Below are 453,850 nucleotides of genomic sequence, written 5' to 3'. Positions count from 1 at the left end.
GGCGGCCTCATCAACCTCGTCACGGGCTTCCGTGTCGAGCGTGTGGCGCGTGACGGCGACCAGACCGTGTTGGTGTCGGAGGACGGCCGCGAGCTCTCCGCAGCTGATCGGGTGATCGTGCTGACCGGGTTCCGCCCTGATCTGTCGTTCCTGTCGGAGCTGCGGATCGAGCTGGATCCGACGCTACAGGCTCCGGTGCGGATCGCGGCCGAAGTCGACCCGAACCTCCACTCCTGCGGATCCGTCGCCGCAACCGGCGCCAAGGATCTCGCGCAGCCGGAACCGGACTTCTACATCGTCGGCGCGAAATCCTACGGGCGGGCGCCGACGTTCCTCGCGATGACCGGCTACGAGCAGGTGCGCTCCGTCGTCGCCGCTCTCGCGGGCGATCAGGCTGCGGCGGAGCGGGTGGAACTGGTGCTGCCGGACACGGGCGTGTGCGGTGGGGCTGGCCTGTTCGATGCTGCTGGTGCGTCGCTGGGTGGTTCGTGCTGCGCGGTGCCGGAGCAGGTGCTGCAGATCGGTCGCCCACCAGCAAGCGTCTGACCGCTCGCTGCGGGAGCTATCTGGTGAGCAGCTCAGTGCGGATCTGCTCGGCCACGGCTTCCCGCAGCGGGCGCACGGCTTCGACGTCCCAGGCTTCGGGGTTCGGGAACGACCAGGCCCGGACCCCGCCGCGCGGGGTGGCAGGCAACGTCAGGCCGGGCTTCATGAGCACCACGACGTCGGCCTGATCGAGGTCCGCAACGGTGACCGCCCGTGGCACTCGGTCGGTGATGTCGAGGCCGAGCTCAGCGACGGTCGCTGCCACCGCAGGGTTCACCGTGTCCGAGGGGGCGAGGCCTGCCGAGGTCGCGGTGAAGCGGTCTCCGGCGAGGTGTTCGAGGAGCGCTGCGCCGAGTTGGGAGCGGCCGGCGTTGTGCTGGCAGATGAATAGGACGACGGGCTTGGTCGTGGTCATGAGGGCGCTGGGTGCTTTCTGGTCAGGAGGCGAGCAGGCGGGGAGCGAGGCCCGCGATGCGGCGCTCCAGTTCGGTATAGGCGGCGTCGAACGCGGCATCGGTGCCGACGCGTACCGGGTCGGGGATCGACCAGTGCAGATCGCCCGTGACGCCGATCTCCTCGTGCGCGTTGTCACACACCGTGATGACGAAGTCCGCGTCGGCAAGCACCGCGTCCAGAGCACTCGGGGAGCTCGACGGGAGAGCGAGCTGGTGACGCTCGGCGGCGGCGATAGCACCCGGCGCGATGCGTTCGGCCGGGTGTGTGCCTCCGGAGGCGACGGGGACGCTGCTCCGGGTCGCCCAGAGGGCGGCGGCGAGTTGGGAGCGTGCGGAGTTCGCCGAGCACACGAACACGACCCGACTCGCTGAGGCTGTAGCCCCCGACCCCATGCCATCGAACCCGTCGGGGTTGAGACGCACGTAGCTGCGGCGCTTGTCACCCTCGGACGTCGTGCGGGTGATCATGCCGACGGATTCGAGCACGTTCAGGTGGTGCGTGAGCAGATTGCCAGGGGTGCCGAGTGCGACCCGGATCTCCGTCGGGGACAGGTCACCCAACGTCAGCAGGTCGATCATCTGCAGGCGCGTCGGATCACCGAGCGCCGCGTGTTTCGCCGCCCGCACCTCGACCGTTTCAGTTCGTTCGATGTTCATTAGTTCAATATTGACTGAAGTAAGTTTCCCAGTCAAGATAGTGCCGCCACCATCCGAAAGGTCTCCATGCATCTCGCAGTCATCGGCGGCAGTGACGCCGGTATCTCCACCGCCCTCCGCGCCCGCGAACTCGAGCCCTCGGCGGACGTGACGGTCATTGTCGCGGACGCCTACCCGAACTTCTCCATCTGCGGCATCCCCTACTACTTCTCCCGCGAGGTCCAGCCCTGGCAGTCACTCGCACACCGCACCCATGCCGACCTCGAAGCCACCGGCATGACCCTGCGCCTGAACACCCTCGCAACGGGGATCGACGTCGCCGGGAAGCGCCTCACCGTCCGCGACGAGCGCGGCACGGAGTCGACGATCGGTTACGACGAACTCATGGTCGGCACCGGAGCCTCACCCTCGACCGCGGGCATCTCGGGCCTCGACCAGCTCGGCCCCGACGACGGGGTGCACCTGCTGCATTCGATGGGCGACACTTTCGCCCTCGAGGCGTACCTCGACACCCACCGACCGGAGACCGCGATCATCGTCGGCGCCGGCTACGTGGGCCTGGAGATGGCAGAGGCCCTCACCATCCGCGGCCTGCGGGTCACCCAGCTACAGCGCGGCCTCGAAGTGCTCTCCACCCTCGACCCGGAACTCGGCTCCCTCGTCCACGACGAACTCACCCGCCACGGCGTCGACGTCATCACCGACACCCGAGTGGAGCACCTCAGCAAGACGAACAGTGGTCTCACCGTGACCGGCCTGCAGGACGGCCGGCCGTTCAAGCGCAGCGCCGAGCTCGTGCTCGTCGTCGTCGGCGTCCGGCCGAACACAAGCCTGCTCACGGAGGCCGGCGCTGCGACTGGGCCTGGTGGTGCGGTGGTGGTCGACGAGCAGATGCGCACCGGCCTGCCGCATGTCTGGGCGGCAGGCGACGGCATCGTCACCCACCACCGCCTCCTGGGCGTCACGTATCTGCCGCTCGGCACGACAGCGCACAAGCAGGGCCGCGTCGCGGGCGAGAACGCGACCGGCGGCAACGCTCGCTTCGCCGGAAGCCTCGGCACCCAGGTGGTGAAGGTCTTCGACCTGATTGCCGCCCGCACCGGGCTCCGTGACCACGAAGCCGTCTCGGCAGGGTTCACGCCGTACAGCTCGACGGCGGTCGCGGACGACCACAAGGCCTACTACCCGGGCGCAACACCGATCAACATCCGGATCACCGGAGCAACCGACAGCGGTCTGCTGCTCGGTGCGCAGCTCGTCGGCACCCGCGGGGCCGAAATCGCGAAACGCGTCGACACCTATGCGACGGCCCTGCACCACGGCATGACGGTCGACGCGATGAGCGACCTCGACCTCTCCTACACGCCACCGCTCGGTTCCCCGTGGGACGCCGTGCAGGTGGCGACACAGGCATGGAGCCGTGAGGCACTGACGCGGTAGGCACCACTGCGTCCTACCCGGAGTTCGTCTACCGGGGCGTCGGAGAGGTCTCGCTGTGCGGATCGTGGCGTGCCGAGGTCATTGCAGACATGGGCGACGGCGACGACACAGCCCCGGCCAGATCCGGGGCTGGGACTGGGACTGGGACTGGGAGCAGGATGTCGCAGGTCAGCGGGTCGCGGCCTCGAGCTGGCGCTGGACGAGTTCGCGGCCGACGTGATGGGCACGCTGTTCTGCGTTGGCCTTGAGGTCCGCGGCCAGGTCGGTGAAGGCGTCCAGGGCTGGGTTGACGCCGACGAGGGTGAATTCTCGGGTCACGATCTCCAGGTCGATCTGCCACACGTCTTGGAGGATGCGGCGCATCCAGCCGGTCGCGTGGTCCCAGCCTTCCTTCGGCGTACCCGGCGAGTAGTTCCCGCCCTGCACGGTCACCAGCACGCCGGGCTTGCCTGCGGTCACTGGGGTGAGTCCGGGCGACATGCGCGGATCTGCGATGACGAGGTCGGCGTAGATCTTGAAGTGCTGCGAAGCCCCGAAGTTGTAGAGCGGCACGGCGAACAGGTACGCGTCGGCCTCGGCGAGCTCGTCCACCAGGGTGGTGACGAGGCCGTGGGCGCTTCGCTGTTCGGGCGTGCGATCGTCTTCCGGGGTCGCGCCCGCCGCCAGGGCGTGTGCCCAGGCGTCGCTGGGCAGTGGGGTGGTGCCGATGTCACGGCGAACCACCCGGGCGTCGCTCGTCGTGTCGAGCCATTGGGCTTCGGCGATGTTCGCGAGGGCGCGGCTGGTGGAGCCGTCGAGGCGGATGGATGCGTCGATGCGAAGCAGGGACATAGGGGGTCAACTCCTGGTGTTGGTGGTGTGTGCAAGGACTGAGCGTCCGGTCAGGCGAGTCGCGGTACGCCGACCGGGCATGCATCCAGCATCGAGGTACGCGACGTCCTCGACAAACGACGCGTAAGCGGCTTACGTTAGGTACGTGACTCCAGACAAGACCGTCCCATCGCGACGCCCGCTGCGCATCGACGACGAGGAATGCCGTCGTCTCGCCGGTGTCATGGAGATCGTCGGCAAGCGCTGGTCGAGTGGAATCCTCCTCGCCTTGGGCATGGGTGCTGAACGATTCACCGAGATCGAACGCCGCGTCGATGGGCTCTCCGGACGCATGCTCAGCGTCAGGCTCCGTGATCTCGAATCGGCCGGTCTCCTCGAACGACTCGTCGAGCCGACGACGCCGGTGAGCATCCGCTATCGGCTCTCCGAACGCGGCACGGAGCTCATCCGGTCGTTGCAGCCGATGGCGCGGTACGCGCGCCGTTGGGAACCGCCGCTGGAGGAGGAATCCGCTTCGTAGCCTCCGCCGCGACGGATGGCGAGCGAGGTGCCGCCACCGCCGACTCAGTACGATGAGCGCATGCCCGCTCTCCCCGCACCAGCACGAGCGCTCAGGGTGTTCCAGATCCTGTGGGTGATCGGCTTCCTCATCGGGACGACCACGCACACGGCGGATCTGATCTTTGGCGGACTGGACGTCTACGGGGGCTTCCCTCCCGGTGTGCGGCTGTTCTGGGTGTCACTCACGATCCTCGATCCGGCGACTGCGGTGCTGATCATCCTGCGCCGGCGCTCCGGCATCGTGCTCGGCAGCGCCGTGATCATCGCCGACATCGCGGTCAACTGGACCGTCTTCGCGACGCTCGGCGGGCTCTCGGTCTTCGGGGTCGTCAACCAGAGCCTCTTCGCGGTGCTCATCGCCGTCACGGCTCGTCCGCTCTGGAACTGGTTCGGGCGATCATCCACACGAGTACGCCCGAACGTGGACGGCACGGCCTGACCACCCCTGCACGTCGAAGGCGGCAACTAGTATGCCTATGTGTCCGCCATGCTGTACGTCCAGATAGCCGATGACCTCCGCCGCAAGATCGTGAGCGGCGAGCTGTCGCCGGGCGACGACGTGCCGAGCGAGGGCGAGCTGGCCGAGCTGTGGCGGAGTTCGCGCGGGCCGATCCGGAACGCCCTGGCGGCGCTGCGGAACGAGGGCCTCATCGAGACCCGGCGGGGCAGGCCCGCGCGGGTCGCCGAGCGGAAAGCGCAGCAGGCCGCCGACGTGTCCATCCCGTTCACGCGCTGGGCGGAATCGATGGGCACGACACCGGGCGCGCTCACTCAGGAGGTCTCGTTGCGCCGCGCCGACGAGGAGAAGGCCGCTGCGCTCGGTATCGCGGTCGGTGACCCGATCGTGGAGGTCGTCCGGCTGCGTCTGCTCGACGGGCGTCCCACGATGCTCGAACGGCTCACCTTCATCGAGGAGGTCGGCCGAGCGCTGTTCGACGTCGACCTCGACACCATCTCGATCACCGAGTACCTGAACGGGCGGGGCTACGGCTACCAGGACGTCGATCACGAGATCGACGCCGTCGCGGCCGACGAGCTCGACAGCCGGCTGCTCGACGTCGAGCCGGGCACCCCGATCCTCCGCCTCCACCGGGTCACGAGGGGCCCGGACGGCCGTATCTTCGAGGCCTCCGACGACCGGTACCGCAGTGACATCATCCGGTTCACCGTCTCCGCCTCGGGGCGCGCTCGCGAGGGCGGACACTTCATCCGCGCGATCGGCGCGATCGGCGCCGAACCCGCCTAGCGCTGGGGCGCCGCGACCTCGCGGGTCGCATGGCAGGGCGCGAGCGGGGCAAGGCCAGGGGCCACGCCGATACGCACGGCACGTCCACCCATGGCGGCCTCGAGACCGTCGTCGAGATCGCCGAGCGCCACCGTCGCCCCGACCAGTTCCGCGAACGGATGGGCATCGTGGCGTTCGGCGAGATAGCGGACGGCCAGCTCCAGGTGGGCCGGTGCGTAGTTGTGCACGCCGCGGATGGTGACGAGTCTCCGCACCACGCTCTCCGGGTCGAGGGCGACGGGGTCGCTAGGCGACACGCTGCCGACGAGCACGGCGACGCCGCCGACACCCAGCACGTCGATCGACGCGGAGACGCCGAGCGGGGATCCAGACGCCTCGATCGCCACCAGCGGCCGAGTTCCGACGAGGTCGAGCGAGGCCTGGAGTGATCCCGGTTCCGTCGGGTCGACGGTGGCGACGGCCCCGAACCGGGTCGCCAGCTTACGACGCCGCTTGGCGGGGTCCACCACGATGACCCTCGCGCCCGCGTCGCTCGCCATCGCGCAGGCGGTGAGACCGATCAGCCCGGCGCCGTGTACGATCACGACCTCACCGTCCAGCGGGACGATGGCCGAGGCGGCGTCGAGGGCGGCGACCGCCGTGGCGGTGCCGCACGAGACGGGTGCGAGCACCTCGGCGGGGAGATCGTCGCCCAGAACCGGCACGATCGCGGTGCCGCGTTTCAGGTGCACATGCGACGCGAATCCCCCGCTGAGCTCCCAACCGGTCTCGAGCCGCTCGTGGCCGTATTTGCGCACGGTCTGGCACTTCTGCGGGAGCCCGCGAACGCAGGTGGAACAGTCGCCGCATCCGACGGTGAGCGCCCACACCACGCGCTGCCCCACCCGCAGCAGTTCTCCGGAGGAGGTGACGGCACCGTCGCCGACGGCCTGGACGTGGCCGACCTGCTCATGGCCGAGCACCAGCGGCGTGGGAGCCTCGCGGTGCCCCAGCACGGTGTGCACGTCGGAGCCGCAGATGGTCGCCAGCTCGATCGCGACGAGGGCTTCACCGGGTGCCAGCGAGACCGACGGCACCGCGATGCGCTCGTGACGACGCCCCGGTTGCACCCACACCATCGCCGTCGGCGCCGGGTCGAGCTCGATCCGCATCGTCGATGCCTCGTGGGTGAGCGTCACCGCGCGGCCAGGTGCGGAAGGGCGGTCAGCTGCCGGACGCTGTCCAGCACCACGTCGGCCCCGGCCTCGGTCAGCTGGTCCCTGGTGTGCGCACCGGTGGTCACACCCACGACGAGCCCTGCACCCGCGTTCCGCCCGGAACGCATGTCGCTGGTGGTGTCACCGACGACGATCACGGAGCCCACCGAGGTCGCTCCGGTGGCGATGAGTGCGGCGAGCACGAGGTCGGGCGCCGGGCGGCCTCGGCCGGCATCGGCGGGCGAGAGGGCGACGTCGACCTCCCAGCCCAGGCGCGCGAGCACGGCGTCGCGGGTGGCGGGCGAGAACCCGGTCGTCAGTGCGACCTTGAGCCCCGACGCGCGGAGTCCGGCGATCACGTCGGACGCCCCGGGGATCGGGTCGACGCCGACTTCGTCGATGAGTTCGGCGTAGGCGGCTTCGAAGGCCTCGTTGCCGGCCTGAGCAGCGTCCTCGTCCCCGCCGGTGAGGTGGCGGAAGACCTCGATCTTCGACTGCCCCATCGTGTCGCGGACGTACTGGAGCGACTCCTCGAGCGGGCGTCGCGTGTCGAGGTCGGTGCGGCGCGCGGCACGCTCGAAGGCGCGCTCGACGATGCCGTCGTCGACGACGGTGGTGCCGGCCATGTCGAGCACGACGAGTTCGACGGGGACCCCCGCAGGGCTGTCGGGGATCGTGGCGGTCGTGGTCGTGATGGTCATGGTCTCGTGCTTTCTGTCAGCGGACGGGAGTGGGTGTCGAGATGGCCGCCGACGACGTGTTCGGCGAGCCCGAGGCCGGTGGTCATGCCGATGCCGGTCGTCACGACGGTGACCAGCACGCCCGGCTCGACCTCCTCGATGAGGAACTCCTCGGGCCCCGTGGCGTAGACGCCCTGCCACCGTTCGACCACGGCCGGGTCACGGTCGAAGAGCGTCCGGAACTCCGCGAGGAACGCCTCCGGGGCGGCCTCCGGCTGGAACGGTGGGACGGTCTCCCCCTTCCAGTGGCTGTCGCCGACGATGAGCGACCCGTCGGGCCGTTGCGTGTACATCTGGTTCAGGTCGAGGGCGGCCAGCTCGGGCCGCTCCCGCCCGAGGCGCTCGCGCACAGCGGCGGAGCCCGGGAGCCCGGCGAACGCGCTGTACCGGATGAGTGACCAACCGGTCAGCAGGGGGCCACCCAGCGGACGCGGGAGGTCGGCGGTCACCCGCAGCATGTCCAAGCCGCACCGGATGACGCCGCGGCGTTCGGCGAGCTCGGGATAGAGCTGGTCGATGTCGTGGTTGACGGCGACGACCACGAGACCGGCGTCGACCGGGCCGCGGCTGGTCTCGACGCGACCGCCGACGATCCGCCCGGCTGCGGTGCGCATCCGGAAGACGACCCCGCGCGCGGCCAGATGGTCGCGGATGGCGTCGGCGGCGAACCGGGGGTCGACCTGCAGGTCGCGGGGCAGTCTGGCGCCACCGACCGCAGTGCCGGCAGGCAACGCGGCCAGTTCCTCGACGTCGGACGCGGTGAGCAGCTCGACCTCGGGCGCCTCGCCTTCGTCCTGGGCGCGTCGTCGTTCGGCCAGTTCACGGAGCAGCGCGAGCTCGTCCTCGTGGCGGGCGAGAACGAGGGTGCCGGCCTGGTCGATCCAGAAGCCGGCGTCGCGGGCCAGCCGCAGCCAGAGCTTCCGCGACGTCGCGGCGTAGTCCCGGGCGACGCCCGACTGCGGGGTGAAGCAGAGGTGACCGAAGTTCCGGATGCTCGCCCCCGCGATCTCGGACGCGCGGTCGACCACCAGCACGGAGCGGCCGCGGTCGACGGCGGCGAGGGCCGCGCCCAGCCCCACGATGCCCGCGCCCACCACAACGACGTCGAAGCGTTCCGGAGCTGCGGAGACTCCCCCTGCGGCGCCGCTCATCGGAAAACCCGCCGCATCCAGATGGCGATCCCCTCGACGACGAGCACCGTGACGAGGATCATCAGCACGATCGCGGTCACGATGCCGTAGTTCGAACCCTGGCTGGCGTTGAGGAGGTAGTAGCCGACTCCCCCGGCGCCGACGATGCCCAACAGGGTCGCCGCGCGGATGTTGGTGTCGAGCATGTAGAAGGTGTGACCGATCAGCGCGCGGACACCCTGTGGGACGGTCGCGCCGGCGTAGACCTGGAGCCGGGAGGCACCGGCGGCGGTGAGCGCGCGCTCGGGGCCGGCCTTGACCTCCTCGAAGGAGTCGGCGATGAGCTTGCCGAGCAGTCCCACGCCGCCGATCGCCAGGGCGATGGTTCCGGCCTGGGTGCCGAGCCCGGAGATGACGATGAGCACGATGGCGAGGATGATCTCGGGGATGCCGCGCACGGCGACGAGCAGGAACCGCATCCCGCCGCGCACGCCCCGGCTCGGTGCGACGTTCCGTGCCGCGAGCGACCCGACCACGATCGAGACCACGAGCGTCAGGAGGGTGGCGGCGAGGGCGATCGCGATCGTCTCGACCATCGCGTCGGTCATGGTCGACAGCTCGTAACTGCCGAACGACGGCGGCCAGAACTGCACCGCGACGGCCGGGATCTTCGCCCACACGGTGAGGAGGTCGCGCCACTGGATGTCGCAGATCAGGACACTGCCGACCACCACGGCGACGGCGAGCCAGCCCCAGGTGGCGTTCCGCACGCGGGTCGCCGTCCACGGACGCCGAAGTGCGTCCGCGGCCGTCGCGACGGGGGCCTGACCGTCCGAGGTGCCCTGCCGCGATGCGTTGCGGCCACGGCGGATGCCGCGCAGCACCCGGTCGCCCACCCCACGGCCGGTGGGTGCGATGCCGAGCATGGCGGCGCGCACCGCGCTCGAGACGATCTCCATCACGACGCAGAGCACGAAGATGACGACGGCGTATCCGAGGCCCAGGCCGTAGTCGAGGGACTTGAAGGCGAACGACATCTGCATGCCGAGGCCGACGACGCCGACGTAGCCGAGGATCACCGAGCCGCGCAGGTTGATGTCGTTGCGGTGGAGCACGGTCGCCACCCACGAGGGCATGACCTGCGGGAGCACGCCGGCGGTGAACTCCTGCATCCGGCTGCCTCCGGCGGCCCGGATGGCGAGGCGGGGGCCCTCGTCGACCTGCTCGATCGCATCGGCGAACATCTTCGAGATCATGCCGATGGAGTGGATACCGATCGCCAGGATCCCGGGGAGCGTCCCGAGCGAGAAGACCAGGACGAAGACCATGGCGAACACGACATCCGGGATCGCGCGGGCGAGCACGCCGAAGAAGCGGGCGAACGCACGCCACCCGGTGCCGGGCGTGGTGTTGGACGCGGCCAGGTACGCGATCGGCACCGAGATGACCGCGGCGAGGAGGGTGCCGCAGACCACGAGCCCGAGCGTCAAGCCGGTGAGGTACAGCAACTCGCCGGGGTCGGGGAAGGAGATGGCGCCCACGCGGCCGAAGAACCGTTCGGCGTTCGACCAGCTCTGGGCCATCCGTGCCGGATCGATCCCGATGCTGTTCAGCGCAACGACCGACGCTGCCAGCAGAGCGAGCAGGGTCAGGACGGCGGCGACGCGCTCAGGTGACACGGAGCGGCGTGGGGCGCGCCCGGCAAGATCCCCCGGACCCTCCGTGATCCGGAGGCCCGTCCGGGGTCCGGGGCGAGTGCGCGTGTCAGCGCTCATCGCGGGGTCTCGCTCACGGCGTCGACGAGGAGTTCGGTCTCGATGGCGTGGAGTTCGCTGGTGGTGGTGGCGACGCGGCCGTAGATCTCCATCACCTGTGGCTTACTGAGTCCCTCGGTCGGCGTGTCGAGCACGACCCGCCCATGACGGAGACCGACGATGCGATCGGCCCAGCTGAGCGCCAGATCGACCTGATGGAGGCTGCACACCACGGTCAGGCCGCGGTCGACGGCGATCTCGCGGATGAGCGCCATCACCTGGTCACTCGACTCGGGGTCGAGTGAGGCGACCGGTTCGTCGGCGAGGAGGATCTCCGGGTCCTGCATGAGGGCGCGCGCAATGGCGACACGTTGCTGCTGGCCGCCGGAGAGGGTGTCAGCCCGCTGGTAGGCGCGGTCGAGCAGTCCCACGCGATCGAGGTGCCCGAGCGCGGCGAGCTTGCCGGCTCGGCCGTACGACCAGAGGCCGAGGCGCGGGCCGCGGACGGTGGCGAGCGACCCGGTGAGCACGTTCTCGAGCACGGTGAGCGAAGGGACGAGCTCGAACTGCTGGAAGATGAAGCCGACTCTGCTGCGCAGGGTGCGGAGTCGTCGGCCGGTGAGGTCGGGCACCAGCTGGCCGAGCACCTCGACGGTGCCGTCACTCGGCTGCTCGAGCCCGTCGAGGTGGCGGAGCAGGGTCGACTTGCCCGACCCGGAGAGTCCCAGGAGGACGACGATCTCGCCTCGTTGCACCTCGAGCGATGCGCCGTCGAGTGCGAGGGTCGCGCCGAAACGCTTCGTCACGTCGGACAGTCGCACCACGGTCTCGGTCGGTGTGGCGGGATTCGTCATGGGAGTCTCCGGGTCGGGTTCGTCAGTGGGTGGAGGGCTCAGTAGCCGGGCCGGGTCAGCTCTTGCACTGGGTGGCGTTCGTCTTCTTGCAGATGTCGCGGATCGTGTCGTAGTACTTGTCGTCGACCGGCTTGGTCTCGTAGAAGACACTGCGGAAGCCGTCGGAGTCGGCCGACGTGACCCCGGCCTTGATGATCTGGTCGATGGTGACGTCGGACAGCACGTCGGTCAGCTTCGACTGCACCTCGGTGGGCAGGGTGCTCGACATCACGATGGGCGCGCCGGGGACCATGGTCTCGGCGATGACCGTGACCTTGTCGGACTTGGCGACCTCGCTGTCCTCGGCGAAGCCCGCCTCGCACTCCACGCCCTCGCCGACCTTGGTGACGCTCACGTCGTGCTTGCCGGCGAAGACCGGGGTGATGTCCTTCTCGGGGTCGACACCGGCCTCGAGGAGGTTGTAGCTGGGGAAGAGATAACCCGAGGTCGAGGACGGATCGACGAAGCAGACCTTCTTGCCCGTGAAGCCGGCGAGATCGGTGATGTCGCTCCCCTTCGGGACGATGGCCTGGGAGTAGTAGCCGGGCTCCTGGCCCTCCTTGGTGACGATCGAGGAGATCGGGGTGAGCTTGGCTCCGTTGTTCGAGGCGGTGACGTAGGTGAAGCCCGAGAAGGAGGCGACGTCGATCTGGCCCGCGATCGAGGCCTCGATGAGGGCCGCGTAGTCGGTGGACTCGTGGTACTCGACCTTCTTGCCGGTCTCCTTGGCGATGTAGTCCATGAGCGGCTGGTAATTGGTCTCGGTCTCGACCGAGTCCGGCACGACACCGAACACGAGCGTGTTCTCGTCGACGGCGAAGGTCCCGGCACCCGAGCCTGCGGAGGCTGAGCCCGTGGAGGTGGAGGCTGCGGAGGCGGAGCATCCGGCGAGGACGGTGGTGAGCAGCGCTGCACCTGCGAGTGCGGTGGCGAGCTGCGAACGGCGGAGGGTCATGACGGCCTTTCGGTGTGAAGGGGACGTCAGCATCGTGACACGCAGCCGCGAACAAATATACCTATGTTGCTTCAGTTCAGGCGAAGTTCATCTCTTGTGTGCCTATCTCGACACTTATCCGGCGAGCAGCAACACGCCCACGACCACGATCAGCGAGGCGGCGATCCGCCACCCAGGTCTCCCCTCGCGCAGGACGACGACGCCGAACAGGGCCACGAGCACCACGCTGATCTCCCGCATGGGCGCGACGAGCGCCACCGGCGCCATCGTGATGGCGATCAGCACGAGGATGTAGGACAGCGGCGAGAGCACGCCGAAGGCGAGGAGTCGGGGCCAGTGCCGTCGCAGCACGCCGGCCAGTTCTCGGCGGCGGCGGCCGAGCGAGATCGAGTAGATCGGGATCTCGATGAGCGTGCAGCCGACCATGAACGCGACCGGCGAGAGCTCCCAGGTGCGCACGGCGTGGGCGTCCCAGATCGTGTAGGTGGCGATGGCGACGCCAGTGAGGAGACCCCACAGGACGCCCGGGTCGACGCGCCGCCGATGTCCAGCCATCCGGACATCGGGCCCTCCGGGTGTCCCCCGGTCGGCGAGTCCGACGGCGACGACGCCCGCGAGGATCGCCACCACGCCGATCAACGCGATACCCGACGGTCGTTCGCCGAGCAGGAGCACGGCGACCACCACGCTGATCGTCGGCCCGGTCCCCCGGGCGGTCGTATACACGGTCGAAAGACGGCCGGTCGCGTAGCCCTTCTGGAGCACGAGCATGTAGCCCACGTGGATGACCCCGGACACGCCTGCGCCGAGGAGGAAGCCGGCGAGATCACCCGAGCCGTCCGGCCCGCCGGATCCGATTCCCCCGGTGAACGGAATGACGCCGGCCCACAGCACGGTGCTGATCACGGCGCCCCACCAGAGGAACGGCAGCCCGATGCGACTCACCCCGTGGGCGAGGACGTTCCAGGCCGCGTGGGCAACGGCGGCGGAGAGGACGATGAGGACAGCGAGCGAGGACACGACGACCCTTCTCCTGGTCGCGGGCGCGACGAAGGAGGGTCCTCCGGGCTTTTGTCCTGTCAGATGACGGCCGTCGCATGGGCTTCGACCGTGGCGCCGCTCGGACCAGCCGAGCACTGCTGCTCCGGAACCCTAGGCGCTATCGCGGACGACGCTAGCAGAGGAGCGTGACGGGCGAGGTGAACACTCGGGTTGCGACCGTCTGGTGCGCTGCGGCCACGAGCACGGTTCGACCGGCGCATCGGCGGGAGTCGTTAGATTCAGGACATGGTCAATCTGAATGCGGTGCTGCCGTTGAAGGGATGTTCGGTGGCCTTCCGGGACTCAGGGCCCGCCAGGCAGGCGGTTCTGTTTCTGCATGGCGCTGGAGCAGACCATGTGTCCTTCGAGGAGCAAGCCAGCGCCGTGGTGAACTCGGGTCGCCGCGCAGTCGTCTGGGACATGAGGGGGCACGGGCTGTCGAGGCCCAACAGCTCGCGAATCACGGCAGACCGGTTCGTCACAGATGCAGAAGCACTCATATCCGAGCTCGGCCTGGACCATCCCGTGTTGGTCGGTCACTCCCTCGGCGGGAACATCGCCCAGGAGATGGTCAGACGGGAACCGGAGGCATACTCGGGTCTCGTCGTCATCAACGCAACCTGGAACTCCGGGCCACTGGGGTGGATGGAGCGGCGACTGCTTCACCTGGCAGCTCCCGCGCTCAGCCTCATCCCCGCGCGCACACTTCCAGGCCTCATGGCCCGGGCCTCGGCCGTCACGGACACGGCACAGCAGGACTTGATGCGGGCCTTCTCACGGGTGCCGAAGCGAGACTTCCTCGCGATCTGGCAAGCGACCGTCTCATTCGTCCGACCCGCACCTCTCTATCGCACACCGATCCCCTTGTGCCTCATCCGAGGCGCGCAAGATCGAACAGGCAACATCGCGAAGGCGATGCCCGCTTGGGCTGAGCACGAGGAGAACGGCGAGGTGGTGATCCCTGACGCTGGGCACGTGCCGTCGCAAGATGCTCCCGAGGCCGTCACGACAGCGATCCTGCGGTTCCTGGACGCACTGGACGAGGATCGATGAACGAGAACAAGAACAAGATCAACGACGGGGCAGTCCCGTGCTCTCTGGCGCTCGTCATCGCGATGGCGGGTCGCGCCGCGTCCTGCGCCGAGCTGACAGGCCAGGGAGTCACCGACCTGCTCGCCCGCTCGAGCTGAACCTCGGTCGGGCGAGCTTCCGCTCGAGCTCGCTGCGTCGCCGCTCGAGTCCCGCAGGTCAGCGCTTCTCGCGTCGGAAGCGGGCCTCGCGGCTCGCGATGTGCAGACCGAAGCCCGTCGTACCCGCAGCGAACGCGGCGATCAGGACGAAGAACGCGAGATCGTCTCCCGCGCGGAAGGCGAAGGCGGCGACGATGAGTGCGACCGAGGCCGCGACCACGAGTAGCGCGCCGACGACCTCGCCCCGGCTCCTCGACAACTCCGCCACGCCACCAGCGTGCAGCAGGAGCCGCTCAACCGCAATGCGCGATCGTCGACGTTCAATCGGAGCCGAGATCCGGACGCTCCTCGCGCCGTTCGACATCGGCGAAACGCCGCTCCTCGATGACGAGCAGCACCTTCTTCGGTACCGTCTTGAGCCAGATCCTGCCGCCGTTGTCCAGTTCCCAGAAGTGGTCTCCGGCATGGGCGCCGGAGGGCTGACCGAGGCGCCGGCTCAGCGCCGACTGCACCTCGAGGGCGGCGCTCCGCAGCCCCGTCGTGTCGTCGCTTTTATCGGAGACCGCGATCGTGACCTGGGATATCGCTTGGTCTGCGATGAGCGAACGAATGGTCGGCAGGTTCACGGGGTATCCGGAACGGTGCTGGACGCCGCTCGACGTCTGCGCCTTGGGCTGCCACCCGAGGCGCCACGCGAGTGTCGCGAAGTCGTCGCGGCCGAGCGGCCATGACACAGAGGCGAAGGCTTCGCAGACGGCATCGAGCTGCACGTCTGTGACTTTGGCAAGTGTGGTCATCCGGTGATGTTACAAGCGCCCGGGAGCGCAGGACCGAACAGGTCGGTTCACGCCGGGATGGGAAAGACGAGCAGCGTGCTGGACGCTGTGGCCACCACCCGGCCTTCCGCGTCGGTGATCACGGCCTCGGCGAACGCGACCCGTGATCCCGGTTTGGTGACGGTCCCCACGGCGGTCAGCTGCCCCGATGTGGCACTCACGGCCCGCAAGTAGTTCACCTTGATCTCCAGCGAGGTGTACCCGACGCCGGCGGGCAGCGTGGTCTGGACCGCACAGCCCGCAGCCGAATCGAGCACGGTGCAGACGAACCCGCCGTGCACGGCGCCGATCGGGTTGTAGTGCGACTCGTTCGGCTCGCAGAGGAACGTGGCACTGCCGTACGAGACCGAGCTCAAGGTCATGTCCATGAGCGAGACGATCGGCGGCGGCGGCAGGACCCCGTCGATCATGGCTTGGAGGTAGTCGATCCCGGTCATCTCCGCGAGCCGCGCGGCGCCGATCATCGGGTCCTGCCATTCGATCGTCCGCCGGCGTACGGGAGGTGCTTCGTCGCTCTGCATCCCCCATTGTCGCCTGTTGCGCTGCGGCAGCCCCGGAGACACTCATGAGATGAGATGGGCACGACCAGCTTGGTCGACTCGGCGCGTCAACACCTGGCCCGGCCACGCGCCGATACCGTCTCCGACCCTGAACGTCACGTCACGCTCGAAGCCTGCGGCCTCGTAGAATCGGACGAGATCCCCCGATCCTCCGGCGTAGCAGTCGACCCGCAGTCGACCGACCCCGGCGGCCTGCGCGCGCTCCTCGGCGAGAGCCAGCAAGCGGCGACCCGTGCCCTTCACCCGCGGGTCGCGCGAGCCGATCAACACGCGGACGTACACCTCCGGTTCGGTGGCGGCCGGCACATACTCGAGCGCCTCGCCCAGCACGAGTGCTCCGCTGACGCCGACCCCGGGATGCTCAGCGACCCAGGTGTCGGATGAGGCACACCACTGCTCGACACGAGTGATCCAGCGCTCCTGCCCGGATGCCGGCTCGGTACCCCATTGCCGGGTGTTGCCGATCCGGACGAACCAGGCGATCGCTTCATCGAAAAGCGCCAGCACTGCAGCAGCGTCCGCCGGCACGGCCCGACGAAATCTCACCTGCACGAGGTCGCCGACGATCGACGCAGGCTCCAGCTCGCCGCCCTCACCGCGCTCCAACTCACCCGTCACCGTACTTCTCCAGATCGCTTCGACATGTCGTCCGTCCTCCCCCGCTCATGCCAGGTTGGCACGCGTCACCCTGGGGACGCCAACGCCTGCGGCGCTCGACGTCGCCGAGTCGTGCTTCGAGCCTCCCTCAGCACTGGCCGCGCGCGTCCGCCATATCTGGCCCGCTCCGAGGTCCCCCAGTCCCTCCCGCACGGCCCCGGGGAAACCCCCTCGCCGCATCGACCGGACGCCCTCTACCCTGATGCCGATGAGCCGACGCTGCCGACGCGACGGCGGAAACGAGACACGATGTCGCTCCCTCCCCGCTCCCGATCCCACCCGCACCGCCAAGCGCTTCGTCCTCGCGGCGTTCAGCTTCGTCGGCCTGATGGCGTCCGGTGTCGGTGTGGTCGCCTGTTCGATCGGCCTCGCCGACACCGGCCACCCCGCTATGGTCGTCGGGCTCGCGGGTAGCGTGCTCGGCATCGCTGCCGCGTTCGTCGTGATGTGGACCGCCTTGCGCGCCGAACGCTGACGGCAGGGACAAGGGCACTGCCGGCGACAGCCTCCCGGCCCAGCGGGACAGCACCGCCAAGCAGTCCTTCGAGCGGTGGTCGCCCTGTCAGAGCCCGTATGGTGAACGCCTAACGCACCCGCCTGCGCAGCATCAGGGCGGCGCCACCCGCGAGCAGGCCTGCGGCGACGACGACGGCTCCGCCGAGCTGCCAGCCTGTCAGCGCCAGGTCTCCGTCAGCGGAGGGTCGTGCTGTGGCCGAGGGTCGCGGTGTCGTGATTGCCCCCGCTCCAGGGCCTTCCGCGGGTGGGGCAGCGGTCGGCGTGACCGTCGGGGGGACCGGCTCGACCTGAGCGCCGGGAACCGACCAGACACCTGCGGCGAACGCCACCGGCAGGGTCGCCGCCGTTACCACCGACGACGGAATGCCTGACTCGAGGACCAGGCACTCGAGCGCGAGGGTCGCGTCGCCCTGTTCGACACCGCCGTCCACGACCTCCTGGAACGAGATGGCCATCGGCACCTCGATCGGCTGCCCGGCGGTCACCGCGACGGTCGGAGACGTGACGACGGCGACCCCTCCCGCCGTCACGGAGAGTCGGGCGCCGTCGTCCGCGTCAGCGGGGCAGCCTGCGGCGAGCACCGCGGAGCCGAACGACGGGACGGCGCGTGCGTCACCTGATGTGACTGCGGCGCCGGCGGTGTCGTGCAGCGTGAGCGGTGCCGGTTCGGCTGGCGCCGAGGCGGCGACGGCAGCACCGGCGCCGGCGAGGCAGAGGACCGCGCTGGCGCTGAGAGCTGCCGTGACGAGCAGGGCGCGCCCTGCGGCACGGAACGGAGAACGGTGGATGACGGGGACAGTGGAAGACATCGGGACCTTTGGTGGGTGCGGTGGGCCGCCGAGACGGCGATACCCGGCGACGCCAGGACTCTGGCCTACGCAGGTGAATGGGTCGTGAACGCCTGGCATCACCCGAGGCACCGGCCGTTGGGCCGAGGTTCACCTCCGCTGCCTACGATCGGGCCGTCCGTCCGATGAAAGTGATGCCATGCCCTTCGATCCCCGCCCTGAGCAGCCCGCGCCGACCGGTGGCGCATCCTCCGCGCCCGAGGCGGACCGGGGCGCATCGGGCCGGTCCGGCCTCTCCCGCCGGTCCTTCCTGGGTGCCTCCGTTGCCGCAACGGTCGCCGTGGGAACGACCGCCCACGGGCTCGGAAGTGCGGCCTCCGCCCACGCCGCGCCGCTGCCATCAGCGTCGGCGGCCGTCGACCCGGACGCGCTCTCCTGGCTGGTGTTCGACCACCACGTGCACTCGGTCTACTCGCACGACGCCAAGTACCCGATGACGACGATCCTCGATCAGGCGCAGCGCTTCGCGGTCGATGCGATCGCCTTCACCGAGCACAGCAACACGGGCCATGCCAACGTCGGCGGGGTGTTCAACGCGGCACGCGAGATCGACACCGCGCGGGCGGCGCGTCCGGACATGCTCGTGCTCCAGGGCCTCGAGTGGTACATCCCGGGAGCCGAGCACGCGACCGTCCTGATCGCGCCGGGGCCCCGCACGACCCTCGTGTTGCGCCGCTTCGAGCTCGATCACGACGGCAAGCTCAACGGCTGGGAGAAACCGCGCCCTGGTACTGAAGACGCCGCCGCGTGGCTCGTGCACGCGACCGACGGGATCGCCTGGCTCGGCGCCCAGAAGCGTGCGGGCGTCATCGACGACGTGATCGTCCTGGCGAACCATCCGAGCCGCCTCGGCATCGACTCGCCCGGAGAGCTCCGTGCCTGGCAGGACGCCGACCCCGAGGTGTTCGTCGGCATGGAGGGCGCTCCTGGCGCCCAGGCCGGAGCGATCGCCGCGAACGCGACCGACCGCTCACGGCGCGGCGAGTACGAGAACGCTCCCAGCGAGTTCTCGTTCGCCGGCTACCCCGCGGAGGCGTACCTGACGCACGGCGGCTTCGACTGGACGACGGCCGTCGTCGGCGGCATGTGGGACTCGCTGCTGAGCGAGGGACGGCGCTGGTGGATCACCACGAACAGTGACCTGCACCTGAAGGAGTCCGACGCGACGCGCGTCGGCGACTTCCCGACCGGGCCGGGCTGGGAGGCGGGGGCGACGCTCGCGAATTTCAACCGCGCCGGCCGTCGACCCGACCCGATCGCCACGGACACGCCCCAGAACGGCGCCGACTTCTGGCCGGGCGAGTTCAGCCGAACGCATGTCGGGGCCGTCGACCGGTCGTCCGCCTCCCTGCTCGAGGCGATCCGCGCTGGCCGGCTCTGGGTCGACCACGGGCACCTCGTCGCCGGACTCTCCGTCGTGCTCCGCGCTACCGACCAGCCGGAAACCGTCGCCACCTTGGGCGGAACTCTCGCCGTCGAACGCGGCACCGCCCTCGAGCTCGTGGTCGACGTCACACCTACGACGACGCCCACCTCGCGAGGCACGATGCCGAGACTGGCGCACCTCGACCTGATCCGCGGGCGCGTCACCGGGCCAGCAGCCGACCGTGACGAGCAGCGCGCACCCGGCACCCGGGTCGTCGAGATGCTCGACGTCACGGATCGCAGCGACTCCCCGTTCCGTGTCGTGCTGCCGCTCGAGCCGGCCACTGAGGACGGCTATGTGCGCCTTCGTGGCAGCGATGGTCAGGTGCACGGGGTCGGTCCGCTGGGCGCCGAGGTCGACCCGCGGGCGCCTCAGCCGTACCCGATCTCCCCAGCCGACCCCTGGGCCGACACCTGGCTGTACACGAATCCGATCTTCATCAGCGTGCTCTGATCGGGGCGGGCCCGGTCTGTGCCAACGGCGCTCCCTGGTCATTGCCGCTCGGACGTTGGTTCTCGCATGCACGGTTTCACACGGCATTCCGTCGCAACGGTGTGATGTCCACAAGATCGGCCCCACTCGCCAGCCAATCTTGCTGCGCGGTGAAGAGGTCCCAGGCCGCCGTTCCGGTGACCGAGACGCCTCGCGCACCTGAGCGCCTCGTCGTACCGCGCACGAGCAGGTAGTGGGTCTGAAAGACGCCCGAGCCGATCTGTTCCTGGACGTCGTGGAAGAAGACGACATTGGAGACCGGGCCGGTGCCGTCGTCGAGTGAGACGAAGACGACGCGCTTGCCGCCGCGCATCGGCGGCGTGTTGGTCGCTCGGCGGACGCCTGCGATGAGGACCTCGGTTCCGCCGGGGAGGTCCATGAGGTCGCGTGCCGGCGTGACGCCGAGTTCTTGGAACAGTGGGTAGAACCGTTCCATCTGGTGGCGGTTCACGGCCAGGCGCATCTCTTGGAGTTCGAGGTCCGTCTGGGTCCGGCCTCGGAGCTCGAGCGAGGTGACCGTGCTGCGCTCGGGCACGGGGAGGTCGAGTTCGAAGGCGAGTTGCTCGTCGGCGATGAGCTGGGCACTGGTGGTGACACCGGCAAGGTGGGCGAGGAGTTCGTGGCGACGTCTTGGGATGTAGTCGATGAACGCGTCGAGCGCCCCGACGCGGGCCAGCGCCTCGAAGGTGCGGCGTCGCGGCCGGACTCGGTCTCTGAAGTCCTGGAGGGAAGAGAACGGTTGGTGCCTGGCAATGCGGGCCCGTTCCTTCTCGGTGCTTCCCTGCATCTCGACCAACGACATGCGCACACCGAGCCGCCCGTCGGGTGCGATCTCGACGACGTACTCCAACCCCGAGCGCTGCACGTCGATCGGGAGCACTGGCACGTCGAGGTGGCGGGCTTCCGCGAGGATGAGGTCCTTGGGCCACATGCCCGGGTCGTGGGTGAGCAGGCCTGCCATGAACTCGGCCGGGTGATGGCGCTTCAGCCAGGCCGACTGGAACGTGGGCAGCGCGAAGGCTGCCCCGTGGGCCTTGGCGAAGCCGAAGGACCCGAAGCCGGCGAGGATCGTCCAAGCTTTGTCGATCACGGCGGGCCGGAACCCGCGCGCCGTGGCACGGTCGCGCACGAACGCCTCGATTCCGGCGAGACGCCCGCGGTCGGCGAGCTGTCGGCGGATGACGTCGGCGGGCCCGAGACCGCAGCCGGTGAGTTCGTCGATGATCCGCATGACCTGCTCGTGGAACACGACCACGCCGCGTGTCTCGCGCAGGATCGGGCGGAGCCGCGGGTCGATGTAGTCGGGCATGGTCTCGCCGTGTCGCGCCTGGAGGTACTGCAGCGGCATGTTGTTCTGCATCGGCCCGGGGCGGAAGAGCGAGATCTCGACGGTGAGGTCGTTGAACACCTCCGGTTGCAGCTTGCCGACGAGTTCCATCTGCCCCGGAGACTCGAGCTGGAAGACCCCGAGGGTGCGTGTGGAGCGGAGGAGTTCGTAGGTGGGCTCGTCGTCGAGCGGCAGGGCGTCGAGTTCGATGGTCTCGCCGGTCAGTCGTTCGTGCTCGCTGACGGCGTGCGCCATCGCGGATTGCATGCGCACGCCGAGGATGTCGAGCTTGATGAGGCCCATGTTGTCCATGTCGTGTTTGTCATACTGCGACATCGGCAGACCCATACCCGACAGCTGGGTCGGTGTGCGGTGCAGGAGCGAGGTGTCGGAGAGGATGACGCCGCAGGGGTGGACGCTGATGTGGCGCGGGAGCCGGTCGAGGCGTTCCGTGACGTCGACGAGCAGGTCGAGTTCCCGGGATTCGCGGACCGCTTCGGCCAGGTCGGCGAGCTCCGGCTTGTCCCGGAGTGCGTCGCGGAACTCGCGCGCGTTGAACCGCCACATCTGCTTGGCGATCATGTCGATCATCGACTCGTCCATGCCGAGGGCGAGGCCGGCGTCGCGGACTGCTCCGCGTGACCGGTAGGCGTTGGTCATCGACATCAGCGTGACGCGGTCGGACCCGAAGCGGGCGAAGATCTCCCGGTAGACGTCGTGGCGGCGCGCGGATTCGACGTCGAGGTCGATGTCCGGGAGGTTGGTGCGCTCGGGCGAGAGGAACCGTTCGAAGATGAGTCCGTTGCTGATCGGCTCGACCGAAGAGGTGTGCAGCGCGTAGTTGAGGACGGACCCGACACCTGACCCGCGCGCCTGGATGCGGATCCCCATCTCGCGGATGATGTCGGCGACCTTCGCGACCGTGAGGAAGTACGACGGCATCCCGAGCTGCTCCACAATGCGCATCTCGTGCTCGAGCGCACGGTGCGCGTCCTCCAGCGACGGCATCCCGGGCCGTGCGTACCGCTCGTCCACACCGGCTCGGGCTCGCTGCCAGAGCGCCTGGTGGGGGTCTCCGCTGATGCCGATCACCGAGGCCTCCGGCATGCGAGGTTGCTTCCAACCGACGTCGGACACCGGATCCAGGGAGCATCGTTCCGCGAGGCGCTCGGTCTCCCCCAGCAGCCGCTGCACGGCGCCGTCGTCGTGGGTGCCGGCGCCGACGATCATCCGCGCGATCTGTCGCATCTGCTTCGCCGGCTTCAACCACGCCTGCCCATTCACCTGCAACTCGTTCTGATCGTCCAGCTCCGCCAGCGGGCGAAGGAAACGGGCCGCATCAGCGAGGTCGGCTGTCGCTGCCTCGTCCGGGAGCCCGTAGCGAACCGCGTTGGTCAGCACGGCAGGGACTCCAGCCGACTCCGCGAGGCTCAGCAGACGTGTCGCCGCCGCGACATTCCCGCGCACGCCCTGGTCGGTGAGATGACAGACCACCTCGATCACCAGATGCCCAGCCGGGATCCACTCGAGCCACCGGTCCAGGGCGACCCGCGCTGCGGCATGATCGCGACGCTCGATCGCCTGCCCGACGTCGGACGCCGGCCCGAGCATCACCGTCAGCGCCGGCTCATCCTCCAGCGCCGCCGCGAGCTCCTCCCGGAGGATCGCAGGCCCATCACGGCGCCCGTGCGCAGCGCTCACCACACGACAGAGTTGGGCGAATCCGGCTCCCTGGTTCTGACCGTGGGCGAGGACGACCACACGGCCGATCGACTCCAGCTGTTCATCCAGTGCAGCGAGATCCACCCCGAGCCCCGGCGCGATACCCGCAGCAAGGCAGGCACCGACGTGCTTCGGGCCGCCATAGAGACCGTCGCGATCCGTCAGCGCAAGGAACGACGCACCATCCTCAGCGGCGAGACCGGCGAGGGCCGCACTCGAGGTGACGCCGTAGTGCGCAGAGAGGTGCGACGCGACGTGGAGGTGCGGGAAGCTCACGTCCAGGCGACCGCGAGCGTCCATCTGCCGGTCGTGTCGCGGCGGAGGTCGTAGCGCGTGGGCTCCTCATCGCCGCGAGCCGCGTCGACCCGCCACGTCTCGATGTCGATACGTGCAGGCGACGCGTCACCCCGCCACCACGGCTGGCGAGAGAACAACGCCTGAGGCTGACCCACGACACGGTGCTCGAACCGCTTCCAGACGAACGCCGTCGGATCCCCATCCGCCGCCAGATCGACATCCACTGCCTCGTCAACGATCGTCGCCATGTCACACCCTCCAGATTCGAACACATGTTCGATGAAGCGAGTGTACGTCACTCTCCTCCTCGCCGCCCCGATCGCTCTCGCGGCCGGTATCGTTTCGTTCGCATCCCCGTGCGTGCTGCCGTTGGTCCCCGGATATCTCGGCTACATCGGCGGCATGACTCGCCAGAACAGTGCCAGACCCCGGACTCGGTTGCTACTCGGCGTGGGACTGTTCATCCTCGGGTTCGCCATCATCTTCGTCACCTACGGTGCACTGTTCGGGGCCGCTGGTTCCTGACTGATCCGGTGGCAGGAGCTGGTCACCCGCCTGCTTGGCGTCCTCGTCGTGCTGATGGGTCTCGTGTTCATCTGAGGGGTCCCCTTCCTACAGCGCACCCTCAAACTCCCCACCGGTCCAACCGTCGGTCTGGCTGAGCACCGCTACTTGGTATCGTCTTCGGGCTGGGCTGGACACCCTGCCTCGGCCCGACCCTCACAGCGATCTCGCTCCTCAGCCTGAACAGCGGCTCGATTGTGCGCGGCGCGCTCTTGGGACTGATCTACTGCGCCGGGCTGGGCATCCCGTTCCTCCTCATCGCGCTAGGGTTGAACTGGATGACCGCTGCCGTGGCGTTTCTCCGGCGCCACATCCGAGCCATCAACATCACCGGCGGGGTGATGCTGATCGTGATCGGCGTGCTGATGATCTCCGGCCTGTGGACGGCGTGGATCTACTCCCTGCAAGCCCTCATCGGAGGGTTCGTACTCCCCATCTGAGGACACAACCGCTTGCACCACTCAGGTCGGCTCGCTCATGGGCGGTGTGCGGTGTGCGGTGTGGGCGTGCGATCATGCCGGTGAGCACACGCCCAGCCAACCCGATCAGGCGCGGACCAGGCGGGCGATGGCATCCGAGGCTTCCTTGATCTTCGCTTCGCCCTCGTCACCGCCAAGCTTGACGGCGTCCACGACACAGTGCTTGAGGTGGTCGTCCAGCAGCCCGAGTGCGACGCTCTCCAACGCGGACGTGAGCGCGGAGACCTGGGTGAGAATGTCGATGCAGTACTGCTCCTGATCGACCATCCTGTAGATGCCACGCGCCTGCCCCTCGATGCGCTTCAACCGGGCGAGGTAGCGGTCCTTGTCAGTGATGTACCCGTGATGCGGCTTCTCGGACGAAGCATCCGCAGCGGGTGCAGCGTCCTGGACTGGGGCGGTGTCGGTCATGTCAGTTTTCCTTCGATCACCTGGTGGCAGTGGCGGGTGTTCGGGCGTCGTGGGTGCTCTGGGCCAGAGCTGTGCGGGCGCTCGTCTCGGGGTCGAGCTGCAGGCGACGCAGCAGTTGTGCGTTCAACGCTACGACAATCGTAGACAGTGACATCAGGACCGCACCGACAGACATGGGGAGCACGAACCCGATCGGGGCCAGCACGCCAGCGGCGAGCGGCACGGAGATGAGGTTGTAGCCTGCGGCCCACCACAGGTTCTGCCGCATCTTCCGGTAGCTTGCCCGGGAGAGTTCGATGACACTCAACACGGAACGCGGGTCGGATGAAGCAAGGATGACGCCTGCGGATGCGATCGCGACGTCGGTGCCGGCACCGATCGCGATGCCGACATCGGCTTGTGCGAGAGCCGGAGCGTCGTTGACGCCGTCGCCGACCATCGCCACCCGGCGGTGCTCGCTCTGCAGCTCCTTCACCTTGTCGGCCTTGTCCTCGGGCCGGACCCCCGCGAAGTAGCGGTCGATGCCGAGTTCGGAGGCGACGGACCTCGCGACGGCTTCCGCGTCGCCCGTGATCATCACGACCTGCACGTTGCTGGCGTGGAGTGCGTCGACGGCCTGCCGGGACTCCTCGCGGATCTCATCGGCGAGTTTCAGCGCACCGACGACCTCACCATCGCGGAGCACGTGCAGGATGATCGCGCCGTCCTGCCTCCACTCGTCGGCGACCTGCAGCTCGGCTCGGTGCGCTTGTTCGAGCAGGTTCGGCCCGCCCACCTGCACGCGAGCTCGGTCGACGGTCGCGGAGACGCCGACCGCTGGCGAGGAGGAGAAGTCGGTGGCTCGAGGCACTGTCAGACTTCGGTGGGTTGCTGCGGTCAGGACGGCGCGCGCCAACGGGTGCTCCGAGTCCGTCTCAGCTGCGGCAGCCAGGGCGAGGACGTTGTCTGCCGTCAGGTCTCCGACTGGTTCGATCGCGGTGACGGTGGGTTCGCCCTTGGTGACTGTGCCGGTCTTGTCGAACAGCACCGTGTCGACGGTGCGCATGCTCTCCAACGCCAGCCGGTCCTTGATCAGGACACCGCCGCGTGCTGCCCGCTCGGTGGCGATCGAGACAACCAGCGGAATGGCCAGTCCGAGTGCATGCGGGCACGCGATCACGAGGACGGTGATCGTGCGCACGACGGCTTCGTCGGGCAACCCGATCAGGTTCCAGACGATCATCGTGATGATGCCGGCGCCTAGCGCGAACCAGAACAGCCATCGTGCCGCGACATCGGCGATGCGCTGCGCCCGGGAGGTGGAGTTCTGCGCTTCGGTGACGAGGCGCTGGATGCCAGCCAGGGTTGTGTCCTCACCGACTGCGGTGATTCGCACCCGCAGGCCGGAGTCGGTGGCCACGGTGCCAGCGACGACGTGGTCGCCCTCGCCGCGACGCACGGTCTTGGACTCGCCGGTGATCATCGACTCGTCCATGCTCGCCGAGCCGGACACGATCTGCCCATCCGACGGCACACGCCCACCCGGCCGCACGACGACCACATCATCAAGGCGCAGATCAGCGGGCGCGACGCTCACCGTGGTGTCACCATCGACCCGCTCCGCCTCATCCGGCAGCAGTGCCGCCAGAGAGTCGAGCGCTGAGCTTGTCTGCGCGAGGGAGCGCATCTCGATCCAGTGTCCGAGCAGCATAATCACGATCAGCAGGGCGAGTTCCCACCAGAAGTCGAGTTCATGGTCCAGCAGCCCTAGCGATGCGCCCCAGGAGGCGAGGAACGCGACCGTGATCGCCAACGCGATCAGCAGCATCATCCCCGGCTTCAGGGTGCGCAGTTCGCCGACAGCCCCGGTGAGGAATGGTCGCCCTCCCCACACATACATGACAGTGCCCAGCACCGGCGAGATCCACGCCACCCATGCCGCGTCGGGCAGCGGATAGCCGAGGATCATCGCGAACATCGGCGAGAACCCCACGACTGGGACCGCGAGCACGAGCATGATCCAGAACAGGCGTCGGAATTGACCGACGTGGTCCCCGTGACCGGCATGCCCACCGTGCCCGGCGTGAGCCTTGTCGGGGTGCTCGCCGTGGCCGGCGTGTCCCCTGTGCTCCCAGTGCGGTGCTGGTGCGTGCTCGGTGGGCACCTGCGGGGGTGTCGGGGTGTGGTGCCCGGTGTGGTCAGTCATGGTGGTTCCTCTGCCGGTGGATGTTCGGGGACGTGCTCCGTGGGGGTGCGTCAGTGGGTGAGGCTGGCTTGGTTAGGCCGTGGCGTAGCGGGCTGGGTCGGCGTCGAACGCCGGCCCGCAGCCGGCGCAGCACAGCCAGTACCGGTTGCCGTCGTAGTCGCGGACGAGGCCAGCCGCTTCGGCGGTGGCTTTCACCACCGTGCGGCCCTTCATCACAGGACAGTCCGCGACGTCCGCGGTGGGGGTTCCGGCGAGCAGATCACGGCCTGCTGGGGCGGATGCGGCAGTGTGCTGGTGGGTTGGTGTGCAGCAGTTGTCGCTCATGCGGCGATCCTTTCGGTTGCGGACGCGGTGTCTCGGAGTGCCGTCGGTGACGGTGAGGTTGTGATGCGGCTGGAGAAGCTGCGCAGTCGGAGGCTGTTGCCGACGACGAAGACGCTGGAGAAGGCCATCGCCGCGCCGGCGATCATCGGGTTCAGCAGACCGAACGCTGCCAGGGGGATCGCTGCAACGTTGTACGCGAACGCCCAAAACAGGTTGCCTTTGATGGTGCCGAGGGTACGCCTGGCCAGACGGATAGCGTCACCCGCGACGCGCAGATCTCCGCGCACGAGGGTCAGATCGGCTGCTTCGATAGCAGCGTCCGTTCCCGTGCCCATCGCCAACCCCAGGTCAGCGGCGGCAAGGGCTGCGGCATCGTTCACGCCGTCGCCGACCATCGCCACGCTTCGACCCTCTGCCTGCAGGCGACGGATCACGTCAACCTTTCCCTCGGGTAGGACCTCCGCGATGACCGTGCTGATGCCGACCTCACTGGCAATCCGGTCCGCGACGGACCGGTTGTCGCCGGTGAGCAGGATCGGATCGAGACCGAGCCGGCGCAGTTCGGCGATGGCTTCGGCGCTGCTGGGCTTGACCGCGTCCGCGACGGTGATGATGCCACGCACCAGACCGTCCCAGGCGACGGCCACGGCGGTCGCCCCGTCGGCTTCGGCAGCTGCCTTCTGCGCGGCGAGCTCCGCGGGCAGCTCCAGTGACCAATCGGCCAGCAGGCTTTCGCGTCCGACGATCACCGAGTGCCGCTCGACGATCGCCTCGACGCCCAGTCCTTCCCGGTTCTGGAAGGACTCAACCGGTGGGAGTTGGCCATGAGTGGCGGCCGCAGTGGCGATGGCACGAGCGATGGGGTGCTCGGAAGCGTGCTCCACAGCGCCCGCGATCCGCAGCAGCTCCTCGGTCGGCGTGCCGGCAGCCGGGAGCACCTGGCGAACACTCATCCGCCCAGTGGTGACCGTTCCAGTCTTGTCCAGCACGATGGTGTCGATACGGCGAGTGGACTCGAGTACTTCAGGACCCTTGATGAGGATGCCGAGCTGAGCTCCACGGCCGGTGCCGACCAGCAGCGCCGTCGGTGTCGCGAGTCCGAGAGCGCACGGGCAGGCGATGATCAACACCGCGACCGCCGAGGTGAAGGCCGCCTCGATCGGCCACCCGGCGAGCAGCCAGCCGGCGAAGGTGATGACCGCCAACGCGAACACGATCGGGACGAATATTCCTGACAGGCGGTCGGCGAGCCGCTGCACGTCAGCCTTGCCCGATTGGGCGTCCTCGACCAGCTGCGCCATCCGCGCCAACTGGGTGTGCGCGCCGACCTTCGTTGCACGCACAACCAGCCTGCCCCCGGCGTTAACCGTCGCTCCAGCAACCACGTCCCCTTCGGAGACCTCGACCGGCACCGACTCGCCCGTCAACATCGACGCGTCCACGGCACTGCGACCGTCGACCACGACGCCGTCGGTCGCGATTTTCTCACCCGGCCGCACCACGAACTCATCACCGACCGACAACTCTTCGATCGGGATCAGCAGCTCACGCCCCTGGCGGAGGACGGCGACCTCTTTCGCGCCGAGCTGCAGCAGCGCACGCAATGCAGCACCGGCTTGTCGTTTGGAACGCTTCTCGAAGTAGCGCCCGGCGAGCACGAACATGGTCACCCCGGCGGCGACCTCAAGGTAGATGTTGCTCGATCCGCCCAGCGGGTCAGCGGTGAACTCGAATCCGTGCGTCATGCCGGGCATGCCTGCCATGCCGAAGAACAGTGCGTACAGCGACCATGCGAACGCCGCCAACGTTCCGACCGACACCAGCGTGTCCATCGTCGCAGCACCATGACGCAGGTTCGTGAACGCGGCCTTGTGGAAAGGCCAGCCCGCCCACACGATCACCGGAGCCGCGAGCGTCAACGAGAGCCACTGCCAATACGTGAACTGCAGCACCGGGATCATCGCGAGCACGATCACCGGCACCGTAAGGATCACGCTACCGATCAGGCGGTTCCGCAGGCTCGTCAGTTCCGCATCAGGCGCGTCAGCGCCGGCCGGCTCGGCCGGCGCTGACGGCCGGGCTGCGGTGTACCCGGTCTTCTCGATCTCGCTGATGAGTAGTTGCTCGTCGTACCCGGCCAGGACGGTTAGGCGTGCTTTCTCCGTCGCGTAGTTCACCGTCGCTGTCACCCCATCGAGCCGGTTCAGCTTCTTCTCGATTCGCATAGCGCACGACGCGCACGTCATGCCGCCGATTTCGAGTTCCACGCCATGGTCAGCGGTCGCATCAGGGTGAGGCATCAGATCTCCAAACGTCAGGGAAGTGCGGGTGGCTAGGCGCGAGTCGCGGCGTAGCCGGCCTCATCGACCGCAGCCAGCACCGCAGCATCCTCCACTGGGGCCTCGCTCGTGATCACCAGACGGCCGGAAGCAGCAGAGACATCAACGGCGCTGACGCCGGGGATCTGCGAAACCTCTTCGGTGACGGACCGCTCACAGTGGCTGCAGGTCATCCCGGTCACCGCGTACTCAGTGGTGCTCATAACTGTTCTCCTTCACTCAATCCAGATACCCCATAGGGGTACTCTCAGGGGAACATCATACCCCCCGCCGGTATTCCGTCAATGAGCGGGACGGCGTGCTGCAGCACGCGCTCGCCACGAAATCTGCGCCGAAGCCAGCCGCCGCGACAAAACCGCACGCAGCGCCTCCTACCCAACCGGAGTGTCACCACCAGAATGACCCTGGCTGTCACCGATGTCCTGATGCAGATTCGCCACCGATGTCCTGCGACATGACACGCCACTGCCACGACACGACGTGACGCATACCGTGACAGGGAAGCCAGCACGAGAGCGTGCAGCCGCTCGGCATCTCATTGCAGGACGCGACAGTTGAGCCAGCGGAGAACGGAGCCCACGAGCGGGAACCAAGGGCCGGCGATGACGACGGTGGACAACGCGGCGGCTCCGCCTGGGCCTGGCGTCGCAGGCTCTCGAGGCGAAGCGGGCGGTACCACTGCCATGGGCTCGATCGTCGGGTCCTTTCGCTCAGACGCCGACGTTGTCGAAGTAGGTGATGCTGATCGCGATGATGATCGCGGTCCCGCGCACCGGTGAACCGTCGAGCCAGCCGCCGGTTTCGCTGATGACGACGGGGCGATACAGCCAGGGGTATTCGTCGTCGAACAGGTCGATGCGCTGTTCCTCAGCGTCCGTCTCGACGATTCCCCGAACGTGGACCTGATGCCCGTGGCCCGCGTAGAAATAGTGCTCGATGTATGTGCCAGGTCGATCAGCATCGTCGACATCGTCATGCAGCCCTGCCGCATCGAGCATCTGAAGCAGGTGCTCGGCCGTGTCATCCTCGTCGGCGCGCTTCGGCACCGTGAGGACAACCGTGCGCACAGCCGTGCAGGCGTGCCCTTCCACGTGACGGTCTCGGAATCCTCCTTGATCTGAGGTCAGGGTTCCGCATCGGTCCAGCAGTCGGTCGCCCATGACCTCGTAGCCGGTGTCTCCGGTGAGCTCGTAGTCAGACAACGCGCCCAGCGCAGCGTCTCGGGCTGCGTCTGCCTGCGCGCGCCACCCCGGGTCGGGATCCGGAGCGTGCGCGCACCCCGCGAGGAGCAACGTTGCGGCGCTCAACACCACGCCAAGTCGTCTTCGTTTCATCGGGCCCCCACCACACCCAGACGCTAACAGGTGTCGAGGGATGACCTACCCCACCAGGCTCACGGCAACACCGTGGACCAGTGGGCACGCATGCACCGCACACGCCCGCGGTCATAGTCCGTCATGTCTGGCGCGTACCCTCCGCAACCTGCCAGGCTCACGGAATCAGCCTCCCAGGCGCCCGGACAGGAGCATCCCGTGACCATCACCGCCCCGGCAGCCGCCACGATCTCGCGATCGGCGCCCGCACTGCAGTCCTCCGCGGCTGCTGGCTTCACGACCCGTCAGGTGCACGCGGGTGCCGTGCCCGACGGTGCGCACGGGGCGCGGGTCACTCCTGTCCACCTCAGCGCCGGCTTCGTGTTCGACAGTTTCGAGCATGCACGGGAGCGGTTCGCCGGCGAGGACGAGGGGTACGTGTACACCCGCAACGGCAACCCGACCACCGAGGAGGTCGAGCGGCGGATCGCCGACCTCGAGGGCGGGGCTGAGGCGATCCTGGTGGCGAGTGGGCAGGCAGCTACCGCCTCCGCGCTCTTGGGGATCGTGCAGGCCGGCGACCGGGTGCTCTCGTCGCGTCGGCTGTACGAGGGCAATCGCGGGCTGCTGGTACAGAACTTCGGACGGCTCGGGATCGGTGTGGACTTCGTCGACGACGCCGGCGATCTCGAGGAGTGGGAGCGCCGGATCGGACCCGACACCCGCGTGCTCTTCGGTGAGCCCATCCCGAATCCCAAGAACGACCTGCTCGATGTGCCTGCGCTGGCGGCGATCGCCCACCGGCACGGGCTCCCGTTCGTCGTCGACAACACGCTCGCCACCCCGTACCTCCTGCGGCCGATCGAGCACGGGGCCGACGTGGTCGTCCACTCGACCAGCAAGTTCCTGGCCGGGCACGGTGCCGCCCTCGGCGGCGTGATCGTCGATGCCGGCACCTTCGACTGGGGCGCGCGACCCGCGCTCTTCCCGCACCTGAACCAGGCGGAGCGCGCGTTCGACGGGCACAGCTGGGCCGAGCAGCGGGGCAGGAGCGCGTTCGTCTCCTACACCCGCGACATCGTGGTGTCGCGCCTGGGCCCGACGCCGTCGCCGCTGAACTCGTTCCTCCTTCGGCAGGGCATCGAGACGCTGTCGCTTCGGGTGGAGCGGCACTCGAGCAACGCCCTCGCCGTCGCCCGCTTCCTCGAACGACAGTCCGAGGTCGTCTCGGTGGACTACTCCGGTCTGGAGTCGAGCCCGTCGTTCGCGCTCGCGCAGCGGCTGCTCCCCCGCGGTCAGGGCTCGGTCTTCTCGTTCACCGTGGCCGGAGGCGAAGCAGGCGCGGCCGCCTTCACCGACGCCGTCGAGCTCTTCAGCCACATGACCCACCTCGGCGACGTGCGCTCCCTGGTGCTGCACCCGGCGTCGACCACGCACGCCGGGCGCACTCCGGCCGAACGGGCCGCCGCCGGCATCCATCCGGGTCTTCTCCGGCTGTCGATCGGCATCGAGGACGTCGACGACCTCCTTCGGGATCTGGACCGCGGGCTGGCTGCCGTGCGCGCCCTGACCGAAAAGGCGCGAGCGTGACGCGTCGTCAGCACTTCGGCTGGTTCTTCTCCCGCGGATTCGGGCCGCAGGGCTGGGGGCATCCGTACCAGGAGTGGAACCACGACTGGACCAAGCCGGAGCTCTACCAGCAGTCGGCCCGCGAGTTGGAGCAGGCCGGCTTCGAGCTGATCGTGATGGAGGACGCCGTCTCGCTCGGCTCCCCGGACACGCTCGACCTGCGGGTGCGGGGAGCGTACGGCGGACCCAAACACGACCCGCTCCTCCTGGCGCCCTACTTGTTCGCCGCGACCACTCGGATCGGGTTGGCGCCGACGATCAACGCCGGGATCACGCCGCCGTACCTAGCCGCGCGGCAGGCCGCGACGCTGCAGCACCTCAGCTCAGACCGTTTCGGGATCAACCTCGTCACCGACGTGGGCAGCGCCCGCCATGTCGGATTGGAACCGCTGTCGCACGACGCGGCCTACGACCGGGCCGACGAGTGGATGGCGATCGTCCGCAAGCTCTGGCACAGCTGGGGCGAGGGTGCATTGGTCGCCGACACCGGATCGGGTCGATACGCCGACGGGGCGCGCATCGACGCGTTCCAGCATCGCGGTGAGCATTTCCGCGTGGACGGCCCGCTGAACGCCGCCCCGTTCGCGAACGGCGACCCGATCGTCGTCTCACCCGGCGGTTCCCCCCGAGGTCTGGCCTTCGCCGGCACGCAATCGGACGTGCAGCTCGCGCTCGCCCCGCTGGAGGCGCAGGCGGTCCGCGCCTATCGGGCGAGAGTCCTCGCCGCGGCCCAGCTGCAGGGCAGGACCGCCGACGACCTGCGGATCCTCTTCGTCCTGAAGCCCGAGATCGTCGCGAGCCCCGAGGAAGCGGTGCGCGTCGTCGAGGCGTCGCGGCACCCCGAGGAGAGCACACTGCGGCAGATCGCGCTCGGCTGGTCCAGCGACCTGGAGACCGATCTGACGGGCCTGGATCTGGATCGCCCTGTCGAGCGGTCGGTCTTCGGCGAGCATGTCTCGCACGGCACGATCGCTGGCCTGTACGGCGACACCGCGGACGCACCGCTGCGTGAGCTGCTCACCCGGAAGGCGCGCAAAGGCCTTGTCGCCGACCGCGCCGGCTTCGTGGGCACCGCGGAGCAGTTCGCCGACTTCGTCGAGGAGCTCGGCGACGACGGCGGCAACGACGGCCTCCTCTTCTCAGGGGACCTGCACCCGGTCACCCTGCATCGGATGCTCGACGACCTCGTCCCCGTCCTGAGGCGGCGCGGGGTGCTCCGCGACGAGCTTGCGTCCGGCGGGACGCGCGCGAACTTGTTCGGAACGTAGGTGCACCCGCACATCCAGCCAGTCGAACCCCGCTCTGTCTCTCCTATCGAACGGCCGATCATGACGAACGAGTTCACCTTCAGTACGACCATCACGTCCTTCGACGAGGACTACTCGCCGGCGGAAAGCTCCCGGATCACCACCAACTTCGCCAATCTGGCCCGGGGTGAGCGCCGCAAGGAGAACCTTCGCACGGCGCTGGCGATGATCGACGACCGGTTCAACGACCTCGTGCCCGGCGACGATCCGAGCCGGGGCCGCTACTCCGTCGGACTCGACATCGTCTCCGTGGGCCTGCACCTCACCGCGGACGACAGGGACCAAGAGTTCCCGCTCCTCGAGATCCTGCGCACGAGGATCGTCGACGGCCGCACCGGTCGATGTCAGCCCGGAACCCTGGGGAACAACTTCTCGTCCTACCTCCGCGACCACGACTTCAGCGTGCGGCTGCCGGCGGTCAACGCCTCGCAGACGGAATTCACCGTCCCTGACGACTTCGGCGTCCTGCACGGCGCGCTCTTCAAGCACTTCCTCGCCTCCGCGCAGTACGCGGAGCTCGCACCGACGCCGCCCGTCATCTGCATCAGCGTCTCGACGAGCAGGACGTACCGGCGCACCGGGAGCCGCCATCCGATCCTCGGCGTCGAGTACCGACAGGACGAGCTCTCGCTGACCGACCGGTACTTCGCGCAGATGGGCCTGCGGGCCCGTTTCTGCATGCCGCCCGGCAGCGCGGCGCCGCTCGCGTTCTACTCGGGCGGCGACCTGCTCGAGGACTACTCGGACCTCCAGCTCATCGCCACCATCAGCACCATGGAGACGTTCCAGAAGATCTACCGGCCCGAGATCTACGGTGCGCGCTCGGCCGCCGCCGACGTCTACCGGCCGAACCTGGAGGAGCAGGACTACGCGCGGCCAGCGGTGGCCTACGACCGAGAGGAGCGAGGCCGGCTCGCGGTCGAGCAGGGGAAGTTCGCGGACGAGTACCTGATGAAGCCTCACGGGGAACGGCTGCGGCAGTGGGCCGCCGGGCACACGGAGGCGGTCCGATGACCGCCCGCGGATCCTCGACGGCCCTCCCGCTCCTGCCCACCTCGATCGTCGGCAGCCTGCCGAAGCCGTCCTGGCTTGCACAGCCCGAGACCCTGTGGTCGCCGTGGAGGCTGACCGGCGACGCCCTGGTCGAGGGGAAGCAGGACGCCCTCCGCGCTGCTGTCCACGAGCAGCTCCACCGAGGCATGGACATCGTCAGCGACGGGGAGCAGACCCGCCAGCACTTCGTCACGACGTTCATCGAGCACCTCACGGGCGTCGACTTCGAGCGGCGCGAGACCGTGCGCATCCGCGACAGGTACGACGCGAGCGTGCCGACCGTCGTCGGTGCCGTGGGCCTCGAGAAGCCGGTGTTCGCAGACGACGCCCGGTTCCTGCGTGAGCAGACCGATCAGCCGATCAAGTGGGCGTTGCCCGGCCCGATGACGATGATCGACACCCTCTCCGACCATCACTACGGGAGCCGGGAGCAGCTGGCCTGGGAGTTCGCGACGATCCTCAACGAGGAGGCGAGAGCTCTTCAGGCTGCGGGAGTCGACATCATCCAGTTCGACGAGCCCGCCTTCACCGTCTTCTTCGACGAGGTGCAGGACTGGGGAGTGGCCGCTCTGGAGCGGGCGGCGGAAGGACTCCGAGTGGAGACCGCCGTGCACATCTGCTACGGCTACGGCATCCAGGCGAACACTGACTGGAAGGCGACCCTCGGGTCGGAGTGGCGGCAGTACGAGAAGTCGTTCCCGCTCCTCCAGCGGTCCTCGCTCGACATCGTCTCGCTGGAATGCCACCACTCCCGCGTCCCGATGGAACTCATCGAGCTCGTCCGCGGGAAGAAGGTCATGCTCGGAGCCATCGACGTGGCGAGCGAGACGGTCGAGACGCCCGAGGAGGTCGCCGACACCCTGCGACGCGCCCTCCGGTTCGTCGACGCGGACCTGCTCCTCCCGAGCACGAACTGCGGCATGGCGCCACTGCCCCGAGACCTCGCCTGGAAGAAGCTGAGTGCACTGAGTGCGGGGACATCCATCGTCCGCGAGGAGCTCGCCGTCTCGACGCCCTGACCATGCGGCAGTCCACCTGGCGGCCGACGGTCGCATCGACCATCTGCTCGGCGCAGCGGCTCCATCGCGTCACCAGCACGAACCACCGGAACACTGCGCGGTCGCTCCGACTCAGAGTCGGTGGCCGTAGAAATACTTCGCCCCGCGGACCCAGTCCTGGCAACTGAGTGCGTCGACGTAAGCGTGCACAGCGTCGAGCCGGTCGCCGTTCATCTGCGTGTCGTAGTCGACGGGACAGTCGACACCGGACCAGATCGACAGAAGGCTCCCCGGAACGATGATCCCTAGCTGTTCCCCGGAAGCCGCAGTGATCGAGGCGTGTTCGACGAGTCTCAGTGCCAACAGCGCGGGGTGAGCGGGCTGACCGTAGAGGACATATGCACTCCGATCAGTCGATTGGATGGCGCGGCCGACGTGCTTGGCGAGTTCGTCGGGGGACGGAGAATCGCCGAGTTCCGCCTGGAAGGGCACCAGACTGGCGATGGCTTGGAGCAGCGCCTCGGAGATCTCCGGGTCTTCGTTCCAGTCCTCGAGCAGAGCGAGCATCGGAGCCACAGCCTCGATGGACATCATCGACGTGGTGCTGTGCGCGAAGGTGACGACCGTGGACGGAGCGGCCTTCGTCAGGAATGCCATCGTCTCGAGGTCGGCCAGGTCGTCGTGTGTCGCAACCGACGCGAACACTCGGACAGCGAAGTCCGTGAATGGCTGGTGGCGCACCGTATTGAGGAGATCGATGAGGATGCTCTTCGGATCGAGATCACCGACCCTGAAGGAGTCGAGCGCTGCGAGAAGATACTCGTCCGGCGTCCGCGCGGCACGCAGTGCTGCTGCGCGATCCGCAGCCGTCGCGCTCGACACTGGGCCGAACCATTTATTGCGTTGCATCTCGATGGAGATCGTCACGGCTGGCTCCTCTCGCTCCTCGAGCCTACCCGTCGCTCCCACGCCATGACGCGGATGCAGAAGGCGATCACTTCGGTGCGCTCGACGAGGTGTGCCGAGTGACCGTGTCGACTCCCCAATGAGCCGGAGTCCGCACACCGAGGTTTGGTCGAGTGCCTGGAGTGGTTGCGTGTCGATGCGCGGGCCGACCTCCGTGTGAGCTGTGAGCGCTCCGAATCGTGCCCCATGTACTGTGCGAGCGAACTCAAGTCGCGCGTCCTGGAGGGGTTGACGAGCGTTCTGATCCCGACGGCGACTCCGGGTAGACTCAATGCGTCGCTTCGGGTATTCCCATCCGAACGCGGGCCTTTAGCTCAGCTGGTAGAGCGCCACGTTTACACCGTGGATGTCGTCGGTTCGATCCCGGCAGGGCCCACCACATGGATAACGCCGGGATCAGGCCGATCGCCGGGCGCCTGGTCAAACGTCCCCCGACACTGGACGAAGAGTCGAGCGCGGTGACGGCGGCTGGCCGTACGATCGAGGGGATGGACACGACGATCCCCACCCCATACGAAGACCTCCTGCGCGACACGCTCGAGCACGGCGCCGTCAAAGGCGACCGCACCGGAACCGGAACCCGCAGCGTCTTCGGCCGCCAGCTCCGGTTCGACCTCTCCGAGGGCTTTCCACTCATCACCACCAAGCGGGTCCACTGGAAGTCCATCGCCTACGAACTCCTCTGGTTCCTCCGTGGCGACGGCAACGTCCGGTGGCTGCAGGAGCACGGGGTGTCCATCTGGGACGAATGGGCAGACGCCGACGGCGAGCTCGGTCCCGTCTACGGGGTCCAGTGGCGCTCCTGGCCGACGCCCGACGGGTCGCACATCGACCAGATCTCGCAGGTCATCGAGCAACTGCGCACCGACCCGAACTCGCGCCGCATCATCGTCTCCGCCTGGAACGTCGCCGACATCCCCAACATGGCGCTCGCGCCGTGCCACGCGTTCTTCCAGTTCTACGTGGCCGACGGCAAACTCTCCTGCCAGCTCTACCAGCGCAGCGCCGACCTCTTCCTCGGCGTCCCCTTCAACATCGCCAGCTACGCCCTCCTGACCCACCTCGTCGCGGAGCAGGTCGGCCTCGAGGTCGGCGACTTCGTGTGGACGGGTGGCGACTGCCACATCTACGACAACCACATCGAGCAGGTGACGGAGCAGCTCACGCGCGCACCGTTCCCCTCCCCGCAGCTGCACATCAAGAACAAGCGCGAGAGCATCTTCGACGTCGAGTACGACGACCTCGAGATCGTCGACTACCAGCACCACCCGGCCATCCGCGCCGCCGTCGCCGTATGAGCCTCGCGCTCATCTGGGCCCAGGCGCACGACGGCGTCATCGGCGCGGACGGCGACATGCCCTGGCACGTCCCCGAAGACCTCGCGCACTTCAAAGAGCTCACCGGCGCCGACGCCGTGATCATGGGACGCCGCACCTGGGACTCACTCCCCCCACGGTTCCGCCCGCTTCCCGGCCGTCCGAACATCGTCGTCACCCGTGACCACGAGTGGTCCGCCGACGGCGCGATCGTCGCCCACTCGCTCGAGGACGCGTTCGAAGCGGCACAGCTCGCCGGCAACGGCCAGGCCTGGGTCACCGGCGGCGCGGGTCTCTTCGCCGAGGCGCTCCCCCTCGCCGACCGCCTGGAGGTCACCGAACTCGACCTCGACGTCGCCGGCGACACCTTCGCGCCGATCATCGGCGAGGAATGGGTGCCTGTCACGATCGATCCGGCGCACGGCTGGTCGGAATCACGAACAGGCGTCCCGTATCGGTTCATCCGCTACGAGCGCGCACCCGAGATCACCATCACCGGCTGACACGTCCGGCGAACCGGATCGACCTCAGCGGGCCGCCGCTCAGGCCGGCTGACGCAGCTCTTCGAGCGCGGCTCGGTAGGCGGCGAGCGAACGGGCCTCGCCAGGAGCGGTGATGAAGCTCTCGCGGATGATGCCCTGCTGGTCGATGAGGAACGTCGCCCGGTTCGCGAAGCCCTTCTCCTGCAGGAAGACGCCGTACTCCTTGGCGACCTGTCCATGCGGCCAGAAATCGGCCAGCAGCTGGAAGCCGTACTGCTCCTGCTCGGCCCAGGCCCGCAGGGTGTGCTTCGAGTCGACGGAGATGCCGACGAGCGTCACCTGGTCGTCGGTGAACAGGCTCAGGTTGTCGCGCAGTTCGCACAACTCACCCGTGCACGTCCCGGAGAACGCCAGCGGGAAGAAGACGAGTGCGACGGCCGATCGGCCCCGGAACTGACTCAACCTGACGAGCTCACCGAACTGGTTCGCCAGTTCGAAGTCGGGTGCCAGGGTGTCGTTCTCGAGTGCCATGAGGGTCCTTTCAGGCGGGTGCGCCTGCTCCGGATCGCCCGAGCGGTGGACGGGTCCGATCCGGTCACACATCCTAGCCCCGCACCGCAGCTGGGCAAACCCGGAGCCCTGCTCCGCTCGGTCACCGTTCCCTGGGGTGACCGGATAGGGTGAAAGGTGGCGCCCGCGTCCATACCCATCAGGACGCATGGAGTTCACCATCACAACCCAGGCACGATCTGCCACGAGAGAAAGGTCGACGGTGACTGTTCACGACCAGGATCCATACTCGTCCAACCACGTAGACGCCGATCCTGAGGAGACGTCCGAGTGGAATGAGTCCCTCGACGCCCTCGTCGACGAACGTGGCCGCGGTCGCGGCCGCGACATCATGCTGAGCCTCCTCAAGCGCTCGAAGGAGCTGCACCTCGGTGTGCCGATGGTGCCGACCACCGACTACATCAACACCATCGCCTCGGAGAACGAGCCCGACTTCCCGGGCGACGAGGACATCGAACGCCGCTACCGCGCCTGGATCCGCTGGAACGCGGCCATGACCGTGCACCGCGCGCAGCGCCCCGGCATCGGTGTCGGCGGACACATCTCCACGTACGCGTCCTCCGCGGCGCTGTACGAGGTCGGCTTCAACCACTTCTTCCGCGGCCAGGACGCCCCGGGTGGTGGCGACCAGATCTACATCCAGGGCCACGCCTCCCCCGGCACCTACGCCCGCGCCTTCCTCGAAGGACGCCTCAGCACCGACCAGCTCGACGGCTTCCGCCAGGAGAAGTCGCACGCACCGCATGGCCTGTCCTCGTACCCGCACCCGCGGCTCATGCCGGACTTCTGGCAGTTCCCGACGGTGTCGATGGGCCTCGGCCCGATCAACGCGATCTACCAGGCGCACCTCGCCAAGTACGTCACGAACCGTGGCATCAAGGACGCGAGCGATCAGCAGGTCTGGGCGTTCCTCGGCGACGGCGAGATGGACGAGGTCGAGAGCCGCGGTCAGCTCCAGGTCGCCGCGAACGAGGGCCTCGACAACCTCAACTTCGTGATCAACTGCAACCTGCAGCGCCTCGACGGCCCGGTCCGCGGTAACGGCAAGATCATCCAGGAGCTCGAGAGCTTCTTCCGCGGTGCCGGCTGGAACGTCATCAAGGTCATCTGGGGCCGCGAGTGGGACGACCTCCTCAACCGCGACACCGACGGCGCACTCCTCAACCTCATGAACGTCACGCCCGACGGCGACTTCCAGACGTACAAGACGGAAGACGGCGCCTACGTCCGCGAGAACTTCTTCGGCCGCGACGAGCGCGCCCTGAAGCTCGTCGAGGGCTACAGCGACGACGAGGTCTGGAACCTCAAGCGCGGCGGCCACGACTACCGCAAGGTCTACGCGGCGTTCAAGGCGGCCAGCGAGCACAAGGGCCAGCCGACGGTCATCCTCGCGCACACGATCAAGGGCTACGGCCTCGGCCCGAGCTTTGAGGGCCGCAACGCGACCCACCAGATGAAGAAGATGACGCTCGACAACCTGAAGACCTTCAGGGACACGATGCGCATCCCGATCACGGACTCGCAGCTCGAGGAGAACCCCTACCTCCCGCCGTACTACCACCCGGGCGAGGACGACGAGGCGATCCAGTACCTGCACGAGCGTCGTCGCGCACTCGGCGGCTACGTGCCGGAGCGTCGCAGCAAGTACACGCAGTTGAACCTGCCCGACGACTCCGCCTACAAGGCGGCGAAGAAGGGTTCCGGTACGCAGGAGATCGCCACCACCATGGCGTTCGTCCGACTGCTGAAGGACTTGCTCCGCGCGAAGGACTTCGGCAACCGCATCGTTCCGATCATCCCCGACGAGGCCCGCACCTTCGGCATGGACGCGTTCTTCCCGAGCGCGAAGATCTACAACCCGAACGGTCAGCACTACACCTCGGTGGACCGCGAACTGCTGCTCGCTTACAAGGAGAGCCCGCAGGGCCAGATCGTCCACGTCGGTATCAACGAGGCGGGCGCGGTCGCGGCCTTCTCCGCGATCGGCACCTCGTACTCGGTGCAGGGCGAGCCGCTCATCCCGGTCTACGTCTTCTACTCGATGTTCGGGTTCCAGCGCACCGCCGACGCCATCTGGGCGGCCGGCGACCAGATGACCCGTGGGTTCATGATCGGCGCGACCGCCGGCCGCACCACCCTGACCGGTGAAGGCCTGCAGCACGCCGACGGCCACTCGCTGCTGCTGTCGTCGTCGAACCCCGCGGTCGTCAGCTACGACCCGGCCTACGGCTACGAGATCGCGCACATCGTGCGCAGTGGTCTCGAGCGCATGTACGGCGGCGAGCACCAGGACCCGAACGTCATGTACTACCTGACCGTCTACAACGAGCCGATGGTCATGCCCGTCGAGCCCGAGGGTGTGGACGTCGACGGCATCGTGCGCGGCATCCACCGCATCAGCACCAGCGACAAGCAGGGCCCCAAGGCTCAGCTCATGGCGTCCGGTGTCGCGGTGCCGTGGGCGATCGAGGCGCAGCAGCTGCTCGCCGACGACTGGGGCGTCTCCGCCGATGTCTGGAGCGTCACGAGCTGGACCGAGCTCCGTCGCGACGGGCTCGCGGCCGATCAGCACAACTTCCTGCACCCGCAGGAGGAGCGTCGCGTGCCCTACGTCACGAGCAAGCTCGAGGGCGCGTCCGGTCCGTTCGTAGCCGTGACCGACCACATGCACGCCGTGCCGGACCAGATCCGTCAGTTCGTCCCGGGCGACTTCGCGACGCTCGGTGCCGACGACTTCGGCTTCTCCGACACGCGCGCAGCTGCCCGTCGATACTTCAAGATCGACGGCCCGTCGCTCGTCGTCCGGACCCTCCAGCAGCTCGCTGCTCGGGGCGAGGTCGATGCGAGCCTCCCGCAGCAGGCGATCGACCGCTACCGCCTCCACGACGTGAACGCCGGCAACACCGGCAACGCGGGTGGCGAGAGCTGATTCCATCCCTACCACGGTGACGAAGACGAAGACGAAGGCCGAGACACTCGACTGGCTCCGCCGGATCTCGGGTGAGCTCGCGACCGCGACGCTGAAACGCCTCGAGGACACCCTTCCCTGGTACGCCGAGATGCCACCGGGCCGCCGCTCTGCGGTCGGCCTGGTGGCTCAGGCGGGCATCAGTTCGTTCATCTCGTGGTTCGACGATCCACGGTCGACCCCGTGGATCGCCGCCGACGTGTTCGGAGCAGCTCCTCGCGAGCTGCTCCGATCCGTCAGCCTGCAGCAGACGCTGCAGCTCATCAAGGTCACCGTCGAGGTCGTCGAGGAGCGCGTCGCCTCCGGCAGCGTCGACCTCCGTGAGGCGATCCTCCTCTACTCCCGCGACATCGCGTTCGCGTCGGCCGACGTCTACGCCCGCGCGGCCGAGGCCCGCGGACTCTGGGACGCGCGCCTGGAGGCTCTCGTGGTCGACTCCATCCTGAGTGGCGAAGCCGACGACGAACTTCCGAGTCGGATCGCCGCCCTGGGCTGGCACGGCCATGGCGAGGCCTGTGTCCTCGTCGGGACCACACCGAGGGTCCTCGACGTCGACATGCTCCGACGCACCGCCCGCCATCTCGACGCGGACGTCCTCATCGGCGTGCAGGGCAATCGCCTCGTCCTCGTCCTCGGACGGGCCGAGCTCCCGAGCACCGACGCCGGTGACGCCGAGCCGATCGACGAAGCGGAACAGGCCGCGGCCGACGCACGCGCGAGCGCCCAGCTCAGCTTCCTCGACATCGCCGCCAGACTCGAGCACGGGTTCGGACCGGGTCACCTCGTCCTCGGACACGCCGTGCCGTCGCTCATCGAAGCGTCGCGCAGTGCGAAGGCCGCCCTCGCCGGGTTCGCCGTCGCGAAGTCCTGGCGTCACGCACCACGCCCGGTCTCGGCCGACGACCTCCTGCCGGAACGGGCGCTGGCAGGTGACAACCTCGCGAAGACCACGCTCATCGAACGGGTCTACCGTCCGCTCAAGGACTACTCGGGCGAGCTGGTGACGACGCTCTGGTGCTACCTCGACAACGGTCGCTCGCTCGAGGCCACCGCGCGGGAGCTGTTCGTCCACCCGAACACCGTCCGGTATCGACTCAAGCGCGTGTCCGAGGTCATCGGCTGGGACGCCACCGGTGCGCGCGAGTCGCTGATCCTCCAAGCGGCGCTCATCCTCGGTGCCATCGCTGAGCCGGAACCGTCCCGCCGCCGCCTGTCCTCCTGATCCGGCGGACATCGACAGCGGGCCTGTTGTGGAACAATCACAACACTTTCCCGAAAGGTTCGTGGCGTTGCTCCACTGCTGAGGCTCCTTCCATTGGCAGACTGGACCGGTGATCGTCATCGCCTGCCCTGGACAGGGCTCCCAGACCCCCGGCTTCCTCAACCCCTGGTTGCAGGACGCCTCCGCGAGGGAAGCGCTCGGCCGCTTCTCCGACGAAGCCGGACTCGACCTCGTCAAGCACGGCACCGTCTCCGACGCCGACACCATCCGTGACACCGCCGTCGCGCAGCCGCTCATCGTCGCCGCCGGTATCGTCGCGCTCGACGCACTCCGCAAGGCGCTCCCCGCCGACGCGGCTCCGTTCGGCGGCATCGCCGGTCACTCCGTCGGCGAGATCACCGCGGCCTACGGCGCTGGCATCCTGTCCGACAGCGACGCCATGAGCTTCGTGAGCGAGCGCGCCGTCGCCATGGCCGAAGCCGCCGCGACCACCCCGACCGGCATGAGCGCGGTGCTGGGTGGCGACCAGGACGCCGTCGTCGAGCACGTCCGATCCTTCGGCCTCGAGCCGGCCAACTACAACGGTGGTGGCCAGATCGTCGTGGCCGGTGCCCATGACGCACTGGCCCGCCTCGCCGACGAACCGTTGAAGGGCACCCGCGTGATCCCGCTGCAGGTCGCCGGCGCGTTCCACACGAGCTACATGCAGTCGGCCCGCGACTGGCTGGCCGGCGCGAGCCGCACGGTCGAACCGCAGGACCCGTCGTTGCGGATCTGGACGAACCACGACGGTTCCGAAGTCACCTCGGGTGCCACGTTCTTCGACCTCCTCATCGGTCAGGTCGCCTCCCCGGTACGCTGGGACCTGTGCATGGACGCGTTCAGCGCCGCAGGGATCACCGGACTCGTCGAGCTCGCCCCCGCCGGGGCGCTCACCGGACTCGCGCGTCGTGGCCTCAAGGGCGTGCCGACCGTCGCCATCAAGACTCCCGACGACCTGCCGGCAGCCCTCGACCTCATCGCCCAGCAGTAGTGCAGACGGAGAACCAGCAATGACCACCCCCACCCTCAAGCAGTCGCGCGGTCCCGAGTTCACCCGGATCCTCGGTCTCGGCGCCGCCCGCGGCGACCTCAGCGTCCCGAACGACGACCTCGTCGGTCCGATCAACTCGTCCGACGAGTGGATCCAGCAGCGCACCGGCATCGTCACCCGCACCCGGGCGTCGGCCGATGTCAGCGCGGTGGACCTCGCCGCCGAAGCCGGCGCCGAAGCCATCCAGGCGGCGGGCATCGCCCCCGAGCAGGTCGACCTCGTCCTCATCGCGACGATCAGCAACGTGCAGCAGTCCCCGTCGATGGCCGCGGTCGTCGCCGACCGGGTCGGTGCGAACCCCGCCGCGGCCTACGACCTCAACGCCGCCTGCGCCGGCTACGCCTACGCGATCGCCCAGGCCGACGCCCTCATCCGCTCGGGGGCGGCGCACTACGCGCTCGTCATCGGCGCAGAGAAGCTCTCCGACATCGTCGACCCGACCGACCGCTCCATCTCGTTCCTCCTCGGTGACGGCGCAGGTGCCGCGGTCGTCGGCCCGAGCGACTTCCCCGGCATCTCCCCCACGGTCTGGGGTTCCGACGGTTCGAAGGCCGATGCGGTCGGCATGAGCGGCACGCTCACCGAGTTCCGCGACGGCACCGCCGCCTGGCCGACGCTGCGTCAGGAGGGCCAGACGGTCTTCCGCTGGGCCGTCTGGGAGATGGCCAAGGTCGCCAAGCAGGCGCTCGAGGTCGCCGGTGTCGAGGCGTCCGACCTGTCGGCGTTCATCCCCCACCAGGCCAACATGCGCATCGTCGACGAGTTCGCCAAGCAGCTGAAGCTGCCGGAGAGCGTCGTCATCGCCCGCGACATCGAGACCACCGGCAACACCTCGGCGGCGTCCATCCCCCTCGCCACCCACCGGCTCCTCCAGGGCCACCCCGAGCTCAGCGGCGGCCTCGCCCTGCAGATCGGGTTCGGAGCCGGACTCGTCTTCGGCGCCCAGGTCGTCGTCCTGCCGTAGCAGGACGCCCGACGCGACTACACTCGACTACGGTCAAACCTCACCCAAGGAGTAGAACAATGGCATTGTCCACCGAAGAAGTCCTCGCCGGCCTGGCCGAGCTCATCAACGACGAGACCGGCATCGCGACCGACACCGTCGAGCTGGACAAGTCCTTCACCGACGACCTCGACATCGACTCGATCTCCATGATGACCATCGTCGTCAACGCGGAGGAGAAGTTCGACGTGAAGATCCCGGACGAAGAAGTCAAGAACCTGAAGACCGTCGGCGACGCCGTCGACTTCATCGTCAAGGCTCAGGGCTAGTCCCAGCGCAGTGCTGAAGGGTCGGCCGGCATCTGGCCGTCCGGCCCTTCAGCGTTCGAGACGGCTGCACCGTCCGAACACGGACTCGACCGCCGCAGGGTTCGGGATCCCCTCGTCATCTCCACAGAAGGTTTGACTCAATGACCACCAAACGCATCGTCATCACCGGTATCGGTGCCACCACCCCGCTCGGTGGCAACGCCACCGACTCCTGGGACAACCTCCTCGCAGGCAAGAGCGGCGCGAGCCGTCTCGAGCAGCCGTGGGCCGAGGAGCTCGAACTGCCGGTGCGCTTCGCCGCGCAGGCCGCCGTCCCGAGCGCGGACGTCCTCGACCGCCGCGAGGTCAAGCGACTCGACCCGTCCAGCCAGTTCGCGCTCATCGCCGCTCGCGAGGCCTGGCAGGACGCCGGAGCTCCCGAGGTCGACCCCGAACGACTCCTCGTCGACTGGGCCACCGGCATCGGTGGCGTCTGGACGCTCCTCGACGCCTGGGACACCCTGCGCGAGAAGGGCCCGCGTCGTGTCCTCCCGATGACGGTCCCGATGCTCATGCCGAACGGCCCTGCTGCGGCGATCGGCATGGACCTCGGCGCCCGCGGAGGAGAGCGCACCGTCGTCTCGGCCTGCGCCTCCAGCACCGAGTCCCTCGCCAACGCCTACGACCACCTCCAGGCCGGCCTGGCTGACATCGTCGTCGCGGGTGGGTCCGAGGCCGCGATCCACCCGCTCCCCCTCGCCTCCTTCGCCGCCATGCAGGCGTTGTCGAAGCGGAACGACGACCCCGCCATCGCCTCGCGTCCCTATGACGTCGACCGCGACGGTTTCGTCCTCGGCGAAGGGGCTGCCGCCCTCATCGTCGAGACCGAGGAGCACGCCAAGGCCCGCGGAGCCCGCATCTACGCCGAGCTCCTCGGCGGGGCGGTCACGAGCGACGCGTACCACATCACCGCTCCCGACCCCGAGGGTTCCGCTGCTGCCCGCGCGATGCGCGCCGCCGTGGAGAACGGCGGGGCATCGCTCGACGAGGTGGTGCACGTCAACGCGCACGCCACGAGCACGCCGGTCGGCGACATCGCCGAGTACAACGCGCTGCGTCGCGTCTTCGGCGCTCAGCTCGACCAGATCGCTGTGACCGCCACCAAGGCCTCCACCGGCCACCTGCTCGGCGGCGCCGGCGCGATCGAGGCGGCGTACACCGCCCTGGCCCTGCACCACCGGGTCATCCCGCCGACCATCAACCTCGACAACCAGGACCCGGAGATCCCGCTCGACGTCGTGACGTCACCACGCGAACTCGGCTCGGGTGACCTCCTGGCGATCAGCAACTCCTTCGGCTTCGGCGGGCACAACGCCGTCGTCGCCTTCCGGAGCTACTAGCCGACGACGACGGAGGGCCGTGGTGCAGTGCACCACGGCCCTCCGTCGTTCCGTGAGCAGGGCGCCTCGTTTCGTCACCTCGTGTCTGCCGGGACGGATCACCGACCTCGCACGGTCCACGCCACGTGGACACCCTGTCGTCAGTGTTGAATTGTCTGCGCGACGTCGCCGCGCAGGTGGGCCGGTTCAGCCCACGTTGTGCAGCCAGATGACGGAGGATCCGTCGCCGGCGTGGCGGAAGGGCTCGAGTTCGTCGTCCCACGGCTGGCCGAGGGCGACGCGGAGCTCCCGCTGCAATTCCGAGGCGTTCCCCGACGCGACCTCCATCGCGTAGCGGATGCGGTCCTCCGGCACGACGACGTTGCCGATGCTGTCGGTCTGCGCGTAGAAGATGCCGAGATCGGGAGTGTGCATCCAGCGCGCGCCGTCGAAGCCTTGGGCGGGATCTTCACTCACCTCGTAGCGGAGGTGCTCCCATCCGCGCAGCGCGGAAGCGAGAGCGGCACCGGTTCCGTGCGGGCCCTCCCAGAAGACCTCGGCGCGCTGGGCTCCACGGAGGATCGGCTGATCTTCCCAGTCGAAGCTGATGGCACGACCAAGAGCGCGACCTGCCGCCCATTCGAGGTGCGGGCAGAGCGCGCGAGGCGAGGAGTGTACGAACAGCACACCCTTCGTCATCGGTGTCGACATGGTTCCTCCACTGCGTCCGGGTGCGTCTTCCCCAACGACCCATGCAGTGTGATCCGTGTCGGTGTCCGGCGGACCGGACCTCCGTGTATGCAGTTGTTCGGCTCTCGCCGATACGAGCATTATGCCCCAAGACCTGGAGAAATGACAAGCGTGTCGTTCCCAGTACGCTGGTTCCGGAGCGGAGTCGGCGCGCGCCGGTCCAGGATGGAGCGGTGATGCACGAGGCCCTCGCGATCGACATCGGCGGGACGAAGGTCGAAGCGGCGGTCGTCGACACCGACGGACGGATCGTGCCTGGCACCCGGTTCCGTGGGTCGACGGGCCCCCTCGCCACCCGTGAGGACCTCGAGGCGACGATCATCGCGACCGCAGCGCAGAGCGTGGCCGCGAACGGAGGATCCGTGTCGGGGATCGGCATCGGTTCCGCGGGGCCGATCGGCACGACCGACGGCTCCATCTCGCCGATCAACCTGCCGCGGCTGGCGGCCTTCCGGGTGGTCGAGGCCGTTCGCCGATTCACGACCGGCGCGGTGGAACTCCGCCTCGACGGCACCTGCATCGCCCTGGCCGAGCACTGGCAGGGTGCCCTCCGCGGCACCGAGAACGGCATGGGCATCGTGGTCTCGACCGGCATCGGAGGTGGGATCATCCTCGGATCGCGGCTCATCGCCGGTGCCTCCGGCAACGCTGGGCACCTCGGCCAGATGCAGCTCCGTCGGCGGGAGCCGGATGCGACGGGCGCACCGTGGACACTCGAAGGCATCGCGTCCGGCACGGCGACGGTCGCTTGGGCGCGCGCCCAAGGGTGGACCGGATCGACCGGCGAGCAGCTCGGCGCCGACGCTGCAGCGGGAACGGACGTCGCGGTCCGGGCGATCCACCGCTCGGCCGAGGCGGTGGGCGAAGCGCTTTGCAGCATCACGACGCTGCTCGATCTGGAACGCGTCGCCGTCGGCGGCGGGTTCTCCCGCGTCTCCCCCGACTACCTCGACCTCGTCCAGGCATCGGCGACCGCGTCGGCGCTGCACGACTATGCCCGGAAGCTGCGCGTCGTCCGGTCCGGGCTCGACGCCGACGGCCCGCTGATCGGTGCCGCCGCCCTCGTCCTCAGGCCCTGACTCGCACGGACCTGATGCGCGATCTTGCGCAGCCCGGCCCCTGAGCCTCTCGAAGGGCATCCAGCGACAAGCCGTGACACCGAGGAGGGCTCAGGGGCCGATTCACGGTAGGGCGGGTGGGACTTGAACCCACGCATCGTTCGGTTATGAGCCGAATGCCTTCACCAGCTTGGCTACCGCCCCGTGCGGAACCCAGTGTACCGAGAGACCGGGGCGACGGGCTTCAGTCCTGCGAGTCTTCACGCTCGGCGCCGGCCGTGTGACGCTCGGTCGTGGGATCGACGATCTGCTCGCCTCGGTACAGGGCCTCGAAGGTGTCGAGGGTGCGCTCGATGTCGTGTGCGGAGACGAGCTCGAGCGAGGCGTCCTGCATCCGGCGGTACTCCTCGTTCGATGCGCGGAGCACCGTCGTCAGTCGCTCCGCGAGCTGGTCGACGTTGCCGGGCTCGAACAGGTAACCGTTGACCTGGTCGTGCACGAGGTGCGGCAGCGCCATCGCGTCTGCGGCGACGACGGGCAGGCCCGAAGCCATGGCCTCCATCGTCGCGATGCTCTGCAGCTCCGCGATGGACGGCATCGCGAAGACCGTCGCGTTGGTGTAGGCGCGCTTGACGTCGTCGTCGGACACCTTGCCGAGGAAGCGGACGCGATCGCCGAGGCCGAGCTGCTGCGTCAGCTGCTCGAGGTTCTTCGCCTGGTCGCCGCCGCCGATGACGTCGACGAAGGCGTCGAGTTCCTTCGGGATCTTCGTGAGCGCGCGGAGGAGCACGTCGATCTGCTTCTCGCTCGTGATGCGGCCGACGAACAGGATGGTGTTGCGCTTCCGCGGTTCGAACGACGGCGTGTACTGGCCAGCCTCGATGCCGCAGGAGATCGCGTGCACCCCGGTGAGCCCGCTGAACTGTTCGAGGAAGTCGGCCGCCTTGCGGGTCGGCGTCGTCACCGCGAAGGCCCGGTCGAACACGCGACGAGCCGCAGCCCACTGTGTGCGGATGAGCCACTCCTGGGTGCGCTCGGGGATGAGGGTGAAATCGAGGATGTTGTCGGGCATGATGTGGTTCGTCGCCACCATGCGGATCCCGCGCTGTTCCGCCTCGATCGACAGGCCGCGACCCACGACGACATGCGACTGCAGGTGCACCACGTCCGGCTTCACCCGGTCAAGGATCTTCCTGGCGTTCCGTCGCGAGGTCCACGGCATCGCGAAGCGCAGCCAGTCGTGCGGGTACCAGCGGAGGCTGAAGAGCCGGTGCGCGGTCATCGTCTGACCCTCGTGGGTCTCCTTCCACGTGCCGAACCGGCGCGACCCGGCGGGGGCGACGATATGGACGTCGTGCCCACGACGGACGAGGCCGGCGGCGAGCCGCTCGGCGAAGCGTGCCGCGCCGTTGACGTCGGGCGAGAAGGTGTCGGCTCCGATGACGACCTTCAACGGCCGCCGGGTGTCGGAGGGCGTCGTCGCGTCGGACGGCGTCACGAGGTGCTGGTCGTCTGGAGAAGTCAAGGTGTCGGTGATTCCTCTGTGCTTGGCCAGTGGTGTGCGGGGGCGCGGGCGGTGCTCACGACCCGGTTGCGGCGCGGAACGCCATGGCCCAGCATACCTGCAGCCTGTTCCGCCTCCAGGGCTCAGGCTGGCGCGTCGCCGGTCGCGAGCGCCTTCGCCGCGGCTGCCGCGGCCGGCGTCTGGCTGACCTGCGGGTGGTGGCGGGCCAGCTGGAACACGCCCCAGACGGCGATCGCGCCGGCCACGACGAAGCCGAACCCGGCCCAGAACGGGGCATTGCTCGCCTCCCCCAACACGATGATCCCGATGCCCACGGCGATCATCGGGTCGATCACGGTGAGCCCGGCGATGACGAGGTCGGGCGGACCCGAGGAGTACGCGGTCTGTACGAAGTACCCGCCGAGCGCACTGGCTGCGACGAGGCCCAGCCCGCAGAGGACCGTGAGCCAGTCGAACTCGCCCTGCTGCAGGCGGCCGATGATGACCTTCGCGAGGGTCGCGACGAACCCGTAGAGCACGCCGGTCCCGACGATGTAGAAAATGGCGGTGAAGCGGGCGCGGAACAGCACGAAGCCGAGGCCGAAGGCGAGCAACACCACGCCGAGCATGACGAGGATCGTGATGAGTTCGGACTCCGTGATCCGATGCTCGCCCGTGAAGATCGCCGCGATGGTGACGAACAGTCCGACACCGCCGACGCAGGCGACGATCGCGACCACGGAGCGGCGGTTCAAGCGCACCCCGCTGATGCGGCTGTTGACGACCGCCGTGATCACGAGGGCGACCGCCCCGAGCGGTTGGACGAGGGTGATCGGTGCGAGCGACAGGCTCCCGAGCTGCAGCACGATCGCGAGCCCGAGCATGACGGTTCCGGTCACCCACGAGGGTCGGCCGAGGAGCGCGAGGAGCTGCGCCAGGTTGAGACCGGAGGTGGCGTCGGTGCCGCTCGACGACTCGACTTTGGCGACGCCACGGTGCTGGAGCTGCGCGCCGAGGGAGAGGAAGACGGCTCCGAGGAGCGCGAAGGGGATGCCGAGCAACTGGGAGGGGTTGCGGGTGAAGTCGTCCGCGAGGTCGGCGATGTCGATGGCGGAAGGGAACACGCGTCGAGGTTACCCCGTCGTTCCGCCGATCCCGGCGCGGCAGGCCGAGCCCAGCGGATAGGCTCGAGCAATGGCAATTCTCGAGATCTGCGTGACCGGCGACCCGGTTCTCCACACCGCCGCCCGGCCGGTCGCCGCCGTGGACGACGAGCTGCGACAGCTGGTCTCCGACATGTACGAGACGATGGATCTGGCACCCGGGGTGGGGCTCGCAGCTCCACAGGTCGGCGTACCACTGCGGCTCTTCGTCTACAGCTACGAAGACGACGACGGCCTCCCCTGGCGTGGCGTGGCGATCAACCCGGTGCTGTGGATCAGTCCCCCACCGATCGGTGACCTCGACGAGGAGGAGGAATCGGAGGGGTGCCTCTCGGTTCCGGGCGAGCGCCACCCGCTCAGGCGGTCGGAGGCGGCGATGCTCATCGGCACCGACCTGGAAGGCGAGCCGGTCGAGTTGCGTGTCGTCGGCTGGCGCGCACGCATCCTGCAGCACGAGTTCGATCACCTCAACGGGATCCTCTACGTCGACCGGCTGGAGCTCCCGCACTCGCGGCGCGCGGCGAAGGCCATCCGGAAGTCCGGTTGGGGCGTTCCCGGCATCACCTGGCTCCCGGGACGCGACGACCTCGAGGGCTGAGCGGGGTTCCGTCGGCAGCACGTGCTCTTCCCGGGGCCGGCGCTTCCGACGATACCGCCCGGGCATGCAACGAGGCCCGAAGAGTGGAGTCTTCGGGCCTCGTGCTCAAGTCTACGGCGTCGGAGCGAATTCGTGAAACCGTCCACAACGACGCATCCCCCGGTCCTGACGGACCGGGGGATGCAGTGCAGCTCCTCGAGTTGGACTCGAACCAACAACCTATCGATTAACAGTCGATTGCTCTGCCAATTGAGCTATCGAGGAATACGAGCTCCGACTGGCCGGGAATCCCAGCCTCTGCGTTGCAGCGCGTATCTACTGTAGCAAAGGATTCGTAGACTCCAAATCGACACGCGATCAATCGATGCCGACGGCCTCGGGAGTCTCGTACTGGGTCTCGGTGCCGCCCGACTGGGCGAGCGCAGCGAGGAAATCGTGTGGTGGATCAGCGAGCAAGGCGTCGATCGGTCCGTAGCCCACGACCCGCGACTGGTGCAGCGCGAGCACGTCGTCCGTGAGCTCCCGCAGCATGGCGAGGTCGTGCGTCACGACGATGACGGTGCCGCCGTCCTGCCGGAAGCCGTTGAGCAACTCGGTCACCGTGTGTCGCACCGTGATGTCGATGCCGGCGGTGGGTTCGTCGGCGATGAAGAGTCGTGGGCCGAGCACGAGCGCCCGAGCGATCGCGATCCGCTGGCGCTGCCCGCCGCTCAGCTCGTACGGGTACTTGTCGAGGCTCGAGAGCGGCATCTGCACGGCATCCAGGAGCGTCGCCACCCGGACCCCGAGTGCCTGCTCGCTGAACTTCTTGTCGCGCGCGAGCACGGGCTCGGAGATGAGTTCCGTGACGGTGAGCTCGGGCTTCAGGTGCGCGCCCGCCTCCTGTTCGAGCAGTGAGACCTCGAAGGTGAGCTTCGTGAGCTCGCGGCGCCCGACCTTGCGCATCGACCGGCCGAGGGTCGTCGCATCACCACCGGAGACGAACGGGCGCGAGTCTCCACCGGTGAGGTGCCGACCGGAGAGGACCCAGAGCAGGGTGCTCTTCCCTGAACCCGAACTGCCGATCACCCCGAGGGACCCGCCGACGGGCAGTTCGAAGCTGATACCGTCCAGTGCCCGATTGCTCGGGCTGACGCCGTGGGCTGCGTAGTCGACGCTCAGATCACTCGTCCGGACAGCCGGTCCGTCCTGCTCTGGGTGCTTCATGAGACCTCTCCTACCGGTGCACGGGGCGCCACCGGATCGCCATCGAGTGTATCCGGCCATCCCATCGCGTCCACGTGCCACGCTCGACGGCGGAACGCCGGGTCAGGCTTCGGCGCGCAACGCCCGACGCTCCGCCTCGACGGCCGCGAGCCGCCGGGTGATCTCCCGGTGGGCCTCGTCGCGCGGGTCGGTGCGTCTGAGAGAACCGAGCAGCGCGGCCTTCTGTCCGAGCAGATCACGGTCGATCAGCGCCCGAGCGATGTCCCGGACGTAGCTCGGGAGTTTCTCCTCGTTCGTCTCCGGGAGCGGGGACACGCCGAGCTCGCGCACCAAGCCGTCGAAGCCGGGAGGGACCTGCGCGATGACCGTCTCGAGCCACGCGTTCGAGCCGAGCTGGTCGAGACTCACGCTCATCGCATCGCGGACCACGACCAGGGAACTGTTGGCGACGGAGCTCTGCATGGCCCGCTCGAGCATGGGCCGTTCGAGGTGCTGGGGCAGCTGCAGGATGGCGCGGAGCGCGTCCTGTTCGAGACGCGTCGACGGGTCCTTCGGGAGATCGGCGAGCGATGCCTGACGCTCACGCGGCGGGGCTGCAGCGGGATCGCCCGGACCCTGCTGCCTGGTGTCGCGCGAGGACGACGAGGCGTTGCCGACCGCCCCTCGCACCGCTCGCGCCACCTCGTCGAGCTCCATGCCGAGCTGCTTCGCGAGGACGCGCGTGTACCCGGGCCGGAGCGAGGGGTCGCGGATGTCTGCGACGACCGGTGCGGCCGCACGGAGGGCACCGACGCGACCTTCGACCGTCTCGAGGTCGAACCCGGCCAACGTCCGCCGGATGATGAACTCGAACATGGGCTCACGACCGTCGACGAGCTTCCGGATGGCGCCGTCGCCGCGGTTGAGCCGGAGGTCGCACGGGTCCAGGCCGTCCGCGGACACCGCGACGTACGTCTGGGCCGCGAACCGTTTCTCCTCGCCGAACGCGCGGATGGCCGCCTTCTGGCCCGCCTCGTCCGGATCGAAGGTGAAGATGACCTCGCCGGTCGCCGAGTCGTCCCCCATCACCCGCCGGATCATCTTGATGTGATCGACGCCGAACGAGGTCCCGCAGGTCGCCACGGCGGTCGTCTCCCCGGCCAGGTGACACGCCATCACATCGGTGTAGCCCTCGACGACGACCACGCGCTTGCCCCGGGAGATGTCGCGCTTGGCGAGGTCGAGTCCGTACAGGACCTGGGCCTTGTGGTAGATCGCGGTCTCGGGGGTGTTCAGGTACTTCGGACCCTTGTCGTCCTCGCGGAGGCGTCGCGCGCCGAACCCGAGCACCTGGCCGGTCGTGTCGCGGATAGGCCAGATCAGCCGGCCGCGGAACCGGTCGTACGCGCCCCGGTCGCCGCTCGACACGAGTCCGGCCGCGAGCATCTCCTCGTCGGTGAACCCGCGCGCACGCATGGCCTTCATCAAGTGGTCCCAGCCTGCGGGAGCGAAACCGATGCCGAAGTGGTCGGCCGCCGCCGCGTCGAACCCGCGTTCACCGAGGAACCGGCGCCCGAGGTCCGCGTCGCCGTCGTGGAGCTGTTGCTGGAAGAACTCGGCCGCCGCCTGGTTGGCCGCGAACAGCCTGGCACGGTTGCCGTGGTCGACCTTGCCGCCGCCCTCCTCGTAGCTGAGTGGGTAGCCGATCCGTTGCGCGAGCCGCTCCACCGACTCGGCGAACGTCACGTGGTCCATCTTCTGCAGGAAGCTGTAGACGTCGCCGCTCTCACCGCAGCCGAAGCAGTGGTACAGGCCGACCGTCGGGCGCACGTGGAAGCTCGGGCTGCGCTCGTCGTGGAAGGGGCAGAGTCCCTTCAGCGAGCCGACACCGGCGGACTTCAGGGAGACGTAGTCACCGACGACATCGCCGATGTTCGTGCGGGCTTTGACCTCTTCAACATCGCTCTGTCGAATCCGTCCGGCCATGCTTCGATCCTAGTCTCGTGCGTCTCTCGTCCCTCCCTGACGGCCTGCTCCTGACGGAGGCCGTCGCGCGGCCCCTTGGGGAGCGGGGTCAGGCGCCGGTGTGACGCTCATGCCAGGAGAGCGCGCTCTGGTCCGTCAGGCTCGCGATCTGGTCGACGACGACGCGTCGGCGCTCATCGTCCGATCCGGCTGCACGCCAGTCGGCGGCGAACCCCACATCCAATGCCGACTCCCCCAGCGCGTACACCGCGTCGGAGAGTTCGACGAGGATCTCCCGCTGTCGCACGTAGAGCGGTTGACGCGAGTCGCTGTACATCACGAACGCCGCGACGATCCCCTTGAGCAGGGCGATCTCCGCCTGGATGCCGTGCGGCACCACCACGTCCGCGCCGAATCGCACGAGGCTGGCCTGCGGGAAGGCCTCCCGGGTCGCCGCCGTCGCCGCACCGGCGAACCGGCCGATCATCTGGCTGGTGAAGTTCTTCAGGCGCCCCAGATCCCGCCTGGAGCCGTCCCACGCCGTGATCCACGTGTGCGACGACTGCAACCGGTCGAAGGCCGCGGCGAGGTCGTCGTGGGTGAAGTCGTCTCCCGCCCACGAGAGCGCGGTGGCGATGAGACCGTCGTGGCCGGCTCGCGCGTTCAGGAACGCCGGGTCGATGTACTCCCCCACGACGGCATCCTCGAAGTCGTGCACGGAGTAGGCGATGTCGTCGGCGAGGTCCATGACCTGGGCTTCGACGCACCGGACCCGCTCGGGGGCTCCGGCACGCAACCAGCGGAAGGCCGCCGAGTCCTCGTCGAAGAACCCGAACTTGGCGCGACCCCCCGGGTCCGGGATCGACTGCGCCGCCGGCCACGGGTACTTGCAGCTGGCGTCGAGGCTCGCGCGGGTGAGGTTCAGCCCGTACGGCTCCCCGTCCGGCCCGAAGACCTTGGACTCGAGGCGGGTGAGGATGCGCAGGGTCTGCGCGTTGCCCTCGAAACCGCCGATGCCCGACGACCAGTCGTTGAGCGCCCGCTCGCCGTTGTGGCCGAAGGGAGGATGGCCGAGGTCGTGCGCAAGGCACGCCGTGTCGACGACGTCCGGAGCGAGGTCGAGACTCGCCGCCAGCTCGCGGCCGACCTGCGCGACCTCGAGGGAGTGCGTCAGGCGGTTCCGAGCGAAGTCGACGCCGCTGGTCGGGCTGAGGACCTGGGTCTTCGCCGCCAAACGACGGAGCGCGCTCGAGTGCAGCAGACGCGCCCGGTCGCGGGCGAAGTCGGAGCGCCGGGTGGAGTGGTGCTCGGGGAGCCAGCGCTCTTCGTCGTGCAGGGTGTAACCGTCCTGGTCCATCGACGTTCTCCCCTGCTCGATGGTGCTATCCGCCACTGTGGTCCAGTTCCGCGCCCGCGATCTCGGTCTGCTCATCGGCACCGAGCGACTGCGAGTCGAGCCAGCCGTAGGGTAGCGCCGGTCGTTTCGGCGTGCCCGCTCGCCCGCGCTGTCCTTCGGCGGCGGCACCCGGGTATGGAGCCGTCCAGTCGAGGGTCGCGAGGAGCTCGTCGAGCTGCTCGAGTGACTCCACCGTGGCGAGGCTGGCCCGGAGGTCACCACCGACGGGGTAGCCCTTGAAATACCACGCGACGTGCTTCCGGATGTCGCGGCACCCGCGCTCCTCGCTCTCGAAGAACTCCGCCAGGAGTTCGGCGTGACGCCGGAAGGCAGCCGCGACCTCGCCGAGCGTCGGCTCCGCCTTCGCGCCCTCTCCGGCGAACGCCGAGCTGAGGTCACCGAAGAGCCAGGGGCGTCCGAGGCAACCGCGGCCGACGACGACACCGTCGCAGCCGGTCTCGTCGACCATCCTGAGGGCGTCCTCGCCCGACCAGATGTCGCCGTTGCCGAGGACCGGCACCGAGGTCACCGTCTCCTTGAGCTTGGCGATCGCCGCCCAGTCGGCGTGCCCCGAGTAGAACTCGGCCGCCGTCCTGGCGTGCAGGGCGATCGAGGCGACACCGGCGCCCTCGGCGATCCGGCCGGCCTCGAGGTAGGTGAGGTGGTCGGAGTCGATGCCCTTGCGCATCTTGATCGTCAGCGGGACGTCCCCGGCGGCGCGCACGGCGCCCTCGACGATGTCGCGGAACAGACCGGTCTTCCAGGGCAACGCCGCGCCACCGCCCTTGCGGGTCACCTTCGGGACCGGGCAGCCGAAGTTGAGGTCGATGTGATCGGCCCGGTCCTCGGCGACGAGCATGGTGACGGCCTCGGCGACCGTCTTCGGGTCCACCCCGTACAACTGGATCGAGCGCAGTGTCTCGCTCTCGTGGTGCTGGATGAGCCGCATCGTCTCGGGCGTGCGTTCGACGAGCGCCCTCGAGGTGATCATCTCACTCACGTACAAGCCGGCGCCGTACTCACGGCAGAGGCGGCGGAACGCGGTGTTGGTGATCCCGGCCATTGGCGCGAGCACGACCGGCGAGTCGAGCACGATGGGCCCGATCGCAAGGCTCGGGCGCTGCGGGAGCGTGGTAGGAAGAGACATCACCCTCGATTCTCCCAGATGATCGGCGCTTCGGCGCCCAGTGAGGACCACATGTCAGACGCCGACACGCCAGCCCTTCCTGAACCGAGTGGCCGCGAACGCGTCGCGGCCGCGGCGGCCTCCCTCGGCCTCGACATCGAGCTCGTCCAGCGCCAGCCCGCGCGCAGTCTGCACGAGGCTGCGGAATTCCTCGGGATCGCCCCGGCCGAGATCGTCAAGACGATCGTCGTGAAGCGTCGCAGCGGCGACTACCTCTTCGCGCTCGTCCCCGGAGGCCGCAAGATCTCGTGGCCGCCCTTCCGCACTTTGCTAGGCGTCAACAAGCTCGCGATGCCCGACGCGGAGACGGCGTTCCGCGCGACCGGTTACGAGCGCGGCACGATCACCGTCCTCGGCGCGACGAGCGCACTGCCCGTGTACGCCGACGAACGGATCCTCCGCCGCGGCGGACGCATCTCGATCGGTGCCGGCGAGCACGGCTGGAGCGCGTTCGTCGACGCAGCTGCCTACCTCGCCGCGATCGGTGCCGTCACGGCCGACCTCACGGAGCCGGAGGACCCTCAGTCCTGAGCCGCGGCACCCGTCGGGACGAGACAGCTGTCGCCCTCGCAGACGACGGCGTCCCCGCCGAGGAGCCGCAGCGGCGGTCTGGTCGTCGCGCTCTGGGTGCTCGCCGTCGGCTCGGCGGGTGCGGCGGCCTCGGACGTCATGCTTGCACCGGCTCGGTGCTCGCGCGTTCCGTCCAGACCTGCTCGAGCACCTGCGCGAACGCTGCGGGCTCCTGTGCACCGGAGACACCGTATGCACCGTCGATGACGAAGAACGGCACACCCTGGATGCCGTAGCCCTGAGCCGTCGCCTGGTCCTCACGGACCGCCTGCGTGAACCGACCGGACTCGAGCGCCGACACGACCGCCGCGCGATCGAGTCCCACCTCGGCGGCGAGGTCGGCGAGGTCCTCGACCCGTCCGACGTGGCGGCCCTCGGTGAAGTAGGCCTTGAGGAGACGCTCGGTCATCTCCAGCTGCTTGCCCTCGGCCTTGGCGAAGTGGAGCAGCTCATGTGCCTTCACCGTGTTGGTGTGCTGGAGGATGCCGAAGTCGTACGCGAGGCCGGTCTCTGCAGCGATGCCCGTCACGCGGTCGAGCATCTGCTGGACCTGATCGGCTGGCATGCCTTTGTGCTTGACGAGGAAGTCGATCTCCGTCCCGTCGAAGTCGACCGGGGTGTCGGGTGCGAGCTCGAAGGAGTGGTACTCGACCTCGACCTCGCGTCCGTCCCCGAGCTGCGCGAACTCCGCCGAACCACGCTCGAACTTGCGCTTGCCGATGTAGCACCACGGGCAGGCGATGTCGGACCAGATGTCGATCTTGATGGGTTCGCTCATGTCAGGGCCAACCACGGAGGACCGCCGGTCATTCCCCCGCCGACTCGGCGGCGTCGGGGACGTCCTGTGCGCCGCCGAAGCGTCGATCGCGTCCGGCGTACCGCTCCACGGCGTCCCACAGCTGACGCCGACCGAAGTCGGGCCACAGGGTGTCGAGGAAGACCATCTCCGCGTAGGCGGATTGCCACAGCTGGAAATTGCTCGTGCGCTGCTCCCCCGAGCTCCGCACGAACAGGTCGACGTCGGGGAGGTCGGGCAGGTACAGCCGACTCTGGATGAGTCGTTCCGACACCGCGGACGGCTTGAGCCGCCCGGCGGCCACATCGTCCGCGATGGTGCGCACCGCGTCGACGATCTCGTTGCGCCCGCCGTAGTTGACGCACATGGTGAGGGTCAGGCGGTCGTTGTCGCGGGTGAGTTGCTCAGCCGTCTGCAGTTCTTTGACGACCGACGCCCAGAGGCGTGGTCGGCGGCCGGACCAGCGGACGCGGACGCCCCACTCGTTGAGCTGGTCGCGCCGACGGTGCAGCACCTCACGGTTGAACCCCATGAGGAAGCGGACCTCGTCGGGCGAACGTTTCCAGTTCTCGGTCGAGAACGCGTAGACCGACAGGTGCTTGATGCCGAGCTGCAGTGCACCGGCGACGACGTCCAAGAGCGCGGCTTCGCCGGCCTTGTGTCCCTCGACCCTGGTGAGCCCTCGTCGATTCGCCCACCGGCCGTTGCCGTCCATGACGATCGCGACGTGCGCCGGCACCTCGCCCCGCTTGAACTCCGGCGGATACTCCCCCGTCCAGTCGATCGGTTTGAAGGGCATCGCATCGCGGTGGGTGTAGGGCTTCGGGGTCACCCGCGGCTCCGATCCTGTTCGAGGTGCGCGAGCGACCGCAGCCCGCGCTCCAGATGCCATTGCGCGTAGGCCGCGGTGAACCCGCTCGCCCGCGAAGCCGTCTGTTCAGCCGCCGCCTCCGCGTACTCCCAGTCGCCCGACAGCAGGGCACCGAGGAGCGAGAGGGTCTCGGCGTCCAGCCGGGGGCTCCCGGACGGCGCACAGTCGTCGCAGACGACGCCGCCCAGCTGCACCACCACGTGCGAGTAGTCGCCCTCCGTGCCGCAACGTGAGCAGGCGCCGAAACTCGGTGCCCACCCCGCGAGCGAGAACGCGCGCAACAGGTACGAGTCGAGGGTGAGCCGCGGACCGTGCTCGTGCTTCGAGAGCGAGCGCAGCGCGCCGACGAGGAGCAGGTACTGCTGGAGGGAGCCCTCCGACTCCGTCAGCCGGTCGGCGGCCTCCACCATCGCGCTCGCGGCGGTGTAGCTGCCGTAGTCGGCGCTGATCTCAGCCCCGTAGGAGCCGAGCGACTCGGCCTGGGTGATGGTGTCGAGGCTGCGGCCCTCGTAGAACTGGACGTCGGCGACCATGAATGGCTCGAGGCGCGAGCCGAACTTCGACCCGGTGCGACGGACACCCTTGGCGACCGCCCGGATCTTGCCCCTGGTGCGTGAGAGCATGGTGACGATGCGGTCGGCCTCGCCGAGCTTGTGGGTCCGCAACACCACCACTTCGTCTCGATATACCGGCACGCATCGATTATCCCGCCTCGCACCGACATCGTGCCCCGGGAACCGCCGTCCGGGATCGAAGGAGCGCCGCGAGAGATGCAACCGTGAACGAGGTCCTCTTCGTCGTCCCGCTCTGGGTCGACCTCTCGGCGGTCGCGATCGGCGCCGTCCAGGGCGCGATGTTCGCGGCCAGATTCCAGGATCGTCAGCTCGACTGGCTCGGCGTCGCGATCATCGGGGTGGTCGTCGGGCTCGGCGGCGGTCTCATCCGCGACATCCTGCTCGGACAGGTCCCGGCATCGCTGCAGAACAACTGGTACCTCCCCGTCGCCTCGGGGGCGGCCCTGCTCGGCATGCTCCTCCTCCGGACCGTCACACGGCTCGGGCCGGTCATCATCGGTCTCGACGCCCTGACGATCGGCATGTTCGGGGCGATCGGTTCCACGAAGGCACTCGCGGCGGGGCTCCCGGTCATCCCGGCCATCTTCGTCGGCACCGTCTCGGCCGTCGGCGGATCCGTGCTCCGGGACGTCATGCTCGGCGTCCCCGTCGCGCTCATGCACGTCGGCTCCCTGTACGCCGTCGCCGCCGCGGTCGGGACGGCCCTGCTCGTCCTCGCCGTCACCTTCGGCACTCCGCTCGGGATCGCCGCGATCGTCGGCGTCTCGTCGACCGCGGTGATCCGGCTCCTGGCGGTGCGCTTCGGATGGACGCTGCCCGAGCAGCGCCAGATCGGCGGATGGCGGATCTGGCGCCGCTCGACGCGAGGCTGACCGGGATCAGTCGACCGCGAGCGCGGCGACCGGGGCGATGCGGGTCGCCCGTCGTGAGGGAGCCACCGACGCCGCCGCGGTCTGCAGTGCGGCGAGCACCACGATCACGAGCACGATGCCCCAGGGGATGACGGGCACGATCAGTCCCGGCGAACCGTTGATCGCGCCGAACATCGACTGGGCCCCCGCCCAGCCGTAGAAGGTGCCGAGCACGAGTCCGACAGCCACGGCGGCGATCGTCAGTTGGGCCGACTCGATCACGATCATCCGGCGGATCTGTCGGGCGGAGAACCCGAGCGCCCGCAGCAGCCCGAGTTCCCGGGTGCGCTGCAGCACGCTGAGGGACAGGTTGTTCACCATGCCGACGGCGGCGATGAGCGCACTCAGCCCGATGAGGGCTGAGAACACGGCGACGGTGGTCGCGACAACGGCCTGAGTCCCCTCGTAGACGTCCGGCTGCATCGCCTGCGCGTTCATGACGAACTCCTGGAAGTTCGCCGCCGCGACGGCGAACATCGTCACGAGGGTGACACCGATCACGAGGCCGATCGTGGTGCGGGAACTGCGCTCCGGGTAGCGGACGGCGTTCTCGGCCGCGAGCCTGGCCGTGGCGGATCCGCCGAACAGCCGCCCGACGAGGCGCAGCGCCGGCGGCATCACGAGGTGCGCACCGAGGATGAGGCCCGAGAAGGACACGATCCCGCCGACGATGCCGATCAGAACCCCGAGCGGCGACACGAGTCCCACGCCCACCCCGGCGAGGAGGAGCAGGACACCGACGACGAACAGGCCGATCGCGACCGCGTTCCGAGCGGGTCGTGCGACGGTCTCCTCCCGGCTCAGCTCCTGGGATCCCCCGATCGCCTGCACGGGCGTGACCGACAGGACCCGACGGGCGCCGATCCACGATGCGAGCCAGGTCGTCAGGACGACGGCGGCGACCGGGAGGAGGACCGCCGGCTCGGCGATCGGGTATGGCAGCTCCGGCAACACACCGGTGGCCACGCCGACGCGGACGAGCCCGAAGGCGGCGAGGAGGCCGACGACGAGGCCGGCCCCACCGCCGAGCAGACCGACGACGACGCCTTCCCGCGCGACGGCGCGACGCTGCGACCTCGCGGTCGATCCGATGAGCCGGAGGAGCGCGATCGTCCTCGTCCGGCCTGCGACGATGGTCGCGAAGGTGTTGGCCGTGACGATCGCCCCCACGTACACCGCGAGCGAAACGAAGACGGCTGCGGCCAGGACGAGCATGATCACGACGGTCCCGCTGGACCCCGTGACGTCGTCCGCGAGGATGAACGTCGACAGGATGCTGGTGACCATCAGCAGGAGGACGCCGAACGAGGCGCTCAGGGTCGCGACGAGCAGGCTCGCCCGATGTTCACCCGCCCGCGGGCCGAGCGCCGAGCCGCTCACGCCGCACGCTCCATACCGAGCATGAGCGCGGAGATCTGTTCGGGTGTCGACCGCGGACGGTCGTCGACGACCTTGCCGTCGGCGAGGAACACGATCCGGTCCGCATAGCTTGCGGCGATGGGATCGTGGGTGACCATCGCGATGCTCTGCCCGTACTCCGTACTGGCGGCTGCGAGGAGCGCCAACACGCTCCGGCCGGTACGGGAATCGAGGTTGCCGGTCGGCTCGTCGGCGAAGAGCAGCTCGGGTCGGGTCGCCAGGGCCCGTGCGATCGCGACCCGCTGCTGCTGGCCGCCCGAGAGTTCGTGGGGTCGGTGCCCTAGCCGTGACGCGAGTCCGAGCGTGCTCACGAGCACGTCGATCCAACTCTGCTCCTCGCCCGTCGGACGTCTGGCGTCGAGCTCGAACGGCAGCCGGATGTTCGCCGCGACGTCGAGGGTCGGGACGAGGTTGAACGCCTGGAAGACGAACCCCACCCGACGCCGGCGCAGGATGGTGAGCTGCCCGTCGTCGAGGTCGGTGATGTCCTGGTCGCCGAGCCGGACACGGCCCTCGGTGGCCTGATCGAGGCCGGCCATGATGTGCATGAGCGTCGACTTCCCCGATCCGCTCGGCCCCATGATGGCCGTGAACCGACCGCGCTCGATCTCGAGGTCGACGCCGTCGAGCGCGACGACCTGGTTACCCGACGGGCCGTAGCTCTTGCGCAGTCCGCGGACGCTGGCGACGACGGCTGGTTGTGCTGAATTCTCCATGCTTCGACGCTACGGAGGGCACCCCCTCGTCCGCGTCGTGCGCCCGAGCGATCCCCCTACATCGGACGGATGATCCTCGAACCACCGGCGATGGAGACCGGTCAGACCAGCCCGTGCTCGAAGGCGAAGACGACGAGCTGCACGCGATCGCGCACCTCGAGCTTGCCGAAGATCCTGCTGATATGTGTCTTCACCGTCGCCTCACTGAGGAACTCGGCGGCCGCGATCTCCGAGTTGCTCAACCCTCGCGCCGCGAGGAGGAAGATCTCCCGCTCCCGAGCGGTGAGTTCGGCATAGCGCCGTGGTGCGACCGGCGGCGTGGGCGCCTGCCGGAAGTGCTCGAACAGCTCGCGCGTCGCGGACGCCGCGATGACCGCGTTCCCCGCGTGCACGGTACGGATCGCTGCGAGGAGGAACTCCGGCTCGGCGTCCTTCAGCACGAAGCCGCTCGCGCCGGCTCGGATCGCCGTCGCGGCCGCCTCGTCGAGGTCGAAGGTGGTCAGCACGATGATGCGGGGCCGTTCCGTCCCACGCGCGTCCGCTTCCGACAGAATCGCCTTGGTCGCCTCGATGCCGTCCATGACCGGCATCCGGACGTCCATGAGGATGACCTGCGGGCGGGTCCGGGCAGCGAGCTCCACCGCCTGTCGTCCGTCGGACGCTTCGCCGACGACCCGCAGGTCCGGCTGGGAGCCGATGAGCATGCGGATGCCGCCGCGGAACAGGGCCTGGTCGTCCACCAGGGCGATGGTGATCGCTTCCGCTGCCGCGCTGCCGTGTGCATCGGTCATCTCGTCACTCCTGCCGTCGTGAACGGGATCGACGCGTACACGGTGAAGAGACCGTCCACCAGGGTCGTCCCGAACCTGCCGCCTGCCAGCGTAGCGCGCTCGTTCATCCCGGCGAGTCCGTGACCGGTTCCGGGCTTGGGCGGTTCAGACTTCGCGCGGTTGACGATCCACACCTGCAGCTCCGGGCCGGTCCAGTCGAGGTGGACGTCGATCGGAGCACGGTGGTCGCCGTGGCGGAGGGCGTTCGTGAGCGCCTCCTGGATGATCCGGTACACCGCGAGCTGCGAACCGGTCGCCACCGGGCGCTCCGCTCCGTGGTTCTCGACCACGACGTCGACGCCCGCCCCGCGCAGCTGCTCGTACAGGCGGTCGAGGTCGGCCAAGACCGGCTGTGGACCCTCGCTCTGCTGGAACCGCAACTGCCCGAGCAGCACCCGCACGTCGGCCAAGGCCTCCCGGGAGATGCTCGAGATCGTCCGGAGCGCCTGGTCCGCCGAATCGGGGTCGGCGGCGAGGGCGTATCTGGCACCGTCGGCCTGCGCGATCACGACTGCGAGCGAGTGCGCGACGACGTCGTGCATGTCGCGGGCGATCCGGTTGCGCTCCTGCTCGACGGCGACGTCGCGTTCGGCAAGCAACTGCGCCTGGCGGCTCTCCCTGGCACGACGCCAGGTCCGCATGAGGACACCGGCCGTCCAGGCGAGCCCGAAGAACGCCGCGAAGGCGAGGAACATGAAGAGCCCGACCGTCACCTTCGCGACCGGGGTCATGTCGGTGGCCAGGCCGAAGGAGTTGATCTCGGCGTTCACACCCGTCGTCCAGCTCGGGACGACGATCACGTAGACCACGATGAGCGCGGCCCCGAGGAAGGCGGAGGCGAAGGAGATCCATCGCGCCACCTTGCCGCCGTACGTCGCCGCCGCATACAGCACGACGGGGATCGCGAAGTTCGCGGGGTCCGGCGCGAGGAGGAGCAGCATCTGCACGAGGGCCGTCACCCAGGCGATGGCGAGCGAGATCCCCGGGGCGAGCCGGCGCACGGCGAGGGCGGCGCACATGCCGAGCAGCACGATCACGTACTGCTGCGGCCTCGTCGCGTACAACACGAACGTGAGGATGAACAGCACGGACGGCAGTGCGATGTCGACGGCCAACTGGCCGGGCCGGAGCGTGCGGAGCATCCTCCCACCGTACGACCTGCCCACCGGAGGGGCGGCACCCGCGGCGCAAGATCATCCTCCGGGTGTACGTCTCCGGAACGCCGCAACGCCGGGTCTTCCCGAAGGGCGACCCGGCGTTGCGGATGACCTCAGATCGCCGCCAGCTCCCGAGCCTCGACACCGGACCGCACGGCCCGGTTGACCGCCGACACGACGGCCTTCAACGACGCGGTCGCGATGTCCCCGTCGATACCGACGCCCCAGAGTCGCTGATCGTTCACCTGCAGCTCCACGTAGGCGGCGGCCTCGGCGTCACCGCCAGCGCTCAGCGTGTGCTCGACGTAGTCGTAGAGCGTGACCTCGATGCCGCGGTCGGAGAGCATGTTGAGGAAGGCTGCGATCGGACCGTTCCCGGTCGACGTGCGCTCCTCCACGGCCTCGCCGTCGCGGAGGGCGACCTCGAGCACCACGGTGCCCGCGAGGTCGCTCGACGTCTTGGTGGACTGCAGTTCGAACCGGCCCCACTTCGCGTCGGCCGCGGCCGCCGGGAGGTACTCGTCCTGGAAGACCGCCCAGATCTGGCCGCTCGTCACCTCGCCGCCTTCGGCGTCGGTCTTGGCCTGCACGACTCCGGAGAACTCGATCTGCAGACGACGCGGCAGGTCCAGCGCGTGGTCGTTCTTCAGCAGGTAGGCGACGCCGCCCTTGCCGGACTGGGAGTTGACGCGGATGACCGCTTCGTAGCTGCGACCCAGGTCCTGCGGGTCGACGGGGAGGTACGGGACCGCCCACTCCAGGTCGGAGACGTCCTTGCCCTGCGACGCGGCTTCGACCGACATCGCCTCGAAGCCCTTCTTGATCGCGTCCTGGTGCGAGCCGCTGAACGCCGTGAAGACGAGGTCGCCCGCCCAGGGGCTCCGCTCGTGCACCGGCAGCTGGTTGCAGTGCTCGGCCGTCCGCTTGACCTGGTCGATGTCGCTGAAGTCGATCTGCGGGTCGACACCCTGCGTGAACAGGTTGATGCCGAGTGCGACGAGGTCGACGTTGCCGGTCCGCTCACCGTTCCCGAAGAGGCAGCCCTCGATGCGGTCTGCACCCGCCTGGTAGCCGAGCTCGGCAGCGGCGATCGCGGTACCGCGGTCGTTGTGCGGGTGCAGCGAGATGATGATGTTCTCGCGATTGGCGAGGTTGCGGCTCATCCACTCGATCGAATCCGCGTAGACGTTCGGCGTGGCCATCTCGACGGTGGCCGGGAGGTTGATGATGACCTTGCGGTCCGGCGTCGCCTCGAGCACCTCGACCACCTGATTGCAGATGTCGACAGCGAACTCGAGCTCGGTCCCCGTGTAGCTCTCCGGAGAGTATTCGTAGTAGATCTGCGTCCCTGGGACGGTGGACTCCATCTCCCGGCACTTCCGGGCCCCGTGCAGGGCGAGGTCGATGATGCCCTGCTTGTCGCTCCGGAACACCACGTCCCGCTGCAGGACACTGGTCGAGTTGTAGAGGTGCACGATCGCCTGCTTCGCGCCGTGCAGCGACTCGTAGGTGCGTTCGATGAGGTGGTCCCGTGCCTGGGTCAGCACCTGGATGGTGACGTCGTCGGGGATCGCGCCCTCTTCGATGAGGCTGCGCACGAAGTCGAAGTCGGTCTGGCTCGCGCTCGGGAACCCGACCTCGATCTCCTTATAGCCCATCTTCACCAGGAGGTCGAACATAATGCGCTTGCGTTCGGGGCTCATGGGGTCGATGAGCGCCTGGTTGCCGTCACGCAGGTCGACGGCGCACCAGCGCGGCGCCTCGGTGATGCGGCGGTCGGGCCAGGTGCGGTCCGGCAGCGACACGGCGAACTGGTCCTGGTAGGCGCGGTAGCGATGGACCGGCATGCCTGAAGGCTTCTGGGTGTTCTTCATGATCCTGGGATCTCCTCGTGGGATTGGGGGTGAGCCAATGACGAACTCCGCGACGAGGGAGGCCTGGAACTAGGACTCGTCGCGGCAGCTAAGGAGGAGCAGACCGGTGAACACGTCGCCAGCATAGCACTGACCCACGACTCCGTCCGAGTGCCGTCAGCCGAGGCCGAACCGCGACGCGACCGCCGGCAGCGCGCGTTCGAGGACCGTGTGGACCGTGTGCCAGTCATGCGCGGTGCCCTGCGACACGAAGGTGGTCGTGCGCATGCCGGCAGCTGCCGCGGCCGCTTGGATCCGCTCGACCCCTGGCCCGTAGCGTGCGTCGGCGCTGCCGTACCCGAAGATCGCCACGGTGTCCGCGTACGGCGCCCGCTCGGCCATGATCGCGGATGGGGCCGCAGCGGCATAGGCGGCCTCCGACCCGCCGAACCCCTTCGCAACCGTCGACGGACCGATGGTGGGGACCACCTCTCCGGAGATGTCGAGGACGCCGCCGTAGCGCTCCGGATGAGCGGCGCCGAGCTGGATGGAACACGTCCCGCCCTGCGAGAAGCCGGCGATGAACCAGTCCGTCCGAGCGGAGGAGACGGGGAGGTGGGCCGTGATCCACGCCGGGACGTCGACGGTGAGATAGCTCGCCGAGTTCCCGAGTGGGCCGTCGACGCACATCGGGTTGGCGTCCGGTGCCCCCAGCTGATCCGGCACCACCACGATCGGCGCCAGACCGTGGTGGGACGCCGCGAACCGGTCGAGGAGACCCGCGAGTCCGGCCGAGGCGAACAGGTCGGCCGGCTGGCCCGGCTGACCGCTGAACGCCTCGATCACGGGCAGCGCCGGCGGGTGGGCGGTCAGCGCCGCGGGCGGCAGGTAGACCAGTGCGTCCCGGTGTCGGAACCCGGACGTCGTGGCCGGGATGTCGACCCGCTCGACACGGCCGGCAGTGGGGAGGTCGGTCGGGGCCCGCCAGTCCGCCGTCGTCCCGTGCGCCGCAGCCACCGAGGTGAACGCCCCGTACGGACTGATCCCGAGCGCCGAGCGCACGGTCGGGAACTGACCGAAGTCCTGGTTGATGCCGAGAGCACCGATGAGCAGGAACACGGGCACCGCGACGACGGCCGTGACGACGCGCCACGCCCTGGCCCGCGGGATGCTGACGATCGCGAGCGCGGCACCGGCGCATGCGACGGCCGCCCACGCACGGGTGGTCGGGGTCAGCCCGATCCCGAAGACGTCGAGGACGTCACCGAGGACCCAGGCGAGCACGTACGCGAAGACGGCGCCGCACACCGCCGCGAGCACCTTCGTGATCACGGATCGGAACGATCGACGACCGGTGATCAGGATCACGGCGAGCAGTGCGGCGACGACCGCCGCCCAGACGAGCAGCATCGGCTGATCCAGCCGGAATCCCAACAATCCGTCGAACACGTGGACACCCTCTCCCTACCCCGGGATCAGTATGTCCGCGCCCAGGGCCGGACGCCCTGCTCGATCGCTGTCCCACAGCAAGCGCTCAGTCGGCGCTCAACGGCCTCTCAGCTCGCTGGTGCTGCGGTCAGAATCCGAGACGGCCCAACAGCTTCGGGTCGCGCTGCCAGTCCTTCGCTACCTTCACGCGGATCGAGAGGAACACCCGTGACCCCACGAGCGGCTCGATCCCGGCCCGGGCGCGAGCGCCGACGTCGCGCAGCCGCGAGCCGCCCTTACCGATGATGATCGCTTTCTGGCTGTCCCGCTCCACGAACACGTTGGCGTAGATGTCGAGCAGGTCGGTTCCCTCACGAGGGATCATGTCGTCGATGGTCACTGCGAGCGAGTGCGGCAGCTCATCCTGGACACCCTCGAGCGCCGCCTCACGGATGAGCTCGGACACCCGGTCCACGACGGTCTCGTCGGTCCTCGCCTCCACCGGGTAGAGACGCTCCGAGAGCGGCATGAGCTTCGTCACCTCGGAGACCAGGATGTCGAGCTGGTCGTCCGTCACTGCGGACAGCGGAATGACCGCGTCCCAGTCGCGGAGTTCGGAGATCGCGAGCAGCTGCTCCGCGATGGTGGTGCGGCTCGCGGTGTCGGTCTTCGTGACGATCGCGACCTTCTTCGCCCGCGGGAAGCCGTCGAGCGACTCGTTGATGAAGCGGTCGCCAGGACCGAGCTTCTCGTTGGCGGGGATGCAGAAGCCGATGACGTCGACGTCCGAGAGTGTCGACTGCACGAGGTCGTTGAGCCGCTGTCCGAGCAGCGTCCGCGGACGGTGGATGCCCGGGGTGTCGACGACGATGAGCTGGCCGTGCTCGCGGTGCACGACCCCGCGGATGGCGCGTCGCGTGGTCTGCGGCTTCGAACTGGTGATCGCGACCTTCTCCCCCACGAGGGCGTTGGTCAACGTGGACTTGCCGACGTTGGGACGCCCCACGAAGGACACGAACCCCGCGCGGAAGTCGGACGGAGGGGTGGTGTCGCTCATGGGTGCTCCCGGTGTTCGGTGGACGCCTGCTGGGCGTCCTGCAGCTGGTCGTCGCGCTGGACGATGACGGTGAGGATGCGTCCCCGCCGCCCCTCGACCCGCTCGGCGGTGAGTTCGAGTCCGTTGGTGGAGACGGTGGATCCGACGACGGGCAGGCGCCCGAGCGCCTTGGCGAGCAGGCCACCGACGGAGTCGACGTCGTCGTCGTCGAGTTCGAGGCCGAACAGCTCGCCCAGCTCGTCGACGGCGAGACGGGCGTCGACCCGGAACCGACCGTCGTGGAGGTCGGTCACCTCGGGAGTGTCGGTGTCGTACTCGTCGGAGATGTCGCCGACGAGCTCCTCGATGAGGTCTTCGAGCGTGACGAGCCCGGAGATGCCGCCGTACTCGTCGACGACCATCGCGATGTGGTTCGAGTCCTTCTGCATCTGCTGCAGCAGCGAATCGGCCTTCTTCGACTCCGGGACGAAACTCGCCGGTCGCAGCAGCGGCTCGATCGACCCGACCTCCGCCGCGCCCTGGTCACCGAACATGGCTTTCACGAGGTCCTTCAGGTACAGGATGCCGACGAGGTCGTCGATGTCGCCGTCGCTCACCGGTGCCCGCGAGATGCCCGTCTCCAGGAACACCTCGAGGGCCTCACGGACGCTGAGGTCGCGTTGCAGGCCCACGAGATCGGTACGCGGCACCATCACCTCTCGGACGAGCGTCTCGTTGAACTCGAAGATCGAATGGATGAGCTCGCGGTCGTCCTCTTCGAGGACCGAGTGCGCCGTCGCCTCGTCGACCATGCTGAGCAGCTGCTCCTCGGAGGTGAAGGAGACCGAACGCGGGAGGCCGGGGGTCACCCGATTGCCGAGGGTGACCAGGACGTTCGCGACCGGACCGAGGACGACCCGTGCGGTGCGGATCGCGGGGGCACTGAACCGCAATACTCCGCTGGCGTGGGTCCTCCCGACCCCTCGCGGACTGGCGCCGACGAGGACGAAGGAGGTCCCCGTCATGATGATGACGGCCAGCACGAGCACCAGCCACAGTTCATCGATCGAGGAAGCGAGCGCGAGCGTCACCAGGACGGCGGCCGTCGTCTCCGCCAGGATCCGGATGAAGTTGATGGCGTTGACGTGCGCACCGGGGTCGGCGGCGATCGCTCTGAGCGCGGACGCCGAGCGTGCGCCGTCGGCGAGATCGAGGATGTCGGCGCCGGATTGGACGCCGATCGCCGCGTCGGCTGCGGCCATGAGCCCGGCGAAGGCGACGAGGAGGAACGCGACGATGACGAAGACGGCGACGAGGGACATCAGCTGGTGCGTCGTCTCTCCTGCAGCGCGAAGGCGAGGAGGATGTCGCGCTGGATGCCGAACATCTCCTTCTCCTCATCGGGCTCGGCGTGGTCGTAGCCGAGCAGGTGCAGGACGCCGTGGCAGGTCAGGAGTTGGAGCTCCTCCATCGTGGAGTGCTTCGCCGCGGTCGCCTGCGTCTCGGCGACCTGCGGGCAGAGGACGATGTCGCCCAGGAGTCCGGGCGGGGTCGGGTTCTCCTCCGTCCCGGGGCGCAGCTCGTCCATGGGGAAGCTCAGGACGTCCGTCGGGCCGGGCTCGTCCATCCACTGGACGTGCAGCTGTTCCATGGCGCCTTCGTCGACGAGGACGATGGCGAGTTCGGCGTCCGGGCTGACATGCATGGCGTCGAGCGCGAAGGAGGCGAGGGCGAGGATGCGCGACTCGTCGACCGCGACACCGGACTCGTTGTTGATCTCGATGGTCATGAGCGTCCTCGTTTCGGCTGGTGGTCTCGCGCTGCGCCACGACGCTCAGCGCGGTTGGCGAACTCGGCCGCTTGCTCGCGTTCGAAGCGCTGTGCCTGACGGACGGCGTCGTACTCGCCATAGGCGTCGACGATGCGGCCGACGAGCGTGTGACGGACGACGTCGTCGCTCGTCAGGTTGGCGAAGTGGATGTCGTCGATGTCCTTCAGGACCCGGGTGACGAGTCGGAGTCCCGACGCACCCGTCGGGAGGTCGATCTGCGTAACGTCGCCAGTGACCACGATCTTGGAACCGAATCCGAGCCGGGTGAGGAACATCTTCATCTGCTCCGGCGTGGTGTTCTGTGCCTCGTCGAGGACGATGAAGGAGTCGTTCAGGGTGCGTCCGCGCATGTAGGCGAGCGGAGCGACCTCGATCGTGCCCGCTGCGAGCAGCTTCGGGACGATCTCAGGGTCCATCATCTCGTTGAGCGCGTCGTAGAGCGGACGGAGGTACGGGTCGATCTTGTCCGTGAGGGTGCCTGGCAGGTAGCCGAGCCGTTCGCCGGCCTCGACCGCCGGACGCGTCAGGATGATCCGGTTGACCTCCTTGCGCTGCAGCGCCTGGACCGCCTTCGCCATGGCGAGGTACGTCTTGCCGGTGCCGGCGGGCCCGATGCCGAAGACGATCGTGTGCTCGTCGATGGCGTCGACATAGGCGCGCTGACCCACGGTCTTCGGCTTGATCGTCTTGCCGCGGGAGGTCAGGATCACCTGGCCCAGGACCTCGGACGGCGAGGCGGTGCCGTCCTGGCCGAGGATCCGGGCCGAGGTGCTGACCTCCGCCGGGCCAGGGTCGTGTCCTTCTCGGACCATGGTGATGAGTTCCTCTACGAGTCGTCTGGCCGCGTCGGCTTGCGCTGCGGGGCCGGTGATGGTGATCTCGTTCCCGCGCACGTGCACGGAGACGCCAGGGTGTTCGCGCTCGACGGTGGTGAGGAGGCGGTCCTGCGGACCGAGCAGCCGGACCATCGCGATGCCGTCGACATGGAGCACATGCTCCACGTCCTCCTCCCGTCGACCGGCGGGGACGTCAGGGGTCGTGGGTTCAGGCTCCGCCAAGGGTGCCCTCCTCGAGGGAACCGCCGAGGACGTGCGCATGCACGTGGAAGACCGTCTGGCCCGCGGTCTCACCGGTGTTGAACACCAGACGGAAGTCGCCGCCCGTGTGTTCCTGTGCGAGCGACGACGCGACCTCGACCATCTCGGCGAGCAGCGAGGGGTCGCCGGCGGCCAACGCCACGACGTCGCGGTATTCGGCGGTCTTCGGAACGACCAGGAGGTGCACGGGCGCCTGCGGGTTGATGTCGGCGAAGCCGATCACCCGATCGGTCTCGGCGAGGAGGGTCGTGGGGATCTCCCCGGACACGATGCGGCTGAAAACGGACGGTGCTTCACTCATGCCCACCAGTCTAAGGTTCGTAGCGGCGTCGTGCGCGGGCTCGACAATGTCACCAACGGCCGAGCAGCACGTTCACCGCTGCGATCGCCGCCGGCCCTGCCGTCGAGGTGCGCAGCACGCCGGAGCCGATCCGCACCGCGACCGCCCCGGCGTCGACGAGACGCTCGTGCTCGGCGGGCGAGATCCCGCCCTCGGGGCCGACGACGAGCACCACCTCGTCGGCGTCGAAGGTCGACGGGTCGAGGTCCGTCAGGCTGAGCGCGGCCGTGGGTTCCAGGACGAGTACGGTCCGTCCGCCGGCATGGGCGGTGAGGCCGCGCGTGTCGACGACCTCGGCCACCTCGGGCACCCGGGAGCGGATCGACTGCTTGGCCGCCTCGCGCACGATGAGCTGCCAGCGCGCACGGCCCTTGCTCGCCTTGTCGCCCTGCCAGCGGGAGATGCTGCGCTCAGCACCCCACGGGATGATCCGGTCGACTCCGAGTTCGGTCGCCGCCTGGATCGCGAGTTCGTCGCGATCTCCTTTGGCCAGCGCCTGCACGAGCACGAGCGCCGGACGGTTCTCAGGATGCACGACCACCGACTCGACGCGCATCTCCAGCTCGCCCGGTTCGCTCCGGACGACCGTTCCGGTCGCGATCAATCCGCGTCCGTTGCCGATCGACGTCGTCTCCCCCACCCGCAACCGGCTGACCGACACGGCGTGCTTCGCCTCCGGCCCCCGGAGGGTGACCGAGTCGCCGACGCCGGTCGATTCGAGGTCCTCGCGGACGTACAGCGAACTCATCTCAACCGACGCCGTGGAAACGGTCGCGGATCTTCGCGAACAGCCCCTGCTGGAACTGCGCGAGCGCAGGAGGCCCCTGACGCCTGCCCGAGGCGAAACTCTTGATGAGTTCCCGCTCGCGGTGGTCGAGCTTGGTCGGGGTGACGACCTGGACGCCGATCTTGAGGTCCCCGCGGCTGTTCCCGCGAAGCCGGGTCACGCCGCGGTCCTTGACGGTGATGACCTCCGAGCTCTGGACGCCCGGACGCAGTTCGACCTCGACGTCTCCGTCGAGCGCGTGGACGGTGACGTGGCGCCCGAAGATGGCGTCCGTCATCGGGACCTCCAGCGTGCACAGCAGGTCGTCGCCGTCACGGCTGAAGACGTCGTGGTGCTTGACCTTCATCTCGAGATAGAGGTCGCCGTTCGGGCCTCCGGCAGGACCGACCTCGCCGCTCCCCGGCATCTGCAACCGCAAGCCGGTGTCGACCCCGGCCGGGATGTCGACCGACACAGTGCGGCGGGCGCGGAGGCGCCCCTGTCCCTGGCACGTGACGCACGGGGTCGCGATGATCGTCCCGTAGCCGCGGCAGGTGCCGCAGGGTGCCGAGGTCATGACGTTCCCGAGCAGCGAACGGACGGCGCGCTGGATGGAACCGGTGCCGTGGCAGATGTCGCAGGTGACCGGCGAGGTGCCCGGCTGGCAGCAGGAACCGTTGCAGGTGCCGCAGAGCACCGCGGTGTCGACCTCGAGGTCGCGGTGGGTGCCGAAGATGACCTCGTCGAGGTCGAGCTCGACCCGGAGCAGCGCGTCCTCGCCGCGCGAACGACGCGACTTCGGGCCGCGCTGCTGGCCGCCGCCGCCGAAGAAGGTGTCGAAGATGTCGCCGAAGCCGCTGAAGCCGGCGTCACCGCCACCGAAGCCGCCCGCCTGCGGACCCAGGTCGTACTGCTGGCGCTGTTTGGGATCGCTGAGCACGTCGTAGGCGTGCGTGACCTCCTTGAACCGCTCCGAGGCGTCCGAACCCGGGTTGACGTCCGGGTGCAGCTCGCGGGCGAGGCGGCGGTAGGCCTTCTTGATCTCTTCGGGCGTCGCCTCCTTGGCGACGCCGAGTGCTGCGTAGTGGTCGGGGTAGTCAGCCACTGAGGGCCTTTCGTTCGAGGTGCGGAAGGTGTTGGTGGACGCGACGAGGAGGCGTCACTCGGCGTCGAGGATGCGCGAGAGGTATCTGGCGACGGCACGGACCGCCGCCATGTTGCTCGCGTAGTCCATTCTGGTCGGGCCGAGGACGCCGAGACGGGCGATTTCGCCACCAGAGGAACGGTAGTTCCCCGCGACGACACTCGTCGTCTCAAGACCGAAGGAGGCGTTCTCCCGCCCGATGCTGGCGACGACCCCGTCGCGCTCCGACTCCATCTCGCCGAAGAGCCTGAGGAGGACCACCTGCTGCTCGATCGCGTCGAGCACCGGGTAGATGCTCCCCGGGAAGTCGTCCTCCGTGCGAGCGAGGTTCGCGGCGCCCGCCATCACGAGGCGGTCCTGTCGCTGGGCTGAGAGCTGCTCGCGCACGGCGTCGACGATCCGGACCGCCGCGGACCGGTCGAGTTCGGCGATCGTGTCGGGGACGTCGCCGAGGGCGTCATGGGCGTCGAGGAGGGGACGGCTTGCGACCGCCTCGTTGCAGGCCGAGCGGAGGCGCGCGATGAGGTCGTCGTCGACTGGCCGCTCCGTCTCGATGAGACGCTGCTCCACGCGGCCGTTGTCGAGGATGATGACGGCGAGCACCCGGTTCGGCGTGACGCTCACGAGCTCGAGGTGCCGGACGCGAGCACGGGAGAACATCGGGTACTGGACGAGCGCGACCTGGTTCGTGAGTTGCGACAGGAGCCTCACGGTGCGGTGGAGCACCTCGTCGAGGTCGCCGGATGCGCCGAGGAACGTCTCGATCGCCGTCCGTTGCGCGTTGTTCAGTGGACGCCGGTCGGCGAGGTGGTCGACGAACATGCGGTAGCCCTTGTCCGTCGGGACGCGCCCCGAGGACGTGTGGGGCGCGGCGATGAGCTCTTCGTCCTCGAGCTGCGCCATGTCGTTCCGGATGGTGGCCGCCGAGACGCCGAAGGAGTGACGATCGACGATCGTCTTCGACCCGACCGGCTCTCGCGACGCGACGTAGTCCTGGACGATGACCCGGAGAACCTCGAGACCGCGATCCGACACCATGGCGAACCCCTCTCCTCGTCTCCGCCGAACGCCGACCGTCAGCACTCGAACACCCTGACTGCCAATCATATCGCGGCGCACCGGAAGGCATCCCTTGCGCGCCGTGGCGGCCCAGGAATACCGTTGGCCACAGGCGTGGGTCCCGTTTCCGCGACACCTGGTGCGATACGCTCTGCTGGACCAATTGAATATCACTCTCCGTGAAAGGTGCGAAGATGTCCGATCCGAACGCTCAACCGCCCGTCGACCCTGCCAAGGGCGGGTCGGTTCCGCCTGCAGGAGACGGCGCGACGCCCCCGCCCGCAGCTCCTCACCAGCCGCCGGCAGGCTCCTACCCGCCGCCGCCCGCCGGTGGCTACGCGCCGCCGCCGCCCGGTGCCGGCTCCTACCCGCCGCCGCCCGCCGGCGCTCCGCAGTACCAGCAGCCCTACCCCGTCGCGCAGCCCATGAGCCCGTCGGACGAGAAGCTGTGGTCGACCCTCATCCACATCGGTGGGATCTTCTTCGGCTTCATCCCGCCGCTGATCGGCTATCTGGCGCTCAAGGACCGCGGGCCGTTCATCAAGGCCCACACGCTCACCGCGCTGAACTTCCAGTTGACCATGCTCATCGCCCTCGTGGTCGGGTCGATCCTCACGATCGTCCTGGTCGGCATCTTCGTCATCATCGCCGTGTACATCGTCGTGATCGTGTTCAGCATCATCGCCGCGATCAAGGCGAACAAGGGTGAGCTGTACAGCTACCCGCTCACGATCCAGTTCATCAAGGCCTGATCGTCCGAGCCCCTCACGACAGCCCCGTCCGGTCCGCCGGTCGGGGCTGTCGGCGTTCCGGCGGCCTGACGTCGCTCGACGGCCTGATGAACGGGACACGCCCGGACCGCGTCAGTCGCCGACGAGCCGTCGCACGACGGCATCGGCGAGGAGCCGCCCGCGTCGGGTGAGTTCCAAGCGGCCGAGGAGCGCCTGCCGTGCATCGACGAGCTCCTCCGCGATGAGCCCGGCGACGGCGGTGCGTGCCTCGGGCGCGAGGGTGCGGATCGGGATGCCGTCGCGCGTCCGGGTCAGCAACAGGATGCGCTCGAGTTCGCGGGTCTCGTCGTCGAGGGTCTCGCGGCCGGCGGCGGGTGACTCGCCTGCAGCCATGCGCTGCGCGTAGGCCGCAGGATGTTTGACGTTCCACCAGCGCACCCCGCCCACGTGACTGTGGGACCCGGGACCGACACCCCACCAGTCCTCACCCGTCCAATAGGACAGGTTGTGACGGGAGCGGTGATCGTCGGACGTCGCCCAGTTGCTGACCTCGTACCAGCCGTATCCGGCCGCGGTCAGGAGGTCGTCGGCGAGCTCGTACATGTCAGCCTGCAGATCCTCGTCGGGCGTTCCGACAACGCCGGAACGGATCTGGCGGGCGAGCTTCGTGCCGGGCTCGACGATGAGCGAATAGGCCGACACATGATCGGGGCCGCAGGCGATGGCCGTCTCGAGTGACACCCGCCAGTCGGCGAGCGTCTCCCCCGGCGTCCCGTAGATGAGGTCGAGGCTGACGCCGAGACCGGCGTCGCGCGCCCACTGCACGACGAGCGGCACCCGCGCCGGGTCGTGTGTTCGTTCGAGCGTGGCCAGGACGCTCGGCACCGCCGACTGCATGCCGAACGAGACGCGCGTGAAGCCGGCGTCCGCCAGCGTCTGCAGGTACGCGGCGTCCACGGAGTCCGGGTTCGCCTCCGTCGTCACCTCGGCGCCGGGTGCAAGGACGAAGGAGTCGGTCACGCCACGCAGCATGCGGACCAGATCGTCCGCCGGTAGCAGGGTCGGTGTGCCTCCCCCGAAGAAGACTGTGGAGACCTGGCGGTCGGGGACGCCCGACGCCTCCAGCACACCGCGGCCGAAGCGGATCTCGGCGACCGCCTCGTCGGCGTAGTCCGACTGTTTCGCGCCGCGCAGTTCCGTCGACGTGTAGGTGTTGAAGTCGCAGTACCCGCAGCGCACCCGGCAGAACGGCACGTGCAGGTACACCCCGAAGGCGCGCTGGTGGGCACCGACGACCGCCGTCTCCGGAAGCAGCCCGTCGGCCGGCGCCGGATCGGCGAGGGGAAGCGCGCTCGGCACGATCCGTCGCTCAGAGGCCGCGCGACGGCAGGAGTGCGCGCAGGTAGGCGTCGTTCATGGTCTTCCGACGGCGCTTCGAGCCGACCAGCTTCGCGGCACCCTTCGTCGGGCGGAAGAAGGAGCGCACCACGATCCAGACGGAGTCGTCCTCTCGCTGTTCGATCGTGAAGGACTGCTCACCGCTCTCGGGGTCGCCGTCCATCGTGCCGATGGCCAGGCTGACGTGCCCCGGCTCCTCCGTCACGGAGATGACGCGATGCGGGCCGACGAGCGGCTCTCCACCGACGGAGCCCGCGAACACGACCGTCGTACCCGGCGTGATGAACGGTGTGCCGTCCTCGGCGAACCGCTGCTCCTCGTGCGTCTCGATCGGCTCCAGCGGGGTGCCGTCCTCCGCGAAGGCGATGCCGCCGTACTGCACACCCGTCCCCGGGTGCACGTCGGTGATCTCGACACCGCTCGACCGGTGGAGTCCCCAGGTGAGCAGCGCGCTGGTCGCCAGAGCGAAGCGCTCCTCACCGCTGCCGAGTCGGAACTCGTCCTCCGAGGGGACGTAGCCCTCCGGCGGGTACTGCATGAGGTCGCTGCGCTGGGTCGCGCCGACCGCCGCGTAGTCGACGGCTTCGTCCTCGAACGAGCTGCGTCGCGCGGTCACTTCTTGTCCTTCGTCTCGACGTCCCCGGAGAGCGCCGCGATGAACGCCTCCTGGGGCACCTCGACCTTGCCGACCATCTTCATGCGCTTCTTGCCCTCCTTCTGCTTCTCGAGGAGCTTCCGCTTGCGGGTGATGTCACCGCCGTAGCACTTGGCCAGCACGTCCTTGCGCATCGCGCGGACGGACTCGCGGGCGATGATACGCGCACCGATGGCCGCCTGGATCGGGACCTCGAACTGCTGGCGAGGGATGAGCTTCTTCAGCCTCTCGGTCATGAGCACGCCGTAGGCGTAGGCCTTCTCGCGGTGCACGATGGCACTGAAGGCGTCGACCTGGTCGCCCTGGAGGAGGATGTCGACCTTCACGAGATCCGCAGCCTGCTGGCCCGAAGGCTCGTAGTCGAGCGAGGCGTACCCCTGCGTGCGGCTCTTCAGGTGGTCGAAGAAGTCGAAGACGATCTCGCCGAGCGGCATCGTGTATCGGAGTTCGACGCGGTCCTCGCCCAGGTACTCCATGCCGAGGAGCGCGCCACGGCGGCTCTGGCAGAGTTCCATGATGGTGCCGACGTAGTCCTTCGGCGCGAGGATGCCGACCTTCACCATGGGCTCGGAGACCTCGAGGATCTTGCCCGACGGGAACTCGCTCGGGTTCGTGACCGTGACGACCTGCTTGTCCTCGGTCTTCACCTCGTAGGTCACCGACGGGGCTGTCGCGATGAGGTCGAGGTCGAACTCGCGCTGGAGCCGCTCGGTGACGATCTCCAGGTGCAGCAGGCCGAGGAAGCCGACGCGGAAGCCGAAGCCGAGGGCGACCGAGGTCTCCGGCTCGTAGTTCAGTGAGGCGTCGGAGAGCTTCAACTTGTCGAGCGCGTCGCGCAGGATCGGGTAGTCGCTGCCGTCGATCGGGTACAGACCGGAGAACACCATCGGCTTCGGATCCGTGTAGCCGGGCAGGGCGTTCGTCGCCGGCTTGACCGCGGTGGTGACGGTGTCACCGACCTTCGACTGCCGGACGTCCTTCACGCCGGTGATGAGGTAGCCGACCTCGCCGACGCCCAGCCCCTTCGTGGGCGTCGGCTCCGGTGAGCTGACGCCGATCTCGAGGAGGTCGTGAACGGCGCGGGTCGACATCATCTGGATGCGCTCGCGCGGGCTCAGCTGGCCGTCGATCATCCGGACGTAGGTCACGACGCCGCGGTAGGTGTCGTAGACGGAGTCGAAGATCATCGCGCGCGTCGGTGCGTCCGGGTCGCCGGTGGGGTTCGGGATGCGGCCGACCACCCGGTCGAGGAGTTCTTCGACGCCCATGCCCGTCTTGCCGGAGACGCGCAACACGTCCTCCGGTCGGCCACCGATGAGGCTGGCGAGTTCCTTGGCGTACTTGTCGGGGTCGGCGGCCGGCAGGTCGATCTTGTTGAGCACCGGGATGATCTCGAGGTCGTTCTCGAGCGCCAGGTAGAGGTTCGCGAGCGTCTGCGCCTCGATGCCCTGCGCGGCGTCGACGAGGAGGATCGCGCCCTCGCACGCGGCGAGCGACCTGGAGACCTCGTAGGTGAAGTCGACGTGGCCGGGGGTGTCGATCATGTTGAGCGCGAAGGTCTCACCGTTCAACGACCACGGCATGCGGACGGCCTGGCTCTTGATCGTGATGCCGCGCTCGCGTTCGATGTCCATGCGGTCGAGGTACTGCGCCCGCATGTCGCGGTCCGACACCACACCCGTGATCTGCAGCATGCGGTCCGCCAGCGTCGACTTACCGTGGTCGATGTGGGCGATGATGCAGAAGTTCCGGATGAACGCCGGGTCGGTCGATGCCGGCTCGAGGGCCTTCACTGCTTGGGGGCTCACGCGTTCCTCGGGGTCAGGGGTGGAATCGGGCAACCCTCATTGTCCCACGGCGGGGAGCACCCGCGCTGCGGTACCCTGGATTGCCAGAACTCGGCCTGACTGGTAATGTTGCCTGTTGGCTTGCGTGTGAGTTGAGACCACACGAGAACTCGCTTGAAGACGCCCTCTTCCGTCCGACGGCACCGAACATCATTTCCTCGAACCGAAAGTTGACCCAACGTGGCAAACATCAAGTCGCAGATCAAGCGCATCGGCACCAACAAGAAGGCCAACGAGCGCAACAAGGCCGTCAAGAGCCAGCTGAAGACCGCCATCCGCGCCACGCGCGAGGCCGTCGTCGCCGGCGACAAGGCTCAGGCCGAGTCCGCTCTCAAGCTCGCCGCGAAGAAGCTCGACAAGGCCGTGAGCAAGGGCGTCATCCACCAGAACCAGGCAGCGAACCGCAAGTCGGCCATCGCCAAGCAGGTCAACGCGCTCTAAGCGACACCAGCTGCAAGGCCCCGGCGTTCTTCGGAACGTGCGGGGCCTTTCGCGTTCCTGGCCGCACCCATCGAACCGGCACCGGTCACTGGAGTCGGCCCGGTCGTTGGAATCGGCACCGGTCGCTGCAGCCGGCCCCGGTCCCTGCAGCCAGTGCCGGTCCCTGCAGCCAGTGCCGGTCCCTGAGCTTGTCGAAGGGCAGCCCGATCGACGACGGGTCGGGTCGACCGGTTACCGCGCTGCCGGATCGACGCCGCGCGCTGCGATGACGCCGACGAGGCGCTCGAGCGCGAACACCGGGTCGCGGGTCGCGCCCTTCACTCCGGCGTCGGTCTCGGCGAGCATCTGCACGACGCGGCCGATACCCGCGTCCGTCCACCCGGACAGGTCTCGGCGGGCTCGGTCGACCTGCCAGGGGGCCAGGCCGAACTGCTGTGCGATCTGGCCGGAGCCACCGCGGGCCGACGACACCTTGGCCATCGTGCGGATCTTCATCGCGAACGCGGCCACGATCGGAACGGGGTCCGCGCCGGAGTCGAGGGCCTGCCGGAGCGCGAGCAGGGCTTCACCGTGGCGCCCGCCGATAGCGGCGTCCGCCACGTCGAAGGCGCTCGTCTCCACGCGGCCGCCGTAGTACTTGTCCACCGTCTGCTCGGTGATCTCCGCCGACGCGTCGGCCATGAGTTGGCTGCACGCCGCGGCGAGCTCGGCGAGGTCGTCGGAGAACGCCCCGACGAGCGCGCGCAACGCCTGTGGGGTGATCCGCCTGCCAGCCGCTTTGAACTCCGCCGCGGCGAAGTCCGCTTTGTCGCTGTCGCGCTTGAGCTCGGTGCAGACGATCTCCACACCGCCTCCGGTACCGGAACGGATCGCGTCGAGCAGCTTCTTACCCCGCACGCCGCCGTTGTGCCGCAGCACGAGGTACGCGCCCTCCGGTGGTGCCTCGAGGTAGCGGATGGCCTCGGTGAGGAACTGGTCGGAGCACTTCTCGACCTGGCTGACGCGGACGAGCCGCGGCTCGCCGAACAAGGAGGGACTCGCGACCGTGAGGAGTTCCCCCGGCGCATAACTGTCGGCGGCGACGTCGTTCACCTCGAGGGAGGGGTCCTCTGAGACGAGGAAGTCACGCAAGCGGCGGATGGCGCGTTCGGCCAGGAACGACTCGGTGCCGGAGACGAGCACGATCGGGGCCGGCCGGATCTCCGACCAACCGAGCTGGGGGATCGCTGCGGAGGCCTTGGCGGCCGTCTTGGCCTTGCCGCGACCGGCAGAACGTGGTGCAGCCACAGCGGCTCCTCTCGACCGTCCGAGTCTACCGGCGGCCGCCGACGCCGGTCGGGTCGGCGGCCCCGGCACGTTCCGACCAGACCCGGAACGCTCCGGCCTCCCCCGGTCCGAGCAGGATCGTGCCCGACTCGTCCGTCCGCAGGATCTCTGCGCCCGTGCCCTCGTAGAGGTCCAAGGCGGAACGCGTCGGGTGCCCGTAGCCGTTGTCGGCACCGACCGACACGAGCGCCACCCCCGCTGCGATCGCCCGGGCGAGACGCTCGCTCTGATCGGCCGACCCGTGATGGGAGACCTTGACGACGTCGATCGGCTGTCCGAGGGTGTGTCGACCGAGGAGACGTTCCTGTGCCTCGGCACCGAGATCGCCCAGCAGCAGGACCGTGGCGGCCGAGAGGTCGAACCGGACCACCACACTCGCGTCGTTACCCGGCTCGATGCCACCGGCCACAGGGTCCGGCCACAGCACCCGCCACGGTGCGCCGGTCTGCGGATCGCCGAGGAGTCCCTGGTCGCCGGCCGCCGCCTGCCGGACGTCCGTGCCGGCGTCTCGCAGGGCCCGTCCGATGCGCTCGTCGGCGGGATCGCCCACCGGCCCGACGAGGGCGTGGTCGACCAGGCCGACGACGGCCTCGAGCCCGCCGACGTGGTCGAGGTCGTAGTGCGTGAGGACGAGCAGATCGATCCGTGTGACGCCCAGTCCGTCGAGGCAGGACCGGAGCGGCTCCGGGTCCGGTCCCACGTCGACCAGCGCGGTGGAACCACCCTGTCGGAGCAGCACGGCGTCGCCCTGTCCGACGTCGCAGGCCGCGACCATCCAGTCACCTGGGCGGTGCAAGGCGGTGCCGAGACCGACCCCCACCGTTCGACCGCACAACACGACCAGTGACACCACCACCACCATGACGACCGCCCTCCTCCATCGGGCCGGAAGCTCGCGCCCACGCAGGAGGAGGAGGGCGATGAGCAACGTCGGGATCGTGACGAGCACGACGCCCAGGGGTCCCTCCGGCCACGGGACGCGGGCGGCGGGGATCCCCGCGAACCACCGTGCGACCGCGGCGATCCAGCTCGCCGGTACCCACCCGAGCCAGGCGACCGACAGCGCGAGCGGCGTCGACACCGGAGCGAGGAGGCAGGCGAGGAGCCCGAGCAACGTGGCCGGTGCGGCCGCCGGACCGGCCAGTAGGTTGGCCGGGACACCGCCGAGTTGGATGCTCGGATCCAGCAGGACGAGCATCGGCTGGCAGGCGAGTTGCGCGGCTGCCGGGATCGCGATCAGGGCCGCGATCCGTCGCGGCAGCCAGCGGGCGAGGAGGTCCGTGAGTGGACCGCTGAGCAGCAGGAGCCCGCCGGTCGCGAGCACCGACAGGCCGAATCCGTACTGCCCTGCCAACCACGGATCGTTCACGAGCAGCACGATCACGGCGAGGGCCAGTGCGGCGAGGCCCCTGAGCGGTCGTCCGAAGCCGCCCATGAGCAGGACGAACGCGGCCATGAGCGCGGCCCGCTGCACGCTCGGCTGCGGCGTCACGAGGACCACGAACGCCGTGAGCGCGAGGAGCGCGCAGGTGATCCTGAGCGCCCGTCCTCCGCCGACCGCCGCGACCGCCGAGCTGATCAACCAGACGATGACGGCGCAGTTCGCGCCGGACACGGCTGTCAGATGGGACAGGGAACTCTGCTGCATCCAGCCGGTCACCTCGTCGCCGACCTTGCTGACGTCGCCGATGGCGAGACCGGGTAGGAGCTCACCACCCGGCCCGGGAAGCGAGCCGGCGAGCTCGATGAGCCCGGACCGGAGCGACGTCGACCAGCGGAGAGCAGCGGGGGTCTCCTCCAGCCGTGTCGGCGGTTCGCGCACGAACACCAACGCAGCGCGCGCATCGCCGGGAGCGTTCCATCGCAACGCTCCCCTGATCCGCCACCGCTCTCCGACCCGCGGAGACCGTTCCGCATCAGCCGGCGCGAACACCAGGACGGGTACTGAGAACCCCTGCAGCACCCGTCCGTGCGACACCGACACGAGGTCGGCGGCGAACCGGACTGACGACCCCGTGGTGGCAGTACCCGACGGGACCGCGTCAGCGGTCACCATGACCTCGGCGCTCACCTGGGCGGACCCGAGCGCCTGCAACGCCGTCGGCTTGCGGTCGGGCGCGTGCGCGGCGACGGAGGCGGCGACGAGGCCGAGCGTCGCCGCGCAACACGCTCCCAGCAGGAGCATCGTCGCCCTGTTCGGCCCCGCGCCGTCGGCATGAGCCGCGGCCTCGGCTCCACGCCGCTGGATCCACACGGCGCAGATGAGGCAGAGCGTCGCGGTCAGGAAGGCGACCAGTGCCGTGCCCCATGCCGCGCCGGGCATCCCACAGCAGATCGCGGCCCCGATCCACGTGACCACCGCGGGGACGAGCATCCGCGGCCACGGCGACGCGGCACCATTCCGCTCACCCACGGGTCAGTGACCGCGGGTGGCGTCAGACGGTGGCCGCAGCACGCAACCCCTCCAGCGTCTTCGTCCCGATGCCCTCCACCGCACTCAGATCGTCGAGTGTCGCGAACGGACCGTTGGCCTCGCGCCAGGCCACGATCCGCTCCGCCAGTGCTTCACCGATGCGCGGAAGCGCGGTCAGCTCAGAGGCCGAGGCGGAGTTCACATTGACGAGTTGCCCACCGGACGGGCTCGCAGCGCCCGCACCGTTCGCGGCTCCCCCGGCCGACGTCTCGCCGACAACGGGCACGTACAACTGTTCCCCGTCGTTCACGAACCGCGCGAGGTTGACCGCGGTCGTGTCGGCGTCCGGCAGGAGCCCACCGGCGGACGCCACGGCGTCGAAGGCACGAGAACCACCCGGAAGCCGATAGACGCCGGGAGCGGCGACGGCTCCGAGCACGTGGACGTAGAGTTCACCGGGGGTGGCCGTCGACGGAGCCGTGACGCCGGGCGAGGACGCGGGCGCCGAGCCGGTGTCGGCCGACAGCTCCGCGCCGCCGACGGTCCGGACCGCGCCACCCGAACTGAGCGTCGACACCACGATCGCGACGACGAGGGCCGCGATCACCAGGACGACGGCGGCTCCGGCTCGGAACTCGGGCCGTGGTCGTCGTCGGAGGCGTGCAAGCACCGATGAACGCACGGACGGCATCTGCGGGGATGCGGGAGCCTGATCGCTGGTCATCCTCGAACGCTACGAGTCGGGGCACACCTCCCCCGTCGCTCGCCCTCGCTCCGCGCCTGGAGCGCACCGTCGAGGTCCTTGTGGAGCGGGCTCGGGGCGAGCCGAGAGACCCGCCCCGAACCGCGTCAGCCCTTCGTGGCGATGCTCACCACGCGCGGGGCACGCACCACGACGTTGACGATCTCGCGGTCACCCACGGAACGCTGCACGGCCGCACTGGCGCGAGCGAGCTGCTCGAGCTCCTCGCCGGAGATCTTCGGCGACACCTCGAGGCGGTCGCGGACCTTACCGTCGACCTGGACGACAGCCGTCACCTGATCCTCGACGAGGAGCGACCGGTCGGCCTTCCGCCACGGAACCAGCGAGACGGACGGCTGGTACCCGAGCTTCGCCCACATGTCCTCCGCGGTGAACGGCGCGAACAGGTCGAGCGCCATGGCGGTCACCTCCGCGGATTCGCGCACGGCAGGGTCGCCGGCACCGGGGCCGCCGTCGATCGCCTTGCGGGTCGCGTTCACGAGCTCCATGAGCCGAGCGACGACGACGTTGAACTTACCGGCCTCGATGAGCCCAGGAGCCTCGGCCAGGAAGTGGTGCGTCAGCTTGCGCAGCTTCTCGTCGCCGTCCTTCCACGCCACGTCGGGCGAGCTGGTGACGTCGTGCGCCACGCGCCATGCGCGTGCCAGGAACTTCGCCGAACCCGCGGGTGAGACGTCGGCCCAGTCGATGTCGTCCTCCGGAGGTCCGGCGAACGCCATCGTGACCCGCAGTGCGTCGGCGCCGTAGGACCGCAGCTCCTGCGCGAACTCCACGAGGTTGCCCTTGCTCTTGCTCATTTTGGAGCCGTCGAGGATGACCATGCCCTGGTTGAGCAGGGCGCTGAAGGGCTCGGTGAAGCCCACCTTGCCGAGGTCGAAGAGGACCTTCGTGATGAACCGCGAGTACAGCAGGTGGAGGATGGCGTGCTCGACACCGCCCACGTACTGGTCGACCGGAGCCCACTTGTCGGCTTCCTTGGGGTCGAACGCGATCTCGTCCGAGGTCGGGTTGAGGAACCGCAGGAAGTACCAGGAGCTGTCGACGAAGGTGTCCATCGTGTCGGAGTCCCGCTTCGCAGGCTTTCCGCACGACGGGCAGTCCACGTTGATCCAGTCCTCCGCCGCGGCGAGCGGGCTCATGCCCTTCGGACGCAGGTCGAGCCCGGCGGCGTCCGGCAGACGCACCGGCAGCTGGTCTTCGGGCACCGGCACCTCACCGCAGGCCTCGCAGTGGATGATCGGGATCGGCGTCCCCCAGTAGCGCTGCCGGGAGATCAACCAGTCGCGCAGCCGGTAGTTCTTCGTCTTCGCGCCGAGACCGCTCGACGCGAGCGCGGCCGTGACCTTCGGGATCGCGTTCGACTTGCTCAGGCCGTCGAAGGGGCCGGAGTTCGTCAGGCGTCCCTCGCCGGTGAGTGCGACGCCGGTCTTCGCGGGGTCGATCGACGGCAGGTCCTCCGGCAGTTCACCGTCGACGATGATCGGGATGGCACCCGTCACGGGCTGGGTGGTGTCCACCACGACGCGCACGGGCAGGTCGAAGGCGCGGGCGAAGTCGAGGTCGCGCTGGTCGTGCGCGGGAACCGCCATGATCGCCCCGTGTCCGTAGTCGGCCAGGACGTAGTCGGCGGCCCAGATCGGCAGACGCTCCCCGCTCAGCGGGTTGACGGCGTACCGCTCGAGGAAGACGCCGGTCTTCTGCCGGTCGGTCGCCAGGCGGGCGATCTCGCTCTCACCCTTGACGCTGTCGAGGTAGGACTGGAACCGTCCCTTGACCTCGTCGGAGGCGTCGGCGACCAGCTCAGCGGCCAACTCCGAGTCGGGTGCGACGACCATGAACGTCACGCCGTACAGGGTGTCGGGGCGCGTCGTGTACACGGACACCGGTTCGTCGCGGCCTTCGATGCTGAACGCGACGTCGGCACCGTTCGACCGGCCGATCCAGTTCCGCTGCATGCTGAGGACCTTGGACGGCCAGGTGCCCTCGAGCTGGTTGAGGTCGTCGATCAGGCGGTCGGCGTAGTCGGTGATGCGGAAGTACCACTGGGTGAGCTTCTTCTTCGTCACCTCGGCGCCGCACCGCTCGCAGTGGCCGTCGACGACCTGCTCGTTGGCGAGCACCGTCTGGTCGTTCGGGCACCAGTTGACCGGGCTCGCCTTGCGGTAGGCGAGGCCCTTCTCGAACAGCTGGAGGAACAGCCACTGGTTCCAGCGGTAGTACTCCGGGTCGCTGGTGTGCAGCTCACGGTCCCAATCGAACGACGGGCCGTACTGGCGGAAACTCGCCTTCTGCTGGGCGATGTTGGCGTAGGTCCACTCGCGCGGGTCGACCCCGCGCTGGATCGCCGCGTTCTCAGCGGGGAGCCCGAAGGAGTCCCAACCGATCGGGTGCAGCACGTTGAAGCCCTGGTGACGCCAGTAGCGCGCCACGATGTCGCCGAAGCCGAAGGCCTCCGCGTGGCCCATGTGGAGGTCGCCGGAGGGGTAGGGGAACATGTCGAGGACGTACTTCCGGGGACGCTTGTCGGCCGGATCGGCGGTGGCGAAGGGCTTCAGCTCGTCCCAGACGGGAAGCCACTTCTCCTGGATCGCCTGGAAGTCGTACCGCTCGCCGTCGCGGCGGTCCTCGGGGTTGCGCTCGTCTGACACGTCACTCTCAATCACTGCAGGTGCTGGGGTGGAACCCGTGGGTCGCTCGCACGGCGCTCGGCCGCAGGATGGTCGGGTTGGAGCGCGCGGCGGCGCTCCGTCCAACGGTCAAGCCTACCGGGATTCCGGCCCCGGCCGCCCGACGCCGAGAGCGCGCAGCGGAGCGGCAGCCTTGGTCCAGGTCTCCTCCAGCTCCTCCTCGGGAACGGACAGCGCCGTGATACCGCCACCGGTGCCGACCGATGCGCCGTGCGGATCGATGACGATGGAGCGGATGACCATCGCCAGATCCAGCGATCCGTCCGCGGCCAGCAGCCCGAAGGCCCCTGCGTACACGCCGCGTGGTCCCGCTTCGAGGTCGTGGAGCAGTTCCATGGCTCGCCGCTTGGGCGCGCCCGTCATGGAGCCGGCCGGGAACGCGGCCTCGACGACGTCGAGCGCGTCGAGCCCAGCCCGGAGTCGGCCCTCGACGGTGCTCACCAGCTGATGCACCTGCGGGTAGCTCTCCACCTGATGGAGGGCGGTGACCGCGACCGTACCGAGCTCGCACACCCGGGAGAGGTCGTTGCGCATCAGGTCGACGATCATGAGGTTCTCCGCCCGCTCCTTCGGACTGGCGAGGAGCTCCGCGCGTTGCCGCGCGTCGGCCGCGGGGTCCGCCTCGCGCGGACGTGTCCCCTTGATCGGTCTGGTCCGCACCCGGCCGTCCGCGGATACGTCGAGGAACTGCTCCGGCGAGGAACTCGCGAGGGACAGCTGCCCGAAGCGGAGGAGACCGCCGTGGTGGGTCGGGCTCATCTCCCGGAGACGGAGGTAGGCGGCGAGCGGATCGTGGACGCCGTCGACCCGGAGGGTGTTCGTCAGGCAGAGCTGGTAGGCGTCGCCGCGCCTGATGTGCTCCTGGCAGGCCTCGACGAGCCGGACGTACGCGCGGTCCACGTGGCGCGGCAGGCAGACCCCGCCGGCCTCCGGCACCCTCGGCGGCAACGGCGACCGGTCCTGTGCGCGCTCCGCCGCCCACGCGAGCCACTCGGGATCCGCCGAGGAGACGGTCACCGTCCGTGCCGCATGGTCGAACCGCACCTGGTCGTCGAGACGCAGCATCAGCGCAGCGGGCAGGGAGGTCTCCCGAGCCGGTGCGCCGACGAGTCCGGCCCCGAACTCGTAGCCGAACCACCCCACCCAGTCGCCCGGATCCCCTGGCACGTCTGCACGGAGCGCGCGCAGGGAATCGAAGAGCGAACCGCGACGGAGGGTCGACCGCGACGCGACACTCACGTGTTCCACCGTGCCGAGCACCGCATCGGCGACGAGCCGCTCCGTGCCTCTGCCCATCAGGCTGACGCCCGTCTCGGCCCCCTGCCCTGAGTCCAACCAGCACGCCCACGGTTCGTCTCCGAACACCCGGCGGAAGACGTCCTCCGGCTCACACCAGCTCGGCAGCACGAGCTGTCGGCGCCCCCGGGACGACGGCATCACCCGAACGTCGCCAGCGGCGGGGCGACGATCCGGAGTCGGTCGGTCACCAGCGCTGCCGGTACCGGGGTGTGGGAGATCACGACGACGGCGCGGCCGTCCGAACCCGCGGCACCGAGCAGGTCCTCCAGGAGCGCGTTCGCCCGTTCGGGATCGACGTTGGCCGTCGGCTCGTCGAGGACGAGCACGGGGAACTCGCGGAGCAGCGCCCGAGCGAGGGCGATCCGTTGCGCCTGTCCCCCCGACACGAGCGCCCCCTGTTCCCCGACCGGTCGGTCGAGTCCGCCGCGCTCCGCCAGCCAGGACGAGAGCCCGACCCGCTCCAACACCGCTTCGAGCGCTGCATCATCGGCTGTGTCGCGGGCGAAGAGCAGGTTCTGGCGGATGTCGGCGTCGAACAGGAACGGTCGTTGTTCGACGAGGCCGACCGTCTCACGGAGCGTGTCCGCTCGGATCTCGCGGGCCTCCACACCGCCGACGCGATACCGGCCCTCGTACTCGAGGAAGCGGACGAGCACATGAGCGAGCGTGGTCTTCCCCGCGCCGCTGTCGCCCTCGACGAGGAGGCGGTCCCCCGCCGACAGCCGGAAGCTGATCGGGGCGAGGGCGGGCCGCGCATCGCCTGGCCAGCGCGCGCTCAAGTGCTCGACCTCGAGCAGGACCCCGTCGGACACCGGCAGCTCGGCGACGCCGGCATCCTCGTCCGGGATCTCCGCGGGGCGGGTGCTCGGGACCGCGTCCGCCACCCGTTCAGCGCTCGCGACCGCCTCGCGCCAGGCGCCGAACGCGAGGGGCACCATCGAACAGACCTCGAACACGGCGAGCGGGACGAGCACGACCACCGTGAGCGCGGGTCCGCCGATCGCGCCGAGGGCCGGCATGCCCGCCCACAACGCAGCGACGACGGCCGAGCCCGAGGCGAGCGCCAGCACGGCCCCGGCCACGCCGGCTCCGGCCGCCCGCCGGACCATCGCCCGCGTCAGCGCGGCGTCCGCCTGCTCGATCCTGGCCCGTGCGGCCCCCACGGCGCCGTAGGCAGTCAACACGTCCAAGCCGGTGACGAGGTCCAGGAGCGCTTCCGACAGCGCGCCGCGCAGCGGGGCGAGGTCGCGTTCGGCTCGCGCGGCCACACGACTGACCAGCAGCCACGACACGAGGAACGCGGCGATGAGGCACACCGCCAGGGCGATCCCCGCGGCGGGGAGCAGCGCGGTCGTCAGGATCACCGCGGCGCCGGCGATGACCCCCGACACCACGAGCGGTTGGACGACCCGCAACGGCACGTTCTGCAGCTCGTCCACGTCGGTCACGAGTCGCGTGAGGAGATCCCCTCGCCCGGTGACCTGCAGGCCGTCCGGAGCCACGGGGATGACCCGCTCGATCATTCCGGCGCGCAACTGCGACAACTGGCGGAAGGCCGCATCGTGACTGAGCAGTCGTTCGAGGTACCGGAACGACGCCCTGGCGAGGGCGAACGCGCGGACGCCGACGACGGCGACGCCGAGCTCGACGATGGACGGTTGCTCGGCAGCTTTGGTGATGAGGAACGCACTGGAGGCGAGCAGGGCGACGGCCGCTCCGGCGGAGAGGATGCCGGCGAGGAGCCCTGGGAGGAAGCTTCGCGCCGGCGGTTGCGCCAGGCGGATGATCTGCTTCACGCGGTCATCCATGGAGCACCGCCGGCTCATCCTGGGTGCGCGAGGCACGCACGGGGATCTCCAACACGGCGTCAGCGCGTTGGCTGATCATGGGGCGGTGGGTGATGACGATGACCACCGCTCCGGCGTCGGCGGCCTCACGCGCGGCGTCGATCACGAGCGCCTCGGACGCGGAGTCGAGCGCCGAGCTCGGCTCGTCGAGGAGTAGGACAGGCGTCCCGGCGTCGGCTGGGGTGCGCGCCAGACGATACAGCGCCCGCGCGATCGCGATCCGCTGCGCCTGCCCACCGCTGACCCCGTCGCCGACCGCGCCGATCGGGTGCTCGAGCGGGAGCGCGGCCAATCCGACCTTCGAGAGCGACCCGGCGATGAGCCCGTCGTCGGGCGTCTCGTCGCCGAGCGCCACGTTGTCGCGGACGGTTCCCGCGATGAGGGCGGGGCGTTGGCCTGCCCAGGACAACCAACGTCGGCCCGCGGGCGTCGGCGCCACCTCGACGCCGTCATGCCGGATCGTTCCGCCGACCTCGACGAAGCCGAGGATCGCCGAAGCCATGCTCGTCTTCCCCGCGCCGCTGGGCCCGACGACCGCGGTCATCGTCCCGGCGGGGAAGGAGGCGTCGAGTGCGTCGAGCACCACCTGGTCGCCGTACCGGACGCCCAGCCCGTGGAGCACGAGGCCCGGGGCCGATTCCATCCGGCGACCCGCCGTCGACACCGACCGCGCGGGCCCGCTCGGGGTGGCGTGCGTGGACAGCACCGCCGCCTCGTCGAGGATCTCGAAGACCTCTGCGGCCGCGGTGACCCCCTCCGCCGCGGCATGGTAGTTCGCGCCGACGTTCCGCAGCGGCAGGAAGGCCTCCGGGGCGAGGATGAGGACGAAGAGCCCGGTGCCGAGGAGCAGCGAGCCGTCGAGGAGCCTGAGCCCGATGCCGACGGCCACGACGGCGACGGCGAGACTGGAGAGCAGTTCGAGGGCGAACCCGCTCATGAATGAGAACCGCAGCACCTTCATGGTCTCGATGCGGTACTCCTCCGTCACCGACCGGACCCGTGCCACCTGTCGATGCTGCCGACCGAAGAGCTTCAGGGTCGCCATGCCGGCGACGAGTTCGAGGAATCCGCGCGACAGGTGCGCCAGGGTGTCCCACTGGCGTCGTTGTACCGCCTGCGTAGCGAACCCGATGAGGATCATGAAGACGGGGATGAGCGGAAGGGTCACGACGACCGTGATCCCGCTGATCGGATCCTGCAGGAAGATGACCACTGCGATGATCGGCATCGCGATGGCGGTGAGGATGAGCTGCGGCACGTATCGGCCGAAGTACGCGTCCAGCGCGTCCAAGCCACGGCCCGCCACCGTGGTGAGCGCCGCTGAGTTCCGCCGGGAGACCCAGCCGGGACCGAGCGTCTCGAACGCTCCGACGAGGGCGCGCCGCAACTCGCTCCGGACCACTGCGGAGCCGCGGGCGTTCACGGCGTCCGCAGCCAGGACCGATGCCGACCGGAGGACCACGATGCCGATCAGCAGCCACAGCGACGGCAGCAGCTCGTCGATCGGATCGCCGGCGATCGAGCGGGACACCAGCTGGGCGACGAACCAGGCGAAGCCGAGCGTGCACGCGGTCTGCACGAGGGCGATGACCGCGCCGAGGGCCAGGACCGACCTGGCTCCCCGGGCATAGCGGAGCAGTCGCGGATCGAGGGGGCGCACGATGACAGGTTAGTGCGCGGCCGCTTCGATGTGCTGACGGGTGATGCGCTTCCGGAACACCCAGTAGGTCCACCCCTGGTAGGCGAGGATGAGCGGGAGGAAGATCAGGGCCGTCCAGGACATCACCGTGAGCGTGTACTCCGTGGAGGACGCGTTCGCGATCGTCAGGCTGTTCGCGGGGTCGTTGCTCGCCGGCATGACGGCGGGGAACAGCGCGGTGAAGAGGGTCAGGACCGCAGCGGCGACCGTCACCGCCATGAGCGCGAAGGCTCGTCCCTCGAGCCCGCGGCTGTTCGCGAACCAGGCGCTGATGAGCGACACCGCGGCGACCGCCGCGAGGATGAGGACCGGCAGTGAGAAGTGCGCGAGGACGGTCCATCCGAGGAACGAGGCGGCCAACACGATCGCGACGAGCCCCGCACGGCTTGCGAGGCGACGAGCGCGTTCCCGGATCTCACCCTCGGTCTTCAGCGAGGCGAAGACGGCCCCGTGTGCGAAGAAGAGCACCAACGTGGTGAGCCCACCGAGGATCCCGTACGGGTTCAGCAGGGTGAAGAGGGTGCCGGTGAAGTTGTGGTCGGCGTCGAGCGGCACGCCCTGGATGATGTTCGCGAACGCGACACCCCAGAGGAAGGCCGGGAGCGCCGATCCCACGATGATCATGAGGTCGAACCGCCGCTTCCAGGACGCCTCGGGACGTTGGTGCCGGTATTCGAACGACACCCCGCGGACGATGAGGGCGAGGAGGATGAACAGCAACGGGAGGTAGAACCCGCTGAACAGGGTCGCGTACCACTCCGGGAAGGCAGCGAAGAGGCTCGCGCCGGCGACGATCAGCCAGGTCTCGTTCAGATCCCAGACCGGCCCGATGGTGTTGATGAGCATCCGGCGGTCGGTCTCGTCCTTCCCGAGGAAGGGGATCGTCATCCCGACGCCGAAGTCGAACCCGTCGAGCACGAAGTAACCGACGAACAGTGCGGCGATGATCCAGAACCAGAGAATCGTGAGGTCCATGATGCGCTCCTAGTAGACCGTGGTTGCCGGGGCAGCGGGCTTCTGCACGCCGTCGTCGTCGGGTGGCGACATCTCGATGGCGTCCGGCCCGGCGATGATGGTCTTCTTCAACAGGCCGAACTCGACGACCAGCAGGGTGCCGTAGACGACGGTGAAGGCGATGAGCGAGATCAGCACGTCGAGACCGGTGGTGTTCGGCGAGACGGCGTCCTCGGTCTTCAGCAGGCTGAAGACGATCCAGGGCTGACGGCCCATCTCGGTGAAGACCCAGCCCATCGTCATCGCGAGGAACGGCATCGGCACAGCCCAGACGGCGACCCGCCACATCCAGCGCTTCGGCTCGCGGCCCTTCCGGGTGAACCAGAGGCCGGCGGCCGCCACGAGCATCGACGCGAGCCCGAGGCCGATCATCCAGCGGAAGGCCCAATAGGTGACCCAGATGACCGGTGAGTAGTCACCGGGGCCGTAGAGCTGCGTGTACTGCGCCTGCAGGTCGTTGATGCCTTCCACGGTGCCGTCGAAGGTGTGGGTCGAGAGGAACGAGAGCAGGTACGGGATCCGGATCGAGAAGAGCTCGTGGACGCCGTCCGGGGTGCCGAGCGTGAAGATCGAGAACGAGGCATCCGCGCCGGTCGAGGTGTTGTACATCGCCTCCGCCGCGGCCATCTTCATCGGCTGCGTCTCGACCATCGCCAGGCTGAGCTGGTCTCCCGCGAGCATGGTGGCCCCACCGGCGATCAGCATGCTCCAGGCGCCGACCTTCAGCGCGGGACGCATCATCTCGACATGCTGACCACGGGCCAGGTGCCAAGCGGCTGCGGTGATGATGACGGCGGCCGACACCATGAAGCAGGCGAAGATCGTGTGCGGGAAAGCGGCGAGGGCGACCTTGTTGGTCAGCAGCTCCCAGATGTTGGTGAGTTCGGCTCGACCGCGCTCCTCGTTGATCCGGTAGGCGACCGGATTCTGCATGAAGGCGTTCGCGGCGATGATGAAGTAGGCCGAGAGCACCGTGCCGAGGGCGACGATCCAGATGGTCGCGAGGTGGAGCTTCGGTGAGAGCTTGTCCCAACCGAAGATCCAGAGCCCGATGAACGTGGCCTCGAGGAAGAAGGCGAGCAGACCTTCCAGTGCCAGCGGCGCACCGAAGACGTCGCCGACGAACCGCGAGTAGGTGGACCAGTTCATGCCGAACTGGAACTCCTGCACGATCCCGGTCACGACGCCCATGGCGAAGTTGATGAGGAAGATCTTGCCGAAGAAGCGGGTCAACTGCAGGTAGTGCAGCTTGCCCGTCCGGACCCAGGCGGTCTGGAACCCGGCGACCGTCACCGCCATGCCGATGGTGAGCGGCACGAAGATGAAGTGGTAGACGGTGGTGAGGCCGAACTGCCAACGGGACAGCAGTAGCGGGTCGAGAAGATCGTTCACGATGAACACTCCATGTTCGCGGCATCCAGGGACGGCGGCGCAGGTGCGGCCCGATCGGGGCGGTCATCCCCGTGGCTTCGATCCGTGTCGTCGAACCCCATGGTACACGAAAATCGGCCTGTGGTCAGACCACACATGTCGCCTGTCGTGCACAGGGCTTTCAGAGTCTCAGGCGCCGGTCGAGAGCTAGGCTCTGACCCGTGAACGACGTGCTCGGCTGGCTCCTCGACCTGGTGCAGAGCGTCGACCCCGTCACCCGCACGCTCCTCGCCGGACTCGGCATCATGCTCGAGACCTCCGTGCTCGTGGGCCTCGTCGTCCCAGGCGACACCGTCGTCATCGTGGCCAGCACCGCTGTGGCCGGTCCGGTGCAGTGGATCTCGATGATCCTCGTCGTGATCGCCGGTGCGCTCATCGGCGAATCCGTCGGCTTCGCCCTCGGCCGTTGGTTCGGTCCGCGCATCCGCGCGAGTCGGCTCGGCCGCAGGATCGGGGAACGACACTGGGCCAGGGCCGAGCGGTACCTCGACCGGCGAGGCGGTATCGCGGTGTTCGTCTCGCGGTTCCTCCCCGTGCTCCACTCGCTCATCCCCCTGACCGTCGGTATGAGCACCATGACGTACCGTCGCTTCATCTCGTGGACCCTGCCGGCCTGCGTCATCTGGGCCTCCGCATACGTCTCGGTCGGCGCGGTGGCGGCCGGGAGCTATCGTGAGCTCTCCGAGCGACTCCACTGGGCCGGATACGTCTTCGTCGGCATCATCGTGCTCTTCGCCGTCGTCGTCCTCGTCGTCAAGCGGCTCCTCCAGCGGAGCGAGGAACGGCACATGCTCGACCAGGAGGATCCGGCGTCCCCGGGCGGAGCGTCCACGCCGGAGTGACCCCGCGGTCCGCGGGCCTCGACGGCTGACCGGACGCACCGGCATGACAGACTGAACGGGTGAAGGCACCCGACGATCGTCCAACGGCCTCCTCCGACGCCGCTCAACAGATCCGGCACTTCGCCGCTCGGATGGAGGACGCCATCCAGTTGCGCCGGCAGCGGCGCGCACGGCGGCACGGGCGCGAGGCGGCGATCATCCCCTTCACCGGCTACGGCTCGACGTCGTGGATCCGGGTCCTCGCGCGAGTCGTCCTGGCCGAACCCGGCAAGACCACGGTGAAACCGCAGCAGAAGGTGCGCGGCTGGAAGAGCTTCTTCGCCTTGAGCATCGCGGACCCCACGGTCGAGGTCGAGATCGACGGCAGACGCCACACGGTCACGGGCGATCGCGGCGGCGTGGTGGATGCGGTGGTCCAGGTCTCGCTGACCCCGGGATGGCACACCCTTCGTCTGAGCTCCGAGGGCAGCGACCCCGTCGAGGCCCCCGTCTTCATCGTGGGCGACGACATCGAGTTCGGCATCGTGTCCGACATCGACGACACCGTGATGGTCACTGCGCTCCCCCGCCCGCTGGTCGCGGCATGGAACACCTTCGTCCTGGACGAGCACGCGCGCACCCCGGTACCGGGGATGGCCGTGTTCCTGGAACGGACCGCTCGCGAGCACCCGGGTTCGCCGATCATCTACCTCTCGACGGGTGCCTGGAACGTCGCCCCGACGCTCACCCGCTTCCTGTCGCGCAACCTCTACCCTGCAGGGGCCCTGCTCCTCACCGACTGGGGCCCGACCCACGACCGCTTCTTCCGGAGCGGACGCGAGCACAAGCGGACCAACCTCGACCGGTTCGCCGAGGACTTCCCGCGGCTGCGCTGGCTCCTCGTCGGTGACGACGGGCAGCACGACGAGTCGCTGTACCGCAGTTTCGAGGAGCGTCACCCCGACCGCGTGGCCGCCGTCGCGATCCGTCAGCTCTCCCCCGGTGAGGCGGTGCTGGCCGGCGGTCGCTCGAAGGTCGGTGGACAGCACGAGGGGGCGCCCTGGGTGTACGCCGGGAACGGCGCGGAACTGCTCGACCAGCTCCACGGCAAGCTCTGACGGCGCTCCTCATGTCCGTCGTCCCCGTCCTGCGCACCCGGTCGCGACTCCCGCTGCTCCAGGTGCTGAAGACGGCGCTGGCCGCCATCGCCGCCTGGATCGTCGCTATCTCGATCATCCCGGGCCAACTGCCGGTCTTCGCCGCCATCGCCGCCATCCTCGTGGTCCAGCCGAGCGTCAACCAGTCGTTCGGCAAGGCACTCGAACGGAGCCTCGGGGTGATCACCGGCGTGGTCCTCGCTACCGTGATCGGGAGCATCTTCGGACACTCCGCCTGGATCGTGCTCCTGGCCATCGTCGTCGCCATCCTGCTCGGCTGGGTGCTCCGCCTCGGGCCGGGTTCCGCGAACCAGATCCCGATCAGCGCGATGCTGGTCCTCTCGATCGGCGCCGCCACGCCGGACTACGCCTTCGCTCGTATCATCGAGACCGTCCTCGGTGCCGGGATCGGGCTGCTCGTCAACGTCGTCCTCGTCGCCCCCGTCCTGCTCGCGCCGGCCAGAGCAGCGGTCGGTGCACTCGCGCTCGCCTGCGCCGACACCTTGGACCGCCTCGCGACCGCCCTCACCCGGGCCAACACCGACGCCGAGCTGGCCGCGCTCCTCACGGAAGCCCGCGCGCTCAAGCCGCTGCGGGACCGCGCTATCGCCGCGGTGAAGGAGGGCGACGACAGCCTGTTGCTCAACCCGCGCCGATCGCGGCACCGTGATGAGCTGGACCGTCAACGACTGCTGCTGCGTCGTCTCGAGCCGGTGGTCACACGGACGCTGGGCATGGCGCGCTCGGTGCACGATCACGACGACCCGACCCTGCACGAGGAGCCGACGGTGGCCGACATCGCCGTCGAACTCGGCCGCGCGGCGCACGACCTCCGACTGCTCGTGAACGACCGTGCCACCTCCCGCGAACCCCCGACCGAGACCGCCGAGCTCCCCGCGCTCACCGCACCCCTGGTGATCCACCGACCGCACCCGCAGCACTGGATCCTCATCGGATCGCTCATGGAGGACCTCCGCCGGGTCCGTGACGAGATCGTCGGCGAGCCGACCTGAGCCGACCGGAAACCACGACGGGCCGGTGGAGCGATGCTCCACCGGCCCGTCGACGTCCTGGGACTACGCCTGGTGCGCAGCCTGCAGTTCGATGGTGATCGTGACGTCGTTGCCGAGCAGCACGCCGCCGGTCTCGAGCGCCGCGTTGTAGGTGAGGCCGAAGTCCTCGCGGTTGATCTTGGTGGTCGCGGTCGCGCCGAACTTGTAGTTGCCGTAGGGGTCGGTCGCGAAGCCGCCGAACTCGACGGTGAAGGTGACGGGCTTGGTCACACCCTTGATCGTGAGGTCGCCGTCGACGAGGAAGTCGTCGCCCTTGGCGCGCGCGCCGGTCGAGACGAAGTCGATCGTCGGGTAGGACTCGGCGTCGAAGAAGTCGCCGGTGCGGAGGTGACCGTCGCGGTCGGGCTGGTTCGTGTTGATCGAAGCGACCTCGGCGGACGCGGTGACCTTCGTCTCGAGGGGGTTCTCCGGCGTGACGAACGTCGCGTTGAAGCGCTCGAACTTGCCCTTGACCTTCGAGACCATGATGTGGCGGATGCTGAAGCCAACCTCGCTGTGCGTGGTGTCGACCTCCCAGGTGCCAACCTTGTAGCCGGGAATCGTCAGGGTGTCGGTCATGCGGTACTCCTTGCGTCGATGTGCGGCGCGCTCGCGCCACGTTCTATTCAAACGCAAGGACATCGTGGCTATTCCCACGTGTCCGAGAAATTCTCCTCGACGCCATCAGGACGACATCGGCCGCATCGCGGGAAGGCCCAGCCGGACACGCAACAGGTGGTGTGCCGCCTCGGCGACCACGTCCTCCGAGATCCTTCCCGATCGCACCGCCGCCGCGATGTCGGCGATGAGCACCTCGGGGTCGACCCCCGTCGAGGAGGGGTCCGCGCCCAGGACGTAGAGCAGCATCGTGTTACCGGCCGCCACCGCACGGATCGCGTTCTCCGAAGGGTTCTGGTACTCCGGGAGACCGGTGTGCTGCAACATGAGCATGTCGTCGGTGATCGTCATGCCGGAGAAGCCGAGACCGTCGTGGAGCTTCGCGTGCCAGGCGGACGAGAGCGTCGCCGGCGCCGGATCGACCGCCGAGTAGACGAGATGGCCGAACATGACGACCTCGGCCCCGGCGTCGATGCCGGCCGCGAACGGGACGGCGTCGCTCGCCCTCCACTCCTCGAGCCCCAGCGTCGTGGTGGGGACCGTCGAGTGGGAGTCCCCAGGGGCCTGACCGTGCCCGGGGAAATGCTTGAGCGTACTGAGAACCGCCCCGCGCTCTCCTCGGACCGCCGCGGCGACCCGCGCGGCAGCGGCGTCGGGGGTGGTCCCGAGAGCGCGGTCGTAGATGAACGACGTCGGATCGGCCGTCTCATCGGCGACGATGCCGAAGTTGACGGAACACCCCGCGGCGGCGAGCATGGTCGCGCGCGCCGTGAACGCCGTCTCCGTCGCCTCCGGCGGTTCGGACTTCAGGGTGTCCGCCGCGGCCGCGACGTCCTCGTCGATGCGACGGACGTCGCCACCCTCCTGGTCGATGCCGATGAGCAGGGGCATGGTGGGGTCGGGGCTGAGGGCGTCCGTGACCGCGGGCAACCCGACGAGTCCCGGCACGTTGTCGCCCATGAGGATGAAGCCGCCCGGTCGGTAGCGCTCGACGAAGGCTCGGAGCGCAGCGGGATCGGTGCCCGGCGTGTGCAGCATCAACATGGAGGCGATGCGCTGCTCGAGCGTCATCGAGGCCAGTTCCGCCGCCGCGCGCAGTTCCGCGGCGCCTGGCCCGGTGGCCAGCGGACGCCCCGACCGTTCGGGCGCAGGCGGGCCGGTGCATGCGGACAGGCCGAGCATCGCACCGACCGCCACCGAGGCGCCGGTGACGAGGAAGCGTCGCCGTCCCATCTGCACCGGGCGAGTCTAGGCTCGGATCATCCGTGGCGGCTGGACGTCGTCGTCGGTGTGGCACGAGTGACGGATGTGACTTCGGCGGCTACACTTACGTGGGTGACAGCCAGGATGGACGCATGCGCAAGCCGCTGACGAACCGATCGCCTCGTTCGAGGGGCGTCTCGCGAGCCGCCGCCCTCGGCGCCGCGGTCATCATCGCGGTGTCGTGTGCCGGTCCGGCGGCCGCAGTCAGCCCGACGGCGGTCCGCACCGCCGACTACCCGAGCTGGGACGACGTCCAAGCTGCGAAGTCGAACGAATCGACCGCCCAGGCCGAGGCCGACCGCATCGTGTCCCTCCTCGACGGGCTGCGCGACGAGTCCGCCAGGCTCGGCGACGAAGCCGTCCGCCAGGGTGCAGCAGCAGGCGAGGCCAAAGCCGCGTTCGACGCGCAGGCCGCCGTCGCCGACACGATCAGTGCGCAGGCGACGGCCGCAGCGACGGCAGCGGCGTCGAGCAAACGTCAGGCCGGGGCGGTCATCGCGCAGATGACCCGCACCGGAGGCGTCGATCCGACGCTGTCGCTCGTCCTGTCCGGCGTCGCCGATGACGACCTGCTCTCGAAACTCAGCGCGATCAGCAAGTTGAGCGAGACCTCGGCTCAAGACCTCGCCTCCGCCACCGCCGCGAGCAACACGGCGTCCGCGCTCGCGGAGCAGGCCACTGCCGCGGAAGCGGAACGTCAGCGACTCTCGGAAGCCGCTGACGCCAGCTACGAGACCGCACAGTCGGCGAGCGACGCTGCCGACGCCGCGGTCGCGGAGCAGCAGGCGAATCGGGATCGGCTCTACCAGCAGCTCGCCGTCCTGAAGAACACGACCGCCGCGGTCGAGCAGGCCTACGCCCAGAGCCAGGAGGCGATCGCCGCCGAGGAGCAGCGACGCAACGAGGCCACCGGAGGAGAGGGCGCCACGAGTGCACCGCCGCCGGACCTCTCGGCCGACCCGGCGGGCGCGAAGGCGTACGCCCAGTCGGCGATCGGCGCGTACGGCTGGGGCAGCGGCGAGTTCCAGTGTCTCCTCCAGCTGTGGACGCGCGAATCCAGCTGGCGGGTCAACGCCTACAACGAATCCAGTGGGGCCTACGGGATCCCGCAATCGCTCCCGGGCAGCAAGATGGCCAGTGTCGGTGATGACTGGCGTACCAACGCGGCGACGCAGATCACCTGGGGCCTGAACTACATCGACAGCCGGTACGGCTCACCGTGTGGCGCGTGGGCTCACTCCGAAGCCGTCAACTGGTACTGACGACTCCGAGGTTCGTGCCCGCGACGGCCAGGACCACCGTGACGAGCAGCGCGGCACCGATGATGAGCCGGAACAGGGTCCGGTCCGGCTGACGGCTTCCGACCAGCACGAGCCCCCAGATCACGAGCCCGAGGACTCCGGCGGCTCCGATGACGCCGACGAGCGGTGGCGCGGACAAGCGCCCGGAGAAGACGCCGCTCTGTCCGAGCACGGCAACGACCCCCGCCAGCCCGAGCGCCCCGAACGCCGCCCTGCCAGCCGTCCGTGCTCCGAGTCGGTGCGGCAGCCCGCGGACGCCGGTCCGGAGATCGTCGTCGAGGTCCGGCAGCGCGTTCGTGAAGTGGATCGCGATGCCGAACAGGCCGCCGACGGCGAGGGTCCAACCGGCCGGCGGGATGGGCGGGACTACCGCGAACGTGACCACGGCCGGCAGCGCGCCGAACCCGATGATGAACGGGACCACCGACCACGCGGTCGATTTGAGATGGAGGTTGTAGGCCCAGCCGCACGCGAGGAAGAGCAGGTGTGCCGCCGCCGCCGCCCAGCCGAGGGTGAACGAGAGCGGGATGCTCGCGGCTCCGGCCAGGAGCGCCGCCAGACGGACCGTCCCGACGCTGAGGTCACCACGCGCGACGGGCTTGTCCAACCGCCCCGACCGGAGGTCACGACGTGCGTCCAGCCAGTCGTTGGACCACCCGATCGACAGTTGACCGACGAAGACCACCAGCGCCAGGAGCACCGTCCGGAGCGGGTGGACCCCGACGGCGGAGGCCAGGACGACGGCCAGGACGGTGACCGCGACGGTGGGTCCGGGATGGGAGGACGCGAACAGACGACGGGCGGTGGAGAACACCGCCTCAGCTTAGGGTGGCCGTCCGGACGACGGCGATACAATGGAGCATGACCGTCTCCGTGAGGGCGATCGGCGTGGCCGTTCCTCAGACCATCCTCCATCAAGACGAGATCAGAGACGTCTTCCGTGATCAACCCGGCAGGACGCGCCTCGCGCAACGACTGATCGGTGCCGCCTTCGACGCCTCGGCGATCGACACGAGGCACACCGTCATCGACGCGTTCGACGATGAGGTCCCGACGACCACGGCTGCGTTCTACGACGCCGAGCAGCGCCTCGTCGGCTCACCCCCGACCGGCCTCCGGAACGACGCCTACATCGAGCACGCTCCCCCACTCCTCCTGGAGGCGGCGAGGCGAGCGCTCGACCAGGCACACGGTTTGACGACGGCCGACGTGACCCACGTCGTGACCGCGTCCTGCACCGGCTTCTTCGCACCGGGGCCCGAGTACCTGCTCGTCCGGGACCTCGGTCTCGATCCGGGCACCGAGCGCTACCACCTGGGCTTCCAAGGGTGCTTCGCCGCGTTCCCGGCGCTGCGTGCCGCGCAGGCCTTCTGCGCAGCCGATCCCGACGCGGTCGTACTCGTGGTGTGTGTCGAGCTGTGCTCGATCCACCTCCGGTCGTCCGACGATCCTGACGTGATCCTCGGCTCCTCCGTCTTCGCAGACGGCGCGGCGGCCGCCGTCGTATCGGCACGCCCCGCCCCGTCCGATGCTCCGGTGCTCGAGTTCGACGGGTGGTCCACAGCGCTCGTCCCCGACGGCGAGACGGAGATGGCCTGGACGATCGGCGACCACGGATTCGAGATGGTCCTGAGCGGAGCCGTGCCGAAACTCATCGGCGAGCACCTCGAGATCGCGCTGCGCCCACTCCTCGCGGCGGCGGACGACGCCGACGTGTCATCGATCGACCGGTGGGCGATCCACCCCGGTGGTCGCAGCATCCTCGACCGCGTCCAACGCGGCTTCGCCCTCGACGACGAGCTGCTGGAACCGTCGCGGGCGGTACTGCGCGACTTCGGCAACATGTCGAGTGCCACCGTGCTGTTCATCCTGAAGCGTCTCCTCGACGGCGCGGGCCCCGAGGTCGACGAACGCGTCTGCGCGCTGGCGTTCGGCCCAGGACTCACGATCGAGAGCGCGCTGCTCCGGCTTCACGCCGGCGGAGCCTGATGCGGGCCGATCTCACACGGCGTGCGACGGAGCTCGTCGAACTCATGGACGACCCCGAGTGCGACCCCGTGCTCCTCGATGCGACCTATGCCCGGTTCGCGACCGTGAACCGGCTCGTCTCGGGCTGGCGCGGGCTCTACCGTTCGCACATCCGGCCTCGTCTGGACCCGTCGCGCACGACGACGATCCTCGACATCGGGTTCGGCGGCGGTGACGTCCCCTCGGCCATCGCCTCCTGGGCGCGAGCCGACGGGCTGCCGGCCCAGGTCACCGCGATCGACCCCGATGAGCGCTCGGTCGCCTTCGCGCGCCGGAGGTACGCCGACGGACCGGTCGACTTCCGAGCGGCGCACAGCAGCGACCTGGTCGCCCGGGGCGATCAGGTCGACATCGTGCTGTCCAACCATGTCCTGCACCACCTCGACGCGGCCCAGCTCGGCGGCCTCCTGTCCGACAGCGCCTCCATCGCCCGAGGCCTCGTGCTGCACAGCGACCTGGAGCGGGACCGGCTGGCGTACGCGGCGTACGGACTCGTCACCCTTCCTGGACGGCGGCGTTCCTTCCTCCACGTCGACGGGCTCCGCTCCATCCGCCGCAGCTACCGGCAACAGGAACTCCAGGAGGTCGTCCCCGACGGATGGGTCGTCGAGCGTCGATTCCCCATGCGGCTGCTGCTGTCGAGGCGCTTCGACGCGACGGCGGACGAACGCCGATGACCGGGGTGCTCGTCATCGGCGGCGGACCGGTCGGACTGGCGGCGGCGATCCTGCTCGCCCAGGACGGCGTCGACGTCACGGTCTGGGAGCGACGGGTGGACCCTCCGTCGGGAACGCGGGCGATCGGGATCCACCCGCCCTCCCTCGAGCTGTTCGACGACCTCGGCGTCCTCGACGACATCCGCGTCGACGCCGTCCGAGTCGACCGGGGTGAGGCGTGGAGCGGCGGTCGGCGACTCGGCACCGTCGTGTTCCGTGATCGTCCGGTCGCCCACCCGTATGTCGCCGCGCTCGAGCAGTGGCGGACCGAGCGGATCCTCCGTGCGCGCCTGGAGTCCATCGCCCCGGGGTCCTTGTCGACGGGGACCGCGTGCACGAGTGTCCGCACCGTCGGGGACGAGGTCGTCGTCGAGGGGACCGACGCCTCCGGCCCTGTGAGCGCTCGTGCAACCATGGTCATCGTCGCAGCCGGTGGGCGAGCCGGGTTCCCTGGAGCGGAGGATCCCGGACCGATCCACCGGTACCGCGACCGCTACCTCATGGGCGACGTCGCAGACCGGAGTGGTGCCGGGCCCATCGCGCGGGTCCACCTGCATCGTGACGGTGTCGTCGAGTCGTTCCCGCTCCCCCGCGGGATGCGCCGGTATGTCGTCCACACCGGGTACACGTCCCCTCGCGAGGGGGCGGGCGCGCAGCCGACTGCCGATGACCTCGCGACCCTCGTCGCGGATCGCACCGGCGAGGAGGCCGCTGCGGCGACGAACACGATGCTCAGTGCGTTCGGGGTGCGGAGTCGTCGTCGGAGCCGTGTGCTCGACGGACGGATCGTGCACGTGGGCGACGCCGCGCACGAGATCAGCCCGATCGGCGGCCAGGGCATGAATCTCGGCTGGGCGGACGCCCGCGTGTTCGCGCCACTGGTCGCGCGCGCGGTCACCGGGCGAGGGACGCTCGAGCGCGAGTTCGCGGCCGCCGCCGAACAGCAGCGGCGCGCGGTCGGACGTGCATCCTGGCAGGCGGCGCTCAACATGCGCCTGGGCCGCCCGATCCCCGCGCCCCTCGTCGGCGTCCGCGACCTCGGCCTGTGGGCCGCCCTCAACGGCCCGATGATGCCGGTGCTCGCCGACGCCTACACGATGCGCTGGTTGCGCTGAACCGACGGCGTCCGGCATCCGCGGCCCGCCGCCGTTGACGCATCAGTGACCGACGTGCACGCCCGAGGCGGTCTGGTCGGTCCGCCGGATGAGGAACGACACGCCCACCGCGAGCAGCGAGAGGACGGCTCCGCACAGGAACGCCGCCTGCACACCCGCTGCCGTCGCGTCGACTGCAGAACTCCCTGCCGCCGCTCGAGCGGCAGCCGTCGTGGACATCATCGTGATGAACACCGCGGTCCCGGCTGCGCCGGCGAGCTGCTGGACGGTACCGACGATCGCGCTGCCGTGCGGGTACAGCTCGGCTCGGAGGGAACCGAGGGCCGAGGTGAGGAGTGGCGTGAACATGAACGCGAGACCGGCGCTCAGGAGCATGTGGACCGCGATGATCATCACGATGGCGCTGTCGACGCCGAGCATCGTCAGGAGCCAGAGGGCGGCGCTCACGGCGAAGGCGCCGGGGATCACCAGCGGACGCGGCCCGAAGCGGTCGAACAACGACCCCACGAGCGGTGCGAGCGCGGCCATGGTCAGCCCGCCGGGGAGCAGCATGAGCCCCGTGGTCAACGTGTCGACCTGCAGCACGCTCTGGAGGTAGATGGGCAGGATGATCAACGATCCGAAGAGCGCCATCATGACGATCACGACGAGGATGATCGACACGGTGAACGAGCGGTTCGCGAAGGTGCGCAGATCCATGAACGGCCGGTTCTCGCGGACGAGCCCGCGCTGACGCAACACGAACGCCAGGAGCGCGAGGACGCCGACAGCCAGCGGGATCCACACCGGCATGAGCGCGTGGCCCTCTGCCGACTCCCCGATACTGCTCAGCCCGAAGATGAGGCCGCCGAAGGCGAGTGCGGACAGCACGAGCGAGAGCGCGTCGAACCGCACCTTCCTCGGCTCGGTCACGTTACGCACCAGCAGAGCGCCGAGGATCAGCGAGGCCACCGCGATCGGGAGCACGATCCAGAACATCCATCGCCAGTCGAGCACGCTGAGGATCAAGCCCGACACCGTGGGTCCGACCGCTGGGGCGACCGAGATGACGATCGAGATCGCGCCCATCGTCCGGCCGCGAGCCGACACCGGCACGATGTTCAGCACCGTCGTCATCAGCAGGGGCATCATGATGGCGGTTCCGCATGCCTGCACCACGCGGCCGAGCAGCAGGGTGCCGAAGCCCGGCGACAGCGCGGCGATGAGCGTGCCGAGGCTGAAGAGGACCATCGCCGTGATGAACATGGCGCGAAGGGAGAACCGCTCCAACAGGAACCCGGTGGCGGGGATGACCACGGCCATCGTGAGCATGAATCCGGTCGTCAGCCACTGCGCCGAGCTCGCCGTGATGTCGAGGTCCTCCATGAGCCGCGGCAGGGCGACGCTCATGATCGTCTCGTTGAGGATGACGACGAACGCCGACACGAGCAGCAGTCCGATGAGGAGTTTGGACCCGGGCGGGAGGCGGTCTGCTGAGGGCTTCCCGGTGGTCGGGACCGAACCTGTCGGATTGGGCACGGTGTCAGTCGTCATAGCGGTGTCATCCTTCTCAGGCCTCGGCCGTCGTCCGGGCAGACGCCTGCCCTGTGGAAGGACAAGCACCGGATCGCCGCGGGTATTCCCAGGCGTGTCGACCGGTTACGCGCAGGGCGAAGACCCGTTCCGCATGAGCGGTTCCGGTGCCACCATGAAGCCATGACTGTTCCCATCATCACGCTCAATGACGGCCACACCATCCCCCAGCTCGGCTTCGGCGTCTTCCTCGTCGACCCGCAGGAGGCGGAGCGCATCGTCTCCGATGCACTCGAGGTCGGCTACCGCCACATCGACACCGCCGCGATCTACAAGAACGAGGAGGGCGTCGGCGCCGCCATCGCGAAGTCCGGCATCCCCCGCGACGAGCTCTTCATCACCACGAAGCTCTGGAACGACCGACACCAGAAGGCGTCCGCGCACGCGGCGATCGACGAGAGCCTCGACAAGCTCGGTCTCGACCACGTCGACCTGTACCTCACCCACTGGCCCACCCCCGGCAAGGACGACTACCTCGAGGCGTGGTTGGCACTGGAGGAGATCAAGGCCGCCGGCAAGACGCGCTCGATCGGCGTTTCCAACCACCAGGTGGAGCACCTCGAGAAGCTCCTCGCGAACTCCGACACCGTCCCGGCGGTCAACCAGATCGAGTTGCACCCGGCCTTCGCGCAGCGCGAGTTGCGGACGTTCGGTGCCGAGCACGGGATCCACATCGAGTCGTGGGGCCCCCTCGGTCAGGGCAAGTACGACCTCTTCGGTGAGCAGGCGGTCGCGGCTGCTGCCGAGGCCCACGGTGTGACGCCCGCACAGGTCGTCATCCGCTGGCACCTCCAGAGCGGCCTGATCGTCTTCCCGAAGTCGAACTCGCGCGAGCGCATCGCACAGAACTTCGACGTGTTCGGCTTCGAGCTGTCGGCCGACGAGATCGCCGCGATCGATGCCCTCGACTCGGGAAAGCGCGTCGGCAGCCACCCGGACGAGGTGAACTGACCTCGGGCCTCAGCCCAACGAAGAAGTCCCCGTCAGCTGTTCGGCTGACGGGGACTTCTTGGTGTTCGAGTGGATCTGAGGGGACTCGAACCCCTGACCCCCTGCATGCCATGCAGGTGCGCTACCAGCTGCGCCACAGACCCATATTCACGTTGCTCGCCCCTGCTGTTTCAGCGGAAGCAACTTGAATAGGTTACTACATCTTGAGAGCGGTTGTGACCACTTTCGATGCCGGCACCGACGAGGTGATCAGCTCGCGGGCTGCGGAGCCGAGGACACCAGCGGAATCACCGGGCAGTCCTTCCACAGACGCTCCAGCGAGTAGTACATCCGCTCCTCCTCATGGAAGACGTGGACGACGACCTCGCCGAAGTCGAGCAGGATCCAGCGGCCCTCGGACTTGCCCTCGCGACGCAGCGTCTTCACGCCGCTCGCGTTCAGGCGGTCCTCGACTTCGCCGGCGATGGCGACGACGTTGCGCTCACTCCGCCCGGTGACGAGCAGGAAGGCGTCGACGAACGGCAGCGGCCCGGAGACGTCGAGCGCGACGAGATCCTCGCCGCCCTTCGACTCGGCTGCGGTCGATGCGAGCTGGACGGCGTCCAGCGTGGTGTCGGACAGGGTCATGTGGTGTACTCCTCTGACGACCGCAGCGGATGCGGTCGGGTGAATGGCGGAAGGGCTAGAACGCCCCGCCGAAGAATCCGATGATGAGCACCGCGATGACGCCCGCCGCGAGCACCGCGGCGGCGATCGCGAGGGTCATCAGCAGCTTGTTGCTCTGGTTGGTGGTGGCCGGGACGACGTCGCGCGTCGAACCATGGCTACTGACCGCGCGGCTCGCCGAGACGGGCGAAGCGGCGGTGACGGAGGCCGGGAGTTCGTCCCCCTCGACGAGGCGGTCGATACCCGCTCCGTCGAAGTGGTTCGGGTCCTGGCCGGCGGAACCGAGCCCGCGAGGGAGGTCGATCGTCCCGGTGATGAGGATCTCGCCCGTGGAGTTCGACGTCGCACCGGCCTCCGCCTGGGCGGGTGCCACGGGGATGATGAGCGAGCTCGTGGTGATCTGACCTGTGGTCGTCATCCCGCTGCCGAGCAGGTCTTCGAATGCGACCTCGTTGTCGACCTGCGCAGCCCGCTCGGCCTCGAGTGCCGCCACGAGCATGGAGTCGCGCCCGAACCCCTTTGAGAGCGTGGACGCCGGGTCCTCGGAGATGTCGTCACGATCGGAGACGTCGAACAGCGAGCCGGACGCGACAGGCTTGTCGCTCGCCGGCGTCACCTGGGGTGCCGGCGCCTCGGACGCGCGAGCCTTCGTGGCCCGCTCCTCCGCTGCGGCACGCTCGGCTGCCTTACGCTCGGCGGCCTTGCGCTCGGCTGCCTTACGCTCCTCGGCCTTGCGCTCGGCAGCGAGGCGATCCGCGTCCTGCTGCTCTTGCTGCTTCCGGGCCGCGGCCTCACGGCGTTCGGCCTCCGCAGCGGCTTCGGCCTCGGCGGCGGCCGTCTGCTGCGCGAGCTTGGCTGCCTGCTGCCGGGCGGCCTTGTTCTGCTTCTGGGGAGGAGCGACGACCTGATCCGGCGTGCGCGGCGGCAGAGCGACCGAGGGCACGGGCTGCTCCACAGGAGGTGCGACCGGCGTGGTCGCTGCCGGGATCTGCTCGATGGAGCCGGTCCGCTCCAATTCGCGAAGTTGACGACGAGTGAGCCCACCGGTGGGAGCCGGGCTCGGCGCGCTGGACGACGGCGTCGTGCCGGGGCTCGAGGCGGACGAAGCTGACGTGGGTGACGCCGACTCGACCCGTGGAGCACCGGCGGTCTCCGACACTGCCGGCTCGGGGATCGCTCCCCCGGCGACCGGCTCCGACGTCGATGCGCGACGGCTCCGCGGTGCAGCCGCTTCGGGCGCGGCGTCGTCGGCGGGCGTCGACGACTGCTGGCTCGCTCGAGCCTGTCGCCTGGTCAAGGGCGCGTCTTCTGGCAACGCGGTCATGTGGCTTCACTCCGATACAGGTGGTGCTTGGTGATGTACTGCACGACACCGTCGGGAACCAGATACCAGACTGGAAAGCCTTTGCTCACCCGGCTCCGGCAATCCGTCGACGATATCGCAAGGGCCGGAACTTCCAACAAGCTTACGTCGTGCTGTGGTAATCCGGAAACGTTCAAATCGTGTCCCGGACGACTCACAGCAACGAAGTGCGCGAGGTCCCAGACCTCCCTGACGTCTTTCCAGCTGAGAATCTGGGCGATCGCGTCCGCCCCGGTGATGAAGAACAGCTCGGCGTCCGGCCGTTTGCGTCGCAGGTCGCGGAGGGTGTCGATCGTGTACGTGGGACCTGCGCGGTCGATGTCGACCCGGCTGACGGTGAAGCGGGGGTTCGCCGCGGTGGCGATGACCGTCATGAGGTACCGGTGCTCACTGTCGCTCACGCCCGACTTGCGATACGGCATGCCGGTCGGGACGAACACGACCTCATCGAGGTCGAAGTGCTGCGCGACTTCGGAAGCGGCGACGAGGTGCCCGTGGTGGATAGGATCGAACGTTCCACCCATCACGCCGATCCGAGGACGACGCGTCGTCGTCTCGACGACGGGCGCGCTCACGCCGGACAGCTCAGTGACCGTGCTCGCCGTGCGCCAGCGTCGGCTCGTCCTTGCCGCCGTGACGGTTGGCGACGTCGCGATAGCTGAAGGTCACCGCACCCAGGATGGCGAACAGCACGAGTGCGACGGCGCCGAAGACCCAGGTCGGAGCGGCGAGTTCGACGGCGTGCTCCGACTCGGCCAAGACGGTGGCAGCCAATACGGACGCGGCAATCGACATGATCTCTCCTTCTGTGCGACGCCTGGTGACGCCCACCTCAGTCTAGCGACTACCGACGGGTGTGGCCCGTACCACGCACGAGCCACTTCGTACTCGTGAGTTCCGGGAGGCCCATCGGCCCCCGGGCGTGCAGTTTCTGGGTGGAGATGCCCACTTCGGCGCCGAACCCGAACTCCGCCCCGTCGGTGAACCGCGTCGACGCGTTGACCATGACGACCGCCGAGTCCACCTCAGCGAGGAAGCGGTCGGCGTTGACGACGTCGTTCGTGACGATCGCGTCCGTATGCCCCGTCGAGTAGCGGTCGATATGCTCGAGCGCGGCGTCGAGGTCGTCGACGACGCGAACCGACACCTCGAGCGACATGTGTTCGGTCGACCAGTCCTCCTCGACGACGGCCACCGCATCGGGGAAGATCTCGCGGGCCTGCTCGTCCGCATGGATGAGCACGCCATGCTCCCGGAGGTCGCCGAGCACGGCGGGAAGCAGGCGTCGAGCGGCGTCGCGGTGGACGAGCACGGTCTCGAGCGCGTTGCAGACCGAGGGACGCTGGACTTTCGCGTTGCGGACGATGTCCACCGCCCAGTCGCGGTCGGCGCTCGCGTCGAGGAACACGTGCACCACACCGGCACCGGTCTCGATCACCGGCACCGTCGACTCCCGGACCACCGTCTCGATCAGCGAGGCGCTCCCCCGCGGGATGAGGACGTCGATGAGGCCCCTGGCGTTCATGAGCTGCTTCGCGCCGTCCCGGCCGAACTCGTCGATCGTCTGCACCGCATCACCGGGCAAGGCGACGGCCTCCAGCGCCGACCGGAGCAGCCCGACGAGCACCGCGTTCGTGTGTTCCGCCGCGGAACCACCGCGGAGGACGACCGCGTTGCCACTCTTGATCGCGAGAGCGGCGATGTCCACGGTGACGTTCGGTCTGGCCTCGTAGATCGCACCGACCACGCCGAACGGGACGCGGACCTGCTCGAGCTTCACCCCGTCCGGTGTGTTGCTCCCCCGGATGACTTGACCGACGGGGTCGACGATCGCGATGACGTCGCGCACCGCGACTGCCAGCCCCTCGATCCGTCCGCGGTCGAGGCGGAGACGGTCTTGCAGGCCGGCCGTCATGCCCTGCTCCCGCCCGCTGGCGAGATCCAGTTCGTTGGCGGCGATCACCGCGTCGGCGCCCTCCACGATCGCCACGGCGATCGCTTCCAGCGCTCGGTTCTTCTGCGCGGTGGTCGTCTGAGCGAGCATCCGGGACGCACGCTTCGCAGCGGCGAGACGATCCATGAGTGGGAGCGCGGTGGCGAGAGACGACGACATGCGTCGATTGTACTCAGCCACCCTCGCTGAGCCGGCTCAGGCCGGCTGGAACCAGGTCCCGAGCTGCTCGCCCCGGAGCGCGGCGGCGACGTTCGCCGTCGAGGTCACCAGGACGGAGGTCCCCGCCTCAGCGGCCAACCGGGCAGCGGACACCTTCGTGCCGGCACCGCCCGTTCCAACGCCCGCGGATCCGATGTCGCCGAACGTCACGCCGGAGAGCGGGTCGCCGAACGGCACCTCTTCGATGCGTTCGGCACCAGGCTCCTGCGGAGGACGCGTGTACAGCGCGTCGACGTCGCTCAACAGGATCAGGACGTCCGCCGCGACCAGCACCGAGACGAGCGCAGCGAGCCGGTCGTTGTCGCCGAACCGGATCTCATGCGTCGCCACAGTGTCGTTCTCGTTCACGATCGGGAGGATGCGCAGCCCCAGCAGCCGTTCCATCGCCCGTTGGGCGTTGCTCCGGTGGCTCGGGTTCTCGAGATCGCCCGCCGTCAGGAGCACCTGACCGGCGACGATGCCGAAGCGGTCGAGGCTGTCCTGGTACCGGTAGATGAGGACGTTCTGCCCGACGGCCGCAGCCGCCTGTTGCGTCGCCAGGTCGCTCGGGCGTGCATCGAGGCGCAGGTACGGCATCCCGGTCGCGATGGCGCCGGAGGACACGAGGACGACCTCGGTCCCCTTGTCGTGCGCTCCGGCGAGAGCCTCGACCAGCGCAGTGATCTGCCCGGCGTTCTCACCGCTGATCGAGGAGGAACCGACCTTCACGACGATGCGGCGGGCACCAGGGATCGCACTGCGCTGGTTGACGGTCACCGTTCGTCGTCCTCCGACGCGCCACCCTCGTCCTGCTGGGCGTCAGCCGGCACTGAGCCCACTTCGAAGCCCTCGTCGTCGTTCCAGAGACCGGCCGCGCGTTCGCGGAGCAGCTCCGCGCGCGCCTCCGCCTTGGCGTCCATGCGCTCGAAGTACTCGTCGCGACGCTGGTTGCGCGTCGGGCGGTGGCTCGCGTCGAGTCTGGGATCAGTACCACGAGGCTGGGTCAGGAGCTCCGCGGTGCTCGTCAGCGTCGGCTCCCAGTCGAAGACGACGCCTCCGCCCGCGCCGATCATGACGGTCGCGCCGGCGACGGCTCCGGCCTTGAACAGCGCCTCTTCGACGCCGAGCTTAGCCAGGCGGTCCGCGAGGAACCCGACGGCCTCCTCGTTGTTGAAGTCCGTCTGCTGCACCCAGCGCTCCGGCTTCGCGCCGAGGATGCGGTAGAGGTTGCCGTAGGTACCACCCTCGACCGTGACGGTGAACTTGGAGTCGTCGACCGGCTTCGGGCGGAGCACGATCCGAGGCTTGGCGGCCTCGAGGGCTGCGCGGGCGCGGCTCTCCTCGACGAGCTCGCTCAACGCGAACGAGAGCTGTCGGAGGCCTTCGCGCGAGACCGTCGAGATCTCGAAGACCTTGTAGCCGCGTGCCTCGAGGTCGGGACGCAGGAATTCGGCCAGCTCGCGCGCCTCAGGCACGTCGATCTTGTTCAGGGCGACGATCTGGGGACGCTCGACGAGCGGCGTCTGCCCCTCCGGGACGGGGTAGGCGGCGAGCTCTGCGAGGATGATGTCGAGGTCGCTGATCGGGTCGCGGCCCGGCTCGAGCGTCGCGCAGTCGAGGACGTGCAACAACGCGGAGCACCGCTCGACGTGACGGAGGAACTCCAGGCCGAGTCCCTTGCCCTCACTCGCGCCCTCGATCAGTCCGGGGACGTCCGCCATGGTGTAACGGACCTCGCCCGCCTCGACGACGCCGAGGTTCGGGTGCAGTGTGGTGAAGGGGTAGTCGGCGATCTTCGGCTTGGCAGCGGACATCGCGGCGATGAGGCTCGACTTCCCGGCCGACGGGTAGCCGACGAGTGCGACGTCGGCCACGGTCTTCAGCTCGAGGAGGACGTCGCCTTCCCAGCCGGGCGTGCCGAGGAGCGCGAAGCCCGGGGCTTTGCGCTTGGTCGAGGCGAGGGCCGCGTTCCCGAGGCCGCCCTGGCCGCCGGGGGCGACGACGAACTCCATGCCGGGCTCGACGAAGTCGACCAGCTCGACGCCGTCGACGTCCTTCACGACGGTTCCGACCGGCACCGGCAGGATGAGCGTCTCGCCCTGGAACCCGTTCCGGTGGTCGCCCATCCCGAAGCCGCCGGTGTCGGAGCTCCGGTGCGGTGACCGGTGGTACCCGAGCAGGGTCGTGATCTGAGGGTCCGACACGAGCACGATGTCACCACCGTGTCCGCCGTTGCCACCATCGGGGCCGGCCAGCGGCTTGAACTTCTCGCGCTTCACGGAGACGCAGCCGTTGCCGCCGCCGCCCGCTCGCAGGTGCAGTGTGACCCGGTCGACGAATGTGACCATGGACGCTCAGCCCCTCTCTGGATCATGTAACTCGGTTGTACGACAGCAGGGGGCGGGCCGAAGCCCGCCCCCTGCTGGAAAGATCGGTGTTGCTACTCTGCAGCAGCGACGATGTTGACGACCTTGCGGCCGCCCTTGTTGCCGAACTGGACGGAGCCAGCTTCGAGAGCGAACAGCGTGTCGTCGCCGCCACGGCCGACGTTGGCGCCGGGGTGGAAGTGCGTGCCGCGCTGACGGACGAGGATCTCGCCCGCGAGGACGACCTGGCCGCCGAAGCGCTTCACACCGAGACGCTGTGCGTTGGAGTCACGACCGTTGCGAGTGGAACTCGCACCCTTCTTGTGTGCCATCTCTTCTTCTCCTCGATGCCTTACTTGATGCCGGTGATCTTGACGCGCGTGAGCTCCTGACGGTGCCCCTGACGCTTCTTGTACCCGGTCTTGTTCTTGAACTTCTGGATGATGATCTTCGGACCGCGGAGGTTCTCGAGCACCTCGGCCGTCACCGTGATCTTCGCGAGCGACTTCGCGTCGGAGATGATGTTCTCACCGTCGACGTGGAGCACCGCGGGAAGCTCGATGTTGCCATCCTTGTCGGCCTTGACCCGGTCCATCGTGACGATGGTTCCGATCTCGACCTTCTCCTGCCGTCCTCCGGCGCGCACAACTGCGTAAACCACTACGTACCCGTTCTTTGGGGAGCGAAACGCTCCGACTGACTGTTGCTGGAAGTTACTGCTCGGAAAGGCTCGAACACGTGGGACACCTTGATGGCAGAAAACCGTGGGTGGCAATGAAAACTCAATGCACACCAACGGTCGAGTTTACTTCATCGTGCAGTCCAGGTCAAACCAGCGGAACAGACGCTCGAGATCGAGGCTGTTCCTCACGGCTCCCACACCGGACGCACTCCACCAGTGTACCCCGAGGCCTCCTGAACGAAGGCCGGGTGCCCGGCGCGTCCGGACCCGACGGGAATCCACCGGCGGCGACGGTGGTTGGATGGGAGCATGACCGTGCTCATCGACCCACCGCTCTGGCCGGCACACGGCACCCTGTGGTCGCACGTCGTGAGCGACAGCTCCCTCGAGGAGCTGCACGCGTTCGCCGAGCGCACTGGTCTGCCGCCGCGGTCGTTCGACCTCGACCATTACGACGTGCCCGCCGAACGGCATGAGACCCTCGTCGCGGCCGGGGCCGTGGCCGTCACCGGCGGCGAACTCGTCCGCCGGTTGATCGCCAGCGGCCTGCGCATCACCGCACGCGAACGGCGCGCCTCCATCGGAGACGCGCCGTCCTGATCGATCGGGACTACTCGGCCTGACGCTGCGACGCGTCCGATCCGACAGCCTGTCCACCTGCGAGCGAAGCCGTCGACACGCGTCGGCTGCGGCCTCGACCCTGGCCGGGCTGCTTCGGCTCGGGAAGCGCGTCGAGGACGGATTCCAGCAGGTGCTCCGGGTCGGCCACGGCAGCACGCCGCGGCTTGTCGACCACCGGGGCGATCGGCAGGTCGAGCAACGCCAGCGTGGGCGCCGCGGAGTCCGTCGTGGTGTCGGCGGAGCGGTCCTCGGTGGCGCCACGACGAGCGTCGTCGCCGCCTCGACGGCGCGGCTCGCGCTTCTCGCGGCGGCTGCGGCGACCCTCGTGCTGCTGCCCGGCGGACGAGGCCGACCGGTCATCCTGCTGGGGCGTTGATTCCTCGGTGGTCCGGTCCTCGGCGCTTGCCGCCTCTGCGACGACCGCGTCGGCGACCGCCTCGGCCGCGGCGAGTTCCTCGTGGTGCAGCGTGCGAGCGGCGATGAGCGCGAGCGCGTTCTTCGCGTCGTCCGTGATCCCGTGCGTCTGGCCGGCCGGCTTCTGCTGCGCGTTCTGGCCACCCGACGGCTGGCCGCCCTGCGCTCCGCCCTTGCCGCGACGACGCTGCTGCTGCTCCGGCTGCGGGGTCTGGCGGTGGCGGACGACGGGGTCGTGGTGCACGACGACGCCACGCCCGGCGCAGACCTCACACGGTTCGCTGAACGTCTCGAGGAGCCCGAGACCGAGCTTCTTGCGGGTCATCTGGACGAGCCCGAGCGAGGTCACCTCGGCGACCTGGTGCTTCGTCCGGTCGCGGCTGAGGCACTCGACGAGACGACGGAGGACCAGGTCCCGGTTCGTCTCGAGGACCATGTCGATGAAGTCGACGACGATGATGCCGCCGATGTCGCGGAGTCGCAGCTGACGCACGACCTCCTCAGCGGCCTCGAGGTTGTTCTTCGTGACCGTCTCCTCCAGGTTGCCGCCTGAACCGACGAATTTGCCCGTGTTGACGTCGACCACCGTCATCGCCTCGGTGCGGTCGATGACCAGCGAACCGCCGGACGGGAGCCAGACCTTGCGGTCGAGCGCCTTCTCGATCTGCTCCGCGATGCGGTAGTCGACGAAGGCGTCACCGGTGCCGTCGTAGGCCTCGACGCGCTCGAGCAGGTCGGGCGCGACACCGCGGAGGTAGCTCTGGATGTCCTGGAGCGCGTCCGAGCCCTGGATGACGAGCTTCTGGAAGTCCTCGTTGAAGACGTCGCGGATGATCTTGATGAGGAGGTCGGGCTCGCTGTGCAGCAGTGCCGGCGACTGGACGGTCTCGATCTGACGCGAGATCTCCGCCCACTGCGACTTCAACCGCGTGACGTCGAGCGTGAGCTGCTCCTCGGTGGCGCCCTCGGCGGCCGTGCGCACGATGACGCCGACGTTCTCCGGCAGGACCTCCTTGAGGATCTTCTTCAGGCGTGCGCGCTCCGTGTCGGGCAACTTGCGCGAGATGCCGTTCATCGAGCCGTTCGGCACGTAGACGAGGTAGCGGCCGGGCAGCGAGACCTGGCTGGTCAGGCGGGCGCCCTTGTGGCCTACGGGGTCCTTCGTGACCTGCACGAGGACGGTGTCGCCGCCCTTCAGCGCGAGCTCGATCCGGCGGGGCTGGTTGCCCGTCTCGACGGAGTCCCAGTCGACCTCACCGGAGTACAGCACGGCGTTGCGGCCACGGCCGATGTCGACGAAGGCCGCCTCCATGCTCGGGAGCACGTTCTGGACGCGTCCGAGGTAGACGTTGCCGATGAGCGAGGCTTCCTGGCTCCTGGCGACGTAGTGCTCGACGAGGACGCCGTCCTCGAGGACACCGATCTGCGTCTTGCCGTTCTTGGAGCGGACGACCATGACGCGGTCGACGGACTCGCGGCGCGCGAGGAACTCGGCTTCGGTGACGACCGGGCGGCGACGGCCCGCGTCGCGGCCATCGCGACGACGCTGCTTCTTGGCCTCGAGCCGGGTGGAGCCGCGCACCTTCTGCGGCTCGGTGATGAGCTCCGGCTCGCGAGGCGTGCGGACCTTGACGACGTTGCGGCTCTCGGAGCGAGAATCGCCGCGCTCGGCCTGATCCGGTCCGTCCTCACCGGCACGACGACGGGTGCGTCGCCTGGACGAGCTGAGTTCGGCTTCGAGCGGCTCGTCGTCGCGGTGCACGATCGGCGGGAGGTCCGGTGCCTGGAACAGCAGCATGGTCGTCGGCGGACGCACCGGTGCGACGGGGGCCGATTCCTCCTGCACCGTCGGCTGCTCGGACGATTCGGTCTCGGTGGACCCGTCGGCGGCGTCAGGTGTCGTGGACTGCTGGTCGGTCGGTTCGTGCTCGGTCTCCGGCGTGGCCGGGTCCTCGGTGTGCTCTTTCACCATTCCTGGTGTACTCCCCTATGCCGGGTCGGTGGCCGCGCCACCCTCCGGTTCTTCATCTCGTGCGAGCGTCTGCGGGTGCAGCCGTTCGCAAATCCTGTGTGATCGCTGGCTCTCGGAGCTCTCACGATCGTGCCGGCACGTGCCGGCGGGTCCTGGGCTCTCATTGCCCAACAAGCCTGTTGTGTCGTGCGGTCGAGCGCGGCTCGGGCACAACCCCTCGATTATCGCACGAACGGGGCCGGCACTCCTGAGCGCCACCTGCCCGGGCATGTCCCGGACCGTCCGAGCCGGCGCGCAGCTCCGCGTGCGACAATCGGAGCGTGTCAGTTCCGGTCATCGACGCGCGCCCCAAGGGCCTCGCGATCTTCCTCATCCTTGCAGGCGCCATCGGGTGGATCGCGGCGTTCGCGCTCACGCTCGACAAGTTCCAGCTCCTGCAGGATCCCGACGCACAACTGGGCTGCAACCTGAGCATCCTCGTGCAGTGCGGCGTCAACCTGAACTCCTGGCAGGGCGCGATCCTCGGGTTCCCGAACCCGCTCATCGGCCTCTCCGCCTGGATCGCGCCGATCGCCGTCGGGATCGCGATCCTGGCCGGCGCCCGGTTCGCACGATGGTTCTGGATCGCCTTCAACATCGGACTCCTCGGCGCCCTCGGGTTCGTCATCTGGCTGATCTCCCAGAGCATCTTCGTCCTCGGCACGCTCTGCCCGTGGTGCATGGTCACCTGGTCGGTGACGATCCCCTCGTTCATCGCCGTGACGGCGTTCACGCTCAAGAACGGGATCATCCCGGCCTCGCCCGCCGTCCGCCGCGTCGCCGGCGTCGTCTCCTCCTGGATCGTCGTCGTGACCCTCGGTTGCTACCTCCTCGTCGCGATCATCGCGCAACTGCGACTCGACGTCCTCTCCTACCTCTGACACCTCCCTCGGAGATCGACGAAGCCCGCCCCCGGAGACCGAGGGCGGGCTTCGTCGTCAGATGACGGACGAGCGTCAGGCGAACCAGAGCGCCAGCTCGCGCGAGGCGGACTCGACGCTGTCCGAGCCGTGCACGAGGTTCTGCTGGACCTTGAGTCCCCAGTCACGACCGAAGTCGCCACGGATGGTGCCGGGGGCCGCCGTCGTCGGGTCGGTCGTGCCGGCGAGCGAACGGAACCCTTCGATCACCCGGTTGCCGGCCACGCGGATCGCGACGACCGGGCCGCTCAGCATGAACTCGACGAGCGGCTCGTAGAACGGCTTGCCCTCGTGCTCGGCGTAGTGCGCGGCGAGGAGCTCGCGGTCGGGATCGACCATGCGGAGGTCCACGAGGGAGTAGCCCTTCGCCTCGATCCGACGGAGGATCTCGCCGGTCAGGTTGCGTGCGACGCCGTCGGGCTTCACGAGTACCAGGGTTTCTTCAACAGCCACGGTCAATCCTTCGCTTCTCGGTAGAACGCCTGCTGACGCTCGATCTTGTCGCCTTGGACCATCGCATAGGTCCAGACGGCTGCGGCCATGCCACCGACGAGGAACATCATCGGCACGAGCAGACCGGTAGCCACGATAGCGGCTTGCACCGCCCAGCCCAGCCAATACCCCCAGCGGAATCGCAGGAGCGGGATCGTCGCGACGATGATCAGGCAGAGCAATGCGCCACCGATCAGCGCGACCGGCGCCGGCAGGGCCTTCAGCCCGAAGATGACGAGCGCACCGAGGAACATGACGACCATCTCGAATCCGAGGATGATCGATCCGAGCGTCTGCTTGATGCTCCGCGGACCACGCCGAGCCGACATGCCGCTCATGCCTTCACCTTCCATTCGCGATCGTCGGCGACCTCGATCGCCTCACCGACCAGGGTGATGGAACCGGTGATCACGACGAGGCGACGAGGCGCCTCCTCCGCCCAGCGACGGGCGTCCTCTGCGGCCTCGTCGAGGGTGTCGGCGAATGTCGAGGCCGGCAGCTCGAGCGAGGCTGCGAGCCGCGAGAGCTCCTCGGCGGGGATCGCGCGCTCCGACTCGGACTGGGTGAAGAAGAACCCGGACGCCGCCGGCGCCAGGGTCGTCAGGATGCCAGCGGCGTCCTTGTCCTGCAGGATCCCGACGACGAAGGCGATCTCGTCGACGTCGAAGTACGTCCCGAGCGCTGCGACGAGCGACGCAGCACCGTGTGGGTTGTGCGCAGCGTCGACGAGCACGGTGGGATCGGTGCCGACGAGCTGCAGGCGCCCCGGTGAAGCGACCTCCGTGAGCCCTTCGGCGAGGACGTCTTCGGCGATGGCCTGCGTCGCACCGCCGAGGAACGCCTCGACGGCGGCGATCGCGAGCGTGGCGTTCCGTCCCTGGTGGTCGCCGTACAGCGGGAGGTAGAGCTCCGGGTACGTCCCCGCGCGGCCTCGGACGGTGATGAGCTGTCCGCCGACGGCGACCGCGTCCTGCTCCAGGGCGAACTCGTCGCCCTCGAACACGATGGGGTCGGACGCGGCGGCGGCCGCCTCCGTGAGCGCGCGTCTCGCGTCCGGGTGCTGCGCGGCCGAGACGACCTGCGCACCCGGCTTGATGATCCCCGCCTTCGTCTGGGCGATCTCGGCGATCGTGGATCCGAGCCGCTGGACGTGGTCGAGGTCGATCGGGGTGAAGACCGCGACCTCGGCGTCCGCCGCGTTCGTCGAGTCCCAGGCACCGCCCATGCCGACTTCGACCACCGCGACGTCGACCGGCGCGTCGCCGAAGCAGGCGAACCCGAGCACCGTCAGCGCTTCGAAGAAGGTCAGTCCCGGCTCCCCGGCCGCCGTGAGTTCGGCATCGACCATGGCCAGGTAGGGCCGGATGTCGTCCCAGTTCCTCGCGACGGCCTCATCGGAGATCCGCTCGCCGTCGACCCCGATTCGCTCGGTGAACCGGACGAGGTGCGGGCTCGTGAAGAGACCCGTCCGGAGACCGTGGGCGCGGAGGATGCTCTCGATCATGCGTGCCGTGCTCGTCTTGCCGTTCGTGCCCGCGATCTGGATGATCGCGAACGACGACTCGGGGTTGCCGAGCAGCTCGAGCGCACGTTTTGTGGCCCCGAGTCGGGGCTGCGGCTGAGCCTCTCCAAGACGCTCGAGCAGCTCGCGGTACACGGCGTCCGCGGCGTCAGCCGCCGAACCGTCGTCAGGCGCATTCAGCTCATCGGACATCTGCGGTCTCCTCTGCGCGCTCGACGGTGACGGTGAAGGCGCCGGTGTTGCCGAACTTCGCCGCCGGGAAGGTCTGCGAGAACCCGGACGGCTCCGACGGTGCGTCAGAGCCCGTCCAGCGCAGCGAGGACGCGAGCGTGTCGCCGGCGAGGTCGACCACGTCGAGGACGCTCCGTACCGCGCGCTCGTCGGCTTCCTCGTCGAACCGGAGTCCGAGGGCGATGCGGTCGCTCACCTGGAGATCGGCGGCCTTCCGGGTGTCCTGGACCGCGCGGATGACGTCGCGGGCGAGACCTTCGGCCTCGAGTTCCGGCGTCAGCGTCGTCTCGAGCAGGGCGAACCCACCCGAGGGCAGCAACGCGAGCGCCACGCCACCGGCGGCGCCCGAAGACGCCTCCATGACGAGCTCGTACTCACCCTCGATGAGTTCGATGCCACCGGCCGTGACCGTCCCGTCGACCTCGGACCAGTCTCCGCTCCGGGCACCCTTGATCGCCTGCTGCACCGTCTTCCCGAGCCGAGGCCCGGCTGCGCGGGCGTTGACCGAGAGCCGGGAGGTGACCCCGTACTCGGCACCGCTCGTGTCGGTCAGTTCGGCGAACACGACGGCCTTGAGGTTGAGCTCCTCGCGGAGGATCGCCTCGAAGGGCGCCAACGACGCCGGATCCGGCGTCACGACGGTGAGCGACGCGAGGGGCAGTCTGACCCGGAGGCCGGCCTGCTTCCGCAGCGCGAGGGTCACGCCGGAGATCTCGCGGACCCGGTCCATCGCCGCGACCAGGGCGGCGTCCTCCGGGAAGGCCTGTGGTTCCGGCCAGTCCGTGAGATGGACGCTGCGCTCCCCCGTCAGCCCGGTCCAGATCTGCTCGGAGATGAGTGGAAGCAGCGGCGCGGCGACCCGGGTGAAGGTCTCGAGGACCGTGTACATGGTGTCGAAGGCGTCGCGGTCGAGCTCACCGCCGTCGCTCGCCCAGAACCGGTCGCGCGAACGACGCACGTACCAGTTGGTGAGGACGTCGGCGAAGTCCCGCAGCGAGGCGGCGGCGAGCGTCGCGTCGAACGCCTCGAGGTGGTCGGTGACGGTCACGACGAGTTCGCGCGTCTTGGCGAGGATGTAGCGATCCAGCACGTCGCTCGAATCCGTCCGCCAGACGGCGTCGTATCCACCGGGCACCGCCGTGTTGGCGTACAGCGAGAAGAAGTACCAGCTGTTCCACAGCGGCAGCATCACCTGGCGGACACCCTCGCGGATGCCCTCCTCGGTCACGACCAGGTTGCCGCCGCGGAGGACCGAGCTCGACATGAGGAACCAGCGCATCGCATCGGAACCGTCGCGGTCGAACACCTCGTTGACGTCCGGGTAGTTGCGCAGCGACTTCGACATCTTCTGTCCGTCGCTGCCGAGGACGATGCCGTGGCTCACGACGCTCGTGAACGCCGGCCGGTCGAAGAGCGCGGTGGAAAGGACGTGGAGGAGGTAGAACCAGCCACGCGTCTGCCCGATGTACTCGACGATGAAATCGGCGGGGCTGTGCGAATCGAACCACTCGCGGTTCTCGAACGGGTAGTGCACCTGCGCGAACGGCATCGACCCGGAGTCGAACCAGACGTCGAGCACGTCCGTGATGCGCCGCATGGTCGATCGACCGGTCGGATCGTCGGGGTTCGGCCGGGTGAGTTCGTCGATGTACGGGCGGTGCAGATCCGTCGGACGGACACCGAAGTCGGCCTCGAGCTCGTCGAGCGAGCCGTACACGTCGATGCGCGGGTACGCCGGGTCGTCGCTCTTCCACACGGGGATGGGTGATCCCCAGTACCGGTTGCGGCTGATGGACCAGTCGCGGGCACCGGCGAGCCACTTGCCGAACTGCCCGTCCTTCACGTTCTCCGGCACCCAGGTGATCTCCTGGTTGAGCTCCTCCATGCGGTCGCGGAACTCCGGCACGCGCACGAACCAGCTCGAGACCGCCTTGTAGATGAGGGGCTGCTTGCAGCGCCAGCAGTGCGGGTACGAGTGCTCGTAGCTCGCCTGACGGAGGAGGCGTCCCTGCGCCTTCAGCAGCTGCGTGAGCGGCTTGTTCGCGTCGAAGACCTGCAGGCCCACGACGTCGGACACCTCGGGGAGGAACTTGCCACCGTCGTCGACGGACACGATCACCGGGATGCCCGCGGCCTCGCAGACCTTCTGGTCCTCCTCACCGTAGGCGGGAGCCTGGTGGACGATACCCGTGCCGTCCTCGGTCGACACGTAGTCGGCCACGAGGATGCGCCAAGCGTGCTCCATGCCCCACTCGGCATCGGCGTAGTAGTCCCACAGGCGGTCGTAGGAGACGTCCTCGAGGTCGCGACCGACGACCGTGCGCGAGACGGCCGCGTGTGCATCGGCCGCCGAGTCGTACCCGAGGTCCTTGGCGTAGTTGCCGAGCAGCGCTGACGCGATCAGGTACTCCCCCGCGAGCACCTCCGTGTCGGCGTGGGCAGCACCCTCCTCGCGGAGCACGGTCGCGTCCGGGGTGCCGTTCGGGCCGGCCGGGACGACCGAGTACTCGATGTCGGGACCCACGGCGAGCGCCGCGTTCGTGGGCAGGGTCCAGGGGGTCGTCGTCCAGGCGAGTGCTCGGACCGCGGTGAGTCCGAGGCTCTCGGCCTTGGGACCGACGAGCGGGAAGGTGACGGTGACGGTCTGGTCCTGGCGGGACCGGTAGACGTCGTCGTCCATGCGCAGTTCGTGGTTGGAGAGCGGGGTCTGGTCGCGCCAGCAGTAGGGCAGCACCCGGTAGCCCTCGTAGGCGAGGCCCTTGTCGTGCAACTGCTTGAACGCCCAGATGACCGATTCCATGTAGGTCACGTCGAGCGTCTTGTAGTCGTGCTCGAAGTCGACCCAGCGCGCCTGGCGCGTCACGTAGTCCTGCCACTCCTCGGTGTACCGGAGCACGGAGTCGCGGGCGACCTGGTTGAACGCGGCGAGACCCATCTCGTCGATCTGGCGCTTGTCGGTGATGCCGAGCTGGCGCTCCGCCTCGAGCTCGGCCGGGAGACCGTGGGTGTCCCAGCCGAAGCGGCGGTGCACCTGCTTGCCGCGCATCGTCTGGAACCGCGGGAAGAGGTCCTTGGCATAGCCGGTGAGGAGGTGGCCGTAGTGCGGGAGGCCGTTGGCGAAGGGAGGGCCGTCGTAGAACACCCACTCGGGTGCTCCTTCGCGCTGGTCGATCGACGCCTGGAAGGTCCCGTCGGCCGCCCACCGTGCGAGCACGCCTTCTTCGATGGCGGGGAAGCTGGGCGACGGTGTGACGCCGAAGGCCGCACCGTTCGAGGCGGACTCGGAAGCGTTCGGTTCCTGGGACTTCGGGTAGCTCATCGTTCTCCTGGCAGGTCTCGTGGGTCCTGCGAGGACGCCGGCTCGCCGACGCGGTACCACCCCGCTTGCCGTCCACGTGTGACGGCCGCTCTGCACCGGCTGTGACGGGCCTGCCCCGCTCGGCTCTACTGGGCGGCCGACTGGCGGTCGCTGTTCTTCCGAGGACTCCCCGGTGATGGCCGGATCGATGTCGTTGCTTCCATGGTACAGCCTGGAGAACCGGTTCGCGGAGGTGAGCGCCTAGGTGGGGGCGGGGCCGCCGGCTCGAGCCAGCGCACGGCCGAACCCGTCGATGACCGGTGCGATCGCGCTTCGGAGGTAGGCACCGAGTTCGCCGCGGTTCACGCCCGCGGCGGCCCAGGCACCGGCTCCCGCGACGACGGCGCCGGCGGTCGCGGCCGCTGCGGCGCGGATCGTCAGCTCGTCGACCCCGGGAGCCAGCCGAGCGAGGTACACCCGCAGCACGGCTTGCAGCCTGAGCAGCCGCTCGAGCCCGGACGCTTGCAGCTCCCAGGCCGTGTCCATGAGGTCGATCTGCGTCAGGGCCCATGGCACGGCCCCGTTCGAACGCTCCTCGGCGATGCCGAGCAGGGCATCCTGCAACGCGGGCATCGCCTCGTCGGCCGTGGACGCCGGGCCCCCTGCGGCGAGCGCCCGCTCGAACCCGGCGAGCGCCGCGTCGACGTCCACCCAGAGGACGTCGCTCTTGGAGCCGAAGTAGTTGAAGAAGGTGTTGCGGCTGACGCCGGCGCGGCTGGCGATCTGATCGACGGTCGTGCCCGGGTAGCCCTGCTCGAGGAAGAGTTCCGCCGCGGCCTCCTCGAGGATGCGCCGCGACGATCGACGGGGGCGCCCGACGGCGTTCCGTCCCGGTGGTCGTGTCATGTGCGCTCCTTCCGCCGCCTGCGAGCCTAGCCGTCGCCTGAGGGGCGGGCGGGCTCACCGGAGCCCGTATGCTGGTTCCGAGACTGCGTCCAATAATTCGTCCGACGTGGTCGCCGGGCCGACAGCACCCGGTCGTCACGCTTCCTGGAGTCCCTGTGCCTGCATCCCTCTCCCCCGTCACTCCTCGTCGGGCCCCGTCGGGCCGCCGGACGGCGCGTGTCGTCGCGGCGTTCGTCCCCCTCGCGGTCCTGCTCGCGGCGTGCGCTCCCGGCGCACCGTCCGCGTCCAGCACTCCGAAAACCGGCGGCACGCTGGTCTACGCCAGTGGGGATGCGGAGCCGACCTGCCTCGACCCGCACGTCGGTGGCAACTATCCACAGGCCCTGCTCAGCGCACAGGTCCTCGAGCCGCTCGTCTCGCGCGACGCGAAGGGTGCGATCATCCCGTGGCTCGCCGAGTCGTGGACCACCTCGCAGGACGGCCTGACCTGGGAGTTCACCCTCCGCCCGGATGTGACGTTCTCCGACGGCACCGCGTTCGACGCCGCAGCGGTCAAGACGAACATCGAACACCTGCAGGATCCGGCGACGAAGTCGTCGACGGGATACCTCGCGGTCGGCAAGGTCGCCTCGGTCGAGGCGGTCGACGCCACGACGGCCCGCTTCACCCTCTCCGCTCCCGACAGCGCCCTGCTCGAGTCCCTGTCGCAGCCGTGGACGGCCATGGAGTCGCCGACGGGGATCGCGCGTGGTGAAGCCGCGAACTGCGACGCGCCGGTCGGCACCGGTCCCTTCGTCGTCGACGAGTGGGTCAAGCAGGACCATGTGTCGCTCGTGCGGAACGAGGACTACGACTCCGCTCCCGGGGACGCCGCCCACGACGGGCCCGCATACCTCGACGGCATCACCTGGCGGTTCATCCCCGACTCCGCGTCCCGGTTCGCCGCGCTGCAGAGCGGTGACGTCGACATCATCGACAACGCGCAGCCCGACACGATCGCGCAGGCGAAGGATTCGAAGACGATCGTCGACCTGGACGCACCACGTCCGGGTGCGTCGAACCGCATCGAGTTGAACTCCGGTCAGGCGCCGTTCGACGACCAGCGCGTCCGTGAGGCCTTCGTGCGGTCGACGGATGTGAACGCCGGGATCGAATCGCTGTTCTTCGGGACGGCGAAGCGGTCCTACTCTCCGCTCTCGAGTGCCGAGACGACCTCCTACGGCGACGAGAGCCTGTTCGGATACGACGTGGACGCCGCGAACAAGCTGCTCGACGAGGCCGGCTGGGCCGAGAAGGACGCCGACGGGGTCCGGACGAAGGACGGGGTCCGTCTCACCGTGCGGTTCCCGGTCAGCACCAATCAGTCGATCCCGGCCGAGCAGTCGTTGTTCGAGCAGATCCAGGCGGGCGCCGGCGACGTCGGGTTCGACGTGCAGCTCGAACTGCTCGACCTCGCGAGCTGGTACGAGGCGCTCGGGAGCAACGCGTACGAGGCCGTCAGCGCGCCGTACACGAAGGTGGGCCCGGATGTGCTCCGCGTCCTCTACGACTCGTCCGGCATCGTGCCGGCGCCGAGCGGCTACTTCGCGAACCACGCCCAGCTCGACGACCCGGCGCTCGACGACATCCTCAAGCAGGCCAGTGACACGCTCGACCCCGAGGAGCGCGCCTTCCTCTACGAGCAGGCGCAGCAGATCATCCTCGACGGCTACTACATCCTCCCGCTCTACGACCAGCAGAACCACTTCCTGCTGAGCACCTCCCTGCAGGGCGTCCGCGCCCTGCCGACGGTGTCGACGCCGGTCTTCGGGGACGCCTGGCTCGTGGAGTGACGGGCATCGGCCGCGAGGGACGCGACCTCCGCCGCCTGGGCGCGCGGATCGGGGCGCGTGTGGCCGGTGCGGTGTTCGTGCTCTGGGCGGTCGCGACGGTCACCTTCTTCGCGGTCCGACTGATCCCGGGCGACCCGGCGCAGGCCTACCTCGGCGGCCCGGGCTCACAAGCGTCCGCGGAAGCACTCGAACGGGTTCGCGAGCAGTACGGCTTGGATCAGCCGCTCCTCGTCCAGTACCTGGCGCAACTGCTCCGCCTCGTCCAGGGCGACCTCGGGGACTCGGCTTCCCTCCGCACCCCGGTCGCCCAGGTGCTGGCCGAGCAGCTCGGCGGCACCCTGGTGCTCGCCTCGGCGTCGCTCGCCGTCGCCTGGCTCCTGGCTCTCGGGCTGGCGGTCTGGTCGACCCGTGGCGGACGGGTCTCCGCAGCGCTCGGATCGGCCGTCGAACTCGTGGCGGCCTCGCTCCCCCAGTTCTGGCTGGCGACCGTCCTCATCACGCTGTTCAGCACCTGGCTCGGGTGGCTTCCCCCGGTGAGCACGGGTGATGCGGTCGGGCTCGTGCTCCCGGTGCTGACCCTGGCGATACCGGTCGCCGGGTTCCTGGCCCAGGTGATGCGCGAACCGCTCCTGGACGCGGGTTCAGCGCCGTTCGCCGTCTCGGCGGCCGCGCGCGGCGAGACGACGACCGGTCTGCTCCTCCGACACGGCCTGCGTCACGCCGCCGTGCCCGCCGTCAACCTGTCGGGGTGGGCGTTCGGGTACCTCATCAGCGGCGCGGTCGTCGTCGAGACCATCTTCGCCCGGCCCGGTCTCGGACGGACGCTGCTCCAGGCGGTGACGGCCCGCGATGTCCCGGTGGTGACCGGCGTCGTGTTGAGCTCGGCGGTCGCCTACGTCGTCGTCATGTTCCTCGCCGACCTCGCGTCGGAGCTGCTCGACCCCCGCGACCGGATGCGGCAGGCCGGATCATGAGCGGGCTCGCGATCACGCCGGCGTCGGGAAGCCCGGACGCGAGGATCCGGCGCGGACGACACCGTCCGTCCGGCTTCGGCACACCGGAGATCGTCGCGGCAGCGGTGGTGCTGTTCCTCCTCGGTTGCGCCCTCGCCCCGCAACTCTTCGCGACGCAGTCGCCGACGGCCGTCGACCCGCGGAGCGCGTTCTCGGCGCCCTCTCTCGTGCACTGGTTCGGGACCGACGAGTCCGGCCGCGACGTCTGGAGCCGGGTCGTCCACGGTGCAGGCACCTCGCTCCTCATCGGCGTGGCCGCAACCGTCATCGGGCTCGTCCTCGGCGCCGGACTGGCCACCATCGCCGCGGTCGGCGGACGGATCGCCGACTTCACCGTCGGACGGGTGCTCGAGGTGCTCTTCGCGTTCCCCGGCCTCCTGCTGGCCCTCCTCGTCATCGTGATCGCGGGACCTGGCCCGGTCACGGCCACGATCGCCGTCGGGCTCTCCACGGCCCCGGGATACGCCCGCCTCATCCGAGGCCAGCTCATCCAGGTCCGCTCCTCCGACTACGTCGAAGCCGCCCGCGTCCTCGGACACCGGCCCGCGCGGATCCTCATCCGACACATCCTCCCGAACGCGATCGCCCCGCTCTTCGTCCTGGCGACCCTCGGTATCGGCCAGGCGGTCGTCTGGGCGTCCGCACTCAGCTATCTCGGTCTCGGCGCGCAACCGCCCGCCCCGGAGTGGGGCGCAATGCTCGCCGGAGCCCGCACCTACCTGTCGACGGCCTGGTGGCTCACCGCCTTCCCCGGCCTCATGATCGTCGCGACCGCCCTGTCGACGACGGTCCTCGGGCGCGGACTGCAGCGCAGGACACGGGGAGACGGCCGATGAACGCGACGACACCGCTCCTGCGCGTGGACTCCCTCTCGGTCGCGTTCGGCGCGGCCGAGCCCGTCGTCTCGGGGGTCTCCTTCGACGTCGAGCGTGGCCGCTGTGTCGCCATCGTCGGTGAATCGGGTTCGGGCAAGAGCGTGACCGCCCGCACCATCCTCGGGCTCGCCGGTGCGTCCGCACGGGTGGACGCGGCCCGGCTCGACTTCGACGGCACCGATCTCAGGGGGCTCGGCGAGCCGGCCTGGCGACGCCTGCGCGGCCGCCGGATCGGCCTGGTCCTGCAGGACGCGCTCGTCTCACTCGACCCGCTCCGTCCGATCGGCCGGGAGATCGACGACGCCCTCCGGCTCGGGACCGGGCTCTCCCGGGGCGAACGCGCCGAGCGCGTCCTCGAGGTGTTGGAGGCCGTCGGCATGCCCGAGCCGTCCTCCCGCGTCGGTCAGCGTTCCGGCGAGCTGTCGGGCGGGCTCCGGCAGCGCGCCCTCATCGCCTCGGCGATCGCCCTGGACCCCGACCTCCTCATCGCAGACGAACCGACCACCGCGCTCGACGTCACCGTCCAAGCGCGGATCATCGGACTCCTCGACCGCATCAAGCAGCGCGGCGCAGGGCTCCTCCTCATCAGCCACGACCTGGCCGTCGTGTCGTCGATCGCGGACCACATCGTCGTGATGCGCGGCGGCGCCGTCGTCGAGCAGGGTCCGGCCGCTGAGGTGCTCACGGCCCCGAAGCACCCGTACACCCAGGCCTTGATCGACGCCGTGCCCACCGATCGACCTCGAGGCGCCCGCCTGAGCAAGGGCCGCGCCACCACCCCCGACGCGATGGCCGGACCGACCCCTCGGACCCCGATCGAGCGCTCGGCCGCGCCCGCGATCGAGGTCCGCGGGGTGACCCGCGTCTTCGACCGTTCCGGAGGCGCGACTCCGATCCGCGCGGTCGACGACGTCTCGCTCCGCCTGGAACCGGGGACGACCCTCGGCGTGGTGGGCGAGTCGGGCTCGGGCAAGACCACGCTCGCTCGACTCGCACTCGGTCTCACGACACCGCAGTCCGGGACCGTCCTGTTCGAGGGCGGACCGTGGTCGGAAGCGCCGGAACGCGTTCGGCGTTCCCGACGCCACCGGCTGGGCTGGGTCTCGCAGGACCCCTTGAGCTCCTTCGATCCACGATGGCGTGTCGGCGCCATCCTCACCGACGCCGCTCGTGGTCGCGGCACCGCCGACCCGGACACCGCGAAGCCCACCGTGGCCGAACTCCTCACCGACGTCGGGCTCGATCCGGCCCTGGAGCGGGCACGCCCGCGGACGCTCTCCGGAGGGCAACGCCAGCGTGTGGCGATCGCGCGGGCACTCGCCGGCAGACCCTCGACCCTCATCCTCGATGAACCGGTGTCGGCGCTCGACGTGACCGTCCAGGCCAGGATCCTCGACCTCCTCGACGAGCTCCAGGAGCGTCACGGGCTGAGCTACCTCCTCATCTCGCACGACCTCGGCGTCATCCGGCACATGAGCGACCGGGTGGCCGTCATGCAGCACGGGCGCGTCGTGGAGTACGGCGACACCGAGCAGGTCTTCACCGCTCCGCGCCACCCGTACACCGCTCGACTCGCCGCCGACGCGCCGCGCCTCACACGACCGCCGACCGGATCAGGGGCCGACGCCGTCTGACGTCGGCGGCGGGAACCGATCCAGCATCGCTTGCACCGCCGGGGCGAGGGTCATGGCGTACACCCAGCTCAGATGGTGAGGATCCCGGTACGCCAGCACCCCACCGACCACCGGCGAACACCGCTCGGGCGCGCACAGGGCGTCGGTGAGATCGACGGGCCTGACCCGCGGATCGCGGCTCGCCACCGCCGCCTCGTACTGTGGGTCCTCGACGAAGGCGTCGCCCCGACTCCGGGCGCAGCCGTCCGCCGGCGCAGACGCGTCACGGACGCACGCCAGGACGTCCTCGGCCATGGTCGGGGTGTCATGGAGCACGAGGATCCGCTCGACCGTGCTCGGGACGCGTGCCCAACGCTCCGCGTAGCCGTCCTCGGCGACCTCGCGCCAGTCTCGATCCCCCTCGGCGACCACCGGGTTCCTCGCCCGGGAGGAGACGACGAGCGTGTCGATCCCGGGTTGGTCCTGCAGCAGGGCGAGCGCCTCGCGGTTCCAGCTCACGCAACCGACCCGCATCTCCGCGAGGACGGCCGCGCTCGTCCCAGGCTCCGTGCGCTCGGCGTCGCTGAACGGGCACGAACTCTTCGCGGCGACCAGCAGGCGCCACCCGTGCTCCTCGGCCGCCGTGGCGAACGCCGGCAACCACTGCTCGGCGTGGGAGTCCCCGAGAAGCGCCACCGTCCTCGTCGCCCGATCCGCGGAGGCGCCATAGGCACAGACCTCGAACGCCGACGCGCGGATGTCGGTGATGCAGCGCTCCGGCGGCACGTCGGCGAGGGAGGGATCAGGGATGACCCCCGTCGGAGTCTCGGTCGCAGGAGCGGTGCGGCCCGCCGCCTCGCCATCGGAGGGCCTGGCCGGGCCGGACGCGACGGCACCACGGGAACACGCCGGGGCGCCCAGGAGCACGGCGGCTCCGAGACACTCCGTCGGATTGGTGACCAGCGCCTCGATGCGCTCCTGTTCGGCGGTGATGCGCGCCTGCGCGCCGGGCAGGATCCCGACCGAGGCGATCAGGACGACCGTCATCGCGACGGCGGTCGCGCCGAGCACGCGCCGAGGGCGCCAGTCGGCAGCTCGCCCGAAGCGGATCGGGCGCTCCACGAACCGCGTGGTCAGCTCGGCGAGGATGCCGGTGACGAGGAGCATGAGGAGTTGCTCGGGCACGGTGGCGGACCGGGCGAGGACGATCCCGCCGAACACGATGACGGGCCAGTGCCACAGGTACACCGCGTAGGAGCGGTCCCCCAGCCACCGGATCGGCGCCCACCCGAGGAGCGACGTCGACGACCATCGGACCGCCGGCGCAGATGCCCAGATCACGGCGATCGTCCCTCCCACCGGGAGCGCGGCCGTCAGCGCAGGGAACGGTGTCGCCCCCGAGTACGCCATCGCGGCCGTGCCGACGGCGACGAACCCGAGCCAGGCGACGGTCGTCCGAACCCCCGGTCGCACCGACTGCCGCCTGGCTCCCCCGGCCACCAGGATCGCCGCCAGCCCACCGGCGGCGAACTCCCAGGCCCTCGTCGTCGTCGCGAAATAGGCGGGCGACGGGTCCTGCAGCGTGAAGAGGAGCGACCAGGCTCCGGAGGCGACGCAGACCGAGCCGACAGCGACCGCCACACCCCGACGCTGCGTCGTGGCATCGGCGACAGCGCGTCGCGCCACCCGCACCGCGATCCAACCGGCGAGCAGGACGAGGATCGGCCAGACGAGGTAGAACTGCTCCTCCACCGACAGCGACCAGAAGTGCTGCACGGGCGACGGTGCGTCGTCGGCGGCCAGGTAGTCGACCGCGGATCCCGCCAACGCCCAGTTCTCGACGTACAGGGCCGACCAGGCGATCTCGCGCAGGAACCTCGGCAGGTCCCCGAGCGGGGCGAGGTACCAGCTCGCGACGAGGGTCGCCATGAGGACGGTGAGCGCCGCCGGGAGCAGCCGTCGCGCCCGCCTGGCCCAGAACCGTCCGAGACGCACCGTGCCGGACCGCTCGACCTCGGAGAGCAGGTGCGCCGTGATCAGGAACCCGGAGATCGCGAAGAAGACGTCGACACCGACGAACCCGCCGGGCACGAGCCCCGGCCACAGATGGAACAGGACGACGAGCGCCACCGCCACGGCGCGGAGGCCTTGGAGGTCGGCGCGGACGGTGCGAGGCGCGGCGCTGGTCGACACGGTCCGATGCTAGCGGCGCCGTGGATCCCGGGTGTCCGTCGCTCCGGCCGGTGCCTGCGATAGCATGGGACGTTCCCCCACACTCAGGCACGCAGACACGGTGCCGCACATATCAGCAGGAGATCCCCTCATGACCGCTGCCAGCATCCCGGACAAGCCGGCCCTCGAAGGTCTCGAGCAGAAGTGGGGCTCCTCCTGGGAGTCCGCGGGGACGTACCGGTTCCAGCGCGAGGGCGCGACCCGCGAGTGCATCTACTCCATCGACACCCCGCCGCCGACCGCCTCCGGGTCACTCCACATCGGGCACGTCTTCAGCTACACCCACACCGACGTCGTCGCCCGCTACCAGCGGATGACGGGCAAGCGCGTCTTCTACCCGATGGGCTGGGACGACAACGGTCTCCCGACCGAGCGGCGTGTCCAGAACTATTACGGCGTCCGGTGCGACCCGACGCTCCCCTACGACGCGGACTTCACGCCGCCGTTCGAGGGCGGCGACAACAAGAGCACGAAGGCCGCCGATCAGATCCCGATCTCCCGCCGCAACTTCATCGAGCTCTGCGAGCGCCTCACCGTCGAGGACGAGCAGCAGTTCGAGGCCGTCTGGCGCGCGCTCGGACTCTCGGTGGACTGGACGCAGAGCTACCGGACGATCGGCGACGAGTCGATCACCGCCAGCCAGCTCGCGTTCCTCCGGAACCTCGAGCGGGGCGAGGCCTACCAGGCCATGGCGCCCACGCTCTGGGACATCACCTTCCGCACGGCCGTGGCCCAGGCCGAGCTCGAGGACAAGGAGCAGCCGGGCACCTACCGCCGGCTGTCCTTCCACCGCCCCGACGGTGGCACGATCGAGATCGAGACCACCCGTCCCGAACTCCTCCCCGCGTGCGTCGCCCTCGTGGCCCACCCCGACGACGAGCGCTTCAAGCCGCTGTTCGGCACCACGGTGACGACACCCGTCTTCGGGGTCGAGGTGCCCGTGCTCGCGCACCACCTCGCTCAGCCCGACAAGGGCGCCGGCATCGCGATGGTCTGCACCTTCGGTGACATCACCGACATCGTCTGGTGGCGCGAACTCGACCTCCCGAACCGCGCGATCCTCGGCTTCGACGGCCGGATCATCTCCGAGGCGCCCGAGGCGATCACGACCGAGGCAGGCCGCGACGCCTACGCGCAGCTCGCAGGCAAGACGGTGTTCAGCGCCAAGCAGGCCGTCGTCGACCTTCTCACGGCGTCCGGCGACCTCGTCGGCGAGCCGAAGCAGATCACGCACCCCGTCAAGTTCTTCGAGAAGGGCGACAAGCCACTCGAGATCGTCTCGACCCGCCAGTGGTACATCCGCAACGGCGCGCGAGACGAACAGCTCCGCGGCCGCCTGCTCGAACTGGGCGCCGAGCTGGAGTGGCACCCCGAGTTCATGCGGGTGCGCTACGAGAACTGGGTCGGCGGCCTGTCGGGCGACTGGCTGATCTCCCGCCAGCGGTTCTTCGGCGTCCCGATCCCGCTCTGGTACCCGCTCGACGGTGACGGCAATCCGGTCTACGACCAGCCGATCGCGCCGGACCACGCGTCCCTGCCGGTCGACCCGTCGAGCGACGCGGCTCCCGGCTACGACGAGTCCCAGCGCGGCGTCCCCGGCGGCTTCATGGGCGAGGTGGACGTCATGGACACCTGGGCGACGTCGAGCCTCACCCCGCAGCTCGCCGGCGGTTGGGAGCGCGACCCCGAACTCTGGGATCTGGTGTTCCCGTACTCCCTGCGCCCGCAGGGCCAGGACATCATCCGCACGTGGCTCTTCTCCACCATGCTCCGCAGCGTCCTCGAATACGACCGGAAGCCGTGGGAGCACGCGTCCGTGTCCGGCTTCATCGTCGACCCCGACCGCAAGAAGATGTCGAAGTCGAAGGGCAACGTCGTCACCCCGGCGGCGATGCTCGAACAGCACGGTTCGGACGCCGTCCGGTACTGGGCGGCCTCGAGCCGTCTCGGCACCGATGCGGCCTTCGACCCGCAGAACCCGACGCAGATCAAGATCGGCCGACGCCTCGCCATCAAGGTTCTCAACGCCTCGAAGTTCATCCTCGGCTTCACCGGACGTGAAGACGCTCCGGTGACGGAAGCCGTCGACCTGGCCATGCTCAGCGTCCTCCGCAAGGCCGTCGCGGACGCGAGCACCGCCCTCGCCGGGTACGACCACGCACGGGCCCTCGAGCTCACGGAGGCGTTCTTCTGGACCTTCTGCGACGACTACCTGGAGCTCGTGAAGGAGCGCGCGTACGGCGAGGAGAGCCCCGAGCAGGCGTCCGCGGTGGCCGCGCTGCGGATCGCACTGTCGACGCTGCTCCGCCTCTTCGCCCCGTTCATCCCGTTCGCCGCGGAGGAAGCCTGGTCGTGGTCGCACGACGGTTCGGTCCACATCGCCGCCTGGCCGTCGGACGACGAGTTCGCCGGCCTCGCCACGGGCGAACCCCAGGTGCTCGCGCTCGCGAGCGAGGCCCTCACCGGCATCCGCCGCGCGAAGACCGACGCGAAGGCGTCTCAGAAGACGCCCGTCGACTCCGCCGTCATCGCCGGGCCGGCGGCCTCGGTCGAGCTCCTCGCCCAGGTGGCGGACGATCTCCGTGCCGTCGGACGCATCGCCGTCCTCGAGTTCCGCACCGCGGACACCTTGTCGGTGGCGGACATCGTCTTCACTCCGGCCGCCGAGAGCACGGAGGTCGGAGCATGAGCGTCGTCATCCGCCCCGTCGTCGAGAGCGACCTGTTCGCCTGGCACGCGCTGTACTCCGGGTACGGCGAGTTCTACGGCAACCCGCTCACCGATGAGAAGGCCGTCCTCGTGTGGGGCTGGTTGAGCGACCCGAACCACGGGTTGACGGCGCTCGTCGCGGAGGACGCGCAGGGGGCTCTCGTCGGGCTCGCGCACTATCGGGTGTTCCCACGAGCCCTCGCCGGCGGCACCGGCCTGTACCTCGACGACCTCTTCGTCGCCGAGGAGGCACGCACGGCCGGCGTCGGGACCGCGCTCATCGAGCACGTCCGCGAGATCGCGAAGGCCGACGGCCACAGCGTCGTCCGCTGGATCACCGCCGCCGACAACGAACGCGCGCAAGCCGTCTACGACAAGCTCGCCACCCGGACGAGCTGGGTCACCTACGACCTGGAGCCGTGATGCAGCTCGGAACGCGATGGGCGGTCGGAGCGGCCGCGCCCGAGGCGGTGCCGCCGGCCGTTCGTGTCGCCATCGCCAGCGAGGAGCAGATCCTCCGCGACCAGCAGGTGGACACCACCGCCTGGCGATGGACCCTCACCTGGCTCGAACGCCGACCGGTGGTCGAGCTCGACGACGGCACCACCATCCGTCAGCACGCCGACGGCTCCATCAGCCTGACCCGCCCGGATCCGGACGACGACTGAGTCGTCTCCCGGGCATGCTGGATAGGGTGAGGTATGGAATCACACACGAATCCGTTCCTCCAGCCGAGCACCCTCCCCTACCAGCTTCCGCCCTTCGCGGAGATCCGCGAGGAGCACTACCGGCCCGCCTTCACGGCCGGATTCGAGCAGCAGCTCGCCGAGATCGCGGCGATCACCGCCCAGACGGATCCGCCGACGTTCGAGAACACCTTCCTGCCGCTCGAGCGCAGCGGATCGATCCTGGGGCGCGTCGCCGCCGTGTTCTTCAACCGGAGTTCGGCGGACAGCTCGGCCTTCACGAACGAGCTCGAGGAAGAACTCGCCCCGCAGCTCGCAGCGCACGAGGATGCGATCCGGCTCGACCCGGCCCTGTACGCCCGCATCTCCGCCGTGTACGCGCAGCTGGAGCATCTCGACCTCCCAGCTGAAGCCGCCTATCTCGTGCAGCGGGTCCACACCGAGCACACGCTGGCCGGGGCAGGCCTGGACGATGAGCAGAAACAGGAACTGTCGGAGCTGAACCTCCGCCTCTCGAGTCTCACCACCCGGTTCGAGAAGCAGTTGCTCGCCGACACCAACGAGCTCGCCGTCCACGTCACGGATACCGCCGACCTCGACGGACTCAGCGCGGGCGAGCGGTCCGCAGCAGCGCAAGCCGCCGCGGAGCGTGGACTCGAGGGCTGGCTCATCACGCTCGTCCTCCCGACGGGACATCCGGCACTCTCGACGCTCACCGATCGACGGGTCCGCGAACGGATCATGACCGCGTCCCGAGCCCGCGGCACGCGCGGCGGACCCAACGACAACCGTGCGCTGGTGCTCGAGATCACCCATCTCCGTGCCGAGCGTGCGGCCCTGCTCGGTTTCCCGTCCCATGCGGCGGCGGTCACGGCGGACCAGACCGCCGGGACACCCGAGGCGGTCGCCGAGCTGTTGTCGCGCCTGGCGATCCCCGCCGCTCGCAACGCCGACCGGGAACAGCGCGAACTCGAGCGGGTGTCCGGCCTGGAGACCATCGAAGCCTGGGACTGGCCCTACGCGACGGAACAGGTGCGAGCCGACCGGTTCGACGTCGACACCGCCCGGATGCGCCCCTACTTCGAGGCCGAGCGGGTCCTCTTCGACGGGGTGTTCGCCGCTGCCACCAAGCTCTACGGCATCACCTTCGCGGAGCGGCCGGAGCTCACCGGCTACCACCCGGACGTGCGGGTCTTCGAGGTCTGGAACGAGGACGGTTCGGGCCTCGGCCTCTACCTCCTCGACCTCTACACCCGTGACAGCAAGCGTGGCGGTGCCTGGATGAACGCGCTCATCTCACAGAACCGCCTGCTCGACCAGCCCACCGTCGTGGTCAACAACCTCAACGTCCCGAAGCCGGCCGCCGGTGAACCGACGCTGCTGAGCGTCGACGAGGTCACGACCTTCTTCCACGAGTTCGGTCACGCGCTGCACGGACTGTTCGCGGAGGTCGAGTACCCGCGATTCTCCGGGACGAACGTCTTCCGGGACTTCGTCGAGTTCCCGAGCCAGGTCAACGAGATGTGGATGCTCTGGCCTGAGGTCCTCGCCGGGTACGCACGGCACTACGAGACCGGCGAGCCGATGCCAGAGGAGCTCGTCTCCAAGCTGCAGGCGTCCGCGGGCTTCAACGAGGGCTTCTCGACCAGCGAGTACCTGGCGGCGGCGATGCTCGACCAGGCGTGGCACAGTATCGGCGCGGACGACCGCGTGGACGACGTCGAAGCGTTCGAGGCGGCCGCCCTGCGTTCGGCAGGGCTCGACAACCCGGCCGTCCCGCCGCGCTATGCGAGCACGTACTTCGCCCACACCTTCTCGGGCGGCTACGACGCCGGGTACTACTCCTACATCTGGAGCGAGGTGCTCGACGCCGACACCGTCGACTGGTTCACCGAGAACGGGGGCCTGACCCGGGCGAACCGTGACCGCTTCCGCTCGAGGCTGCTCGGCGTCGGCGGATCGAAGGACCCGCTGGAGGCCTACCGCGACTTCCGCGGCCGCGACGCGGCGATCGAACCGCTCCTGCGGCGCCGCGGCCTCGAAGGCTGAACGACGAAGCCGCCGCGACGAAGCCGGAATCCGGTTCGTCGCGGCGGCTTCACTTCCGCAGCGTGTCGGCTAGGCCGACTTCTCCTGACGGCGCGCCGCGCGGGGGACGATGGTGGGGGCCGCGTTCTCGACGACGGACTCCCTGGTGATAACCACCCGGGCGACCTCGTCGGTCGACGGCACTTCGAACATGATCGGCCCGAGGACCTCTTCCATGATCGCCCGCAGACCTCGTGCACCGGTCTTCCGAAGGACGGCGAGATCGGCGATCGCTTCGAGAGCCGCCTGATCGAACTCCAGCTCGACCCCGTCGATCTCGAACATGCGCTGGTACTGCCGGACGAGTGCGTTCTTCGGGACCGTGAGGATCTCCATGAGCGCGTGCTGGTCGAGCGGCGTGACGGTGGTGACCACGGGCAGACGACCGATGAACTCGGGGATCAGACCGAATTTGTGGAGGTCCTCGGGGAGCACCTCGCCGAAGAGGTTCACGTCGTCGCCTTTGCTGTGCAGCGGGGCTCCGAAGCCGATGCCCTTCTTCCCGGCGCGGGAGGAGATGATCTCCTCGAGCCCCGCGAACGCACCGGCGACGATGAACAGCACGTTCGTCGTGTCGATCTGGATGAACTCCTGATGCGGGTGCTTCCGCCCGCCCTGCGGCGGCACCGACGCGACGGTGCCCTCGAGGATCTTGAGGAGCGCCTGCTGGACGCCCTCACCCGACACGTCGCGCGTGATGGACGGGTTCTCCGCCTTCCGCGCGATCTTGTCGACCTCGTCGATGTAGATGATGCCGGTCTCTGCGCGCTTGACGTCGTAGTCGGCGGCCTGGATGAGCTTCAGAAGGATGTTCTCGACATCCTCCCCCACGTAACCGGCTTCGGTCAGCGCGGTCGCGTCGGCGACGGCGAACGGCACGTTGAGCCGTTTGGCGAGCGTCTGCGCGAGGTAGGTCTTGCCGCAACCGGTCGGGCCGATGAGGAGGATGTTGCTCTTCGCGATCTCGATGTCGTCGTGCACCGTCTCGGCCGGAGCCAGGGTCGCACGCGACCGGACCCGCTTGTAATGGTTGTACACCGCGACGGACAGTGCCTTCTTGGCGCTCTCCTGGCCGATGACGTACTCCTCGAGGAAGGCGAAGATCTCCTTCGGCTTCGGGAGGTCGAACTCGCTCACGGTCTCTTCGCTCGCCTCGGCGAGTCGCTCGGCGATGATCTCGTTGCACAACTCGACGCACTCGTCGCAGATGTACACGCCGGGACCAGCGATCAGCTGCTGGACCTGCTTCTGGCTCTTGCCGCAGAACGAGCACTTGAGCAGATCGGCGCTTTCGCCTATCCGTGCCATGTCTTTCCCTCTCCCTGGAGATTCGGTGCTCCGAGCCTAACCTGTCCCTGCGACAACTCGGCGCGCCACCCCGCTGGGATGACGCGCCGAGTCGTGAGCACGGGAACCGGGTCAGGCCGTGATGGCCGCGACGGGGTTCTTTCGCGAGGTGAGCACCTGGTCGATGAGACCGTACTCGAGCGCCTCGGCGGCCGAGAGGATCTTGTCGCGGTCGATGTCCTTGTTGACCTGCTCCACCGAACGGTTGGAGTGGTGCGCCAGGGTCGACTCGAGCCAGCCGCGCATGCGGAGGATCTCGGCGGCCTGGATCTCGATGTCCGACGCCTGTCCGTGGCCGGCCTCGCCGACGGCGGGCTGGTGGATCAGGATCCTGGCGTTGGGGAGCGCCAGGCGCTTCCCGGGGGTCCCGGCGGCGGTGAGCACCGCGGCAGCGGAGGCCGCCTGGCCGAGGACGACCGTCATGACGTGCGGACGGATGTACTGCATCGTGTCGTAGATCGCCGTCATCGCGGTGAACGAACCACCGGGCGAGTTGATGTACATGACGATGTCGCGGTCCGGGTCCATGCTCTCGAGCACGAGCAGCTGAGCCATGATGTCGTCGGCGGACGCGTCGTCGACCTGCACGCCGAGGAAGATGATGCGGTCCTCGAAGAGCTTCGCGTACGGGTCCTGGCGCTTGTACCCGTAGGCCGTGCGCTCTTCGAAGCTCGGGAGGATGTAGCGCGCACCCGGCATCTGCAGCGAGCGGCCCGCCGCACTGAACGTTGGAGTCTCCATGTGTTGCATTCCTGTCTGTCGAAGCCGGGTCACTTGTCGCTGTCGACGGTTCCGCCGCCGCCGGCCACGTCGAGCGCGGACTCACGGAGGTGGTCGACGAAGCCGTACTCGAGCGCTTCCTGGGCGTTGAACCAACGGTCGCGGTCGCCGTCGGCGTTGATCTGCTCGACGCTCTTGCCGGTCTGTGCCGCCGTGATCTCGGCGAGACGACGCTTCATGTCGAGGATGAGCTGCGCCTGGGTCTGGATGTCGCTCGAGGTTCCGCCGAACCCGCCGTGGGGCTGGTGGAGGAGCACCCGGGCGTTCGGGGTGATGTACCGCTTGCCCTTCGTGCCCGCCGTGAGGAGGAGCTGGCCCATGGAGGCGGCCATGCCGATGCCGACCGTGACGATGTCGTTCGGCACGAACTGCATGGTGTCGTAGATGGCCATGCCGGCCGTGATGGAACCACCGGGCGAGTTGATGTAGAGGTAGATGTCGCGCTTCGGGTCGTCCGCGGCGAGCAGCAGCAGCTTGGCCGCGATCTCGTTCGCGTTCTCGTCGCGGACCTCGGCGCCCAGCCAGATGATCCGGTCCTTCAGCAGGCGGTCAAAGACACTGGGCGAGAACTGTGGTTCGGCCATTATCGCTCCGTTTCGGTTGTGCAGTGGTTCGAATCTATCGGAGGCGACGCACGACCAACGCCCTGTTCGCCCTCGGCAGACTCCCGGGCGGCGGGGTTCGCCGGAGGCGGACGGAGCGTCCGGACCTCGGGGCTCAGCGGGGTGGTCGCTGCTCGAGTTCGTCGGCGTAGGCACGGACCGAGCGGTGGTATCGCGGCAGGTGGGGCACGAGGGCTCGCAGGGCGACCGCCGTCGCTCGGTGGGGATCACCGGAACTGGCGAGCGCCAGCGCCAGGAAGGCGGCCGTGGCATCCGCGTAGGGACCCGTCGCCTGGGCGGCGAGCTGCCGTTCCAGCAGCTCCACGCTCTCGGCGACCCGGCCGAGGTTCCGCAAGGTGCTCGCCAACTGGATGACCGCCTGAGGACGATGCTCGTCGTCGAGTCCGGCATCGAGGGCGGCGCGGTAGAGCGCCTCGGCCTCGACCTCGTGCCCAGCGGAGTCGCGTGCGCCCGCCGATTCGAAGAGCGCTCGGGCATCGCCGTGAGGCCGTTCCGTGGCCAGGGCGTCGATCGCCACGATGCGCTCCTCGTCGCTGAGCACTGCATCGTCCCAGACCACCGCGACCCGTGCGTCCCAGTCCTGCGCCTCGTCCATCCCTCGTTCCCTCCCGTTCGTGTCCGGAGACGACAGTAGGGGCGGAATCGCTTCCGCCCCTACTGTCACTGCTGGTGAGTGCTACTCGGCTGCAGCCTCGTCGGTCGCCGCCTTCTTAGCCGGAGCCTTCTTGGCGGGCGCCTTCTTGGCCGGAGCCTTCTTGGCAGCTGCCTTCTTCGGCTCGGCCTCGACCGGAGCCTCCTCGGCGGTGTCCTCGGACGCGGCCTCGGTGGGCTCGTCGGCAGCGGGCTCAGCCGCGGCGTCCTCGTCCTCGACGACGGCGACGAAGTCGCTCAGGTCGACGGGCTTGCCGTTCGAGTCGACGACCTCGGCCTTGCCGAGCGCGATCGCGATGGCCTTGTTGCGGGCGACCTCGCCGACCATGGCGGGGATCTGACCCTGCTGGCCGAGGGCCTCGATGAACTCACCGGGCTCCATGCCGTACTGCGACGCGCTCTGGATGAGGTACTCGGTGAGCTCGTTCTGGTTGACCTGCACGTTGAGCGACTCGGCGAGGGCGTCGAGCAGCAGCTGCGTGCGGAGCGCCTTCTCGCTGGACTCGGTGACCTCGGCACGGTGCTCGTCGTCCTCGAGGCGGTTCTCGCCCTCGAGGTGACGGTGGACCTCGTCCTCGATGACGCTCTCGGGGACCGGGATCTGCGCGGCCTCAAGCATGGCGTCGACGAGCGCGGTGCGAGCGTCGCGGCCCTGGGTGATGACCTGCTGACGCTCGACGACCTCGCGCAGCTGCGCCTTGAACTCGTCGATGGTGTCGAACTCGCTCGCGATCTGAGCGAAGTCGTCGTCGGCCTCGGGGAGCTCGCGCTCCTTGACGGCGGTCAGCGTGACGGTGACCTCGGCGTCCTCACCCTCGTGCTCGCCACCGAGCAGCGGCGACGTGAAGGTGGTCGTCTCGCCCGCGGTCAGCGAGTCGAGCGCCTCGTCAATACCGGTGAGCAGCTCGCCCGAACCGATCTCGTAGGAGACACCGCTCGCGCGGTCGACCTCGGCGTCGTTGATCGTGGCGACCAGGTCGAGCTGCGCGAAGTCGCCCGTCTTGGCCGGGCGGTCGACGGTCACGAGCGTGCCGAACCGGGCACGGATTCGGTCGAGCTCGTCCTGGACGTCGGCCTCGCCGGCCTCCTGGGCGTCGACGGTGAGCTTGAGGCCCTCGTAGGCCGGGAGCGTGATCTCGGGGCGGACGTCGACCTCGATGTTGACCAGCAGGTCGCCGGAGAAGTCCTTCTCGTTCGGCCACTCGACGATGTCCGCCTGCGGGCGGCCGAGCGGACGGAGCTCGTTCTCCTCGAGCGCCTTCCGGAAGAAGCCGTCGAGACCCTCGTTGACGGCGTGCTCGATCACGGCACCCTTGCCGACGCGCTGGTCGATGATCGCCGGTGGCACCTTGCCCTTGCGGAACCCGGGGACGTTGATGTCCTCCGCGATGTGTCCGTACGCGTGGGTGATGCTCGGCTTGAGCTCCTCAGGCGTCACCGCGATGGCGAGCTTGACGCGAGTGGGGCTCAGCTTCTCGACCGTGGTCTTCACGTGATTACTTCTCCTGTGTCGGGGATTCTGCCTCAGTTGAGGACGCAAAACGGAGTCGGGGCGACAGGATTCGAACCTGCGACCTCCCGGTCCCAAACCGGGCGCTCTACCAAGCTGAGCTACGCCCCGGATCGGCGACAATCCGGCCAGCCGGACCGACCGACGAGCGGTGGGCGAAATGGCCTCGGTCAGTCTAGCCCAGAATCTGGGCGCGACCTGTGCGGTTTCCCGGGCTGCAGGCAGCGCACGACCCGGGCTGCACAGACGCACCTCCGGCATGCAGTAGCATTGCCAGGTGAGTTCGTCGCATCGCGGCGCCTCGGGGATGTAGCTCAATGGTAGAGCCTCAGTCTTCCAAACTGATTACGCGGGTTCGATTCCCGTCATCCCCTCCGTTGTCTTGTCTCAAGACATGGGAAACCCCCGGACCCTCAGGTCCGGGGGTTTCTTGGTTGTTGGGGTTGGTAGTCGCGGGTGGTGTCGAGGGTGAGCTCTCGAATGAGTTCCCCGGTGCTGCGGTGGACGACGCGGATCTCGAGGCCGTCGATGAGGACGATGACGCGGGTTCGGGCGAGGGTTCGGCCGAGGCCTATGTGGTGGAGTCGTCCGGCGTGGCGGAGGGTGATGCGGCCGTGGTTGTCGATGGTGTCGGTTCGGACGCGTGCGCGTTGCTCAGATTCTGAGCGGTTGGGTGTGGCTTTGGGGCGGGCTGCGTAGGCCGCTGCTGGGGTGGTGCGTTCGAGCGCGCGGTGGGGTCTGCGGTGGTTGTATTCGTCGGTGAAGGCGTCGAGGAGGAGTTGCAGTTCGAGGAGGTCGTGGGGGCGTGGGCGGTGGGTGAGCCATTTCTTCATGGTTTGTTGCAAGCGTTCGACTTTGCCTTGGGTTTGTGGATGGTAGGGGTGGCCGTTCTTCTGCTGGATCCCGAGGCGGGCGAGGTCGTGTTCGAAGACGTTCTGGCCGCGTCCGCCGGAGAGCCGGGTGGTGAAGACCATGCCGTTGTCGGTGAGCGTTGAGGCTGGAATCCCGTGTTCTGCGGTGGTTTGCGCGAAGACGGTGCGGACGATGGGGCCGGTGACGCGGTGGTGTGCGGTGACGCTGAGTGCGTAGCGGGAGTGGTCGTCGATGAAGCTGAGGATCTCGCTGTCGGTGCCGTTGGAGAGAGGCCAGTGGGTGAAGTCGGCTTGCCAGGTTTCGTTCGGGAGGGCCGCTTCGAAGCGGATATAGGAGGAGCGGGGACGTTTCTGCGGTTGGGGTTCGATGAGTCCTGCGGTGCGGAGATGTCGCCAGATCGTGGCGGGCGCGACGGTGACGTTGTGGTGGTGGGTCAGATGCCAGGCGATCGTGTGGGCGCCGGCATCGAGGCCTCGTTCGAGGAGCTGGGTGCGCAACTGCATGATCAGGGCGATCGTGGTCGCGCTGATGCGGGTGGGGCCGTGTTTCGGAGCGCGTGAGCGTGGCTCGAGAGCGGATTCACCCTCGGCGACGTATCGGGCCATGAGTTTCGAGACCCAGCCGGGCGAGACGCCGTAGCGTCTTGCTGCCTCGGCCTGCGTGCAGTGCTCGATGGTGATGGCGGTGATGATCAGGCGCGCTTTCGACACCCTCCGAGCATCGTTGAGGGTTTCCTATGTCTTGAGACAGGTGTTTCCTATGTCCTGAAACCAGACACCGTCATCCCCTCCGTATTCATCAGAACCAGGCAGCGCCGCGAAGGCGGGATTCATCAGAACCAGGCAGCGCCGCGAAGGCGGGTGGCGAGGCTCGGTTCACCTCGTTCCCGGCGTGGGTCGAATGGCAGCCGCCGGCGGAGGACCTGAGCGGCCGACGCCCTAGGCTGAGCGCATGCGACTCGACGCCCTCTGGCCCCACGTCTGGACCGTGGCCGGCGCGCTCGGCTTCTTCGTCGGCGTGTACGCCCTCGCCACCGGCCGCCTCGGTGTCGGGCTCATCTGCATGATCGGCTGCGTCGTCTGCCTGTCCGGCTCGCTCGCAGCACAGCGTCGACTCAAGAAGCGCGACGCGCGCCGCCGCTAGTCGTCATCCACCGCCGCTGCGTGGACCGCCCTGAGGGCGACGTAGTGGGCGGCGTTCTGCCGGATCGCCTCCTGCTCATCGGCGGTCAGCTCACGCCGCACCTTGGCGGGAACCCCGGCGACGAGCGAGCCGGGCGGCACGATCATCCCCTCGAGGACCACCGCTCCCCCGGCCACCAGCGAACCAGCCCCGATCACCGCTCCGCTCAGCACGACCGATCCCATGCCGATCAGGCAGTCGTCCTCGACCGTGCAGCCGTGGACCACCGCGTTGTGTCCGACCGAGACGTTCCGCCCGATGACCGTCGGGTGGCCGCTGTCCGTGTGGACGGCGACACCGTCCTGGATGTTGGACCCCGCCCCGAGGGTGATCGAGTCCGAGTCGGCGCGGAGCACCGCGTTGTACCAGACGCTCGAATCGGCAGCGAGGGTGACGGCCCCGACCACCACCGAGCCCGGCGCCGTGTAGGCGGTCGGATCCAGTGCGGGCGCGCGTCCGCCTGGGAGCTTCCTGACAGAACCGTGGACAGTCATAAGCCCAACGGTACCCCAGGCGTCGTCGAGCGCCGGAGAACCGCGTCATTCCGGCCCGGATCATCGGTATGGTCAGGCTTTCCTTCGTGAGTGCAGCCTTCGTAAGCCGAGCCTCGACTTCCTTGCGGAATGTCTGGGCCTGAGTACCGTTATATCCAAGCAGACCGGCGAATACGCCCGACCAGGGCCTCACTCGTCAACGAAGGGGAACACCATGACCGACATCACCACCTCCATTCCGCAGGCCGTCGCCAACCCGGACGTCGCAGCAGGCACCGCGCAGTTCCTGAGCCCCGTCGTCCTCGACCTCACCGCGATCGTCGTCAACGGTAAGCAGGCCCACTGGCACGTCCGTGGCGCGAACTTCATCGGCGTCCACGAGCTGCTCGACGACATCGTCGACCACGCGCAGGAGTGGGCCGACCTCGCCGCGGAGCGCATCGTCGCCCTCGGCCTCCCCGTCGACGCCCGTCTCAGCACGGTCGCTGCGAAGACCACCACGCCGGAACTCAGCGAGGGCTTCCAGCAGTCCGACCGCACGATCGCCGAGGTCATCGCGCTGATCGACGCCGCTTCGGCCTCGGTCAACACCGCCGTCAACGAGCTCGACGAGCTCGACCAGACGAGCCAGGACATCGCCATCGAGATCGCTCGCGGCCTCGACAAGGACCGCTGGTTCCTCTTCGCGCACCTCAGCCGCTAGGCGAGCGCCGGGAGCACCGGCATGCACCATCCTGAAGGGGCAGTCATCCGTGACTGCCCCTTCGGCGTGCCAGGACCTCAGCCCTGGCGCTGGAGGAGGGCGAGGACCGCGAGCACCCGCCGATGGTCGCTGCCGGAGTCCTCGAGACCGAGCTTCTGGAAGATGGCCGAGATGTGCTTCTCCACCGCTCCCACCCCGACCAGGAGGCGCTGGGCGATCGCCGCGTTGGTGCGCCCCTCGGCCATGGCGGCGAGTACCTCGGTCTCCCGGGGCGTGAGCGCGGACAAGGGGTCCCGCTGGGTCGCGAACAAGGTGCGCACCACGTCAGGGTCCAGCACGGTCCCACCGCCGACCAGGCGGTGGATGGCGTCCTGGACCTCCTCGAGCGACGTAACCCGATCCTTGAGGAGATAGCCGACTCCGCGCCCGCCGTCCGCCAGCAGCTCCCGGGCGTACACGGTCTCGACGTACTGGCTCAGGAGCAGGACAGGGAGGTCGGGATGGGCTGCTCGCAGGGCGATCGCCGCTCGGACCCCCTCGTCCCGGAACGTCGGCGGCATCCGGACGTCCATCACGATGAGGTCCGGCCGGTCCGTCGCGAGTCCGCGCTGGACCGCGACGGCGTCCGCGTACGCGGCGACCGTGACGAACCCCGCCTCGTCGAACAACCGCAGCAGGCCTTCGCGGAGCAGCGTCGAATCCTCGGCGATCACGATCCGGAGCGGCGCACCATCTGCATGATCAGGACTGGTCATCCGCTCAGCCTAGGGGGATCGACACCGAGACGGAGCTGCCTCGGGCGGCGCCCTCCCACACCGGCGTGGGCTCGATCGTCAACCCACCACCGAGCCCCTGCGCCCGCTCGACCAGACCCGCCAGACCGTGGCCCGCTTCGACGTGGGCGCCACCACGACCGTCGTCGACCACACGCAGGATCAGACGAGCCCCGAGCTGTGGGGCCATCGTCGTGGCGGCTTCGACGCGCGCGACCCGCGCCGCTGCGTGCTTCGAGACGTTCGTGAGGAGTTCGGCAACGACGAAATAGAGCCCGCGTTCGGTCTCCCGTGGCAGCTGCAACGATGCGATGACCGCCAGCTCGGTCCTCGTGGGCACCGCGGACCGCGCGGCGAGGTCCTCGAGGGCGGCGACGAGGCCGCGGTCCTGGAGCAGCGGAGGCATGAGGCCCTTGGAGAGCGCGCGGAGTTCGTCGAGGGTCTCTGCGGCCTGCGCTCGGGCCTCGCCCACGAGGGTCCGCGCCGACGCCGGATCGGTGTCGAGGCGTCGTTCGGCGGCTGCGAGGTCCATCTGCAGCCGGACGAGGCGCTGCTGCGGCCCGTCGTGGATGTCACGTTCGAGCCGCCGCACGGCTCCCGCCTCCGCGGCGACGGCGGCGCCTCGCGCGCGTTGCTCCGCGACCAGCGCGGCTCGCAACTCCTCCTGAGGCCGCGTGCCGAACATCGCCGAAGCGACGGCGTGGTGCAGGAGCACCATCCCCCGGAGCACCGGCGGCAGGGTGGCGAGGAACACGAGGCCGATGCCGAGATTCGTGAGCTTGTCGGCGAGCAACGCGTCGGCCGGGTCCAGCGCGGGAGACAACAGCTCCGCCAGCCCGGAGGACGACCCCGCCGGGAGCAGATCGACCCAGATCCAGGCCGTGCAGCCGGCGACGGCACCCACGGTCCACGTGATCGTCAGCCCCCAGGTGATCCCGCAGATGATCGGATTCACGATGACCGTGTGCAGGGCGGCGAGCCACCACCGTGGACCGGCGAGCGGGGCGAGCACCGCGCCGAACGTCGTCGAAGGCTCGATCGAGGACCTCCAGGCGCCCAGACGGATGGGACGCAGACCGGTGGTGCGCAGCCGGACGATTTCGAGGTGCACCCAGGCGCGCGACACCCAGAGCCCGCCGACGCCTATGACGATCCCGATCCCGAGGATCGCCAACCCGAAGCCGAGCGAGAGGATCGTCACGGCCAGGACGCTGCCCACGATCGCGATCGGCAGGTTCGGCAGGAGGAAGAGGAGCGATCCGGGAACGTCCGACCACAGCCGGCCGTACCGCCGACCACCCCGGAGGGAGGCATCCGGTGTCGTGGGTGTATCGAGCGCGCGGCTGATGGTGGTGGTCATCGAAGAGGTCCTTTCGACCAGGCGGGGCCGGCTCTCGCGCCGGGCTCTCCACAGTCTGTTCGGCGGTAACGGAGAACGGCATCCGGCGGGCGCCCCCGCAGGGCCGGGGGCTAACCCCCCGTCGGCGGTGACGCCACGGCGGCGGTCACCCGACCCGCGAGCAGGGTGGCACGGACCGGCATGGCGCGGAGGACCTCCGCAGGGCAGGTGAACGGGTCGGCGGACACGACGACGAGGTCCGCGGGGCTCCCCACCGACACGACGTCGTCGTCACCCCTGGTCGAGGCGGCCAGCGCCTCCTCCACCGTGATGGCCTGCTCGCCGTGCCAGGGATCGCGGCCGTCGCGGCTCCGCGTCACGGCGGCGGCGATGGACACCCACGGGTCGAGGGGCGCGACCGGCGCGTCGGAACCGAGTCGCAGCGTCGCCCCGGCGTCGAGCAGACTGCGGAGCACGAACGCGCGGTCGGTGCGGCCGGCCCAGTGCACCTCCGCGATGTCCCGATCGTCCATCGCGTGTTCCGGCTGGACGCTGGCGGCCGTCCCGGTCCGGGCGAACCGCTCCAGGTCCGACGCGCGCAGCAGCTGGGCATGCTCGATCGTCCCGCGCGCGCCGGTCGTCTCGATGGCGTCGAGCGCGAGGGTGTTGGCTCGGTCGCCGATGGCGTGCACGGCGCAGTGGAGCCCGTTCGCGGTCGCCAGCGCGAGCAGGGCGGTCAGCCGCTCCGGCGGCACGTTGAGCATGCCGTGCGCATCCGACCCTGGAGCGGAACCCGGGTAGGGCGTGTCGCAACAGGCCGTGCGGGTGTTGAGCGAGCCGTCGGTGATGACCTTGAAGGGGCCGACCTGCGCCAGCCCGTCCGTTCCGGCCAACACCCCACCGGTGACGAGGCCGGCGTCGATCGCCCGCTCGAGGTGCTCGGCGTAGATGCCGAAGGAGATGCGGAGTGCACGCGTGCCGTTGCCGACCCGCCGGACCCAGTCCGCGGCGTTCCACCGCATCTCGAGGTCGACGACCCCGACGACGCCCCGTGACGCCGCCTGATCGGCTGCAGCGTCGACCCATCGGTCGGAGAGCTCGGCCGCCACCTGGTCGAGCTGTTTGAGGACGGCGAACGACTCCTCCTCCCGGAGCAACCCCGTGGGGTGGTCCCCGAAGCCCGTGGCCCGCAGCGCGGCGCTGTTCAACCAGCAGCAGTGCAGGTCGGCGCTCACGAGCACGACCGCGCGGTCGGGAGCGATCTCGTCCAGCACCGCGAACGTCGGCAGGTCGGGCCAGAGGGCGTCCCGGAACCGGGCGCCCTCGATCCAACCGTCGCCGTCGGGCTCCTGGGCGATGCGTTCGGCGACCAGCGCTGCGGCCTCGGTGGCGGACGCGGCCGACGACAGGTCCACGCGCCTCGCCGTGCGCGCCCACTGCGTGAAGTGCACGTGATGATCCCAGAGGCCAGGCAGCAGGAAGCCGCCGCCGCCGTCCAGGACGCCGGCGTCTCCGTTGCGCACGACCTCGGGGTCCGCAGGACGGATCGCGACGATGGCACCGTCCTCCAGGAGGACGTCGACCCGTTCGGTGTCGGACGCGCCTCCGCGGCGCGGACCCGACAGGTGGACGTCGGCGATCATCGTGACGACGTCGCCGACGGATCCAGGGCGGTGCTCGGTCATCACATCGGTCCTCGTCGGTTCGTCGGGCGGGTTCGGATCAGCGTTGGCAGTTCGGGCACCAGTACAGCTTCCGGGCGCCCATCTCCTCGAGCAGGATGTTCGTCCCGCAGACTCGGCAGGGCAGCCCCTCGCGCTTGTACACCCAGTGCCGATCGGCACGGTTGGCCATCGCGAGTCGGTAGTCGGCCGGCGAGAGGTCGTCCATCGTCATCATCTGCCCGGTCTCCACCCCGATCGCGAGCAGTCGCGTCCAATCGGCCCAGAGCTCGCGGAGCGTCTCCTCCGGAACGGTCTTCCCCGTGCGGTGCGGATCCAGCCGCGCCCGGAACAGCAGTTCAGCCCGGTAGACGTTGCCGATGCCGCTGACGATCTGCTGGTCCATCAGCAGGAGCCCGATCGGCGAACCCTTGCGGTGCGCTCGGGAGACGAACCGTTCGCCGGCCTCGGCGCTCGGGTCGAGCAGCGGGTCCGGTCCGAGCCGGTCGATGACCGCCTGGACCCCGGCCGAGTCGATCACCTCGCACGCGGTCGGTCCGCGGAGATCGGCGACGGTGGTGTCGGTCAGCAGCCGCACGCGTACCTGTCCGACGGGCTCGGGCGGGAACCGCTCGTCCAGCTCGGCGAGAGGACTCGACTGCTCTGACATCCGGACGCGGGCTCGACGAGGCGCTCCGATGCTGTGCAGCGAATTCTCCCCGTCGAGGTCGAGGATCGGGTCGTCGACGACGGTCCCGCGCTGGTTCGTCTGGCCCATGCGCCCGTTCGCAGCGGCGATGGTGGGATCGGAGTGGATGTCGCCGGCGAAGTCCCACGCGCCGTAGAGCCCGAGGTGGACCCGCAGCCACAGCCCGTCGTCGAATTCGAGGAACATCTGCTTGCCCACGGCTTTGGCGTCGGTGACCGTCCGTCCGTCGAGCACCGAGGCACCTTCAGCGAACCGTCCCTGCGGTGAGGACACGGCGACGCGGTGGCCCACGAAGTTCTGCCGGAACTGGCGGGCGATGCGATGGACGGAGTGCCCCTCGGGCATGGTGACTCCTCACTCGGGTGGCGGCGCGGTCGAGCGGCGCCGCAATGGCGATGGCGGACGCGTCAGTCGTCGACGTGCTTGCCGGCGATGGTGCCGGTCGCCTCGTACTCCGCGAGTTGGGCGATACGACGGGCGTGGCGTTCCTCGAGGCTGAACGGTTCGGCGATGAACGCGTCGATGAACGACACCGCCTCGTCGACCGAGTGCTGCCGAGCACCGATCGAGATGACGTTGGCGTCGTTGTGCTGCCGGGCGAGCTGAGCCGTGCTCAGGTTCCAGACGAGCGCGGCGCGGACACCGAGGACCTTGTTCGCAGCGATCTGCTCGCCGTTGCCCGAACCGCCGAACACCACGCCGAGCGCGTCCACACCGGCCTGCTGGTCGCGCACGACGGCCTTCGCTGCGTTGATGCAGAAGGAGGGGTAGTCGTCCAGGGCGTCGTACACGGTGGGACCGTGGTCGAAGACGTCGTGACCCGCGGCGCGCAGGTGGTCCTGGAGGGTGCGGCTGAGCTCGAGACCGGCGTGATCGGTGGCGATGTGGATGCGCATGGGGAAAGTCTAGGGTTCCGGACGCGCAGCTCGGGTCAGTCGAAGATCGGGTCAGCGGTGCGGCTGCGCTTGAGCTCGAAGAAGCCCGGGTAGGCGGCCGCGGCGACGACGCCGTCCCACAGGGCGAGGGCCTGGTCACCCTTCGGTGCGGGCGAGATGACCGGACCGAAGAAGGCGACGTCGTCGATCGCGATGACGGGCGTGCCGACGTCCTGGCCGACCCGCCCGATGCCGTCGAAGTGGCTCTCGCGCATGGGGCCGTCGTACGCGTCGGTCTTCGACGCTTCGGCGAGCGCCGCGGGGAGTCCGGTCTCCGCGAGGGCTTCGGCGATGACGGCGTCGACGTCCTCGGCGCGTCCTCCCGGGTGGATCCGGGTGCCCAGGGCGTCGTAGAGCGGCTTGACGACCTCCTGGCCGTGTTCCTGCGATGCTGCGGCGACGAGCCGGGTGTACCGGAGCGCACGCGGGAAGAACGCGCGGTAGTCGTCGCTCACGTCCTGGTCCTCGTTGAGGACGGCCAGGCTCATGATGTGCCAGGTGACGTCGAGGTTGCGGGCCTCGGTGACCTCGTCGACCCAACGCGAGGTCATCCAGGCCCACGGGCAGGAGGGGTCGAACCAGAAGTCGACGCGGGTGGTCTCTGCAGCGGAAGTCGTCATGCCGCAACCCTACGCTCCACTCGCCCCGATCACTCCGGGACCGGACACACACCGGGTCTAGGCTGGTTGCTCGTGCCGGGGTCGTCACAAGCGACCACGTGCAGTCCACACGTCACGTGTCCATCAACACATCAGGGAGCAGCTGTGCCAGGAGAGAACCTCACCCGAGTCGAAGCCCAGGAGCGCAGGGCGCTCGTCGACACGTCGAGCTACGAGGTCGTGCTCGACCTCACGACCGGTCCTGAGGTGTTCCGCAGCACCACGACGGTCCACTTCGCGGGCGAACCCGGTTCCTCGACGTTCATCGACGCCATCACCCGTACCGTGCACTCCGTCACCCTGAACGGTGTCGAGCTCGACCCGGCGACGGTGTCCGACGGCATCCGCATCCAGCTCGACGGCCTCGCCGCCGAGAACGTGCTCGTCGTCGACGCGGACGCCGAGTACACCAACACGGGCGAGGGCCTCCACCGCTTCGTCGACCCGGTCGACGGCGAGGTCTACCTCTACAGCCAGTTCGAGGTCCCCGACTCGCGCCGGGTGTTCGCCGTCTTCGAGCAGCCCGACCTGAAGGCGACGTTCGCCTTCACCGTCACCGCCCCCGCGGCCTGGCAGGTCGTCAGCAACTCCCCGACGCCGGAGCCGGTCCCCGCACACGACGGCGCGGCGACCTGGAGTTTCGCGCCGACGCAGCGCATCTCCTCGTACATCACCGCGATCGTCGCCGGCCCCTACGACGTGGTCCGCAGCGAGCTCACCTCGAGCGACGGCCGCACCATCCCGCTCGGCGTGTTCGCGCGGAAGAGCCTCGCGGAGTACCTCGACGCCGACTACATCTTCGAGAAGACGCGGCAGGGATTCGCCTACTACGAGGAGAAGTTCGCCTACCCGTACCCGTTCGAGAAGTACGACCAGCTCTTCGTCCCCGAGTTCAACGCCGGCGCGATGGAGAACGCCGGTGCGGTGACGTTCACGGAGACCTACGTGTTCCGCTCGAAGGTGACCGACGCCATCAAGGAGCGTCGTGTCGTCACGATCCTGCACGAGCTCGCCCACATGTGGTTCGGCGACCTCGTCACGATGAAGTGGTGGAACGACCTGTGGCTGAACGAGTCGTTCGCCGAGTGGGCGTCGACGATCGCCACCGCCGAGGCCACCGAGTGGACCGAGGCCTGGACGACGTTCAACGCGATGGAGAAGACCTGGGCGTACCGCCAGGACCAGCTCCCCTCCACGCACCCCATCGTCGCGACGATCAACGATCTCGAGGACGTGCAGGTCAACTTCGACGGCATCACCTATGCGAAGGGCGGCTCGGTCCTGAAGCAGCTCGCGGCCTGGGTCGGGATCGAGGCGTTCTTCGCCGGTGTCGGCAACTACTTCCGGAAGCACGAGTTCGGGAACACGGTGCTCGATGACCTCCTGGTCGAACTGGAGGCGACAAGCGGTCGCGACCTCCGCGGGTGGTCGAAGCTCTGGCTCGAGACCTCCGGCGTCGGGACGCTCAGCCCCGAGTTCACGGTCGACGCCGACGGCGCGTTCACGGCGTTCGCGGTCCGGCAGACGGTTCCCGAGGAGTACGCCACCCTGCGGCCCCACCGCCTCGCGATCGGCCTCTACCGACTCCAGGACGGCAAGCTCGTCCGCACCGAGCGCGTCGAACTCGACGTCGACGGCTCCCTCACCGAGGTGCCAGAGCTCCTCGGCAAGACGCAGCCCGACCTCGTCCTGCTGAACGACGACGACCTCGCCTACGCGAAGATCCGTCTCGACGAGCGGTCCCTGGCGACGGCGATCGACCACCTCGCCTCGATCGAGGATCCGCTGGCCCGCTCGCTCGTGTGGGGCGCGGCGTGGGATGCGACGCGCGACGCCGAGTCCACCGCGTCCGACTACGTCGACCTCGTCCTCGGAAACATCGCGACCGAGACCGAGTCGACCACGCTTCGCACGACGCTCGGACAGCTCGGCCTCGCGGCACGCAACTACGTCGCTCCCGAACGGCGCCTCGCCACCGTCGAGCGCGTCGGCGACGCCCTCTGGGCCCTCGCCCAGGACGCCGAGGCCGGATCGGACGCGCAGTTCCAGTTCGTGAAGTTCTTCGCGGCCCTCGCGTCGACGCCCGAGCACGGCGCGCACCTGAAGGCACTCCGCGACGGCACGGCCTCGCTCGAGGGGCTCGAGATCGACACCGATCTCCGTTGGGAGCTGCTCGAAGGCCTGGTGCTCCTGGGCCTCGCGGACGGCTCCGACATCGACGCGGCGCTGGCGGCGGACAACACGGCCAACGGCGCACAGGCGGCCGCCCGGGCGCGTGCGACCATCCCCACGAGCGAGGGGAAGCGCGCCGCGTTCGACTCCGTGGTCGAGCAGGACGACCAGCCGAACGCCATCGTCCGGAACGTCGGGCTGGGGTTCGGCCACGTCATCGACCCCGCCGTTCTCGAGCCACTCGTGGAGCCCTACTTCGCCTCATTGACGACGGTCTGGGAGTCGCGGAGCTACAAGATCGCCGAGTACATCGTCGAGGGCCTCTACCCTTCGGCGCTCGCCTCCACCGAGCTGCGGGATCGCACCCGTGCCTGGTTGGACGCCAACCCGGAGGTTCCAGCACTGCGGCGCATGCTCGTCGAAGCGCTCGCGGGTGTCGAACGGGCGCTCGCGGCGCAGGCACGGGACGCCGCGTGACGTCCGCCACCGGATAGCACCGCGGTACCAGACGCTTCACCCGAGAACCCCTCCACGGCACGACCCGCCGTGGAGGGGTTCTCCGTATCCTTGGAGGATGAGCGGCCCCGTGAACGATGTCCGGCCCACCGGGTCGGCGTCGCGATGACCGATCCGGTGCAGCCATCCGTCCACGACCGCTCCGCGACAGAGGCCTCGCTGATGCTCCCCCGGCCACCGGGGGTCGTCCGGCGTTGGTGGTCGAGGCACCCCTGGACAGCCGACTCGCTGATCGCCGCCGGGTACCTCCTCGTCGCGCTCTCCGTCAGCACGGCGGAGTGGTTCGACGTGGACCTGGCGACCCAGCCGTCACGGATCGCCCTCGCGGTGGCCATCGTCGCCGTCACGACCCTCGCCGTCCTCTTCCGGCGCCGGCGACCGCTCACGATGGCGCTGATCGTGATCGCGGTCGGACTCGTGTCGGTCGCGCAGACGGTGTCCGTCGACGCGTTCGCCGTGCCGGTCCTCCTGTACTCCGTGGCCGTCTACCGCGGGGTCGCCCACGGCTGGCGGGCGTTCGCGGCAGCGGCGGTCGTGGCGATCCTGGCTCCGTTCCTCCCGTGGGCTGCGCCGCAGGCGCCAGGCGAGCCGGAGCAGACGATCATCTCCGTCGTGCTCTTCGCCCTGTTCGGCCTCCTCGTCGGCATCAACGTCGGCAACCGGAAGCGGTACGTCCAGGCCCTCGTGGACCGCGCCGCGCAGCTCGCACGCGAGCGCGACCAGCAGGCCCAGCTCGCCGCCGTCGCCGAACGCACCCGCATCGCGCGGGAGATGCACGACATCGTGTCCCACAGTCTCACGGTGATCGTCGCCCTTTCGGAGGGCGCCCTCGCGACGAAGGACCCGACGGCTTCGCGAGCCGCCATGACCGCGGTCACCGACGCCGCTCGCACCTCACTCGTCGACATGCGACGGATGCTCGGCGTGCTCCGCGAGACCGGGAGTGCGCCCCTCGCACCGCAACCGGACGCCGCTTCGATCCCCGCGCTCGTGCAGACCTTCCGTGGGCTCGGGCTTCCGGTCGCCCTGACCGACTCCGGTCCCCCGACCGACGATCCGTCCATCCTGCTCGCCGTGCACCGCATCACGCAGGAGGCGCTCACCAACGCCCTGCGGTATTCGGAGCGGCCGAAGCGGGTCGACGTCGTCATCACCTCGTACGACGACCGCATCGAGCTCATCGTCGAGAACGACGGCTCCATCCCCGACGCGCCCTCACTCGGCGCGGGGCAGGGCCTGCTCGGGCTGCGGGAGCGCGTCGCGTTCCAGGGAGGCCGGGTCACAGCCGGTGTGGTCGGCGATCGCCTGTGGCGCGTGCACGCCGTCCTCCCGAGGGACCCCGGTGCAGCACGATCCCGTCCGACCCCCGATCCACGAGGAACCACACCATGACCGACCCCATCCGCATCCTGCTCGTCGACGACCAGCAGCTCATCCGTCTCGGCTTCGGCCTGGTCCTCGGCGCCGAGGACGACCTGAACGTCATCGGCGAGGCGTCCAACGGTGCCGAGGCGATCGACCTCGCCGCCAGACTGCGACCCGACGTGATCCTGATGGACGTCCGCATGCCGGGCCTCGACGGGATCGAGGCGACCCGGCGGATCGTCGCGGCGCACCCCGACAGCCGCATCATCATCCTCACGACCTTCGACCTCGACGAGTACGCGTTCGGGGCGCTGCGGGCCGGCGCCAGCGGCTTCCTCCTGAAGGACGCCCTCCCCCATGAGCTGACGTCTGCGATCCGCGCCGTGCACGCCGGCGACGCCGCCGTGTCCACCCGGGTCACCAAGCGGATGCTCGAGCTCTTCGCCACGGCGCTCCCCGGAACCGCGGCCGACACGGCGGAGGGATCGGCAGCGGGACTCGCCGACCTGACCCCGCGTGAGCACGACATCCTCGTCGCCATGGCGGAAGGACTCAGCAATGCGGAGATCGCGGCGCACTTCATCCTCTCCGAGTCGACCGTCAAGACCCACGTCGGGCGCGTCCTCATGAAGCTGCAGTTGCGCGACCGCGTGCAGGCCGTCATCTTCGCCTACAAGCACGGGCTCGTCCGTCCATGACCGTCCGCCCGCTCGACGTGCGGCTGCCGTCCGGGCCACTCACACGATTCACTCCAGCACGCTGAGTACACTGATCCGGATATGAACTGGGATGAACTCTGGCCGGACGTGACCGCCTTCCTCTGGACGGCGGGTTGGAAGATCATCGGCGTGGTGGTCGTGATCGGGTTGGCCTTCGCCGCCGCCTGGGTGTTGCGCTTCGTGATCCGGCGGGTCGTCGGACGCATCGTCAGCGGGGTCAAGAAGAGCGCCGACGTCACCGACACGCAGTCGCTGCTCGCCTCGCCGCTCGCGGCGGTCAGACTCGTGCAGCGCACCCGGACGCTCGGCACCGTCCTCAGCAACATCGTGAACGTGACGATCGTCATCGTCGCCGCCATCCTCGTGGTGAACGTGATCGATTCGAGCATCATCGGATCCTTCGCGCTCCTCACCGCCGCGGTGGGGGCCGGTCTCGGTTTCGGAGCACAGAACATCGTCAAGGACATCCTCAACGGACTGTTCATGGTGGTCGAGGACCAGCTCGGAGTCGGTGACGTCGTCGACCTCGGACCGGCGACCGGCGTCGTCGAGACGGTGGGTATCCGGATCACCCAGGTGCGCGACGTCAACGGAACGCTCTGGTTCGTCCGCAACGGCGAGATCCTCCGGGTCGGCAACATGTCGCAGGGCTGGTCCCGGGTCATCATCGACCTCGCGATCCCGTACGACGCCGACGTCGAAACCGTCCAGGAGCGCATGCTCACCACCGCGAACGACCTCGCCCACGACCCGAAGTGGCGTTCCCGCATCCTCGAGAAGCCCGAGCTGTGGGGCCTCGAGTCGGTCTCGGCCGACGCCCTCGTCATCCGTCTCGTCGTCAAGACGCGGACGAGCTCGAAGGACGACGTCGCCCGCGAACTCCGGATGCGGCTGAAGCGCGCCGTCGACGAGATGGGCGTCAAGCTGCCGGCCCTGAACAGCATCGTCCTCTCCGGTTTCGAAGGCGCCGCGAGCGTCACCGGTTCGCGGCCACCGCGGACCCACCCGACCACGGTCGTCCCACCCAGGGCGCCCAAGACCAAGCGACCTCCGAGAGCGGAACGATGACCGACCAGCAACCGCCCGGCATGTCCTTCTACGAGCAGGTCGGCGGTCGCCCGACGTTCCAGCGGCTCGTCGACGAGTTCTATCGCGGTGTCGCCGGCGACCCGGTCCTCAAACCGATGTACCCGGAGGAGGACCTCGGCCCGGCGGCCGACCGACTCATGCTGTTCCTCGAGCAGTACTGGGGCGGCCCGGGGACGTACAGCGCGGAACGCGGGCACCCGCGGCTGCGGCTCAGGCACCAGCCCTTCCAGGTGAACCCCGACGCTCGGGACCGCTGGTTGCTCCACATGCGCAGCGCCGTCGACAGCCTCGACCTGGCTCCGGTCCACGAGGCGACCCTCTGGGACTACCTCGAGCGTGCAGCCCACGCGATGGTGAACACCTTCGACGACGGCCCAGGGGCACCGCGCCGCAGCCTCCTCTGATTCCGACGCCGACACCACGCGTTCCGACACAGCGGCCGTAGGATCGGACGCACGTCCGTGCCGAAGGAGTCACCAGATGTCCGCAACCGCCCCGCCCTCCCCGTCCGCCGATCGAACCGAGGCCGATGCGATCGTCATCGGGAGCGGGCTGGCCGGCCTCGTCGCCACCGCCGAACTCGTCGCCGCGGGGAAACGGGTCATCCTGGTCGAGCAGGAGCCGGAGTCGAACCTCGGAGGGCAGGCGCACTGGTCGTTCGGCGGCCTCTTCCTCATCGACTCCCCCGAGCAGCGCCACCTCGGGGTGCGGGACTCGCTCGAGTTGGCGACACAGGACTGGTTCGGTGCCGCCGCGTTCGATCGGCCGGAGGACCACTGGCCGAAGCGGTGGGCGGAGGCCTACCTGGACTTCGCCGCCGGTGAGAAGCGCGCCTGGCTGCACGAGCAGGGCATGCGGTTCTTCCCCGTCGTGGGCTGGGCGGAACGCGGCGGCTACGGCGCCATCGGACACGGCAACTCCGTCCCACGGTTCCACATCACCTGGGGCACCGGCCCCGGCGTCGTGGAGCCCTTCGTCCGCCGCGTGAACCAGGGTGTCGCCGACGGCTCGGTGTCTCCGCACTTCCGGCACCGCGTCGACGAAGTCCTCACCGAGGACGGCGTCGTCGTCGGCGTCCGAGGGTCCGTCCTCGCCCCGTCGGCCGCGATGCGGGGCGAGAGCAGTTCACGCGACGTGGTCGGCGAGTTCGCCTGCCGCGCACCGGCGGTCCTCGTGGCGAGCGGTGGTATCGGCGGCAACCACGACCTCGTCCGCGAGCACTGGCCCGCCCGTCTCGGCCAGCCGCCGACGACGATGCTGTCCGGGGTCCCCGCACACGTCGACGGTCGCATGCTGGGCATCAGCGAACGCGCGGGCGGACGCCTCATCAACCGCGACCGGATGTGGCACTACGTCGAGGGCATCACCAACTGGGACCCGATCTGGCCGCAGCACGGCATCCGGATCCTGCCCGGGCCGTCGTCGCTCTGGTTCGACGCGACCGGTCACCGTCTCCCGGTACCGCTCTTCCCCGGGTTCGACACGCTCGGCACCCTGGAGCACCTGCGCGCCACCGGCCACGATCACAGCTGGTTCGTCCTCACCCAACGGATCATCGAGAAGGAGTTCGCGCTGTCGGGGAGCGAGCAAAACCCCGACCTGACCGGCAAGGACCTCGGCCTGCTCGCGAAACGCATCGGTCCCGGCGCCCCCGGCCCGGTCGAAGCGTTCAAGGAACACGGTGTGGACTTCATCGTCGCCGACACGATCACGGAACTCGTGGCGGGGATGCAGGCGTCCACCCCCGAGACGGCGATCGACGGCCGCAACGTCATCGCGGAGGTCGAGGCGCGCGATCGCGAGATGGACAACCCGTTCACGAAGGACCTGCAGATCACCGCCCTCCGCGGCGCACGCGCCTACCGCGGCGACAAGCTCATCCGCGTCGCGGCACCGCACCGACTATTGGACCCGAAGGCCGGCCCGCTCATCGCGGTCAAGCTGCACGTGCTGACCCGCAAGAGCCTCGGCGGGCTGGAGACCGACCTCTCGAGTCGCGTGCTCGGCGCCGACGGGAGCCCGGTGCCCGGCCTCTTCGCAGCGGGAGAGGCTGCCGGGTTCGGCGGCGGAGGCGTCCACGGCTACCGCGCGCTCGAGGGGACCTTCCTCGGCGGCTGCCTGTTCACCGGGCGCGTGGCCGGCCGCGCGATGGCCGGCATCTGACCGTCAGGAGACGGCGTTGGCCAGCACGTGACCACGCCGGGTGCTCAGTCGCACCCACCCGCCGGAACGGAACACCGTCGCCCGCTCCGGTTCCGCGATGAACCCGAGCCCCACCGCCGCGAACGCCGCCCCGGTCGGAAGACCGAAGCCGTCGCCGAGTGGCCTCGACCACACCTGCGACCGCACCTTCTGGACGATCTGGTCCCCGACGGCCGTCGGAAGCGCTTCGGCGATCTCCGTGGCGCCCGTCCTGGCGACGAGTTCGAGCTCGATGGTGTCCACGTCGCCGACGCGTTCCCAGCCGCCGCGCGGCGGCGCCTGGCCGACCCAGGGGGCCGTCCTGGTCGACGGCGGGAGGTCGAGCGACGCCGACGCTGATCCGTCGGGTCGGCCGGTCGTCGAGCCGCCGAGCGTGCGCACGACCCGGTCGATGAGTTCGCGCGGGGTAGCCAGGACGTCTGCCGAGGCGGCGTGGGCGAGGGCGAAGGTGCGCATGCCGATGATCGTCGGGCTGCGATCGAGCAGACCCTGCGGGTGCAGCACCGGGGCGGAGACCGCCAGGACGTGGTCGGCGGCGAGCAGCCGGACTCCGGAATCGTCGATCCGGCTGGCTCGCGCGAGGAAGGTGCGGAGGTCGGCGAGCGAATCGGCGTCGAGGAGGTGCAGGGTGGTGGACATCTCCTCTCAATGTACGCCACCGCCGCGTCGGCTCCGGGACATCGGGAGCCCGCCGTGGATAGACTCGGCGGGTCGGATCGGGCGTCGCTGTGGTGCGCCGGTCCCCGACGGAAAGGCGTGTCCCCGTGAAGGAACCGATCGAATCCCTACTCACCGCGCTCGACCTGAGCGCGCCCGGCGTCCGCACCGATGAGGACATCTTCACCGGACCGTCGCAGTGGATGCCGCAGGGGCGGGTGTTCGGGGGCCAGGTCCTCGCGCAGTCCGTCGTGGCCGCCACGCGGACCGTCGACACAGAGCGCATCATCCACTCGATGCACGGGTACTTCCTGCGTCCCGGCGACGTCGACCAGCCGATCACGTTCGCCGTCGACCGCATCCACGACGGCCGGTCGTTCGCGACGCGCCGCACCCAGGCGTATCAGAACGGCGTACCGATCCTCTCGATGATCGCCTCCTTCCAGACGCAGGATGCGGGCCCTGAGCACCAGATCGACCTCCCGGCGGGCCTTCCCGATCCGGAGACGCTGCCGTCCGCCGCCGAGATCCTCCACGGGATCGACCACCCGGCGGCCGAGGCCTGGGCCACCGGGCGACCGTTCGACCTCAGACATGTCGGCTCCCCCGTGTACCTCCGGGTGGACGGCGAACGCACGGCCCAGCAGGCGGTCTGGTTCAAGACCATCGGCGAGCTGCCCGACGACCCGGCGCTCCACCGCGCGGCACTGGCCTACGCGAGCGACTACACGATCCTCGAACCGGTGATGCGACGCCATGGTGTCCCATGGGCCACTCCCGGCATCAAGATCGCCAGCCTCGACCACGCCATGTGGTGGCACCGGCCGGCCCGGGTGGACGAGTGGCTCGTCTACCTGCAGGACTCCCCCAGCGCGACCGGTGGCCGCGGGCTGTCACTCGGCCGCATCTACGACCGGGCCGGGTTGCTCGTGGCGAGCGTGGCTCAGGAAGGCATGGTCCGCTTCCCGACACCCCGCTGATCCGGTGTCATGACGAGATGCCGCGCTCAGCGACGCGAGAACTCGATCGGGTCCTCGATGAACGGTTCCCACACGACGCGCTCCGCATCTGAGATCCGTCGAGGCTTCATGGTCTTCGCGTCGACCATCACGACCGTCGTCGCGGCGCGCGCGTAGAGCGTCTGCGGCTCGGTACCGCGCGGAGAGTAGACCTCGTAGGCGACCTGCAGGCTGGCTCCGCCGATCTTGCCCATCCAGAGCTGGACGTCGAGCGGGTCGCGCTGATACGGGATCGGGGCCAGGTATTCGATCTCCTGATGGGCGACGAGCGTGATCGTCTCCGCGTCGAGACTCGCGTCGATGACCGCCGTCGGCGGCGCCTCCTCCGATGCGAGCGTCGGGATCCAGAACACCCTCACGCGCGCCTCTTCGAGGAGCTTCAGCATGGACGCGTTGTTCACGTGGTTGAAGGCGTCGAGGTCGCCCCATCGCAACGGGATCGGCACGTGGAGTCTGGTCATCGGTGAACCTTCCCTGCTCAGGCTGGTGGGAGACGGACGAGCGACGGCCCATCAGCCGGAGCCGATGGGCCGTCGTCGTTGCACTCAGTCGCGGGTGAGCTTCCGGTACGCGGAGCGGTGAGGCTTCGCGGCGTCCGGGCCCAGGCGCTTGATCTTGTCCTCTTCGTAGGACTCGAAGTTGCCCTCGAACCAGTGCCAGTTCGACGGGTTCTCCTCGGTGCCCTCGTAGGAGAGGATGTGCGTCGCGATGCGGTCGAGGAACCACCGGTCGTGGGTGATGACCACGGCGCAACCCGGGAACTCGAGGAGCGCGTTCTCGAGGCTCGACAGCGTTTCGACGTCGAGGTCGTTGGTCGGTTCGTCGAGCAGCAGGAGGTTTCCACCCTGCTTGAGCGTCAGCGCGAGGTTGAGTCGGTTGCGCTCACCACCGGAGAGGACGCCGGCCTTCTTCTGCTGGTCGGGGCCCTTGAAGCCGAAGGTCGACACGTAGGCGCGCGACGGGATCTCCTGGTTGCCGACCTGGATGTAGTCGAGTCCTTCGGACACGACCTCCCAGAGCGTCTTGTTGGGATCGATACCCCCGCGGGACTGGTCGACGTAGGAGAGCTTCACGGTCTCGCCGACCTTGAGCTCGCCGGCATCCAGCGGCTCGAGCCCGACGATGGTCTTGAACAGCGTGGTCTTACCGACACCGTTCGGGCCGATGATGCCGACGATACCGTTGCGCGGCAGGCTGAACGACAGGTCGTCGATGAGGACGCGTCCGTCGAAGCCTTTCTGCAGCTTCTTAGCTTCGAGGACCGTCGAGCCGAGGCGCGGGCCGGCGGGGATCTGGATCTCTTCGAAGTCGAGCTTCCTGGTGCGCTCCGCCTCAGACGCCATCTCTTCATACCGGGCCAGACGAGCCTTGGACTTCACCTGGCGACCCTTGGCGTTGCTGCGCACCCACTCGAGTTCACTCGCGAGACGCTTGGCGAGCTTGGCGTCCTTCTTCCCCTGGACGTTGAGGCGCTCGCCCTTCTTCTCGAGGTAGGTCGAGTAGTTGCCCTCGTAAGGGTAGAGACGACCGCGGTCGATCTCGCAGATCCACTCTGCGACGTGGTCGAGGAAGTACCGGTCGTGGGTGACGGCGAGCACGGCGCCCGCGTACTGGGCGAGGTGCTGCTCGAGCCAGAGCACGCTCTCCGCGTCGAGGTGGTTGGTGGGCTCGTCGAGGAGCAGGAGGTCGGGCTTCTGGAGGAGGAGCTTGCAGAGTGCGACGCGACGCTTCTCACCACCGGAGAGGTGGGCGACCGTGGCGTCGGACGGCGGGCAGCGCAGGGCGTCCATCGCCTGTTCCAGCTGGGAGTCGAGGTCCCAGGCGTCGGCGGCGTCGATCGCCTCCTGCAGCACGCCCATCTCGGCGAGCAGGGCGTCGAAGTCGGCGTCGGGCTCAGCCATCGCGAGGGAGATCTCGTTGAAGCGGTCGATCTTGCCCTTGATCTCGCCGACGCCCTCCTGGACGTTCTCGAGCACCGTCTTGTCCTCGTCGAGTTCCGGCTCCTGCATGAGGATGCCGACGCTGAAGCCCGGCGTGAGCTTCGCCTCGCCGTTCGAGGGGGTGTCGATTCCCGCCATGATCTTCAGGATCGTGGACTTACCGGCACCGTTCGGGCCGACGACGCCGATCTTCGCTCCGGGCAGGAACGCCATCGTCACGTCGTCGAGGATGAGCTTGTCGCCGACCGCCTTGCGGGCGCGGACCATCGAGTAAATGTATTCAGCCATGTCGCCGTCCAGTCTACGGGCGGACCCGACGTTTGCGCTGCACGTGGACGGCCATGGCCGTCCGGCCGCTACCAGTCGATCGGACGCGTGGCGCCGATGAGGCACCGGCCGGTGTCGAGCAGCGGGACCACGGAGGAGTGATACCCCGTCGCCGGCCCGTTCTGCCCAAGAATGCACTGTCCCTGCCACCGGATGGAGAACTGGATCGAGTCCGCCGGCTCACCGATGCTCGTGGTGTCGGAGGAGACCTCCATCTCCGCCTTCGGGAACCCTGCCGCCACGAGCCCGTCGATGATGGCCTGGCCTCCGGCAGCCGGATTCGCCGCCAGGGTGGCCGCGTTCACGGTGTCGAAGAAGGGCAGGTTGTCGGCGGCGGTACCCTCCGGCTGCAGCACGGGTGCCGCTGCCGGCGTCTCGGTGGGCGTCGGCGCCTGGGTCGCCGTGGGCGTCGGGACGGGTGCAGGCTGCGCGCAGCCGGTCAGGCCGAGACCGAGGGCACCGAGCACCACGACCAGGCCGAGTCCGACGGACGACGAGCGACGACGGACCGGGCTGACGACGGAGGCGGGGCGATCGCGAGGGCTCTTCTGCACGTCGAGCAGTCTACGCGGCGCGTCAGAACGGCGTGTCCTGGGGCGGCGCCGGCGCCCACTCCGCCGCCGCACCGCCCGACGCCGGTCCTGCCGGAGAGCCCGCCGTGCTCGTCTCGCGCGCGCCGGACGACTCCGATGCGGCCCTCGGCTGCCAGGAGATGTCGGAGCCGAGGTGATCGGCTTCGATGTCGACCGAGGTCCCGCGTCGTTCACCCTGCTCCCAGTCGCGGATCCGCAGCCTCCCCAGCACGATGACGCGCTGGCCCTTCACCAGCGACTCGGTGGCCGCGGTCGCCAGGCCTCGGAAGGCGCTCACCGTGTACCAGTTCGTCTCCTGCGCGACCCACGTGCCCTGCTTCTGGTCGTAGCGACGCTGCTGGCACGCGAGACGGAAGCTCGTGATATCCAGCCCGGAGGCGGTTCGGTGGTGCTTCGGTTCCGTCGCGACGTGTCCGCAGACGGTGATCTGGTCGTTCATCTGTTCCTCTCAGCTCGGTGTCTCGATCCATGCGGCGGACCGGCCGTGCGTCCGGGGCGGGTCCGTGCCGTTCACCGCCCCGGACGCACCGTCAGCCTCTCCGATCACGAGCGCCCGCCGGTCGGCCAACCGCAGCTCGTCGACGTCCACAACCCCCGGCGCACCTGTGGAGGACGCTCGCACGATTCCGCCGAGCCCGACGTCGGTGGTCGGTCATACGCTGAGCCATACCAGCCGGCACTCGCCGGGAGGCCGCGCCCATCGACACACGAGGAGTCCCCATGCCCAACGCACTGAGCATCCGTCCCGGGTACTGGCGCGTGACGAGTCCTGACGGCCGCGTCCTCGGCAACATCGAGGCCGTCGGTGCCGAGGGCGGCGCCGAGTACCGCGCCAGTCGGTTCCGCCCTGCCGCACTCGCCTACGCCCCGCTCGGTAGTTTCACCGATCTGGCGGTCGCGATCGACGCGTTCCGCAGCTGATCCCGGGTGCCAGGGCGGATCCCGTCACTTGCGGGGCGTCGTCCGCGTTCACGCCCGAACGAGGGGTAACGTTCGGCGCATGCAATGGTGGAATGATCTCGTCGAGTGGGTGACCTCTTCGGAGGTCCGCCCCATGCTGTTCGCTGCGGCCCTCTTCATCGTGGCCGTCGTGGTGTCCTCCCTCGTCGCCGCCGGCGCCAGTCGTCGTGCGCTCCGTGGCATCGTCGATCAGCGCGATCGCGAGCAGAAGCAGGCGGCGATCATGGCGCTCGTCGACGCAGCCACCGAGGCGAGCGTCTGGAATTCCCTCACGCCCCAGGAGCAGGTGCTCAGCGATCGCGCAGTCGCGCAGACCGACACCCTCGTCCGGCTCAGTCCGGTCAAGGGCGCGGCGGTCGCCGCCGACTGGGCGAACCATCAGCTGCACGAGATGAAACGCAACTCCGCGACCTACGGGTACGAGCTCGACCCCGTGGTCGAGGAGTTCCGCGATCGCCTCGTCGAGTGGTCGAAGAAGCCGGCGCGGGCACGGAAGGACTTCGAGGCGGACCTCCGTCGTTGGCGTGCCGAGTCGGCAGGGTCGGAGCAGGCCCTCATCGCCGAGCAGGAGTCCTGGGTCGCCAAGCAGCACCACGAGCAGTACGCCGAGGTAAAGCCGGCGGCCACCGCAGGATCCCGGCCCGGGGACATCACCCGCTCCACCGGCGGCACCATCAACACCAGCACCACCCAGCGCATCATCGACGACGTCAAGGTCCTGGAGGCCGAGCGCAAGCCGTCCAGCGTCAGCTGACGACCCGACGACACGTGAGAACGGCGGCCCGATCATCCGATCGGGCCGCCGTCTTCATCTCAGGGGAACCGGCTCAGTGCCACCAGCTGTCGAACTTGCTCACCGGGAGCTGGCGCTTATGCTCGGTGCTCGCGTAGCGAGCCTCGATCGCTTCCGCGGCCGCAGCGTCGATGTCGTGTCCCTCGAGGAAGTCGTCGATCTGCTGGTAGCTGAGGCCAAGGTTGTCCTCGTCGGTCTGTCCGGGCGTGCCGTCGAGCAGATCGGCCGTCGGAGCCTTCAGGTAGAGCCGCTCCGGGGCGTCCAGCGACTCCAGGAGCGCCCGCCCCTGGCGCTTCGACAACCCGCTCAGCGGTAGGACGTCGGCACCGCCGTCACCGAACTTGGTGAAGAAGCCGGTGACCGCCTCCGCCGCGTGATCCGTACCGACGACCAGGAGCCCCTGCTGTCCAGCGATCGCGTACTGCGCGACCATCCGAGCGCGCGCCTTCGCATTCCCCTTCACGAAGTCGCTGAGCGGCTGCCCGGTGGCGTCGGCGAACTCAGCTTCGAAGCCGTCCACCGCCCGCTGGATGTTGAACACGATCGACTCGTCGGGGCGGATGAACGACAGCGCCAGCTGGGCGTCCTCCTCGTCGTGCTGCACGGCGTAGGGCAGCCGCACGGCGACGAACCGCGCGTCGCCACCCTCTGCCCGGACCTCCTCGGCCGCGAGCTGGCACAACCTCCCGGCGAGCGAGGAGTCCTGCCCACCGCTGATCCCGAGGACGAACCCCTTCGTGTGCGTGGCCTGCAGGTAGGACTTCAGGAAGTCGATCCGCGAACGGATCTCCGCCGCCGGGTCGATCGTGGGGCTGACATGGAGTTCCGCAATGATGCGGGCCTGGATCTCGCGCATGCGACCAGGCTACCCGCTCTGCAGGGACCGACACGGAACTCCGAGGCAGCCGCAACACGCTGGAAACACCCGCCAGTAGACCGGACGGCGGTCAGGCCCACCCGAGCTCGTGCAGGCGTTCATCGTCGATGCCGTAGAAGTGGGCGATCTCGTGGACGAGGGTGGTGTGGACCTCGTCGGCGAGTTCGTCGAGCGACTCGCACGCCGCCAGATGGGGCTCGCGGTAGACGATGATCCGATCCGGCATCTCACCGAAGCCGTAGCGGTCTCGTTCCGTCAGGGCCACACCGTCGTAGAGGCCCAGCGTGTCGAGCGTGCCGTTCTCGGGGCGATCCTCGACCACGAAGACGACGTTGTCGAGCCCGTCCACCATCTCATCGGGCAACCGGTCGAGTTCCTCGACGACCAGCGCCTCGAACGCCTCGGTGTCCAACTCCAGCATGCCTGTGCTCCCCGGATACGACAGAAGCCGGAGGAGTCCTCCGGCTTCTGTACGACATGGGGTGAGTAACGGGGCTTGAACCCGCGACCTCCTGGACCACAACCAGGCGCTCTGCCAACTGAGCTATACCCACCATGCGACCTGCTCCGCGGAGACCGCGTCACAAGCGACTGGACGAGTCTATTACATGTTCGGGGCGTATCGTGACACGACCGCCTCCGAAACCTGCTTCGCGTCGTCTGAGCTCGGGCCAGGCAGGTCGACGAACAACGCGCCACGGTAGTAGGCGAGCTCGCGGACCGACTCCAGGATGTCCGCCAGGGCACGGTGACCACCGTGCTTGGACGGGGCGTTGAAGTACACCCGCGGGTACCAGCGGCGGGCGAGCTCCTTGATGGAGGAGACGTCGACGTTGCGGTAGTGCAGGTGTGCGTCGAGACGCGGCATGTAGCGGGCGAGGAACGCGCGGTCCGTCCCGATGGTGTTTCCGGCCAAGGGCGCCTTCGACTCGTCGGGCACGAACCGCTGGATGTACTCGATCACCTGGAACTCCGCGTCCGCGACACTCACACCGTTCGGGATCTCCTCGAGGAGCCCCGAGGTCTGGTGCATGTTCGTGACGAACTCGCCCATGTTGTCGAGCGCCGACTGGTCGGGCTTGATGACGACCGAGTAGCCCGGATCGAGGATGTTCAACTCGAAGTCGGTGATCACGACGGCGATCTCGACGAGTTCGTCGACCTCCAGCTCGAGTCCGGTCATCTCGCAGTCGATCCAGACCAGTCGGTCCCCAGCTGTGCTCATGGGTCGAGTCTACTCAGCACCACCGACGCGGCCGCTTCCGTAGACTCGAGCGGTGATCATCGCCGTCTCCGTCCTCCTGCTCATCAACGGTGTCTACAACGTCGTCGTCTGGCCACGCTTCCTCAAACGGATCCTCGCCGACCCGCGCGCACGGGACGCACAGGGCCGCGCCACCACCTTCCTCCGCGTGCACGTCATCCTCATCGGCATCGCCCTCGTCCTCGCCGCCCTGTCGCTCGTGGCCGGCGTCCTCGGCATCGTCGTCGGCTGACCCCTCGCCGGCGCCCATCCGTCCGGCCCTGAGCGGAACGCCGCTCACACGGCGGAGGTGCGGAGACGGCTCCGGGTCATGAGGATCCGCGGCGCCGTGTACAGACCCGGAACCCGGCGCGTCAGCCTCCAGACGACCAGGCTCGACACCACCGCGAGTGTCGCTACCACCGGCGGCAGGACCGCCTGGACGGGCGCGGGCACCTCGGGGAGCAGGAGCAGCGCCCTGGTGATCCCTCCGATGACCAGCACGTGGATCACGAAGACCGGGAGACTGTGACGCCCCACCGACTGCAGGATCCGGGCGACCGGTGTCCCATCGATAGCGCGGAGCGCCAGCACGGCGGCGAGGACGGCCGGGACACCGAGCGCCGTCAGCACCCCGGGCACCTGGTCGAGGTCGACCGCGAAGATCAGCCCCGAAGCGAGGACCACTGCCGCGAGGAGACCGGCAGCGACGAACGGGCGACGGCGGTCGGCCAGAGCGACGATCCGTTTACGCCCGTGCAGACCAAGCAGGAAGAAGAAGAGATAGCCTGCAGCGCGCTGATAGCTCCCGCTCTCACTCCCAAGGGCACCCAGGGCGACGGCCGACAGGACGGCGGCTCCTGACAACTGCAGCCAGACGGGCACTCTGCCGTTCATCACCTTGCCGACGACGAGGTAGAGGGCGAGCGCCTGCAGGAACCAGAAGATGCCGGTCGGCCAGAGCGGGCTGATGAGCACGACACCCGGGTCGGCGTAGTGCGGGAACGAATCGATCGGGAGGAGCGAGAACCAGGCGAACCGGATCACCGTCCACACCAGGATCATCCAGAGCAGCAGTGCGAGCCTGCGGTCCCAGAGGTCCCTCCACGACCGGTTGACGATCCGGATGGCGAGCATCCCGGAGAGCGTGAAGAACAGCGGCATGCGAATGGCGAGCGCCAGCTGCGACAGGACGTACCAGACCGGGGAGGACACCCCCTCCTCGACGAGGATCATCGTCGCGTGCCCGAGCGCGACGAGGACGACGGCGAACCCGCGAGCGGTGTCGAACCAGGGAATTCGATCTGTAGTCATAAATACTAATATATAGTATTCAGGAGCGGCTGACAAAACAAGGTTGCACGCGCCGTGCGGTATCGTTGGATGCCCGCCTCCGTAGCTCAGGGGATAGAGCAGGAGCCTTCTAATCTCTTGGTCGCAGGTTCGAATCCTGCCGGGGGCACCCAGAACATCTCGCGGACCCTTCTCATCTCTTGGTCGCAGGTTCGAATCCTGCCGGGGGCACCCAGAACATCTCGCGGACCCTTCTCATCTCTTGGTCGCAGGTTCGAATCCTGCCGGGGGCACCCAGAACATCTCGCTGACCCTTCTCATCTCTTGGTCGCAGGTTCGAATCCTGCCGGGGGCACCCCCTTCGACAAGCTCAGGGACCGAGAACGTACTCTCGTCCCCGCGGGCGTCCCGGATCAGCTCAGGGTTCGGGGAGCGTCCACGGCGCGACAGCGGTTACTGATCCGGAACCAGGAAGCCACGCATCAGGCGCGGAGCCAGGGCCGCCAACGGTCGTCGTGCTCGAGCAGCTGCAGGACGCGCTTGGCGACCATCGCCGCCGACCCCGTCGCCTCGACCACCAGATCGGCATCGCGATCGGGACACTCCCGTTCAATGAACGCATCCTCCTGGAGCGTCCACGCTGCGAGCCAGTCGACGCCGTCGTCGCGGCCCACGAGCCGGTCGGTGCGCTGGTCCACCGGCGCGTCGAGCCACAGCACCGTGTCGGCCAGGACACGCGACGCGCTCGACGACGACCCGCAGCCCTCCACGATGAGCGGTCGGTCGGCCACGACGGCATGCTGCTCTGCACGCTCCGACCGTTCCCAATCCCACCGCCACCACTCCCCCGGCCGCCGATCGGCGAACGGGGTCAGGATCCACTCCACGAGGAGGCGCGAGCCATCGTCGAGGCCGTCCCATCCCGGATACAGGTCGTCCATGTGGACGACGGTGCTCGCCGTCAACGATGCAGCCACCGAGGTGGCGAGCGTCGTCTTCCCGGTACCCGACCGCCCGTCGATCAGGAGGACGGGCGCTGGAGCACTCATTGACCCACGAACCGGAACGTGCCGGCGAGGACGGCCGTGGACAGGGCGACGGCCATGATCGCGACCGCCACCAGGACCGCCACGAGATCGATCACGCCGAGCCGCGACGGCCTCGCCCACGTGCGTTCGACGGGGGCGCCGAAGCCCCGTGCCTCCATCGCCGTCGCGAGCTTGCTGCCCCGGCGGATGGCGAACACGAGCAGCACGAACGCCATCGATGCGAAACGCCGGACAGCCCCACGGTCGCCGAGCCCCCGGGCACGGCGGGCGAGTGCCAGACTGCGCCAATCGTCGATGAAGAGTCCGAGCATCCGCGCCCCCGCAAGGATCCCGAGGACGAACCGCGACGGGAGCTTCGCGATCTGGGACAGCCCGTCGCCCAGGTCGGTCGGATCCACCCGCGCGAAGAGCAGGATCGTCGGCAGGCCGAGTGCCAGCACCCGGATGGTCACGGCGACGGCCAATTCGATCGAGTTGTCGGTCACCCGGACGAAGCCGAGCGACAGGTACTCCGCCCCGCCCGGCTTGGCGTACAGCAGCATGCTGATCCCGCCGATGGGCGCGAAGACGAGCACCGGGATCGACCGCTTCAGGAACGGCGACAGCCGGAGACCGGACAGCGGGAGCAAGGCCATCTCGAGCAGGACCGCGGCGGTGGCGCTGACCCAGTCGATCGTGAGCAGCAGCGGGACCGACAGGATGAGCACCGCGAGTACCTTCGTCACCGGGTTCACCCGGTCGAGCGGCGCCTGACGAGGCAGGGTCGAGCGACGGTCCGTTGCTGTGACGCGCGTCATGCTGCGCGCCCCGCAGCCGATCGCGACTCGAGCAGGATCCGATGGTCGCCCAGATGCTCGATGACCCCTGGATCATGCGTGACCGACACGATCGTCGCGCCCCGTTCGAGCTCCAGCTGCAGCAGCCGCATGAGCGACAACCACGTCAACCGGTCCTGGCCGAACGTCGGCTCGTCGAGCACGAGCACGGCGGGTCGTGCCACGAGCACGGTGGCGACCGACAATCGTCGCTTCTGACCTCCGGAAAGACTGAACGGGTTCGCTTCGGCGAGCGCGGCCAGCCCGAGGGCGTCGAGGACCTCGGAGACCCGCTCGTCGATCGCGCCCCGTGTCCACCGCAGCGCCTGCAGGGCGACGCCGAGCTCCTTGCGCACGGTCGCGGCGACGAACTGGTGCTCCGGGTCCTGGAAGACCGTCCCGATGCGGGTGAGCAGCTGCGTCGACTTCCAGCGGATGGGCCGAGGACCGATCCCCCCGGCGAGCCGGCGGGCGGCGTCCACGGTTCCGGCGAGCTCGGGCAGCAGACCGGCCAAGGTGAGGGCCAACGTCGACTTCCCGGCCCCGTTGGGTCCGACGACCACCGTGGCGGCTCCCTCAGGCACGACGAGGTCCAGGTGCGCCTGCACCGGCTGGGAGCGGACCCGTCCGATCGTCAGGTCGGACGTCGTCAAGACGTGGGCGTTCGACGTCGCGACCGGGCGGGGCGGAAGCCCCAGCGGGACGCCCGGCACCCAGACGCCGGCGTTGGCGAGCCGGCGTCCGACATCGTCGAGGACGACGGAGGGAGGACCGTCCGCGAGGACCCCTCCGTCCGCATCGAGCACGACGACCCGCGTCATCAGATCGCGCCAGACGTCGACGCGGTGTTCGATGACGACCAGGGTCGACGAACCGTCGTCGACCACACGCGCGACGGCGTCCCTGACCTCGGTGACGCCGATCGGGTCGAGGTTGGCGGTCGGCTCGTCGAGCAGCAGGAGCGAGGGCTGCATGGCGAGCACCCCGGCGAGGGCGAGCCGCTGTTTCTGTCCGCCGGACAACGCCGAGGTCGGGTGGTCCAACGGGAGGTCGAGGCCGACGGCCCGCAGCGAGGAGCCGACCCGTCGCCAGATCTCCTCACGCTCGACCCCGAGGTTCTCGCAGCCGAACGCGACGTCGTCGCCGAGCTTGGACAGGATGACCTGCGAATCGGGATCCTGCAGCACAAGGCCGATCCGGCCCCTGGCCTGTTCCGGCGCAACCCCGTCCACGAGCAACGATCCGTGGGACTCACCCTCGTCCGCCCCGCCGAGGACACCGGCGAGCGCATGGATCAGGGTCGACTTGCCGGCGCCGGACGCGCCCAGGAGGAGGACCCGCTCCCCCGGTTCGATGACGAGGTCCAGGTCGCTGACCGCCCATGCCTTCCGGCCGGCGTGACGCCACCCCCAGTCCCGGGCGACGACGCGCGCCGGACCGGTCGCACCGACCACGCTCAGACCTCGCGCCGCGTGTCCCGCCCTGAGGCGAACCGGCTGAGCGCGCCCGTGGAGGCGAGCGCCCTGACGAGGACCCAACCGACGACGCCCGCGAGGATCGCGCCGGAGACGAGCAGCGAGCCGAGGTAGATCGCGTTGAACTCGGCACCCTTCTCCAGGTTCGCCGACATGAACAGCTCGAGCAGCCATGCGCCGGCACCGGCGCCTGCACCGGCGAGGATGGCCGGGACGAGGCCGAAGCGCTTGTAGGCCAGCGCGGCGAACACGAGCTCGGCTCCGAGCCCCTGGGCAAGGCCCGAGTACACGGTGGTGATGCCCCACGCGTTGCCGATGAGCGCGGAGACGACGGCCCCGATGGTCTCGACGAGGACGGCCGCGCCGGGCTTCCTGATGATGAGCCCGCCGAGGACGCCGCCGAGCAGCCAGATGCCGACGGCGATGCCGCCGAAGCCGGGTGTCACGGCGCTCGCTCCGGCGTACCAGAGGGATCCGAGCGTGTTCCACGCCCAGAAGATGAGGCCGGTGGCGACGCCGAGGACGGCGACCACGACGATGTCGACGACCCTCCAGCGGAGGTTCCGCGCGGCGGCGCGTTCAGACGAGGAGACTTTGGTCGATACTGACACGATACGTGCCCTTCCTGTAGACGGAAAAGAGCACGGGATAGCGAGAAATGGTCTCCCTGCGCTGGCATGATCCAGATCAGGTTCGACGGTCGAAGGCGAATACCTTCCTCTCAGCCCGGTTCACCGGACTCCCGTGGTGGCACGAGTCTAACCCCTGCCGCGCGGGATCGCTCGACAGGGGTTCGACGGGGGAAGGCTACTTCTTGAGCGCCTTGATGAGCCCGGACAGCGCCTTGCCGCTCACCCAGATGAACGGGATGGCGACGGCGATGAGCGAGATGAGGTTCGGGTCGAACCGGAGGCCCTCGTCCGTCTTGATGTAGGCACCGACGGGGATGGAGACGCCACCGCCGCCACCGCCACTCGGCGCGTCGTCGCCGTCTCCCTCGGACCCGCCACCGAAGCCGTAGTACGTCAGGGCCACCGGCACGAGCTTGGTACCGTCGATGTCCTGCTGCTCTCCGTAGGCCGCGGTCACGCCGAGCCCCTTGGTCTGTTCTGCCAGCTTCTCCACGAGATTCGTCATGCTGCCACGCTACCGCTGCGGATCCGCCGGTCCAAGGGGTTGATCCGTGCTCCCAGCACCCTGCGAGTCGCCTCGACTCCCGAGCCCTCGTCGCCGCGGTTTCCCGAGGAGCGAGGCTGGCGCGATCGCGAGGTCGCCGAAGCGGCTGGCCACCCGATCGATGGTCTGTTCGGCACCGCGCCACTCCTCATCGGGATCCCACAGCGCGGAACCGGCCTCCTCTGCGGGCACCAGTTGATCGACCTTCACGCCGACGAGGCGGACCAGACGCCCACCCCGATCGAGGTCGTCGAAGAGCGACGCCGCCTCGTCGTAGACGCGGCGCCCGACGTTCGTCGCCTCGCCGATGGTCCGTGACCGGGTCACGACACTGAAGTCCGCGTAGCGGACACGGATGCTGATGGTCCGGCCGGCGTACCCGCCCTTCCGGAGGCGGATCGCGACGAGTCCGGCCAGGTTCAACAGCTCGCGTTTCAACACGGTTGGATCGGCGACGTCCGTCGGGAAGGTCACCTCGTGACTGACGCTCTTCTCCCGCCGCGCCAACTCGATCCCGCGCGGATCGATGCCGTTCGCGAGCTCGAGGAGCCGGCGTCCGGATGCCTCGCCGACGGCGCGCTGCAGCATGGACAACGGGGTGGAGGCGAGCTGGCCGATGGTCCTGATGCCGCGGTTCGTCAGCTGTTCCTCGGTTCGTCCGCCGACGCCCCACAGTGCCCCCACCGGCAACGGGTGCAGGAAGGAGAGCGTCTCGGCAGCCGGCACGACGAGGAGGCCGTCGGGCTTCGACAGTCCGGACGCGAGCTTCGCCACGTACTTCGTCGCCGCGAGGCCGACCGAGCACGGCAGCCCGGTGGCGTCGAGGACCCGTTGCTTCACGAGCGCCGCGATCGTCCGCGGACTCCCGAGCAACCGGACCGCCCCGGAGACGTCGAGGAAGGCCTCGTCGATGCTCAGCGGCTCGACGAGCGGGGTCACCGACTCGAACACCTCCATGACGCGATCCGAGTACTCGCGGTATCGGTCGTGATGCGGTGGGAGGACGACCGCGCTCGGGCACAGCCGCATGGCCTGGGACACCGGCATCGCTGCGCGCACGCCGTACTTGCGGGCCTCGTAACTCGCGGAGGTGACGACCGAGCGGCCCTCCTTGTTGCCGACGATGATGGGCAGGCCACGCAGCTCGGGCCGCTCCAACAGTTCGACCGAGACGAAGAAGGCGTCCATGTCCACGTGCAGGATCGGCGTACCGCTGTCGTCGGCATCGTCCGCCGACACACGGCGCGACGCTCCATCCTGCCGACTCATGCCCCCATTGTCGCAGCCACCACCGACACGCGGTCCACAGGGGCCGATACGCGACGCCCCGGCGGCGCTAGGCTGTCCGGCGATGAGCACGCCAACGACGACCGGGCAGGCCCCGGCGGTCCCAGACCTGTCCGGGCGGGACCTCGCCCTCGACCTCGTGCGCGTCGCGTGCGTCGTGACGGTCGTGATCGTCCACCTCCTCATGGTCGCGGTGGCGGTCGAACCGGACGGCACGATCGGCATCTCCCGAGCCTTGGAGCAGCAGCCCTGGTTCGACACCGGCACCTGGTTCGGCCAGATCATGCCGCTGTTCTTCATCGTCGGCGGCTTCGCGACGATCACCGGTTGGCGCAGCACCGTCCGACGCGGTGGCGGAACCCGCGACTTCTTGCGGTCGAGGGTCTTCCGGCTCGCGCTGCCGACGATCCCGGTCCTGCTCTTCCTCGCCGCCGGTCTCTGGCTCGCCGGGATGCTCGGCGTCGACCCGGCCATCATCGGCCCCGTGGCCGCGGGCGTCGGCTCCCCGCTGTGGTTCCTCGCCGCCTACCTGCTGTGCCAGGCGGTCGCGCCGTTCCTCGCCACCTGTCACGACCGCCATCCCCTCCTCACGTGCGCGGCACTGCTCGCCGGCGTGATCCTCGTCGACGCCGTCCGCTACTCGACCGGTCTCCTGGGCATCGGTCTCGTCAACCTGGTGTTCGTCTGGCCGCTGCTGCAGCAGTTCGGGTTCTTCCTCGCCGACGGGCGACTCCGCGCCGTTCCGCGTCTCATCCTCGTGGCCGTGGTGCTGGCCGCCTACGGTGCGCTGATCCCGATCACGACATTGCTGCCCTACTCGACCAGCATGCTCGGCAACCTCAATCCGCCCACGCTCCCCCTCGTCGTCCTCGGCGTCGGGCAGCTCGCCCTCCTCGCTCTGGTGCACCCCCTGCTCACCGCCGTCATGCGCACACGCGTGGCCCGGGCGGTCGTCTTCCTCATCGGGTCACGACTCATGACGGTGTACCTCTGGCACCTGCCCCTCATCATCGCCGTCGCGGGTCTGCAGCTCGCCCTCGGCATCCCCTTCGCGGAGCCGTTGACCGCCGCCTGGTGGTGGACCCGACCGGTCGTGCTGCTCGTCGTCGCGGTCCTCCTCGCGGGCGTCGGAGCACTCCTCGGTCGCGTCGAGCACCCCAGGAGACTCCGCCTCGACCCGGAGCGGAAACCGGCGCAGGCCGCCGTGTGGATCGCACTCGTGAGCGCGTTCATCATGCCCTTCGCGGAGATCTCCCACCCGCTCACCGCCCTGATGGCCGCAGCCGGAGCCATCGGCTCCATCATTGCGGTCGTGCTCCTGAACCCGACCCGCCGGCCGGTCGCTCGCGTCTCGAGCGGATCAGACCAAGCCGTGGACCAGCGGGCGTAGCCACTCGCGAAACGCCTCCCGATCGTCCCGGAGCGACTCGCTGACCACGATCGTGTCGGGGGCGACCACCCAGGCGCCTGGTCGGCAGATCGGGAGCACCTCGAGATCCAGTCGGAACGAGCTGGATTGCCGACGCAACTCGAACTGGCGCTCGCGGATGAGCTCGTAGACGTCGGCGAGTCTGCTCGGTGAGCGTGCGGCCAGGGCGATCTCGTACTCGCGGATCCTGTCCGTGGCCCACCGGCGGGCGTCATCATAGGCACGGTAGGCGAGCTCCTGCAGTTCGAGGGCGCGATCGAAGACCTCGAAGTGGGGAGGACGCACCTCCGCCATGAACAACCGCGTGTCACGCCGCGCGATCCCCGTCCACCAACCGTCGAACTGGAGCGCCAGGGCCTCGCGGTCGAGGTCAGTGACGTCGATCGGATCAGGTGCGGGGGCCACTGCTGGGAGCTGGCCGACGCATCGGCTCCCGAGACCGCCCATGGAACGGAAGGCGAGCGCGAGCATGAGGGCCATCGGGGCGTCCTCGGTGACCTGCCAACGCATGGTGCCTTCGACCAGCATGGCCGAAGTGTATGCCGCCCCGGAGACGCGCGCCAGGGCTTCCCAGCGGCAGAGAAACGGGCCCGGACGGCAGTGCACGACTGCCGTCCGGACCCGATGTCGCTGGCGCGGGAGCTACTGCCCGGCGCGCTCCAGGACGAGCTCGCGGACCCGTGCGGCGTCCGCCTGTCCGCGCATCGCCTTCATCACGGCGCCGATGACCGCACCGGCGGCCTGGACCTTGCCGTCGCGGATCTTCGCGAGGACGTCCGGCTGGGCGGCCAGCGCCTCATCGATGGCGGCGATCAGGGGACCGTCGTCGGACACGAGCGCGAGGCCTCGCGCGTCGATGACCTCCTGCGGGTTTCCCTCGCCGTCGATGACACCCTCGAGCACCTGTCGGGCGAGCTTGTCGTTGAGCGTCCCGTCCTCGACGAGCGCAGCGAGGGCGGCGACGTGCTCAGGTGAGACCAGGCTCGTCGCCTCGACGTCGCGCTGGTTCGCGAGCCGGGAGATCTCGCCCGTCCACCACTTGCGCGCAGCGGTCGGCGTGGCGCCTGCCGCGACGGTCGCGGTGATCTCGTTCAGGAGGCCACCGTTCACGACGTCCTGGAACTCCAGGTCGGTGAAGCCCCACTCGCCCTTCAGGCGACGCCGACGGACGGCAGGCTGCTCGGGGAGCGCTGCGCGCAGTTCCTCGATGAGCTCGGGCGACGGCACGACCGGGAGCAGGTCGGGCTCCGGGAAGTAGCGGTAGTCGTCGGCGTCGCTCTTCGGACGCCCCGCGGAGGTGGCGCCGGTGTCCTCGTGCCAGTGACGCGTCTCCTGGACGATGGACCCGCCGTCCTTGAGGATCGCGGCCTGACGCTGGATCTCGTAGCGCACGGCACGTTCGACCGACCGGAGGGAGTTGACGTTCTTCGTCTCCGTGCGCGTCCCGAGCTTCTCCTGGCCACGCGGCCGCAGGGAGATGTTCGCGTCGCACCGCAGGTTGCCCCGCTCCATCTTCGCGTCGGAGATCCCGAGCGCCACCACGATGTCGCGGATGGCGGAGACGTAGGCCTTCGCGATCTCCGGTGCCCGGTGCTCGGTGCCGTAGATCGGCTTGGTGACGATCTCCACGAGCGGCACGCCGGCCCGGTTGTAGTCGACGAGCGAGTACTCGGCACCCTGGATGCGTCCCGTCGAGCCGCCGATGTGCGTGAGCTTGCCGGCGTCCTCCTCCATGTGCGCGCGTTCGATCGGCACCGTCACGATGGTTCCGTCGGCGAGCTCGACGTCGACGGAACCCTCGAAGGCGATGGGCTCGTCGAACTGCGAGATCTGGTAGTTCTTCGCGAGGTCCGGGTAGAAGTAGTTCTTCCGAGCGAAGCGGCTCGACGGCGCGATCGAACACCCGAGCGCGAGCCCGAGGCTGATCGAGTACCGCACCGCCTGCTCGTTGACCACCGGGAGCGAACCGGGCAGACCGAGGCACACCGGCGAGATGTTCGTGTTCGGTGCGTCGCCAAAGCCGTTGGGCGCCGAGGAGAACATCTTCGTCTTGGTGTTGAGCTCGACGTGCACCTCGAACCCGAGCACGGGCTCGTACAGTTCGAGGGCTTCCTCGTAGGAGAGGAGCTTGTCCTTGGCCATGATTACCGACCTCCGAGAGCGGGTGCCTGCGAGATGAGGGTGTGCCCCCACGTCGATTCGAGGAGCGCCTCGAGAGCGGCGCCGACCCGGTAGAGTCTGGCGTCCTCTCGTGCTGGCGCCATGAACTGGATGCCGACGGGCAGGCCGTCCTCCGGGGCGAGCCCGATCGGGACGCTGATGCCCGGGACCCCGGCGAGGTTCGCCGGGATGGTGGTGACGTCGTTGAGGTACATCGCCAGCGGATCGTCGATGCGCTCGCCGAGCTTGAACGCCGTCGTGGGCGCGCTCGGGCTCACGAGGACGTCGACCTGGTCGAACGCCGCGGCGAAGTCGCGCTGGATGAGCGTCCGCACCTTCTGGGCGCTCCCGTAGTAGGCGTCGTAGTACCCGGCGCTCAGGGCGTAGGTGCCGAGGATGATGCGGCGCTTCACCTCGGGGCCGAACCCGGCCTCGCGGGTGGCGGACATCACCTGTTCGACCGTGCCGCCGCCCTCAGGGGTGACGCGCATGCCGAACCGCACGGAGTCGAACTTCGCGAGGTTGCTGGACGCCTCGGCGGGGAGGATCAGGTAGTAGGCGGCGACCGCGTACTCGAAGTTCGGTGCCGACACCTCCACGATCTCGGCGCCGTTCGCCTCGAGTACCGCGAGGGCCTCCTGGAAGCGGCTCTTCACGCCGGCCTGGAAGCCGTCGCCGTTGAGTTCCTTGACGACGCCGACGCGGAGACCGCGCAGCACGTCGCCGCGGGCACCCTCCCGAGCCGCTGCGGCCATCGAGGGCCAGGCGTCGCGGAGGGAGGTCGAGTCGAGCGCGTCGTGCCCGGCGATGACGTCGTGCAGCAGCCCGGAGTCGAGGACGGTCCTGCTCACCGGCCCGACCTGGTCGAGCGAGGACGCCAGAGCGATGGCACCGTAGCGGCTCACCGCTCCGTAGGTGGGCTTCACGCCGACCGTCCCGGTGACGTGCGCCGGCTGACGGATCGAGCCGCCGGTGTCGCTGCCGAGCGCGATGGGCGCTTCGAACGCGGCGACCGCTGCGGCCGAGCCACCTCCGGAACCACCGGGGATGCGGTCGAGGTCCCACGGGTTGTGGGTCGGGCCGTACGCGGAGTGCTCCGTGCTCGACCCCATGGCGAACTCGTCCATGTTCGTCTTACCGAGCGGCACCAGGCCCGCGGCCCGCGATCGGGCGACGACGGTGGCGTCGAAGGGCGACAGGTATCCCTCGAGGATGCGGCTGCCCGACGTCGACGGCATGTCGGTCGTGACGAGCACGTCCTTGATCGCGAGTGGGACGCCGGCCAGTTCGCCGAGCTCCTCACCCGCTGCACGACGCGCATCGATGTCGGCGGCGACGTCGAGGGCGTGGTCCGAGACGTGCAGGAAGGCGTGGACGTCGCCGTCGACCTGGGCGATGCGGTCGAGGTGCGCCTGGGTCACCTCGACGCTCGACACCTCACCGGCACGGAGCTTGGACGACAGTTCGGCTGCCGTCAGACCGATGAGGCCGCTCACTGCTCCTCCCCCAGGATGGCCGAGACCTTGAACCGGCCGTCGGCCGACTCCGGTGCGTTCTGGAGTGCCTGCTCCCGGGTGAGCGTGTTGCCGACGACGTCGTCGCGGTACACGTTCTCGAGCGGGATCGGGTGGCTCGTCGCCGGGACGTCAGGCGTGGCCACCTGCTGCACCTTCGCGATGTTGTCCACGATGGAGTCGAGCTCCGTGGTGAGGTGGGCGATCTCGTCCTGGCTCAGGGCGATGCGAGCAAGGGTCGCGAGATGTGCGACCTGCTCGGTGGTGATTTCCGACATGCGTCTCCCGTACGTGTAGCGGTGGCGGTCACTCCAGTCTATTCGCCAGCGACGTGGTCGTCGGTCGGCCTCCGCCCCTACAGTGGGACGGTGAGCCAGAACGACTCGAGCAGCCGTCCCCGTCCCCCGCACGAGCGTCCGTGGCTGGCGAGCTACGCCGCCGACGTCCCGGACGACATCCCCGCGCAGACCGGCAGCCTCGGCGATCTCGTGGAGGCCTCCGCAGTGAGCTACCCGGACGCGGTGGCACTCGAGTTCTTCGGGTCGACGACCACCTACACCGAACTCGACGCCCTCATCTCGCGGGCTGCGGCCGGTCTGCGAGACCTCGGCGTCCGGGCCGGCGACCCGGTCGCGCTCATGCTCCCGAACTGTCCGCAGCACATCGTCGCGTTCTACGCCGTCCTCCGACTCGGTGCCGTCGTCATCGAGCACAACCCCCTCTACACGCCGCAGGAGCTCCGCCACCAGTTCGAGGACCACCGCGCCCGGTTCGCGATCGTCTGGGACAAGGTCGCCGGTCACCTGCAGGACTTCCCGGCCGACCTGGCGGTGGACGCGCTCGTCACGATCGACGTCACGCGTGCGATGCCGATCCACATGCGCCTGGCACTGCGGCTCCCGATCGCGAAGGCACGTGCCTCCCGCGCGCAGCTGACCGGCCCGGTCTCCGGCACGGTGGTGTGGGAGCGGCTCCTCACCGCCGGGTCACTCCCGGCGACCCACCCGAAGCCGGCGACCGACGCGCTCGCACTGATCCAGTACACCAGCGGCACGACGGGCTCGCCGAAGGGTGCGGCTCTGACCCACGGGAACCTGCTCGCCAACGCCGCGCAGTCCCGCGCCTGGGTGCCGACGGTGAAGCGCGGGGAGGCCGTCGTGTACGCGGTCCTCCCGATGTTCCACGCCTACGGACTGACACTGTGCCTCACGTTCGCCATGAGCATGGGCTCGCGACTCGTCCTGTTCCCGAAGTTCGACCCGGCGCTCGTCCTCAAGGTCATGAAGAAGCGCCCTCCGACCTTCCTGCCCGCGGTGCCGCCCATCGCCGACCGGCTCCTGGCGGCCGCGACGGAGCAGGGCGTCTCGCTGCAGGGCACCGAGATCGCGATCTCCGGGGCCATGCCGCTGCCGCACGAGCTCGTCGTGCCGTTCGAAGCGGCGTCCGGCGGGTTCCTCGTCGAGGGCTACGGGCTCTCAGAGTGCTCGCCGGTGATCTCCGCCAACCCGGTGTCGGCCGCGAGGAAGCCAGGCACCATCGGTCTCCCGCTGCCGAGCACCGAGGTCAGGGTCGTCGACCCCGATGATCCGGAGACGGATCGGCCGGCCGGTGAACCCGGCGAACTCCTCGTTCGTGGGCCCCAGGTGTTCCGGGGCTACTACAACAAGCCCGAGGAGACCGCCGCCGTGCTCCTCCCGGGCGGTTGGTTCCGCACCGGCGACATCGTATCGATCGACGACGAGGGGTTCATGACGGTCGTCGACCGCATCAAGGAGCTCATCATCACGGGCGGGTTCAACGTCTCCCCCAGCGAGGTCGAGCAGGTCCTCCGCGGACACGCCTCCGTCGCGGACGCCGCCGTCGTCGGGATCCCCGACCCGCACTCCGGCGAGCAGGTCGTCGCGGCCGTCGTCGCCGCTCCGGGCGCCACGGTCGACACCGAGGCGCTCCGCGCGTGGGCTCGCGAGATCCTCACGCCCTACAAGGTGCCGAAGCGGGTGGTCGTCGTCGACGAACTCCCGAAGTCGCTCATCGGCAAGGTCCTCCGTCGCCAGGTCAGGGACGACCTCCTGGACGCCGCCGGGCACTGACCTCAATCGGCCGCCGGAGCCTCGGCAGGAGCCGCGTCGTCGGCCGTCTCGGGCTCGCCGAGGGCTGCCGGCCCCTCCGAGACCAGGATCGCGAACTGCTCCGCGTCGATGATCCGCAGGCCGAGCGCCTCGGCCTTGGCGAGCTTCGACCCTGCTCCGGGACCCGCGGCGACGAAGTCGGTCTTCTTCGAGACGCTCGATGCGGCCTTCCCCCCGGCCTGCACGATTGCCTCCAACGCGCCCTCGCGGGTGAACCCGTCCAGGGATCCGGTCGCGACGACGGTCACGCCAGAGAGGACGCCGCCCGCCGCGACGGCGGCACCCGGGCCAGGGTGGCCGGGCGTCGCCCACTGCACGCCGGCAGCCGTCCACTCGTCGACGATCTCGCGATGCCAGTCGATCTCGAACCAGGCCATGAGGGCGTCGGCGATGATCCCGCCGACACCGTCGACCTCGGCCAGTTCCTCGCGGCTCGCAGCCCGGATGGCGTCGAGCGAGCCGAAGTACTCCGCGAGCGACCTGGCTGCCACGGGCCCGACGTGCCGGATGTTCAGCGCGACGAGCAAGCGGGCGAGCGGGCGCGTCTTGGCGGCGTCGAGGTTGGCGAGCAGCTCGACCGCGTTCTTCGAGGGCACCGAGGACTCGTCGCCGTCGAACTCGGACGCCTCAGGGTCGTGCACGCCGTCCTTCTTCGCCCGACGGCGGCGGAACGGCGTGACTCGCTTCTCGGAGCCGTCCTCGTTGAGCTTCGGCAGGCCGGTCTCGTTGTCGCGTACGACCACCGTCACCGGGAAGAGGTCGGCCATCGTCAGCGAGAAGAGCCCGGCCTCGGTGGTCAGCGGCGGCTCCGCGGGTTCCAACGGCTGCGTCAGCGCCGCTGCGGCCACCTCGCCGAGCGCTTCGACGTCGAGCGCTCCCCGTGAACCGATGTGCTCCACCCGGCCACGGACCTGCGCCGGGCAGCTCCGCGCGTTCGGGCAGCGCAGGTCGATGTCGCCTTCCTTCGCCGGGGCGAGCGTGGTACCGCATTCCGGGCACTCGTCCGGCATCACGAACTCGCGCTCGGAACCGTCGCGGAGTTCGACCACGGGACCGAGGACCTCGGGGATGACGTCGCCTGCCTTGCGGAGGACGACGGTGTCGCCGATGAGCACCCCCTTCGCCTTCACGACGTCCTGGTTGTGCAGCGTGGCCTGGCGTACCTCGCTGCCGGCGACCAGGACTTTCTCCATGACGGCGAACGGTGTGGCCCGGCCGGTGCGCCCGACGCTCACCACGATGTCGAGGAGCTTGGTGTTCACCTGCTCCGGCGGATACTTGTAGGCGATGGCCCAGCGCGGAGCCCTGCTCGTCGCGCCGAGTTCCCCGTGGAGCGCCAGATCGTCGACCTTCACGACGACCCCGTCGATCTCGTGCTCGACACTGTCGCGATGCGCTCCGAAGTACTCGATGAACTCGGCCGCGCCCGTCGCTTCGTCGTGGACCCGGTAGTGCGACGAGGTCGGCAGACCCCACTGGTGGAGGAGCTCGTAGACCTGCGACTGACGCGCGACCGGCGGGCGCTCCCACGCGCCGATGCCGTGGACGAGCATCTGCAGCCGGCCGAGCCGGTCGTGCATGAGGGCGAGCTGCGCCGGATTCTTGCTCTCCGCCTTCTGCCGGAGCGACCCGCTCGCCGCGTTGCGGGGGTTCGCGAACACCCGTTCACCGGCCGCCGCCTGGTTGGCGTTGAGCTCGCGGAACGCCTCGACGGGGAAGAAGATCTCGCCGCGCACCTCCACGACCTCGGGGACCTCGACGTCCGTGTCGGCGGTGGTCAACATGCTCGGGATGGAGCGGATGTAGCGGACGTTCTCCGTGACGTCCTCACCGACCACACCGTCGCCGCGCGTCGCCGCGCTCACGAGACGTCCGCGTTCGTACCGCAGGTTGATCGCGAGGCCGTCGATCTTCAGCTCGCACAGGTACTGGACGGCGCCGTCCGCATCGCGCTCGACCTTCGCCGCCCAGGCGAGGAACTCCTCGATCGAGAAGACGTTGTCGAGGCTCAGCATGCGTTCGAGGTGGGTGACCGGTGCGAAGAGGGTCGTCTCCGCACGGCCGCCGACCGTCTGGGTCGGGCTGTCCTGGCTCTGCAGCTCGGGGAAGAGCCGCTCGAGCTCGTCGAGCCGCTTGATCATGGCGTCGTACTCCTGATCGGAGGCGAGCGACTCGTCCCGCTCGTAGTACGCGTCGCGCAGCTCGAGGATCCGCGAGGTGAGCTCCTCCGCCTCGGCCGATGCCTGCTGCAGGGTCTGTTCGTTGCTGTTCGCCACCTCGTCAGTCTATGAGCGCCTTCCGACACTCGAGAGCGCTTGACACACCGCACGTCCTCCCCGATCGGGGCAACCGGGTCGGTGAGCCGCTGATCGAGGAGTAGGGTGTCGCAGTGCCGCAGGAACCATGCGCGCGGAATCGGAGGAACCATGTCCCAGTCCAGCAGGCCAGGAACGGGGGCGGCTCCTACCAGCAAGCAGCTGACCGCGCGCGTCATCGGCATCTCCGTCTCCGCCGCGGTCGGTGGCTTCCTCTTCGGCTTCGACTCCTCCGTGGTCAACGGCGCGGTCGACGCCATGCAGGACCACTTCCAACTGAGCGAGGGGCTCATCGGCTTCGCCGTCGCCTCCGCCCTCTTGGGCTGCGCGCTCGGTGCCTACCTCGCCGGCCGGATCGCGGATAGCCGCGGACGTATCTTCACGATGCTCCTCGGAGCCGCTCTCTTCTTCGTCTCCTCCCTCGGCGCGGGCTTCGCCTTCTCCCCCTGGGACCTGATCCTGTGGCGTATCGTCGGCGGACTCGGCATCGGCATCGCGTCGGTCGTGGCTCCGGCCTACATCGCCGAGATCGCGCCGAGCGCCATCCGCGGGCGCCTCGCCTCGTTGCAGCAGCTCGCCATCACCCTCGGCATCTTCGCCGCACTCCTGTCCGACTCCGTCCTCGCGGGCGTCGCCGGCGGCGCGTCCAACCCGCTGTGGTTCGGCGTCGAAGCCTGGCGCTGGATGTTCATCGCCTGCGCGATCCCCGCCGTCGTCTACGGCCTCCTGGCCATGCGGCTCCCCGAGTCGCCACGCTTCCTCGTCCGCAAGGGCAAGGCAGATGAAGCCCGCCGCATCTTCGCGACGGTGTGGCCGCAGGAGGAGGTCGACCGGGCCGTCAAGCTCGCCGAGCAGGCGGTGAAGGACGACGAGCAGCAGAAGAAGGCCTCGCTCTGGGGCGGCAAGTTCGGTCTGCTCCCGATCGTGTGGATCGGTGTCATCCTCTCGATCTTCCAGCAGTTCGTCGGCATCAACGTCATCTTCTACTACTCGACGACCCTCTGGAAGGCGGTCGGCTTCCAGGAGTCCGACTCGCTGCTCATCTCGGTCATCACCTCGGTGACGAACGTCGCGGTCACGATCGTCGCGATCCTGCTCGTCGACCGCATCGGTCGCCGGCCGATCCTCCTCGCCGGCTCCATCGGGATGACGGTCTCGCTCGGGGCCATGGCGATCGCCTTCACCCAGTCGGTCACGGACAGCGCGGGCGAGGTGTCGCTGCCGCAGCCCTGGGGCACGATCGCGCTGATCGCCGCCAACGTGTTCGTCGTCGCCTTCGGCGCCTCCTGGGGTCCGCTCGTCTGGGTCCTCCTCGGCGAGATCTTCCCGAACCGCCTGCGTGCCAAGGCCCTCGGCGTGGCGGCGATGGCCCAATGGATCGCGAACTTCCTCATCACCGTGAGCTTCCCGGGCCTCGCCGCGTTCTCGCTCCCGGTGACCTACGGCATGTACGCGTTCTTCGCCCTGCTCTCGTTCGTGTTCGTGCTCGCGAAGATCCCGGAGACGAACGGGCTCACGCTCGAAGAGGCCGAGACGCTGTTCGTCAAGAAGCCCAAGAAGGCCAAGGGCTCGAAGGCGGGGACGACCGCCGGAGCCTGACCATCTGACACGGAACGCCCGGCGAGCATCGCTCGCCGGGCGTTCGGTCGTTCCGGGGTGTCAGGCGCTGACGCCGACGGGCACGACGCTGACCGTGCGGTCGATCGTGAACTGTCCCAGCACGCGCGTTCCGCTGTACAGCACCGCGGTCTGTCCGGGCGCGACGCCGTCGAGCGGCGTCTCCGGGTGGACGACGAGTTCGCCGTCGACGAGGGCCAGCGCGGCGGGAACCGGGTCGGCGTGGGCACGGATCTGGACGTCGCACGCGATCGGGTCCACGCCCACCGCCGGTGCACGGCCGGCCCAGGTGTACCGGGAGCCGGCGATCTCGCCGATGGCGAGCGCCTCCTTCGGCCCCACCACGACGGTGTTGTCCTTGGGGCGCACCTCGAGGACGAAGCGTGGACGTCCGTCCGGAGCCGGCACGCCGAGGTGCAGGCCCTTGCGCTGTCCGACGGTGAAGGCGTGCGCACCCTCGTGCGAGCCGACGACCGCGCCATCGCGGTCGAGGACCTGGCCGGTCTCGGTGCCGACCCGCTCCCCCAGCCAACCCTTCGTGTCGCCGTCCGGGATGAAGCAGATGTCGTGACTGTCGGGCTTGTTCGCGACGGTGAAGCCGCGCTCCGCGGCCTCTGCACGCACCTCGGCCTTGGACGGGGTCGCGCCCAGCGGGAACATCGAGTGCGCCAGCTGCTCGGCGGTGAGCACGCCCAGGACGTAGGACTGGTCCTTCGCCCAGGCGCTCGCACGATGGAGTTCGCGGTCGCCGTCCGGGCTCGTCACGATCGTGGCGTAGTGCCCGGTCACGACCGCGTCGAAGCCGAGGTCGAGCGCCTTCTCCAGGAGTGCGGCGAACTTGATCTTCTCGTTGCAGCGCATGCAGGGGTTCGGCGTGCGGCCCGCCCGATACTCCGCGATGAAGTCATCGACGACGTCGAGCTTGAACCGCTCGGAGAAGTCCCAGACGTAATACGGGATGCCGATGAGGTTCGCCGCGCGCTGGGCGTCCATCGAATCCTCGATGGTGCAGCACCCCCGGCTGCCGGTCCGGAGCGTGCCCGGCATCCGGCTGAGGGCCAGGTGGACCCCGACCACCTCGTGGCCTGCGTCGACGGCGCGCGCCGCTGCCACGGCGGAATCGACTCCACCACTCATCGCTGCCAGAACCTTCACCGGGCAAGTCTACGCGCCAGTCGCCGGACAGCCACCCGCAAGAGATCAGGCGCGCGCCGACTCAGGGTCGCGCGCCGAGTGCCGTGTCGCGATCCGCGGAGCCGGCCCGGCTCGCCTGCGCGTAGGCCGAGGGAAGCGCCTGCAGGAAGCGGTCGACGTCGTCCTGCGTCGTCGTCCTGCCAAGCGTGATCCGCAGGGCCGCGCGGGCGTCCGACTCCGAGCGCCCCATGGCGAGCAGGACGTGGGACGGTTCGGGGACACCGGCCTGACACGCAGAGCCCGTCGACACGGCGACCCCGGCGAGGTCGAGGAGGAAGAGCATGGAGTCGCCCTGGGTCCCCGGAAGGACGAGGTGCACGTTCGAGGCCAGTCGTTCCACCGGGTCGCCGGTGAGTTCGGCCTCAGGCACCGAGGAACGTACGCCCGCGATGAGCCGGTCCCGGAGCGCCTGCAACCGCTGCTGCTCGGCGACCCGCTCCCGCTCAGTCGCCTCGGCGGCCACGGCGAACCCGATCGCGGCTGCGACGTCCTGCGTACCCGAGCGGAGGCCACGCTGCTGGCCGCCACCGTGCTGCAACGGCTCCACGACCGCCGCCCGGCTGACCACCAAAGCGCCGACCCCCACCGGCCCGCCGATCTTGTGCGCGGACACGCTGATGGCCACAAGACCGCCGGCCCCGGTCGAACCGGACGCGGCACGCAGGCCGGCCAGGTCGATCGGCAGATGACCGTATGCCGACACGGCGTCCAGGTGGAACGGCACGCCCGCTGCTGCGGCGAGCGCCGCGAGTCGTCCGGCGGGCTGGATGGTGCCGACCTCGTTGTTCGCCCACAGGGCCGTGGCGACGGCGATGTCGTCGCCGTGTTCGGCGTAGAGCTCCGCCGTGCGCTCGAGCGAGACGGCTCCGAGGTGGTCGAGCGGGGCCCACAACGGCCTTGCGGCCTCGTGGCGTTCGAGCCATTCGACGGTGTCGAGGGTGGCGTGGTGCTCGCCGGCGGGTGCGAGGACCGCGGGGCGGCGACGGTCCCGTTGGCGGTGCCAGTAGAGCCCCTTCAGCGCGAGGTTGATGGACTCGGTGCCGCCCGAGGTGAAGACGAGTTCGATCGGATCGCAGCCGAGGGTCTGTGCGATCCGCTCCCGAGCCTCCTCGAGGAACCGGCGAGCCTGTTGCCCAGGTCCGTGGATCGATGCGGGGTTCCCGACGGTGGCCATGGCGGCCGCGTAGGCGTCGATGACCTCGGGACGCACGGGGGTCGTGGCGGCGTGGTCCAGGTACACCACCATGCCGCCCCTCCTCTCGTCGCCGCGTCCGCGGATCTCGGCGACTGCTGCACTCACTACTGTAGAACCCATGAACGCTGGTGACCCCCTCCACGATCTCGGCGTCCGCCTCGGCCCGTCCGGTGGTGAGCTCCGTCTGTGGTCGGAGCATGCAGATGCACTCGAACTCGTGATCTTCGACGACAAGGATCTGAACTGGATCACCCAGTCGGTCGAAATGACCCGCGACGAGGGTGCGGTGTGGAGCGCGCGGTCCGACGAGCTCGTGCACGGTCGACGCTACGCCGTTCGTGCGTCCGGGCCGTCGACACCGAACAACGCCTTCGACCCGCACCTGCTGCTCCTCGATCCGTATGCTCGCGGTCTCGCGCGGGTGTCCGCCGAGCAGTGGCGCTCCGTCGTCGTCGACGACGCGTTCGACTGGGGCGGTGTGCAGAAACCGCGTATCCCGCTCGACCGCACCGTGGTGTACGAGGCGCACGTCAAGGGGCTCAGCAAGTTGCACCCCGACGTCCCCGAGGAGCTGCGCGGAACCTACGCCGGGCTCGCCCATCCCGCGATGATCGCGCACCTGCACGACCTGGGCGTGACGAGCGTCGAACTCCTGCCGGTGCACGCGTACACCTCGGAGCAGCGCCTCATCAAGCAGGGCCTCGTCAACTACTGGGGCTACAACACCCTCAACTTCTTCAGCCCACATGCCGCGTACGCCACGAAGGCCGCCCAGGCGGGTGGCGCCGACGCGGTGCTCCGTGAGTTCAAGGGCATGGTCAAGCTGCTCCACGAGGCGGGGCTCGAGGTCATCCTCGACGTCGTCTACAACCACACCGCCGAGGAGGGGCCGGGCGGCCCACGCACGAGCCTCCGCGGGATCGACAACGCGAGCTACTACCGCCAGGACGCCACCGGCGCGTACATCGACGTGACCGGGTGCGGCAACACCGTCGACTTCGGCCACCCGGTCCCCCAGCGCCTGGTGCTCGACTCCTTGCGCTACTGGGCGGAGGAGGTGCAGATCGACGGGTTCCGCTTCGACCTGGCCGCGACGCTCGGTCGGAACGAGGCGGTCGAGTTCACCCCGGACCACCCGCTGCTCGGCGCGATCATCAGCGATCCGGCGCTGGTCGACGCGAAGATGATCGCCGAGCCCTGGGACGTCGGGATGGGCGGTTGGCAGACCGGCAACTTTCCGAGCGGCTGGCACGAGTGGAACGACCGGTACCGCGACCGTGTGCGCAACTTCTGGCTCTCCGACATCGACTACGCCAGACGCGCCGACGCCCCCGTGGGTATCGGCGGCTTCGCGACACGGCTGGCCGGATCGAGCAACACCTTCTCCGCCGAGCGCGGGCCGCTCGCTTCGGTCAACTTCATCACGGCCCACGACGGCTTCACGCTCGCCGACCTCGTGTCGTATGACGTGAAGCACAACGTCGGCAACGGCGAGTCGAACCGGGACGGGACCGACAACAACCGGTCGTTCAACCACGGCGCCGAGGGTCCGACGGACGACGAGGCGATCCTCGCGGCCCGCCGGAAGGCGATGCGCAACCTGCTCGGGACGCTCCTGCTGTCGGCCGGCATCCCGATGATCACCGCGGGTGACGAGTTCGGGCGCAGCCAGCGGGGCAACAACAACGCCTACTGTCACGATTCCGAACTGACCTGGGTCGGGTGGGCGCGGGAACCCTGGCAGGATCAGCTCCTCGCGCACAGCCGCAGGCTCCTCGAGCTGCGGCGGGAGCATCCGGCACTCCGTCCCGAGCACTTCGGGGCGGCAGGGACGTCGGTGCCCGGCGCGAGCGCCATGGACTGGTTCGACGCGACCGGCGGGACGATGAGCACGGACGACTGGACGAGCCCCCGGAACCGGACCCTGCAGTTCTTCTCGACGAGCACGCCGGAGTCCGAGGCGCTCGACCGCGTCCTGCTCATCGTGCACGGGGTCGAGCAACCGGTCGACGTCACGTTGCCGGAACACGACGGGGTGACCGCCTACCGACGCATCTGGAACTCCGCGGACGACGTCCCGGTGGCCGGCGAGGACGAGTTCTCCCCCGGGCGCACGGTCTCGGTCGCCGCCACGTCCATGCAGCTGTTTCAGGCCGTCTGACGGTGGCGCGACGGAAGGCCGAGGGCGCGAGCACGCCGGCGACGCTCGCGTTGATCGACCTCGGGATCGCCTTCACCCCGCGGCCATACCAGCACGACTCGTCGACGACCGCGTTCGGGCTCGAAGCCGCCGCAGCGCTCGGCGTCGATCCGTCCCGTGTCTTCAAGACCCTCATGGCCGAGGTCGACGGGTCGCTCGTCGTGGCCGTCGTCCCGGTCTCCGGGCAGCTCGACCTGAAGGTGCTCGCCACAGCGGTCGGCGGGAAACGCGCGCGTCTGGCCGATCCAGCTGTCGCGGAGCGCAAGACCGGGTACGTGGTCGGCGGCATCAGCCCGATCGGCCAGCGGACGGCGATACCGACCGTCCTGGATGCGAGCGCGACGGACCACGAGACGGTGTTCGTGTCCGGTGGGCGGCGGGGCTTCGACCTCGAACTCGACCCGGAGGGGCTACGTACAGCAACGTCCGCGGTGGTGGCTCCGATCGCGCGCTGATCCTGGAGTCGCCCCTACTGGTCGGCCAGGGCCACCAGTCCGAGTTCCGCCGGCGTGAGCAGCAACTCGTGCTTCGGGACGATGCGGACCGTGTACCCGAAGCCGCCCGCGCGATCGAGCGGCAGGGTGCCCGCGTATTCGAGCGTGTGCTCCGGTCGGCTCGTGGACGGGGTCTGCTGCTGATCGAGCGGCTGCGAACCGACGTCGAGCAGCTCGCCCGCTGGACCGGGGACCCCCGAGACCACCTCGACGGTCACATCGTCCGGTGACAGCGTGCCGAGCTGGACGTATGCGCGCAACCGCAGCACGTCGCCGACCTGCGGGACCTCGTCGACACCGCCGCTCTCGACGTGGGCGACGGCCAACTGCGGCCAGGCGTCCCGCACGCGTCGTTTGTAGGCCGCCAGATCGCGGGCGCCGAGCTGATCGGACGCGGACAACGCACGTTCCATCGCCGCCGCCGGAAGGTACATCCGCTCGGTGTACTCGCGCACCATCCGGTCGGCGCTGAGCGGCTCCGACAGCGTGGAGATCGTGTGCCGCACCATCTGCAACCAGCGCCACGGCGGTGCACCGTGCTCGCGGTCGTAGTAGCGGGGCGCGAGCTGGTGTTCGATGACGTCGTAGAGCGACGCGGCCTCGAGGGCGTCGCGCTCGTCGTCGTCCGGCGTGCCGTCGGCGGAAGGGATCGCCCACCCGTTCTCCCCGTCCGCGTACTCGTTCCACCAGCCGTCGAGGATCGACAGGTTGAGCGCCCCGTTGAGCGCCGCCTTCATGCCCGACGTCCCGCAGGCCTCGAGTGGCCGGAGGGGGTTGTTCAACCACACGTCGCAACCCGGGTAGAGGGTCTTGGCCATCCCGATGCCGTAGTCCGGCAGGAAGACGATGCGTGCGCGCAGAAGCGGGTCCTGGGCGAACTGCACGAGCCGTTGGATGAGGCGCTTCCCCTCGTCGTCCGCGGGGTGTGCCTTCCCGGCGACGACGATCTGGATCGGTCGATCCGAGTGTAGGAGCAGCGAGCGGAGTCGGTCCGGGTCGCGCATCATGAGGGTGAGGCGCTTGTACCCCGGCACCCGTCGGGCGAACCCGATGGTCAGGACCTCCGGGTCGAGGAGGTCGTCGATCCAGGACGGCACGACGGCGAGCGGATTCTGCGCACGGTAGCCCTCGGCGATCCGACGGCGCACATCGGCGACCAGGCGCTCGCGCATCCCCCGCTTGAGCGCCCAGAGCTCGTCGTCGGATACCGACGGACCGGCCCAGTCGGCGCGGCCCGGCTCGATCCCACCCCACCGTTCGTCGGCGAACCCGATGAGGGCCGGGTCCGTCCAGCTCGGGGCGTGCACGCCGTTCGTGATGGAGGTGATGGGCACGTCGGAGACGTCGAACCCCGGCCAGAGGCCTCGGAACATCGCACGACTGACCTCCCCGTGGAGTCGGCTCACGCCGTTCGCGCGCTGCGCCAGACGGAGTCCCATGATCGCCAGGTTGAAGACCTCCGGCGAGCCGCCGTTCGCGGTCTCGTCGCCGAGCGCGAGGACGTCCGGTGCGGCCACGCCGGGGAGCAGGTCGCCCGAGAAGTACCGCTCGATCACGTCGTTCTCGAAGCGGTCGATGCCGGCGGGCACTGGCGTGTGAGTGGTGAACACCGTGCCACCACGAACGAGCTGCAGCGCCTCGTCGAAGGAGAGGCCGTTCCCGACGAGGTCGCTGATCCGTTCCAGGCCGAGGAAGCCGGCGTGACCTTCGTTCGAGTGGTACACCTGCGGGAGCGGGTGGTCCGTCAATTCACTCCACTGCTTGATCGCCCGGACACCGCCGATGCCGAGGAGGAGCTCCTGGTGGAGGCGATGCTCACCGCCGCCGCCGTACAACCGGTCGGTGACCGCACGCAACTCCGCGACGTTCTCGGGGATGTCGGTGTCGAGCAACAGGAGTGGGACGCGTCCGACCTCGGCGATCCAGACCCGCGCGGACAGGCTGCGGTCGTCGGGCAGGGCCAGGGTGACCGTGACCGGCGTCCCGTCCGGTTCCCGGAGGACCGTGAGCGGGAGCCCGTCGGGGTCCTGCACGGGATAGGACTCCTGCTGCCACCCGTCGTTCGTGATCGACTGGGCGAAGTACCCCGAGCGGTACAGGAGGCCGACACCGACGAGGGGCACCCCGAGGTCCGACGCGCTCTTCAGGTGGTCTCCGGCGAGGATCCCGAGGCCGCCCGAGTATTGCGGGAGCGCGGCGGCGACACCGAACTCGGGAGAGAAGTAGGCGATCGTCTGCGGCTTCGGGTCGGGAAGACCCTGGTACCAGCGTGGCTCCTCCAGGTACCGGCGGAGGTCGGCGTGGAGTGCGTCGGCGCGACCGACGAAGTCCGCATCCGCGGCGAGCTCGGCCAGCCGTTCCGGAGTGACGAGGCCGAGGCCCGTGATCGGGTCGTGTCCGGACTCCCGCCAGACGTCGGGGGCGATCTCGTCGAAGAGGCGCTGCGTCGGCTGATGCCACGACCACCGGAGGTTCGCCGCGAGGGCGGTCAGCGAGGTCAGGGACTCCGGGATGAGTGCACGGACGGTAAACCTGCGGATAGCCTTCACGGGCTCACTCTAGGGCACCCCCATCTGCGGCCCGACCGGCGGTCCGGCCCACCGCCACCCAGCCTGCGGGAACCGCACCACACCGTCGGCCTTAGCATGACGCGCGACACCCCGCGCGGCCCTTCATCGGCCCACGTTTCGCGGTACGGTCGGACGAGTGGCACCGAAGGAGATGGAACGCACTATGCCGAAGTCAGTACCGCAGTCCTCCACCGTCGACGACGCCGGAACGGTGTCGCTCACACTCACCCCGAACATCGGGCGCATCCCGATCCTCGATCCGACCCCCTCCGTCGAAGGCGGGCGTTGGCCGGCCAAGGCGTTCTCGGGAGAGGTGGTGCCCTTCGGGGCGACCGCGTTCCGAGAAGGCCATGACCTCATCGGGGTCGAACTCCTGCTCACCGACCCCCGCGGGAAGACGGCGGCCCATCGGATGGCGCCCGGCGCCGCGGGTACCGACCGCTTCGAGGTCCAGGTCCAGCTCGCCACCGAGGGGACCTGGAGCTACCAGGTGCGCGCCTTCGCCGACGAGTTCGGCACCTGGGAGCACAACGCCCGGGTGAAGATCGAGGCCGACGTCGACGTCGAGCTCATGTACCTCATCGGAGCGGAACTGCTCGAGCGGGCCACGACCGACAAGCTCCGACCAGCCAAGGACCGCCGGTTCCTCACCGCAGCCGCCAAGCTGCTCCGCGACGCCGATGCCGATCCGGACGCGAGGTTCGCCGTCCTCGACGATGCGGAACTGCTCGCCATCGCCGCACGACGTCCGTTCGCGGGGCTCGCCAGCACCAGTGAGCAGCGACGCATCAGGGTCGAACGTACGCGGGCCGGCGTCGGCTCGTGGTACGAGTTCTTCCCCCGGTCGGAGGGTGCCGAGCAGCGCCCGGACGGGTCCTGGGCCTCCGGCACCTTCCGGACGGCCGCAGCGCGCCTCCCCGCCGTGGCCGCGATGGGCTTCGACGTCCTGTACCTGCCACCCATCCACCCGATCGGCGAGACGTTCCGTAAGGGACCCAACAACACCCTGACCCCCGGCGAACACGACCCGGGATCGCCCTGGGCCATCGGTGGTGCCGCCGGCGGCCACGACGCGATCCACCCCGACCTCGGGACCGAGAAGGACTTCGTCTCCTTCGTCCGTCAGGCGAAGAAGTTCGGCCTGGAGATCGCACTGGACCTCGCCCTGCAGGCCTCGCCCGACCACCCCTGGGTGACCGAGCACCCCGAGTGGTTCACGACACTGCCGGACGGCACGATCGCGTACGCGGAGAACCCGCCGAAGAAGTACCAGGACATCTACCCGGTGAACTTCGACAACGACCCGGAGGGCATCCGCACCGAGGTGCTACGCATCGTCCGCCACTGGATCTCGCTCGGCGTCCGCATCTTCCGGGTCGACAACCCGCACACGAAGCCGCTCGACTTCTGGGAGTGGCTCCTCGCGACGGTCAACCGCACCGACCCCGACGTCGTCTTCCTCGCGGAGGCGTTCACCCGTCCGGCGCTCCTGCAGGGGCTCGCGAAGGTGGGCTTCCAGCAGAGCTACACGTACTTCACGTGGCGGAACACCAAGGAGGAACTCGAGGAGTTCCTCGGCGCGGCGGCCACCGAGACCGCCGACTTCCTCCGCCCGAACCTGTTTGTGAACACGCCCGACATCCTGACGGAATACCTCCAGTTCGGCGGACGGGCCGCGTACAAGGTTCGTGCGGCCATCGCTGCGACGGCAGCACCCACTTGGGGGGTGTACGCCGGGTACGAGCTCATCGAGAACGTCGCCCGCCCGGGCGCGGAGGAGAACATCGACAGCGAGAAGTTCGAGTACCGGCCGCGGGACTGGGCGGCGGCCGACGAGGCCGGGACGTCGTTGTCGCCGTACCTCACCCTCCTCAACCAGATCCGACGGACGCACCCCGCGCTCCGGCAGCTGCGCAACATCAGCTTCCACTGGAGCGACGACGACCAGATCCTCGTCTACAGCAAGCACCTCGACGAGCAGTTCACCGGGACGGGTGAGCCGGACACGATCGTCGTCGTCGCCAACCTCGACCCGCACTCCGTACGACAGACCATGGTGCACCTCGACCAGACGGTCTTCGGCGGCGTGCCGGGAGGCACCTTCGACGTCACTGACCTCGTGACCGGGGCCGAGTGGATCTGGTCCGACAGCAACTTCGTGCGCCTCGACGCCTTCACCGAACCCGTGCACATCCTGAGCGTGAGGATCCGACCATGACGACCATCCCCCCATCCGCCGACGGTGCCGCGGTTCCGAAGCGCTCGGGTCGCCGGGCTGCCGCTCCCCCGGCAGCCGAGGTGGCCCCGGCACCGCGCGAGCTCCCACTGCCGTCCGTCGACGACTGGATCCTCGACGCGGTCTCGGAAGGCCGCTACCACGATCCGCACCAGATCCTCGGGCAGCACCTCGTCGACCTGGGCGGGGTGAGCGACCCCCTCGTCGTGGTGCGAGCGCGTCGTCCTCTGGCCGAACAGGTCACGGCGGTCCTCGCCAACGGAGCACGCGTGGAGCTCGCCCACGTCCGCTCCGGCATCTGGCAGGGCTTCCACATCGACGGCATCCTCGACTACACGCTCGACGCACGGTACGGGGACGGCTCCATCTGGAGCGCAGACGACCCCTACCGTTTCGCCCCGTCCATCGGCGAGCTCGACCTCCACCTCATCGGGGAGGGACGCCACGAGCGGCTCTGGGATGCCCTCGGCGCACACGTGACCGAGCAGCAGGGTGTCGCCGGTACCGCATTCGCCGTCTGGGCTCCGCACGCGCGGGCCGTCCGCGTCATCGGCGACCTCAACTCCTGGGACGGCACCGCACACGCGATGCGGAACATGGGCGCAACCGGAGTCTGGGAGCTGTTCATCCCGGGCATCGGTCCTGGCGAGCTGTACCGGTTCGAGATCCTGGCCCAGGACGGCCGCTGGGTCCGACGGTCCGACCCCATGGCCCGGTTCACCGAGCGGTCCCCTGCGACCGCATCCGTGACGGGTGTCAGCGACCACCGTTGGAACGACGCCGACTGGATGGAGCGTCGGGCCGCCAGCGACCCGCACAACGGCCCGATGAGCGTCTACGAGCTCCACGTGGGGTCGTGGCGTCCCGGCCTCGGCTACCGAGACCTCGCCGACCAGCTCATCGAGTACATCCGCGAGCTCGGATACACGCACGTGGAGTTCATGCCGCTCGCCGAGCACCCCTTCGGCGGCTCGTGGGGCTACCAGGTGACCGGCTACTACGCACCGACGAGCCGCTTCGGTTCGAGCGATGACCTGAAGTACCTGATCGACCGGCTCCACGGCGCCGGGATCGGCGTGCTCATGGACTGGGTCCCCGGCCACTTCCCCAAGGACGAGTGGGCCCTCGCCAACTTCGACGGTCAGCCGTTGTACGAGCACCCGGACCCGCGACGCGGCGAGCAGCCGGACTGGGGCACCCTCGTGTTCGACTTCGGCCAGCCGCAGGTCAAGAACTTCCTCGTGGCCAACGCCCTCTACTGGCTCGAGGAGTTCCACGTCGACGGTCTCCGCGTCGACGCCGTCGCCTCGATGCTCTACCTCGACTACTCGCGGAAGGACGGCGAGTGGCTCCCGAACGTCCACGGAGGACGAGAAAACCTCGAGGCCATCAGCCTCCTCCAGGAGGCGAACGCGACCGCGTATCGCCGGAACCCCGGCATCGTGATGATCGCCGAGGAGTCGACCAGCTGGCCCGGCGTCACCGCGCCCACGAGCGAGGGCGGTCTCGGCTTCGGGTTGAAGTGGAACATGGGCTGGATGCACGACTCGCTCCAGTACATGCAGTACGACCCGCTCTACCGCTCGCACCACCACGGTGAGATCACGTTCTCGATGGTCTACGCGTACAGCGAGAACTTCCTCCTGCCGATCAGCCACGACGAGGTCGTCCACGGCAAGGGCTCACTGCTGGCGAAGATGCCGGGTGACCACTGGCAGCAGCTCGCGAACATGCGCGCGTACCTCGCATTCATGTGGGCCCACCCGGGCAAGCAGCTCCTCTTCATGGGCCAGGAGTTCGGTCAACCGTCCGAATGGTCGGAGGAGCGCGGGCTGGACTGGTGGATCCTCGATCAGCCGAGCCACCGAGCCCTGCTCGGGCTCGTCGCGCGGCTCAACGCGGTGTACACGCAGCATCCCGCGCTCTGGGCGCTCGACCACGACCCCGCCGGCTTCGAGTGGCTCGATGCCGGCGACGCGCAGAACAGCGTGCTGTCGTTCATCCGCTCCGACGACGAGGGCAACGTCATCGCCGCGCTCGTCAACTTCTCCGGAGCGCCCGTCGGGCCATATCGGATCGGCCTCCCGCGTGCCGGCCGGTGGGAGGAACTGCTCAACACGGACGCCGTCGAGTACGGCGGTTCGGGTGTCGGGAACTATGGATCGATCGAGGCCACGGCGGCGCCGTGGGCCGGCCGTCCGGCCTCCGCGGAGCTCACCCTCCCCCCGCTCGGCATGATCTGGTTGAAGCACGTCGACTGAGCCAGGGCGGTCGCACCCCTGCTGCAGCACGAAGGCCCGCCTCCTGAGGGAGGCGGGCCTTCGTCGTTGGCTGGATCGGGACGGATCAGTAGAGCAGGCCGGTCAACCGAGCCCGCGCCCGCATCACGCGGGGATCGGTGACGCCGGCGACCTGGAACAGCTCGAGGAGGCGCGTCCGGACCGTGTCCTTGTCCGTCTGGTCGAGCTCGGGGAACATCGTGAGCAGTCGGTCGAAGGCGTCGTCGACGTGTCCGCCGGACAGATCGAGGTCGGCGACCGCCAACTGGGCCTCGAGGTCGTCGGGAGCAGCCGCAGCGCGGCTGCGGATCTCCTCGAGCGTCTTCCCGCCGAGACGGTGCAGGAGTCGCACCTGAGCGAGGCCGGCCACCGCCATGTCGTCCTTCGGGTTCTGCGCGATGGCCTTCTCGTATGCGGCGATGGCGGTGGGGTAGTCCGCTCGTTCGATGGCCTCGTACGCCTCGGCGTGCAACGGCGGGAGGGGTGCTTCCACCGGCTCCGCCTCGGCTGCGGCCGCTCCCTCGGCGACGATGGCACGGCCTGAGACACCGTTCTGTGCGGCCAACTGGAGCAGCTGCTCGATGACCTCACGCACCTGGGACTCGGGGATCGCACCGTTGAACATCGGCACGGGACGACCACCGACGACTGCGACGACCATCGGGATCGACTGGGCCTGGAACGCCTGCGAGAGCTGCGGGTTCGCATCGACGTCGACCTTGGCGAGCACGAATCGACCGGCGTACTCCGCGGCGAGACGTTCGAGTACCGGCGAGAGCTGCTTGCAGGGCCCGCACCATTCGGCCCACAGGTCGATCACGACCGGGACGACGGAGGAGAGTTCGACGACCTGCCCGAATCCGTCGTCCGTCGCGTCGAAGACGAGTGACGGGACCTCGACGGTCTGTCCGGTGGTTGCGCCTGGTGCCTCGGCGGGAGCGCCCGGCTGACCCGGCTGAGCCGGTGCTCCGGCGGGCGGCGCCTGGTGGCGACGCGCGAGGCCGGACAGGTCGACGGCGCCGCGCAGGTGCGCCGCGCTCGGCTCCGCGGCGCTCACGGGAGCTCCGATGCGGCGGTGAGGGTCTGGGTGAAACCGAGCAAAGTGATCTTCTCTCCGGAGTTGACGGCTGGCACGTAGAACAGGAGCTGGTCGCCGTAAGTGGCCTGCGTGCCCTTCGCGCTCTCGGTGATCCCCGAGAGCGCGGCGACAGCACCCTGAGGTTTCACGGTAGCACCGGCGGTGACGACGCTGACCGTCTCACCCTCCTGGACGTTGACCGCCACGATCGCACCCGAGTCGTTGGTCGCCAGTGCGACGTTCGGCCCGGTCCCGGCGGCGGCCGAGAAGGCGATGCTCGCGGTCGTCGGCAGGCCGGCGGCCTTCGTCGCGCGGTCGGCGGCGACCTGCGTGCGGAAGACGTCGCCGTCGGCGTCGAAGAGACCGGCGAACGAACTCGCGTCACCGTTGGTGATGATGTCGGCGTACGCCGCGGCGATCTGCTCGGGTGGCATGACGAGCAGCTTCGAATCCGGCGGGACACTCGCAGCGCCGATCGTCGCCGGAGCCACGTTCTCGAGCCGTGCGCCTTCGAGGAGCTTCTCCGCGTAGACGACCTGGTAGTTCGACCGCGGGTCCTCTTGCGTCATGACGAGGACCGTCGGCGACACCGTCTCGTCCGACTTGTCCTGGATCGCGGTCATCACGGTGCGCGGCCACGCGTCGGTCGCCTGCGGCAGGGTGAGGGTGACGGGCGACGCCGGGATGGGCGTCGCACCGGCGGCGTCGGCGACCTTCGCACGGAGGGCGTAGTTCGCGGTGCGTTCCGCGAGCGCCGGACCGGCGAACCGGACCGCTGCGGCGGTGCCGTCGAGCGCGGCGTCGGCCTCGGAGGCAGCGGTCGAGATGCGCGACACGATGCGCTCCACCTGCGGAACGGTGACGACGGGGGCAGCGAAGTCCTGATCCTGGCTGTCAGCCGGGAGGTCGGTCGCAGTCACCGTCGGCGTCGGGGACGGCGCACCGATCGTGGGCCAGTAGTCCTGCGAACATCCGCTCAGCCCGAGCGTCCCGACGAGGACGAGGGGCACCCCGATCACCAGGGAACGGCGGAGCGGACCGCCCTTGGTCTTGCCGGCGCCGAGCTCTCGGGGACGACGCGGCTTCGGCTGTCTCGACATCTTGGTGAGGCCCTTCTGTCCTTGGCCGGGACCCTTGCGGCGCGGGCCGCGGGAGCGACGCATCCGCTGGATGCCCGAGAGGTACAACACGATGCCGGCCAGCAGGACGACGATGCCGCCCGCGATCAGCGGCCCCGCCCACGGTGTGGCGTTGTCGAGCGGCCAGGAGAGGCGGAGGGAGTCTGGGGCGGCCGCGCTGCCGTCGGTCGCGATGAGGACGTCGATGTCCTTCGGAAGGTTCACCGTCGCGATGACGGCGCCCGCCTCGTCGTACTCACCGAGCCAGAGGTCCGACCCGCGCGGGTCGGGACCCTTGTCGTCGGTGGGGGTGGCTGCGGTCGGCTCCGGGGAGGGAGCGGTCGAGGGCTGGTCGCTCGGTGACGCGTCGCCGTCGTCCGTGGAGCCGTCGGCGTCTGGGACGACGCTCGTCGTCGTCAGCGCGGTCCCGGCACTGTTCACGCCGACCCGGCTGTACGGCTCGTCCCCCAGCCAGGCGGTGATGTCGTCCGCGCGTCCGTAGCTCATGAACACCTGTGTGTCACCGCCGGCACTCGCGACGATGGACTGCGCACCCGGCTGCGACTGCAGCACACTCCCGGGGACGACGATGAAGCGGTCGCCGTCGTCCACCGTCGCCGACAGGCTGAACGTGCCCGGTTGGAGGAACACGGTCCGTTGCGCGATGCCGGTCACGATCATGACGGCAGCCACGACGAACGCGGCGATGGCGAGAACGAAACGCACGGAATACTCTCCTCTGGCGCCGGGGACGACGCGGGTGATCATGCGCCCGACGGGCTCCGGCGGGTCGGGCCGGCACGAGACGCAGGTGGTTCAGGCTATCGGACGTGACTGGGAGGCGGCTAGACGGCCGCTGAACGATCGGGCGTCGGCCACTCCGTCGGCAGCGGTAACGCCTCGGGGTGCACCGCTGCCACGATCTCGGTGAGGACGCGTCGGGTCTGGCTCTCCCCCACCCAGAGGTGCTTCGCGCCGTCGACCGGTACGAGTGTCGCCCGAGGGAGGACGTTGAAGCGCTCCGCCGCCTCCGGTGGCCGGAGGAAGTCGTCGAACTCCGGGACGAGCACGATCATCGGGCGTTCGTCGTCGGCCCATGCGCGCAACTCGTCTTCGGTGGTCCGATGGAGCGGCGGCGAGAGGAGGATCACCCCGTCGACGGCCGCCTCGCGTCCGTACTTCAACGCCAACTCGGTTCCGAACGACCACCCGAGCAACCAGGGGTGCGGGAGTCCGCGCTCCGCGACGAAGGCCAACGCGGCCTCGACGTCCGCCCGTTCAGCCACGCCGCCGTCGAAAGCGCCGTCGCTCGTCCCGCGCGGCGACGAGGTCCCCCGCGTGTTGAACCGGAGGACGGCGACCCCCGCCAGGGCCGGCAGGCGCGCGGCGGCCTTGCGGAGCACATGGGAGTCCATGAATCCGCCGGCGGTCGGCAGCGGGTGCAGGGTCACCAGGGTCGCGACGATCGGGCCGTCCGCCGGCACGGCGAGTTCGCCGACGAGGGTCAGGCCGTCGCTGGTGCGCAGCTCGATGTCCTCGCGGACGGCGGGCAGCTCGGTCCCGCCGCGGATCTCGATGGTGTCGGTCATGGGGTGTCTCCTCCTCGGAGCGGAACGTTCGCGTCACCGGTCGACCGGACCGGGCTCAACGGATCCGCCAACAACGGTCATGCCAATGGCGACGGGCGGCGATGTCCGCCTGATCCCCCAGCACCCCGTCCGCACGCCAGGTCACCACGTGCGCGGTACCGGGCGGGATCGTCTGCCCGCAGCCCGGGCAGATGTAGGTCTTCTGTGCGCTGGAACCGGACACCGGCTGGACATGCCAGGAACCGTCCCGGTGGTCCTCGGTGCGCTTCCACCCCGCCAGCAGCCGGTCGAGCCCGTTGCCCTCGTCGTCGCCTGGCCGAGGCCGATGGCGGTGATGTCGAGGCATGGGTCAAGTCTAGGCACAGCCTCTCCGACACCCGTCGAGCGGGCGCGCGGGTCGGATCAGTACCAGCCGTTCGACTCCGAATGGGCCCACGCACCGCACGGAGTGCTGTAGCGGCTCGTGATGTACCCGAGCCCCCAGGTGATCTGCGTGGCCGGGTTGGTCGCCCAGTCCGCACCTGCGGAAGCCATCTTCGAGCCCGGCAGCGCCTGCGGGATACCGGTCGCGCCGGAACTCGCGTTGTACGCGTACACGTTCCAGCCGGACTCACGGTTCCAGAGGGACACGAGGCAGCTGTACTCGCCCTCTCCCCAGCCGTTCGCCATCACCATGTCATAGGCGATGGCCTGAGCCGTACCCGGGTCGGGCGTTCCCGCCGCGGGAGCACTGCCCGACGAGGAGCCCTTGTCCGTCGCGGCCGGAGCGGCCACGGGTGGCGGCGGGGGCGGCGGGGCGACGACCTCGTAGCTGTCGCGAGCGAAGGTGTACTGGAAGTTCGAGCTGGCCACCACCGACTGCGCGGCGTTCCCGCCGAACTGTGCCTGCTTCTCAGCGTAGGAGGATGCCACCACGCTCGAGGTCGGGTCGACCATCGTCACCGCCACGAAGCCGAACGCCGCAGTGGCCGCGAAGATCCCGAGGACCTTCTTGCCACGCGAACGCGGACGACGGTAGGACTGAACAGCCTTGCCGGAGTTCGGCTGGGCTGATGGTTTCCATGGAGTCACGTCAGTTGAGTGTTGAGGCACGATGCATCGATGGTAGCCGAGAACACCGGAACAGGCCACCGCAGAGGAGGACCCTCAGCGAACCGCCAGCATGACGTCGACGACGCTGTCGAGCAGGGCGTCGACCTGCGACTCGCGATAGCCGGCCCATTCATTACGGAACACGGCGGTCCGCACACGGTCGACACTGAGCGGCGTCCCGTCGTGGAAGTAGGCGACGAGGCGGTCGGCTAAAGCGTCGACGTCCTTCCGGCTGTACCCCCGCGCGAGGAAACTCACCCGGTTGAACCGTTGACCCTCGGGACGGGTCAGCCGGTTGAGGATGACCTGCGCGGTGCCACGGGCGTCGCGAAGCCACTCCTTCGCGCCTCGCTCCTCCACGGACCGCTCGCGCTCCCGGAGGGAGAAGGCGTCCTCGAGGCGCTCCAGCGCGGCATCGACGTGCTCGGTGCTGTACCCACCGCGCACCAGTCGAAAGGCCACCTGACGGATGTCCCCAGCGGACAGCAGCGTGTCGGCGTCGGCCTCGGCGTCCTGTGCGTAGGCCGCGCGAGCGCGGTCGAGGAATTCGTCGACCTCGGCCGGATCGTAGCCACGCTTCGAACGCTTGGAGGTGGGGAAGATCGTGCTCACCGGACCATTCTCCCCCATCACGGACTGATCAGGCGAAACCGAGCTGGCCGACGGCTCAACTCGCGAGCCCGCCGAAGAGCAGGTAGACCACGTAGGCGACGACGGCCGAGGGCAGGATGGAGTCGAGTCGATCCAGGAATCCACCGTGCCCGGGAAGCCACGAACTCATGTCCTTCACGCCGATGTCGCGTTTGATGAGCGACTCGGCGAGGTCGCCGACCGTCGCGCTCCCGAGGAGCAGGAGACCGAGGAGGACGCCCACCCACCACGGGACGCCGAGCATCAGGATGGCGAGGAGGACACCTGCCACGACCGCCGCGACACCGGCCCCGGCGAAGCCCTCCCACGTCTTGTTCGGGCTGATCACGGGCGCCATCTTGTGCTTGCCGAAGGACAGACCGCTCGCGTAGGCGCCGACATCGACGCAGATGACGAGGATCAGGAAGGCGAGCGTCCACCACTCGCCGTCCGGTTGGGCGACGAGGTAGACGGCGAAGGACGCGAGGAACGGCACGTAGACCTGGATGAAGGTCCCCGATGCCAGATCGCGGACGAGTGTCGGGAGATCCGTGCGCCTGGTGGCGATGAGCTGCTCGGCCACCCGCCAGACGATGACCAGCAGGATGCCGAGGAGGACGACAGACCACCGCCACACGTCGTGCAGGAAGAAGGCGGCCGGTTGCATGGCGACCGCCGAGATCACCGTCGGGATCGCCGGAACCCGACGGCCGGTGTGCTCCAGGGCCTTGCGCAGTTCCAGTGTTGCGAAGGCCACGACGGCCGACGCGAGCACCACGAAGATCACCTTGAAGATGATGAGGCTCACGAGCATGATGCCGCCGGCTGCCACCCCGATGAGGATGGCGTTGACCAGGTTGCGGCCGACACGGGCTTCGATGCGCTCGTTCGTCGCGTCGAACTGCGCCTTCGTAGCCTGGACCTGGCGCTCGATGTCGGCTCTGGTGACCTCGACCTGGCGCTCGAACTTCGCCCGACGGTCCTTCAGCTGCGACCGCAGCTCCTGCGGTCCGACCTTGCCGGCTTTGCCGGGTTCCGGCGTCGCCGGTTCAGTCGACCGCCCGGAAGCGACATCGTCTTCCACAGGTACCTCCAGCGGGCCGGCCGTCGATCGATTGACCGGGCGGCGAACGGAATCAGCAGACGGACAGCGGCTCAGATCGAGAGCAGCTCGGTCTCCTTGGCCTTCAGCGCGGCGTCGACGGCGTCGATGTGCGACTTGGTGACGGCCTCGAGCTCCTTCTCCCCGCGCGCGACGTCGTCATCCCCGACCTCGCTCTTGAGGGCTTCGAGGTCGTCCTTGCCCTTGCGACGGATGTTCCGGATGGAGACCTTGGCGTCTTCGCCCTTACCGCGGACGATCTTCACGTACTCCTTGCGACGCTCGGCGGTCAGCTCCGGCATCGTGACCCGGATGACCGTGCCGTCGTTCGTCGGATTGGCGCCGAGGTTCGGGATGTCCCGGATCGCCTGCTCGATGTCGCGCAGCGCGGTCTTGTCGTAGGGTGTCACGACGATGGTGCGCGCCTCCTGGTTCTGCAGGGAGGCGAGCTGGGCGAGCGGGGTCGGCGTGCCGTAGTAGCTCACCAGCACCTTCTGGAACAGCTGGGGGTTGGCGCGACCCGTACGCACCGTGGCGAAGTCATCCTTCGCGGCCTCGACGGCCTTCGACATCCGGGTACCAACATCCGAGAGGACATCCGCGATCACGAGCACTCCTTTGATTGCATTACTGGGTTCAGTCTAGTCGGGCGACGACGCAGAGCCGGGCCGCCCTGCCGCCTACGCCGAGGTGACGAGGGTGCCGATCGCGGCGCCACGGATGGCTGCCGTCACGTTCCCGGCGGGTTCCATGCCGAAGACCCGCATCGGCATCCCGTTGTCCATGCAGAGGCTGAACGCCGTCGAGTCGACGACCTTGAGGCTCTGCTGGAGTGCCTCTTGGTAGGAGATCGTGTCGATCTTCGTCGCGGTCGGGTCGACGCGCGGGTCGGCGGTGTAGACCCCGTCGACACCGTTCTTCGCGACGAGCACCTCGACAGCGCCGATCTCCAGCGCGCGCTGCGCCGAGACGGTGTCGGTCGAGAAGTAGGGCAATCCGGCGCCGGCGCCGAAGATCACGACGCGACCCTTCTCGAGGTGTCGCTCGGCGCGGAGTGGAATGTACGGCTCGGCGACCTGCGTCATGGCGATGGCGGACTGCACGCGGGTCGCGGCGCCGGCCTGCTCCAGGAAGTCCTGGAGTGCGAGGGCGTTCATCACCGTTCCGAGCATGCCCATGTAATCGGCTCGCCCGCGGTCCATCCCGCGCTGGCTGAGCTCCGCGCCACGGAAGAAGTTGCCTCCTCCGACGACCACGGCGACCTCGACCTCGGCGGTCGCTTCGGCGATCTCCCGGGCGATCGACCCGACGACGTCAGGATTGACGCCCAGCTGGCCGCCTCCGAACGCCTCACCTGACAGCTTGAGCAGTACCCTGCGCTTCTTCTCCGGCATCCGCCTGTCCTCCCTCGTCCCTCACACAACCTAGTGCCCGGAGCCACGCCCTGTCCGCGACAAGCGGCGACTCCTCGGCTGGATCGTCACCGATCCGGCATGCACGGGTATGCCCGTGCACGCAAAGGGGTCCGGATCGCCACTGGCGATCCGGACCCCGTCACAACTGCTACGCGCCGACCTTGAAGCGGGCGAACCCGGTCACGGTGAGGCCCGCGTCAGCGAGCACCTTCTGCACGGACAGCTTGTTGTCCTTGGCATAGTCCTGCTCGAGGAGCGCCACCTGCTTGAAGTACGAGGTCACTCGGCCTTCGACGATCTTCGGCAGAGCCGCCTCGGGCTTGCCCTCGTTCTTCGAGATCTCGGTGACGATCTCGCGCTCCTTCTCGACCTCGTCGGCCGGGACGTCGTCGCGGCTGAGGTAGGACGGGTTGGCGAAGGAGATGTGCTGCGCGATGCTGCGAGCCGTCTCCGCGTCGTCACCCGTGTAGCCGACGACCACGCCGACCTGCGCGGGCAGGTCCTTGTTGGTCTTGTGGAGGTACACGGCGAAGTGCTCGCCCTGGACCACCGCGAGGCGGCGGAGTTCGAACTTCTCACCGATGATCGCTGCGGAGTCCGCGATGACCTCGGCGACGGTCTTGCCGTCGGCCGGAGCCGCGTTCCCCTCCTCGACGGTGGTCGCGCCGGCGGCGACGACCGCGTCGAGGACGAGGTCGGCGAGGGCGAGGAACTTCTCACCCTTCGCGACGAAGTCGGTCTCGCAGGCGAGCTCGATGAGGGTGGCGGTGTCGCCGTTCTCCTTCGCGGCGACGAGGCCCTCGCTCGTGGAGCGGTCGGCACGCTTCGCGTTGCCCTTCGCACCCTTGAGGCGGAGGATCTCGGTCGCCTTCTCGACGTCGCCATCGGCTTCGACGAGAGCGTTCTTGGTGTCGACCATGCCGGTGCCGAGCTGCTCGCGCAGCACCTTCAGGTCAGCAAGAGAAAAGTTTGCCATTGCTGGTGATCTCCTTGATTACTTCTCGTCGGCGACGGGCTCAGCTGCAGCTGCACCCGCGGCGTCGTCGGCGGACTCGGTTGCGGCGACCTCGACGTCTTCGACGGCGGGGGCGGACTCGACGGCGTCGGTCGCGGCGATCGCCTCATCGGCGACCTTCGCGGTCTCGGCGGAACCCTGCTCGCCACCCTGGAGCAGCTCCTGCTCCCACTCGGCGAGCGGCTCGGCCGGGGCGTCACCCTCGGTCGGCTTCTGGTGGCGCTGGATGAGCCCCTCGGCGGCGGCGTCGGCGATGATGCGCGTCAGCAGGCCGACGGAACGGATCGCGTCGTCGTTACCCGGGATCGGGTAGGTGACCTCGTCGGGGTCGCAGTTGGTGTCGAGGATGCCGATGACGGGGATGCCGAGCTTGCGCGCCTCGTCGATCGCGAGGTGCTCCTTCTTCGTGTCGACGACCCAGAGGGCGGACGGCGTCTTCGAGAGGTTGCGGATACCACCGAGCGACTTGTGGAGCTTGTCCAGCTCGCGCTTCTTGATGAGGAGTTCCTTCTTGGTGAAGCCGCTCTTGGAGGCGTCTTCGAAGTCGAGCTCCTCGAGCTCCTTCATGCGGGCGAGTCGCTTCGACACCGTCTGGAAGTTGGTGAGGAGGCCACCGAGCCAACGCTGGTTGACGTAGGGCTGGCCGACGCGCGTCGCCTGCTCGGCGATGACTTCCTGCGCCTGCTTCTTCGTTCCGACGAAGAGGATGGTGCCACCGTGGGCGACCGTCTCCTTGACGAAGTCGAAGGCCTGGTCGATGTAGCCGAGCGACTGCTGCAGGTCGATGATGTAGATGCCGGAACGCTCGGTGAAGATGAAGCGCTTCATCTTCGGGTTCCAACGGCGGGTCTGGTGCCCGAAGTGCACGCCGCTGTCGAGCAGCTGGCGGATGGTTACGACGGCCATGAGCCGTTCTCCTGTTCTGCGCTCGCCACCGCACCGCTGGCGCGGACGGGTGGGAGTGCCTCGGTTGTCTGACGGACCGGATGGCCTCGTCCCTGGTGCCCGGCGCACGTCCGCCACGCTCCGGAGAGCGAGGACCGATTGGAAGTGGAGGCCGAAATGGCACGCGTAGTCACCCCGACGAGCGAGGTGCTCCGTTCAGCATAGCAGCAGGTCACCGTGACGACCGCGCTCCACAAGCGCCTCGACATCTCGCGCTCTGCGCTCCCCCGATCCCCTGAAGAACCAGGGTGTCCCACTTCCGGGAGCCTCGGATGATGACCATCTCCATCGCGCTCCGCCTGCTCTCCGTCTGCCTGCTGCTCGGCACGCCGTCGAGTGGTTCCGCGGTGACACCGCCCTGGTCCTGGCCCGTCGCTCCCCCGCACCCGGTCGTCGCCCCCTTCGTCGCTCCTCCGGATCCATACTCGGCGGGCCATCGCGGAATCGACATCGCGGCGAGTCCAGGAGCGCAGGTCTTGGCAGCGGCCGCCGGCGTCGTGACCTTCAGCGGGACGGTGGTCGACCGCCCGCTGGTCGTGATCCGGCACGACGACGGACACGTCTCCAGCATCGAGCCGGTCGTCGGCTCGGTCGAGGTCGGGAGCTCCGTGGCCCGCGGAGCGCAGATCGGGACGGTCGGCACGGGCGGGCATTGCGCGGACGGCTGCGTGCACTTCGGGGTCCGGCTCGACGGCGTCTACGTCAACCCGATGCTGCTGCTCGGCGAGGTGCCACCGGCCGTCCTGCTCCCGCTGACAGCGACGGCGGCGGCTCAGGCCCGTGGGTGGGCGCTGCGGTAGCTCTCCTTGATGCGCTCGACGGAGACGTGCGTATAGATCTGCGTCGTCGCGAGGCTGGCGTGACCCAGGAGTTCCTGGACCGCTCGGAGGTCTGCCCCGCCGTCGAGGAGGTGCGTCGCCGCGGTGTGACGCAGGGCGTGGGGTCCCGCCGGGCCGCCGCCTGGCACGGCGTCGAGGAGCCGGGCGACGAGCGTGTAGACGGAGCGCGAGCCGAGTCGGCCACCGCGGGCGCCGAGGAACAGGGCCGCGCCGGGCGCCGGGCGACCGTCGCCCGAGCGGGCCCGAGCCGCGAGCTGCGGTCGAGCGCTCGTGAGGTAGTCGACGATCGCCGACTGCGCGGGGACACCGAACGGCACCACGCGCTCCTTGTCACCCTTCCCGGTCACGCGGACGGTGAGTCGGTCGAGATCGAGGTCGTCCCGGTCGAGGCCGCAGAGCTCGGAGACGCGCAGCGCCGACGCGTACAGCAGTTCGACGACGGCGAGGTCACGGAGCGCGTTCGGTTCCCCCGACGCTGCACGGTCCTCGAGCCCGGCGAGCAGCTCGTCGAAGGGCCCACGTCCGACGACCCGGGGAAGGGTCCGACCGGTCTTCGGGCTCCGGAGGCGCGCCGCGACGTCCGCCTCGATCCTGCCCGTCCGGAGGAGCCAGGCGCTCCAGGCCTTGGCCGTGGCGGTTCGTCTGGCGAGCGTCGCCTTGGACGAGCCCGATTCGGACGCCATCCAGAGCCAGTCACGCAGGAGGTCGAGGGTCACACCGCTCACGTCGTCGATGTCGCGTCCGCTGGCGAAGTCGGCGAGCTGCCGGAGATCGGATGCGTAGGCGCGAACGGTCTGCGGCGACAGCCGACGCTCGGAAGCGAGGTGCTCCGAGAACCCATCGATGCTGCTCCAGATGTCCACGTGGACAGCATGCCCCACGCGTCCGACGCCGTGGCCTTCCCCCGCCGACCGATCACCTCACGCCCGTCCGCCGACGAGCACCCACCCTCGTTCGCGTTCCTCGACGGCCCCGGCGAGATCGAGCGCACCGAGCACGCTGGTCACCTCACGAGGACTCAGACCACTCGCTTTCGCAAGCGCCTCGACGGTACACGGCGAGCGAGCGCTCATCACATCACGGACCCGGCGTTCCTCCGGTGAGGCGAACGCCTGCGCGTCCGCGTCGACCGCGGTCCACCCGGCGAGCTCCGCCATCTGCGCGGCGTTCGTCACGCAGATGGCGGCGTACTCACGAATCAGCCGGTGACAGCCCGCCGACGACGGACTCGTGACCGGGCCGGGTTTTGAGTCGAGCCAGTTAGCCGGTCTTAACTCCCCGCGGGTAACCTACCCTTGGCGTTCGGAGACTTTCTGGGCAACCTTAGGCGCCGTCGGCGGGATCATACTTACCTCGATCGCTTCCTCGATCGGCGAGAGAGTCGTCGCACATTTCGTACCGAAAGTCGCAGCGCCCTGCTCGGATACCCCCACGCGACTCGAATATGATCACGGGATCAACTCCGGACTCCAACTGCTGCAGCGTCCCTCAACCTCATCCGGATGCTTCACCTCCACGGGAACTGAAGTATTCGAGGGGCAGGACTTCAGTGGTCTTCTTGGGTGGCGCAACCTCCCAGATGGATAGCAAGACAACGTCTCCGTGAAGATGCTCCTGCCGAATGGGGTCGCCCTGGTCCCCGACACTAGCGTCCTTGCGAACGGCAAGGACCCAGACGGCGTCCCCATCAGCGATGGACTCGTAACATCCGGTGTCGATGTCAGTTCGTACGCACCAGGCGGTAACTTCCTCATACAATTCACGCTTCAATTCCCGGCGGCTGCAACAGCGCCGTGCGGGACGAGTGAGATGCCGATAGCCGTCCACCGGTTCGCGTTCGATGAGCCCGAGGTTCGCGAAACAGTCTCGATTACTGTGCATCGGACCTGCTGACACCAAACCCAGCGTTGAAGACGCGGACAGTAGCCGACTGAGTTTCTTCGTCGTGACGCTGGACGACCTTCCAACCTCGGCGGCATGCTATCAGGGACGGTATTCTCTGATCGTGACCGGTATTCTCACAAGGACACCCCCCGCCGACGTCCTCGACGCACTGCGAAGTGAAGTGAGGTTTCATTGCCCCGTTGCGACGGCGGAGGGCATTTGCGGCAGCCCCTACTTGTCCTGGCACCACTTCGATCCTCCTTGGCACAAGGAGCACCATCATCGAGTGGATGGAATGATCGCTCTGTGCAGAGAACACGCTGACAAGGCTGATAACGGCTCGTACACAAACGACCAGCTGCGCCGATTTAAGCAGATGGGACCGGAATCAGCGGCTGCGATTCGAGGCGAGTTTGGCTGGATGCGGAACAAAATCGTCGCGCATCTAGGGGGCAACTTCTACGTTGACACGCCGATACTCGTCGCGATGACCGGCCTTCCTCTCATCTGGTTCGAGCGGAACGAGTACGGCGAACTCATGCTGAATTATGGGCTCCGTGACGAGGCAGTCATCACCAACAACAGTTGGGTGGTACCACAACACGAGCTCGAGCAGGTGATCTGCAAGCCTGGCGGTCGCTCACTCGATGTCCGCCACAAGAGCGGTGCTCGTTTCGCCGTTACGTTCACGGAACATCCAAATCTCGCGTCGTTCGCAACACGTTTTCCACGGCTTCGTCAGGCTGCGATTCCGCTCGAAGTCAACAGCTTCCCAGTGACGGTGGTTGATCTGACTAGCGTCGGCTGTGCGGGATCGTTCCAACTACATCCAGGCTGGACCGTGCTCCCCAATGGAACAAAACTTCAGAACCACTGGTTCTTCGGCGGAAAGGTGGGTTTGGAACTGGCTCTCTCCTACTTCCCACCTGGCCTCCGCTTTGACCAGTTGGAGTCGCTGGCGGCTGCCAGGGAGTCCATGAACTGGAGAAACCGCCGGCGCTGACCTACGGAGATGCGTTAGAAGCCTCACAGTTGAGTAGGAACCTACGCCGAGGATGATGGCACTTGGAAGACGAACCCGACGTCGGCGTCTGGGGCTTCTGCAGCTCGCTCACCCCTGGTTCCGGGCCCTCGGTCGCCATCGACAGCTTCGCGGACGAGTTCAGCGTGTGGCCGCACCAGATGAACGGCGAGGTGTTCTCGATGGCCGAGGACGGCGTCGACGAGGCGAAGGCCTGGTTAGAGGGCTGAGCTCCGCGCGACTGACTCCCCTGTGCCAGACCCGGCCGTGTCATCTAAACCGGGGACTCCTTCGTCGTCGGCCACTAGTACGACCGCGCAGTCCACGGGCAGATCGAGGCCTACCAGCCCGAACACCCTCGCTGCTCATCCCGATCAGGTGGACAGCTGGGAGGAGCACTGACATCCGCCCTGGCATGGCGTTGAACGTCCGATACCCGTCAACGACCTCTCAGGCCGGACGCGTGTCCTCAAACCGCTTCGACTTCGACAACGACGAGATGACCATCCGAGGTCGAGACATGACGAACGCGCAACTTCCGAGCTGACGAACCCGCGAGTCCCGAAGGTTGAGGTACCTGCGTCAGACACCCGGCCAATATGATCGGCAGGTGCTCAGCGACATAGACCCCATGACCCAAGTTTCGAACTTCTGGGTGCCGGTTTCGCAGATCATTCCGGTCCTCGCGCTTGCCTTCGTGATTGAATCCCGCAGGATCGCCATGAAGTGGCGCAGAGAGAACAAGTCTCGCCTCGGCCAGGCCATCGGGATTTTCTTCCTCGCAGCCGGAATGTTCAACGCCGAGTTGTGGGCGCTTAGTTCGATGGCGACGGGCACCTCGACTCACCTTCAAGTCTGGATCGCTCTCTTCACAGTGGGTGCTGTGGTCTTCGTTCTAGCGTTCCAGCCCATCAGTTTCCTGGTGGGTGCAGGAATACCTGAGGTCGGCGTGATGCTCAATCGGCTGGAGCGAGGATCAGACTGGCAAGTGCACCGCAAGCGTCTCCGAGAGCTTCGCCGCACGCAGCGAAAGGCGCGCAGGGACCTCATGAAGCAGAACGATCGACTTGTCAGGATTATCCGGAAGGAAGAAGCCGACAGACGCAGTTTCGACAGGGTCGTCGAAGGTACGCGTGGGCTGATCGCACGCGTAGCGGCTGAACCCGGGCTTTTGCCGGAAGAACGGGGCAGACGCACCGACGCGCTCGCCGCTCTCCTTGAGACGCGGAAGCAAATGGTGGACAGATCAGACAAACGCCTTCTGGAGGCAAGACAGATTCAATCGGATGGCGAAGCGTATCTGTCCAAGCTGGCGAAGGACATCGTCGAGGTAGACCAGCTGGCGCGAGATACACGCGTGTATCGCATGTTCGACGAGGACGCTGAGCAGATCGAACGAGTGATGGCCAGATTGAAACCAGAGCAGCCCGAAGCCATGCCGCCGCAGTCCGTTGCAGCCGAACTTACGAGCTCCGAGGATGGGCACTAACCCTGTGGATAACTCCGGGCGCTTGACCAGCCACTCTGTGAGGCTGAAAGAACGATGGCTCCAGTCAAGGTCAGGGACACCTATGCGTCTTTCGTCAGCCGGCAGGTGGAAGCCAGGATCGACGATTCCCAGGCGCCCCCAGAGGGCTTCCTCGACGTGCTGGACAACATCAGCGCGGGCCGAGAGAATCGGCTAGCCACCGATCCCGAGCAGTTTCGCTCCTATGACCAGGACAGCCACTCCTCCCACGATCGTGACGACGAGCAGCGCGGTGTGCTCCCGCCAGGTGCGCTTCCACCAGCCGGGTTGCGGTTCCGATACAGGTTCGGGCATTGCGGGTGGAGCGGTGGGTGCAGTTGGTGGGTCCTCGTGTGAAGAGACTGTCTGCTCTCTCACAACGAACTCGCCACCCGGTTGGGCTGCAGCAAGCGCTCTGGACTCCCGGAGCTCCTCGAGCAGATGGTGAGCAATGCGGTCCAGAGCTATGCGGCTTGTGCCGGTCACCGAGATTGAAATCTCCGTAGGCCAGATAAAGTACATCACCGCGGGATAGTGGTCGCTTGAATCCGCGAAGACGATGGAGTGGATCGTTGACACCTCGGCACGGTTCGCCTCCATCACGTTCCGCAACTCATCAACTGTCTTACGGTCGAACTGCTTGTTGTCTACCGAGGTTCCTTTGAGATGCATCACGAACGGAGTTCCCGGCTCGTCGTCCAACATCCGATAGACGATTCGATGAACGACGGAAGCCGCCGAAAACAGCTCTACGACCTCCCCAGAGATGTCTACCCGATTCGTGAAAATCTCTGGCAACATGTGTCCAATCGGGCAATCAAGCAGATATTAGAAGTCTCGCCACACTATCGCGTAGGTGGCTCATCTTGGAGCATACGACTTGACTCGCTGCTGCAGGAATCGCCATTTGGACGGTGTGGACCCGCACGGTGATTCGCTGATGACGGCTCCGCTGGCCTCCCGGATCCGACGGATGAGCGCGTCGTGACCGGCAGGGTAAGGCCGGTCGCCCCCCCCCCCCCTGCGAGGTAGGCCACGGTCACGCCTCCGCTCCCGAGGGCGGCTCGGTGCCCCGCGCCGTCGATGCCGTACGCGGCACCCGACACGATTGCGAAGCCCTGATCGACGAGCCCGGCCGCCGCCTCGAGGGTGATGTGCTCGCCGTAACCGGACGCAGCCCGGGCCCCCACCAACGCGATGGCGCGTTCTCCCGCAGGCACGTCGGGTGGACCCAGCAGCCAGAGGGCAGAAGGAGCCACCAGGCGCTGCGACGACTCACCTGACGCTTGCGCTCAAGACCCATCCATGTTCGCGTTCCTCAACCGCTCCGGCGAGGTCGAGCATACCGATGACTCCGGCGACCTCCTTAGGTGTCAGGCCGGCCACCTTCGCGATTTGCTCGATCGTACGAGGTGAGCGCGTGCTCAGTGCATCACGGACGCGTCGCTCTTCAGGCGAGGCGAAGGCCCCATCCTGAGGATCGGCCGCGGCCCAGCCGGCGAGCTCGGCCATCTGTTCGGCGTTCGTCACACAGGTTGCGGCGTATTCACGGATGAGCCGGTGACAGCCTGCCGAGGCCGGACTCGTCACTGGGCCCGGGACTGCCCCGAGCGCGCGTCCAAGCGACGCCGCATGCCCCGCCGTATTGATCGACCCCGACCGGCTGCCGGCCTCGAGAACCACCGTCGCGGCGGACGCCGCTGCAATCAATCGGTTGCGTTGTAAGAACCTCCATTTAGACGGCGTCGAGCCACACGGCGACTCGCTCAGGACCGCGCCGCCCTCCTCCGTAATCCGACGTATCAACGCGTCGTGACCCGCAGGATACGGACGGTCGACACCGCCGGCGAGGTAGGCCACCGTCACCCCACCGCTCCCCAGAGCAGCTCGATGCGCCGTACCGTCGACGCCGTACGCAGCACCCGAGACGATCGTGAACCCGCGGTCCACGAGTCCTGATGCTGCCTCGAATGTGATGTGCTCGCCGTATCCGGTCGCTGCTCTTGCGCCGACGAGCGCGATCGTGCGCTCCACGGCCGCAGCCTCACTCGTACCACGGCGCCAGAGTGCGTGTGGTCGATGCATCCCGAGCGAGTCCAGCCCGGCATGCCAGCCCGCGCTCCCCGGGAGAACGAGCCGAGCGCCGACGCGGATTGCCGCCTCACATGCTCCCACGACCTCGGCCGCGACCAACCGTGGCGTCCAGCGAGCGAGCGCGTTGCCCAGTACCCGCGATCCCGGTGTGGTTGCGGGAGGCTCGTCCAGCGACGCCGTCGCGTCACCACCGTCTGGGTCGCCTTCCCAGCCGCTGGCCAGAACCCGGCGTTGCAACTCCGTCGGCCCGACACGATCCAGCACGGCCGCCAACGCCTCCGCAGGACCCAATGCGTCGACGACCAGGCCGGCCACGCCATCACCGGGCTCAGCAATCATCGTCCACGCAGCCCGCGCGAAGGCGGCACAGACGGTGTCAGCCTCGCCAGCCGCCTCACTGGTCGATGCCGACGACTCACCCATCGGACGCTCTCCACTGATACCCAAGACGAGGCGTTCGACCAACTCGCGGTCCAAGCCGAACCAGGAGCTCATGAGATGCCTTTCCGGAGGAAGAGGGCCCGCCCGAGATGCTCCGCCGTCGGGCTGTCGGCGCCATCGAGGTCGGCGAGCGTCCACGCCAGTCGGAGGATCCGGTCGTACCCGCGCATCGTGATCCCGCCGCGCTCCAGCGAACGGTCGAGCGCGGCCGTGACCGATCTGGCGAGGCGCATCCGCGGACTGCGGAGCCAGGTGCCGCTCGCCTGTGCGTTCGTCGTCCAGCCGGTGCCGGCCAATCGTTCGGCGCTCGCGCTCCGGACGGCTTCGACCCGGGCGCGGGCCTCGGCGGTCGAGAGTCCGCCCTCCTGCGAGAGTCCGGACAGCGCCGAGGTGATCCGTTGGACGCGGACCCGGATGTCGATGCGGTCGAGGAGCGGACCCGACACGCGTCCGAGATACCGCCTCCTGGCCTGCGGTGGACAGGTGCAGACGCCGTCCGCCGTGCCGTACTGCCCGCAGGGGCACGGGTTCGCCGCGAGGACGAGCTGGAAGGCGGCGGGGAACGTGGCGCTGCCGTGCGCGCGGTGGACGGTGACGACACCCGACTCGAGCGGTTGCCGCAACGAGTCGAGGACGTCCGCCCGGAACTCCGGTGCCTCGTCGAGGAAGAGCACCCCGTGCGCCGCGCGCGCCGCAGCGCCCGGCCGGATCTGCCGAGAGCCTCCGCCGATGATCGCCGCAGCCGAGGACGAGTGGTGCGGGCTCTCCCAGGGCGGTCTCCGCACGAGGCCCCCGTCCGGCGGGAGGCCGATCAGGGACCGGAGACAGCTGACCTCGACGGCGGCGTCCGGGCCGAGATCCGGCAGGATCTCCGGCAGCCGGGCCGCGAGCATGGTCTTGCCCGCGCCCGGTGGTCCGACCATCATGACGTGGTGACCGCCGGCGGCCGCGGCGACCATCGCGTCGACCGCGTCCGGCTGACCGACGACGTCGGCCAGGTCGAGCGGGTCCGGCTCCGGCAGTTTCTCGATGCGCTGCCGGACCGGCTCCAGATCGATGGGCGTCAGTTCGGCACCGTGCCAGATCGCCGCGTCGCGGAGCGACGTCGCACCGACGACGGTGACCCCGGGGACGAGCTGTGCCTCCGCGACGTTGGCGGTCGGCACCATGACCGCGTCGTAGCCCGCGCGAGCCACGGCGAGCACCGCAGGGAGCACCCCGGAGAGCGGCCGCAGCCGGCCGTCGAGCCCGAGCTCACCGAGGTGCACCACCCGCTCGGCCGACTCCCGACGGACGAGGCCGCCGACGGCGAGACAGGCGATGGCGATGGAGAGGTCGAACGCGCTCCCCTGCTTCGGCAACGACGCCGGCGACAGGTTGATCGTGAGCTTGCCGCCCGGCAACGGGCAACCCGAGTTCGCCGTCGCGCTCTTGATCCGATGCGCGGCTTCGCCGAGGGATTTGTCGGGGAGTCCGACGATCGCCATGCCGGGGACCGTCGCGGACGCCGACGCCTCGACCTCCACGATCGAACCCGTGAGACCGGCGAGGGCGACGGACCAGGTACGTGCCACGGCCATCAGGACACCCCTCGGAGGTGCTCGAGACGCACGCCGCCCTCCGGCGGCAGCACGATCCCGACGACGTCGACGCGCATCCGCCTCGAGCGTGGGTGGTGCTCGGCGCACCAGGCCCCGGCAAGGCGGCCGATCCTCGCGAGCTTGCGAGCGGTGACCGCCTCCGTCGGGTCCCCGAACCCGACACCGGAACGGGTCTTCACCTCGACGAAGACGAGGGTGCCGCCGTCGTCGGCGACCACGTCGAGCTCGCCCTGCGGGCATCGCCAGTTGCGATCGAGGATGCGGAACCCGCATGCCTCGAGATGTTCCGTCGCCACCTGCTCGCCGCGTCGGCCGAGCTCGTCCTTCCGTGCCATGTGCACCTCCTGGCACCCAGCCAAGCGGGGCGGAGGAGGCTCGGATGCGCGGAGTGACGTGGGAGCGAGGACTGGGGCGACGGACCGTCCTGTGGAGCGGAGTCAGCGGCGAGCGAGTGCCGGCTACTCGTCGAGCGTGAGTTCCTTCGGGAGCTCGAAGTCGCGCGAGGAGAGCTGCTCCACGTTGACGTCCTTGAAGGTGAGGACGCGGACGCTCTTGACGAAGCGGTCGGAGCGGTACACGTCCCACACCCAGACGTCGGTCATCGAGAGCTCGAAGTAGAAGTCGTTCGCCGTGTCGCGTCGAACGAGCTCGACCTCGTTGGCGAGGTAGAACCGGCGCTCGGTCTCGATCACGTACTTGAACTGCCCCACGACGTCGCGGTATTCGCGGTAGAGGGCCAGTTCGACCTCGCGGTCGTAGTCTTCGAACTCGTCTTCGTCCATGGTCTCTCTATCCTACGTGTAGGCCGGCAGCCAGCTGCTCCGGTGGTGGAGCGTCAGGCCGTGCTCCGTCAGCGCCGCCAGGTGGTGGACCGAGCCGTACCCCTTGTTCCCCTGCCAACCGTATTCCGGCAGCGTCTCGTGCAGCTCGATCATGAGCCGATCCCGATGCACCTTGGCGAGCACCGACGCCGCCGCGACGGACGCGCAGTCGCGGTCCGCCTTCACGCGGGTGGTGATCGTGAGCGGCCGCTGGAGCGAACGGCTCAGCCAGTCGCTGTTGCCGTCGAGGAGCACCGTCGACCCCGTGACGTCGGCTCCGACGGCGTGGAGCTCGAGCAACGCGCGGCGCCCCGCCAGGCCGAGGCAGGCCGTGATGCCGAGTTCGTCGACCTCCGCCGGACTCGCCAGCCCGACCGCGCCGTACAACACCCACTCGCGGGTGAGCGGCTCCATGCGGGTCCTGGCCTGTTCACTCAACAGCTTGGAGTCGCGGAGCCCGACGGGGAACGGACCACACGTCGGGGCGACGACCGCCGCGCCGACGGCCACCGGACCGGCGATGGCACCCCGGCCGACCTCGTCCATGCCGATGACCGACGGGACCCCGGCGGCGAACAGTCCGTGCTCGACCTCGAGGGTCGGTTCGCTGACCGCCATCACTCCTTCTCTGGAGCGGGGATGCCCTGGAACACCGAGGGGTAGTTGTCGAGCCAGGCCCAGTTGCTGGACGGCCAGGTGATGACGAACGCCCGCCCGACGACGTTGTCGATCGGCACGAAGCCGCCCCCGGGCGTGTCGGCGTTGTACCGGGAGTCCTTCGAGTTGTACCGGTTGTCGCCCATGACCCAGAGCGAACCCTCCGGCACCACGATGTCGAACGCGTCGCCGGATACCTTCTCGGTACCCGCCGGGAGCTTCACGTACGGCTCGTTGAGCGGCACGCCGTTGACCGTCATCTGGCCGAGCGGATTGCAGCAGGTGACGTGGTCGCCCGGGAGCCCGATGACGCGCTTGATGAGGTGGTCGTCGCTGTCGGGGGCGACGAGGCCGAAGATCGACAGGACCCATTCGACAGCAGCGGTGGCCGGCGGCTGCGGGGGCTCGACCGTCTGCGGCAGCCAGCCGCCCGGATCCTGGAAGACGACGACGTCGCCGCGGTTCAGCGCGACCACGTCGGGGACGAGCTCGTTCACCAGGATGCGGTCCTGGATCTGCAGGGTGTTCTCCATCGACCCGGAGGGGATGTAGAACGACCGGACGAGGAAGGTCTTGATGAGGAAGGAGACCAACAACGCGACCACGAAGATGATGAGGAGGTCGCGAAGGAAGAGCAGCGCTCCGCGTTTCCCGCGTGGGCGCTGCTTGTGGTCGGGCGACGCGTCTGCCGCCAGGGAATTGTCTGTCATTTAACCGCCTGAGCTCCCCACCAGCTTATCCGGTGGGGAGCTCAGGAATGATCGCGCAGGCGACCGGGAGGACGACTAGTTGTCGCGCTTCTCCTTGATCTTCGCCTTCTTGCCACGCAGTTCGCGCAGGTAGTACAGCTTGGCGCGACGGACGTCACCGCGGGTGACGACCTCGATGTGGTCGATGTTCGGGGAGTGGACCGGGAAGGTGCGCTCGACGCCGACCTGGTAGCTCACCTTGCGGACGGTGAAGGTCTCGCGGACGCCCTCGTTGGAGCGGCCGATGACGACACCCTGGAAGACCTGGATACGGGACTTGTTGCCCTCGATGATGTTCACGTGCACCTTGACGTTGTCGCCGGCGCGGAAGTCGGGGATGTCCGACTTGAGGGATGCTGCATCGACTGAGTCGAGAATGTGCATGATGATTCCATCTCTGCGACCGCCACAGGTCGACCGCTGAATACGTTCGGAAGGAAGAGTGTGCCCGTTGCCGGCGTTCCCCTGTGGCAGAACTGCGGAGGCACAAACAGCAATTGTGTCATGAAAGCGTTCCGGATGGGTAACCGGGCCGGTCGGGGGCGGGTCGGCGTCGCGCGCCATGCCTTCCTCAGCGGCGTTCGTCGGGCTTCTTCTCCTCGATGACGATGAACTCGCCACCATCGATCGGCCCGGGTTCGAACCGTTGCGCGGGCGGGATCGAGGATCCGGGTACCGTTCCCGGAGCGGCGGCGGCCATGCGCTCGAACTCCGCCATGGTCTCGCGTGCACGACGCGTCGTCTCGGAGATGAGCTGGGCGATGACGCCCCAGAACGCGGCGAGCCCGGCGACGACGCCGAGCACGGCCCAGAGGGCAACGCCCGAGCTGAACGAGCCGAAGCAGATGATCGTGAGGTGCCAGAGGGCGAGCAGGCCGACGTCGGTCCAGGAGACGAGGCGAGTGGTACGGACACTCGCACGCGCCGAGATGAGGAAGGCGATCGCGGCGAGCGCGATGGCGAGGATCGGCATCGCGATGAACAGCCCGACGAGGCTCCAGCCGCTCTCGCCGAACAGGCCCCACCCGACGAACGGCCAGGCGGGCAGGACGAAGATCGCGATGAATCGCCAGTAGAAGAACGCCCGCCGGATGATCATGTCCCCAGGGTACCGTCGGGTCCCCTGGCGTGCGCTGGGCGTTCGCTCACGGCCGAGCCGCGGCAGTCCAGGCCTTGGTCGGACCCGTCAGAGCAGTTTGCGTTGCAGCGCCCAGGCGGCGAGCTCGTGGCGTGAGGACAGCTGGAGCTTGCGGAGGACGCTCGAGACGTGGGTCTCGACGGTCTTGACGGAGATGAACAGCTCGGTCGCGACCTCCTTGTAGGCGTATCCGCGCGCGATGAGCCGCATGACCTCCTGCTCGCGGGCGGAGAGGCGGTCGAGTTCGTCGACGGACTGGGCCGTCTCCCCCGCCACGGCACCGAAGGCGTCGAGCACGAAGCCGGCCAGACGCGGTGAGAAGACGGCATCGCCGTCGTCGACGCGTCTGGCCGCCTCCGCGACCTCCGCCCCCGAGGAGCTCTTCGTGATGTAGCCCCGCGCCCCCGCCCTGATGACCCGGACCACGTCTTCGGCGGCGTCCGACACGCTGAGTGCGAGGAACCGCGTCGCGGGCACGATTGCTACCGAACCGGTGATGACGTCGGCGCCACCACCGCCGGAGCCGCCCGGCAGGTGGACGTCGAGCAACACGACCTGCGGGCGGGTGTCGGCGATGACCCGGATCGCCTCCTCCACGTCTCCCGCCTCACCCAGGACGTCGATCCCGGGCCCGAGCTCGCTGCGGAGTCCGGAACGGAAGATCGAGTGGTCGTCGACGATCACGACGGTCAGTGGTGGTCGTTCGCTCATGGTCGGCTCCTCGGAACGGTCTGGACGATTGCGCTCTGCGGCGCAGGCGGCGCGGCGTCGTGGACGGGCAGGACGAGACGGACCTCGGTGCCTCGTCCCCCGGGCCGCGAACGGATGGTCGCTTCGCCACCGATCCGCTGCATGCGGCCGATGATCGACTCCCGGACCCCGAGGCGGTCCCGCGGGACCTGCTCCAGGTCGAAGCCGGGGCCGCGGTCGGAGATCGACACCTCGATCCGCTGCGGTGCCGTCTCGAGATAGACGGAGACGTCGCCGCCGGCGTGACGCGCCGCGTTGAGCACGGCCTCCCGCGCCGCGGCGAGGAGCGGCTCCGGAGCGTCGTCGACCGCCTGCCCGACCGCCACGACGTCGACGCGCACCGCGTGGTCGGCTTCCACCGCGGCGGCGATGGTCCGCAGTTCGGTCGCCAGATCGCCCGTCGGAGCAGCCCCGCCGGAGAAGAGCCAGTTCCGCAGCTCGCGCTCTTGCGCCCTGGCCAGACGGGACGCTTCGCTGCCGGGCCCGGCCTGCTGCTGGATGAGCGCGAGCGTCTGGAGCACCGAGTCGTGCAGGTGCGCCGCGATCTCCGCCCGGTCGGCCTCCCGCATCCGCGCGGCACGCTCGTCCGCGAGGTCGCGATTGAGCTGGAGCGCCCAGGGGGCGATCACCACCGCGACCCCGAGGAGTACGGCGAGCGCGGCGACGATGACCGTCCACATGTTCGGGCGGTCGCCCGTCACGAAGAACAGGAGGATGCCGAGGACGACGAGGACGAGTGCTCCGAGCACGCGGATCAGGAGCGCGCGGGAGCCCTCACCACGACCACGCTCGCCGAACTGCCTCCACGCGAGCGCGGCACCCGCGAGGACGACGATCACGGGGATGACCGCCTCGAGCGGGATGTCCAATCCGGTCCGCGTCGCGATCAGCGCGGTCCCGGCCGCGAGCAGGGCGATCCCGAGGAGCACCTCCGTGATCGGCGCCCGACGGGGGACGTCGGAGTCGGCTGCGCCATCGGTCGAGGCAGGCCGCAGCAGGTGATCCCGAGGATCGATCGGTCCGTCGACACCCTGCGTCGGCGTCATGACCCACAGCCACACGTAGAGGAGCAGGCCCGCTCCGCCGCAGCAGGCGAGGATGACCGTCGCCGTGCGCACCGCTCCGACGGGGAGGCCGGTGTGTTCGGCGAAGCCGGCGCAGACGCCGCCGAGCAGGCGGCGCCTCGGACGGATCATCACCTCGGTTCCCATGGAGCCCATCCAAGCAGTTCAGGGTGCGGTCGGCACCCTGGGACGGCAGGTTCAGGGTGCGCTCAGGGTCATGCCGGATGGGCCGGACCGGGACGCTTCGCCAGAATCGGATCATGACGAACCACAGCACGCCACCCGCCGGAGCAGAACCGGGTGCACCCGCCCCGCAGGATCCGACGACCCGCTTCTTCGACTGGTGGCGGTCCACCGGTCTCCGTCGCTCGGCCGACTCCTGGCTCGGTGGTGTCGCCGGCGGTGTCGCGACCCGGCTCGGCCTCGATCCGATGATCGTGCGCGGCGCCCTCATCGTCATCGCGATCCTGGGCGGACCGGTCCTCTTCGTCTACGCCGCGGGCTGGGCGCTCATCCCCGACCAGCAGGGCCGGATCCATCTCGAACGGGCGATCCGTGGGGTGTTCGACCCGGCGATCGTCGCCATCGGCATCCTGGCGGTGCTCACCGCCGTGCCGTTTATGCGTGGTCTCTGGTGGGACGGCGTGCCACACGCCTGGAACCTCCCGGGCTGGCTGGAGTCGACCATGACCGCCGGCTGGGTGATCGCCCTGATCGTCGCGTCGGTGTGGCTGATCGTCATGTTCTCGCGACGCGACCCCGAGCGGGCGGCTCCCTCCGAGACACCGCCGCAGCGCGACCCGTGGACGAGCGACGCCTCGACCCTGAAGCCGTCAGCACCGACACCCGCATCCTCCGCATCCGGCTCTCCCGATCAGGCGCCGGCCTCCCCCGGTGCCACGGCGCCGGTGTCGCTCGCGAAGGTCGCCGGTTCGCCGGGTGACCCGGGCACGACCATGCCGCTCCCTGGCGCCACGCCCACCACCGTCTGGGACGGGGCTCCGAGCGAGCAGCGCGGCTGGACGAGCCAGGAGTTCCGGGACGAGATGAGCCGCCAGCGCGCCGAGCAGCAGGCTGAGCGCGAGACGAAGGCTCGAGAGCGGCGTGCGCAGCACCCGGGAGCGGCCTTCGTGGCGATCACCCTCGGACTGGCGCTGCTCGCCGGTGCCGGCGCGGCCGTCGTCGCAGCGAGCGCCGGATTCTCGATCCCGGTCGTCGTCGTCATCGGCCTCGCCACGGCGCTCGGTGCGCTCGCCGTCGCGACGATCATCGCGGGGATCAGCGGACGGGAGAGCGGTTGGCTCGGCCTCTTCACCTGGGCCGCCGTGATCTCTTTGCTCGCCACCGGGGTGTTCCCGCTCGGCTCCTCCTTCCTGCCGGTCGGACGCGCGACCTGGACCGTGACGTCGAGCGATGCGGACGACCGGCGCGGATACGTGATGATCGCCGGCCAACCCACGCTCGACCTCGGTGAACTCGCCGACGACGATGCGTTGCGCGGTGGGACGATCGACGTGTGGATCGTCGCCGGCGAGGTCGACGTGCTCATCCCCGAGGACGTGCCGGTGATCGTCGAGTTCTCGGCCATCGCGGGCACCCTGGACACGGGACGCGGTGATCGGGACGGAACGGATCGACGCGGTGGAGCCCTCTTCCAGGACGAGGCCCGGTATGGACGGACGACGTCGAGTGACACGACGCGGGTCCGGGTGTGGACGGTCGCCGGAAGCGCGGTCGTGACCGAGGAAGCGGAGGCGGGACGATGAGCGGGCAAGACGACCGGTCCGAGCGGGACGACTGGACCGAGCCGACGACGGAGCCGACTCCACCGGCGACCGATCAGACGACCACGTCCGAGCGGACGCGCCATGAGGCGAAGAGCGGTCCCGATGAGACGGGTCGAGGTGGTCGGGCGCCGCGGTTCGGCACGATCCTCTGGGGCGTGCTCCTGCTCGTGTTCGCCGGGGCCATGCTGGTCACCAACCTCACCGAGGTGCGCATCGACCCGCTCGGCTGGATCACCGGCGCGATCATCGCGACCGGAGCGGTCCTCGTCGTCGCAGGCATCGCGGCCGCGGTGCGCCGGCGACCCTGAGACCAGGGACGCTCGAGCGCGAACCGCTCAGCCGCCGGTGACGTCGTCCGGCAGCAGGTCGGGCCGGACCTCGCGGGTCCGCTCGAGCTGCTGCTGGCGCCGCCACGTCGCGATGGCACCGTGGTTGCCGCTCAGGAGCACCGGCGGGACCGCCAGCCCTCGCCATTCGGACGGCTTCGTGTAGCTCGGGTATTCGAGCAAGCCGTCCTCGTGCGACTCTTCGATGAGACTCTCGGGATTGCCGACCACGCCGGGGACCAGCCGACCGATCGCCTCGATCATGGCCATGACCGCGACCTCGCCGCCGTTGAGGACGTAGTCGCCGAGGCTCACGAGACGGACGCGTGCCCGGCTGGCCGTGTGCTCGAAGACGCGGTGGTCGATGCCCTCGTACCGGCCGCAGCCGAACACGAGGTGTGGCTCGAATGCGAGTTCGCGGGCCATCGCCTGGGTGAAGACCTCGCCCGCCGGCGAGGGGAAGATGACGAGCGGCTCGTCCTCGGTGTCGTCTCCCAGGATGCCGTCGAGCGCCTCACCCCAGGGCTCCGGCTTCATGACCATCCCCGCCCCTCCGCCGTACGGGGTGTCGTCGACGGTGCGGTGACGGTCGTGCGTCGAGTCGCGGAGATCGTGGACGTCCAGATCGATCAGCCCGCTCTGCTTGGCCTTGCCGAGCAGGGAGAGGTCCAGGGCATCGAAGAAGGTCGGGAAGATCGTGACGATGTCGATGCGCATGAGGAGCAGTCTATTCGCGCGCGGGTCGGCCTCCCGGTCGCGTCGATCAGTCGGACAGCCCGGCCGACGCCTCCTCGTAGCGATCGATCACGAGGTCGACGATGCCTGCATCCGGCGCCTCGCCCGGGTGGAGGAGCGGCGACGTCACCGCGTCGGCCCCGGCCTCCTCGAGCAGCCGCGCGAAGTATCCGGGTGCCAGCAGATAGGTCGCGATGACGACCCGCCCGCGCGGTCGGCTCGCTCGGGTGTCCGCGACCGCCTCGGGCACCGCCGGGCTGGCTGCGGAGACGAACGCGGTCACCACCGGGACGCGCAATCGCGCCTCCAGGCGCCGTCCCATCTCGAAGCAGTCCGCGACGGCACGCGCATCCGTCGAGCCGGCTGCGGCGAGGACGATGCGGTCGTCGGGCGTCACGCGCAGCGCCTCGAGCCGGCGGGCCAGCACCGCGACAAGGCGGTCGTCGGGCCCCATCGCGCGCCCCAGGGCGGTCGATCGCTCCGTCGCCTCGAGGTCCTCCACGAGGTCCACGTGGACGTGGAAGCCCGCGGACAGGAGCAGCGGCACGACGACGGCCGGACGGCCCGACTCCACGGAGCCGAGCGTGGCGGGGACGTCGGGCTGCTGGACGTCCACGAAGCCACCGGCGACGTGGAGGTCGGCCCTGGCGTGCTCGACGGCGGTGACGAGCGCGGCGACCGACGCCTGACCGATGGGACAACTCGTCCCGTGCGAGACCGCGACGAGGGCCGGCGTCGTCCGGGTGACGGGCTCCGCTCGGCGGACACCGGGGGCGAGCAAGGTCATCGCTCCTCCCCCAGCTCGATCTCGACGAAGCCCCCGACGATGCGGGTGCTGAAGGTCCTGAGGAACAGGTTCGGGTCGGTGAAGCACTCGCCGGTTCCGAGGTCGTAGACCTGCTTGTGCAACGGCGAGGCGATGGTCGGACGCTCTCCGCGTGAGCCGACGATGCCGCGGGCCATCACTGGCGCCGCCGTCTGGGGGTCTCGGTGGTCGACCGCGTACACCTCCTCGGCGCCGATGCGGAAGACGGCGATCTGGCGTGCGCGGAGCAGCGCCACCTCGCCCCACGACAGCTCGAGATCGTCGATGGCGCAGACCCGTCGCCAGTCGGCGAGCGCCGTCCGCGCGGTCTGCTCCGGTGTCGTCACGCTCATCGTCGGCCTCCTGCTGGTCGTGCGTCGGAGCACCGACGCTACGGGCAGGGTGTTTCGGCTGATCACCCGCGAGGTTTCGGTGAGGTGAAACCGACCTCACATCGCATCTCACCGTCTGTGCGGTCCTCGACCCGTCGGGGACACATCCGGGCAACGGTCCGGAAACGCCGCCTCAGTACGCTCGCTGGAACACGAGCCGAGGGGGCCCACGATGACCGATCGCACTCCACAGGGCCGACCACGCCGCATCGTCGTCGTCGGCGGCGGACCGGCCGCGCACCGGTTGGTCGACGCCCTGCACAGCCGTGACGGCGGGGAACGGACGCACATCACCGTCATCTGCGAGGAGCTGCACCGCCCCTACGACCGCGTCGCGCTGAGCAAGCGACTCGACGACGCCTCGATCGACCTCACCCTGGCCCCGTCCGCCGTCTGGGACGAACGCCACGTCTCCCTGCTCCTGGGCGAGCGTGCGGAGCGCATCGATCGTGACGCACGGACGGTGCACACCTCGCTCGGTCGGCTCGTGGAGTGGGACGAGCTGATCCTCGCGACCGGGTCCTCGGCGCCGGTGCCGGAGATCGACGGCGCCGAGCACGCACTCGTCTACCGCACGCTCGACGACGTGGACCTCGTCGTCTCCGAGATCGAGCGCATCGGAAGACTGCGGGGACGTCCCGCTCGCGTGATCGTCGCCGGCGGTGGACTCCTCGGACTCGAGGCCGCCGGTGGCGCCGCTCGCCTCGGCGCCGACGCGAGCGTCGTGCACTCCGGTTCGTGGCTCATGTCTGCACAACTCGACGAGGGAGCCGGGCGGGCACTCGGCCGGATCATCGGCGCACAGGGCATCGCCTTGCATCTGGGGACCCGTCCTCGCTCGATCCTCCTCGACGAGGACGGCGCCGTCTCGGGGGTGAGGTTCTCGAGCGGCCAACAGGTCGAGGTGGACATCGTGGTCTTCGCGATCGGCATCCGGGCGCGGGACGAACTCGCGCGCGACGCCGGGATCGACCTCGGCGAGCGCGGTGGCGTGGTCATCGGGACCGACTGCAGGACCTCGGCGGCCGGGGTCTGGGCGATCGGCGAGGTCGCCTGCTTCGAGGGACGCTGTACCGGGCTCGTGGCCCCGGCGAACGCGATGGCGGAGGTCGTCGCCGACCGGCTGCTCGGCGGCGAGGCGGAGTTCACGACGGTCGACGACGCGACCAAACTGAAGCTCTCCGGCGTCGACGTCGCGAGCTTCGGCGACGCCCTCGCGCGGACGGAGCACAGCCTCGAGATCGTCTACGCCGACCCTGCACGGGGGCTGTACCAGAAGCTCGTGATGACCGACGACGCGAAGACGCTCCTCGGTGGCATCTTCGTCGGCGACGCCTCGCCCTACGCCGCGTTGCGCCCGCTCCTCGGGAGTGAGCTGTCGAGCGAACCCGCGGCCTACCTCTCGGCCTCCGGGATCGAGGCGCCGGCCGGAGACGAGCTGCCCGACGCGGCGCTCGTCTGCGCATGCAACGCGGTCACGGCGGGCTCGGTCCGCGAGGCGATCGCCGGCGTGCACGGCGAGGCCTGCACGGAGCTCGGCGCACTCAAGGCCTGTTCACGGGCCGGCACCCAGTGCGGCTCCTGCGTCCCGCTCGTCAAGAAGATCCTCGAGACGGAGCTGACCAAGTCCGGGATCGCCGTGTCACGCGCCCTCTGCGAGCACTTCGCCCTGTCCCGGCAGGAGCTGTTCGAGTCCATCCGGGTGCTCGGCCTCACCTCCTTCGACGACATCCTCGCCCGGTTCGGGGTCGGTCGCGGTTGCGACGTCTGCAAGCCCGTGGTCGGCTCCATCCTCGCGAGTCAGCAGGGCGGCTACATCCTCGACGGTGGGCGCGGCACGCTCCAGGACACGAACGACCGTGCCCTGGCGAACATGCAGAAGGACGGCACCTACTCGGTGGTCCCGCGGATCCCCGGCGGTGAGATCACGCCCAAGAAGCTCGCGGTGATCGCGCAGGTCGCCACCGACTACGGGCTCTACACGAAGATCACGGGTGGGCAGCGCATCGACCTGTTCGGGGCCCGACTCGAGCAGTTGCCGGAGATCTGGCGCATCCTGGTCGACGCGGGGTTCGAGTCCGGCCAGGCCTACGGCAAGTCGCTCCGCAATGTGAAGAGCTGCGTCGGGTCGAGCTGGTGCCGGTTCGGGGTGCAGGACTCCGTCTCCATGGCGGTCTTCCTCGAACTCCGCTACCGGGGGCTTCGGGCGCCGCACAAGTTCAAGTTCGGCGTGTCCGGTTGTGCCCGTGAGTGCGCTGAGGCTCGTGGGAAGGACGTCGGGATCATCGCGACCGAGCAGGGGTGGAACCTGTACGTGGGCGGCAACGGCGGGTTCCAGCCGACCCACGCGCAGCTCCTCGCCGGTGACCTCGACGACGAGACGCTCATCCGGTACATCGACCGGTACCTCATGTACTACATCCGCACGGCCGACCGTCTCCAGCGCACGGCACGGTGGATGGAGGACCTCGAGGGCGGACTCGACCACGTCCGGGAGGTCGTCGTCGAGGACTCGCTCGGGCTCGCCGCCGATCTCGAACAGGCGATGGCCGCCCATGTCGACGGCTACGAGGACGAGTGGGCCGCCACCCTCGCCGACCCGGAGCGCCTCCGACGGTTCCGTTCCTTCGTGAACGAACCGGGCGAGGCGGAGCCCGGGTTGGCGCGCGTGGCCGAACGCGGCCAGTACCGACCGGCCACGGCTGCGGAGATCGACCGCGGCGAGGCCGTCTACGTCGCAGGGCCTACCATTCCAGTGAGAGAAGGGGCGTAGATGTCGCATGCAGGCAGGGTCACCCTCGTCGGTGGCGGACCGGGCGATCCCGCATTGCTGACCGTCGCCGCGGTGGAAGCCCTACGCGACGCCGACGTCGTGCTCTACGACCGACTCGCCCCGCACGACGCCCTCCCTTCCCTCGCACCGAACGCCCTCCTCATCGATGTCGGCAAACGCCCGGGCCACCACCCGATCGGGCAGGAGGGCATCGAGACCGTCATGGTCCAGCACGCCCTGGACGGTGCGGCCGTCGTCCGGTTCAAGGGCGGCGACCCGTACGTCTTCGGCCGCGGCAGTGAAGAGGTGCTCGCCTGCCACCGTGCCGGTGTCCCCGTCCGCGTCATCCCGGGCGTCTCGAGCGCCGTCGCCGTGCCCGCCGCCGCCGGGATCCCCCTCACCCATCGGAACCTGAGCCGGCTCTTCACGGTGGTGAGCGGCCACGTGCCGCTCTCCGATGACGAACACCGTCACCTCGCCGGGCTGGGCGGGACGATCGTGGTCCTCATGGGCGTCGGCACCCTGCCCTCCGTCTCCCAGGGTCTGCTCACCGCGGGGCTCGCCGCCGACACCCCGGTCGCGATCATCGAGCGCGGGTACAGCGAGACCCAGCGGACGACGATCGCGGACCTCGGTTCGATCCTCCACGTCGCGGCGGCTGCCGGGGTGCGATCCCCGGCGGTCATCGTGATCGGCCACGTCGTCTCCTTCGCGTTCGACGGCGACGCCGAGGCCGCCGAGCTCCTGGAGCGGGCAGAACGCCTGGCGGCGACGGTATGACCGACGCCACGGCGGGATCGCCGGACGCCGGCCCCGACGTCACCTCGCCGGTACCGGGGTTCCGCGCGGACCAGCTCGAGGGGTTCCGGATCGGCGTGACGAGCGACCGCCGGTCGCAGGACCTCATCGACGCCTTCGAGCGGCGAGGCGCCACGGTCGTGCACGCACCGACGCTCCGGATCGCCCACGCCCAACACGACGAACCCCTCATCGACGACACGCGCGACATCATCGCGGCACGTCCGCACGTCCTCCTCGCCACGACCTCGTACGGCGTCCGCCGGTGGTTCGAGGTGGCCGACGCCGCCGGACTCGGCGACGAGCTCGTCGATGCGCTCGCCGACACGGACATCCTCGTCCGCGGCCCGAAGGCGCGTGGGGCCGTCCGGGCTGCGGGCCTGAACGACGTCGGCATGAGCGACCGCGAGACCACCGCCTCCCTCGTCAACAAGGTCCTCGCCGAGTACCCGGCCGGCCTCCGGGTCGCCGTCCAACTGCACGGGTACACCGATGAGCGACAGCTCGAGCGCCTCCGCGCCGTACATCCGGAGGTGCACACGGTCGCCCCGTACCGCTGGACGGACCCGGATGCCACCGACGAACGCGTGCGCCGCCTCGTGGACGCCATCGTGAGCGGATCCCTCGACGCCGTCACCTTCACGAGTGCACCATCGGTCGTCGCCCTCTTGACCGCCGCCGAGGCCCTCGGACTCGAGGACGCCGTCGTCGACGCCTTCCGCCACGACGTCCTCTGCGCGGCGGTCGGCCCCGTCACGGCCGCACCGCTGCTGGCGCAGGACATCGAGCCCATCGTCCCCGAGCGGTTCCGCATGGGGGCGCTCATCCGACTCCTCTGCGAACACTTGGAACAGCACGCGATCCTGCGCGCCGAGACGCTGCACGGTCCCATCGCCATCCGCGGTGCCATCGTCGAACTCCCCGGGTCGCGCGTGCGGCTCCCCCCGAACTCACTCGCGCTGCTGCGAGCGCTCGTGCGCGCCAACGGCGCGGTCCTCTCACGGTCTGCCCTCGCCGACGCCCTCCCGGCAGCGGCTGATCACCACGCCCTCGAAGTGCAGATGAGCCGGTTGCGCCAGGCGCTCGGCGTGCCCGGCCTCATCAACACCATCGTCAAGCGCGGCTACCGACTCGACGTCTGACCCGGTCGAGCCGACGACCGCGGCCGACCGAGCCCGACCGCGTCCCGACGGTCTGCGTCCTCACGGTCGTCGACGAGCGGTGTGAGCAGGAGGTGACGCAGGTGTTACCTGAGCGGTCGGACGCCGAAACACGGCGTCGATAGCGTCGGAGACAGCACCTCTCCCGCTTCACCGAACGCTCGGAGCAGTCATGACCACGAACCTCGACGCAGCAGAAACGACGCCGACCACCGCCCCGACAGCCGGTGCCGCGGTCACCCTGATCCACCGCCCGGGGCGCTGGATCGACGGCTGGAACCCTGAGGACACCGGCTTCTGGGAGCGTGAGGGTCGGAGTATCGCCGGGAGGAACCTCCGGTGGTCGATCTTCGCCGAGTTCCTCGGATTCGTCGTCTGGCAGCTCTGGAGCATCGTCGTCGTGATGCTGCCGAGCGCGGGGTTCTCCTTCTCCACCGCTGAGACGTTCTGGCTGATCTCCATGCCGAGTCTCGTGGGCGCCACCCTCCGGTTCCCGTACTCGTTCATGGTCCCGAAGTTCGGCGGCCGCAATTGGACGATCATCTCCGCCGGGCTGCTCCTCATCCCGTCGATCGCGCTTGCGCTCTGCGTGGGCAATCCGGACACCCCTTTCGGCGTCATGCTCGTCGTCGCCGGACTCGCCGGCTTCGGCGGCGGCAACTTCGCCAGCTCCATGTCGAACATCACCTACTTCTACCCGCAGCGGGAGAAGGGATGGGCGCTCGGCTTGAACGCGGCCGGAGGCAACCTCGGCGCCGCCGTCGCACAGTTCGTCGTGCCCATCGCGGTCACGATCGGTGCAGCGGCCACCCTCAACCTGAGCCTCGCCGGATGGATCTGGGTGCCGCTCATCCTGGTGGCGATGGTCGGCGCGTACCGGTCCATGGACAACCTGTCGTCCGCGAAGGCCGACCTCCGCGGGTCCGCGGCGGCGCTCCGCGAACCGCACCTCTGGATCCTCGCCGTGCTCTACATCGGCACCTTCGGATCCTTCATCGGCTTCGCGAGCGTGTTCCCGAAGCTCATCGCGGACCAGTTCCCCGCATTCTCGACCTTCGCGGTGGGTTCCGCCTCGATCTCCCTCGCGTTCCTCGGAGCGTTGATCGGCTCCCTGGCGCGGCCCTTCGGCGGGCGGCTCGCGGACCGCTTCGGCGGCGCGGTCGTGACGATGAGTGCGTTCGCGGTCATGGCGCTCGGAGCGCTCGCGGTGCTGTGGACCCTCCCGATGGCGAACTTCTGGCTGTTCCTCGGCTGTTTCCTGCTCCTGTTCGTGGCCGCCGGCGTCGGCAACGGCTCGACGTACCGGATGATCCCCAGCGTGTTCGCCGCGCGTTCCGGTCTGCACGACGCCCACCACCGGGGCGGCGACGTGACGACGCAGCGGAAGGCGGCCGCCGCGCTGGGGCTCATCTCCGCGATCGGCGCGTACGGCGGCTTCGTGATCCCGCAGATCCTCGGCCTCTCGCACGGCGCCACCGGCAGCTACTCGTCCGCGTTCATCGGGTTCGTCGGGGCGTACGTCGTCCTCTTCGCGATCACCTTCCTCGTCTACTTCCGGAGGAACGCCTCGCTGGCCGGTCAACGACTGTGAGCGACCGTCCCGTCCACGTCTGACCGAAGGACACCACATGCCGCGTTCCACCGCCCCGGCGACCGACACCCACTGCCCCTACTGCGCCCTCCAGTGCGCGATGTCCCTCACCCGGGCACCAACGGTGGACGGCGTGGCTCCGCGGCTCCCACTCGAGGTCTCGGGACGGGACTTCCCGACGAACCGGGGAGGCCTCTGCAAGAAGGGATGGACGTCCGGCGAACTCCTCGGGCGGGGCGACCGCCTCACGGCCCCGCTCGTGCGGAACGCCGCCGGGGTGCTGGTCGAGACGAGCTGGGACGCCGCGTTGGATCTCGTCGCCTCGACCGTCCTGCGGATCCGCGAGGCACGCGGAGCGGACGCCGTCGGGGTGTTCGGAGGCGGCGGACTCACGAACGAGAAGGCCTACCAGCTGGGCAAGTTCGCGAGGATCGCGATCGGGACGAGTCGGATCGACTACAACGGGCGGTTCTGCATGTCGTCCGCGGCGGCCGCGGGCAACCGGGCCTTCGGGATCGACCGGGGGCTGCCGTTCCCGCTCGAGGACCTCGACGGCGCATCGACCGTCCTCCTCCTCGGGTCGAACGTCGCGGAGACCATGCCGCCGTTCATCGGTCATCTCACGGGTGCGCAAGCCGCCGGCGGTCTGATCGTCGTCGACCCGCGTCGTTCGGCGACCGCCCGACTGACCGAGCAGCAGCGTGGCATGCACGTGCAACCCGCCCCGGGCACCGACCTCGTCCTCCTGCTGGGACTGACGCACCTCGTCCTCGCCGAGGGGCTCGCCGACCTCGACTACCTCGAGCGCCGCACGACGGGGCTGGGTGCGCTTCGGCGCAGCGTGAGCGCCTGGTGGCCGGAACGGGTCCAGTCGGTCACGGGCGTGCCCACCACGGTGCTCCGCGAGGTCGCGCATCGACTCGCCACGTCCGGCGGGGGCACCTACATCCTCACTGGTCGGGGCGTCGAGCAGCACGTCGACGGCACCGACACGGCCACCGCGGCCATCAACCTCGCGCTCGTCCTCGGCCTGCCTGGCCGGCCGGGGTCCGGCTACGGCACCCTCACCGGTCAGGGCAACGGTCAGGGCGGTCGGGAGCACGGGCAGAAGTGCGATCAGCTGCCGGGGTATCGGAAGATCACCGATCCCGAAGCCCGCCGTCACGTCGCGGGCGTCTGGGGCGTCCCCGTCGAGTCGATCCCCGGCCCCGGTCTCCCGGCCGTCGCCCTGCTGAACACGCTCGGCGACCCCGACGGCGTGCACGCGCTCCTCGTCCACGGCTCGAACGTCGTCGTCTCGGCACCCAACGTGCAGACGGTCCGCGATCGCCTGGAGCGTCTCGAACTGCTGGTGGTGTGCGACTTCTTCCTCTCCGAGACCGGCGCGCTCGCCGATGTCGTCCTCCCCACCACCCAGTGGGCTGAAGAGGAGGGCACCATGACGTCCTTGGAGGGCCGGGTCATCCGCCGACGGCTGGCCGTCGATCCGCCGGCGGGTGTCCGGAGCGAACTCTGGATCATGCGCGAGCTGGCGCGTCGACTCGACGCCCCCGGCCGGTTCGACGTGGACCCGGCCCTGGTCTTCGACGAGCTGGCGGCAGCGTCGGCCGGTGGTGTCGCCGACTACTCGGGTCTCAGCCACGCCCTGCTCGACACCGGCATCGCCGCCCATTGGCCGTTCCCGGCGGGCGGTTCCGGCACCCCACGGCTGTTCAGCGAACGGTTCGCCCACGACGACGGTCTGGCCCGTCTCGTCCCCGTCCGTCCCGCCGTCGGATCGGAGTCCGTCGACGCAGAACACGAGCTCACCCTCACGACCGGACGGCTGCTCGAGCACTACCAGTCCGGGACCCAGACACGCCGCGTCCCGGAGCTCGACGACGCGCGCCCCGCCGTGTTCGTCCAGCTCCACCCGGCAACCGCTGCGCGTCTCGGCATCGTCGAGGGCGGAATGGTCGAGCTGTCGAACCGTCGTGGAACCCTCACCGCGCGGGCGAGCATCGACCTCGACATCCGTCACGACACGGTGTTCCTCCCGTTCCACTATGCCGGTGCGGCCTCGGCGAACCTCCTGACGCAGGACGCCGTGGACCCGGTCTCCGGCATGCCCGACTTCAAACGCGCGGCGGTCCGCGTGCGTCCGGCCGTGCACGGCGGATCCCCCGTGCCCGTTGCCGCCGGGGTCGGTGCACGATCATGAACGCCCAGAGGAGCGACCCCCTCCGGATCGTCCTCATCGGTTTCGGGCCGGTGGGCGCGCGGTTCGCCGAGGAGCTCGCCCCCGGCGTCCGCGCAGGCGACGTCGCGCTGACCGTGATCGGCCAGGAGCCGGTCGACGCCTACAACCGTGTCCTCGTCGCCGAACACGCCACCGGTTCCGCACAACTCGCCGACATGACCCTCGTCAGCGCGCGGGACCTGGCCGACGACGGCATCGGGGTGCTCCTCGGTGCGACCGCGACCCGGATCGATCGCGCAGGCCGGACGGTGGAACTCGACCGTGGAGACGCACTCCCCTACGACCATCTCGTCCTCGCGACCGGAGCACGGGCGAACGTCCCGACCCTCGACGGCGTCGACCGGTGGAGACGAGACCTCCCGGCACTGGAGAAGTACGGTGCGCGTCTCATGGGGTCGGATCACGCCCTCCCGGCCGGGGTGTGCGCCATGCGCGACCTCGACGACGCCGACACCGTCGCTGCAGTCGTACGGACTGGCGGACGGATCGTCGTCCTCGGCGCGGGTGTGCTGGGCCTCGAGACGGCTCTTGCGGCGGCGAAGGCCGGGGCCGACGTGGTCGTCGTGCACCACGGCCCGACGCCCATGCCACGCAACCTCGATCGCGGCGCCGGCTCCGTCCTGTCCGGCGCGCTCCGTGCGGCGGGCGTCGAGGTCGTGGCGAACAGTCGAGCGGAGGCGGTGGGCTACCGGGACGACCCCACCGGCGGTCGCCGGTTCGACGCGCTCATCACCGCGGACGGCAAACGGATCGCGGGAGACCTGCTCCTGTTGTCGTGCGGCGTGAGCGCCCGGTCGGACCTCGCGGTCCTCGCCGGGCTCCGAGTCGGCGCCGGCGTCCTCGTCGATGAAGCGCTCACCAGCTGGTCCGACGAGCGGATCTCGGCGATCGGAGACTGCGCGCACGTCCTCACCCCGACGCCGGAGCGCCGCAATGAACGGGTCATGCCCGGTGGCCCCTCCGGGCTCATCGGTCCGGGGTGGCGGCAGGCGGAGTGGCTCGCTGCCCACCTCCTCCGAGCGGGTGCGGCGGCCGACGACCGGCGAGGTCTGCTCACGCCCCCGCCCGTCGAGCGATCGAGCCCGGTCGCACTCAAGGCCACAGGAGTCGACGTGGTCGCGGTCGGAGACGTCCAGGTCGACCCCTGGGACGTCTCCCCTGAGACTGCGGACCCCTGCGGGCTACACGGCTCGGCGAGGCGCAGCGTCTCGGTCTGGGCGGACCCCGACCACGGCCGGTACGTGAAGATGGTCACCCGCGCCGGCGTCTTGAGCGCGTTCGTGGCGGTCGGGATGCCTCGGGCCGCGGCCGAGCTGACCCTCCTCTACGAGAGCGGTGGCGAGCTGCCCGCGGACCGTTCCGTGCTGCTCCGTCTGGACGGGCCGGACGCCGTAGGCGCGACGTCAGCCGACGCCTTCGCGCCGACCACGACCGTCTGCACCTGCAACGGCGTGACCGTCGGCAGGATCCAGGAGGCTGCGGAGGCCGGCAACATCACGGTCTCCTGCATCGGGAAGGCGACCCGCGCCGGCACCGGGTGCGGCGGGTGCACCGACCGGATCACGACGGTGTTGGAGCGCGTCGCGGCGGTCAAGCATCAAGGCGAGCCGATCGCCGTGTGAGGCTCCCGGGAACGACGACGGCGGAGGCGCCTGCTGTTTCCAGCTGACGACTCCGCCGTGCGGTTCGAGCCGGTGTACGGCTCGGAACGGTGTTACTCGGGCTTCGGCGTCCCGGTCTCCTCCGGAGCCGTCTCCGACTCCTCGGATGCTTCTGCCTCCGGGGCGTCCGCGTCCGGGGCATCGGCAACCGATGCGTCCGGAGCGTCGTCCGCCTCGGGGAGCTCTTCGAAGAGCCCGGTCGGCGGCGTGACCGTCACGATCCCGGCAGCGACGTCCACAGCCGGAACGATGGCCTTGACGAACGGGACCATGACCTCGCCGTCTCGCGTCTTGACGATCAGAAGGTCCTGCGACGGGAAGTGCTCGACCCGCGCGACGGTTCCGACCGACGCACCGTCACGATGCACTGCCAGACCGACGAGCTGGTGGTCGTACCACGCGTCTTCCTCGGCCGGCAGCTCCGTGGGGTCCTGCTCGACCCACAGGATGGCCTTGACCAACGTCTCGGCCTCGCTCCGATCGGTGATCCCGACGAAGAACGCCACCGGCTGGCTGTTGTACCAGCGGAGCTCGATGAGCTCGAGCGACTTGCCCCGCCATTTGGAGCCGGCAGGGACCTGCAGCGTGAAGCTCGCACCCGGGGTGAACCGGTGTTCCGGCTCGTCCGTGTAGAGCTCGACCTTGAGAGCGCCCTTCAGCCCATGTGCCTTCGTGAGCCGGCCGACCCGCAATTGGGTCTTCGGCTCCGTCTCCTCGGCCACCTAGGCGTTTGCGCCGGTGGCGTCCGTGTCGACCACGTCGACGCGGACCCGCCGGCCGTCCGCCAACGCAGCCACGAGGGTGCGGAGGGACTTGGCCGTCCGGCCGGCACGACCGATGACCCGGCCGAGGTCCTCGGGGTTCACACGAACCTCGAGGACCTCGCCACGGGCGGAGTTCTGTGCCGTGACGCGAACGTCATCCGGGTGATCGACGATCCCCTTGACGAGGTGTTCGAGCGCGGGAGCGAGCAAGACTACGCCTGCTCTGCTTCGGCGGCGTCAGCGGCGGGAGCCTCGGCCTCGGCCGGAGCAGCCTTGGCCGGAGCCTCGGCCTTCGGCTTGAGGACGGGCTTCTTCTTCTCGTCGGCGACGAAGGCGGCCTTCGGCTCCTTGACGCGGACGGTGCTGACCGCGTCCTTGTCGCCCTTGAACTTGCCCCAGTCGCCCGTGAGCTTGAGGAGCGCTGCGACCTGCTCGGTCGGCTGCGCGCCGACGCTCAGCCAGTACTGTGCGCGCTCGGAGTCGACCTCGATGAACGAGGGCTCCTCGGTGGGGTGGTACTTGCCGATCTCCTCGATGACACGGCCGTCGCGCTTCGTGCGCGAGTCGGCGACGACGATGCGGTAGAAGGGCGCGCGGATCTTGCCGAGACGCTTGAGACGGATTTTGACAGCCACGATTCTCCTGAATGATGTGATGTTTGATGTGCTCGCTGCCGAAAGGTGGGGCCACACGCTCGACGCGAAAACTGTGGTTGCTGCGGGCGTCGGATAGAGGGTCGAACTCCGCGCAGACTCAACTCTCTATTCTGCCAGACATCGGCCGATCTGGGTAATCCTGCGACACGGGGGCGGAAGGACCGGTGTACCGCGTGGAAGGATGGGCTGGCGCACGGCACCCGGTCGTGCCCTGCGGGAGGTCGACGCCAATGCCCATCGAGTTCGCCAACTCCGAGCGTTCGACCGTCGGCCTCGAATGGGAGGTCGCCCTCGTCGACCGCGACACCGGCGATCTCGTCGCATCCGCCGACACCGTGCTCTCGGAACTGCGCGGTGAGGACGGTTCGGACCACGCCCAGATCACGAACGAACTGCTGCTCAACACCCTCGAACTCGTCTCCGGGGTGCACCACACGGTGCCGGAGGCGATCGCCGACCTCGAGGGACAGCTGGCCGAGGTACGCGCCATCACCGACCCCATGGGCGTGGAGCTCATCTGCAGCGGTTCCCACCCGTTCGGGCAGTGGTACGACCAGCAGGTGACCGACAAGCCGCGGTACCACAAGCTCATCGACCGCACGCAGTGGTGGGGCCGGAACATGATGATCTCGGGCGTCCACGCCCATGTCGGCGTTGAGACGGTCGACAAGGTCCTCCCGATCATGAACGGACTGCTGACGTACCTCCCGCACCTCCAGGCACTGTCCGCGTCGAGCCCCTACTGGGGTGGTGTCGACACGGGGTACGCGTCGAACCGCGCACTCATGTTCCAGCAGCTCCCGACGGCAGGCCTCCCCTATCAACTCTCCGACTGGGAGCAGTTCGAGGCGTACGTGGACGACCTGACGGTGACGGGCATCATCGAGGACCACACCGAGGTCCGCTGGGACGTGCGCCCCTCGCCCCAGTGGGGCACCGTGGAGATGCGCGCCTGCGACGGCGCCTCGACCGTCGGCGAGTTCGCCGCGCTCGCCTCGCTCATCCATTGCCTCACCGAGCACCTCTCCGATCGCCTGGACGACGGCGAGCGACTACAGACCCTGCAGCCCTGGTACGTCCGGGAGAACAAGTGGCGCGCGGCGCGGTACGGGCTCGACGCGGAGATCATCCTCGACTCCTCCGGTCACGAACGGTTGGTGACGGACGACCTGCACGATCTGCTCGACACCCTCGCGCCGATCGCCAGGCGGCTCGGCTGCTCGGAGGAGCTGGCGAGCATCGCCGCGATCATCGACCACGGCGCGAGCTACCAGCGTCAGCTCGCCGTCGCCCACGCGAACGGCGGCAGCCTGCAGGCGGTCGTGAGCGCGCTCGCGAAGGAGCTGCGACACGGGGTCCAGCCGGCCGCCTGAGGAGGCGGAGTCACTCCGCGCGGTCGAGCGTTCCGATCCGCGCGCCGGCGTCGTCGGTCACGACCAAGCGCTCACCGTCGTCCGACAGGGCGACCTCGGCGATCCCCCGGAGCCACGTGTCCACACCAGGGCACGCCATCAGCGTGCCCGCCACGTCGGAGACCTCGACCGAGTCGTCCTCGGCCCGCCAGGAGCCGGACAGACTGTTGCACCCGTCGGAACCGGTGACCCGACCGTCGTCGGAGAAGATCAGGTGGGGGTCCGCTGCGCTGGTGCCGTCGCCCCAGGTCCCGACGACGCGCTCCCCGAGGCCACCGGCCGAGCATGCGGCGAGCAACGCGGCCGCGAGGACGACGCCGATGGCCGTCGCCAGCACCCTCAGCGCGCGCATTCCGTCACCGCCGGTGTCAGCGACCCAGGAACTTCTGGAGTTCGGCGAGTTCAGCCTCGGTCGGGGCCTTCGTGCCCGCCGACGCGCCGCCACCGAGTCCGAAGCCCGCACCGGTCGCCGGGGCCTGCGCCTCGACGACACCGGCGTTCTCCGCTGCCCGCTTGGCCGGGTTCCCCGAACGGGAACCCTTCTTCTTCGCCTGGGGCTTCGGACGGTTCGTCCGGGCACCGGGGACCGGGCCCATGCCGGGGATGTTCGGAACGCCGCCCTTGGCGACCGTCTTCATCATCTTGGCGGCCTGCTCGAACCGGTTCACCAGGGCGTTGACCTCGGTCACCGTCATGCCGGAACCCTTGGCGATCCGCAGTCGGCGCGAGCCGTTGAGGATCTTCGGGTTGGTGCGCTCGGCGGTCGTCATCGACTGGATGATCGCCTCGGTGCGCACGATCTCGCGCTCGTCGAAGTTCTGGAGCTGCTCCTTCATCTGGCCCATGCCCGGGAGCATGCCCATCATCTTCTTGATGGAGCCCATCCCCCGCAGCTGCTGCATCTGCTTGAGGAAGTCGTCGAGGGTGAACGAGTCGGTCGCGAACTTCTCGGCGACCTTGCGGGCCTCGTCCTCGTCGAAGTTCTGCTGCGCCTGCTCGATCAGGGTGAGGATGTCACCGAGGTCGAGGATCCGGCTGGCCATGCGGTCGGGGTGGAAGGGCTCGAAGTCGTCGAGGCCCTCGCCGGTCGACGCGAACATGATGGGTCGTCCCGTGACCGAGGCGATCGAGAGGGCGGCTCCACCGCGTGCGTCGCCGTCGAGCTTCGACAGCACGACGCCGGTGAAGTCGACGCCGTCGAGGAAGGCCTTGGCCGTCGCGACCGCGTCCTGTCCGATCATCGCGTCGATGACGAAGAGCACCTCGTCGGGGTCCACCGCCTTGCGGATGTTCGAGGCCTGCTTCATGAGCTCGGCGTCGACACCGAGTCGACCTGCGGTGTCGACGATGACCGTGTCGTAGAGCTTCTGCTCGGCGAACTTGACGCCGTCGCGCGCGACCTTCACGGGATCGCCGACACCGTTGCCCGGCTCGGGGGCGTAGACGGGGACACCCGCCTGTTCACCGACGACCTGGAGCTGCGTGACCGCGTTCGGCCGCTGGAGGTCCGAGGCGATGAGCAACGGCGTGTGACCGTCCTTCTTGAGCCATTTGCCGAGCTTGCCCGCGAGCGTCGTCTTTCCGGCACCCTGGAGGCCGGCGAGCATGATGACGGTCGGTGGCTTCTTCGCGAACTCGAGCCGCCGCTGCTGGCCGCCGAGGATCGTGATGAGCTCGTCGTTGACGATCTGCACGACCTGCTGCGCCGGGTTCAGCGCCTTGCTCACCTCGTCGCCGAGTGCGCGTTCGCGGACGCGACCGGTGAAGTCCTTGACGACGTCGAGTGCGACATCCGCGTCGAGGAGTGCGCGGCGGATCTCGCGGACGGTGCCGTCGACATCGGCAGCGGAGAGCTTGCCCTTGGTGCGGAGGTTCTTGAACGTGTCCGCGAGGCGGTCAGAGAGGGTACCGAACGTTGCCATGATCCCTCCAGTTTAGGGCAGTCGGCGTCCAGGTCCCGTCGAACGGCAGGAACCGCCGCCAGCGAGTATTTGTACGGCGTCCAAGAATGCTATCGTGGCCGCCATGACAGAGCTCCTCCTCGCCGGACTCGCCCCGGCGTTCGTCCCCTACCTCGACGGCTGGGCGCTGCAGCGCCGGGTGCACGCGGCCGTGGTCGCAGGCACCGGCCCCGAACAGTTGATCCTCTGCGAACACGAGCCGGTGTACACGGCAGGCAAGCTGACGCGCGCCGACGAACGTCCGGACGACGGGACACCGGTCGTCCCCGTGGACCGCGGTGGGCGGATCACCTGGCACGGCCCCGGACAGCTCACCGGCTACCCCATCGTCCGTCTGCCGGAGCCCGTCGACGTCGTCGCCCACGTGCGTCTGCTCGAGGAGGTCATGCTGCGGACGATCGCCGAAATCGGCATCGCTGGGCGCCGGATCGAGGGACGATCCGGCGTCTGGGTGGATCCCGTGGACGGTGGCCCCGCGGCGAAGATCGGTGCCGTCGGCGTGCGCATCCAAGCCGGGGTCGCCATCCACGGCTTCGCCCTCAACTGCAGCAATTCGCTCGAGCCGTTCGAGCACATCGTCGCCTGCGGCATCGCCGACGCCGGAGTCACCACGGTCAGCAGCGAGCTCGGCCGCACGGTCACGCCGGCTGACGTGGCTCATCGCGTGGCGGAACGGTTCGCGGACCTCCAGCACGGTTGGCGGTTCACCTCCGCCCCTGCGGTCGGAGCCGTCGCGTGAGCGCCTGTGGCGCTCCGGCCCCCGACGCCGCGGCGGACACCGGCGGTCGCAAACTGCTGCGACTCGAGGTCCGCAACGCCCAGACGCCCATCGAGCGGAAGCCCGACTGGATCAAGACCCGCGCGACGATGGGCCCTGAGTATCGGCAGCTCCAGACCCTCGTGCAGGAGGAGGGGCTGCACACGGTGTGCCAGGAGGCCGGGTGCCCGAACATCTTCGAGTGCTGGGAGGACCGCGAGGCGACCTTCCTCATCGGCGGCTCGCAGTGCACCAGGCGGTGCGACTTCTGCCAGATCGACACCGGCAAACCCGCCGACTACGACCGCGACGAGCCCCGTCGGGTCGCCGACTCCGTGCAGCGCATGCGGCTCCGCTACGCGACCGTGACAGGTGTGGCTCGCGACGACCTCCCCGACGAGGGCGCGTGGCTGCACGCCGAGACCGTCCGCCGCATCCACGAGACCAACCCCGGCACGGGTGTGGAGATCCTCGCGACCGACTTCTCCGGCAACCCCGACCTCCTCGGCGAGGTGTTCGCCTCACGTCCCGAGGTGTTCGCGCACAACGTGGAGACGGTCCCCCGCATCTTCAAACGGATCAGACCGGCGTTCCGGTACGAGCGGTCGCTCGACGTCCTCACCCAGGCCAGGGCCGCGGGGCTCATCACGAAGTCCAACCTCATCCTGGGCATGGGCGAGGACCGGAGCGAGATCAGCCAGGCGCTCGAGGACCTGCACGAGGCGGGCACGGACATCATCACCGTCACGCAGTACCTGCGTCCGACGCCTCGGCATCTCCCCGTCGACCGATGGGTGAAACCGCAGGAGTTCCTCGAGATCAAGGAGGAGGCCGAGGAGGTCGGGTTCCTCGGCGTGCTGGCCGGTCCGCTCGTCCGGTCCTCGTACCGGGCCGGTCGTCTCTGGGCGCAGTCCATGACGGCGAAGGGTCTGCCGGTCCCCGAGGGCCTGCGCCACCTCGCGGACTCCTCGCTCGGGTTCGCGCAGGCGGTCTGAACGCCGGGGCTGCGTCCCGGGGCCGAGGCTCCGGGACTCAGTCCTCGCTCGTGACCCCGGTGACCTCGCCGTCGGAGCTGTACGCCACCATGAGCACGCCGTCGAGCTGGTCGGCGTCGAGCGAGTACTCGAAGATCGCGAACGCCTCATCGCCGTTGTGCTGATGCGGCGCGAACCCGACGCTCAGCAGGGTCATTGATCGGATGACGTCGACGTCGCGGTCGCCGGACTCGTCGACGAGGACGTCCGGCAACGACTCACCCAGCTCCTCGACGGCCTGGATGATGTACTCCGTCACCTCCGAGGTGCGATCGTCGACCTCGCTCAGCATCGCCTCGCGGGAGCGAAGGTCGAAGCCCTCGAGGGCCAGGATCATCGCGGCCGCGAGGTCGAGCGCGTCCGCGGGGATCTCGTCCTCGTCGGGCGCGCTGAGCGAGATGGACACGGACTGCTCGCCCACGTCGATGTTGTCCGACCAGTACACGCCGCCGCCCGGCTCGGTCGCGATGATGCCGAAGTAGTCATGCTCGATCGCCATCAGTTGCCCACCAGGTTCTGTGCGAAGACGTGGGGTGTGAACCCGGTGAGGTCCCCGATCCCCTCACCCTGTCCGACGAGTTTGATCGGGATGCCGGTCTTCTCCTGGACGGCGAGGACGAACCCGCCCTTCGCGGAGCCGTCGAGCTTCGTCAGGACGAGCCCCGTCACGCCGGCGTGCTCGATGAACGCCTGCGCCTGCGACAGGCCGTTCTGCCCGGTCGTCGCGTCGAGGACGAGGAGCACCTCCGAGATGGGCGCCTGCTTCTCGACGACGCGCCGGATCTTCGACAGCTCGTCCATCAGCCCGCCCTTGGTCTGCAGCCGGCCCGCGGTGTCGATGATGACGATCTCGGTTCCCGTCCGCTTGGCGTACTCGATCGTCTGGAACGCGACCGAGGCCGGATCCTGACCCTGCTGCTGGGGGCGCACGATCTGCGCCCCGGCGCGCTCCGCCCAGGTCGCGAGCTGTTCGACCGCCGCGGCACGGAACGTGTCGGCCGCCCCGACGACGACGCTGCGGTCGTAGTTGCGGAGGAACTTCGCGAACTTGCCGATGGTCGTGGTCTTGCCGACCCCGTTGACGCCGACGACGAGGACCACCGCGGGACGCTCGCTGAGCTTCAAGGTGGTGTCGAACTTCGACAGCCGCTCCTCGACCTCCTCGCGGAGCATCCGCTGCAGGTCGCGCGGGTCGGTCGTGCGGTAGCGGTCGACGGAGGCGTGCAGACCGGTGACGATCGACTCGGTGACGTCGGGGCCGAAGTCGGCGCCGATGAGCGCGTCCTCGAGGTCCTCCCACGTCGTCTCGTCGATCGTCGGACGTTGGAACATGCCTTTGAGGGCACCGGAGAGCGACCAGGGTGTGCGTGCAGCCATGGTCTCAGCGTAGCCGTCGGCGAGGCGGTCCCGTCGCGGGACGGCGAACGATCAGCCGGCCCGTTCCTCGACGACGCGTTGACCGACCACGGCCGACACGCCGTCCTGACGCATCGAGACGCCGTAGAGGGCGTCCGCGATCTCCATCGTGCGCTTCTGGTGCGTGATCACGATGAGCTGACTCGTCTGTCGGAGGTCCTCGAAGATGGTGAGCAGCCGCCCGAGGTTCGCGTCGTCGAGGGCCGCCTCCACCTCGTCCATGATGTAGAAGGGGCTCGGCCGGGCTTTGAAGATGGCGATGAGCAGGGCCACCGCGGCGAGCGAACGCTCACCCCCGGACAGGAGCGACAGGCGCTCGATCTTCTTGCCGGCGGGCTTCACCGACACCTCGATGCCCGTGGTGAGCATGTGGTCGGGGTCCGTGAGCGAGATGCTGCCGGTGCCGCCAGGGAACAGGATCGGGAACACCTCGGTGAACGCGGCTTCGGTGTCGGCGAACGCCGAGGCGAAGATCACCTCCATCTTCCCGTCGATGTCCTCGATGATCGACAACAGGTCGGCGCGGGTGCTGGTGAGGTCGGCGAGCTGTTCGGTGAGGAAGCGGTGCCGTTGTTCGAGGGCGGCGAACTCCTCCAGGGCGAGCGGGTTGACCCGGCCGAGCTGCGCATAGGTGCGCTCGGCGGCGGCGAGTCGTTTCTGCTGATCCGCGCGGACGTAGGGGGTCGTCGGCACCTCGGGCGCGTCGAGGTCCATCGTCTCGTCGACCGAGCTCGCCGCAGCAGCCGCATCGGCAGGAGCATCCGTCGCCTCGTCGGAGGGTTCGGCGGGACCGGCGTCCTCTGGTTCAGGGGCCGTCCGGGCGGATGCTCGCGGCGTCGGAGGGTCGACCGGCACCGGGACGTCGGGCCCGTACTCGGCGACCAGGATGTCCTCGACGAGTCCCAGCTCCGACCCGGCGCGCTCGAGGAGACCGGACAGGTGCAGCTTCTTCTCGTAGATCTGGAGCTCGAGCCCGTGGACGCTCTCGGTGACGACCTGCAACCGTTGCCGGAGCGTGTGCTCCTCTCCACGCAAGCGCACGAGTTCGGCGTTCCGGCTGGATCTCGTCGCCTCGGCTTCCGCGAGGGCGACCCGCGCCTCGGTCACCGAGCGGTCGACCGAGTCGAGGACTGGCGGCAGCGCCCCGGTGACGGAGGTGGCTGCCGCGGCCTGCCGCGCCCGGATGACGGCCCGCCGTGCCGCCTCCTCCGCGGCGGCCTCGTCGGCCTGCCGCTGCCGCTCGAGGTTCGCGACCGCGAGCTCCTCCGCCCTGACGCGTTCCCGAGCGGTCTCCAGGAGCAGTCGGTGCTGCACCTCGGACTCGCGCGCCGCGTCGAGTTCGGCGGACAATGCGTCGCGGACCGTCACGTCGAGGAGCGGTCGTGGACGCGCCCGGGCGGTGTCGTGTTCCTGCCTCGCGCGGTCGGCTGCCACGACGGCGTCGGCTACGGCCGCGTCGGCGTTCGCCGCAGCCGCGAGGAGACGGTCGTGTTCCGCCTGGGCGGATTCGTACCGGACGGTCACCCGGTTGACCCGTTCGGCCTGCGAGGCGCGGTTGGCGTCGAACTCGCGCAAGGCGTTGAGGGCGGCCTGCGCCGTCTGCTTCGCCTCCTGCAGGATCGTCCGCTGCTCGCCCAGGGCGAAACGGGCCCGTTCGATGAGCGACTCGACCTCGCCGTGTCGGTCGGCGGCCGCATCGCGTTCGGCGAGAAGTTCGATGCGACTCTGCGCGCCACCACTCCCCCCGCGGACGATGCTGTCCGTGACGACGGCGCCGTCCCTGGTCACGATCGTGAACGCCGCCAGGGCTGGACCGAGTCGGTCATACGCGTCGATCGCTTTGTCGAGGGAGTCGACGACGAGGACCGTCGCGAGGATGCCGAGGACCCCGGGGGGTGCGTCCACGAGTTCGGCCGCCGAGGTGAACCCGGCCGGAGCGTCCGGCACCTCGCGGATGCCTTCCGCGATGACGATCTCGACCCGGCCCAGCCCGCGGTCCGCGGCGTGGTCGAGCGCTCGGCGCGCGGCGTGTCGATCGACCGCGACCGCCGCCTCGGCGAGCGTCCCGAGCGCTGCCGCCACGGCCGCCTCGTGGCCGGGCCGGACCTGCACGCGGTCCGCGACGATCCCGTCGATCCCGTCGAGCCCGCTGCCGGCGAGTTCCGCCGACCCGGTCTTGAGGTCGAGGGCGCGGGAGAGCGCGCTCGTCTTGGCACCGAGCGAATCTCGTTCGCGTTCGAGCGTGTGCAGCTGCTCGCGCAAGCCCTCGATCTCGCCCTCCGCGGCGGTCGCACCGCGCTGGGCCGCCTCGTAGGCATCGTCGAGGCCGGAGTCGGCGGTGTCGGCGAGGGTCGGGTCGTCTCCGAGCGCTTCGACCTCCAGCCGGGCGGCGTCCAGACGGAGGACCGCCGCGTCGATGGCGTTCTGCTGACGCAGCGCCTCGCCGCGGACCGCCGCCAACTTGGACGAGGCGGCGTCCACGGCACCGGCGAGTTTCGACAGCTCCAGGTCGTGCCTCGACACGAGGGCGCTCTGCGCGGCGATCTCGACGTCCACCGCGTCGAGCGCGGCACGCTGCTCGGCGGTGGTCGCCTGCGCCTGTCGCAAGGCGAGTTCCGCTTCCACGACCGCCGCGCGGAGCCCGTCGATCTCCGCGGTGGCGTCCGCGACCATCTGTCTCGTGATCCGTGGTTCGGCAGCGACCTCGTCGGTCGCGGGTCCGAGGAGCGCCAGACGCTGATTGGCGAGCGTGTAGAGGTTCCGGAGCCGTTCCTGCACGCTCTCGAGCTCGAAGGTGATCCGCCGCGCGTCGTCGACCGCATCGCCCAGTTGCGTCTGCTCGATCCGGCGGATCCGCGACTCCGCCTGCTCCAACTGCTCCTGGAGGACGAGGCGTTCCGTGTGGCGTTCGCTCTCCGACCGGTTGTGCTCGTCGAGCGAGCGCCGGAGCCCGACGACGTCGTCGGCGAGGATCCTGGCGCGGGCGTCGCGCACGACCGCAGCGATCGTCTGTGCTTCCCGGGCGATCTCCGCCTGGCGTCCGAGCGGCTTCAGCTGCCGCCGGATCTCCCCCGCGAGGTCGCTCAGTCGCGTCAGGTTGGTCTGCATCGCCTCGAGCTTCCGGAGGGTCTTCTCCTTGCGGCGACGATGCTTGAGGATCCCCGCCGCCTCCTCGATGAAACCGCGCCGCTCCTCGGGTGTCGCGCGGAGCACGGCGTCGAGCTGTCCTTGGCCGACGATGACGTGCATCTCGCGGCCCAGGCCGGAGTCGCTGAGCAACTCTTGGACGTCCAGCAACCGGCAGGTGTCTCCGTTGATGGCGTACTCGCTACCGCCGTTCCGGAACAGGGTCCGGCTGATCGTCACCTCGGTGTACTCGATGGGCAGGGCGCCGTCGCTGTTGTCGATGGTGAGCGTGACCTCGGCTCGTCCGAGCGGCCCCCTCGTCGACGTGCCGGCGAAGATGACGTCCTCCATCTTGCCGCCGCGGAGGGTCTTCACCCCCTGCTCCCCCATCACCCACGCGAGCGCGTCGACGACGTTCGACTTGCCGGAGCCGTTCGGACCCACGACGCAGGTGACGCCCTGCTCGAACGCGAAGGTGGTGGGGTGCGCGAAGGACTTGAACCCTTTGAGCGTCAGGCTCTTCAGGTACACGCGCACCTCCTCTCCCGCGTCGCGGATGCTGTCCACTACGCTAGCGAATCCCTGGCCAGGGCAGGGACACCACGCTGTGTCGGCCCGCCGGGGCGGTCGTAGCATGGACGCCACAGCCAATGACGGTCGGCCGAGGACGGGGAGCAGGCATGCGGGTCGAGATCGACGAGGTGGACCTCACGACGGCCGGTGCGTCGGTGGGGTCGGACGGCGCCGTGTTCGACGCCGTCCAAGCGGTCGCCAACACCCTCGAAGCCGAGGTCTGGAAGAACGACGACTTCTCCCTGACCCCGACCATGGTGCTGCCGGAGTACCTCGACCAACGGTTCAACCGCCGAGTCCTCCTTGCTGCACGACTGGACGGGGAGGTCGTCGGTCGAGGCTGGCTGGGCTACGGGCTCGAACCGGCTGCGACGACCGCGTCGCTCAGTGTCGGTGTGCTGCCGCGTGCCCGGGGGCGCGGTCTCGGGACGGCACTCCTCGACGAACTCGAGGCGCGCGCGGCCTCTGCCGGACGTCCGACCGTGACGACGTTCACCCAGCACGCCCTCGCGGACATCCCCCTCGACGAGCCACTCCTCGGCGCGAGCGTCGGCGATCGGGTCGTCCCAGCACGCGCCGAGGCGACCCGCTTCGCGGTGGCGCGCGGGTACAAGCTCGGGCAGGTGGAACGCACGAACCGGTGCGAGTTGGCGGACATCGCCGACGAGCTCCCGTCGATCCTCCACGAGGCTCGCTCGCGGGCCGAGCCCGACTACGCACTCGTGCACTGGATCGACAGGACCCCGGACGAGTTCCTCGCGTCCCTGGCGACGGCCCGAGAGCACATGGCCACCGACGTCCCCGCCGCGGACCTCGAGATCGATCCGGAGGTCTGGACACCCGAACGGATCCGAGCCCGCGAGCGTCAGTTGGCCGATGCCGGGGATCATGCCCTCGTCGTCGCAGCGGTGCACCGCGCCAGCGGATCGGTGGCCGGGTACAGCGAGCTCGTCCTGACGGAGGGCAAGGAGCACGCCGAGCAGTGGGACACCCTCGTCCGCTCGGCCCACCGTGGACACCGACTCGGGCTGTGGATGAAGGCTGCCAACCTGCTGGCGCTGATCGAGCAGGCGCCGGAGCGGTCGCGGGTCTACACCTGGAACGCGGACGAGAACGGCCACATGCTCGCGATCAACGACCGACTCGCATTCCGCATCATCGGCTACTCGGCCGAATGGCAGCGACGACTCGGCTCCTGATCGTCAGGTGCGGCGCTGGCACCCGGGACAGCGATGCGAGCCACGGTTCATGAACTGCTCGCGCACGATGAACGTCCCGCAGCGCGAGCACGGCTTCCCCTGCCGGCCGTAGGCGTTGAGGCTGTGTGCGAAGTAGCCGGCCTGCCCGTTGACGTTCACGTACTGGGCGTCGAAGCTCGTGCCGCCCTCCGCCAGCGCCTTCGCCAGGACCTGCCGCACCTCGTCGAGCAGGCGCGCTGCGCGCGGACGGCTCAACCGGGCGGTCTCCTGCTCGGGATGGATGCGCGCTGCCCAGAGCGACTCGTCCGCGTAGATGTTGCCGATCCCGCTGACGAGGGTCTGATCGAGCAGCGCCCGCTTCACCCCGGTCCGTTTCTCGCGCAGCCGCCGGAGGAAGACGGCGTCGTCGAAGGCGGGGTCCATCGGGTCTCGGGCGATGTGCGAGACCTGATCGGGCACCATCGCGACGGCGTCGCCGAACCCGCCTGCGGCTCCGTCCGTCGTGGGGACGAGCGCGGTCAACGCCATGGACCCGAAGATCCGCTGGTCCACGAAGTGCAGCCGGAGGTCGCCGTGCTCGGGATGCTCCAACTGCAGCCGGATCCGCAGGAGGCGGTCCGCGTCGTCTCCCGGGGATCGGAGCAGCATCTGCCCGCTCATCCCCAGGTGGCCGACGATGGCTTCCTCGTCGTCGAGGGGGAACCACAGGAACTTCCCGCGCCGGACGGCCGATCGGATCGTCCGACCCGTCAGCCGCGCCGTGAAGTCGGCGACACCACTCGCGTGACGTCGCAGGGAGCGCTCGTCGAAGACCTCGACACCGGCGATGGTCGCCCCGCTGACGGCGGGCTCGAGGCCGGCGCGGACGACCTCGACCTCAGGGAGTTCCGGCACTGATCCTCGACCAAGCTTCCAAGGCGGCCGCCATCTCGGCGTGCTTCTTGCTCGTGCCGGAGCCCGTCGCCGTGACGGCGGTGCCCACCGTGACCGTCGCGACGAACCGACGGTTGTGGTCGGGACCGGAGCTGGCGATCTCGTACACGGGTGCCGGTGCACCGATCGCCGCGGCGGCCTCCTGCAGGCTCGTCTTCGGGTCCATGGCGGCCCCGAAGCGCTCGGGGTTCTCGAGCAACGGCGTCACCAGACGCAGGACGAGCTCGGTGGCCGCGTCGGGACCGGCGGACAGGTAGGTCGCGCCGATGACGGCCTCCATCGTGTCGGCCAGGATGGACGCCTTGTCGCGGCCGCCGGTCTGATCCTCGCCCTTACCGAGCTTGATGCGTTCGCCCAGCCCGATCGAGCGGGCGACCTCGGCGAGGGCGATCGTCGACACGAGGCTCGCCCGTCGCTTCGCGAGCTGCCCTTCGTCGAGGTGCGGGAAATCGCGGTAGAGCATCACCGTGACGGCCTGCCCGAGGATGGAGTCGCCGAGGAACTCGAGGCGCTCGTTGTGCGGGAGCCCGCCGTGCTCGTACGCGTACGAGCGGTGCGTCAGCGCGAGGTCGAGGAGCTCGTACGAGACGTCGACACCCAGCTGCCGCGCACAAGCGACGACACCGGGGTCGGACTCCGAGAAGGAGCCGGCCCCGGTGTGGTCGGAATGGTTCGTGTTCACGCTGTTCGAACGCGGACGTTCAACAGAGCGATCAGACGTCTGCGACCTTGCGGCCCTTGTACTCGAGGTAGAGGGCGGTGCCCTGCGAGTCCTCGACGACCTTGGCGCGGTGCGGCAGGCTGTACGTGACGCGGCCGTTCTCCACCGTCTTCACGAGCGTCGGCACGGCGGCCTTCCACTGCGAGCGACGCGAGCGGGTGTTCGAGCGCGAGACCTTCCGCTTCGGGGGGTTTCCAGCCATGATCTATCTCTCTTCTGTGTCTGCAGCCGCGCCCGGGGCGCTGCTGGCGTCTGTGTCAAGTTCGGAGTTTGAGGACAAGCCCGCGAGCGCAGACCAGCGAGGATCTGCGACGTCTTGGGGGTGTCGTTCCGGACGTTCGGCCAGCCGCTCACCGGTCTCGGGATCGAGTCCGGGGCAATCCGGCTGGCACACCGGCTGAAACGGTAATGCGAGAACTACCGCATCTCTGACCAGAGGTTCAAGATCCACGTGGTCGTCGTGAACCTCGAAGTCAGACGCTTCCGAATCAGGATACGCGAAAAGTTCCTGAATCTCGACTTCGACGGGCAGTTCGATGTCGCGGAGGCACCGACCGCACTCGCCGGTCGCCGTCGCGTCGACGTCCACGGAGACGAGGATGCCCTCGTGCACGGACTCGAGACGGACCTGCTCGGAGAGCGTCGTGCCCTCCTGGACGGCGACGAGACCCTCGCCCCAGCGCTCGGCGAGCACCACCTCGAGATCGTGCTCGCGCATCTCCCCAGGACGGTTCACCAGATCGCGTACGTTGACGCTGAACGGGGAGTTGTTGGTTCTCTTTCTAGCCACGATCGTCGATTCTACGCCGAACAGGACGGATGGGACGCCCTAGCCCTCCTGCAGGAAGGAGGCGACGACCGGCGGGACGTACGGGCTGACGTCACCGCCGAGTGCGGCGACCTGCCGGACCAACGAGCTCGAGACGTGGGCGTGCGCCGGGTCCGGGAGGAGGAAGACCGTCTCCACGCCGGCGAGGCTGCGGTTCATGATGGCCATGGGCGTCTCGTAGGCGACGTCGACCTGCGAACGGATGCCCTTGACGAGCACGCTCGCGCCCACATCGGTGCAGTAGTCGACGAGCAGCCCGACGTTCCACTGCGCCACCACGATGTTGTCCGGCAGGCCGCCACCCGTGATGGAGCGTTCGAGGAGCGACACGCGCTGCGGCATGGGCAGCAGTGCGGACTTGTCCGGGTTGTGCACGACGAGGACGTGGAGTTCGTCGAAGATCCGCGCCGCCCGCTCGATGACATCCAGGTGCCCCAGGGTGACGGGGTCGAACGATCCGGGGACGACGGCGATCCGCTTCATGGAGCCAGCCTAGCCGTGCTCAGTTCTTGGCGAGGGCGGCGCGGTCGGATTCGTCGAGGCGGCGCTGCAGGGCCTCCGCCAGGGCGGGGTGGTCGACGAGGTCCGGATCCGTGGCGAGGAGCTCGGCGGCGTCCGCCCGAGCCTCGATGATGACCTCGCTGTCGTGCACCACCCGCAGCAACTTGAGCGAAGACCGACCGCCGGACTGCGTGCTGCCGAGGACGTCGCCCTCGCGACGGAGTTCGAGGTCGACCTGCGCGAGGTCGAAGCCGTCGAGCGTCGCCGCCACGGCGTCGACGCGCTCACGGGCGGTGCTCTCCATCTCGGCCGCAGTGACGAGCAGACAGAGTCCCGGAACACCACCTCGCCCCACGCGTCCGCGGAGCTGGTGCAGCTGGGAGACGCCGAAGCGGTCCGCGTCGAGGACGACCATGGTCGAGGCGTTCGGGACGTCGACGCCCACCTCGATGACAGTGGTCGCCACCAGGACGTCGATGTCTCCGGCCGCGAAGGCACGCATCGTCCGGTCCTTCTCCTCGGCGCTCATGCGACCGTGCAGGACCTCGATCCGTCGGGCGGCGAGCAGCGGGTGCAGCCGGAGCTCCTCGACCGTCGTCAGGACGGAGGCGACCGGGCGTGCCGGATCGACGTCCTCCTCGAGGGCCTCCCCCGGCTCGACCTCCTTGGCATCGATCGCCGGACACACCACGAACCCCTGCCGCCCCTGGGCGAGTTCCTCGGCCAGCCGCTCCCACACACGCGAGATCCACCGTGGGTGATCCGCCAGGGCCACCACGAAGCTCTCGATGCCCTGGCGCCCCTGCGGCAACTCCTTGATCATGCTCACGTCGAGATCGCCGAAGACGGTCATGGCGACCGTTCGCGGGATCGGTGTCGCCGTGAGCACGAGCACGTGCGGTGGGGTGCGGCCCTTCTGGCGGAGCTGATCGCGTTGTTCCACGCCGAATCGGTGCTGCTCGTCGACGACCACCAAGCCCAGGTCGGCGAAGCTGACGGCGTCGCCCAGCAGCGCGTGCGTCCCGATCACGATGCGAGCCTGGCCGGCGACGATACGGAGCAGCGCTCGTTTGCGCTCGGCCGTCGGCAGCTGCCCGGTGAGCAGGGTCGGCATGAGTTCCGCCGCGAGGTCGGGGCCAAGGGATCGGACGATCGACCGCAGATGCTGGGCCGCCAGGACCTCGGTGGGCGCCAGGAGCACGGATTGACCGCCACTGTCGGCCACCGCTGCCATGGCCCGCAGCGCGACCAGGGTCTTGCCCGACCCCACCTCGCCCTGGACGAGGCGGTTCATCGGGCTGGGCTGCGCCAGGTCGGCGGCGATCTCCGCTCCGACCGTCTGTTGGTCACCGGTCAGCTCGAACGGCAGCGCCGCATCGAGCCGCGTGAGATACCCGCCGGCTCGGGGCGTGCGCGGCTCGGCCGCGAGGGCTCTGGTCGCCGCACGTTGCTGGAGGAGGGCCGTCTGCAGCAGATACGCCTCCTGGTAGCGGAGGCTGCGGCGCCCCCGCTGCCAGTCGCGGTCCACGGCAGGACGGTGCACCGCACGGATGGCGGCGTCGAAGGACAGCTCGCTCCTCGCCGAGCGGACGGACCACGGCACGGGGTCTTCCTGAGGCGGCAACGCGTCGAGGACGAGCTCGACGGACTGTCTGAGGTTCCAGCTCGTGATGGTGCTCGTCGCCGGGTAGATCGGGATGGGTGCCTCTGACCACGCCTTGGCCTGCGCGTCGGCGAGCGCCGGCGCTTCAGCGTCGTCGGGGAAGAGCTGGTACTGGGGGTGCGCGAGTTGGTAGCTGCCGCGGTAGTCGCCGACCTTGCCGGCGAAGATGCCACGGAGTCCCGGTCGGAGCTCGTTCGCCCGCCACTTCTGGTTGAAGAAGGTGAGGTTGAGTCGGCCCTGGCCGTCGGAGATGACCACCTCGAGGATGGAACCCTTGCGCTGCTTCATCTCCCGGTCGCGCACCTCGACCACGTCGGCGACGATCGTGACGTCCTCACCCAACGGCAGCTGCCCGATGGCCGTCAGCTCGCCGCGTCTCGCGTAGCGACGGGGGTAGTGCTCGAGCAGGTCACCGACGGTCTCGAGGCCGAACGCCTTCTGCAGTGCCGTCGCGGTGCGCCCACCGAGGACGCCGCCGAGCTTCGTACTCAGCTCGATCCCCGTCATGCCCTCGATTCTATTCGGCACCTCGGACACCGGCGGTTCGCCTCGTCCCGTGCAGCCTGCGAGGATGGATCCATGGCCGGCATCAGGATCATCTCGGGGTTCGCGGGATCACGCACGATCCGGGTTCCGGGCAGCGGGACACGACCCACGAGTGATCGCGTGCGCGAAGCGCTCTTCTCAGCGCTGGAGGCCCGCGACGTCATCGCCGGGGCCGAGGTGCTCGACCTCTACGCCGGATCCGGGTCCCTCGGACTCGAGTGCGCGAGTCGGGGCGCGACCGTGGTGACCTTGGTCGACCGGTCGTCGGAAGCCGCGAAGCTGTGCCGCGACAACGCCAAGATCGTGACGTCGGCGGCCCCTCGAGGCACGGCTCCACGGATCACGGTGCAGGCGAAGTCGGTCGGCGGCTACCTGGCGGGGGCGACGGTCCCGTCCGACCTCGTGTTCATCGATCCGCCCTACGACCTGCCCGAGGCCGAGCTCACCGCCAACCTGGCGGCACTCGTCGGCCTCGTGGCAGAGGACGGTCTGATCCTCGTGGAACGCAGCTCCCGGTCGCCGGAACCCACGCTCCCCGCCGAGCTCGAGGTGTTGCGGAAGAGCACCTACGGCGAGACCCTCATCTGGTGGATCGCTCCGGTCTGATCCGTCCCACCGGGGCCGTCGACGCCGCGCCTCAGCCGGCGGCGTCGTCCCAGTCGCGGTACGGGTCCCATCCCGCATGGCCGTCGTAGAGCCTGTCGTCGACGAGGACACCGGCACCCGGCCGCACCGTGCCGATGGCGCGGAACCCGGCAGGGACACCGCTCGACGCGGGGAAGGTCGCCAGCAGCGCGTGATCCTCTCCGCCGGAGAGGGCGAGCGCGGCGTCGGCGCCCAGCGCGTCGCTCCGCAGGTCGATCGCGACACCACTCGCCCGAGCGAGACGGCCGGCATCCAGCGCTAGGCCGTCGGAGAGGTCGAGCATCGCCGTGGCTCCCCCGACGGCCGCGACGACGCCGGCGGCGATCGGTGGGCGCGGCGCCAACTGCGCCTCGACGAGGGCCTGATGCTCCACGCGCAGCGCTGCCGCAGCCTCCGCCGACGGGACTCCGGCCTCGTCGACCGCCCGGTCGAACAGCAGCCGGAGGCCGGCCGCCGCCGCTCCCAGCTCCCCGGCGACCGCGACGGTGTCACCGACCTGAGCGCCATCGCGTCGGACGGGCGCTCGCCCCTCCAGGTCCCCGAACGCCGTCACCGCGATCATGAACACGTCCGAGACGGCCAGATCACCACCGACGACGCCACATCCCGGCGCGAGGGCGGAGCAGGCGTCGCGGAGGCCCTCGGCGAACCCGTCGAGGACGGCGACCGGCAGGTGCTTCGGCATCGCCAACGCCACCACGAGGGCCGTGGGCCTGGCACCCATGGCGGCGACATCGGCGAGGTTGCTGGCCGCGGCCTTCCAGCCCAGGTCGTGGCCGCTCGACCACGCCAGCCGGAAGTCCGGGCCGTGGATCATCGTGTCCGTCGTCACGACGAACCGACCGTCCGGCGCCTGCACGACCGCTGCGTCATCGCCTGGCCCGAGGAGTTCGGCCTCCGCGTGCGGTAGGCGGGGGAAGATCCGTTCCAGCAGCTCCCCCTCGGCCAGGTCACCGACGGACGTCCCGTGCATCGCACCAGCGCCGGAGGCACTCCCAGACTCGTTCATGGGATCAACGGTAGCCTGGTGTGCGATGTCCCCGACCCGCGCCCTCCTGGCCGCCGCCCTCGCTGCGGTCCCCGCCCTCGCCCTCGCCGGCTGTGCCCCCGCCGTCGCACTCGAACCAGCCGACGACGCGAACAACCCGCAGTGCGCCGAGGTGACGGTGCGCCTCCCCGACGTGGTGGCCGAGCTCCCGGAGCGCACGACCGACGCACAGGCCACCGGCGCCTGGGGCGACCCGTCAGCCGTCCTCCTGCACTGCGGCGTCGCCGTCCCCGGCCCCACCACCCAGCAATGCCAGTCGGTGAACGGGGTCGACTGGATCATCGACGACAGCGACGCGCCGCGCTACCGCTTCACGACCTTCGGCCGCACCCCCGCGGTCGAGATCGTGCTCGACGGAGACGCCGTCGCCAGCAGCACCGTGCTCGCCGACCTCGCGCCGGCCGTCTCGGTCCTGCCCATCACGGGTAAGTGCACGGCCCTCGGCGACGCCGAGCTGCCGATCCCCACTGACGGCTGACACCGACGACTGACGCCTGCGGGCACCCGCCCGGTCACGACCGGGCGCGCGCGACCTCGATCAACTCGGTGATGAGTTCCGGATAGCTGAGCCCCGAGGCGAGCCAGCAACTGGGGAACATCGAGATCGGCGTGAAGCCGGGCATGGTGTTCACCTCGTTGACGACGAAGCCGTCGGCGGTCAGGAAGAAGTCGACCCGCGCGAGCCCCGCGCACCCGAGGGCGTCGAACGACCGCCGCGCGAGGTCCTGCATCTCGGCGAGCTGCGCGTCGGGGATGTCGGCGGGGCAGACCAGCTCGATGCCGGGGGCGTCCAGGTACTTGGCTGCGAAGTCGTAGAAGTCACGTCCGGTGATGACGACCTCGCCGGCCACGGACACCCGCGGAGCAGTGCCGGGCAGCGACTCGAGGACGGCGCACTCGACCTCTCGCCCGACGAGGCCGGTCTCGACGAGCACCGTCGAGTCCTCGGCGAGGGCGACCTCGATCGCGGCGGCGAACGCCTCGGGCGAGGACACCTTCGAGACACCGACACTCGATCCGGCGCGAGCCGGCTTCACGAAGGCCGGAAGCCCCAGCGAACCGAGTGAGGACAGGACCTGCTCCGGTGCGGACGCCCACTCATAGGCGGAGAACCGGACCCAGGGGGCGACGGCGATCCCCGCGGCTTCGAGCACGGTCTTCGTGAAGTGCTTGTCCATCCCGAGCGACGACGCCAACACCCCCGACCCGACGTACGGCAGGTCGACGAGCTCCAGCATCCCCTGCACGGTCCCGTCCTCGCCGAACCGGCCGTGGAGGATCGGGAAGACGATGTCGATCGGTCCGAGCGTCGACTCGACACCATCGGGGCCGACCACGGTCAGCTCGCGGGAGCCGATCCGATCAGGCCACCGCACGGCGGGACGCGAGGCGTCGACCTCCGGGAGGTGCTCGGGATCGAGCGCGTACCGGCTCGGGTCGTCGACCTCGAGGACGTAGGACCCGTCGTGGGCTATGCCGACCGGGTAGACGTCGTATCGTTCACGGTCGATCGCCGCGAGGACGCCGCCCGCCGTTGCGCAGCTGATCGAGTGCTCGCTTGAACGGCCTCCAAAGAGCACCACCACTCCGGTCTTGTGCGTCATCGTTGCTTCTCTCCCCCTGGGGTTCGTCGTCGTCGGTCGTCAAGTGTGGAGCGATGTCCTTCGGGTCGAGCGTGCCGTCGAGCACCTGCTTGACCTGTTCGACGATGGGCATCGCCACACCCTTCGCGCGGGCCAGCTCGAGGACCGGGGCGACGGAGGCGAGGCCCTCGGCCGTCTGCTGCATCTGCTTGACGACGTCGTCGAACTGATACCCCTGCCCGAGCAGTCGGCCCGCCGTGTTGTTGCGGGACAACGGGGACTGGCAGGTGGCGATGAGGTCACCGAGCCCGGCCAGGCCCGACAGGGTCTCGGGCTGGGCGCCGTGGGCGACCGCGAAGTCGGTCATCTCCACCAACCCTCGCGTGATGATGGACGCCTTCGTGTTCTCGCCGTAGCCGACGCCGTCGACGATGCCGATCGCCACGGCGATGAGGTTCTTCAGGACCCCGCCGAACTCGGTCCCGATCACGTCGGTGTTGACGAAGCTGCGGAAGTAGCGGTTGCGCGCCAACAGTGCGACCGTGTGGGCGGTCTCGAGGCTCTCCGAGGAGATGACCGCCGCGGTCGGCTGCTCGCGGGCGATCTCGAGGGCGAGGTTGGGGCCGGAGGCGACGGCGATGCGCGAGGGATCGATGTCGAGCGTCTCCCGGATGACCTCGCTCATGCGCGAGCCGCTGCGACGCTCCACCCCCTTCATGAGGGACACCACGATCGTGCCCTCCTCGAGGTGCGGGCGCAGCGCGATGAGGTTGTCCCGCAGGGACTGACTCGGAACAGACAGGAACACGACCGCGGCCCCGCGCACGGCGTCGACCATGCTCGCCGTGGCCGTCATCCGCATCGGCAGGTTGATGCCGGGCAGGTAGTCGCTGTTGCGCTTCGCCTCGGTGATCTCACGGGCGAGTTCGGGTCGCCTCGCCCACATGACCACGTCGGAACCGCCGTCCGCGAGGATCTTGCCGAATGTCGTGCCCCAGCTGCCCGCTCCGAGGACCGCGACCTTCGTGGCGGCCGGCGTCGCCGGAACGTTCCTAGGACTCAAAGCGGCCCGTCTCCTTCTGCTGGTGTTTGGAGGGGTCCCAGCGCTCCGTGGGAGCCTGGGCACCGCGGAGTTCCTCGCAGAGGGCGGTGATGGCCTGCATGACGACCTCGGTCGCCTCGTTCAGCGTCTTCGAGTCTAGCGGCCGGCCCGCGAACGCCGAGAGGTCCACCGGCTCACCGATGGCGACGTCGACGCGCTTCCGCAGCGGGAACACCCGCAGCTTGCCGTACCGCGGCATGACCTCCTGCGTACCCCAGTGCGCCGCGGGGATGATCGGCAGCCCGTGGGTGAGGGCGATCCGCGCAGCGCCCGTGCGTCCGCGCATGGGCCACAGCCCCGGGTCGCGGGTGAGCGAGCCCTCCGGGTACACGACGACGCCTTGACCGCGACGGGCGAGGTGCGCTGCGGCGCTCACCGGATCCATGCCCCTGGCCGAACCTTCGCGTTCCACCGGGATCTGCCCCGAGCGGCTGAGGAGCCAGCCGACGACCGGCACGCGGAACAAGCTGCCCTTGGCCATGAAGCGGGGCTGCCTGCCGAGCCGCCAGACGGCGGCACCCATGATCAACGGGTCGAACTCGCTGTCGTGGTTGGGCGCCAGGATGAAAGCGCCCTCCTGCGGCAGTCGTTCCCCGTGCCGGATCCGCAGCTTGACGAGGGCACTGAACGGCGGGATCGCTATCGACGACAACAGCCAGTAGATCGACGGTCTCGACCGCTCCACCCCCACAGCGGACTACTTCGTTTCGAGGACGAAGTCAGCACCGAGCTGCTGGAGCTTGACGATGAAGTTCTCGTACCCACGGCTGATGATGCCGACGTTGCTGACCGTGGACTTGCCCTCCGCCGTCAACGCCGCGATGAGGTGGCTGAAGCCACCACGGAGGTCGGGGACCTCGATGTCGGCGCCGTGCAGCGGCGTCGGTCCGTTGATGACGGCGGCCTGCTCGAGGTTGCGACGAGGCACCCGACGGGGCGTGCCGGACAGTCCGTTCGGGTGCACGACGATGTTCGCGCCCATCGTGTTGAGCGCGTCCGTGAAGCCGAAGCGGTTCTCGTACACGGTCTCGTGGACGATGGACTCACCCTTGGCCTGCGTCAGCGCCACGATCAGGGGCTGCTGCCAGTCCGTCATGAAGCCGGGGTGCACATCGGTCTCGATGACGACGGGCTTCAACTCCTCCTTGCGGTAGAAGCGGATGCCGTCATCGGTGATGTCGAACCCGCCGCCCGCCTTCCGGAAGATGTTCAGGAACGTCATCATGTCCTGCTGCTTCGCCCCGCCGACGAACACGTCACCGTCGGTGGCCAGCGCCGCCGACGCCCAGCTCGCGGCCTCGTTGCGGTCGCCGATGGCGGTGTGGTCGTAACCCTCGAGCCTGTCCACGCCCTCGATGAGGATGACGCGGTTGGGCTCGTAGGAGATGATCGCGCCCATCTTCTGGAGGACTGCGATGAGATCCATGATCTCGGGTTCGATCGCGGCGCCCTTGAGCTCCGTCGTGCCCTTCGCCCGGACAGCGGTGAGGAGCACCTGCTCCGTCGCGCCGACGCTCGGGTACGGCAGGTGCACCGTCGTGCCGTGGAGACCGTTGGGTGCCGAGAGCCGGATGCCCTGCGGGAGCTTCTCGACGACCGCGCCGAACTTCCGGAGCGCGTCGAGGTGGAAGTCGATCGGACGGTCGCCGATGCGGCAGCCACCGAGATCCGGGATGAAGGCCGCGCCGAGGCGGTGCAGCAGCGGGCCGCAGAACAGGATCGGGATCCGCGAGAAGCCGGCGTGTGCGTCGATCTCCTCCATGTGCGCGGACTCGACGTTCGTCGGGTCGAGGCGGAGCTCGTTGGGGTTCTCCCCCTCCGTGACGTCGACGCCGTGGATCTCGAGCAGCGACCGGACGACCCGGACGTCGCTGATGTTCGGCACGTTGCGCAGGACGCTGACGTTCTCCCCGAGCAGCGACGCCACCATGGCCTTGGTGACGAGGTTCTTGGCACCCTTGACCTCGATCCGGCCGGTGAGCGGGATGCCGCCGTTGATCGTGATGCGGTCGACATCGAGTCCGACCGACGAGCCTGCCGCCTGTGACGCCTGGACGAGTGAATTCAAACCGGTACCTACTGCCTTGCTACTTGACGGGAATGGTGCGGGGCAGCCAATTGGGCCGCCGGGCTTCGAATGCGGTGATCTGCTCCTCGCTACGGAGCGTCAACCCGATGTCATCGAGTCCTTCGATGAGCCGCCACCGAGTGTAATCGTCGACCTCGAACGAAACCGTGAGATCGCCGACCGTGATCGTGCGGTCGATGAGGTTGACGACGGTGTCCGAGCCCGGTGCCGCCTCGATCGCCGCCCAGAGCTGTTCCAGCTCCTCCTCGGTGACCTGAGCCGCAAGCAGCCCCTGCTTCCCCGAGTTGCCGCGGAAGATGTCACCGAAGCGGGACGACACGACGACGGCGAACCCGAAGTCGCGGAGCGCCCACACGGCGTGCTCGCGCGAGGAGCCCGTCCCGAAGTCGTGTCCGGCGACGAGGATGCTCGCGCCCTGGTAGGCCGGCTGGTTGAGCACGAAGTCCGGGTCCTGACGCCACCCGGCGAAGAGTGCGTCCTCGAAGCCCGTCTTCGTGACGCGCTTCAGGTAGACGGCGGGGATGATCTGGTCGGTGTCGACGTTGGAGCGGCGCAACGGCGCTGCGACGCCGGTGACGGTCGTGAACTTGTCCATCAGGCGTGCACGCCTTCCTGCTCGGTCGCCGCGTGTCTGCCGGGGCCGACCTCCAGGTCGGCGGGGCTGGAGAGCGTTCCGCGGATGGCGGTGGCGGCGGCGACGAGCGGCGAGACGAGGTGCGTCCGACCGCCCTTGCCCTGACGGCCCTCGAAGTTGCGGTTGGAGGTGGACGCACAGCGTTCGCCCGGGGCGAGCTGGTCGGGGTTCATGCCGAGGCACATGGAGCACCCGGCGAAACGCCACTCCGCGCCGAAATCGGTGATGATCTTGTCGAGGCCCTCGGCCTCCGCTTCGATCCGCACCCGAGCCGACCCGGGGACCACCATGACCCGCACACCCTCGGCCTTCGTGCGGCCTTCGATGATGGACGCGAACGCCCGGAGGTCCTCGATGCGGCTGTTCGTGCAGGAACCCATGAAGACGGCGTCGACCGGGATGTCCTTCATCGGTGTACCGGCCTCGAGGGCCATGTACTCCAGGGCGCGCTCGGCGGCCGACCGTTCGTTCGGGTCGGCGATGGCGGCGGGGTCCGGTACGTTCTCGCTCAGCGAGACGCCCTGTCCCGGGTTGGTGCCCCAGGTGACGAACGGCTCGAGGGTGTCCGCGTCGAGGAAGACCTCGGCGTCGAAGGCGGCGCCCTCATCGGTCGCGAGGGTGTCCCAGTACGCGACGGCCTCGTCCCAGTCGGCTCCGGTCGGCGCGTGCGGGCGACCCTGCAGGTAGTCGTACGTGGTCTGGTCGGGGGCGACCATGCCGGCACGTGCTCCCGCTTCGATCGACATGTTGCAGATCGTCATGCGCCCCTCCATCGAGAGCGCACGGATCGCGGAACCGCGGTACTCGAGCACGTACCCCTGCCCGCCGCCGGTGCCGATCTTCGCGATCACGGCGAGGATGATGTCCTTCGCGGTGACGCCGGGACGCAAGGTGCCCTCGACGGTGATCGCCATGGTCTTGAACGGCTTCAGCGGAAGGGTCTGGGTCGCCATGACATGCTCGACCTCGCTCGTGCCGATGCCGAAGGCCATCGCGCCGAACGCGCCGTGCGTGGAGGTGTGCGAATCGCCGCAGACGACCGTGATCCCCGGCATGGTGAGGCCGAGCTGCGGGCCGACGACGTGCACGATGCCCTGATCGAGGTCGCCGAGCGAGTGGATGCGGACGCCGAACTCCGCTGCGTTCCGCCGGAGCGTCTCGATCTGCGTGCGGCTCGTGAGGTCGGCGATCGGCTTGTCGATCGCGAGCGTCGGCGTGTTGTGGTCTTCGGTCGCGATCGTGAGGTCCACGCGGCGGAGCGGGCGGTCGGCCAGGCGCAGCCCGTCGAACGCCTGCGGGCTCGTCACCTCGTGGACGAGGTGCAGGTCGATGTAGATGAGGTCGGGCGTGCCGTCCTCGCCCTTGACGACGAGATGGTCGTCCCAGACCTTCTCGGCCAGCGTCCGCGGGTGCTCGGGGATGCTCGGGATGGACGGATCGGCGTTCAGCTGCGACATGTCGTGGAATTCCTTCAAACGATGAGTGGACAGGCGTCAGCGACCTCCGCGACGAGGGAGCCTGGGTCTAGGCCTCGTCGCGGCACGGAAGGAGGAGCAGCCCGGACAGCATGGGCCCAGCGTACCACCCCGGACACGCCCGGCCTGGCCCTGGAGCCGGGCCACCGACGCCCCGATCCCCTACTTCGGCGCGTCGACCCCGACGCGGTACTGCCCCTGATCGTTGATGACCTCGACGGCCACCGGGTAGCTCTTCGCGTTGTAGGAGAAGGTGCACTCGAACTGCGTCCCGGTCGTGGCCGGCTGGTCGCTCGGGCACTCCACCTTCTCGACGTCGGCCAACCCGAAGTCCTGCTTGAGCACCTCCGCCACGCCGGTCTGCACCGCCCCGCGGTCGAGCATCGGGGTGAACAGGCGTCCGACCGACAGCAGGGTGAGCGGCACCGCGATGAGTGACGCCGCCACGGCACCGATGACGACACCGGTCCAGAGTTTGCGGCCGAGCGGCTTGCGCGGCGCCTTCGGCGTCGAGGCGGACTGCTGGACCGGGCCGCCGTACTCTGGCCCCGGACGGAACGGGCCCGTGGACGGACCGGGCTGCTGCTGCCCGGGTCGCTGAGACGGCCCCTGCTGCTGCGGACCCTGCGGCTGCCCTGCCGGGAACGGAGCGCCCGGGTGCTGGGCCTGTCCCGGCCCGAAGGGCTGGGGTCCCGGAGGACGCCCCTGACCGAACGGCTGGTTGCCCTGCTGGCCGTTCGGCGCACCCGTCGGACGGGCCTGCGGTCCCCCGTGCGGCTGGTTGGACTGCGACGGCTGCTGGCCCTGGCCGGACTGACCGTAGGGCGCCGGAGGACGGAATCCGTCCGGGCCCTGCTGCTGTCCCCGAGCCGGCGGCCGACCAGTGGGCGCGCCCGACGGCGGCCCCTGCTGAGGCCACGGCCGCCCGCCCGCGTCGGGTGCGGCCTGCTGACCCTGGTTCGTCTGCGGGGAACCGGCGGGCTGCTGCCCCGGGGCGTCGTTCGGCCGCCCGTTCGGGTACGACTGCGATCCGGACGCCGAGCTGTTCCCGGGCCTGCCGTTCTGGGCGGGGCCGCCCTGGGACGGACCGCCCTGACCGTTCTGCGTGGGTCCGGCCTGGGACGGACCGTGCTGGCCGTTCTGGCCGGGCTGGCCATTCTGCGCGGCGCCGTTCGTCGGCGGCGTCCGCAGCTGCGGGCTTCCCGGTCCGAACTCCAGACGCTGTGCGTTCGGGTCGGGGAACCCGGGTGGCTGCTGGTCCGGTCGCAGCGGTCCGCCGACCGGGGGTCTTCCGAGGTTCTCGGGCTTCTGGTCGTCGGTCATTTCCGCAACTCCTCGATCCGATCCCAGAACGCGGCCTGCTCGGCCGCCGGGATCACCGTCGTGTCGAATCCTGATGGTGATGTCGGCACGTCTTCGAGGGTCGACGTCCCCGACACCTCGAAGCCGGCTTGCAGCTGCAGCGGGGTGTCACCGTCGACCGTTCCGCTCAGCTCCATCTTCACGAGCCCTCCCTCCGCGTTCTGGAAGATCGTGACCGGCAACTGCGTCGCCAGCTCGTCCTCGCTGAACGAGGAGACGACATCGTCCGGCAGGTCGAAGAGCGTCCCGACCGCGAGCACGCTCTCGAGGGTCGCGCTCGTCGAGATCTGGGAGGACCCGTCGTTGCGCATCGAGACGACGACGCTGCTGGGCACCCCCTCTTCGGCGCTGCGGGTCGCTTCGACCGCCGTGTAGATGTCGCACGCGATCGATATCCCGGGGAAGACGCACGCGGGCCCGAGCGAATCCTCCGTGTCCTCGTCCGCCGCGTACTGCGTCTCGACGGCCACCCACTCCGTCGGGGCGAGTTCTTTGAGCTCGCCACCCAGGAGGAGCAGGTCGTAGTCCACGCCCGCCGGGTGGTAGATGTCGACCGTGTTTCCGTCGGCCGAACCCTTGTCCTGGCTGAACGAGGCGGTCGGGTCACCGAACAGGACCACCGAGTCGTTCTCGTGCGACTCGAGGTCGCCGGAGACGGCGTGCACGTATGCAGACCCGATGACGTCCGGCGCCTGGCCGATCTGGGCGGCGAGGAGTTCGAACCTGGCCTCGGCGAGATCCTGCATGTAGCTCTGTTGGGCGGCGGCGTCGGGGAACGCCGAGCCTGGCGTCGTGCACGCGGTCAAAGCGAGTGCGGCCCCGCCGGCGATGACGAGGAGGCGGATCACCCCGGCGCGTCGCGTCGTCCGCAGGTGGGCGGTCACGATCCCTCCGCCAGCGCGTCATTGTAGAGCGTGAGCGCCCGCTGGCCGAGGACCGGGCCCTCGAGCCAGGATCCGTCGCCGCGGGAGGTGACGGAGGTGACGTACCCGGCGCCGGTGGCGGGGTCGAGCCTGGTGAGCCAGCCGCCACCCGAACATCCCGGCGTCATGAGGCAGTCGACCCGGTAGCCCGAGTAGCCCTTGGTGGCCGCCTGGCTCGCGCAGTACCGCTGCGACTGGCCGTCGAACGGAGCGGCGGACGGGTACCCGATCACGGTGATGCCTTCCGGCGGGGTTCCGAAGGAGATGCCCTGACCGCCGGTGACCTCCTGGATCTTCTGACCCGACGCGTTCGGAGCGAGCCGGATGAAGGCGAAGTCGTACGCCCAGCCGTTCCCGCTCGTCGCGCCGCTGGCGTCGGAGGTCGCCTCACTGGTGAACTCGTCGGGGACGTAGGTGCTGACACCCGCCCACTGGCCGTACGGCTGGGTCTGACCATTGGCTGCGTCGGCCGGGATGAAGATGATGTTCTCGGCGAGCTGCTTGCCGTAGGTGTCCCACACGCAGTGGCCCGCGGTCAGCACGAGGTCCATGGTCGGCGCGTTGACGACGCTCGCGGAGCAGACGTAGGTGGCACCACCGATGGAGAAGTAGAGGCGCCCCTGCGTCGCTGCGGCGAGCCCCGTCGCCGGGTAGGGATCGCCGGCGGCGGTCGGCGCGATGGCCTTGACGTCGACGTCAGGGCCGACCCCGGTGCTCGGGTGCACGACCACGCCGGTGGCCTGGTCGCCCGTGAGGGTGTCCTCGCCCGGCTTCAGGTCGGGGGCCGTCGCGCCACCGAACTTGTCGTCGGTCCAATAATCGTTGACCTCCTGCGGGCTCGCGTCGAAGTCCTTGCGCAGGGTGTCGTCCGTCCCGCCCGCGACGTCGATGACGGGGCCGGCCTCGCCTGCGACGGGCTCCCCCGTGACCGGGATGGAACATCCCGTCAGCAGGGCGGCGAGGATCAGGACGGCGGCTGTCGCCGGAGCGCGGCGCTTCTGCTTCACGATCACCCGGCCAAGCTAGCACGCAGTGACGTCCGCGGAGATCGGTGCGAACCCTGCTGCCGGCTCGCATCTCCCCGAACGGCGGACGACCTCGCCGCGAACCCGGCATCGCGAGAGAGGCCTCGACCCCACGACGAAGAAGCCCCGCTCCCTGTAGACGCAGGGAAACGGGGCTTCTTTTCGGTGTTGTGACCCCAACGGGATTTGAACCCGTGCTGCCGCCGTGAGAGGGCGGTGTCCTAGGCCGCTAAACGATGGGGCCGTAAGCAACGGATATGAGTATGCCATACGATTTCGAGCCGTACAAATCGGCACCCTGACAGGCCTCCGGCGGGCGTGTCGACACCCCTCCCGGCACGGTCGACCGGCCTCAGGCGAGGACTCGGAGCACCCCCGCCACCACCTCGACCGTCACCGGGAGGGGTCCTATCCGTTCCCCGTCGGCGTACGCCGAGATGTCCGCCGCTGCGATCGACACGGAGCGGACCCGCGACAGGCGGACGATGTCGAGTTCGGTGTGCGCCCCGGAGAACACCTTCGGGAACAGCCGGAGGAACCGCGACCGCGACACCGGCGCGACGACGAACAGGTCGAACCGCCCGTCGGCGAGGTCGGCCTGCGGGGCGATCAGCATGCCGCCCCCGATCGAGGTGTTGTTCGCGACCGCGAGGAGCACCGCCTCCACCGACTCCGCCACACCGTCGACCACCAGGTCGTACCGCCGGGGACGCAGGGCGATGAGTTCACGGAGGATCGCGATAGTGTAGCGGCTGCGACCGCGCGGACGCCGCATCCGGTTCGCCCGCTCGTTCACCAGCGCGTCGAACCCTGCGGACACGGCTCCGACGAACCAGGTCGTGCGATCACCGACCGTCGCGGTGCCCGCGTCGATGGTGCGCGGCTCGCGTTCCAAAGCCCCCACCACCAGGTCGATGGCCGCCGCGGGGTCGTCCAAGGGGATGCCGAGGCCTCTGGCGATGTCGTTCCCCGTACCGGAGGGGACGACGCCGAACGGCAACCCGGAGTCCTGCACCGCCTCGACCGCCAGGCTCACCATCCCGTCGCCTCCGACGACGACGAGCGCGTCCAGGCCCGCGTCGATCGCGGCACGCACCGACACCCGGAGCCCCTCGACGTCGTCCTCCTGCAGGTGGACCGTCCGGTGGCCGGCGGCACGGAGCGCGTCGAGCACCATCGGGCCGACCGCTCGGGTCTTGCCGAAGGACGCGGACGGGTTGATGGCGACGCCGATGCGTCGTTGCTGCGTGGTCACGTGCCGATTCTGACAGGAGCGAGGCCGAGCGAGGCCCGATGGACCGGGTTGCCCTGGACGCCGGCACGGTATTCACTCGTCCTATGAGACTGACGAAGTTCGAACACGCAGCATTCCTCCTCGAGACCGACGGCGTCAAGCTCGTCGTGGACCCCGGGTCGTTCACGGCGCCGATCGCGGACGTCGAGCACGTCGTGGCGGTCCTGATCACGCACCTCCACCCCGACCACTGGACCGGAGAGCACCTCGACCGCATCCTCGCGGCGAGTCCCGAGGCCGTCGTCTACGGTCCTGCCGGTGTGGCCGCCGCAGCAGAGGGATACGACGTCACCGTCGTCGCACCGGGCGACCGGGTCGAGGTCGGACCGTTCGTGCTCCGGTTCTTCGGCGGCACCCACGCGGTCATCCACCCGTCGATCCCGGTCATCGACAACGTCGGCGTCCTCATCAACGACCGGGTGTACTACCCCGGGGACTCCTTCGCCGTGCCGGAGGGGGTCGAGGTCGACGTCCTCGCCGCACCGGCCGGGGCCCCCTGGATGAAGATCTCCGAGGGGATGGACTTCGTCACGGCCGTCGCGCCGAAGCGGGCGTTCGGGACGCACGAGATGGTGTTGTCCGGGCCGGGGCAGAACATGTCGCACGATCGCCTGCGATGGGCGACCGAGCAGGGCGGCGGAAGCTACTTCGCGCTCGCCCCGCTCGACACCCTCGAGATCTGACCGGTGTCGACTACCGGCGGCGGAAGTTCGCCGCCGCCGGGCAGTCGAACGGGTCGCGGGCCGAGAGGCCGACGCGGTTCAAGTACTCGATGACGATGGCGTACGACTGCAACAGCGTGGTCTCGGTGTACGGGACCTGCTGGGTCTCGCAGTGCTCCCGCACGATGACGCGGGCACGGGCGAGAGCCGGTCGGGGCATGCTCGGGAACAGGTGGTGCTCGATCTGGTAGTTGAGGCCGCCCATGAAGGTGGCCATGCCGAAGCCGCGGACGTTGCGCGAGGTCAACACCTGCTTGCGGAGGAAGTCGAGCTTCATGTCGGCCGGGATGATCGGCATGCCCTTGTGGTTCGGGGCGAAGGACGCTCCCATGTAGACGCCGAAGACGGCGAGCTGGACACCGAGGAACGCGAACGCCATGCCCAGCGGCAGGAAGAGGAAGATCGCTGCCAGGTACAGGCCGACGCGAGCCACGATCATGCTGATCTCCGCGATGCGACCGTCGACCTTGCCCGGCCCGAAGAGGGTCTTGAAGGACAGCGCGTGCAGGTTGATACCCTCGAGCATGAGGAGCGGGAAGAAGAGGTACCCCTGCTTCCGGGTGATGAGCGCCTGGAGGCCCTTGGCCTTCGCCGCATCCTCCTCGATGAAGGAGATCGTGTCGATCTCGATGTCGGGGTCCTTGGTGACCTGGTTCGGGTTGGCGTGGTGACGCGTGTGCTTCGTCATCCACCACGAGTAGCTGATGCCGACGATCCCGGCGGCGAGGAAGCGGCCGGCGCGGTCGTTCGCACGACCGGACTCGAACACCTGACGGTGCGAAGCCTCATGGGCGAGGAACGCGAACTGGGTCAGGATGATGCCGAGCGCTCCGGCGATGAGGAGCTGGAACCAGGACTCGCGTAGCAGGACGAACCCGGTCACGCAGCCGAGGAGCGCGATCACGAGGAACGAGAACGTGAGGATGTAGAACATGCGGTGGCGGCGCAGCAGCCCCGCTTCACGAACCGTCTTCAATAGCGACGAGTAGGAGCTGGTGACGTTCGCGGCGCCTGGCTTGCGGGGGCTCGTGGCACGAACCGGGCCGAGGACGGCTTCAGTTGACATGGGCACTCCGGAGGAATCGTGTCGACTTCCCAGCCGGGGGCGATGAGCGGACGCTCGGTCGAGCGGAAGCTCTGCAGATGGCATCAGCCTAGGGTCGGCGGCTGGGGAATCACCTCACATCTCGGGATCCGCACAGGTTCTCCGGCTCAAGACGGGCGATCCGGGGAAAAGTCGCAGAATTCGTCAATCCGTTACCTGTTTGAGTTCCCCTTGCGTGCCCACATGGGCTAACGTGGATCGAAGTTGTTGTGTTGCGCAGGTATTTCAAGCCGCGTTTCCACCGATGGATACGCTGCTTTTCTGAGGAGCGAGCAAAGAACACCGCGACGAACGGTCCCGAAAGTCGGGAACGGTCACTCATGAAAGAGGAAATACATGTCAACTGGAACTGTGAAGTGGTTCAACGCCGAAAAGGGCTTCGGATTCATCACCCCTGACGACGGCAGCGCCGACGTCTTCGCACACTTCTCCGCCATCGCGACGAGCGGCTACCGCTCGCTCGAGGAGAACCAGAAGGTCGAGTTCGAGACCAACCAGGGCCCCAAGGGCCTGCAGGCTGAGAACATCCGCCCCCTCTGATTCTCTGATCAGTCGGAGCTGACGATCCGAGCGGCCGGTCTTTCCAGCCCTCGCGTCTGAGACACCGAGAACCGCCCCTGACGTTCGCGTCAGGGGCGGTTCTGTGTTTCCCCGGCACAAGCCGCCGCAAGGTGGTCCACCGCTGCCCGGACACCGACAGCTCCGACCCGGATCGGAGCGCGGGCCCGGTTCGCGAAGGAGCGGTCAGTCCTGGACGGGGACGATGAGCTCGGGCCCATCGCCCTGCAGCGGGGCGACACGGTGGAACACGAGTTGCTCCGCGACGTCGGTCGCGGCGAGCACCATCTCGTCGACCTCGTCCTGATCCGCCTCATGGTGCGGGTCGAGCCATTCGTCCCAGCACTCCGGAGGCAGGGTCACGGGCGTCCGCGGGTGCAACCCCTGCAACGAGCCGACCGCCGGGCGGGTGAGGATGGTCGCACTCAGCACCCATCGCCTCGGATCGTCGTCCGGGAGCGAGCGGTCCCGCCACCACGAGTAGAGTCCGGCGAAGACGATCGGCTCGCCGCCGGCCGTCCGCACGTAGTACGGCGTCTTGTCCGTCCCCTCGGTGTGCCATTCGTAGTACCCGGCGGCGGGGATGAGCGCACGACGCCGCTTGACCGAGTCCGCGAAGGTGGGCTTCGTGGTGATCTCCTCCGAGCGGGCGTTGAAGGTCGGGTACTGGCTCTTCAGCTCCGTGGCGAACGCCGGCACGAGCGACCATCGTGCGGATTCGAGACGCCGGACCGCCGGCTCCGTCTTCACGGAGTCGAGGATGATCGGGATCTGCTCCGTCGGGCGCACGTTGTACGAGGGCCCGGGCAGCTCGGCAGCCGCATGGTCGATGTCGAAGAGCTCGATCAGCTCTTCGGTGGATTCGGTCACGACGAAACGTCCGCACATGGGCCCAGCGTACCGGCCACCGGCGACACACCACGGCCGCGTGTCGGTGGCGTCGGGGACCATGGTCCGACCGAGCGACATCCGACGGCGACCCGGATCGACCCGGTTGACTTGTTCGAAGATATGTTCGAATATTGAGCCATGGCCCTCCACGCACTCGTCGACTCCCCCGTCAGGGCGGACACCGCGACGGAGCTGCACGAACTCCAGGGCCGCATCAAGCGGATGCAGGGGACACGACTCGACACCAGGTCCCTGCCGACCGCCCCGGAACTCTCCCGACTCCTTCCCGGGGGTGCGCTCCAGGCCGGCGGGAGCTACTCGGTCCTCGGTTCCACGGCACTCGCCATGTCCCTCATGGCCGGACCGTCCGCGGCCGGCACCTGGTGTGCCGTCATCGGCCTTCCGGCGTTCGGGATCGAAGCCGCGGCCTCCTCGGGGATCGACCTCGAGCGGCTCGTCCTCGTCCCCCGCCCCGGGCCCGACTGGCTCACGGTCACCGCCGCCATGGCCGACGTCGCCGGGGTGCTCATCACGGCTCCCCCCGGGCGGATCGCACCGAGCGACGCGGCACGACTCGCCGCCCGGCTCCGCCAACGCGAGGCGGCACTCATCGTCCTCGGCTCCTGGCCGCAGAGCGACGCGACGCTCCGCGTGACCGAGAGTTCCTGGAGCGGCCTCGGCACGGGTCACGGGCATCTCCTGCGTCGACGACTCACGGTCAGCTCGATGCTCGGGCAGGGCGGGGTCGGCAGGCCTCGCACCGCGCATCTCACCCTGCCCCTGGGGCTGCCCGACGACCGGACCGTGCAGCCCTCCCGCACCGGGCTCGCCGACGACGACACGGTGGCCCGGCTCCCCATGGTGGTGAACCGATGACCGTCGAAGCACCGGCAGGACCCGTCGAGCGCACGATGGTGCTCTGGTGCCCCGACTGGCCGATCGTGGCGGCAAGACTCTCCGGGACCCTGCCTCCGGACACCGCCGACGGTCCCCTCGCACTGGTGGAGCACGGAGAGGTCCTCGCCTGCGACGCCATCGCGCGCCGAGCCGGAGTCCGGAGGGGGCTGCGCATCCGCGAGGCGGAGGCCCGGTGCCCGGACTTGGTCACCGCCGACTACGACCCGGTCATCGACGCCCGGGCGTTCGAACCGATCCTGCTCGGCATCGAAGCACTCATGCCGGGTGTCCAGCCCTACCGCGCCGGGCTCTGCGCCATCCGCTCCAGAGGCCCGAGCCGCTACTACGGCGGCGAGTCGGCTGCGGCGGATGTCCTCCGCGCCTGCCTCGACGACCTCGGCGTGCCCGACGCCCGGATCGGTATCGCCGACGGCCCGTTCGCCGCAGAACAGGCGGCGCGGTCCACCGTGGTCCTGCAGGACGACTCCCGGATCCTGATCATCCCGCCGGGAGCCTCCTCAGCCTTCCTCGCCCCACTGCCGTTGACGACACTCGGACGCCCCGAACTCAGCACCCTGCTGCACCGACTCGGGATCAGCACCCTGGGAGCATTCGGGTCGCTGCCCGCGACCGAGGTCCGCGACCGCTTCGGCGTCGACGGCGCCCGTGCGCACCGTCTCGCCACCGGCGCAGACGCCAGGAGCGTCGTCCCCCGCATCCCGCCCAGCGAGCTGACCGTCGCCATCTCCTTCGAACCCCCGCTCGACCGCATCGATCAGCTCACCTTCGGGTTCCGGCAGTCCGCGGAGCGGTTCATCGCCGGATTGACCGCGGCTGAACTCGTGACCACCGCGATCACGATCAGCATGCGCAGCGAACGTGGCGAACGCTCCACCCGCACCTGGTTGCACCCGCGGTGGTTCACCGCCGGTGATGTCCTCGACCGGGTGCGCTGGCAGCTGCAGGGCTCATCGAACATCGACCACGGACTCGCCTCGCCCGTCGAGCTCGTCGAGGTCGTCCCGGAGACCCTCGACGATGCTGCGGAACACGAGGAGGGACTCTGGGGCAGCGGTCCGGACGAACGCATCCACAGCGGGCTCGCCCGCGTCCAGAGCATGCTCGGTCACGACGGTGTCCTGACGGCGGTGCCGTCCGGTGGACGTCTCCTCCTCGACCGCCGGATCCTCGTCCCTTGGGGCAGCGTCCCGCCGGGTGGCGGGACCGCCGTGGCCGAACGTCGGAGCCGGCCGTGGCCCGGGACCATCCCCGGAGCAGCTCCCACGACCGTGTTCGACATCGCGGTTCCGGTCGAGGTGGTGGATGCGACGGGCCAGACGGTGGAGGTCGGCGAGCGCGGGACGCTGAGCGCACCACCCGCACGGTTCTCCGCTTTCTCCCACTGGCACGCCGTCGACGGTTGGGCCGGCCCCTGGAGCATCGACGAACGATGGTGGGACGACGACGCCCACCGACACGTCCATCGCCTCCAGGTGGTGGACGACGAAGGCGACGCCTGGCTGCTCCTCCTGGAGGAGCAGCACTGGAGGGCCGAAGCCCGCTACGACTGACCACATCCAGCCAACACCCCAGCAGCATGACGAGAGGAACCCCCATGGGATGGAACAATCCCCCGGTGTCGTGGTCGGAGTTCGAGCGTCGCCTGTCCGACGCGAGCCGGCCGGCCGCCCTCCCGCTGGGGGCCGACGGTGGCGACAGCCCGGCCTGGTCGCGGAAGCGGGAGCCGTACGCCCCGGAGCCATCCAAGCCTCGGGTGGCGCCGACGACCGTCCCATACGCGGAACTCCACGCGCACTCGAGCTTCAGCTTCCTCGACGGCGCGAGCCCCCCGGAACGTCTCGTCGAGGAGGCCGCCGCACTCGGGCTGCACGCCCTCGCCCTCACCGATCACGACGGGTTCTACGGGGTCGTCCGCATGGCCGAGGCGGCGGAACGGTTCCCCGATCTCCGGACCGTCTACGGCGCGGAGCTGTCCATCGGACTCGACCGACCGCAGAACGGCGTCCCGGATCCCGTGGGTCATCATCTGCTCCTGCTCGCCCGTCGGGCCGAGGGCTATCACCGCCTCGCCAGCGCGATCACGGACGCGCAGCTCGCCGAGGGCGCCGAGAAGGGGCATCCGATCTACGACCTCGAGCGGCTCGCCGCGTCCGTCGCGGGCTTCGTGACCGTCCTCACCGGATGCCGGAAGGGATTCGTCCGCACGGCATTGCGCGAACAGGGTATGGAGGCCGCGGCCGCCGCGGTCGACCGACTCGTCGCGCTGTTCGGTCCGGAGCACGTCGTCGTGGAACTGAGCGACCACGGTCATCCGGAGGACTCGGCGGAGAACGACGCACTCGCCGAGATCGCCGCCCTGCTCGACCTCACCGTCGTGGCGACCGGGAACGTCCACTACGCGACCCCTGATCAGCATCGACTGCAGACCGCGCTGGCCGCCGTCAGAGCCCGTCGGAGTCTCGAGGAGCTCGACGGTTGGCTGCCCGCCGCCGGGGCCGCTCATCTCCGGAGCGGTGAGGAGATGGCGTCGCGGTTCGCGCGATACCCCGGGGCGGTGGCACGAAGCGTCGAACTGGCCGACGACCTCGCGTTCAGTCTGCGGGCCGTCCGCCCGAAACTCCCCCGCCAACGCGTCCCGGAGGGGCACACCCCGATGAGTTGGTTGCGGCACCTCGTCCTCGAAGCCGTGCCCGACAAGTACCCGAACGCCACACCGGAGCACCTCCGACGCATCGACCGCGAACTCGAGGTCATCGAGCAGAAGGACTTCCCCGGGTACTTCCTGATCGTGCACGACATCGTGAGCTTCGCCCGAGGCCGTGGCATCCTCTGCCAGGGCCGCGGCTCGGCCGCGAACTCGGCCGTCTGCTACCTGCTCGGGATCACCGCCGTCGACTCGATCTTCTACGAGTTGCCGTTCGAGCGGTTCCTCTCCAGCATGCGCGAGGAGGAGCCCGACATCGATGTCGACTTCGACTCGGACCGCCGCGAAGAGGCCATCCAGTACGTGTACGAGACCTACGGACGCCGCAACGCCGCCCAGGTCGCCAACGTCATCAGCTACCGGCCGAAGTTCGCCGTCCGGGACACGGCGAAGGCCCTCGGCTACAGCCCCGGCCAACAGGACGCCTGGTCGAAGCAGGTGGAGCGCTGGGGTGGTGTGATGTCGAGCACCGACCACGACATCCCGGATCGCGTCGTCGGACTCGCCCAGGAGATGCTGACCCTGCCTCGGCATCTCGGCATCCACTCCGGCGGCATGGTGCTGACCGACCGACCGGTCGGTGAGGTGTGCCCGATCGAACACGGTCGGATGGACGGCCGTACGGTCCTCCAATGGGACAAGGACGACTGCGCCTGGATGGGGCTCGTGAAGTTCGATCTCCTGGGCCTCGGCATGTTGTCGGCCATCCAGTACTGCTTCGACCTCGTCGCCGAGCACACTGGAGAGCGCTGGACATTGGAGACCATCCCGAAGGACGAGGCGGGTGTCTACGATCAGCTCTGCCGGGCCGACACCATCGGCGTGTTCCAGGTGGAGAGCCGTGCACAGATGGGGATGCTGCCGCGACTCCTCCCCCGACGGTTCTACGATCTGGTCATCGAGGTGGCCATGATCCGCCCCGGCCCGATCCAGGGCGGTGCCGTGCACCCCTACCTGCGACGGAAGACCGGCCAGGAACCCATCACCTACCTCCATCCGAGCCTCGAGCCGGTCCTCGAACGCACCCTCGGCGTCCCCTTGTTCCAGGAGCAGCTGATGCAGATGGCGATGGCCGTCGGCGGGTGTTCCGCCGAGGACGCCGACCTCCTCCGGCGGGCGATGGGATCCAAGCGGGGCGAAGAGAAGATCGGGAGTCTCAAGGAGACGCTGTACCTGGGCATGGCCGGCAACGGTATCGTCGGCGCGGACGCCGATACCGTGTACGCGAAGATCCAGGCGTTCGCGAACTTCGGGTTCGCGGAGAGCCACTCGTTGAGTTTCGCCCTGCTCGTCTACGTGAGCGCGTGGTTGCGACTGCACTACCCCGGCGCCTTCCTGGCCGCCCTGCTCCGAGCGCAGCCGATGGGGTTCTATTCGCCCATGACCCTCGTCGCCGATGCCCGACGACACGGCGTCTCGGTCCTTCGCCCCGACCTGCACCGCTCAGGGGCTCAGCCTGGCCTCGAGGCGGTCGATCCGGACGCGGCCCCGGGCACACCGATCGCCCCCGGGGGTCGTCCTCGCTGTCTCGAGCAGGAGCAGGGACCGACGGGTGACTTCGACCCGCACCTTCCGGACGACTCCGCCGGCCACCGGCGCGACGGTGGACTCGCCGTCCGTCTGGGGCTCTCCTCCGTCCAGGGGATCGGCGAAGCACTCGCGGAGCGCATCGTCGCCGAACGGGAGCGCGGCGGGCTCTTCTCCAGCCAAGCCGATCTGGCGAGGCGGATCGGCCTCAGCTCATCCCAGTTGGAGGCGCTGTCCGCGGCCGGTGCCTTCGAGGGGTTCGGCCTCACGCGTCGCGAGGCGATGTGGGGTGCGGCCCAGGCGAGCAGGCACCGGCCCGACCAGCTCGAAGGGACGTTCACGACGGTGCAACCGCCGCTGCTGCCGGTCCCGACACCGGCCGAGCAGCTCATCTCCGACATCTGGGCGACCGGGATGTCGACCGACGACCATCCCATCCGCCATGTGCGGACGGAGCTGCAGCGTCGAGGCGCGTTGCGATCCGACGAACTCCAGACGGCGCAGACGGACCGTCGGGTGGAGGTGGGGGGCATCGTGACGCATCGGCAGCGACCGGCGACAGCGAGCGGGATCACCTTCATGAACCTCGAGGACGAGGCCGGGCTCGTCAACGTGATCTGCAGCGTCGGCGTCTGGAACCGGTATCGCCGGGTGGCGCGGGAGGCACCGGCCATGGTGGTCAGGGGCATGTTGGAGCGCTCACCGGAAGGGATCGTCAACCTGGTGGCGGATCGCCTCGAGGCTCTCCGGATCGGGGCGAACACCCGCTCGCGAGACTTCCAGTGAGCGGTTCCGACCAATCCACATCCCGGTGGGATTCCGAACTCCTCCTACAGCAGAAGACGAGACTCATGGGATTCCCAGGCACGGCCGGGGAAGGAATGACCGGGAGCTTCCGGGCGTTATCCCGAGTGTCGAGTAGACCAGAAGGGGGTCACCCATGGCGAGAGTGTACGAAGAGATCGAAGGCCGCACCGGTGAGGTGGAGCGATACCGCCACCACCCGAACGGCAAGGGCATGGTCGCAGCTCGTGCACTGATCGATCCGACGGCGTTCATCGAACGGACGACGTTCGTCGAGGCGGACGCGGACATCCGCGCCAACGCCTGGATCGGTGCCGGAACGTGGATCGATCGGTCCGCAGTGATCGGTGAAGGCGCCTTCATCGGTGCGAACGTCCACATCGGCGAACGCTGCGTCATCGGTCGCGGTGCCAGGGTCGGAAGCGATGCGCGTCTGGGAGCCGACGTCCACGTCGCGCACGGCGCCAGCGTCGATCGAGACGCTCGGGTGGCCGATAGCGCCCTCGTCGGCGCAGAACGTCCTGTCATGACGGAACCGACCGTCCGGCAGACGAACCGTGCGCCACGTCGGCCTCGCGCGAGCGGCACCGACCGGTTCGGCAAGGCAGCCTGAGCACTCGTTCCACACCATGTGAAGGGCCCGGACTCGATGAGTCCGGGCCCTTCGTCGCTGTAGCACCCAACACCATGTGCGCGATATGCTAATATACCAGCATGGATCTCAAGGACTATCTGCGCATCTTCCGCCACCGATGGCTGCTCATCGTCGCCATCACGGCCGGGATCACCGCACTGGCCCACGGGTACACCCTGGTCACCGAGCCCGTCTACCAGTCGACGGCTCAGCTGTTCGTCGCAGTCAAGAGCGGCGACTCGGTGGGTGAACTCAACCAGGGCAACACCTTCGCGCAGAGCCGTGTCTCGTCCTACGTCATCCTGGCGACCGGCTCCACGGTACGCACCATGGTCGCTGAACGACTCGACCTCGAGCCCGCCACCCTGGTCGGCACCATCGCCGCCACCAACCCCGCCCAGTCGGTGCTGATCAACATCTCAGCCCTGCACAGCGACCCGGTGGCGGCAGCTCGCATCGCCAACACCGCCTCCGAAGTCCTCGTCGACCTGGTCGACGACGTCGAGAGTACGGACGCCGCATCGTCGACGGACGCGACCGGAGGTGCGACCCCGGTCGGACTCACGATCGTCGAGCAGGCGTCGCCGCCCTGGTCCCCCGTCGCGCCCAACCCCCTCCAGAACCTCGCGGTCGGCGTGTTCATCGGTCTCGCCCTCGGCGTGGGAACCGCTCTCCTCATCGAGGTCCTGGACACCCGGCTGCGCGGCCGAGCCGCGATCGAGAAACTCACGGACACCAGCATCCTCGGAACCTTCACGGCCGAGCCCGCCGATTCGCCGCAGCTCATCCTCGGCTCGACGGAGAGTTACAGCCGTCGCGCCGAGAGCTTCCGTCAGCTCCGGACCCACTTGCAGTTCGCCTCCATCGACGGCGGGCTCCGAAGCGTGATGGTCACGTCCTCGATCCCCGGCGAGGGGAAGACCACCACGGCGGCGAACCTCGCTCTCGTCCTCGCGGAGGCAGGGAACTCGGTCCTCCTCGTCGATGCAGATCTGCGGCGCCCCCGCCAGCACGAGCTGTTCGGACTGGAGGGCTCGGTCGGGCTGACGACGGTCCTCACCGGTCGGATCAGCCTCGACGAGGCGGCGCAATCCGTCAACGGTGCGGGACGCCTCGCCGTCCTCACCTCGGGCGAGCTCCCACCCAACCCCAGCGAACTCCTCGGATCGGCCGCCATGGAACGGGCCCTGACCGAGATGGAGCGCACCTTCGACGTGGTCGTCGTCGACACCCCTCCACTCGTGAACGTATCCGACCCCACCGCGCTGTCGACGCTCGCGAGCGGTGTCCTGCTCGTGGCTTCCGCCGACGGACGTCTGCATCGCGACCAGCTCCGCCAATCCCTCGAGAACCTGAGCTTCGTCCAGGCCAAGCTGCTCGGCGTCGTCCTCAATCGTGTCGAGGCGACGCGTGGCGAGCAGTCGTACTCGTACTCCTACTACGACCGGATCCCGGAACCCGGGAAGACCACCGTGAAGCGCCGCAGCCGCCGGAACATCGCACCGACCGATGCTCCCGACACCCGGCGCCCCGCCGCGGCGCCGACCCTCCGGCGAGCGCCCGAACAGCAGCAGGCCCAGCGCGAACGTCCCGGAAGGACCCCTGCGGTGGACAGCTCGTCGACTCGTCGATCACGACGGACACGGGCATGAGGGCGACGCCGGAGTCGACACCGACTCGGATCCTCATGGTCTGCACCGGCAATATCTGTCGTTCACCGTACGCCGGGTTCCTGCTCGCCGGAGGGCTTCGCGACATCGACGCATCCGGCTTCGAGGTGCGGAGTGCGGGGACGAGGGCGCTGGGCGGGCAACCGATCGACGCGTCGAGCATGGCCCTCCTCGGACCACTTGCCGCCGCGACCGGTGGGTTCGTCGCGACACAGCTGACCGCGGAGATGATCGGGCGCCAGGACGCCGTCCTGACGATGACGAGGGAGCAGCGCGGCGCCGTCCTCCGCCTCCGGCCCGATGCGCTGCGGAGGACCTTCACTCTGCGGGAGTTCGGCCGGCTCCTCGACACCGTGGAGGTCGCCGGACTCCCCCGCGACCGCACGGAACGATGGGGACGGCTGCTCCCCGAACTGGCGGCGAACCGGACGAGCGCACGCATCCCGGACCCGGCAGACGACGACGTCATCGACCCTTACGGTCAGGGCGAAGCAGCCTTCCGGGAGATGGCCCGGCAGATCGCGCCGGCGACGGAGCGCATCATCGCCTTCGAGCACACCGCCGCCGACCTCGCCGAGCGGGGTCCCCGATGAACGTCCAGTCCGTCCGGTCTGATCCGGTCTCGGATCGCCGGCTGCTGCGCCAGAACGTCTTCGAGCGTCTCCTGGCGGAGATCATCGACGGCCGACTGGCGCCGGGACGCCGCCTCCGGGACGACGAGCTCACTGCGCTGCTCGGTGTGTCGAGGACGCCGCTCCGGGAAGCCCTGGCCCGGCTCGATGGGCTCGGCCTCGTCCAGACGGCTCCCAATCGGTTCACGCGCGTGGCGCCGCTCGCCAGCGGGACGCTGTTCGAGGTGATCGACCTGCTGGACGCCCTCGTCCCCCTGCTGGTGCGACGCATCGCGGAACGACTCGATGACGACACCCTCCTCGAGGCGGAGTACCTCGAGCGACGGATCGCTCGGCTGCCGGTCGAGGAGACGACGCGGGCGGTGGGTCTGTTGTTGGGCTTCGGCGAACGGATGCTCGACGACCTCGAACTCATCCCCTCCGTCATCAGGTCGGCGATCATCGCGCTGGTCCGGTACGCGGTGCAGCGACCGGAGGTCCTCATCGACGCCGGCGGGATCGGAGCCGTGCAAGCGGTTCTGCAGGCGCTCCTCGACGACGACGCCAAGATGATGAGCGACCACGCCGCGGAGTTCCTGCGTCGACTCTCCGAAGCGATCCGCGCGAGCTGGTCGGACGCGGAATCGGCCGCTCCGGACGAGGAGCGCCCGGATCGTGTCGAGCCGGCCTGATCCGCCCTGGCCGCCACCCGGTCCAACGACGAAGGCCCGCGATGATCGCGGGCCTTCGTCGTGATGATGCTGTCTTGCTGGGGTACCTGGACTCGAACCAAGAACAACTGAACCAGAATCAGTCGTGTTGCCAATTACACCATACCCCACTGTCTGAACCGAAGCCCCGACCGAAGAACAACACTAGCCTACGGAGCCGATCGTCTCAAATCGGCACACCTCGGGCGCGTCGCGACGACCTCAGCTGGGGACGCCAGCGAGGTCCCGGTTGAGCGCCCGAGCCACCCGCGCACCGTTCCCGGCTGCCACGATGAGCTGTTGCGGGCCGGGCGGTGTGATGTCGCCCGCGGCGTACACCCCGGGCACGGTCGTGCGGCCCCAAGCGTCGACGACCACATAGTCGTCGGTGTCGCGGTCGAGCGCGAGCGGCAGCAGGTACTCGAGCGGAGCGGACCACTCCGGCCGCACGAACCCGCCGGACCGCTCGACGAGCGTGCCGTCCGCGAGCATGACGCCGGAGAATCCGTCCCGACCGCCGGCCAGCTCCGCGAGCGCACCCCGCTCGACCCGGATGCCTGCGGACGCCAGCGCGGCCTCCTCCGGCTCGGTGACGGTGTCGGCCCCGTTGGTGAAGACGATGAGATCGGACGACCACTGCGCGATGAGGATCGCCCATTCCGCCAGGTCCGCTGACTCTCCGATCAGGGCGAGCGGCGCGTCCGCCTTCTCGAACCCGTCGCACTCGACGCAGCTGTGCAGGTCCGTCCCGTAGAACGCCCGCATGTTCCCGACCTTCGGCAGCGTCTCCGTGAGCCCGCTGGCCACGACGACGGTGCGCGTCACGACGTCACGGTCCGGCTCGCCGCGAACGCCTTGGGCGACGACTCGGAAGCCGTCAGGCGCCGCCTCGACGGACTGGACCGACGCGAACTGGATCTCGGCGTTCGCGTAGTTCGCGACCTCTTCACGCCCCAGGCGCCGCAGATCGAGCGGCGGGATACCGTCGCGCGTCAGGAAGCCGTGGGAGCGGAGCGTCGCCGCGTGGCGCGGCCGGTTGCCGTCGAGCACGAGGACCCGACGCCGCGCCCGAGCGAGGTTCAATGCGGCCGAGAGCCCTGCCGGGCCTCCGCCGATCACGACGACGTCGTAGGCGTCACTCATGACGCGAGGTGCGCGGAGAGCCGATCCAGTCGCGCGATCGATTCCGTCTTCCCGAGAATCTCGAGGGATTCGAAGAGCGGTGGCGAGATCCGGCGACCGGATGCCGCGACACGAAGCGGACCGTAGGCGATCCGGGGCTTCAGGCCGAGCCCCTCGATGAGCGCGCCGGCGAGCGCCTCCTGGATCGAGGCCGCGGTCCACTCGGCCTCGGGGATGAGCTCGAGCGCACCGATGGAGGCCGCGAGGACCTCACCCGCGTTCGCCGGGAGACCGCGTAACGCGTCGTCCTGGTAGTCGAGCTCGGCAGCGCCCACGAACAGGAACCCGAGGAGCGCCGGAACCTCGCCCAGCAGCGCGATCCGCTCCTGCACGAGCGGTGCGGCTTGTTCGAGGATCGCCTGATGAGCGTCTGCAACGGGCTCGCTCACCACACCGGCCTTCACCAGGTAGGGGACGATGCGGCCGAGGAAGTCGGCCGGTTCCAGCAACCGGATGTGGTCCCCGTTGATCGACTCCGCCTTCTTGAGGTCGAATCGGGCCGGGTTCGGATTCACGTCGACGACGTCGAAGGCTGCGATCATCTCCTCGATCGAGAAGACGTCGCGGTCGCCGCTCAGCGACCATCCCAGCAGCGCGAGGTAGTTGATGAGCCCCTCCGGCACGAACCCGCGGTCCCGGTGGTGGAAGAGGTTCGCCTCGGGATCGCGCTTCGAGAGCTTCTTGTTCCCCTCCCCCATGACGTAGGGCAGGTGTCCGAATCTCGGGACGAAGGTGGTGAGGCCGATGTCGATGAGCGCGTGGTACAGCGCGATCTGACGAGGCGTCGACGGCAGCAGGTCCTCACCGCGGAGCACGTGGGTGATCTGCATGATGGCGTCGTCGACGGGGTTCACGAGTGTGTAGAGCGGCTTGCCGTTCGGACGCACGAGGACGAAGTCCGTGAACGAGCCGGCCGGGAAGGTGATCTCGCCGCGGACGAGGTCGTCGAAGCTGAGGTCGTCGTCCGGTACCCGGAGGCGGAGCGCGGGCTCGCGCCCCTCGGCTCGGAAGGCCGCACGCTGCTCGTCGGTGAGGTCGCGGTCGAAGTTGTCGTAGCCGAACTGCTTCGGTCGCCCGGCCGCCTCGTTGCGTGCGTCGATCTCCTCGGCGGTCGAGAAGCTCTCGTAGAGGTGCCCGGCCGCGGTGAGTCGCGCGATGACGTCGGTGTAGATGTCGCTCCGCTCGGACTGCCGGTACGGCGCGTGGGGCCCGCCGACACCGACACCCTCGTCCCAGTCGAGCCGCAGCCAGGTCAGCGCGTCGACGAGCTGTTCGTAGCTCTCCTCGCTGTCGCGGGCAGCGTCGGTGTCCTCGATCCGGAAGACGAGCTTGCCGCCCGTGTGCCGGGCGTAGGCCCAGTTGAACAGGGCCGTGCGGACGAGGCCGACGTGCGGCGTGCCGGTCGGCGACGGGCAGAACCGGACGCGGACGTCGGAACCGGAAGCCGTGGAGAAGGGGTGCGTAATCGTGTCAGACATCGACTGTCATCCTACTCGGGACACCCACGGACGCGGCGATCCGCAGGAGCGCCGCGACCGCCGGGATGCGGTCCGCGTGCGCCGCACTCACGAGGTGCAGGGCACGATCGTCGGCGTTCCCGGTCGGCCGGACGACGACGCCGTCGGGGAGTCGGGCCGCCGAGAGGGCGAGCGACGGGAGCAGTGCGACGCCGAGGCCGGCCGCGACCAGCGCGGTGACGGCGATCACGTTGTCGGTCTCGTGGGAGATGTCGGGTTCGAAGCCGCTGGACCGACAGAGCCCCAAAAGGTGACCACGACACCGCGGGCAACCGGCGATCCACCGCTCAGCGGCGAGTGCCGCGAGGTCGACCTGCTCGTCGTCCGCCCTCGGGTGGCCGGTCGGCAGCACGAGACGCATCGGATCGGTGCCGAGGCGGTGCACCTGCAGGCCGGCGGCACTGGCGCGGTGTGGATCGTCGGGATCGCCCGGATAGCTGAAGGTGATCGCCACGTCGGCCTCGCCGGCGCGGACCGCCGCCACGGCTTCCGGGGGCTCGGCCTCGACGAAGGAGACGCCCAGACCCGGAACGTCCTCCGACACGCGCGCGAGCAACCGCGGGACGAGCATGGAGGAGGCCGAGGGGAAGGCCACGAGGCGCACCCGCCCACTCCGCAGTCCGGCGAGCGCCGCCACCTCCTCCGTGGCCGCCCGGAGCGCGCGATCCACCGCTTCGGCGTGCTCGGCGAGGATCCGGCCCGCATCGGTCAGGCGGACCCCACGACCGATGCGCTCGACGACCGGCATGCCGAGCCGTTGCTCGAGCCGACGGAGGTGCTGACTCACGGCCGGTTGGCTCGATCCGAGCTGGTGGGCGGCCGCCGTGATCGAGCCGGTCGAGGCGATGGCCCCGACGACGAGCAGGGAACCCGCGTCCAGCGATGCTGAGGCAGGGAGCGGGGCGAGGGCCGACATGGAAGAAGCATAATGCAGCGTTATCAATTCCATCGGGAACCTGCTCTTGTCCTATGGATAGCCGCCGAAGAGACTGGAGCCATGGCCACCCTGACCTTCGATGAAGCGCGGGCATCCTTCCCCGCGGTCTCCGGCTACCTGGCCGCCTGCACGCTCGGGCTGCCGACGACCGGGACCGTCGAGGCCCTCTCCGCCGACCTGGCAGCCTGGCAGGAGACCCGCACGGACGCCGCCTCCTACGGCGCGGTCGTCGAAGGTGTTCGCCGGTCGTATGCAGACCTCGTCGGTGCCTCCGTGCGCGACGTCGCGATCGGTTCCCAGACCTCCGCGATGGTCGCGATGATCGCGGCGTCCGTCCCCGACGGCGCCGAGATCCTCTGCGTCGAAGGCGACTTCAGCTCACTCGTCGCGCCGTTCCTCATGCAGGCACACCGAGGCGTCAGGGTGCGTCACGCACCCCTCGCCGAGCTCGCGGACCACGTCGACGCGTCGACCTGGCTCGTCGCCTACTCCGCGGTCCAGTCCGCGACCGGGGCGGTCGCGGATGCGACGGCCATCCGAGCAGCCGCACGGGCACACGGCACCCTGACGCTCAATGACCTCACGCAGGCCGCCGGCTGGCTCCCCGTCGACGCCGCCGCCGACGACATCACGGTGTGCCACGCCTACAAGTGGCTGTGCTCCCCCCGAGGGGTGGCGTTCCTGACCGTGCGCGACGCCGTCGTCGACCGCCTGCGACCCAGCCAGGCCGGCTGGTACTCGGGCGAGGACGTCTGGTCCTCGTGTTACGGCCCATCACTGCATCTCGCCGACAGCGCACGGCGCTTCGACGTCTCACCCGCGTGGCAGGCCTGGGTCGGCGCCGCGCCGGCCATCGCCCTGTTCGCCGCGCTCGACGCGACGGCCGTGTACTCGCACGACACCGGGCTCGCAGCGACGCTCCGATCGGGCATCGGCGATCGCCGACCGCTCCGCACCGGCACGCCCTCGGCCATCGTGACCTGGCTGGACCCGGCTGGCGAGGATCTGCGCGCCATGCAGGCGGCGGGGATCTCCGCCTCCGGCCGGGCCGGCCGGGCCAGGGTCGCGTTCCACCTCTGGAACACCGACGACGATGTCGCCGCGGTGCTCGAGGCGCTGGAGACCCGGCCGGCCCGGATGCTCTAGGGGCGGCGGCCGGTGTTCCGCAGGATCCCGATGCCGGAGACCTCGATCTCCACGACCTGGCCGTCGGTGAACTCTCCGACGCCTGCCGGTGTCCCGGTGAGGATGACGTCGCCCGGCAGGAGCGTCCAGACGGACGAGGCGTACTCGACGATCGCACCGATCGAGTGGACCATGTCGGACAGCGGTGCGTGCTGGCGGACCTCGCCGTCGACCCGCGTCTCGATGGTCGCGCCGTCGAAGGAGAACTCCGTCTCGATGTAGGGACCGAGCGGGCAGAAGGTGTCGAAGCCCTTCGCCCGGGCCCACTGACCGTCGGTCTCCTGCAGGTCGCGTGCCGTGACGTCGTTGGCGATCGTGTAGCCGAAGATGACCTCGTCGGCACGCTCGGCGCTCACGTTCTTCGCGACACCGCCGATGACGATGGCGAGCTCACCCTCGAAGTCGATGCGCTCGGACTGCTTGGGGAAGACGACCGCGTCGCCAGGGCCGACCACCGAGGTGTTCGGCTTCAGGAAGAGCAACGGCTCGTCCGGAGCCTCCCCACCCATCTCAGCTGCGTGGTCGCGGTAGTTCTTGCCGACGGCGACGACCTTGGAACGAGGGATGACCGGCGCGAGCAGGACCGCATCCGCGAGCGGGACGCGCTCCCCCGTCGGTTCGAAGCCCGAGTAGAGCGGATCGCCGTCGAGGACGACGAGGTCCGCATCGTCGATGATGCCGTAACGGATGGCCTGATCGTGACTGAAGCGAGCGATTTTCACCAGGCCAGCCTATCCCGAGCCACGTGGACGACACGGAAGCCCCGCACGAGGTGCGGGGCTTCCCAGGGTGCTCGGAGCCTACTCGGCGCTCGAGGACGGCTCGGCGTCGAGTCGGGTCATCCACCCGTGGCGGTCCGGCAGGCGTCCGTACTGGATGTCCGTCAGTTCCTGCCGCAGGGACATCGTCAGCTCGCCGGCGGCTGCGTCCGCGTCTCCGACGGTGAAGTCCCTGGCCTTCAGCTGCGCGATCGGGGTGACGACCGCGGCGGTACCACAGGCGAAGACCTCGACGATGTCGCCGCTCTCGACACCCTCCCGCCATTCGTCGATCGTGACCCGACGGCGCTCCACCCGGTGCCCGCGGTCCTCCGCGAGCTGGAGGATGCTGTCGCGGGTGATGCCCTCGAGGATCGAGTCGGACTCCGGGGTGACGAGCGTTCCGTCCTTCTTGACGAGCACGACGTTCATCCCGCCGAGCTCCTCGATGTAGGTCGCCTCCTGCGCGTCGAGGAAGAGGACCTGAGCGCAGCCCTGCTCGTAGGCCTCAGCCTGCGGCAGCAACGACGACGCGTAGTTCCCGCCGGTCTTCGCCGCCCCGGTGCCCCCCTTCCCGGCGCGACTGTAGTCCGTCGACAGCCAGATCGACACGGGCGTCACGCCTCCGGTGAAGTAGGCGCCGGCCGGGCTGGCGATGACGTAGTAGTTCACCTTCTTCGCGGGGCGGACGCCGAGGAAGGCCTCCTTCGCGAACATGAAGGGCCGCAGGTACAGGCTGGTCTCCGGTGCGGACGGCACCCACGAGCCGTCGACGGCGATGAGCTGCCTGATCGACTCGACGAAGTACTCGACGGGAAGCTCCGGCAGCGCGAGTCGCTTGGCTGAGCGCTGCAGGCGTCGGCCGTTGGCGTCCGGCCGGAACGACCAGATGGACCCGTCGGCGTGACGGTAGGCCTTCAGCCCTTCGAAGATCTCCTGGGCGTAGTGCAGGACCGCGGCGGCCGGGTCGAGCGAGATCGGACCGTAGGGCTGGACGCGAGGCCGGTGCCAACCGCCGTGCTCGGACCAGCAGATGTCGACCATGTGGTCGGTGAAGTGCTGACCGAACCCGGGGGCGGCGAGGATCGCGTCGCGCTCGGCAGCCGGCACGGGCTGCTCGTTCGGGGTCACGGTGAAGGCGAGTTCGCGCCGCGCCATGGGGAGGTTGATCGTCATGATGGTGTCTTCCGTCTGGATCTGCGTGTCAGGTGGGCGTCGTCTACCGCTTCGCCGCGAGGGCGGCGATGGCGTCGCCGACCTCGGTCGTCGAGCGCGCTGCGCCCGTCCGGGCGGCGATGTCGGCGGTGACGGCAGTGGCCACTCGTGCCGCCTCCGTCTCGAAGCCGAGATGCGACAGCATCAGGGAGACGGAGAGGATGGCGGCGGTCGGGTCGGCCAGCTGCTTCCCGGCGATGTCGGGCGCCGATCCGTGGACGGGCTCGAACATGCTCGGGTACGTGCCGTCCGGGTTGATGTTTCCCGAGGCCGCGAGACCGATGCCGCCGCTGATCGCGCCGGCCAGATCGGTGAGGATGTCGCCGAAGAGGTTGTCCGTGACGATGACGTCAAACCTAGCAGGATCGGTGACGAGGAAGATCGTGGCGGCGTCGACGTGGAGGTAGTCGACCGCGACGTCGGGGAACTCGACGGACACAGCATCGACGATGCGCTTCCAGAGCGAACCGGCGAAGACCAGGACGTTGGTCTTGTGCACGAGGGTCAGCTTGCTCCGGCGAGCGGCCGCGGCGGCGAACGCGTAGCGCACCACACGCTCCACGCCGTAGGCCGTGTTCACCGAGACCTCGTTCGCGACCTCGTGCGGCGTCCCGGGGCGGATCGTCCCGCCGTTGCCGACGTAGGGGCCTTCGGTCCCCTCGCGGACGACGACGAAGTCGACCGCTCCCGGCTCGCGCAGCGGGCTGGGCACCCCCGGGTACACGACGGTCGGCCGCAGGTTGACGTAGTGGTCGAGGCTGAAGCGGAGCTTCAGGAGCAGTCCCCGTTCGATGTTCGCGTTCGCGAGCCGGGGGTCGCCTGGAACGCCACCGACGGCGCCGAGCAGGATGGCGTCGTGCGAGGCGATCGCAGCGAGGTCTGCTTCGGTCAGCACGTCGCCCGTCTCGAGGAACCGGGCGGCACCGAGGGAGAACGGGGTCTGCTCGAATCGTGCGTCGCCGCCCTCGACCGCGACGTCCAGCACCTTGAGCGCCTCACCCACGACCTCGGGACCGATCCCGTCGCCGGGGATGACTGCGAGCTTGACGGTGCGGGACATGGGACTCCTGAGGGTGCGACGACGGTGTGCGCCCAGCTTAACGCCTGGCACCACGACGCGGTCGTGCCACCCGAGCCCGGGTGGCACGACCGGCGAGCGACCTATCGGACGCGGCGGAGACCGATCGCCGCGACGAGCATGGCGGCGACGATGAGGCCGACCCCGATCCAGGCCGCGACGCCGACGCCACTGTCGAAGGCGTGCCGAGCGGACTCCATGAGCGCACCCGCGAGGTCGCCCGGGAGCTGCTCGGCGACGGTCGCCGCTCCACCGAGGGTCTCCCCCGCGGCCTGTTGCTGAACGGCGGTGAGCCCGTCCGGCAACACCACCGAGGAGCGGTAGGACGCGGTGAGCACCGTCCCGAGCGTCGCCGTGCCGAGGACCGCACCGAGTTCGTAGGCGGTCTCGGAGACACCGGAGGCCGCACCGGCCTTCTCGGGCGGCGCGCTCGCGATGACGAGTTCGTTGGACACCGTCTCGGCGGATCCGATGCCGAGCCCCAGCGCGACGAACGCGAGTCCGATCCCGAACGCCGAGACGTCGCCACCGGTGATCGCGATGGACGCGTACCCGACGGCCGAGACGACGAGGGCGACGGGGACGACGATCCCCGGCCGGACCCGCTTCGAGATGGGAACGATCACGAGGCCGGCGACGATCATCACGATGAGACCGGGCAGCAGGACCAGGCCGGCGTCGAGCGGGGCCAGACCGAGGACCAGCTGCAGGTGCTGCGACACGAAGAACAGACCACCGACGAGCGCGGTCACGCTCAGCAGGTTGATGACCACCGCGCCACTGAAGGAGGCACGCCGGAAGAGGCTCAGATCCAACAGCGGGTGCTCGAGCCGGAGCTGCCGACGGATGAACAGGATGCCGCTCACGACGCCGACGACCATCGAGACGACGGTGACGACGTCGAATCCGGCCTCGGCGAGGTGCTTGACGCCGAAGACGAGCGGGGTCATCGTCAAGAGGATGAGCACGATGCTCGGGACGTCGATACGACCCGGATCGGGGTCCTTGGACTCGGGGATGAGGAACGGCGCGAGCACCACGAGGGGCAACAGCACCGGCACCGCCAGCAGGAACACCGCTCCCCAGGCGAAGTGCTCGAGGATGACACCACCGACGATCGGGCCGAGCGCGCTGCCGGCGGCGAACCCGCTCGCCCACACGGCGATCGCGAACCGTCGCTGGTCGCGGTCGAGGAAGATGTTCCGCAGGAGCGAGAGCGTGGATGGCATCAGCATCGCGCCGAAGAACCCGAGGGCCGCCCGAGCCGCGATCAGGAGCTCCGCGCTGGGCGCGAAGGCGGCAGCGACGGAGACGACGCCGAAGCCGATCGAACCGATGAGGAGGAGCCGACGGCGACCGATCCGGTCTCCGAGGCTGCCCATCGACACGAGCAGGCCGGCGAGGACGAGCGGGTAGACGTCGACGATCCAGAGCAGCTGGGTTCCCGACGGCGTGAGTGCGCTCGAGATCGCGGGCAACGCGAAGTTCAGGACCGTGTTGTCCACCGACACCAGGAGCACGGGGAGCATGAGGACGGCGAGTGCGAACCAGGCTCGTCGGCCGGCGCGCGGGGCGAGGACGGCGGTGGGTTCGGTTGCGGTGGACACGATGACCTCTTTCGGAGCATGGAGAACGGCGCCGGTCGGGCGCCGCCCGCTCGACTATACCGTCCAGCCGGTATAGTATCAATCCGTCGACCCGATCAGCCGAATACGATGGAGCCATGGCGAAGCAGACCGCAGCCCGAGAACGCGTGCTCGACGCCTTCGCCGACCTGCTCATCGAGCAGGGCGAGCGCGCAGCCACCCTCGACGCCGTCGCCGCTGCGGCCGGCGTCTCCAAAGGCGGGCTCCTCTACCACTTCGGCAGCAAGGACGCCCTCGTCGACGGGCTCATCGCCCGCCTCCAGGAGCTCAGCGAGGCCGATACCGCTCGGATGCTCGAGGCCCCCGAGGGTGTCGTCGCGTACTTCGTGCGGACCTCCGTCGACTGTGGCACCCCGTTCGACCGGACGATCATCGCCGTCGCGCGGCTGGCGCAGGGACAGCACGCGCAGGCGAGCGAGGCGATGGCCGACATCCGGCGGAGCTGGCTGCGCACCGTGGAGGACGCCGTCGGCGATCCCGACACCGCCCGCGCGATCGTGCTGATGTCGGACGGCCTCTACGCCAACACGGCACAACTCGGTATGGGGGTCAGCGACCCCGACGAGGGCAGCGACGAATCGATCGAACGGCTACTGGCCGTGATCGCGCGACTCCTGCCCGCATCCTCCCGCTGACCGTCCGCAGACGACGACGCCCCACCCCGGTGCCGACCGGGGTGGGGCGTTCGTCCGTGGGTGGCTACTGCTCGGTGATGTCGATCTCGCGCAGGAGCGTCGCGTCGATCGTCTCGCGGATGACCTCGAGCACGTCGTCTGCGACGGGTGAGTCGACCGTCAGCACGCTGAGCGCCGGGCCACCGGCCTCGTGACGGGCGATCTGCATGCCGGCGATGTTGATGCCGGCCTCGCCGAACCGCTGGCCGTAGATGGCCACGATGCCCGGACGGTCCGTGTAGACCATGACGATGTGGTGCTTGGCGAACGGGACCTCGACGTCGTACCCGTTGATCTCGACGATCTTCTCGATCTGCTTCGTCCCGGTCAGGGTGCCGGAGACGGAGATCTGCGATCCGTCACTCAGGGCACCGCGGAGCGTGATGACGTTCCGGTACTCCTCGCTCACCTCGTCGGTGATCAGTCGGGCGACGACGCCGCGCTGCTCGGCCAGCAGGGGCGCGTTCACGTAGGACACCGTCTCGCTGACGATGTTCGTGAAGATCCCCTTGAGGGCGGCGAGCTTGAGGACGCTGACGTCGTAGCCGCTGAGCTCGCCGTGCACCTCGACGTCGACGCTGGTCAGTGACGAGGTCGACAGCGATGCGAACACCTGTCCGAGCTTCTCCACGAGGGGGATGCCGGGACGGACGTACGGGTCGATGACGCCACCCGCGACGTTGACCGCGTCCGGGACGAGTTCGCCACCGAGGGCGAGCCGCACCGACTTGGCGACCGAGACGCCGGCCTTCTCCTGCGCTTCGTCCGTCGAAGCGCCGAGGTGCGGCGTGACGATGACGTTCTCGAGGCCGAGCAGCTTCGTGTCCGTGGGCGGCTCGGTGACGAAGACGTCGAGACCGGCACCGGCGATGATGTCGTTCGAGAGCGCCTCGTAGAGCGCGTCCTCGTCGATCAGTCCGCCGCGGGCGACGTTCACCACGTAGGCCGTCGGCTTCATGAGCGCGAACTGCGGGCCGGCGATCATGCCCGTCGTCTCCGGCGTCTTCGGCATGTGGATCGTGATGAAGTCGGACTGCGCGAGCAGTTCGTCCAGCGTGACCAGCTGCACGCCGAGCTGCTGGGCACGAGCGGACGTGACGTAGGGGTCGTAGGCGATGACGTTCGTGCCGAACGCCTGGAGCCGGGCGGTGATCAGCGCACCGATCCGACCGAGACCGATGATGCCGATCGTCTTCTCGTAGAGCTCGGTACCGGTGTACTTGGAGCGCTTCCACTGGCCCTGGGCGAGGGCCGCGTGGGCCGCCGGAATGTGGCGTGCGAGGCTGAGGATGTGACCCACGGTGAGTTCGGCCGCGGAGATGATGTTCGACGTCGGCGCGTTGACGACCATCACACCGGCAGTCGTCGCCGCCTTGATGTCGACGTTGTCGAGACCGACGCCGGCGCGGGCGATGACCTTGAGACGGGTCGCTGCCTGAATCGCCTCCTCGTCCACCTTGGTGGCGGATCGCACGAGGATCGCGTCCGCATCGGCGATGGCGTCGAGCAGCGCAGGGCGGTCCGTCCCGTCGACGGAGCGCACCTCGAAGTCGGGCCCGAGGGCGTCGACGGTGGCTGGTGAGAGTTCTTCGGCGATCAGTACGACCGGTTTCGACACGGAACGGTTCCTTCGCAGTAGCAGTGGGGTGGGCAGCGCGTCGGTGTCCGGCGGCCGTCGCAAGCCTATCGGAGGCGCACTCCGCGGTTCGTCGTGTGACGCCGCCGCCGGTGGCTCAGGCGGAGAGGTCGATGAGCTGCTGGGCGCCGAACATCGCGAGGATGGACAGTGAGACGGCCGCGACCACGCAAAGCGCGACGAGGTATCTGACCGCCTGCTCCCCCAGTGAGCGCCCGCGACCCGTCCGGTACGCGATCGCGAAGGCCACGATCGGCAGGAGGAGGCCGCCGATGAGGACCACCCAGCCGAGCGGGAGGACCGGAACGCCGAGGCCGTCCGCCGTTCCGAGGATGCCGACGAGGTTGCCGACACCTTCGAAGACGTCGTAGGCGAAGAACAGGCCGAACAGCACGGCGATGCACCAGCTGAGCCAGGAGGGGCGAGGGGCGGTGGGCTGTGGGGCGGTGTCCGCACGGGTCGAGGGCATCGCGATCACACTCCTCGGAGGAACGGCCAGGGCAGGATGAGCAGGACGCCGAGGAGGAGCATGGCGATCCGGACGAGCGGCTTGCCGCCACGTGTCAGCCAGAGGGTCGCGGCCATCCAGACCGGTCCGGCGGCGACGGCCAATCCCTGCCCGAGGTCGAACATGAAGCGGCCGACCGCGTCGCTCGGGGGTGCGGCGTCCGGTCGGAACGCCGAGATGAGCCAACCGACGCTGTAGAGCAGGAACACACCGCCGAAGATCCCGAGGGTCACGAGCATGACCGAGCTCATCTGCTCGCGCTCAGCGACGACCGGCCCGGCCGACGTCCGGTCGGCTGCAGCCACCTCGTCCGGCTCGGACCGTGTCTCGGCCTCCACGGGGGTCGCCGACGCGGGGGCGGGCGTGGCCGGCTTGTCGAGCCGTGCGGATGCAGCAGGTGTCTCGAGCGTCTGGCCCGAGGGCGCTGCCGTTCGGCGCCGTTCACCTGACGCTGAGGGGTCGAGCGTCGGATCGTCGTCTCCGGCCCAGCTCAGCGCGTCGTCGTCCCGCTGCTCCGTCATGCCGTCAGCCTATCGTCGCCGAAGCATCCTCAGGTGCGGTGACCGGCGCACGACGGAGCACAATGGCACGGTGAACCCGTTCTCCATCCTGCAGTCCGTCCTGACGATCGTCCTCGCGCTCGTGTTCATCGGGATGGGGGCGCTCCACTTCCTCCCCGGCCCGGCGAGGACCATGGCCGCGATGATCCCCGACCGCCTTCGCGGCACCACCGTCACCCCGCGGGTGCTCGTCGTCTTCACCGGCGTCTGCGAGATCGCCGGCGGTCTCGGCCTGCTGATCCCGCCGACGAGGATCGCGGCCGTCTACTGCCTGGTCGTGTTCCTCGTCGCCGTCTTCCCGGCCAACGCCGCCGCCGCCCGACAGCCCGCCCGGTTCGGTCGCCTCGCGGTCCCGCTCGTGCCGCGGCTGATCGGTCAGCTCGTGCTGATCGCCGCGCTCGTCGCCGTGGCGCTCTGACGACCAGGACCGATCACGCTCCAGCCGGCCGACGACCGGCGACCGTCACACCGCGACGGCGGCGCGGCGGACCGCTGCGACGGCTCGGGCGACCGTCGTCGCGTCGGTGATGTCGTAGCTCGGAGATCCGCCGCCCGGACCCGTCTCCGTGACTCGCCCGGCCCGGCGTCGGGCGGAGAGGTGCACCGCGTCGACACCGGCTCTGGCGAGCGTCGGGATCGCGTCGATCGTCACTCCCCCGCCGGCCATGATCTCCATCGAGCCGTCACCGTTCGACGCCATGGCCGCGAGCTTCTCTGCGCCGTCGATGCTCGCGCGCGCGCCACCCGACGTCAACAGACGGTCCACCCCGGCGGCGCGGAGCTCGTCTGCGGCGCGGACCGGGTCGAGCGTCGCGTCGACGGCACGGTGGAAGGTCACGGCCAGCGAACCGGCGGCCTGTCGCAGTTGCGCCAGCGCCTCCGTGTCGATCGTGCGATCGGCCCGGAGGGCGCCGACGACGATCCCTGCGGCACCCGCCGCCTCCAGCGCGAGGATGTCGCCCGACATGACCTCGATCTCGGCCGGCGTGTAGACGAAACCGCCCTCACGAGGCCGGACCAGGACGTGGACGAAATCACCGAGCCCGGCCTCGTCCGCCGCACGGACCGCGGCCATGACGAGGCCGATGGACGGGGTGAGTCCGCCCGACCCGAGGGCCTGGCAGAGTTCGACCCGCTGTGCACCCTCACGGATGGCGATGCGGACCCCCTCGAGGTCCTGGACGGCGATCTCGACGGCGATTGGCGACTGGGAGCTCATTCGGACCATTGTTCCAGGGTTCCCCTCGGTGGCACGTCGCGCACGCCGACGCGCTACTTGTCCGTGCCCTGCGAAACCGAACCCTGCAGCTGACGCTGGAAGATCAGATACACGATGAGCACGGGGACGACGGTGATGACGGAGGCCGCGAAGAGCGCGCCGAAGTCGACCGAATACCCAGCCTGCGCCGCGAACGACGCCATCCCCTGCGTGAGGACGTAGTTCTGCGGGTTCGAGTTGAGTGCCACCGGAAGGAGGAACTGGTTCCACAGGCCGACGAAGTTGAGGATCGCGACGGTCGCGAGCCCCGGGCGGGCCATCGGGAGCATCACCTGGAAGAACGTCCTCCACTCCCCGGCCCCGTCGATTGCCGCAGCCTCGGCGATGGAGACCGGCAGCGACTTGAAGAAGGAGAAGAGGAAGAACACGGTGAACGGAAAGGCGAACGCCGCATAGGTCAGGATGAGCCCCGGAAGTGAGTTCAACAGTCCGAGGCTCTGCAGCACGAAGAACAACGGCACGATCGCGAGGAACACCGGGAAGGTGAGACCCGCGAGCATGAGGTAGTAGATCGCTCGGCTGCCGAAGAACCGGAACCGGGCCAACACGTACGCGCACATCGAACCGAACAGCATGGTCACGATGAGCGCGCCGAACACCACCACGATCGAGTTGAGGAAGAAGCTCCCGATGCCGGCGGTCGTCCACGCGTTCACGTAGTTGTCGAAGTTCCAGTTCGACGGCAGGGAGAACGGCGAGGCGAAGATCTCCGAGCTGGTCTTGAACGACGACATGACGGTCCAGAGCAGCGGCACCACCACCACGATGGACCAGATGATCAGCACCGTGTGGGATGCCGTCCCGACGACGCGGTCGCCCGTGGTCGGTTTGCGGCTGGCCGGTGTGCGCGTACCGGGCTTCCCGACGACCGCCGGGTTCGCGGTCGTCGCCGTGGTCTGGACGGTCATTCCGCCACCCCTTCATCGTTGCCGCCGGTGAGCCGGCTGACCAGGAAGACGACGCCGGCGAACATCAGGGTGACGAGCGCGAGCACGACCCCCATGGCGCAGGCGTAGCCGAACTGGCCCTTGGTGAACGCCGTCGTGAACAGCTGCTGCGACATCACGAGCGTGGTGTTCGACGGGCCGCCGCCCGGGTTCAACGCGGCCATGTACACGAACGCGTCGAGGGCGAGGATGCCCATGTAGATGTACGCGGTCTGGATGTTGTCCCGGATCAACGGGATCGTGATCGTGAGCGCGGTCCGCAAGCGACCCGCGCCGTCGATCCGTGCCGCCTCGTACACCTCGGCCGGCACACCCTTGATCGCCGCGATGAAGAGCACCGTGTAGAACCCGATGAGTCCCCAGACGATGACGAACATGGTGGCGATCATCGCCGTGTCCGGTGAACCGAGCCAGGCGAACGAGGCGAACTGGTCGAGACCGATGCCGGTCAGGAAGCCGTTCAGCAGCCCGGACGACGGGTCGTAGATCTGCTTCCAGATAAGGCCGATGACGATGGCCGGCACGACGTACGGGAAGAAGGTGATCACGCGGTACACGCTGGAGTTGCGCAAGCCGCGGATCGGTCCGTTGCTCGGTCCGCCGATCGTGATGAGGGAGGCGAAGAGGAACGCGATCCCGAGGGTCACGAGCGGCAGGACGATCGCGAGCGCGACGCTGTTGCCCATGGACTGGAGGAAGGTCTGGTCCTGGAAGAGCTTCGTGTAGTTCGACAACCCGACGAAGTCCATGCCCGGGGAGAACCCGGACCAGTTCGTCAACGAGTAGTACGCCGCTTGCGCGAACGGTGAGACCACGAAGACGACGTACCCCACCACCGGCACGATCAGGAAGACCAGGAAGAACGAGACCCGGTCGAACGTGAAGTCCCGGCGGCGCAGCCGCCGGGCGGCGGGAGGGGTGGCCCCTCCCACCTTCCCGATCGGCGTGCCGACCGCCGTCATTTGACGGTGACCTTGTCCACGGAGTCGTCGTTGCGGACCTTGTCGGAGATGTCCTGCATGCCCTTGGTGAGCGTGGCGACATCGGAGCCACCCTGCAGGAACGTGTTCCACAGCACGAGGAGATCCGTGTTGAGGCCGTACAGGTCGATGAAGTTCCACGAGAACACGTCGGTCCCGGCGTCGCCCAGCATCTTGACCTGCGACACGAGCGCCGTCGAACCGAAGCCGTCCTCCGGGATCGTGTCCTTCACGATGGTGGACGAGAAGGTCGTCTTCGCGAAGTTGACTGCGGCGTCGTTCGACAGCATGGCCCGCAGGAACTCCTTGCCGCCGCCGACGTTCTTGCCCTGCGACGGGACGATGAACCCTTCACCGGCGGTGCTGTGCAGCGCCGAGTACGGCAGAGCGGAGTCGGCGGAGACCGTCGGCTCGGGCGCGCCGGTCATCTTGAAACCGTCCTTCGTCTGGGTCTTCATCTCGTTCTCGATCCAGCCACCCGAGGGGTAGAGGATGAAGTCCTCGGAGTTGCTCCATTGCGCCTGCGCAGCGGTGAACTGCGTTCCGGCGCCACCGGGCTTGACGTACCCGGCGTCGATGATCGCTTTGAGTCCCTTGAGCACGTCCTGGACGGCCGGCTTCGACCAGCAGTCCGCCTCGAGGTTCTCGAGCGCCAGACGAACCTCGTCGCCACCCTCCTTGATCGCCGAGGCGATGGCCATCGTCAGGTAGTAGGTGGCCGCCTCGGTGCCCCAACCGAACAGGTACTTGCCCTGCTCCTTGGCCTTCGCACCGAGGTCGAGGGCCTCAGCCCACGTCTTCGGCGGGGTCCAGCCGTTGGCCTCGAAGAGCGCCGCGGAGTACCAGACCGCGTAGACGGTCAGCACGTAGTTCAGCTGGACGAACTTGCCGTCGAAGGTGCCCGGCTCGACGACGCCCGGGTAGAGGGTGTCCTTGATGACCTTGCCCTCGTAGTTCTTCGCCTCGATGACGTCCGTCAGGTCGGCGAGCTGCTCGCGGATGGTGTTGATGCCGATGAGGCCCGCACCGCTGTTGTCGATGACGTCCGGCGGGTTGCCGGCCACGAACCGCGGCTGGAGGGTCTGGGCGATGTTCGTCGCTGCGGTGACCTTGACGGTCGATCCCTTCTGCTGCTTCTCGACGAGCTTGCCGGCGAACTCGGTGTACTCGATGCCGTAGCCACCCTTGAAGATGACGGCGTCGACCGTCGAGTTGGCTGCCATGCCGAACGGGTTGTCGGCCGAGACCGGTCCGCCGGTGGTGGTCGCGCCGCCTCCACCGCCGACACAGGACGCGAGCGTCCCGCCGAGCGGGAGGAGGATCGCGGTAGCGAGTGCCCCTCGGAGGAAATCGCGGCGTTGGAGCGTTGCTGGCTGCTTGTCCATCGGTCTACCTTCCAGTGATTCGTGTCTTGCCCGGGTGTGGTGCTGTCGGGGTGGTGCGGTCGGGTGTGTGGTGCTGGTGCTGCGACGCCTGGGGCTCAGGCGTCACGTCGGATCCGGCCTCGGTAGCGGTCCTCGAGCACACCGTTGTGCTCGTCGCCGCCCGGGATGTTGGCCGAGATGTAGAGCGGTGGGGTCTCGCCGGTCGCCGCGATCCTGGCCGCGACGCCGATGGTGAGGAGCTGCGCGAGGTACGCGGCCGTGATCGAGGAGACCGCGCCGACGGGGACGCCGTCCTGGACCTCGATGGTCGCGTCGCCGAAGGGGGCGCGGTTGTCGAGGACGACGTCGGCGACCTCGGAGAGCCGGAGGCCGCTCGGGTGCTTCGGCTCGACCCGGGAGGTGTGCTCGAGCGAGGTGACGGCGATGACGGAGTGTCCGTGCTCCTTCGCGAGCAGCGCGAGCCCCACGATCGACCCGTTGACACCCGAGTTCGAGGCGATGATGAACACGTCGCCCGGCCCGACCGGGGAGATCGCGAACAGTTCCGCCGCGACGTCACCGCTACGCTCCAACGCGGCACCGCCCAGATCGTCCACCGACCGTCCGCCGCGAAGGACGACGTCGCGCAGGGCGATCTTGTTCGTGGGGATCAGCCCGCCGGCACGACCGGCGATCTCCATCGCGAAGGCCTCGGAGTGGCCGGTCCCGAACGCCTGGATGACCGCGCCCTGGTCGAGCGCCGTGACCAGGAGATCGATCGCAGGGTCGAGCTCGCCGGACCGCGCCGCCCGGGTGATGTCGGCCAGGCGGGAGGTGACCTCCTCGGTGTAGCGGTCGAGGTGATCCGTCCAGCTCGTGGTGGATGCGGTGCTCATGCGGTTCCTCTCAGACGCCAACGGGCGACGGGGTCTCGGAGAGGGCTCCCGCCCTCGTCGGTCGGCGGTGCGGGGCGACGGCGAGTGCGGAGGCCGCCAGGCGCTTGGTCGTGCGTTCGAAGTTCTGCTGGGCGACGAAGAGGTAGAGGAGGTCGAGGACGAACAGCTGGCCGTGCTTGGCGGAGAGGTCGTCCGGCTGGAGGAACCGTTCGTGGGCCGAGGTGATGATGGCCAGGGTCGACTCGGCGACGAGCGGGGAGTCCGGGTTGTTGCTGATCGCCACGGTGAGCGCGCCGGAGCGGCCGGCCTGGCGGAGCATCTGGATGGTCTCCTCGGTGCGGCCGGTGTTGCTGATGCCCAGGGCGACGGTGTCTGGTCCCTGGATCGCCGCGCTCGTGAGGCCGGCGTGCACCTCGGACCAGGCGTGCGTACTGATGCCGATCCGGTAGAGCCTCGCCTGCATCTCGTCGGCGAGCATCGCACTCCCGCCGACTCCGTAGATGTCGACGTTCCGGCTCCGCGCGATCGCTCCCGCGATCTCGAGCATGACGTCGAGGTCGATCACCTCGGCGGTCTCTCGGAGCGTCCGCGTGTGCGCGTTGAGCAGCGTGCTCAGGACGTCCGGCGCCGAGTCGTCGGGACCGAAGGCCCGCCCGATGTCGGTGCGCCACGAGTCACGGGCCGTGCTGCGTCCGAAGTCCTTCGCGAGGTCGACCCGGAACGGCGCGTAGCCCGTGTACCCGATGATGCGGCAGAAGCGGGTGATCGTGGCCGCGGAGACACCGGAATCGGCGGCGAGTTCACCGATCGTGAGGGTGAGGGGGGCGTCGGGCTTCTCCAGGAGGTAGTCCGCGATCCGCAGCATGACCCCGGACATCTCCGGCATCCGCGACCGAATCCGGTTGGTCACGCCGGTGGCGTGCTCGACCGGTGGGTCGGTGCGGACGGAAACAGTCATGGAAATTCCTTTTCTCCTTCATTGGAGGGACGCGAAACTGATTCTTACAGTACGTTGTGGCCCACGGCAACATGTTTCGAGATGATGACGATGATGAAAACAACACTGGCGGTCGATGCCGGCGGCACCTCGTCCCGCGCGGCGCTCGTCGACGCCTCGGCGCGGCGACTCGGCTCCGGCCGCGCGGGCGGCGGGAATCCGACCTCATCGGGCGTCGACGCCGCTGCAACGCAGATCGCCCTCGCCGCGCGTGCCGCGCTCGACCAGGCCGGGAACACGCCCGGCGGCCCGGCCGTCGCAGCGGGGTCACCCGTGGTGATCACGCAGGCGGGACTGGTCTCCGACGCCTACCGGCGCGCCCTCGATGCACACCTCCGTCCGCTCGGACTCGGACCGGTCGTGATCGAGCCGGACCTGCTGGGGATGTACGGATCGGGCTCGGCGTCACCCGACGGCATCGTGCTCGTCGCGGGAACCGGGAGCGTCGCCGGCCGGATCAGGGACCGCCGGGTCGTCCGCGAGGTCGGTGGCGCCGGATGGCTCCTCGGTGACGGCGGTTCCGGGTTCTGGATCGCCCGTCGGGTGGTCCGCGCGGTCGCCGCCGACCTGGACGACATCGGTCCGAGAACTGCGCTCACCCCGTTGCTCTGTCAGATGATCGGCACCACACCGGAGACGACGTCCGACCAGGCGCACCGTCGCCGATCGTCGGCGCTCGACGCACTCATCCGGTCCGTGAACGACGGTCCGCCCATCGCCATCGCGCGCCTCGCGCCACTCGCCTTCCTGGCCATTGACGACGAGGTCGCGCTGGCGATCCTCGACGCCGCGGTGGACCGGTTGGCGCTCCTCGTGGAGCGCGTCACGGGTCTGGATTCGGACGACCGCGACGCCACGCTCGTCGTCGGAGGGAGCGTGCTCGTGAACGGCCTGCTCCCGGCCGTCTGTTCGGCCAGGGAGCGGCTGTCGGCCGCGGCCGCGGGAGCCCGACTCGTCCCGGTCGCCGACGGCCTCGTCGGTGCCGCGGCGCTCGGCCTCAGGATGCTCGGCGAGGATGTCGACGACGCGACGCTGGGCCGGCTGCGGCGCGACCTGGCGGCAGGTGCGACCCGATGACGCCGCGGCGCATCGCCGTCATCGGCACCGGTGCCATGGGGCAGGCGCACGTCCGCGCCATCGCCGGACTCGGCGCAGCGGACCGGATCGCGTACCTGTGCTCGGCGCGCTCGCCGAGACCGATGCCGGAGGCACCACGTGCGCGGCTGACGACCTCCGTGGACGAGGTGCTGCACGACGCCTCGGTCGGCATCGTCGTGATCTGCACGCCGACCGACACCCACCGGGACCTCGCGGTCGGCGCGCTCGGAGCCGGCAAGCACGTGCTGCTGGAGAAACCCATCGCCCTCGAGCTCGCCGACGCCCACGCGATCCTCCGTGCCGCCGAGGACGCCCGACGCATCCTCATGGTCGCGCACGTCGTCAGGTTCTTCGGCGGGTACGAGGCGATCGACGACGCCGTGCGCGCCGGCGCCGTCGGCACGCCGCTCGCGGTCACGGCCGAACGGTTGAGCGCCCCCGCTCCCCCGTCCCCGTGGTGGCAGGACGAGCGGCGCTCCGGTGGCCCGTTGGTGGACTTCGCGATCCACGACTTCGACCAGCTGAACCGGCTCCTCGGCGCGCCGCGGGCCGTCTCGAGCCGCCGGACCGGCGCAGGCAGACCGATCGAGACGACCGTCGACTACGCCGAGGGCGGCATCGGGCGCGTTCTGACGTCGATGGAGCTCCCGCCGGCCTTCGGGTTCAGCTCGGCCATCGAAGTGCTCGGCAGCACCGGCCTCCTCGCGCACCGCTTCGTCGGCGCGTCCCCGACGCATCGCGCGCCCCTCTCGATCGAGGCGCTCGGCTCCGCGACGCCCAGTCGGCCGTACGAGCTCGACGAGACCGACCCCTATCAGCGACAGATGGCCGCGTTCCTCGACTGCGTCGAGCGAGACGTCGAACCGGTGCGGGTGACCGGTCCGAGCGCAATCGCGGCGCTCACCGTCGCTCTCGCGGCGAAGACCTCATTGGATACCGGGACACCGGTGCAGCTCGTCGAGGCCGGCGGCAACTGAACCGATCGCGGGATGGCGTTCGGGTGGTGCCGCCGGCACCGTCCCATTCGGCCAGACATCCGACCTTTCGTGTTAGCCTGCCCGCATCACCGTGAACCCGCTCGACGATCGAAAGGCCGCTGTGACCGAGACCACCACCCCCAGACCCGACGCCGCCTGGTTCGACGAGGCGAGATTCGGACTCTTCCTGCACTGGGGCCTGTACGCGCTCCCCGCCCGGCACGAATGGGTACAGACGCGGGAACACCAGTCCGCCGCGCACTACGAGCGCTACCGCGAGCACTTCGACCCTGACCGGTTCGACCCGCACGCCTGGGCCAGGCAGGCGAAGGCCGCCGGCTTCCGATACGCCGTCCTCACGACGAAGCACCACGACGGCTTCTGCCTCTGGGACTCGGCGCTCACCGACTTCACCTCGATGAACACGCCGGCCGGCCGTGACCTCGTGGCCGAGTTCGTGGAGGCCTTCCGCGCCGAGGGGCTGCGGATCGGTTTCTACCACTCGCTGATCGACTGGCATCACCCCGACTTCACCGTCGATGGGATCCACCCGCTGCGCAACGACACTGAGGCGCTCGTCGCCAACGCGGACCGCGAGTGGGACCGCTACCGCGACTACCTCCACGGTCAGGTGCGCGAACTCCTCACCGGGTACGGCACGGTCGACTACCTGTTCTTCGACTTCAGTTACTCGCAGGGCATCGAGGGGCTGCCGGGCAAGGGTGCGGCGGACTGGGGATCCGAGGAACTCGTCTCGATGATCCGCGAGCTGCAGCCGGACATCCTCATCAACGACCGACTGGAGCTCCCGGGCGACATCACGACGCCGGAGCAGTACCAACCCGTCGAGACACCGGTCGACGCGGACGGCGGACCGCTCCGCTGGGAGGCCTGCCAGACGTTGAACGGGAGCTGGGGGTACGACCGGGACAACCTCGACTACAAGTCACCGGAACTCCTCCTGCGGATGCTCATCGACTCCGTGTCGAAGAACGGCAACATGCTCCTGAACATCGGACCGACGGCCCGCGGGACGATCGATCCTCGGGCCGTCGAACGCCTGGAGGTGCTGGCCGACTGGTTCGCGCTGCATGAACGTGCGATCCGTGGGTGCGGTCCGTCCGAGTTCGCGAGCCCGTCTGATGTCCGGTACACCCAGCGCGGCGACCGCCTCTACGTGCACGTCTTCGCCTGGCCGTTCGTGCATCTGCACCTGCCGGGACTCGGCGGCAGGGTGCGCTACGCGCAACTCCTGTCGGACGGCTCCGAGGTCCCGTTCCAGGTGCATCGACCGGAGCACGACCTACCGAATCAGCACACCCAGCCGAAGGGGCTCGGTCCTGACACGGTGACGCTGCATCTGCCGATCGGCGAACCCGCCACGCCGATCCCCGTCATCGAGATCTTCCTCGAACCACGCGACGGCGAGCAGCTGCCTGGCTGAACCTCCGATGACGACGGAACGCCCGCCCCGTGATCACGGGGCGGGCGTTCTGATCGATGCCGTCGGACGGCCGATCCTACTGACTAGCGGGCGACGCTGCCGTCGACGTAGTCGTCGTCGTTCGAGGCGTTCCACGCGAAGAGCTTCCGGAGCTCGCGGCCGGTGGCCTCGATCGGGTGGTCCTCACCCTTCTTGCGCAGCTCGAGGAACTCGGGCGCGCCGGCGTCCTGGTCCTCGATGAAGCGCTTCGCGAAGGTGCCGTCCTGGATGTCCTTGAGGACCGCCTGCATGTTGGTCTTGACACTCGGGTCGATGACCCGCGGGCCGGAGACGTAGTCGCCGTACTCGGCCGTGTCGGAGACGCTCCAACGCTGCTTCGCGATGCCACCCTCCCAGATGAGGTCCACGATGAGCTTCAGCTCGTGGAGCACCTCGAAGTACGCGATCTGCGGCTGGTAGCCGGCCTCGGTCAGGGTCTCGAAGCCGTACTGGATCAGCTGCGAGACACCACCGCAGAGGACGGCCTGCTCGCCGAACAGGTCGGTCTCGGTCTCCTCGGTGAAGGTGGTCTTGATGCCGCCGGCACGCAGGCCGCCGATCGCCTTGGCGTACGACCAGGCGAGCGCCCAGGCGCTGCCGGTCTCGTCCTTCTCGACGGCGACGATGACGGGGACGCCACGGCCGGCCTCGTACTCGCGACGCACGGTGTGACCCGGGCCCTTCGGGGCGACCATGAAGATGTCGACGCCTTCAGGAGCCTCGATGTATCCGAAGCGGATGTTGAAGCCGTGGCCGAAGACGAGGGCCTTGCCCGGTGCGAGCTGGTCCTTGATCGACTCGGCGAAGATCGTGCGCTGGAACTGGTCCGGCGCGAGGATCACGATGACGTCGGCCCATGCGGAGGCATCGGCCACGTTCTTGACGGTGAAGCCCTGCTCCTCAGCCTTGGCGACCGACTTGGAGCCGTCCTTCAGGCCGACGACGACCTCGACACCGGAGTCGCGAAGGTTGAGCGCGTGTGCGTGCCCCTGCGAGCCGTAGCCGATCACGGCAACCTTCTTGCCCTGGATGAGCGACAGGTCTGCGTCCTGGTCGTAGAAAATCTCAGTCACTGGTGGTTCTCTCCTTGGTTGTGGTTTCGCACGATGTCGCCGAGGCGACTAGTTCTTGAAGACGCGTTCGGTGATGGACTTGGACCCGCGCCCGATGGCGAGGAGGCCCGACTGGGCGATCTCCTTGATGCCGTAGGGCTCGAGCACCTTGAGGAAGGCCGTCGTCTTCCCCGAGTCACCCGTGACCTCGATGACGAGCGCATCCGTGGCCACGTCGACGACGCGGGCGCGGAACAGGTTGACGGCCTCGAGCACCTGGGAACGGGTGGAGTTGTCGACACGGACCTTGATGAGCAGGTGCTCGCGCTGGACCGACTGCGCCGGATCGAGTTCCACGATCTTGATGACGTTGATGAGCTTGTTCAGCTGCTTCGTCACCTGTTCGAGCGGGAGCTCCTCGACGTCGACGACGACCGTGATCCTGGACAGACCCTCGATCTCGCTGTGGCCGACCGCGAGGCTCTCGATGTTGAAGCCCCGGCGGGCGAACAACCCGGCGACGCGGGTCAGCAGACCGGGCTTGTCCTCGACGAGGAGGCTCAGGACGTGGCTGCTCATGCTCAGGCCTCCTCATCGAACGACGGACTGTGATCCTTGGCGTACTGGACGTAGCTGTTGCTGACGCCCTGCGGCACCATCGGCCACACCATCGCGTCGGCACTCACGACGAAGTCGATCACGACCGGGCGGTCGTTGGTCTCGAGCGCGAGCTTGATGGCCGCGTCGACCTCCTCCTCCTTCGTCACGCGGATCGCGAGGCAGCCGTAGGCCTCCGCGAGCTTGACGAAATCGGGGATGCGGATGGTGTCGTGTCCGGTGTTGAGGTCGGTGTTGGAGTACCGGCCGTCGTAGAAGAGCGTCTGCCACTGGCGGACCATACCGAGCGAGGAGTTGTTGATGATCGCGACCTTGATCGGGATGTTGTTGATCGTGCAGGTCGCGAGTTCCTGGTTCGTCATCTGGAAGCAGCCGTCGCCGTCGATCGCCCACACGTGGCGGTCGGGCTGGGCCACCTTGGCGCCCATGGCGGCCGGGACCGAGTACCCCATGGTTCCGGCACCGCCGGAGTTCAGCCAGGAGTTCGGGCGCTCGTACTTGATGAACTGGGCGGCCCACATCTGGTGTTGCCCCACACCGGATGCGAACACGCCCTCCGGCCCGGTGAGCTCACCGATGCGCGAGATCACGTGCTGCGGAGCCAGCAGGCCGTCGGTGGGTGCGGCGTAACCGAGCGGGAACTCCTCGCGGAGGCCGTCGAGGTACGCCCACCACTCGGTGATGTCGGGCGTGACTTCTCGGGCCGCCGCCTCGAAGGCCGACTGCAGATCGACGATGACGTCCTTCGCGTCGCCGACGATCGGGACGTCGGCGATGCGGATCTTCGAGATCTCGGCGGGGTCGACGTCGACGTGGACGACCTTCGCGTTCGGTGCGAACAGCGACGCCTTCCCGGTCACGCGGTCATCGAAGCGGGCGCCGAGGGACACGAGCAGGTCGGACTCCTGCAGGGCGAGCACGGCGGGGACGGTGCCGTGCATGCCGGGCATGCCGAGGTGCTGCTGGTGGGAGTCCGGGAACGCTCCGCGGGCCATGAGGGTGGTGACGACCGGCGCGCCGACGGCTTCGGCCAGGGCGAGCAGTTCCTCCGAGGCCTTCGACCGGATGACGCCGCCACCGACGTAGAGGACGGGCTTCTTCGCGTTCACCAGTAGCTGTGCTGCTGCCTGGATCTGCTTGCCGTGCGCCTTCGTCACCGGACGGTAGCCCGGCAGGTCGATCTTCGGCGGCCAGATGAACGGTGCCTCGGCCTGCTGGGCGTCCTTGGTGATGTCGACGAGCACCGGACCGGGACGGCCCGTCCCGGCGATCTCGTACGCCGCCGCGATGGCGGCCGGAACGTCCTCCGGCGTCTTCACGAGGAAGGAGTGCTTCGTGATCGGCATGGTGATGCCGACGATGTCCGCCTCCTGGAACGCGTCCGTGCCCATGAGGGTCGAGAAGACCTGTCCGGTGATCGCGACCATGGGCACCGAGTCCATGTAGGCGTCGGCGATGGCCGTGACGAGGTTCGTCGCGCCAGGACCGGACGTCGCGATGCAGACGCCGATCCCGCCACCGGCCGCTGCGTAGCCCTCGGCCGCGTGCCCGGCGCCCTGCTCGTGCCGGACGAGGATGTGGCGGAGTTTCGTCGAGTCCATCAGCGGGTCGTACGTCGGCAGGATCGCTCCGCCGGGCAGACCGAAGATGTCGGTGACCCCGAGCAGCTCGAGCGATCGGACGATCGCCTGCGCTCCGGTCAGGATCTCCGGGGCAGCCGCAGCCGCCGGTGTTCTGGGGTGAGGCACGGGTTGGGACTCCGTGGGCATGATGATTCCTTCAGCGATGAGATGCACGAACGAGATGCTCGGTTACCCCGTGATCGCGCCCTCCGCTGCGGAGTGCACGAGACGAGAGTACTTTGCGAGAACGCCACGGGTATAGCGCGGGGGAAGAGGCGCCCAGCCTTCGCGGCGGGCTTCCAGCTCTGCGTCGTCGACGAGTAGGTCGAGCGAGCGGCCAGCGATATCGACCCGTATCAGATCACCATCGCGCACGAAGGCGATTGGACCTGCGTCCACCGCTTCGGGTGCTATGTGGCCGATGCACAGTCCGGTTGTGCCGCCTGAGAATCGACCGTCCGTCAAGAGTAGTACATCTTTGCCGAGCCCCGCGCCCTTGATGGCGGCCGTGATCGCGAGCATCTCGCGCATTCCCGGCCCACCCTTCGGGCCCTCGTAGCGGATGATGACGACGTCGCCCTTGTTGATCTTGCCCTCGGTGAGCGCGTCCATGGCACCGCGTTCACGTTCGAAGACCCGCGCGGGTCCTTCGAAGACCTCGGCGTCGAAGCCGGCGGTCTTGACGACGGCTCCCTCAGGGGCGAACGAGCCCTTGAGGATGGTGATGCCGCCGGTCGCGTGGATCGGGTTGTCCAGCGTGCGGATGACCGTGCCGTCGATCGGGTCCGGGTTGATGTCGGCGAGGTTCTCGGCGACCGTCTTGCCGGTGACCGTGAGGCAGTCGCCGTGCAGGAGTCCGGCGTCGAGCAGGGCCTTCATGACGACGGGGACGCCGCCGTGACGGTCGACGTCGTTCATGACGTACTGGCCGAACGGCTTGAGGTCGCCGATGTGCGGGACCTTGTCACCGATGCGGTTGAAGTCGTCGAGCGTGAGGTCGACCTCGGCCTCACGGGCGATCGCCAGCAGGTGCAGGACCACGTTCGTCGAGCCGCCGAAGGCCATCGCGACGGCGATGGCGTTCTCGAACGCCTCCTTGGTGAGGATGTCGCGGGCGGTGATGCCGAGACGGAGCATGTTGACGACGGCTTCACCCGAACGGTGAGCGAAGTAGTCGCGGCGGCGATCGGCCGAGGGCGGGGACGCCGAACCGGGAAGGCTCATCCCGAGCGCCTCGGCGACCGAGGCCATGGTGTTGGCCGTGTACATCCCGCCACAGGCGCCCTCGCCCGGGGCGATGGCGCACTCGATGCGCTTGAGGTCTTCTTCGCTCATGTTCCCGGCTTTGCAGGCCCCGACGGCCTCGAAGGAGTCGATGATCGTGACCTCCTTCTCCGTGCCGTCGGTGAGCTTGACCCACCCCGGAGCGATCGAGCCGGCGTAGAGGAACACCGAGGAGAGGTCGAGACGGGCGGCCGCCATGAGCATGCCCGGCAGCGACTTGTCGCAGCCCGCGAGCAGGACGGTGCCGTCCAGGCGCTCGGCCATGACGACGGTCTCGACGCTGTCGGCGATGACCTCTCGCGACACGAGCGAGAAGTGCATGCCCTCATGCCCCATCGAGATGCCGTCGGAGACGGAGATCGTGCCGAACTGGAGCGGGTACCCGCCACCGGAGTGGACGCCTTCCTTGGCGCCCTGGGCCAGCCGGTCGAGCGAGAGGTTGCAGGGCGTGATCTCGTTCCACGAGCTCGCGATGCCGATCTGGGGCTTGTCCCAGTCCTCGTCGCCCATGCCGACGGCGCGGAGCATGCCGCGCGAGGTGGTCGCCTCGATCCCGTCGGTGACGGCACGGCTGCGTGGTTTGATGTCGATCTCTGGCATTTTAAGAGTCTACGGCTTCCTTGTTGCTTCGATATTCCGCGAGCATGCCGAGGACTCGCGCTATCTCCGATGGTCCTTCAACCCGGAAATCCGCGGCGGTCACGCCGGTGCCGCTCTTCACCCCGAGGTCTCCCGGGCCGAGCGCACCGAACGCGTCCTCATCCGTGACGTCGTCGCCCGCATAGAACACGGCGTCTGCTTTGGTGTACCGCCGGAGGTGTTCGACGGCTTCGCCCTTGGTCGCGCTCCTGAGCGAGAACTCGAGGACGTTCTTGCCCTCGCGAACCGTCAGGGCGCCGAACTCGTCCTTGGTGTGGGCGAGTGCTTCGAGGTGGGCGATCCTGGAGTCTTCTTCACTGGCGAGCCTGGTGTGCAGGGCGAACCCTGCCGGCTTCCGCTCGATCCAGACATTATCGTAACCCCCGGCGACGTCCTGGAGGATCCGCTGCAGCGTCTCCCGCTGCTCGCGTTCCTCGTCGTCGAGGGCGAGCGCGTCGTCGGGGTTGTCGAGGCGGATCTCGACGCCGTGCGAGCCGGCGAACAGCGCGTGATCGGGCAGCTCCGCCACCGCCACGAGGCTGTCGATGGCGCGCCCGGACACGAGCGCGACCCGGGTGCCTGGCAGGTCCATGAGCGCGAGGACGGCTTTGCGTGCCGCCGGCAGGGCACGGGCCTGATCCGGGTCGTCGACCTCGGGCGCCAGGGTGCCGTCGAAGTCGAGGGCGACCAGGAGGCTCGGGACGTCGGCCAGGCGGCGCAACTCCGCGCGCAACCCGAGGGGAAGCCCTCCGAGGGTGTCGGTGGGCTCGTCGGTGGTGCTCATGACTGGGTGGTGCTCCCCTGCTCGGTGGTCGATGCCGTGTCGCGGACGCGGTGCAGCTCGTCGAGGAAGGACGCGGACCAGCGGGCGACGTCGTACTCCATCACGCGCTTACGCAACGCACGCATCCTCCGGCCGCGTTCCGCCTTCGTCATGTGGACCGCCTGCAGGATCGCGGACTTGAGTCCCTCGATGTCGTGCGGGTTGATCTTCAACGCCTGCTTCAGCTCGTCGGATGCCCCGGCGAACTCGCTCAACACGAGGACACCGTCGTTGTCGTAGCGTGCCGCGACGTACTCCTTGGCGACGAGGTTCATCCCGTCGCGCAGAGCCGTCACCAGCATGACGTCGGCGGCGAGGTAGAGGGCGGCCATCTCCTCGCGCGGGTACCCGTGGTGGAGGTACTGGATCGCGGTGTGGCCGATCGTACCGAAGTCGCCGTTGATCCGGCCCACCGTCTGCTCGATGTCGTCGCGCAGCTGGCGGTAGGTCTCGACCCGCTCACGGCTGGGGCTCGCGACCTGGACCAGCGTGACGTCCTCGACGGCGAGCTTGCCCTGCTCGAGGAGTTCGCCGAAGGCCTTCAGGCGGTGGCCGATGCCCTTCGTGTAGTCGAGCCGGTCGACGCCGAGCATGATCGTCTCCGGGTTGCCCAGCTCCTCACGGATCTGCTTGGCCCTCGCGATGATCTCCGGGCGCTGGGCGAGCGCCTGGTAGCCCTGGCTGTCGATCGAGATCGGGAAGTGCCTCGCGATGACCGTGCGGTACGGAGCGCCTCGCTTCGACGCGGCCGGCGCGGCGTCCGTCGTGACGGACACGAGCGCGGCGTCGAGCGGGACCTGGATCGCGGCACCCTTCGTCTCGTACCCGAACAGGCGGCGGACCGCCCGGGAGAAGTTCCCGGCGTCTGCCACGCGCTGGAACCCGATGACGTCCGCGCCGAGCAGTCCTTCGATGATCTGGCGGCGCCACGGGAGCTGGGAGTAGATCCCGTAGGCCGGGAACGGGATGTGGTTGAAGAACCCGATCGTGAGGTCGGGACGGAGCTCGCGGAGGATCTTCGGCACGAGCTGCAGCTGGTAGTCCTGCACCCACACGGTCGCTCCATCGGATGCTGCGGCCGCTGCGGCCTGGGCGAAGCGGCGGTTGACGGCCACGTAGGAGTCCCACCATTCGCGGTGGTAGCTCGGCGGCGCGATGACGTCGTGGTAGAGCGGCCAGATCGTGTCGTTCGAGAAGCCCTCGTAGTAGCGGGCGATCTCCTCCTCCGACAGCGGCACCGGGATGATCCACATGTCGTCGTTGTCGAACGGCTCGATCTCGAGGTCGGCCGACCCGGCCCACCCGATCCAGGCACCGTCCGCGCCGCGCATGACGGGTTCGAGGGCGGTGACGAGGCCGCCGGGAGAGGTCCTCCAGCTCTCGGCACCGTCTGCATCGACGACACGGTCGACCGGCAGTCGGTTGGAGACCACGATGAAGTCGAAGGTCGACGCTGATCCGCCGTCAGGCGCGGAATATCTGGTGATGATGACCCTCCCGGGTTGCTCGGGTTCGCCCTTCAGGCTAGCAGCGTTCCGCACGGCGAAACCGCGTGTTCAGACGGCGAGCATATGCTTGCGCTGATGATCCGCCATGGCATGAGCACCTCCTGCGTGTACCCCTCCGGCACCCGGCGCGCCTTCGAACTCGCCGCGGAAGCCGGCTACGACGGCGTCGAGGTCATGGTGACCGAGGACCGGATGACGCAGGACGCGGTCGCGCTCCGGTCGCTGGCTGACGAGACCGGCCTGGACATCCTCTCGATCCATGCGCCGGTGCTCACGAGGACGGCGTTCGTGTGGGGTCGGGACCACCGCACGAAGCTCCGTCGCTCCGCGGAACTCGCCGACGCCGTGGGCGCCTCGACGGTCGTCGTCCACCCGCCGTTCCGTTGGCAGCGACGGTACGCGGCGGCGTTCGTCGACCTCGTCGCGGAGCTCAGCGAGCAGTACGGTCTGGAGATCGCGGTCGAGAACATGGCGTGCTTCCGAAGCCGGGGGCTCCGCGTGCAGCCGTTCGCATTCGGATACGACCCCGGCCCACTCGCGTGTGCGGCGCTCACCCTCGACTTCTCGCACGCGGCTCTCGCCGGCGAGGACTCGCTGGAGATCGCCGCCCGTTACGGCGACCGGCTCCGCCACATCCACTTGTGCGACGGGACGTCCCCCTCGCCCCGCGCAGCCTTCCTCGACGAACACCTCCTGCCTGGTGACGGCGACCAGCCGGTCGCAGCGGTGCTCGAGCGGCTCCGGGCGGCGGAGTGGTCGGGCAGCATCGTCGCCGAGGTGCACCTTCCGAGCGGCGATGACGACGCCAGCCGGGTGGCGCAGCTCAGGGCGTCGCTCGCCTTCGCCAAACGCGCCTTCGCTAGCACAGGCGGGGCGTCGGATGAAAGCCCGGATGCGGGGGGCCTCCCCTACCGGCTAGCGTGAAGACATGCGCAAATACCTTTTCAACGGCAGCATGATCTCCGCGGTCTTCGGAGGCATTTCGGCTCTCCAGGCGACGCGCCAGGGTCCCCGCGACTGGAAGCTCATCCTGCTGTGGTTGAGCTGGGGCATCTCGCTCGCCCTCGCGATCAGCACGGTCCTCGACGAGAGCAAGCAGGCCGAGATCGGACGCTGACCCGGCGATACCACGGAGTCTCCGGAATGCCGTGAACCCCGGCGTCATCCGCGTGTCTCCGCGGCGTTCCGCGCTCGGTGACCGACAATACAAGCAGTCCTCCTCAAGGGACGATCCGCTTTCGATGAAGGGCCCGCCATGTTCGGTCGCCGACGCCACGCTGCACCTGTCTCCGCATCGAAGTTGACCGAGAAGCAGCTGTTCGACCTGGTGCACGCACGACTGGCGTCCGAACTCGGCGCGAACGGCGCCTGGGTGCTGTCGCGACGCACGCCGAGCTCCGGCGACGAGATCTTCCACGAGGTCTACGCGCAGCAGCTCGCCCATGAGATCGCCACTGACATCGACCTCGAACAGGCCGCCGTCACGGTCCGCGCCGAAGCTGCACCAGCACGCGGATGGCGACTCTGGTCGCGTCCACAGGAGCAGCTCGACACTGTCGAGGTCGACGACGCCGAACTGGGAGCGACCATCGAGCCCGCCTCACCGGTCGTCGAGCCGGTCGAGACGCTCGTACCGGCCGCTGCGGCGACCGAGCCGGTCGAAGCCGAGCACTCCCCCGCACAGGACGTCGACGAAGCGGAGCCGGTGGCCGAACCGACCCTCGTGGAGCGGACCCTGCTGGAACCGCAGCACTACCCGATCACCGTCTGGGCGGAACCCGAGTTCATCGACGCCAGCCTCGTCAACCCGATTCCAGCGCGGCGCAGCTCCGTCGCCTGAACCACCGCACCGTCACGAACGGCCGTCCACTCCGGTGGGCGGCCGTTTCGCCGTCGTGAGCCACGAGCGGGCATGACGCCTCATCGAACCCGAATCGATGAGGCGCCACGGCGACGGCGGGCACTGGTGCGCGCTGTCGCTGCGCCCCGGGCGGTGGGGTGACCACACGGAGGCCATTGTCGGCAACGGCAGGACCCGATCCCGCCAGGTCGCCGACCCTTCCAGGGTCTCATGGCATTGCGGCCCGACGCGCCGTTGACGCGAATCGGACGCGGGCTGGCGCGAAACGTTGCAAAATCGGTTCAGCTCACGTGATGAAGGCCGAAAACGACGACGGCCCCATCCGAAGATGGGGCCGTCTCTCTGTGGTGCACCCCCCCGGACTTGAACCGGGAACCCACTGATTAAGAGTCAGTTGCTCTGCCAATTGAGCTAGAGGTGCGTGGTTTCGGAGTGTTCCGAACCGAGATATGACACTATCACCGAACCCGCCCCGGTGCGAAATCGAGCCCGTCGGCGTGTCGCGGAAGCGGCCCCGCAGGCCTCTGCTCGTCCGAGGAATCGACCCGGCCGACCCTATCCTGGACTGGTGACCGACCACTCCCACGCATCCCCCGCAGACCTCGAACTCGCCCTCCGACTGGCCGATGCGGCGGACCGCATCGCCATGGACCGGTTCGAGGCTCGCGACCTCGAGATCTCGACCAAGCCGGACCGCTCGCACGTCACGGACGCCGACCTCGCCGTCGAACGAGCCATCCGCGGCATCCTCGAGAGCGAACGACCCGATGACGGGGTGTTCGGCGAGGAGTACGGTGCGCAAGGACCGACGGACCGCCAGTGGATCATCGACCCGATCGATGGCACGGCGAACTTCCTGCGGGGCGTCCCCAACTGGGCGACGCTCATCTCCCTCGCCGTCGACGGGGTGCCGGTCGTCGGCGTCGTCAGCGCACCGGCCATGCACGCCCGCTGGTGGGGCGCCATCGGGCACGGGGCATGGGGACTCCGGTTCGGCGAGGTCGAACCGCGCCGGCTCGCCGTCTCCGCGGTCGCAGACCTCGCCGACGCGTCGTTCAGCTTCCAGAGCATCGCACAGTGGGCCTCCGTGGGGCGTATCCCCCAGCTCCTGGCCCTGTGCGGCTCGCTCTGGCGCGATCGGGCCATCGGAGACATGTGGCCCTACATGCTGCTCGCCGAGGGCTCGATCGACGCCGTGGCGGAGTTCGGTGTCCAGGAGTACGACCTCGGCGCTCACGTGCCCATCGTCCTGGAGGCTGGGGGACGCTTCACCGACATCGACGGCGCCCGGTCCATCTCGACGCGGAGCTCCCTCGCGACGAACGGATACCTGCACGACGCCTTCCTCGCCGAGCTGCCGCCGGTCGGCTGACACGACGAGCGGGCACGGCGCAAGCCCGGAAAGCGCTCCGAAGGCGCATCGTACGCTGGGCGGATGGTACGACTCAGGCGTAGTGACGTCAGCGGGCAGGGCATCCGACGGGTCCGCTCCGGACGCGGCTTCAGCTATCGGCTGCCCGACGGTTCCCTCCTCGAGGACCAGGAGATCCGCGCCCGCATCGACGGCCTGGTGATCCCGCCCGCCTGGAACGAGGTGTGGATCACCCCCTACGCGAACGGGCACATCCAGGCGACCGGCATCGACACGGCCGGCCGACGCCAGTACCTCTACCACCCCTCGTGGCGCGAACGACAGGATCGGAACAAGTTCGACCGGGCTCTGGCCCTCGCGGAGGCCCTGCCGGCGGCACGAGGACGGGTCACCCGCGACCTCCGACTCGAAGGCTACCCGCTGGCTCGGGTCTCGGCCGGCGCGTTCCGCATGCTCGACACCGGGTCGCTGCGCGTCGGCGGGGAGCAGTACGCGGAGGCGAACGGGAGCCACGGCCTGTCGACCCTCGAAGGCGCCCATGCACGGGTCAGCGGCGACACCGTCGCCCTGAAGTTCCCGGCCAAGAGCGGACAGCCCTGGGAGTCGGACATCGTCGACGCCGACCTCGCCTCACTCATCCGTTCGTTGAAACGGCGTGGCCCGCACGCCCGGCTGCTCGCCTGGAAGGACGGCAACCGGTGGCGGCACCTCCAAGCGAGCCAGATCAACGACTACGTCCGGGCGCAGACCAACGGTGCGTTCACAGCGAAGGACTTCCGCACCCTCCACGGCACCGTCGCGGCGGCCGAGAGCCTCGCGAAGACCGGTCCGGTCCGGAGCAAGACCGCGCGGTCGAAGGCCGTCGCCCAGGCGATGCGGGACGCGGCAGCCGTCCTCGGCAACACCCCCGCGATCGCCAAGTCGAGTTACGTCGACCCGCGCGTCGTCGACCGTTACGCGCACGGTGAGACGATCCCGCCGGACGGCCGAGGATCCCCGGAACTGGCCCTCCGCGTCTTGCTCGTCGGGTCGAACGACGGGTCCTAGTCCTCGCCGTGGTCGTAGCTGCCGTCGCTGTCATGTGACAGTCGACCGCCAGCGAGGTGCCTCTCGACCTCCGATTCCGGGATGAGCTGCAGCCCGTGCCGCTACTCGGGTGTATGTCCCGGATGCCGTTCCTCGCCGAGCTCTTCGCGTCCGGCGAGCTCGTTTCGCACGAGCAACGTCTCGTCGAAGTTCCCACTCCGGTACGCCGCGCGCGCGACCATGTGCGCCGAGATGGGCGCCGTCAGACTCTGGAAGACGATGATGGCGATGGCGATCGTGATCGTCCCGACCGTGGGACTAGACACGGCTACGTCGACCATGATGGCGATGAGCCCGAGGATCTGCGGTTTCGTCGCCGCGTGCAGTCGGGAGAGGACGTCGGGGAAGCGCAGGAGACCGACCCCAGCGGCGAAGCACATGATCGCCCCGACGATGACGAGCGCGCCGGTGACGATGTCGCGGATGAGATCGACGGTCATGCGTCGTCCTGCTTCGACATGAACCGCGCGACGCTCACCGAACCGACGATCGCGAACATCGCGAGCGCCAGGAGGACCGGCAGACCATCGGTGTGCCGGTTGACGGCCATCTCCGCCCCGATCGCGCACATCACGGTCGCGACCAACACGTCCGACGCGATCACGCGATCGAGGAGGCTCGGTCCGCGGATGATGCGGTAGACCGCGGCGAAGGCCGCGGCGGCGAACAGCACGGACACGACGATGATGACGACGAGCATCACGCACCCCTTCCGGTCGAGACGTGGTCGTGGTCATGGCGGAGCGCGTCCGCCTCGGTGCGGGATCCGATGGCGAGGATGAGACGCCGCTCCGTTCCGAGGACCTCGGCGACGACCTGCTCGATGTCGTGGTCGTCGTGTACGTTCAGGGCGTGCAGGTAGAGCGTCGACGCGGTGCGGTCGAGGTCCACCACGATCGATCCGGGCACGATCGACACCGCTTCGGCCGTCCAACTCATGATGAGGTCGGACGAGGTCCGGAGCCGCACCGCGATGAGGGCGTTGCTCGACCGGAAGGACGGACGGAGGACGAGCCAGGTGATCTCGGCGCTCGCGCGGACGATGTCGACGAGCAGTCGGCCGAGGAACACCGCGGTCCACCAGACGTTGATGCGACCGCTCAGCTCGACGGCCGGGAGGTAGAACAGGAACGAGACCAGGAGGGCGACCCCGAGCCCGGTCACGAGCGTGAGGAGGTCGAACATGCCCCAGAGCAGGCACCAGAGCAGCACCAAGCCCGCCGTCAGGAGGGCCTGGCTGACGAACGCGCGACGACGTGACGGTTGCATTACTTCAGGTGCTCCGTTCCGTCGGGGAAGACCGCGGTGATGTAGTTGTCCGGGTCTTCGATGTTCTCGGCGGCCCGCGTCGCGAGGCCGAACAACGGCCCGGCGAACACGGTGAGCGCGAGGGTCAGGGCGACCATGCCGGTCGTCGCGCCGATCATCGGGCGGGAGATGGTCTTGGTGTCGACCGACCCCGAGTCCTCCGGGCTCTCGGCGAGCTGGTCGAGGAGCGGGGAGGAGTACCCCGCGACCTCGTCCTTGCCGCGCCAGAACCCCATGTTCCAGACCCTCGCCAACGCGTAGAGCGTCAGGAGCGAGGTGGCGGCGCCGGCGGCGATGAGGATGTAGGAGAGCGGGTCCCCCAGGGCGACACCCGCCTGGAAGAGACCGATCTTCCCCAGGAACCCGGAGAACGGCGGGATGCCGCCGAGGTTCATCGCCCCGATGAAGAACAACACCCCCACGATGGGCGAGGCCCGGAGGATCCCGCCGAGCCGCGAGATGGACGTCGTGCCGCCGATCCGCTCTACCAGCCCGGTCGTGAGGAACAGCGTGGTCTGGACGACGATGTGATGGACGATGTAGTAGATCGTCGCAGCGGTGCCGGCGACCCCGCCCACCGCGATGCCGAAGATCATGTATCCGATGTGGCTGACAAGCGTGAACGACAACAGCCGTTTGATGTCCGCCTGCGCGACCGCGCCGAAGATCCCGATGAGCAGCGTCAGGAAGGCGATCACCATCAAGGGCGTTGCGAGCGGGACCTCCTTGAAGATGAGCGTGTCGGTGCGGATGATCGCGTACACACCGACCTTCGTCAGCAGGCCGGCGAAGACGGCGGTGACCGGCGCCGGAGCGGTCGGGTACGAGTCCGGGAGCCAGAACGAGAGCGGGAACACCGCCGCCTTCACGGCGAACCCGAGCAGGAGGGCCGCGCAGAGGATCGCCTGGACCTCCATGGGCAGATCGCGCACCCGGTCGGCGACCAAGGCGATCGTGACCGTGCCCGTCGCACCGTAGATGAGGGCGATCGCCGCGACGAAGAGGAGCGACGACATGAGGCTGATGACGATGTACGTCACGCCCGCACGGATCCGCGCGCCGGTCCCGCCCAGTGTGAGCAACACGTAGCTGGAGGCGAGCAGCATCTCGAACCCGACGTACATGTTGAAGAGGTCGCCGGCCACGAAGGCGTCGAACAGACCGGCCGCCAACACCAGGTAGGTGGGGTGGAAGATCGACACGGGGGTCTCGCGGTCGCCGTCGACGATGCCCTGGCCGATGGCGAAGACGAGGACGCCGAGCAGCATGAGCGCGGCGATGAGCAGCATGATCGCGGACAGACGGTCGACGACGAGCACGATGCCCCACGGCGGGGACCATCCGCCCAGTTCGACCACGATGGTGCCGCTCTGGTCGACCGCCGCCAGGAGGACGGCACTGATGACGGTCACCGCGGTGAGCGCGACGACGCTGATGGCGACCTGGGTCTTCCGGCGGTTGCGGAACATCAGCGCGACGGCGGAGCCGATCAGTGGGATCATGACCACCAGGGGCACGAGTGCGTTCATTCGCCCGCCCCCTTCCTCGTCGTGTTCCGATCGTCGCCGTGCTCGTTGCTCTCGTCGAGGACCCGTTGGATGGCCTCGTCGTCCAGGTCGACCTGGTTGAAGACCGCATCCGTCGCCGCCGCCGTGTCGTCCGCGTGCTCGTCGCTGAGGGTGTCGCCCTCGTCGCCGAGCTGCGCCAGCCACCAGGTCCGATAGATCAGGGCGAGGATGAACGCCGTCACGCCGAAGTTGATGACGATGGCGGTCAGCATGAGCACCTGCGGCACCGGGTCGACCATCCGGTCGTCCGAGGCCGTCCCCGTGACGAGCGGCGCAGTGCCGCTCGGACCGCTCATGATCAGGATCAGGAGGTTCGTCGCGTTGCCGACGAGGACGAACCCGATGAGGAACCGCGTCAGGCTGCGTTCGAGCATGACGTAGACGCCCGTGCCGTACATGACGGCCATCAGGACGACGAGGGTGAGGGAGGCGCTCATCGTTCGGCCTCACTCGCCGAGAACTCGTCCGTGCTCTGATCGTCGATGTCGGCTTCCTCCTGTTGACGGTCGACTTCGGCTCCGAGACTGCGCAGGATGTCCAGCGCGAGTCCGACGACGACGAGATAGACACCGATGTCGAAGATGCTCGACGTGCCGAAGGAGAGGTGACCGAGGATCGGGACGTCGGCGGAGAAGTACGCGGATTGCAGGGCTTCCCCGCCGAAGAACAGCGACCCGACGGCGGTGCCGACCGCGAGGAGCAGGCCGACGCCGAGCACCTTTCCGGCGTCGATGGGAACCGCCTCCCCCAACTCGTACCGGCCACCGGCCAGGTACCGCATCACGAGCGCCAGTCCGGCGAGCAGGCCACCAGCGAACCCGCCACCCGGCTCGTTGTGTCCGACGAAGAGGAGGAAGATCGAGACGACGATCGCCGGGTGGAACAGGAGTCTCACGAGCACTTCGAGCAGGATCGAGCGGTTCGCCTCGGCGATGGCTCGTCCGCCGATGAGCCACGAGTGGCGCCCGACGGCGTCGCGGGGAGCCTCCATCTCGCTGTCCGCCAGATGCGGGTCCGACACGACCTTCGAGCGCAGGCTGGGCGTCCGACGGCGACGTGCCCCGCTCAAACGAGGCACCTCCGCACCGCGCTGGGAGACGAACAAGAGGCTGGCGATGCCGGTGGCGACGACGACGAGCACGGAGATTTCGCCCATCGTGTCCCAGGCTCGGATGTCGACCAGCATGACGTTGACGATGTTCTTGCCGTGGCCCTCCTCGACGGCGAGGCGGGGCAGTTCCGTCGCGATGCTCTCCGCCCGGCGTGCGCCGAGGGCGATCACCCCGATGAGCCCCATGACGGCCCCCGTCAGGGTCCCGATCACGACGCGGCGGGTCCGGTGGACCGGAGCGTTCCGCTGCGCGATCTTGGCCGGGAGCCGACGAAGGACCAGCACGAAGACGACGATGGTGATGGTCTCCACCAGAGCCTGTGTGAGGGCGAGGTCGGGGGCGCCGTGCAAGGCGAACAACGCCACGAGGCCGAAGCCCGTGACACCCACGAGGAGGACCGCCGCCATGCGTTGCTTGGCCCTGGCCGCAGCGATCGCCGCGGTCGCCATGATGATGGCGATCGCCACCTGTGCCGGGTAGTCCCACAGGCGGACCTCGGCGGGCCAGGCTCGGCCGACGAGCGCGATCGTGCCGAGCGTCAGGACGAAGACCACGAGGATCGTGGACAGGTACTGGACGAGCCCGCCGCGCTGCGCGAAGAGCGTGACCTTCGCCGAGAGTCGATCGATCCCCTGTGTCGCGGCCCAGTAGCCCTTCGACGAGTCGATGACCGACGGGAGGCGGTCCTGGAGACGCGCGACCGGCAGACGCCACCGGAAGAGCAGGAGGCCGAGGAGCACCACGACCGCCGAGATCCCGAGGGCGGGCTCGAAACCGTGCCAGAGCGCGAGATGGTACCCGCCCTCCCCCACGGAGTCCGCGTAGGGCGCGAGCACGGTGTCGATCGGGGTGGTCACGAAGCCGAGCGCCACGGTGGCGACCGCGAGGACACCGGGAGCGATCATGATGCTGCCCGATTCGGCGTGCAGCTCGGTCGGCGCCGCGCCGCGACGGTCGCCGAACGCACCCCAGAGGAACCGAGCGCTGTAGGCGACCGTCAGGACGGAACCGACGGCGGTCCCGATGATCGCGACCCACCCCCAGAGGTCGCCCTCGAGCGCACCCTCGAGCAACGAGGTGAACACGGCCTCCTTGGCGACGAAGCCGAAGAGCGGAGGGATCCCCGCCATCGACGCGACCGCGATCGCGGCGATCACCGCGAGGACCGGCGTCTGGCGCCCGACACCGGAGAGATGCCGCCAGTCGCGGGTCCCGGCCCGATGGTCGATGATCCCGACGATGAGGAACAGGGCGGCCTTGTAGATCGCGTGAGCGAGCAGCAGCGCGACCGCCGCCAACGCCGAGTCGCGCGTCCCGTAGCCGGAGACCACCATGAGGAACCCGAGCTGGCTGACCGTGCCGTACGCCAGGACGAGTTTGAGATCGTACTGGCGGAGCGAACGCCAGGCTCCGGCCACCATCGTCAGGACGCCGAGACCGACGAGCATCGCATCCCAGCCCGGGGTGTCCGCGTACCCCGGCGCGAACCGCGCGACGAGGTAGATGCCGGCCTTCACCATCGCCGCCGCGTGCAGATAGGCACTCACCGGCGTCGGGGCGGCCATCGCGGCGGGCAACCAGAAGTGGAACGGGACGAGGGCGGACTTCGAGATCGCACCCACGAGGATCAGGAGGATCGCGACGGTCGTCGCCGGACCGGTGAGGCCCTGTTCGACGATCGACGCGAGGGAGGTGCTCTGCGCCTGCACCGAGATCATGATGACGCCGACGAGCATCACGAGCCCACCGAAGGTGGTCACCAGCAGCGCCTGCAGTGCCGCTCCCCGGCTCTCCTTGCGATCGGTGTAGTGCCCGATCAGCAGGTAGGAGAGCACGCTCGTGATCTCCCAGAACATGAACATCACGATGATGTCGTCGGCCGTGACGAGCCCGAACATCGTTCCGGCGAAGGCGAAGAGGAACGCGGCGAACCGCCCGAGGCCGGGCTCGTCCGCCGAGAAGTACCGCGCGCAGTACACGAGCACGAGGGCGCCCACGCCGGTCACGACGAGGGAGAGCAACCAGGCAAGCGTGTCCATCCGGAACGACAGCGCGATGCTCAGCTGTGGGATCCACTCGATGGTCTCGACGACCGTGCCGCCTGCGGTCACGGTGGACGTCTGGAACAGCGTCCAGATGAATGCCGCCGCGGGAATACACGCGATGACGTAGAAGACCTTCGTCGACAGCACTCTCGTGAGTGTGGGCGTGGCGACGGCGATCGCAGCAAAAACAAGCAGGATTGTCGCCATGCAGGTCTCCCGGGTGGTGGCGGCCTCTGGACTCCCAGGCTAGCAGCCCACTGGTGCGCGCCTGACCCCAAGCACGACGAAAGGCCCCCGCCGAAGCGGAGGCCTCACGTCGAACCGACGGCGTGTGACAACGACCAGGTGTGGAGATGGGGGGAATTGAACCCCCGTCCACTGCTGTGATTCTGCGCCTTCTACGGGCGTATCCCTTGACACGTTCTACTCGGCCCCGACCATTGACAAGGGCATCTTGGTCGACAGGCCCAGCCGAGGAAAAGTCCCGGATGACGTCGCGGCTCCGTCATCCAGCAAGTCCCCTAGATGACGCCAGGATCCGAGACGGGGACACGCTCGGTCTGACGGACTATCGGGCTCGCTTAAGCAGCGAGGGCGAAGTCAGTGCGCTTAGAGTTGGCACTTGTTGTTTTGCAGAGATCGTTAACGAGATAACCCTGCATCCTCGACCCGCTTCTCGCAGTTTCGCAGGCAATGTCGAAACCGATCATCCCCATGCGCTCAACTCCTCGTCGCCGAGGTGAAGAGGGTCGTTGTCACACGCTGTCGAGTTGTCAATCCGCCGCGAGCGGCGAACGAGCACCTTGCGGTGCAGCTTTCAAGTGTACCGCGCGGCGGCGGCGGTGTCACCCTATTCGCCGAGTCGGTTCCTGGTGGCCATCGCCCGAGCCGCCTCGCGGGTGTCCTGCTTCTCGCGCAGGGCATGCCGCTTGTCGTACTCCTTCTTACCCTTCGCCACCGCGATCTCGACCTTGGCCTTGCCGTCCTTGAAGTAGATCTTCAGTGGCACCAGCGTGAACCCACCCGGGGCGATCTTGTGCGCGATCTTGTCGATCTGCTCGCGGTGCAGGAGGAGCTTCCGCTTGCGTCTCGGCGGATGGTTCGTCCACGTCCCCTGTCCGTACTCGGGGATGTGCACCGCGTCGAGCCACGCCTCACGACGGTCGATGAAGGCGTAGCCGTCCACGAGCGACGCGCGGCCGGCTCGCAACGACTTCACCTCGGTACCCGTCAAGACCATGCCGGCCTCGTAGGTGTCCTCGATCGTGTAGTCGTGGCGGGCCTTGCGGTTCGTGGCCACGACGTTCTCGCCGCGTTCCCTCGGCACGGAGTACTCCTGACGTTCTGGTTCGGATCCGTCGGACGGACCGGCCGCGATCGCGGCAGCCTGTCAGTCTAACGCACGTCCGGCTGGACGGGCGACACCGGCCGCCGACTCAGACCTTGAGGTACCGAGAGATCGCGAAGTTCGCTGAGATCGCCGCCAACAGCACGCCGACGAGCAACAGGATCGGCAACACCACGAAGGCGTCTCCGAGATCGACGAAGTTGACGTACCGCATGCGGTCTGCCAGGTATCCCTGGACGAACACCTGGACGATGGTGATCACCGCCCCGGCCGCGAGGACGGATCCGATGAGCGCCGCGAACACACCCTCGAGGATGAACGGTGTCTGAATGAACCGGTTCGACGCACCGACGAGCCGCATGATGCCGAGCTCCCGGCGTCTCGAGTAGGCCGACAACCGGATCGTGGTCGCGATCAGCAGGGCCGCGGCGACGAGCATGAGCGCGGCGATCCCGATCGCGGTGTAACTGGCGATGTTCAAGACCGAGAAGATCTGGTCGAGATACTGGCGCTGATCCGTCACCTGCTCCACGCCTGCGACGCCCGAGAACGCCTCGACGAGCACATCGGACTGCGATGCGTCCTTCATGTTCACCCAGAAGGTCTCGGGCAGCTGATCGGCGGTGACGAACTGCGCGATGTCGTTGCCCTTGAACTGCTCCTGGAAGTTGGTGAAGGCCTGCGCCTGGTCCTCGAAGTAGAACTTGTCGACGAAGGGCGCGAGGGTGGACGACTCCAGCGCGCTCTGCACGGCGGCACGCTGTTCCTCGGTGGCCGCCCCGGCGGCACAGGTGTCGCCCGCGCTGTCGGCGGTGCACAGGTAGATGGCGACCTGAGCGCGGTCGTACCAGTAGTTCTTCATCTGGCCGATCTGCATCTGCAGGAGCACGGCCGTTCCGACGAAGGTCAGGGAGATGAAGGTCACGAGCACGACGGAGACCACCATCGAGACGTTGCGGCGCAGGCCGTTCCAGACCTCGGACCAGATCAGTGCGAGTCTCACTTGGTCGGCCCCACGTTCTGCTCTCCGTCTTCAGAGCCGCGCGCGGCGGCGCGCAGGCCGAGCCGCTCGGCGAGCGACAGGTGTTCGACCTCGATCGGGTCGATCTCGTTGCGCGCCGGGAGCCCGATGGGGCCGGTGGCGTTACTCAGGCGTTGTGGCGGCGCGACCTCCGGGACCGCATCGGCCGGGGGCAGTGCGGTCTCGTCGTCCGGCGTCGACGCTTCGGCCTCGGTCGCGTCCTGCAACGGTTCTTCGGCTCGCACGACCGGTGACTCCGGCTCGTTGACGGGCGTGACGACCGGCTCCTCGATCGGCGTCGCGACGGAGCCGCCGGTCGTCGACTCCTCCGCGGCGGTCTGCGGCGAGGAATCGCGCGAGAGCGCGATTGACGGGGATGCCGCCGTGGAAGCCGTCGGCGTGGCGGCGGTGGCGGCGACAGCGGCCGCAGCCACCGCACTCGTCGTGGGTTCGGAGTTCGCTGCGACGGAGGACGTCGTGGTCGTCACCGGGACCGACGGGGTGTCTGCGACGGGCGCAGCCGGCGTCGACACCGCGATCGGTGCTTGCTGGGCGGACGGCGCGGCGGCCTTCGACGATCCACGGACGAGCCCGGGGATGGCGGCGGTCGTGCCGTACCCGCCGTGGCGTTCGTCGCGGACGATCTGGCCGTCCTGCAGCTCGATGACCCGGCGCTGCATCTGGTCGACGAAGCCGGCCTCGTGGGTCGCCATGACGACGGTCGTCCCACCGGCGTTGATGCGTTCGAGCAGTTGCATGATCCCCGCGCTGGTCGCCGGGTCGAGGTTTCCCGTCGGTTCGTCGGCGAGGAGGATCTGCGGTTTGTTCACGATCGCCCGGGCGATGGCGACACGCTGCTGCTCACCACCGGAGAGCTCATGCGGGAGTCGCTGTGCCTTCCCGTCGAGACCGACCATCTTGAGGACGTCGGGGACGGCCTCCTGGACGAATCCACGCGACTTGCCGATCACCTGCAGCGTGAAGGCGACGTTCTGGTAGACCGTCTTGCTCGGGAGCAACCGGAAGTCCTGGAAGACGACACCCAGGCTGCGACGGAAGTAGGGGACCTTGCGGTTCGAGATCGAACCGAGGTCGTGGCCGAGCACGTGGATCTTGCCCTTGCTCGGCTTGTCCTCCTTCAGCATCAGGCGGAGGCAGCTCGACTTCCCGGATCCCGAGGCACCGACGAGGAAGATGAACTCTCCGCGAAGGATCTCGAAATCGACGTCGTTGAGTGCGGGACGCGAGGTTCCCGGATACTTCTTGGAGATGTGATCAAACCGAATCATGGCTCCTTGAGCTTAAGGAGCGACGTGCCGATTGCGGGCAGGACACGCCCGCGATCCGTACCCTGTACGAGGGCTGGGCGAACACTATGTCCGCCGCCGACTACTCGGCTTTCGACATCGAGCGCCACCGGATCCCAGCGGCGATGAATCCGTCGAGATCGCCGCCGAAGACGGCTGCCGGGTTCCCCTGCTCGTGCTCCGTGCGCAGGTCCTTGACCATCTGGTACGGCGCGAGCACGTACGAGCGCATCTGGTCCCCCCAGCTCGCGGTGATGGTGCCGGCGAGCTCCTTCTTGGTGGCCGCCTCCTGCTCCTTCTGGATGAGCAGCAGCCGGGACTGCAGCACACGCATGGCGGCCGCACGGTTCTGGATCTGGCTCTTCTCGTTCTGCATCGACACGACCGTGCCCGTCGGCAGGTGGGTGATCCGGACCGCGGAGTCGGTCGTGTTGACCGACTGGCCGCCGGGACCGCTCGATCGGAAGACGTCGACCCGGATGTCCGACTCGGGGATCTCGACGATCTCCGTCTCCTCCATGAGCGGGATGACCTCGACGGCGGCGAAGCTGGTCTGCCGCTTGCCCGCAGCGCCGAACGGGCTCATGCGGACGAGCCGGTGCGTCCCGGCCTCGACGCTGAGGGTGCCGAACGCGTACGGTGCGTCCACCTCGAAGGTGGCCGACTTGATCCCGGCCTCCTCCGCGTAGCTCGTGTCCATGACGGTGACCGGGTACTTGTGCTGCTCAGCCCATCGCAGGTACATGCGGAAGAGCATGTCGGCGAAGTCGGCGGCGTCGACACCGCCGGCGCCCGCACGGATGGTGACGACGGCCGGACGCGGGTCGTACTCGCCGCTCAACAGGGTCTGGACCTCGAGGTCGCCGAGCACCTTCTGGAGGCTGATGAGCTCCTGGCGGGCCTCCTCGGCCGACTCCTCGTCCTCGGCGTCCGTGGCGAGCTCGATGAGCACCTCGAGGTCGTCGAGACGGTTCGCGATGCTCGTGATGCGGGCGAGCTCGGATTGACGGTGACTGAGCGCACTCGTCACCTTCTGCGCGTTGGTGGTGTCGTCCCAGAGATCCTGGGCACCCGCCTGCTCGCTCAGCGTCGCGATCTCGGCTTCGAGACGGTCGACGCCGACGACGCTGCGGATGTCGTCGAAGGTCGAGCGGAGGGTACTGATCTGTGTGGAGAGGTCCAAGTCAAACATTTGGGATCAGCCTACCGCGCAGTGCCGCGGGCGTACGATCGAGCAGATGACTTCCGAAGAACGCCCGTTCAACCTGCGCTCCGTCGCGGTCGCGGTCTTCCTCCCCACCCTCCTGTTCTCGATCGGCGAGGGCGCGATCATCCCGATCATCCCCGCTGTGGCGGGGAACCTCGGCGCGACCCTGGCCGTCGCCGGTGTCATCTCGTCGCTCATCATGCTCGGAGAGCTCGTCGGGGACGTTCCGTCGGGGTGGATCGTCAGCCGGATCGGCGAGCGCTTCGCGATGATGTGGGCGGCCCTGCTCGCCGTCGTCGGTGTCGCGACCGCGGCGATCTCGCCGAACCCGTTCGTCCTCGCGCTCGGGATCTTCTGCATCGGCCTCGCGACGGCGGTGTTCGGCCTCGCGCGACATGCCTTCATGACGACGTACGTGCCGATCCGCTACCGCGCGAGGGCCCTCTCCTCGCTGGGCGGGGTCTTCCGCGCCGGCACCTTCATCGGCCCCTTCCTGGCCGCGGGCGTCATCCATCTGACCGGCACCTCGCAGGCCGCATTCTGGGTCATGGTCGTCTGCTGCGTCGGGTCCGCGGTCACGCTGCTGGTCCTCCCCGACCCGGCCGAGATGTTCGGTCGGCCGAGCCCGACCCGCAGCACCGACGGCGAAGCCCGAACCGAGGGTGAGGAACTCGCGGCAGCGGAGTCGAGCGGGCTGCTCGCCGCGATCCGCACCCACGGCGCCGTGCTCACCCGGATGGGGAGCACCGCAGCGCTCGTCGGGGCGATGCGGTCGTGCCGTGCCGTGCTCCTCCCCCTGTGGGCGGTGAGCATCGGCCTGTCCGAGACCGAGACGGCGCTCATCATCGGCGTCGTCGGAGCGGTCGAGTTCGCCTTGTTCTATGCCAGCGGTCAGATCATGGACCGTTGGGGCCGGATCTGGACGGCCGTCCCCTCGATGGTGGGTCTGGGTTCCGGGTTCATCATCCTGGCGTTCACGCACGACCTCGACAGCGCCGCGGTGTGGTTCGTCGCCGTCGCCCTGGTACTCGCGCTCTCGAACGGTCTCGGCAGCGGGATCCTCATGACCCTCGGATCGGACCTCGCACCGCCGGACCGACCGGCGCCGTTCCTCGGCGCCTACCGATTCCTCGGAGACGCCGGCACCGCCGCCGCTCCCCTGGCGATGTCCGGGATCACCGCGGCCGCATCGATCTCCCTCGCCGCGGGGACCATCGGCGGTGTCGGCCTGATCGGCGCGTTCCTCCTGTTCCGGTTCATCCCCCGGTTCATCGACCGCGGCTCGCGGCCCTTCCCCTGATCGGTCATGCACGACCGGTCGTGGTCACCAGAACACGCTGCGGGCGTTCGCCGTCGCCTCGATCCGAACACCCGCCGGCACGAACAGCGTCAGCATGGGTGGACGCCACTCGGATGCCAACGAGACCTCCGCGCCCCGCCCGTCCGGAGTGACGGCCTCGAGGATCTCGACGTCGGTGAGGGCACCTGGGCCCTCGGCGGCGAGTGTCGCGTGGGCGCTCGACGCCACGGCGGCGTCGTCGAGGACCGGCCGGAAGGTGCCGTCCGGCAACAGGGTGACGTCGTCGATCGAGAACGACTCGGCAGCGGTTGCGGCGAGTCGGTCGGCGAGCCCGAGGAGGCGCTTGTGCTCGACGTACAGCGAGGTCGCGGCGATCCCGACGAGCACGACCGCGAGCGCCACCGCTGCGAAGCCGATCGTCAGGAGCAGGGTGGATCCGTCATCGGTGCGGAGGTCACGGCTGGCCGGACCCGATCGACCGCCTGTCATCCGGCCTCACTGTCGCGGTCGTCGAATCGTGAGACCGGGGCCGTCGCGGATCCGGACACCGGGACCGCTCCCCACGACCCGACGACGTCGGGCATGAGCGGCAGGGCCACCAGGATGTCGATCCTCACGCTGACGGATCCGGCCCGTTGGCCGCACGGCAGGCCTGCTGGCAGGCAGCGGAGCTGCGCCGAAGCTGCCGATCGGTCGAGCCCGAAGTCGGCCAGCGCGAGCGCGAGTGCGTCGTCCACGCGGGCCCGACCCGTGGCGTCGTCCGGTGCTCGTGCGTACGACTTCGCCGCCTGCACGGCGGCTCCGTCTGCTGCCAGCACCGCCGCCTGGATCTCCGAGAGCGCGACGATGAGGTAGACCAACGGGACGAGCAGGACCAGGCCGACGGTGATGAATTCCAACGATGCCGAACCGTCGTCGTCCCGTGCGGTCGCCGATCGGTCGCTCCGGTCAATCGATCGTCTCCAACACCGCACGCCCCTCCACCTCCAACGCGCCAGGGAGACCGAGCAGCCCGATGACGGGCAGCGGAGCTCGGACGGTCACCGTGACGACGTCGACGCCACCACGATCCGCAAGCGATGCCCGGATGTCACCCGCGTAGGCCTCCCCCACCGCCACGGCGACGAGATGCCGTGTCCGGTCGGCGCCGTCGAGCAGTTCGGTGTCTGCGAGGGCTCCGAGACGGGCCCCTTCGGCGGCGGCGTCGATCAGGGTGTTCCGCACGTGCAACGCGAGGGCGAGTTGCACCACGGACATCATCAGGATCGTCAGCATCGCACCGACGAACACGAACTCGGCGACTGCCGAACCGTCCTCCTCCTGAGCGCACCGACGACGCAGGCGTCCTCCGCCGGGCTCAAATACCGGAGACACGCTCGATGGCCTGCTCGAACACCTGCGTCAGGGCGGGGCCGGCGACACCCCAGATCAAGAGGACGAGCCCCGCCGTCATGAGGGTGATGAGCACCCAACCGGGCACGTCGCCGCGGTCCTCGTCGAGGAGGGCCCGGCCTCGGTCGCGGAGGCGTTGCGGGAGCAGGGGGGAGGACATGTGGGACCTTTCGTTAGAAGCCGGTGCGGAGCACGAAGACTCCGGGGAAGACGGCGATGATGATGGACAGGGGCAGGATCAGGAAGACGAGGGGTGTCGGTAGTGAGTTATAACCTCTTTCACATGAGAGCCGGCATCTACGCACGAATCAGCAAGGACACGGAAGGCACTGAGCTTGGCGTCAAGCGCCAGGAGCAGGACTGCCGGCGTGAAGCTGGTCGGCGCTCATGGGACGTCGTCGAGATGTACATCGACAACGACGTCAGCGCGACTCGCTCCAAGCGCCGTCCCGCTTACGACCGAATGGTCAGCGACATCAAAGCCGGCCACATCAACGCGATCGTTGTTTGGGATGTGGACCGGCTCACACGCACACCCAGGGAGCTCGAAGACGTCATCGACATGGCCAACAACTACGGACTCGCCCTCGCCAACGTTGGTGGAGACATTGACATCTCCACGCCAGACGGACGAATGATGGCACGCATCAAGGGCACGGTCGCTCGTCGCGAGGTCGAGAGCATGTCTCGCCGGCTCAAACGAAAGTTTCAGGAGAAAGCCGAGAAGGGCGAACCGCACGGCTACAGCCCTTACGGATTCCGCCGCGTCTCGGAGACCGATAGTGACGGGCAAATTGTCGGATCGGTTCGCAAGGACGTGGTGGACGACGAACAAGCCGCGGTGGTTCGTGAGGCGGCCCGGCGTGTGCTCGCTCACGAGTCGCTGCGATCCATCGTCAACGACTTCAATACGCGAGGCATCCACGGCCCTCAAGCGCCACTGTGGAACTCAACAATCCTCCGCCAAATCCTGACTCGGCCGACCAACGCTGGTTTGCGTCAGTACCAAGGGAAGGTGATCGGTAGGTCCACCACCGAACCGATCTACTCGGTAGAAACCCATGACCAGCTCGTTGCGCTCCTCACGGATCCTTCCCGCCGCTCGAACCATGTAGGCCCTGGGTACAAATACCTCTTGAGCGGCATCGCCCTTTGCGGTCTCTGCGGCGGCGCAATGAGGCGTCAGATCGGTCGCTTGCTGTCGGTCGGGTCAGACGGCACAGCGAAGCGCCAGGAGCCGTCTTACCACTGCTCGGAGTGCTTCAAGGTCCGCCGCAAGCAAGAACCCGTCGACGCTCTTGTCACTGAAGTTCTGATCGGCAGGCTCTCGAGGGACGATGCATTGGACCTATTCGCGCAGAACGACGGCGCGGCGGCAGACGAGTGCCGCGAGTTGATCGCCGGTGTCGACGCGAAGCTAGACATCATCGCCGATCAGTTCGCCTCCGACGAGATCACCGCTGCTCAGCTCAAGCGCATTACAAGCCGTCTGCGGGATGAGCGAAGCCAGCTCGAGCACAGATTACGTCTGAGCGAACCGCAGACGATCGTCGCCGAGCTAGCCGGTGGAGACGTGAGAACGAAGTGGACCGCTTTGCCCCTCGCCGCGCAACGCGAAGTCGTGGAGACGCTTCTGACCGTCACAATTCAGCCGGCGGGCAGCGGTCGAAGATTCGACCCCGAGAGCATCTCAATCGTTTGGCGCAGCTAGGCCCCGTTTGAGCAGGTGGGAAATCGCTTCCCACCTAACAGAGAATGCCCCCGGCGCCTGGCAGGGCGACGAGGGCGAGAACAATCCCAACTGAAATGAGATGAACATGACTACCGTACCTCAGCCCTCAATGGGACTGAATGCTTGGATCTCTGAAGTCTGTGGACTCCGAGCGATCACCAGCCGCCCGATCGAAGCGGGCGATCCCCGCATGGACGTCCTGCCCGACGCGAGCGAGGGAGACTCGGAGCTGCTGGGCAAGCTGTACTGGCTGGAGCACGTGGAACTCCCGCCCTTGCCGTTTACCGCCCCTTCATGGGCCGCAGAGGTCATCGTTCAGCGCAACGAATGGCCCGAGCTGACCATCAAGTACCGCGGACGGTTGTTCACTGCAGACGGTGAATCAGACCCTGACGTCGATCCGAGCGCGCGGGTGGAACAGGCGTTCGGCATCATCATGGAGGACCACACCACTCCGGACGGAGAGCGCGAGGCCGCCGGCCAGCTCTACCCCTGGGGGCCCCCTCGCATCATCATCCAGAACCCTCCAACAGAGGAGCTCGACGCAGACGCCGCGCTGAGTCTTGCGGTAATTCTGGGCGCCGCAGCATCCGAGCTCCGTTCGATCAAAGAGGCGAACTGATGGCGAACGTGGCAGTAGCGCCCCGACCGCGCGACCCCGCTCATCAGGGCTTCGGTCTGCGTCTGGTGGGCGAGATTGACGGCTGGGCTGAGGTCCTGTCTGACTTCGCGGACTTCCAACGCTCTCAGGGCCTGTCTGACACGACGATAAGGAACCGACACAGCATCTTGCGCACGCTGGCGCGTGATTGTGGACGCGGGCCCATGGACGTAACCGCGTCCGACCTCCGCAAACAGGTCGGACGCGAGGGCATCTCTGCAGGCAGCAGACGCACCTACCGCGGTGCAATGATCGCCTTCTTCAGCTTTCTGCAGGAAGACGGCTACCGCGTTGACAACCCCGCGTCGAAGCTTCCGACAGTATCGGCACCGCGTGGTGTTCCGCGGCCGTTCAGCCAGGATCAGATCTCGGCAATGATCGAAGGTGGGGCCTACCGCAAGACGCGCGCCATGATTCTCATCGGCTACTTCCAAGGCTTCAGGGTCTCGCAGATCGCCCGCGTCCACGCAGATGACCTGGACTTGCTCGAGGGCACGATCCGCACGGTGGGCAAGGGCGCGAAGGTCAGCACGTTCCCGCTGCATCCGGTCATCAAACAGCTCGCGCGGTCTATGCCCTCACAGGGCTGGTGGTTTCCCGCTCGCGGTGAGCGCGACGGGCACATCCATGGTTCGTCCGTGACGAACCTCATCACTCTGGCGAAGAAGCGGGCGGGCATCACCGACCCGCATTTGACTCCTCACTCCTTGCGTCACGCGTTCGCGACCGACATGATCGAGAACGGTGTCGACATCCGCGTGATCCAGGAGCTTCTCGCCCACTCGAGTCTCTCAACGACACAGATTTACACGGGCGTCTCGGCGCGCCGAAAGCGGGAAGGAATCTTGACTCTGCCTGCTCGCGACGTCCCGGCCCGTTCCAACCGTGGCTCGTCCGGGGCTCAGGTCACAACTAAGTTGTGAACTTCCACCTGATGCAGGTGCATCACCTTCAACCAGGTGCGAGGACGGCATGGGTCGGATTCCAAATCGGATCCATCACTAGAAGGGATCAGGTGCGACATACGGCGCACCTACGACCGGCAAGATTGGAGAGGCAATGAGTCGCACGAAACGTGGCGCCTTCCGTTTGAAGGGCGGCCGGCGAAACATCATGCGAAGCGACGAGCCCTACCTGTCCTTCTACTGCCGTGGACCCCAGGACGCGCCGCACGAGAAGTGGCGTATCGGGACCGTCTTCGCGAGCGAACACAACGGATCCGTGGGCTGGCACGAAAGCACGAGCGGCTACGCCGAGCCTTCCTCCGACACCCTCACCAAGGTCTATCCCCCGTTCACGCATTGGCTGGACGAAAACGAGTACATCGACCGTGAGCGACACGACCCTGATGTCTTCGAGCAGCCAGGCTTCCGCGTGGTTTGGGATCTCAAGTGCCCAAAGTGCCGGTTCGCCCGAAGGATCGGCAATCCCGCCGCGCACTATGGCCTAATCGCGGAACTATGGGGCATCGGAATAAGGGAGATATCGTTGCGGGCATTCACTGGGCGTGTCGAAGCTCCTAAGACCGACTAGGTGCTAACGTTCGAAGCAAGCACAGCGCTGGGCACTCCTCGTGAGATCCATTCAAGATAGCCCCCTGGTTGCTCCAACCTCCTAGCAGAGGAAGATTCTCCCTGCTCGGAGGTTTTCTCTTGTCCTGGACCACTGAACGCGCCAAAGTCGCGTCATTGTCTCGCTCCCGCACCGCTGACGACCCGGATCTCGTAGCCGCACGAAGCAACCTCAAGGCCGCCCGTGCCGAAGACTACATTCGCCGGCTGATCGAGGAAGCACCACCGCTCTCCCCTGACCAGCGCGCCCGCATCGCCGCGCTCTTGCGTCCAGCAGGCGGTGGTGCCGCTTGAACGCCGCAACCTCTCCCGCTACCTGGAATCACGAACAGGAAGGCCAGACCACCTCGGTCGATCAACTCGTCCGCCGTGCCGTCATGTTCGCCAGAGAGCGCTCATTGGACCTCTCCCCGTCGAAGTGCTCGAGGCTCGTTCGCGCCCACATCCGCAAGGGCGGCACGGTCGCAACGGCTGCCGAGCTCCTCGGATACTGCATGACGCACGTAGACCCCACCGGAGAGTCAGCCGCCCACAACGTAGACACGTTCGACCGGCGCGGCTATGACGCGCGCGCGGTACGGCAGGCGGGACTGTCTCGAGGCCAGATCATCGGCGTGACAGCAGGTGCACGATGAACGCGGCACGAGAAAGCCGCCTGGCGGGCAACCAGACGGCCGAAGTTCTCGCTGGGCGGCGGGACACCTCCATTCTCCCACGGCCTGCGCAGCACACTCCGAAACTCGTCGGGGCGTCTGTTGAGACAGAGCTGGAAGCCACCCTCTGGAGGCTCATGGATGGCTCCATCGCGATCTGGCAGCTCACTCCGGCACTCGCAGCCTGGTGGCATGTCGCCTACGCTGCCGGCGCCCAGTCTCTGGGCGACCATCTCGATCAGGCACAGGCCGACGCTGACCGCTACTACGAACTCGCGATGAACCCCGGCAAGTCTCTGTCCGAGATGAAGCAGCGTCGCATCGATGAGGCGATCGCTGACGCTGATCGTGCCGGCGCTCTCGTAACAGAGAGGGACGTCGCACGAACCATCTTCGCAGCCGTCCAGGTAAAGGGGCGTGCACAGTGAACGACGACAACTACGCCAATGTCGCCCAGCTCCTCGACATGGGCGATCTCGCCGCCCCCGCTCCGACGGTCGGTCTGCGCAGCGACCTCGTTGGACTCTTCTACGAAGAGCAGATCAACTTGCTCTTCGGACACCCCGAGTCCGGTAAGACGCTCATCGCACAGTGCGCCTTGGTCGACGAGCTCAACCGCGGTCGGAACGCGATCGTGATCGACCTCGACCATAACGGAGCTCGAGCGACCATCTCCCGCCTGATCGCCATGGGAGCCGACGAAGACATCCTCCGCAACCCCGAACGCTTCAGGTACTGCGCACCAGACGACGCCGAGCAGCTCACTGCGATCGTCGCTGACACCGGGGCATGGAAGCCATCCATCGTGCTCATGGACTCTCTCGGCGAGTTGATGCCGCTCTGTGGAGCGTCCAGTAACTCACCCGACGACTTCAGTCGAGTGCACACGGAGATGCTCAAGCCACTCGCGAAGTCAGGCGCAGCCGTCATCCTCATCGATCACCTCGCGAAGAACACTGATTCGCAGTCGTTTGGGTCAACTGGCACCGCTGCGAAGAAGCGTGCCATCGGCGGCACAAGCCTCCGCGTGACCGTCGCAGAGGCGTTCAAACCTGGAGTTGGAGGTAAAGCTCAGCTCGCGATCAACAAGGACCGTCACGGCGGTCTGAGAGCTGCTTCAGGAGGCGACGACCGGGAACCGTTGGCAGCGACGTTCAAAATGTGGGACGAGAACGGCGACATCCGGTGGACGTTCATCCCGCCGGCTGCAGGCGAGCGCGTCAAGCCGGTAGGTGTCTCTGACGAAGACATCAAGATCCTTTCGGAACTCTCTCCCCCGCCATCGAGTCAGCGGAACGTGAAGGAACGCCTGGGATGGGGAAGTACCAGATCACTCGATGCTCTCCGAGCATGGCGACTGGCAGGCGAACCCACCGTGGTGCTCCCCGCTCCTCAAACCCCTATGTGGGGAGCAGAGGAGCACCGAGAAGCTGCGCTCCGGGAGCGCTCCGGGAGCAATAACACACAGCCAATCGACACTGCTCCCCGCTCCCCACACAGGGGTTCGGGGAGCAAGGAGCAGTGGACGGAGGACATCGCATGATCACCCGTTACAGGCGCCACAACTGCAACAGCCGTCATCGCTCGGCCCCCACGTTCCTCCGCTGCGCGATCCGCAACCTCGCATGGTGCAGCGGCAGCGGCGCATTCGGAGTCATCGCCTGGTGCCGTATACCGACGGCAACGTTGTGGGGAACAGCAGAGGAAGCACAATCCGCGCTCAACCAGATGGCCGGAACAGGCTGCGGAGGCCGATGCGTCGGCAGACACGCACTCGTATCGATCGACCTCGAAGGGCAGGTTCGAGGATGACCGCACGAGCAGAAGCAGCGTTCACCGCACTCAACCAAGCGATGGAGCGCAACACTCCGGGATGCCAAGACGACGGACGGTTCATCCTCGACGATCAGCCAGCCGACAGCCTCGAGTACATCTGCCACAGGTGCCCATTGCTGGCCCTCTGCCGCGACTACGCCGCGGCAGCGCGTCCAGCCGGCGGTATCTGGGCCGGCAAGCGATGGTCCAGCAGGAAGGGGCAGTCATGACGTGGGACATCGAACGACGACGGGCTGAAGCGTACGTCGCAGCACATCGACTCATCCGAGCGGCGTTGAACGTCTCTGGCTCGTTCAACGCCGGCGAGGTTGCAGACGCGCTCTACCAAGGGATGGATGTCGACATAGAGCATGCACGAATCGACGTCCTGCATCTGCTCACCCTCGCCGCTGGAGACATGCTCATCTCACTCCACGGAGGGAGCCTGGCCGGGGCGTTGGATCGGCTTGATCAACTCGATGCGATAGTTGCCAATCACATCCAAGATCTGAGGTTCCAAGAGATCGTCGGATTCGTCGGGATGCAGGGGGTCGACAATGACGAAGTCTCCTGACGCTTGGCTTCATGGGCAGGACGGGCCGATCGTCATTGTCTCTGCACACGTGGCCGCCTACCTGAAGAAGGCGGTCCCGCTCGACAGGCTCCGTCTCGCGGCACGGGACATGCAGGACGCTGAGGTCTACAACGTGCTCAGCAGCCTGCACCGCGCCGCGCTCGCATACAACCCGACAGGAGACGAGAAGGGGCTGGATTCAATCCCCACCCCTTCACCGACACTGACCACCAGGCAAGCCGCGACACAACTGCATCTCTCACCGCGGGGTGTGCGGGATGCATGCGAGAAGGGGCGCCTTGCAGGTGAGCTCGTCGACGGGCGCTGGCAGATCAGTCGAGCATCCGTGCGGCGCTACACGCGGAACCAGCAGCCCTAGCCGAAGTAAGAACATCTCGCGTTTGAAACGCGACCTGACCCGTGAGGCCGCATTCGAGATGCGGCCTCACGCAGGTCCGATTTCGCATCCGAGCTGACGGGCATTGGGAGACTGCCGCCGGCGGCACACACCAACGGCACCCGGCGGCAGTCCAACCATCCTGGAAGTAGCTGGAACCACCACAGCCTGAGCGAGAACACCCGCTCACCCACCACCTTCGGCGTGCCCGAAAGACAGGAACCATCATGTCCAACTACCTCCTCAAGGAACAGATCCTCAACGTCCGCAAGGAAGCCGACGCACTGCAGAACCGATACAGCGCAGAACACGGCCGCATCTCCAAGGACGGCAACATCAGCGACACCTACCGGTCGGAGCTCCTCGCCCAGAACACGACCGCAGCGAAGAGCGCGCTCAAGGTTCTCCTCGAGAAAGAGAAGGCACTCGTCACCGATCGCGCACAGGATCTCGAACGCGTACTCGACTCGAAGGTCGGTCACACCGCCAGCGACATCATCGCGTTCCGGGACGCACAGGACCGTGCTGAGAAGATCACAGACGCCGACGAAGCAGAACGCGTCATCAGCCGTGCCCTCCGCAACAGCGACGACTCCCTCGCCTACGCCGTGTTCCGTCAAGCCCTCGACCACCGGTACACCGGCGCCATCAACCTGTTTGCGGCCGAGAAGCCCAGCGCAGCAGAAGCAGCCAAGGACCTCATGGACGTCCGAGAAGAGCAGGAGTCAACGATGGAGCGAGCAATGCACTACGCCTACTTCGGCTGAACCCATGACCGAACGACGAGGGATCGTGCGCATCAACGACCACGTCCTCGAACTACCCGAAGCGGAAGCACGACAGCTACTCAAGTCAGCAGTCGCCGCATCACGCAACTGCCGGCCACTGCCCATCAGTCCCGACACATCCGTGCTCATCAACCAGACCACACAGATCAGCCTCACCATCACAGATGGCTTCCTCGAGCTGTACGAAGCCATGCTGCGCACCCGCGACAGCAGGTGACACAAACACTCATCGAGCAGCAGGCGAGACGACAGGCGGGCACACAGACCCAGGGGCAGGTCCGCCCCCTCCGCATCCTGAAGGACCTCCGGAGTTAGCCAACGTCCCTCCCCGATTTTTTTCCACAGAACCCAGCAGTTCCCGTTCGCGGGGCTGCTGGGTTTCTGCGTTCCAAATGGCGGGTTTGGAGGCACCTGAAGGTTCCCACCCGCCCTCCATCGAGCTCACCTAGAGCACTCAAGCGTTGCTTGCCGGCTCTTCCATCAACCAGAAAGCAGTGAACCACTATGACCAAATACCTCATTTCGGTTGATGCCGAAACTATGCAGTTGCCCGAGTCGGTTCTCGACGCGCTCCCCTTCTCTCCGAGCACCATCGAGGACGGCACGGTCGTCGGCGACAATCTCGTCCTCACGAAGCTTGACGGGTCCACGAAGGTCGCCGGTAATGTGCGCGGTCCGGCAGGAGCCGATGGAGCCAACGTCCTTCCTACGCAGCAGGCGATCGCCGAAGCAGTTGCAGCCGGGGTCGCAGACACCCGCTACGCCAAGCTGCCCACTCCGCAGAAGAACGCCCTCACGGGATGGTTCCACGCGGACGGTTTTGCGGGGGCCACGGGTGACCTGAAGGTGAAGGCTGCGGTCATCGCCGCCGCGGGTATCGCTCCGGTGTACATCTCCGGTGCGCTCGCGTTCGCCACCGCGGTGCCGCTCCTCTCTGGGACGCACCTCATCGGGAACCCGAACGCGGTGATCGACATGGGTTCCCTCGCTTCGGCGTTCACCGCACCGGGCATCAGCGACGTTCTGATCGAGGGCCTGAAATTCGCCGGTACGACATCGACGAGCGTGGTGCTCCTGGCGACGGCTGCCGCCTCGAACATCACGATGCGACGGAACGTGCTGCAAGGGCCACGACTCCTGTCGACCAACCCGGGTGTCACGTACGCGAACGGGACAGCTGCGATCTGCACGGACATCACGATCACGGACAACCAGTGCACGGGTATCGTCGGTGGCCCTGACCTCGCTTGCGTCCTCATCCCTTACACGCGCCGCGTCACGATCACGAACAACCGGATCTCACTGTACCGGCACGGCGTGCAGTTCTGGGGTGGTAACTCGAACCCTGCGAACGACGGCGTGGTCGTCAACGCCCGCAAGTGCGGCGACCTCGTCATCACCGGCAACCTCGTGTATGACATTGGAATGGGCGGCATCTGGGGCTCGATGGGCGAGAACGTCACCATCGAAGGCAACACGGTCCGCACGTGCGGTGACGTGTGCATCGACGTCGAGGGCTGCTGGAATGTTTCGATCGCCGGCAACACCGCCAAGGACGGATTCAATGGCTGCATCACGGTCTTCTTCTACAACCGCGATGTGTCGATCACCGGCAACACGGTCGTGCAGACCAATGCGGGGCGTCTCACGGTCGGCATCTATAACTCTGGCGACAACACGCAGAACAAGGGCATCACGATCAGCGGCAACGCGATCAGCGGAGTCGGCGTGATGGCACAGTTCGGGCACGACGGCGCGTCCGACATCACGGTGGTTGGAAATACCTTCCGGAACGTCTACATCAAGTGGGACGCGACCAACTTCCGGATCCTGAACATCTCGAATAACACGCTGACCTACGACATCGTCGCGGCTGAAGCGTTCACCGCGATCGAGTTGGCCCGTCCTCGAGGTGGAGCTCGAACGGCCCCGCAGATCGCTCGCGGCAACGTGATCTCTTCACTCGCCAACCAGCCCGCCGGCAGCGTCGGGATCCACGCGATCAGCGACTCGTTCAACGACGACAACCTGCAGCAGATCCTCGGCAACAACATTGGCGGGTTCCCGATCGACATCCAGGTCACGCAGAACTCGGCCAACACCGGGCGCACGCAGAACTTCCAGGTCGAGGACAACGTGCTGGGAACCGCTACACCGGGCATTGTCCGCAACGACACGGGCACGGGCAAGTCCACGCTGCGCACACGCGGCAACCTCCGTCACAACGGAAACCCCTGGCCGGAGGCGATCCCAACGGACACGACGCTGGCGTGGGATGCTGGCACGCGGATCGAGTACCGAGCGCCAGCCGCTGGTGGCTTCACTGGCGCGGTGTGCACCACGGCAGGCTCTCCCGGTGTGTGGAAGCAGTTCGGGTCGATCGCTGCGTAGGCAACAGGCAGCCCCTCTGGGCTCATCCTCGGGTGAGCTCGGAGGGGGCTCTTGTTCGTTACCAGGACACTTCGTCCGGGTCTGGCACTAGGACCTCGATGGACGCTAATTCGGCCATCGTCGCGCGGATGTCGAGAGATTGATCAAAGACCCTGACGATTGCCGTGTCAGTGTCGAAAACGCGCGCTATGTCGTGCTCATTTACCCCTCGAACGTTCCTCAACGGCCCGATGTGAGAGTCCAAGAATCCCGCGCCGCTCGTCTTCTCTGCCCAGTCGTCCATTCGTTCGGCGAAGTGCTCGAGCGAGTTCCGCACGCTCTTGTCGGCGAGATACGTGGATTCTCCGATGCCGAAACGCGCACGAAGGGCCTGACCTCGTGCTCGGACCTTTGCTACGTCTGGGCCCCGATTCTTGGCGGGCCACAGGATGTCGCTGAGCCGTGCGATCGCCCCGAGCGCCGCATCCATGGCGTACCAGAACCGGATGCTGTCTGGTTGATCCGAGTTCACGATGACCTCCACATCGCGGATTGCTACCGTCGCAAATTCTGCTTGACGATGGATCTCGCGTTGGAACATCTTGATCGCGAGGTCGGAGAGTTCGGCTGGGTCGGTCACGGTGAGCAGGCTATCCCGCAGCCGACGCTTTGTGACATCGGCATTCAAGCGAGGATGTCCAAGGCCCGACGTCGAGCGCCCCTCGCGGGCTTCGACAGAACTCCGCGCAGAGTGCGCTGAACTCTGCTGCTGCCATTTTGGAGCAGACGGGTTCGCAGGATGGTGCTACGGCTGCGGTGCAGCGCGGCCGTGACGAGCTCATCCTTGCGTTGGCGCAGTTCGGCATCACGGGAGCTGCAGCGGAGGCCTACGCCGATTCGCTGGGGCTGATCCCGTCGAACATCAACACGGCAGCTTCGTTGACCGGTGTCACTGCGGCTGAGGCTGAGTTGGCGCAGTTGGCTCGTGAACGTCACGCCATCATCCGAGTGACAACCACGGGTGAAGCGATCTACGGCAACGGGCCGACAGCGTTCCTCCCGCAGGCGAACGGTGGAGTGGTCAGCTACTTCGCTGCCGGCGGGATGCGAGAGAACCACGTGGCGCAGATCGCCCGGCCTGGTTCGTGGCGCGTGTGGGGTGAACCGGAGACGGGCGGCGAGGCGTACATCCCGCACGCACCGTCCAAGCGTGCACGGTCGTTGGATATCTGGGGTGAGACCGGGCGGATCCTGGGGGTCCCGGGTTTGCGGAGGGCGGTTACGTAAGCGGACCCACCTTCGTGGCGCCCGTCGCCCCGGCGTCCGGCCTACCGGCGGACCGTCCGATCACGATGGACGGCCACCTGTTCGGGATCCTTCGCGAAATGGCGAACGGCGAAGCGCGAATCGTCGTCAACGACTACGAGACCACGTCACGCATCGGGCTCGAGAACGGTCTCGGCCGGTAGATCCATCGGCCCCTTCCCGAGCCCACCAAAAGGTGGGCTCGGGAAGGGCTATTCGTCGTTCCGTACTCGAACCGGTTCTGTTGGACCCTGAAAAGCAGGCATACACGGAGTTGGACGGTAACCTCATGGGAGACGAGCGCGCGGCCGACAACCAAGGACAACTCAATGGAACACATCGTGGCTGGAACGCTCGATGCGCTCTCAGTGACTGAATTGTCCGAGTCTTTCGATGACCTGCACCTCAATCTCGAAAGGGTTCGATTTGCGACGCCAGAGGGCATCGTAGCGATGGTGACGAAGCTCGAGAAGATTGCTCGCTCCGGAACTTCGGTGCTCGTGAGTGCGCCGACCTCAGACAACGTCTCCAACTACTTGGCGCGAGCACACGTACCCCACATCCTCGATGGGTTGGACATCCGCCACGGCTTTGGGTCGGTGCGCGAATGGCACCAAGGAAACCAGCTGATCGAACTGCAGATGTTCAGTAGTTCGTCGGAGGTCCACGCACTGGCTACAAGCGTGCACGCATTCGCCGAGCCGCACGGAGCCGACATCGCCGCGCAACTGTTCAGCGCCGTGTGCGAAGCTGGCGAGAATGTCAGCTTTCACGCGGAGACAACTCACGGCTATGTGATGGCGCAGTACTTCCCAAATCGCGGAGATTTTGGGTTCGCGATTGGAGACAGCGGGGTCGGCTTCCTGGGGAGCCTGTCACGCATCGGTGCCACGGATCATGACAGCGCGCTTGCGATGGCTGTTGCCCCTGGTGTGAGCGCGACAGGCGAAAGAAATCGGGGATACGGGTTGTCGTCGATCCGGGACAACGTGAGCGGCCTCGGTGGATCGTTCAAGATCTTCGGCGGGAACCGGAAGTTGTCTTTTGGCTCTGGCTGCGCTCCCACCGGCTCTAAAGGGGCGTTCGTCGGCGTTCAGGCGGGCTCGCTCGTCTCGTGCGTCCTCCCTACGCGACGCGCCTGAGGCTGGCGTATAATCAGCGGCCTCGGACCCGAGCAGCGTGTTAAGATCGAAGCAACGCAAGGAGAGGTGCCATCATGGGAGCTTCCATCACTTTGCCCCGTCTGGCCGGCACGCGAAACGCTGCTGAGCAGCTCGTGCAGGAGTCTCTGGGAGACGACGTTTCTGTCTCGGACGTCACCGTCTACGCACGGGCAGTGGCCAGCGCGGCGCCTTCGTTCCTTGACGCATTGTTTGGAGCCCTGGGTGAACGGGGCATCCGTCGAGTAAATCTAGTTGGCGCCTCGGGACAGCTGCTGGACCTGATGAGCAGCTCCGCACGTCGCGGCAATGAGGTCGAAGTGGAACCAGCGTCGGCCGCCGCCGTCAGCTAGTTCTGATACGGGACCTTAGGCGGGGACGCCTTTGCTAATCTCTTCGACCATCAGCGCGAAACGCCTGTCAATGTCATCGGCGCTCGTCTCCTCGTTCTGACCCGCAAAAAGCTCGCCCTGCTTGACGAGTTCTCTGGCCAGACTCAGTAAGGAAACGTCGCCGATCTGGGCAACCCCCACCAATAATGCCGATGACGCATTAGCCACCTTCTGGTCACGGTCAGGATCGATTGGCGTGGCCGGCGCGTTGCCATAGAACTGATAGAGCGCGTAGCTAGTGCCCACTACCTCGAGCGCCTGAGCTCGAATCTGTCGCCTGAAGTCTCTGCTTGAGGTGCGCGAAGAAAATGCGCTGTTGATCAGTGCACTCAGGCCACTCGAACCTGCCACGATGGCAACCAAGAGTATGGCCAGCTGCCACAATTCCGCACTCTTCACCGCGTCGATCAAGTCGCCCATAGGGGTACAGTACCGGCGGTCGCGCTTCGCTCAGGCGAAAGCAGTGGATCGGAAGGCCGGAATTGTACCTACCGTCGTCGTTGCACCCCGTCGCCGTCGATCCCGTTCGGTGGCCCATCCCGACCATCACGCTTCACCGGGAGGTCCCACCGCACCATCATGTCCGCGCGCTCGAGCGTGGGCGTAGTGCCCATGAGGACGCGGTCCGCAGGGTCGAGCGCCCACCGAGTGACGAAGAACACGTCCTCACCGCCGCCTTCTCGCCGGCGCTCGAGCACAGCTTTCGGTACTTCGGGGTCGTTGCGGATGACGACCCACGTGTCTTGGTCGAACCGAATCGGTTTCGGACGGATCCAGGTGGCCATAGAGGAAACGTAACGGGTGGTTCCGACGTCGGGTGGGCAGACCCGCCTCTGCCAGAATGAAGCGCATGGCCAAGCGCACCATCATCACGCTCATTGACGACCTCGACGGAACCGACATCCCGCCAGGCACAGGCGAGACTGTCCGATTCGGTGTCGACGGCCGTAGCTATGAGATTGACCTCGGCGACGACAACGCCGCCGCCCTCCGCGCGGCACTGCAGCCTTACGCGCAGGTGGGACGCCGCCTCGTGACGACCAGCTACCATCGGCGTCGACGGTAGCTGCCCCGGAGCTTCACCATCGAAAGACTCACTCAGCGTCGTTCGGCGGCTGGTCGACCAGATCGAACCTCGCCGTGATCCACACTGAATGCGGCGAGCCTCGTCCAAGCGACTTTGGTCGCCGCGACGGTCTCGGGAAGGCGGCGGCGGTCTGCCTCGAGGTAGACGCTGCGCATGTAGTCCGCGGCAGCGCCGATCAGCTCAGTCGGGGCCTCGTTCCGGCGCGCGGCGTCGAGGACGGCACTGACCGTCGCAGCCTCTTCGGCCGTCATGCGGACATGTTGCACCATCAGCAGCTCACTTCTGCGCTCAGGGTGCGGCTGCGAGGCGGTTGGACCCCCGGCCTCGCAGCCGCGCCGACGCCCAGGGATGGGAGTGTGCATCGGCACAGATGCTAGCCCGCATCTGCATGAACGACTCTAGATATTGGGTTGCAACCAGGAAGAGCGCTTGCCTCCGGCGAGGAGCACGAACTACCCTCCGGCGTCAGTCGACGATGTGCAGCTGCGCGGCTCCGTCGCGGATGGTGACTTCGCCGGTGTTGGCGTGCTGCATGAGGTCCTGGATCAGCTCGCGATCCATGTCCACGCGGTCGTCAGCGTCGAAGTGGAACTGCAACGGGGTCGAGGGGTGGATCCACAGCGTGGTTCGGCCTGGGATGCCGTGGATGGTCAGGGCGAACGATTCCTTGCGGCGGAGCTTCGTCAGCGCGACGGTCTTCAGATGCGCGAGCAGCACGTCGTCGACCTCGACGCGTGCTGCGCTGCGGTGGCCGTAGACAAGTGTCCCCATGATCGTGCTCCGTTCCGGGCGACCCATCGGGAGCAAGCTCAACCAGGTTGTCGAACCGCTGCGCACAGTCCGACGGGGTCCAGGTCGAAGCACGTGAGAACAGCCTACGGAACAAGTCCGCAAGTCGAGCCGGATTGACTTCGGGCGGGACCAGGCGGGCATGAGCGGGACACTAGTAGAAGCGGCCGACGTCCGGTCCCGACTCAGGCGTCGGATCTGGCGAGGTCGGCCGTCAGCTCCTGCACGATCAAGTTTCTGGCTGCCTCGGGAACATCATCAAGAGCGATCGGGATAGTCCCCCAGTCGTACGTAGCCGTTAGAGCGAATGAAACAGCGTTGATGCCCCAGTCTGAGGACGTCTTCACTGGGGCCGAATCGACCTCGAGTGAGCGCAGTGCTGAGCGAGGTCGAACGGTGACTGTCATTGACGAACCGCTTTCTCTCGTGATCTGGACCACCAAGTCCGCCGTGTAAACGCCGGCTGACACATTCGCGTCAGCCCCGGATCCCGTGACTGCGCCGGAGGCAAAAACGATCTCTGTAGGCGACAGAACGACCAGAAGTCGTGACAAGAGGGAGTGGTAGGCGTCTCCCGAAGGATCTTCAATCTCCTCCCAACTGATGCGGGGCCATCGGTATACACCCGACCGAAGAGCCTTGTGAAGAGAATCAGCTGCTTCCAGGATATTTTGCATGGGAGCTCCTTCGCTCTGTCTACTGTTGAGCACCCTACGTGCATGGGTCGGCCTGGTGGGGAAAAGATCCCGATGCTCCGTGTGTGAAAACGGTCTGACCCCGGAGGTCTTACGCCATGAAGGGGTGGCGGGACCTGCCCCTGGGTCAGGACGTCCATGCTGTGGACACCCTTTCGTCCTGAGGAAAGTTCCTCACCTGTCCGAGACCGGACACCTGACACAAACGTGTCACCTCGGTTGTGATCCTGAAGAGGTGGGAAGTGATTTCCCACCTGTCCGATACCTCCCATCCGATTGACGAGGCTGGTAGGCGTGGTCGTTCAAGTCCGACCGTCGCACTTGAAGCGGGGTCCTCGTCGTCATGCGACAAGGACCGGTTGCAGCGCCATCGCGCTTGAAACGCGATGTTGGGTGATCACCGAGGTGTCCCATGATGGGACAGGTGTCTCACGTGATACAGGCGTTACGCTCAACCGTCCGCCGAACAGTATCACCAAAGTCGGCAGCCGGATTTGGCGATGAAGAGGATTTTAATTCACTGTTGACAGGCACGAGCATCGCGACCTCCTTCTTCCCTGCGGACTCCAGCAGGCGGCGTTTGGCGGTGTCGCGTCCGTCGTGTGCGTGGTCGAGGAGCACCGCGGCGACCGGGGTGCCGCGTTCGAGCGCTCCGAGGATCTGGTCCACGCACCGGGAGAGCGTCGGCATCGCGAGTCTGGCCTCGAACTGACGGAACGACTGCGCGAACGGGATGCCCGTCGAGACCTCCGCCATGACCTGCCGGAACTCGTTGCCCAGTTCGCCGCTCGACCCGATGCGTGCCACGCGCTCCATCGCGTCGGTGATCGCCTCGCCGGCGGCCAGGCTCAGGCTGAGGAACTCGAGGACCGTCGGGAGTTCCTCCTCGATGCGCGCCAGTCGGCGGCGGGCGGCGAGGTTGAGCAGTTGATCGCGCAGGACGATGCCTGCCACCGCCCCCAGTGCGGGCAACGCCGCCGCCAACGGGAGTGGGAGTCGGCCGCCGCTGAACGCGAGCACGGCGAGCGCCGCTCCAAGAGCGAAGCCGCCGAGCCCCCACAGCAGTTGCATGAGGCGGTAGCGCTGCAGCGTGGGACCTCCGGCCTGCCCGAGTCTGCGGACGACGAGTTCCTGGTCCGCGCCGACAAGGCCGAGCAGCCAGCGCAGAGCGCGGAGGACCGGGACCAGCAGCGTCCCGATCACCGGCAACGGGTCCGTCGACTGTCGTGAGGCCCGCTGTCGGGCCTCGCTGGACAGGTCGACCAGATAGGGCGCGATGCGATCCGCCAACCGGGGCCTGCCGAGCGCGGGGAGCAGCATCGCGAGTGCCCACAGGCCGATGCCCAGCGCCGCGCCGAGACAGAGCGCCCAGGCACCGTCGGCGCTCATCGGAACCACCGTCGTTCGGGTTGCAGGCGTCCGACCCGGAGCATGGCCTGGTAGGCGAGCGCCGAGACGACGACGCCCGCGATGATCAGGACCGCGCCCTCGCGCGAGTTGTAGGCCGCCGAGGTCTCCGGCCGGGAGGAGAGCAGCAGGAGGATCGCCCACGGCGCGGCGACACCGAGCCGTGCCGCGTTGACGACCCACGATTGGCGGGCCTCGGCCTCGGCGCGGATGGCCGACTCCTCGCGGAGTCCGGCGGACAGTGCTCGCAGCACGGCCGGAAGTTCGGTGCCGCCGACGTCGCGTGCCATTCTGACCGTCTCGAGGATGCGGTCGGCGACGGGGTCCGCGAGTGCGGTCTTGAGGTCGTCGAGGCCGTCCGCGAATCGTCCCGCGCCTCGGTAGTCGGCGCTGAACGCCGCGAAGGCTGGGCGGAGCGGCGCTGGGCCGACGGTGTCGAGCGCGGCGACGGCGTCCGGGAGCGAGAGTCCCGACCGGATGGCGGAGAGCAGGTGGTCGACGACGTCGGGCCAGAGCCCGCGTTGCAGGCGTCGACGCGCGGCGGCACGGGCTCGCAGCACGGTCACCGGCGCGACCAGTCCGGCGACGGCGACGGCCGCGCTGAGCGGCATGACCCGGCAGAGGGCCTGCACAACGGCACCCGAGACGAGACCGGCGAGCACGGCGACGACGAGGGTGGCAGCCCAATACCGGCCGGGGAGCCCGGCCAGGATGAGGAGCTCTCGCAGCGCGGCTACGGGGCGCCACCGCTCGAGCCTCGCCCGCAGCGGCTCCGGTTCGGGCCACCACCAGGGTGCGAGGGCGAGGAGCAGACCGGCCGCGAGCAGTGCTCCGAAGACGAGACTCATCGCTCGCCGGCAGCGAGGATCGAGGCGAGCGAGATGCCTGCCGCCCGGTACTTGTCGTCGCGGAGCGGGAACCGCCCGGTCGCGCGCAACTCACCGTCCCGGTGTTCGAACAGCGTGGAGGCTTCGATCGTGTGGGACTCACCGCTCCCGCCCACGGCGATGATCTCGGCCACCCTCCGGCGACCGGTGCGGTCGAGCTCGCAGTGCACGACCAGATCGATGCAGGACGCCACGGCTGGTCGGACGAACCCGGAGTCGATGTTGCGCCCGGCGAGGAGCGGCAGCGTGCAGAGCTTGCCGATCGCGTCACGAGCGGAGTTCGCGTGGATGCTGCAGAGTCCGGGCAGCCCGCTGTTGAGGGCGATGAGGAGGTCGAGGCTCTCCGCCTCGCGGACCTCCCCCACGACGATGCGATCGGGCCGCATCCGCAGGGCCTCTTTGATGAGGCGCCGGAGGGTGATCTCACCCGTCCCTTCGAGACTGGCTTGTCGGCACTGCATCGCGACGACGTCGCGATTGCCCGGCGCAAGCTCGAAGGTCTCCTCAACGGTGACGATGCGGAGGGCGGGATCGAGTGCCGCGATGAGCGCGCCGAGCATGGTGGTCTTCCCGGCCTGCGTCGCCCCGGACACCAGGAGGTTGGCACCGGCGATCATGCTGGCCCGCAGGAACTCCGCGGCCTGATAGCTGATCGATCCGGCGGCGACGAGCTGACCGAGGTCGCGGATCCGTGCGGAGAACTTGCGGATGTTGATCGACATGTGGCGCCGGGTGACGTCCGGGATGACGACGTGCAACCGGGACCCGTCCGGCAGCGACGCGTCGACGAAGGGGTTGGCCAGATCGACACGGCGTCCGGTCGCTCGGAGCATCCGCTCCACGAGGTCGCGGACGTCGCCCTCGCCGAGCATGACGTCGGTGAGCTCCGACACCCCTGAACGTGCCACGAACACCTTCGTCGGTTCGTTGATCCAGATCTCCTCGACGCTCGGGTCGTCGAGCAGGGGCTGGATCGCCCCGAAGCCGGTCACCGCGGCGAGCACCTCGCTCGTCATGCCGTGCTCGTCGTCGATGAGCGGCGTCGCATCGTTCAAGGCGTGCTCGTTGTACCGACGCACCTCCTCACGGGCGATCCGCCCTGCTCCGCCACGCCGGCTCGGTTCACCGAACTCCTCGCGCACCCGATCGCGCACACGCGCTGTGATGATCTCAGCCGCTGTCCCCATGCCGCCATCCTGACGAAAACCGGCCGCTGCGCGCAGAAGTTATCCACAGCACCACCGCCCGGGGCGTCAGGGACCGCTCGGTAGGCTCGGATGGTGCCGACCACCTTTCGCATCGACGGGTCCGAGATCCACGACATCGCCTCGTTCTACGACGTCATGAACGCCCTGCTCATGCGGGATGAGGACTGGGATCTCGGCCCGAGCCTCGACGCCCTCGACGACGTCCTCTACGGCGGGATCGGCGCGCTCCGCGATCTCGACGAGGTCCGCTTCGTCTGGACCGAGCACGAGCGGAGTCGCGCCGCGCTCGGCGTCGCGGCCACGCGGACGTGGTTGCAGCAGAAGCTCGATCGGGGTGCACCGTTCGACACCGCACACATCACGACGCAACTGGACGACCTCGACACGGGTCGCGGGACGACGTACTTCGAGCTGATCCTCGAGGTCTTCGCCGGCCACCCCGGGCTTCGGCTCGACCTCGCCTGAACCCACGCCACGTCGCACACGACCCGACCGCAACCGCTTGCGGCCGACAGGACGAGCGGGAAGAGTGGGCGCCATGATGAACGGCTACACCGCAGACCAGGTCCGAGCCGCAGAGGCACCACTGCTGGCTGCAGGTGAACCGCTCATGGCGCGAGCCGCCCACGGCCTCGCCGAGGAGCTGCGGGCCGTCCTGGCGGAGCGCGCGGCGGAACTCGACGGCACCGTGCCGGACGCCTGGAGGATCCTCCTGCTCGTGGGGTCGGGCGACAACGGCGGGGACGCCCTGTTCGCCGCCGCCGAACTGGCCGGCTCGGAGGGCCCCGAAGGGGTCCCGCTCGACCTCGTCGTCGCTCGCACCGGCGACCACGCGCACGAGGCGGGCTATGCCGCGGCGGTCGAGGCCGGCGTCCGCTTCCTCATGAACTCCCCCGCCGAACCGGACGACACCGCCGACGAAGCCAAAGGCGCTGCGCTCGTCGTCGACGCCGTCTTCGGGATCGGGGCAAGCCGGAACCCCACCCTGCGCGGTGCCCCGAAGGCCATCGTCGAGGCCGTCCTCCCGATCGTCCAGAGCGCCGGCGGACCCACGGTGGTGGCCGTCGACGTCCCGAGCGGCATCGACCCCGACGAGGGAAGCGTGCCCGAGGGTGCCGTCCTCCCGGCCGAGGTCACGGTCACCTTCGGCGCGGTGAAGGCCGGACTCCTCATCCCACCCGGCTCCGCCTACGCGGGAGACGTGCGGCTGATCGACATCGGCCTCGGGCCGCAGCTCGCGGACGTCACCCCGTTCACGACGCTCGACCAGGCCGACGCCTGACACCGCCTCGGGGAGTCATCTCCAAGCGGTCGCGGAGCGCGGCGTCGGGACGCGGTCAGGCGTCGACCGGCGCAGCCGACACCCCCGACGCCACGCCGGCGAGCGCGTGGCCCGCGAGCGAACCGAGGGTGCGGAGCCCGTCCCTGGACAGCACCGATTCCAGGTGTCCCTGCACCGAGGCGAATCCCCGACCGCGCATGGCGAAGACGTCGCCGGATACCGGGCCCGCCGCGATCTCGACCCCGCCCACCGGCGTATCTCCCGAGAAGCGGGCCGTGAAGGTGTTGTAGAACCCGATGAGCGACTGCTCGCCGAACAGGTCGAGGTCCAGCTGTAGTCCCTGGCGGGGTGCGTCGAGTCGGGCGATCGGTAGACCGAGCTGGATCGCGAGGACCTGATGGCTCAGGCAGACAGCCAGCAGGGGGGCACCGGCCGCTAGACGTGCTGACACGATCTCGTGGAGGCGGCGGACCCGGGGCTCGGCGAGGTCGAGCGGGTCGCCTGGTCCGGGTCCGGCGACGAGCAGGTCGGCGTCCAAGCGCGAGTCGTTCACGGTCGACCAGTGCTCGACCTCGACGGTCATACCGAAGTGGCGCAGTTGGTGGGCGAGCATCGCCGTGAACTCGTCCTCGGCGTCGACGATGATCGCGGAGCGACCCGACAACGGACCCATCGGTGCTGCGTGCTGGGGCTGCAACCAGAACGGCGCGAGCCGCTCGTTGCGGGCCCGGAGCGCCTCCTCCACCCCCGGCTCGGCCGCGAGGTCGACCGTCGGGCCGAGCTCGGGCGGAGCCATGACCCCGAGCGCCGTGAGCACACCCGCCGCCTTCGCAGCGGTCTCGGCCACCTCGGAGACGGGATCCGAATGCCGGACCAGCGTCGCCCCGGCGGGGACCCGGACGAGGCCGGCGTCGTCGAGATAGGCCGTGCGGATGAGGATCGGAGCGTCGAGTTCGTAGTCGCCGTCGTCCAGCGGCGTGAACAGGGCGAGGACGCCCGAATAGTAGCCGCGAGGGTTCCGCTCGTGCCGGGCGATCACGGCGCAGGCGTTCTGCATGGGCGACCCGGTGACCGTCGGCGCGAACATCGTCAGCCGTAGCACTTCCCGGACGTCGAGGTCGCTCGTGCCGGCGAGCAGGTACTCCGTGTGCGTCAGGCGCGACATCTGCTTGACGTAGGGCCCGAGGATGCGTCCGCCGGATGCACACACCCGGCTCATCATCTTCATCTCCTCGTCGACGACCATGAAGAGTTCCTCGGTCTCCTTGACGTCTCCCAGGAACGCACGGAACTCGTCGCCGGTCGCGCCGGAGCGCGGGTGGCGGAACGTGCCGCTGATGGGGTTCATGGTCACGGTCCGTTCGCCCGTCGACGCGTCTCGGGAGACGGCGACGTGTCGCTCGGGCGTCGCGCCGGCCATCGAGACCCCCGGCGTGTGCACGGCGAACGTCCAGTACGCGCCGGTCTCCCCCGAGAGGAGCGCCCGCAACCAGGCGAGGACCGCGCGTTCGGCGGGTACCTCGGTCGTCGCGGTGAACTCACGGCGGATGACGAAGTTCGCGCCTTCACCACGGCCGATCTCATCCTCGATCACGCGGCGGACGATCGAGGCGTAGTCCTCGTCGGAGACGTCGAACCCGCCGTCGAGCAGCGGGACCACGTCGATCGGCAGCCCGTCGAGCAACTCGCCGAGGGCGACCGACTCCCGTTCCTCGACGACGAGGCATCGCAACGGCGCGCCGTCGTCCATCGCTGCGAAGCCGCGCTCACGCACCTGGCGGTACGGCACCAGGGTGAGGACTTCCGGTCGGCGTGCGTCGCCGGCCGCTCCGAGCGGGATGTCGGCGAGCGACTCGACGTCCACGACCTCGCCGGTGTAGAGGTCGACGGTGTCGCTGCCGTGGCGGCGGATCACCGCGAACGGGAAGTCGGGGCCGGCGTTCAGCACGCGGTTGAGCAGGGTGGTCATGGTGGTGTCCTCAGGCTGGGACCGATCCGACAGGGCCTCCGAACGAGAACGACCGCCCTGTCAGGCGGTCGAGTCGTCGTGTGTGCACGTGCGCGGTCCGCCTAGGAGGCGGGCCACCAGCTCGTTGCACACGTCGTTCGCATGGAGCCGAGCATACACGGCGCGGCACCGGCTCTGCTGGGCGTCGGAGCGGCCGCCGCGGCGTCACGAAGCACAGGACGTTCCCGACCTCGCTCCCGTAGACTGAGCCGAGCCGCGGGAGTGGTGGAATTGGCAGACACGCAGGATTTAGGTTCCTGTGCTTTCGAGCGTGAGGGTTCAAGTCCCTTCTCCCGCACGCGACACCGTCGTACGCCGTTCCATCCCTCCCCCGACAGCAGGAGCTCCGCATGGTCCACACCGCCCTCATCCCCTGGCTCGACCCGGAGGGCATCATCACGGCCGTCGGTCCTTGGGCCCTGGTCGTCGTGTGCGCGATCGTCTTCGCCGAGACCGGCCTCCTCGTCGGGTTCCTTCTGCCCGGCGACACCCTCCTCGTCATCACCGGCCTCCTCGCGTTCGGATCCGCGCGCGTCATCGAGATCGACATCTGGTGGGTCTGCCTCGCGATCGGATTCGCGGCGTTCCTCGGCGGCGAGGTCGGCTATCTGATCGGGCACAAACTCGGGCCGAAGGTGTTCGAGCGCAAGGAGTCCGGCCTCTTCAGCATCAAGAACGTCGAGCGGACGAACGCCTTCTTCGAGCGCTTCGGCGCCCTCGCGGTCATCCTGGCCCGCTTCGTCCCGATCGTCCGGACCTTCGCACCGGTCGCAGCGGGCATCGGGCACATGAACTACAAGAAGTACTCGCTCTACAACCTCGTCGGTGCGTTGATCTGGGGTGCCGGCCTGACCTTCTTCGGCTACCTCCTCGGTTACATCCCGCCGGTCGCCACCTTCGTGCAGAACTACATCGACGTCATCCTCATCGGCGCGGTCGTCCTCACCCTCATCCCGACCAGCTGGCACTACATCCAGTCGAGCCGGAAGGCGAAGGCACTCCAGGGCACGATCTCCGAGGAGGAGCGTCGCGCGGCGGCGTCGAAGCTGGCCAACCAGGACGTCTTCAACCGCGACCGCGGCAGCGACCCGGCCTGATCCGTCGGCACCGTGCCGCGGCCACCGCGCAGGATCAGCGGTGGTGGGACTCCTCGTGAGAGGCGTGCTCCTCGGGCTCGAGCTGGAACGTGGAATGCTCCACGTCGAAGTGGTCGTGGAGGCATGAGCCGAGGCGGTCGAGCAGCTCCCCCGTCCCGCCGAGCGCGAACACCCGCTGCTCGACGACCACGTGTGCGGAGAACACCGGCTGCCCGGAGGTGATCTGCCAGACGTGGACGTCGTGCACGGCGACGACCCCGTCCGTCCCGATCAGGTGGTCCCTGATCTCCTGCACGTCGGTGTCGGAGGGAGCGGACTCGCTGAGGACGTGGACGACGTCGCGGAGCAACGCCCAGGCGCGCGGCACGATCATCGCGGCGATCGCGAGCGACGCGATCGCGTCCGCCTGGGCGAATCCCGTCAGCAGGATGACCACAGCGGCGATGATGACGGCGATCGAGCCCAGGAGGTCTCCGAGGACCTCGAGGTACGCGCCGCGCATGTTGATCGAGGACTCACGACCTCCCCTGAGGATCCACAGCGCCGCGAGGTTCGCGACGAGGCCGATGACCGCGACGACCAGCATCGGCAGGCTCTGGACCTCGCCCGACGACGGCTCGACGAGTCTGGCGACGCCCTCGAGGAGCACCGACACGGCGACGGCGATCAGGATCAATGCGTTGATCAACGCGCCGAACACCTCGGCCCGCTGATACCCGAACGTCTGGCGGTCGGTGGCCGGGCGGGCGGCGACAATCGTCGCCACGAGCGCGATGACGAGCCCCGTCAGATCCGACAACATGTGTCCGGCGTCCGCGAGCAGCGACAGCGAACCGCTCACCCACGCGCCCACCAGTTCGACGACCAGGATGGTTGCGATGATGGCGATCGCCGCCACCAGCCGGGAACGGTTGGTGGTGCTGTCGGCGTGCGCGTGATCGTGACCCATGATGTGACCACCGTACGAGCTTCCCGCGGCCCCGGGAAGGGTTCATGCCGAGATAGGAATGGTCCTGAGTATCATGCTCAACTGGTGGCCGACGGCGCGGGCAGGAGGCCCCGCAACACCGGGACGAGTTCGCGGAAGGCGATCGCGCGGTGGCTCAGTTCGTTCTTCTCCGCCGGCGACAACTGGGCCGCCGTGCGGTGGTCGCCATTCGGGATGAACGCCGGGTCGTAGCCGAAGCCGTTCGTACCGGCCGGCTCCGTGGCGAGCGCGCCGTGCCAGGTGCCGACCGCGACATGCTCGAACGGTTCCATCCCAGGGATCCCCGGCGGCACGACGAGTGCGAGGTGGCAGGCGAACCATGCCGAGCGGTGCTCCTCATGCACGTCGTGCAGCTGGTCGAGCAGGAGCGCGAGGTTCGCCGACGAGTCGTGCTGCAAGCCCGCCCAGCGCGCCGAGAAGATACCGGGCGCGCCGCCCAGGATGTCGACACCGATCCCCGAATCGTCCGCGAGGGCGATGGAGCCAGTGTGGGCTGCGGCGACGCGCGCCTTGATCAGGGCGTTCTCACTGAACGAGGTACCGTCCTCGACCGGCTCGGGACCGTCGTAGCCGAGGACCGTGATGCCCGGCACGTCACGGCTCACGAGACGTTGGAACTCCTCGACCTTGTGCTGGTTGTGCGTCGCGAGGACGATCTCGACGGACATCAGCGGCCGAGGGCCTCGAACTGGATCGTCTTCAGCGACGCCGCGCCACCGACGGCGAGGTCGAGCAGCGAGTCGAGCTCCCGGCGGTCGAACGGTGCCCCCTCGGCCGTCCCCTGCACCTCGACGAACGAGCCCCCACCCGTCACCACGACGTTCATGTCGGTCTCGGCGCGCACATCCTCGACATACGCGAGGTCGAGCATGGGGACGCCGTCGATGATGCCGACGGAGACGGCGGAGACGCTGTCCGTGAGGGGTGAGGCCTTCTGCGAGATGAACTTCTTCCCGCGCGCCCACTCGATGGCGTCGGCGAGTGCCACGTAGGCACCCGTGATCGCGGCGGTCCGCGTCCCGCCGTCGGCCTGCAGCACGTCGCAGTCGATCACGATGGTGTTCTCGCCGAGCGCCTTCGTGTCGATGACGGCGCGGAGACTGCGTCCGATGAGCCGGGAGATCTCGTGGGTTCGACCGCCGATGCGCCCCTTGACCGCCTCACGGTCCATCCGCTCGTTCGTGGATCGCGGCAGCATGGAGTACTCGGCGGTGACCCAGCCCCTCCCCTTGCCGTTCAGCCACCGGGGCACCCCGTTCGTGAACGACGCGGTGCACAGCACCTTGGTGCGCCCGAAGCTGATGAGCGCCGACCCCTCGGCCTGCTCGCTCCAGCCTCGCTCGATGGTGATGGGACGCAGCTGGTCGTTGGTGCGGCCGTCGGCGCGCTGGGTGTCACTCATGGATGTGCTCCTCGAACTGGTGGGATGGAAGGTCGATGACGCCGGTCTGGACGAGCGAGACCGTCGAGATCTCCCTGCCCATCAGGCGGTTGGCGAGGGCGATGAAGTCGTCGGCACTGCTCCCGGTCGCCTCGTACCGGTGGACGGGCGGTTCGCCGCTGTCGCGGAGCAGGTCGCGGGTGACGAGGACCCGGTACACGTCGTTCGCGGTCTCCGTGTCGCTCGAGACGAGGGACACCTGCGGGCCCATGACGTAACTGATCGCACCCTTCAGGAAGGGGTAGTGGGTACAACCCAGTACGACCGTGTCGACGCCGGCATGCCGGAGCGGCGCGAGGTACTCCTCAGCGGCCTCCAGGAGGTCCGGACCGGTCGTGACGCCCGCCTCGACGAACTCCACGAACCGCGGGCAGGCCTGCCCGAACACCGTCAGCTCGGGGTTGACCTCGAACAGGTCCTGATAGGCGCGCGAATTGATGGTGCCCTCGGTGCCGATGACCCCGATCCTGCCGTTGCGCGTGCTGCGGACCGCGGTCCTGACCGCGGGCTGGATGACCTCGACCACCGGGACGGAGTAGCGTTCCCGCGCATCGCGCAGCATCGCCGCTGAGGCGGTGTTGCACGCGATCACGAGCATCTTGACACCCTGGTCCACAAGGGTGTCGAGTACCTCGAGCGAATAGCGTCGGACGTCGGCGATGGGCTTCGGCCCGTAGGGCGAATGGGCGGTGTCGCCGATGTAGATCACGGATTCGGCGGGGAGTTGGTCGCTGACCGCTCTCGCCACCGTGAGTCCGCCGACGCCTGAGTCGAAGATGCCGATGGGTGCGTCGTTCACGATGGTCCAGCCTACCGCGCATGACCCTCGTCATGCCGGACCGCCCGATCACCCCGTTCCCTGCACCCGCGCGGCTAGGCTGAACGGGTGCACGAGTCCTCAGCTCTCCTCACCGACCGTTACGAACTCACGATGCTGGACGCCGCGCTCCACCGCGGCACCGCTGATCGGGAGTGTCTCTTCGAGCTGTTCGCCCGTCGACTCTCGGGCGGACGCCGCTACGGGGTGGTCGCCGGTACCGGCCGGTTCCTCGAACTGCTCAAGCGGTTCCGGTTCGGCGAGGCGGAACTGGAGTGGCTGCGCGAAGAAGGCGTGGTCAGCACCGCCGCACTCGACTGGCTCGCCGACTACCGCTTCTCCGGTTCGATCTGGGGGTACCGGGAGGGCGAGGTGTTCTTCCCCGGTTCACCGATCCTCGTCGTGGAGGGCACCTTCGCGGAGGCCGTCATCCTCGAGACCCTCGCGCTCAGTGTCTTCAACTACGACAGCGCGGTCGCCACCGCGGCCGCGCGCATGACCTCGGCCGCCGGGACACGCCCCCTCGCCGAGATGGGTTCGCGCCGGACCGGTGAGCGATCGGCGATCGCGGCCGCCAGGGCCGCCTTCATCGCGGGCTTCAGCGCCACCTCCAACCTCGAAGCCGGCCGCAGCTGGGGTATCCCCACCATGGGCACCGCCGCGCACTCCTTCACCCTCCTGCACGACTCGGAGGAGGACGCGTTCCGGGCACAGATCGACACGATGGGCGCTGGGACGACCCTGCTCGTCGACACCTACGACATCGAAGCGGCGGTGCGTCTCGGCGTGCGCCTCGCCGGACCGGAGCTCGGCGCGGTCCGCATCGATTCCGGCGACCTGCCGATCGTCGTCGACCAGGTGCGGCGACTGCTCGACGAGCTCGGCGCCACCACGACCCGCATCACGGTCACCAACGACCTCGACGAGCACGCCGTCGCCGCTCTGGCCGCCTCGCCCGTGGACTCCTACGGCGTCGGGACGTCCGTCGTCACCGGATCGGGATCGCCTGCGATGGGAATGGTCTACAAACTCGTGTCCCACCGCGACGACCAGGGCGACTGGATCAGCGTCGCCAAGAAGTCCGCCGAGAAGGCGACCGTCGGCGGCCGCAAGTCCGCGGCACGCGCCTACGACCGGAACGGCGTCGCCCGGGAGGAGCGCATCTACCTCGGCGACGGGCCGGCCGGCCGACACGAGGGGGCAGCCGACGCCGATGCGGAACGCCCACTCATGGTCCCGCTCGTGGTCGGCGGTCTCGTCGACGAGCAGTACCTGGGTGCCGCGGGCACGCGGCAGGCGCGGGAGCACCGCGAGCGTTCGGTCGCGGAACTGCCGCCCCGCGCCGTCAGCCTGACGCGCGGAGACCCGGTGCTTCCGACCGTCTACCTCGAAGGCTGACGACCACTTCGCGCCGGACCACGTTCTGACCCGGCGGGCGGATCAGTCGCGAAGGAGCTTCTCGTAGATCTCCTTGCACGACGGGCAGATCGGGAACTTCTCCGGGTCGCGACCCGGGGTCCACTTCTTGCCGCACAACGCCTTCACGGGCTTCCCGCTGAGCGCCGACTCGAGGATCTTCTCCTTCTTCACGTAGTGCGAGAAGCGTTCATGATCGCCGGGTTCGATGTTCTCGCTCTCGATGAGCTCCTCGAGCTCGCGATCCATGATCGCGGTGCTCCCCCCGTCCGGTGTCCCGCCGGGGTCGATCGTGCTCATCTGCTGCTTCGTGCTGTCATGCTGCGCCATGGCTCCATGGTACCGCCGCAGACGAGCCGGGGCTCCTGTGGTCCTGTCGGAGCCCGTCGGGGGCCTCGGATCAGTGGGAGCTGGCGAAGCCGACGATCTCTGGGCTGCGGCGGTCGAAGACCCGACCACCGGCGAGGATCCCGATGACCAGGACGAGCAGCCCGGTCCCGACGCCAACAGCGAGCGCGCCGAAGTTCCAGTTCGGCTCGCCTGTGAGGCCGAGCACCGCCAACCAGGCGGCCGGGACCGTGAGGACCACGGTGCCCAGCAGGCTCATGAACTGCGCGGACAGGCCGCTGCTGCCGGGGACCTGCGGCTGCTGGAACGGGCTGTCACCGGGCAGGGAGGTCGGGTACGGGAACCGTGCGGAGACGAAGCTCGCGATGCCGGCACCGCTGAGCAACAGACACGTGCTCACGCCGATCATCGACGGCAGGGCGTCCCAATCGCCGTAGAACAGGATGCTGAGCGTCGATCCGACGGCGATGAGCGGGATGCCGATGAGCAGCACCGGGAAGAGGCGGCCGATGCGGTCTGCCCGCCCGCGGACCCCCGAAGCCACGTGCAACCAGACCGCGGTCGAGTCGAAGGCCAGGTCGTTGTGCAGGAGCCAGCCGAGGAACCAGCACACGACCGGGAGCGGCACGAGCGCGAGGACGTTCAACGGGATGCCGGCGACCAGCAGCGGGACGAAGAAGATGAAGGGGGCGATCGGGATGATCACCAGGGAGACGAGGTAGCGCGGGTCGCGCAACCAGTAGGTCATGCTGCGGGCGGCGATGACGCCGGCCGGGCGTCCCGGCAGGAGATCGAACCATCCCAGACCGGTGCTCTCGCGACCGGTTCCGATGCGCTCCGGTGCGACGAGCAACCGCGCGACGAAGGCCTGCCAGGCGAACCAGAGGAGCGCGATCGTCGCCGCGGTCAGCAACAGCTTGACCACGGCCGGCACGATGTCGCCGATGGCCGCGTCGCCGGGGAAGGACCACACGGCACCCAGGGGGGTCCAGCTCAGGATGTCGGCCACCCGGCCGAGCACGGCGAAGCCGTCACGCTGCCAGTCGACCGCGGTCAGGGCGATGATGGCCGGGCTCACGGCGATGATGAGCACGAGCCCGAGCACACCCATGACCTCTTTGGCGCGCCGCGTCGACAGCAGGCTCGCGGAGATCGACGTCGCGATCCGCGCCAGGAGTGCGCACAGCACGACACCGAGCACTGCCGACATGACGGCGAGGACCGCCGGGAGCGGCGACCTCGACCAGGTGACGACGGAGGACGCCGCGAGTACGGCGAGCACGATCGACGGGACGGAGACGAGCGCGGCGACGATCAGGCCAGCTGACAGGGTCCGGTTGGGGAGACCGTAGAGCGAGAACGCCCTCGGGTCGAGCTGATCGTCCACGCCGAACACGAGCGGCAGCACGATGAAGCCCAGGACGATAACGGAACCGACGAGCACCAGGAGGTTCCTGGTCACCTCCGGATCGGTCGTCCGGAGTGCGACGAGCCCGGTGCTCGCGAGCACCACGACCCAGACGCCGAGCGCGATCGCCAGGACGAGTCCGACCAGTCGCCAGGGACTGCGGCGGAACGCGTTCAGCGTCAGCTGCAGTTTCAGTCGGAGAAGCTGTGCAACCATTCCATTCCCTCTGCCGACTTGCGGCCCCCGGCGAGTTCGACGAAACGCTCTTCGAGCGTGCCCGTCCCCCGCACCTCGTCCACGGACCCGGCGGCCAGCACCTTGCCCTGGACGATGATGGCCACGTGATCGCACACACGCTGGATGAAGTCCATGCCGTGACTCGAGAGCACGACGGTTCCGCCGTTGGCGACGTAGCGCTGCAGGATCTCGATGACGTTGGCCGCCGACACCGGGTCGACCGACTCGAACGGCTCGTCGAGGATGAGGAGACGGGGCGAGTGGATGAGGGCCGCCGCGAGCGCGATCTTCTTCGTCATGCCGGCGGAGTAGTCGGACACGAGGCGACCGAGCGCGTCGTCGAGACCGAACGCCCGTGCCAGGTCCGTGGTCCGCGACTTCACCGTCGCCGGGTCGAGTCCGCGGAGGACGCCGGAGTAGTAGAGCAGCTGGTTGCCGGTGAGGCGGTCGAAGAGTCGGAGACGGTCCGGGAGGACACCGATCGCACGCTTCGCCTCGGCCGGGTCCTGCCAGACGTCGACGCCCTGGACCCTGATGGAGCCGGCGTCGGGGCGGAGGAGACCGGTGACCATGGACAGCGTCGTCGTCTTTCCGGCGCCGTTCGGGCCGACGATGCCGTAGAAGGAGCCGCGTCGGACCTCGAGGTCGACGCCGTCGACGGCGACCGTGTCGCCGAACTGCTTCACGAGCCCGGAGATCGACAGCACGATGGGGTTGGCCTCGGGTGCCGCGGTGTCGGTGCCCGGCGACTCAGCGGGCATCGACGGCGGCTTCGTCGTCGTGGGACGGGCGACCGGACGCTTCGGCGCGACCGGAGCGGCGGCCACGGACGACGGGGCGGCCTGCGCGTCGGAAGCCGGCTCGGTGCGCGCCGAGTCGGCGGACGGGTGAGGGTCTTCCGTCGTGGTCGTCGAGGTGGTCTCGGGAGCGGTGATCGGGACGGCCGTCGTCTCGCTCGTCGGTTCTGAACCGGCTGCGGATCCGTCGCCGCGGTCGGGCTCGGTCTGCGTCACGGCGGTTTCAGCTTCATGGGTGGACGCGGCCTCGGCTTCGGGCACGGAAGCGTCTCCGACCGCTGGGGCACGGACCTCGTCGAGGACTCCGGCACTCGCGGCCGCCGTCTGTTCGGTCTGCTTCGGGGCCGTGGTGCGAGCGGTGCCCGAACGGGCCGGCGTCCGCTTCGCGGGCGTCCGGGTCGTCGTGGACTTCGCGGCGGTGGTCCGGCTCGTGCCGGTCTTCGCGGCGGGGCTCTTGGTGCCGGACGAGGCTCCGGTCGTGCGCGTCGTCGTCCGCGGAGCCCGCGGCGTCGATGCCGGCGCCGCGGGGGTCGACCCGTCGTCCGGGGAGCCGGGCGTCGCGGTGCTCGGGTCCGTCTCGAGCGCAGCCTTGGCGGGCGTGCGCTTCGCCGCGGTGGTCCGGGCGGCGCCGGTCTTCGCCGCAGTGGTCCGGGCCGTTCCGGTCTTCGCCGCAGTGGACCGCGAACCCGTCGAACGGGTCGTGGTCGTCTTCTTCGCCGTGCCCGTGGCATCGGTCGAGTCCGCGCCGGTCGTGGCGCGCGCAGCACTCGGGCGCTTCGCGGGGGCCTTCGTCGTGCCGGAGGTTCGCGGCGTCGTGGTCCTGGGTGCACGCTTCGCGGCAGACGGTGCCGGAGCGGACTGGTCGTCTGCTGCACTCGGCTGCGCCACCCCTGGCGCGTCGGGAGCGGACGCCGCCGGCGGACTCGTCGACGGCCCGTCGGCAGGCGTGGGCTGCTCAGCGGGATCTGGCGGAGTCGTGGAAGTCACCAAGCAAACCTACCAACAGCAGCGCCCGCAGCGGACAGCGGAGTCACAGGATGAACAGTTGACACATCTCCCCCAAGCTGTGTAAACGCCGGGTGGTCGATCACGAAACGACAACGGACCCTGGGAACCCATGACAGACGGAGTTCACCGCGGCTAGCCTGTATTTTGGCATGACGGAGTGTCTTTCAATGCACGTCTTGGTAAATCCTCGGTGAATTGTCCACAGCATCGTGGCACCGCGTGATTCCATACCCACACTGAGGAGAACAACGTGACCACCCAGGTAGTGATCCTTGCCGCCGGAATGGGCAGCCGTCTCGGCCGCTCGCTCCCGAAGCCCCTGACCGAGCTCAGCGACGGCCGCACCATCATGCAGCAGCAATTCGACAACATCCACCACGCGTTCGGCGCGAGCGCCAAGGTGACGATCGTCGTCGGCTACAAGCTCGAGCACATCATCGAGGCCTTCCCCGACGCGTCCTTCGTCTACAACGAGCAGTACGACCAGACCAACACCTCGAAGAGCCTCATGCGCGCACTCGCCGCATCGCAGGCCGGCGGTGTGCTCTGGATGAACGGCGACGTCGTCTTCGACCCGGCCGTCCTCGACCGCGCCGCAGCGATGATCGCCAAGGACCGCTCCTTCGTCACCGTCAACACCTCGAAGGTGTCCGACGAGGAAGTGAAGTACACGACCAGCGCCGAGGGGTTCATCAAGGAACTCTCGAAGACGGTCGTCGGTGGGCTCGGCGAGGCCGTCGGCATCAACTACATCTCCTCGCAGGACAAGGCGATGCTGCACCGCTACCTTGCGAAGGTCGGCGACCAGGACTACTTCGAGCGCGGCATCGAGCTCGCCATCGAACGCGAGGGCATGCTCGTCGAACCGGTCGACATCTCGGACCTGTACGCGGTGGAGGTCGACTTCGCCGAGGACCTCGAGCGAGCGAACCTCTTCGTCTGAGCATCCCGTCCGCTCCGCACCCGAACGCCGTCCCGACGCTGAGCGTCGAGGACGGCGTTCCTGCGCGACCTCGATAAGGTTGGTCCCGTGAGTTCTTCAGCTGAGACGCGGCCAAGGATGTCGCGTTCGGCCAGATACCGCCACGCGCTCTGGATCCTGACGGTCCGGGATCTGCGCGTGCGCTACTCGACGAGTGCGCTCGGATACGTGTGGTCCATCCTCGACCCGCTCGTCATGAGCGGGATCTACTGGTTCGTCTTCACGCAGGTGTTCCGGCGCGATGTCGGCGAGGAGCCGTACATCGTCTTCCTCCTCGCGGCGCTCCTGCCGTGGATGTGGTTCACCGGGTCGGTCTCGGACAGCACCCGCGCCTTCCTCCGCGAGGCGAAGCTGGTGCGGTCGACGACGATCCCCCGCACCATCTGGGTCAACCGCATCGTACTGTCGAAGGGCATCGAGTTCCTCGCAGCGCTCCCCGTCCTCGCGGCGTTCGCCGTCTTCAGCGGCGCGTCGGTCAACGTCGACATCCTGCTCTTCCCGCTCGCGATCGCGATCCAGACGGTCCTCACCGTCGGGCTCTGCCTGATCGTCGCTCCCCTCGTCGTGTTCTTCCGCGACCTGGAACGGGCGGTCAAACTCGTGCTGCGCTTCATGTTCTACGCCACGCCGATCATCTACAGCACGACCGCCCTCCCGGACCGCATCGAGCCCTTCGCCGCGCTCAACCCCTTGAGCGGCATCTTCGCGCTGTACCGATCCGCGTTCTTCCCGCAGGAACTCGACTGGTACCTCGTGGGCGTCTCGGCCGGGATGTCCACGGTGATCCTGGCGCTCGGCCTGCTGATCTTCAAGCGGTGCGAGCGCTCCGTGCTGAAGGAGATCTGATGTCGACCGACAGCTCCCCCACGACCCGCGCCGCCATCTCGGTGACCGACGCCGGCATCCGCTTCCGCCGGAACCGCGGTGGCCGGCGCAGTTTCAAGGATCTCTTCGCCGGCCGCGACCGCCGTTCGCGCCCGGGCGAGTTCTGGCCGCTGCGCCACGTCTCGTTCGAGGTCGCTCCCGGCGAAGCGATCGGCGTGGTCGGCAGGAACGGGCAGGGCAAGTCGACGCTCCTGAAGCTCGTCGCCGGCGTCGTCCTGCCGGACGAGGGCACCGTGGGCGTCCGCGAGGGTGTCGCACCCCTGATCGAGATCACGGGCGGCTTCGTCAACGACCTCACCGTCCGCGACAACGTCTACCTGACCTCAGGACTCCACGGCATGTCGCGTCGCGAGATCGACGAACGGTTCGACGACATCATCGCCTTCGCCGAGATCGCCGACTTCGTCGACACCCCGTACAAGCACCTCTCCAGCGGCATGAAGGTCCGCATCGCGTTCGCGGTCATCGCGCAGCTCGAGGAACCGATCATCCTCGTGGACGAGGTCCTGGCCGTCGGTGACCGGGCCTTCCGTGAGAAGTGCTACCGCCGGATCGAAGAGCTCCTCGAGGGCGGGCGGACGCTGTTCTTCGTCTCGCACAACGAGAAGGACCTCCGTCGGTTCTGCACCCGCGGCCTTTACCTCGACAAAGGTGCGCTCGTCCTCGACGCCTCGATCGACGACGTGCTCGACCGCTACAACGCCGACTACAACAGCTGAGCCGCCGCAGCAACCGTCGACGATCCTGCAGGACCACGACGTAGACTGGCCGCCCCCGCCCACGAGGAGGCCGTCATGTCCGGACCGCAGCAGGGACCGGTTCCCGGTCCCGCCAACTACCCGAACCCGGCAGCGCAGCAGCCGATGCTCCCCGAGCCGGGGTGGGTCCGGGCGCTCGACCGCGTCCTCTGGGTGCAGCGGCCGGTGGTCGTGGCCCACATCCGGTCGATCCGACGCATGTACCCCAACGCGACGGCCGATCAGCTGATCCGGGTCCTGGAGCGTCGGTACCTCGCGACGGTGACGACGACCGGTGCGGCCGTCGGTGCCACCGCCGTCGTGCCCGCCATCGGGACCGCGACGACCCTCGCGCTCTCCGGCGTCGAAACGGCCGGCTTCCTCGAGGCAACGGCGTTGTTCGCGCAGTCGGTCACGGAGGTCCACGGCATCGCCCTGGCCGATCCGGTCAGGTCCCGCGCGCTCGTCATGACGATGATGCTCGGGAAGGCCGGCACCGACCTCCTCCGCAACTTCGGGTCCCAGGCGACCGGGAAGGGCATCCCCCGACAGGCGTTCTGGGGTCAGACGATCACCCAGGGGCTGCCGTCGATGATCGTGGGACCGGTCGCCGATCAGCTGCGGGTGCGGTTCGTCAAGCACTTCGCCGCGAGCGGCGGTGCCGGCGTGATCGGCAAGGCCCTCCCCTTCGGTGTCGGCGCGGCCGTCGGCGGCATCGGCAACCACCTCCTCGGACGACAGGTGGTCCGTGCCGCCCGTCAGGCGTTCGGACCGGCGCCGTTCGTGGTCCCGTTGGACCTCGAACCGCGGATGCGCGCGGTGACCGGCACGTCCCGTCTGGGGAAGATCCGCGACCAGGTGTTCCGTCGACGCGGACAGCAGGCCATCGAGTCCGGCCCGAGCGCTTCAGGACACCCCGGAGACCCCGCCCCGGAACCGCCTGTCGGTCCGTGAGCCACCCGCGGGGATGCGGCATCTCTCCAGGTCCGTCGCGTAGCGTCGAGCCGTGAGACTTCCCTTCCTGCGCCGTTCCCAGAGCCTCCTTCCCGAAGGTCGTCACTTCGCGGTCACGTGGGGCCTGACGGACGACTTCGGGGGCATGACCGAGGCGATGTTCCACCGTTCCCGAGCATTCGCGCGTCTGGCCGGCACGCCCGTCGACATCCTCACCTTCGACCACCGGCCGGACTACCCGGAGCTCGAGCAGCGGCTGCGATCCCGTGGCGACCTCGTCGAGGGCATGCGCATCGTCAACCTGTACGACTGGCTGCGGGCGAACCCGCTGCCGGGTGGCTCCCTCGACCTCGACCGGTATCCGTTCACGCCACTCCCGGCGACCGACGACGGTACCGAGCGGCGCCGCGGCGAGGCCGTCCTGAGCCGCGAGCGCCGCGACGACGCCGGCCAGGTCCTGCAGGTCGACGTCTACCGCACCGACGGCACCCTCCTCCTCTCCGACCGCCGCGACACGAAGGAGCTGGGCACCAAGGGTGGTCGCGCGGTCGTCCTCTGTGACGAGCACGGCCGACCGGTGCGCGCCTGGGGCCGGATCTGGTCACTGTACCGGGCGTGGTTCGACGCGATCACCGCCGGAGCCCCTGCCTGGATGATCGTCGACAGCAAGACCATCGCCCCGTTCGTCCTGAGCTACCGCAAGCGGAACGTCGTCACGGCGCACGTCGTGCACGCCTCCCACCTCCAGGGCACCGAGCGTCCGCACGGTCGCCTGCGGGAGTCGCGTCGCGCGGTCTTCGAGGCACTCGACGACTTCGACCTCGTCGCCCTCCTGAGTGAGCGTCAGCTGGCCGACGTACAGGCCATGCTCGGTGTCCACGCCTCGCTGGCCGTCATCCCCAACTCGCGCGACCTCGTCGAGAAAACGGTCGCGCAGGCAGCGCGTCCCCGTCATCGTGGCATGTTCCTCGGGTCGCTCACGGCGCGCAAGCGCCCCGCTCACGCCATCCGCGCCGTCCTGGCGGCGACGGCCGCGGAGGGCACCCCTCCGATGCTCGACGTCTACGGCGGTGGCGAGTTGCTCGGTGAGCTGCAGGCGATCCTCACCGCGGAGGACCCCGAGCACCGCATCGTCCTCCACGGCTACGATCGCTCAGCCCGTGAACAGCTCGGGTCCGGCTCGTTCCTCGTCATGACGTCGACTTCGGAGGGCTTCCCGCTCGTCCTCGTCGAGGCGATGGCGGCGGGCTGCCTGCCGGTCGTCGTCGACGTACCCTACGGACCGGCCGACATCGTCACCGATGGACGGAACGGCTTCCTCGTCCCGTCCGCCGAACCGGCCGTCGTCGCCGCTGCCATCGAGCGGCTGCTCGCCCTCCCCGACCGCGAGGTGGACGCCATGCGGCGTCATGCGCGGTCCACCGCCGAGCAGTACGACGACGAGGCCGTCACCCGTCGGTGGGCTCAGGAGCTGCGTGCGGCAGACCGTCGGAAGAAGCGGAACGCGCTCGTTCCCCGCGCCGGCTGACGGCCCACGAACGCACCGTTTCCGATCGCAACTGAACGGCTCGACCGACGCGACGCGCCAGGCCGTGCGACGGCCGCTCGACGAGCTGGAAGAACGCGGCGGCCACCACCAGGCTGAGTGGGACACCCACGATGCCGACCAGCCACCAGCGCGCATCCCCGAACGAGAACGCCAGCGTCGCCAGGATCGGCGCGTGCACCAGGTAGAGGCTGAACGACACCTTCCCGAGCCACAGGATCGGGCGGACCTCGAGCAGACGTCGAGCGAGGGGGCTTCCGATGGCAACCACGATGAGTCCGGCCGCGCCCACGCCGGAGAGCCCCCAGAGCGCCTGACCGAGCGTTGAGGACGACTCGACGAAGGGACGGGACAACCAGCTGGCCACGAGGAGGAAGGCGGAGACGCCCGTCAGGATGCCCCACTGCCATGGACGCGACCGCTCCGCCGCCCAGCCGCGGAGGCTGTCGAGCCGGACCGCGATCAACGTGCCGATGAAGAAGGCCGGGAGGTACACGGCGGCGTCGACGCCCGCGACGCGACCGGCGACCATCACGACCGACATGAGTGCCGCGATCGGCCACGCCCAGCGACGGAGCAGCCGCGCGAGCAGGACGGCGACCGGCAGGAGGAGCGTGAAGATGAGCTCCCACCGCAACGACCAGAGGGTGTTGACGAGTGTGTAGCTGACCGGCGTGAGGGTGGCCTCCGACAGGAGGTGCAACGGGTCCACACTCGTCGCGTTCGCGTTGGCGATCCATTCGCCGGTCGTGACCGAGGCCTGATCCCGCGGGATGAGCAGGATGAGCGCGGCCGCGAACAGGAGCGCTCCCCAGACCGGCAGGTACAGTCGCACGAAGCGGGCGGCGAAGAAGCCCGGCCAGCTCGCGCCACCGCGCAACAGCGGCAACGCCACGACGAGGCCGCTCAGGACGAAGAACACCTGCACGGCCTCGGTTCCGGCGAACAGCAGCTTGAGCGGCGTCTCCGTCGCGATGTCCCACGCCGGTTCCGAGATGCGGCCGGTGGCGAAGGGTCGCGCCAACAACGACACGTGGTAGAGCACCACGACGACGCTGGCGACACCACGGACTCCGTCGAGGGAGGCCAGTCGCCCGGAGGACGGATTCACCTGCCCGACCCTACGTGGTTCTCCTGGGCGCGGACTCAACGATCCGACGCGCCTCAGGCGCGATCCTCGTCCTCGTCCTCGTCCTCGTCGTCCTCGTGCTCGTCAAGCTCCGGGCGGTCATCCGCGTGGAGGAGCGCGAACCGGTCCCATTCCGCCATCAGGTGCTCGATCGCCGCGTGGAACCGGGCCGTCGTCATCCCGGGCGTCGTATCGCCGAAGTAGTACTGGACCCAGTGCTGCAGTCGCGCCACGGTGTCCGGATCCTCGAGGAGGCGATCGATGCCCTCCACGATGTCCGACGCGTCCGACGCGTCGAGCCACTCACAGGCCGAGAGGTATCCGCCGGTGTCGATCTCGGCCTCGGGATGCACCGGACGCGTGATCATGAGCGGCTTCCCACTGGCCAGCCGGTCGTACACCATCGCGGAGATGTCGACGATCGCGGCGTCGGCCGCGGCCAGCTGCCAACCGAGTTCAGCGCCGGTGTCGACCACGTGCTGGGCGGCGGGATCCGCGCGATTCGCCTCCTGCAGGGCGGACATGATCTCTCGATTGGCACTGGCGTAGGACGCGTCGACGACACCGCTCCGCGGGTGCGGCCGATACAGGACGCGGTGATGCCCGGTGGCGATCAAGGCTCGGACGAGTGCGACGCCGTGACTCGCGATCGACCCGTACGCGGCCGCGGCGCGGTCGCCCTCCCAGGTCGGGGCGTAGAGCACCACGATCCGGTCGTCGGGCGTGTACGGCAGCGCTCCCGAGTAGTGGTCGGCCTGGGGACGGCCGATCATGATGGCGCGCTTGTCGAAGTCGTAGTCCCAGAGCACCCGCTCGAGTCGGTTCCTCGCGGCCTGACCGGCGATGAGGCTGTAGTCGTAGGCCTTGAACTGGTTCGTGGTCATGTACATCTTGTCGCTCTCGCCGTGGTTGACGAAGACGTGCCAGCGGGAGCCGTACCGGAACATCTGGAAGTTCCTGGCGTTCTGGTTGACGTACAGCACGACGCGGATGTCCTGCTCGGCGAGGGTCCGTTCGAGCGCGACGACCGTCCGGACGTAGGCCGTCGGGACCGGCGACTCCTCGAACAGCTTCGCGGCCGCCGTCGCTCCGCGGCTGAGGATGAGGACCGGCCAGCGCTTGGAGAGCTCGGCGAGCGGGCGGTACCACTGCCGGATCTGGTACAGGTTCACGGCGCCGTCGGCGAAGTACACCGCCACCTTGTAGCGGCCGGGTTCGATCACGGGAGCCGCCTGCATCTGGACGGCGAGGACGGCTCTCGCCCGCCGGTTGGCGAGCAGGTCCCGCGCCAGGGTGATGGCGCGCCGACCGTCTCTGATCAGTCCCATGTCAGCTCCAGCATCCGTCAAGCGTAACGACGCCAGGTCACAGTGGGGTCACGACGGCCCCGGTGGTCAGATGACGGGCGGCCGGCCGGCTCTGGTCATCCGCCAGACCGTGCGCCAGCGCAACGGCCGGCGTCCACCCGGGTCGGTCCGCCATCCTTCGCGCCACCCGGCGAACCAGGGCCGGAGCGCCTCGGGCTTGCGCCACCATCGGATGATCTGGACGGCCGTCCAGGAACCCACATAGAGCGGGACGAGCGGGAGCGGGAGGTTCCGTCGGGCGAGCCAGACGCGGTTCCGTGCGTTCAGGCGGTAGTACGCGGTGTGCCTGGTGGGTTCGGTGATCGGGTGGTTCGCCTCGAGCGACGCCTCGTACCAAGCGCGCCTCCCCTGATCCCAGACCCGCCAAGCGAGTTCGATGCCCTCGTGCGCGTAGAAGAAGGGATCGGCCCAACCGCCGACGGCGTCGAACACCCGGCGAGGCAGGAGGACCGCCGCTTCGAGGCAGGAGAAGACCGCGCTCGAGTGCCGGGGATCCTTGTCGCGGGTCCTGGGCACCCAGCGGGACGGGGTCGGGACACCGGTCGCGTCGGCGAGCCTGGGCTGGAGCAGCCCGATCGACCGGTCGGCGTCGAGGATCGCGATCGCGTCCTGGAGGAACGTCGTCGACGGGATGGTCGCGTCGTCGTCGAGGAAGAAGATGAACTCGCCGTTGACCGTGGCGGCACCACGATTGCGACCGGCGGGGATCCCGAGGTTCTCCGCCAGCGCCAGCCCACGCACCCCGGATGGGAGCCCGGACGGCTCCCAGCCGTTGCCGACCACCACGACGTCGAGTTCGACGCCCCGCTGGGCGAACACGCTCGCGACTCCGGCGGCCAGCTCGACGGGCCTGGTCCCCTGCGTCAGCACGACGACGCCGACGGATCGGGTGACCGGGATCGGTCCCGACATCACGCGCGCAGTCGATTCGACGAGACGATCGCGACGAAGTGGCCGACGACCGTCAGGAGGGCGAGCGGCACGAGGACCGCGAGGGTCCACCGCATCGCCTCGACGTCGCCGACGAAGAGTCCGACGACGGAAGCCGCGAAGACGACCATTGTGAGCTCGACCGAGTGGAAGAGGCGGTGGAACGGCAGGAACCGCGCGAACCGTCTGGCCATCGCGAGGACTCCCCCTCGTGGTGCCGACTCCTCCGTCGAGTACGTGAGCTTGGGCGCACCGAAGCCGGCGCGGGCGACGCGCACCATGTCGTTCAACGCCTTGTTCAGCACGACGAACAGGGCGAGCGCGAACCCGAGCGTGATCCAGGTGAGGTCGACGGGCGTGTCCACCGGCCATCCCGCCGCCCGGACACCGAGCGCGATGGCGATGAGCGATTCGGTCGAGTAGTGCCCCACGGAGTCGAGGAATGCGCCCGCCGGGCTCGAGGTCCTGCGCCACCGCGCGACCTCGCCGTCGCAGCAGTCGACGAGCATCTGCGTCTGACCGAGCACGAGCGCGAGGGCGGCACCGCCGAAGCCCGGGATGAGCAACGCCGCAGCAGCAGCCCAACCGGTCAGGATCATGAGTCCGGTCACGCCGTTGGCGCTGATGCTGGTGCGCAAGAGCAGCCACGTGACGTACGGCGACAGGTCGCGCAGGTAGAGGTCCGCCGTCCAGTGCTCGGCGTTCTTACGGGCTCGGACCTCGGGTGGCTGCGCCACGGCCCGGAGTTCGGCGATCGTCCGCGGTGGGGTGAGCCGCGGACCCGGAGCTTCTGCACGGGGATCCGACATCTAGGCCGCCTTCGGTGGGTTGCGCAGCGCGGAGATGCCCTTCGCGAGCGAGCCGTAGCCGAGCACGAAACCGGTGCCCCAGCAGAAGTGGATGCACGGGAGTACGACGAGCATCCACAGGCTCGTACGCACACCGTCCCGCCCGGTGACGACGATGCTCGCGAGCAGCACGATGAGCGCGTAGCCGATCGGCGCCGCGAACCCGATCAGGAGCCACGGTGGGATGCCGGCAGCCAGCTGGAGGAGCCCGCCGAGGCCGAGCAGGGTGCCGAGGACGATCCCGAGTACGAGCACCGGCGGGGCGAAGTACCTGAGCGTGCCGCGCGTGGGGAAGCTGCGACTGAGCTCGCCGCGCCAGAGGCCTGTGGAGAAGAATTGGCGGGCGAGGGCGCGCAGGCTCGCGCGCGGGCGGTACACGACGCGGAGTTCGGGCGTGAACCAGACGAGGCCTCCCGCCTGCTTGATGCGGCGGTTGAGCTCCCAATCCTGACCGCGCTTGATGCGCTCGTCGAACATGCCCACCCGCACGAGCATCTCCCGGTCGAAGACGCCGAGATAGACCGTGTCGGCCGGCCCCTGACGTCCGCCGACGTGGTGCGGCGTGCCGCCGAGGCCGACCCGCGAACCGTACGCGCGCGCCACCGCCGTCTCGAACGCAGTGCGACCGCGGGCGTCCATGATCCCGCCGACGTTCTGGGCACCGGTGCGCAGCATCGTCTCCACGGCGATCCGGGCGTAGTCGCTCGGCAGCTCCGAATGGGCGTCGACCCGGATGACGATCGGATGGGTCGACGCCGAGATGGCGAGGTTCAGCCCAGCCGGGGTCGAGCCGACATGGTTCTCGAGCACGTGGATGCGCGGGTCCGCGGCCTGGAGCGAGCGGACCAGTTCCGTCGTGCCGTCGATGCTCGGACCGACGGCGATGGTGATCTCGACGTCGCCCGCGTAGTCCTGCGCGAGCAGGCTGTCGACGGCTGCTCGGACGTGCCGCACGTCGTTCAACACGGGCATCACGTAGGAGACTCCGGGCAACGACGGTGCGTCGGCCTGGCCTCGGTCGTTCGACATGTGGGGTTCACTCCGTGTTTCGTTCGATCGAGCCTAGCAGCCGGTCACGGGCACAGCCCCGGACGCGGAGACGCCCGCACGGTCCCGGGCGGGCGTCTCCGGGACTGCGGACCCCGAGCGTCAGAGCGCGAGTTCCCCGAGCGTGACCTCGGCACTCTGCGAATCGCTCCCCCGGGTGAAGGTGACCTTCGCCGTCGCCCCACCGGCGAGCGCCCGGACCTGCGCGGTCAGGTCGTTCGCTCCGGTGATCGGCACACCGTTGAACTCCGTCACGATGTCGCCCGACTTCAGGCCGGCGGCCTGGGCGGCACCGTTGTCGGTCACCTTGTCGATGAGCGCCCCGGCGACGGTGCTCTTCGCGTCGCTCGCGGCATCCTTCACGGTGGCGCCGAGCAAGCCGTGGGTCGCCTTCCCCGTCTTGATGATCTCGTCCGAGACGCGCTTGGCGATGTTGGCGGGGATCGCGAAGCCGACGCCGATGCTCCCGCTCTGCGAGGACGAGTCGGTGCTCCCGGCGCTCGCGATGGCGACGTTGACGCCGATGAGCTTGCCGGTGCCGTCGACGAGTGCGCCACCGGAGTTGCCGGGGTTGATCGCCGCGTCGGTCTGGATGACCGCGATGGAGATCGAGGAGGTCGGCGCCGTCGGCGTCTTGCCCGGGACGTCGAAGTTCCAGGGGCTCTGATTGTCGCCGTTCGGGTCGTCCGAGCCACCGTCGTCGCCGGAACCGGAATCCGGCACGGCGGAGGAGGCGACGGTGATGCTGCGGTTCAGGGCGCTGACGATCCCGTCGGTGACCGTTCCGGCCAAGCCGAGCGGTGCGCCGATCGCGACGGCCGTCTCGCCGACGTTGAGCTTGTCCGAGTTCGCGAACTCCATCGGGCTGAGGCCGGATGCGTCTTCGAGCTTGATGACGGCGAGGTCGTAGACGGGGTCAGTGCCGACGAGCTTGGCGGTGTACAGCTTGCCGTTCGCGTCCGTGACCCGGATGGCGGGGTCGGCGACCTGACCGTCGAGGGTCACGACGTGGGTGTTCGTCAGGACGTACCCGTCCTTGCTGAGCACGATGCCCGAACCGGTACCGGCGCTCTGGCCTCCCTGCACCGACAGCGTCACGACACTCGGCCCGGCCGTCGCGGCGATGGCCGTCGTGAGGCTGACGTCGGCGTCGTCGTTGATCGCGAAGGCCTTCGACCCGGCCTCGTTGCTCGACACGCTCGACTTCGTCGCGTTCGTCACCCAGAGGGTCGCTCCCGCGCCTGACGCGCCGCCGATGAGGGCTCCGACCGCGAGCATCGCGACCATCCCGGCGAGCGGACGGTTCGTCTTCTTCGGGCGGGGCGCCGTCGGGGTCCCGCCGTGCTGCTGGGCGTAGGGCGACGCACCGTAGGCACCGGGCTGCTGGCCGGGCTGGTACTGCCCGGCGCCAGGCTGGCCGGACTGTGGGTGTCTGGGCTGCGGGTGCCCTGCCTGCGGCTGGGCCGGCTGCTGCTGGTAGGCGCCGTACGCGTTCGGCTGCGGTTGACGCGTGAACGCCGCGCTCGGATACTGCGACGACTGCTGGTAGGGAGACCCCTGCTGCGGCGACCCGAGCGGCGGCTGCGCGGCCTGGCCGTACAGCGGCTCGGTCGGCTGCGTCGCGGTCGGCGGCGGGAAGTACGCACCGGCCGTCGACGGCCGGGTCTCACCCGCGGCGGCGGGACCGCCGGCCTGCTCAGCGGCTGCGGACTGCGGCGTGGTCTCCCCGTCGGGGGTGGACTCGGGGTGTTCGGCGGGCTGCTGTCCGTCTGCGGGTTCGGTCATGGTGGTTCTGCTCCTTCCAAGCGCAGTCAGCTTCCCGCGCCGAGCTGTGTGTTTCATTCGCACGGGCTGTACGCGGGCTAGGTCTTCGCCGCAAGCCGCCGTGGGTGGTGTCCTAGATTGGAGACGGCCTGTCATTCAGGCCACGGAGGGAGATCGACATGGTGGTTGACGGACCTTGGCGCCGCACTGCGGAGGGCGCCGGACTCGTGGACGAGCAGGGCGCCGTCTCCTCGACGATCTTCGCCGAGATGAGCGCCCTCGCCCTGCAGACCGGCGCGGTGAACCTCGGCCAGGGGTTCCCCGACGAGGACGGACCGGACGCCGTGCTCGCCGAAGCGATCGCCGCGATCGAACGGGGCGAGAACCAGTACCCGCCCGGCCCCGGCACCCTCGACCTCCGCACCGCCATCGCCGAGCACCAACGACGCTTCTACGGTCTCGACCCCGATCCCCAGGGAGAGGTGCTCGTCACGGCCGGAGCGACCGAAGCGCTCGCCGCCTCCCTGCTCGCCCTCGTCGAGCGCGGTGACGAGGTGGTGACCTTCGAACCGTTCTACGACGCGTACGGCGGCCTCATCGCGCTCGCCGGGGGCAGGCACCGGACGGTGAAGCTGCTCGCACCGGACTTCCAACCCGATCCGGAGGAACTCCGCGCCGCGGTGACCGACCGGACCCGGATCATCCTGGTCAACACCCCGCACAATCCGACCGGCACGGTCCTCGACCGGTCGACGCTCGAACTCATCGTCGAACTCGCCGACCGCCACGACGCCCTCATCGTGACCGACGAGGTCTACGAACACCTGACGTTCGACGTCCCCCACGTCCCGATCGCGACCCTTCCGGGTGCCGCGGAGCGGACGCTGACGATCTCCTCGGGCGGCAAGACCTTCAGCACGACGGGCTGGAAGATCGGTTGGCTGACCGGTCCACGCGAGCTCGTCACGGCGGTCTCGACCGTGAAGCAGTACCTCAGCTACGTCAACGGAGCGCCGTTCCAGCCGGCCATGGCGACGGGGCTCCGCCTCCCCGACGACGCCTTCACCGCGATCGCCGACGGTCTCCGGGGGAAACGCGACCTCCTGAGCGCGGGGCTCTCGGCGGCGGGCTTCGAGACCTTCCGACCCGACGGCACCTACTTCATCGTGGCGGACGCAGCACCACTCGGCCATCGCGACGCGGCCGCGTTCTGTCGCGCCCTGCCGGAACTCGCCGGCGTCGTCGCCGTGCCGTTGTCGGCGTTCTGCCTGGACCGGCGCGACCCGGACTATGCGTCACTCGTCCGATTCGCATTCTGCAAACGCACCGAGGTCCTCACGCGCGCCGTCGACGGGCTCGCGCGGCTCACCAGCTGACCTCCGCGCGAACGACGACGGGCACCGGATCGCTCCGGTGCCCGTCGTCTTGTCGAGCCGCTACTTGGTGAGCGAGTCCACGTACTCCTGGTTGTCGCTGATCCACTTCTCGACGACCGGCGCGTAGTCCTTCGAGTCACCCTCGTTGAACATGGCGTTCTCGAGCGAGAACAGGCGTTCGGAGTCGAAGTCGAAGTCCTTCAGCCATCCGGCGAGCGTGGGGTACTCCTCGGCGAAGTCGGCCTTGCCGAAGCTGTGGATGCCTTCGGCGTCGCCGAGTGCGCCCTTCGGGTCCTCGAGGTCCTTGATCGGGAACGCGTCGTAGGCCCAGTGCGGACGCCAGAGCGTGACGGCGATGTTCTCGCCGGCATCGGTGGCCGCCTTGAGCTCGGAGAGCATCGCGGGCGTGCCCGAGGTGAGGAACTCCCAGTCCTCGAGACCGTACTCGGGGATGACCTTGTCCTGGGTCGCCTCGGTGAGGCCGGCACCCGGGTCGATGCCCACGAGGCGGTTGTCGAAGAGGTCGGCGTTCGCGGCCAGGTCCGCGAGGGAGTCGACGGGAGCGTCCTCGTTCACCGCGATCGTGAGCTTCGCGTCGGTGTTCCACGCGCCGAGGTCGACGACGTCGTCCCCGAACTTCTCGATGTAGCTCGCGTGGGTGGTGGGCAGCCAGACGTCGAGCGTGAGGTCGTAGTCGCCCGTGCTCAATCCGGAGAACACCGGGGCCGGCTCGGCCTCCTCGAGCGTGACGTCGTAGCCCTGCTCCTCGAGCACGGCCTTCCACAGCTCGGAGGCGGCGATGCCCTCGTCCCAGCCGCTGAAGACGGCGATGGTCACGGCCTGCTTGTCGCCGTTCTCGAGCGTCTCGTCGGAGGCGCCTGCGGAGCAGCCGGAGATGGCGAGCGTCGCCGCCGCCCCCGCTGCGATGGTGGTGGCGATCTTGGTGCGGTACTGCATGTTCGATGATTCCTTTCGTCCCGCGAACGGGGATCGGTGTCGTCGGTTGAAGTCGAGGGGCCGGGCGTCAGCGTGTGGCGGCCGGGGACGGCGCGGGCTTCCCGCTCGGCTCGACGTGGCTGGTCGAGTCCGTCGTGGTGGTGCTCGAGGCAGGCGCGGGGCGGAGGCCGCCCGGTGCCGGCGTCGGCTTCACGCGCCGCCCACGCTTGCGGCCGGCGCCGAGCGAGGCGGTGAGGCGGTCCAGGAAGATCGCCAGGATGACGACCGACAGGCCCGCTTCGGAGCCGAGCTGGATGTCGATCCTGGAGAGGCTCTTCACCACGTCGCCGCCCAGCCCGCCGGCGCCGACCATGCCGGCGATGACGACCATGGAGAGCGAGAGCATGATGACCTGGTTGACGCCGGCCATGATGTTCGGCATCGCCAGCGGCAGTTGGATCTGACGCAGGATCCGCCACGAGGAGGCTCCGAACGCGTTGCCGGCCTCGACGACCTCCCGGTCGACGTTGCGGATGCCCAGCTCGGTGAGCCGGACGGCCGGGGCCAACGCGAAGACGATCGTCGCCACGATGCCCGGGACGACGCCGATGCGGAACAGGATGAGCGCCGGGATGAGGTAGACGAACGCCGGTGTGGTCTGCATGAAGTCGAGCAAGGGCCGGATGATCGACGAGGCGGCCTTCGAGCGGGCAGCCAGGATTCCGAGCGGTATGCCGATCACGATCGCGATGAGGCCGGCGACGAGGACGAGCGAGAGCGAGTCCATCGCGTTCTCCCACTGCTCCACGCCGACGATGATCAGCAGACCGACGGCCGAACCGATCGCGAACACGGGGCCGCGGACGATGAGCGCGAGGATCGCTGCGACGAGGATGATCACCCAGAAGGGCGGTCCACTGAGGATCGTGTCGACCCCGTCGTAGAGCCCCTGGAAGACCGCGCGGATCACGTCGAACACCGGCTGGAACACGTCGGTGATGAAGTCGACGAACGCTTCTACCCACGCACCGATCTCGGGGCGGGTGATGGCGTCGATGAGGCCGGACGATTGGAGACGGAGGCCGTTCATCGGACGCTCCCTTCCTGGAGGGCGGCGGAGGGTTCGGTCGTAGACGGTTCAGCGGCCGTCGGGTCGACGGAACCACCGTCGTCGGGGTGCTGCGGGTCCTCCGCGGTCGACCGCAGGGTCGCCGTGATGAGCTCGACGGGCACCGTCGCCGGCGGACCGACGAGGCTGACCTCGTCCGTGTTGGTGGAGACGTTGCCGACGGCGGCGAGCAGGGTCACCCGCGGGACGACGCCCAGGAGACGCGTCCGCTCGTCCACGACGGCGACCGGGAGGGCGCTTTCGACCGCTGACTCGAACAGGTCGACGAGCGCGGCCTCCGGGGAGACCGTGGCGAGGTCCGCCGTGATGACGCTGCCGAGCTCGTGGTCGCCGGCCCGGACGAGCCGCAGCACGTCCTTGTCGCGGACGACGCCGAGGAGCTGCCGACCCGGGCCGACGACGAAGGCGGTCGAGGTCTGCAGATCGCGCATGATGCGGAGGGCTGCCCGCGGACCGGCGGACGCGGAGACGACGGAACGTGCGGGTTCCATCACGCCTCCGGCGGTGAGCACGCGAGCGCGGTCGACGTCCTGGACGAACTGGGCGACGTAGTCGTTCGCCGGGTCGGTGAGGATGTCGTTGGGGGTCCCCACCTGCACGATCCTGCCGTCGCGCATGACGGCGATCCGGTCGCCGAGGAACATCGCCTCGTTGAGGTCGTGGGTGATGAAGATGATCGTCTTCCCGAGCTCGGCCTGCAGCTCGACGAGCTGCTCCTGCATCTCGCGACGGATCAGCGGGTCAAGCGCGGAGAAGGCCTCGTCCATCAGGAGGATGTCGGTGTCTGACGCGAGTGCGCGGGCCAGTCCGACGCGCTGCTGCATCCCACCGGAGAGCTGGCCGGGGAGCTTGTCCTCCCAGCCGGCGAGTCCCACTCGTTCGACGACGGCCTGAGCACGCTCGCGACGCTCCGCCGCGGGCACACCCTTGACCTCCAGCCCGTAGGCCGCGTTCTCGAGGACCGTGCGGTGGGGCAGCAGGGCGAAGTGCTGGAAGACCATGGAGATGTTCTCCTGGCGCACCGCACGCAACTGCTTGGAGGAGACGCCGGAGATCGGCTGCCCGGCGACCGTCACCGTACCGGCGGTCGGCTCGAGCAAGCCGTTGAGCATGCGGATGAGCGTCGACTTGCCCGAGCCGGAGAGGCCCATCACGACGAAGATCTCGCCCTGCTTCACGTCGAATGACGCGTCGATGACGGCAGCGGTCCCGCTCGTCGCGATTTCGTCGCGGGACGCTCCCGCTTGCAGACGCTTGACGGCGTCCTTCGGCTTCCTGCCGAAGACTTTGTACAGACCCGTCGCTGAGACGGCAATCGTTTCGGTCATTCTTTCTCCCGGAAGCGCACGCGGAGCCGCGTTGCACTCTTCCTGTCGATCGTCAGGCCGGGTCGAACGACTCAGGATCCGCCCCATCGGCGCACTGACAGACAGCGCACGGGCTCGGATCACGCGGGGCGTCGACGGCTACCACGTTGCGTTCGACCGTACGTCCAGCACGCCGTCACGAAGGCGACAGGGGGCGGGACGCGGTTACGTAGGTCAGCCCTTGCGGGCCGTCGACAACGCTAACGAAACTCACAGCTGGTGGCTAATCGACAATCCCCCGAAAGGCGGACACAGACGCGGCGACATGCACGAAAACCGATCATCACCAGGCTTTTCCGCGAAGCGTCTTCGTTACCTGTTTGTGACCTTCGCGCGGTCGATCGCTCGCGAACCGAGGCTCACTCCCCCACTTCGACACCGATGAAGGCATGCTCGAACACCAGACTCGTCCGCGTGGAGGCGACCGTCGGGTCGGCGGAGAGGTGCTCGACGACGAAATCGCGGACGTGCGCGCTGTCGCGGGCGGCCAGATGGATGACGAAGTCCTCGGAGCCGCCGAGGAAGAACACCTGGACGACCTCCGGCAATCGTCGGATGCCGGCGCTGAACTCGGCGATCCGCGCTCGGGCGCCGGCCCGGATGTTGACACTGATGAGGGCTTCGAGCCCGAGCCCGACCGCCACCGGATCGATGCTCGCAGCGAACCCGGTGATCACCCCGCGATCGACCAGCGAACGGATCCGCGCGACACAGGTCGACGGCGCGATCCCCGCGAGTTCCGCCATCCGGGCGTTCGTCATCCGGGCGTTCTCCTGCAGCAGCCGAAGCAGGGTGCGGTCCACGTCGTCGAGGTCGACGGAGCGGCGAAGATTGTTCGTCATCCTGCGATCATCCTCGCTTTCGCCCGAAGAATCATCGATTTGCGAGATGGATGTCCGGATTTCTGCAGCCCTTCGCGGTCAGCCTCGCAGGAACCCCAGAATAGTCGCACACCGTCCACCGACGAGCGGGAGCCGAGCTGAACGCCGCGGGCCCGCGAGAGGAAGCACTCATGCGCATCGGCATCCCCACCGAGGTCAAGAACAACGAGAACCGGGTCGCCGCGACCCCAGGCGGCGTCCACGAGCTCGTCCGCCACGGACACGAGGTCGTCGTCCAGGCGGGCGCCGGCATCGGCTCAGGCAACCTCGACGAGGCCTACCGCGACGCCGGGGCGACGGTCGTCCCGGATGCAGCCTCCGTCTGGGCAGCGGGCGACCTCCTGCTCAAGGTGAAGGAACCCGTCGCCGCCGAATACGGGTACCTGCGCGCCGACCAGACGCTCTTCACCTACCTGCACCTCGCAGCGGATCGGGCACTCACGGACGCTCTGCTCGCGTCGGGTACGACGGCGATCGCCTACGAGACCGTGCAGCTCGCCAACCGTTCACTCCCCCTGCTCCAGCCGATGAGCGAGGTGGCCGGGCGACTCTCGACCCAGGTCGGGGCCTACCACCTGATGCGGGCGGCCGGAGGTCGGGGCATCCTCCTCGGCGGCGTGCCCGGCACCCCGAAGGCGAAGGTCGTCGTCATCGGCGGCGGCGTTGCCGGCGAGCACGCCGCAGCGAACGCCCTCGGCATGCAGGCGGACGTCACGATCATCGACATCTCGATCCCCCGGCTCCGGGAGCTCGAGAACCGCTTCGGAGGACACGTGCAGACGAGGCCGTCGTCCGCCTACGAGATCGCCGAACAGCTCCGGGACGCCGACCTCGTCATCGGCTCGGTCCTCATCCCCGGAGCCCAGGCACCCAAGCTCGTGACCGATGCGATGGTGGCCGACATGAAGCCGGGATCCGTCCTCGTCGACATCGCCATCGACCAGGGTGGCTGCTTCGAGGGATCCAAGCCCACGACGCACGACGACCCGACGTTCCGGGTACACGACAGCCTCTACTACTGCGTCGCCAACATGCCCGGCGCCGTCCCCGAGACCTCGACGCGGGCCCTGACCAACGCGACCCTCCGCTATGCGCTGGCGATCGCGGATCAGGGCACCGAACAGGCGGTGGCAGCCGACCCGGCCCTGCGCGCCGGCGTGAACGTCCGTGCGGGCGAGGTCACGAACAGCGGCGTCGCCGCCGCCTTCGGCCTGCCCCTCGCGGACCTGGAGGAGCGTCCCTCGGTGCGATGACGCTGCGGTCGCGCCGACGCCTCCGCGCCGGCGCGACCGTAGGTGTTTTAACGAAGAAATCCCGGTCTCAATGAGACCGGGATTTCTTCTTTTCTGTTGCAGGGGCAGGATTTGAACCTACGACCTCTGGGTTATGAGCCCAGCGAGCTACCGAACTGCTCCACCCTGCGGCACAAGAGATAAAGCTAGCATGCATTTCCAGACCCCGCAAATCGAGTGCCGTCAGCGGTCCCGATCAGGGCCTCCGGATGACGATTCTCAGACGAGGACGACGGCCGTGAACGCCGGAACGGCGCCACCCCGGAGGGTGACGCCGTTCAATCGAGCAGCAGCTCGGATCAGCCGTTCAGCAGGTCCAACGCCTTCGCGAGCGCGTCGGAGACCTTCTTGTCGGCGACGCCGTAGGCCGCCCAGTCGCCACTGGCCATCGCAGCGTCCTTCTCGAGGATGGCCGCGCGGGCCTCGCTCAGCAGGGTCTTGATCTGCGCGTCGACCGCGGGATCACCCGTGCTCGGTGTCGTCCCCGTGTCCGTGCCGTCGCCCGTGTCCGTCCCGTCGGTCGGCGGTGTCGTCGCGTCTCCCGGGACGTTCGTGTCGCCGGCGTCGGCTCCCGAGTCTCCGCCGAAGAGGGTGTCGAGCGCCTCGTCGAGCGTGTCCTCGAAGGCGATCTGATCGCCGAAGGCCACGAGCACCTTCTGCAGCAGCGGGAAGCTCGTGTCACCCGTCGACTTGACGTAGACGGGTTGCACGTAGAGGAGCCCACCACCGACGGGCACCGTCAGCAGGTTGCCGTTCAGCACCTCCGTCTGGCCCTGTTTCAGGATGTTGATCTGGCTCGACACACTCGGATCCGAGTCGAAGGTGTTCTGCACCTGGCCCGGGCCCGGGACGGTGTCATCCTTCGGCAGCGTCAGGAGCCTGATCTTGCCGTAGTCGGAGCTGCGTTTGCCGTCCTCGCCGCCGGCGTTCGCATCCACCGCCAGGTAGCCGGTGAGCACGTTCCGCGACTGTTCACCACCCTGACGAGGGATGAAGGTCGAGTACAGCGAGAACGACGGCGCCTGCTGCTCGGGGAGCTGCATCGTCAGGTAGTACGGCGGCTGGTACTTCTTCTCGGTGTCGGTGGACTGCGGGTCGTTGGGGGTCACCCACGCGTCCTCGCTCGAGTAGAACGAACCGGCGTTCGTGACGTGGTACTGGCCGAGCACCGAACGCTGGACCTTGAAGAGGTCGGCCGGGTACCGGACGTGGCTCATGAGGTCGCCGGACATCTCGGACATCGGCTTCACCGTCGACGGGAAGACCTTCTGCCACGTCTCGAGGATCGGGTCCTTGTCGTCCCAGCTGTAGAGCGTGACCTTGCCGTCGTAGGCGTTGACCGTGGCCTTCACCGAGTTGCGGATGTAGTTCACGTCGTCGAGAGCGTAGTTCTGTACCGGCGTGACCGAGTCGGAGATCGTGTCCGAGAGGCTCACGGTCTTCGAGTACGGGTAGCTGGCGCTCGTCGTGTAGCCGTCCACGATCCAGACGATCTGTCCGTCCACCACCGACGGGTAGGGGTCGGAGTCGAGCGTCAGGTAGGGCGCGACCTTCTGGACGCGCGTCAGGGGCTCACGGTCGTACAGGATCTGCGACTGGTCGTTGACCGAGTCGGACAGGAAGATCTGCTCGGACTGGAACTTGAGCGCGTAGACGAGCTTCTTGAAGACGTTGTCGAGCTTCGGCCCGCCGTCACCGTCGAAGGTCGTGTACGTCTGCGACTCCCCCTGCGTGCCCGACGGGTAGTCGAGCTCGATCGGATCGCTGCCCTTCGGCGCACCGACGATCGAGTAGTCGGGAGACTGCTCGCCGAAGTACACGCGGGGCTCGAAGTCTCCGAGCGCACCGGTCGTCGGGATGCCGGACTCGAGGAAGACCGGCTCACCCGAGGCGGAGCGCTGGTTGCCGTAGGCGGCGACCAGGCCGTACCCGTGGGTGTACACGACCGTGTTGTTGATCCACGACTGCGAGTTGTCGAGGCCGGAGACGTTCAGTTCGCGGACCGCGACGACGGTGTCCTGCGTCTTGCCGTCGATCGTGTAGCGGTCGACGTCGAGCTGCTTGTCGAAGGAGTAGAACTGCTTGAACTGCTCGAGCTGCGCGACCGAGGCACTCACCAGCGAGGGGTCGATGATGCGGATGTTCGCGGTCGTCTCCGCGTCCTGACGCAGAGCACCCGGCGTCGCGTCGGTGGTCGCCTCGTACTCCTCCTCCTGCACGTCGGCGATGCCGTAGGCGTCGCGCGTCATGTCGATGTTCTTCTGGATGTACGGCGTCTCGAGGCTCTTCGCGTTCGGCTCCACCTGGAACCGCTGGACGATCCACGGGTAGAGGCTGCCGACGATGAGGGAGGCGACGATCAGGAGCGCGGTGCCGACGAGCGGCAGACGCCAGCGGCCGATGAAGGCCGTCACGATGAACAGCACGGCGACCATGAGTGCGATGCCGGCGAGGATCACCCGGCCGGGGATGATCGCGGCGACGTCCGTGTAGGACGCTCCGGTGATGAGGGTGCCGGTGTCGTTCAGGGTCGTGTACTGGTCGAGCCACAGGCTGACCGCCTGCAGGATCAGGTAGAGCGCGGCGAGCACGGAGATCTGCACCCGGGCCGCCATGGAGATCCAGACCTCGCGGCTGACGACCCGGATGCCTCCGTAGAGGTAGGTGACGACGGCCGTGGCGATCAGGGCGATCAGCACGACGGCAGAGGAGAACGCGACGACCGCCTGGAAGAACGGCAGGTCGAAGAGGTAGAAGGAGACGTCCAGGTTGAACTGCGGGTCCTTCGTGCCGGACGGCGTGCCGTTCATCCAGAGCAGGGCCAGCTGCCACCGCGAGGCGGCGGCGACACCACCGAAGAGCCCGAAGAGCGCGGGGATGCCGTAGGTCGCCAGTCGGCGCAGTGGCTCGACCACCTGCTGGTAGCGGTCCACCTGCGAACTGAGCTTCGCGTAGACGGGGCGGGTCCGGTAGGCGATCTCGATGGCCAGCCAGACGGGCAGGGCCATGCCGACGAAGCCGATGAGGAACATGGCGATGGTGGCGATCCACTGGGTGGTCAGCACCTCGGTGAACCCGAGCTGCTGGAACCACAACAGATCGGCGTAGAACCCCGAGAACACGAAGAACCCGATGAGGAGCGCGGCGATGACCGCCACCGTGATCGCTATCGGGGCGCGTCGGCGCTGAGTGGACAGGGGCTTCTCTGCTGCTGCGGATGTCACGTATGGCCTCTTCAGATAGGGGTCGTCGTGACCATCCTAAAGCGGCGGGCCTGAGAGAGCGCCCTAGAGGTCAACCCGCGGGGCAGGTCGGGAGGGCACTGGTGTCGCCGCCGTCGGCGATGACCTTGAGCGCCGCGAGCGAATCGTCGAGCGTCTTGACGGCGAAGACCTGCAGACCGTCCGGGATGTGGCCGGAGACCTCGTCGCAGTTGCTCTCCGGTGCGAGGAACCACTCGGCCCCGGCGTCCTTGGCGCCGAAGAGCTTCTGGCGGATGCCGCCGATGGCTCCGACGTTGCCGTCGGCGTCGATCGTGCCGGTTCCGGCGACGTCCTTCCCGCCGTTGAGCTCGCCCGGCGTGAGCAGGTCGATCATCCCCAGGGCGAACATCATGCCGGCGCTCGGCCCGCCGACGTTGTCGAGCTGGATGGTGATGTCGACCGGCAGATCGTAGGTGACCTTCGTGCCGATGCCGATCACCGTCGAGGTCGTCCCATCGCTCGCGGTCGCCGTCGTGGGCGTGATCTGCACCGTGGCCGGGGAGCCCCCACGCACGATGTCGAGGGTGACGGGGGTCTCCGTCCCGTTCTCGGCGATGGCGCCGCGCAGGCTGTCGAGCCCCGTCACCGGTGCGCCGTCGACGGCGACGATCTCGTCGTCGAGTCGCAACACGCCCTGCGCCGGTGCCCCCTCGGCGATCTGCGCGACGACGACGTGCTCGGGCACCTCGTAGCCGAGCTCACGCAACGCAGCGGCGACGGAGTCCTGCTGGGAGTCGACCATCAGCGTCGCGTTCTGCTCGTCGCGCTGCTCCGTCGTGACGCCCGGCGGGAAGTAAAGGTCCATCGGGACCACCGCCCGGCTCGGATCGAACCAGGCTGAGACGATGTCGAGCCAACCGGGGCTCCGCTGCGGGTTGCCGACGAGCTGCACCGTGAGCATGTCGAGGGTGCCACCGGTGTCGTAGGTCTTCGTGTCGTGGACCTCGATGAGTGGGACGTCCTTGTCCTCGCCCTCGGTCGTGCCGAGCACGTTGAAGACCGGTCCCGGCTGTTCGATCACGTACGGAGCGGGCACCGCGGAGAGGACGCCGAGGAGCACCAATGAGAGGACGAGGACGATCCATCCGAAGCGCGCACGGCGGTTCCGGCCATGGCCGGTCGGCGCCGAAGCGGTGGGAGCCTCATCGGCGAAGAGCGACATGCAAGCCTTCCGGACTGTTCGCGGTGGGCGGAAACCCGACCAACCATACCCCGGCGATTCTTCAGCGAGGTGCGACTAGCGTAGAAGGCCCAGCACCGAGCAATCTGAGAGGCGGCTGACGTGCCAGAGGATTCCGACAAGAGTCCGGAGGACGAGTTCCGCGACATGCTCCGCGAGCTGCTCTCCGGCAACGGCTCGTTCGATCCGAGTCAACTCGCCGGCGCCGCCGGCCTGCCGAGCGATCCGGCCAGTCTCGCCGCGCTCATGTCACAGCTGCAGGGCGCCCTGCGCTCGAACAGCGACGGCATCAACTGGGACACCTCGCTGCAGCAGGCGAAGACGATCGCCGGCGACGGTGCGCGCGACACGACGCCCGAGCAGCGCGTCGAGTACGAGCAGGCGTTCCACATCGCTTCCCTGTGGCTGGCCGACGTCACTGATGTCGCCGAGCTCTCCAGCGAGCCCGCCCTCTACACGAGGACCCGTTGGGCGACGAAGACGATGCCGTTCTGGACCCAGCTCGCGGAACCGGTGGCGACCAACATCGCGAACGCCCTCACCGGCGTCCTCACCGAACGGGCTCCGGAGGAGCTCTCCGGCATGATCGCGAACGCCGGACAACTCGTCCGCGGCATCGGCGGCACCCTCTTCGCGATGCAGCTCGGCCAGGTGGTCGGTCAGCTCTCCAAAGAGGTCGTCTCCGGCGGGGACATCGGCATCCCGCTGCTCGACGACAACGAGGCGGCACTCGTCCCCCAGAACGTCGCCGACTTCGGCGAAGGTCTCGACATCCCGGCGGACCAGGTCCAGATCTACCTCGCCGTCCGCGAACTGGCCCACGCGCGACTCTTCCGCCACGCACGGTGGCTCCGCCTGCACCTCATCTCCTCGATCACGGACTTCGCACGCGGCATCCGGATCGACACGGAACGCCTCGAGGAGCTCGCCGAGAGCTTCGATCCGTCCAACCCCGAGGAGCTCCGCGAGGCGATGACGAGCGGGGCCCTCATCCCCGCCCGGACCGAGTCGCAGGAGGCGAGTCTCGCCCGCCTCGAGACCACCCTGGCGCTCATCGAAGGCTGGGTGGACGTCGTCACCGCTGCGGCGACCGTCCGTCTGCCGCGATCGGCGGCCATCGCCGAGACCGTCCGACGCCGACGCGCCGCTGGCGGGCCGGCCGAGCAGGCACTCGGAGCGCTCGTCGGACTCGAGCTCCGCCCCCGACGCCTCCGCGAGGCGGCGGTGATGTGGCAGCAGGTCACCGACGCGGTCGGTACGGCGCAGCGGGACGCCCTCTGGTCGCACCCGGACCTCGTCCCCACCGCGGCCGACATCGACGCACCGGACGCCCTCGTGGCGCGTCTCGAGGCCGAAGCCCGCGGGGAGCGCCCGGAACAGGACGAGATGGACCTCGCACTCGAGGACCTGCTCCGCGACGAGGAACGAGGCGACGCCGCGCGCGACGAGCAGGCTCGCACCGACGATCCGGGATCGGACCCCTCCGACCCGGACGGCATCGGCGGTCCCCCGGTCTGATCCGCCGCTCTCGAGAGCGAGCGGGCCTGTGGAGAGCCACGACGGACCCGCTCGCGGAACCGTCATCATCGATGGATGACGACCCGCCTCGATCCCCGCAGACCTCTCCTCTGGCGAACGCCCCACAGTCTGCAGATCGGGGTCGACGACGCCGTCGTCCTGGACAGCGTCATGACCGACACCGAGCAGGTCGTCTCCGCCCTGCGTGCCGGGTTCCCGGTGTCGGTCGGACGTCGACTGTCCGGCGCGTTCGGCGTCCCGGAGGCTGAGGTCGAGCGCGTCCTCACGGCGCTCGAGCCGGTGATCGAGCACGGCACGGGGCCAGGCACTCCCCCACGTCGGCATCGCGTCGTGGTGGACGGTTCGACCCCGTCCGCCGACCAGCTCCGCCGGCTGCTCACGGACCAGTCGACGATCGAGCTCGTCGCGGCGGGGCCCGTCGAGGAACCGCCGGGGGCAGCAGCCGATCCGGTCGACATCGCGATCCTGTTCGGCGACTTCGTCCTGCCTCCGAGCCGGTACGCCCGGTGGCTCCGGGACGACGTCCCGCATCTGCCGATCGTCTTCGGGGACCGCTTCGTCCGTCTCGGCCCCTTCGTGACGCCGGGCGCCGGGCCCTGCCTGCACTGCCTCGAGTTGCACCGCGCCGACGACGATCCGGCCTGGCCGGCGGTCGCGTCCCAACTCCTCGAGCACCGTTCCCCACTCGACACCCCGCTGGTCCGATCGGAGGTCGCGGCCCGGGTCGCGCGCGTCGTCCTCAGACGGATCGACGCGGCGCAGCCCACCCTCGCGAACACCCAGTTGGTGATCGACGCCGCCTCGGGAGGGGTCAAGCGCCGCGTCGTCCGGGAGCACTCGAGGTGCGCATGCCGAGCTCTGCCAGGAAGCGGGACGGCTCCCGTCTCCCCCCGCGCTGCTGTGTCTCCGACCACGACAGGTGCAGGAGGCGCTTGGCCCGGGTGATCCCGACGTAGAGGAGCCGACGCTCCTCGTCCGCCTGCTCGAAGTGCTTCGCGTAGGAGATCGGCAGATACCCTTCCGACAGGCCGATGAGGTGGACGGCCTCCCACTCGAGCCCCTTGGCGGAGTGCAGGGTCGCGAGGGTGACGGCCTCGACCGTCGGCTCGTGCTGCGCCGCCTGACGGGTCTGCAGTTCGTCGGTGAAGGCGCGGAACGTCGTGCCCTCCGGCGCCTGGTCGACGAGCCCCATGATCGCGTTGAGCGACTCCCAGCGGTCACGCACGGCGCCGCCGCCGTCCGGCGGATCCTGGCTCCATCCGAGGGACCGGAGCACGTCGCTGACGGACTTGAACAGCGGTTCACCGCTGATGGAGACGGAGGCCGCCCGGAGTTGTAGCAGCGCCTGGCGCACCTCGGGGAGTTCGAAGAAGCGCTTCGATCCGTGCATGACATACGGGATGCCGGCTTCGCCCAGCGCCGTCTCGAGTGCAGCGGCCTGCACGTTGATGCGGTACAGGACGGCGATCTCCGACGCGGGGACGCCGGACTGCAGCTGGTCGAGGATCTCCGACGCGACCCCTCTCGCCTCGGACAGCTCGTTGGGATACTGGCGAACCCCGACTGCAGGGGTCTCGGGGCGCACTGACGGTGCCGAATCGTCCTCCGCTCGCACCGCGGAGAGCTGCAGCGCACCCGGACGCCCGCGCATGAGCGTGTTCGCAGCAGCGACGACGGGTGGGGCCGAGCGGTAGTTGCGTTCGAGGCGCACCACGGTCGCGTCGTGGTACCGGGTCGGGAAGTCCAGGAGGTAGTCGGCTCGAGCGCCAGCGAACGAGTAGATGGTCTGGCTCGCGTCACCGACGACACACACGTCTCGGCGGCCGCCCAGCCAGAGTTCGAGCAGGCGGTGCTGCAGCGGCGACACGTCCTGGTACTCGTCGACGACGAAGAACCGGTACTGCTCATGGACCTGCATCGCGACCGACGGTTCGGTCTCGATCATGCCGGCGCACGCGAGCAGGACGTCCTCGAAGTCGATCCGCTTGCGCTCGTCCTTGAGCTGCTCGTAGCTCTCCTGGAGGGCCACCACCTGCTCGAGGGAGAGCTTCGCCGGCAGCGGGCGGTTCGCCGCCGCGTACTGTTCCAGCGTCAGGCCCGACACCTTCCGCCACTCGATCTCGCCGGCGACGTCCCGCAGCGTCGCCGTGTCGACCCTGAGGCGGAGTCGTTCCGCGGCGTGGCCGAGGACCCGCCCTTTGCTCTCGACGAGCGCCGGCACCTGCCCGCCGACGACCTGCGGCCAGAAGAAGTTCAGCTGCGACAGCGCCGACGCGTGGAACGTCCTCGCCGAGACCCCCTCGGCACCGAGCGCCCGCAACCGGCCGCGCAGTTCCGCGGCGGCACGGCTCGTGAAGGTGAGGGCCATCACCCTGGAGGCGGTGTACGTCCCGGTGGCGACGCCGTACGCGATGCGGTGCGTGATCGCCCGGGTCTTGCCGGTGCCGGCACCGGCGAGCATGCACACGGGTCCGCGAAGCGCCTCCGCCGCGACCGCCTGATCAGGGTCGAGTCCTGCGAGCAGTTCGGCCGGGCTGCTCATCGTCGACCCACGAATGCGGCGCCCCTCATCGGGTCCAAGATCCGCTCAGCCAGTCGTCGATGACGGCCCGGGCGATCGACGACGGACCGGGCAGGATCACGTCCGTCGACGGGTCCTCGAGTTCCTCCCGCGTGAACCAGCGGAGGTCGAGGATCTCCTGCCCGTCCGGGACGAGCGCCTCGGGATCCTGATCCTCCGCGAGCGGCGCGACGAACCCGAGCATGAGCGAACGCGGGAACGGCCACGGCTGCGACCCGAGGTAGACGGGCGTCCCGAGGCGCATGCCCGACTCCTCGAAGATCTCGCGGGAGACGGCCTGTTCAAGCGACTCTCCGGCGTCGACGTACCCCGCGAGCAGCGAGTACCGGTTGTGCTCCCACATCGCGTTCGATCCGAGCAGGATCCGACCGGCGGGGTCGACGACCGCCACGATGACCGCCGGGTCCATGCGCGGGAACAACTCGTTGCCGTCGACCGGGCAGTGCCTGGCCCAGCCGGCGTTCCGAACCGTCGTCGGGGACCCGCAGTGCGCGCAGAAGGGCTCGGCGCGGTGCCAGCCTGCGATCGCCAACGAGGTGGCGAGGATGCCGACGTCCGTGTCGGAGAGTCGGTGACCGCTCCGACGCAGGTCGAACCAGCGGTCCTCGTCGTCCGTGATCGTGTCGGCCTCCGCATCGCCGAGCACCCACAGGAGGATGCCGGTGCCCGCGGGCATCTCGGGAGTCTCGTCGATCGTGCGGCCGAGGTACACCAGCAGTTCCGGCTCCGGCAGCTCGGAGGGCGTCAGGCGGTCCAAGGTGTCGCCGGTCACGAGCGCGCGTCGGCCCTTGAGGACGACGGCGCGCACCGTCGGATCGGCACGCAGCTCGTCCAGCAGTTCGGGCCGCGATCGGACCTCACCGTGACGGTCGAGTCCGCCTCTCGCGAGCGGGAGGCCGGCGAGTGCGCGAACCTGAATCGTCATGGACAACCTCTCTGAGGGCGTGGCGAGCGCGGCTCGCCGGGACGGCCCCGTACCCTGGATGTCATGGCCAGATCCCATCTCACTCTAGCCGCGTTGGCCACCTCGGCCGTCGCCGACCTCCAGGTCCGCGGCTCCGGCGCGCACACCGCAGGAGGCGAGGGGAACTACGACGCGGCCCGACTCGTGACGGGCGACGGGCGCGAGCTGATCGTGCGCATCCCGACCTCGCAGCAGGCCGAGACGGAGCAGTCCGCCGACCTCATCGCCCTCCGCGCCCTCACGCCAGGGATCCGCAGCAGGTTGCCGTTCGACGCGCCGACGGTCGTCGGTCAGCTCCCGGTGGACGGCACCCGCGCCGTGGTGCTCGACTTCGTCGCCGGCACCCACCTCGACCCGACGGCACTCAGCAGCGACGAGGTCCTCGCCGATTCGCTCGGAGCCGCGATCGCCGCGATCCATTCACTCCCGACCTCGTTCGTGGCGGAGGCCGGCCTGCCGCTGCTGTCGACGGAACTCATCCGCGCGGACGCACACCGCATCGTCTCCCGTGCGGCGGAGACACGGCTCCTCCCGACCGCCGTCCGCGAGCGCTGGCAAGCCGCGGTGGAGGACAACTCGCTCTGGCAGTTCCAGCCGACGGTCATCCACGGCGCCCTGGCGGCCGACCGGATCCTCGTCATCCAGCAGGACGGCCACGGCCTCGTCAACGGCGTCCTCGACTGGGGCTCCCTCCGGGTCGGCGACCCGGCCCTCGACCTCCACTGGATCGCGACGCTCGGCGCCACGGGTGAACAGACCCTGTCCACGTACGCGGTCTCGTGCTCCCGTGGCCCGGACCGGTTCGTGACCCTCCGTGCACGCCTCTACGCGGAATTGGAGATCGCCCGCTGGCTGCTGCACGGCCGGGACAGCCACGATGAGACGATCGTCGAGGACGCCGTGGCCATGCTCGATGGACTCGTGGACCGGGTGCTCGGCGACGTCACCGACCCCCTCGGAACCACCAATGGCCCCGTCCTGGCGGTCGACGAGGTCGAGGACATGCTCGACCGCACCCCCCTCGGATCCTCCTCCCCCGGTATTGCGATGCAGACCGACACCTACGACCGCTCAGAGCTCGAACGGGCCCTCGGCCGGGACCCTGGAACCGCTGGCACCGATGAGGACGAAGACCCGTCCGCCGAGGACGCGAATGCCACGGATCAGATCGACACCTCGTCGTTCGAGCTCTGGGACGCCGCGTCAACCCCGAAGGACCGCTCCCACTCCGACAGGAGCTCCTCCTCCGAGTAGAGGCGTTCGGGACGCAGCTGCACGTCGTGCGTGACGTAGTAGAGCACGGCGTCGATGCGCTCGGGGTCGATGTCCCGATGGTGTGCGTACGCGAGCCGGTACAGCGCGAGCTGGAACGAGGCGTTCCGCACGTCCTCCGGCGTCGTCGGCATCCCACCCGTCTTCCAGTCGACGATCTCGAAGCGATCCCCGCGCTGGAACACGGCGTCGAGCTTGCACACCACCAGGCGACCGGTGTCGCCCAGCGGAACGTGGATCTCCGTCTCGACCTCGATCGGACGGACGTCCGCCCACTCCGAGGCGAGGAACCGTTCGACGAGCTCCTCGAAACCGGTGCGCTCGGCGGCGTCCGCGCCTGGGGCTTCGAGGTCGAGCTCGTCGGGGCCGGCGTCCACGAGTTCCTGGAGCCCGTGCCGCTCGTAGTGCGCCTCGACCCAGGAATGGAACCGGGTCCCCAGTCGGGTCTGTCGGTAGGGTCGCTGTGGCACCGGGCGCCGGAGCCGCTCGAGGGCAGCCTCGGGTTCGGTGACGAACTCCTTGAACCTCGAGGCCGGGATCCTCACGGGGAGTTCGCCGCGCGCGCTGGTCGTCGCGGCACGGCGACGTTCCTCCAGCAGCAGGGTCAGCTCGTTCTCGAGCGGTCCGAGTGTCGCCAGGAGTCCGGCCTCCGGGAGCCCGCGGCGTTCCTCGACCTCGGCCGCCGCCCGTTCCACGACGGCGCGACGGGGTCCGAGCGGGTCGAGCGGCCACTGCACGACGGCGGCGCCGGTGTCGATGGGGTTCTCCTCGAACGCCGACGCCGCGGGGAGCTCACCGATGACGCCGGCGTCGGCCAGTTCCTCGAGGTATGTGCTGGCCGCACGGGGTCGTTTCCGCTCGCCGGACCAGAACGATCCGGTGAGCAGGAGGTCGTGCTTCGCCCGCGTGACCGCCACATAGGCGAGGCGCCGTTCCTCGTCGAGCGCCCGTGCGGACAGCGCCTCCGAGAAGGCGGCCTGGGCGTCGACGACCTCCTTACGGGTCTCGGCCGTCCGCCAGGCGAACTCCGGGAGTTCCGCTGCGTCGCCGCGGAAGTCGTAGGGCAGCGTGCCGAGCCCGACCCAACCCTTGCCATCCTTCGGTTTCGCCGGGAGCTCGTCGACGACGAGCCGCGGGATCACCACGTGATCCCATTCGAGCCCCTTCGACCCGTGGATGGTCAGGAGTTGGACGGCCCCCTGGTCGGGTGCCTCACCGGCCGGACCGAGATCGTCCCGGCCGAGCGATCGGTCGATCCAGGCGAGCAGACTCCCGAGGTTGACCTGCTCCTCGGCCGCGATGAACGAGATGATCTCGTCGTGGAACGCCTGCAGTCGTGCGGACGCCCGGGCCGCGGATCCGGTGGACTCGTTCGCGACGACCTCGATGTCGAGTCGCAGCTCGCGCTCGACGGCCCTGACGAGGTCCGGGAGGCCGCTGCCCACCCGGCGTCGGAGGGAGGCGAACACCAGCCCTGCCTCCCGGATCCGCGACCGGCCTTCCTCGGTGAACCCGGCCGCCAGTCCGGCCGGCACACGGTCGGCGGCGATGAAGTCGACCGCGTCGATGATGGAACGTCCGTCGTCGTCGGCGACCGATTCGCGGAGCCTGGCGGCGAGCTCGGCGTCGTACCGTTTCGTCTTCCAGTCGATGGCCTGCAGATACCGGGCCACCTCCACGAGGTGACCGAGATCGCGGACGCCGATCCGCCACCGCGGCCCACTCAAGAGCCTGATGAGCGCGGATCCGGCGCCCGGGTCGTGGATGACGCGGAGCGCCGCTGTCACGTCGACGATCTCGGGGGACGAGAGCAGACCGCCGAGCCCGAGGATGTGGTGCGGCACGCCGAGCGCGGCCAGGCCGTCGGCGAAGTCCTGCATGGGCCGGCGGGCGCGGAACAGGATGGCGGCGGAACCGGCCGGGTCTCCCCCGCGGTGGGCGAGCAAGCGGTCGGCGCACCACTCGGCGACCACGCGCACCTCCTCGGTACTCGTCTCGCTGACGTCGACCGAGAGCGACCCCTCGCCCGCTCCCGGCTTCGGCTCGAGGTCGAGGACGCGCAGCCGCGCAGCCGCCTGCGCCTGCTGCTGGAGGGGACGGACGAGGACGTTGGCCGCCTCGAGGATCCGGCGGTCGTTCCGCCAGCTCGTCGACAGGTTGTACTGCGTCGCGGCGGCCTCCCGCCCGAAGTCCCGGGAGAACCGCGCCAGGTTCGCGGCGCTCGCCCCGCGCCAGCCGTAGATGGACTGGTGCGGATCGCCGACCGCCATGACGGGGTGGTCGGCGAACAGCGTCGACAGGAGCCTCGTCTGCACGACTGACGTGTCCTGGTACTCGTCGAGCAGGACGACGCCCGCTCGTTCTCGTGCGACCTTGGCGACCTTCGGTGAACGCTCGCACGCGGCGAGCGCGAGCGCGACCTGGTCGGAGAACTCGACGAGCCCCTGACGTCGCTTCTCGTCGGCGTAGCGCAGAGCCAGGTCGAGCAGGACCGGCAGGGCACCCACGACGGCGACCGCCTGATCCACCTGTGCGTAGGAACCACGGCCGCCGTCGGGCAGCTCGGCGATCCCGACGAACTGCTCGACGAAGCCCAGCAGGTCCTCGGTCGTGCCGTCGATCTCCGCCAGCTCGTGACTGAGCGAGAGGACGAGTTCGGCGACCTGGTCGACCGATTTGCCGAGGGTCGACAGTCGCTCGTCGCCGTGTCGGACGACGATCCGGCGTGCCAGCCGCCATGCCGACGCCTCCGACAGGAGGACGGACTCCGGTTCGCGGCCCACGAGGAGGGCGTTGTCGCGGAAGAGCGCGTTCGCATAGGCGTTGTAGGTCGAGACGTCCGGGCGGTCGAAGAGGGCGTCGGCCGCGGGATCGAGGATCCCGACGTCCTGCAGGGCGGCGATCCGCTTCCCGATCCTCGCCGCGAGTTCGCCGGCGGCCTTCCTGGTGAAGGTGAGACCGAGGATCCCGCCGACGTCCACGTGCCGGTTCGCGAGCAGCCAGACGACCCGCGACGCCATGGTCTCGGTCTTCCCACTCCCCGCTCCGGCGACGACGAGGACCGGAGCCATCGGCGCCTCGATGACCTCCACCTGTTGTGCCGTCGGTTGTGGGAGTCCGAGCAGGCCGGCGAGCGTCTCGGCCGAATACGTCTGCTCCGTGGTCATGAGCTCACCGCCGGGACGACGTGGATAGCGCATTCACCGAAGGCGAACGGGTCGTGGCAGTGCGTGCCGACCCGCGCCTCGAACACCGCGCCGGCCATGCCGATGGCATCGGCGACCACGCGCTCGCGGAAGCGGTCGAGGGCGTCGTCGTCGAGCGGCGGCTGAGCCGGGTCGTAATACTCCTTGCGCTTGGTACCCGCCGAGACGACGATGAGCTTCGCCCCGCCGCTCGGCATCCCTTCCGTGCCGTCGATCGCGCCGGACGCGAGGGCGAGCTGGTAGGCGCCGAGCTGAGCCATGTCGGCGACATCGCGATCCTGTCGGGGCGCTGAACCACCCGTCTTGAGGTCGGCGATCACCACCCGCTTCGTCCCGTCGGCGGCCGGCACGACCTCGACGCGGTCGATCGACCCGCCGAGGACGGCCGCCCCGCCCAGCTCTCCGATCGGGATGCGGAGGCTGAACCGGCTCTCGTTCCCGATGGACGTCACCCCGGTCCGCTCCGCGTCGTGCAGGTACGCCGACAGCCGGTGGACGAGTTCCGCCGCTCGGCGCTTCGTCGCCTCGCCCTCCCAGGAGGCCTCGAAGTGCAGCTCGTCCCAGCGATCCTCGACGGCCGCCCAGAGGGCCGACTCGTCGGACGACTCGGCGTGTTCGAGGGCGGCATGCACGATCGTGCCGAGTCCGGAGGCGAACCCCGACGCTCCGCCGCCCAGGCGTGCGATCGCCCAGTGCAGCGGGCACTCCTCGAAAGCCTCCATGCGCGACGGGGAGACCGGGAGCTCCTCGACGGTCGGGTCGTGGAGCGGTTCCGTCGAGGTGGGCTCCGCCACGCCGTACCACTCCGCCGGCGGCGCGCCGGGCACGCCCGCCTCCGCGAGGATCGCCAGGGCGGACGCCGAGGCGGCGCGCTCAGCCGGGTCGGCGGGACGGACGCGCCGGGTGAGCGAGCGACGGAGGGTGCCGACGAGCCCACGGAGCGACAGCGGTGAGAGCGCCGCGCGGTGCGGGTCCGGGCTCGGGAGCAGGGTGAGGAACGGGCTCGCCTGGTGGTCTTCGTCGACGACCGCGACCACCATGAGCGACCGGTTCGCCCGCGAGGTCGCCTGAGCGAAGAGTCGGAGCTCGTCGTGGAGGACCGCTCGTCTGGCGTCGGCGGTGGCCGTCGCGGTGCCCTCCAGCAGCTCTACGAGCTCCGAGGCACCGAGCAGGGAGTCCCGGACCCGGAGGTTCGGCCAGACCCCGTCCTGTACCCCGGCGACCACGACCGTGTCGAACGCCGTCCCGACGAGGGCGGCCGGTGTCGCGATCGTGACCGCTTGCCGGAATCCCGTCGGAGCCAGTGAATCGTCGCCGACCGTCTGTTCGAGGAGTCGGTCGAGGAAGACGGAGGCCGGGGTCTCCGGTTCGGACTCGACGAAGGTGCGCGCGGCGTCGGCCAGCTGCGTGATCGCGTCGAGGTCGCGGTTCGCCTCCTCGGCGGCCTGCCCGCTGCCTTTCGACAGCGCCACCCAGCCGCGTTCGAGACCGCTCCGGGACCAGAGCCCGTAGACGAGTTCCTCGGCCGACGCCCCCGCTGCCGCCTGCGCCCGGGCCTCGGCGAGGCTGTCGGCGAGGGACCGGGCGCGGGCGGCCGACGGCGTCTCGAGACCGATCAGCGCGCCGGGGACGGCGAACGCCTCTTCCAGCAGACGGTCGGCGCTGCGGTCGAGCCCGTGCGCGAGGTCCGCGTGCCGGAGCGCCGCGCGAAGGCGTCTGACCCCGATCGAGTCGAGCCCGCCGAGGGCGCTGTGGAGGAGTTCGGTCACGACCTCCGCGTCGAGCGGAGTGCGCCCGAGCGCGACCGAGACGGCGAGCAGGATCGCCCTGACGAAGGGGTGCTCCCGCAGTGGTGCTCCGCCGGTGCTCGCCCGCGTGGGCACCTCGAGCGACGACAACCCCCGCTCGATCGCCGGGATGAGTCCACCGCTCCTCACGACCACGGCCATCTCGGCCCACGGGACCCCGTCCAGCACGTGGCGTTCGCGCAGGAACCTCGCGATGACCGCGATCTGCGCGGCCGGCGACCCTGCAGCCACCGTGACGACCGGACGCTCGGGAGCAGCAGCGTCCGCGATCGGAGCAGCGGCCTGCCGGTGGCGCCCCGCGCCCGCGGTACCGATGCGGTCGGTCACGCCGCGCACGGTCGCGCGGATGCCCGGGGTGCCGCGATGCACCTGTTCGAGCAGCAGTGCGTCCACGGGGCGGCCGAGCACCTCGCCGAACCGCCCGAGCGCGTCGGCGCGAGCACCGTGGAAGGCGCCGGTGGTGAGGTCGGGGTCACCGAAGGCCACGATGGTGATCCCGTGGCGGGCGAGGGCCGCCAACAGCTGCAGCACCCCGTGCGTCGCCTCCTGCGCGTCGTCCACGAACACCACCCGGAGGCGTCCGAGGACACCGGTGCCCGGCTGCTGCTCGTCCAGGAGCCGAGCGGCGCGCGCCAGCGCGGCGGCCGGCGTGAGGTGGCCGCGCCAGTCGTCCGCCAGGAACCCTTCGATGAAGGCGGCTGAGGCGATCCACTCCGGGCGGTCGTGGAGTGTGCCGAGCCGATGCAGCTCGGCGGGCGCGATGTCGTGCTCGACGCTCCGCTCCATGAGGTTGCGGAGTTCGGTGCGGAAGCCCTGGAGACGCCTGACCTCGGGCCCGAGCTCCGCGGGCCACACCGGGCCGGTGCCGTCCGCCTCGTCGCCGAGCAGGCGTTCGGAGATGGTCTGGTCCTGCTCGCCTCCGGTGAGCAGCCGAGGCCGCCCGGTGCCGGCGAACGCGCCGGAGCCGGCGATGACCTCGAGCGCCAGGGAGATCGCCGTGCGGGCGAGCGATCCGGGCGTCGCCCTGGCGACCCGCGCCTCGAGGCGGTCGCGGAGGACTTGCGCGGAGGATCGGGATGCGGCGATGACGATCAGTTCGTCGGTCCCGTAGCCGCGCGCGTGCACGCGCTCCGCGACCGCTTCGACGAGCGTCGTCGTCTTCCCGGTGCCCGGCGCACCGAGCACCACGGCCGATCGTCCGTCCGGGAGCCGCAGCACGGCGGACTGCGCGTCGTCGAGCGGGGCGAGTGCCTCGACGGAGGCCGCATGGTGCTGGTCGTGGACCGCGACCGTGGGGAGGTCGGAGGCGTCGGAACCGGTCATGGACCGCACGTTACCGGAGGCCGCCGACATCGTCGCGACCGCCGGGCGGCGTTCCGGTGTTCGCTGACAGCAGGCGACCGCGACGGGCCCGTCGACGGTGACTCCCGTAGTCTTGCCCTACGCAACCGAAAGGCACTCAAAGTGGAAATTCGCATCGGAATCCTCAACAGCCCTCGCGAGATCGGCTTCGAGACCTCGCAGCCCGCAGCCGAGATCGAACAGGCGGTCAAGACCGCCCTCGAGACGGACGCGAAGCTGCTCTCGCTGAAGGACGACAAGGGCACCAGCTACCTCATCCCGACCGCGGGCATCGGCTATGTCGAGCTCGGAACCGAGGAGTCGCGCCGCATCGGATTCGTCGGCTGATCATGGAGCTCCTCTTCGTCGTGCTCGGCGGCGCCATCCTCGGGCTGGCCGTCCGCTACCTCCTGCCGGGCAGGGACCAGCATGGAGCGGCGCTCGTCCCGGCGGTCGCCACCCTCGTCGCCGCCGTCGTGTGGGTCGTGGCGACCTGGGCCGGCATGGCCTGGGACGGCGGTTGGATCTGGGTCGCCGCCTTCGGCGCCTCAGCGATCGTGAGCATCGTGGTCGACATCGTGCTCGTCCGCGTCCGCACCGCCTCCGACGACGCCATGCTCGCACGGCTCCAGAACGGGGCCACCGTCTGACGCGCAGGCGACACCGCACGATGCCGCCGCTCCATCCGGAGCGGCGGCATCGTGCGTCAGGGGTGGTGCTGCCGTTCAGGCTGTCAGGCCGAGGGCGTCCATCCTTCTCGTGTGGTTCGCGATGAGCTCCGTGTAGATCGGTTCGACCCTGGCGTCGTCGGGCAGGGCCTTGCTCTCGGTCACGAGCGCCGATCTCGCGACGAGCATCGTGTCGCCGAGGAGGCGTCGTCCCCACATCGCGAGGGTCGAGGCGCGCTCCGGGTGGGAGGCGATCACGCGGTGCAGGATCCCGACGAGCGGGTCCTCCTCGGGACCCGGGGCGACGATCGCCGCGAGGTCGCGGGCGTCCGCTCCGTCGAGGCCGCGCGCGAGCTCCGCGAAGAACTCGTCGAGGAATCCGCGGGTGACGAGGACGCCGAGGAGGAGTTCGTCCCAGGTGCCGGTGCGCAGGATCGCCTGGAACTCGTCACGTGAGCGCGCGAACGGTTCGAGCACCGCGGCCGGGTCGTCGTTCGTCCGGCGGAGCCAGGCGAGAAGCGCCTGATGTTTGCGCAGGGCGGTCGCGGCCGCCTCGGCGAGCGTCTCCCGGTCGGCGTCGTTGGGGGCGTGCTCGACGGCGAACGAGAGCGTCATGAAGAAGCCGAGCTGGAGTTGCGCCACCTGACCGAGGTAGTCCGCCGTGCTCGGCGCGAGTTCGTGGAGGTCGACGCGCGTCGCCTGGACCGTGTCGCCGCGGGAGCGCAGCCGAGGCGTCTCCGTGCCGGGACGACGCCGACGTCGTGCAAACCAACGTGCCATGCGACCACCCTATCCGTCGCGCAGCGATCGCCGTGTTCCGCGCGCCCAGCGGCCTCTCGGGACCTCCCGGGTAGAATAGCCGTGCCCCGGCGTCGGATCGGGGCCCTACACCTGTGTGCAATCGAAGGTGTAGACCATGACTGCACTGACAGGTATCTCCGTGACTTTCTCTGATCTCGGTGTCGACCAGGACATCGTCGACGCCCTCACGACCAAGGGCATCATCGACCCATTCCCCATCCAGGAGCAGACGATCCCCCTGGGGCTCGCCGGCCAGGACATCATCGGCCAGGCCAAGACGGGAACCGGTAAGACCTTCGGGTTCGGCATCCCGATCGTCCAGCGCCTCGGTCTCGACCCCGCACCCGGCGTCAAGACGCTCGTCGTCGTCCCGACCCGCGAACTCGCCGTCCAGGTGTCCGAGGACATCGAGATCCTCATCTCGAACCGCTCCACGACCCTCGTCTCCATCTACGGCGGCAAGGCGTACGAAGGCCAGATCGAGCAGCTCAAGGCGGGCGCGCAGATCGTCGTCGGCACGCCCGGTCGCCTCATCGACCTGAACAACCAGCGCCTGCTCGACCTCTCGAACATCACCGAGATGGTGCTCGACGAGGCCGACAAGATGCTCGACCTCGGCTTCCTCGCCGACATCGAGAAGTTGTTCTCCAAGACGCCGGCCGCCCGCCACACCATGCTGTTCTCGGCGACCATGCCCGGCCCGATCGTCGCCCTGGCCCGCCGTTTCATGAGCAAGCCGATCCACATCCGCGCCAGCGACCCGGACGAAGGCCTCACCCAGGCCAACATCAAGCACCTCATCTACCGCGCCCACTCGCTCGACAAGGACGAGGTGATCTCGCGCATCCTGCAGGCCGAGGGTCGCGGCAAGACCGTGATCTTCACGCGGACGAAGCGCGCAGCCGCGAAGCTGGTCGAGGAACTGAGCGACCGCGGCTTCAACGCAGCAGCGGTCCACGGCGACCTCAACCAGGAGCAGCGCGAGCGCGCGATGGCGTCCTTCAAGGCCGGGAAGCGCGACGTGCTGATCGCCACCGACGTCGCGGCTCGCGGGATCGACGTCGACGACGTGACCCACGTCATCAACCACACGATCCCCGAGGACGAGAAGACCTACCTCCACCGCGTCGGGCGCACCGGTCGCGCCGGGAAGACGGGTATCGCCGTCACCTTCGTCGACTGGGACGACCTGCACAAGTGGGCGCTCATCAACCGCGCGCTCGAGTTCGGGCAGCCGGAGCCGACGGAGACCTACTCGTCGAGCCCGCACCTGTTCACCGACCTCGGCATCGCCGAGGGCACGAAGGGCCGGCTGAAGCCCGCCAAGGCCGTCGAGCCCGCTCCGCGCCGCGAGGGTTCGCGGAGCGCAGGCGGACGCGACGGTTCGCGGACCGGCGGCGGACGCGAGGGTTCGCGGACCGGCGGCGGTCGCGGTGGTGAGCGCGGCGGACGCGGAGGCGAGCGCACGCAGCCGAGCAGCACCCGGCTCGAGTCCCAGCCGAGCACCCGCGCCCACTCGCGGACGCACGACGCCGCCTCGACCGACACCGTCGACCGCAGCGCGCCCGCAGCGGGCACCCACGACGGCCATGGCCCGGAGCACCGCGACGGCAACAGCGCTCCCCGCCGTCGGAGCCGCACGCGTCGCACCGCTCCCCCGGCCCCCACGGCGTAGATCCGTCATGCAGAACGCCCGCGCCCTTCCGGGTGCGGGCGTTCTGCATGTCGCGAGCGTTGCGCTCGACGCTGCGGCGCCGCCGTGGGCATCTCGATCGGCGCCTCCTTGGATCAACGAGAGCCCCGTGGGCGCTTCGACAAGCTCAGTGCCCGGGAGACGTCCGATCGGAACACCCCGCTCCACCTGAGTGGACGGAAGATGCCCTGCCGGAACACCACCGGTCCCTGAGCCTGTCGAAGGGCACTCCGGACGCGCCGGGGGGTCAGTTCGGCAGGACGGGTTCCGAGCCGGTGGCCTCGTCGACGATGCGCCGGACGACGTCCATGTCGGTCGTGTTCTCCCCGAGACGGTTCGGTTTCCCCGTCCCGTGGTAGTCGCTCGAGCCGGTGGCGACGAGACCGAGCTCGGAGGCGATCCGCCGCACGACGACCTTGCCCTCCTCGGTGTTCTCGCGATGCTCGATCTCCAGGCCGAACAAGCCCGCGTCGGCCAGTTCGCGGAAGTACGGCTCGGGCAGCATGCGATCACGACCGGCGGGAACCGGGTGGGCGATGACCGGGACGCCGCCGGCGGCACGGACCAACCGCACTGCGGTGAGCGGGTCCGGGGCGTAGTGCGGCGCGTAATAGCCGGTGCGGGGGTGCAGGATGCCGTCGAAGGCCTCGCCCCGGTCCGCCACGATCCCGAGGGCGATGAGCGCGTCGGCGATGTGCGGTCGGCCGACCGTCGCACCCTCTCGGGTCTGCGCGAGGACGTCGGCCCAGGAGAGCGGGTAGTCGCCGCCGATCCGAGCCACGATGGCCTCGGCCCGGCGCAGGCGGGACTCCCTGATCTTGGCGGTCTCCTGGAGGAGGTCGCCGTTGAGCGGGTCGATGAGGTAGGCGAGCAGGTGGACGCTCCGCCACTCGTACCGGGTGCTGAGTTCCATGCCGGGGAGCAGGGTGATGCCCTGCCGACGCGACTCGACGGAGGCCTCGGCCCAGCCGGCGGTGGAGTCGTGGTCCGTGAGGGCGATGGTGCCGAGCCCCGCGGCACCGGCCGCGCGCATGAGCTGCGTCGGCGTCTCCGTGCCGTCCGAGACACTCGAGTGCGTGTGCAGATCGGCGGGACCGTGCATGTCTCGAGCGCTCACCACGGTTCCACCCTAGTCGCAGCTCGTCCTCCGGTGACTCCCAGACCGCTCGCCTACGCTGGCGCGAATGCTGAAGACCGTCGGTGGCGTCATCGCGGCCGTGATCGCGACAGCGGTCACGGTCCTGCTCGGCGTCGCCATCCTTCCCGGCCTGTTCGGTCTGGAGCAGACGCAGATCATCGTCCAGCTGAGCGCGTTCCGGCTGTTGCTCGCGATCCTGGCGGCGGGCGCAGCACTCCTGGCCGTCGTCGTGGGGGTCCTGCTGCGGGGATCCCGCCGGGTGCTCCCCTTCGTGCTCGCCTCGGCGCTCGCCGCCGTCTCGGTGACCGGTGCCGTCGTCACCGCGAGTCGAGGCATCGACGACCGGATGGTCGCGGGTGAGGCGACCGACCTCGCCGACCAGGTCACCGTTCTGGCGTGGAACACCTTGGGCGACGCGGTCGACCCGGGCACGATCGCGGCCATCGCGGTCCGCGAAGGCGCCGACGTCGTGTCCTTGCCGGAGACCTCCGCCGCAGCCGCCGGTGCGGTGGCAGCCGCGATGACCGCCTCCGGCCGACCCATGGTGGCGCATTCGACGGCATCGGACGCCCACGGGACGAGCCTGCTCGTGAGCACCGGGCTCGGCGAGTACGCGGTCCGCGCCCCCTCCGCGAACGGGTCGACGGCCATCGAGGACTCGGAGACCCTCATCGCGGACCCGGTCCTCGGGCGTGGGCCGACACTCGTCGCCGTCCACACGACGGCTCCGCTGCCGAGCAGGCTCGACGACTGGCGAGCGGAGCTCGCCGACCTCGCGGGTCGCTGCGTCGCCGGCACCGACGTCATCATGGCGGGCGACTTCAACGCGACGCTCGACCACCTGGCCGGTCTGCGAGGCGACGGCGACCTGGGCGACTGCGACGACGCCGCGGCAGCGGACGCCGCCGCAGGGCTCGGCACCTGGCCGACAGAGCTGCCCGCCGTCCTCGGCGCGCCGATCGACCACGTGATGGCCAGTCCGACATGGGTGTCCGTGTCGGCCCATGTGCTGACCGACGTCGACGGCACGGGCAGCGACCACCGCCCGGTGGTCGCGACCCTGCTCCCCAGGTCCTCACGCTGACCGACGGACCGGCGCCTCGGTCCCGGTGCGACAATGGAACCATGGCGACTTCCGCAGACACATCCAGTTCGAACACCGTCCAGACCGAGGCGACCTCCAACCGGGCGGCCGCCTGGTCAGAGGGCTTCCGCGCGTTCATCGGCACCGGTTGGGCCGAGCGCCCCGAGGTCCTTCCGGAACCACGCGAGACGGCGAGCCTCGCCGCGGCCCGTCGCGACCGGCTCTCGGCGCTGTTCCCCGGTCAGCGCCTCGTCCTCCCCGCGGGTGGGATGAAGCAGCGCTCGAACGACACCGACTACCTGTACCGGGCGCACTCGGCCTTCTCGTACTACACGGGCTGGGCCGCGGACGCCGAGCCGGACAGCGTGCTCGTCCTCGACCCGGAGGAGTCCGGCCACACCGCGACGTTGTACTTCCGGGAGCGGGCCGGACGCGACACCGACGAGTTCTACACGAACGCCGCCATCGGCGAGTTCTGGATCGGAGCCCGTCCGTCACTGGCCCAGGTGGCCGCCGACCTCGCGGTCGAGACGGCAGACCTCTCGGCGTTCCACGCTGACGCGGCCGACCTCACGGTCGACGTCGACGCCGACCTCACGCGGGCGGTCTCCGAGATGCGCCTCGTGAAGGACCGGTACGAGATCGCCCAGATGCGTCTCGCTGTCGATGCGACCGCGAGAGGGTTCGACGACGTCATCGCCGAGCTGCCCAAGGTGCTCGCACACGAGCGCGGCGAGCGCATCGTCGAGGGCGTCTTCGCGGGTCGCGCCCGTGCGGACGGGAACGGCGTGGGCTACGAGACCATCGCCGCCGCAGGGCCCCACGCCTGCATCCTCCACTGGACACGGAACGACGGACGGGTCCTCCCGGGCGACCTCATCCTGATCGACGCCGGCGTGGAGCTCGACAGCTACTACACGGCGGACATCACCCGGACCATCCCGGTCTCGGGTACCTTCACCGAGGTGCAGCGTCGAGTGTACGAAGCCGTCCGCGAGGCCGCGGACGAAGCCTTCGCCATCGTCCGCCCCGGCATCCGGTTCCGCGAGGTGCACGCTGCGGCGATGGCTGTCATCGCCCGTAAGACGGCCGAGTGGGGACTGCTCCCCGTGAGCGCGGAGGAGGCGCTGCTCAAGGAGAACGAGCAGCACCGGCGGTACATGGTCCACGGCACGAGCCACCACCTCGGGACGGATGTGCACGACTGCGCCCAGGCGCGGCGCGAGATGTACGCCGACGCGATCGTCGAACCGGGCATGGTGTTCACGATCGAGCCCGGGCTGTACTTCCAGGTCGACGACCTCACGGTGCCCGAGGAGTACCGGGGCATCGGCGTCCGGATCGAGGACGACATCCTCGTGACCGAGGACGGCGCGGAGAACCTGTCCGCAGGCATCCCGCGCACCGCCGACGAGGTCGAGGCCTGGCTCGCCCGCTGAGGCCCGCTGGTCGCCCGGCGGCTCGACGTCCGACGCCGTGGGGTCAGCCCGCGTCGGACGCCGGGCCGCGCTCGAGCAGGTTGCGCGCCCGGTTCGCGAGTTCGTCACCCACGACGAGGTCGTACCGCGTGGCGATGACGAGGGTGGCCGAGGTGTACTCCTGACGCTTCCGCGTCACCGAGTAGGAGACGATGCCGAACAGCATGCCGAACGCGGCACCCATGAGCACCGCCGCGCCGAGCAGCATGAGGTTCGTCTCCGGGTTGAAGATGACGAGGACGAGTCCGAGGAACAGACCGAGCCAGGCACCGCTGACTGCTCCGGCGCCCGCGGCACGCCCGTAGCTGAGCCGCCCGGTCACGCGTTCGACGCTCTTCAGGTCGCTGCCCACGATCGAGATCTCCTTGACCGGGAAGTCGGTGTGGGCGAGGGACGAGATCGCGGCCTGCGCGGACTCGTAGCTGTCGTAGCTGGCCACCGTCTCGCCTCGCGGGATGACACCGAGCGCCGGGGCGCCCTTGCGGCCGAACTGTCGCGGATCACTCATACCCCTATCCTCTCATCCCACCCCGAGGGGTCCCTCCTGGCAGGCCACCGGCGGGTAGGTTAGTAGGCGTGAGTGCAACCAGAGTGTTCGTCGCCAGGCTCGCCGGGTGCACCGTCTTCGACCCCGCGGGCGATCGTGTCGGTAAGGTCCGGGACGTGCTCGTCGTCTACCGCACCGGGAAGTCCCCGCGCGTCGTCGGCCTGATCGTGGAGATTCCGGGCAAACGACGCGTCTTCGTCTCCATCGGACGCGTCACGAGCATCGGTGCCGGTCAGATCATCACCACCGGCCTCATCAACGTCCGCAGGTTCGAACAGCGCGGCGGTGAGGTCCGGGTGATCGCCGAACTCTTCGGACGACGCGTCGTCTTCCGGGCGAACGGCGAGGAGGCGACGATCGAGGACGTCGCGATCGAGGAGCAGGGGCCAGGCGAGTGGCAGGTGTCGCAACTCTTCGTCCGACGCCCGAAGACCACGGCCTCACCCTTCGTCAAGGGTCCGACGACCTTCGCCACTTGGAACGAACTGCGGGAGGAGCAGGAACTCGGTGAGGCGCAGTCGGCCGAGCAGCTGATCGCGACCTACGCCGATCTGAAGCCGGCGGACCTCGCCAACACGCTCCTCGATCTGCCGCGCGACCGGATGATCGAGGTCGCCGAGGAGCTGTCCGACGACCGGCTCGCCGACGTCCTCGAGGAGATGCCCGAGACCGACCAGGTGCACATCCTGGCGCAACTCGACGACGATCGCGCCGCCGACGTCCTCGACCAGATGCAACCAGACGACGCGGCCGATCTCATCGCCCAGCTCCCCGAGGATCGCGGTGAACACCTCCTCGAGCTCATGGAGCCGGAGGAGGCCGAGGACGTCCGCATGCTGCTCCGGTTCGACCCGGAGACCGCGGGTGGGCTCATGACGACCGAACCGATCATCCTCTCGGCCGACGCGACGGTCGCCGAGGCTCTGGCGTCCATTCGGCGCTCCGAGCTGGCCCCCGCTCTGGCCGCCGGGGTCTGCATCACGCTGCCGCCGTACGAGTCGCCCACGGGCAGATTCCTCGGCATGGTCCATTTCCAACGGATGCTCCGGTACCCGCCGCACGAGCGGCTCGGCACCCTGCTCGACCAGAGTCTCGATCCGGTGGGGGTCCGCACCTCGGCCGCCGAGGTCTCGCGCATCCTCGCGAGCTACAACCTCGTCCAGGTCCCCGTCGTGGACGAGCAGCATCGGCTGCTCGGGGTCGTGACGATCGACGACGTGCTCGACTACCTCCTCCCCGACGACTGGCGGAGCATCGACGAGAACGACGAACTCCCGGCTGCGGAACAGCGCATCGGATCGAACGGAAGGAGGGCAGGTCGTGGCACGAGCTCCCCGCAATGAAGTCCGACTCGACGCGCCCAAGGGGCTGCGCAGCTCCGTCCGTTCCATCCGGCGCGCGCCCGCCTCGCGCGACCGCTTCGGCCGGTTCACCGAGTGGATCGCCCGGGCGATGGGGACGCCCTGGTTCCTCGTCGGCCTGACCCTCTTCGTCATCCTCTGGATCGCCTGGAACACGTACGGCCCGATGTCGCTGCGGTTCGACTCCGTCGACATCGGCTTCGTCGCGCTGACCCTGGTGCTGTCCCTCCAGGCGTCCTACGCCGCGCCGCTCATCCTGCTCGCCCAGAACCGTCAGGACGACCGCGACCGCGTGCAGATCGAACAGGACCGTCAGCGGTCCGAGCGCAACCTCGCCGACACCGAGTACCTCGCCCGCGAGGTCGTCGCGCTGCGCCTGGCGCTCAAGGACATGGCGTCGAAGGACTTCATCCGCGCCGAGCTGCGTTCCCTGCTCGAGGAGTTGGACCGGGACCGCGCCGATCAGCCCGAGCACGACGGGCCAGAGCGTCGGCGTGGCTGACGCGGAGCTCGCCGACCGGATCAGGACCGCGCTCGGGCGGGTCATCGACCCCGAGATCCGCAAGCCGATCACCGAACTCGACATGGTCGGTTCGATCGACGTCGACGATCAGGGCGCGGCCGACATCACGATCAAACTCACGATCGTGGGGTGCCCGGCGGCGACGAGCATCGAACGCGACGTCCGCGAGGCCGCCGCGTCGACGCCCGGCGTGAGGCGGGTCGCGGTGGACGTCCAGGTGATGTCCACGGCGGAACGGCAGGCCCTGACCGATCGGCTCCGGGGCGGACGCGGTGCGCGCGGCGTCCCGTTCGGCCCGGATTCACTGACGCGGGTGTACGCGGTCACAAGCGGCAAGGGTGGCGTCGGCAAGTCCACGGTGACCGCCAACCTGGCCGTCGCCCTCGCCGCCCGCGGCCTGCGGGTGGGGCTCGTCGACGCCGACGTCCACGGCTTCTCCATCCCGGGCCTGCTGGGCCTCGTCGAGAACGGCGTCGCCGTGAAGCCGACCCAGGTCGGTGACATGATCCTTCCGCCCGTCGCGCACGGCGTGAAGGTCGTGTCGATCGGCATGTTCATCGACGCGCCGACCGACGGGACCACCGCCGTCGCCGTCGCCTGGCGCGGGCCGATGCTCCATCGCACGATCCAGCAGTTCCTCACGGACGTGTTCTTCGGCGACCTCGACGTCCTGTTGCTCGACCTCCCGCCGGGCACGGGGGACGTCGCGATCTCGATCGGCCAGTTGCTCCCGCACGCCGAGGTGCTCGTCGTCACGACGCCGCAACCCGCCGCCGCCGAGGTCGCGGAGCGCAGCGGGGTGGTGGCGCGACAGACCGGCCAACGCGTGTACGGCGTCATCGAGAACATGGCCGGCCTTCCACAGCCCGACGGCAGCATCCTGCCGTTGTTCGGCACCGGTGGCGGCGAGGCACTCGCCACACGGCTCTCGGTCGGTCAGACCGAACCGGTACCGCTACTCGCCTCCGTCCCACTGAGCGTCACGCTCCGGCAGGGCGGCGACGCCGGACGACCGGTCGTGCTCTCGGACCCGGCGGATCCGGCGGCCGCCGAGATCCTCCGTCTGGCGGGGCAGCTCGCGGCCCGTCCACGTGGCCTGGCCGGACGGCGCCTGGGCGTCAGCACGAGCTGAAGCGGTCGGCGCGGAAGCGTCAGGCAGCGCGCTCGGGACTCAGGTGGCCTCGAGGTCGAACGGCGGTGCTGCCGTCTCGCCGGCGGCCAGACGGCGGAGACGCTCGTCTGTCGACGCCTGGATCGACTTCGGTTTCTCGAGAGACGGTGCGGTAGCGGCAGCGGCCGGTGCCGGCTCCAAGGGGGCGGTCGTCGGCGTCACCGGTGGCTCATCGTCGAGCAAGGCCTCGCGGATGATGCGGCGGGGATCATACTGACGGGGATCGAGCTTCTTCCAGTCGACCTCGTCGAACTCCGGACCCATCTCCTCGCGCATCCGGTCCTTCGCGCCGGAGGCCAGGTCGCGGAGCGTCCGGACGAGCCTCGCCAGCTGCGACGCGTAGTACGGCAGACGTTCGGGACCGAGCAGGAACACGGCGATGACCCCGATGATGAGGAGTTTGTCGAACGTCAGACCGAACACGTCATCAGACTACCGCGCGAGCCTCAGCTCGCGGAGCCGTTGCAGGCCATACGCTGAGATCCGGAGGCAAGGTGTCAGAACACAATCTCAACTGGAAGTACGCGGGCGACGTGGTCGTCGAGAGCGCTGCGATGCACACTGCGCGTGCGCATGCGCACGAACTCGGCGTGGAGGCGATCTCCCCGGCGATCGGCGCACAGCTCGCGGTGGTCGCCGCGGCGACCCGCGCCGAGTCCATTGTCGAGGTTGGCACCGGGACGGGCGTCTCCGGACTGTGGTTGCTCCGCGGCGCCACGAACGCGGTGCTGACCTCCATCGACACGGAGATCGTGCACCAGCAACAGGCCAAGGCGGCGTTCACGGAAGCCGGCATCACCGCCAACCGCATCCGACTCATCACCGGCAGCGCGCTCGACGTCCTGCCCCGCATGAACGAGAACTCCTACGACCTCGTGCTCGTCGACGGCGACCCGGGATCCGTGATCGAGTACGTCGAGCACGGTCTCCGACTCGTCCGGCCCGGCGGAACCGTCCTCGTGCCGCACGCACTCTGGCGAGGCAAGGTCGCCGACCCGACACAGCGCGACGAGACCACGGGTCTCTTCCGGTCGCTCGTCCAGGAGATCTCGGCGTCCGAAGCGGTCGTCAGCGCCCTCTCCCCCGCCGGAGACGGCCTGCTGCAGATCACCAAGCCCGGCGTCTGATCACCGAGTACGACGAACCGGCCGCCACCCTCGCCCTGGGGCGATGATGACGGCCGGTTCTCAGCTCATGCGGCGTCGGTGACGGGGCTCAGCCCGCGCTCACCACACCCGCGAGTGCATCGTGCAGTTCTTGAGCCTCTGCGTCGTTGACCGACACGACGAGACGCCCTCCCCCTTCAAGAGGCACTCGCACGATGATGAGCCGACCCTCCTTCACGGCCTCCATTGGCCCGTCTCCGGTGCGTGGCTTCATTGCGGCCATGCGAGTCCCCTCTCGTTATTCGACTGACCCCCATTATCGCGTATCACGGGGGCTCGTGATAATCCTGAACGCGGCGAGGCGCGGGATGACGCCCGATCAACGGCTACGGAATGGTCCAATAGGCGTTCGCGAGGCCGTACATGACGAAGATCCAGCACCACTGGAGCGCCAGGGAGAGGACGACGACGCCACCGCGGTACCACCGGTTGCGCGGGACGGCGAACGCGCCGAGGAGCGGGAAGACCGGGACGAGCAGTCGGAAGACGCTCGTCTGCGGGAAGAAGACCGCGAAGAGGTACAGCAGGTACGACGCCACCCACAGCCGGAGGTCGACGCCGAGGCGACGGACCGCCGGGACGAACAGGAGGAGCGCGGAGCCGACGAAGACGGCGAGGACGACCACGAGGCCTGGCCCATCCCCGAACCAGAACTGCCCGCCCTGGATCCACGCCGAGAACGGCACGAGCGGTTGCTCACCGATGAAGGCGGCGCGCCAGGCGAGCTCGGTCTGCAGGTACGCCTCAGGACGGCCCGTCGCCAGACCGGCGATGACCATCCAGGCGAAGCCCGCCACCGCGGCCAGCGCTCCCCCGACGAGGATGAGGAGGACCTCGCGCCTGGCGACCGGGTCGCGGCGTCGCGTGACCACCCGAACGACGAGGTGGAGTCCGAGCAGGAGCGCGAACGCCAGGACCCCGGGGCGGGTGAAGGCCATGACCGGGATGACCGCGAGCAACCACCCGTACCGGCGGGTCACGAGGAGCAAAAGCGCCAGCGTCAGCAGGAGGAGGAACATCGACTCCGCGTAGGCGAGCTGGAACACGGCGCTGAGCGGTGCGATGCAGAACAGGACGACGGCGAACATCGACCGGCCGGCGTCCAGACGCGTCCGCATCAGCCGGTGGAACAGCAGCGCGCTGCCGAACCCGCAACCCAGGGACACGAGCACCGCCATGACCGGCCACGGCAGGAACGTGACGACCGACAACCCCTTCACCGCACCGGGATAGACGGGCATGAAGGCCCAGGCGTTCTCGGCGACCCGCCCGGCGCTGTCGAGCGGCAGCTGGCTCGGGTAACCGTACGTCGCGATCCACCAGTACCACTGGCCGTCCCACCCCGCAGCGAGGGTGCCGAGCGAGGGGAACGCGCCGAACCGGGAGTCCGGAGCCGACAGGAGGCTCGCGAGCGCGAACATCGCCGTCGTCACGAGCCGGGACAGCACGTAGACGATGCCGATGCGCCCCCACACGGGCAGGCGCACCCACCGCCGGAGCATCGAGGGCCGTTCGTCGACCGCTACCCGGACCTCCGCGTCAGCGGCCATCGGTGCCCTGCAGCCAGGCGCGGAGGCCCCGCTCGCACTCCTCGATCTGGGCGAGCGGGACGCGTTCGTCGTCCGCGTGCGCGAGCAATGGGTCACCCGGGCCGTAGTTGACCGCGGGCACGCCCAGGGCGGAGAAGCGGGCGACGTCCGTCCAGCCGTACTTCGGCGCCGGCGTCCCCCCGACCGCCGCCAGGAAGTCCTGGGCGATCGGCGCGTCGAGGCCCGGGCGGGCACCTTCCGCGACATCGGTCTGCACGACCTCGAAGCCGGAGAAGAGCTCCTCGAGGTGGGCGAGTGCCTCCGCTCCCGTCCGGCTGGGCGCGAACCGGTAGTTCACCTCGACGGTGACGAGATCCGGGATCACGTTGCCGGCGACGCCGCCGTGGATGGCGACCGCGTTGACGCCCTCGCGATAGACGAGCCCGTCGACCTCGACCTCACGAGGGGTGTACGCGGCGAGCGTCGCGAGGACCGGCGAGATCGCGTGGATGGCGTTGACGCCGACCCAGCTCCGCGCCGCGTGCGAGCGTTTGCCGAAGGCGCTGACCTCGACGCGGAGGGTGCCGTTGCACCCGCCCTCGACGCCCGCGTTGCTGGGCTCCCCGAGGATGGCGAAGTCCCCGACGAACAGCTCCGGGTGGTGCTTCGCGAGCCGACCCAGACCGTTGCGGTCCGACGCGACCTCCTCGTTGTCGTACCACATCCAGGTGATGTCGACGATGGGATCGGTGAGCTCGGCCGCGAGTTTCAACTGCACGGCGACACCACCCTTCATGTCGACCGTTCCTCGCCCCCACAGCGTCGCCTCGCCCGCGTGCTCCTCGAAGCGGGTCGGGACGTTGCCGTTGATCGGGACGGTGTCGAGGTGGCCGGCGATGATGACCCGCTGCGCGCGGCCGAGGGACGTCGACGCGACCACCGTGTCGCCGTCGCGCACGATCGTGAGGTGGTCGCACCCGTCGAGCGCCGCCTCCACCGCGTCGGCGATCCGAGCCTCATCCCCCGACACGGAGGCGATGTCACACAACTGCCGGGTGAGTTCCACGGAGGAGACGGACAGGTCGAGTACGGGGACATCGGCTGGCATGGAACCAGTGTATTGGCCCCCACCCTGGGCGTCGGCCGTCTCCCCGGACGTTCGCCGCTACCCTGGAGCCATGACTGCCGCGACTGCCGAAACGCCCGTTCCTACGCACGCCTGGGGCTCCGGCCTCGCGACGATCGCCGCCGACGGAACCGTGCTCGACACCTGGTTCCCCGAGCCGACGCTCGGCCGGATCCCCGAGGGCCGCGACCGCTGGATCGTTCCGGCGGAGCTCGAGGCCCTCGTGACCGACGACGACCGGCGGGCCGTCCGGATCGACATCGTCACCGTCGAGATCGAGTTGCAAGCCGCCCCGGCGAGCACGCCGGACGCCTACCTGCGGCTGCACCTGCTCAGCCACCTGCTCGTCCGCCCCAACACGATCTCGCTCGACGGCGTCTTCGCGCACCTGCCCATCGTCGTCTGGACCAATGCAGGACCGGTGCACCCGGCCGACTTCGACCGACTCCGGCCGTCGCTCCTCCGCGCCGGCATCCACGCGACCGGCATCGACAAGTTCCCACGGCTCCTCGACTACGTGACCCCGGACAAGGTGCGGATCGCCGATGCCTCCCGCGTCCGGCTCGGCGCCCACCTCGCCCCAGGGACGACGGTCATGCACGAGGGCTTCGTCAACTTCAACGCCGGCACCCTCGGGTCGTCCATGGTCGAGGGCCGCATCTCCCAGGGTGTCGTCGTCGGTGACGGCAGCGACATCGGTGGCGGCGCGTCCATCATGGGCACCCTGTCCGGTGGAGGCACGCAGCGGGTGGCCATCGGCCAGCGCGCGCTCCTCGGGGCGAACTCCGGCATCGGCATCTCGATCGGCGACGACTCGGTCGTCGAGGCAGGCCTCTACGTGACGGCCGGCACCAAGGTCGTCCTCGCCGGAGCCGCCGCGACCGCCGAGGGGGCTCCGCGCACCGTCAAGGCCGTCGAGCTCTCCGGGGTGCCGAACCTCCTGTTCCGGCGCAACTCGCTCACGGGGGCTGTGGAGGTCCTTCCCCGCTCCGGCTCCGGCGTCGAGCTGAACGCGGCCCTGCACGCCTGAGCCCTTCGACAGGCTCAGGGACCGGACAACCGGCTCAGGGACCGGACAAACCGACTCAGGGACCGGACGGCCGGTTCGGCGTCCCCGGTCACAGACACGGAACGGCCCCGCATCTTCGGATGCGGGGCCGTTCTCGTCGTGACCGGCCGAGGCGCGACTAGCGCGTCGGGAAGGACCGCTCGGGCGAACCCGTGTACAGCTGCTGCGGGCGACCGATCTTGGTCTGCGGGTCGAGGTTCATCTCGCGCCAGTGCGCGATCCATCCGGGGAGACGCCCGATGGCGAACAGCACCGTGAACATGCGAGTCGGGAAGCCCATGGCCTTGTAGATGACGCCCGTGTAGAAGTCGACGTTCGGGTAGAGCTTCCGCTCCTTGAAGTAGTCGTCCTCGAGGGCGATCTGCTCGAGTTCCTGCGCGAGGTCGAGCAGCGGGTCGTTGATCCCGAGTGCACGGAGGACCTCGCCGGCGCTCTCCTTGACGAGCTTGGCCCGCGGGTCGTAGTTCTTGTAGACGCGGTGCCCGAAGCCCATGAGCTTCACGCCGTCTTCCTTGTTCTTGACGCGGTCGACGAACCGCTGGACGCCCTCACCGGACTCCTGGATCCGACCGAGCATCTGCAGCACGGCCTCGTTGGCGCCACCGTGGAGTGGCCCCGAGAGGGCGTTGATGCCCGCTGACACGGAGGCGTACAGGTTGGCGCCCGTCGAGCCGACCAGACGGACCGTGGAGGTCGACGCGTTCTGCTCGTGGTCCTCGTGGAGGATCAGGAGCAGGTCGAGGGCCTTCGACAGGACCGGGTCGATCTCGTAGGGCTCGGCCAGGTTGCCGAAGTTCAGCTTGAGGAAGTTGTCGACGAAGCTCAGGGAGTTGTCTGGGTACAGGAACGCCTGGCCCACCGACTTCTTGTGCGCGTACGCCGCGATGACCGGGAGCTTCGCGAGCATGCGGACCGTGGTGAGCTCGACGTGGTCGGGGTCGTGCGGGTTCGCGTCCGACTCGTAGTACGTGGACATCGCCTGCAGGGCGCTGGACAGCACCGCCATGGGGTGCGCGGTGTGCGGCAGCGCGGAGAAGAACCGCTTGAGGTCCTCGTGCAGCAGGGTGTGACGACGGATCTTCTCGTCGAACCCGCCGAGTTCGTCGGCGGTGGGGAGCTCGCCGTGGATCAGGAGCCAGGCGACCTCGAGGAACGTCGACTGCTTGGCGAGCTGCTCGATGGGGTACCCGCGGTAGCGGAGGATGCCCTGGTCGCCGTCGATGTAGGTGATCGCCGACTTGGTGGCCGCCGTGTTGACGAACCCGTAGTCGAGCGTCGTCAGGCCGGTCTGCCGGGTGAGCGAGGAGACGTCGATACTCGACGCGCCTTGGGCTGACCGGTGGATCGGGAATTCGGCTGTTCCGCCGGGGTAGTTCAGGGTGACCTGCTGCGTCTCGGTGGAAGCCTGTTTCTCGACGTCGCCCACGGCGCCTCCTCGTATCTTCGTGCGATAGGGACTGGACATCGCCCTCCGATACGACGGCGTGTCACATACAGCCTAATCGGGTTCCGGGCCCACTGCTGTTTCCCACAGTGATCCGACGACTTCCTTGGAGTTCACCCTGAAATCGGGCGGACGCCTCGGAGTCGCTCGGCGGCCGTGGCGATCCGCTCGTCGCTCGCCGTCAATGACAGGCGCACGTGATCCGGATAGGCATCTCCGTAGAACACGCCAGGGCCTCCGAGGATGCCGATGGACGCCAGGCGGTCGATGCTGGACCACGCGTCGCGACCCTCGGTGATCCACAGGTAGAGGCCGGCTTCGCTGTGATCGACCCGGAAGCCTGCCTCGCGGACCGCCGGGAGCAGCACCTCGCGCCGAGCGCGATACCGCGCCTTCTGCTCGGCCACGTGCGCGTCGTCACCCAGGGCGGCGACCATGGCCGCCTGGAGCGGGGCCGGCAGCATGAGTCCCGCGTGCTTCCGCACGGTGACCAGGCGCTTGACGAGCCGTTCGTCTCCGGCGAGGAAGGCGGCACGGTACCCGGCGAGGTTCGACTGCTTGCTCAGGGAGTAGATCGCGAGGACGCCACTCAGGTCTCCGTCGGTCACGCGAGGGTCGAGCACCGACGGGGTCGGGGTGTCGGACCACTCCCCCTCCCAGCCGAGTTCGGCATAGCATTCGTCGCCCACGAGGACGGCGCCGAGCTCGCGTGCCCGCAGCAACGCGGCGCGCAGTTCCTCGACCGAGAGCACTCGACCGTCCGGGTTGCCCGGCGAGTTGAGCCAGACGAGGCGGGTGCTCTCGGGCCACTCGGCGGGGTCGTCGGCCGCGACCGCGCCGGCACCCGCGATCGCCGCGCCGACGGCGTACGTCGGATAGGCGGCGACCGGATGGACGACCGTGTCGCCCTCGCCGAGCCCGAGCAGGAAGGCGAGCAAGGCCACCAGTTCCTTGGAACCGATCGTCGGCAGGACGGCGTCGGGCGTCAGTCCGCCGACACCGCGACGGCGGGCGAACCACGCGATGATCGCCTGCCGGAGTTCGGGGGTCCCGATCGTCGTGGGGTACGCGTGGGCGTCGGTGGCCTCGCGCAGGGCATCGCGGATGAGGTCCGGCGTCGCGTCGACCGGCGACCCGATCGACAGGTCGACGATGCCGTCCGGGTGCCGACGCGCCCGTTCCGCGTACGGGGCCATGAGGTCCCAGGGGTAGTCGGGCAGCGGCTGCAATGCCACGCGGCTACTCGTGGGCTTGCGGCGGCAGCGCGGCGATGAGGGGGTGGTCCGACGGGATGACCCCGACCTTGGCGGCACCGCCCGGCGACCCGACCTCGTCGAAGAACTCGACGTTGGCCTTGTAGTAGTCCGCCCATTCCTCGGGCAGGTCGTCCTCGTAGTAGATGGCCTCCACCGGGCAGACCGGCTCGCACGCACCGCAGTCGACGCACTCGTCGGGGTGGATGTAGAGCGAGCGTTCACCCTCGTAGATGCAGTCGACGGGGCATTCGTCGATGCAGGCGCGGTCCTTCACATCGACGCACGGCAGGGCGATCACGTAGGTCACGGGCGGGTGGCTCCCTTCACGAGCACTGAGTATCCAGTCTACGCCTGCGGCGAGCTGACGAACGGCTCCGACGGCGGTCCGGCGGGACGTGCCACCGGGGTCTCGCGCTTGCGCTCGGGCAGCTTCGGCCAGGCCACGACCAGGACGGCGACGAGGCCGGGGGCGATGGTCCACACGAGGCCGGAGACACTCTGCGGGATGAGGACCGACCCGCCTGTGCTCTCGAGCAGCAGCACCCCGATCATGAGGATGACGCCGAAGGCGGCCGCGGCGGCCGCGAGCCGGTCACTGAGGACGATGCGCAGGCCGAGCAGCAGCATGCCGACGCCGAGGATTCCGAGGATCAGCCCGACGGGGAGGGCGATGCCGAGCACCGACGGCGCCCAGGCGTGCGCGACCGTGCCGATGGCACCGTAGGCGAGCCCGACGAGGAAGGCGAGGACGACCCCGACGACCCGGGACGCGTTGGTCTGCTCGCGCGGAGCGTCGTCCGGTTCCGCCGGCGCCGGGAACCAGTGGTCGGCAGCGGCGGGGGCGCTCGCGAAGCGGGGGTCGGAAGCCGGATCGGTCATCCGCCGATTGTATCTGGACAGTCTCGGCGTCGGCCGCTAGGGTCGAGGGCGGATAAGGTTAGCCTTACCCAACCGCGTTCCGAAGTCGCAGCGCCCCGCCCGGACCACGGTCCTCGCCCGGCGCGCCCTCGGATGCCTCCCACCCCAGCAACGACGGCCTCCCCCGGGCGACCGCCTGCTCGACGCCCGAAAGTCCGGTCACGTGCTCGCGAACTATCTCATCGGCCTCCGCGAAGGCCTCGAAGCCGGCCTCATCGTCGGCATCCTCGTCGCCTACCTGAACAAGCTCGGCCGGCGCGACGTCCTCCTCCGGCTCTGGCTCGGCGTCGCCGTGGCGATCGTCGTCTCGCTCGGCGTCGGCGCGATCCTCACCTGGGGGCCCTACGGGTTGAGCTTCCAGGCGCAGGAGATCCTCGGTGGCGGCCTCTCCATCCTGGCCGTCGGTCTCGTCACCTGGATGATCTTCTGGATGGGCCGCAACGCCCGAGAGCTGAAGCACGACCTCGAGTCCCGACTCGACGCGGCCGTCGCCGGTTCCGCCGTCGGCATCGTCGTGCTGGGCTTCATCAGCGTGGGACGCGAGGGGATCGAGACCGCGCTCTTCATCTGGGCCAGCGTCAACTCCGGTGAGAACGCCGTCGTCGGATCCATCGGGGCCCTTCTCGGCATCCTCACCGCCGTCGTCGTCGCCTACCTCATCTACCGCGGCTTCGTCCGGATCAACCTCGGCACCTTCTTCACCTGGACCGGTCTGCTCCTCGTGGTCGTCGCCGCAGGCGTCCTGGCCTACGGGGTCGGCGACCTCCAGGAGGCCGGTGTCATCCCCGGCTGGGGCCAGGCCGCCTTCAACCTCAGCGCCGTCGTCCCGCCCACCAGCTGGTACGGCACCGTCCTCGGCGGCCTCTTCAACTTCACCCCCGCCCCGACCTGGGCGCAGTTCATCGCGTGGCTGCTGTACCTGGTCGTCACGCTCATCTGCTTCGTCCGGGTCTCAGGGCTCGGGCGTCGTCGCCCGACAGCGGTCACGAACCGCGTCGCGACGAGCGGCTGACGCGGCCGGGCCCACGTTCACACAGCACAGCACCAGTACCTTCCGACAGGAGTCTCCATGCAGCACCGCATCATGACCGGCCTCGCAGGCGCGGGCGTCCTCGCCCTCGCGCTCACGGGCTGCGTCCCGAACAACACGGGCACCGACGCGCTCACCGTCGACATCACGGACGACTCGTGCTCCGTGTCCGTCGCCAAGGCAACGGCCGGCGCCGTGACGTTCTCGATCACGAACAACGGCACCGACGTCAACGAGTTCGAGATCCTCGCCTCCGACAAGCTCCGCATCGTCGGCGAGAAGGAGAACGTCACCCCCGGGCAGACCGTCTCGTACGTGGCGCAGCTGAACCCGGGCACGTATTACACGGCCTGCAAGTTCCAGCTCGTCGGCGCTCCCGTCGGCCTCGCCGAGTTCACCGTCAGCGGTGAGAACGCCGCCGTGTCGAAGGACGAGCAGGAACTCACCGACCAGGCCGTGACGAACTACGTCGCCTACATCAAGTCGCAGGTCGCCGAGCTCGTGCCGCAGGTCAAGGCGTTCACCGACGCCTACGCCGCTGGCGACGACGAGACCGCCCGCGCACTCTTCGCCTCGACCCGCGTCTCCTACGAGCGCATCGAGCCGACCGCCGAAGCCTTCGGCGACCTCGACCCGAAGATCGACTACCGCGAGGTCGACGCCGTCGCGGAGGGTCTCGACTGGACCGGCTTCCACCGCATCGAGAAGGACCTCTGGCCGCCGGCAGCCGACGCCCTCAACTCCGACGGAACGAGCGCCCTCATGGACTGGACCGCGTCCACGCCGGAGCAGCGTCAGCAGTTCGCCACCGGACTCGTCGACGACGTCCAGCAGCTCTTCGACCTCGTCTCCGAGAAGGACTTCACGGTGAGTCTCGGCGACATCTCGAACGGCGCCATCGGCCTCCTCGACGAGGTCGCCGTCGGCAAGATCTCCGGTGAGGAGGACTGGTGGTCGCACACCGACCTCTACGACTTCGCCGCGAACGTGCAGGGCGCCGAGGTGGCTTTCGGCAACGTGAAGGACATCGCCGCCAGCAAGGGCGACGCGGGCACGAAGCTCGTGGGCAAGATCGACACGGAGTTCACGGCACTGCAGGACCTGCTCGCCAAGTACGGCAGCCTCGACAGCGGCTTCGTCAGCTACGACACGGTCACCGAGGAACAGCGCAAGGAGCTGTCGGACCAGGTCAACGCCCTCGCCGAGCCGCTCTCGCAGCTCACCCACACCGTGCTCGGCGTCGCCGAGTAGACCCCACCGGGTCCGCCGCCGTCGCGGCACACCGGGCCGGAACGACTCAGAGCATTCTGGGGGTTCCGGCCCCGCGGTCTTCCAGCCACCCCTGAATAGCATGAGGTCCGATGACCGAGCAGACTCCCCCCACCAATCCTGAACCCGAGGCGCCGTCCTCCCCGACGGACGACACCCCACCGCGGGGTCTCTCGCGTCGGGCGCTCTTCGGCCTGGCCGGAGCCGGGGCCGCCGGCCTCGCGGCAGGTGCGGGTGCGACGGCCGCGATCACCGCGGCCGCGACGGCCTCGGCGAGCAGCGCGGGCGTCACCACGGTGTACCCGTTCGCCGGAGCGCACCAGAGCGGGATCACGACGCCGGCTCAGGACCGGCTGCACTTCGCCGCCTACGACGTGTCGGCAGGCACCACCAGGGAGGAGCTCATCGAGCTCCTCCAGGACTGGAGTGTCGCGGCCGCACGGATGACGCAGGGGCAGGAGGTCGCAGCGGGTGGCGCCGTCGACGGTTCCCCACTCGCTCCCCCGGTCGACACCGGAGAAGCGCTCGGGCTCCCCGCCAGCGGGCTCACGATCACCTTCGGGTTCGGTCCCACGCTCTTCAGCGCCGACGACGGCACCGACCGCTTCGGCATCGCCGACCGTCGTCCACCCGAGCTGCAGAAGCTGCCCCGGTTCACGGGCGACAACCTGCAGGCCGGTCTCACCGGCGGCGACCTCTGCATCCAGGCGTGCGCCGACGACCCGCAGATCGCCGTCCACGCGATCCGCAACCTGAGCCGCATCGCGTTCGGACGCGCCTCCATCCGCTGGTCGCAGCTCGGTTTCGGTCGGACGTCCTCCACCTCCACGAGCCAGGTCACCCCGCGCAACCTGTTCGGTTTCAAGGACGGCACCGCGAACGTGAAGTCCGAGGAGACGAAGACGGTCGAAGCGCAGGTGTGGGTGCAGGACGGCGACACCGCCAGTTGGCTGAGCGGCGGTTCCTACCTCGTGGTCCGCAAGATCCGCATGATCATCGAGACCTGGGACCGCGCGCAGCTCCAGGAGCAGGAGCGCGTCATCGGCCGGAGCAAGGGCGAGGGTGCACCGCTGTCAGGCGGCAAGGAGTTCACGGAACCCGACTTCACAGCGGTCGGCGCGACGGACCAGCCCCTCATCGACAAGCACTCCCACGTGCGTCTGGCACACCCCACCCACCTCAAGGGCACGAAGCTCCTGCGGCGCGGGTACAACTTCGTCGACGGCAACGACGACCTCGGCCGCTTGAACGCCGGGCTGTTCTTCATGTCGTACCAGCGCTCACCGCAGCAGTTCATCGACGTGCAGCGCGCGCTCGCGACGGACGCATTGAACGAGTACATCAAGCACGTCGGTTCCGCGATCTTCGCCGTACCCCCGGGCGCGAGCACCGACGGCTGGGTCGGCGAGACGCTCTTCGCGTAGTCTCCGGCCGGTCGACGGCTACTTGACCGTCACCGTGTAGAGGATGCTGTCGGCCGAGGCCACGAGCTTCACGTCGTAAGCCGTCGTCGACAGCGTCACGATCGAACCGTCGCCGTTCGCGATCTCCCCGTCGATCGTGAAGCCGGCCGCGACGAGGGCGTCCTTCGCGGCCGTCGCGGCGTCGCTCGCCTGGACCGTGACGACGAAGGTGTCCTTGCCGTCAACAGTGCCGCGTCCGCCGTTGACTGTGCCCTCCACGACCGGGACGGCGTCCGTCGGATACCCCTCGGGCAGTCCCTCGTCGAGGTTGACGTCGACGTCTCCACCCGTCGCGTCCCGGATGCCCTGCTCGACCGAGTCCTTCACCGTCGATTCGATGACGCTGCACCCGGTGAGCGTGGGAGCGAGGACGAGGGCGGCCAGCAGGGCGAGGGAGGCGGGTCGGCGCATGCCATCAGCTTAACGAGCCGACGCCCGGTCTTCCTGGGAGGACCGGGCGTCGGCGGTGGAACGGTGCTGCTTACTCGGACTGCTTCTTGAGCCGCGAGTAGCTGCGCTGGCGCGCCTGAGCGTCGAGCTCGACCTTGCGGATGCGCACGTGCTCGGGCGTGACCTCGACGCACTCGTCCTCGCGGGCGAACTCGAGGCTCTCCTCGAGCGTGAGGACGCGCGGCGGCGTCATCGACTCGAAGTTGTCCGCGGAGGACTGACGCATGTTGGTCAGCTTCTTCTCCTTGGTGATGTTCACGTCCATGTCGTCGTTGCGCGAGTTCTCGCCGATGACCATGCCCTCGTAGACCTCTTCGGTCGGCTGGACGAAGAACGACATGCGCTCCTGCAGCGCGATGATCGCGAACGGCGTGACCACACCGGAGCGGTCGGCGACGATCGAGCCGTTGTTGCGCGTCGTGATCGCACCGGCCCACTCGCCGTACCCGTGTGCCAACGCGTTGGCGATACCCGTACCGCGCGTGGCGGTGAGGAACTCGGAGCGGAAGCCGATGAGGCCGCGCGACGGGACGATGAACTCCATGCGGACCCAGCCGGTGCCGTGGTTCGCCATGTTCTCCATGCGGCCCTTGCGAGCGGCGAGGAGCTGGGTGATCGCGCCGAGGTGCTCCTCGGGTGCGTCGATGGTCAGGTGCTCGTACGGCTCGTGGACCTTGCCGTCGATGCGCTTGGTGACCACCTGGGGCTTGCCGACGGTGAGCTCGTAGCCCTCGCGACGCATCTGCTCGACGAGGATGGCGAGCGCGAGCTCTCCACGGCCCTGGACCTCCCAGGCGTCGGGGCGGCCGATGTCGAGGACCTTGAGCGAGACGTTACCGATGAGCTCGCGGTCGAGGCGGTCCTTGACCATGCGTGCGGTGAGCTTGTGGCCCTTGACCTTGCCCATGAGCGGCGAGGTGTTGGTCCCGATGGTCATCGAGATGGCCGGGTCGTCGACCGTGATGGCCGGGAGGGCGCGGACGTCCTCGGGGTCGGCCAGGGTGTCGCCGATCATGATGTCGGCGAAACCGGCGACGGCGACGATGTCGCCGGGGCCGGCGCTCTCGGCCGGGTAGCGGTCGAGGGCCTTCGTGATCATGAGCTCGGTGACGCGCACGTTGTGGACGTCGCCGTCGTGGCGCACCCAGGCCACCGTCTGGCCCTTCTTCAGCGTGCCGTTGAAGATGCGCAGGAGCGCGAGGCGGCCGAGGAACGGCGAGGCGTCGAGGTTGGTGACGTGCGCCTGGAGCGGGTGCTCGTCGTCGTACTGCGGAGCCGGGATGTGCTCGAGGATCGCCGCGAACAGGGGCTCGAGGTCTTCGCTGTCGGGCAGTTCGCCGTTGGCGGGCTTGTTGGACGACGCGCGGCCGGCCTTGCCCGAGGCGTAGACGACCGGGACGTCGAGGACGGCGTCGAGGTCGAGGTCGGGGACGTCGTCGACCATGTCGCTCGCGAGACCGATGAGGAGGTCCTGGCTCTCGACGACGACCTCGTCGATGCGCGCATCGGGACGGTCGGTCTTGTTGACGAGCAGGATGACGGGCAGCTTGGCCTCGAGCGCCTTGCGGAGCACGAAGCGGGTCTGCGGGAGGGGACCCTCCGAGGCGTCGACCAGCAGCACGACGCCGTCGACCATGGAGAGGCCGCGCTCGACCTCACCACCGAAGTCGGCGTGGCCCGGGGTGTCGATGACGTTGATCGTGATCGGGCCGTCGGTGGCGTGTTCGCCCTTGTACGAGATCGCCGTGTTCTTGGCGAGGATGGTGATGCCCTTTTCGCGCTCGAGCTCATTCGAGTCCATGGCGCGTTCTTCGAGGTGGGCGTGTTCGGCGAAAGAGTTGGTCTGTCGCAGCATGGCGTCGACGAGGGTCGTCTTGCCGTGGTCAACGTGGGCCACGATCGCGACATTGCGCAGATCGGAACGAGTGGCGAGCGCCATAAAAGGGTGGCTTCCTTCAAGTGGATGGGATTCGGGCACGATGGTGCCGACGGACCATCATACCGCAGGCGACCTCTCCGGGGGCTGAACGCCGACGGGCACCGGCGGAAGGACCGCCGATGCCCGTCGTTTCAAGGCTCAAGTGAGCCCCGTCGCGTCGTCTACTTCTTCCAGCCCACGTTCTTCCAGTCGATGGTCTCGAACTGGGTCGGGCCGTAGTTCACGAGCCCGGTCTTGACGCCGTAGGTGTACGGCACGGGGAACAGCGGGATCGTCGTCGCGAGGGCCACGATCTTCTTGTCGATCTCCTTCGCGATCTCGAGACGCTTCTGCGGGTCGAGCTCGGCGTTCGCGCTCGCCCACAGCTCGCCGAGCGAGTCGTCGGTGACGCCGGGGAAGTTCTGTCCGGAGTCGGCCGGGTAGAAGATCGACTCGGTGCTGGAGATCGGGAACGCGGTGCCCTGCCAGGCGAAGCTCACGGCGTCGAAGTCGCGGGTCTCGGTGGTGACGTACTTCGTGAAGAAGTCGTCCGACGGGACGGTGTCGATCTGCAGGTCGAAACCGGCTTCCTTCACCTGGGCCTGCACCTGCTGCGACGTCTCGGCCGAGACCGGGTTGTCGGAGTCGATGACGTAGCGGACGGTCAGCTTCTTGCCGTCCTTCTCGCGGATCCCGTTGCTGCCCTCGGTCCAACCGGCGTCCTCGAGCTGCTTCTTGGCGGCTTCGATGTCGTAGCCGAGCACCTTCGAGGCGTCGTCCTCGTAGCCGTCCTGGCCGGGGAGGAAGATGAGGTTGTTCAGCAGGTCGGTCGGGGCGTCGATCGCCGCCAGACGGGACTCGGCGATGGTCTTGCGGTTGATCGACTTCGCGAAGGCCTGACGGACCTCGGGGTCACTGAGGACCTCGGACGTGCCGTTCAGCGTGATGTGGTTGTAGTTCGTGCCGCGCGACCGCTGGATCTGCGCGTCGCTACGCTTCTGGGCCGTCTGGTAGTTGTCGGCGTTCGAGCCGATGCTGAAGACGTCGATCTCGCTGTTCGAGAACGCCTGGGCGAGACCCGAGCGGGAGACCTGCTTGAAGATGATGTTGTCGAGCTTCGGCTTGTCGCCCCACCACTTCGGGTTGGGCTCGAAGGTCACGACCGCACCGGTCTGGTCGATCTTGCTCACGATGTACGGACCGCCGGAGACGTACGTGGAACCGTCGGCAGCGTAGGGGCCGGTCGCCCAGAGGGTGTTGAAGGACTCGGGCGTCGCGCCGAGCCACTTCGGCCAGATGTTGCCGAGGATGGACGGCCAGTCGGCGTTCTTGTTCTTGAACGTGATGAGGACGTCCTGCGGGCTGTCGCCGGCCGTGACGGACTCGATGTCCTTCCAGACGTTGGTCGCGGTGGGCGCGTATGCGGGTTCGACGCCGTTGAGCGACTTCCACGTCGCGGCGAAGTCGTCGACGCTCATGGCCGTACCGTCAGACCAGACGGCGTCGGGGTTGATCTTGACCTCGACGACCTGCGGGTCCTCGGTCTTCAACTCGACGGAGGTCGCGAAGTCGGGGTTGGCCTCCCAGGTGCCGTCTTCCTTGATCTTCACGAAGGAGGGCGTGTACAGGTTGGTCAGGAACTGGTCGTCGACCGTCCCGGAGTCGAGGTTGGAGAGGTTCCAGTTCGCCGGGATGGCGTCGACCGCGAGGTTGAGCGTGCCGCCCTGCGCGATCTGGTCGGCGTCCGCGCGCTCCCATCCGGTACCGGACAGCTCGACCGGCTTCGCCGAGGATCCGCCTCCGCCTGAACCGCCGCCGGTGCAAGCCGTCAATGCGAGGGCGACGATCGAGACGCCGGCGAGGATCATCCCGCCGCGGCGCCGCGACCCCTGTGTTCTGGAACTCATCGAGATCCACCTTTCGTGACGTGTAACTGCACGAGCCCGCACCGATGCGGAGCGGAAGGCGCGCAGGCCAATGTGGACCATCTTGCACCCGCTCCGGCGATCCCCCACAAGTGGGCACGAATTGTTACCGTTTCGATTTCTCGACGGTACGAGCCGGAAACATACGTTTCGTTTCCTGAGAACACGCGTCGTTTTCTGATTCCCAGCGCTTGGGGGTTACAGTGTCTCCACCCCACGAGGGGAGCACAGCTGACGGGACGACGCGGTCCCCGTCCACGACTTCGCAAGGCTGGTACATGATCGGGTTCATTGCACGGCGGTTGGTCAACTACCTGTTCCTCTCCGCGATCGCCACCATGCTCGGCTACGTCCTCGTCAGCATGACCCTCCAGCCCTCGGCCCGGTTCCTCGGGAAGAACCCGCCCATCCCCCAGGCCTCGATCGACGCCGCGCTCGACAAGATGGGCGTCAATCCCAAGGTGCCGCTGCTCGAGCGCCTCTGGGACTGGGTGACGCACCTCGTGACCACCGGCTCCCTCGGCGTGAGCACGCGAGGCACACAGGTCACGGCCGACATCTTCGAGCGGTCCGGTACGAGCCTCCGGTTGCTCATCATCGGCACGGTCCTCGGTGCGGTCATCGGTGTCGCGCTCGGCGTCTGGGGCGCCGTCCGCCAGTACCGGGCGAGCGACCAGATCATCACCTACGCGTCGTTCACCATCCTGGCGATGCCGGTCTTCGTCATCGGCGTCGTGCTCATGATCCTCGCGACGACGCTCAACCAGGCGGTCGGCACGAACGTCATCAACTTCACGGGCGAGTACACCGCAGGCCTCCAAGGCGGCTTCTGGACCCAGCTCGGCGACCGGGCCATGCACCTGCTGCTGCCCACCATCACCCTGACCGTCGGTGCCGTGGCCTCCTACTCCCGGTATCAGCGGAGCGCGATGCTCGACGTGATGAGTGCCGACTACATCCGCACCGCCCGGTCGAAGGGTCGCACCCGTGGCTCGGCGATCATCCGACACGGCGTCCGCGTCGCCCTCATCCCGATGTCGACCTTCTTCGCCTACTCGTTCGGGCTCATCCTCACGGGTGCCAGCGTGACCGAGAACGTGTTCAGCTGGCACGGCATGGGTGAGTACCTGCTCACCAGCGTCTCGAACTCGGACATCAACGCCGCGGCCGGGACCATCCTCTTCACCTCCATCCTCGTCCTCATCGCCGGAACGCTCTCCGACGTGATCTATGCGGCGCTCGACCCGAGAGTGCGGGTGTAACGACATGGCACTGACCGACCCAACGACCCTCACCGTCGGCGAACCCGAGACGATGCGCGACGCTCCCAAGCGTCCGCAGTCGCGTGGCCGAACGATCCTCCGGAAGGTGCTCGCCACGAAGCGCGCCCGCATCGGTGGTGGTGTCCTGCTGTTCATCATCCTGTGGGCCTTCATCGGACCGCTGCTGTCCCCCTGGTCGTTCACCGACCAGGACGGCCTCGCCTTCAGCCAGCCCCCGTCGCTCGACCACTGGTTCGGCACGAACAACATCGGCCAGGACGTGTACGCGCAGACCCTCGTCGGGCTGCAGAAGTCGATCGTCATCGGCCTCATCGTCGGACCGGGGGCGGCCATCATCGCGGGCCTCGTCGGCGCGATCGCCGGCTACGTCGGCGGTGTCTGGGACAAGGCGATCGTCTGGGTCATCGACCTCCTCCTCGTCATCCCCGGCTTCTTCCTCCTCGTCCTGCTGAGCCCCGCGTTCAAGTCGCTCTCCTGGCTCGCCCTCGTGGTGTTCCTCGTCCTCTTCGGATGGATGGTGCTCGCCCGCGTGATCCGCGGACAGACGATGTCGCTGCGGGAGCGCGAGTACGTCAAGGCGGCGCGGTTCATGGGTGTCCCCGGCTTCACCATCATCCGGCGGCACATCATCCCGAACGTCGCCAGCCTCCTCATCATCGACGCGACCCTCGGCATCGGCGCGGCGATCCTGTCCGAGACGACCCTGAGCTTCTTCGGTTTCGGCGTCCAGGCCCCCGACGTCTCCCTCGGCACGCTGCTGGCCGCCGGTGCGAGCGCGGCCGTGACTCGTCCCTGGCTGTTCGTCTTCCCCGCAGCGATCCTCGTCATCACCGTGCTCGCGTCGAGCCTGCTCGGTGACGCCCTCCGCGATGCCATCGACCCGACCTCAGGAGCCAACCGTGACTGACCCCCAGGCGGCCGAGCCGCTCCTCCAGGTCCGCGACCTGAGCGTCACCTTCCCGAACGCCGGCACACCGGTGCACGCCGTCCGCGGGGTCTCCTACGACGTCCACCGGGGCGAGTTCCTCGGCATCGTCGGCGAGTCCGGCTCCGGAAAGAGCGTGTCGTCGATGGCCGTCATGGGCCTGTTGCCGACCAACGCGAAGGTCAGCGGCAGCATCCGGTACGACGGGGTCGAGCTGCTCGGGCAGTCCGACCGCGAACTGTCACGGATCCGGGGCCGCGACATCGCCATGATCTTCCAGGACCCGCTCTCCGCGCTCACGCCGGTGTACACCATCGGCCAGCAGATCGCCGAAGGGCTCCGGCTGCACGACTCGGCGCTCTCCCAGCGGGCCGCCGAGACGCGGGCGATCGAACTCCTCAAGATCGTCGGGATCCCGAACGCGGAGCGACGCGCGAAGTCATTCCCGCACGAGTTCTCGGGCGGCATGCGCCAACGCGCCATGATCGCGATCGCGATCGCGAACGACCCGCAACTCATCATCGCCGACGAGCCCACCACCGCCCTCGACGTGACCATCCAGGCGCAGATCCTCGAGGTGCTCCAGGAGGCGAAGGACATCACCGGTGCCGCCGTCGTCCTGATCACCCACGACCTCGGCGTCGTCGCCGGCAACGCGGATCGCGTCGCCGTGATGTACGCGGGCCGCATCGTCGAGACGGCACCGGTCGTGCCGCTGTTCCGCGAGCCACTCATGCCGTACACGATCGGCCTGCTCCGATCGATGCCGAACATGGCGGCGAACCAGCAGGAGCGGCTCGTCCCTCTCGAGGGTCGTCCGCCGCTGCTGACGAACGTCCCGACCGGTTGCCCCTTCGCGCCGCGCTGCCCGATCGCCGTGGCCGCGTGCCTCGAGGGCGAACCGGCACTCCTCCCCGTGCTCGACGGTCCGGCCACCGATCCGGCCACCTCGATCGAACACACCGCGGCGTGCATCCGTGCCGGCGAGATCGCCGACGGATCCCTGCTCCGCCCGGACATCTTCCCCCGGCCGGACGAGGTGCCCGAGGAACTCGTCGCCGAGGTCGCCCCCGAGACCGTCCTCGACGTCAAGGACCTGACCCGAGCCTTCCCCCTCACGAAGGGCGTGGTCTTCCGCCGCAACATCGGCACCGTCCGCGCCGTGGACGGCGTCTCCTTCAGCGTCCAGCGCGGCCGGACGCTCGGCCTCGTCGGTGAGTCCGGCTGCGGCAAGACGACGACCATCATGGAGATCCTCGAGCTCGCCGAGACCCAGGGCGGCACCATCCACGTGAACGGTGTCGACACCGCGACCCTCTCGAAGCCCGACCGCAGGAAGTTGCGCAGCGACATCCAGGTGGTCTTCCAGGACCCGATGGCCTCGCTCGATCCGCGGATGACGATCGAGGACATCATCGGCGAACCGCTGACCGTGCACGGGGTCTCCCCCGCGGAGATCCGGAACCGAGTCGGGGCCATGCTCGAACTCGTCGGCCTCGAACCGTCCTTCGCCGGCCGGTACCCGCACGAGTTCTCAGGCGGCCAACGGCAACGCATCGGCATCGCCCGGGCGCTCGTCGTCGAGCCGAAGATCCTCGTCCTCGACGAGCCGGTGTCCGCGCTCGACGTCTCCGTCCAGGCCGGGGTCATCAACCTCCTGGAGGACCTCAAGCAGCGACTCGGGCTGTCCTACCTCTTCGTCGCCCACGACCTCGCCGTCGTCCGCCACATCGCCGACGACGTCGCCGTCATGTACCTCGGACGCATCGTCGAGTACGGCCCGAGCGCGACGATCTTCACCGACCCCAAGCACCCGTACACCCAGGCGCTCCTCTCGGCAGTGCCGGTCCCGGACCCGGAGCTCGAACGCAGCCGTCAGCGGATCCTGTTGAACGGCGACCTGCCCTCCCCGAGCGACGACCGGGTGGGATGCAGCTTCCGCAGCCGCTGCCCGCTGTACCAGCTCCTGCCGGCGGACAAGCAGGCGGTCTGCGAGCGGGACGACCCGCGTGAGCGTCCTGTCGACGGCCGCCTCGTCGCGTGCCACCACGCGGAGAGCGATCGACTCGTCACCGCCTGACCGACGCTGCTGACGACCACGGGTCGGCGGCCTGGAAGGATGGACGACGTGAACGACGCGACGAACGCCCGCAACCGGACCACCCTGAGGAGCACCAGCGGCTACTGGATCCTCGGGGTCACCGCCCTCCTGATGGTCTTCTTCATCATCGACGCCGTGGGCCGCGGCGCCTGGGGGTTCGCGCTCCTGGCGCTGCCCTGGGAGCTCCTCGTCGTCTGGCTGGTGTACCTGGTCCTCGTCCGCCCCTGCATCGTCATCGAACCCGAGCAGCTGACGATCGTGAACGTCGGTCGGCTGCATGAGATCCCCTGGTCTCGTCTCGAAGAGGCCACGAGCCGATACCAGCTCACCGTGCTCCTGCGAGACGGTCGGAAGATCACCAGCTGGGGCGCGCCGAGCGCCGGCCTCGACCGCCCTTCCCTGACCGGCGGTCGCGGGCGACGGGACGTCGATCACCAGGAACGCGCCGCGGGTGTCCGCCGACCAGGACGAGCGGGGAACGAGGGGCCTACGGCCGTCGACCTCATCGACCGGGCGCACGAGCGCTGGGGGAAGATCGACCCGGCCGACATGCGCCTGGCCGTCTCCCGCTGGGACGTCGTCGCCCTCGGGGTCACCGCCGCGCTGGTGGTCTGGGGCGCCGCCTCGGCGCTCCTCGGCTGACCTTTCGGCCCATCCCGGGAACGGAGAAGGGCAGTGCCGCGGATCGCTCCGCGGCACCGCCCTTCGGCGTGACGGCTCGTTACAGCGCGAGCTCGATCCCGGCGCCGGGGATGGCGTCGAGGAGTTCGCGCGTGTACTGCTGCTTCGGGTTCTCGAAGACATCGTCCGTGGTCGACGCCTCGACGATCTTGCCCTTCTGCATGACCGCCACGTTGTCGGCGATCACCCGCACGACCGCGAGGTCGTGGGTGATGAAGAGGTACGTCAGCTGCAGTTCCGACTGGAGGTCGGCGAGCAACTGCAGGATCTGCGCCTGCACGAGCACGTCGAGCGCGGAGACAGCTTCGTCGAGGACGACGATCTCCGGCTTCAAGGCGAGCGCCCGGGCGATCGCGATGCGCTGACGCTGACCACCCGAGAGCTCGTTCGGGTAGCGCGTCGCCACCGACTGCGGCAGCGACACCTGGTCGAGGAGCTCCAGGACGCGAGCGCGCCTCGAGGCCTTGTCGCCGACCTTGTGGGTGTGCAGCGGCTCCGAGATGGTGTTCCCGATGTTGCGCAGCGGGTCGAGCGAACCGTAGGGGTCCTGGAAGACCGGCTGCATCGTGCGGCGCAGCGCGAGGAGACCCCTGCGGTCGAGTCCCTCCATCGCCTTCCCGCCGATGCGGATGCTGCCCGAGGTCGGTGTCTCGAGCTGCAGGAGCAGCTTCGCGACGGTGGACTTCCCCGAACCGGACTCCCCGACGAGCGCCATGGTGGTGCCCTTCGGGATCTGGAACGAGACGCCGTCCACGGCCTTCAGCTCACTCGCCTGGCCCTTCTGTCCGCGGATCTTGTAGACCTTCTCGAGGTCGTCCACGACGATCGCGGGCTCCGCCTTCGTGAGGTCCGCGTGTGCTGCCGCACGGTGCTCGGCGGCGACGATGAGGTCGATGCCCTCCGAGCCGGCCGGAGCCTCGTGCTCGAGCGTCTCGAGCGGCCCGGTCGCTGACTGGATGCGCCGCGAGGCGAGACTCGGTGCTGCGGCCACGAGGCGCTGCGTGTACGGGTGCACCGGGTTCTGCAGGATCTCGACCGACGGTCCGGCCTCGACGATCTGCCCCTTGTACATGACGATGAGCTTCTCCGCGCGTTCGGCCGCGAGGCCGAGGTCGTGCGTGATGAAGAGCAACGCAGTGCCGCTGTCGCGCGTCAGGCTCTCGAGGTGGTCGAGGATCTTCCGCTGCACGGTGACGTCGAGCGCCGAGGTGGGCTCGTCCGCGATCAGCAGCTTCGGGCTCGAGGAGAGCCCGATGCCGATGAGCACGCGCTGCCGCATGCCGCCGGAGAACTGGTGCGGGAACTGCTTCAGACGACGGTCGGCGTCGGAGAGACCGGCCTGCTGGAGGACCTCGATCGCCTTCGCCCGCACGGCCTGCTTGCCCTCGGCGATGCCGTTGGCGCGGATGGCCTCCTCGACCTGGAACCCGATGTTCCAGACCGGGTTGAGGTTCGACATCGGGTCCTGCGGCACGAAGCCGATCAGGCGACCGCGGACGTCCTCGATCTCCTTGCGCGGGAGCTTCGAGAGGTCGCGACCCTCGAAGAGGATCTCACCGCCCGTGATCTTGCCGGTGCCGGGGAGGAGGTTGATGATGGCGTGTGCCGTCGTCGACTTCCCGGATCCCGATTCGCCGACGATCGCGACCGTCTCGCCGGGCATCATCGTGAAGCTGGTCTTGCGGATGGCCTGCACGGTGCCGCTCTGCGTGCGGAACCCGACCTCGAGGTCCTTGACCTCGAGGAGCGGCTGCCCGGTGCGCGCACCGGCCTGGGGTGTGGGGGTGCTCAACGGAGTGCCCTCGCCTTCGGGTCGAGTGCATCACGCAGGACCTCGCCGAGCATGATGAAGCTGAGCACGGTGAGCGAGAGCGCGATGGACGGGTAGATGAGCACCTGCGGAGCGGTCCGCAGGTCGCGCTGCGCCTGGGAGATGTCCGCACCCCACGAGATCGACTCGGATCCGAGTCCGACGCCGAGGAACGACAGGGTCGCCTCCGCGACGATCGCCGAAGCGAGCGACAGCGTGATGACGACGATCACCGGGGCGATCGAGTTCGGCAGGACGTGGCGCACGAGGATGCGGAACCGCGAGACGCCGAGGGCGATGGATGCCTGCACGTAGTCGGCGTTCTTGACCCGCAGGATCTCGGCGCGCAGGACTCTCGCGACGCTCGGCCAGACGAACAGACCCACCGCGAGCGAGATGGTCCAGACGCTGCGGTAGGCGGCGAGGGCCGACATGACGACGACGGCGGCGAGGATGTACGGGATCGAGAAGAAGATGTCGCCGATGCGGGAGAGCACCGAGTCGACCCATCCGCCGTAGAAGCCCGACAGTGCGCCGAAGCTGATGCCGAGCACGCAGACGATCGCCGTGACGATGAGGCCGACCGCGAGCGAGGTGTTCGCGCCGAAGATGACCCGCGAGTAGATGTCGCAGCCCTGCTTCGTGAAGCCGAGCGGGTGCGCGAGCGACGGGTCGCCGAGGCTGTTGTCGAGGTTGCAGCTGCGCGGGTCGACCTGTGAGAACAGGCCGGGCAGGAGCGACACCACGACGACGAGGACGATGAGCACCGCCGAGATCCAGAACATCGGCTGACGGCGCATGTACGCCCAGGCGTCGGTCCAGAGGTTGCTCGGCTTCTCGTCGACCTTGACGGCGTCGATCACCGCGAGCGGTGTCTCCTCCAGTGGGGCGACGAAGTGCGTGGATGAACGCTTCATCTGTGGTTCCTGATCATGACTTGACATAGCGGATCCTCGGGTCGAGCACGGCGTACAGCAGGTCGACCAGCAGGTTGACGAGCAGGTAGACGAGCACCATCACGGTCACGAAGGACACGACGGTGGGTCCTTCGCCACGGATGATCGCCTGGTAGAGCGTCCGGCCGACGCCGGGCACGTTGAAGATGCCCTCCGTGACCGTCGCTCCGACGATGAGCACACCGAAGTCGACCGCCAGGTAGGTGACGACCGGGATCAGCGAGTTGCGGAGGATGTGCACCGGGATGATCCGGCGGCGGCTGAGGCCCTTCGAGGCCGCGGTGCGCACGAAGTCGAGCGACTGGGTCTCGATCACGGCACCGCGGGTCAGGCGGGTGATCTGCGCGAAGCTGATCGTCGCCAACACGAGTGCCGGGAGTAACAGGTCTTGTATCGGCGCACCGGCACCGACCGTGACCCGGAACCAGCCGAGCTGGATGCCGAAGACGAACTGGGCGATGAACGCGACCACGAAGACCGGCAGGGAGATGAGGATGAGGCTCACGACGAGGAACGACGCGTCGAAGATGCCGCCCTTGCGGAGGCCCGAGACGAGGCCGATCGTGATGCCGGCGACCATCTCGAAGAAGACGGCGAGGACGGCGAGACGCAGCGTGACCGGGAAGGTCTGCGCGAGGATCTCGGCGACCGGCTGACCGGAGAACGAGGTGCCGAGGTCGCCCGTGAGGATGCCGCCGAGGTACAGCAGATACTGCACGATGAACGGCTTGTCGAGGTTGTACTCCGCGCGGAGCTGCTCGAGGACGGCCGGGCTCGGCGTCCGGTCGCCGAAGAGCGCGAGGATGGGGTCGCCCGGGAGCGCGAACACCATGAAATAGATGAGGAACGTCGTACCGAGCAGGACCGGGATGGCCTGCAGGATGCGGCGGAGGATGTAATTGCCCAAAGCGGGACTCCTGAACTCGTGAAAACTGGGTGGGCCCGGAAGAACCGGACCCACCCAGTTGTGCCGTCTACAAGATTACTTGGTGATCTCGTAGTAGAGAGGCACGGAGTTCCAACCGAACTGGACGTTCTGGACGCCCTCGCCGAATCCACCGCTCACGTTCTGGTACCAGAGCGGGATGGCGGGCAGGTCCTTGAACAGGACCTCCTGAGCTTCCTGGAACTTCTTGTTCGCGGCGTCGAGGTCGGACTCGGCAGCACCCTCGGAGAGGAGCTTGTCGAACTCGGGGCTCGAGTAGTCACCGTCGTTCGAGGAGGCGCCGGTCGCGTACAGCGGGCCGAGGAAGTTGTACAGACCCGGGTAGTCGGCCTGCCAACCGCTGCGGAACGCGGTCTGGATCTGGCGGCTCGTGATGCTCTCACGGAAGTCGCCGAAGACCGCGACCGGAACACCGGAGGACTCGATGCCGAGGGTGTTCTTGATGTTGTTCGTCACAGCGTCGACCCAGGCCTGGTGCGGGCCGTCGGCGTTGTAGGCGATCTGGAAGGAGCCGTCCCACGGGGAGATGGCGTCAGCCTTGGCCCAGAGTTCCTTGGCCTTCTTGTCGTCGTTGGTCAGCACCTCGTTGCCGGGGATGTCCTTCGAGTAGCCGTCGATGACGGGCGAGGTGAAGTCGGTCGCCGGGGTGCGGGTGCCCTCGAAGATGACGTCGGTGATCTGCTTGCGGTTGATCGCGTAGGAGATCGCCTGACGACGCAGCTCGCCTTCCTCGCCGCTGAAGTGCGGGAGGCGGGACGGGATGGTGAAGGACTGGAACACGGCGGCGGGCTGGTTCACAGCGCGATCGCCCAGGTCGTCCTGGAAGGTGGAGATCGCGGAGTCCGGGATCTGGTCCAGAACGTCGAGGTTGCCACCGAGGAGGTCGGCGTACGCTGCGTCGAAGCTGGCGTAGAAGTTGATCGTCACGCCACCGTTCTGCGGCTTACGACCACCGTTGTACTCGTCGTTGGTGACGAGGGCGATGGACTCGTTGTGCTTCCACGCCTTCTCACCGTCGAGCTTGTACGGGCCGTTGCCGACCGGGTTCTGACCGAAGTCGGCCGTGACCTTGCCGGCCTCGTCGAACGCCGACTTGGGCAGCGGGTAGAACGAGGAGTAGCCGAGGCGCAGCGGGAAGTCCGAGCGAGCCTCGTTGAGCTCGACCGTGAAGGTCGTGTCGTCGACGACGTTGAGGCCGGTGAGGGGCTGGTCGGCGTCGTAGCTGAAGCCCTTGATGTCCTCGAAGAAGTAGCTGTTCTTGCGCGCGTTCGAGAGGAGCGCGGCGTCCTGCCAGGCGTTCACGAACGACTCGGCGTCGACCGGGTCACCGTTGGTGAACTTCTGGTCGGGCTTGATCTTGATCGTGAAGGTGATCGAGTCGTCGGTCTCGATGGACTCGGCGAGGTCGTTGACCGGCTTGCCCTTGGCGTCGTAGTAGACGAGGCCTGCGAAGATCTCGTCGAGGATCTTGCCGCCACCCACCTCGTTGGTGTCGCTGGGGATGAGGCCCGACTCGGGCTCGGAGCCGTTGGTCGTGATGATGGCGGATGTGTTGCCGCTGGTGCTCTCGCTGCTGGAACCGCCACCGGAACATCCGGTGAGGACGAGAGCCCCTGCTGCGATGATGGCGGCGGCAGAGCCGAACCGACTGAACTTCACAGTTCCTCCTTGGGGAAAGGGCAAGCGAAACCGGCGCATCGTGTGCGCTGGACCGCTCTTTGAATACTCTGACGATAAGTTGAAGCAGGACGACGAGCAAACTGGGACGCCAAACGTTACACAGCGGTAACCGAATCGGAGGATTGTTGCTCGCGGACGAGTTTCCGTGCACGTATCCCGCCCGCGACGCAAGAGAACGACGCTTATCGCAAAACTCGTGCGAGCGGACTCCCGCGGCGGATACGAATCGTAAGCCCGCCCGCCGACGGTGGCCGAGACGTGGGCGTCCAGGTGGTATGCGGTGCACCTGAAGCGAGGAGCCCGCACAATGGACCGGTGAACGAGCAGAACGCGACCGTCCAGCAGCCGGATCTCCCCGAACAGTCACCGGTCGCGCGCCGATGGTGGGAGATCGGGATCGTCCTCGCGCTCAGCCTCGGCGCCTCGGCGGTGTACTCCGTCATCTCCCTCATCGCGAAGCTCACCGCCGGGCCGCCGCTCGCCGACCAGTCGGCGGCCATCAACACGACGCAGGCGACTCGGGAGTGGCTCGACTTCAGCTACCAGTTCCTCGGGTTGTTCTTCCAGCTCGCGCCGGTCGCACTCGTCATCTATCTGCTCTGGCAGCCGGGACGAAGCGGTTTCACCCGCATGGGTCTCGACCTCCGCTCGCCAGGACGCGACCTCGGACGTGGCGCGCTGCTCGTCGCCGCGATCGGTGTCCCCGGCATCGGGGTGTACGCCCTCGGCCGGGCGCTCGGGGTGACGGTCGCGGTGTCGACGTTCCCCGACACGATGTACTGGTGGACGATCCCGATGCTCGTCTTCTCCGCGCTCCGCGCCGGACTGCAGGAGGAGGTCATCATCATCGGGTACCTGTACACCAGGCTGCGCGAGATCGGGTGGGGGTGGTGGACGATCATCCTGTCGACCGCCGTGCTGCGCGGGAGCTACCACCTGTACCAGGGCATCGGACCGTTCTTCGGCAACGTCGCCATGGGGATCGCGTTCGGCTGGTGCTACAAGCGCTGGGGCCGCGTGATGCCGCTCGTGGTGGCGCACACGATCATCGATGCGATCTCGTTCGCCGGGTTCCCGCTCGCGGTCGCCTGGTGGCCGGGCATCTTCGCCCCGAGCCCGTCCTGACCGACGGCCGGCCCGTTCTCGGACGAACAAGGACTCCCCTGCCCACGACGGGGCGAGGGAGTCCTCGTTCGACGGTGCGCTCCGCCTAGGCGAACGCCTCGGGCGGTGGGCAGGCGCACACGAGGTTGCGGTCGCCGTACGCCTGGTCGATCCGGCGGACCGGGGGCCAGTACTTCGTCCGCACCAGCGTGTGCACGGGGTACACGGCGAGTTCACGCGAGTACGCGTGGGTCCACTCCCCCTCGATGACCGACTGCGCCGTGTGCGGCGCCCCGACGAGCGGGTTGTCGTCGGCCGGCCACTCGCTCGCGGCGACGGCGTCGGCCTCCGCCTTGATCGCGATCATCGCGTCGACGAAGCGGTCGACCTCGGCGAGGTCCTCACTCTCGGTCGGCTCGACCATGAGCGTCCCTGCAACGGGGAACGACATCGTCGGGGCGTGGAAGCCGTAGTCGACGAGGCGCTTGGCCACGTCGTCGACCGTGATCCCCGTCGTCTCCTTGAGCGGACGGAGGTCGAGGATGCACTCGTGCGCGACCAGGTCGCTGTCACCCGTGTAGAGGACCGGGTAGTGGTCCCGCAGTCGGGCGGCGATGTAGTTCGCGGCGAGCACCGCGGCCCCCGTCGCCTCGCGAAGACCCTCCGAGCCCATCATGCGGACATAGGCCCACGAGATCGGGAGGATGCTCGGGCTGCCGTAGGGGGCCGCCGAGATCGGACCGCCGGCGTGCACGACGGTGCCGCCACCGAGCAGCGGGTGCTCGTCGCGCTGGGCGAGCGGGTGCCCGGGGAGGAACGGCGCGAGGTGCGCCTTCGCGGCGACCGGCCCCACGCCGGGCCCACCGCCACCGTGCGGGATGCAGAACGTCTTGTGCAGGTTCAGGTGCGAGACGTCGCCACCGAACTCGCCGAAGCGCGCGTACCCGAGCAGGGCGTTGAGGTTCGCACCGTCGACGTAGACCTGGCCACCGGCGTCGTGGACCGCCTGGGTGATCGTCTTCACCTCGTGTTCGTACACACCGTGGGTCGACGGGTAGGTGATCATGAGCGCGGCGAGGGTCTCGGCGTTCGACGCGATCTTCGCGCGGAGGTCGTCGAGGTCGACGTTGCCCTGCTCGTCGCAGGCGACGACGACCACCCGCATGCCGGCGAGGACCGCGGAGGCCGCGTTCGTGCCGTGGGCGCTCGACGGGATCAGGCAGACCGTGCGCTGCTCGTCGCCGTTGGCCCGGTGGTAGCCGCGGATCGCCAGCAGACCCGCGAGCTCCCCCTGGCTGCCCGCGTTGGGCTGCAGCGAGACGGAGTCGTAGCCGGTGACCTCGGCGAGCCAGATCTCGAGCTGGTCGACGAGTTCGAGGGAACCGGCCACGTCCTCGCGCGGCGCGAACGGGTGGAGTCCGGCGAACTCGGGCCAGGTGACCGCTTCCATCTCCGTCGCCGCGTTGAGCTTCATCGTGCACGAACCGAGCGGGATCATCCCACGGTCGAGCGCGTAGTCGCGGTCCGCGAGCTGCTTGAGGTACCGCATCATGGCGGTCTCGGAGTGGTGTGTGTTGAACACCGGGTGCGTCAGGTACTCGGTCTCGCGGGCGAGCGCCGCCGGGTAGGCCGACACTGTTCCCGGTCCGAAGGCCGAGGCGGACGACGCCTCGTCGAAGACGTATGCCGACGGCTCGCCGGCCGTGGTCGCACCGGCGGTGGTGAGGACCTCGACGAGGGTCGGGACGACGCTCTCCTGGGCACTCACCTCGTCGAAGCTCATCGAGACGGTCGTCTCGTCGACGGCCCACAGCAGGATGCCTCGCTCATGAGCACCGGCCACCACCGCCGCGCTGTCCTCGACGCGCACCTGCAGGGTGTCGAAGTACTGCTCGGTGAGCACCTCCACCCCCGCGGACTGCAGGAGGTGTGCCGCGCTCGCGGTCGCCGCGTGGACCGACTGCGCGATCCGCTTGAGTCCGGCGGGACCGTGGTAGACGGCGTACATGGCGGCCATGACAGCCAGCAGGACCTGTGCGGTGCAGATGTTGCTCGTCGCCTTCTCGCGGCGGATGTGCTGTTCGCGGGTCTGCAGCGTGAGCCGGTAGGCGGGGTGACCCGCCGCGTCCTGGCTGACACCGACGAGCCGTCCGGGCATCTGACGCTCGAGTCCCTTGCGGACCGCGAGGTACCCGGCGTGCGGGCCGCCGAAGCCCATTGGCACGCCGAAGCGCTGCGTCGTGCCCACCGCGATGTCCGCACCGAGCGAGCCGGGCGAGGAGATCAGCGTCAGGGCGAGGAGGTCCGCCGCCACGACGGAGACACCGCCACCGGCCTTCACCGCCGCGAGGACCGCGGACGGGTCCCAGACGAGTCCTGAGGCTGCGGGGTACTGCACGAAGACGCCGAACGCGGCCGGGAGGTCGGTCGGCGCGGTGCTCGAGAGCGGCAGCTCGACGAGGTCGATGCCGACCGCTTCGGCGCGGCTGCGGAGGAGCGCCTTGGTCTGCGGGTAGGCATCGGTGTCGACGATGAAGGTCGTCTCGGCGAGCTTCGAGGCGCGACGGGCGAGCAGCATCCCTTCGACGACGGCCGTGCTCTCATCGAGCATCGAGGCGTTCGCCGTGTCGAGGCCGGTGAGGTCGGACACCATCGTCTGGAAGTTGATGAGCGCCTCGAGGCGCCCCTGCGAGATCTCCGGCTGGTACGGCGTGTAAGCGGTGTACCAGGAGGGGTTCTCGAGCACGTTCCGCTTGATGACCGCGGGCGTGATCGTGTCGAAGTACCCGAGGCCGATGAGGCTCCGGTTCATCGTGTTGCGGCCCGCGAGTTCACGGAGTTCCGCCAGCGCCGCACGCTCGCTCGCGGCGGCGGGGATGCTCGACGACGCCAGTTCCGCTGCCGTGATGGCAGACGGGACGGCTGCCGACAGCAGCTCGTCGACGCTCGCGTACCCGACCGCTGCGAGCATGGTCGCCTGGGCGTCGGTGTCGGTCCCGATGTGCCGATCTGCGAAACGGTCCGCCATCACTCGCCCACCAGCTTGCTGTAGTCGTCCCAGCTGAGCAGCGTGTCGGGCAGCGCCTCGTACCGCACCGAGACGAGCCAACCGGCGCCGAACGGGTCGCTGTTGACGAGCGACGGGTCGTCGACGACGGCGTCGTTCGCCTCGACGACCTCGCCGTCGAGCGGTGCGAACAGCTCACCGACGGACTTCGTGGACTCGATCTCGCCGACGACGGTGCTCGCGGAGAGCGCCGCACCGACGGCCGGCAGGTCGACGAACACGACGTCGCCGAGCTTCTCGGCGGCGTAGTCGGTGATGCCGATGACGGCGAGATCGCCCTCGACGCGGATCCACTCGTGCTCGGCGGTGTACTTGAGGGTGGTCTTGTCGGCCATGGGTTACTTCTCTCTCGAATAGAAGGGGAGCGTGGTGACGGTCGCGGGGATGCGCGTGCCGCGGACGTCGAGGTCGAGCACGGTGCCCGGCTCGGTGTGGTCGGGGTGCACGTAGGCCATCGCGATCGGGTATCCGAGGGTCGGTGACAGCGCGCCGCTCGTGACCTCGCCCACGACGTCGTCGCCGGCCAGGACGGCATAGCCGGCGCGACCCGCACGGCGGCCCTCGGAGACGAGCCCGACGAGCACGCGTGCGTCGGCGGCCGGGCCGGCCTCGATCGCGTCGCGCCCGACGAAGGAGCCGTGCTTGGCGAGCGCGACCACCCGGCCGAGCCCGGCCTGAACCGGCAGCATGTCGGGGCCCAGCTCGTGGCCGTAGAGCGGCATGCCGGCCTCGAGGCGGAGCGTGTCGCGGCTGGCGAGTCCCGCCGGGACGAGGCCGAGCGGCGTTCCTGCGGCGACGATCGCGTTCCACAGCTCCACGGCGTCCGCGGCGTCGACGTACAGTTCGAAGCCGTCCTCACCGGTGTACCCGGTGCGCCCGATGAAGACGGTGCCGTTCTCGAAGGAGGCGCCCGTCGCGCGGTAGTACTTGACCTCGTCGAGCGAGGGCAGTTCGTCGAGGACGTGCAGTCCCTCGGTCGCCTGCAGGATGGCACGCGACGCGGGCCCTTGGACCGCGATGAGGGCGATCTCGTCGCTGCGGTCGACCACGGCGAGCTGTTCGAAGGCGGCTGCGCGCTCGGTGAGCGCGGCGACCGCCGCCTCGCGGTTGCCGGCGTTCGCCACGACGAGGTACTCATGATCGCCATTGCGGTAGACGACGAGGTCGTCGATGATGCCGCCCGCCTCGTTCAGCAGCAGCGAGTACTTGGCCTGCAGCAGCTCGATCGCCGAGAGCCGGCCGGCGAGCGCCTGGTCGAGGAAGGCGGCGGCGTCCTCGCCGACGACCTGGATCTCGGCCATGTGCGAGATGTCGAAGATCCCTGCCGCCGTGCGGACGGCGTGGTGCTCGGCGAGGTCGCTCGAGTAGCGCACGGGCATCTGCCAACCGGCGAAATCGGTGAAACTCGCGCCGACGGCTTCGTGGACGGCGTACAGCGGGCTGGTTCGTTCGGGGTCGGTCACGAGTTCTCCGGGGTCGCGTGGTGCGCGGCGGACGCCTGTCGGCGTCCGTTGGGAACTCCCCCTCTGTCATTGGCCTGAGAGCTTCGCGGGGCCGATGCTGCGGGCCCTGCTTTCACCGTCGGCGAGCGCGCCAGGAACGTGCGCTGCTTTCCAGAGTGGCCAGTCCGATGCGGTACAGGACCTGAGAGATTGGCGGGGAGGCTTGCTCCTTCGGTGCCGGCGTACCGGCTCTCCCGCATCGTGTTTGCGGCCCGATGTTCGATTAGAGCGCCAGCATATCGCGAGTCACCGGCGAAGCGGGGGGCATCTGTTCAGGTCCGGTGTACACTAAGTCTCAGGCGAGTAAGTGTCATTCGAACCATAAGACGCTGCAGCCCCGATCCAGGAGCCACCATGCAGCGCACCACGACGCCCGCAGAGGCCGACGCGACGCCCGTGGAGCTGGCCGTCTCGACGGTGATCTTCACCCTGCGGACCGACGACGGCTTCGGGGCCGACGACCCGGCTCCCGCCATCTGGCTCCCGCTCGTGCGTCGCATCCGGGAACCGTACGACGGTCACTGGGCACTGCCTGGCGGGCCACTCGGCGCGGCGCAGTCGCTCGCGGACGCCGCAGCGTCCACGCTCGAGGGGACCACGTCACTCCGCCCGCGCTACCTCGAGCAGCTCTACGCCTTCGGGGACCTCGACCGCTCCCCCGCCGAACGCGTCGTCTCGATCGTCTACTGGGCCCTCGTCGGATCCGAAGAGGCGAAACGCACGCATCTCGGGCAGAACGTGCGCTGGTTCCCCGCCGACGCGCTGCCGCCGCTCGCCTTCGACCACCGGGAGATCGTGGAGTACGCACTCTGGCGCCTCCGCAACAAACTCGAGTACAGCCACATCGCCCACGCCTTCCTCGGCGACACCTTCACCCTGACCGAACTCCGCGAGGTGCACGAGGCCGTGCTGCAGAAGCAACTCGATCCGGCCAACTTCCGCCGCCAGGTGGAGGCGTCCGGGCTGGTCCTCGCGACGGACGAACTCCGGACCGGTGGCCGACACCGCCCGGCACGGCTGTACCGCTGGACTGAACCCGTCGCCCGACCGGCCACGCCGGCCGCGTCCCGTCCGGCGAGCACCCGCACCTCGAACTCCCCCACGACCCCCCGAGCGACGTCCCAGGAGCCAGCATGACCATCACCGCATCCGTCGACGACACCATCCAGCAGATCGCGGAGGGCACGTCGGACGGCGCGACCTGCGCACCGGAGCTCGCCGCGGGCCCGTGGGTCTTCGACCTGCAGCCGCCGAGCTACGGCCCGGGTGCGTCCATGGGAGACGTCATCCCGACGGGCTCACCGCGTCAGGGACAGCTGCCGGCGGCCTATCGCGACGCCGCCCCCGAGGACCTCCACCGACGCATCGTCGCCGCGAAGGAGACTCTCGGCGACCGCGTCGTCATCCTCGGGCACTTCTACCAGCGCGACGAGGTCGTGCAGCACGCGGACTACATCGGCGACTCCTTCCAGCTGGCGAACGCCGCCAAGGCCCGCACCGAGGCGGAGGCGATCGTCTTCTGCGGTGTGCACTTCATGGCCGAGACCGCCGACCTCCTGTCGGGGCCTGATCAGGCGGTGATCCTGCCGAACCTCGCGGCCGGGTGCTCGATGGCCGACATGGCGAACATCGACCAGGTCGAGGAGGCCTGGGAGGCGCTCGAGGCGCTGTACGGAACCGAACCGGACGCCGACGGCCGGGTGCCGGTCATCCCGGTCACCTACATGAACTCCTCCGCCGCGCTGAAGGGGTTCTGCGGCCGGCACGGTGGGATCGTCTGCACCTCGAGCAACGCGGAGACCGTGCTCCGGTGGGCGTTCGAGCGCGGCCAGCGGGTGCTGTTCTTCCCCGACCAGCACCTCGGGAGGAACACCGCAAAGAAGCTCGGCGTGCCGCTGGAGCGCATGCCGATGTGGAACCCGAACCGCCCCCTCGGCGGCAACGAGGCCTCGGCGTTGACCGAGGCCCAGGTCATCCTGTGGCACGGGTTCTGCTCGGTCCACAAGCGGTTCACCGTCGACCAGATCGACCGGGCACGCGCCCAGCACCCCGGCGTGCGGGTCATCGTGCACCCCGAATGCCCGATGCCGGTGGTCGACGCCGCCGACGAGGCGGGCTCGACGGACTACATCCAGAAGGCGATCGCGGCAGCACCGGACGGCACGACCTTCGCCATCGGCACGGAGATCAACATGGTGCAGCGTCTGGCGGCGCAGTACCCGCAGCACACGATCTTCTGCCTCGACGACGTGATCTGCCCGTGTTCGACGATGTACCGCATCCATCCGGGCTACCTCGCCTGGGTGCTGGAGGGTCTCGTCAGCGGTGAGGTCCTCAACCGCATCACCGTCTCCGACGACGTCGCCGTGCCCGCGAGGCTGTCGCTGGAGCGCATGCTCGCCGCGAAGCCACCGGCGACCACCGTGCCGCAGGTCGGCTGACATGGCCAGGGTGCTCGTCGTCGGGAGCGGGATCGCGGGGCTCGTCGCCGCGATCCGAGCGAGCGAGCGTCACGACGTCGTCGTCGTCACGAAGGACGTCCTCGGCCAGAGCAACACCAGGTATGCGCAAGGCGGGATCGCCGGCGTCATGTTCGACGACGACCGGGTCGAGGACCACGTCCGCGACACGCTCCTGGCGGGAGCCGGACTCTGCGACGAGGCCGCGGTGCGGCTGCTGTGCACCGAAGGACCTGACCGGATCCGGGAGCTCATCGCCTTCGGGGTGGCGTTCGACCGCGACGGCGAGCAGTTCGCCAAAGGTCTCGAGGCGGCGCACTCCTATCCCCGCGTGCTCCACGCGGGTGGTGACGCGACGGGTGCGGCGATCGAGACGGCCCTCGTCCGGACGCTCGAAGCCCGCGGGGTCCCGGTCCTCGAGCACACCGTGCTCCTCGACCTCGACCTCCGAGGCGGGGTCGCCGTCGGCGCCCACCTGTGGTCCGCCGAGCGCGGGCACGTCACGCTCCCCGCGGAGCACATCGTCCTCGCGACCGGTGGGGTCGGCCAGCTCTACCCGTTCACCACCAACCCCTCCGTCGCGACCGGCGACGGCGCAGCGGTGGCGCTCCGGGCCGGAGCTCTCCTGGCGGATGTCGAGTTCGTCCAGTTCCACCCCACGGCCCTGACCACTCCGGAGCGCTTCCTCGTCTCGGAGGCGGTCCGTGGTGAGGGTGCGGTCCTCCGGGACGCCGCGGGTCATCGGTTCATGCACCTGCTGCATCCTGACGCCGAGCTCGCACCGCGGGACGTCGTCGCGCGCGGGATCGCGCAGGCCATGGCGGCACAGGGAGGCCGTCCGGTGACCCTGGACGCCACCGCGCTCGGCGCTGAGCGGCTGGCTGAGCGCTTCCCCGGCATCGACGCACACCTCCGCGCGTCGGGTGTCGACTGGTCGACCACGCCCGTCGAGGTCGCTCCGGCCGCCCACTACTGGATGGGCGGTGTGGCCACCGATCTCGACGGCCGGACGACGGTCCCCGGGCTCTACGCGATCGGCGAGGTGGCGCGGACCGGCGTGCACGGCGCGAACCGCCTCGCCTCGAACTCTCTCCTCGAGGGCGCCGTGTTCGCCGCGCGCGCCGTCGCGGCGATCGACGCGTCCGGCACCGTCGGCCCGACCGCCGGTCGCCCGACGCTCGGTTCCGTGACGATCGACGTCGAATCCGTCGCCACCACCCTGGACGGCACGACATCGGCCGCGCCGCCGTTCAGCCGCCAGGCCCTGCACGACCTCATGTGGCGGCATGCCGGACTCGTCCGGAACGCGTCCGGGCTCACCGAGGCTCAGGCGACCCTCGCGGGTTGGGCGATGCGGTCAGCAGCTCAACGTGATGGAACCGACCCGGTCTCGGCGATGGAGGACCGCAACCTCCTGCTCCTCGCCCGCGCCGTCGTCGCCGCAGCGTTGCAGCGCACGGAGTCCCGCGGCGCCCACGCCCGGGACGACCACCCGGCGATCGATGTCGCCGAAGCCCGGCCGATCTCGGTCACCCTCGCTCCGGCGCCTCCACCGTCATCCTCCAGCCCGTCGCCCCTCCCGCTCCTGAACGGATCCGTGCTCTCGCCATGCTGACCCCTCGACTCATCGACACCGTCGTCTCCGCCGCTCTCGACGAGGACGCTCCGTGGGGCGATCTCACGGCCGACGCTCTCATCCCCGCGGAGGCCCAGGCGTCGGCCTCCCTGAACGCCCGGGAACCGGGCGTGTTCAGTGGCGCAGCGGTGTTCGAGGCCGCGTTCCGCCTCACCGATCCGGGGATCAGCGTCGCGTTCCTCGTCGCCGACGGTGAGCCGTTCTCCGCCGGCGACACCATCGCGATGGTCTCCGGTCCGGCCCGGGCGGTGCTCACCGCCGAGCGGGTCGCGCTGAACTTCGTGCAACGGATGAGCGGGATCGCGACGATGACCGCGGCCTACGTCAGCGCCGTGTCCGACACCCGGGCGCGCATCGTCGACACCCGCAAGACCACGCCCGGCCTCCGCGCCTTCGAACGGCACGCGGTCCGATCCGGTGGTGGCCGCAATCACCGCCACTCCCTGTCCGACGCCGTCATGGTGAAGGACAACCACCTCGCGGTGCTGCTCGAGCGCGGCCTCACGGTCACCGAGGCGTTGCTGCGGGCGCGCGAGGAGTTGCCCCACACGACGAGCATCGAGGTCGAGGTCGACCGGCTCGACCAGATCGAGGCCGTGCTGGCAGCCGGTGTCGACACGATCATGCTCGACAACTTCACCCTCGACGAGCTCCGCGAGGGTGTCGTGCTCGTCGCCGGCCGGGCGGTCGTCGAGGCGAGCGGCAACGTGACCCTCGCGACGGTCCGTGACATCGCCGCGACCGGGGTCGACGTGATCTCCTCCGGAGCGCTCACCCACAGCGTGCAGTCGCTGGACCTCGGCCTCGACGTGTCGGTGGACTGAGGTGCTGTACCTCGACAACGCCGCGACGACACCCGTCCGGCGTGAGGTGATCGAGGCCATGTGGCCGTACCTGACGAACACCTTCGGCAACCCCTCGAGCCACCACACCGTCGGCGAGGCGGCCGCCGCCGGGCTGGACGACGCCCGACGCCGGATCGCGACGGTGCTCGGCACGCGCCCCGGCGACATCATCTTCACCTCCGGCGGGACGGAAGCGGACAACCTCGCGGTGAAGGGCCTCACGCTCGGCTCGATCACGCGCGGTCGGCACGTCGTCACCTCGGCCGTCGAGCACGAGGCCGTCGCGGAGTCCTTCGCGTACCTCCGTCGATTCCACGACGTCGAGGTGAGGACGCTGCCGGTGGATGCCACGGGCCGCGTGGACCCAGACGAGTTCGCGGCCGCGCTCCGGCCGGACACCGTGCTCGCGAGTGTCATGGCCGCGAACAACGAGATCGGCACGATCCAGGACCTCGCAGCGCTCGGTGCGATCGCTCGAGCCGCCCGAGTCCCCCTGCACACCGACGCCGTCCAGGCGGCGGGATGGCTCCCGCTCGGCCTCGATCGGCTGGGGGTCGACGCGCTCAGTCTCTCCGGCCATAAGCTCGGCGCGCCCAAGGGCATCGGGCTGCTGGCCGTCCGCGGCGCGCTCCCCCTCGAGCCGCTCGTCCATGGTGGCGGTCAGGAGCGGGGGCGACGCAGCGGGACGGAGAACGTCGCAGCGGCCGTCGGTCTCGCCACCGCCATCGAGCTCGCCGAACAGGAACGCCTCGGAGCCACCGAACGGGTGACGCTCCTGCGAGACGCCTTCATCGCCCGGGTCCTGCAGGGGGTCCCCGGCGCGCGACTCACCGGTCATCCCGAGCACCGCCTGCCCGGCATCGCGTCCTTCGTCTTCCCCGGGACGAGCGGTGAGGCGGTCCTCCTCGAACTCGAACGCCGAGGGGTCGTATCGTCGAGTGGCTCCGCGTGTGCCGCCGGCAGCGACGAACCGTCCGCCGTCCTGCTCGCCATCGGTGTCGAACCGACGGTCGCGCAGACGGCCGTCCGGTTCAGCTGCACGTCAGCCGTCACCGCCCGGGAGCTCGACGACGCGGCGAGCGCCGTGGTCGCCGCCGTCGCCGCCGTCGCATCGCTCGCCTGACCACGGTCTAGCCCCGTTCGCCTGGGAACACAACCGGTTGTCGTCGGCCAGGCGGTTCGGCAGGGTGGATCTCGTGACCGAGACTCGGGAACAGAGACGGAGCTGACATGGGATTCCTGGACAACGCCAAGGACGCGGCTGAAGCGACCGGTCGGAAGATCGGCGAGACCGTCGAGGACACGAAGGACCGTCTCGGCGACAAGGTCGACGAGGCCAAGGCCGACGCGAAGGTGAAGCAGGCGGAGGCCGACGTCAAGAAGGCCGAGGCCGAGCGTGACTCCACCGAAGCGAAGAACGACTACAAGGAGCAGCTGCGCGACTGACGCGCCCTCCCCCCTGAACGACGAGGACCCCGCCTGGCGACTGCCGCGGGGTCCTCGCTCATGCGTGGGGCGTGGGTCGCGGGCCACCCGACGACCGTTGGGCCCGGTGCTGTCGATGCCGTCACCGACGTCCACCGGAAGACGTGCTGACAGCGCCCGCCTCGAGTGCCATCATGGACGAACGACAGCCGCGGACACCCGGCCCGCGACCCGTTCCGACGAGGTGGCCGACATGTCGATCCTCCGCACCATCCCCGAAGCCGATGCCGATGCGATGACGGCTGCACTGTACGACGGCGACATCGCCGACCAGGGCTTCGTCGCAGCACACACGAAGGTCATGGCGTTGAACCCCGAAGCGTACGCCGCTTGGGAGGCGCTGATCGGGGCGATCGCCCGACCGCTCGGCAAGCGGCGCTACGAGCTCGTGACGCTCGCCGCGGCGCGAGGGACGCGGTCACGACACTGCCGTCTCGCTCACGGCCGGAAGTCGCTCTCCCTGTTCGACGAGGACCAACTCGTGCGCATCGCAGCGGACTATCGCGACGCCGGCCTGAGCCCGGCAGAGGTCGCGATGATGGCTTTCGCGGAACGGGTGGGTCGCGACTCGGACCGGATGACCGACGCCGACAGCCTGACCCTGCGCGAGCACGGCTTCTCGGATCAGGAGATCCTCGACATCACCCTCGCCGCGGCCGCCCGCAACTACTACAGCCGGGCACTTCAGGCACTCGCGGTCGACGTCGACGTTCCTGAGGACATCGGCCCCGAACTGCGTGACGCCCTCGTGCGGGACCTCTGAGCCCCGCCGCCGCGCTAGTGCTCCGTGACTGCGCCCGCCTCGACGACCCAACGCCGCTCGATCCGGACGGTGTCCAGCATCCGGCGGTCGTGCGTGACCAGCAGGAGCGTCCCCTCGTAGCTCTCGAGCGCCTCCTCGAGCTGTTCGATGGCGGCGAGGTCGAGGTGGTTCGTCGGTTCGTCGAGGACGAGCAGGTTGACGCCGGTCGCCTGCAGCACGGCGAGCCCGGCTCGGGTGCGCTCCCCCGGTGACAGCTCGTCGACGGGCCGGTTCACGTGGTCGGCCTTCAGCCCGAACTTGGCGAGCAGGGTCCTGACTTCACCCGGCGACAGTTCGGGCACGATCGCCTCGAACCGGTCCGCGAGCGGCTCAGAGCCGACGAGCAGTGAACGGGCCTGGTCGATCTCGCCGATGCGCACACTGGAACCGAGGCTCGCCGTCCCTTCGTCCGGCGTCCGACGGCCGAGCAGGGTCGCGAGCAACGTCGACTTCCCGGCGCCGTTCGGGCCGGTGATGCCGATCCGGTCACCCACGTTCACCTGGAGCGACAGCGGACCGAGCCGGAAGTCGCCCTGCTGCACCACGGCCTGCGAGAGCGTCGCGACCACGGTGCTCGAGCGCGGTGCGCTCCCGATCGTGAACTGCAGCTGCCACTCCTTGCGCGGTTCCTCCACCTCGTCGAGGCGGGCGATGCGGCTCTCCATCTGGCGGACCTTCTGCGCCTGCTTCTCGGACGACTCCGCCGAGGCCTTCCGGCGGATCTTGTCGTTGTCCGGCGCCTTCTTCATGGCGTTGCGGACCCCCTGGCTCGACCACTCCCGCTGCACCCGCGCACGGCCCACGAGGTCCGCCTTCTTGTCGGCGAACTCGTCATACGCGTCGCGGGCGTGCCGCCTGGCGACCTCGCGCTCCTCGAGGTAGGCCTCGTACCCACCGCCGAAGACGCGGTTGCTCTGCTGCGCGAGGTCGAGCTCGAGCACGCGGGTGACGCAGCGGGCGAGGAATTCGCGGTCGTGGCTGACGAGCACGACGCCGCCGCGGAGCCCCTGCACGAACCGCTCGAGCCGTTCCAGACCGTCGAGATCGAGGTCGTTCGTCGGTTCGTCGAGCAGCACGATGTCGAACCGCGACAGCAGGAGCGCGGCGAGTCCGACCCGGGCGGCCTGGCCGCCCGACAGCGACGTCATCATGGTGGAGGACACGTCGGCGTCGAGGTCCAGTCCGAGGTCGGCGAGCACCGCGGGGATGCGCTCTTCCAGATCTGCCGCACCACTCGCCAGCCAGCGGTCGAGTGCGGCGGAGTACACGTCGGCCGGATCCTCACCCGGTGCGGCCGGCTCGGCGAGCGCCGCCGCAGCGGCATCCATCGCCTCGGTGGCTGCGGCACACCCGGTGCGTCGGGCGATGTAGGCGGCGACGCTCTCGCCGACGACGCGATCGTGTTCCTGCGGGAGGGATCCGACGAAGGCGTCGGACGGCGACAGGGTGATCGTGCCGGCCTGCGGTTCGAGGGAGCCGCCGAGCAGCTGGAGCAGCGTCGACTTGCCTGCCCCGTTCATCCCGACGACGCCGATCACGTCGCCCGGCGCCACCGTCAGATCCAGGCTGTCGAACAGGGTGCGGTGGCCATGTCCGCCGGCGAGGCCTTGGGCGACGAGCGTTGCAGTCATGCTGCAATCGTCTCATTCCGGCGGACGAACCCTGACCGTTCATTCCGCGCCAGGCGCGCGCGTGCGCCCGCATAGCACAACATCACGATTGAGTACAATCCGCCGCCCTACCGGCTACAGCACCCCCCAAAGGTGTTACACAGAGAGCAGTTGCGGTTGATGTCGCCATCCTCTTGGCTTCGCGCCCCTCCCACACGGAAGGGGCACGCATGCGCCTCGAACTCTCTCCACCCGCCCCAAGCGCCAGACCCGGTCACCTTCGCACTCGCCTCTTCGGTGCAGCGGCAGTCGTCACCGTCGGACTCCTGGCCATCGGTGCAGGCCCGGCGAACGCCGCGACCACGATCAACGGCCCGATCTTCCTCGGCACGGCAGCCGACTACGGCGTCCTCGCGTCCTCGGCCATCACCAACACCGGCCCGACCACGATCAACGGAGACCTCGGGCTGAGCCCGGACAGCTCCGTGACGGGCTTCCCGCCGGGCATCGTCAACGGCACCCAGAACGTGACGAACGAGCCCGCCGCCCTCGCGAAGGACGACCTCCTCACCGCGATGGGCGTCGCCTCCAGCCTCACGCCGGACCCCCAGCAGGTCGGCGATCTCACCGGCCTCAACCTCGACCCAGGCGTCTACGCCGGCGGAGAGATCTCCCTCACCGGGAACGTGACGCTCACCGGCACCGCTGAGTCGGTCTGGGTCTTCCAGGCGGCCAGCACCCTGAAGACCGGCACCAGCTCCTCGGTCACCCTCGTCGGCGGCGCGAGCGCCTGCAACGTGTTCTGGCGCGTCGGCAGCTCGGCCACCCTCGACGGCGGCGGGCCCTTCGTCGGCACGATCCTCGCGGACGCGTCGATCTCCACGGGATCCGGCACGGTCGTCGAGGGACGCCTGCTCGCGTCCACCGGCGCGGTGACGCTCATCAACACCGTGATCACCCGTCCTTCCGGCTGCGACGACGGCAGCGGATCTGAAGTGACGACGAGCCCCGAGATCACCTCAGCACCCCTGCCCGGCGGGACGGTCGGCACGACGTACGACAGCACGGTCACCTCGACCGGTAGCCCGGACGCGACCTACACCGTCACCTCCGGCGCGCTTCCCCCGGGCCTCGTCCTCGACAGCGTGACCGGCACCGTGAGCGGCACCCCGACGACTCCTGGCAGCTACCCCGTCACGGTGACGGCCAGTAACGGCACCGCACCCGACGACACGATCGAATCGACGATCGTGATCCAGCCCTTGGTGCCGCCGGTCGTCGTCCCTCCGGTCGTCACCCCGCCCGTGGTCACCCCGGTGATTCCGCCGGTCTCCCCGCCCGTGAACGCTCAGCCGAACACCCCCACGGTCCCGGTCAGCGACATCGACCGCCTGGCGGAAACGGGTGTGAACGGGACGCTCATCGTGGCCGTCGGTGCATCACTGCTGCTCCTCGGTATCCTCGTCGCCGTCGGCTCGGTGTTCCTCCGCCGCCGTCGCGCGTTGGACCACTGACCCACGCTGGTCTGCGGTCCGACGCCGCCCCCGTAGGCTGAGGGCATGGACCACAAGCAGCTGCGCTCCTTCGTCGCCT

The 453,850-nt window shown here is 68.8% G+C and carries 425 protein-coding genes, 13 tRNA genes, 1 other RNA gene, 2 pseudogenes and 2 riboswitches (2 of these 443 only partly in view); of the genes and pseudogenes, 167 read left to right on the top strand and 274 right to left on the bottom strand.

What is annotated here, in order from left to right:
• On the top strand, positions 1-546 hold the 3' portion of the coding sequence (locus ITJ57_RS09985) for an NAD(P)-binding domain-containing protein (protein ID WP_194669874.1). It extends 774 nt beyond the left edge of the window; 546 of the gene's 1,320 nt are visible here — the last part of the coding sequence; its start codon lies off the left edge, out of view; the stop codon is at positions 544-546.
• Between the two features lie 16 nt (positions 547-562).
• Here the strand turns inward: ITJ57_RS09985 and ITJ57_RS09980 are convergent, their stop codons facing one another.
• Together ITJ57_RS09980 and ITJ57_RS09975 are read right to left on the bottom strand one after the other, a co-directional pair.
• Positions 563-961 (bottom strand): low molecular weight phosphatase family protein, encoded by a 399-nt coding sequence (locus tag ITJ57_RS09980; RefSeq protein WP_194669873.1) that lies wholly within the window; start codon positions 959-961, stop codon positions 563-565.
• Positions 962-983: 22 nt separating this feature from the next.
• Positions 984-1,658 carry a helix-turn-helix domain-containing protein gene (locus ITJ57_RS09975; protein WP_194669872.1) on the bottom strand — a complete coding sequence of 225 codons (675 nt, stop codon included), beginning with the start codon at positions 1,656-1,658 and terminating at the stop codon, positions 984-986.
• Between the two features lie 66 nt (positions 1,659-1,724).
• Between ITJ57_RS09975 and ITJ57_RS09970 the strand changes: the two genes are divergently transcribed.
• Positions 1,725-3,098, top strand: a complete 1,374-nt coding sequence (locus ITJ57_RS09970; RefSeq protein WP_194669871.1) for an FAD-dependent oxidoreductase — start codon at positions 1,725-1,727, stop codon at positions 3,096-3,098.
• A gap of 168 nt (positions 3,099-3,266) precedes the next feature.
• Here the strand turns inward: ITJ57_RS09970 and ITJ57_RS09965 are convergent, their stop codons facing one another.
• Positions 3,267-3,929: an FMN-dependent NADH-azoreductase gene (locus ITJ57_RS09965; protein WP_194669870.1), complete on the bottom strand. Its 663-nt coding sequence runs from the start codon at positions 3,927-3,929 to the stop codon at positions 3,267-3,269.
• Between the two features lie 145 nt (positions 3,930-4,074).
• On the opposite strand from ITJ57_RS09965, the gene ITJ57_RS09960 reads away from it, so the two are divergent.
• The 3 genes from ITJ57_RS09960 to ITJ57_RS09950 are packed head-to-tail and all read left to right on the top strand — an operon-like array spanning position 4,075 to position 5,736.
• Positions 4,075-4,449 (top strand): winged helix-turn-helix transcriptional regulator, encoded by a 375-nt coding sequence (locus tag ITJ57_RS09960; protein ID WP_370582308.1) that lies wholly within the window; start codon positions 4,075-4,077, stop codon positions 4,447-4,449.
• 60 nt (positions 4,450-4,509) lie between these two features.
• A complete protein-coding gene (locus ITJ57_RS09955; protein ID WP_194669869.1) occupies positions 4,510-4,929 on the top strand; it encodes a hypothetical protein in 420 nt (139 codons plus the stop codon).
• A gap of 48 nt (positions 4,930-4,977) precedes the next feature.
• Positions 4,978-5,736: a GntR family transcriptional regulator gene (locus ITJ57_RS09950; RefSeq protein WP_228507078.1), complete on the top strand. Its 759-nt coding sequence runs from the start codon at positions 4,978-4,980 to the stop codon at positions 5,734-5,736.
• Here the strand turns inward: ITJ57_RS09950 and ITJ57_RS09945 are convergent.
• From ITJ57_RS09945 to ITJ57_RS19795, 7 genes are all read right to left on the bottom strand, one after another.
• Positions 5,733-6,887, bottom strand: coding sequence for a zinc-binding dehydrogenase (locus tag ITJ57_RS09945; protein WP_194669868.1), 1,155 nt, complete (start codon positions 6,885-6,887; stop codon positions 5,733-5,735). The genes ITJ57_RS09950 and ITJ57_RS09945 overlap by 4 nt on opposite strands.
• Positions 6,888-6,910: 23 nt before the next feature.
• A complete protein-coding gene (locus ITJ57_RS09940) occupies positions 6,911-7,633 on the bottom strand; it encodes a phosphonatase-like hydrolase (protein WP_194669867.1) in 723 nt (240 codons plus the stop codon).
• Positions 7,630-8,823 (bottom strand): TIGR03364 family FAD-dependent oxidoreductase, encoded by a 1,194-nt coding sequence (locus tag ITJ57_RS09935; RefSeq protein WP_194669866.1) that lies wholly within the window; start codon positions 8,821-8,823, stop codon positions 7,630-7,632. Before ITJ57_RS09935 ends, ITJ57_RS09940 begins: the two co-directional genes overlap by 4 nt.
• Positions 8,820-10,481 carry a PhnE/PtxC family ABC transporter permease gene (locus ITJ57_RS09930; protein ID WP_370582306.1) on the bottom strand — a complete coding sequence of 554 codons (1,662 nt, stop codon included), beginning with the start codon at positions 10,479-10,481 and terminating at the stop codon, positions 8,820-8,822. Before ITJ57_RS09930 ends, ITJ57_RS09935 begins: the two co-directional genes overlap by 4 nt.
• A 92-nt stretch (positions 10,482-10,573) precedes the next feature.
• Positions 10,574-11,410: a phosphonate ABC transporter ATP-binding protein gene (gene phnC / locus ITJ57_RS09925; protein ID WP_194669864.1), complete on the bottom strand. Its 837-nt coding sequence runs from the start codon at positions 11,408-11,410 to the stop codon at positions 10,574-10,576.
• Positions 11,411-11,465: 55 nt separating this feature from the next.
• The gene (locus ITJ57_RS09920) at positions 11,466-12,404 is read right to left on the bottom strand and encodes a phosphate/phosphite/phosphonate ABC transporter substrate-binding protein (protein WP_194669863.1); all 939 of its coding nucleotides are present in this window, start codon (positions 12,402-12,404) and stop codon (positions 11,466-11,468) included.
• A gap of 114 nt (positions 12,405-12,518) precedes the next feature.
• A complete protein-coding gene (locus ITJ57_RS19795; RefSeq protein ID WP_194669862.1) occupies positions 12,519-13,424 on the bottom strand; it encodes an EamA family transporter in 906 nt (301 codons plus the stop codon).
• A gap of 267 nt (positions 13,425-13,691) precedes the next feature.
• Between ITJ57_RS19795 and ITJ57_RS09910 the strand changes: the two genes are divergently transcribed.
• Positions 13,692-14,498 carry an alpha/beta fold hydrolase gene (locus tag ITJ57_RS09910; protein WP_194669861.1) on the top strand — a complete coding sequence of 269 codons (807 nt, stop codon included), beginning with the start codon at positions 13,692-13,694 and terminating at the stop codon, positions 14,496-14,498.
• Positions 14,495-14,635 carry a hypothetical protein gene (locus ITJ57_RS09905; protein WP_194669860.1) on the top strand — a complete coding sequence of 47 codons (141 nt, stop codon included), beginning with the start codon at positions 14,495-14,497 and terminating at the stop codon, positions 14,633-14,635. The genes ITJ57_RS09910 and ITJ57_RS09905 overlap by 4 nt, the downstream gene beginning before the upstream one ends.
• A gap of 58 nt (positions 14,636-14,693) precedes the next feature.
• Here the strand turns inward: ITJ57_RS09905 and ITJ57_RS09900 are convergent, their stop codons facing one another.
• From ITJ57_RS09900 to ITJ57_RS09885, 4 genes are read right to left on the bottom strand one after another with little or no spacing between them, the layout of a single operon-like run.
• Entirely contained in the window at positions 14,694-14,903 is a 210-nt protein-coding gene (locus ITJ57_RS09900; RefSeq protein WP_194669859.1) for a hypothetical protein, read from the bottom strand.
• 52 nt (positions 14,904-14,955) lie between these two features.
• A complete protein-coding gene (locus ITJ57_RS09895) occupies positions 14,956-15,432 on the bottom strand; it encodes a DUF6301 family protein (protein ID WP_194669858.1) in 477 nt (158 codons plus the stop codon).
• Positions 15,433-15,479: 47 nt separating this feature from the next.
• On the bottom strand, positions 15,480-15,992 hold the full coding sequence (locus tag ITJ57_RS09890; protein ID WP_194669857.1) for a PaaI family thioesterase: 513 nt from the start codon (positions 15,990-15,992) through the stop codon (positions 15,480-15,482).
• A 42-nt stretch (positions 15,993-16,034) separates the two neighbouring features.
• Positions 16,035-16,649 (bottom strand): N-acetyltransferase family protein, encoded by a 615-nt coding sequence (locus tag ITJ57_RS09885; protein ID WP_370582304.1) that lies wholly within the window; start codon positions 16,647-16,649, stop codon positions 16,035-16,037.
• Positions 16,650-16,896: 247 nt separating this feature from the next.
• Here ITJ57_RS09885 and ITJ57_RS09880 point away from each other — a divergent pair, with 247 nt between their 5' ends.
• Complete coding sequence (locus tag ITJ57_RS09880) at positions 16,897-17,163, top strand: hypothetical protein (protein WP_194669856.1); 267 nt, start codon at positions 16,897-16,899, stop codon at positions 17,161-17,163.
• Positions 17,164-17,272: 109 nt separating this feature from the next.
• Here the strand turns inward: ITJ57_RS09880 and ITJ57_RS09875 are convergent, their stop codons facing one another.
• Positions 17,273-18,013, bottom strand: a complete 741-nt coding sequence (locus tag ITJ57_RS09875; protein ID WP_194669855.1) for a hypothetical protein — start codon at positions 18,011-18,013, stop codon at positions 17,273-17,275.
• 178 nt (positions 18,014-18,191) lie between these two features.
• Here ITJ57_RS09875 and ITJ57_RS09870 point away from each other — a divergent pair, with 178 nt between their 5' ends.
• Positions 18,192-19,931, top strand: a complete 1,740-nt coding sequence (locus tag ITJ57_RS09870; protein WP_194669854.1) for a PHP domain-containing protein — start codon at positions 18,192-18,194, stop codon at positions 19,929-19,931.
• A 76-nt stretch (positions 19,932-20,007) separates the two neighbouring features.
• Here ITJ57_RS09870 and dnaE read toward each other — a convergent pair whose 3' ends face one another.
• Positions 20,008-23,319 carry a DNA polymerase III subunit alpha gene (gene dnaE, locus ITJ57_RS09865; protein ID WP_194669853.1) on the bottom strand — a complete coding sequence of 1,104 codons (3,312 nt, stop codon included), beginning with the start codon at positions 23,317-23,319 and terminating at the stop codon, positions 20,008-20,010.
• Complete coding sequence (locus ITJ57_RS09860) at positions 23,292-23,564, bottom strand: hypothetical protein (RefSeq protein ID WP_056006309.1); 273 nt, start codon at positions 23,562-23,564, stop codon at positions 23,292-23,294. Before ITJ57_RS09860 ends, dnaE begins: the two co-directional genes overlap by 28 nt.
• 31 nt (positions 23,565-23,595) lie before the next feature.
• On the opposite strand from ITJ57_RS09860, the pseudogene ITJ57_RS09855 reads away from it, so the two are divergent.
• Positions 23,596-24,320, top strand: a pseudogene (locus tag ITJ57_RS09855) (cytochrome c biogenesis CcdA family protein).
• A 105-nt stretch (positions 24,321-24,425) separates the two neighbouring features.
• Here ITJ57_RS09855 and ITJ57_RS09850 read toward each other — a convergent pair.
• The 6 genes from ITJ57_RS09850 to ITJ57_RS09825 all read right to left on the bottom strand — a co-directional run bounded on the left by ITJ57_RS09850 (position 24,426) and on the right by ITJ57_RS09825 (position 30,952).
• Entirely contained in the window at positions 24,426-24,770 is a 345-nt protein-coding gene (locus ITJ57_RS09850; RefSeq protein WP_194669852.1) for a metal-sensitive transcriptional regulator, read from the bottom strand.
• Positions 24,771-24,786: 16 nt separating this feature from the next.
• Positions 24,787-26,955, bottom strand: a complete 2,169-nt coding sequence (locus tag ITJ57_RS09845) for a heavy metal translocating P-type ATPase (protein WP_194669851.1) — start codon at positions 26,953-26,955, stop codon at positions 24,787-24,789.
• 72 nt (positions 26,956-27,027) lie between these two features.
• Positions 27,028-27,279 (bottom strand): hypothetical protein, encoded by a 252-nt coding sequence (locus ITJ57_RS09840; protein WP_194669850.1) that lies wholly within the window; start codon positions 27,277-27,279, stop codon positions 27,028-27,030.
• Entirely contained in the window at positions 27,276-29,579 is a 2,304-nt protein-coding gene (locus tag ITJ57_RS09835; protein ID WP_194669849.1) for a cation-translocating P-type ATPase, read from the bottom strand. Before ITJ57_RS09835 ends, ITJ57_RS09840 begins: the two co-directional genes overlap by 4 nt.
• Positions 29,580-29,611: 32 nt before the next feature.
• Entirely contained in the window at positions 29,612-29,821 is a 210-nt protein-coding gene (locus ITJ57_RS09830; RefSeq protein WP_194669848.1) for a heavy-metal-associated domain-containing protein, read from the bottom strand.
• Positions 29,822-30,328: 507 nt separating this feature from the next.
• Positions 30,329-30,952 (bottom strand): hypothetical protein, encoded by a 624-nt coding sequence (locus ITJ57_RS09825; RefSeq protein ID WP_194669847.1) that lies wholly within the window; start codon positions 30,950-30,952, stop codon positions 30,329-30,331.
• Positions 30,953-31,201: 249 nt separating this feature from the next.
• Between ITJ57_RS09825 and ITJ57_RS09820 the strand changes: the two genes are divergently transcribed.
• From ITJ57_RS09820 to ITJ57_RS09805, 4 genes are read left to right on the top strand one after another with little or no spacing between them, the layout of a single operon-like run.
• Entirely contained in the window at positions 31,202-32,521 is a 1,320-nt protein-coding gene (locus tag ITJ57_RS09820) for an O-acetylhomoserine aminocarboxypropyltransferase/cysteine synthase family protein (protein WP_228507072.1), read from the top strand.
• Positions 32,518-33,828, top strand: a complete 1,311-nt coding sequence (locus ITJ57_RS09815) for an LLM class flavin-dependent oxidoreductase (protein ID WP_194669845.1) — start codon at positions 32,518-32,520, stop codon at positions 33,826-33,828. Before ITJ57_RS09820 ends, ITJ57_RS09815 begins: the two co-directional genes overlap by 4 nt.
• Before the next feature lie 60 nt (positions 33,829-33,888).
• Positions 33,889-34,881 (top strand): putative oxygenase MesX, encoded by a 993-nt coding sequence (locus ITJ57_RS09810; RefSeq protein WP_194669844.1) that lies wholly within the window; start codon positions 33,889-33,891, stop codon positions 34,879-34,881.
• Positions 34,878-35,939: a methionine synthase gene (locus tag ITJ57_RS09805; protein WP_194669843.1), complete on the top strand. Its 1,062-nt coding sequence runs from the start codon at positions 34,878-34,880 to the stop codon at positions 35,937-35,939. Before ITJ57_RS09810 ends, ITJ57_RS09805 begins: the two co-directional genes overlap by 4 nt.
• A 111-nt stretch (positions 35,940-36,050) precedes the next feature.
• Here the strand turns inward: ITJ57_RS09805 and imm47 are convergent, their stop codons facing one another.
• On the bottom strand, positions 36,051-36,845 hold the full coding sequence (gene imm47, locus ITJ57_RS09800) for an Imm47 family immunity protein (protein ID WP_194669842.1): 795 nt from the start codon (positions 36,843-36,845) through the stop codon (positions 36,051-36,053).
• 342 nt (positions 36,846-37,187) lie between these two features.
• Here imm47 and ITJ57_RS09795 point away from each other — a divergent pair.
• The 3 genes from ITJ57_RS09795 to ITJ57_RS09785 all read left to right on the top strand — a co-directional run bounded on the left by ITJ57_RS09795 (position 37,188) and on the right by ITJ57_RS09785 (position 38,703).
• A tRNA-Val gene (locus tag ITJ57_RS09795) sits at positions 37,188-37,263 on the top strand.
• A 109-nt stretch (positions 37,264-37,372) separates the two neighbouring features.
• Positions 37,373-38,182 (top strand): thymidylate synthase, encoded by an 810-nt coding sequence (locus tag ITJ57_RS09790; RefSeq protein ID WP_194669841.1) that lies wholly within the window; start codon positions 37,373-37,375, stop codon positions 38,180-38,182.
• Positions 38,179-38,703: a dihydrofolate reductase gene (locus tag ITJ57_RS09785; RefSeq protein WP_194669840.1), complete on the top strand. Its 525-nt coding sequence runs from the start codon at positions 38,179-38,181 to the stop codon at positions 38,701-38,703. Before ITJ57_RS09790 ends, ITJ57_RS09785 begins: the two co-directional genes overlap by 4 nt.
• 39 nt (positions 38,704-38,742) lie before the next feature.
• Here the strand turns inward: ITJ57_RS09785 and ITJ57_RS09780 are convergent, their stop codons facing one another.
• Positions 38,743-39,213, bottom strand: coding sequence for a peroxiredoxin (locus tag ITJ57_RS09780; protein ID WP_194669839.1), 471 nt, complete (start codon positions 39,211-39,213; stop codon positions 38,743-38,745).
• Between the two features lie 241 nt (positions 39,214-39,454).
• On the opposite strand from ITJ57_RS09780, the gene aceE reads away from it, so the two are divergent.
• The 6 genes from aceE to ITJ57_RS09750 all read left to right on the top strand — a co-directional run bounded on the left by aceE (position 39,455) and on the right by ITJ57_RS09750 (position 47,186).
• A complete protein-coding gene (gene aceE / locus ITJ57_RS09775; protein ID WP_194669838.1) occupies positions 39,455-42,181 on the top strand; it encodes a pyruvate dehydrogenase (acetyl-transferring), homodimeric type in 2,727 nt (908 codons plus the stop codon).
• Positions 42,182-42,185: 4 nt separating this feature from the next.
• The gene (locus ITJ57_RS09770; protein ID WP_194670371.1) at positions 42,186-43,442 is read left to right on the top strand and encodes a helix-turn-helix domain-containing protein; all 1,257 of its coding nucleotides are present in this window, start codon (positions 42,186-42,188) and stop codon (positions 43,440-43,442) included.
• A 109-nt stretch (positions 43,443-43,551) separates the two neighbouring features.
• Positions 43,552-44,475 carry an ACP S-malonyltransferase gene (locus ITJ57_RS09765; RefSeq protein WP_194669837.1) on the top strand — a complete coding sequence of 308 codons (924 nt, stop codon included), beginning with the start codon at positions 43,552-43,554 and terminating at the stop codon, positions 44,473-44,475.
• Positions 44,476-44,494: 19 nt separating this feature from the next.
• Entirely contained in the window at positions 44,495-45,499 is a 1,005-nt protein-coding gene (locus ITJ57_RS09760) for a beta-ketoacyl-ACP synthase III (RefSeq protein ID WP_056006454.1), read from the top strand.
• Between the two features lie 59 nt (positions 45,500-45,558).
• Positions 45,559-45,807, top strand: a complete 249-nt coding sequence (locus ITJ57_RS09755; protein WP_056006457.1) for an acyl carrier protein — start codon at positions 45,559-45,561, stop codon at positions 45,805-45,807.
• Positions 45,808-45,947: 140 nt separating this feature from the next.
• A complete protein-coding gene (locus ITJ57_RS09750) occupies positions 45,948-47,186 on the top strand; it encodes a beta-ketoacyl synthase (RefSeq protein WP_194669836.1) in 1,239 nt (412 codons plus the stop codon).
• 186 nt (positions 47,187-47,372) lie between these two features.
• Here the strand turns inward: ITJ57_RS09750 and ITJ57_RS09745 are convergent, their stop codons facing one another.
• Positions 47,373-47,876, bottom strand: a complete 504-nt coding sequence (locus ITJ57_RS09745; protein WP_194669835.1) for a DUF3145 domain-containing protein — start codon at positions 47,874-47,876, stop codon at positions 47,373-47,375.
• A gap of 215 nt (positions 47,877-48,091) precedes the next feature.
• Here ITJ57_RS09745 and ITJ57_RS09740 point away from each other — a divergent pair, with 215 nt between their 5' ends.
• Complete coding sequence (locus tag ITJ57_RS09740; RefSeq protein ID WP_194670370.1) at positions 48,092-48,994, top strand: ROK family protein; 903 nt, start codon at positions 48,092-48,094, stop codon at positions 48,992-48,994.
• 108 nt (positions 48,995-49,102) lie between these two features.
• On the opposite strand, the gene ITJ57_RS09735 is transcribed toward ITJ57_RS09740, so the two are convergent.
• From ITJ57_RS09735 to ITJ57_RS09725, 3 genes are all read right to left on the bottom strand, one after another.
• Positions 49,103-49,177, bottom strand: a tRNA-Ile gene (locus ITJ57_RS09735).
• Between the two features lie 40 nt (positions 49,178-49,217).
• Entirely contained in the window at positions 49,218-50,498 is a 1,281-nt protein-coding gene (locus ITJ57_RS09730) for a glycosyltransferase (RefSeq protein ID WP_370582301.1), read from the bottom strand.
• 122 nt (positions 50,499-50,620) lie between these two features.
• Positions 50,621-51,601 carry a DMT family transporter gene (locus ITJ57_RS09725; protein ID WP_370582300.1) on the bottom strand — a complete coding sequence of 327 codons (981 nt, stop codon included), beginning with the start codon at positions 51,599-51,601 and terminating at the stop codon, positions 50,621-50,623.
• A gap of 70 nt (positions 51,602-51,671) precedes the next feature.
• On the opposite strand from ITJ57_RS09725, the gene def reads away from it, so the two are divergent.
• The gene (gene def / locus ITJ57_RS09720; protein WP_194669834.1) at positions 51,672-52,238 is read left to right on the top strand and encodes a peptide deformylase; all 567 of its coding nucleotides are present in this window, start codon (positions 51,672-51,674) and stop codon (positions 52,236-52,238) included.
• 191 nt (positions 52,239-52,429) lie between these two features.
• Here the strand turns inward: def and ITJ57_RS09715 are convergent.
• From ITJ57_RS09715 to dusB, 5 genes are all read right to left on the bottom strand, one after another.
• Positions 52,430-52,502 (bottom strand) — tRNA-Asn (locus ITJ57_RS09715).
• 93 nt (positions 52,503-52,595) lie between these two features.
• Positions 52,596-53,444 carry an ATP-binding cassette domain-containing protein gene (locus ITJ57_RS09710; RefSeq protein ID WP_194669833.1) on the bottom strand — a complete coding sequence of 283 codons (849 nt, stop codon included), beginning with the start codon at positions 53,442-53,444 and terminating at the stop codon, positions 52,596-52,598.
• 102 nt (positions 53,445-53,546) lie between these two features.
• Positions 53,547-55,409, bottom strand: a complete 1,863-nt coding sequence (dnaG, locus tag ITJ57_RS09705; protein WP_194669832.1) for a DNA primase — start codon at positions 55,407-55,409, stop codon at positions 53,547-53,549.
• An 88-nt stretch (positions 55,410-55,497) separates the two neighbouring features.
• Positions 55,498-56,745, bottom strand: coding sequence for a deoxyguanosinetriphosphate triphosphohydrolase (locus tag ITJ57_RS09700; RefSeq protein WP_194669831.1), 1,248 nt, complete (start codon positions 56,743-56,745; stop codon positions 55,498-55,500).
• 25 nt (positions 56,746-56,770) lie between these two features.
• Complete coding sequence (dusB, locus tag ITJ57_RS09695; protein WP_194669830.1) at positions 56,771-57,931, bottom strand: tRNA dihydrouridine synthase DusB; 1,161 nt, start codon at positions 57,929-57,931, stop codon at positions 56,771-56,773.
• A 51-nt stretch (positions 57,932-57,982) separates the two neighbouring features.
• Here dusB and ITJ57_RS09690 point away from each other — a divergent pair, with 51 nt between their 5' ends.
• Positions 57,983-58,501: an aminoacyl-tRNA deacylase gene (locus ITJ57_RS09690; protein WP_194669829.1), complete on the top strand. Its 519-nt coding sequence runs from the start codon at positions 57,983-57,985 to the stop codon at positions 58,499-58,501.
• On the opposite strand, the gene ITJ57_RS09685 is transcribed toward ITJ57_RS09690, so the two are convergent.
• The 4 genes from ITJ57_RS09685 to recO are packed head-to-tail and all read right to left on the bottom strand — an operon-like array spanning position 58,492 to position 60,902.
• Positions 58,492-58,641 (bottom strand): hypothetical protein, encoded by a 150-nt coding sequence (locus ITJ57_RS09685; RefSeq protein ID WP_194669828.1) that lies wholly within the window; start codon positions 58,639-58,641, stop codon positions 58,492-58,494. The genes ITJ57_RS09690 and ITJ57_RS09685 overlap by 10 nt on opposite strands.
• Positions 58,638-59,318, bottom strand: a complete 681-nt coding sequence (locus tag ITJ57_RS09680; RefSeq protein ID WP_194669827.1) for a DsbA family protein — start codon at positions 59,316-59,318, stop codon at positions 58,638-58,640. The genes ITJ57_RS09685 and ITJ57_RS09680 overlap by 4 nt, the downstream gene beginning before the upstream one ends.
• Before the next feature lie 28 nt (positions 59,319-59,346).
• Positions 59,347-60,168, bottom strand: coding sequence for an isoprenyl transferase (locus tag ITJ57_RS09675; protein WP_194669826.1), 822 nt, complete (start codon positions 60,166-60,168; stop codon positions 59,347-59,349).
• Positions 60,165-60,902, bottom strand: coding sequence for a DNA repair protein RecO (gene recO, locus ITJ57_RS09670; RefSeq protein ID WP_194669825.1), 738 nt, complete (start codon positions 60,900-60,902; stop codon positions 60,165-60,167). The genes ITJ57_RS09675 and recO overlap by 4 nt, the downstream gene beginning before the upstream one ends.
• A gap of 83 nt (positions 60,903-60,985) precedes the next feature.
• Between recO and ITJ57_RS09665 the strand changes: the two genes are divergently transcribed.
• The gene (locus ITJ57_RS09665; RefSeq protein ID WP_194669824.1) at positions 60,986-61,654 is read left to right on the top strand and encodes a TRIC cation channel family protein; all 669 of its coding nucleotides are present in this window, start codon (positions 60,986-60,988) and stop codon (positions 61,652-61,654) included.
• Between the two features lie 6 nt (positions 61,655-61,660).
• On the opposite strand, the gene ITJ57_RS09660 is transcribed toward ITJ57_RS09665, so the two are convergent.
• From ITJ57_RS09660 to hrcA, 14 genes are all read right to left on the bottom strand, one after another.
• Positions 61,661-63,073, bottom strand: a complete 1,413-nt coding sequence (locus tag ITJ57_RS09660) for an FtsX-like permease family protein (RefSeq protein ID WP_370582296.1) — start codon at positions 63,071-63,073, stop codon at positions 61,661-61,663.
• Positions 63,070-63,828, bottom strand: coding sequence for an ABC transporter ATP-binding protein (locus ITJ57_RS09655; protein ID WP_194669823.1), 759 nt, complete (start codon positions 63,826-63,828; stop codon positions 63,070-63,072). The genes ITJ57_RS09660 and ITJ57_RS09655 overlap by 4 nt, the downstream gene beginning before the upstream one ends.
• Positions 63,829-63,929: 101 nt before the next feature.
• Entirely contained in the window at positions 63,930-64,619 is a 690-nt protein-coding gene (locus ITJ57_RS09650) for a response regulator transcription factor (protein ID WP_194669822.1), read from the bottom strand.
• Positions 64,616-65,800, bottom strand: coding sequence for a sensor histidine kinase (locus ITJ57_RS09645; protein ID WP_194669821.1), 1,185 nt, complete (start codon positions 65,798-65,800; stop codon positions 64,616-64,618). The genes ITJ57_RS09650 and ITJ57_RS09645 overlap by 4 nt, the downstream gene beginning before the upstream one ends.
• Positions 65,801-65,928: 128 nt before the next feature.
• Positions 65,929-67,689: a 2-isopropylmalate synthase gene (gene leuA / locus ITJ57_RS09640; RefSeq protein WP_194669820.1), complete on the bottom strand. Its 1,761-nt coding sequence runs from the start codon at positions 67,687-67,689 to the stop codon at positions 65,929-65,931.
• Positions 67,690-67,845: 156 nt separating this feature from the next.
• Complete coding sequence (locus ITJ57_RS09635; RefSeq protein ID WP_194669819.1) at positions 67,846-69,117, bottom strand: alpha/beta hydrolase-fold protein; 1,272 nt, start codon at positions 69,115-69,117, stop codon at positions 67,846-67,848.
• A gap of 127 nt (positions 69,118-69,244) precedes the next feature.
• The gene (gene era, locus ITJ57_RS09630) at positions 69,245-70,153 is read right to left on the bottom strand and encodes a GTPase Era (protein WP_194669818.1); all 909 of its coding nucleotides are present in this window, start codon (positions 70,151-70,153) and stop codon (positions 69,245-69,247) included.
• Positions 70,150-71,454 (bottom strand): hemolysin family protein, encoded by a 1,305-nt coding sequence (locus ITJ57_RS09625; protein WP_194669817.1) that lies wholly within the window; start codon positions 71,452-71,454, stop codon positions 70,150-70,152. Before ITJ57_RS09625 ends, era begins: the two co-directional genes overlap by 4 nt.
• Positions 71,454-71,921 carry an rRNA maturation RNase YbeY gene (ybeY, locus tag ITJ57_RS09620; protein WP_056006516.1) on the bottom strand — a complete coding sequence of 156 codons (468 nt, stop codon included), beginning with the start codon at positions 71,919-71,921 and terminating at the stop codon, positions 71,454-71,456. Before ybeY ends, ITJ57_RS09625 begins: the two co-directional genes overlap by 1 nt.
• Positions 71,918-72,931, bottom strand: coding sequence for a PhoH family protein (locus ITJ57_RS09615; RefSeq protein ID WP_228507053.1), 1,014 nt, complete (start codon positions 72,929-72,931; stop codon positions 71,918-71,920). The genes ybeY and ITJ57_RS09615 overlap by 4 nt, the downstream gene beginning before the upstream one ends.
• Positions 72,932-73,007: 76 nt before the next feature.
• Positions 73,008-73,361, bottom strand: coding sequence for an HIT domain-containing protein (locus ITJ57_RS09610; protein WP_194669815.1), 354 nt, complete (start codon positions 73,359-73,361; stop codon positions 73,008-73,010).
• A 49-nt stretch (positions 73,362-73,410) separates the two neighbouring features.
• Entirely contained in the window at positions 73,411-74,148 is a 738-nt protein-coding gene (locus ITJ57_RS09605; protein ID WP_194669814.1) for a 16S rRNA (uracil(1498)-N(3))-methyltransferase, read from the bottom strand.
• 1 nt (position 74,149) lies between these two features.
• Positions 74,150-75,271 carry a molecular chaperone DnaJ gene (gene dnaJ, locus ITJ57_RS09600; RefSeq protein WP_056006528.1) on the bottom strand — a complete coding sequence of 374 codons (1,122 nt, stop codon included), beginning with the start codon at positions 75,269-75,271 and terminating at the stop codon, positions 74,150-74,152.
• 54 nt (positions 75,272-75,325) lie between these two features.
• Complete coding sequence (gene hrcA / locus ITJ57_RS09595) at positions 75,326-76,348, bottom strand: heat-inducible transcriptional repressor HrcA (RefSeq protein WP_194669813.1); 1,023 nt, start codon at positions 76,346-76,348, stop codon at positions 75,326-75,328.
• A gap of 215 nt (positions 76,349-76,563) precedes the next feature.
• On the opposite strand from hrcA, the gene ITJ57_RS19365 reads away from it, so the two are divergent.
• A complete protein-coding gene (locus tag ITJ57_RS19365) occupies positions 76,564-77,121 on the top strand; it encodes a DUF4870 domain-containing protein (RefSeq protein WP_228506569.1) in 558 nt (185 codons plus the stop codon).
• 111 nt (positions 77,122-77,232) lie between these two features.
• Here ITJ57_RS19365 and hemW read toward each other — a convergent pair whose 3' ends face one another.
• Genes hemW through lepA form a run of 3 tightly spaced genes read right to left on the bottom strand, consistent with a single transcriptional unit; the run spans position 77,233 to position 80,961 of the window.
• Positions 77,233-78,459, bottom strand: coding sequence for a radical SAM family heme chaperone HemW (gene hemW / locus ITJ57_RS09585; protein WP_194669812.1), 1,227 nt, complete (start codon positions 78,457-78,459; stop codon positions 77,233-77,235).
• A gap of 10 nt (positions 78,460-78,469) precedes the next feature.
• Entirely contained in the window at positions 78,470-79,114 is a 645-nt protein-coding gene (locus ITJ57_RS09580; RefSeq protein WP_285040358.1) for a DUF1990 family protein, read from the bottom strand.
• Entirely contained in the window at positions 79,111-80,961 is a 1,851-nt protein-coding gene (lepA, locus tag ITJ57_RS09575) for a translation elongation factor 4 (protein WP_194669811.1), read from the bottom strand. The genes ITJ57_RS09580 and lepA overlap by 4 nt, the downstream gene beginning before the upstream one ends.
• A gap of 219 nt (positions 80,962-81,180) precedes the next feature.
• Here lepA and rpsT point away from each other — a divergent pair, with 219 nt between their 5' ends.
• Complete coding sequence (gene rpsT, locus ITJ57_RS09570; RefSeq protein WP_056006546.1) at positions 81,181-81,441, top strand: 30S ribosomal protein S20; 261 nt, start codon at positions 81,181-81,183, stop codon at positions 81,439-81,441.
• Positions 81,442-81,672: 231 nt separating this feature from the next.
• On the opposite strand, the gene holA is transcribed toward rpsT, so the two are convergent.
• The 9 genes from holA to ITJ57_RS09525 form a co-directional block, all read right to left on the bottom strand.
• The gene (holA, locus tag ITJ57_RS09565) at positions 81,673-82,728 is read right to left on the bottom strand and encodes a DNA polymerase III subunit delta (RefSeq protein ID WP_056006549.1); all 1,056 of its coding nucleotides are present in this window, start codon (positions 82,726-82,728) and stop codon (positions 81,673-81,675) included.
• 25 nt (positions 82,729-82,753) lie between these two features.
• Complete coding sequence (locus tag ITJ57_RS09560; RefSeq protein ID WP_194669810.1) at positions 82,754-85,180, bottom strand: ComEC/Rec2 family competence protein; 2,427 nt, start codon at positions 85,178-85,180, stop codon at positions 82,754-82,756.
• A gap of 22 nt (positions 85,181-85,202) precedes the next feature.
• Positions 85,203-85,904: a helix-hairpin-helix domain-containing protein gene (locus tag ITJ57_RS09555; protein ID WP_228506565.1), complete on the bottom strand. Its 702-nt coding sequence runs from the start codon at positions 85,902-85,904 to the stop codon at positions 85,203-85,205.
• Positions 85,905-86,029: 125 nt separating this feature from the next.
• The gene (gene leuS / locus ITJ57_RS09550; RefSeq protein ID WP_194669809.1) at positions 86,030-88,591 is read right to left on the bottom strand and encodes a leucine--tRNA ligase; all 2,562 of its coding nucleotides are present in this window, start codon (positions 88,589-88,591) and stop codon (positions 86,030-86,032) included.
• 114 nt (positions 88,592-88,705) lie between these two features.
• Complete coding sequence (locus ITJ57_RS09545) at positions 88,706-89,926, bottom strand: anthranilate synthase component I family protein (RefSeq protein WP_228506563.1); 1,221 nt, start codon at positions 89,924-89,926, stop codon at positions 88,706-88,708.
• 140 nt (positions 89,927-90,066) lie between these two features.
• Positions 90,067-91,725, bottom strand: coding sequence for a thiol reductant ABC exporter subunit CydC (gene cydC, locus ITJ57_RS09540; RefSeq protein WP_370582295.1), 1,659 nt, complete (start codon positions 91,723-91,725; stop codon positions 90,067-90,069).
• 4 nt (positions 91,726-91,729) lie between these two features.
• Positions 91,730-93,436: a thiol reductant ABC exporter subunit CydD gene (cydD, locus tag ITJ57_RS09535; protein WP_194669806.1), complete on the bottom strand. Its 1,707-nt coding sequence runs from the start codon at positions 93,434-93,436 to the stop codon at positions 91,730-91,732.
• Positions 93,437-93,445: 9 nt separating this feature from the next.
• Complete coding sequence (gene cydB, locus ITJ57_RS09530) at positions 93,446-94,450, bottom strand: cytochrome d ubiquinol oxidase subunit II (RefSeq protein ID WP_194669805.1); 1,005 nt, start codon at positions 94,448-94,450, stop codon at positions 93,446-93,448.
• 9 nt (positions 94,451-94,459) lie between these two features.
• On the bottom strand, positions 94,460-95,881 hold the full coding sequence (locus tag ITJ57_RS09525) for a cytochrome ubiquinol oxidase subunit I (RefSeq protein ID WP_194669804.1): 1,422 nt from the start codon (positions 95,879-95,881) through the stop codon (positions 94,460-94,462).
• 200 nt (positions 95,882-96,081) lie between these two features.
• Between ITJ57_RS09525 and ITJ57_RS09520 the strand changes: the two genes are divergently transcribed.
• From ITJ57_RS09520 to ITJ57_RS09510, 3 genes are read left to right on the top strand one after another with little or no spacing between them, the layout of a single operon-like run.
• Complete coding sequence (locus ITJ57_RS09520) at positions 96,082-96,762, top strand: DedA family protein (RefSeq protein WP_194669803.1); 681 nt, start codon at positions 96,082-96,084, stop codon at positions 96,760-96,762.
• A 59-nt stretch (positions 96,763-96,821) separates the two neighbouring features.
• Complete coding sequence (locus tag ITJ57_RS09515) at positions 96,822-97,859, top strand: App1 family protein (protein WP_056006577.1); 1,038 nt, start codon at positions 96,822-96,824, stop codon at positions 97,857-97,859.
• An 11-nt stretch (positions 97,860-97,870) separates the two neighbouring features.
• The gene (locus ITJ57_RS09510; protein WP_194669802.1) at positions 97,871-98,911 is read left to right on the top strand and encodes an aromatic acid exporter family protein; all 1,041 of its coding nucleotides are present in this window, start codon (positions 97,871-97,873) and stop codon (positions 98,909-98,911) included.
• A 63-nt stretch (positions 98,912-98,974) separates the two neighbouring features.
• Here the strand turns inward: ITJ57_RS09510 and ITJ57_RS09505 are convergent, their stop codons facing one another.
• Entirely contained in the window at positions 98,975-99,529 is a 555-nt protein-coding gene (locus tag ITJ57_RS09505) for a YceI family protein (protein ID WP_056006583.1), read from the bottom strand.
• Positions 99,530-99,634: 105 nt separating this feature from the next.
• The gene (locus ITJ57_RS09500; RefSeq protein WP_228507041.1) at positions 99,635-100,801 is read right to left on the bottom strand and encodes a glycoside hydrolase family 3 N-terminal domain-containing protein; all 1,167 of its coding nucleotides are present in this window, start codon (positions 100,799-100,801) and stop codon (positions 99,635-99,637) included.
• 122 nt (positions 100,802-100,923) lie between these two features.
• On the opposite strand from ITJ57_RS09500, the gene ITJ57_RS09495 reads away from it, so the two are divergent.
• Entirely contained in the window at positions 100,924-102,093 is a 1,170-nt protein-coding gene (locus tag ITJ57_RS09495; RefSeq protein ID WP_194669800.1) for a hypothetical protein, read from the top strand.
• Here ITJ57_RS09495 and ITJ57_RS09490 read toward each other — a convergent pair.
• Positions 102,080-102,946 (bottom strand): UbiA family prenyltransferase, encoded by an 867-nt coding sequence (locus tag ITJ57_RS09490; protein ID WP_194669799.1) that lies wholly within the window; start codon positions 102,944-102,946, stop codon positions 102,080-102,082. The genes ITJ57_RS09495 and ITJ57_RS09490 overlap by 14 nt on opposite strands.
• A 47-nt stretch (positions 102,947-102,993) precedes the next feature.
• On the opposite strand from ITJ57_RS09490, the gene ITJ57_RS09485 reads away from it, so the two are divergent.
• From ITJ57_RS09485 to ITJ57_RS09475, 3 genes are read left to right on the top strand one after another with little or no spacing between them, the layout of a single operon-like run.
• The gene (locus tag ITJ57_RS09485; protein WP_194669798.1) at positions 102,994-104,121 is read left to right on the top strand and encodes a type III polyketide synthase; all 1,128 of its coding nucleotides are present in this window, start codon (positions 102,994-102,996) and stop codon (positions 104,119-104,121) included.
• On the top strand, positions 104,121-104,837 hold the full coding sequence (locus ITJ57_RS09480; RefSeq protein ID WP_194669797.1) for a methyltransferase domain-containing protein: 717 nt from the start codon (positions 104,121-104,123) through the stop codon (positions 104,835-104,837). Before ITJ57_RS09485 ends, ITJ57_RS09480 begins: the two co-directional genes overlap by 1 nt.
• Positions 104,759-105,991 (top strand): FAD-dependent oxidoreductase, encoded by a 1,233-nt coding sequence (locus ITJ57_RS09475; RefSeq protein WP_370582294.1) that lies wholly within the window; start codon positions 104,759-104,761, stop codon positions 105,989-105,991. The genes ITJ57_RS09480 and ITJ57_RS09475 overlap by 79 nt, the downstream gene beginning before the upstream one ends.
• Before the next feature lie 42 nt (positions 105,992-106,033).
• Here ITJ57_RS09475 and ITJ57_RS09470 read toward each other — a convergent pair whose 3' ends face one another.
• Positions 106,034-107,524: a DHA2 family efflux MFS transporter permease subunit gene (locus ITJ57_RS09470; RefSeq protein WP_194669795.1), complete on the bottom strand. Its 1,491-nt coding sequence runs from the start codon at positions 107,522-107,524 to the stop codon at positions 106,034-106,036.
• A 162-nt stretch (positions 107,525-107,686) separates the two neighbouring features.
• On the opposite strand from ITJ57_RS09470, the gene ITJ57_RS09465 reads away from it, so the two are divergent.
• Positions 107,687-108,514, top strand: a complete 828-nt coding sequence (locus tag ITJ57_RS09465) for an aldo/keto reductase (RefSeq protein ID WP_194669794.1) — start codon at positions 107,687-107,689, stop codon at positions 108,512-108,514.
• Between the two features lie 70 nt (positions 108,515-108,584).
• On the opposite strand, the gene ITJ57_RS09460 is transcribed toward ITJ57_RS09465, so the two are convergent.
• The 10 genes from ITJ57_RS09460 to rplU all read right to left on the bottom strand — a co-directional run bounded on the left by ITJ57_RS09460 (position 108,585) and on the right by rplU (position 115,722).
• Positions 108,585-108,657 (bottom strand) — tRNA-Ala (locus ITJ57_RS09460).
• 106 nt (positions 108,658-108,763) lie between these two features.
• A complete protein-coding gene (gene rsfS / locus ITJ57_RS09455; protein ID WP_056006609.1) occupies positions 108,764-109,141 on the bottom strand; it encodes a ribosome silencing factor in 378 nt (125 codons plus the stop codon).
• A 55-nt stretch (positions 109,142-109,196) separates the two neighbouring features.
• Positions 109,197-110,477, bottom strand: a complete 1,281-nt coding sequence (locus tag ITJ57_RS09450; RefSeq protein WP_194669793.1) for a hypothetical protein — start codon at positions 110,475-110,477, stop codon at positions 109,197-109,199.
• A 23-nt stretch (positions 110,478-110,500) separates the two neighbouring features.
• On the bottom strand, positions 110,501-111,118 hold the full coding sequence (nadD, locus tag ITJ57_RS09445) for a nicotinate-nucleotide adenylyltransferase (RefSeq protein WP_370582293.1): 618 nt from the start codon (positions 111,116-111,118) through the stop codon (positions 110,501-110,503).
• A gap of 10 nt (positions 111,119-111,128) precedes the next feature.
• Complete coding sequence (locus ITJ57_RS09440; protein WP_056006618.1) at positions 111,129-111,338, bottom strand: hypothetical protein; 210 nt, start codon at positions 111,336-111,338, stop codon at positions 111,129-111,131.
• Between the two features lie 49 nt (positions 111,339-111,387).
• Positions 111,388-112,656 (bottom strand): glutamate-5-semialdehyde dehydrogenase, encoded by a 1,269-nt coding sequence (locus tag ITJ57_RS09435; RefSeq protein ID WP_194669792.1) that lies wholly within the window; start codon positions 112,654-112,656, stop codon positions 111,388-111,390.
• Between the two features lie 36 nt (positions 112,657-112,692).
• Entirely contained in the window at positions 112,693-113,472 is a 780-nt protein-coding gene (proB, locus tag ITJ57_RS09430) for a glutamate 5-kinase (protein WP_194669791.1), read from the bottom strand.
• On the bottom strand, positions 113,469-115,043 hold the full coding sequence (gene obgE / locus ITJ57_RS09425) for a GTPase ObgE (RefSeq protein ID WP_194669790.1): 1,575 nt from the start codon (positions 115,041-115,043) through the stop codon (positions 113,469-113,471). The genes proB and obgE overlap by 4 nt, the downstream gene beginning before the upstream one ends.
• A gap of 92 nt (positions 115,044-115,135) precedes the next feature.
• Positions 115,136-115,393 (bottom strand): 50S ribosomal protein L27, encoded by a 258-nt coding sequence (gene rpmA, locus ITJ57_RS09420; protein WP_056006626.1) that lies wholly within the window; start codon positions 115,391-115,393, stop codon positions 115,136-115,138.
• 20 nt (positions 115,394-115,413) lie between these two features.
• Positions 115,414-115,722 carry a 50S ribosomal protein L21 gene (gene rplU, locus ITJ57_RS09415; RefSeq protein ID WP_082455812.1) on the bottom strand — a complete coding sequence of 103 codons (309 nt, stop codon included), beginning with the start codon at positions 115,720-115,722 and terminating at the stop codon, positions 115,414-115,416.
• A 330-nt stretch (positions 115,723-116,052) separates the two neighbouring features.
• Between rplU and ITJ57_RS09410 the strand changes: the two genes are divergently transcribed.
• On the top strand, positions 116,053-116,343 hold the full coding sequence (locus ITJ57_RS09410) for a DUF4031 domain-containing protein (protein WP_194669789.1): 291 nt from the start codon (positions 116,053-116,055) through the stop codon (positions 116,341-116,343).
• Between the two features lie 10 nt (positions 116,344-116,353).
• On the opposite strand, the gene ITJ57_RS09405 is transcribed toward ITJ57_RS09410, so the two are convergent.
• Complete coding sequence (locus tag ITJ57_RS09405; RefSeq protein WP_370582292.1) at positions 116,354-118,750, bottom strand: Rne/Rng family ribonuclease; 2,397 nt, start codon at positions 118,748-118,750, stop codon at positions 116,354-116,356.
• Between the two features lie 320 nt (positions 118,751-119,070).
• On the opposite strand from ITJ57_RS09405, the gene ITJ57_RS09400 reads away from it, so the two are divergent.
• A complete protein-coding gene (locus ITJ57_RS09400; protein WP_194669788.1) occupies positions 119,071-119,670 on the top strand; it encodes a vitamin K epoxide reductase family protein in 600 nt (199 codons plus the stop codon).
• 75 nt (positions 119,671-119,745) lie between these two features.
• Here ITJ57_RS09400 and ndk read toward each other — a convergent pair whose 3' ends face one another.
• The 5 genes from ndk to ITJ57_RS09375 form a co-directional block, all read right to left on the bottom strand.
• Positions 119,746-120,162 (bottom strand): nucleoside-diphosphate kinase, encoded by a 417-nt coding sequence (ndk, locus tag ITJ57_RS09395; RefSeq protein WP_194669787.1) that lies wholly within the window; start codon positions 120,160-120,162, stop codon positions 119,746-119,748.
• Positions 120,163-120,164: 2 nt separating this feature from the next.
• Entirely contained in the window at positions 120,165-120,539 is a 375-nt protein-coding gene (locus tag ITJ57_RS09390) for a DUF4233 domain-containing protein (protein ID WP_194669786.1), read from the bottom strand.
• Positions 120,536-121,915 carry a folylpolyglutamate synthase/dihydrofolate synthase family protein gene (locus ITJ57_RS09385; protein WP_194669785.1) on the bottom strand — a complete coding sequence of 460 codons (1,380 nt, stop codon included), beginning with the start codon at positions 121,913-121,915 and terminating at the stop codon, positions 120,536-120,538. The genes ITJ57_RS09390 and ITJ57_RS09385 overlap by 4 nt, the downstream gene beginning before the upstream one ends.
• Entirely contained in the window at positions 121,905-125,273 is a 3,369-nt protein-coding gene (ileS, locus tag ITJ57_RS09380; protein ID WP_194669784.1) for an isoleucine--tRNA ligase, read from the bottom strand. The genes ITJ57_RS09385 and ileS overlap by 11 nt, the downstream gene beginning before the upstream one ends.
• Positions 125,274-125,513: 240 nt before the next feature.
• Complete coding sequence (locus ITJ57_RS09375) at positions 125,514-126,158, bottom strand: TetR/AcrR family transcriptional regulator (protein ID WP_194669783.1); 645 nt, start codon at positions 126,156-126,158, stop codon at positions 125,514-125,516.
• A 155-nt stretch (positions 126,159-126,313) separates the two neighbouring features.
• Between ITJ57_RS09375 and ITJ57_RS09370 the strand changes: the two genes are divergently transcribed.
• The 4 genes from ITJ57_RS09370 to ITJ57_RS09355 are packed head-to-tail and all read left to right on the top strand — an operon-like array spanning position 126,314 to position 131,512.
• Positions 126,314-127,990, top strand: coding sequence for an ABC transporter substrate-binding protein (locus ITJ57_RS09370; protein WP_370582290.1), 1,677 nt, complete (start codon positions 126,314-126,316; stop codon positions 127,988-127,990).
• 5 nt (positions 127,991-127,995) lie between these two features.
• The gene (locus ITJ57_RS09365) at positions 127,996-128,964 is read left to right on the top strand and encodes an ABC transporter permease (RefSeq protein WP_370582365.1); all 969 of its coding nucleotides are present in this window, start codon (positions 127,996-127,998) and stop codon (positions 128,962-128,964) included.
• The gene (locus ITJ57_RS09360; RefSeq protein WP_194669780.1) at positions 128,961-129,839 is read left to right on the top strand and encodes an ABC transporter permease; all 879 of its coding nucleotides are present in this window, start codon (positions 128,961-128,963) and stop codon (positions 129,837-129,839) included. Before ITJ57_RS09365 ends, ITJ57_RS09360 begins: the two co-directional genes overlap by 4 nt.
• The gene (locus ITJ57_RS09355) at positions 129,836-131,512 is read left to right on the top strand and encodes an ABC transporter ATP-binding protein (RefSeq protein WP_194669779.1); all 1,677 of its coding nucleotides are present in this window, start codon (positions 129,836-129,838) and stop codon (positions 131,510-131,512) included. Before ITJ57_RS09360 ends, ITJ57_RS09355 begins: the two co-directional genes overlap by 4 nt.
• Here ITJ57_RS09355 and ITJ57_RS19790 read toward each other — a convergent pair.
• Positions 131,492-133,684, bottom strand: coding sequence for an acyltransferase family protein (locus ITJ57_RS19790; RefSeq protein WP_194669778.1), 2,193 nt, complete (start codon positions 133,682-133,684; stop codon positions 131,492-131,494). The two genes, ITJ57_RS09355 and ITJ57_RS19790, sit on opposite strands and share 21 nt — an antisense overlap.
• Before the next feature lie 130 nt (positions 133,685-133,814).
• Between ITJ57_RS19790 and valS the strand changes: the two genes are divergently transcribed.
• The 4 genes from valS to ITJ57_RS09330 are packed head-to-tail and all read left to right on the top strand — an operon-like array spanning position 133,815 to position 139,167.
• Positions 133,815-136,412 carry a valine--tRNA ligase gene (valS, locus tag ITJ57_RS09345; RefSeq protein WP_194669777.1) on the top strand — a complete coding sequence of 866 codons (2,598 nt, stop codon included), beginning with the start codon at positions 133,815-133,817 and terminating at the stop codon, positions 136,410-136,412.
• Complete coding sequence (locus tag ITJ57_RS09340) at positions 136,409-136,855, top strand: GNAT family N-acetyltransferase (protein WP_194669776.1); 447 nt, start codon at positions 136,409-136,411, stop codon at positions 136,853-136,855. The genes valS and ITJ57_RS09340 overlap by 4 nt, the downstream gene beginning before the upstream one ends.
• Positions 136,855-137,100, top strand: a complete 246-nt coding sequence (locus ITJ57_RS09335; RefSeq protein ID WP_194669775.1) for a hypothetical protein — start codon at positions 136,855-136,857, stop codon at positions 137,098-137,100. Before ITJ57_RS09340 ends, ITJ57_RS09335 begins: the two co-directional genes overlap by 1 nt.
• 33 nt (positions 137,101-137,133) lie before the next feature.
• Positions 137,134-139,167 (top strand): M3 family metallopeptidase, encoded by a 2,034-nt coding sequence (locus ITJ57_RS09330; protein ID WP_194669774.1) that lies wholly within the window; start codon positions 137,134-137,136, stop codon positions 139,165-139,167.
• A gap of 69 nt (positions 139,168-139,236) precedes the next feature.
• Here the strand turns inward: ITJ57_RS09330 and clpX are convergent, their stop codons facing one another.
• The 6 genes from clpX to ITJ57_RS09300 form a co-directional block, all read right to left on the bottom strand.
• The gene (gene clpX / locus ITJ57_RS09325; RefSeq protein ID WP_056006673.1) at positions 139,237-140,514 is read right to left on the bottom strand and encodes an ATP-dependent Clp protease ATP-binding subunit ClpX; all 1,278 of its coding nucleotides are present in this window, start codon (positions 140,512-140,514) and stop codon (positions 139,237-139,239) included.
• Positions 140,515-140,625: 111 nt separating this feature from the next.
• The gene (locus ITJ57_RS09320) at positions 140,626-141,294 is read right to left on the bottom strand and encodes an ATP-dependent Clp protease proteolytic subunit (protein ID WP_056006676.1); all 669 of its coding nucleotides are present in this window, start codon (positions 141,292-141,294) and stop codon (positions 140,626-140,628) included.
• Between the two features lie 29 nt (positions 141,295-141,323).
• Complete coding sequence (locus ITJ57_RS09315) at positions 141,324-141,917, bottom strand: ATP-dependent Clp protease proteolytic subunit (protein WP_194669773.1); 594 nt, start codon at positions 141,915-141,917, stop codon at positions 141,324-141,326.
• Positions 141,918-142,050: 133 nt separating this feature from the next.
• Complete coding sequence (locus tag ITJ57_RS09310; RefSeq protein ID WP_194669772.1) at positions 142,051-142,551, bottom strand: tetratricopeptide repeat protein; 501 nt, start codon at positions 142,549-142,551, stop codon at positions 142,051-142,053.
• Positions 142,552-142,632: 81 nt separating this feature from the next.
• The gene (tig, locus tag ITJ57_RS09305; RefSeq protein ID WP_194669771.1) at positions 142,633-144,099 is read right to left on the bottom strand and encodes a trigger factor; all 1,467 of its coding nucleotides are present in this window, start codon (positions 144,097-144,099) and stop codon (positions 142,633-142,635) included.
• A 55-nt stretch (positions 144,100-144,154) separates the two neighbouring features.
• Positions 144,155-144,228 (bottom strand) — tRNA-Pro (locus tag ITJ57_RS09300).
• A 192-nt stretch (positions 144,229-144,420) separates the two neighbouring features.
• Here ITJ57_RS09300 and ITJ57_RS09295 point away from each other — a divergent pair.
• A tRNA-Gly gene (locus ITJ57_RS09295) sits at positions 144,421-144,491 on the top strand.
• Between the two features lie 39 nt (positions 144,492-144,530).
• Here ITJ57_RS09295 and ITJ57_RS09290 read toward each other — a convergent pair.
• Positions 144,531-145,700, bottom strand: coding sequence for an IS481 family transposase (locus ITJ57_RS09290; RefSeq protein ID WP_194669770.1), 1,170 nt, complete (start codon positions 145,698-145,700; stop codon positions 144,531-144,533).
• Between the two features lie 241 nt (positions 145,701-145,941).
• On the opposite strand from ITJ57_RS09290, the gene ITJ57_RS09285 reads away from it, so the two are divergent.
• Positions 145,942-146,133 (top strand): hypothetical protein, encoded by a 192-nt coding sequence (locus ITJ57_RS09285; RefSeq protein WP_194669769.1) that lies wholly within the window; start codon positions 145,942-145,944, stop codon positions 146,131-146,133.
• Here ITJ57_RS09285 and ITJ57_RS09280 read toward each other — a convergent pair.
• Positions 146,130-146,666, bottom strand: coding sequence for a gamma carbonic anhydrase family protein (locus ITJ57_RS09280; RefSeq protein WP_194669768.1), 537 nt, complete (start codon positions 146,664-146,666; stop codon positions 146,130-146,132). The two genes, ITJ57_RS09285 and ITJ57_RS09280, sit on opposite strands and share 4 nt — an antisense overlap.
• 214 nt (positions 146,667-146,880) lie before the next feature.
• Here ITJ57_RS09280 and ITJ57_RS09275 point away from each other — a divergent pair, with 214 nt between their 5' ends.
• Positions 146,881-147,369 (top strand): Dps family protein, encoded by a 489-nt coding sequence (locus tag ITJ57_RS09275; protein WP_194669767.1) that lies wholly within the window; start codon positions 146,881-146,883, stop codon positions 147,367-147,369.
• A gap of 77 nt (positions 147,370-147,446) precedes the next feature.
• Here ITJ57_RS09275 and ITJ57_RS09270 read toward each other — a convergent pair whose 3' ends face one another.
• From ITJ57_RS09270 to ITJ57_RS09245, 6 genes are all read right to left on the bottom strand, one after another.
• The gene (locus tag ITJ57_RS09270; protein WP_194669766.1) at positions 147,447-148,124 is read right to left on the bottom strand and encodes a response regulator transcription factor; all 678 of its coding nucleotides are present in this window, start codon (positions 148,122-148,124) and stop codon (positions 147,447-147,449) included.
• Positions 148,125-148,128: 4 nt separating this feature from the next.
• The gene (locus ITJ57_RS09265) at positions 148,129-149,502 is read right to left on the bottom strand and encodes a sensor domain-containing protein (protein ID WP_194669765.1); all 1,374 of its coding nucleotides are present in this window, start codon (positions 149,500-149,502) and stop codon (positions 148,129-148,131) included.
• A 110-nt stretch (positions 149,503-149,612) separates the two neighbouring features.
• Positions 149,613-151,166, bottom strand: coding sequence for an amidohydrolase (locus tag ITJ57_RS09260; RefSeq protein WP_228506557.1), 1,554 nt, complete (start codon positions 151,164-151,166; stop codon positions 149,613-149,615).
• Positions 151,167-151,203: 37 nt separating this feature from the next.
• Positions 151,204-152,196 carry an Fpg/Nei family DNA glycosylase gene (locus tag ITJ57_RS09255; protein ID WP_194669764.1) on the bottom strand — a complete coding sequence of 331 codons (993 nt, stop codon included), beginning with the start codon at positions 152,194-152,196 and terminating at the stop codon, positions 151,204-151,206.
• 62 nt (positions 152,197-152,258) lie between these two features.
• Complete coding sequence (locus tag ITJ57_RS09250) at positions 152,259-152,747, bottom strand: ribose-5-phosphate isomerase (RefSeq protein ID WP_194669763.1); 489 nt, start codon at positions 152,745-152,747, stop codon at positions 152,259-152,261.
• A gap of 35 nt (positions 152,748-152,782) precedes the next feature.
• The gene (locus ITJ57_RS09245) at positions 152,783-153,406 is read right to left on the bottom strand and encodes a DsbA family protein (RefSeq protein ID WP_194669762.1); all 624 of its coding nucleotides are present in this window, start codon (positions 153,404-153,406) and stop codon (positions 152,783-152,785) included.
• 144 nt (positions 153,407-153,550) lie between these two features.
• Here ITJ57_RS09245 and pepN point away from each other — a divergent pair, with 144 nt between their 5' ends.
• From pepN to ITJ57_RS09215, 6 genes are all read left to right on the top strand, one after another.
• A complete protein-coding gene (gene pepN / locus ITJ57_RS09240) occupies positions 153,551-156,094 on the top strand; it encodes an aminopeptidase N (RefSeq protein ID WP_194669761.1) in 2,544 nt (847 codons plus the stop codon).
• Between the two features lie 144 nt (positions 156,095-156,238).
• A complete protein-coding gene (locus ITJ57_RS09235) occupies positions 156,239-157,525 on the top strand; it encodes a sensor histidine kinase (RefSeq protein ID WP_194669760.1) in 1,287 nt (428 codons plus the stop codon).
• Positions 157,522-158,196 (top strand): response regulator transcription factor, encoded by a 675-nt coding sequence (locus tag ITJ57_RS09230; RefSeq protein WP_194669759.1) that lies wholly within the window; start codon positions 157,522-157,524, stop codon positions 158,194-158,196. The genes ITJ57_RS09235 and ITJ57_RS09230 overlap by 4 nt, the downstream gene beginning before the upstream one ends.
• Positions 158,197-158,277: 81 nt before the next feature.
• Entirely contained in the window at positions 158,278-159,285 is a 1,008-nt protein-coding gene (locus tag ITJ57_RS09225) for a mechanosensitive ion channel family protein (RefSeq protein ID WP_194669758.1), read from the top strand.
• Positions 159,282-159,710 (top strand): globin, encoded by a 429-nt coding sequence (locus ITJ57_RS09220; RefSeq protein WP_194669757.1) that lies wholly within the window; start codon positions 159,282-159,284, stop codon positions 159,708-159,710. Before ITJ57_RS09225 ends, ITJ57_RS09220 begins: the two co-directional genes overlap by 4 nt.
• Positions 159,711-159,786: 76 nt before the next feature.
• Positions 159,787-161,469 (top strand): FAD-binding dehydrogenase, encoded by a 1,683-nt coding sequence (locus ITJ57_RS09215; protein WP_194669756.1) that lies wholly within the window; start codon positions 159,787-159,789, stop codon positions 161,467-161,469.
• A 3-nt stretch (positions 161,470-161,472) separates the two neighbouring features.
• Here the strand turns inward: ITJ57_RS09215 and ITJ57_RS09210 are convergent, their stop codons facing one another.
• Entirely contained in the window at positions 161,473-162,147 is a 675-nt protein-coding gene (locus ITJ57_RS09210) for a hypothetical protein (protein ID WP_194669755.1), read from the bottom strand.
• A 125-nt stretch (positions 162,148-162,272) separates the two neighbouring features.
• Between ITJ57_RS09210 and ITJ57_RS09205 the strand changes: the two genes are divergently transcribed.
• Complete coding sequence (locus tag ITJ57_RS09205; protein ID WP_370582288.1) at positions 162,273-163,145, top strand: acyl-CoA thioesterase; 873 nt, start codon at positions 162,273-162,275, stop codon at positions 163,143-163,145.
• Between the two features lie 26 nt (positions 163,146-163,171).
• Here ITJ57_RS09205 and ITJ57_RS09200 read toward each other — a convergent pair whose 3' ends face one another.
• The 4 genes from ITJ57_RS09200 to ITJ57_RS09185 all read right to left on the bottom strand — a co-directional run bounded on the left by ITJ57_RS09200 (position 163,172) and on the right by ITJ57_RS09185 (position 166,483).
• Positions 163,172-163,645, bottom strand: a complete 474-nt coding sequence (locus tag ITJ57_RS09200; RefSeq protein WP_194669754.1) for a thioesterase family protein — start codon at positions 163,643-163,645, stop codon at positions 163,172-163,174.
• Between the two features lie 84 nt (positions 163,646-163,729).
• Positions 163,730-165,412 carry an energy-dependent translational throttle protein EttA gene (gene ettA / locus ITJ57_RS09195; RefSeq protein ID WP_056006730.1) on the bottom strand — a complete coding sequence of 561 codons (1,683 nt, stop codon included), beginning with the start codon at positions 165,410-165,412 and terminating at the stop codon, positions 163,730-163,732.
• A gap of 68 nt (positions 165,413-165,480) precedes the next feature.
• The gene (locus tag ITJ57_RS09190; RefSeq protein WP_370582287.1) at positions 165,481-166,005 is read right to left on the bottom strand and encodes a hypothetical protein; all 525 of its coding nucleotides are present in this window, start codon (positions 166,003-166,005) and stop codon (positions 165,481-165,483) included.
• 22 nt (positions 166,006-166,027) lie between these two features.
• Positions 166,028-166,483 carry a single-stranded DNA-binding protein gene (locus ITJ57_RS09185; RefSeq protein WP_194669753.1) on the bottom strand — a complete coding sequence of 152 codons (456 nt, stop codon included), beginning with the start codon at positions 166,481-166,483 and terminating at the stop codon, positions 166,028-166,030.
• Positions 166,484-166,764: 281 nt separating this feature from the next.
• Here ITJ57_RS09185 and ITJ57_RS09180 point away from each other — a divergent pair, with 281 nt between their 5' ends.
• Together ITJ57_RS09180 and ITJ57_RS09175 are read left to right on the top strand one after the other, a co-directional pair.
• Positions 166,765-166,965: a hypothetical protein gene (locus tag ITJ57_RS09180; RefSeq protein ID WP_194669752.1), complete on the top strand. Its 201-nt coding sequence runs from the start codon at positions 166,765-166,767 to the stop codon at positions 166,963-166,965.
• Positions 166,966-167,044: 79 nt separating this feature from the next.
• Positions 167,045-167,758, top strand: a complete 714-nt coding sequence (locus ITJ57_RS09175) for a hypothetical protein (RefSeq protein ID WP_194669751.1) — start codon at positions 167,045-167,047, stop codon at positions 167,756-167,758.
• A gap of 73 nt (positions 167,759-167,831) precedes the next feature.
• Here the strand turns inward: ITJ57_RS09175 and nadE are convergent, their stop codons facing one another.
• The 4 genes from nadE to orn form a co-directional block, all read right to left on the bottom strand.
• A complete protein-coding gene (gene nadE, locus ITJ57_RS09170; protein ID WP_194669750.1) occupies positions 167,832-168,653 on the bottom strand; it encodes an ammonia-dependent NAD(+) synthetase in 822 nt (273 codons plus the stop codon).
• A gap of 91 nt (positions 168,654-168,744) precedes the next feature.
• Entirely contained in the window at positions 168,745-169,095 is a 351-nt protein-coding gene (locus ITJ57_RS09165) for a metallopeptidase family protein (protein ID WP_194669749.1), read from the bottom strand.
• Positions 169,096-169,152: 57 nt separating this feature from the next.
• Positions 169,153-169,228: transfer RNA gene (locus tag ITJ57_RS09160), tRNA-His, on the bottom strand.
• A 50-nt stretch (positions 169,229-169,278) separates the two neighbouring features.
• Entirely contained in the window at positions 169,279-169,899 is a 621-nt protein-coding gene (gene orn, locus ITJ57_RS09155; protein ID WP_056006747.1) for an oligoribonuclease, read from the bottom strand.
• Between the two features lie 52 nt (positions 169,900-169,951).
• Here orn and ITJ57_RS09150 point away from each other — a divergent pair, with 52 nt between their 5' ends.
• The gene (locus ITJ57_RS09150; RefSeq protein WP_194669748.1) at positions 169,952-170,170 is read left to right on the top strand and encodes an SCO4848 family membrane protein; all 219 of its coding nucleotides are present in this window, start codon (positions 169,952-169,954) and stop codon (positions 170,168-170,170) included.
• Between the two features lie 44 nt (positions 170,171-170,214).
• On the opposite strand, the gene ITJ57_RS09145 is transcribed toward ITJ57_RS09150, so the two are convergent.
• Positions 170,215-171,231 (bottom strand): acyltransferase family protein, encoded by a 1,017-nt coding sequence (locus tag ITJ57_RS09145; RefSeq protein ID WP_194669747.1) that lies wholly within the window; start codon positions 171,229-171,231, stop codon positions 170,215-170,217.
• A 75-nt stretch (positions 171,232-171,306) separates the two neighbouring features.
• Here ITJ57_RS09145 and ITJ57_RS09140 point away from each other — a divergent pair.
• Positions 171,307-171,379: transfer RNA gene (locus ITJ57_RS09140), tRNA-Arg, on the top strand.
• Between the two features lie 313 nt (positions 171,380-171,692).
• Here ITJ57_RS09140 and ITJ57_RS09135 read toward each other — a convergent pair.
• The 6 genes from ITJ57_RS09135 to dinB all read right to left on the bottom strand — a co-directional run bounded on the left by ITJ57_RS09135 (position 171,693) and on the right by dinB (position 176,994).
• Positions 171,693-172,259: a hypothetical protein gene (locus ITJ57_RS09135; RefSeq protein WP_194669746.1), complete on the bottom strand. Its 567-nt coding sequence runs from the start codon at positions 172,257-172,259 to the stop codon at positions 171,693-171,695.
• Positions 172,256-173,056, bottom strand: a complete 801-nt coding sequence (locus tag ITJ57_RS09130) for an energy-coupling factor transporter transmembrane protein EcfT (protein ID WP_194669745.1) — start codon at positions 173,054-173,056, stop codon at positions 172,256-172,258. Before ITJ57_RS09130 ends, ITJ57_RS09135 begins: the two co-directional genes overlap by 4 nt.
• Positions 173,053-174,528, bottom strand: a complete 1,476-nt coding sequence (locus ITJ57_RS09125; protein WP_194669744.1) for an ATP-binding cassette domain-containing protein — start codon at positions 174,526-174,528, stop codon at positions 173,053-173,055. The genes ITJ57_RS09130 and ITJ57_RS09125 overlap by 4 nt, the downstream gene beginning before the upstream one ends.
• A 2-nt stretch (positions 174,529-174,530) precedes the next feature.
• The gene (locus ITJ57_RS09120; RefSeq protein ID WP_194669743.1) at positions 174,531-175,160 is read right to left on the bottom strand and encodes an ECF transporter S component; all 630 of its coding nucleotides are present in this window, start codon (positions 175,158-175,160) and stop codon (positions 174,531-174,533) included.
• Positions 175,161-175,196: 36 nt separating this feature from the next.
• Positions 175,197-175,305: riboswitch (TPP riboswitch) on the bottom strand.
• Between the two features lie 51 nt (positions 175,306-175,356).
• The gene (locus tag ITJ57_RS09115; RefSeq protein WP_056778008.1) at positions 175,357-175,686 is read right to left on the bottom strand and encodes a hypothetical protein; all 330 of its coding nucleotides are present in this window, start codon (positions 175,684-175,686) and stop codon (positions 175,357-175,359) included.
• 9 nt (positions 175,687-175,695) lie between these two features.
• Positions 175,696-176,994, bottom strand: coding sequence for a DNA polymerase IV (dinB, locus tag ITJ57_RS09110; protein WP_194669742.1), 1,299 nt, complete (start codon positions 176,992-176,994; stop codon positions 175,696-175,698).
• A gap of 82 nt (positions 176,995-177,076) precedes the next feature.
• Here dinB and ITJ57_RS09105 point away from each other — a divergent pair, with 82 nt between their 5' ends.
• A complete protein-coding gene (locus ITJ57_RS09105; protein WP_194669741.1) occupies positions 177,077-178,402 on the top strand; it encodes an acyltransferase in 1,326 nt (441 codons plus the stop codon).
• On the opposite strand, the gene ITJ57_RS09100 is transcribed toward ITJ57_RS09105, so the two are convergent.
• From ITJ57_RS09100 to gatC, 4 genes are all read right to left on the bottom strand, one after another.
• On the bottom strand, positions 178,373-178,969 hold the full coding sequence (locus ITJ57_RS09100) for a hypothetical protein (protein ID WP_194669740.1): 597 nt from the start codon (positions 178,967-178,969) through the stop codon (positions 178,373-178,375). The genes ITJ57_RS09105 and ITJ57_RS09100 overlap by 30 nt on opposite strands.
• A 114-nt stretch (positions 178,970-179,083) precedes the next feature.
• A complete protein-coding gene (gene gatB / locus ITJ57_RS09095) occupies positions 179,084-180,583 on the bottom strand; it encodes an Asp-tRNA(Asn)/Glu-tRNA(Gln) amidotransferase subunit GatB (RefSeq protein ID WP_194669739.1) in 1,500 nt (499 codons plus the stop codon).
• A gap of 2 nt (positions 180,584-180,585) precedes the next feature.
• Complete coding sequence (gene gatA / locus ITJ57_RS09090; protein ID WP_194669738.1) at positions 180,586-182,097, bottom strand: Asp-tRNA(Asn)/Glu-tRNA(Gln) amidotransferase subunit GatA; 1,512 nt, start codon at positions 182,095-182,097, stop codon at positions 180,586-180,588.
• A complete protein-coding gene (gatC, locus tag ITJ57_RS09085; protein WP_056006781.1) occupies positions 182,094-182,393 on the bottom strand; it encodes an Asp-tRNA(Asn)/Glu-tRNA(Gln) amidotransferase subunit GatC in 300 nt (99 codons plus the stop codon). The genes gatA and gatC overlap by 4 nt, the downstream gene beginning before the upstream one ends.
• 90 nt (positions 182,394-182,483) lie before the next feature.
• On the opposite strand from gatC, the gene ITJ57_RS09080 reads away from it, so the two are divergent.
• Positions 182,484-184,205: a long-chain-fatty-acid--CoA ligase gene (locus ITJ57_RS09080; protein WP_370582284.1), complete on the top strand. Its 1,722-nt coding sequence runs from the start codon at positions 182,484-182,486 to the stop codon at positions 184,203-184,205.
• Between the two features lie 2 nt (positions 184,206-184,207).
• Here the strand turns inward: ITJ57_RS09080 and ligA are convergent, their stop codons facing one another.
• Entirely contained in the window at positions 184,208-186,520 is a 2,313-nt protein-coding gene (gene ligA, locus ITJ57_RS09075; protein ID WP_194669736.1) for an NAD-dependent DNA ligase LigA, read from the bottom strand.
• Positions 186,521-186,670: 150 nt separating this feature from the next.
• Here ligA and ITJ57_RS09070 point away from each other — a divergent pair, with 150 nt between their 5' ends.
• A complete protein-coding gene (locus ITJ57_RS09070) occupies positions 186,671-188,158 on the top strand; it encodes a sugar porter family MFS transporter (RefSeq protein WP_194669735.1) in 1,488 nt (495 codons plus the stop codon).
• A gap of 60 nt (positions 188,159-188,218) precedes the next feature.
• On the opposite strand, the gene mnmA is transcribed toward ITJ57_RS09070, so the two are convergent.
• Together mnmA and ITJ57_RS09060 are read right to left on the bottom strand one after the other, a co-directional pair.
• Entirely contained in the window at positions 188,219-189,331 is a 1,113-nt protein-coding gene (mnmA, locus tag ITJ57_RS09065; protein ID WP_370582283.1) for a tRNA 2-thiouridine(34) synthase MnmA, read from the bottom strand.
• 61 nt (positions 189,332-189,392) lie between these two features.
• Positions 189,393-190,616 carry a cysteine desulfurase family protein gene (locus ITJ57_RS09060; protein ID WP_194670360.1) on the bottom strand — a complete coding sequence of 408 codons (1,224 nt, stop codon included), beginning with the start codon at positions 190,614-190,616 and terminating at the stop codon, positions 189,393-189,395.
• A gap of 67 nt (positions 190,617-190,683) precedes the next feature.
• Between ITJ57_RS09060 and glgX the strand changes: the two genes are divergently transcribed.
• Positions 190,684-192,726, top strand: a complete 2,043-nt coding sequence (gene glgX / locus ITJ57_RS09055; RefSeq protein WP_194669734.1) for a glycogen debranching protein GlgX — start codon at positions 190,684-190,686, stop codon at positions 192,724-192,726.
• A gap of 2 nt (positions 192,727-192,728) precedes the next feature.
• A complete protein-coding gene (ybaK, locus tag ITJ57_RS09050) occupies positions 192,729-193,220 on the top strand; it encodes a Cys-tRNA(Pro) deacylase (protein ID WP_370582282.1) in 492 nt (163 codons plus the stop codon).
• A 14-nt stretch (positions 193,221-193,234) separates the two neighbouring features.
• Here ybaK and glgP read toward each other — a convergent pair whose 3' ends face one another.
• The gene (glgP, locus tag ITJ57_RS09045) at positions 193,235-195,808 is read right to left on the bottom strand and encodes an alpha-glucan family phosphorylase (protein WP_194669733.1); all 2,574 of its coding nucleotides are present in this window, start codon (positions 195,806-195,808) and stop codon (positions 193,235-193,237) included.
• A gap of 184 nt (positions 195,809-195,992) precedes the next feature.
• On the opposite strand from glgP, the gene ITJ57_RS09040 reads away from it, so the two are divergent.
• Together ITJ57_RS09040 and glgB are read left to right on the top strand one after the other, a co-directional pair.
• The gene (locus tag ITJ57_RS09040) at positions 195,993-198,047 is read left to right on the top strand and encodes a maltotransferase domain-containing protein (protein ID WP_228506555.1); all 2,055 of its coding nucleotides are present in this window, start codon (positions 195,993-195,995) and stop codon (positions 198,045-198,047) included.
• Complete coding sequence (gene glgB, locus ITJ57_RS09035; protein ID WP_194669732.1) at positions 198,044-200,326, top strand: 1,4-alpha-glucan branching protein GlgB; 2,283 nt, start codon at positions 198,044-198,046, stop codon at positions 200,324-200,326. Before ITJ57_RS09040 ends, glgB begins: the two co-directional genes overlap by 4 nt.
• 85 nt (positions 200,327-200,411) lie before the next feature.
• Here glgB and ITJ57_RS09030 read toward each other — a convergent pair whose 3' ends face one another.
• The 11 genes from ITJ57_RS09030 to rpsB form a co-directional block, all read right to left on the bottom strand.
• Entirely contained in the window at positions 200,412-201,401 is a 990-nt protein-coding gene (locus ITJ57_RS09030; protein WP_194669731.1) for a tetratricopeptide repeat protein, read from the bottom strand.
• Positions 201,398-203,266, bottom strand: a complete 1,869-nt coding sequence (locus ITJ57_RS09025; protein ID WP_194669730.1) for a hypothetical protein — start codon at positions 203,264-203,266, stop codon at positions 201,398-201,400. The genes ITJ57_RS09030 and ITJ57_RS09025 overlap by 4 nt, the downstream gene beginning before the upstream one ends.
• Positions 203,267-203,385: 119 nt before the next feature.
• Positions 203,386-204,129, bottom strand: coding sequence for an alpha/beta hydrolase (locus ITJ57_RS09020; RefSeq protein WP_194669729.1), 744 nt, complete (start codon positions 204,127-204,129; stop codon positions 203,386-203,388).
• Positions 204,130-204,184: 55 nt separating this feature from the next.
• The gene (locus tag ITJ57_RS09015) at positions 204,185-204,475 is read right to left on the bottom strand and encodes a hypothetical protein (protein ID WP_194669728.1); all 291 of its coding nucleotides are present in this window, start codon (positions 204,473-204,475) and stop codon (positions 204,185-204,187) included.
• A 56-nt stretch (positions 204,476-204,531) separates the two neighbouring features.
• On the bottom strand, positions 204,532-205,200 hold the full coding sequence (locus tag ITJ57_RS09010) for a lytic transglycosylase domain-containing protein (RefSeq protein WP_200921020.1): 669 nt from the start codon (positions 205,198-205,200) through the stop codon (positions 204,532-204,534).
• A 75-nt stretch (positions 205,201-205,275) separates the two neighbouring features.
• Positions 205,276-205,833, bottom strand: coding sequence for a DivIVA domain-containing protein (locus ITJ57_RS09005; RefSeq protein WP_370582281.1), 558 nt, complete (start codon positions 205,831-205,833; stop codon positions 205,276-205,278).
• A 55-nt stretch (positions 205,834-205,888) separates the two neighbouring features.
• Positions 205,889-206,935, bottom strand: a complete 1,047-nt coding sequence (locus ITJ57_RS09000) for a phosphatidate cytidylyltransferase (protein ID WP_194669726.1) — start codon at positions 206,933-206,935, stop codon at positions 205,889-205,891.
• Between the two features lie 71 nt (positions 206,936-207,006).
• Complete coding sequence (gene frr / locus ITJ57_RS08995; protein WP_056006819.1) at positions 207,007-207,561, bottom strand: ribosome recycling factor; 555 nt, start codon at positions 207,559-207,561, stop codon at positions 207,007-207,009.
• A gap of 72 nt (positions 207,562-207,633) precedes the next feature.
• Positions 207,634-208,347 (bottom strand): UMP kinase, encoded by a 714-nt coding sequence (gene pyrH, locus ITJ57_RS08990; RefSeq protein WP_194669725.1) that lies wholly within the window; start codon positions 208,345-208,347, stop codon positions 207,634-207,636.
• Between the two features lie 169 nt (positions 208,348-208,516).
• The gene (gene tsf, locus ITJ57_RS08985) at positions 208,517-209,344 is read right to left on the bottom strand and encodes a translation elongation factor Ts (protein ID WP_194669724.1); all 828 of its coding nucleotides are present in this window, start codon (positions 209,342-209,344) and stop codon (positions 208,517-208,519) included.
• 18 nt (positions 209,345-209,362) lie between these two features.
• Positions 209,363-210,289, bottom strand: a complete 927-nt coding sequence (gene rpsB / locus ITJ57_RS08980) for a 30S ribosomal protein S2 (RefSeq protein ID WP_056006828.1) — start codon at positions 210,287-210,289, stop codon at positions 209,363-209,365.
• Positions 210,290-210,603: 314 nt separating this feature from the next.
• Here rpsB and ITJ57_RS08975 point away from each other — a divergent pair, with 314 nt between their 5' ends.
• The gene (locus ITJ57_RS08975; RefSeq protein WP_228506553.1) at positions 210,604-211,128 is read left to right on the top strand and encodes a murein hydrolase activator EnvC; all 525 of its coding nucleotides are present in this window, start codon (positions 210,604-210,606) and stop codon (positions 211,126-211,128) included.
• Here ITJ57_RS08975 and ITJ57_RS08970 read toward each other — a convergent pair.
• Both ITJ57_RS08970 and ITJ57_RS08965 read right to left on the bottom strand, forming a co-directional pair.
• Entirely contained in the window at positions 211,101-212,030 is a 930-nt protein-coding gene (locus ITJ57_RS08970; RefSeq protein ID WP_194669722.1) for a tyrosine recombinase XerC, read from the bottom strand. The genes ITJ57_RS08975 and ITJ57_RS08970 overlap by 28 nt on opposite strands.
• A 57-nt stretch (positions 212,031-212,087) precedes the next feature.
• Positions 212,088-212,342: a hypothetical protein gene (locus ITJ57_RS08965; protein ID WP_194669721.1), complete on the bottom strand. Its 255-nt coding sequence runs from the start codon at positions 212,340-212,342 to the stop codon at positions 212,088-212,090.
• Positions 212,343-213,172: 830 nt separating this feature from the next.
• Here ITJ57_RS08965 and ITJ57_RS08960 point away from each other — a divergent pair.
• From ITJ57_RS08960 to ITJ57_RS08950, 3 genes are all read left to right on the top strand, one after another.
• Entirely contained in the window at positions 213,173-214,054 is an 882-nt protein-coding gene (locus tag ITJ57_RS08960; RefSeq protein WP_194669720.1) for a hypothetical protein, read from the top strand.
• 62 nt (positions 214,055-214,116) lie between these two features.
• Positions 214,117-214,302, top strand: coding sequence for a hypothetical protein (locus ITJ57_RS08955; RefSeq protein ID WP_194669719.1), 186 nt, complete (start codon positions 214,117-214,119; stop codon positions 214,300-214,302).
• 380 nt (positions 214,303-214,682) lie between these two features.
• A complete protein-coding gene (locus ITJ57_RS08950) occupies positions 214,683-215,561 on the top strand; it encodes a hypothetical protein (RefSeq protein ID WP_194669718.1) in 879 nt (292 codons plus the stop codon).
• Positions 215,562-215,753: 192 nt separating this feature from the next.
• Here the strand turns inward: ITJ57_RS08950 and ITJ57_RS08945 are convergent, their stop codons facing one another.
• The 12 genes from ITJ57_RS08945 to ITJ57_RS08890 all read right to left on the bottom strand — a co-directional run bounded on the left by ITJ57_RS08945 (position 215,754) and on the right by ITJ57_RS08890 (position 225,041).
• Complete coding sequence (locus tag ITJ57_RS08945) at positions 215,754-216,377, bottom strand: hypothetical protein (protein ID WP_194669717.1); 624 nt, start codon at positions 216,375-216,377, stop codon at positions 215,754-215,756.
• A gap of 47 nt (positions 216,378-216,424) precedes the next feature.
• On the bottom strand, positions 216,425-216,799 hold the full coding sequence (locus ITJ57_RS08940) for a DNA-processing protein DprA (RefSeq protein ID WP_370582280.1): 375 nt from the start codon (positions 216,797-216,799) through the stop codon (positions 216,425-216,427).
• 55 nt (positions 216,800-216,854) lie between these two features.
• Positions 216,855-218,168 (bottom strand): DNA-processing protein DprA, encoded by a 1,314-nt coding sequence (gene dprA, locus ITJ57_RS08935; RefSeq protein WP_228506551.1) that lies wholly within the window; start codon positions 218,166-218,168, stop codon positions 216,855-216,857.
• Complete coding sequence (locus ITJ57_RS08930) at positions 218,165-219,694, bottom strand: YifB family Mg chelatase-like AAA ATPase (RefSeq protein WP_194669716.1); 1,530 nt, start codon at positions 219,692-219,694, stop codon at positions 218,165-218,167. The genes dprA and ITJ57_RS08930 overlap by 4 nt, the downstream gene beginning before the upstream one ends.
• On the bottom strand, positions 219,694-220,050 hold the full coding sequence (locus ITJ57_RS08925) for a YraN family protein (RefSeq protein WP_194669715.1): 357 nt from the start codon (positions 220,048-220,050) through the stop codon (positions 219,694-219,696). The genes ITJ57_RS08930 and ITJ57_RS08925 overlap by 1 nt, the downstream gene beginning before the upstream one ends.
• 123 nt (positions 220,051-220,173) lie before the next feature.
• On the bottom strand, positions 220,174-220,497 hold the full coding sequence (locus ITJ57_RS08920; protein ID WP_056006841.1) for a DUF2469 domain-containing protein: 324 nt from the start codon (positions 220,495-220,497) through the stop codon (positions 220,174-220,176).
• Positions 220,498-220,509: 12 nt separating this feature from the next.
• Entirely contained in the window at positions 220,510-221,154 is a 645-nt protein-coding gene (locus ITJ57_RS08915) for a ribonuclease HII (protein WP_194669714.1), read from the bottom strand.
• A complete protein-coding gene (gene lepB / locus ITJ57_RS08910) occupies positions 221,154-221,903 on the bottom strand; it encodes a signal peptidase I (RefSeq protein ID WP_056006848.1) in 750 nt (249 codons plus the stop codon). The genes ITJ57_RS08915 and lepB overlap by 1 nt, the downstream gene beginning before the upstream one ends.
• A gap of 75 nt (positions 221,904-221,978) precedes the next feature.
• Positions 221,979-222,326 (bottom strand): 50S ribosomal protein L19, encoded by a 348-nt coding sequence (rplS, locus tag ITJ57_RS08905; protein ID WP_056006851.1) that lies wholly within the window; start codon positions 222,324-222,326, stop codon positions 221,979-221,981.
• Between the two features lie 187 nt (positions 222,327-222,513).
• The gene (locus ITJ57_RS08900) at positions 222,514-223,041 is read right to left on the bottom strand and encodes a hypothetical protein (RefSeq protein ID WP_194669713.1); all 528 of its coding nucleotides are present in this window, start codon (positions 223,039-223,041) and stop codon (positions 222,514-222,516) included.
• A gap of 87 nt (positions 223,042-223,128) precedes the next feature.
• The gene (locus ITJ57_RS08895; protein ID WP_194669712.1) at positions 223,129-223,791 is read right to left on the bottom strand and encodes a response regulator transcription factor; all 663 of its coding nucleotides are present in this window, start codon (positions 223,789-223,791) and stop codon (positions 223,129-223,131) included.
• Entirely contained in the window at positions 223,788-225,041 is a 1,254-nt protein-coding gene (locus tag ITJ57_RS08890) for an ATP-binding protein (RefSeq protein ID WP_228506549.1), read from the bottom strand. The genes ITJ57_RS08895 and ITJ57_RS08890 overlap by 4 nt, the downstream gene beginning before the upstream one ends.
• Positions 225,042-225,154: 113 nt before the next feature.
• Between ITJ57_RS08890 and ITJ57_RS08885 the strand changes: the two genes are divergently transcribed.
• On the top strand, positions 225,155-226,660 hold the full coding sequence (locus ITJ57_RS08885) for a PspC domain-containing protein (protein ID WP_194669710.1): 1,506 nt from the start codon (positions 225,155-225,157) through the stop codon (positions 226,658-226,660).
• Complete coding sequence (locus tag ITJ57_RS08880; RefSeq protein WP_194669709.1) at positions 226,657-226,989, top strand: hypothetical protein; 333 nt, start codon at positions 226,657-226,659, stop codon at positions 226,987-226,989. Before ITJ57_RS08885 ends, ITJ57_RS08880 begins: the two co-directional genes overlap by 4 nt.
• A gap of 27 nt (positions 226,990-227,016) precedes the next feature.
• Here the strand turns inward: ITJ57_RS08880 and trmD are convergent, their stop codons facing one another.
• From trmD to nirD, 3 genes are read right to left on the bottom strand one after another with little or no spacing between them, the layout of a single operon-like run.
• Positions 227,017-227,724: a tRNA (guanosine(37)-N1)-methyltransferase TrmD gene (gene trmD / locus ITJ57_RS08875; protein ID WP_194669708.1), complete on the bottom strand. Its 708-nt coding sequence runs from the start codon at positions 227,722-227,724 to the stop codon at positions 227,017-227,019.
• A gap of 46 nt (positions 227,725-227,770) precedes the next feature.
• Positions 227,771-228,529, bottom strand: a complete 759-nt coding sequence (locus tag ITJ57_RS08870; protein WP_194669707.1) for a sirohydrochlorin chelatase — start codon at positions 228,527-228,529, stop codon at positions 227,771-227,773.
• Positions 228,526-228,900, bottom strand: coding sequence for a nitrite reductase small subunit NirD (gene nirD, locus ITJ57_RS08865; RefSeq protein WP_056006869.1), 375 nt, complete (start codon positions 228,898-228,900; stop codon positions 228,526-228,528). The genes ITJ57_RS08870 and nirD overlap by 4 nt, the downstream gene beginning before the upstream one ends.
• Positions 228,901-229,111: 211 nt before the next feature.
• Between nirD and nirB the strand changes: the two genes are divergently transcribed.
• From nirB to ITJ57_RS08835, 6 genes are all read left to right on the top strand, one after another.
• A complete protein-coding gene (gene nirB / locus ITJ57_RS08860; protein WP_194669706.1) occupies positions 229,112-231,712 on the top strand; it encodes a nitrite reductase large subunit NirB in 2,601 nt (866 codons plus the stop codon).
• Complete coding sequence (gene cobA, locus ITJ57_RS08855) at positions 231,713-232,492, top strand: uroporphyrinogen-III C-methyltransferase (RefSeq protein WP_194669705.1); 780 nt, start codon at positions 231,713-231,715, stop codon at positions 232,490-232,492.
• On the top strand, positions 232,489-233,652 hold the full coding sequence (locus ITJ57_RS08850) for a uroporphyrinogen-III synthase (RefSeq protein ID WP_194669704.1): 1,164 nt from the start codon (positions 232,489-232,491) through the stop codon (positions 233,650-233,652). Before cobA ends, ITJ57_RS08850 begins: the two co-directional genes overlap by 4 nt.
• Before the next feature lie 190 nt (positions 233,653-233,842).
• The gene (locus ITJ57_RS08845) at positions 233,843-235,261 is read left to right on the top strand and encodes an MFS transporter (protein ID WP_194669703.1); all 1,419 of its coding nucleotides are present in this window, start codon (positions 233,843-233,845) and stop codon (positions 235,259-235,261) included.
• Between the two features lie 37 nt (positions 235,262-235,298).
• The gene (locus ITJ57_RS08840; protein WP_194669702.1) at positions 235,299-237,461 is read left to right on the top strand and encodes a molybdopterin oxidoreductase family protein; all 2,163 of its coding nucleotides are present in this window, start codon (positions 235,299-235,301) and stop codon (positions 237,459-237,461) included.
• Positions 237,458-239,122, top strand: coding sequence for an FAD-dependent oxidoreductase (locus tag ITJ57_RS08835; RefSeq protein ID WP_194669701.1), 1,665 nt, complete (start codon positions 237,458-237,460; stop codon positions 239,120-239,122). The genes ITJ57_RS08840 and ITJ57_RS08835 overlap by 4 nt, the downstream gene beginning before the upstream one ends.
• Positions 239,123-239,214: 92 nt before the next feature.
• Here the strand turns inward: ITJ57_RS08835 and rimM are convergent, their stop codons facing one another.
• From rimM to rpsP, 3 genes are read right to left on the bottom strand one after another with little or no spacing between them, the layout of a single operon-like run.
• On the bottom strand, positions 239,215-239,883 hold the full coding sequence (gene rimM, locus ITJ57_RS08830) for a ribosome maturation factor RimM (RefSeq protein WP_194669700.1): 669 nt from the start codon (positions 239,881-239,883) through the stop codon (positions 239,215-239,217).
• Positions 239,884-240,135, bottom strand: a complete 252-nt coding sequence (locus ITJ57_RS08825) for an RNA-binding protein (RefSeq protein WP_194669699.1) — start codon at positions 240,133-240,135, stop codon at positions 239,884-239,886.
• Between the two features lie 2 nt (positions 240,136-240,137).
• The gene (gene rpsP / locus ITJ57_RS08820) at positions 240,138-240,560 is read right to left on the bottom strand and encodes a 30S ribosomal protein S16 (RefSeq protein WP_056006896.1); all 423 of its coding nucleotides are present in this window, start codon (positions 240,558-240,560) and stop codon (positions 240,138-240,140) included.
• A gap of 251 nt (positions 240,561-240,811) precedes the next feature.
• Between rpsP and ITJ57_RS08815 the strand changes: the two genes are divergently transcribed.
• Complete coding sequence (locus ITJ57_RS08815) at positions 240,812-241,954, top strand: glutamate--cysteine ligase (RefSeq protein WP_194669698.1); 1,143 nt, start codon at positions 240,812-240,814, stop codon at positions 241,952-241,954.
• Between the two features lie 10 nt (positions 241,955-241,964).
• Here ITJ57_RS08815 and ITJ57_RS08810 read toward each other — a convergent pair whose 3' ends face one another.
• Entirely contained in the window at positions 241,965-242,345 is a 381-nt protein-coding gene (locus ITJ57_RS08810) for an META domain-containing protein (protein ID WP_194669697.1), read from the bottom strand.
• A gap of 16 nt (positions 242,346-242,361) precedes the next feature.
• Positions 242,362-243,915 (bottom strand): signal recognition particle protein, encoded by a 1,554-nt coding sequence (gene ffh, locus ITJ57_RS08805; protein ID WP_194669696.1) that lies wholly within the window; start codon positions 243,913-243,915, stop codon positions 242,362-242,364.
• 103 nt (positions 243,916-244,018) lie between these two features.
• Here ffh and lipB point away from each other — a divergent pair, with 103 nt between their 5' ends.
• Positions 244,019-244,693 carry a lipoyl(octanoyl) transferase LipB gene (lipB, locus tag ITJ57_RS08800; protein ID WP_194669695.1) on the top strand — a complete coding sequence of 225 codons (675 nt, stop codon included), beginning with the start codon at positions 244,019-244,021 and terminating at the stop codon, positions 244,691-244,693.
• Complete coding sequence (gene lipA, locus ITJ57_RS08795) at positions 244,690-245,706, top strand: lipoyl synthase (protein ID WP_370582279.1); 1,017 nt, start codon at positions 244,690-244,692, stop codon at positions 245,704-245,706. The genes lipB and lipA overlap by 4 nt, the downstream gene beginning before the upstream one ends.
• Before the next feature lie 37 nt (positions 245,707-245,743).
• Here lipA and ITJ57_RS08790 read toward each other — a convergent pair whose 3' ends face one another.
• The 3 genes from ITJ57_RS08790 to ITJ57_RS08780 are packed head-to-tail and all read right to left on the bottom strand — an operon-like array spanning position 245,744 to position 250,818.
• Positions 245,744-246,244, bottom strand: a complete 501-nt coding sequence (locus ITJ57_RS08790) for a DUF2004 domain-containing protein (RefSeq protein ID WP_194669694.1) — start codon at positions 246,242-246,244, stop codon at positions 245,744-245,746.
• Positions 246,244-247,122 carry a signal recognition particle-docking protein FtsY gene (gene ftsY / locus ITJ57_RS08785; protein WP_056006913.1) on the bottom strand — a complete coding sequence of 293 codons (879 nt, stop codon included), beginning with the start codon at positions 247,120-247,122 and terminating at the stop codon, positions 246,244-246,246. The genes ITJ57_RS08790 and ftsY overlap by 1 nt, the downstream gene beginning before the upstream one ends.
• A 51-nt stretch (positions 247,123-247,173) precedes the next feature.
• On the bottom strand, positions 247,174-250,818 hold the full coding sequence (locus ITJ57_RS08780; protein ID WP_194670355.1) for an AAA family ATPase: 3,645 nt from the start codon (positions 250,816-250,818) through the stop codon (positions 247,174-247,176).
• Between the two features lie 149 nt (positions 250,819-250,967).
• Here ITJ57_RS08780 and ITJ57_RS08775 point away from each other — a divergent pair, with 149 nt between their 5' ends.
• Entirely contained in the window at positions 250,968-252,059 is a 1,092-nt protein-coding gene (locus ITJ57_RS08775; protein WP_194669693.1) for a GNAT family N-acetyltransferase, read from the top strand.
• A gap of 3 nt (positions 252,060-252,062) precedes the next feature.
• On the opposite strand, the gene mutM is transcribed toward ITJ57_RS08775, so the two are convergent.
• The 6 genes from mutM to ITJ57_RS08745 form a co-directional block, all read right to left on the bottom strand.
• A complete protein-coding gene (gene mutM, locus ITJ57_RS08770) occupies positions 252,063-252,953 on the bottom strand; it encodes a bifunctional DNA-formamidopyrimidine glycosylase/DNA-(apurinic or apyrimidinic site) lyase (protein WP_194669692.1) in 891 nt (296 codons plus the stop codon).
• Positions 252,937-253,593: a ribonuclease III gene (rnc, locus tag ITJ57_RS08765; protein ID WP_228506997.1), complete on the bottom strand. Its 657-nt coding sequence runs from the start codon at positions 253,591-253,593 to the stop codon at positions 252,937-252,939. Before rnc ends, mutM begins: the two co-directional genes overlap by 17 nt.
• A gap of 112 nt (positions 253,594-253,705) precedes the next feature.
• Positions 253,706-253,915: a 50S ribosomal protein L32 gene (rpmF, locus tag ITJ57_RS08760; protein ID WP_056006932.1), complete on the bottom strand. Its 210-nt coding sequence runs from the start codon at positions 253,913-253,915 to the stop codon at positions 253,706-253,708.
• Positions 253,916-253,918: 3 nt separating this feature from the next.
• On the bottom strand, positions 253,919-254,431 hold the full coding sequence (locus ITJ57_RS08755; protein ID WP_194670354.1) for a DUF177 domain-containing protein: 513 nt from the start codon (positions 254,429-254,431) through the stop codon (positions 253,919-253,921).
• Positions 254,432-254,542: 111 nt separating this feature from the next.
• Entirely contained in the window at positions 254,543-255,025 is a 483-nt protein-coding gene (gene coaD, locus ITJ57_RS08750; RefSeq protein WP_194669690.1) for a pantetheine-phosphate adenylyltransferase, read from the bottom strand.
• Positions 255,026-255,044: 19 nt separating this feature from the next.
• Positions 255,045-257,213 (bottom strand): ATP-dependent DNA helicase RecG, encoded by a 2,169-nt coding sequence (locus ITJ57_RS08745; protein WP_194669689.1) that lies wholly within the window; start codon positions 257,211-257,213, stop codon positions 255,045-255,047.
• A 72-nt stretch (positions 257,214-257,285) separates the two neighbouring features.
• Here ITJ57_RS08745 and rsmD point away from each other — a divergent pair, with 72 nt between their 5' ends.
• Positions 257,286-257,858, top strand: coding sequence for a 16S rRNA (guanine(966)-N(2))-methyltransferase RsmD (gene rsmD, locus ITJ57_RS08740; RefSeq protein WP_194669688.1), 573 nt, complete (start codon positions 257,286-257,288; stop codon positions 257,856-257,858).
• A gap of 31 nt (positions 257,859-257,889) precedes the next feature.
• On the opposite strand, the gene thiL is transcribed toward rsmD, so the two are convergent.
• Positions 257,890-258,906 carry a thiamine-phosphate kinase gene (gene thiL / locus ITJ57_RS08735; protein WP_228506547.1) on the bottom strand — a complete coding sequence of 339 codons (1,017 nt, stop codon included), beginning with the start codon at positions 258,904-258,906 and terminating at the stop codon, positions 257,890-257,892.
• Positions 258,907-258,931: 25 nt separating this feature from the next.
• Here thiL and ITJ57_RS08730 point away from each other — a divergent pair, with 25 nt between their 5' ends.
• Positions 258,932-259,423 carry a DUF3515 family protein gene (locus tag ITJ57_RS08730; RefSeq protein WP_194669687.1) on the top strand — a complete coding sequence of 164 codons (492 nt, stop codon included), beginning with the start codon at positions 258,932-258,934 and terminating at the stop codon, positions 259,421-259,423.
• 34 nt (positions 259,424-259,457) lie between these two features.
• Here the strand turns inward: ITJ57_RS08730 and ITJ57_RS08725 are convergent, their stop codons facing one another.
• The 11 genes from ITJ57_RS08725 to ITJ57_RS19785 form a co-directional block, all read right to left on the bottom strand.
• Positions 259,458-260,549 carry a D-alanine--D-alanine ligase family protein gene (locus ITJ57_RS08725; RefSeq protein WP_194669686.1) on the bottom strand — a complete coding sequence of 364 codons (1,092 nt, stop codon included), beginning with the start codon at positions 260,547-260,549 and terminating at the stop codon, positions 259,458-259,460.
• Entirely contained in the window at positions 260,446-261,591 is a 1,146-nt protein-coding gene (locus ITJ57_RS08720) for an NAD(P)H-dependent glycerol-3-phosphate dehydrogenase (RefSeq protein WP_194669685.1), read from the bottom strand. Before ITJ57_RS08720 ends, ITJ57_RS08725 begins: the two co-directional genes overlap by 104 nt.
• Complete coding sequence (locus tag ITJ57_RS08715; protein ID WP_194669684.1) at positions 261,581-262,321, bottom strand: lysophospholipid acyltransferase family protein; 741 nt, start codon at positions 262,319-262,321, stop codon at positions 261,581-261,583. Before ITJ57_RS08715 ends, ITJ57_RS08720 begins: the two co-directional genes overlap by 11 nt.
• A gap of 6 nt (positions 262,322-262,327) precedes the next feature.
• The gene (gene murA / locus ITJ57_RS08710) at positions 262,328-263,698 is read right to left on the bottom strand and encodes a UDP-N-acetylglucosamine 1-carboxyvinyltransferase (RefSeq protein WP_194669683.1); all 1,371 of its coding nucleotides are present in this window, start codon (positions 263,696-263,698) and stop codon (positions 262,328-262,330) included.
• Between the two features lie 19 nt (positions 263,699-263,717).
• Entirely contained in the window at positions 263,718-264,314 is a 597-nt protein-coding gene (gene leuD, locus ITJ57_RS08705) for a 3-isopropylmalate dehydratase small subunit (RefSeq protein ID WP_194669682.1), read from the bottom strand.
• Entirely contained in the window at positions 264,314-265,810 is a 1,497-nt protein-coding gene (gene leuC, locus ITJ57_RS08700) for a 3-isopropylmalate dehydratase large subunit (RefSeq protein WP_056778120.1), read from the bottom strand. Before leuC ends, leuD begins: the two co-directional genes overlap by 1 nt.
• 180 nt (positions 265,811-265,990) lie before the next feature.
• Positions 265,991-267,151: a DUF4333 domain-containing protein gene (locus tag ITJ57_RS08695; RefSeq protein ID WP_194669681.1), complete on the bottom strand. Its 1,161-nt coding sequence runs from the start codon at positions 267,149-267,151 to the stop codon at positions 265,991-265,993.
• Positions 267,148-268,074, bottom strand: a complete 927-nt coding sequence (locus ITJ57_RS08690) for a hypothetical protein (protein ID WP_194669680.1) — start codon at positions 268,072-268,074, stop codon at positions 267,148-267,150. Before ITJ57_RS08690 ends, ITJ57_RS08695 begins: the two co-directional genes overlap by 4 nt.
• On the bottom strand, positions 268,071-269,126 hold the full coding sequence (locus tag ITJ57_RS08685) for a serine protease (protein ID WP_194669679.1): 1,056 nt from the start codon (positions 269,124-269,126) through the stop codon (positions 268,071-268,073). Before ITJ57_RS08685 ends, ITJ57_RS08690 begins: the two co-directional genes overlap by 4 nt.
• A gap of 183 nt (positions 269,127-269,309) precedes the next feature.
• A tRNA-Glu gene (locus tag ITJ57_RS08680) sits at positions 269,310-269,382 on the bottom strand.
• A 108-nt stretch (positions 269,383-269,490) separates the two neighbouring features.
• Positions 269,491-270,393 carry a diacylglycerol kinase family protein gene (locus ITJ57_RS19785; RefSeq protein WP_194669678.1) on the bottom strand — a complete coding sequence of 301 codons (903 nt, stop codon included), beginning with the start codon at positions 270,391-270,393 and terminating at the stop codon, positions 269,491-269,493.
• An 83-nt stretch (positions 270,394-270,476) separates the two neighbouring features.
• Here ITJ57_RS19785 and ITJ57_RS08670 point away from each other — a divergent pair, with 83 nt between their 5' ends.
• Entirely contained in the window at positions 270,477-271,115 is a 639-nt protein-coding gene (locus ITJ57_RS08670; protein ID WP_194669677.1) for an MBL fold metallo-hydrolase, read from the top strand.
• A gap of 10 nt (positions 271,116-271,125) precedes the next feature.
• On the opposite strand, the gene ITJ57_RS08665 is transcribed toward ITJ57_RS08670, so the two are convergent.
• The gene (locus ITJ57_RS08665; RefSeq protein ID WP_194669676.1) at positions 271,126-272,220 is read right to left on the bottom strand and encodes an acyl-CoA desaturase; all 1,095 of its coding nucleotides are present in this window, start codon (positions 272,218-272,220) and stop codon (positions 271,126-271,128) included.
• Positions 272,221-272,595: 375 nt separating this feature from the next.
• On the opposite strand from ITJ57_RS08665, the gene ITJ57_RS08660 reads away from it, so the two are divergent.
• Positions 272,596-272,799, top strand: a complete 204-nt coding sequence (locus ITJ57_RS08660) for a cold-shock protein (RefSeq protein WP_056006986.1) — start codon at positions 272,596-272,598, stop codon at positions 272,797-272,799.
• 204 nt (positions 272,800-273,003) lie between these two features.
• Here the strand turns inward: ITJ57_RS08660 and ITJ57_RS08655 are convergent, their stop codons facing one another.
• Positions 273,004-273,705, bottom strand: coding sequence for an SOS response-associated peptidase (locus ITJ57_RS08655; RefSeq protein ID WP_194669675.1), 702 nt, complete (start codon positions 273,703-273,705; stop codon positions 273,004-273,006).
• Between the two features lie 141 nt (positions 273,706-273,846).
• On the opposite strand from ITJ57_RS08655, the gene ITJ57_RS08650 reads away from it, so the two are divergent.
• The 7 genes from ITJ57_RS08650 (at position 273,847) to ITJ57_RS08620 (ending at position 283,268) form a co-directional block, all read left to right on the top strand.
• Complete coding sequence (locus ITJ57_RS08650; protein ID WP_194669674.1) at positions 273,847-274,584, top strand: hypothetical protein; 738 nt, start codon at positions 273,847-273,849, stop codon at positions 274,582-274,584.
• Complete coding sequence (locus ITJ57_RS08645) at positions 274,581-276,176, top strand: DNA polymerase Y family protein (protein ID WP_194669673.1); 1,596 nt, start codon at positions 274,581-274,583, stop codon at positions 276,174-276,176. Before ITJ57_RS08650 ends, ITJ57_RS08645 begins: the two co-directional genes overlap by 4 nt.
• Positions 276,177-276,220: 44 nt before the next feature.
• Complete coding sequence (locus ITJ57_RS08640; RefSeq protein WP_194669672.1) at positions 276,221-279,643, top strand: error-prone DNA polymerase; 3,423 nt, start codon at positions 276,221-276,223, stop codon at positions 279,641-279,643.
• 154 nt (positions 279,644-279,797) lie between these two features.
• Positions 279,798-280,274, top strand: coding sequence for a DapH/DapD/GlmU-related protein (locus tag ITJ57_RS08635; RefSeq protein ID WP_082455846.1), 477 nt, complete (start codon positions 279,798-279,800; stop codon positions 280,272-280,274).
• A 101-nt stretch (positions 280,275-280,375) separates the two neighbouring features.
• A complete protein-coding gene (locus tag ITJ57_RS08630) occupies positions 280,376-281,947 on the top strand; it encodes a polysaccharide biosynthesis tyrosine autokinase (RefSeq protein ID WP_194669671.1) in 1,572 nt (523 codons plus the stop codon).
• Positions 281,944-282,558: a low molecular weight phosphatase family protein gene (locus tag ITJ57_RS08625; RefSeq protein WP_194669670.1), complete on the top strand. Its 615-nt coding sequence runs from the start codon at positions 281,944-281,946 to the stop codon at positions 282,556-282,558. The genes ITJ57_RS08630 and ITJ57_RS08625 overlap by 4 nt, the downstream gene beginning before the upstream one ends.
• A complete protein-coding gene (locus ITJ57_RS08620; RefSeq protein ID WP_194669669.1) occupies positions 282,555-283,268 on the top strand; it encodes a GntR family transcriptional regulator in 714 nt (237 codons plus the stop codon). The genes ITJ57_RS08625 and ITJ57_RS08620 overlap by 4 nt, the downstream gene beginning before the upstream one ends.
• Positions 283,269-283,345: 77 nt before the next feature.
• On the opposite strand, the gene ITJ57_RS08615 is transcribed toward ITJ57_RS08620, so the two are convergent.
• From ITJ57_RS08615 to ITJ57_RS08600, 4 genes are all read right to left on the bottom strand, one after another.
• A tRNA-Gln gene (locus ITJ57_RS08615) sits at positions 283,346-283,417 on the bottom strand.
• A gap of 91 nt (positions 283,418-283,508) precedes the next feature.
• Complete coding sequence (locus tag ITJ57_RS08610; protein WP_194669668.1) at positions 283,509-284,429, bottom strand: NAD(P)/FAD-dependent oxidoreductase; 921 nt, start codon at positions 284,427-284,429, stop codon at positions 283,509-283,511.
• Complete coding sequence (gene gltX / locus ITJ57_RS08605) at positions 284,426-285,946, bottom strand: glutamate--tRNA ligase (RefSeq protein WP_194669667.1); 1,521 nt, start codon at positions 285,944-285,946, stop codon at positions 284,426-284,428. Before gltX ends, ITJ57_RS08610 begins: the two co-directional genes overlap by 4 nt.
• Positions 285,939-286,901, bottom strand: a complete 963-nt coding sequence (locus ITJ57_RS08600) for a LysR family transcriptional regulator (RefSeq protein ID WP_194669666.1) — start codon at positions 286,899-286,901, stop codon at positions 285,939-285,941. The genes gltX and ITJ57_RS08600 overlap by 8 nt, the downstream gene beginning before the upstream one ends.
• 81 nt (positions 286,902-286,982) lie before the next feature.
• On the opposite strand from ITJ57_RS08600, the gene ITJ57_RS08595 reads away from it, so the two are divergent.
• Positions 286,983-288,068, top strand: coding sequence for an aminotransferase class V-fold PLP-dependent enzyme (locus tag ITJ57_RS08595; protein ID WP_194669665.1), 1,086 nt, complete (start codon positions 286,983-286,985; stop codon positions 288,066-288,068).
• Here the strand turns inward: ITJ57_RS08595 and ITJ57_RS08590 are convergent.
• The 4 genes from ITJ57_RS08590 to ITJ57_RS08575 all read right to left on the bottom strand — a co-directional run bounded on the left by ITJ57_RS08590 (position 288,065) and on the right by ITJ57_RS08575 (position 292,765).
• Positions 288,065-288,829 carry a fumarylacetoacetate hydrolase family protein gene (locus tag ITJ57_RS08590; protein WP_194669664.1) on the bottom strand — a complete coding sequence of 255 codons (765 nt, stop codon included), beginning with the start codon at positions 288,827-288,829 and terminating at the stop codon, positions 288,065-288,067. The two genes, ITJ57_RS08595 and ITJ57_RS08590, sit on opposite strands and share 4 nt — an antisense overlap.
• Before the next feature lie 78 nt (positions 288,830-288,907).
• Complete coding sequence (locus ITJ57_RS08585) at positions 288,908-290,041, bottom strand: branched-chain amino acid aminotransferase (RefSeq protein WP_194669663.1); 1,134 nt, start codon at positions 290,039-290,041, stop codon at positions 288,908-288,910.
• A 43-nt stretch (positions 290,042-290,084) separates the two neighbouring features.
• Positions 290,085-291,140, bottom strand: coding sequence for a 3-isopropylmalate dehydrogenase (locus tag ITJ57_RS08580; RefSeq protein WP_194669662.1), 1,056 nt, complete (start codon positions 291,138-291,140; stop codon positions 290,085-290,087).
• A 101-nt stretch (positions 291,141-291,241) separates the two neighbouring features.
• A complete protein-coding gene (locus ITJ57_RS08575; protein WP_370582277.1) occupies positions 291,242-292,765 on the bottom strand; it encodes an MFS transporter in 1,524 nt (507 codons plus the stop codon).
• Positions 292,766-292,881: 116 nt separating this feature from the next.
• On the opposite strand from ITJ57_RS08575, the gene ITJ57_RS19620 reads away from it, so the two are divergent.
• Positions 292,882-293,439: a TetR/AcrR family transcriptional regulator gene (locus ITJ57_RS19620; RefSeq protein ID WP_194669661.1), complete on the top strand. Its 558-nt coding sequence runs from the start codon at positions 292,882-292,884 to the stop codon at positions 293,437-293,439.
• A 64-nt stretch (positions 293,440-293,503) separates the two neighbouring features.
• On the opposite strand, the gene serA is transcribed toward ITJ57_RS19620, so the two are convergent.
• The 3 genes from serA to ITJ57_RS08555 form a co-directional block, all read right to left on the bottom strand.
• Entirely contained in the window at positions 293,504-295,096 is a 1,593-nt protein-coding gene (serA, locus tag ITJ57_RS08565; RefSeq protein WP_194669660.1) for a phosphoglycerate dehydrogenase, read from the bottom strand.
• A gap of 115 nt (positions 295,097-295,211) precedes the next feature.
• Positions 295,212-295,583 (bottom strand): hypothetical protein, encoded by a 372-nt coding sequence (locus ITJ57_RS08560; protein ID WP_194669659.1) that lies wholly within the window; start codon positions 295,581-295,583, stop codon positions 295,212-295,214.
• 5 nt (positions 295,584-295,588) lie between these two features.
• Entirely contained in the window at positions 295,589-296,143 is a 555-nt protein-coding gene (locus tag ITJ57_RS08555; protein ID WP_194669658.1) for a hypothetical protein, read from the bottom strand.
• Between the two features lie 70 nt (positions 296,144-296,213).
• Here ITJ57_RS08555 and ITJ57_RS08550 point away from each other — a divergent pair, with 70 nt between their 5' ends.
• Entirely contained in the window at positions 296,214-296,600 is a 387-nt protein-coding gene (locus ITJ57_RS08550; protein ID WP_370582276.1) for a hypothetical protein, read from the top strand.
• 45 nt (positions 296,601-296,645) lie between these two features.
• On the opposite strand, the gene ITJ57_RS08545 is transcribed toward ITJ57_RS08550, so the two are convergent.
• From ITJ57_RS08545 to ITJ57_RS08520, 6 genes are all read right to left on the bottom strand, one after another.
• The gene (locus ITJ57_RS08545) at positions 296,646-297,401 is read right to left on the bottom strand and encodes a copper homeostasis protein CutC (protein WP_194669656.1); all 756 of its coding nucleotides are present in this window, start codon (positions 297,399-297,401) and stop codon (positions 296,646-296,648) included.
• Between the two features lie 53 nt (positions 297,402-297,454).
• Positions 297,455-298,369 carry a carbohydrate ABC transporter permease gene (locus ITJ57_RS08540; protein WP_056007049.1) on the bottom strand — a complete coding sequence of 305 codons (915 nt, stop codon included), beginning with the start codon at positions 298,367-298,369 and terminating at the stop codon, positions 297,455-297,457.
• On the bottom strand, positions 298,366-299,370 hold the full coding sequence (locus tag ITJ57_RS08535) for a carbohydrate ABC transporter permease (RefSeq protein ID WP_194669655.1): 1,005 nt from the start codon (positions 299,368-299,370) through the stop codon (positions 298,366-298,368). Before ITJ57_RS08535 ends, ITJ57_RS08540 begins: the two co-directional genes overlap by 4 nt.
• Positions 299,367-300,773: an N-acetylglucosamine/diacetylchitobiose ABC transporter substrate-binding protein gene (gene ngcE / locus ITJ57_RS08530; protein ID WP_194669654.1), complete on the bottom strand. Its 1,407-nt coding sequence runs from the start codon at positions 300,771-300,773 to the stop codon at positions 299,367-299,369. Before ngcE ends, ITJ57_RS08535 begins: the two co-directional genes overlap by 4 nt.
• Positions 300,774-300,868: 95 nt before the next feature.
• Entirely contained in the window at positions 300,869-301,648 is a 780-nt protein-coding gene (locus ITJ57_RS08525; protein ID WP_194669653.1) for a sugar isomerase domain-containing protein, read from the bottom strand.
• A gap of 10 nt (positions 301,649-301,658) precedes the next feature.
• Complete coding sequence (locus ITJ57_RS08520) at positions 301,659-302,606, bottom strand: MurR/RpiR family transcriptional regulator (protein WP_194669652.1); 948 nt, start codon at positions 302,604-302,606, stop codon at positions 301,659-301,661.
• Positions 302,607-302,699: 93 nt separating this feature from the next.
• On the opposite strand from ITJ57_RS08520, the gene ITJ57_RS08515 reads away from it, so the two are divergent.
• The 3 genes from ITJ57_RS08515 (at position 302,700) to ITJ57_RS08505 (ending at position 306,164) form a co-directional block, all read left to right on the top strand.
• Entirely contained in the window at positions 302,700-303,722 is a 1,023-nt protein-coding gene (locus ITJ57_RS08515) for an N-acetylglucosamine kinase (RefSeq protein ID WP_194669651.1), read from the top strand.
• Positions 303,719-304,720, top strand: coding sequence for a Gfo/Idh/MocA family protein (locus ITJ57_RS08510; RefSeq protein ID WP_194669650.1), 1,002 nt, complete (start codon positions 303,719-303,721; stop codon positions 304,718-304,720). Before ITJ57_RS08515 ends, ITJ57_RS08510 begins: the two co-directional genes overlap by 4 nt.
• A 121-nt stretch (positions 304,721-304,841) precedes the next feature.
• Positions 304,842-306,164 carry an alpha-L-fucosidase gene (locus tag ITJ57_RS08505; RefSeq protein ID WP_194669649.1) on the top strand — a complete coding sequence of 441 codons (1,323 nt, stop codon included), beginning with the start codon at positions 304,842-304,844 and terminating at the stop codon, positions 306,162-306,164.
• A gap of 83 nt (positions 306,165-306,247) precedes the next feature.
• Here the strand turns inward: ITJ57_RS08505 and ilvC are convergent, their stop codons facing one another.
• From ilvC to otsA, 6 genes are read right to left on the bottom strand one after another with little or no spacing between them, the layout of a single operon-like run.
• Positions 306,248-307,276: a ketol-acid reductoisomerase gene (ilvC, locus tag ITJ57_RS08500; RefSeq protein ID WP_194669648.1), complete on the bottom strand. Its 1,029-nt coding sequence runs from the start codon at positions 307,274-307,276 to the stop codon at positions 306,248-306,250.
• 48 nt (positions 307,277-307,324) lie between these two features.
• Positions 307,325-307,834 (bottom strand): acetolactate synthase small subunit, encoded by a 510-nt coding sequence (gene ilvN, locus ITJ57_RS08495; RefSeq protein ID WP_056007074.1) that lies wholly within the window; start codon positions 307,832-307,834, stop codon positions 307,325-307,327.
• A 2-nt stretch (positions 307,835-307,836) separates the two neighbouring features.
• The gene (locus ITJ57_RS08490) at positions 307,837-309,642 is read right to left on the bottom strand and encodes an acetolactate synthase large subunit (RefSeq protein ID WP_194669647.1); all 1,806 of its coding nucleotides are present in this window, start codon (positions 309,640-309,642) and stop codon (positions 307,837-307,839) included.
• 42 nt (positions 309,643-309,684) lie between these two features.
• Positions 309,685-311,379 carry a dihydroxy-acid dehydratase gene (gene ilvD, locus ITJ57_RS08485; RefSeq protein ID WP_194669646.1) on the bottom strand — a complete coding sequence of 565 codons (1,695 nt, stop codon included), beginning with the start codon at positions 311,377-311,379 and terminating at the stop codon, positions 309,685-309,687.
• Position 311,380: 1 nt separating this feature from the next.
• Complete coding sequence (otsB, locus tag ITJ57_RS08480) at positions 311,381-312,202, bottom strand: trehalose-phosphatase (RefSeq protein WP_056007081.1); 822 nt, start codon at positions 312,200-312,202, stop codon at positions 311,381-311,383.
• Positions 312,199-313,728 (bottom strand): alpha,alpha-trehalose-phosphate synthase (UDP-forming), encoded by a 1,530-nt coding sequence (otsA, locus tag ITJ57_RS08475; protein ID WP_056780904.1) that lies wholly within the window; start codon positions 313,726-313,728, stop codon positions 312,199-312,201. The genes otsB and otsA overlap by 4 nt, the downstream gene beginning before the upstream one ends.
• Positions 313,729-313,839: 111 nt before the next feature.
• Here otsA and ITJ57_RS08470 point away from each other — a divergent pair, with 111 nt between their 5' ends.
• From ITJ57_RS08470 to ITJ57_RS08460, 3 genes are all read left to right on the top strand, one after another.
• Positions 313,840-314,673, top strand: coding sequence for a sugar phosphate isomerase/epimerase (locus tag ITJ57_RS08470; RefSeq protein WP_228506544.1), 834 nt, complete (start codon positions 313,840-313,842; stop codon positions 314,671-314,673).
• A gap of 4 nt (positions 314,674-314,677) precedes the next feature.
• On the top strand, positions 314,678-314,866 hold the full coding sequence (locus ITJ57_RS08465; RefSeq protein WP_194669644.1) for a hypothetical protein: 189 nt from the start codon (positions 314,678-314,680) through the stop codon (positions 314,864-314,866).
• Positions 314,867-315,049: 183 nt separating this feature from the next.
• Positions 315,050-315,589, top strand: coding sequence for a hypothetical protein (locus tag ITJ57_RS08460; protein ID WP_194669643.1), 540 nt, complete (start codon positions 315,050-315,052; stop codon positions 315,587-315,589).
• A gap of 366 nt (positions 315,590-315,955) precedes the next feature.
• On the opposite strand, the gene ITJ57_RS08455 is transcribed toward ITJ57_RS08460, so the two are convergent.
• Positions 315,956-316,031 (bottom strand) — tRNA-Lys (locus ITJ57_RS08455).
• 147 nt (positions 316,032-316,178) lie between these two features.
• Between ITJ57_RS08455 and ITJ57_RS08450 the strand changes: the two genes are divergently transcribed.
• Positions 316,179-316,982 carry an inositol monophosphatase family protein gene (locus ITJ57_RS08450; RefSeq protein ID WP_370582274.1) on the top strand — a complete coding sequence of 268 codons (804 nt, stop codon included), beginning with the start codon at positions 316,179-316,181 and terminating at the stop codon, positions 316,980-316,982.
• Between the two features lie 63 nt (positions 316,983-317,045).
• Positions 317,046-318,029: a DNA topoisomerase IB gene (locus ITJ57_RS08445; protein WP_194669642.1), complete on the top strand. Its 984-nt coding sequence runs from the start codon at positions 317,046-317,048 to the stop codon at positions 318,027-318,029.
• A gap of 101 nt (positions 318,030-318,130) precedes the next feature.
• Here the strand turns inward: ITJ57_RS08445 and mnhG are convergent, their stop codons facing one another.
• The 11 genes from mnhG to prfB all read right to left on the bottom strand — a co-directional run bounded on the left by mnhG (position 318,131) and on the right by prfB (position 328,969).
• Positions 318,131-318,508 (bottom strand): monovalent cation/H(+) antiporter subunit G, encoded by a 378-nt coding sequence (mnhG, locus tag ITJ57_RS08440; protein WP_194669641.1) that lies wholly within the window; start codon positions 318,506-318,508, stop codon positions 318,131-318,133.
• Positions 318,505-318,768: a monovalent cation/H+ antiporter complex subunit F gene (locus tag ITJ57_RS08435; protein ID WP_194669640.1), complete on the bottom strand. Its 264-nt coding sequence runs from the start codon at positions 318,766-318,768 to the stop codon at positions 318,505-318,507. The genes mnhG and ITJ57_RS08435 overlap by 4 nt, the downstream gene beginning before the upstream one ends.
• Entirely contained in the window at positions 318,768-319,337 is a 570-nt protein-coding gene (locus tag ITJ57_RS08430) for a Na+/H+ antiporter subunit E (protein ID WP_194669639.1), read from the bottom strand. Before ITJ57_RS08430 ends, ITJ57_RS08435 begins: the two co-directional genes overlap by 1 nt.
• On the bottom strand, positions 319,337-320,905 hold the full coding sequence (locus ITJ57_RS08425; protein WP_194669638.1) for a Na+/H+ antiporter subunit D: 1,569 nt from the start codon (positions 320,903-320,905) through the stop codon (positions 319,337-319,339). The genes ITJ57_RS08430 and ITJ57_RS08425 overlap by 1 nt, the downstream gene beginning before the upstream one ends.
• A complete protein-coding gene (locus ITJ57_RS08420) occupies positions 320,902-321,381 on the bottom strand; it encodes a sodium:proton antiporter (protein WP_194669637.1) in 480 nt (159 codons plus the stop codon). The genes ITJ57_RS08425 and ITJ57_RS08420 overlap by 4 nt, the downstream gene beginning before the upstream one ends.
• A complete protein-coding gene (locus tag ITJ57_RS08415; protein WP_194669636.1) occupies positions 321,378-324,308 on the bottom strand; it encodes a Na+/H+ antiporter subunit A in 2,931 nt (976 codons plus the stop codon). The genes ITJ57_RS08420 and ITJ57_RS08415 overlap by 4 nt, the downstream gene beginning before the upstream one ends.
• Positions 324,309-324,446: 138 nt before the next feature.
• Positions 324,447-324,815: a transfer-messenger RNA gene (gene ssrA / locus ITJ57_RS08410) on the bottom strand.
• A 136-nt stretch (positions 324,816-324,951) separates the two neighbouring features.
• Positions 324,952-325,428, bottom strand: a complete 477-nt coding sequence (gene smpB, locus ITJ57_RS08405; RefSeq protein ID WP_056007115.1) for an SsrA-binding protein SmpB — start codon at positions 325,426-325,428, stop codon at positions 324,952-324,954.
• A 109-nt stretch (positions 325,429-325,537) separates the two neighbouring features.
• Entirely contained in the window at positions 325,538-326,452 is a 915-nt protein-coding gene (gene ftsX, locus ITJ57_RS08400; RefSeq protein WP_056007118.1) for a permease-like cell division protein FtsX, read from the bottom strand.
• Positions 326,449-327,759 carry a cell division ATP-binding protein FtsE gene (ftsE, locus tag ITJ57_RS08395; RefSeq protein WP_194669635.1) on the bottom strand — a complete coding sequence of 437 codons (1,311 nt, stop codon included), beginning with the start codon at positions 327,757-327,759 and terminating at the stop codon, positions 326,449-326,451. The genes ftsX and ftsE overlap by 4 nt, the downstream gene beginning before the upstream one ends.
• A 100-nt stretch (positions 327,760-327,859) precedes the next feature.
• Positions 327,860-328,969: a peptide chain release factor 2 gene (gene prfB, locus ITJ57_RS08390; protein ID WP_194669634.1), complete on the bottom strand. Its 1,110-nt coding sequence runs from the start codon at positions 328,967-328,969 to the stop codon at positions 327,860-327,862.
• A gap of 46 nt (positions 328,970-329,015) precedes the next feature.
• Here prfB and ITJ57_RS08385 point away from each other — a divergent pair, with 46 nt between their 5' ends.
• A complete protein-coding gene (locus ITJ57_RS08385; protein WP_194669633.1) occupies positions 329,016-330,284 on the top strand; it encodes an MFS transporter in 1,269 nt (422 codons plus the stop codon).
• Positions 330,285-330,308: 24 nt separating this feature from the next.
• Here ITJ57_RS08385 and ITJ57_RS08380 read toward each other — a convergent pair whose 3' ends face one another.
• From ITJ57_RS08380 to ITJ57_RS08365, 4 genes are read right to left on the bottom strand one after another with little or no spacing between them, the layout of a single operon-like run.
• Positions 330,309-330,773, bottom strand: coding sequence for a hypothetical protein (locus tag ITJ57_RS08380; RefSeq protein ID WP_194669632.1), 465 nt, complete (start codon positions 330,771-330,773; stop codon positions 330,309-330,311).
• On the bottom strand, positions 330,770-331,183 hold the full coding sequence (locus tag ITJ57_RS08375) for a hypothetical protein (RefSeq protein ID WP_194669631.1): 414 nt from the start codon (positions 331,181-331,183) through the stop codon (positions 330,770-330,772). Before ITJ57_RS08375 ends, ITJ57_RS08380 begins: the two co-directional genes overlap by 4 nt.
• 49 nt (positions 331,184-331,232) lie before the next feature.
• On the bottom strand, positions 331,233-331,658 hold the full coding sequence (locus ITJ57_RS08370; protein WP_370582272.1) for a TadE/TadG family type IV pilus assembly protein: 426 nt from the start codon (positions 331,656-331,658) through the stop codon (positions 331,233-331,235).
• Positions 331,642-331,836: a hypothetical protein gene (locus tag ITJ57_RS08365; protein ID WP_056007134.1), complete on the bottom strand. Its 195-nt coding sequence runs from the start codon at positions 331,834-331,836 to the stop codon at positions 331,642-331,644. The genes ITJ57_RS08370 and ITJ57_RS08365 overlap by 17 nt, the downstream gene beginning before the upstream one ends.
• Positions 331,837-331,959: 123 nt before the next feature.
• On the opposite strand from ITJ57_RS08365, the gene ITJ57_RS08360 reads away from it, so the two are divergent.
• From ITJ57_RS08360 to ITJ57_RS08305, 12 genes are all read left to right on the top strand, one after another.
• Entirely contained in the window at positions 331,960-333,387 is a 1,428-nt protein-coding gene (locus ITJ57_RS08360; RefSeq protein ID WP_194669630.1) for a recombinase family protein, read from the top strand.
• Positions 333,388-333,493: 106 nt separating this feature from the next.
• Positions 333,494-334,030 (top strand): hypothetical protein, encoded by a 537-nt coding sequence (locus ITJ57_RS08355; protein WP_194669629.1) that lies wholly within the window; start codon positions 333,494-333,496, stop codon positions 334,028-334,030.
• The gene (locus ITJ57_RS08350; protein WP_194669628.1) at positions 334,030-334,992 is read left to right on the top strand and encodes a tyrosine-type recombinase/integrase; all 963 of its coding nucleotides are present in this window, start codon (positions 334,030-334,032) and stop codon (positions 334,990-334,992) included. Before ITJ57_RS08355 ends, ITJ57_RS08350 begins: the two co-directional genes overlap by 1 nt.
• Before the next feature lie 136 nt (positions 334,993-335,128).
• Positions 335,129-335,602 (top strand): hypothetical protein, encoded by a 474-nt coding sequence (locus ITJ57_RS08345; RefSeq protein WP_194669627.1) that lies wholly within the window; start codon positions 335,129-335,131, stop codon positions 335,600-335,602.
• Positions 335,603-336,271: 669 nt separating this feature from the next.
• The gene (locus ITJ57_RS08340) at positions 336,272-336,721 is read left to right on the top strand and encodes a hypothetical protein (protein WP_194669626.1); all 450 of its coding nucleotides are present in this window, start codon (positions 336,272-336,274) and stop codon (positions 336,719-336,721) included.
• Entirely contained in the window at positions 336,718-337,836 is a 1,119-nt protein-coding gene (locus tag ITJ57_RS08335; protein WP_194669625.1) for a recombinase RecA, read from the top strand. The genes ITJ57_RS08340 and ITJ57_RS08335 overlap by 4 nt, the downstream gene beginning before the upstream one ends.
• Positions 337,837-337,918: 82 nt before the next feature.
• Positions 337,919-338,338 (top strand): WhiB family transcriptional regulator, encoded by a 420-nt coding sequence (locus ITJ57_RS19780; RefSeq protein ID WP_370582271.1) that lies wholly within the window; start codon positions 337,919-337,921, stop codon positions 338,336-338,338.
• Positions 338,335-338,682, top strand: a complete 348-nt coding sequence (locus ITJ57_RS08325; RefSeq protein ID WP_194669623.1) for a hypothetical protein — start codon at positions 338,335-338,337, stop codon at positions 338,680-338,682. The genes ITJ57_RS19780 and ITJ57_RS08325 overlap by 4 nt, the downstream gene beginning before the upstream one ends.
• Positions 338,666-339,061 (top strand): helix-turn-helix domain-containing protein, encoded by a 396-nt coding sequence (locus ITJ57_RS08320; RefSeq protein ID WP_194669622.1) that lies wholly within the window; start codon positions 338,666-338,668, stop codon positions 339,059-339,061. Before ITJ57_RS08325 ends, ITJ57_RS08320 begins: the two co-directional genes overlap by 17 nt.
• A 245-nt stretch (positions 339,062-339,306) precedes the next feature.
• The gene (locus ITJ57_RS08315; RefSeq protein WP_194669621.1) at positions 339,307-339,846 is read left to right on the top strand and encodes a hypothetical protein; all 540 of its coding nucleotides are present in this window, start codon (positions 339,307-339,309) and stop codon (positions 339,844-339,846) included.
• Positions 339,847-339,850: 4 nt separating this feature from the next.
• Positions 339,851-340,084, top strand: coding sequence for a hypothetical protein (locus tag ITJ57_RS08310; RefSeq protein ID WP_194669620.1), 234 nt, complete (start codon positions 339,851-339,853; stop codon positions 340,082-340,084).
• 329 nt (positions 340,085-340,413) lie between these two features.
• A complete protein-coding gene (locus tag ITJ57_RS08305; protein WP_194669619.1) occupies positions 340,414-342,258 on the top strand; it encodes a right-handed parallel beta-helix repeat-containing protein in 1,845 nt (614 codons plus the stop codon).
• A gap of 58 nt (positions 342,259-342,316) precedes the next feature.
• On the opposite strand, the gene ITJ57_RS08300 is transcribed toward ITJ57_RS08305, so the two are convergent.
• The gene (locus ITJ57_RS08300; RefSeq protein ID WP_194669618.1) at positions 342,317-342,877 is read right to left on the bottom strand and encodes a hypothetical protein; all 561 of its coding nucleotides are present in this window, start codon (positions 342,875-342,877) and stop codon (positions 342,317-342,319) included.
• A 176-nt stretch (positions 342,878-343,053) separates the two neighbouring features.
• On the opposite strand from ITJ57_RS08300, the gene ITJ57_RS08295 reads away from it, so the two are divergent.
• The 4 genes from ITJ57_RS08295 (at position 343,054) to ITJ57_RS08280 (ending at position 345,055) form a co-directional block, all read left to right on the top strand.
• Positions 343,054-343,524, top strand: coding sequence for a hypothetical protein (locus ITJ57_RS08295; protein ID WP_194669617.1), 471 nt, complete (start codon positions 343,054-343,056; stop codon positions 343,522-343,524).
• A gap of 14 nt (positions 343,525-343,538) precedes the next feature.
• The gene (locus tag ITJ57_RS08290; RefSeq protein ID WP_194669616.1) at positions 343,539-343,706 is read left to right on the top strand and encodes a hypothetical protein; all 168 of its coding nucleotides are present in this window, start codon (positions 343,539-343,541) and stop codon (positions 343,704-343,706) included.
• Between the two features lie 165 nt (positions 343,707-343,871).
• Positions 343,872-344,684, top strand: coding sequence for a hypothetical protein (locus ITJ57_RS08285; protein WP_194669615.1), 813 nt, complete (start codon positions 343,872-343,874; stop codon positions 344,682-344,684).
• A gap of 74 nt (positions 344,685-344,758) precedes the next feature.
• Positions 344,759-345,055 (top strand): hypothetical protein, encoded by a 297-nt coding sequence (locus ITJ57_RS08280; RefSeq protein ID WP_194669614.1) that lies wholly within the window; start codon positions 344,759-344,761, stop codon positions 345,053-345,055.
• A 15-nt stretch (positions 345,056-345,070) separates the two neighbouring features.
• On the opposite strand, the gene ITJ57_RS08275 is transcribed toward ITJ57_RS08280, so the two are convergent.
• Both ITJ57_RS08275 and ITJ57_RS08270 read right to left on the bottom strand, forming a co-directional pair.
• Entirely contained in the window at positions 345,071-345,514 is a 444-nt protein-coding gene (locus ITJ57_RS08275; RefSeq protein WP_194669613.1) for a hypothetical protein, read from the bottom strand.
• 68 nt (positions 345,515-345,582) lie between these two features.
• A complete protein-coding gene (locus tag ITJ57_RS08270) occupies positions 345,583-345,756 on the bottom strand; it encodes a hypothetical protein (protein WP_194669612.1) in 174 nt (57 codons plus the stop codon).
• 188 nt (positions 345,757-345,944) lie between these two features.
• Between ITJ57_RS08270 and ITJ57_RS08265 the strand changes: the two genes are divergently transcribed.
• Complete coding sequence (locus ITJ57_RS08265; RefSeq protein WP_194669611.1) at positions 345,945-346,160, top strand: Lsr2 family protein; 216 nt, start codon at positions 345,945-345,947, stop codon at positions 346,158-346,160.
• 32 nt (positions 346,161-346,192) lie between these two features.
• Here the strand turns inward: ITJ57_RS08265 and ITJ57_RS08260 are convergent, their stop codons facing one another.
• From ITJ57_RS08260 to ITJ57_RS08235, 6 genes are all read right to left on the bottom strand, one after another.
• Positions 346,193-346,432, bottom strand: coding sequence for a hypothetical protein (locus ITJ57_RS08260; protein ID WP_194669610.1), 240 nt, complete (start codon positions 346,430-346,432; stop codon positions 346,193-346,195).
• A 214-nt stretch (positions 346,433-346,646) separates the two neighbouring features.
• Entirely contained in the window at positions 346,647-346,952 is a 306-nt protein-coding gene (locus ITJ57_RS08255; RefSeq protein WP_194669609.1) for a hypothetical protein, read from the bottom strand.
• Between the two features lie 203 nt (positions 346,953-347,155).
• A complete protein-coding gene (locus ITJ57_RS08250) occupies positions 347,156-347,647 on the bottom strand; it encodes a hypothetical protein (protein ID WP_194669608.1) in 492 nt (163 codons plus the stop codon).
• Positions 347,648-348,094: 447 nt separating this feature from the next.
• Positions 348,095-349,054 (bottom strand): type II secretion system F family protein, encoded by a 960-nt coding sequence (locus ITJ57_RS08245; RefSeq protein WP_194669607.1) that lies wholly within the window; start codon positions 349,052-349,054, stop codon positions 348,095-348,097.
• A complete protein-coding gene (locus ITJ57_RS08240) occupies positions 349,051-349,920 on the bottom strand; it encodes a type II secretion system F family protein (RefSeq protein ID WP_194669606.1) in 870 nt (289 codons plus the stop codon). The genes ITJ57_RS08245 and ITJ57_RS08240 overlap by 4 nt, the downstream gene beginning before the upstream one ends.
• Entirely contained in the window at positions 349,917-351,146 is a 1,230-nt protein-coding gene (locus ITJ57_RS08235; protein WP_194669605.1) for a CpaF family protein, read from the bottom strand. The genes ITJ57_RS08240 and ITJ57_RS08235 overlap by 4 nt, the downstream gene beginning before the upstream one ends.
• 93 nt (positions 351,147-351,239) lie before the next feature.
• On the opposite strand from ITJ57_RS08235, the gene ITJ57_RS08230 reads away from it, so the two are divergent.
• Complete coding sequence (locus ITJ57_RS08230) at positions 351,240-351,632, top strand: ribonuclease inhibitor (RefSeq protein ID WP_370582270.1); 393 nt, start codon at positions 351,240-351,242, stop codon at positions 351,630-351,632.
• Positions 351,633-351,705: 73 nt separating this feature from the next.
• On the top strand, positions 351,706-352,449 hold the full coding sequence (locus ITJ57_RS08225) for an NAD(P)H-hydrate epimerase (protein ID WP_194669603.1): 744 nt from the start codon (positions 351,706-351,708) through the stop codon (positions 352,447-352,449).
• 55 nt (positions 352,450-352,504) lie between these two features.
• Here the strand turns inward: ITJ57_RS08225 and ITJ57_RS08220 are convergent, their stop codons facing one another.
• Complete coding sequence (locus ITJ57_RS08220; RefSeq protein ID WP_194669602.1) at positions 352,505-354,418, bottom strand: anthranilate synthase family protein; 1,914 nt, start codon at positions 354,416-354,418, stop codon at positions 352,505-352,507.
• A 255-nt stretch (positions 354,419-354,673) separates the two neighbouring features.
• Here ITJ57_RS08220 and ITJ57_RS08215 point away from each other — a divergent pair.
• A tRNA-Leu gene (locus tag ITJ57_RS08215) sits at positions 354,674-354,755 on the top strand.
• 52 nt (positions 354,756-354,807) lie between these two features.
• Entirely contained in the window at positions 354,808-355,554 is a 747-nt protein-coding gene (locus ITJ57_RS08210; protein ID WP_194669601.1) for a DedA family protein, read from the top strand.
• Positions 355,555-355,588: 34 nt separating this feature from the next.
• On the opposite strand, the gene ITJ57_RS08205 is transcribed toward ITJ57_RS08210, so the two are convergent.
• From ITJ57_RS08205 to murI, 4 genes are all read right to left on the bottom strand, one after another.
• Entirely contained in the window at positions 355,589-356,503 is a 915-nt protein-coding gene (locus tag ITJ57_RS08205; RefSeq protein WP_194669600.1) for a cation diffusion facilitator family transporter, read from the bottom strand.
• 77 nt (positions 356,504-356,580) lie between these two features.
• Positions 356,581-357,210 carry an RdgB/HAM1 family non-canonical purine NTP pyrophosphatase gene (rdgB, locus tag ITJ57_RS08200; RefSeq protein WP_194669599.1) on the bottom strand — a complete coding sequence of 210 codons (630 nt, stop codon included), beginning with the start codon at positions 357,208-357,210 and terminating at the stop codon, positions 356,581-356,583.
• On the bottom strand, positions 357,210-357,944 hold the full coding sequence (rph, locus tag ITJ57_RS08195) for a ribonuclease PH (RefSeq protein ID WP_194669598.1): 735 nt from the start codon (positions 357,942-357,944) through the stop codon (positions 357,210-357,212). The genes rdgB and rph overlap by 1 nt, the downstream gene beginning before the upstream one ends.
• Positions 357,937-358,782: a glutamate racemase gene (gene murI, locus ITJ57_RS08190; protein ID WP_056007165.1), complete on the bottom strand. Its 846-nt coding sequence runs from the start codon at positions 358,780-358,782 to the stop codon at positions 357,937-357,939. The genes rph and murI overlap by 8 nt, the downstream gene beginning before the upstream one ends.
• An 87-nt stretch (positions 358,783-358,869) precedes the next feature.
• Between murI and ITJ57_RS08185 the strand changes: the two genes are divergently transcribed.
• Entirely contained in the window at positions 358,870-360,198 is a 1,329-nt protein-coding gene (locus ITJ57_RS08185; RefSeq protein ID WP_194669597.1) for a nicotinate phosphoribosyltransferase, read from the top strand.
• Between the two features lie 42 nt (positions 360,199-360,240).
• On the opposite strand, the gene ITJ57_RS08180 is transcribed toward ITJ57_RS08185, so the two are convergent.
• The 3 genes from ITJ57_RS08180 to ITJ57_RS08170 form a co-directional block, all read right to left on the bottom strand.
• On the bottom strand, positions 360,241-360,516 hold the full coding sequence (locus tag ITJ57_RS08180; RefSeq protein WP_086473833.1) for a DUF3039 domain-containing protein: 276 nt from the start codon (positions 360,514-360,516) through the stop codon (positions 360,241-360,243).
• A gap of 100 nt (positions 360,517-360,616) precedes the next feature.
• Complete coding sequence (locus ITJ57_RS08175; RefSeq protein WP_194669596.1) at positions 360,617-362,188, bottom strand: ABC transporter permease; 1,572 nt, start codon at positions 362,186-362,188, stop codon at positions 360,617-360,619.
• Positions 362,164-363,267: an ABC transporter ATP-binding protein gene (locus ITJ57_RS08170; RefSeq protein WP_370582269.1), complete on the bottom strand. Its 1,104-nt coding sequence runs from the start codon at positions 363,265-363,267 to the stop codon at positions 362,164-362,166. The genes ITJ57_RS08175 and ITJ57_RS08170 overlap by 25 nt, the downstream gene beginning before the upstream one ends.
• Before the next feature lie 97 nt (positions 363,268-363,364).
• Here ITJ57_RS08170 and ITJ57_RS08165 point away from each other — a divergent pair, with 97 nt between their 5' ends.
• The 6 genes from ITJ57_RS08165 to ITJ57_RS19775 all read left to right on the top strand — a co-directional run bounded on the left by ITJ57_RS08165 (position 363,365) and on the right by ITJ57_RS19775 (position 369,100).
• Complete coding sequence (locus ITJ57_RS08165) at positions 363,365-364,078, top strand: hypothetical protein (RefSeq protein ID WP_194669595.1); 714 nt, start codon at positions 363,365-363,367, stop codon at positions 364,076-364,078.
• Between the two features lie 186 nt (positions 364,079-364,264).
• Entirely contained in the window at positions 364,265-364,957 is a 693-nt protein-coding gene (locus ITJ57_RS08160) for an NTP transferase domain-containing protein (protein ID WP_056778242.1), read from the top strand.
• A gap of 117 nt (positions 364,958-365,074) precedes the next feature.
• Complete coding sequence (locus tag ITJ57_RS08155) at positions 365,075-365,842, top strand: ABC transporter permease (RefSeq protein ID WP_194670348.1); 768 nt, start codon at positions 365,075-365,077, stop codon at positions 365,840-365,842.
• A complete protein-coding gene (locus tag ITJ57_RS08150) occupies positions 365,842-366,600 on the top strand; it encodes an ABC transporter ATP-binding protein (RefSeq protein ID WP_056007179.1) in 759 nt (252 codons plus the stop codon). The genes ITJ57_RS08155 and ITJ57_RS08150 overlap by 1 nt, the downstream gene beginning before the upstream one ends.
• A 75-nt stretch (positions 366,601-366,675) precedes the next feature.
• Positions 366,676-367,572: a hypothetical protein gene (locus ITJ57_RS08145; protein WP_194669594.1), complete on the top strand. Its 897-nt coding sequence runs from the start codon at positions 366,676-366,678 to the stop codon at positions 367,570-367,572.
• 52 nt (positions 367,573-367,624) lie between these two features.
• Positions 367,625-369,100 (top strand): glycosyltransferase, encoded by a 1,476-nt coding sequence (locus tag ITJ57_RS19775; RefSeq protein WP_194669593.1) that lies wholly within the window; start codon positions 367,625-367,627, stop codon positions 369,098-369,100.
• Here ITJ57_RS19775 and ITJ57_RS08135 read toward each other — a convergent pair.
• The 6 genes from ITJ57_RS08135 to ITJ57_RS08110 form a co-directional block, all read right to left on the bottom strand.
• Complete coding sequence (locus ITJ57_RS08135) at positions 369,021-370,229, bottom strand: acyltransferase (protein ID WP_194669592.1); 1,209 nt, start codon at positions 370,227-370,229, stop codon at positions 369,021-369,023. The two genes, ITJ57_RS19775 and ITJ57_RS08135, sit on opposite strands and share 80 nt — an antisense overlap.
• Positions 370,230-370,282: 53 nt before the next feature.
• A complete protein-coding gene (locus ITJ57_RS08130; protein WP_194669591.1) occupies positions 370,283-371,575 on the bottom strand; it encodes a CDP-glycerol glycerophosphotransferase family protein in 1,293 nt (430 codons plus the stop codon).
• Positions 371,576-371,641: 66 nt separating this feature from the next.
• Positions 371,642-372,526 (bottom strand): glycosyltransferase family 2 protein, encoded by an 885-nt coding sequence (locus ITJ57_RS08125; RefSeq protein ID WP_194670347.1) that lies wholly within the window; start codon positions 372,524-372,526, stop codon positions 371,642-371,644.
• The gene (locus tag ITJ57_RS08120; RefSeq protein ID WP_194669590.1) at positions 372,526-373,353 is read right to left on the bottom strand and encodes a CDP-alcohol phosphatidyltransferase family protein; all 828 of its coding nucleotides are present in this window, start codon (positions 373,351-373,353) and stop codon (positions 372,526-372,528) included. Before ITJ57_RS08120 ends, ITJ57_RS08125 begins: the two co-directional genes overlap by 1 nt.
• A complete protein-coding gene (locus ITJ57_RS08115; RefSeq protein WP_194669589.1) occupies positions 373,354-374,421 on the bottom strand; it encodes a glycosyltransferase family 2 protein in 1,068 nt (355 codons plus the stop codon). It abuts the gene before it with no gap.
• Positions 374,422-374,541: 120 nt separating this feature from the next.
• Positions 374,542-376,224: a S1C family serine protease gene (locus ITJ57_RS08110; RefSeq protein WP_194669588.1), complete on the bottom strand. Its 1,683-nt coding sequence runs from the start codon at positions 376,222-376,224 to the stop codon at positions 374,542-374,544.
• 158 nt (positions 376,225-376,382) lie between these two features.
• On the opposite strand from ITJ57_RS08110, the gene ITJ57_RS08105 reads away from it, so the two are divergent.
• Positions 376,383-377,579 carry an aminotransferase class I/II-fold pyridoxal phosphate-dependent enzyme gene (locus ITJ57_RS08105; RefSeq protein WP_194669587.1) on the top strand — a complete coding sequence of 399 codons (1,197 nt, stop codon included), beginning with the start codon at positions 376,383-376,385 and terminating at the stop codon, positions 377,577-377,579.
• 60 nt (positions 377,580-377,639) lie between these two features.
• Here ITJ57_RS08105 and ITJ57_RS08100 read toward each other — a convergent pair whose 3' ends face one another.
• The 4 genes from ITJ57_RS08100 to ITJ57_RS08085 form a co-directional block, all read right to left on the bottom strand.
• Positions 377,640-378,536, bottom strand: a complete 897-nt coding sequence (locus ITJ57_RS08100) for a glycine betaine ABC transporter substrate-binding protein (RefSeq protein ID WP_194669586.1) — start codon at positions 378,534-378,536, stop codon at positions 377,640-377,642.
• A gap of 67 nt (positions 378,537-378,603) precedes the next feature.
• Positions 378,604-379,605, bottom strand: coding sequence for a proline/glycine betaine ABC transporter permease (locus ITJ57_RS08095; protein ID WP_194669585.1), 1,002 nt, complete (start codon positions 379,603-379,605; stop codon positions 378,604-378,606).
• Complete coding sequence (locus ITJ57_RS08090; RefSeq protein ID WP_194669584.1) at positions 379,602-380,972, bottom strand: glycine betaine/L-proline ABC transporter ATP-binding protein; 1,371 nt, start codon at positions 380,970-380,972, stop codon at positions 379,602-379,604. The genes ITJ57_RS08095 and ITJ57_RS08090 overlap by 4 nt, the downstream gene beginning before the upstream one ends.
• A gap of 398 nt (positions 380,973-381,370) precedes the next feature.
• Positions 381,371-381,853, bottom strand: a complete 483-nt coding sequence (locus ITJ57_RS08085; RefSeq protein ID WP_194669583.1) for an Lrp/AsnC family transcriptional regulator — start codon at positions 381,851-381,853, stop codon at positions 381,371-381,373.
• A gap of 170 nt (positions 381,854-382,023) precedes the next feature.
• On the opposite strand from ITJ57_RS08085, the gene ald reads away from it, so the two are divergent.
• Positions 382,024-383,145: an alanine dehydrogenase gene (gene ald, locus ITJ57_RS08080; RefSeq protein WP_194669582.1), complete on the top strand. Its 1,122-nt coding sequence runs from the start codon at positions 382,024-382,026 to the stop codon at positions 383,143-383,145.
• A 96-nt stretch (positions 383,146-383,241) separates the two neighbouring features.
• On the opposite strand, the gene ITJ57_RS08075 is transcribed toward ald, so the two are convergent.
• From ITJ57_RS08075 to ITJ57_RS08065, 3 genes are all read right to left on the bottom strand, one after another.
• Positions 383,242-383,315: transfer RNA gene (locus tag ITJ57_RS08075), tRNA-Met, on the bottom strand.
• A gap of 168 nt (positions 383,316-383,483) precedes the next feature.
• Complete coding sequence (locus tag ITJ57_RS08070; protein WP_194669581.1) at positions 383,484-386,408, bottom strand: UPF0182 family protein; 2,925 nt, start codon at positions 386,406-386,408, stop codon at positions 383,484-383,486.
• Positions 386,409-386,478: 70 nt separating this feature from the next.
• Positions 386,479-387,609, bottom strand: a complete 1,131-nt coding sequence (locus ITJ57_RS08065) for a PDZ domain-containing protein (protein ID WP_194669580.1) — start codon at positions 387,607-387,609, stop codon at positions 386,479-386,481.
• A 165-nt stretch (positions 387,610-387,774) separates the two neighbouring features.
• Here ITJ57_RS08065 and ITJ57_RS08060 point away from each other — a divergent pair, with 165 nt between their 5' ends.
• The gene (locus ITJ57_RS08060; protein ID WP_194670346.1) at positions 387,775-389,145 is read left to right on the top strand and encodes a zinc-dependent metalloprotease; all 1,371 of its coding nucleotides are present in this window, start codon (positions 387,775-387,777) and stop codon (positions 389,143-389,145) included.
• Between the two features lie 75 nt (positions 389,146-389,220).
• Positions 389,221-390,024 (top strand): annotated as a pseudogene (locus tag ITJ57_RS19345) (TOMM precursor leader peptide-binding protein); the annotation flags it as partial.
• On the opposite strand, the gene ITJ57_RS08055 reads toward ITJ57_RS19345, so the two are convergent.
• Positions 389,978-391,708, bottom strand: a complete 1,731-nt coding sequence (locus ITJ57_RS08055) for an ATP-dependent helicase (RefSeq protein WP_194669579.1) — start codon at positions 391,706-391,708, stop codon at positions 389,978-389,980. The pseudogene ITJ57_RS19345 and the gene ITJ57_RS08055 sit on opposite strands and share 47 nt — an antisense overlap.
• 25 nt (positions 391,709-391,733) lie before the next feature.
• Positions 391,734-392,672 carry an NAD(+) diphosphatase gene (gene nudC, locus ITJ57_RS08050; RefSeq protein WP_194669578.1) on the bottom strand — a complete coding sequence of 313 codons (939 nt, stop codon included), beginning with the start codon at positions 392,670-392,672 and terminating at the stop codon, positions 391,734-391,736.
• A 63-nt stretch (positions 392,673-392,735) separates the two neighbouring features.
• On the opposite strand from nudC, the gene ITJ57_RS08045 reads away from it, so the two are divergent.
• The gene (locus tag ITJ57_RS08045; RefSeq protein WP_194669577.1) at positions 392,736-393,965 is read left to right on the top strand and encodes a phosphotransferase; all 1,230 of its coding nucleotides are present in this window, start codon (positions 392,736-392,738) and stop codon (positions 393,963-393,965) included.
• Here the strand turns inward: ITJ57_RS08045 and ITJ57_RS08040 are convergent.
• Positions 393,875-397,183, bottom strand: a complete 3,309-nt coding sequence (locus ITJ57_RS08040) for an ATP-dependent DNA helicase (RefSeq protein WP_228506542.1) — start codon at positions 397,181-397,183, stop codon at positions 393,875-393,877. The genes ITJ57_RS08045 and ITJ57_RS08040 overlap by 91 nt on opposite strands.
• Positions 397,147-400,320, bottom strand: coding sequence for a UrvD/REP family ATP-dependent DNA helicase (locus ITJ57_RS08035; protein WP_194669576.1), 3,174 nt, complete (start codon positions 400,318-400,320; stop codon positions 397,147-397,149). Before ITJ57_RS08035 ends, ITJ57_RS08040 begins: the two co-directional genes overlap by 37 nt.
• Before the next feature lie 141 nt (positions 400,321-400,461).
• Here ITJ57_RS08035 and ITJ57_RS19770 point away from each other — a divergent pair, with 141 nt between their 5' ends.
• Together ITJ57_RS19770 and ITJ57_RS08025 are read left to right on the top strand one after the other, a co-directional pair.
• Complete coding sequence (locus ITJ57_RS19770; protein WP_056007232.1) at positions 400,462-400,686, top strand: DUF3107 domain-containing protein; 225 nt, start codon at positions 400,462-400,464, stop codon at positions 400,684-400,686.
• A 2-nt stretch (positions 400,687-400,688) separates the two neighbouring features.
• Positions 400,689-400,988: a hypothetical protein gene (locus ITJ57_RS08025; RefSeq protein WP_194669575.1), complete on the top strand. Its 300-nt coding sequence runs from the start codon at positions 400,689-400,691 to the stop codon at positions 400,986-400,988.
• Positions 400,989-401,063: 75 nt separating this feature from the next.
• Here the strand turns inward: ITJ57_RS08025 and ITJ57_RS08020 are convergent, their stop codons facing one another.
• On the bottom strand, positions 401,064-401,786 hold the full coding sequence (locus ITJ57_RS08020; RefSeq protein ID WP_194669574.1) for a ferritin-like fold-containing protein: 723 nt from the start codon (positions 401,784-401,786) through the stop codon (positions 401,064-401,066).
• A gap of 136 nt (positions 401,787-401,922) precedes the next feature.
• Here ITJ57_RS08020 and ITJ57_RS08015 point away from each other — a divergent pair, with 136 nt between their 5' ends.
• Positions 401,923-403,482, top strand: a complete 1,560-nt coding sequence (locus ITJ57_RS08015; RefSeq protein ID WP_194669573.1) for a DEAD/DEAH box helicase — start codon at positions 401,923-401,925, stop codon at positions 403,480-403,482.
• 265 nt (positions 403,483-403,747) lie between these two features.
• Here ITJ57_RS08015 and ITJ57_RS08010 read toward each other — a convergent pair whose 3' ends face one another.
• Positions 403,748-404,602, bottom strand: a complete 855-nt coding sequence (locus ITJ57_RS08010) for a PHP domain-containing protein (protein WP_194670344.1) — start codon at positions 404,600-404,602, stop codon at positions 403,748-403,750.
• 82 nt (positions 404,603-404,684) lie between these two features.
• Here ITJ57_RS08010 and ITJ57_RS08005 point away from each other — a divergent pair, with 82 nt between their 5' ends.
• Both ITJ57_RS08005 and ITJ57_RS08000 read left to right on the top strand, forming a co-directional pair.
• Positions 404,685-405,722 (top strand): endonuclease/exonuclease/phosphatase family protein, encoded by a 1,038-nt coding sequence (locus ITJ57_RS08005; protein ID WP_194669572.1) that lies wholly within the window; start codon positions 404,685-404,687, stop codon positions 405,720-405,722.
• A gap of 41 nt (positions 405,723-405,763) precedes the next feature.
• Positions 405,764-407,161, top strand: coding sequence for an aminopeptidase P family protein (locus ITJ57_RS08000; RefSeq protein ID WP_194669571.1), 1,398 nt, complete (start codon positions 405,764-405,766; stop codon positions 407,159-407,161).
• A gap of 43 nt (positions 407,162-407,204) precedes the next feature.
• Here ITJ57_RS08000 and ITJ57_RS07995 read toward each other — a convergent pair whose 3' ends face one another.
• Entirely contained in the window at positions 407,205-407,708 is a 504-nt protein-coding gene (locus tag ITJ57_RS07995; RefSeq protein WP_056778286.1) for a general stress protein, read from the bottom strand.
• Between the two features lie 68 nt (positions 407,709-407,776).
• Between ITJ57_RS07995 and ITJ57_RS07990 the strand changes: the two genes are divergently transcribed.
• From ITJ57_RS07990 to ITJ57_RS07980, 3 genes are read left to right on the top strand one after another with little or no spacing between them, the layout of a single operon-like run.
• A complete protein-coding gene (locus tag ITJ57_RS07990) occupies positions 407,777-409,090 on the top strand; it encodes a magnesium transporter MgtE N-terminal domain-containing protein (protein WP_056007255.1) in 1,314 nt (437 codons plus the stop codon).
• The gene (locus ITJ57_RS07985) at positions 409,068-409,610 is read left to right on the top strand and encodes a DUF1003 domain-containing protein (RefSeq protein WP_194669570.1); all 543 of its coding nucleotides are present in this window, start codon (positions 409,068-409,070) and stop codon (positions 409,608-409,610) included. The genes ITJ57_RS07990 and ITJ57_RS07985 overlap by 23 nt, the downstream gene beginning before the upstream one ends.
• Positions 409,603-410,763, top strand: coding sequence for an Mrp/NBP35 family ATP-binding protein (locus tag ITJ57_RS07980; RefSeq protein WP_370582266.1), 1,161 nt, complete (start codon positions 409,603-409,605; stop codon positions 410,761-410,763). Before ITJ57_RS07985 ends, ITJ57_RS07980 begins: the two co-directional genes overlap by 8 nt.
• Before the next feature lie 39 nt (positions 410,764-410,802).
• On the opposite strand, the gene ITJ57_RS07975 is transcribed toward ITJ57_RS07980, so the two are convergent.
• Positions 410,803-411,225, bottom strand: coding sequence for a Sec-independent protein translocase TatB (locus ITJ57_RS07975; protein WP_194669569.1), 423 nt, complete (start codon positions 411,223-411,225; stop codon positions 410,803-410,805).
• A gap of 71 nt (positions 411,226-411,296) precedes the next feature.
• On the opposite strand from ITJ57_RS07975, the gene ITJ57_RS07970 reads away from it, so the two are divergent.
• Entirely contained in the window at positions 411,297-411,929 is a 633-nt protein-coding gene (locus tag ITJ57_RS07970) for an O-methyltransferase (protein WP_194669568.1), read from the top strand.
• A gap of 88 nt (positions 411,930-412,017) precedes the next feature.
• Here the strand turns inward: ITJ57_RS07970 and ITJ57_RS07965 are convergent, their stop codons facing one another.
• From ITJ57_RS07965 to dapE, 3 genes are all read right to left on the bottom strand, one after another.
• Entirely contained in the window at positions 412,018-412,191 is a 174-nt protein-coding gene (locus tag ITJ57_RS07965; RefSeq protein ID WP_079002123.1) for a DUF3117 domain-containing protein, read from the bottom strand.
• Positions 412,192-412,294: 103 nt separating this feature from the next.
• Positions 412,295-413,518, bottom strand: coding sequence for a hypothetical protein (locus tag ITJ57_RS07960; RefSeq protein ID WP_228506538.1), 1,224 nt, complete (start codon positions 413,516-413,518; stop codon positions 412,295-412,297).
• On the bottom strand, positions 413,508-414,605 hold the full coding sequence (gene dapE, locus ITJ57_RS07955) for a succinyl-diaminopimelate desuccinylase (RefSeq protein WP_194669567.1): 1,098 nt from the start codon (positions 414,603-414,605) through the stop codon (positions 413,508-413,510). Before dapE ends, ITJ57_RS07960 begins: the two co-directional genes overlap by 11 nt.
• Positions 414,606-414,675: 70 nt before the next feature.
• On the opposite strand from dapE, the gene dapD reads away from it, so the two are divergent.
• Positions 414,676-415,653 (top strand): 2,3,4,5-tetrahydropyridine-2,6-dicarboxylate N-succinyltransferase, encoded by a 978-nt coding sequence (dapD, locus tag ITJ57_RS07950; RefSeq protein WP_194669566.1) that lies wholly within the window; start codon positions 414,676-414,678, stop codon positions 415,651-415,653.
• 157 nt (positions 415,654-415,810) lie between these two features.
• Here dapD and ITJ57_RS07945 read toward each other — a convergent pair whose 3' ends face one another.
• The 4 genes from ITJ57_RS07945 to ITJ57_RS07930 form a co-directional block, all read right to left on the bottom strand.
• Complete coding sequence (locus tag ITJ57_RS07945) at positions 415,811-417,070, bottom strand: citrate synthase (protein WP_056011358.1); 1,260 nt, start codon at positions 417,068-417,070, stop codon at positions 415,811-415,813.
• 179 nt (positions 417,071-417,249) lie between these two features.
• Complete coding sequence (gene dapC, locus ITJ57_RS07940; RefSeq protein ID WP_370582265.1) at positions 417,250-418,371, bottom strand: succinyldiaminopimelate transaminase; 1,122 nt, start codon at positions 418,369-418,371, stop codon at positions 417,250-417,252.
• A gap of 4 nt (positions 418,372-418,375) precedes the next feature.
• Positions 418,376-418,699 carry a ferredoxin gene (gene fdxA, locus ITJ57_RS07935; RefSeq protein ID WP_056007281.1) on the bottom strand — a complete coding sequence of 108 codons (324 nt, stop codon included), beginning with the start codon at positions 418,697-418,699 and terminating at the stop codon, positions 418,376-418,378.
• A 38-nt stretch (positions 418,700-418,737) separates the two neighbouring features.
• Positions 418,738-419,271, bottom strand: a complete 534-nt coding sequence (locus ITJ57_RS07930) for a hypothetical protein (protein WP_194669565.1) — start codon at positions 419,269-419,271, stop codon at positions 418,738-418,740.
• Between the two features lie 202 nt (positions 419,272-419,473).
• On the opposite strand from ITJ57_RS07930, the gene efeU reads away from it, so the two are divergent.
• The 3 genes from efeU (at position 419,474) to efeB (ending at position 423,033) form a co-directional block, all read left to right on the top strand.
• Positions 419,474-420,322, top strand: coding sequence for an iron uptake transporter permease EfeU (gene efeU / locus ITJ57_RS07925; RefSeq protein WP_194669564.1), 849 nt, complete (start codon positions 419,474-419,476; stop codon positions 420,320-420,322).
• 57 nt (positions 420,323-420,379) lie between these two features.
• The gene (efeO, locus tag ITJ57_RS07920; protein ID WP_194669563.1) at positions 420,380-421,591 is read left to right on the top strand and encodes an iron uptake system protein EfeO; all 1,212 of its coding nucleotides are present in this window, start codon (positions 420,380-420,382) and stop codon (positions 421,589-421,591) included.
• A 110-nt stretch (positions 421,592-421,701) separates the two neighbouring features.
• Positions 421,702-423,033: an iron uptake transporter deferrochelatase/peroxidase subunit gene (efeB, locus tag ITJ57_RS07915; protein WP_194669562.1), complete on the top strand. Its 1,332-nt coding sequence runs from the start codon at positions 421,702-421,704 to the stop codon at positions 423,031-423,033.
• A gap of 18 nt (positions 423,034-423,051) precedes the next feature.
• On the opposite strand, the gene ITJ57_RS07910 is transcribed toward efeB, so the two are convergent.
• The 3 genes from ITJ57_RS07910 to ITJ57_RS07900 all read right to left on the bottom strand — a co-directional run bounded on the left by ITJ57_RS07910 (position 423,052) and on the right by ITJ57_RS07900 (position 427,347).
• On the bottom strand, positions 423,052-423,483 hold the full coding sequence (locus ITJ57_RS07910) for a hypothetical protein (protein WP_194669561.1): 432 nt from the start codon (positions 423,481-423,483) through the stop codon (positions 423,052-423,054).
• 70 nt (positions 423,484-423,553) lie between these two features.
• A complete protein-coding gene (gene typA, locus ITJ57_RS07905) occupies positions 423,554-425,461 on the bottom strand; it encodes a translational GTPase TypA (protein WP_056007297.1) in 1,908 nt (635 codons plus the stop codon).
• Between the two features lie 161 nt (positions 425,462-425,622).
• On the bottom strand, positions 425,623-427,347 hold the full coding sequence (locus ITJ57_RS07900) for an ABC transporter family substrate-binding protein (RefSeq protein ID WP_194669560.1): 1,725 nt from the start codon (positions 427,345-427,347) through the stop codon (positions 425,623-425,625).
• A gap of 296 nt (positions 427,348-427,643) precedes the next feature.
• On the opposite strand from ITJ57_RS07900, the gene ITJ57_RS07895 reads away from it, so the two are divergent.
• From ITJ57_RS07895 to ITJ57_RS07880, 4 genes are read left to right on the top strand one after another with little or no spacing between them, the layout of a single operon-like run.
• Positions 427,644-428,627, top strand: a complete 984-nt coding sequence (locus tag ITJ57_RS07895) for an ABC transporter permease (protein WP_194669559.1) — start codon at positions 427,644-427,646, stop codon at positions 428,625-428,627.
• 4 nt (positions 428,628-428,631) lie between these two features.
• Positions 428,632-429,555 carry an ABC transporter permease gene (locus ITJ57_RS07890; protein WP_228506537.1) on the top strand — a complete coding sequence of 308 codons (924 nt, stop codon included), beginning with the start codon at positions 428,632-428,634 and terminating at the stop codon, positions 429,553-429,555.
• Positions 429,518-431,653: an ABC transporter ATP-binding protein gene (locus tag ITJ57_RS07885; RefSeq protein WP_194669558.1), complete on the top strand. Its 2,136-nt coding sequence runs from the start codon at positions 429,518-429,520 to the stop codon at positions 431,651-431,653. The genes ITJ57_RS07890 and ITJ57_RS07885 overlap by 38 nt, the downstream gene beginning before the upstream one ends.
• Positions 431,654-431,701: 48 nt before the next feature.
• Complete coding sequence (locus ITJ57_RS07880) at positions 431,702-432,316, top strand: hypothetical protein (RefSeq protein ID WP_194669557.1); 615 nt, start codon at positions 431,702-431,704, stop codon at positions 432,314-432,316.
• Between the two features lie 79 nt (positions 432,317-432,395).
• On the opposite strand, the gene ITJ57_RS07875 is transcribed toward ITJ57_RS07880, so the two are convergent.
• From ITJ57_RS07875 to ITJ57_RS07860, 4 genes are all read right to left on the bottom strand, one after another.
• Positions 432,396-434,147 carry an ABC transporter ATP-binding protein gene (locus tag ITJ57_RS07875; protein ID WP_194669556.1) on the bottom strand — a complete coding sequence of 584 codons (1,752 nt, stop codon included), beginning with the start codon at positions 434,145-434,147 and terminating at the stop codon, positions 432,396-432,398.
• A complete protein-coding gene (locus ITJ57_RS07870; protein WP_082455862.1) occupies positions 434,144-435,082 on the bottom strand; it encodes an ABC transporter permease in 939 nt (312 codons plus the stop codon). Before ITJ57_RS07870 ends, ITJ57_RS07875 begins: the two co-directional genes overlap by 4 nt.
• Before the next feature lie 13 nt (positions 435,083-435,095).
• Positions 435,096-436,028, bottom strand: a complete 933-nt coding sequence (locus ITJ57_RS07865) for an ABC transporter permease (RefSeq protein ID WP_056007318.1) — start codon at positions 436,026-436,028, stop codon at positions 435,096-435,098.
• A 75-nt stretch (positions 436,029-436,103) separates the two neighbouring features.
• Entirely contained in the window at positions 436,104-437,726 is a 1,623-nt protein-coding gene (locus tag ITJ57_RS07860; RefSeq protein WP_056007321.1) for an ABC transporter substrate-binding protein, read from the bottom strand.
• 336 nt (positions 437,727-438,062) lie between these two features.
• Between ITJ57_RS07860 and ITJ57_RS07855 the strand changes: the two genes are divergently transcribed.
• The gene (locus ITJ57_RS07855) at positions 438,063-438,872 is read left to right on the top strand and encodes a CPBP family intramembrane glutamic endopeptidase (protein ID WP_194669555.1); all 810 of its coding nucleotides are present in this window, start codon (positions 438,063-438,065) and stop codon (positions 438,870-438,872) included.
• Positions 438,873-438,957: 85 nt separating this feature from the next.
• On the opposite strand, the gene gcvP is transcribed toward ITJ57_RS07855, so the two are convergent.
• Genes gcvP through gcvT form a run of 3 tightly spaced genes read right to left on the bottom strand, consistent with a single transcriptional unit; the run spans position 438,958 to position 443,381 of the window.
• Positions 438,958-441,879 (bottom strand): aminomethyl-transferring glycine dehydrogenase, encoded by a 2,922-nt coding sequence (gene gcvP, locus ITJ57_RS07850; RefSeq protein ID WP_194669554.1) that lies wholly within the window; start codon positions 441,877-441,879, stop codon positions 438,958-438,960.
• Positions 441,879-442,253, bottom strand: coding sequence for a glycine cleavage system protein GcvH (gcvH, locus tag ITJ57_RS07845; protein WP_194669553.1), 375 nt, complete (start codon positions 442,251-442,253; stop codon positions 441,879-441,881). The genes gcvP and gcvH overlap by 1 nt, the downstream gene beginning before the upstream one ends.
• A gap of 3 nt (positions 442,254-442,256) precedes the next feature.
• Positions 442,257-443,381, bottom strand: a complete 1,125-nt coding sequence (gene gcvT, locus ITJ57_RS07840) for a glycine cleavage system aminomethyltransferase GcvT (RefSeq protein WP_194669552.1) — start codon at positions 443,379-443,381, stop codon at positions 442,257-442,259.
• A gap of 160 nt (positions 443,382-443,541) precedes the next feature.
• Positions 443,542-443,627, bottom strand: a riboswitch (glycine riboswitch).
• A 147-nt stretch (positions 443,628-443,774) separates the two neighbouring features.
• Here gcvT and ITJ57_RS07835 point away from each other — a divergent pair.
• The 7 genes from ITJ57_RS07835 to ITJ57_RS07805 all read left to right on the top strand — a co-directional run bounded on the left by ITJ57_RS07835 (position 443,775) and on the right by ITJ57_RS07805 (position 450,608).
• The gene (locus ITJ57_RS07835; RefSeq protein ID WP_194669551.1) at positions 443,775-444,557 is read left to right on the top strand and encodes an NUDIX domain-containing protein; all 783 of its coding nucleotides are present in this window, start codon (positions 443,775-443,777) and stop codon (positions 444,555-444,557) included.
• Positions 444,554-445,861 carry a quinolinate synthase NadA gene (gene nadA / locus ITJ57_RS07830; protein WP_194669550.1) on the top strand — a complete coding sequence of 436 codons (1,308 nt, stop codon included), beginning with the start codon at positions 444,554-444,556 and terminating at the stop codon, positions 445,859-445,861. Before ITJ57_RS07835 ends, nadA begins: the two co-directional genes overlap by 4 nt.
• A 1-nt stretch (position 445,862) precedes the next feature.
• Positions 445,863-447,494 (top strand): L-aspartate oxidase, encoded by a 1,632-nt coding sequence (gene nadB / locus ITJ57_RS07825; protein ID WP_194669549.1) that lies wholly within the window; start codon positions 445,863-445,865, stop codon positions 447,492-447,494.
• On the top strand, positions 447,488-448,339 hold the full coding sequence (nadC, locus tag ITJ57_RS07820; protein ID WP_194669548.1) for a carboxylating nicotinate-nucleotide diphosphorylase: 852 nt from the start codon (positions 447,488-447,490) through the stop codon (positions 448,337-448,339). Before nadB ends, nadC begins: the two co-directional genes overlap by 7 nt.
• A gap of 1 nt (position 448,340) precedes the next feature.
• A complete protein-coding gene (locus ITJ57_RS07815; RefSeq protein ID WP_194669547.1) occupies positions 448,341-449,483 on the top strand; it encodes a cysteine desulfurase family protein in 1,143 nt (380 codons plus the stop codon).
• A gap of 107 nt (positions 449,484-449,590) precedes the next feature.
• Entirely contained in the window at positions 449,591-449,806 is a 216-nt protein-coding gene (locus tag ITJ57_RS07810) for a hypothetical protein (protein ID WP_194669546.1), read from the top strand.
• A 232-nt stretch (positions 449,807-450,038) separates the two neighbouring features.
• On the top strand, positions 450,039-450,608 hold the full coding sequence (locus ITJ57_RS07805) for a carboxymuconolactone decarboxylase family protein (protein WP_194669545.1): 570 nt from the start codon (positions 450,039-450,041) through the stop codon (positions 450,606-450,608).
• A gap of 14 nt (positions 450,609-450,622) precedes the next feature.
• On the opposite strand, the gene ITJ57_RS07800 is transcribed toward ITJ57_RS07805, so the two are convergent.
• Positions 450,623-452,278 (bottom strand): ABC-F family ATP-binding cassette domain-containing protein, encoded by a 1,656-nt coding sequence (locus ITJ57_RS07800; protein WP_194669544.1) that lies wholly within the window; start codon positions 452,276-452,278, stop codon positions 450,623-450,625.
• A gap of 209 nt (positions 452,279-452,487) precedes the next feature.
• On the opposite strand from ITJ57_RS07800, the gene ITJ57_RS07795 reads away from it, so the two are divergent.
• Positions 452,488-453,771, top strand: coding sequence for an ice-binding family protein (locus ITJ57_RS07795; RefSeq protein WP_194669543.1), 1,284 nt, complete (start codon positions 452,488-452,490; stop codon positions 453,769-453,771).
• A 45-nt stretch (positions 453,772-453,816) separates the two neighbouring features.
• Positions 453,817-453,850, top strand: the 5' portion of a protein-coding gene (locus ITJ57_RS07790) for a LysR family transcriptional regulator (RefSeq protein ID WP_056007356.1). 314 nt of this gene lie beyond the right edge of the window; 34 of the gene's 348 nt are visible here — the first part of the coding sequence; it begins with the start codon at positions 453,817-453,819; the stop codon falls past the right edge of the window.

Source organism: Plantibacter sp. VKM Ac-2880 (assembly GCF_015351235.1).
Lineage (GTDB): Bacteria > Actinomycetota > Actinomycetes > Actinomycetales > Microbacteriaceae > Plantibacter.
This window is presented reverse-complemented; position numbering and strand designations above follow the sequence as displayed.

What these genes read in the sequence shown, in the direction of transcription:
- ITJ57_RS09980 (WP_194669873.1), bottom strand. Translation starts at nt 961, where the DNA reads ATGACCACGACCAAGCCCGTCGTCCTATTCATCTGCCAGCACAACGCC.
- ITJ57_RS09975 (WP_194669872.1), bottom strand. Translation starts at nt 1,658, where the DNA reads ATGAACATCGAACGAACTGAAACGGTCGAGGTGCGGGCGGCGAAACAC.
- ITJ57_RS09970 (WP_194669871.1), top strand. Translation starts at nt 1,725, where the DNA reads ATGCATCTCGCAGTCATCGGCGGCAGTGACGCCGGTATCTCCACCGCC.
- ITJ57_RS09965 (WP_194669870.1), bottom strand. Translation starts at nt 3,929, where the DNA reads ATGTCCCTGCTTCGCATCGACGCATCCATCCGCCTCGACGGCTCCACC.
- ITJ57_RS09955 (WP_194669869.1), top strand. Translation starts at nt 4,510, where the DNA reads ATGCCCGCTCTCCCCGCACCAGCACGAGCGCTCAGGGTGTTCCAGATC.
- ITJ57_RS09950 (WP_228507078.1), top strand. Translation starts at nt 4,978, where the DNA reads ATGCTGTACGTCCAGATAGCCGATGACCTCCGCCGCAAGATCGTGAGC.
- ITJ57_RS09945 (WP_194669868.1), bottom strand. Translation starts at nt 6,887, where the DNA reads ATGCGGATCGAGCTCGACCCGGCGCCGACGGCGATGGTGTGGGTGCAA.
- ITJ57_RS09940 (WP_194669867.1), bottom strand. Translation starts at nt 7,633, where the DNA reads ATGACCATCACGACCACGACCGCCACGATCCCCGACAGCCCTGCGGGG.
- ITJ57_RS09935 (WP_194669866.1), bottom strand. Translation starts at nt 8,823, where the DNA reads ATGAGCGGCGCCGCAGGGGGAGTCTCCGCAGCTCCGGAACGCTTCGAC.
- phnC (WP_194669864.1), bottom strand. Translation starts at nt 11,410, where the DNA reads ATGACGAATCCCGCCACACCGACCGAGACCGTGGTGCGACTGTCCGAC.
- ITJ57_RS09920 (WP_194669863.1), bottom strand. Translation starts at nt 12,404, where the DNA reads ATGACCCTCCGCCGTTCGCAGCTCGCCACCGCACTCGCAGGTGCAGCG.
- ITJ57_RS09910 (WP_194669861.1), top strand. Translation starts at nt 13,692, where the DNA reads ATGGTCAATCTGAATGCGGTGCTGCCGTTGAAGGGATGTTCGGTGGCC.
- ITJ57_RS09905 (WP_194669860.1), top strand. Translation starts at nt 14,495, where the DNA reads ATGAACGAGAACAAGAACAAGATCAACGACGGGGCAGTCCCGTGCTCT.
- ITJ57_RS09895 (WP_194669858.1), bottom strand. Translation starts at nt 15,432, where the DNA reads ATGACCACACTTGCCAAAGTCACAGACGTGCAGCTCGATGCCGTCTGC.
- ITJ57_RS09890 (WP_194669857.1), bottom strand. Translation starts at nt 15,992, where the DNA reads ATGCAGAGCGACGAAGCACCTCCCGTACGCCGGCGGACGATCGAATGG.
- ITJ57_RS09880 (WP_194669856.1), top strand. Translation starts at nt 16,897, where the DNA reads ATGAGCCGACGCTGCCGACGCGACGGCGGAAACGAGACACGATGTCGC.
- ITJ57_RS09875 (WP_194669855.1), bottom strand. Translation starts at nt 18,013, where the DNA reads ATGTCTTCCACTGTCCCCGTCATCCACCGTTCTCCGTTCCGTGCCGCA.
- ITJ57_RS09870 (WP_194669854.1), top strand. Translation starts at nt 18,192, where the DNA reads ATGCCCTTCGATCCCCGCCCTGAGCAGCCCGCGCCGACCGGTGGCGCA.
- dnaE (WP_194669853.1), bottom strand. Translation starts at nt 23,319, where the DNA reads ATGGACGCTCGCGGTCGCCTGGACGTGAGCTTCCCGCACCTCCACGTC.
- ITJ57_RS09860 (WP_056006309.1), bottom strand. Translation starts at nt 23,564, where the DNA reads ATGGCGACGATCGTTGACGAGGCAGTGGATGTCGATCTGGCGGCGGAT.
- ITJ57_RS09850 (WP_194669852.1), bottom strand. Translation starts at nt 24,770, where the DNA reads ATGACCGACACCGCCCCAGTCCAGGACGCTGCACCCGCTGCGGATGCT.
- ITJ57_RS09845 (WP_194669851.1), bottom strand. Translation starts at nt 26,955, where the DNA reads ATGACTGACCACACCGGGCACCACACCCCGACACCCCCGCAGGTGCCC.
- ITJ57_RS09840 (WP_194669850.1), bottom strand. Translation starts at nt 27,279, where the DNA reads ATGAGCGACAACTGCTGCACACCAACCCACCAGCACACTGCCGCATCC.
- ITJ57_RS09835 (WP_194669849.1), bottom strand. Translation starts at nt 29,579, where the DNA reads ATGCCTCACCCTGATGCGACCGCTGACCATGGCGTGGAACTCGAAATC.
- ITJ57_RS09830 (WP_194669848.1), bottom strand. Translation starts at nt 29,821, where the DNA reads ATGAGCACCACTGAGTACGCGGTGACCGGGATGACCTGCAGCCACTGT.
- ITJ57_RS09825 (WP_194669847.1), bottom strand. Translation starts at nt 30,952, where the DNA reads ATGAAACGAAGACGACTTGGCGTGGTGTTGAGCGCCGCAACGTTGCTC.
- ITJ57_RS09810 (WP_194669844.1), top strand. Translation starts at nt 33,889, where the DNA reads ATGACGAACGAGTTCACCTTCAGTACGACCATCACGTCCTTCGACGAG.
- ITJ57_RS09805 (WP_194669843.1), top strand. Translation starts at nt 34,878, where the DNA reads ATGACCGCCCGCGGATCCTCGACGGCCCTCCCGCTCCTGCCCACCTCG.
- ITJ57_RS09790 (WP_194669841.1), top strand. Translation starts at nt 37,373, where the DNA reads ATGGACACGACGATCCCCACCCCATACGAAGACCTCCTGCGCGACACG.
- ITJ57_RS09785 (WP_194669840.1), top strand. Translation starts at nt 38,179, where the DNA reads ATGAGCCTCGCGCTCATCTGGGCCCAGGCGCACGACGGCGTCATCGGC.
- ITJ57_RS09780 (WP_194669839.1), bottom strand. Translation starts at nt 39,213, where the DNA reads ATGGCACTCGAGAACGACACCCTGGCACCCGACTTCGAACTGGCGAAC.
- ITJ57_RS09760 (WP_056006454.1), top strand. Translation starts at nt 44,495, where the DNA reads ATGACCACCCCCACCCTCAAGCAGTCGCGCGGTCCCGAGTTCACCCGG.
- ITJ57_RS09755 (WP_056006457.1), top strand. Translation starts at nt 45,559, where the DNA reads ATGGCATTGTCCACCGAAGAAGTCCTCGCCGGCCTGGCCGAGCTCATC.
- ITJ57_RS09750 (WP_194669836.1), top strand. Translation starts at nt 45,948, where the DNA reads ATGACCACCAAACGCATCGTCATCACCGGTATCGGTGCCACCACCCCG.
- ITJ57_RS09745 (WP_194669835.1), bottom strand. Translation starts at nt 47,876, where the DNA reads ATGTCGACACCGATGACGAAGGGTGTGCTGTTCGTACACTCCTCGCCT.
- ITJ57_RS09740 (WP_194670370.1), top strand. Translation starts at nt 48,092, where the DNA reads ATGCACGAGGCCCTCGCGATCGACATCGGCGGGACGAAGGTCGAAGCG.
- def (WP_194669834.1), top strand. Translation starts at nt 51,672, where the DNA reads ATGGCAATTCTCGAGATCTGCGTGACCGGCGACCCGGTTCTCCACACC.
- ITJ57_RS09710 (WP_194669833.1), bottom strand. Translation starts at nt 53,444, where the DNA reads ATGAAGCACCCAGAGCAGGACGGACCGGCTGTCCGGACGAGTGATCTG.
- dnaG (WP_194669832.1), bottom strand. Translation starts at nt 55,409, where the DNA reads ATGGCCGGACGGATTCGACAGAGCGATGTTGAAGAGGTCAAAGCCCGC.
- ITJ57_RS09700 (WP_194669831.1), bottom strand. Translation starts at nt 56,745, where the DNA reads ATGGACCAGGACGGTTACACCCTGCACGACGAAGAGCGCTGGCTCCCC.
- dusB (WP_194669830.1), bottom strand. Translation starts at nt 57,931, where the DNA reads ATGTCTCTTCCTACCACGCTCCCGCAGCGCCCGAGCCTTGCGATCGGG.
- ITJ57_RS09690 (WP_194669829.1), top strand. Translation starts at nt 57,983, where the DNA reads ATGTCAGACGCCGACACGCCAGCCCTTCCTGAACCGAGTGGCCGCGAA.
- ITJ57_RS09685 (WP_194669828.1), bottom strand. Translation starts at nt 58,641, where the DNA reads ATGACGTCCGAGGCCGCCGCACCCGCCGAGCCGACGGCGAGCACCCAG.
- ITJ57_RS09680 (WP_194669827.1), bottom strand. Translation starts at nt 59,318, where the DNA reads ATGAGCGAACCCATCAAGATCGACATCTGGTCCGACATCGCCTGCCCG.
- ITJ57_RS09655 (WP_194669823.1), bottom strand. Translation starts at nt 63,828, where the DNA reads ATGGAGAATTCAGCACAACCAGCCGTCGTCGCCAGCGTCCGCGGACTG.
- ITJ57_RS09650 (WP_194669822.1), bottom strand. Translation starts at nt 64,619, where the DNA reads ATGACCGATGCACACGGCAGCGCGGCAGCGGAAGCGATCACCATCGCC.
- ITJ57_RS09645 (WP_194669821.1), bottom strand. Translation starts at nt 65,800, where the DNA reads ATGCTCCGCACGCTCCGGCCCGGCCAGTTGGCCGTCGACATCGCACTG.
- leuA (WP_194669820.1), bottom strand. Translation starts at nt 67,689, where the DNA reads ATGAAGAACACCCAGAAGCCTTCAGGCATGCCGGTCCATCGCTACCGC.
- era (WP_194669818.1), bottom strand. Translation starts at nt 70,153, where the DNA reads ATGAGCGACACCACCCCTCCGTCCGACTTCCGCGCGGGGTTCGTGTCC.
- ITJ57_RS09625 (WP_194669817.1), bottom strand. Translation starts at nt 71,454, where the DNA reads ATGTCCCTCGTCGCCGTCTTCGTCATCGTCGCGTTCCTCCTCGTCGCC.
- ybeY (WP_056006516.1), bottom strand. Translation starts at nt 71,921, where the DNA reads ATGACCATCGAGATCAACAACGAGTCCGGTGTCGCGGTCGACGAGTCG.
- ITJ57_RS09615 (WP_228507053.1), bottom strand. Translation starts at nt 72,931, where the DNA reads ATGGTCCGGCTGCTCGGTCCGCAGGACCGCCTCCTCACCACCGTCGAG.
- ITJ57_RS09610 (WP_194669815.1), bottom strand. Translation starts at nt 73,361, where the DNA reads ATGAGTGAAGCACCGTCCGTTTTCAGCCGCATCGTGTCCGGGGAGATC.
- ITJ57_RS09605 (WP_194669814.1), bottom strand. Translation starts at nt 74,148, where the DNA reads ATGAGTTCGCTGTACGTCCGCGAGGACCTCGAATCGACCGGCGTCGGC.
- hrcA (WP_194669813.1), bottom strand. Translation starts at nt 76,348, where the DNA reads ATGGTGTCGGATCGCGGTCTCGAGGTTCTCCGGGTCATCGTCCAGGAC.
- ITJ57_RS19365 (WP_228506569.1), top strand. Translation starts at nt 76,564, where the DNA reads ATGTCCGATCCGAACGCTCAACCGCCCGTCGACCCTGCCAAGGGCGGG.
- ITJ57_RS09555 (WP_228506565.1), bottom strand. Translation starts at nt 85,904, where the DNA reads ATGACCAGCGATCAGGCTCCCGCATCCCCGCAGATGCCGTCCGTGCGT.
- ITJ57_RS09545 (WP_228506563.1), bottom strand. Translation starts at nt 89,926, where the DNA reads ATGGGCAGAGGCACGGAGCGGCTCGTCGCCGATGCGGTGCTCGGCACG.
- cydB (WP_194669805.1), bottom strand. Translation starts at nt 94,450, where the DNA reads ATGGACCTCACGATTCTCTGGTTCTGGATCATCGCCGCACTGTTCGTC.
- ITJ57_RS09510 (WP_194669802.1), top strand. Translation starts at nt 97,871, where the DNA reads ATGTCCGTCGTCCCCGTCCTGCGCACCCGGTCGCGACTCCCGCTGCTC.
- ITJ57_RS09505 (WP_056006583.1), bottom strand. Translation starts at nt 99,529, where the DNA reads ATGACCGACACCCTGACGATTCCCGGCTACAAGGTTGGCACCTGGGAG.
- ITJ57_RS09500 (WP_228507041.1), bottom strand. Translation starts at nt 100,801, where the DNA reads ATGGGACGGCGACGCTTCCTCGTCACCGGCGCCTCGGTGGCGGTCGGT.
- ITJ57_RS09495 (WP_194669800.1), top strand. Translation starts at nt 100,924, where the DNA reads ATGCGCAAGCCGCTGACGAACCGATCGCCTCGTTCGAGGGGCGTCTCG.
- ITJ57_RS09485 (WP_194669798.1), top strand. Translation starts at nt 102,994, where the DNA reads ATGACCGTCTCCGTGAGGGCGATCGGCGTGGCCGTTCCTCAGACCATC.
- ITJ57_RS09480 (WP_194669797.1), top strand. Translation starts at nt 104,121, where the DNA reads ATGCGGGCCGATCTCACACGGCGTGCGACGGAGCTCGTCGAACTCATG.
- ITJ57_RS09475 (WP_370582294.1), top strand. Translation starts at nt 104,759, where the DNA reads ATGGGTCGTCGAGCGTCGATTCCCCATGCGGCTGCTGCTGTCGAGGCG.
- ITJ57_RS09470 (WP_194669795.1), bottom strand. Translation starts at nt 107,524, where the DNA reads ATGACGACTGACACCGTGCCCAATCCGACAGGTTCGGTCCCGACCACC.
- ITJ57_RS09465 (WP_194669794.1), top strand. Translation starts at nt 107,687, where the DNA reads ATGACTGTTCCCATCATCACGCTCAATGACGGCCACACCATCCCCCAG.
- rsfS (WP_056006609.1), bottom strand. Translation starts at nt 109,141, where the DNA reads ATGACCCTGTCCGACACCACGCTGGACGCCGTCCAGCTCGCATCGACC.
- ITJ57_RS09440 (WP_056006618.1), bottom strand. Translation starts at nt 111,338, where the DNA reads ATGTCGATTGCCGCGTCCGTATTGGCTGCCACCGTCTTGGCCGAGTCG.
- ITJ57_RS09435 (WP_194669792.1), bottom strand. Translation starts at nt 112,656, where the DNA reads ATGTCGTCGTCTCTCGCCACCGCGCTCCCACTCATGGATCGTCTCGCC.
- obgE (WP_194669790.1), bottom strand. Translation starts at nt 115,043, where the DNA reads ATGGTCACATTCGTCGACCGGGTCACACTGCACCTGCGAGCGGGCGGC.
- rpmA (WP_056006626.1), bottom strand. Translation starts at nt 115,393, where the DNA reads ATGGCACACAAGAAGGGTGCGAGTTCCACTCGCAACGGTCGTGACTCC.
- ITJ57_RS09410 (WP_194669789.1), top strand. Translation starts at nt 116,053, where the DNA reads ATGACCGTGCTCATCGACCCACCGCTCTGGCCGGCACACGGCACCCTG.
- ITJ57_RS09405 (WP_370582292.1), bottom strand. Translation starts at nt 118,750, where the DNA reads ATGGTGAAAGAGCACACCGAGGACCCGGCCACGCCGGAGACCGAGCAC.
- ITJ57_RS09390 (WP_194669786.1), bottom strand. Translation starts at nt 120,539, where the DNA reads ATGAGCGGCATGTCGGCTCGGCGTGGTCCGCGGAGCATCAAGCAGACG.
- ITJ57_RS09385 (WP_194669785.1), bottom strand. Translation starts at nt 121,915, where the DNA reads ATGTCCGATGAGCTGAATGCGCCTGACGACGGTTCGGCGGCTGACGCC.
- ileS (WP_194669784.1), bottom strand. Translation starts at nt 125,273, where the DNA reads ATGAGCTACCCGAAGTCCCAGGAACCGAACGCTTCCGAGTCCGCCTCG.
- ITJ57_RS09375 (WP_194669783.1), bottom strand. Translation starts at nt 126,158, where the DNA reads ATGACACGACCACCGGGACGGAACGCCGTCGGGCGCCCCCGTCGATCG.
- ITJ57_RS09360 (WP_194669780.1), top strand. Translation starts at nt 128,961, where the DNA reads ATGAGCGGGCTCGCGATCACGCCGGCGTCGGGAAGCCCGGACGCGAGG.
- ITJ57_RS09355 (WP_194669779.1), top strand. Translation starts at nt 129,836, where the DNA reads ATGAACGCGACGACACCGCTCCTGCGCGTGGACTCCCTCTCGGTCGCG.
- valS (WP_194669777.1), top strand. Translation starts at nt 133,815, where the DNA reads ATGACCGCTGCCAGCATCCCGGACAAGCCGGCCCTCGAAGGTCTCGAG.
- ITJ57_RS09340 (WP_194669776.1), top strand. Translation starts at nt 136,409, where the DNA reads ATGAGCGTCGTCATCCGCCCCGTCGTCGAGAGCGACCTGTTCGCCTGG.
- ITJ57_RS09335 (WP_194669775.1), top strand. Translation starts at nt 136,855, where the DNA reads ATGCAGCTCGGAACGCGATGGGCGGTCGGAGCGGCCGCGCCCGAGGCG.
- ITJ57_RS09330 (WP_194669774.1), top strand. Translation starts at nt 137,134, where the DNA reads ATGGAATCACACACGAATCCGTTCCTCCAGCCGAGCACCCTCCCCTAC.
- clpX (WP_056006673.1), bottom strand. Translation starts at nt 140,514, where the DNA reads ATGGCACGGATAGGCGAAAGCGCCGATCTGCTCAAGTGCTCGTTCTGC.
- ITJ57_RS09320 (WP_056006676.1), bottom strand. Translation starts at nt 141,294, where the DNA reads ATGGAGACTCCAACGTTCAGTGCGGCGGGCCGCTCGCTGCAGATGCCG.
- ITJ57_RS09315 (WP_194669773.1), bottom strand. Translation starts at nt 141,917, where the DNA reads ATGGCCGAACCACAGTTCTCGCCCAGTGTCTTTGACCGCCTGCTGAAG.
- ITJ57_RS09310 (WP_194669772.1), bottom strand. Translation starts at nt 142,551, where the DNA reads ATGGACGAGGCGCAGGACTGGGACGCACGGGTCGCGGTGGTCTGGGAC.
- ITJ57_RS09285 (WP_194669769.1), top strand. Translation starts at nt 145,942, where the DNA reads ATGCGACTCGACGCCCTCTGGCCCCACGTCTGGACCGTGGCCGGCGCG.
- ITJ57_RS09280 (WP_194669768.1), bottom strand. Translation starts at nt 146,666, where the DNA reads ATGACTGTCCACGGTTCTGTCAGGAAGCTCCCAGGCGGACGCGCGCCC.
- ITJ57_RS09275 (WP_194669767.1), top strand. Translation starts at nt 146,881, where the DNA reads ATGACCGACATCACCACCTCCATTCCGCAGGCCGTCGCCAACCCGGAC.
- ITJ57_RS09270 (WP_194669766.1), bottom strand. Translation starts at nt 148,124, where the DNA reads ATGACCAGTCCTGATCATGCAGATGGTGCGCCGCTCCGGATCGTGATC.
- ITJ57_RS09265 (WP_194669765.1), bottom strand. Translation starts at nt 149,502, where the DNA reads ATGACCACCACCATCAGCCGCGCGCTCGATACACCCACGACACCGGAT.
- ITJ57_RS09260 (WP_228506557.1), bottom strand. Translation starts at nt 151,166, where the DNA reads ATGACCGAGCACCGCCCTGGATCCGTCGGCGACGTCGTCACGATGATC.
- ITJ57_RS09255 (WP_194669764.1), bottom strand. Translation starts at nt 152,196, where the DNA reads ATGCCCGAGGGGCACTCCGTCCATCGCATCGCCCGCCAGTTCCGGCAG.
- ITJ57_RS09250 (WP_194669763.1), bottom strand. Translation starts at nt 152,747, where the DNA reads ATGCGCATCCACATCGCCACCGATCACGCCGGTCTCGAGCTCAGCCGC.
- ITJ57_RS09245 (WP_194669762.1), bottom strand. Translation starts at nt 153,406, where the DNA reads ATGACGACTTCCGCTGCAGAGACCACCCGCGTCGACTTCTGGTTCGAC.
- ITJ57_RS09235 (WP_194669760.1), top strand. Translation starts at nt 156,239, where the DNA reads ATGACCGATCCGGTGCAGCCATCCGTCCACGACCGCTCCGCGACAGAG.
- ITJ57_RS09230 (WP_194669759.1), top strand. Translation starts at nt 157,522, where the DNA reads ATGACCGACCCCATCCGCATCCTGCTCGTCGACGACCAGCAGCTCATC.
- ITJ57_RS09225 (WP_194669758.1), top strand. Translation starts at nt 158,278, where the DNA reads ATGAACTGGGATGAACTCTGGCCGGACGTGACCGCCTTCCTCTGGACG.
- ITJ57_RS09220 (WP_194669757.1), top strand. Translation starts at nt 159,282, where the DNA reads ATGACCGACCAGCAACCGCCCGGCATGTCCTTCTACGAGCAGGTCGGC.
- ITJ57_RS09215 (WP_194669756.1), top strand. Translation starts at nt 159,787, where the DNA reads ATGTCCGCAACCGCCCCGCCCTCCCCGTCCGCCGATCGAACCGAGGCC.
- ITJ57_RS09210 (WP_194669755.1), bottom strand. Translation starts at nt 162,147, where the DNA reads ATGTCCACCACCCTGCACCTCCTCGACGCCGATTCGCTCGCCGACCTC.
- ITJ57_RS09200 (WP_194669754.1), bottom strand. Translation starts at nt 163,645, where the DNA reads ATGACCAGACTCCACGTGCCGATCCCGTTGCGATGGGGCGACCTCGAC.
- ettA (WP_056006730.1), bottom strand. Translation starts at nt 165,412, where the DNA reads ATGGCTGAATACATTTACTCGATGGTCCGCGCCCGCAAGGCGGTCGGC.
- ITJ57_RS09185 (WP_194669753.1), bottom strand. Translation starts at nt 166,483, where the DNA reads ATGAACGACCAGATCACCGTCTGCGGACACGTCGCGACGGAACCGAAG.
- ITJ57_RS09180 (WP_194669752.1), top strand. Translation starts at nt 166,765, where the DNA reads ATGCCCAACGCACTGAGCATCCGTCCCGGGTACTGGCGCGTGACGAGT.
- ITJ57_RS09175 (WP_194669751.1), top strand. Translation starts at nt 167,045, where the DNA reads ATGCAATGGTGGAATGATCTCGTCGAGTGGGTGACCTCTTCGGAGGTC.
- nadE (WP_194669750.1), bottom strand. Translation starts at nt 168,653, where the DNA reads ATGCGCGAGATCCAGGCCCGCATCATTGCGGAACTCCATGTCAGCCCC.
- ITJ57_RS09165 (WP_194669749.1), bottom strand. Translation starts at nt 169,095, where the DNA reads ATGCTGGAGTTGGACACCGAGGCGTTCGAGGCGCTGGTCGTCGAGGAA.
- orn (WP_056006747.1), bottom strand. Translation starts at nt 169,899, where the DNA reads ATGAGCACAGCTGGGGACCGACTGGTCTGGATCGACTGCGAGATGACC.
- ITJ57_RS09145 (WP_194669747.1), bottom strand. Translation starts at nt 171,231, where the DNA reads ATGACTACAGATCGAATTCCCTGGTTCGACACCGCTCGCGGGTTCGCC.
- ITJ57_RS09135 (WP_194669746.1), bottom strand. Translation starts at nt 172,259, where the DNA reads ATGAGTGCTCCAGCGCCCGTCCTCCTGATCGACGGGCGGTCGGGTACC.
- ITJ57_RS09130 (WP_194669745.1), bottom strand. Translation starts at nt 173,056, where the DNA reads ATGACGCGCGTCACAGCAACGGACCGTCGCTCGACCCTGCCTCGTCAG.
- ITJ57_RS09115 (WP_056778008.1), bottom strand. Translation starts at nt 175,686, where the DNA reads ATGACGAATCTCGTGGAGAAGCTGGCAGAACAGACCAAGGGGCTCGGC.
- dinB (WP_194669742.1), bottom strand. Translation starts at nt 176,994, where the DNA reads ATGAGTCGGCAGGATGGAGCGTCGCGCCGTGTGTCGGCGGACGATGCC.
- ITJ57_RS09105 (WP_194669741.1), top strand. Translation starts at nt 177,077, where the DNA reads ATGAGCACGCCAACGACGACCGGGCAGGCCCCGGCGGTCCCAGACCTG.
- ITJ57_RS09100 (WP_194669740.1), bottom strand. Translation starts at nt 178,969, where the DNA reads ATGCTGGTCGAAGGCACCATGCGTTGGCAGGTCACCGAGGACGCCCCG.
- gatB (WP_194669739.1), bottom strand. Translation starts at nt 180,583, where the DNA reads ATGGCCAAGGACAAGCTCCTCTCCTACGAGGAAGCCCTCGAACTGTAC.
- gatC (WP_056006781.1), bottom strand. Translation starts at nt 182,393, where the DNA reads ATGTCGGAAATCACCACCGAGCAGGTCGCACATCTCGCGACCCTTGCT.
- ITJ57_RS09070 (WP_194669735.1), top strand. Translation starts at nt 186,671, where the DNA reads ATGTCCCAGTCCAGCAGGCCAGGAACGGGGGCGGCTCCTACCAGCAAG.
- ITJ57_RS09060 (WP_194670360.1), bottom strand. Translation starts at nt 190,616, where the DNA reads ATGGTGGTGTACCTGGACCACGCCGCCACGACCCCCGTGCGTCCCGAG.
- glgX (WP_194669734.1), top strand. Translation starts at nt 190,684, where the DNA reads ATGAACGCTGGTGACCCCCTCCACGATCTCGGCGTCCGCCTCGGCCCG.
- ITJ57_RS09040 (WP_228506555.1), top strand. Translation starts at nt 195,993, where the DNA reads ATGCCGAAGTCAGTACCGCAGTCCTCCACCGTCGACGACGCCGGAACG.
- glgB (WP_194669732.1), top strand. Translation starts at nt 198,044, where the DNA reads ATGACGACCATCCCCCCATCCGCCGACGGTGCCGCGGTTCCGAAGCGC.
- ITJ57_RS09020 (WP_194669729.1), bottom strand. Translation starts at nt 204,129, where the DNA reads ATGACCGACACCATCGAGATCCGCGGCGGGACCGAGCTGCCCGCCGTC.
- ITJ57_RS09015 (WP_194669728.1), bottom strand. Translation starts at nt 204,475, where the DNA reads ATGCCTCGACATCACCGCCATCGGCCTCGGCCAGGCGACGACGAGGGC.
- pyrH (WP_194669725.1), bottom strand. Translation starts at nt 208,347, where the DNA reads ATGCCGGAGAAGAAGCGCAGGGTACTGCTCAAGCTGTCAGGTGAGGCG.
- tsf (WP_194669724.1), bottom strand. Translation starts at nt 209,344, where the DNA reads ATGGCAAACTTTTCTCTTGCTGACCTGAAGGTGCTGCGCGAGCAGCTC.
- rpsB (WP_056006828.1), bottom strand. Translation starts at nt 210,289, where the DNA reads ATGGCCGTCGTAACCATCCGCCAGCTGCTCGACAGCGGCGTGCACTTC.
- ITJ57_RS08975 (WP_228506553.1), top strand. Translation starts at nt 210,604, where the DNA reads ATGACCATCTCCATCGCGCTCCGCCTGCTCTCCGTCTGCCTGCTGCTC.
- dprA (WP_228506551.1), bottom strand. Translation starts at nt 218,168, where the DNA reads ATGAGCTCCTGGTTCGGCTTGGACCGCGAGTTGGTCGAACGCCTCGTC.
- ITJ57_RS08930 (WP_194669716.1), bottom strand. Translation starts at nt 219,694, where the DNA reads ATGGCCGTGGCACGTACCTGGTCCGTCGCCCTCGCCGGTCTCACGGGT.
- ITJ57_RS08925 (WP_194669715.1), bottom strand. Translation starts at nt 220,050, where the DNA reads ATGGCACGGAAGGACGAGCTCGGCCGACGCGGCGAGCAGGTGGCGACG.
- ITJ57_RS08920 (WP_056006841.1), bottom strand. Translation starts at nt 220,497, where the DNA reads ATGGACGAAGACGAGTTCGAAGACTACGACCGCGAGGTCGAACTGGCC.
- ITJ57_RS08915 (WP_194669714.1), bottom strand. Translation starts at nt 221,154, where the DNA reads ATGGCGGTCAGCGAACCGACCCTCGAGGTCGAGCACGGACTGTTCGCC.
- lepB (WP_056006848.1), bottom strand. Translation starts at nt 221,903, where the DNA reads ATGACAGACAATTCCCTGGCGGCAGACGCGTCGCCCGACCACAAGCAG.
- rplS (WP_056006851.1), bottom strand. Translation starts at nt 222,326, where the DNA reads ATGCACATTCTCGACTCAGTCGATGCAGCATCCCTCAAGTCGGACATC.
- ITJ57_RS08900 (WP_194669713.1), bottom strand. Translation starts at nt 223,041, where the DNA reads ATGATCATCCGGCGGGCGTTCTTCTACTGGCGATTCATCGCGATCTTC.
- ITJ57_RS08895 (WP_194669712.1), bottom strand. Translation starts at nt 223,791, where the DNA reads ATGAGCGAACGACCACCACTGACCGTCGTGATCGTCGACGACCACTCG.
- ITJ57_RS08890 (WP_228506549.1), bottom strand. Translation starts at nt 225,041, where the DNA reads ATGGGAACCGAGGTGATGATCCGTCCGAGGCGCCGCCTGCTCGGCGGC.
- ITJ57_RS08885 (WP_194669710.1), top strand. Translation starts at nt 225,155, where the DNA reads ATGACGAACCACAGCACGCCACCCGCCGGAGCAGAACCGGGTGCACCC.
- ITJ57_RS08880 (WP_194669709.1), top strand. Translation starts at nt 226,657, where the DNA reads ATGAGCGGGCAAGACGACCGGTCCGAGCGGGACGACTGGACCGAGCCG.
- trmD (WP_194669708.1), bottom strand. Translation starts at nt 227,724, where the DNA reads ATGCGCATCGACATCGTCACGATCTTCCCGACCTTCTTCGATGCCCTG.
- ITJ57_RS08870 (WP_194669707.1), bottom strand. Translation starts at nt 228,529, where the DNA reads ATGACCTTGCTCGCCCCCGGTGTCCGCCGAGCGGAGCCCGTCACCCGG.
- nirD (WP_056006869.1), bottom strand. Translation starts at nt 228,900, where the DNA reads ATGAGCGTGACGACACCGGAGCAGACCGCGCGGACGGCGCTCGCCGAC.
- nirB (WP_194669706.1), top strand. Translation starts at nt 229,112, where the DNA reads ATGACCGATCGCACTCCACAGGGCCGACCACGCCGCATCGTCGTCGTC.
- cobA (WP_194669705.1), top strand. Translation starts at nt 231,713, where the DNA reads ATGTCGCATGCAGGCAGGGTCACCCTCGTCGGTGGCGGACCGGGCGAT.
- ITJ57_RS08850 (WP_194669704.1), top strand. Translation starts at nt 232,489, where the DNA reads ATGACCGACGCCACGGCGGGATCGCCGGACGCCGGCCCCGACGTCACC.
- ITJ57_RS08845 (WP_194669703.1), top strand. Translation starts at nt 233,843, where the DNA reads ATGACCACGAACCTCGACGCAGCAGAAACGACGCCGACCACCGCCCCG.
- ITJ57_RS08840 (WP_194669702.1), top strand. Translation starts at nt 235,299, where the DNA reads ATGCCGCGTTCCACCGCCCCGGCGACCGACACCCACTGCCCCTACTGC.
- ITJ57_RS08835 (WP_194669701.1), top strand. Translation starts at nt 237,458, where the DNA reads ATGAACGCCCAGAGGAGCGACCCCCTCCGGATCGTCCTCATCGGTTTC.
- ITJ57_RS08815 (WP_194669698.1), top strand. Translation starts at nt 240,812, where the DNA reads ATGCCCATCGAGTTCGCCAACTCCGAGCGTTCGACCGTCGGCCTCGAA.
- ITJ57_RS08810 (WP_194669697.1), bottom strand. Translation starts at nt 242,345, where the DNA reads ATGCGCGCGCTGAGGGTGCTGGCGACGGCCATCGGCGTCGTCCTCGCG.
- ffh (WP_194669696.1), bottom strand. Translation starts at nt 243,915, where the DNA reads ATGGCAACGTTCGGTACCCTCTCTGACCGCCTCGCGGACACGTTCAAG.
- lipB (WP_194669695.1), top strand. Translation starts at nt 244,019, where the DNA reads ATGACAGAGCTCCTCCTCGCCGGACTCGCCCCGGCGTTCGTCCCCTAC.
- ITJ57_RS08790 (WP_194669694.1), bottom strand. Translation starts at nt 246,244, where the DNA reads ATGGCGATCGAGCATGACTACTTCGGCATCATCGCGACCGAGCCGGGC.
- ftsY (WP_056006913.1), bottom strand. Translation starts at nt 247,122, where the DNA reads ATGGCTGCACGCACACCCTGGTCGCTCTCCGGTGCCCTCAAAGGCATG.
- ITJ57_RS08775 (WP_194669693.1), top strand. Translation starts at nt 250,968, where the DNA reads ATGCGGGTCGAGATCGACGAGGTGGACCTCACGACGGCCGGTGCGTCG.
- rpmF (WP_056006932.1), bottom strand. Translation starts at nt 253,915, where the DNA reads ATGGCTGGAAACCCCCCGAAGCGGAAGGTCTCGCGCTCGAACACCCGC.
- ITJ57_RS08755 (WP_194670354.1), bottom strand. Translation starts at nt 254,431, where the DNA reads ATGCGCGAGCACGATCTCGAGGTGGTGCTCGCCGAGCGCTGGGGCGAG.
- coaD (WP_194669690.1), bottom strand. Translation starts at nt 255,025, where the DNA reads ATGAAGCGGATCGCCGTCGTCCCCGGATCGTTCGACCCCGTCACCCTG.
- ITJ57_RS08745 (WP_194669689.1), bottom strand. Translation starts at nt 257,213, where the DNA reads ATGACGGGGATCGAGCTGAGTACGAAGCTCGGCGGCGTCCTCGGTGGG.
- rsmD (WP_194669688.1), top strand. Translation starts at nt 257,286, where the DNA reads ATGGCCGGCATCAGGATCATCTCGGGGTTCGCGGGATCACGCACGATC.
- thiL (WP_228506547.1), bottom strand. Translation starts at nt 258,906, where the DNA reads ATGAACGAGTCTGGGAGTGCCTCCGGCGCTGGTGCGATGCACGGGACG.
- ITJ57_RS08730 (WP_194669687.1), top strand. Translation starts at nt 258,932, where the DNA reads ATGTCCCCGACCCGCGCCCTCCTGGCCGCCGCCCTCGCTGCGGTCCCC.
- ITJ57_RS08725 (WP_194669686.1), bottom strand. Translation starts at nt 260,549, where the DNA reads ATGACGCACAAGACCGGAGTGGTGGTGCTCTTTGGAGGCCGTTCAAGC.
- leuD (WP_194669682.1), bottom strand. Translation starts at nt 264,314, where the DNA reads ATGGACAAGTTCACGACCGTCACCGGCGTCGCAGCGCCGTTGCGCCGC.
- leuC (WP_056778120.1), bottom strand. Translation starts at nt 265,810, where the DNA reads ATGTCGCAGCTGAACGCCGATCCGTCCATCCCGAGCATCCCCGAGCAC.
- ITJ57_RS08695 (WP_194669681.1), bottom strand. Translation starts at nt 267,151, where the DNA reads ATGACCGACGACCAGAAGCCCGAGAACCTCGGAAGACCCCCGGTCGGC.
- ITJ57_RS08670 (WP_194669677.1), top strand. Translation starts at nt 270,477, where the DNA reads ATGAGACTGACGAAGTTCGAACACGCAGCATTCCTCCTCGAGACCGAC.
- ITJ57_RS08665 (WP_194669676.1), bottom strand. Translation starts at nt 272,220, where the DNA reads ATGTCAACTGAAGCCGTCCTCGGCCCGGTTCGTGCCACGAGCCCCCGC.
- ITJ57_RS08660 (WP_056006986.1), top strand. Translation starts at nt 272,596, where the DNA reads ATGTCAACTGGAACTGTGAAGTGGTTCAACGCCGAAAAGGGCTTCGGA.
- ITJ57_RS08655 (WP_194669675.1), bottom strand. Translation starts at nt 273,705, where the DNA reads ATGTGCGGACGTTTCGTCGTGACCGAATCCACCGAAGAGCTGATCGAG.
- ITJ57_RS08650 (WP_194669674.1), top strand. Translation starts at nt 273,847, where the DNA reads ATGGCCCTCCACGCACTCGTCGACTCCCCCGTCAGGGCGGACACCGCG.
- ITJ57_RS08645 (WP_194669673.1), top strand. Translation starts at nt 274,581, where the DNA reads ATGACCGTCGAAGCACCGGCAGGACCCGTCGAGCGCACGATGGTGCTC.
- ITJ57_RS08640 (WP_194669672.1), top strand. Translation starts at nt 276,221, where the DNA reads ATGGGATGGAACAATCCCCCGGTGTCGTGGTCGGAGTTCGAGCGTCGC.
- ITJ57_RS08635 (WP_082455846.1), top strand. Translation starts at nt 279,798, where the DNA reads ATGGCGAGAGTGTACGAAGAGATCGAAGGCCGCACCGGTGAGGTGGAG.
- ITJ57_RS08630 (WP_194669671.1), top strand. Translation starts at nt 280,376, where the DNA reads ATGGATCTCAAGGACTATCTGCGCATCTTCCGCCACCGATGGCTGCTC.
- ITJ57_RS08625 (WP_194669670.1), top strand. Translation starts at nt 281,944, where the DNA reads ATGAGGGCGACGCCGGAGTCGACACCGACTCGGATCCTCATGGTCTGC.
- ITJ57_RS08620 (WP_194669669.1), top strand. Translation starts at nt 282,555, where the DNA reads ATGAACGTCCAGTCCGTCCGGTCTGATCCGGTCTCGGATCGCCGGCTG.
- ITJ57_RS08610 (WP_194669668.1), bottom strand. Translation starts at nt 284,429, where the DNA reads ATGAGTGACGCCTACGACGTCGTCGTGATCGGCGGAGGCCCGGCAGGG.
- gltX (WP_194669667.1), bottom strand. Translation starts at nt 285,946, where the DNA reads ATGTCTGACACGATTACGCACCCCTTCTCCACGGCTTCCGGTTCCGAC.
- ITJ57_RS08600 (WP_194669666.1), bottom strand. Translation starts at nt 286,901, where the DNA reads ATGTCGGCCCTCGCCCCGCTCCCTGCCTCAGCATCGCTGGACGCGGGT.
- ITJ57_RS08595 (WP_194669665.1), top strand. Translation starts at nt 286,983, where the DNA reads ATGGCCACCCTGACCTTCGATGAAGCGCGGGCATCCTTCCCCGCGGTC.
- ITJ57_RS08585 (WP_194669663.1), bottom strand. Translation starts at nt 290,041, where the DNA reads ATGACGATCAACCTCCCCATGGCGCGGCGCGAACTCGCCTTCACCGTG.
- ITJ57_RS08580 (WP_194669662.1), bottom strand. Translation starts at nt 291,140, where the DNA reads ATGTCCCGCACCGTCAAGCTCGCAGTCATCCCCGGCGACGGGATCGGT.
- ITJ57_RS19620 (WP_194669661.1), top strand. Translation starts at nt 292,882, where the DNA reads ATGGCGAAGCAGACCGCAGCCCGAGAACGCGTGCTCGACGCCTTCGCC.
- ITJ57_RS08560 (WP_194669659.1), bottom strand. Translation starts at nt 295,583, where the DNA reads ATGCCCTCGACCCGTGCGGACACCGCCCCACAGCCCACCGCCCCTCGC.
- ITJ57_RS08555 (WP_194669658.1), bottom strand. Translation starts at nt 296,143, where the DNA reads ATGACGGAGCAGCGGGACGACGACGCGCTGAGCTGGGCCGGAGACGAC.
- ITJ57_RS08545 (WP_194669656.1), bottom strand. Translation starts at nt 297,401, where the DNA reads ATGAGCTCCCAGTCGCCAATCGCCGTCGAGATCGCCGTCCAGGACCTC.
- ITJ57_RS08540 (WP_056007049.1), bottom strand. Translation starts at nt 298,369, where the DNA reads ATGACCGTCCAGACCACGGCGACGACCGCGAACCCGGCGGTCGTCGGG.
- ITJ57_RS08535 (WP_194669655.1), bottom strand. Translation starts at nt 299,370, where the DNA reads ATGACGGCGGTCGGCACGCCGATCGGGAAGGTGGGAGGGGCCACCCCT.
- ngcE (WP_194669654.1), bottom strand. Translation starts at nt 300,773, where the DNA reads ATGGACAAGCAGCCAGCAACGCTCCAACGCCGCGATTTCCTCCGAGGG.
- ITJ57_RS08525 (WP_194669653.1), bottom strand. Translation starts at nt 301,648, where the DNA reads ATGAGCACCGCATCCACCACGAGCTGGACGGATCACCTCGACCGCTAC.
- ITJ57_RS08520 (WP_194669652.1), bottom strand. Translation starts at nt 302,606, where the DNA reads ATGACTGTTTCCGTCCGCACCGACCCACCGGTCGAGCACGCCACCGGC.
- ITJ57_RS08515 (WP_194669651.1), top strand. Translation starts at nt 302,700, where the DNA reads ATGAAAACAACACTGGCGGTCGATGCCGGCGGCACCTCGTCCCGCGCG.
- ITJ57_RS08510 (WP_194669650.1), top strand. Translation starts at nt 303,719, where the DNA reads ATGACGCCGCGGCGCATCGCCGTCATCGGCACCGGTGCCATGGGGCAG.
- ilvN (WP_056007074.1), bottom strand. Translation starts at nt 307,834, where the DNA reads ATGAGCAGCCACGTCCTGAGCCTCCTCGTCGAGGACAAGCCCGGTCTG.
- ITJ57_RS08490 (WP_194669647.1), bottom strand. Translation starts at nt 309,642, where the DNA reads ATGCCCACGGAGTCCCAACCCGTGCCTCACCCCAGAACACCGGCGGCT.
- ilvD (WP_194669646.1), bottom strand. Translation starts at nt 311,379, where the DNA reads ATGCCAGAGATCGACATCAAACCACGCAGCCGTGCCGTCACCGACGGG.
- otsB (WP_056007081.1), bottom strand. Translation starts at nt 312,202, where the DNA reads ATGAGCACCACCGACGAGCCCACCGACACCCTCGGAGGGCTTCCCCTC.
- ITJ57_RS08470 (WP_228506544.1), top strand. Translation starts at nt 313,840, where the DNA reads ATGAGCACCTCCTGCGTGTACCCCTCCGGCACCCGGCGCGCCTTCGAA.
- ITJ57_RS08465 (WP_194669644.1), top strand. Translation starts at nt 314,678, where the DNA reads ATGCGCAAATACCTTTTCAACGGCAGCATGATCTCCGCGGTCTTCGGA.
- ITJ57_RS08445 (WP_194669642.1), top strand. Translation starts at nt 317,046, where the DNA reads ATGGTACGACTCAGGCGTAGTGACGTCAGCGGGCAGGGCATCCGACGG.
- mnhG (WP_194669641.1), bottom strand. Translation starts at nt 318,508, where the DNA reads ATGACCGTCGATCTCATCCGCGACATCGTCACCGGCGCGCTCGTCATC.
- ITJ57_RS08435 (WP_194669640.1), bottom strand. Translation starts at nt 318,768, where the DNA reads ATGCTCGTCGTCATCATCGTCGTGTCCGTGCTGTTCGCCGCCGCGGCC.
- ITJ57_RS08430 (WP_194669639.1), bottom strand. Translation starts at nt 319,337, where the DNA reads ATGCAACCGTCACGTCGTCGCGCGTTCGTCAGCCAGGCCCTCCTGACG.
- ITJ57_RS08425 (WP_194669638.1), bottom strand. Translation starts at nt 320,905, where the DNA reads ATGAACGCACTCGTGCCCCTGGTGGTCATGATCCCACTGATCGGCTCC.
- ITJ57_RS08420 (WP_194669637.1), bottom strand. Translation starts at nt 321,381, where the DNA reads ATGAGCGCCTCCCTCACCCTCGTCGTCCTGATGGCCGTCATGTACGGC.
- ITJ57_RS08415 (WP_194669636.1), bottom strand. Translation starts at nt 324,308, where the DNA reads ATGGCGACAATCCTGCTTGTTTTTGCTGCGATCGCCGTCGCCACGCCC.
- ftsE (WP_194669635.1), bottom strand. Translation starts at nt 327,759, where the DNA reads ATGATTCGGTTTGATCACATCTCCAAGAAGTATCCGGGAACCTCGCGT.
- prfB (WP_194669634.1), bottom strand. Translation starts at nt 328,969, where the DNA reads ATGTTTGACTTGGACCTCTCCACACAGATCAGTACCCTCCGCTCGACC.
- ITJ57_RS08385 (WP_194669633.1), top strand. Translation starts at nt 329,016, where the DNA reads ATGACTTCCGAAGAACGCCCGTTCAACCTGCGCTCCGTCGCGGTCGCG.
- ITJ57_RS08380 (WP_194669632.1), bottom strand. Translation starts at nt 330,773, where the DNA reads ATGACAGGCGGTCGATCGGGTCCGGCCAGCCGTGACCTCCGCACCGAT.
- ITJ57_RS08365 (WP_056007134.1), bottom strand. Translation starts at nt 331,836, where the DNA reads ATGTCCTCCCCCCTGCTCCCGCAACGCCTCCGCGACCGAGGCCGGGCC.
- ITJ57_RS08360 (WP_194669630.1), top strand. Translation starts at nt 331,960, where the DNA reads ATGAGAGCCGGCATCTACGCACGAATCAGCAAGGACACGGAAGGCACT.
- ITJ57_RS08355 (WP_194669629.1), top strand. Translation starts at nt 333,494, where the DNA reads ATGACTACCGTACCTCAGCCCTCAATGGGACTGAATGCTTGGATCTCT.
- ITJ57_RS08350 (WP_194669628.1), top strand. Translation starts at nt 334,030, where the DNA reads ATGGCGAACGTGGCAGTAGCGCCCCGACCGCGCGACCCCGCTCATCAG.
- ITJ57_RS08345 (WP_194669627.1), top strand. Translation starts at nt 335,129, where the DNA reads ATGAGTCGCACGAAACGTGGCGCCTTCCGTTTGAAGGGCGGCCGGCGA.
- ITJ57_RS08340 (WP_194669626.1), top strand. Translation starts at nt 336,272, where the DNA reads ATGAACGCGGCACGAGAAAGCCGCCTGGCGGGCAACCAGACGGCCGAA.
- ITJ57_RS19780 (WP_370582271.1), top strand. Translation starts at nt 337,919, where the DNA reads ATGGTGCAGCGGCAGCGGCGCATTCGGAGTCATCGCCTGGTGCCGTAT.
- ITJ57_RS08325 (WP_194669623.1), top strand. Translation starts at nt 338,335, where the DNA reads ATGACGTGGGACATCGAACGACGACGGGCTGAAGCGTACGTCGCAGCA.
- ITJ57_RS08320 (WP_194669622.1), top strand. Translation starts at nt 338,666, where the DNA reads ATGACGAAGTCTCCTGACGCTTGGCTTCATGGGCAGGACGGGCCGATC.
- ITJ57_RS08315 (WP_194669621.1), top strand. Translation starts at nt 339,307, where the DNA reads ATGTCCAACTACCTCCTCAAGGAACAGATCCTCAACGTCCGCAAGGAA.
- ITJ57_RS08310 (WP_194669620.1), top strand. Translation starts at nt 339,851, where the DNA reads ATGACCGAACGACGAGGGATCGTGCGCATCAACGACCACGTCCTCGAA.
- ITJ57_RS08285 (WP_194669615.1), top strand. Translation starts at nt 343,872, where the DNA reads ATGGAACACATCGTGGCTGGAACGCTCGATGCGCTCTCAGTGACTGAA.
- ITJ57_RS08280 (WP_194669614.1), top strand. Translation starts at nt 344,759, where the DNA reads ATGGGAGCTTCCATCACTTTGCCCCGTCTGGCCGGCACGCGAAACGCT.
- ITJ57_RS08275 (WP_194669613.1), bottom strand. Translation starts at nt 345,514, where the DNA reads ATGGGCGACTTGATCGACGCGGTGAAGAGTGCGGAATTGTGGCAGCTG.
- ITJ57_RS08265 (WP_194669611.1), top strand. Translation starts at nt 345,945, where the DNA reads ATGGCCAAGCGCACCATCATCACGCTCATTGACGACCTCGACGGAACC.
- ITJ57_RS08260 (WP_194669610.1), bottom strand. Translation starts at nt 346,432, where the DNA reads ATGACGGCCGAAGAGGCTGCGACGGTCAGTGCCGTCCTCGACGCCGCG.
- ITJ57_RS08255 (WP_194669609.1), bottom strand. Translation starts at nt 346,952, where the DNA reads ATGGGGACACTTGTCTACGGCCACCGCAGCGCAGCACGCGTCGAGGTC.
- ITJ57_RS08250 (WP_194669608.1), bottom strand. Translation starts at nt 347,647, where the DNA reads ATGCAAAATATCCTGGAAGCAGCTGATTCTCTTCACAAGGCTCTTCGG.
- ITJ57_RS08245 (WP_194669607.1), bottom strand. Translation starts at nt 349,054, where the DNA reads ATGAGCGCCGACGGTGCCTGGGCGCTCTGTCTCGGCGCGGCGCTGGGC.
- ITJ57_RS08240 (WP_194669606.1), bottom strand. Translation starts at nt 349,920, where the DNA reads ATGAGTCTCGTCTTCGGAGCACTGCTCGCGGCCGGTCTGCTCCTCGCC.
- ITJ57_RS08235 (WP_194669605.1), bottom strand. Translation starts at nt 351,146, where the DNA reads ATGGGGACAGCGGCTGAGATCATCACAGCGCGTGTGCGCGATCGGGTG.
- ITJ57_RS08225 (WP_194669603.1), top strand. Translation starts at nt 351,706, where the DNA reads ATGATGAACGGCTACACCGCAGACCAGGTCCGAGCCGCAGAGGCACCA.
- ITJ57_RS08220 (WP_194669602.1), bottom strand. Translation starts at nt 354,418, where the DNA reads ATGACCACCCTGCTCAACCGCGTGCTGAACGCCGGCCCCGACTTCCCG.
- ITJ57_RS08210 (WP_194669601.1), top strand. Translation starts at nt 354,808, where the DNA reads ATGGTCCACACCGCCCTCATCCCCTGGCTCGACCCGGAGGGCATCATC.
- ITJ57_RS08205 (WP_194669600.1), bottom strand. Translation starts at nt 356,503, where the DNA reads ATGGGTCACGATCACGCGCACGCCGACAGCACCACCAACCGTTCCCGG.
- rdgB (WP_194669599.1), bottom strand. Translation starts at nt 357,210, where the DNA reads ATGTCCGTCGAGATCGTCCTCGCGACGCACAACCAGCACAAGGTCGAG.
- rph (WP_194669598.1), bottom strand. Translation starts at nt 357,944, where the DNA reads ATGAGTGACACCCAGCGCGCCGACGGCCGCACCAACGACCAGCTGCGT.
- ITJ57_RS08180 (WP_086473833.1), bottom strand. Translation starts at nt 360,516, where the DNA reads ATGAGCACGATCGACCCCGGCGGGACACCGGACGGGGGGAGCACCGCG.
- ITJ57_RS08175 (WP_194669596.1), bottom strand. Translation starts at nt 362,188, where the DNA reads ATGGTTGCACAGCTTCTCCGACTGAAACTGCAGCTGACGCTGAACGCG.
- ITJ57_RS08155 (WP_194670348.1), top strand. Translation starts at nt 365,075, where the DNA reads ATGTCGCGTTCGGCCAGATACCGCCACGCGCTCTGGATCCTGACGGTC.
- ITJ57_RS08150 (WP_056007179.1), top strand. Translation starts at nt 365,842, where the DNA reads ATGTCGACCGACAGCTCCCCCACGACCCGCGCCGCCATCTCGGTGACC.
- ITJ57_RS08145 (WP_194669594.1), top strand. Translation starts at nt 366,676, where the DNA reads ATGTCCGGACCGCAGCAGGGACCGGTTCCCGGTCCCGCCAACTACCCG.
- ITJ57_RS08130 (WP_194669591.1), bottom strand. Translation starts at nt 371,575, where the DNA reads ATGGGACTGATCAGAGACGGTCGGCGCGCCATCACCCTGGCGCGGGAC.
- ITJ57_RS08125 (WP_194670347.1), bottom strand. Translation starts at nt 372,526, where the DNA reads ATGTCGGGACCGATCCCGGTCACCCGATCCGTCGGCGTCGTCGTGCTG.
- ITJ57_RS08120 (WP_194669590.1), bottom strand. Translation starts at nt 373,353, where the DNA reads ATGTCGGATCCCCGTGCAGAAGCTCCGGGTCCGCGGCTCACCCCACCG.
- ITJ57_RS08115 (WP_194669589.1), bottom strand. Translation starts at nt 374,421, where the DNA reads ATGTCGAACGACCGAGGCCAGGCCGACGCACCGTCGTTGCCCGGAGTC.
- ITJ57_RS08110 (WP_194669588.1), bottom strand. Translation starts at nt 376,224, where the DNA reads ATGACCGAACCCGCAGACGGACAGCAGCCCGCCGAACACCCCGAGTCC.
- ITJ57_RS08105 (WP_194669587.1), top strand. Translation starts at nt 376,383, where the DNA reads ATGGTGGTTGACGGACCTTGGCGCCGCACTGCGGAGGGCGCCGGACTC.
- ITJ57_RS08100 (WP_194669586.1), bottom strand. Translation starts at nt 378,536, where the DNA reads ATGCAGTACCGCACCAAGATCGCCACCACCATCGCAGCGGGGGCGGCG.
- ITJ57_RS08095 (WP_194669585.1), bottom strand. Translation starts at nt 379,605, where the DNA reads ATGAACGGCCTCCGTCTCCAATCGTCCGGCCTCATCGACGCCATCACC.
- ITJ57_RS08090 (WP_194669584.1), bottom strand. Translation starts at nt 380,972, where the DNA reads ATGACCGAAACGATTGCCGTCTCAGCGACGGGTCTGTACAAAGTCTTC.
- ITJ57_RS08085 (WP_194669583.1), bottom strand. Translation starts at nt 381,853, where the DNA reads ATGACGAACAATCTTCGCCGCTCCGTCGACCTCGACGACGTGGACCGC.
- ald (WP_194669582.1), top strand. Translation starts at nt 382,024, where the DNA reads ATGCGCATCGGCATCCCCACCGAGGTCAAGAACAACGAGAACCGGGTC.
- ITJ57_RS08065 (WP_194669580.1), bottom strand. Translation starts at nt 387,609, where the DNA reads ATGTCGCTCTTCGCCGATGAGGCTCCCACCGCTTCGGCGCCGACCGGC.
- ITJ57_RS08060 (WP_194670346.1), top strand. Translation starts at nt 387,775, where the DNA reads ATGCTCCGCGAGCTGCTCTCCGGCAACGGCTCGTTCGATCCGAGTCAA.
- ITJ57_RS08055 (WP_194669579.1), bottom strand. Translation starts at nt 391,708, where the DNA reads ATGAGCAGCCCGGCCGAACTGCTCGCAGGACTCGACCCTGATCAGGCG.
- nudC (WP_194669578.1), bottom strand. Translation starts at nt 392,672, where the DNA reads ATGACGATTCAGGTTCGCGCACTCGCCGGCCTCCCGCTCGCGAGAGGC.
- ITJ57_RS08045 (WP_194669577.1), top strand. Translation starts at nt 392,736, where the DNA reads ATGGCCAGATCCCATCTCACTCTAGCCGCGTTGGCCACCTCGGCCGTC.
- ITJ57_RS08040 (WP_228506542.1), bottom strand. Translation starts at nt 397,183, where the DNA reads ATGCGCTATCCACGTCGTCCCGGCGGTGAGCTCATGACCACGGAGCAG.
- ITJ57_RS08035 (WP_194669576.1), bottom strand. Translation starts at nt 400,320, where the DNA reads ATGACCGGTTCCGACGCCTCCGACCTCCCCACGGTCGCGGTCCACGAC.
- ITJ57_RS08025 (WP_194669575.1), top strand. Translation starts at nt 400,689, where the DNA reads ATGGAGCTCCTCTTCGTCGTGCTCGGCGGCGCCATCCTCGGGCTGGCC.
- ITJ57_RS08020 (WP_194669574.1), bottom strand. Translation starts at nt 401,786, where the DNA reads ATGGCACGTTGGTTTGCACGACGTCGGCGTCGTCCCGGCACGGAGACG.
- ITJ57_RS08015 (WP_194669573.1), top strand. Translation starts at nt 401,923, where the DNA reads ATGACTGCACTGACAGGTATCTCCGTGACTTTCTCTGATCTCGGTGTC.
- ITJ57_RS08010 (WP_194670344.1), bottom strand. Translation starts at nt 404,602, where the DNA reads ATGCACGGTCCCGCCGATCTGCACACGCACTCGAGTGTCTCGGACGGC.
- ITJ57_RS08005 (WP_194669572.1), top strand. Translation starts at nt 404,685, where the DNA reads ATGCTGAAGACCGTCGGTGGCGTCATCGCGGCCGTGATCGCGACAGCG.
- ITJ57_RS08000 (WP_194669571.1), top strand. Translation starts at nt 405,764, where the DNA reads ATGGCGACTTCCGCAGACACATCCAGTTCGAACACCGTCCAGACCGAG.
- ITJ57_RS07995 (WP_056778286.1), bottom strand. Translation starts at nt 407,708, where the DNA reads ATGAGTGATCCGCGACAGTTCGGCCGCAAGGGCGCCCCGGCGCTCGGT.
- ITJ57_RS07965 (WP_079002123.1), bottom strand. Translation starts at nt 412,191, where the DNA reads ATGGCCGCAATGAAGCCACGCACCGGAGACGGGCCAATGGAGGCCGTG.
- ITJ57_RS07960 (WP_228506538.1), bottom strand. Translation starts at nt 413,518, where the DNA reads ATGGCCGCTGACGCGGAGGTCCGGGTAGCGGTCGACGAACGGCCCTCG.
- dapE (WP_194669567.1), bottom strand. Translation starts at nt 414,605, where the DNA reads ATGCCAGCCGATGTCCCCGTACTCGACCTGTCCGTCTCCTCCGTGGAA.
- dapD (WP_194669566.1), top strand. Translation starts at nt 414,676, where the DNA reads ATGACTGCCGCGACTGCCGAAACGCCCGTTCCTACGCACGCCTGGGGC.
- ITJ57_RS07930 (WP_194669565.1), bottom strand. Translation starts at nt 419,271, where the DNA reads ATGACCGATCCGGCTTCCGACCCCCGCTTCGCGAGCGCCCCCGCCGCT.
- efeO (WP_194669563.1), top strand. Translation starts at nt 420,380, where the DNA reads ATGCAGCACCGCATCATGACCGGCCTCGCAGGCGCGGGCGTCCTCGCC.
- efeB (WP_194669562.1), top strand. Translation starts at nt 421,702, where the DNA reads ATGACCGAGCAGACTCCCCCCACCAATCCTGAACCCGAGGCGCCGTCC.
- ITJ57_RS07910 (WP_194669561.1), bottom strand. Translation starts at nt 423,483, where the DNA reads ATGCGCCGACCCGCCTCCCTCGCCCTGCTGGCCGCCCTCGTCCTCGCT.
- typA (WP_056007297.1), bottom strand. Translation starts at nt 425,461, where the DNA reads ATGGCGCTCGCCACTCGTTCCGATCTGCGCAATGTCGCGATCGTGGCC.
- ITJ57_RS07900 (WP_194669560.1), bottom strand. Translation starts at nt 427,347, where the DNA reads ATGAGTTCCAGAACACAGGGGTCGCGGCGCCGCGGCGGGATGATCCTC.
- ITJ57_RS07895 (WP_194669559.1), top strand. Translation starts at nt 427,644, where the DNA reads ATGATCGGGTTCATTGCACGGCGGTTGGTCAACTACCTGTTCCTCTCC.
- ITJ57_RS07890 (WP_228506537.1), top strand. Translation starts at nt 428,632, where the DNA reads ATGGCACTGACCGACCCAACGACCCTCACCGTCGGCGAACCCGAGACG.
- ITJ57_RS07885 (WP_194669558.1), top strand. Translation starts at nt 429,518, where the DNA reads ATGCCATCGACCCGACCTCAGGAGCCAACCGTGACTGACCCCCAGGCG.
- ITJ57_RS07870 (WP_082455862.1), bottom strand. Translation starts at nt 435,082, where the DNA reads ATGAAGCGTTCATCCACGCACTTCGTCGCCCCACTGGAGGAGACACCG.
- gcvP (WP_194669554.1), bottom strand. Translation starts at nt 441,879, where the DNA reads ATGGCGGACCGTTTCGCAGATCGGCACATCGGGACCGACACCGACGCC.
- gcvH (WP_194669553.1), bottom strand. Translation starts at nt 442,253, where the DNA reads ATGGCCGACAAGACCACCCTCAAGTACACCGCCGAGCACGAGTGGATC.
- ITJ57_RS07835 (WP_194669551.1), top strand. Translation starts at nt 443,775, where the DNA reads ATGCAGCGCACCACGACGCCCGCAGAGGCCGACGCGACGCCCGTGGAG.
- nadA (WP_194669550.1), top strand. Translation starts at nt 444,554, where the DNA reads ATGACCATCACCGCATCCGTCGACGACACCATCCAGCAGATCGCGGAG.
- nadB (WP_194669549.1), top strand. Translation starts at nt 445,863, where the DNA reads ATGGCCAGGGTGCTCGTCGTCGGGAGCGGGATCGCGGGGCTCGTCGCC.
- nadC (WP_194669548.1), top strand. Translation starts at nt 447,488, where the DNA reads ATGCTGACCCCTCGACTCATCGACACCGTCGTCTCCGCCGCTCTCGAC.
- ITJ57_RS07810 (WP_194669546.1), top strand. Translation starts at nt 449,591, where the DNA reads ATGGGATTCCTGGACAACGCCAAGGACGCGGCTGAAGCGACCGGTCGG.
- ITJ57_RS07805 (WP_194669545.1), top strand. Translation starts at nt 450,039, where the DNA reads ATGTCGATCCTCCGCACCATCCCCGAAGCCGATGCCGATGCGATGACG.
- ITJ57_RS07800 (WP_194669544.1), bottom strand. Translation starts at nt 452,278, where the DNA reads ATGACTGCAACGCTCGTCGCCCAAGGCCTCGCCGGCGGACATGGCCAC.
- ITJ57_RS07795 (WP_194669543.1), top strand. Translation starts at nt 452,488, where the DNA reads ATGCGCCTCGAACTCTCTCCACCCGCCCCAAGCGCCAGACCCGGTCAC.